Below are 339,657 nucleotides of genomic sequence, written 5' to 3'. Positions count from 1 at the left end.
CCCTATCCGTCGCGGGCGTTGGAAATTTGAGAGGAGCTGTCCTTAGTACGAGAGGACCGGGATGGACACACCGCTGGTGTACCAGTTGTTCTGCCAAGGGCATAGCTGGGTAGCTACGTGTGGAAGGGATAAACGCTGAAAGCATCTAAGCGTGAAGCCCCCCTCAAGATGAGATTTCCCATTTCTTTAAGAAAGTAAGACCCCTGAGAGACGATCAGGTAGATAGGTTGGAAGTGTAAGTGCAGCGATGCATTCAGCGGACCAATACTAATCGGTCGAGGACTTAACCAAAAAATTGTATTTCGGAGCGTCAAGTTTTGTTTCAATCCAGTTTTGAGTGAAGGAATTCATTCGAATATAAAAAGTGTGGTGGCGATAGCGAGAAGGATACACCTGTTCCCATGTCGAACACAGAAGTTAAGCTTCTTAGCGCCGATGGTAGTTGGGGGTTTCCCCCTGTGAGAGTAGGACGTTGCCACGCAAGTTAAGGCTAATTCCAATAGGAATTAGCCTTTTTTGTATTTAAATAATTAGAACAATGAATATTTTTGACTGCTTCTAATCTTTTTTTGAATGAAAATGGTTGATTTTGGTTGTTTTTGGTGGTATATTATCTGTGAGGAGTGATGGAAGTGCTTACAGAAGAGAGACATCAATTGATTATGAATAGTTTAGAAAGCCATAATGTCGTTAAAGTTTTAGAATTAGTGGAAGCGACACATGCATCTGAAACAACCATCCGTCGAGACTTACAGTTGTTAGAAGAATTGGGAAAATTAAAGAGAGTGCATGGTGGGGCTAAAATCATAAGAGAAGTCACACCAGAATTACCGCTAACAATTAAAGAGAACCTTCATATGGAAGAGAAAAAAAAAATTGGTCAATGGGTAGGGAAGTTAATAAAAGATAATGAAGTTATTTTTATTGATTCAGGAACTGCGACGTATCAAGTATTACCTTTTTTAAAGGAAAAGAAAATTAGAGCTGTGACGAATTCGATTATTCATGCGCAGTATCTTAGCTCAATAAATATTCCAACAACGGTTTTAGGTGGTCAATTAAAAATGACGACAGGTGCTATTGTTGGGAACGAAACATTAAAGCAATTAGAAAAGTATCATTTTAGTAAAGCGTTGGTTGGGGTCAATGCGATTCATCATCAATTTGGTTTAACAACACCAGAAGAAGAAGAAGCCCTTGTAAAAGAGTCTGTTATGCATCATGCAGAAGAAGTGTTAATCTTAGCAGATCATAGTAAATTTGAAATGATTAATTTTGTGAAATTTGGAGAACTGACAGAAGGTAAAATTATTACTGATTATTTACCATCTAAGTTCCGTTCATTATATAAAGAAGAAATTCAGATTGTCGAGGTGAAAAGTCAATGATATATACGATTACATTAAATCCATCTATTGACTATATTTTTAAGGTGGAGCATTTTGAAGAAGGGGCATTGAATCATATTTTTGATGAAGAAGCCTTACCTGGAGGGAAAGGTTTAAATGTTTCACGTATCATGAAAGCTTTAGGCACAACAGCTACTAATCTTGGTTTTTTGGGAGGGTTTACTGGAGATTTCATTGAGCAAAAATTAGCAGAGCATCAGATTCCTCATGATTTTGTTAAGATTGAGCATCCAACTAGGATTAATTTAAAAATGAAAGCTAATACGGAAACAGAATTAAATGGTTTAGGACCAACTATCAATTCACAAGAAGTCGCACAATTTATGCAAAAAATTGCTCAAATAAAGATGGGTGATGTGGTGATTTTGTCAGGAAGTATTCCTAAGTCATTGTCGGATGATTTTTATAATGAATTAGTAACGATGATTAAAAATCAAGGTGCTTCATTTGTGGTGGATACAAGTGGCGAAAAATTATGGCCATTACTTTCTAAAGAACCGCTACTTGTTAAACCTAACCAGCATGAATTGGGGTTACTATTTAACACGAAAATTGAATCAATAGAAGAAATAGTTGATCACGGAAAAGCCTTACTTGATAAGGGAGCGCAACATGTGATTGTGTCTTTAGGTGGAGAAGGATCGATTTATATTGGGAAAACAGGTGTGTACCGTGCGCAAGCAATTAACGGCTCTTTAGTTAATTCAGTTGGTGCAGGAGATTCCATGGTAGCCGGTTTTGTAGAGACATTATTAAAAACAAATGATCCACTTGAGGCTTATAAAATTGCTGTAGCTTGTGGAACTGCGACAGCTTTTACGCAAGATTTGGCAACAATGGAGCAAATTAACGAACAATTACCGAATGTGAGCATCAGCCAATTATAATAAAGGAGCAAAGAAAAATGACGATAAAAAATTTAATGAAAAAAGACTTGATGATCTTCTCTTTGAAAGAAAAAGAGAAGGCAGCTGTTTTAAATGAAATGGTACAAAAAATGGTTGCTCAAGGTTATGGTAGTAATCAAGCGCAACTTTTACAAGGTCTGTTAGATAGAGAAAGTCAAGTGTCAACAGGGATAGGTGAAGGCATTGCGATGCCCCATGTTAAGTCAGCGGATATAAAAGAGCCTTTGGTTTTATTTGCCAAAAGTGAAAGCGGTGTCGATTTTGATGCATTAGATGGCGAATTAGTTCATCTCTTCTTTTTAATTGCTGTACCAGAAACATCAGATAATACGCATTTAGAAACTATTTCGGCATTATCAAAAGTGTTGAATAATTCAGCGGTATTAGATAAATTAAAACAAACGACCACACCTGAACAAGTGTTTGCTATTTTTGATCAACAATTAGCTGCTGAGGATCATCAAGAAAATATTGTTACTGAACAAGATGCGCCATTTATTGTAGCTGTGACAGCTTGTCCTACAGGAATTGCTCATACGTATATGGCCGAAGATTCATTAATTAAAAAAGCCACAGAAATGGGTGTTCGTATTAAAGTTGAAACAAATGGTTCTAAAGGGGTAGGCAATGAATTGAGTGCTGAAGATATTAAGCAAGCTAAAGGTGTGATTATCGCTGCAGATACTAATGTTTCAATGAACAGATTTGCTGGAAAACCGCTACTAAATCGTAAAGTGACAGATGCTATTCGTCAGCCAGATGTTTTAATTAATCAAGTTCTAAATGATGAAGCGCCAGTTTATCAAGCGGCACAAACGTCAGGAAATGAAGAATCTACTGGACAGTCAACGGGCTCAAACTTATATAAACATTTAATGAGCGGTGTTACACATATGTTACCATTTGTTATAGGTGGCGGGATTGCGATAGCAATCGCTTTTCTAATCGATCAAATGTTAGGGGTTCCTAATTCAGAATTAAGTCAATTAGGTAGCTATAATCAGATGGCCGCTTATTTTAAACAAATTGGGGATGCAGCATTTGGCTTTATGTTACCGGTACTAGCAGGATTTATTGCACGTAGTATTGCAGATCGTCCTGGATTAGTGGCAGGTTTTGTAGCTGGGGCTATTGCATCAACAGGTGGAGCAGGTTTCTTAGGAGCGTTAATCGGTGGTTTTCTTGCCGGTTATATCGTTAATTTCTTGAAAAAAGTTTTTGCTAAGGTTCCACAATCATTCAATGGTATTGTAACTATTTTATTTTACCCAGTTTTCGGTGTTATTATTACTGGCGCTTTAATGCTTGTTGTCAATGTTCCAATGTCAATTATTAATAATGGTCTGAATAATTTCTTAAATGGCTTATCAGGCACTAATGCAGCGTTACTAGGAGCATTAGTAGGTGGTATGATGGCGATTGATTTAGGTGGTCCAATTAATAAAGCCGCTTATGTTTTTGGAACGGGTACATTAGCCGCTACTGTTACAAGTGGTGGTAGTATCGTAATGGCCGCTGTAATGGCAGGTGGTATGGTACCGCCGTTAGCTATTTTCTTTGCAAGTCTATTATTTAAAAATAAATTTTCTAAAGATGAGCGTAGTGCTGGTTTAACGAATTTAGTTATGGGCTTATCATTCATTACGGAAGGTGCCATTCCTTTTGCTGCTGCTAATCCTTTAAAAGTATTACCAGGATTTTTTGTAGGATCAGCTTTAGCAGGTGCTCTTGTGAGTTTGATGTCAATTAAATTGATGGCACCACATGGCGGAATATTTGTTATTTTCTTAATCAACAAACCATTATTGTATCTCTTATTTATTTTAATCGGTGCATTGGTAAGTGCAGTGATTATTGGTTTGTTACGTAATAAAGTTGTTGAGTAAATAAAAGTAAAAAATGCAAGTGAGGCATAAGTAATTAATCCTCACTTGCATTTTTTTTATTTTAAGGCGGCTTGTCCAGCCGCTAGTCGAGCAGTGGGGACGCGGTAAGCAGAACAAGAGACATAACTAATCCCTAGTTGGTGAAAAAATTTAATAGAGGCAGGATCACCACCTACTTCGCCACAGACGCCAATCACTAAATTTGGCTTTGTTTGTCTAGCTTTTGTCACTGCAATCTTAATTAATTGGCCAACGCCTTCTTGATCTAATGTTTGGAAGGGATCGATGGTCATAATTTTTTTCTCTTGATAACTATTGATGAATTTACCGATATCATCACGAGAAAAACCGTAAGTCATCTGGGTTAAGTCATTGGTTCCAAAGCTGAAAAAGTCAGCGTCTTCAGCTAATGTATCTGCAATAAGACAAGCACGTGGCAATTCAATCATGGTCCCTAATTGATAAGGAATAGGTGGGATGTTGTGAGAGTCAAATACTTGCTGAATCGTTTCGCTTAAAAATCGTTTGATTTCCAATAACTCTTCTTTATCAGAAATCAGAGGAATCATAATTTCTGGCTGGATGATTACGCCTTCTTTTGCCAGTTCAATCACACTATTAAAAATAGCCGTTACTTGCATCTGATATATTAAAGGTTCAGTAATCCCTAATCGACACCCACGATGTCCTAGCATAGGATTTGTTTCTTGTAACTGATTAATTTTTTTAGTAAGTTGTTCGGGTCGATGGTTGAGCTGTTTGGCTAAGTTGATAATATCATTTGGATTGTGTGGTAAAAATTCATGAAGCGGTGGATCCAGCAAACGAATGACCATGGGTTTGTCTTGAATCGTTTTAAGCATTTGATAAAAATCGTTTTGTTGAAAACGTAATAGGGTATCTAACGTTTGGGTTAAATCATCGTCGCTGTCTGATAAAATAAGGCGACGCATTTCCAATAAACGTTCTTCTCCAAAAAACATATGCTCAGTCCTTGCTAAGCCAATGCCCGTTGCTCCAAAATTAATGGCCACGTTTAATTCTTCAGGGGTTTCGGCATTTGCTCTAACCTTTAAGTGAGCAAAGCTATCGGCCCAACTTAATAATTGTTGCAGTGCTTGATTGTTTTCTTCAAATACAGTGGGGAGTTCACCTATGTATAAGCGCCCACTACTGCCATCAACGGATAATCTGTCACCTTCTGTTAGCTTAATAGTGTCACAGGTGATTTGTTTTAGTTCTTCGTTGACGTTTAATTCTTCACAACCTGCTACACAACAAGTGCCCATGCCTCTAGCCACAACTGCCGCATGAGACGTCATTCCTCCACGGCTTGTAACGATTGCCTGACTCACAATCATCCCTTCAATATCTTCAGGAGAAGTTTCCTGACGGACGAGAATAACATTTATTCCTTGTTTATGTAATTCTTTGGCTTTTTCTGCGGTGAAAACAATCGTTCCTGTTGCCGCACCTGGACTAGCGGGCAATCCTTCTGCTAATACGGTCGCTTCTTTTAATGTCTCAGGTTCAAAAACAGGATGAAGTAATTGCTCAATGGTTGCTGGCGAAATTCGCAAGACTGCTTCCTCCTTTGAAATCATCCCTTCATTAACGAAATCTAGTACTATTTGAACCGCGGCTTTAGCTGTACGTTTGCCATGACGTGTTTGTAAAATGTATAAGCTACCTTGTTCAATGGTAAATTCAATGTCTTGCATATCTTGATAATGTTGTTCTAATTTTTCGGCATAGTAGTTGATTGCTTCATAAGCATCGGGTAATATCGCGTTTAATTCATGGATAGGTAAAGGTGTACGAATACCGGCTACTACATCTTCTCCTTGGGCATTAATTAAAAATTCGCCGAACAATTCTTTTTTACCAGTGGCAGGATTGCGTGTAAAAATAACACCAGTGCCACTTTGCATCCCTTTGTTACCAAATACCATGGCTTGAATGTTGACAGCAGTGCCAAGTGAATCGGGTATTTGGTGCAACTCACGATAGACATGTGCGCGAGGGTTTAACCAAGACTTAAACACTGCCTGGATTGCAGCAAAAAGTTGTTCAACGGGGTCTTGTGGGAAGTCAACATGGTGATCTTCATAAATGGTTTGATAGGTTTTAATCAATGTTTGATGCTCAGTTTCGCTCCAATCGCGAGTGGGTTTGTTTAAGCGTTGCTCGTTTTTTTCTAGTGCTTGATTGAAGACTTCTTTTGGAATACTGTAGACGACATCGCCAAACATTTGAATTAATCGGCGATAGCAGTCATAGGCGAAAGCGATAGTTGTCGATTGCGCGAATAGTTTGACGCGTTCATCATTTAATCCTAAATTCAAAATAGTATCCATCATTCCAGGCATTGAGAAAGCTGCACCACTTCTTACAGAGACGAGCAATAGATCATGAGGTTGCGTAAATGATTGCCCCGTCATGTTTTCTAACTCGTTAACCGCTTTCAAAATATCGTTCTTTAACTGGGTAGTAAAGAACGTTTCATCTTCTAAATAGGCCATACAACAGGCTGTCGTGATAGTGAATCCTTGAGGGACGGGTAATTGTAAACTTGTCATTTTAGCTAGATTGGCACCTTTACCGCCTAATAGTTCTTTTCCTTGTCTGGCACCTTCTGCAAATGAATAAATGTTTTTCTTCATGGTGAACCTCCCGTTTATTTGATTAATATGTGACACATTTATTTAATAATCATCATATATGAGGTTTATATGTTTGTCAATAGCTTAAATATGTGTATTTTTTCTTTTAAAAAAGCTTAAATATGTGTATAATGAAAACGTAGCCATTAGTTTGGCAGTATGTACAGATAAGATTTCTGGAGGAAAGCAATGAAATTAAGCGAACGACAAGAACAAGTGATTCAAGTAGTAAAGCAGCATCAACCATTAAGTGGGGAAAAAATTTCTGAATTATTAGAGGTTTCAAGAGCGACCTTACGTTCAGATTTGTCTTTTTTAACATTAGCGGGTATTTTAGAAGCAACACCAAAAGTTGGTTATACGTATACGGGATCAGATTTAGAAGCCTTTTTCTTTTTTAAAACATTTAAGACAACAGTCGGTGAAATAATGATTCCACCGCTAATGATTACAATGGACACCTCGATTAGAGATGCGATTACGACATTATTCATGTATGATGTCGGTTCACTGTATGTGATGGATGATAACAAAGAATTGGTGGGTGTTTTATCACGTAAAGATTTACTACGAGCATCACTGAATAAAAACATTGATGATACACCAGTTGCACTTTGTATGACACGAGTGCCGCATATCAAAACGTGTACAAAAGAGTTGGATATTCTCGCAGCAGCAAGTCTCATTCAAGATTTTGAAGTAGATTCGTTACCAGTCGTTGATGAGGAAAACCCTAAAAAGGTGATTGGGAAGATCACGAAGTCACGACTATTAAATTATATTACTCAGCAAGCACGATCAGCAGAAACCAACAGATAGGAGAGTTTTTTATGAAAAAAGAAGTTCTTGTTTATACAATTTCAGATTCTTTAGGTGAAACGTCTCAAAAGCTATTAGCAGCGGTTAGTGCACAGTATCCGACGTTAACCTTTGACAATAGTTATCGTTTTCCTTTTGTCAGTCAAGAAGAAGAGCTATTAGAAATTTTGAGAGATGCGTTGAAAGATGATGCGATAGTGATAAGCACGTTGGTCAATGCTGAATTAGCGAGTAAAGCAAAAGCATTCAGTACAAAGAACGGCCTACAATATTTAGATTTAATGGCTCCATTTTTTGAGTTAGTGCAAGATAAAACGGGGGAACGTCCGATTGAGCAACCGGGGTTAGTTCATAAATTGGATCAAACGTATTTTAATAAAATAGAAGCGATTGAATTTGCTGTGAAATATGATGATGGTAAACACCCACAAGGTTTTGTTGAAGCCGATATTGTGATATTAGGTGTTTCTCGCACTTCAAAAACGCCACTAAGTATGTATTTAGCAAATAAAGATTACAAAGTGGCCAATTTACCGTTAATACCAGAAGTTCCCATACCTCAAAGTTTGTCTGAAGTATCATCGAAGCGAATAATTGGTTTGATTTGTTCAGCCGATAATTTGATGAAGATTAGAAATAGTCGCTTAGATTCTTTAGGGTTGAATAGCACGAGTAGTTACACTAATTTAGAAAAAATTCAGGCAGAATTAGCCTATTCACAACAAATATTTAAAGATTATGGGGCGTATGTGATTGATGTGAGCGATAAGTCTGTTGAAGAGACAGCGCATTTGATTGAAGAATATTTACGAAGTGTTGATAAATAAGAAATAATGATACGTCAGATAACACGCCTTTCGTTTTGAATAGACGTGTTATTTGGTTTATTTGATGGGATAAATAAAGTCAGCATCGCCATTCTTTGATTCTTTTGAGTTTTCCTTGTATAATAAGGATGATTTTTATAGAGAATAAGCGTATTTAAACGTAGCAATAGATAAGAATGGAGAGCAAATCATGAGTCAAAATTTTTGGGCGGATTTACCGAAGCCTTTTTTTGTTTTAGCACCAATGGAAGATGTAACTGACGTCGTGTTTCGTCATGTCGTTAAAGAAGCTGGCGCACCGGATGTCTTTTTTACAGAATTTACTAATTCAGATAGTTACTGTCACCCAGATGGTAGAGAAAGTGTTCGTGGTCGTTTAGTTTTTGAAGAAGATGAACAGCCGATGGTAGCACATATTTGGGGAGATAAGCCAGAATTTTTCCGTGAGATGAGTATTGGAATGGCTGAAATGGGCTTTAAAGGGATTGATATTAATATGGGATGTCCAGTGCCTAATGTTGCCGAACGTGGTAAAGGTAGTGGGTTAATTTTACGTCCTGAAGTCGCAGCAGAATTAATTGAAGCTGCTAAAGCAGGTGGATTACCGGTAAGTGTGAAGACGCGCGTCGGTTTTACTGAACTTGCCGAGATGAAGGATTGGTTAACACATATTTTAAAACAAGATATTGCGAATTTATCAATTCATTTGCGCACTCGTGAAGAGATGAGTAAAGTCCCGGCGCATTGGGATTTAATTCCTGAAGTATTAGCTATTCGTGATCAAGTTGCTCCGCAAACAAAGATTACGATTAATGGGGACATTCTGGACCGTCAAATGGGCTTAGAATTGGTTGAAAAATATGGAGTTGATGGGATTATGATTGGCCGTGGTATTTTTAAGAATCCTTATGCGTTTGAAAAAGAGCCAAAAGATCATAGCTCAGAAGAATTACTTGGTTTGTTGCGCTTGCAACTTGATTTACAAGATAAATATGCCGAGCAAGTGCCTCGTTCAATTGTCGGGTTACACCGTTTCTTCAAGATTTATGTCAAAGGCTTCCCAGGAGCAAGCGACTTACGTGTGAAGTTGATGAATACGAAATCAACTGATGAAGTTAGAGCGTTGTTGGATGAGTTTAAGTTGGATAAAGAGGATACATTAGCTGAATAGCGAGTGTTATAGTAAAAATAATGAGATAGATTAAAAAATAATTATAGTATCAACTGGTTTGTTAGTGTCTATCGACCATTTAGTTATAGATGGGCTACTAAAAAAACAGTAATAGGCTCTATATTATAACAAAGAGAGTAGGGAACTGATGGTGGTTTCCTACTCTTTTTGTATATTTTATTATGATGTTTTGTTCACTATTTAATCATGTGTTGTTTAAATAGTACATAAAATATATTGATAGATATGTTATTATATATTCTTTGAACAGTAGTTTATTTATTGTTTTGCACTAGTGTAAGTGCAACTGTTTGGTGTTGAATAATGTGTGTAAGCGTTTAATAATAGAGGTATAAGGAAGGGAAATAAATGAACAAACTATTAACAGAAAGAGAAAAATTGATTCTTAATTATTTATTAGGTATAAGAAATAAAATAACTACTCAGGAATTAGCAAAAGAATTTGATATTAGCGTCCGTACGGTGAAATATAATTTGGCTAATATTAAAGAATGGTTAGGCGAAAGAAATATTGAACTGTTTTCAAAAAGAGGGCAAGGAATATGGTTGGAACTCTTAGATTCTCAAAAACTAATATTAAAGAATGAGTTAGTAGATAATTTAGAAACGATTGCAATATCTCAAGAAAAAAGAATCAATCATATCATGTTTGAATTAATAAGTGCTACGCAAGCTGTTTCTAGCGAGTCAATTGCGAATAAACTACAATTAGCACAGAATACAATTCTAAATGATATAAAAAAAATTGAATTGCTATTAGAACAATTTAATTTAACTTTAGTAAGAGTATCTGGCAAAGGTTTTTCAGTTGAGGGAACAGAGCATACGAAACGTTTTGTTTCGGAGATGATTGTTCAAAAAGAGCTCTCGGAATTTGATATTTATCGTATTATGACAGAATTGATTAAGAAAAATGATATTAATCTTCTAAATGGCTTCTTTAATATCAATACATCGTATCAACGGATTTTTCTAGTAGCGATAGATTGCTTAAGTAAAGCAATGAAACAATCGGATAATCAGACATTAGATTATTCTGAGCTATTATCGTTGACTATTAGAGGATCTGTTTCAATGTTTCGACTATTAACATTGAATCCAATAGGAACTTATAAAATTATCTCAAATAGTAAGAAAAAAAATATTTCTAAAGAAGTAGCCTATAATTTTGTACATGAAATGGTGGATTATCTTGAACTGCCATTACTTCAAGATGAGTATGATTATATCAAAAGTGATTATCATAAAGAAAGCTTGTCCTATAATTTTCATCAACTAACAGAAGGGTTGATTGACGGTGTAGAAAAAGAACTACAATTCCCGTTTAGCCATGATCAATTATTATTTAATAATTTAATGGCACATTTAGCTTTGAGATTCTCAAAGAATAATTTATATGTGAATGAATACAACCCTTTTGTAGAAGATATAAAAGAAGAATATACAGAAGTATATAAAGCTGTACTACATGTTACTAATAAATTAATAAAAGATTATGCCATCATAATAAATGATTCTTTTGTTTCATTTTTATCCTTACATTTTATTGCTTCCTTAGAACGCTATAAACAACGTAAAAAAATAAAAATAGTATATGTATGTTCTACAGGGGTTGGGGTAACGAGCTTATTACAACAAAAAGTAGAAGAAGAAATTGCAAATGTAGAAGTAGTATCGTTTGCATCGGTATTGAACATTCAAGAAGAGATAGAAAATAAAACCCCTGATCTAATTATTTCAATATTCACTTTAAAAGACGTTCAAATTCCATGGATTAAAGTGAATCCTATTCCTTCAAAAAAAGATATTAGAAACATTCAAGAAATGGTAAATGAGATTCTAGACAATCAGATTGAAACAAAACAATATGATGAAATAAATATCGTATCAGATTTTTCAGGTTTTGAACAATCGGATGAGATAAGTCGAGACTTGATTGTTAAGGGATATTTAGTTTACCAAGAATTGAAGGAGGCAATAGGAGATGAATTAATAGAAGGCTATGAGGATGCGTTTTTACTTCACGTTTTATTGTTAGTTCATCGTATTACGTTTGATACACAATATATGACTCAATCAAATACAGATCAGGAATTATTTACTAGCAAAAAAGCGACTATCATAAAAATAGAAAAAGTTTTTTCAGAGCAAGAATTACCGATTAATTTATCAGAAATTATCGCCATTTTACAATACGTGGCATAAAGGAGTGCAATTATGGAGTTATCTTATGAGGATAAAAAAATAATAGAAAAAAATAATAATCATGCGGAACTCTACCCATTGTTAGAGATGGTAGAAGAATGGTTATCTGTTCATGGTATTAATCAAACAGATATTCAACGAACAGTGATGATTAATCATTTAAATGAAATGGTCAACCGATCAAAAAAATCAGAGAAAATTCAAGCGGTTGACAAAGAGTTATTTAATGAAGTTTCAGAAGAGGCAATGGCTATTTCAAAATGCTTAGTTGATACTGTAGGAAATTTAGAAGAAGATGAACAATATGTACTATCAATTCATTTTGAAACAGCTAAAAATAATTAAACACATAAAATAGGAGGAATTTAGTATGGTTAAAGTAGTAATTGCAGACAGAATGGGTAAAGGTCAAAATGTAGCAAAAGGTGTTGAACAAGCAGGCGGTGTGGCGATTGTTGTTCCTGGCATGGGGGCAGATATGAAGCTAGGAGATGTTATGAATCAAGAAAATGCTGATTTAGGTATTTCTTTCTGTGGAAGTGGCGGTGCAGGAGCATTAACCGCAGCAACAAAGTATGGATATTCTGAAAGACATGGTATGCGTTCGATTGAAGAAGGTGTAACCGCTATTAAAGATGGGAAAAAAGTCTTAGGATTTGGTTTTATGGATCAAGAAGAATTAGGTAAGCGATTGACAGAAGAATTTATGAAGTTAAATAAATAAAAAGGAGCTTGTGTATAATGGGACTTGCGAAAGTTGAGGTACGTAAAGTGATGGTTGAAGGTAAAGGTGAAAATAAGACGGCAGCTTTTGCAAGTGCCTTATCATCCATTCAAACTAAGCTAATAAAAGGATCAGATGATGTGATATTAAAGTTATCACCGATTGATATTGAAGTTATTAGTGCAAAACATGAAGTGAGCAAAGAAAAATTTATGTTTTTCTTCTTTCCTAGAGAAAAACATCACTATGAAGTGTCGTTGAGAGTAACCGTGGAGCAGACATATGTGCCAATAGCGGATGTTGCATTTGATGACTATCAGGAAAGTAATTATATAAAAAATATGGTTGGATAAAGGTTGTTAAATAAAGGAGGCAGATGGAATGCTTATAATTTTATTGAAATCAGTTATTATTGGTGGTTTGTTAGGTTTTTCAGCAGGTGTAGGAGCTGCTAGAATGTATCATGCGCCGAAGTCACAAGGACTTGGGGCGTTTAGAACACTTGGCGAAATGAATGCATGTGAAGGAGATGCTGCGGCACATTTTTCTTTTGGTTTAGGTTTCTTCTTTAATGCATGGGCATCAGTAGTAGGAGCGGGAGCTTTTACACAAGATATTGAACATCGAATCATCCCTAACTGGGCGGCGGCAGCATTATTAATCAAAAATAAAAATGTAGAAGAAACTATTCATAATCCTAAAAAAATGGGGATAGTATCAGCAATTATTGGAGCAGTTGTTGTAGCTTTTTTAAATACAACAGCAGCCGCGATTCCAGAATCATTACAAGTCGTAGCAGTATCTGTATTGGTACCTGCAGCTACAATTTTAATTAACACCGTAATGCCAGTATTATTTTGGTTAGCGGCAATTGATGCAGGTAAACGATCAGGGTTCTGGGCAACTTTATTTGGTGGATTAGCTCAATTAGTTATGGGAAATGCAGTTCCTGGTGTGGTATTAGGTATTTTAATTGGTAAAGGTGTAGACGAAAGTGGCTGGAATAGAATTACTAAGAGTATTTTAGTTGCTATTATTTTATTATTTATCTTTAGTGGCTTTTTCCGTGGATTTGATATTAGCTTAATTGAAAGCTTTAAACTTGAAGTGCCAAATTGGTTAGATAGCCTACACAACGTATTTACTATTGAATAGGAGGGATTAAGATGGAAAACAATAACATTGAAATTAAAGAGAATAGTTTTTGGTTAGCTGATTGGGGATTTCCTATTATCGTTGGATTAATGGGGGCAGCTGTTTTTGCGGGAACACATATGTATATTGTTCATGGGGTAGGTGCTTTTAATGAAGTATCTATTGTAGCTATGTTAAAAGCGGGATTAGATGGTGGTTCTTATGGGGCTGCAGCAGCATTTGGTGCTAGTTTCTTATTTGCTCGTATTTTAGAAGGTTCGTTAGTAGGTATTCTAGATATTGGAGGATCTATTTTAACGGGTGTGGGGATTGGGATTCCTGCGATACTACTTTCATTAAATATCACACAACCAACAGATAACTTCGCATTAGCTTTACTTGTAGGTGCTCTTTGTGGTCTAGCAATCGGCGGAATTATTATATTCATCAGAAAATTAACTATTAACCAATCAAGCTCAACTTTTGGGGCAGATATTATGATGGGGGCAGGAAATGCTTCAGGTAGATTCTTAGGTCCTTTAATTGTATTAAGCGCATGTGCAGCTTCTATACCAGTAGGGATCGGTTCTTTGATTGGTGCGTTAATCTTTTATGCTTGGAAAAAACCAATTGCTGGAGGGGCTATTATTGGTGCAATGATTTTCGGTGCATTTTTCCCAATCGTTGCAAGCGTTTAGTCGTTCCTCAGTGGGTGAAAAGGGACAGGAGGAAGCGTCATGTTAGATTTATTGATAAAAAATGGTCAAGATATTAAAGGCAATCCCATTGAAATAGGGATTAAAGACGGCTTAATTGAATGTATAGATAAGACTATTGATGAAGAAGCTATACAAATAATAGAGCTTTCGTCAGGCCAATATATTTCACCAGGGTGGATTGATAGTCATGTTCATTGTTATGAAAAGATGACGTTATATTATGATTTTCCAGATGAAATAGGCTATAAAAAAGGTGTTACTACAGTTATTGACGCAGGTTCTACAGGTGAAAATAATATCAAAGAATTTTATGAATTATCAAAAAAATCAAAGACTAATATCTATGCTTTAATGAATATTTCTAAAGATGGTATTGTAACACAAGATGAATTAGCTGATTTAAGTAAAATAGATGAATCAGTGAATTTGGAAAGAATTAAAGAACTTCCTGATTTTATTATAGGGATAAAAGCACGTATGAGTAAGACAGTAGTAGGTTCTAATGATATTATTCCACTAAAAATGGCCAAGTCATTACAAAAAGCAGCGAATGATATTACATTGATGGTACATATTGGCTCTGCACCACCAGAATTAGAAGATATATTAAACCTATTGGAAAAAGGAGATATCGTAACGCACTGCTATAACGGTAAATTAAACGGTATCTTGAATGCATCAAATGAAATAAAACCATATGTTTGGGAAGCATATAATCGAGGTGTTTTATTTGATATTGGTCATGGGACAGACAGTTTTAATTTTAATGTTGGTAAACAAGCCATTGAGAATGGTTTGATTTGTAAGACAATTAGCACAGATATTTATCATCGTAACAGGGAAAATGGTCCGGTGTATGATTTAGCCACTACACTAGAAAAAGCATTGTCTATTGGCATACCATTTGAAGAAGTTATTAAAATGGTGACAAGTCATCCTGCTGAAATTTTCAATTTATCTAATAAAGGACGCTTAGAAAAAGGAATGGACGCAGATCTGACTGTATTTGACATGATAGAAGAGGAAAAAATTATCGTAGATTCAAATGGTAATGAAGCAATAGTTAGACATCAAATAATTCCTAATAAAACGGTTGTAGCAGGAGAATTATTTGATTTATAGGAGGAGTTTCGATGGACGTTTTTGAAAAATATAATTTAAATCGTGTCATTAATGCAAGTGGCAAAATGACAATATTAGGTGTTTCTAAAGTAAGTGACGGCGTAGTGTTGGATCAAAAAATAGGTGGGCAGTCATTTTTTGAAATGTCAGATTTAATAGAAAAAACAGGCGCTTATATTGCAGAGAAGTTAGGTACGGAAAATGCTACGATTGTTTCATCCGCCAGTGCAGGGATAGCGCAAAGTATTGCCGCCTTGATTGGAGAAGGGGATCATTACCATCTGATGCATCCATATTCTGATAAGTTTACTAAAAGAGAAATCATTTTACCAAAAGGTCATAACGTTAACTACGGTACGAGCGTTGAATTAATGATTCAACAAGGTGGTGGCGTCGTTGTAGAAGCCGGATATGCTAATGAATGTCATCCAGAACAAGTGGAGATGTTAATTAATGAAAAAACGGCTGCGTTATTTTACGTAAAAAGTCATCATACAGTCCAAAAAAGTATGCTGAGTATTGAAGAAATGGTGTCAATTGCCAAAAAGCATCAGCTACCTTTAGTTCTAGATGCTGCAGCAGAAGAAGATTTAGTCAAGTACTATCAACAAGGTGTTGATTTGGCTATTTATAGTGGAGGAAAAGCTATTGAAGGACCAAGTTCAGGGTTGGTGATAGGAAAAGACCCCTATATTGGCTGGATTCAACTTCAAAGTAAAGGGTTAGGCCGCTCAATGAAAATCGGAAAAGAAAATATTTTAGGCTTAACAAGAGCCATTGAAGAATATTTGACGTATGGTTCAGAAAGTGGTCAATCGATGATTGAACGTTTAGAACCGTTCATTGAACAATTAAATGCTATAGATGATGTAGTCGCTACAATTGTTCAAGATGGTGCAGGTCGAGATATTTATCGTGCTAAAGTGGACTTGAATAATCTTGAATTCTCAGCCTTTGACATGATTGCAGCGTTAAAAAAAGGCTCTCCATCAGTTTATACACGAGAGTATCAAGCCAATAACGGTATTATTGAATTTGATATTCGCTCAGTAAATAAAGATGAAATGGATGAGATTGTTAAGAAATTTAATCATATAATTGAGGAGAATAAATAATGAACAAACAACCAAAATTTTACCAAGATAGAGTGTGTTTAAATGTTTTAGCTAATTCTGTAGAGAATGCAAAAGAATGTTATGAAGCAGCAGATGGACATGTTGTATTAGGCGTGTTATCAAAAAATTATGCAACAGATCAGGCAGCTATTGAGGATATGAAACGTTATCAAGAAGCAACAGACAATGCGTTATCAGTTGGGTTAGGCGCTGGTGATCCTAATCAAAGTCAAATGGTTACTCGTTTATCAGAAGTATTACAGCCACAACATGTTAACCAAGTATTTACTGGTGTGGGTGGTTCAAGAGCTGTTTTGAAGCAAGAAGAGACGTTTATTAATGGTTTAGTATCGCCAACTGGGAAAGTGGGCTATGTTAATATTGCAACAGGCCCATTATCTTCAGGTATGCCAGCTTTGGAAGTGCCTGTTGAAACGGCTATTGCTTTATTAAAAGATATGGGTGGCTCATCGATTAAATATTTCCCAATGAAAGGTTTAGCACATATTGAGGAGTATAAAGTAGTTGCAAAAGCTTGCGCAGATAATGATTTTGCTTTAGAACCAACTGGTGGAATTGATTTAGAAAACTATGAAGAAATTCTACAAATCGCGTTAGATGCGGGTGTTGAAAAATTTATTCCGCATATTTACAGTTCAATCATTGATTCTGAGACAGGTGATACACGTCCTGAAGATGTGAAGAAGTTGTATGAAATGACTCAATCATTAATAAATAATAAATAGAAAATAAAGCTGACATCGCTCAATATGTCAGCTTTATTTTTGATTGAAGCAATAGGAGGGATACAAGTGATTTCTAAAATAATTAATGCAGAGATTGTAGAAGAGGGAATTCAGGGTTCTGAAATTCTTATTAGAGATGGTTATATTGTCAGTGAATTAGAGAGTGACGAAATAGTTGATAACATAATAGATGCTCAGGGTCATTATGTGTCTTCAGGGTTTATAGATAGTCATGTTCATGTCTTCGAACATATGGCGTTGAATGGGATTAATGCAGATGATATAGGAATTAGGATGGGAGTAACCGATGTTATTGATGCGGGTAGTACAGGAAGCAGTGATTTTTATGAGTTTAATAAAGTAATTGAAACTAGTCAGACGAATGTTCATGCGTTAATCAATATTGCCAAAAAGGGCTTAGTGGCTAATTTACATGAATTGAGGGATATGAATGATTTATCGGATAGAGAGGAAATAGAAGAGACGATAGCACAATATCCTAATAAAATTATTGGAATTAAAGTCCGGTTAAGTGCTTCTGTTGTGGGAGATAATGGTGTGGCACCATTAGTTGAAGCGATAAAAATTGCAAGTTCCCTAGAATTGCCTATTATGGTACATATTGGTAATCCACCACCCTATTTACCTGATGTATTCCCATTGCTACGTTCAGGAGATATTGTGACACATGCCTTTCATGGAAAAAAAGATAATACTATTTTGACTAAAGAGGGCGACTTGATAGCTGAGGCAAAGTCTGCAATCGATAGAGGCGTATTATTTGATGTAGGGCACGGTAGTGCAAGTTTTGGCTTTGAGGTATTTGGTCGTTTTATTCAGAAGTATGGACAGTATGATTTCAGTACAAGTACTGATTTACATGTGAGAAATGTCGATGGCCCCGTTTATTCGTTAATGATTACTTTATCTAAGTTATATTCTTATAATATTCCATTGAACTCTCTGCTTAAAACGGTCACTAGCATACCTAGTAAAGTTTTTAATATGAAAAATAAAGGCAGTTTATTACCAGGTAACAAAGCAGATATAACTATTTTTTCAATAGACAAACATAGTATTACCTTACAGGATAGTTTAGGTGTTGAACGTGAGTTATTTTATTTGTTTAATGCACAAAAAACCATAATCAATGGAGAAGTTGTTTGGGAAAATAATGGATGATTATAGGTAACTAAAATTTATAGACTAATATAGAGAAAACCCGCTAAGAGAATATTTTCTTAGCGGGTTTTTCTTAAATTATTTCGTCAAAAAATCAAATAACGATAGTTCAACAGGTTCTTCTAAGTGTAACAACATTTTCACTAATGATTTTGTTTCGCCTTCTGATGTGGCCCGGGTGACTTGTTCGATTGAGTTAACATCTGGCTTAACTTTTCCTAGATAGTAGAAGTCAGAACCATGGTCATCGGCTTTTTTGATAAAGAAGTGGATATTAGATGTTTGTCCATGTTCTTTTAAATAACGGACTTCAGGACTATTTATCGTACGAGGGGCTTTCGTAAACCACTGGACTGTTTGGTTATCAACGAAGCCATCTTCATAAGCAACGAGCGAGCCTCGGAAGTCATCACCTTTTTCAAGTGTGACAAAAATAATAAAATCAGTCTCATTATAGACATATCCACCGATGTTTTGGTTTACCATTTGTTTATCCCAATTTAATAATCGTAAAGTATCACGTCGACGATATTTTTGGTACAACGTAAAAGGAATAGTGGTAATCCGTGTCTGATAATTGACAATGGCTACTTTAAGAAGATCGTTCAAGTGTGCGAGAAAATAAGGATTGTTCATCACTTGCTTAAAAGTGGGTGTTACTTGAGCGTTCAAATCAATAATAGCAGCCGGCTCAAATCGTTTTTTGTCACCACCTGTATAAAAATTGAGTGATAAAGTATTTAAAGTAGCGTTTATTGTGTTTATATCATGATTAAGCTCATTAGTTTTAAAAAGTTCTATCAGTTCTTCGGTTGTGTAACTCATTGTTTGATGTTTCAGGATATCTTGGATGACAATTAGTTCATTTAATCGCAAGCCTAATAGTAATTCATCAGAGACAAAATTTAAGTAAGTTTCTTCTAGAGCAGAAAGTCTAGGAATGTCTTCTTTCATTTTCTTTAAGAATTGGTAATAATTTTTTTCTTTTGTTGCGATAACGATGGGATCGACGAGGTTATGTTGATGAAAATCCCATAAAGTTGGAATCCGATTTAGTCGTTTTTTTAGTGTTTGATAGGGTTGGCGTAACATAGCTAGGCTATCGATTTTTACTTTATCAATCGATTCAAAAATTCGTTCTTTCGCAATGTGTTCGAAGTTTATCACAGATAAACCTGAAATATAGTGGGTATCATAAGTGTCTTTTCTTAAATTGTTTTTATTTAATGACGTATCACCCGACAAGGCCATCGGAATTAAATAATTATTTTGGTAATTACCGATAAAATCGATGATTGTTACATAATCTTTATCGGGATATTTTCGAAGACCACGTCCTAATTGTTGGATAAAGATAATGTTTGATAGGGTGTTTCTAAGCATGATGACCTGGTTAATCATAGGGATATCAATGCCCTCATTAAAAATATCAACGGTAAAAATATAGTGTAAGTCGCCCTGTTCTAATTCAGCTATCACACGTTCTCGTTCGCTTATAGAGTGTTGTCCTGATAGATAGGCTGAAGGAATATTTCGTTTATTAAATAATACGGCTAATTCTTCGGATTCTTTAACAGAAGAACAGAAGATAAGTCCTTTTGGTTGGTTATTGCTACAGCCATAATACTTGATTTTTTCTAATAAAAAATCGACCCGTTCATCGGCAATTAAATAGTTGAAGTCAACACTCTCATGTATTGTTAGGCCATCTTTTTCATAATCGGTTACACCAAAGTAATGGAAAGGGCAGAGCATGTTTTCTTCTAAAGCATCTTGCAGGCGAATTTCATAAGCAATATTGTAATCAAATAATTCAAAAATATTTACATGGTCAGTTCGTTCTGGTGTAGCTGTCATACCTAATAAGAAGTTAGGTTTAAAGTAGTCTAAGGTAGTTAAATATGACTGAGCGCCTGCTCTATGAACTTCATCAATTAAAATATAATCAAAGTAATCTTCAGAAAAAAGTTGTTGGTTCTCAGGTTTTGAAATGGCTTGAATCGTTGCAAAGAGATAGGTGGCGTTTGTTTCTCGTAAGTTACCTGAAAAGATACCATAGTCGTCATCTGGTCCACCAATAATTCGCTGGAAAGATTCTTTTGCTTTATGAAGAATTTGTTCTCTATGGACGATAAAAAGCATTTTTTTCGGTTTGTAATGAAGGACATCAAAAGCAGCTAAGAATGTTTTACCAGTTCCTGTTGCCGAAATAATTAAGCCTTTATGATGACCTTCTTGGCGTAGTTGTTGTAAATTTTCAAGGGCCTGTCGTTGCATGTTATTAGGTGCGATGTAAGTCGTTTGATGTTCAGTGATAGTTTCTACGAACTCGTTTGGTTCAAAGATAGGCCGTACATAGTTAGCAGCGTAAGCATCAATCCATTGTGGTGATAATAGTGTGGCTGCTTGCCATTCTGCTTCCATATGATGCTTTATTTGGTGGATAATTTCTCCATGTTCATAGGACGTTAACTTAACATTCCATTCATAGTTTAACTTTAGGGCACTTAACGTTAAGTTAGAACTGCCGATAATTAATGAATGAGAAGTTCCCTTATCAAACAAATAACCTTTGGCATGAAACCCTTTTTTATCTGAAAGTCTAACCTCTAAGTTAGGAATATTTAGTAAATCTTCAAAAACTTTCGGTTGGTTAAACGATAGGTAAGTGGACGTCAATAGTCGCCCGTGTCGTCCCTGATTATTTAAATCCGCTAACTGTGCTTTAATAGCATCTAATCCATCTTTTGTTATAAAAGCAATGGAGAAAAAGAAATCTTCGCAATGGTTTAATTCATTTTGTAGTGTATTTAATAGAAAAGTATGATTAACCGGTTGATTAATAATGACTTCAGGATCATAGGAAGATCCGGGAATTGTCTTGTCGATAAAAGCCTTTTTTAGCGAGCGTTCTAAAATTTCCATATAACACATCCTTTAAAAGTGATTAATCAAGAGCTAATTTTTTTACCGCGGGAATATCAGCTGGGGCCCAGTTTAACGTTTCTAATTCATTGCGTTTCAACCACTTAATCGCCGCGTGCTCTGTCAATTGAGGCGTTCCGTTAATTAACTGACAAATAAATGTTGTTAATGTAACAATACCAAAATCATATTCGTAAGTCGTTGTTTCGAAGATATCTGGAGATACCTCTACATTGATTAATAATTCTTCGTTTAGTTCTCTTTTTAACGCCATTTGCGGCGTTTCACCTTCTTCAATCTTACCTCCTGGGAATTCCCACATTAGGCTAAGCGACATATTTTCGCTACGCTGAGCACAGAGTATTTTACCATCGTTCATTAAAATAGCGCCGACCACATTGATTTGTTTTTTCATAATAATTACGTCCTTCATAGAGTGATATAGTTATTGTATCAAATCTTTGTATGTAATAACTATTTTTCTCGTGTTGTTTTATATTTTGTGAAGCTATAAACCCCTTTTCCTTTATTCCTGCTTTCAAAATCTGTATAATATATTTAAGGTCAAATATAGTCAAAAGTTGGTGAGAGAAATGAATAATCAGAATATGTCAGATTTGATCGAAGCGTATTTAAAAACAATTTTGCAAGAAGAAGAAGTTGTAGAAATTCGTCGAGTTGAGATGGCTTCACAGTTTAGTTGTGTTCCTTCACAGATTAATTATGTCATTAAAACGCGTTTTACATTGGCACAAGGTTATATGGTTGAAAGTAAGCGTGGTGGCGGTGGCTATATTCGAATACAAAGGGTACAATTAGGGCATAATGAAGACTATTTGTGCTATATAAGTGATTTAATTGAAGAAAGATTAACTTATAGTGAAGCAAACGCTGTGATTGAACAACTTTTTCAGCAAAACTTATTAACGAAAAGTGAAACACAATTATTGTTATCAATCATCAGTTATGAAGTTATCGGCAAGCACAATGAACAGGAAGACTATATTAGAAGTAATATAATCAAAGCCGTCATTGATCGCTTACGTTATGAAGAAAAGGGGTAATAGTATGCTAGAATTGACAGAAAAAGCGCGCCGAGTATTAGTGATTGCGCAAGAAGAAGCCAAACGTTTCCGCCATCAATCCGTAGGTTCAGAACATTTATTACTAGGTTTAGTAATCGAACAAGAAGGCGTTGCAGGCTCGATATTAAGAAGTTATGACATTCAAGTAGAAGATGTAAAAAGAGAAATTGACTCATTAACAGGCTTTAATACAAGTCGATATGGAAAAGTTGTGGATTATTTACCATACTCTCCAAGAACAAGCCAAATTATAACCTTTGCGCAAGATGAAGCGGTAAGATTGCGTTCGCCTAAAGTGGGGACAGAGCACATCTTATTAGGGATTTTACGTGATGAAGAGATATTAGCCTCACGTATATTGCGTAATTTTGGCATGGATTTAGCCAAAACACGCCAAACAGTTTTAAAAAAGATTGGTGCAATGGAAAGTAAAGGATTAAAAGGAAAACGATCAGGTGGTATGAGCGAGCAAACTCTAGATTCTAAAACGCCAACATTGGACGCATTAGCGCGTGATTTAACCGCACTAGCAAGAGAAGGGATGCTTGACCCTGTCTTAGGTCGTGAAAAAGAAGTGAAGCGACTAATCCAAATTTTAAGTCGACGTACGAAAAATAACCCTGTTTTGGTAGGGGAACCCGGTGTAGGTAAAACAGCTATTGCTGAAGGACTTGCCCAAAAGATTATTAATGGTGAAGTACCTGAAGATATGCAAATGAAACGTTTGATGATGCTTGATATGGGCGCGGTAGTGGCAGGAACAAAATACCGTGGTGAATTTGAAGAACGTATGAAGCAATTGGTGACAGAAATTTATGCTGATGGCAATGTGATTTTATTTATCGATGAATTACATACGTTAATTGGTGCGGGTGGAGCAGAAGGTGCTATTGATGCCTCTAATATTTTAAAACCAGCCTTAGCACGTGGTGAAATTCAAACAATTGGGGCAACTACTCTAGAAGAATATCAAAAATATATCGAAAAAGATTCAGCTTTTGAACGACGTTTTGCAAAAATCCAAGTAGATGAGCCAACGCCTGAAGAAGCCTTAGAAATATTAAAAGGAATTCGTTCTAAGTATGAAGAACATCATCAAGTCGCTATTACAGACGAAGCGTTAGAAGAAGCGGTTAATTTATCGGTCCGCTATATTAGTGGTCGTCAGTTACCTGATAAAGCGATTGATTTAATCGACGAAAGTGCTGCAAAAGTCCGCTTAAATACTACGGCCAAAGTTACACCACTTGTTAAAGCTATCAATAAATTAGCGAGTATTCGTGAAGCTAAAGACGGCGCTATTTTAGAGCAAAATTTTGAAGAAGCTTCTAAACTTCGCAAACAAGAAAAGCGTCAAGAAGAAAAAATCGCTAAACTACAAGAAGAACAAGCTAATAAGGTAAATCAGTATCAAAAATCAGTTTCAGCGCTAGATATTGAGGAAGTTATTTCTCAATGGACAGGTATTCCGTTACAACAGCTAGAGAAAAAAGAAAGCGAACGTTTATTAGGTCTTGAACAAGAATTACACAAACGTGTTGTAGGACAAGATGAAGCAGTAGTTGCTGTATCAAAGGCTATTCGACGTGCGCGTAGTGGTTTGAAAGATCCAAAACGTCCAATTGGTTCGTTCATGTTCTTAGGACCAACAGGTGTAGGTAAGACGGAATTAGCAAAAGCCTTGGCAGATGCTATGTTTGGAACAGAAGATGCTTTAATTCGTGTCGATATGTCAGAATTTATGGAGAAACATTCAACAAGTCGTTTGATTGGTTCACCTCCTGGCTATGTGGGATATGATGAAGGTGGTCAATTAACAGAAAAAATCCGTCAAAAACCTTATTCAGTAATTTTATTTGACGAAGTAGAAAAAGCACATCCGGATATATTTAATGTCTTACTACAAGTGTTAGATGACGGTCACTTAACAGATACGAAAGGTCGTAAAGTCGATTTCCGTAATACGATTATTATTATGACGTCCAATATTGGTGCAACAGCCTTGAAAGAAGAAAAATCAGTTGGATTCAATGCGGCAGATTTAAGTAAAGACCATCAAGCCATGTCAGGACGTATGATGGAAGAGTTGAAAAAAGCTTTCCGACCAGAATTTATTAACCGTATAGATGAAACGATTGTCTTCCGTTCGTTAAACAAAAAAGAATTAAGACAGATTGTGAAAATTATGTCACAATCACTTGTGACACGATTATCAGAACAAACTATTCAATTGAAATTTACTGCAACAGCTTTAGATTTGGTTGGTGAAGCAGGGTTTGACCCAGAGTACGGTGCGCGACCATTAAAACGTGCCTTACAAACAAAGGTTGAAGACCGCTTGAGTGAAGAACTCTTAGCAGGTAAGATTGCGATGGGAGATAAGGTAACCGTTGGTGCAAGTAAAGGTGAAATCACTATTTCGGTTAAAGATAAAGAAGCATTAAAAGAGAAAGTTAAAACAAAATAATCTTACTTCACAAAGATTAACTGTATTATAACAGGAAACGCCATAAGTAAAACTTGTGGCGTTTTTTTGTATGTGAAAAAAGCAACTATATTTATTGTTTCTTATGTGATAATATTATCATGATTGTAAACAAAGGAGTGTTATTATGAAAATCCATTTAACAGCAACAGTTGAATCATTGGAACAGGCTAAGCGATTGTTGGAAGCTGACGTTGATACGTTATATTTTGGTGGTGGAACGTACGGATTACGTTTACCACATGATTTTTCTTTGGAAGAGCAACGGTATTTAGTTGAGTTGGCACATGAATATGGTAAACGTGCGGTCATTGCAGTAAATGCTATTATGCATCCTGAAAAAATGTTGGGTATTAAGGATTATTTGAATTTTTTATCAGATATTAAGGTTGATGCGATCACAGTCGGGGATACGGGTGTGATTCATGTTTTACGTCGTGACGGCTACGAAATCCCTTATATTTATGATGGTCATACGATGGTTACGAGTGCGCGTCAAATGAACTTTTGGGCGAAGCGTGGTGCGATTGGCTCGATTGTCGCACGTGAAGTTCCTTATTTAGAATTATGTGAAATGAAAGATAAACTTATGGGCTTTGGTGAAATTTTAGTTTACGGAGCGTCATGCATTCATCAATCTAAGCGACCATTAGTCGAGAATTATTTGAATTTTGTAGAAACACCTGAACAAGATAAGTCAAAGGAAAGTCATTTGTATTTGTCAGAACCTCGTAAAGGTGGTACGCACTATTCTATTTATGAAGACGAACATGGCACGCATATTTTTGCAAACAACGATGTGAACTTAATGGCACAATTAGATGCATTAGCAGCGATAGATTTTTGTGAGTGGAAATTAGAAGGCATTTATACACCAGGAGAAACATTTGTAGCTATCGTGAAGTTATTTGTAGAAGCTAGAGACTTGTTGGTTAAAGGCGAGTGGACAGTTGAAAAAGGGTTTGAACTAAATGAAAAGGTGAAGGCACTACATCCTGAAGAGCGTGATTTAGACAATGGCTTCTTCTTGATGAGTCCTGAAGAGGTGAAATAAAAAATGACAACAAAAAAAGAATTGAAGCGTCCTGAAGTGTTGGCACCTGCAGGAACATTAGAAAAATTAAAAGTAGCAATTCATTATGGCGCAGATGCGGTCTATATTGGCGGGAATGCGTATGGGTTACGTAGTCGAGCAGGAAATTTTAGCTATGAAGAAATGCAAGAAGGTGTGGCGTTTGCTAAAGAACATGGTGCAAAAGTATATGTGGCGGCGAATATGGTGACGCACGAACACGATGAAGAAGGAGCAGGCGAGTTTTTCCGTGAATTACGTGATGTGGGAATTAGTGCGGTTATCGTATCAGATCCCGCGTTAATTGAAATTTGTGCGACTGAAGCACCAGGCCTGCCGATCCATTTATCTACGCAAGCTTCAGCAACTAACTTTGAAACACTAGAGTTTTGGAAAGAAGAAGGCTTGGAACGAGTGGTATTGGCGCGTGAAGTATCAATGGAAGAAGTGAAAACGATTCGTGAAAATACCGATGTAGAAATTGAAGCGTTTATTCATGGCGCAATGTGTATTTCTTATTCAGGTCGTTGTACATTATCTAATCATATGTCTAAGCGTGATGCGAACCGTGGTGGTTGTTGTCAGTCTTGTCGTTGGAAATATGACTTGTATGAGATGCCATTTGCTAATCAAAAACGATCACTAGTTGCGCGTACCAAATCAGAAGAGCCATTTTCAATGAGTGCGGTAGATATGTCAATGATTGAACATATTCCTGAATTAATTCAAAATGGTGTTGATAGTTTTAAAATCGAAGGACGTATGAAATCTATTCATTATGTGTCAACGGTCGCAAATGTTTATAAGGCAGCGGTTAATAGTTACATGGAAGATCCGGATAATTATGTTTGCAAACAAGAATGGGTCGATGAATTATGGAAAGTAGCCCAACGCGAGTTAGCAACAGGTTTCTACTACAAGACGCCTGGAGAAGATGAGCAATTATTTGGGGAACGTCGTAAGATACCGGCTTATAGTTTTATCGGAGAAGTGATGGCTTACGATGAAAAAACAAAAATGGCAACCGTTCGCCAACGTAATGTCTTTAGCGTGGGTGATGAAGTAGAATTTTATGGACCAGGATTCCATCATTTTGAACAAACAATTGATGAGATGTGGAATGAAGAAGGTGTTGCGATTGATCGTGCGCCAAATCCAATGGAACTACTAACGATTCCTGTGGCTCAACCGGTAAAAGTTGGCGATATGATGCGTAAAAAGAAATAAATAATCATTAATTCTAATTTATAATTATTCTAAATTAGAAATCCCTCATTAATAGACCGTTTTCAATACGATTTGTTTCCCAAATGCGGAAATTCTTTGTATAATGTAGAGATGATAGGATGGGGGGATTGTGTTTGAATAACTATGATTATATCGTCATTGGTGGCGGAAGTGGTGGTATTGCTTCAGCAAATCGTGCAGCAATGCATGGTGCCAACGTATTATTAATTGAAGGCAATCGCTTGGGAGGTACATGTGTCAACGTAGGTTGTGTGCCGAAAAAAGTCATGTGGCAAGCAAGTGTTATGCGTGAAAACATGAGACTTGATAGCCAAGGATATGGCTTTGATGTACAAACAACTTTTGATTTTCCAACATTAGTCGCTAATCGTGATGCGTATATTAAACGTTTGAATGGTTTATATGCACAAGGTTTAGCTAGTAATGGGGTTGAAGTTGTTACAGGTTATGCGCAATTTGTTTCAGAACATGTGGTAGAAGTGAATGGTCAAATGTATGAAGGGACACATATTTTAGTAGCAACAGGTGGGAAATCTATTTTTCCAGAGCTTCCTGGTGCGGAATATGGAGACGATTCAGATAGTTTCTTTGCTTGGGACACATTGCCTGAAAAAGTCGCAATTGTTGGTGCGGGCTATATCGCATTAGAATTAGCAGGTGTGTTAAATGGCTTAGGCGTTGAGACACATTTGTTCTATCGTTATGCTCAACCACTTAGAAGTTTTGATTCAGATATTGTGACCGAGCTTTTATCAATTTATGAAGAAGAGGGCATTCATTTACATCCTGAAAGCCATATCCAACAAATAGAAAAAACAGCAACAGGTTCTCTTGTACTATCGACTCAAAAAGAAACACTTGAGATTGATCGCTTAATTTGGGCAATTGGTCGTCAGCCTAATATTGAGATGCTGGGCTTAGAAAAAGCGGGTGTTAAGTTAGATGAACGTGGTTATATTCACGTTGATCAATACCAAAATACGTCACAATCAGGTATTTATGCCATTGGAGATGTGATTGGTAAGATTGAGCTAACACCAGTCGCTATTGCAGCGGGTCGTCGTTTGTCGGAACGTTTATTCAACGGTCAAACAGATTTGTATTTGGACTATGATAATGTTCCAACAGTTATTTTTACCCATCCACCGATTGCGACAATCGGACTATCAGAAGAAGACGCCCTTGAACAATTCGGTCAAGAGCAAGTCAAGGTATATCGTAGCCAATTTAATCCGATGCTGTATGCATTACAAGACCGTAAGATTAAATCGACGATGAAATTGATTTGTGTCGGACCAGAAGAAAAAATTGTCGGCTTACACGGAATTGGTGTTGGGGTCGACGAAATGTTACAAGGCTTTGCGGTTGCTATTAAGATGGGGGCAACAAAAGCGGATTTTGACAATACTGTAGCGATTCATCCTACAGGAGCAGAAGAATTCGTGACCATGCGTTAACAAATTGAAGGACATTGTGGTGAAGTTTTCATCGCAATGTACTTTCAAGTTAAATAATTAAATATTTTTAAGGAGGTATTTGTTTTGATGGATATTTTAACATTAGCAAGAATCCAGTTCGGAATGACCACTGTTTTCCACTTTTTATTTGTGCCATTATCAATCGGTCTAGGACTGGCTGTTGCTATCATGGAAACATTATATGTTATCAAAAAAGATGAGATTTACAAAGACATGACCAAATTCTGGGGAAAAATTTTCCTACTAAGTTTTGCGGTTGGTGTTGTTACGGGTATTATCCAAGAGTTCCAATTCGGAATGAACTGGTCTGAATACTCAAGATTTATGGGAGATATATTTGGTGCACCACTTGCTGTGGAAGCATTATTAGCGTTCTTCTTGGAATCTACTTTTATCGGATTATGGGCGTTTACTTGGGATAAAGTAAAACCAAGAACACATGCGATTTTCATGTGGTTAGTAGCAATTGGTTCAGCACTTTCAGCGTTATGGATTTTGGCGGCTAATTCATTTATGCAACATCCAGTGGCATTCAAAATTAATCCCGAAACAAACCGTGCTGAAATGGATAGTTTCTTAGGGTTATTACAAAACCCACAATTATGGTTAGAATTCCCACACGTTATCTTAGGTGCATTTACAACAGGTGCATTTGTGATTGTCGGAATTGCAGCGATGAACTTACGTAAGAAGAGAAACATTGAATTTAACCGTAAGTCATTAAAATTAGGGGCTATTTTAGGCACAATTTTTGCAGCAGCTACTATGATGGTTGGACATCAACAAATGATCGCTCTTGCGACAGACCAACCAATGAAATTTGCTGCAATGGAAGCGATGTATGATGATTTAGAAGATGGTTCTTGGACAGCTGTTGCTTTCCCAGATACAGAAAATAAAAATGCAGGCTTTGAATTAAAAGTACCAAAACTAATGAGTTTATTAATGGGTGATGATGGTAACACAACCTATAAAGGAATGAACACTCTTGATAAAGAGTTAGTAGAAAAATACAAAGGTAAGCACGATATTGCAAGTTTTTATGTACCAGTTAAAACATTATTCTGGAGCTTCCGCTTCATGGCTGGATTTGGTTCAGTGATGGCCATCGTTGGTTTACTAGTATTATTCTTCTTACGAAACGACAAAATCATGAACATGGGATGGGCGTTATTTGGAACTAGCTTAATGGCATTTGCACCATTTATTGCGAATACATCAGGTTGGTTAATTACTGAATTAGGTCGTTTCCCATGGACAGTATATGGTATCTTTACGATTGCTGACAGTGTGTCACCAAACGTAACAGCTAATCAATTACTGTTTACAAACATTGTTTATTTCTTATTATTTGCTTTAATGGGAACTGTTTTAGTCAAAATGATCTTACGTGAAAACAAAAAAGGTCCTTACTATGTAGATCCAGATGCAGCAAATAATCATATTGATCCTTTGAAAAAGGAGGAATTCTAAGATGATAGCAGGTTTAGAACCGTTACACTTTATCTGGTTTGTATTGATTGGTGTTTTATTTGTAGGATTCTTCTTCTTAGAAGGATTTGACTTTGGTGTAGGTCTAGCAACGCGTTTGTTAGCTAAAGATGAAGAGGAACGTGATACAGTTGTTCAAACAATTGGACCTGTTTGGGATTCCAATGAAGTTTGGTTAATTACGGCTGGTGGTGCGATGTTTGCTTCGTTCCCACATTGGTATGCGACATTATTTAGTGGTTATTATATTCCGCTATTCTTAATTTTAGTTGGTTTAATCGTGCGTGGGGTATCATTTGAATTCGCTGCACATTCTGAAACTAAAAGAGAGAAAAACTTCTGGCAATGGATGTTATTTGTTGGAAGCTTAATCGTACCCTTCTTATTCGGTATGATTTTTACAAGTATGATTCAAGGTATGCCAATTGATGAAAACTTTAATATTTTTGCTAAATTTGGTGATTATGTTAATTTAATGTCAATCGTTGGTGGTATCGCGGTTACTTTAATTTGTTTCATTCATGGTTTGAACTATATCCGTCTTAAAGTTGAAGGCGACTTACGTGTTCGTGCAGAACGATTATCTCAAAAATTATACCCATTATTATTTGCTGGGTTAGTTGTCTTTGCGATTTTGGTTTATACAAACACAGATTTCATCGAACGTCGTCCAGTTTCAACGATTGCTATTTTAGCCGTTATGGTAGCCGCAGCAGTAGCTGCATACTATGGTAGCTTAAAAGGCAAAGAAAAATTATCATTTATTTCAACAGGTGCTGTTTTAGCTGGTATCGTGGTCTTAATCTTCAATGGGATTTTCCCATTTGTAATGATTGGTGATGTGGCAGCTAATAGCATGAAAATTAGTGAAGCAGCTAGCACGTTATATACATTAAAAACAATGACTATTGTCACAGTATGTATCTTACCGTTTGTGTTAGCATATCTTTCATGGTCATATTATATCTTCCGCAAACGTTTAAAAGTTGGCGAAGGTAATGAACATTATTAAAAAAGTTAGAGGGTAAAAAACGAATGATAGATAAGAATATTTTCAAATTTGAAAAGATTCGACCTGTGTTCGTAGGGCTTGCAGCGTATAGTATACTGCAAGCTCTTTTAATTATCGGCCAGGCGTATTTTTTATCGAAAAGTATCACCAATGTGTGGTCAGGACAACCTGTCCGCGAACAATTCGTTAATATTGGTATTTTCTTTGGTTGTTTTATGGCACGTCAATTGATCAATTTTATTAAAGATAAGGTCTTAGACCGCTATGCGTATGAGCAATCAAGAAAAGTTCGTCAACAATTAATGAAAAAAGTTTTTTCACTTGGGCCTAATTTTGTCCAACGTGAGGGGTCTGGAAATATGGTCACAATGGCGATTGAAGGGATTAGTCAAATCGAAAATTATTTGACAATTATTTTACCTAAAATTACTAACATGATGATCATTCCATGGATTATTGCGTTATTTGTCTTTTTCCAAAATAAACGTTCGGCGATTATTTTAATGCTAGTTTTTCCTGTAATTATTATCTTTATGATTGTATTAGGCTATGCAGCGAGAAATAAGGCGGACAAACAGTACGAAGGTTTCCAACGTTTGAGTAATCATTATTTAGATACATTACGTGGATTAGAGACATTGAATCTATTAGGATTAGGAAAACGTTATGCGAAGAATGTATTTAAAGTGAGTGAAGATTATCGTAAGGCTACAATGAGTACGTTGAAAATTGCGATTCTTTCAACCTTTGCGCTTGATTTCTTTTCAACCTTATCGATTGCCTTGATTGCTTTATTATTAGGGATTGATTTAATTGAACAGCACATTGTTCTTTTACCAGCGTTAGCGACGTTAATTTTAGCCCCTGATTTCTTCCTGCCAGTCCGTGATTTTGCGAATGACTACCATGCAACATTAGATGGTGGGAATACATTGAAGCAAATTTTTGGGATTTTAAACGAAGAAGAAGAAGGGATTACGGATGAGTTAGCTTTAACAGATTGGCAAGAATCTTCAACGCTAATGTTAAAGAATGTCAATGTGAAGTATTCAAGTACGATGGAAAAAAATACGTTAGCGAACATCAATTTTGAATGGAAGGGACATGGTAAAATCGGAGTAGTTGGTTTATCTGGTTCTGGAAAATCAACGTTGATTAAACTTTTAGGTGGCTTCCTTCAACCAGCTAGCTATGAGCAGCTGATGGTCAATGGTCATAAGATGAAAGGTTTCCGTGAAGTATCATGGCAACGTCAACTATTCTATATTCCACAAGACCCGTATATCTTCCATGCAAGTTTAGCTGACAATATTAAGTTTTACGTACCGGAAGCTAGTCAAATAGAGGTGGAACTGGCGATACAACAAGCAGGACTTAAGGAAGTTGTGGAAGAATTACCGGATGGTTTAAATACAATTATTGGTGAAGGTGCGCAAGTATTGAGTGGCGGCCAGATGCAACGTGTTGCCTTAGCGCGTGCTTTTCTAGACAAAAATCGTCACATTCTATTGTTTGATGAGCCAACTGCTCACTTAGATATAGAAACTGAGGCGGAATTAAAAGAAACCATTTTACCGATGTTTGATAATAAACTAGTTTTCTTTGCGACTCATCGATTACATTGGATGCGCGAGATGGATTATATTTTAGTCATGGATAAAGGACAAATTGTTGAAAGTGGAACGTATGAGGAATTAATCGCCAAAAATGGTGCCTACAAACAATTCGTCAATGAAGTGACAGGAGGTGGCGAACATGTCTAAGAATACACCAAAACGTTTACTTCTATCAAAAGAAGATACATGGATTCGTCCATACTTTAAGAAGTATAAAAAATTATTAGCACTCGTTTTATTCCTAGGTCTTTTAACCTTCTTCTCTGCGAGTGCCTTGATGTTTACATCAGGTTTCTTGATTAGTCGTTCAGCAGCTATTGGAGTATTCAATGCCACGTTGCCAGCGAAGCCTGAGAATATCATGAAAGTATATGTAGCCTCTGTGTTAACACGTTTATTTGGTATTAGCCGTCCAACGTTCCGTTACGCTGAACGTTTAGGCAGTCATAACTGGGTCTTAAAGATGACTTCTGATATTCGTTTACGTTTATATAATGCCCTTGAAACACGTGCTGCTAAATCAAAGCAAAGTTATCAGACAGGTGACATTATGGGGATTTTAGCCGAAGATATTGAGCATATTCAAAATCTTTATTTAAGAACTATTTTTCCAACGCTAATTGGCTTAGCAATGTATGTGTTAGTGATTATCGCATTAGGATGGTTTTCTATTCCATTTGCCTTGTTTGCCGCATTGATGTTTGGGGTAATTACGATTTTAATTCCGTTAGTTTCTGTAGCGGTGAACCAAGCGAGAATCTATCGCCGAAAAGCAAAACGTCATGAGTTGTATACGGAATTAACGGATTCTGTTTTAGGTGTTGGAGATTGGCAATATAGTGGTCGACAAGCAGAATTTTTAGAACATTATAATCAAAGTGAAGCCAGTGTTCGTGAAGAAGAAGCCGCCTTGAATAAACATACACGTCTGCGTAATTTATTGATTCAATTAGTGTATGGTGTGTTAATTATTGGGTTGTTCATTTGGGCAGGTACTTATTTTGCACCAGATAAACTAAACTGGGTAGGCGCGTTTGTTTTAGCGGCGTTTCCGTTAATGGATGCATTTAATCCAATTGCAAATGGTGTAACGGAGATGCCACTATACGAAGATTCTGCGCAACGTCTACATCAGTTACCAAATCCTGATGAAGAAGCTCTAAAGGAAACACATTTATTAGATAAATTACCAGAACAAGGTGATTTATCATTTCAAGATGTCACGTTCCATTATCCAGACAGCAAAAAATTAGTCGCTAATGCCTTTGATTTAGAAGTGCCTTCTGGTGAGGTTTTAGCGGTTTTGGGTAAAAGTGGAACAGGGAAGACGACCTTGTCAAAACTATTGAGAGGGGATCTTTTAACGACTAGTGGCGAGATTTTAATTGATGGCATACCTGTCACGCAAATGGGTGATGATATGTCTAAAGTAGTGGGTGTCTTAAATCAGTCGCCACATATTTTTGATACAACGATTTTTAATAATGTTCGTATGGGGAATACTTCAGCTAGTGATGAAGCAGTTATTCAGGCTATTTATCAAGCAGGCTTAGGTCCAGTAGTAGATGAGTTATCTAACGGTGTCCATACCTTTGTAGAAGAAGGGGGCAAACGTTTTTCTGGTGGTGAACGTCAACGGATTGCTTTAGCGCGCATCTTACTTCAAAATGTGCCGGTGGTTATTATTGATGAACCAACCATTGGACTTGATCCGATTACCGAACGCGCTTTATTAGAAACCGTTTTTGATGTTTTAAAAGGAAAAACAGTCTTTTGGATTACCCATCATTTGGCTTCTATTCAACATGCAGATCGTGTGATTTTCATGGAAGATGGCGCTATTAAGATGGATGGTAGCCCACAAGTTTTAAAAGAAACAAATGAGCATTTTAACTACTTGTTAACGCTTGATGAGGCGTAATTATCAAACAAAAAAACTCTCGAATTTAATTCGAGAGTTTTTTTGTCGCTTTTACTTTAGTTTTTTCGATCCCAAGAAACAACCAAAAGCAAAACTAAGTTCTATTTTATTTTACCATAAATAGGGCGTAACGTTTGGTCATTATTTGATTTTTTTAAAGTAGATGTGATGCAAAGACGATGACTAGATAGGCCAAAAAATTATTTATAAAATGCAGACCCATCGAAACTTCAATACGTTTAGACTTCACATAAACAAGACCAAGAAAGAATCCCATAATTGTATAGGCAAAAAAGGCTGGTATTGAGTCAGGTGAATGAGGAATACAAAAAACGATTGAACTAATAATTAAACCTATCCATACTTTGATTTTATCATTAGGTTGCGTAATATCTCCAAATAATCGGATGATACCAAAACGGAAAAGGAGTTCCTCTCCAATTGGTGCTAGTACGCATAATAAAAAGAATAAGGTTACTGGATTGATTTGAGTCGCTAAATCATAAATAGCTTCATTGTTACTGGTAGTATCAGTTTTCATAAAAGGTGAAATAATGATATTTGATAAATAAATGGCCAGATAACCACCTAGGATATAATACAAGTGTTTTTTTTGGAGTAACTTTGGAAAAGTGGTGGTGTTAGTCTTAGATAAATAAAACCCAATAAATGCGATTAATACTAAGAAAATAGCTATTACGCCAATTTTTTCGTAGCCTAGCATAATAAAGGCACTAGGTAGAGAATAGACAATAAACAGACCAACTAACAAGAGAATTTGTAAGAGTAGTGAGATATATTTTTTCATAAAAGAAGCCTCCGTTGTGTAAAAAATTTATAAAACAAAAGGACTGTTCCCGTTTCGGTCGCAGTCCATGAACTAGTTGAACTTAAAATAGCACCTATTAATAATCTCGTTGAAGTAACTGTTGCGTCATTTCTATTAAGATAGATTTAGCAGGGATATTTGGTAGTTTGTTGATTTCTTTTAACGCACTATCCGTATAACGTTTGGCCATTTGTTGTGCTTGACTAATCCCGTTATAGGTTTTGATGTTGGCTAAAACACTTTTGACATCTTCTTCAGATAATACGTCTTTTGTGCGAAGGCAGTCAAACGCTTCGCGATTATTTCTCATCGCTAAGATAAGTGGGAGCGTATAATTCCCGTTTTGAATATCTTCAAGGACGGGCTTTTGTAGGACTGATTCATCAGCCGTGAAGTCTAAAATATCATCTAAAATTTGAAACGCCATTCCAATATCATGGCCAATACGATATGCACGTAATTGCGTCATTTTTGAGCATCCAGCAAAACGAGCGCCTTCTGCACAACTCAATTGGAATAATTGAGCGGTTTTACCTTTGACATGGCGGAGATATTCTTTCACTGTAATATCGGGGTTATGTCGTAAATGCATTTGATCTAATTCCCCAATTAGAATATGACGCATATTTTTTGCGTTGAAATCAAGTGTTTTGTAATCGCGTGTTGCTTGTGTCACCAATTGGAAATAGACAGTAAATAAAAAGTCCCCCGTATAAACAGCGACATCCTTGCCGTATAAAGATTGGATAGTTTCCATATTACGACGGACAGGTGCGTCGTCAATTATATCATCGTGAACTAACGTTGCGGCGTGCAAAATTTCAATCGCAGCTGCATATTGAAATTTACGCTTTTCAGAAGGTACTTCGCCGAATTTACTGAAGAGTAAGAAAAAGGCTGGTCTTAAAAGCTTTCCACCATTGGCAAAGAAAGATTGCAAGGCACGAGAGATTTCCTTATTTCGAATCGTCACTTCTTGATTCATAATTTTTTGAGTTTGTAATAATTCTTGTTGTAGTTCTGGAAATTTTTCCCATATGGAGTGAATTGCCATGCGAACCTCCTAGTGAAATAGTATTGATAATGTTCTCATTTTAACATAAATTTTCTTTTTTTAAGAATAAATAGATTTAATCTTTGAAGAGATTCAACTTGTAAGCCCATCCTAGTTTGTTTTTAGCTAGAACGGGTTGTAGTTCTTTTGAACGATTAAGTTGCCAGTAGTCTAAAAGGCAAGCAATACCAAGACAAATTGGCACAAATTCATCTTTTGAAATCTCTAATTCATAAAAGTTTCCCTGAGCAAGATACGTCTTATTCATTTTCATTATCGTTTGATTAAATTGATAAATTTTGTATTGGTGCTTGGGAATGTTTCCTGTCACTAACCAAGATAATTGCGTCACAAAATAATAATCTCGTTTAAAGGACAAAAGATGTTTCAAGGTGGCTATTTTTTTTTGTTCAAAGTAGATTGAAAAATGATTATTAGCTCTCATACCGAAAGATTCCTGTTTAATATGGACAATTAATTCATTTTTCATAGTAAAAATAGACAGGACATCACCCTTAGATCCCCATTTTCCAACTATTAAGTAACACTGTTTGCCGGATTCATCTTTCACAACAGTTGGTGTATTAGTAGCTAGCATGTTTTCTTGAATGTAGTAATGTCCCATTTTTTTCACCTCAAGCTTATAAATTTTCGTCGATTGCTCGTCTAATGGCTTTTCCTACGCCGCTTTCAGTATTTAAATCGGTGATATATTTAGCTGTTTCTTTGACATCTTGTTCAGCATTTCCCATAGCAAAACTCACACCAGCAATAGCTAGCATACTTAAGTCATTGAAATTATCCCCAATTGTCATAACTTGTTCTAAGGGGATATTCAATTGGTCAGCTAATTGTTTTACCGCAATGCCTTTTTGCGCGTTTTGGTGATTAATTTCGATATTATTGGGATATGATGACGTAACGACGACATCATCTAATGCTTCAATTGCTTCACGAATAGGACTTAACACTTTTGCTTCATCATGTGAAAAGGCAATGAATTTCAAGATTTTATGTTCAGGATTATCAATCAATTCATCAAAACTATCAATCGGTGTTACTGGTAACTCATGAAGCTGTGCTGAAGCCATCGCAAGTGCCATTTTGAATGTTAAGTGAGGAATTTGATGAGCGACGTGAATCGCCATGTTTTCAACACGTTTTGCCATGTTATTGGTGTACACACTATTTTGTGTACAAATCTCATAGTATACACGGTCATGATTTAGTGCCTTCATAATATCTTTAGCTGTTTCTTTAGCAATTTCAATCGTAAATAATTCATTCCCTGTTTCGTCAAACGCTTGAGCGCCATTGGCTGAAATGATAGGGCATTCAATTCCTGCTTCGGTTAAAGGCGTGATAGCTTCTGCGTAATTACGACCAGTTGCAATGACAAATTTGACGCCTTGCTCTGTAGCATAGCGAATTGCCGCAACATTTTCGGCAGAAACCTCCATTTTTTGGCCTAAAAGAGTGCCATCCATATCTGATGCTATTAATTGAATCATATTATGTCCTCCTAAACGTCTTCTTATCCTCTATTTTACCATAAAAGAGATAGGCATACGAAAAAACGCACAATAAATCATCAAGGTTAGTGTTTTACTACATTTGCAAGATGACGCATGATTTTGTATGCTTGAGTAAACGAAAGGACGTGATTTAATGGAACTTACGTTAGATAAAAAGTGGCAAGAACGTTTAGAGGATGAATTATCCCAGGATTATTTTAAAGAGTTATGGCAATTTGTGACACACGCTTATGATACATCTACCATATATCCGCCAATTGATGAAGTATTTACAGCGTTTAACTTAACGCCTTTTAATGATGTTCGTGTGGTAATTTTGGGACAAGACCCATATCATGGTGAAAATCAAGCCCATGGACTGAGTTTTTCTGTGAAAGAAGGTGTCACTCGTCCACCTTCATTAAGAAATATGGTTAAAGAATTAGAAGATGATTTAGACCTTTTATTGTTAGGGGAGAATGGTAACTTAACCTCCTGGGCACAACAAGGCGTCTTTTTATTAAATACAGTGTTAACGGTTGAAGCAGGAAAAGCTAATTCACATAGTGGTAAAGGTTGGGAACGATTCACTGATGCAGTTATTAGACAATTAGGTGAGCGAGAAGAGCCTATCATTTTCGTACTATGGGGTAAGCAAGCGCAAGTTAAAAAACGTTTCATTAATAAAAATAAACATGTCATTTTGACCGCACCACACCCAAGTCCATTATCTTCTTATCGTGGTTTCTTTGGATCAAAACCTTATTCGTCTATTAATAACCAATTAAAATCATGGGGACAAGCGCCAATTAATTGGGAAATCTAGCTGTTATATTTTAGCAATGAAACTGTTTTATTAAAAAATGAGCAAAAATAGAGGATTCTTATTAAAACGACTAAATTTCCATATCAAAATCTGTATTTTTTATTGAATACGTTGTATTATAAAAAGAGATAATACTGAATGGAGGAAATTCAATTGGATATTTTAATTAATCTAACAGCAAAAGTTAAAGGTAAAGATGTAAAAATCGTTTTCCCAGAAGCAACAGATGTACGTGTATTAGGGGCAGCTATTCGTTTGAAAAATGATGAAGTGGTAGAACCTGTATTAGTTGGTTCACCAGAAGCTATCAATACAGTAGCAAGTGAAAATGGTTGGGATGCTTCTAAATTAACAGTGATTGACCCAACGTCTTACTACAAATTTGAAGAGATGGTGGCATCATTTGTTGAGCGTCGTAACGGTAAAGCAACAGAAGACCAAGCACGCACAACATTATTAGATCCTAACTACTTTGGTACTATGTTAGTACACATGGGTATCGCAGACGGCATGGTAAGTGGCGCAATTCATTCTACAGGTGATACAGTACGACCAGCATTACAAATCATCAAAACAAAACCAGGCGTTAGCCGTACAAGTGGTGCATTTTTAATGATTCGTGGAGAAGAAAAATATGTCTTCTCTGACTGTGCAATTAACATCAACCCAGATGCACAAGCATTAGGTGAAATTGCAGTTGAAAGTGCTCGTACAGCTGAAATGTTTGATATCGAACCACGTGTTGCCATGTTAAGCTTCTCAACTAAAGGTTCAGCAGCTTCAGAAGAAGTAACCAAAGTTGCTGAAGCAACAAAAATCGCGCAAGAATTAGCACCTCAATACCAAATTGATGGCGAATTACAATTCGACGCTGCGTTTGTACCATCTGTAGGTGCTCAAAAAGCACCTGAATCAGAAGTTGCTGGTAAAGCAACTGTTTATGTATTCCCTGAAATTCAATCAGGAAACATTGGCTACAAAATTGCGCAACGTTTCGGTGGGTTCGAAGCAGTAGGACCAATCTTACAAGGCTTAAACAAACCTATTTCTGATTTATCTCGTGGATGTAACGAAGAAGATGTTTACAAATTAGCGATTATTACAGCTGCACAATATTTAATGGATAAATAATTAAGTAAGCAATCGTTCAATCACTCAAAGAATAAATAAAATGCCAACGATGTGAAATCGTTGGCATTTTTGGTTAATAGAAGTTCCTTTTAACGAGTGATTAGAGTTAATGCTAGTTAAAATTTAACTAAAAAGAAGAAGTGCCTTTTGGTTTGTATTGAGGTACAATGAGGGTGAATCTTAAATAAGGATAGGGAATGGTTATGGAAAAGTATTTAAAAAATGAAGACGAGATGTTGAGGGGTGGTCAGGTAATCGGTGAACAACTTCAAGCGGGTGACGTACTAGTTTTAACAGGTGAATTAGGTGCTGGTAAAACGACGATAACTAAAGGGATTGCATTAGGACTTGGCATTACTCAAATGATTAAAAGTCCAACGTATACTATCGTGAGGGAATATACCAACGGACGTTTACCACTTTATCATATGGATGTTTATCGTTTAGGCCAAGGCGAGGGTGAAAGTTTTGGCTTAGAAGAATACTTTGAACAAGATGGTGTGGTTATTATGGAGTGGGGCAATAATTTACGAGATGAATTGCCGATTGACTATATAGAAGTTTTCTTGAATTATGAAGGAGACGGGCGTTCATTACGCATTGAAGGCCAAGGTGCCAACGGCAAACGACGTGCCAATGAACTAGTAGCAACACTTAACTAGAAAGTATGAAAAAGAGATTATGACAAAAGCGTTTGGCTTCAAGAACGAAGGATCTGTGACTAATGTTTGTCACAGATCCTTTTCTTGATGTTCTCTTAGGACGTCAAGAAAGTCGTCGAATGTTTGGCAATAGCTAAGTTGTTCTTGCATGGAATGATTCGCTAATAGGTTGTTTATCCATTCCATAAATGTTTGAATTAGTGAGGAATCTTTATTGGAAATTAACATCATAAACACCACATTGACAGTATTTTGGCTATCCCATTTAATAGGTTGGTCTGTTATTAAGGTCAAAATCTTTGATTTTTCAAATGTGTCATCCATAATGTGCGGGATAGCAAGGAACGAGCTGATATTTGTCGGATTAGTATTTTCTCTAGCCATCATAATGTGTGCCATACGTTTGGCTTCGGACTTATTAGACAAGTAGTTTTCCAATAAATAATAGATGCTTTTTGCCTTTGAAAAATATTTTGTGACATAAAAAAAATCAGCCGGATGAAATAAATGATTCAATACGTCTTGTTGTTTGGTTTGTTTATTTAATTGCTCTTCTAACAATGCTAGACTTTTATTTAAATGTAACAAATCAAAATAAAAAACAGGAATATTTGAACATTTTATAGGGACAGTAGAGACGATTAAGTCGGTAGTATCGGGAGGTCTAGATTTGAATTCGGCATAAGATAACGTATTGGTGATTTCTATTCGATCTGAAAAGTATTGTTTTATTTTCGTCTCAATTAAGCGACTAGTAGAAAAGCCTTGGCTACAAAGAATTATAATGTTGATTTTAGGTGGCGATACTTTTCTTCGACGTTCAAGTGCAGTAGTGATATGAAGAGCTAAGTAACCAATATCATGTTCATTCAACTTAAATCTATCAAATGAAGAAAGACCTTTAACTGCGTCTGTACAAATTTTATAGGCGTAAGCGTATCTTTTTTTAATAAAAGGTAATAGTGGATTCGGTTTGTTCAGGTTGTTAGATTTAATAGGTAAATACCTAGAGAAGTGATTGTTTAAATCATTAATTAATAACTTATCAGATGTGAAATTTAATTGCGACTGTTTTTTAATCGTTTTAAGAAATTCAGTTACTAAGACGGAAAATGGTGTACTATCAGAATGATGGTCCTTTACGGTCATCAATTCTGGTAATAATTTAGAAAGTAGCCAGTGACGATCATCTTTTCCAATGGTAATTTGGTACTGTTCTTCTAGTTCATTAAGAAAGTGAGTTAGGGAATGATTGCTAAAATTTGTGAGAATTTTTTCTTCAGGTGAAGTGCTAAGAAAATGACCCTGAATTAATCGATTCATCATAATAGCCAGTTGAATAATAAAATTTTTTCTTGAATAGTCACTAAATGGATAAGTTTCAGGTGGGAAAAACGTTAAGCTAGTTGTATAAAGCATTTCTAAATCAACGTGTTCAAGAAGTTTGACTTCAAAGGCGGAAAACGTGGTCATATAGTTGGGGTCATTTTTATTAATTAAGCGTTCAATTATGTAACGTCTAATATTTTTCTCAGATCCAGATATTTTATACCCAGCATTATTTTTAGAAATAAGTTTTAATTTAAACGGTTGGATGCTTTCTTTAATCGAACGTAAATAACTTGTCATAGTAGATGGACTTACGTACACGACACGACATAGTTCATTAGCTGACGCATATGTTTTTTTGCTCAACAAATAAGTGATAACTAAAAAAACACGATTCTCTAATGAGTCAATAGATAAATTGAGTTGTTCATATTGACTAATATCGTGATAAAGAGTATCTAAAGATTGTTTTGATTCAATGGTATAGCCTTTTTTTCTTAATAGGATAATTTTTGCTCCATAAGGACTTAAATACTCATTTAACTCTTTAATATCATTTCTTACGGTTCTGTCGGAGATATTAAATTTCATCATAATATCTTTGAGGGGGATAACATCATTTTCATAAATCATCATAAGCATCTTATTTATACGTTCTTGCAATAAGTGTTTCATAATTTCCGAGCCTCCTTATTATATTAATCATACCATATATATAATGTATATTAAAAAACAACCAATTGCCATCTAATATGGCAATTGGTTGTTTTTATTAATTAATAATTTGTCATTTTAAGGTGTTAAGTCTCTTTTTTTATACTAGACCTAGTAACGTTAATAATATCTAAAAAGAATACGAAAATAGGAATTCCGACAATCAGTCCCCAAATACCAAAGACTTGTTCACTAATAACTAAAATAACAAAAGTATAAAATGTAGGTAAATGTGTTCTGTTTGACATGAATTTAGGGTTTAGAAAATAAGATTCAAATAAATGAATAATAATAATCATTAAAATCATATAGAAGACATAGTCGACGCCCCCTTGATAATACGCAATAAAACTTAAGGGGATCGTTGAAATGATGGCACCTGCAACAGGGACTAAACTCATCAAGAAAATCATTAAAATCAAACTAGGAATTTGTCCGTATCCTAATAGCATCATTGGGATAATCATTAGAACGGTGTTGCATATGGCGATAAATAGCTGTGCTTCAATCACCACACCAAAAGTCCCAATAAATTTCTTGGCAAAATATAAGATATCTTCAAATAACCAACCCAAATCGCTAGTTAGAAAGTTTTTTGAGAAATTTTTCATACGTTCTTCTTCGATACAATAGAAAAAACTTAATACAAATGACATGACAAACTTAAACGTAAAATGTCCAACACTTGTTAAATAATCAAAAATAACGAAGGTGCTTTTTTGAAGCTGCTCAAAAATATTATGTTCGTTCAAGTAGTTCATTATCCAAGCGGTCACATTATTATGTTTAATGGTCTGATCGTTTGCATAGAAATCACTGATCGTTTCAATTAAATGAACAGACTGATTAATAATAATAGGCACATATTTAGTCAATGCAATATAAAGAAAAAAGACGACTAAACTATACAAAACAGAGATCACGATTTTCGGTGGAATAGGTACTCGTTTTGTAATGATTTTTTTCATAGATAAAAATAAATACGTGAAAATAAATGTGAATAAGATGTAACTAATAAACGAGCGGGTAATATAGAGCAACAAAATTATGCTAAATAAAATGACGAAACGTCTTAATTTAATGTTTTCAATAAACTTTTGATAAATTGACATATAGCCCTCCTTTTTGTTTCTAAATAATAACATTATTTGAACGACAGAACAATGTGAGTGATAATTTCTTGAGTAAAAATTAAAAAGACGCTTATGTAAGCGTCTTTTGGTATTAAATTAATCCTTTAGTTTAACTAAATAACGACCTACTATTGTGCCAACTAATAATTGTTGGAATGTTTGAGGAAGTTCTGATAGTGAAACAGTCGCTTTAATTAGTTCGTTTAAGTGAGGAGGCTTCATCTGGTTTGATAAGCGATGCCACAATTGTTCACGATGCTCAGCGGGTATATTCACTGAATCAATACCTATCATCGAGATGCCACGCAGAATGAAAGGCAGCACGGTTGTGTTTAGTTTAATACCACCCGCGTTACCACATACTGTGATACAGCCACCATATGCAAGTTGGGGAAGTAGAATACCTAGTTGTTCACCACCTACTGCATCCAAAATAAAGTCGAATTGTTGTTTCATTAGAGGACGGACTTTTTCAGGTGTTAGGTCTTCGATAGTGATTATTTTAGAGGCACCGATGCGCGTTAAATAATCGTCTTGGGCTCCTTTTTTGCGAGAGAGTGCAGTGATATTGTGATAGCCCAATTTGTGGAGAATGGCAATACTCGTGCTGCCAACGCCACCTGTTGCTCCGGTGACAAGAATGCGTGCATCGGATTTATTAGTTAGCCCGTTGTTTAGTAATGCATCAACTGAAAGAGCCGCTGTGAGTCCGGCTGTCCCATATATCATGGCTTCTTTTGTTGTAAGCGCATCTGGTAATTTGGTCACCCAATCCCCAGGCACTTGAGCGATTTCGCTGTAGCCACCTGGATGAGAGACACCTAAGCCATAACCTGTTACAACTACTTTATCGCCAACATTAAATCGTTCGTCCTTTGAGAGGGTTACTTCCCCACTTAAATCAATACCACCCACTAATGGATAATGAGCAACCACACCATTCTTCGCATGATCAGAGGCTAAAGCATCTTTAAAATTAACGCTAGAATAATGCACGTTGATTTGTACCTCGCCGTCTTTTAAAACGGTTACATCTTTTTCTGATAAGACAGGTGTTATTTTTCCGGAAAGCTCGTCCTTTTGATACTCCAAACAAGTATATATCATGATCTGTCCTCGTTTCTATTCTTAGTATGTTTAGTATATGAAAAAAAAATAAAAAAAGCGAGTCCAGAATGTTTTTTCGATTGAAAAATAGTCAATACCCTTGTATAATCATCTTATTGTAAACACGAAGTTTAGTTTTAGCAAACTTTTGTCAGTTGAAGTTTAGTATCACTTAACTTTTGGAGGAAATGGAGGAGTTATCATGGAGATTGGCCAAAAAATAAAAAATCTTCGTGTTCAAAAAGGTTTAACCCAAGAGGAGCTAGGGGAACGAACCGATTTGACGAAAGGCTATATTAGTCAACTAGAACGCGATCTAAGTTCGCCTTCTATGGAAACTTTTTTTACGCTATTAGAAGTATTAGGATCAACCCCACAAACGTTCTTTAATGAAGAACAAGGGGAACAAACGGTTGTTTATAAAGAAGAAGATCGCACATCATTTGTTGATGAAGACAAAAAATATCAGATTGAATGGTTAGTACCAGAATCGAATGAAAATGATATGGAGCCGATTTTTTTAACATTGTCAGAGCATGGGGAGTATAAAGCATTTGATCCATCGCTTTCAGATACCTTTGCTTATGTAATGGAAGGCGAGGTATGTATTGAAATTGGGCTACGTCGTTATTATGCACGTGAAGGTGAAACCATTTATTATCAAGCAACAGAAACGCACCAAATTAAAAATAATTATCAAGGAACGAGCCGCTTACTATTAGTTGCGACAGATTCCTATTTATAAGAAAAGAGGTTGGAAAACGTGTCAAATAACATTATTACTTTTCATAATGTCCGTAAAGAATATGATGGGCAAGTCGTTTTAAAAGATGTGAGTTTTGATATTGAGCAAGGGAAATTTTATACGCTATTAGGCCCATCTGGTTGTGGTAAAACGACCATTTTACGCTTGATTGCAGGGTTTATTGAAGCAGATACAGGAGATATCCGTTTAGAAGGCAAGCGTGTCAACGATATTCCAGCTAATAAACGTAAAGTAAATACTGTTTTTCAGGATTATGCATTATTTCCACATTTGAATGTATTTGACAATATCGCGTTTGGCTTGAGCTTGAAGAAAATGCCGAAAAAAGAGATTGAAGCAAAAGTCACAGAAGTATTAAAAATGGTTCAATTGACTGGTTTTGAGAATCGTGAAATCAGTGAAATGTCTGGCGGACAACGCCAACGTGTGGCTATTGCTCGAGCGTTAGCCAATGAACCAGAAGTGCTATTATTAGATGAGCCGTTATCAGCACTAGATTTAAAATTACGTACAGACATGCAATATGAATTACGTGAATTACAAAAACGTTTAGGCATCACCTTTATTTTTGTTACTCATGATCAAGAAGAAGCGTTAGCGATGAGTGATGAGATTTTTGTTATGAATAAAGGGGAAATCGTTCAAAGTGGCTCACCTGTTGATATTTATGATGAACCGATTAACCGTTATGTGGCGGACTTTATCGGTGAAAGTAATATTGTTGAAGCAATTATGAAAGAGGACAACTTAGTAGAATTTGTCGGCAAAGAATTCGAATGTGCCGATAGCGGGATGCGCAAAAATGAGCCAGTAGAAGTAGTGTTACGTCCTGAAGATATTTTTATCACGACGACTGAAAAAGGTAAATTAAAAGTTAAAGTTGATACGCAACTATTCCGTGGCGTTCATTATGAAATTGTTTGTTATGACGAGGATGGGAATGAGTGGGTAGTACATTCAACGCGTAAAGCAACAGAAGGTGAAGAAGTCGGGTTATACTTTGAGCCAGAAGACATTCACGTGATGCGTTTTGGTGAAACAGAAGAAGAATTCGATGCCCGTCTAGAAAGTTATGACGAGCAAGAGGAGGACTAACAGTGACCAATACAAAACGTGTTTATTCTATTCCTTATGTATTATGGCTATTATTATTTGTTGTCGCACCGGTACTGTTGATTGTTTATTATTCATTTATAGATAGTAGTGGCGGTTTTACACTAGCTAACTATAAGAACTATTTCACCTCGAGTACGAGTCTTCGTATGACGTTGAATTCGTTAATCTACGCAGGTCTAATCACGCTAGTTGTACTACTTATTAGCTATCCAACGGCTTATTTATTAAGCAAGACAAAACATAAACAGCTATGGCTTATGTTAATTATTTTACCAACATGGATTAATTTATTGTTGAAAGCTTATGCGTTTATTGGGATTTTTAGTATTAATGGCAGTGTGAACAACTTTTTATCTTTTATGGGCATTGGACGTCAACAAATTTTATTTACTGATTTAAGTTTTATCATGGTAGCGGCTTATATTGAAATACCGTTTATGGTAATCCCTATTTTTAATGCCTTGGAAGAATTGAATCCATCATTAATTAGCGCAAGTCGTGACTTAGGAGCTAATAGTTGGCAAACGTTTCGTCGTGTAATTTTCCCACTATCAATGAACGGAGTCCGTAGTGGTGTTCAAGCGGTATTCATCCCATCGTTAAGTTTATTCATGTTGACGCGTTTGATTGGTGGTAATCGTGTGATTACGCTAGGGACAGCTATTGAAGAACACTTCATGGTGACACAAAACTGGGGAATGGGATCGACGATTGGCGTGGTATTAATCGTTGCGATGCTACTTATTATGACGGCAACCGGTGAGAAAAAACGTAAAGGAGTGAAAGTGAAGTAATGAAAAAATCATTCAAGTGGTCTAACTTATATTTACTTTTAGTTTTTGTGATTTTGTATTTACCTATTTTTTACTTAACGTTTTACTCGTTTAATGCCGGTGGTGATATGAACGGTTTTACAGGTTTTACGTGGGAACATTATCAAGCGTTATTCGAAGATAAACGCTTATTATTAATTGTAGCGGACACGTTCTTATTAGCGTTCCTATCTGCGTTAATTGCAACCGTAATCGGTACGTTTGGTGCGATGATGATCTACTACACTAAAAAAGTAGAGCGTCGTAACTTGTTACTAAGTTTAAACAATATTTTGATGGTGTCGCCTGACGTTATTATTGGGGCAAGTTTTTTAATCTTCTTTACTATGCTAGGCATTAGTTTGAATTTTCTTTCGGTTATGTTATCCCATGTTGCGTTTAGTATTCCTATTGTGGTGTTAATGGTTTTACCGAAATTAAAAGAAATGAATCCGTCATTAGTCGATGCCGCCAAAGACTTGGGTGCAACTAATTGGCAAATTATTCGTAAAGTGATTGTGCCATTCATCACACCGGGTATTATTGCCGGTTATTTCATGGCTTTTACGTATTCATTAGATGATTTTGCGGTAACTTTTTTCGTTACAGGTAACGGTTTTTCAACGTTAGCAGTTGAAATCTATTCACGTGCGCGTCAAGGGATTAGTTTAGAAATCAATGCGCTAAGTACGTTATTATTCTTATTCTCTATGTTGTTAGTAGCCGGCTACTATTTCATCAGCCAAGAGAATACAACGAAAAAACAACGTCTGAATGGTAAGAAACAAAAAGAGGTGGCTGACTTACTATGAAAAAATTAAAAGTTCTTTTAATCGGCATTATTGCCATTATTGCAGTACTCTTCTTTACAGGTCGTCATATGCGTACCTCACAAGGTCATACGGGTAGCAATACCTTAACGATTTATAACTGGGGAGACTACATTGACCCTGATTTAATTAAGAAATTCGAGCAAGAAACAGGTTATAAAGTAAGTTATGAAACATTTGACTCAAATGAAGCGATGTTTACCAAAATTAAACAAGGTGGAACGTCTTATGACTTAACGATTCCAAGTGAATACATGATTCAGAAAATGATGAAAGAAGAGATGTTACATCCTCTAGATTATTCTAAAATCAAAGGGATTGATGAAATCGATCCACGTTTCTTAAATTTAGATTTTGATCCAGGGAATCAATACTCGATTCCTTATTTCTGGGGTACGCTAGGAATTATTTATAATGATAAACAATTCAATGAAGAAGATATTCAGCATTGGGATGACTTGTGGAAGCCAGAAGTTCATAATAGTTTGATGTTAATTGATGGGGCTCGTGAAGTGATGGGCTTAGCCTTGAATAGTGACGGTCACTCATTGAACAGTACAGACGATAAGGAATTAAAACAAGCATCAGAAAAATTAAGTCGATTAACTGGAAGTGTCAAGGCGATTGTTGCTGATGAAATCAAAATGTATATGATTAATGAAGAAGCAACAGTTGCGGTAACATTTTCAGGAGAAGCCTCTGAAATGGTTGATAGCAATGAACATTTACACTATGTGATCCCAAATGAAGGGTCTAATCTATGGTTTGATAACATTGTAATCCCTAAAACCGCTAAAAATATTGATGGTGCGTATGACTTTATTAATTTCATGTTGGAGCCAGAAAATGCGGCACAAAATGCTGAATATATTGGTTATGCTACACCAAATAAAAAAGCTTTAGCCTTAATGCCTGAAGAAATCACTAGCGATGAACAATTTTATCCAAGTGATGAAGTCATTAATAATTTAGAAGTTTACGAAGATTTAGGCTTAGATTATCTAAGTATTTATAATGAATTATTCTTAGAATTTAAGATGCATCGGAACTAGAAAGTGCTTGAGGAGCGGTTTACTTTTGAGCAATATGCGTGGGACGACGAAAATGGTACAACAATTTTTGAGAGTCACAACATATTGTCGAAAAAAGTAGCCTCCGAAAGCCGGATTGAGAAAAGTGCTTGAGGGGGCGGTTTACTTTTGAGCAATATGCGTGGGACGACGAAAATGGTACAACAATTTTTGAGAGTCACAACATATTGTCGAAAAAAGTAGCCTCCGAAAGCCGGATTGAGAAAAGTGCTTGAGGATGCTTTTAACTTTTGTTTGAAAGCTACAGAATATCTACAAGTCTCTTCTAGCTAATACCAAATCCACAAACAAAGTGATGATTTTGTCATCACTTTGTTTATTTTTTTATAAGCGTGCTGGTTTGAAGCTCTTTTTTAGTTTCTCAACTATTAAAATATGTTATCATGAACTTAATAAAATTTAGTAAGGATTGATAGCTATGGAAATCATTGAAAAAGCGCCAGCTAAAATCAATCTAGGCTTAGATGTTCTTCGTAAGCGTGAAGATGGCTATCATGACCTAGAAATGATTATGGCAAGTGTCGATTTAGCAGATAAGTTAATAATCAATGAATTGCCAAAGGACCAGATTATCGTACGAACAAATGCGACTTTTTTACCCGTGGATGAGAAGAATAATGTGTATCAAGCAGTGTCGCTAGTAAAAGAGCAATTCGGTATTAAACAAGGTCTGTCTGTTGAAATTAAAAAGACGATTCCTGTAGCTGCTGGACTTGGCGGGGGTAGTAGTGATGCGGCTGCTGTTCTAAGAGGGGTTAACAAGTTATGGAATCTCGGTTTGACTACAGAAGAAATGAGCGCGATTGGTTTTCAGGTTGGAACGGACGTCCCGTATTGTGTTCATGGGACAACTGCCTTTGTAGCTGGTCGTGGTGAAATTGTACAGCCAATTCCAGCGATGCCACAATGTTGGGTTGTGATTGTAAAGCCCCAGTTTAGTGTCTCTACTCGCAAGATTTTTGCGGATTTTGATATGCGAGGAATTGAACATCCAGATATTCAAGGTTTAAAAGCAAGTATCATTGAACAAGATTACGATAAAATGATTAGTTTGATGGGCAATTCAATGGAACGTGCGACAATGATGCGTCGTCCAGTGGTAAGAGAAATTAAAGACAAGATGCTTAAATACGGAGCAGATGCGGCATTAATGAGTGGTAGTGGTCCCACTGTTTTTGGTTTGTGTCAAAATTATTCACGTGCTAAACGTGTGTATAATGCGTTTCGTGGTTTTTGTAAGGAAGTTCATTTAGTGAGAACGATTAATCAGTAATGAAAAATCTCTTGATTTTTGAACAGAAACCTTTATAATTTAGTTAAATACTAGACATGTGACTGGATAATACTAGGCATGGAACTAAGAACTTGAAAAGAAACACAAGCTCTTATTTCTGTGTCTATTTTTTTATAGTTAAGGAGACGTTTATGAAAGTATTAAAAGTATTCAATCAAAATGCTGTACTTGTATGTGATGAGGGACAAGATAAGATTGTGACAGGTAAAGGGATTGGGTTTTCCCGAAAGCGTCATGATGTGATTCGTCCAGAAGAAGTGGAACGTGTATATGTGACGGATGAAAGTAAAAATAAGATGATGCAACTATTAGAACATATTCATCCGGAATTTTTTATTATTTCAGAAGAAATTATCGCAGAAGCAGAAAAAGCGTTGAACCTTAACATGAACGAACATATTCACTTAGTCTTAGCCGATCATATTGCTTTTGCGGTAGAAAGAATGAAATCAGGCATCATTATGCAAAATAAATTATTGAATGAAATTCAGATCATGTATCCGGATGAATTCAGAATAGCACAGTGGGCAGTGGCTCGTTTGAAGAAACATTTTTCTTTAGATTTCCCTTTAGATGAAGCCGCGTATATTGCGATTCATTTTCATAGTGCCATTAACGGTAAAACCAATCCATCTAAAAGCTTACGGGAAGTGACCATCGTTTCCGAAATGGTGGAACTAATTGGTGAGCGTTTGGCGATTGATTTTTCAAAAATGTCTAACAGTCTAGATTATTCTCGTTTGGTCTTGCATTTACGTTACGCGATTGAACGTGTCTATCAAGGAAAGTTACATAGTATGGATCAAGATGTTCTAGATATCGTTAAAACGAAGTATGAAGCAAGTTATCAAATCGCTTTAGATGTGACATCGTCTATCAATCATTATTATCATCTCAACATTCCTAGCGAGGAAATTGGTTATCTAACGTTACATATTGAACGTTTAAAAAATCAGGTACAATCATCTGATCATAAAGAATAAAAAATATTAGGAGGCAACATCATGTTTGGATTATTCAAAAAAAATAAAAAAGAAACAACAGTATCATTTCACGCAGTCGCTAAAGGAACAGCTATTCCACTGGAAGCAGTAGGCGATGGTGTCTTTTCATCTAAAATGTTAGGTGATGGTTATGCCGTAAAACCTGAAACGGAAGAAGTATTCGCACCAGTAGTAGGGAAAGTCGTGAGTGTTTTTCCAACAAAGCATGCAATTACGATTGAAACTGAAGAAGGTTTAGAAATTTTAGTTCATATGGGAATCGACACGGTAGAATTAAAAGGCGAACCGTTTGAGGTATTTGTAACAGAAGGACAAGCCGTTACACCGGCAACTAAATTAGCTAACATGGATCTAGCTAAATTGGCCGAAACTAACACGACGTCAACGATTGTAGTAGTCGTAACTAACATGGACAAAGTAAGTGCTGTTTCAACCGTTAACGAGCATGCAGTAGCTGCTCAAGAAGAAGTAGCAACCGTAACAGTTGCCTAATAGTTAGAATTCAAACAGATTCCTTATTCAAGGAGTCTGTTTTTTTGTAAAATAAGTAGCATTAAAAAATACGTTACTTTTAATTAAGGCGATTTATTGATAAAATAAGACATGATGATAAAAAGAGAAGAGGAAGCGTAAATGCGCATATTATTTGTCGGAGATGTAGTGGGTTCTTTAGGAAGAGACTTAATTACAGAATATCTCCCAAAACTAAAACAAAAAGAAAAACCTCAGGTAACGATTGTGAACGGCGAAAATGCTGCCGGTGGTCGTGGTATTACTGAGAAAATTTATAAAAAACTGTTACAAGATGGCGCTGACGTTGTAACGTTAGGCAATCATACATGGGATAATCGAGAAATCTTTGAATTTATCGACCGTGCGCCTAAAATGGTTCGTCCAGCGAATTTTCCTGAAGCTAGTACACCAGGAACAGGGATTGTCTATGTGAAGGTTAATGCAATTGAACTAGCCGTGATTAACTTACAAGGACGTACATTCATGACACCAATTGATGACCCATTTGCAAAAATCGAAGAATTAGTAGCTGAAGCACGTAAACGTACACCGTTTATTTTTGTTGATTTTCATGCGGAAACAACAAGTGAAAAGCAAGCGATTGGTTGGTTTTTAGATGGCCAAGTATCAGCAGTTGTGGGAACTCATACGCATGTTCAGACCTCAGATGCCCGAATTTTACCACAAGGGACAGCGTATTTAACAGATGTGGGTATGACGGGACCATATGATGGAATTTTAGGGATGCAACGTGATAATGTTATTAATAAATTTATGACAGCCTTACCTCATCGTTTTGAAGTAGTTGAGCATGGTCGAGGCATTCTGTCATATTGTGTGATAGATATTAATGATAAAACAGGAAAAGCAACGAAAATTACGAATGGATTAATCAATGAAGATCATCCGTTTAGAGGATAATAATGGAGAATAAATCATGAGTGAAGCAGATAAATTTCAAATGGAACAAACGGTTGAAGCCGCGTTGCAAGATTTATTAGCAGAGCTAGCTGAGAATCCAATCATTATAGCGTATAAAGCAATTGAGGATCAGGCTAAGAATCATCCAAAGTTATTAGAGATTGCCGAAGCCATTAAACATGAACAGAAACAAGCAGTAAAGTTTGCACATTATGGCAAACCTATTGCAGAACGTGAAGCCATAAAAAAAGCGGATGTATTGATGAAAGAATTTGAAGAGCATCCGTTAGTGGTGACGTATCGTCAACGTTTGATTGAAGCCAATGATTTATTACAATATGTCACGAATTTAGTGGAAAAAGAAGTAAATATTCAATTAGCATTAAAGTTTGAAAATGCGCTAAACTTACAAGATAAAGAGAATTAGAAGGAGTGAATCCGTTTGTCCAAGCAAGCAAAGTTAACTCCAATGATGGAACAATATTTAGGTATCAAGGCACAGTATCCTGATGCCTTTCTTTTTTACCGTCTGGGAGATTTTTACGAAATGTTTTATGAGGATGCAACCAATGCCTCACAAATTTTAGAAATTACATTAACAAGCCGTAACAGAAACGCTGAAAACCCTATTCCAATGGCAGGGATTCCGTATCATTCTGCGCAAGGTTATATTGATACCTTAATAGAAAAAGGCTATAAAGTCGCTATTTGTGAGCAAGTAGAGGATCCTAAGGAAACAAAAGGAATGGTAAAGCGAGAAGTGGTTCGCTTGATTACGCCAGGCACGGTAATGGAGTCAAAAGGCTTAGATGCGAAAGTGAACAACTACTTAACGGCTCTTTATTACGATGCAAGCGTTGATCGATATGGTTTTGCATACGTCGACTTGAGCACAGGTGAGTTAAAAACTAGCACGCTTGAGAATGAAGAGAGCGTCTTAAACGAGTGCAGTAGTCTACAGACAAAAGAAGTCGTCTTGACGAGTGAGATAAGTGAGACATTAACACAACGATTAGCGCAACGATTAAACGTCTTGTTTTCTAGTCAATTAGAAAGCAGTGTAACCACAGAAGTCACTTACTTATCAGAACATATCCATGATGCTACACAACGCAAAGTGCTTGAACGATTATTGGCTTATTTAAGTAATACACAAAAACGTAGCTTAGGCCATATACAACAAGCACAAAGTTATGAACCAGCACATTTCTTGAAGTTAGATCATTATTCAAAATTTAATTTAGAATTAAGTCAGTCTATTCGATCAGGGAAAAAGCAAGGCACGTTACTGTGGTTATTAGATGAAACAAAAACAGCAATGGGTGGCCGTTTATTAAAACAATGGCTAGACCGTCCGTTAATTCAAGCAAGCCAAATTGAAGCGCGTCAAAATATGGTAGCCTCACTTTTAAATGCTTATTTTGAACGATTAGACTTACAAGAAGCTTTAAAAAACGTTTATGACTTGGAACGCTTAGCTGGGCGTGTGGCTTATGGATCAGTTAATGGTCGTGATTTGTTACAACTGAAAGTCTCATTACAACAAATACCTGCTATTAGAGAGTTATTAGAAGGAATTAACCAAGGTGAATGGGTAGAACTGTTAGATAAGTTGGATCCTGTGCAAGATGTCGTAACATTAATAGAGCAAGCAATTGATGAAGATGCGCCACTTGCCATTACAGAAGGGAATATCATCAAGCCAGGTTTTGATGAACAACTAGATGTCTACCGTGATGCGATGACCAATGGGAAGCGTTGGATTGCCGAATTAGAAGCACGTGAACGTGAAGAAACAGGCATCAAAAAATTAAAAATCGGCTTTAACCGTGTGTTTGGTTATTATATTGAAGTCACAAAGAGTCAATTAGAGTTAGTACCAGAAAATCGCTATGATCGCAAACAAACATTAGCAAATGCCGAGCGCTTTATTACGCCAGAATTAAAAGAAAAAGAACGATTGATTTTAGAAGCTGAAGAGAAATCACAGAGCCTCGAATATCAACTATTCTTGCAAGTACGTGAAGCCATCAAAGCGTCAATTGAACGACTACAAACACTCGCTAAAGCTGTGTCAGCGATTGATGTCTTACAAAGCTTTGCTAGTGTCAGTGAAAAATATCAATATGTGCGCCCAACAATGATAGAAGATGGCAAAGAACTAAGCTTAATTGAAGGCCGTCATCCGGTTGTTGAAAAAGTATTAGGTCATCAAACGTACGTGCCTAATACAGTAGAAATGTCATCAGAAACCATGATTTTATTAATTACCGGACCTAATATGTCAGGTAAAAGCACGTATATGCGTCAATTAGCTTTGACGGTGATTATGGCACAAATGGGTTGTTTTGTCCCGGCAGAATCAGCAATTATGCCAATTTTTGATCAAATTTTCACCCGAATTGGCGCCTCAGATGATTTGATTTCTGGCCAAAGTACGTTCATGGTTGAAATGATGGAAGCTAATGAAGCTCTTCGTCGTGCCACACCACAAAGTCTCATCTTATTTGATGAAATTGGTCGAGGAACGGCTACTTATGACGGGATGGCATTGGCTGAAGCCATTGTTGAATATATCCATCAAGAAGTCGGTGCGAAAACCTTGTTCTCTACACATTACCACGAATTAACAGACTTAGATCAAACGTTACCAGGTCTTGAGAATATTCACGTTGGTGCAGTGGAAAAAGATGGAGATGTCGTCTTTTTACATAAAATGATGGCAGGACCAGCCGATAAAAGCTATGGTATCCATGTGGCAAAATTAGCAGGTTTACCGGATCAATTATTAGCACGAGCTAGTGTCATTTTAGACCAGCTTGAAGGTAGTGAGACCTCAGCACCTTTTATAGCTGAAGAAGAGCCGGCTATTGCTGAATCAAGCGTAGAAGTCGGTCAATTATCGTTATTTGATGACGTAAGTTCGGAAGAAACAGCCGTTTTAGAATCCGTCAAACAGGCTAACTTATTAACGATGACACCCATTGAAGCGATGACGTTGATTAATGAATGGCAACGCCAATTAAAAGGATAGGAGGTTAAGACATGAGCAAAATTCAAGAGCTTTCAGAACAACTGGCGAATCAAATTGCTGCTGGAGAAGTCGTCGAACGTCCCGCTTCGGTGGTTAAAGAGTTAGTTGAAAATGCTATTGATGCTGGCAGCACACAGATTGATATTCATCTAGAAGAAGCCGGATTAAAAACGATCCAAGTCATTGATAATGGAGAAGGCATTGAATCAGATGATGTCTTAAATGCCTTTAAACGTCATGCAACGAGTAAAATTTTAACGCAAGATGATTTATTTCGTATTAAAACATTAGGTTTTCGTGGAGAGGCCCTGCCGAGTATTGCATCGGTTTCTCGCTTTACCCTAGAAACCTCTACAGGTGAATCAGAAGGTAGTTATGTCTATCTAGAAGGTGGAAAAGTAATCGAACATAAACCGCACTCTCTTCGTAAAGGGACAAGTATAACAGTAGCAGATTTGTTCTATAATACGCCTGCTCGTTTGAAATATGTCAAAACTTTACAGACGGAACTATCTAATATTGTAGACTTATTAAATCGTTTAGCAATGAGTCATCCTACGATTGCGTTTCGATTAGTCCATGATGGGAATCAAATGCTTCGTACAACCGGTAACGGTGACTTGAAACAAGCAATTGCAGGGATTTATGGCGTCACAACGGCTAAAAAAATGTTAGCTATCAATGGAGAAGACTTAGACTTTAAACTTTCGGGATATGTTTCATTGCCAGAACTAACAAGAGCTGGTCGTCAATATATTTCTGTTATTATTAATGGTCGCTATATTCGTAACTACTCCCTTAACAAAGCCATTATTGCTGGTTATGGTTCGAAATTGATGGTGGGTCGCTATCCAATTGCTGTTTTACAAATTGAGATGGATCCCTTATTAGTCGATGTCAATGTTCATCCAACTAAGCAAGAAGTTCGTTTGAGTAAAGAGGCGGAACTGATGCACCTAGTTGAAACAAGTATTAAAGCCGTTTTTGAAGCGCAACGTCTAGTTCCTCAAGTAGATACCAAAGATATTTTCAAAAAGAAAGTACCTAAAGAACAAGCAGTTGAGCAATTACGTTTAACTAATGACGAGGTACAATCAAAATTAAAAGAATTAAATACCACATCTTCCGAAGAAACAACACCAAAAACAGTAGGCAAAACAGGTCTAGCTTATGATGCGACAAGTGGTCGTTTTTATGTAGATAAATCAAAAGCTCCTCAACCACTAGAGCCGTTTATCGAATCTAAAGTAGCCCCTGAAAATAGCTCAATTAGTGATCAGCTGTCGATTGATCCAAGTCATGAAGGGCGTCTCATTGATATCACTAATATTTCATTAGAGAAGTTAGCTAATCCATTTAATGAGTCCTCACCTGTAGTGATAGAAGAGTCGTTAGTCGTCGCTGAAGAAGCGGCTACTTTAGAAGAACCTGTACAACAAGCATTCCCTCAATTAGAATATTTTGGCCAAATGCATGGGACGTATTTATTTGCACAAAGTGAAGAAGGTCTATTCATTGTAGATCAACATGCAGCGCAAGAACGAATTAAATATGAATATTACCGTAAAAAAATCGGTGACGTGGGGTCAGATTTACAAGAGTTATTAATTCCTATCGTATTAGAATATCCTCGTTCGGATTTGTTAAAAATACAGGAAAAAGAATCTCTTCTACAAGAGGTCGGGATTCACTTAGAACCGTTTGGCAGTAACAGTTTCATCGTGCGTTCTCATCCAACTTGGTATCCAAAAGGGGAAGAGGAAGCAATTATTCGTGAAATGATTGATACGTTACTTCATACGGGCAAAGTCAGTGTCGCAAAGTTCCGTGAAGATACTGCTATTATGATGAGTTGTAAAAAATCAATTAAAGCTAACCATCATCTAGAAGCCAATCAAGCCCGTCAATTATTAGAAGATTTAGCCAAATGTGAAAATCCTTATAATTGTCCACACGGTCGTCCTGTTTTAGTCCATTTTACTAATCAAGAAATGGAAAAAATGTTTAAACGTATTCAAGACCCACACTAGCTTTTAGCTAATCATTCAAGAGAAAGAAGAAGCGTATGAAAAAAATTATTTTAGCCTCACAATCACCAAGAAGAAAAGAATTATTAGCGTTGATTACCGAAGCATTTGACGTAATGCCTGCGGATATAGATGAAACAGTGACGCCTGGCATTAGCCCAGAAGACTATGTTTTACGCATGTCCCAACAAAAAGCAGCCCATATTTTTAAGGAATATCCTGAGAGTCTAGTCATAGGCTGTGATACGGTTGTGGTATTAGATGGTGAAATATTAGGTAAGCCTGTCGATCATCAAGAGGCTAAAGAGATGTTACAGCGTTATTCTGATCGTACACACGAAGTCTTAACAGGTTTAACGTTATTATCAAAAGACAAGCAAATCACCAAACTTGCACAAGCGCGTGTGACGTTTTATCCTTTAGATGAGGCACAAATAGATGCCTATGTTGCAACGAACGAACCGATGGATAAAGCTGGGGCTTATGGTATCCAAGGTGGGGCAGCTGTTTTTGTTAAAGAGATTATTGGAGATTATTATGCAATTGTTGGTTTCCCAGTAGGGTTGGTCAATGAATGTTTGAAAAGTTTCTAAAGAAATGAGGTTGGTATAATGAAGCCATCTAAAGAAGAACTAAAGTCGAAATTAACACCGTTACAATATGAAGTAACACAAGAAAGTGGAACGGAGATGCCCTTTTCAAGTGAGTACGATACTCTTGAAGAAGATGGGATTTACGTCGATATTGTTGGGGGCGAGCCACTATTTTGTTCCTTGGATAAATATGATGCGGGGTGCGGTTGGCCATCGTTTACTAAACCGATTGCGACATTACAGGAATTAGATGACTTTAAATTAAGTCGTGCACGAGTGGAAGTGCGTAGTAGTCAATCGGATTCACATTTAGGACATGTATTTACAGACGGTCCAGCTGAAGCAGGTGGTTTACGTTATTGTATCAATGGTGCGGCGTTACGCTTTGTACCAGTTAGTGAAATGGCTAAACAAGGATATGGTGAATATTTGGTCTTGTTTGAGCAAAAATAAGCAAAAAAGAAACGTCAAGAACGGGTATTAGCCCTTCTTGACGTTTCTTTTTTATCTGTTATAAAGGATATAAATCACTTAGACCTATATTGAGAGATAGATGGATGTCCTCTTCATGAATTAATGATGATTCTTGAATAAATAATTTTAGAGCATCAAGAGACTTATAAGATAAATAGCCATCCAGATAAGCAGGTGAAGCTCCTCGATTAATGATAATAAGATCCTCTTTCATAAACGGTTGTTCTAATAATTGTTCCATCAATACTTCAGTACGGGTTCTAAGGATAATCCGTTTTTTACCAATACGATCTGTAACGAAATCTAAGCGTTCTTTTTTAGTCATAATAGATCACCCCGTATTACTAGTCTAGAGACTATAAAATAGGACCTTTCAACGTTAGAATGAACATCTTACCTTGAAAGGTCAATAAAAATTATTTTACTAGATAGACATATTTTTTTTCAAAAGATAAATAGTTGAGATAGGTGATTAGACGTTCATAGAGCTGATTATTGGCTTCTTCAAATTGTTCACCTAATAGTTCTCCAATTTCTTCTACGCTAAGTTTTCCATTAATTTGTTGAAATATAAAACTTCCGTAGGGATCTAATGTCAGAGAAGAGGTTTCTGGTAATTTGAATTTTAATTTTCGTACTAGACGTTGAATCCAATGATTTTGCTCTTGAACAATCGTAACAAGCCCATCCTCGACAGTATAATTTAAATCAGGTGCAATTTGATAGACTTGTGCTAAATCAGTTAACATCGTTATTCAATTCCTTGTTTAGACGCTTTAGTACGTAAGATAGGAATTAATGAAGTAACGAGTAAAACAACAAGTAATAGATATGCACCAGAGTTACCGCTAAAGAAGCCAGAAGGTGTGGCAACATCTACGATACCAGTGATTTGTAAGATAATACCTAACAAGCCGATAATTGAACCACCAGCAATTAAACCAGAAGATAAACTAATCCCGCTTGAGATACGGCTTTCACGAGTAAGTTCATCTTTTGTTGTTTTTTCAACAAATACTTTAAGTAAGGCACCAACTAAGATGATAGAAGTTGTTGAAATAGGTAAGTAAAGACCTACAGCTAAACTCATAACAGATAAATCTAATAGGAAGAAGATAATTCCTAATACTATTCCGGAAATGATCATTAACCAAGGTAATTCACCTTGCATGATCCCTTGAGTTAATGTAGCCATTAAGTTTGCTTGAGGAACAGCAAATTGTATTTCATCACCTGTTAATTGTAATTGAGGTGCTAAGATATCAATAACACCAACTACTACGACAACACCAACTAAAGCAGCAATCATATAGTATTTTCTCATTTCATTATTGCTTCCGCCCATAATGAATGTTGCTTTTTGAGACTGAGTATAGCCACCAGCTGTAGAAATAACTACTACAACGAAAGTAGCGAATAATAATAACATAATGTTATCAGCTTGAGATGTCCATCCCATAATAACAAAGATTAAGGTCATAATAACTAAAGAAGCAATTGTCATACCTGATACAGGTAAGTTTGATGTTCCAATTGTCCCAGTTAAACGTCCTGCAACGATTGCAAATAATGCACTTAAAATTAATGAAACTAGACCAATAAATAAAGCGATAAAGATATTTTTAGAAATAACAAATCCCATTACAAAGGTTAAAATAACTCCTGCTAATAGGATACCAACACCAGCAGCTTCGTTGTTGCCGTTTGTTGTATCTTTTTTAGCAGCTAAAGTTGCTTTGATTGAACTTACGATAGTTGGGATTAATTTGATAGCACCGATTAACCCACCACTGATCATCATACCAGCACCAATATATTTTGTATAAGAACCTGCAATATCTGTAACTGTTGCATCTTTAACTAATATAGAGCTAGCGTTCCAAACAGTTTCACTGCTTGCAGCCATTTCAGTGAAGTAAGCAATTAATGGGATTAACATGAAGTTTGTTAGAAGTGCCCCAGCAAACATCGTTAATGCCACGTCTAATCCGACAATAAATCCAATACCGACTAACATAGGATTGGCTTCTAGGTCGAATTTAGTTTTATAAAGTCCATTAGTTGAATATGTCACAATATTGTTAATCCAACCAAAAACAGAAGAGGTCGCAGCAGTAATGACACCACTAATACCAAATCCAATTCCCATATTTTTAAGTGAATCACCACCGGAATTAGAAGCTACTAGGGACTCTGAAATCGCCATGGCTTCAGGGTAAACTAAGTTACCGTGTTCTTCAACTAATAAGTAATCTTGAACTAATCCAATTACCCCGATACTTACTAAGACAGCAGTACCACCAATTAATACACCTTCGAAGAAATTAACTTTTCCTCCAATTAAAATAATAGCCGGTAATACGAAAATTAAACCACTCGCAATACCTTCTCCGGCAGTAGACATCCCAGACAAAATATTTTTTGATAGAATATTTTTTTCTTTAGAAAATAATGCGACAATCCCTGAACCAATAATTGATCCTGGAATACCAGCAGCAACTGTTAACCCAACTTTCATTCCTGAATAGGTAGTTGAAGCAGCAAAGATAGCCGATAAAATAATACCTGCAATAATAATTAAATTGCCCCCATTTTTCCTGTTCTTACCATCAGGAACATAGGGTTTGTAATCTTTTCCTTTGACGCCCGAGTAGGCACCTTTGGACAACTTATTCATGTACAAATTCCTCCATTAATTTATTTTTTAAGATAAATAGTGTTGGACAATAAGAGAACTCGTTCAAAAATTACGAGTGATTTTTGTCGAGTTCTGCTTATTGTCACACCATTTACTTTAATGAGTAGGTATACAGTGTCTATTTGATTAAACGATAAATGGCATCTGCATAAATAATAGCAGATTTGTAAATATCTTCGACATGCATGTATTCATTTGCTTGGTGCATAACATCTTCGCGTCCTGGGAATAATGCGCCATAAGCAACACCGCGTTCGAATAGACGTCCGTATGTTCCGCCACCAATTGTTTTTTCTGCACCTTTTTGGCCAGTATGTTCTTCGTATACTTCTAATAATGTTTTAACTAATTCATCATCAGCTGATACATAGTGAGGTCCTTGTAAACCAGCTTGAGGAGCAACTGTTGCGTTAGGGAATGTTGCTGATAAGTTTTTAATGATTGTTTCAGCATCAATACCTTGAGGGAAACGAATATTAATCGAAATTAATTGTTCTTCTCCAGGTGTGTAAGCAAAAATATTAGGGCTTGATGTTAATTCACCCATCACGCTATCAGTATGGTTAATACCTGTTAATTCACCAGAAGGGTCATTGTGTAAGAATTTAGCTGTCGTAGAGACATATTCTTTACCAGATGCATCTAATGCTTCGTTAGCTAAGAAAGTAGCTAAGAAAGTCGCAGCATTTACACCTGCTTTTGGATTTTGAGCATGAGCCGCTTTACCAATAACTTCTAATGTTACGTTGTTGTCATTAGAAGTAAGGCTACCTTGTAAATTATTGTCAGCTAAGAAAGCGTTAAAGCGTTCTTCTAATGTATCATCTTTTTGATTTACTAATAACGTTGCGTGTGCATCACCAGGTACCATATTAGTACGTAAACCTGCTGTGAAAGAGGTTAATTGGTAATTACCATCAGTTGTAACAGGTAAATTAAAGTTCACATCAAAAGTAGATAACCCTTTTTCGCCATTGATAATTGGGAATTGAGCATCTGGAGAGAAACCAAAGTCTGGCATTTTTTCGTTCGCTTGATAGCGATCCATACAATACCAACCACTTTCTTCATCTGTTCCGATAATAAATCTTACTTTTTTAGAAGTAGGTAATCCTAAATCTTTAATAATTTTAAGTGCGTAATATGCTGCCATTGAAGGTCCTTTATCATCGCTAGAACCACGAGCATATAGTTTGCCGTCACGAATTTCAGGTTTGAAAGGATCGCTATCCCAATTATCATCAACAGGAACCACGTCAACGTGACCTAAAATTCCTAATGTTTCATCACCTTCACCAAATTCAATATGTCCTGCAACATTTTCAATGTTTTTTGTTACAAATCCATCACGTTCAGCAATTTCTAAAAATTTAAATAATGCTTTTGCTGGTCCTGGTCCTAAAGGCATATCATCTGTTTTGTGTTCAACGTCTTTAATACTATTAATGCTTAATAAATCAAATAGGTCAGACATTAACTGTTCTTGACGATTCTCAACTTCCTTTGTCCAATTGATTGTTTCCATAATATAACTTCCTTTCGTTAATTAAGTTTATGAGGTGATTTGAACAAGCTTGACAATCATACAAACGTAATAAATACAATCTGCAAGGGTAAGCGTTTGCAAATCGTTCTCTTTATTATTCTCTCATAATTCCCCCGTTTGTGAAAGTTTTATTTTGTTTTTTAACCAGATATTTTTAAGGTGGAGAATTTGAAAAAAGATAATAGATAAAAACCCTTATAATAGTTGGTTTACAAGGGTTTTTTATAATTAAAAATAAATGATAAAAAAAACAATTATTCATTTATTTTTAATTTTATAAGTTTTAAGATGGGGTATTAGGTTAGATGAATACTTACGTGTATTGCACTTTAAAACATGTTTTTGAATGAAATGCTTTATTGGGACGTAATATGATATCACCAAAATCATCGAATTCTATTGCACCAGGTGCTGCTTGTGTTTCTAATGTAATACCAGTAAAGTTCGTCAGTTTTTTGCTCTCATCTGTTTTATCTGGACCAAAGTTGGCTGAAAAAATGACAACGGCCTCTTCATCAGTCGTCATTTCAACCTTTATATCGCCAGTTGGACTAGTTAACGTTGCTTGTGGTCCATCTGTTTTTTCTAGGAAGAAAGGATGATCTAATCCACCAACTAATACATTTTGTTCATAATCCGTGTCATAGATTTGTGCGATTTTTCTAGGTTGACGGAAGTCAAAAGGTGTTCCACCCACGTTACGTTTTTCACCGGTCACTGTTACATCTTTATTAATCACCGCAAATGTCTCACTGGCTAATTGCAGGGTATGCTCGTGAATTGTTTCTTCAGGATTGCCTGTTAAATTGAAGTAGACATGATTGGTTGGATTAAACAAAGTTGCTTGATCGGTTGTCGCATGATAGTCAATTAACCATTCGTTATCATCTGTTAACGTGTAGCTCACCTGAACCTCTAAATTACCCGGAAAGCCATTTTCACTGTCCGAGCTATTATAGGTGAAAATTAATTGGTTGTGTTCGTCGTTAATAGTTGTATGCCAAATTTTTGTTTCAAAACTATCGGGTCCACCATGCAGCGTATTGTTATTTTGATCTGATTGAGTTGTTACGTGATACTCCGTGTCATCGATAGTGAAGGTGCCATTTGTAATGCGACCCGCAACGCGTCCAATAGTTGCTCCTAGATAGCTATCAATTGTTTGGTAGTCATCTGAAGAATCAAAGCCTAAGACGATATTTTTTGTTCCTTGAGTCGTTGGAATGTACCAATTTACAATACGGGCGCCAAGGTCTGTTGCGCTTAGTGAAACGTTATGTTTGTTAGTTAAGGTGTAAAGTGTCGCACCGTTACCAAAAGTTTGTGTTGTGATAGTCATAAGTCACCTCTTAAAATTTTATATATCATAGTATAACACAATAATGTAAACGTTTGCTTTTTATTTATAAGAAAGACCACTAGAAAATAATCTAGTGGCCGTAGTTATTTTATAAGAAGATAATCCAGTAACCGATTAAGATAATACCCAAGATAATACGATACCATCCGAATGGTTTGAAGTCATTTGTTTTGATAAAGCTTAATAAGAACTTGATCGCGACAATTGATACTAAGAATGAAACAAGTGAGCCGATTAATAAAACAGTTAGCTCATCGCCTTGGAAACCTGTTCCTTCGCTAAAGAATTTTAATAACTTCACTAAGCTACCACCGAACATGACGGGAATACTTAGGAAGAATGAAAATTCCGTTGCAACAAAGCGTGATGTTCCGATTAATAAAGCGCCTAAAATAGTTGCACCAGAACGTGATGTTCCTGGCATTAAGGCTAATACTTGGAACAAGCCAATTAAGAAAGCAGTTTGATAAGTGAACTCTTTAAAATTGTTGATTTTTGGAGAGCGACCTTTATTATAGTTTTCAATAATAATAAAGAGAACCCCGTATAAGATTAACATAATCGCAATTGGTAAAAACTTGTGGAAATTCGATTCAAACCAATCGTCTAATAAAATCCCCAATATACCTGCAGGGATACATCCAACTACCACTTTGAACCAAAGAGACCAAGTATCTTTTTGTTCCTCTTTACTCTTTGAAGGAGCAAAAGGATTTAATTTGTTGAAGAAAATAATGACAACCGCTAAGATAGCGCCTAATTGAATGACAACGTTAAACATCTCTATAAATTCAGGACGAGCATCGAAATTAATAAACTCTTGAACTAAGATAAGATGTCCAGTACTACTAACTGGCAACCATTCTGTAATCCCTTCAACGATTCCTAGAATAATTGCTTTTAAAATATTAAACCAATCCATAAAAAATTCCTTTCCTATCTAATATTTATTAAGTATAACGTGTTTAAAAGAGAAAACCAATGACTAGGTAGTTAAAAAAATGTTAAATTTGTTATTCGGATAGAAGTGTAAACAAAGTTTGGGGATAAAGAAACCTCTTACATAGTTATCCACTATTCACAGAAAGTTTTACACAGTTTTTGTGGATAAGTTGTTAAAAATGTGTAAAAGTGCTAGAAAAAGGGTGGAATAAGCAAAAAAAATGTGAGTAACTTAAGTGTAAGTTATCCACATTTTTTGATTAGCTGTTAATTGTTGTCTAAAACACGTTTTAAGAATTCTTTCGTTCGTTCCTCTTTAGGATGGTTAAATATTTCTTCAGGTGTACCTTCTTCAGCGACAACGCCTTGGTTCATAAAGATGACACGATCGGATACATCACGAGCGAAAATCATTTCGTGTGTCACAATCACCATTGTTAAGCCTTCATCGGCTAACTCACGCATGATTTTTAATACTTCTCCCACCATTTCAGGATCAAGAGCCGAGGTTGGTTCATCAAATAGTAAACAATCAGGATTCATAGATAGAGCACGAGCAATCGCGACACGTTGTTTTTGCCCACCTGAGAGCTGTTTTGGTTGGGCATGAGCAAAGTCTGCAAGGCCAACTTTTTCTAGATTAGCTAAGGCGATTTGATGCGCCTCTTTAGGATTTCTTTTTAAGACTTGCACTTGTCCAACGACACAGTTTTGTAAAACATCCAAGTTTTCAAACAGATTGAAATGCTGGAATACCATACCTAAGTGTGTACGTAATGTAGAAAGTGAATAATTTTCAGCTAAAATACTGTCACCTTTGAATTTGATATCACCACTTGTTGGTTCTTCTAAAAGGTTAATACAGCGTAGTAGGGTTGATTTACCTGAACCAGATGAGCCAATAATCGTTACGACTTCACCAGGTTTAATACTTAAATCAACACCTTTAAGGACTAAATTATCACCATATTGTTTGTGTAAATCGATAATTTCAATCATATTTTCCATCGTTTTTCCCTCTATTCTTGTTCGATTTTTTGCACTTGCATTTGATTAGCATATGGTGCGTAGTATTTCTTCGGTTGATCCATACGGCGCTCTATGTAGCGTAAAATTTGTGTGACTAAGAATGTCATCACGAAATAAATCACACAGATGATGAAGAATGTTTCAAAGAATCGGAAATTCGCACCGGCTACTGTTTTGGCAGAGAAGAATAATTCAGATACGGCGATAACGTTTAATACAGAAGTATCTTTAATGTTAATAACAAATTCATTACCTGTAGCTGGTAAAATATTTCGGATTACTTGCGGTATGACAACGTGTCTCATTGTTTGGAAATGAGTCATTCCGATAGCTTGAGCGGCTTCGAATTGTCCTTTATCCACAGAGAAAATACCACCACGCACGATTTCGGTCATATAAGCTCCCGTGTTGATTGAAACGATTAAAACCGCTGCTAACGTACGGTTCATGTTGATGCCAAACGCTTGAGCTAAACCGTAGTAGATAACCATTGATTGTACAATCATCGGTGTGCCACGGAAAATTTCAATATAAATAGAGAACAAACCATTCAATAACTTGTAGAAGAAGTTTTTACCCGCTTTTTTTGGTGTAGGAATGGCACGGAAAATACCAATTCCCATTCCGATAGCTGTTCCGATAATCGTTCCTAGAATTGAAATGAACAATGTCATAGCGGCCCCACGTAAGAACATCGGCCAGTTTTCTTTCGCAATTTTCATGACCCAGCCAAACCAACTTAAATCGTTAGCTGTATCAGGTTGTTGTTCGATTGCAGTGTTCATGATTGATTCACGCTCAGTAACAGGAATACTTGCTAAAATGGCATTAATATCCTCGCGTAAGTCGCTTCCTTTTTTCAATCCAATGGCAGCTGTTGAATCTGAGTCTGATTGTTGGAAGCCGTTTTCTTTGCTGAATTCCACTGCGATGAAGTTTGGATTGACTTTTTTGGCTGTTTTTCCTTCTACGCTTTCTGATACATAGCCATCAATAATTCCCGAATCTAATGCTACACGCATCTCTGGAAAATCACCCATCGCTAATTCTTTTTGGACACCGTCTATTTGATCAATGGCATCATAGTGTAGTGTCCCCATTTGTGCAGTTAGTTTAGCACCAGCAAAATCTTTTAATGACGTTGCGTTTTCAAAGGGTGAGCCTTTTTTTACCATGATAACTAAAGAGGCATCGTGATAAGCCTCAGTAAAATCAATCGCTTTTCTTCGTTCTTCAGTAGGTGACATACCAGCGATAATGGCATCGATCTTACCTGATGTTAGGGCAGGTGGGAGACCATCCCAAGAAGTTTTGACGATTACAAGTTCTTTTCCTAGCCCTTCGGCGATTTTTTTGGCCATTTCGACATCGTAACCGCCAGCATATTCTTTAGAGCCTTCAATCGGCACAGCACCGTTAGCATCATCTTGTTGTGTCCAGTTGAATGGGGGATAACCTGCTTCCATTCCTACACGAAAGACGTTGTCATCATCAGTGGCTAAGGTTGTACCACCAAATAAGGTGATTGTTGTGATCAATAAAATAAGTGCAGTGAACCATCGATAAAAGTGTTTCATTTATATTTCCTCCTAATTTTTAATAAAAAAAAGACCTCATGATAAATACATGAGGTCTGAACGTTTACATTCTAATTGCCTAGCTGACAAAAATAGCGCAACTCAATCTTCGCAGACTGAGACAGTCCAACAGCTATTAACTGTTGTCCCAACATATACTAGTGAGGCTAGTATACATTTCGGCGGTTTTCCCTCCTGATAGTGTCTTTGTTTCCTCAAACTCGACCATCATTCTTAATTACCGCGACCTCTACCTCATCATGAGGCATATTTAATTGTTTTGTTAGGTACTATCATAAAGGAAGAGTAGAGGGAGGTCAAGAGATAAATAAGAAAAAATAAAAACAGGTCATCATGATGACCTGTTTTTTTAGCCAATAGAATTAAGCTGCAGCAGGTTTTTTAACGCGTCCTACGATAGCTTGAATAACTGTTAATGCTAAGTTAGCCCAAATTAAGCTTGTGATTAATGAGCTGTAAGTTGAAATCTCGAAATCCCATTTTTTGTATACGAACAAGATAATTGCTAATAGAATAACAACTAACACATTGAAAAATGCGAATGCCCATAAATTTCCGTTTTCTTTTCTAGCTAAGTAGAATAGAGATAATCCGATTGATAAGACAGTCCACGCGATGCCGACTAAAATACATGCCCAATAAATAATTGCTGGTACCATTATACATTACTCCTTTATTGTTTATTCTCAACCTATCATATCATTTTTTGTGAAAGTTGTCATGAAATAATCGTATAAGTTGTTTCTTTTTATTCGTTTAAGACAATTACTAACGGTTTTGTTATAATAACAGTAAGAAAGACACGAGGTGATGAAGGTGAAATTAGCAGAGGCATTAATCGAGAAAAAAGCGCTAGAAGATAAGCAATATGAACTAATTGAACGTTTTCGTCAAAGCGTTAAAATTCAAGAAGGTGAAACGTCATATGAAGATTGTGAGGCTATTTTGAACGAATTAGAGATGTGTTATCAACAGTCTAATCATTTATTGAAAAAAATCACAAGAACGAATCAAATGGTGACAATTGAGGGCAAAACATTAGTTGAATGTCTGATTGATAGAAAAACGATTGCCACACAACGAGATAGTATGCAAAAGCTTTATCATTATATGACAGAAAAAGATTACCGTATTTCTCGTGCTGAGATTAAAACGGTACTCATGATGAATCCAGTTGAAGTTAATAAGAAAATAAACCAATTGTCAAAAGAATTACGCCTGTTAGATACTAAAATTCAAGAAAAAAATTGGACAGTGGATTTAATAGAATAAAAACTGGGTGGTTAAACTTCTATTCGTTCGGGTATAAAAGTTTGAGACAAACTAATTGTCTCACCTGTAGGCTATGTCGTAGGGGACAGCCAGTGGCAATCCCACAATTATTGAGTATCCCTGCTTCGCGTACATGAGTAGAATTTATTGTGTATCAATTATAACGGTATGCCAAACAGATAGAAGGATGGGTGGGATAGTTTTTAGTAACTAGCAGAGGCTGGTTACTTTTTTTTATCTAAACAAGCTTCATTCGAATTTTTTTGTTAGAAGGATTGACCTTTACTGATAATTAGGATAATTTTAATAAATAAAAACAATTTTGAAAGGTTAGGAATTATTTATGTGGTTTTTACCAGCGATTATTACCGTTCTTGCATGGGGAACGGCGGATTTATTTTATAAAAAAGGCAACAATCCTAAAGAGAGTTACAGTGCATTAAGAACAGTTATCATGGTAGGGTTAGTGATGGGACTTCACGCGATACTCTATATGATGCTTTATGAAGGTATACGTTTTGACTTGTTGAATCTAGTGAAATATTTGCCTGTTTCATTTATGTATATTTTGTCGATGGCAATAGGCTACAAAGGCTTACGCTATATTGAGTTGTCGGTTTCTTCACCAATTAGTAATTCATCAGGTGCAGTTTCTGCAATGTTAACGTTCTTATTTTTAGGTGGCAAGATGACGAAAGTGCAGTTTTTGGCGGTTGCGTTGATTTCTGTAGGTATTTTCTTATTATCACTATTTGAAAAACAAGAAGCTGACGCGGAACTTGCTGCAGAAGGAACAGTTGTGGATAAGAAATATCGTAAGAGTGCGATGGCGATTATTTTCCCAATTTTATATTGTATCATTGATGGTATGGGAACATTTTTGGACGGCTATTATTTAGAAACGAAACAATTTATGTCAGAAGATCAAGCATTGATTAGTTATGAAATCACCTTTTTATTGGTTGCTTTAGCATGTTGGGCATATTTGAAAGTTGTAAAAGGAGAATCGATTATTTTCCCTAATGAGAAGAATCGTTTAGCAGCCGCTAGTTTTGAAACGCTAGGACAATTTTTCTATGTAGGTGCTATTGCTAGTAACGCTATTATTGTCGCACCGTTGATTTCTTCTTATAGTATTATTTCTGTGTTATGGTCTAGAATTTTCTTGAAAGAAAAATTAAGTGTGAAACAGTATTTAGTGATTGCGATGATTATGGTGGCAATTGCGATATTAGGCTTTTATGATGGATAGTAAGTCACTTAGCTCTTGGGATGTTCCTGAGGGCTTTTTTAATAGTGGCTAGTCTTTTTTTAGAATATTTGAAATAATAGAGGGGTAAGGATAACTGAAAAAGGAGTGATGGATAGTGACAGAACAAGAAGCGTTAGCGATTCAATTCATTCAACAAGCAAAACATCTCGTCTTTATGACAGGTGCTGGTGTATCGGTTCCCTCGGGCATTCCCGATTATCGCTCGTTAGATGGTGTGTATGCCGGTTTCGAAGCGCCAGAATATTTGTTAAGCCATACGTGTTTGAAACGTGAACCAGAAAAGTTTTATCAGTTTGTCAAAAATCTCTATCATCCTGAGGCACAGCCAAATGTGATTCATCAAGTGATGGCTGAGTTGGAACGGACAAAAGAGGTCGCGGTGATTACCCAAAATATTGATAGCTTACATCAACAGGCCGGTCAAAAAAACTTAATTGAATTTCACGGTAGCTTGTATCATGTTTACTGTCAGCAGTGTGGCAAGTCGGTGCCGGTGACCAGCTATTTAGATGATGATTTTCATGAAGGGTGTGGCGGACCATTACGTCCTGACGTGGTGCTTTACGAAGAAGGGTTGGACGAAAACAACGTGCAACACGCAATCCGTCAAGTCATGCAAGCTGATACGATTGTTGTAGTAGGGACTAGTTTGCGTGTTTATCCATTCGCGGGGCTCTTAGATTACCGTTCGCCTGATGCTAAGGTTATATTAGTGAATAAAGAGGCAACTCAAGTTAGTCGTGACACGTTGACTGTCTTAGGAGATGCGACTAAGTTTTTTGAAAAAATAAAAAAGAGTGAAAAGAAATAAGAGGAGTGAAACAAATTGGAAAATGCTCGTCGCAAAATAGATGACATTGATCACCAGTTGGTTGCGTTGTTGGAAGAGAGAATGCAAGTGGTGGAAGAAGTTATTTCAATCAAAAAAGCACAGACAAGAGAAGTATTAGATGAAGATCGTGAAAAAGATGTATTAAAAAAAGTCTCTGCGTGTATAAAACATAAAGAATATGAGCCATGTATATTGGCTATTTATGAAGAAATACTAACAGTTTCTAAAGTATATCAAGTGAAGAAATTAACCGAATAATTAAAATGCGTCTAGAAAAAATAGTGAAAGAACCGATAATTAAACATGATAAAGGGCTAGAACCGCTTATTCAATAATGACATAATCATGAAAAACAGGCGAAAACACTTGCATATTTCTTGAAAATACGGTACTTTTAAAAGGTTGATTAAAACAAGTTTAGTTATATATTTATAGAGTGTTGAAGGAGAATTACGGATATGACAACAGGAAAAACGCCTAAATTAAAGTATCAAAGAAACTATATCAAAAAAATGATTGCGACATACATGACAGATGCAGAAGATTTTGCTTTATTAAGCCAAAAAACTGATGCAGAAGCCATTCATAAATTAGTGAAGAAAAAAACATCTTCAGCTCGTATTGTAGAAGCAATGGATTTATACTTCAAAAAAGGTGAATTGAACCTTTTACAATATTTTGATAATGCCTTTGCATCAATTAATGGTTATGAAGAAACAACTGAAGATATCTTTGGATTAAATCAATGGCATAGCCCAGAAGTTAAAGCGATGTTTGAAGCGAAAGTAACAGACCACGCGCAAACAATGGAAGTAAAAAAAGTTTTTGCTTCATTAGATGTATCTGATATTGCTAAAATCACTAAGTCTGAAAAATATACTAACTATATTACAATGGCTTGGTTAGTTGGTCTAAAGACCACTATGGAGACATTAGAAGAAACATTTGGTAAATAATTAATAGTGAAGTTGAAAAGCGAGATGGTTAACCGTCTCGCTTTTTTTGTTATTTATGATTTTTTTCTTATAAATGTCTAGTCTTTTGTAGCAAATTGGTTGAAATCGTTCTATAATGAAATCATGTTTAATTATGAGAGGATGACGTATGTTGAAACAACCGATTTTTATGGCACCAGTTTTACAAGAAAAAATTTGGGGCGGAACAAAATTAAGAGATATTTATCACTATGAAATTCCAAGTGAAAAAACTGGGGAGTGTTGGGCAATTAGCGCACATCCAAATGGTATGGGACATGTTTTACCAGAAAATGAATTTGCGGGGATGTCACTGGCAGAGTTATTTACGACACATCCAGAATTATTTGGGAATCCTCAAGTGGATGTTTTCCCACTGTTAACAAAAATTATTGATGCGGCAGACGATTTATCGGTTCAAGTTCACCCGGATGATGCGTATGGATTGGCTCATGAAGGCGAATTAGGCAAAACAGAATGTTGGTATGTTATTGACGCAGATCCAGGTTCAAAAATTGTCTATGGCCACACAGCGCAAACTCGTGAAGAATTAGCGCAACGTATTCATGATGGTGAGTGGTCAGAATTATTAGAAGAAGTAGAAGTAAAAGCAGGGGATTTCTTCTTTGTACCAAGTGGGACGATTCATGCAATCGGAGCAGGTGTGACTATTTTAGAGACGCAACAAAGCAGTGATACAACATATCGCGTGTATGATTATGATCGTAAAGATGATCAAGGCAACGAACGTGAATTACATATTCAACAATCAATTGATGTGACAACTGTCCCACATGAGGTTGCACCATTTGAACAAACAGTTGAAAAGATTGGTGAAAGTGAGTTGAAAACATTAATCACAAGTGATTATTTCAATGTTTTCCACTGGACCATTGATTCACCAGTTAGCTTAGAACAAGTTAACAAATATACGTTAGTTAGTGTATTAGAAGGTGAAGGAATGATTAAAATTGAGGATAAAGAATGGCCACTTGCAAAGGGGCAACATTTCATTATTCCAGCAACTGTCACTTCTTGGGAATTATCAGGTAAATTAGATATTATTGCATCAACACCAGGTGTAAAAAATAACTAAAAAAATCTAGCTCATTAGAGCTAGATTTTTTTTACGAATTGTTTTAATGGTTCCGTACCAAAAAGCTTTTCTTGTGTTAACAAAATATTCGCACATGCGACGCTATCTTCCAAAGCGTCATGGTGATTATCTAAAGTGATACCTAGATGTTGGCAAACTGTATTCAACCGATGATTCTCAAAATCAGGAAATAATTTGCGACTGCTTCGGACTGTGCAAAGTGATTGGAAATGTGCTTCAGGTAAGCCGTAATAGTCCAAACAGCCTCGCAAGACCCCGTTGTCAAAAGGGGCATTATGGGCTACGACTAAATGCTGCGATTGAAAATATTGCGCTAATTCTGGCCAAATCTCCGAGAAAGTCGGCGCATTTTTGACCATCTCCGGCTTAATTCCGTGAACTTGGATATTACGCCAATGAAAATCAGTATCTGGTTGTAATAATGAATAATATTTTCCAACAATTTGACTATCTTGTACAAAAGAAAGTGCGATGGAACAAGCACTATGTCTTTGTGCATTAGCTGTTTCAAAATCCATTGCGATAAAATTCATTGTATCATCTCCTTATTATATGATTGTTAGCTCAACTGGACAATGATCGCTTCCTAAAATATCGCTATGAATTTTCGCATCTACTAATCGAGGAATGAGGCGTTCAGATGTTAGAAAATAATCAATTCGCCATCCGGCATTATTTTGACGTGCATTAAAACGATAGCTCCACCAAGAATAAGCGCCTTCTAATTCAGGATAAAAATGACGGAAAGTATCAACATAGCCGTTTGCTAATAAATCAGTAAAAGCTTGTCGTTCTTCAGGAGAAAATCCAGGATTTTTCTGATTGGTTTTCCAGTTTTTTAAGTCAATGTTTTGGTGTGCGACGTTTAAATCGCCACAGACAATGACAGGTTTTTGTTCGTTTAGTTTGTTCAAGTGTTGCTTAAAGGCCTCTTCCCATGAAAGACGATAGTCTAATCGTTTCAATTGTGCTTGTGCATTTGGGGTATAGCAAGTGACTAGAAAAAATTCAGGGTATTCAAGTGTAATGACACGGCCTTCTTGATCGTGCTCTTCGATACCTAAGCCATAGGTAGCCGTTAGTGCTTTTTCTTTAGCAAAAATCGCTACGCCAGAATAGCCTTTTTTGACGGCATAATTCCAATATTGATGATAACCAGGTAAGGTTAAATCAATTTGTCCTTCTTGTAACTTAATCTCTTGTAAACAGAAAAAATCTGCGTCTAATTGGTTAAAAATAGTTAAAAAATCTTTTTGCATGACCGCGCGCAATCCATTGACGTTCCACGAAATAAATTTCATTTGTCAGCCTCCATTTTACTTAATCATCTTTTTTATTGTATCACAAAATGGCAAGGCTCTCGGTTGTTTCTTTTTAGAAAGTCCTTTATGATTAAATAAAACGAGAAAGTAGGGACCATCATGAAATTAATCATAAAAAAACTAGACGAACTATCTACCACTGAATTATTACATATCATGCAACAACGTGTGGCGGTATTTGTAGTAGAACAAAACTGTCCCTATCAAGAAATTGATGAATTGGATGAACGAGCTATTCATATGTGGTTAGCTGAAGGAGAAGAAATTGTTGCATACACACGCGTTATTCCTTACGAACAACATACCGCATTTGGCCGTGTGTTAGTTAATGAAGATTATCGTGGTAATGGTTATGGGCAAAAAATTGTCGCAGCTACCATTGCCTATATTCAAGAACATGAATTTGCCCAACGCATAGAAATTTCTGCTCAAGCTTATTTGGAAAGTTTTTATCAACATTTTGGTTTTGAGTCCATTTCTGATATCTATTTAGAGGATGATATTCCTCATATTGTAATGGAACTAAATTAAAAATAATAAAAGTTTTTTAATAAACAAGCTAATTTTTGCTTATTGGTGTAAACGTGGTAAAATAAAAGCGATCTTATTTTAGAAAGAGGAACGACATAGTGAATAAAGAATTAATTACTCATGACTTAAAGGGGATTCGTTTATTTTTTGATGAGCCTTTATCTACCTATACTTATACACGAACTGGTGGACCAGCTGATGTGTTAGTGTTTCCAGAAAGCCAAGAACAGGTAAGACAAGTGGTTGATTATTGTTTAAGTAATCATTATCCATGGTTAGTTCTAGGAAATGCAAGTAACTTAATTGTTAAAGACGGCGGGATTGAAGGGTTTGTCATTATTTTAACAGATATGAAGCAAGTTGAATTAACAGGTAATCAACTAACAGTTGATGCGGGAGCTTCTTTAATTGAAACAACGAAGTTAGCGCTAGAAGCATCATTAACAGGTTTTGAATTTGCCTGTGGAATTCCAGGAAGTATTGGTGGCGCGGTATATATGAATGCGGGCGCTTATGGGGGAGAAATCAAAGATATTTTTACCTCATGTACAGTGATTTGGGAAGATGGGACGTTAGAAGAATTGACATTAGATGAAATGCAATTTAGCTACCGTCACAGTATCTTGCAAGAGAAAAAAGGTGTTATTTTAAGTGCTACTTTCACCTTGAAAAAAGGTAAATATGATCAAATTTTTGCTAAAATGGATGAATTAACCTTCTTGAGAGAAAGTAAGCAGCCGTTAGAATTACCTTCTTGTGGTAGTGTATTTAAACGCCCAGAAGGACATTTTACAGGTGCGCTAATCCAAGAAGCTAATTTACAAGGGTATACAATTGGTGGCGCGCAAATTTCTATGAAACATGCTGGTTTTATCGTTAATATCGGTGGTGCAACTGCAACGGATTATATGAAGTTAATCGCCTATATTCAAGAAGTGATTTTTGAAAAAAATCAAGTAAGACTAGAGCCAGAAGTTAGAATTATTGGTAGAGATTAATAATAAAAGCCTAAAAGATGATTAATCATCTTTTAGGCTTTTATTATGGTTGTGGTGAAGCGATTGTACGTACATGAGACATAGTTTTGATTAATTCAATCGCCTCATTTATTTTATGAGTGTCTTGCTTCATAATGCCCTTAATTAGAAATAATTGATCTAAATAATAATAAATATGTTTCTCTTTTGCCCAAGTGATACCACAATCGATTAAAGAGTTAGCTAATTCTAATTGTGAATGATTGATTAGGGCTAAACAGACATTATAAAGAGATCGTAAAAGCTCATGGCGATGATGTTCAATATCAGGTCGTTCAAATTTTTTTAAGATTTGATTAATATAAGGCAAACTTTGTGAAAAACTATTGTTATTTAAGTGATGTGTTGCAATCTCGCACATAATCATAATTTCCATATCAGATAGTGGGAGGTTGTTATTTTTTTCATAGGTATAATGTAAACTTTTTTCAAATAGCTTTAAAGCTTGAGAAGATTGTGGGTCATAAAAAGAGAGTAAACATGCTTTATAATAGTCATAGGCTTGTAACTGAGAATCATCCGTTAGGTAATCTAATAACTGATTATCCTTTATTAATTTGTTAAGTAGTGTATATTGTTCAGTTGAGTGATAATAACTAATTAGTTCTAATAATTCTTTTGCTTGAGCCTGTTGTTGATTAGGGTGAGATGTCTTGTGATTAAGAACCTCATCAACAGATTTATTCAGACGGGAACATAACTGTTGCATGATCATAACGTTTGGTATAACATCGTTATTTTCAATACGACTTAGCATAGCTTGGGAACAAATATTTTCAGAAACATCTTTTTGAGACAGTTTTAACTCTTTTCTTATCTTTTTAAGTGTAGTACCGTATACAAAGTTTTCCATGATATCTGCACGCTCCTTTGTCTGGCTATTTGTTGATTTTAGCGTATCACCTCGAAAAAATAACCGCAATTATTATGCTTATATTAATGTTATTTTATTCTACTTTTAAATAACGAGTTAACATTAGTTTTTTTGAGAGAATTCCCTGTTTAGGGGCATCTGAAAAACTGGTACTATCATTAGTAAATAGATTTACGCAAAAAATGTTGCGTGAATTTCGTTATATATGTTAGAATATATGTAGTGATATGTTTGTAACGGAGAAACAAAGGAGTCTATTAAACGAATCCTTGTATTCCCTTCAAGAACTACACGAAATATTTGGGAAAAGGAGGAGTTTAATAATGACAGAAGGAACAGTTAAATGGTTTAACGCAGAAAAAGGTTTCGGATTCATTACTGTTGAAGGTGGAGATGATGTATTTGTACATTTCTCAGCTATCCAAGGTGAAGGATTCAAAACTTTAGAAGAAGGTCAAGCAGTTACTTTCGAAGTAGAATCTGGCGATCGCGGACCTCAAGCAGTAAACGTTAACAAAGCGTAATTATTGCATCTAAATAATTGAATTTATTTAAGGCTTACTAGTTTTCTAGTAAGCTTTTTTTTTTATGTCTTTAGACCCAGTTGAGCTCGCGTAGCGTGCGAAACAAAAAACCACCTGCTATGCGGGTGGAATGGCAAACGGTTATACAAAGAATCTCTTCTTTTACATTACAATATAGGTGTTCAGGCCATATTGTAAATGAAAGGAAGAGATTAGATTGGCAAATAAAACAAATAGTTTATCTCACACAAAATGGATGTGTAAATATCATATTGTCTTTACTCCAAAGTATAGAAGAAAAATCATTTATAATCAATATCGAGAAAGCTTAATTGAAAACTTTCGGAGATTATGCAGCTATAAAGGAGTAGAAATAATTGAAGGACATTTGATGCCAGATCATGTTCATATCTTGGTAAGTATTCCACCAAAACTTAGCGTGTCACAATTTATGGGATATTTAAAAGGGAAAAGTGCCTTAATGATGTTTGATAAGCACGCAAATTTAAAATATAAATTTGGAAATCGACACTTTTGGTCAGAAGGGTATTATGTAAGTACAGTAGGTTTAAATGAAGCCACCATAAAAAAATATATTCAAGAGCAAGAAAAACACGATATGGTGATAGATAAATTGACAACCCGAGAATATAATGACCCTTTTAAGGGTTAGAAAGTGATACACACACCTCTGAAGAGGTGGCGAAAGCGGCAAAACCAATGTGGCTTGAACAAAGTGAAAAGCCAGCGCCTTGAGACGCTGGTTAGTAGTAGAGGCTTATAGCCTCAGTGCAAACCAGCCGTTTGACGGGTGGTTATGATTTGCATAAAAATAAACTGAGGAGCGTGTCACTCCTCAGTTCTAACAAGTTAGTAAAGTAAGATTGTTAATTTAATAAGGTTCGTTCTATGCATAAGCCTGTCGCAGCGATAGCTCCGTTAATTTGTTTGTATTCTTTATTGATGATAGGTTGTTGGCTTGCAGTGTTGAAGAGGCTAATTTCTTCGTTAATGTGTTTTTCTAATAAATTGAAAAGCTGTCCTTCATTGAATAATTCCCCATGGATAATAATTAAGTCTGAGTCAATCATCATTCGTAAGTTGTTCAACGTGATAGCTAAATATCTTACAGCGTTATGTAAAATATTAATGACACCTTCATCCCCTAATTTATAAGCCGTTAATATTGTCTCAATCGTCAATGATTTAGGGCTTAGACATAGCTGACGTAAGTAGGTTGTTTCAGAGTTATCATAAAGTAATTGTGATTTTTTGATAATCCAAGCTTCACTCGCGTACGTTTGCAAGCAGCCACGCTTACCACATTCACATAATTCCCCGTTTGGGTGTACCACCATATGCCCAATTTCGCCGACTAACACATTGGTTAAACCATAGAGTTTTCCCTCATAGATAGTCGAACAAAACATTCCTCTACCAACATGTAAGATGGAATAATTTTGGTTACTTAACGTTGGATTGAAAAGACGTTCTGATAGGGCCATACACTCGACGTTGTTATGGAAGTAGATAGGGCCATCAAAAAAATTCGGTAATTGGTCAAAAATAAAATTTTTCCAATAAGGGTTATTGGTTTTGATACTTTGCTTAACTTCAGAAAAATGTCCAGGTATTGCGATGCCAATGGCTTTGGAATTGTAATGTTGATTTTTCTTTATGAAGTGTTCGCAACTATCATAGAAAACTCCGACCGACAAACCCTCGGAAGAGTCGCTCGCTAAAATAACATCCTTTTCAAATACCTCGCCTTTGTTATCGCAAACAACAAAAGAAAAGAACTTCTCGGATAACTCGATGCCGATGTAGAAGCTATGTTGACGAGAAATTTTTAGTAATATTTTTTTTCTACCAGCTTTAATATTATTTTCTTCTTCTCCAGTTTCCTCGACTAGATGTTCATTAATTAATTCTCTGGTAATGTCTGTTACGATAGCCGGTGTAATCCCAGTGATTTTTGAAATATCAATTCTAGATATTTCACCATGGGTATAGATGGTTGTAATAATTTTTTTTCTTCTTTCTCGTTGAATTTTTGTAAGTTTCATTATAATCCCAACTTTCTTTGATTAGATTATAACATATTGATTATTTTTTGTAATCAATATAAATAATTTTTTACTGTTAAGATTGACATGTTAAGATATTTCGCTTAATATTGATTTGTAAAAGAAATCAAAAAAGAATGAAAAAGCGTTTAACATGTATTTTTAATTATTTTTTATAATCAATATAAGGCGGTGTAAAATGGTAAAAAGATTAATTAGTTCTAATGCCTCAGATATTTTAAAAATGAGCGCACAAGAATTGAAACAAAGTATTAGTGCCAGTGAAGGACGTGTTATTATGTCCGAAAATGTTGTATTTAGAGAAGCTTTTGTAGACGATATTACTAACGCAGAGTTAGCACGTGCCTTTGGTGCTGATATGATTTTATTAAACGGGATTGATGTTTTAAATCCAGTTATCAATGGATTATCAGCGGCAGATCAAACATTCGTTGAAAGTTTACATCATTTAGTAGGGCGACCAATTGGAGTTAACTTAGAACCAGTAGATGAAACTACTGAAATGGCAGAAACACGTTTAGAGATTGTTGAAGGAAGAAAAGCGAGCCTTCGAACTATTCAAGAGATTGAAAAAATAAAATTAGATTTTGTTTGTTTCACGGGGAATCCCGGGACAGGAGTGAGTAACAAAGAAATTTTGAAAACGATTAAATTAGCGAGAGAGAACTTTTCTGGTCTAATTATTGCCGGCAAGATGCACGGCGCAGGAGCTACTGAAAAAATTATTGATGAAGAAACAGTAAAAGCGTTTATTGAAGCAGGAGCAGATATTATCTTAGTTCCAGCTGTTGGAACAGTTCCAGGTTTTGATATGGAAGATTTAAAGCCGATTGTTAAATGTGCCCATGCAAAAAACACCTTAGTTTTAAGTGCGATTGGTACTAGTCAAGAAAGTTCGGACCCTGATACTATTAAACAAATTGCTATTCAAAATAAAATTTGTGGCGTGGACATTCAACATATTGGTGATGCCGGTTATGCTGGTGTAGCACCTGTTGAAAATATTTTTGCAATCAGTAAAGCAATTAGAGGGATGAGACACACTGCTTCAATGATAGCACGTTCAATCAATAGATAATTAATTATTTGGGAGGAAAAAAGATGAACAAAATCAATTCCTTTTTAGAGGAAAAAATGTTGCCCGTTGCTGGGAAATTAAGCGCCAATAAATTTTTAATCGCGATTCGTGATGGTATCACTCTGGCGATGCCGCTCATTATTGTGGGTTCTCTGTTTATGGTAATTGCTAGTTTCCCGATACCAGGATGGGAAGATTGGTTAGGGAAAATTGGTGTTTCAGGTTATTTATGGAAAGGTGTCGATAGTAGTTTTGGTTTGATCGGTTTAGTTGCCAGTTTTGGGATAGCGTATAGCTTAACAAAACAGTATGGTGTCGATGGGGTTTCTTCAGGTATCATTTCATTATCAACGTTTATTACGGTAACCCCATTTATTTCATCTGATGCTGGTGCGGGTATGCCAACAGGTTATATGGCAGCTAAAGGCTTGTTCGTAGCAATTATTTTAGGGTTAGTTAACGGCTATGTTTATCAATTATTTATTAGCAAAAATATTCAAATTAAACTACCTGATACAGTGCCATCAGCGGTAGCTAAAAGTTTTAGCGCAATTATTCCAGGTGCGGTTTTAATCACGTTTTGGTTATTTGTATTCGGTATATTAGACTCATTGAACTTGCCAAATATCCATGATATTGCACAAGTAATATTAGGGAAACCTTTAGGATTAGTAGGAAGTAACGTGTTTGGTTCAATTATTATCGTTGCATTAAATAGTTTATTCTGGTTTGTGGGGATTCATGGTGGGAACGTTGTGAATTCTGTAATGCAACCGATTTGGATTGCAAATTTAGATGCGAACCGCGAAGCTTATCAAGCAGGTCAAACGTTACCTAATATTTTTACCGTGGCGTTCATGGACAACTTTGTTTACATCGGTGGTGGTGGAGCGACTATTGGTTTAGTTTTAGTTTTAGGTTACTTAGCGCGTAAGAAGAAAACAAGTCAACGTACGAAAGTTTTAGCACCAATTACGGTTGTGCCCGGTTTGTTTAATATTAATGAGCCTACTATGTTTGGGATGCCTGTTGTTTTGAATGTGATGTTATTAGTACCATTTGTTTTAGCACCGATTGTCAATGTAGTAGTTGCGTACTTAGCAATGGCTTCAGGTTTAGTACCTTTAACGAGAACGATTGCAACTTGGACAATGCCTCCAATTATTAGTGGTTTCTTAACAACGGGAAGTTTTAGAGGTTCAGCTTTACAAATTGTCTTGATTATTTTAGATATCTTGTTATATCTGCCGTTTTTCTTGGCACTTGAGAAGAAATTCAAAGAGGAAGAAACAATTTAGTTATATAGAATTTACCTTATTGAAAAGGTAATAATTAGGGGCAGAAATTCTGCTCCTTTTTTATTTGAAAATGCGAGAGGTAAGAGAATGGAGCCAAGTAGCTAATTTAAATTAAAACACTTGCAAAACGAATGATTAATGAGTATTATTATAAGTGTGGTTAGCACTCTTGAGTTTTAAGTGCTAATCTTAATAAAGCAAATGGAGGGATTTAAGTTGTTAAAACCATTAAGAGATCGTGTCATTATTGAAGTGGCTGAGCAAGAAGAAGTCACATCAGGAGGGCTGGTATTAACTTCAGCCTCTAAAGAAAAACCACAAGTAGGAACCATCCTAGCAGTGGGTCCGGGTCGTACATTTGAAAATGGTGAAACATTACCGTTAACCGTTAAAGTTGGTGACCAAGTAGTATTTGAAAAATATGCAGGTTCAGAAGTGAATCATGCTGGTAAAGATTATTTGATTGTTCATGAAAAAGATATTATCGCAATTGTAGAATAGAAAGTAGAGGATGATTAAATATGGCTAAAGATATTAAATTTGCAGGCGACGCTCGCGAAGCAATGGTTCGAGGTGTAGACATCTTAGCAGATGTTGTAAAAGTAACCTTAGGACCTAAAGGACGTAATGTCGTATTAGAAAGAGGTTTTGGTTCTCCGTTAATTACTAATGATGGGGTAACGATTGCCAAAGAAATCGAATTAGAAGATCATTTTGAAAATATGGGAGCACAACTAGTTTCTGAAGTTGCATCTAAAACAAACGATATTGCTGGAGATGGCACAACAACGGCTACTGTTTTAACACGTGCTATTGTTCGTGAAGGAATCAAAAATGTGACTGCTGGTGCTAACCCAGTGGGTATTCGTAAAGGAATTGAATTAGCAACAAAAGCAGCAGTAGAAGGATTACATGCTATTTCTCAACCCGTTGAAACAAAAGAATCTATCGCACAAGTTGCGGCAGTTTCATCAGGTTCAACAGTCGTTGGTGATTACATTTCTGATGCGATGGATAAAGTCGGTAATGATGGTGTTATTACTATCGAAGAATCTAAAGGAATCGAAACTGAATTAGATGTCGTAGAAGGTATGCAATTTGACCGTGGTTATTTATCACAATACATGGTAACTGATACCGACAAAATGGAAGCTGTTTTAGAAGATCCATATATCTTAATTACTGACAAAAAAATCTCTAATATTCAAGATATCTTGCCATTATTAGAGCAAATTTTACAACAAGGTAAACCTTTATTAATTATCGCAGATGATGTGGATGGCGAAGCGTTACCAACATTAGTATTAAACAAAATCCGTGGAACATTCAATGTAGCCGCTGTTAAAGCACCAGGATTTGGTGATCGTCGTAAAGCAATGTTAGAAGATATTGCGATTTTAACTGGCGGTACAGTGATTACAGAAGATTTAGGTTTAGAATTAAAAGATGCAACAATTGAAGCTTTAGGAACTGCTAAAAAAGTCGTAGTAGACAAAGATAACACCACAATTGTTGAAGGTGCTGGTTCAGCTGAAGCAATTGCTAACCGTGTTGCCTTAATTCGTGGTCAAATTGGTGAAACAACATCTGATTTTGATCGTGAAAAATTACAAGAGCGTTTGGCTAAATTATCAGGTGGCGTTGCGGTCATCAAAGTCGGCGCACCAACTGAAACAGAATTAAAAGAAATGAAATTACGTATTGAAGATGCGTTGAATGCAACACGTGCAGCGGTTGAAGAAGGTATCGTATCAGGTGGTGGTACTGCTTTAGTCAATGTGATTGAAAAAGTAGCTGCTATCGAAGCTGAAGGCGATGAAGCAACAGGTGTGAAGATTGTTTTACGCGCATTAGAAGAGCCAGTTCGTCAAATTACTGAAAATGCAGGGGTTGAAGGTTCTATTATTGTTGATCGCATGAAGCGTGAAGAAATCGGTATTGGATTTAATGCAGCAACAGGTGAATGGGTAAACATGATTGAAACAGGAATCGTTGATCCAACAAAAGTAACACGCTCAGCTTTACAAAATGCTGCAAGTGTGGCGTCATTAGTATTGACAACTGAAGCGGTAATTGCGGATAAACCAGCCCCAGAAATGCCAGCAGGACCAGGAATGGATCCAAGTATGATGGGTGGCATGATGTAATAAAAAACTGTTAGTAGTGTTGTCTTGGATGACTGAAGGACTATCTTCGGTCATCCAATTTTTTTTGATATTACAAAAAAACCGAGTATAATGTACAATAATAGGAGTTGTTAATAGCTTAGGAGGAAAAATTATGAAAACATCAGGAGAATTAAAACGAATTGCTAAGAGCAGTTTAGAAGGGAAATGGGTATCAGCAATTGCACTTAATTTAGTGCCGGTATTACTGAATGTCATACTAATGATTATTCCATTTATGTTAGCGGTTATTGGTTGGTTATTTCTTTCTAAAAATTTTAATATTTCGACAGATTCATTTGACTTCAATACCAAAATAGCAAATGGTTCTGATTTTTGGGATCGAAGCTCAAGTCTTATTTCTTCGTTATTTTTTATGGGGATAAGTTGGACACATTTATCATTGGTTCGTGATCGTTCAACCAAAATTATGCCATTAGAAGATAACTTGAAAGGATTTAAATCAGGAGTGATTGGTAATAACTTTTTTATTAATATTATGGTCATTCTTTTGACAGCATTATGGAGTTTATTATTTGTTATCCCTGGTATTGTGAAGAGTTATTCGTATTCACAAGTGAATTATTTGTTTCATGATCGCCTAGAAAATGAGGAATCTGTTCAAGTAATGGAGTTAATTACGGATAGTCGCCAACTAATGGATGGTCATAAAGGACGCTTGTTTGCGCTTGATTTATCTTTTGTTGGTTGGCATCTTCTTGCGATGTTGACATTAGGAATTGGATATTTGTGGTTGACGCCTTATATCAATGCAACCAAAGCAGCATTTTATCAAGATTTAATTGAAAATAGTTAATGAATAACTCCTACATTTAGATGTGGGAGTTATTTTATTATATGTTTTGAAAACCACCTGCTATGCGGGTGGTTCAGGGAGCTTCCAGCGTGGTAACAAAAAAAACTCCTAAAATGATAAGATAAAGTTGGTTTCCCGACCACAACATCAAATCATTTAGGAGGTGTCTTTTATGAGAAAAGACAATCAAAGTTTATCACATACAACCTGGAAATGTAAGTATCATATAGTATTTGCACCGAAATATCGACGCCAAATCATATATGGAAAGTATAAAAAAAGTATCGGAGAAATATTAAGAGCATTATGTGACAGAAAAGGTGTAGAAATTATTGAAGCTAACGCATGTAAAGATCATATCCATATGTTGGTAAGTATTCCACCAAAAACGAGTGTCTCGGAATTTATAGGATATTTAAAAGGAAAAAGTAGTTTAATGATATTCGATAGACATGCCGAGTTGAAATATCGTTATGGGAATAGAAAATTTTGGTGTAGAGGATATTATGTAGATACGGTAGGTCGAAATAAAAAACAGATAGAAGAATATATTAGAAATCAAATAACGGAAGATTATGTAGCGGATCAATTAACCTTATTCGAAGAATACGATCCGTTTACAGGACAAAAAAATAAGAGAAAATAAAGTGATTCTTTAAGAATCAGTGAGTAAGTGTGGTGCAAAAGGGAGACCAATCGGTAGGCCTTTTAGGCCCAGGCCGGTAAAAGAGGCTTTCAGCCGCAGAGCAAACCTCCAGTTCACACTGGAGGTTTTGATTTGTGTATATTTATCGTTATGAGGTAGTTTACTTTGTCGTATTTACTTAAAAGAGTGTATAATGATAAAGAGAAAATGATAAGGAGGCACATGTAAGATGATAATGATCTTATTGTTGCTAGCTTGTTCTGTTATTTTAGGGATTGTGATTACGATAATGTTAAATTACAAAAAGAAAGAGCAGACTGGTGAAACGTATGAATTATTAACGAATATTCTTTATTCTTTAGGCATAGGTACTTTGGTTTATGGTATTATAGTGTTAGCGTATACAGTATTATTTTTGTTGAACAGCGATCTGTTCACTTAGAAAATTATTAAATAAGGAGTGACAACATGACAATTGCAGTATTAGGGGGAGCTGGCTATATCGGTTCTCATGCAGTAAAGCAACTAGTAAGCCAAGGTTTTGATGTAGTGGTGATTGATAATTTATTAACAGGGCATCAAGAGGCGATTGATAGCAAGGCACGTTTTTATCAAGGGGATATTCGCGATAAAGAATTTATGCGTTCGGTTTTTTCAAAAGAAAAAATTGAAGGTGTCATTCATTTTGCAGCGAGTTCATTAGTTGGAGAATCTGTAGGAAAACCTTTAAAATACTTTAATAACAATGTTTATGGAACTCAAATTACTTTAGAAGTGATGCAGGAATTTGGTGTTAAAAACATTGTATTTTCTTCAACAGCTGCAACATATGGTGAGCCAGAAGAAGTACCTATCAAAGAAACAACCGCAACTAATCCTAAAAATCCTTATGGTGAAAGTAAGTTGATGATGGAAAAAATGATGCATTGGTGCGATGAAGCATACGGTATCAAATATGTCGCATTGCGTTACTTTAATGTAGCAGGAGCTGATTTAGAAACAAAAATTGGTGAAGATCACGATCCAGAAACACATCTAGTCCCAATTATCTTACAAACGGCCTTAGGCCAACGTGAGGCTATTACAATTTTTGGTGACGATTATCCAACAGAAGATGGCACATGTATTCGTGATTATGTCCATGTGGTAGATTTATGTGAGGCCCATATTTTAGCACTTAACTACTTAAAAGCAGGTAATGAAAGTAGTGTCTTTAATTTAGGAAGTAGTGAAGGCTTCTCGGTAAAAGAAATGGTCGAAGCAGCTCGTCGTGTGACAGGAAAAGAAATTCCAGCTAAAATCGGTGAACGTCGTGCTGGAGATCCAGCGGTATTAATCGCCTCACCACAAAAAGCCTACGACGTATTAGGTTGGCAACCACAATATACAACGGTTGATAAAATTATCGAAACAGCTTGGGAATGGCATGTCAGCCATCCTAATGGTTATCAAGGATAGTAAATGAAAGAAGTTGTGACTTTTTTGGTCACAACTCTTTTTTTAAAAGAGATAAATATATCATTTAGGTTAAATTTTGTAAAACTCCCTTGTTTATTGGGAGAATCTTTTATAAGATAGATACTATATTTTTTAGAAAATCACATTAAGGGGTAATGCAATTGAATAAAGTAGGTTTTGATCCACAAAAGTATATTGAAGAACAATCTAAGTATATTTTAGAACGTGTAAACAACTACGATAAATTATATTTAGAGTTTGGTGGTAAATTAATTGGTGACATGCATGCAAAACGTGTTTTACCGGGATTTGACCAAGATGCAAAAATCAAATTACTACATAAGTTAAAAGATCAAACAGAAATTATTATTTGTGTTTTCGCAGGTGATATCGAACGTAATAAGATTCGAGGCGATTATGGCATTACGTATGATATGGATATTATGCGCCAAATCGATGAATTAGCAGAGTATGAATTAAAAGTAAATAGTGTGGTGATCACACGATTTAGTGGTCAACCCGCAACGAAAATTTTTATTAATAAATTGGAACAACGTGGTATTAAAGTATACACGCACGGTATTATCGAAGGCTATCCGGTTAATGTTGATAAAATTGTAAGTGACGAAGGATTTGGGATGAACACGTTTATTCCAACGACTAAACCAATCGTTGTTGTTACAGGACCTGGTGCTGGAAGTGGAAAATTAGCGACTTGTTTAACACAACTTTATCATGAAAGTCGACAAGGAAGAGAAGCAGGGTATTCAAAATTTGAAACGTTCCCTGTTTGGAATGTCCCATTGAAACACCCATTAAATATTGCTTATGAAGCGGCGACGGTCGATTTAAAAGACGTTAATATGATCGATTCGTTCCATTTTGATCATTATGGTGAAATTGCGATTAATTATAATCGTGATATTGAAACATTCCCGATTATCAAACGTACGATTGAACGTATTACAGGTCGTGCCTGTGAATTTAATTCACCAACGGATATGGGCGTTAATCGTGTTGGTTTTGGTATTATAGACGATGAAGTGGTTAAGCAAGCTTCAAAACAAGAAATTATTCGTCGTTATTTTGCTTCGGAATGTGATTACAAAAAAGGCCTAATTGACTTAGACACATTGAACCGCGCAAAAATAATCATGGAAGAAGTATCATTGAAACCAGAAGACCGTCCGGCTGTAACACCAGCAAGAGAATATGCCGAACGATTAAAAATTGAACATGCGTCGAATCCAGATTATACGCCAGCAGTTATGTCATTAGAATTAGTTGATGGTACGATTATTTCAGGTAAAACATCAGACTTGATGGAAGCAAGTGCGTCAGCTATACTAAATGCGATTAAATCATTAGCAAATATTGGCGATGATATTTTATTATTATCACCAAATATTTTAGAGCCTATCCAAAATTTAAAAGCTAATGAATTATCAGGCCGTTTAATTGGATTGAATGCTAACGAAATTTTAATTGCTTTGTCAATTAGTGCTGTGACTAACCCGGTGGCGCAACTTGCGTATAGTAAGTTAACGGCATTAAAAGGGGCACAAGCCCATTCAACCGTAATGTTAAATAAAGATGATGAACAAGTATTACGTAGTTTAGGAATTGAATTTACGTGCGAACCTGAGTTTTCATCTAAAAATTTGTTTTATATGTAAGAAAAAAACTAAAAGCAGAACTTTCTGTTTTTAGTTTTTTTTAATGGAATTAATAGGATATATTTTGTTATTTTTTAAAAAAAGCTTCATTTTTTTTGTTATAGGCTATTATTGTGACGATTAGAAAAAAATAATAAATTGATGTGATACACTTAATGTGTAGCGTTGTTAGAGGTGAATTTGGATGATAGTTAAATATGTTGGTTCAAAAGAATTATCGGTGACCATTGATGTAGAACGAATTGAAAGCATGCATTATTTAGATTTACTAAAAGATGATAGTTTTAGTGGAGAACGCAAAAACTACTGGCAAATGATTTATGTTGATCATGGAGAAATGAAAATAAATAATGGGGAAGATGTTGTTATTTTATCTAAGGGAGATGTTGTTTTCTTAGAACCAAATAGAAGCATCAACTTGTCTAGAAATGAACAACCATTGTCAAGTTTACTATTTGTTTCTTTTATCTGTCAGTCGAGTGCTATGGTTAATTTCAAAAATTACTCGATTAATATTTGTGATGATATGGAATTAAGAGAGTTATTTAGAAAGTTAGCGATTGAAGCGAGAATGGTCTTTAGTAGTAAATTAAAGGCTCATTTTGCTTCAGAGCAAATGCTTCATTTATGTTTTACACAATTGTTAATAGAATTGTATCGAAAAAAATTGGATAGTTTTCAGGTGGATAATTTATTTTTGAAACGAGATTTTTTAGATGACAGGGTGAACGCCATTATCTTATTTATGGAAGATAATCTTTCGTCGCACATAAATTTAGAGGTGATTTGTAAAGAATTTTATTTAAGTAAATCTTATTTAAAAAGTATGTTTAAGCAACAAACATCTTATACAGTAATGAATTATTTAATGTTACTCAGAATGGAAAGAGCAAAGTTTTTGATTCGTGAAAATCGCTATAGTGTCGCCCAAGTATCAAAAATGGTGGGTTATAAAAGTGTGTCGCATTTCTCCACTGTTTTTAAAAAAAACGAAGGACTTTCACCAAAGAAATATTTAGAATCGATTAAAATGCTACATCGCAATTTTTAGTGGGAATACTCAAGTGTTTTTAGAAATTAATGCTTGATTATAATATATTAAAGGGAGATGGAAAAATGAAGTTATCAAAATTATTGGTTAGTACAGCAGTTCTTGGGGGGATGATTTGGGCATCAACAGATGTTGTGTCAGCACATGGTTATATTGCGAATCCACCATCAAGAGCGTATCAAGGATCGTTAGAAAAAAATGCTATTGGTTGGACAGCCGCGCAACAAAAATATGGGGCAGCAGCGGATAATCCACAAGGTTTAGAAACAGGTAAGGGATTTGGTCGTAACTTTGGCTTGTCATTGTTACCGTCAGATATCGTTCAACCAGCAGGGACAGGTTTTGGTCCAGAAGATGGCAAGATTACATCTGCTAATGATATCTTAGGTTCTCAAATGGCTGTTCAAAAAGAAAATTATTGGAAATCAACGACTATTAACACGGGTGACTTGGACGTTACGTGGCATTATACTGCAACACATCCTACAAGTCGTTGGAGTTACTATATAACTAAACAAAACTGGAATCCGAATAAAACTATTACACGAGATGATTTAGAATTAATCAACGATGTTCAATATGACGGTTCACAAGCTAACACTTACTTAACACACACGATTAAGGTGCCAGAAGATCGCAAAGGGTATCATGTTATTGTTAGTGCGTGGGATGTAGCGGATACAGGGATGGCCTTTTATCAAACGTTAGATGTGAATGTAGATAATGATAGCGTTCAAACAGAAGTAGCTAAGCCAAAAAATCTTACAGTCAAGTTTAGCGAAAGTAATCGTTTAGGTATTCAATGGGAAAATACTAATCAAGATATTAAGGAATTTGAAGTATATAGAAATAATCAATTAGTTGGGACTAGCAAAACAACCGAATTTATTGATGAAAAATTAACAGCGGATACTTCTTATAGCTATACAGTAGTAGCGATAAATAAAGACGGGAAAAAATCTGAACATAGCCAAGCTCTTGTAGCTAAGACTTTATCAGAAGAAGAAAGTGAACAAGCAGCGCCAACTGTCCCTGGGTATTTACATAGTATGGGAGTTAGCGAAACGTCTGTAGATTTAATGTGGGGAGCAGCGATTCATGAAACAGGCATTTCTCATTACGAAATCTATCGTGACGGCATCATGATTGCTAAATCAGAAAAAACACAATTCACTGATAATGGTTTATCAAGCGCGACAAGTTATCGTTATACAGTACGAGCTGTTGCTGTGAATGGTCAAGTATCAGAAATGAGTAATATTTTGAATGTGACAACAAAAGAACAAGAAACATCAGAAGTTGATGGTACATGGGATAAAACAAGTATTTATACGGGTGGAGAAGTTGTAACGTACAAAACAGGTACATACAAAGCAGCTTGGTACACGGTAAATGATATCCCTGACGAGTCAGATGTATGGACATTAATCGATGGAACAGAGGAATGGTCAAGTAAAAAAGCTTACCAAGCAAAATCGGTAGTTCAATACAATGGTCAATCATATGAAGCAAAATTCTGGACCAAAGGTAATATTCCAGGAGAATCAACTAACTGGATGCTTAAATAATAAATAAAGCAGGAAAAGGAAATTCCTTTTTCCTGCTTTATTTGTCGTTTACTTCGGCGGCTTCTTTTTCAATTAGACGGTATTTATCCATTTTTTTACTGAATAATTCACCATTTGAAGGTGGGGTGTAGGTGATAGCATTGGCTCCAGCTTCAATAGTTTTAAGAATGCCTTCTTCTGTCGGTCCACCAGTGGCAATAATAGGCACATTAGGGTAACGCTCACGTATGGTGCGTACAACATCTGCGGTATCTTTACCACCACTAACGTTAAGAATCATTGCACCAGCGTTTAATTTTTCTTCAATATCGGTGTAAATAGATGTCACTGTTGCGACAATAGGAATATCAATCGTTTCGTTAATGGCTTCAATGGTTTCACGAGGCGTCGGAGCATTAACAACTACACCGATTGCACCTTGGGATTCTGCAAACAAACTCATTTGAGCTGAACGGGGACCCTGTGTTGTGCCGCCTCCTACACCACAAAAAACAGGAATATCTGCTGCTTCGGTAATGCTTCGCGTAATAGTAGGATGAGGCGTAAACGGATAGACCGCTATTACTGCATCGGCATCTGTGTTACGAATAATCGCAATGTCTGTCGTATAAATAATCGATTTTATTTTTTTTCCAAAAATTTTTATCCCACTACATTGACGAATGACTTCTGGTAGCTTGATGATATCTTGGCGTAAAGGTGTCATGATTTCGGGTATTTCGTTTGGCTTCATAAGAGTCCCTCCTCGTAATATTAATCTAGGATAATTGTATCATAAATTCGATGGATGCCGGCGTGGAAACGTATTATCTTGCGTATTTTATTGTAGTAAAGGAGGGAGAAGGATTGGATAAGTGGCAGATGATAGATAAGCGTTGGTTAGTCGGTGGCGGGATATTAATAGTAACTACTATTTTGTTCGTTTGGTTTAGAAATCAAACAGCAGCATCAAATGACGTATTTTTAGAAAGTTCAGCAATTGAACGTATTGATTCCACAAGTGAAACAACAAGTGGAGCAGTTAATCAGCAAGAAATGAGGTCAGAAAGCCTAGTGGCATATGTAGATATCAAAGGGGCGGTCACTTCGCCAGGAATTTACCAAATCACGCCAAACATGCGAGTATCTGAGGTAATCTCATTAGCTGGCGGCTTTACAGAGAATGCGGACAGTCATCAAGTCAACTTAGCTCAACGGGTGACTGATCAAATGGTGGTGTATGTACCAGAACAAGGTGAAGAAACCCCTGCATTAGTTCAAGCTGAATCGCTAAACGAGCTAACGACTAATCAAGTAGGTGATGAGCCTTCTAATCAAGCAAAAGTCAATATCAACACCGCTACGTTAGAGGATCTTCAACGTTTAAATGGTGTCGGATTAGTGAAAGCACAAGCCATGCTTGATTATCGAGAAACGAATGGTGCGTTTCAGTCAATTGAGGAATTAAAAAATGTGAAAGGAGTCGGCGAAAAAACCTTTGATAGTTTGAAAGAATCGATTACAATTGATTAAAAGGTAATTGAGGAGGTAGTAGTAATGACGTTTGAAAGAATTCCTTGGAATCAATATTTCATGGCTCAAAGTGTATTGCTGGCAATGAGAAGTACGTGTACACGTTTAGCCGTTGGTGCAACAATTGTAAGAGATTCACGCGTGATTGCGGGAGGTTATAATGGATCAGTGAGTGGTGATGTTCATTGTATTGATGAAGGTTGCTATATCGTAGATAATCATTGCGTACGCACGATTCATGCAGAGATGAATGCCATCTTACAATGTGCAAAATTTGGGGTACCAACTGATGGTGCTGAAATTTATGTGACCCATTTTCCTTGTCTACAATGTACAAAGATGATTATTCAAGCAGGCATTAAAAAAATTCATTATTTAGAAAACTATCGCAATGACGAATATGCGTTGCAGTTATTAAAGCAAACACAAACAGAAGTTCATCAAGTAGAACTAGATAAAAAGTTTTTCGCTGAATTACAGTTTGGAGATGGAGAAGAATAGACAACAAAAGCTAGCGATACGTTACCATAATTATTTTAGACAAATTCATTCGTTACGGCAGTACGTATTTTTTCCGACAATGAGTGTCATAATGGCATACGCAGCTTGTTATTTTCAAGTAGTCATTGTTTGGGTATTATTAGGAATAATGATAACACGTGTTATAACGACGCGCCAACATAAGCTGATTATCAGTAGCTTGGTAGGCGTCGCATTTAGCGCGTGTTTTTTTGTATTGACTGACCATGAAGTTGAACAGTTGGTCGCTACGCCTCAAACATGGCAAACAGTGATTCAACCTGAAACATTAACGATTAAAGGGGACTATTTACAGTTTAATGGGAAAACACCTAGGCTACCTGGGGAAAGTCGTTATCGTTATCAACTGAAATCTAAAGAAGAAAAAGAAAAGTACCAACAGGTAACGCAACAGACAATCGTTCGTATAACAGGTGTGTTCAGTTTGCCTAAAGGACCACAAAATCTGAACGGTTTTGATACACGTCGTTATTTGTCTGAACAAGGAATTTATCGATTAGTAGATATCGATGAACTTCAGGTGATAGGTCTAAAGAAAAGTTGGTCACCGCTAGCTTTTTTTCGTCATATAAGAAGTCAGCTTCTTCATTATGTTGATCATACATTCGGCTATTATACTCGTTTGTATGTTAAAAGCTTATTGTTAGGATATAAAGGGGAAGAATTCAGTAATGAACGAGAAGCATTTGAAAAATTAGGCATTATGTACCTATTTAGTTTATCAGGCATGCATGTGTCTTTTTTTGCAGGTATGTGGAAGAAAATATTGAGACGTACGCCACTGGCTTTAGAGTGGATAGACCTACTAGAATTGGGTTATTTATTTGCATTATATGTCTTATTTGGCGAAAGTATTGCGGTACTTAGAGCCTTATTAGCCTATGTCATAGTCACGCGTAATCGCCATTATCGACTAGGTTTTTCCTCGTTAGATTGTTGGTCGTTAAGTTTATTGGTTAGTTTTTTGTTGAAACCTACAGCCGTCTTTTCAATAGGTGGTATTTATTCATTTTATCTAACGTTTGGTTTGATTTATTTACATTCAGCGATTAAACAATATTGGAAGAGTGGCTGGCGACAATCGTTAGCTATGAGTTTGGGACTAGCTTGTTTATCATTTCCTTTAAACAGTTATTTTTTTTATGAGAATCGCTTATTATCATTTTGTTTTAGTTTTTTCTTGTTGCCTATTATGTGTCAGGTAGTGTTACCGCTTATTGTCGCTACCTTGTTACTGCCGTTTGCTACGACATCTGTGGAGGGGATATTTCAAGGAATTCATTTACTCTTTAGAGGGTTAGGCAATTTGCCAATCTTACATATAGTGACAGGGAAAATCCCTCTAATGGTATTACTACTAAGTGTTGGTTGTCTAGTCCTATCCTTGATTTTATTAGCTACTAATTGGCGGAAGAGTTTGGCTTTAGTAGGGATAATGTTAGTGAGTTGTTGTAGCTATAAGTGGTTGAATTATCAAGGGATAGTGGCATTTGTCAATGTGGGTCAGGGCGATTGCCTAGTTATTCAAGAGCCCTTTCATGGGAAAGTAATGGTTATTGATGTAGGTGGGAGGATGGCTTTTGAAAAAGAAGAGTGGCAACAATCTACTACTGTTGCTGGTGTGCATTATACGTTACTACCGTTCTTAAAAAGTCGGGGAATCACACAAATTGATGCGTTATGTTGTACACATGCAGATGATGATCATGTGGGGGATTTAGTTGCTGTTGTAGAGGCGGTTAATGTTAGGCAACTTGTTTTTCCAAAAGGACTAGAAACAAATGCTTCATTTTATAAGAAGCTTCGGTCATGTCGACAGCCAATCGTGTGTAAAAAAGTATTAGACGGGGATGTATTTAAGGTAGGGAAGATGACGTATAAGGTACTGTCTCCTAAACAAGTGACAGATGGGGGTAATGATGATTCCTTGGTATTATATAGTAGTATCGGTGGTCAATCCTTTTTATTTACAGGAGATTTAGAAGCACCAGGGGAACAAGCATTGTTAAATCAATATCCTGACTTGACGGTTGATGTGTTAAAGGTGGGCCATCATGGAAGTAAAACATCAACAACTCTGCCATTTGTCAAACAACTTCAACCAGATTTAGCGATTATTTCATGTGGAGAAAACAATCGTTTTGGACATCCTCATCCAGATGTATTACAAACACTTTTAACGAATACCGTAGAGACACACCGTTTAGATCAAGAAGGAATGATTTATAGTAAATGGTCAGGACTGAGTGGTAAATTATCTAAGTTTAAGGGATTAGCGGTTAACTAGTCGTATTTATATTTAATTGAGGTATAATGGAGGAATGATAAAAAAGTAGAGGTGTACGGCATGAAGCAAGCAGAACAACTATTGGCAAATATTTATGGATATGAAACATTTAGACCGGGGCAATTAGAAGTGATTGAAGCTATTACAAAGCAGCAAGATGTTTTAGCCATCATGCCAACAGGTTCAGGAAAATCAATTTGCTATCAACTACCAGCATTAATGACAGAAGGTGTTTGTATAGTTGTTTCGCCATTGGTTTCTTTAATGAAGGATCAAGTCAGGGAACTACTTGCTGCAGGTATTCGTGGGGCCTATATTAATTCATCGCTAACGGACAATCAAATAAACAAAGCATTATTCAATATGAGTCAAGGTATGTACAAAATTGTCTATGTCGCACCGGAGCGTTTGATGACACCTAAATTTTTAGAAGCCGTCAAAGAAGTGACTATTAGTATGATCGCGGTCGATGAAGCACATTGTCTTTCTCAATGGGGGCATGATTTTCGTAGTAGTTACTTAGCTATCCCTGAATTCATTGAACTATTTGATAAACGACCGACCATTGCAGCGTTCACCGCAACGGCTAATATCAAAACGCAACACGATATTTTGGCGTATTTAGGTTTAAACCAACCTCTTGTGATTAAGAATAGTTACGATCGTCCGAATCTTTATTTTTCTGTAGAAGTTGTGGCTAATCGTCGTAAGTTTGTTGAGTATTATGTGCAACGTCATGAAGGAGAAAGCATCATTATTTATGCATCCACGAGAAAAGAAGTCGAAAGAGTCGCTGGTTTTTTATCAGATTTAGGGGTTAAAACGACCTACTATCATGCGGGATTAACAAGGGAAGAACGTACCCGTCATCAGGATGCTTTTATTTTTAGCGAAGTAGACGTAATTGTGGCCACTAATGCATTTGGTATGGGAATTAATAAGCCAGATGTTCGTCATGTGATCCATTATAATATGCCTAAAGATCTAGAAAGCTATTATCAAGAGGCTGGTCGTGGCGGACGAGATGGCGAACCGGCAACGTGTATTTTACTTTTTTCACGAGCAGATATCGTGATGAATCGTAAGATGTTGGTGTCAAGTTCTGATTTATATGAAACAAGTGATGAACAACGATTGTATAAAAATAAATCTTTGGATGCGATGATTCAATATGCGACGACGACCAGTTGTTTACGTCGTGTGATGTTAAATTATTTTAATGAAACATTAACTGAAGATTGCCAGCATTGCTTGAATTGCCAAACGGATTTCGATGAGAAAGATATTACTAAAGAAGCGGACGCAGTGTGCAGTTATATAGCAGAGTTGCAACAAGCTCACCGACTGGTTGGGAAAGAGCGTGTGATTCAGTCATTAATAACCGTTGATAATGAGACGTCACCGATTGCTTCTGATTGGTTAGGGAGTCTAGCGGATAATACAAAAACAGAGGTAACAGAGGTAATTGATTACTTATTAGATCATTCGTTTATCGAGATGGATATCTTGAATTACTATGTCTTAAGCGTGACAGATAAAGGGATGGATTGGCTGGGAAATGGTGCGACATTAAGGATGCCGTTGCGCAAAAAAACAGCGTATCAGTCTGCTAAAGTAAAGGCAGGGACAAAAGAGAGTCCGCCAACAGAGTTAGTCGTAACGAAGGATAATGAATCCTTATATAACGAGTTAATTTTGTTACGTAAAACGTTAGCCAAAGAACAACAACTACCAGCCTATGTGATTTTTAATAATAAAAGTTTAGTAGAAATGGCGACTTACCGTCCAAAATCAAAAGAAGCGTTTCTAGCGATTAAAGGCGTTGGAGAAGCAAAGTATGATTCTTATGGAGAAGTCTTTATGACACTTATTCGTGACTATCTACAGGAGTGAGCTTAGGGAGTTAAATCGTAAGATAACTACACGCCTCTAGTCAGTCTCTTAGTATGTTTATGTTATAATAATTGAAAAATAATAGTAAGGAAGATAATCATGACGTTACAACAAGAATTAACTAAAATAAGCAAAGGTCAGTTCGCACCTGTTTACTTGTTGGTCGGTTCAGAGCAATATTTAGCAGATTTATTTATGACGACATTAAAGCAGGCAGTGCTGACCGAAGTAGATGATGACATGAATTTTATCCGTTTTGATATGGAGCAGTTACCTCTATCACTTGCGATAGAAGAAGCCAATACCATTCCTTTTTTTGGTGATCAACGAGTGGTTCAATTAGACAATCCATATTTCTTAACAGGCGAACGTCACAAAGTAAGTATCGAGCATAATACGGATCTGTTGCTTGATTATATTCTTACCCCAATGGACTCGACTATTTTAGTGGTATGTGCGACGTATGATAAATTAGACAGTCGAAAAAAAATTGTTAAAGAACTAAAAAAACAAGCGACAGTTATATCGGTAGAGCCTTTGAAAGAACAGGAACTTCGACAATATGTTCGTCAAAGCGTCGAAGGACGTGATTATGAGATAACACCTGAAGCGTTAGATAGTTTAATATATCTGTGCCAAATGCAATTATCTCGCGTAATGTCAGAGTTGGATAAAATCATGTTGTTCTCTCTTGAGAGCAAAAAAATCACCAAGCCTATTGTTGAAAGCTTAGTCGCGAAATCGTTAGAGCAGAATATTTTTGAGATGGTTGATTATGTCATGAAAAAACAACCTGAAAAAAGTTTACGTTTGCATCAAGAATTATTGCTTCAAGGAGAAGATACTATCAAAATATCGGCGATTCTATTACAACATATTCGCTTATTAATTCAAGTGAAAATTATGTTAGGAATGGGCTATCAAAAGAGTAACATGGCGGATGTGTTAAAAGTTCATCCATATCGTGTGCAATTAGCCATGCAGCAAGTCCGTGCGTATGACTTGAAAGTATTAGGACAACTTTATGATACGCTAGCTGAAAATGACTGGCTAACAAAGACCGGACAAATGGATAAAGAATTGCTATTTGAGTTATTTATTTTGAGATACAGTGCCTCTTAAGTTGTTGACTTTTTCAGATGCTTGTATCATAATTAAGGTACATTTTAATAGAACGACCATCACAAAGGGGTGCCAACTGGCTGAGATCATACCCTTGAACCTGTAGTGTTAAGACACGCGTAGGAATTGTGATGGAGTATCAACGTGAACGTTATACTCCTCCTTTGTTGTATGGTATCGTCTATACAATTAAGGAGGATTTTTTTATGAAACAATCAGCAACATCATCAAGTAAGATCTTAATAGGTGTAGAAGGAGCAATTATTGCCGCTTTGGCAATGATATTATCCTTTATTCCAACCACCATTGGATCAAGTTTTACTATTTCGTTAGGAATGATTCCACTAACTATTTACTCTTTAAAACGTGGTCTCTTACCAGGGTTATTATCCGGATTAGTTTGGGGATTTCTTCATTTTGCAACTGGACAAATTACCTATTTATCAGTGAGTCAGGTGTTAATTGAATATATTATCGCCTTTCCAATGGCAGGCATGGCAGGTTTAGTGTCTAAACGATTTTTAGCTAGTAAGGAGACAAAAGATTCATTGAAATGGTTAGTAGCAGGTGTGTTTATTGGCACATTCGCAAGATTTTTCTGGCATTTTGTAGCAGGGGTTGTGTTCTGGGGGCAATATGCGCTTTGGGGGATGTCACCGATTCTATTTTCACTTGTGATGAATGGAGGAAGTGGACTAGCAACAGCGGTAGTCACTGCTATTATGCTTACTTGGTTATATAAGATGTCACCTCGTTTATTCTTTAACAACTAATGTTTAGTTAAAAACTATCCCTAAATTAAACGCTTATGATATGATTAAGTGGAGATGATGAGAAGGGGTGTGTCAGGATGACAGAATGGTTTGTTAATTTAGCACCATGGCAACAGGCGTTGGCTGGTACGGCATTTACTTATGGTATGACAGCGTTAGGTGCTGCGTTAGTGTTTTTCTTTAAAGAAATAAAAAAAGATGTGCTTAATTTGATGTTAGGTTTTGCTTCAGGTGTGATGATTGCGGCTAGTTTTTGGTCGTTACTTGATCCAGCGATTGAACGTGCGCGTGAAAATGGAGATATTCCTTGGTTAGTCGTGGGGATTGGCTTTATTTTAGGAGGCTTATTTTTATATTTAGCCGATAGAGTGATTCCTCATATGCACTTTGGTGATAATCAAGAACAAGAAGGAATGCCAAGTCATTTGAAGAGAACGGTATTGTTAGTTTTTTCGATTACGTTACATAACATACCGGAAGGGCTAGCTGTTGGGGTAGCGTTTGGTGCTGCGGCTTCAGCTGATAATCCTGCACAAGCTGTGTTAGGTGCGATGGCAGTTGCAATTGGAATTGGGATTCAAAACTTTCCTGAAGGAGCAGCAGTTTCAATCCCTCTTAGACAAGAAGGCTTGAGTCGTTGGAAATCATTTTTATACGGTCAAGCGTCAGGATTAGTAGAACCTATGGCTGGGATTGCCGGTGCGTTATTAGTTGCACATATGACATCGATATTACCGTATGCGTTGGCGTTTGCAGCAGGCGCGATGATTTATGTTGTGGTAGAAGAATTAATTCCTGAAGCACAACAAACGACAACTAAAGGCGCACATTATGGCGTATTTGGTGTTATGACAGGTTTTGTGATTATGATGATTTTAGATGTCGCATTAGGTTAGATGAACTGAAGATAAAAGTAAACCCCACACTAGTTGGCTAGTGTGGGTTTTTATAACGGCGCTGCATTCTCCAATTTTCTAATAGTTTGACGATGATGTAGATGATAACAAAGGGTAGTAAAATTTTTAAGGTAAACCCAATTAATTTACCGACCAATATTAAGCCAATTGATAGAGCGAATAGTAAGACAATTAGTCTTATAATACTATTAATTCCGTAACGATTCATTGAACGTCACTCCTTATATTGTTGTTTTATTACATTAATTATAACAAGCTATGATGGAATGATAATGGTGCTTAGGACTGATTTTTATCTCATCATTAAGTTGCTGGGGGAAACAGAAAAAAGAAACAGACATTAGCCCCTCCTGTTTTTGGGTTAATGTCTGTTTAGTTAGTGTTTTAAAGCCCAAAAAAGAGTAGACAGAGACGATGAAACTCTGCTACTCACTTATAGGGGAAACTCTTGAAGAAAGAAGATTAGAAGAAACAATCTAATTGTTTTCTAATCTTACTAATTATATTCTCATAATACTAAGATAAAATCAAGAAGAAAGTGTCTCTTTTTTCTTAAAAAAACCCATTTTTAGATAAAAGTCTAAAAAATGGGTAATTAATATTAAAAATCGATAGGATATAAATCAAATACCTCGACTAATACATGGTTAACATGTGCTAATAAGTCATTTTTTTCTTGGTAAAATTTTTTGATAGAATAGTTTGAACCGTTCAAATTGTGATAATGTAGATGAATAAAATCTTCAGTTTGTTTAATATTTGACTGATTAGAAGTGAATAAAATATAGTCATCTAGTACGTCATATTTCATTTCTTGCCGGAAGCCTTCTTTGATAGCAATGGTCATAATCAGAGCTTCGGGTGTTAATTCCCCTACCATAATAGTTTGATCACCAATTATTAATTTAGCTATTTCAGCTTTGAAAGGCACACATGCGTTACAACCGCCATCGGTCATTTCATAGTCAATGATTAGTTTTGCTTTTTTTGTTATCATAATCTCATCCCTTAATAAGTTTCTTCAATTAATTTTGCGAATTTATCAGTTGAAATATTCTCATTTATTTGGATACGATCTAATGTTAGGAGACCATCGCTTTTTGATGCAAGTCCCGCGTTAGTAGTTAATCCTATTGTGTATCCAACATCTTTTGCAAGAGCTAAGATCTCATCGTTGTAGTCATTATTGGGATAGGCAACGACAGTGGTGTCTTGATGAAGTAACTGATCCAATGTCTGTTTAGAATCCTTCAATTCTCTTGTTCTTGTTGTAACATCTAAATCAAGTAAACTATTGCCATTTAAGGTGCCACTTCCGATGGATATTTCACCATTAGTCATCATTTCTTGGATGTCGTATATATTTAAAAAAGCGATACTGCCAGATATATTGGGTAAATAATTAATCGTTGCCTGCATGTTAAGTTGTTGTAGTAACGGATAAACAAGTTTATATTGTGAATAATAGCCGTCATCAAATGTTAACCAGACAATTTTTTCAGCAGGTTTCTTATTTGAAGTGAAAACTTCCATCGCTTCTTGAGGAGTAAGAGTATAATAATTATTTTTTTCTAACCATTCAAGCTGTTGTTTGAAATAGTCGATGTGGAGACTGTTTTCCATTTCATGATTTTCTACATGAGAATAAGCAATGATGGGAAATTCAATTGGGTCTTCGCTTTTTATCCAAGAGGAGGTATCAGGTGTTTGTTTATTACGTTTGATAATTTCTGATTCATCAATTTTGTTAACATTTAATTGACTAGAGTCAACTAATACTTCATTTTTATGAAGTTGTGGGTGACTTTTTTGATTATGGTTATTTTTAGTTAGCATCGTAACTGATAAAATAATTAGTTCAATAAAAATAATTGCTAATAAAACAGTAATTATTTTTTTTCGCATGTAGCCATACCTCCAGAAAATCCTTTTTATTCATCCTAACATATAAAAAAATATTACTCAATTCGTTTATGTGAAAGAACGTTCAAGAAAAACAAATAAAATATTCTTAATACCTTTAACATTTTGTCACAAAAATGTACAACTAAGGATTAGTATATGAACACGCCAAACAACAACCCTAACAAAATATTTAATTATTTACTTATGTAGTAAATAATAACGATTCAATCCTCATCGAACGGCTAGGCATTTTTGTGAAAAAAAGCATAAAAAAAAGAGAAGACAATCTTCTCTTATCTTTAGTCATTAGTTAGCTTTAGTCATTTTCGCATGTAGACGAGCTTTATCACGACTAGCTTTGTTTTTGTGGATTAATCCTTTAGATGCAGCCATGTCGATAGCTTTGTTAGCTGCATTTTGTAATTCAGCTACGTTATCAGCACCAGCTTCTACAGCTTGATCAAAGTTTTTGATAGCAGTACGCATTGCGCTTTTTTGAGAAGCGTTTAAACCGTTAGATTTATTAGCAGTACGTACGCGTTTGATTGCAGATTCGATATTTGGCATGTATTTCACCTCCAATTATTCTAAGTTCTAATTGTACTGAAAACAGACACAATTCAACATTCTTCATTATACCTAATTAGTTTTCGATTTGCAATAATATTTTGCTGTATAAAGTGAATTTGTAACGCTTGTAACAAAAAAAGATATTGAAAAATATTTATGGAAATATAACTAAAAAACAACTATAATGGAAATGTTTGTATGGAACACTATTATAGTAGAAAAATATGAATAATGACGTTAATAAAATTAAATAGGTAGGTGGGAGTTTTGGGTAGTATTGATTTTTCAGCCGGGACAGTCAATCTTGCGTTAATCATAACAGTTATTCTTGTTATGGGCTCGATTTTTGTTAACGGTTGGACAGATGCTCCAAATGCAATTGCAACAGCTATTTCAACGCGCGTGTTGAAACCAAATGTGGCAATTGGTATGGCAGTTGTCATGAACTTTTTAGGTGTAGTGGTCATGACGTTCTTAAACGCGACGGTAGCTGAGACAATTAGCAACATTGCCGACTTTGGAACGAATCAGCATAACGCACAGGTAGCATTGGCCGCAGCGCTATTTGCCATCGTGGTGTGGGCGGTTCTTTCGTGGTATTATGCGATGCCAACGAGTGAAAGTCATGCGTTAATTGCGGGATTAACTGGGGCTGCTATGGCTCTTTCAGGTATTCACGCTGTTAATATGGATGAATGGAAAAAAGTTATTTTTGGTTTACTTTTCTCTACGAGTTCAGGATTTATCGGCGGTTATCTTGTTGTGTCGATTATCACTTTCTTATGCAGAAACGCAGATCGACGCAAAACGAATAAATTCTTTAACGTAGGGCAAGCATTAGCTGCTGCAGGAAATGCCTTTTTACATGGTGCCCAAGATGGTCAAAAATTTATGGGTGTGTTTATGTTAGGTCTTTCTTACAATGGCTTTGTTGAAAATGGTTCAGGTGGTTACACGATTCCAATTGAAGTAATGGTTATTTGTTCACTGATTATGGGATTTGGAACATCAGTAGGGGGCATGAAAATTATCAAGTCTGTCGGAATGGACATGGTAAAATTAGAAACTTATCAAGGTTTTTCAGCTGATTTAAGTGCCGTTATCACCTTATTTATTTGTTCTTGGACAGGTATTCCTGTTTCAACTACTCATACTAAAACAACAGCTATTATGGGTGTTGGTGCCGCAAGACGTATGTCGAGTGTGAATTGGTCAGTAGTACGAGGTATGGTTTTGGCATGGGTCTTAACTTTCCCAGGAGCAGGATTAATTGCTTATGTGATGGCTAAGGTTTTCTTGAAGATATTTTAGACTAGGAGAATAGAGAAATGGCAAGAAGGAAAGAATTCAATTACTTTGAAAATTTAACAAAATTAGCTGAAAAGAGTGAGCAAGCAGCTAAAAAAATGCAAGAGTTAATCAATAACTTCTCAGAAGATAAAGTAGCAACCTATACACACGAAGTACATGAAATTGAACGTGAAGCAGATCAAATCTCTCATAACATCTTGAATGAATTAAATCATTCATTTGTGACACCGATTGATCGTGAAGATATTGTTTCAATTACAGAAGAGTTAGATAATATTTGTGATGCAATTAATTCATTAACTTATTTATTCGATACTTATGCGGTAACTGAGTTACGCGCAGATACAGATAAAATTGCAAGTTATGTTGTGGAAGCCACACATGCTGTAGTCGTAGCGACAAAAGAATTTGCAAAATTTAAACAATCAAAAATTTTGAAATCAAAAATTGATTTGGTCAATGAAATTGAAGAAAAAACAGATACATTATATCGCTCTTTAATTAAAGAGTTGATTACAAAAGAAGATAACGTGATGAACGTTATCAAGTGGAAAAACATTTATGAAGGCTTTGAAGTAGCTGTAAATAATACAGAGAAATCTGCTGATATTCTTTATGGCTTAGTTATTAAAAATACTTAATGATAATCAGAGTAATTACCCATTGTTTTTGGTAATTATTCTGGTTATTTTTTTTAAAACTGGTATGATTAAAAAATAGTTAATGATAAATTAAAAAGGAGTGATGACATTGGAAAAAAAAGAAGCCGTTCAATTAGATTGGGAGAATTTAGGGTTTTCTTATATTAAGACAGACATTAGATATGTTGCTACATGGAAAGATGGTAAGTGGGATGAGGGAATTCTGACAGAAGATAACCAAATAAGTATCAGTGAAGGGTCACCAGTTATTCACTACGGTCAATCATGCTTTGAAGGGTTAAAAGCTTATCGTACGAAGTCAGGTGAGGTGCAACTATTTAGGCCAGAAGAAAATGCTAAGCGTATGCAAAGAAGCTGTCGTCGTTTATTGATGCCAGAAGTGTCGGAAGAGCAGTTTTTATCAGCGGTTAAAGAAGTAGTAAAAGCAAATGAACGTTTTATTCCGCCATATGGAACTGGAGGTACACTTTATTTGCGTCCTTATGTGATGGGTGTGGGTGATAGTATTGGTGTTGCTCCTGCTAATGAATATATTTTTGGTGTGTTTGCCATCCCGGTAGGTGCTTATTTTAAAGGTGGGCTGACGCCAACTAGTTTTATTATTTCAGAATATGACCGTGCAGCCTCTCAAGGAACAGGCGGGGTTAAGGTCGGTGGCAATTATGCAAGTAGTTTATTGCCCGGTAAAGAAGCAAAACAACGATCATTTAGCGATTGTATTTATCTTGACCCAGCAACTCATACTAAAATAGAAGAGGTTGGCGCAGCGAACTTTTTTGCAATTACCAAAGATGGTCGTTTTGTGACACCAGATTCACCGTCTATTTTGCCAAGTATTACGAAATATTCATTATTATATCTAGCTGAACATGCATTAGGAATGCCTGTTGCACAAGAAGATATTTATGTCTCACAATTAGATTTGTATGAAGAAGCAGGTGCGTGTGGTACGGCAGCAGTTATTTCACCGATTGCAGGTATTCAGCATGGAGATAACTATCATGTGTTTTATTCAGAAACAGAAGTAGGACCTGTGACAAGAAAATTATATGATTTATTGACAGCTATTCAGTTTGGCGACAAAGAAGCGCCTGAAGGGTGGATAACGAAAGTTTTATAATAAACTATCTTGAAGCATTAAGTTAAACAGGGTTCTGAGCAAAAAGTTTAGATTCAAGAAATGAAGGAGTTGTGACAAATTTTTGTCACAACTCCGCTTTTTAGTTTGTTATTTAATAAACATGGTATAATGAACATATGAAGGTGATTGTCAGTTGTGATCTTTTTGAGAGGAGAGATTATTATGTCAGTTTTTGATAAAATAGCTGATTACAAGGAAGACAAGCGTCGTAAAAAAGCAATAGCCAAAAGTGAGAAGTTACGTGAGAAAAATCGTTTATTACGTCAACAAGGAAAAGAGCCAACTAAGGGATGGAATAAGATGGTAGATACAGGAATTGGTGGAATGAATAACATTAGTCGTGGACAGGTTGACATGTTTGGTGATCCAGAAGGAACATATAATGTTATTGCTGAAGAACAGAAGAATTTGGCTAAAAACAATGATAAACCGTGAAAAAGTTAGGCTTGGATTGTTTGAATAAAAGTATAATAGACCTTCAAAAGTTAACGGATATTGGGAACTTTTGGAGGTCTGTAAGTTTGGTGTTATAGATGCCAGTTTTAATAAGGACAAAGAAATTTTGGGCAATTTAGTCCTTATATTGAGTGAAATAGGATAAAATAAAGTAAATAAATAGATTGAGGATTAATTACCGTAATTATTAGTGAAGAGGTGCTAACATGCGAGCAGAAATTATTGCAGTGGGAACAGAGCTATTGATGGGACAAGTTGTTAACACAAACGCGACATTCTTGTCAGAGCAATTAACCGGATTAGGGTATCAGATATACTTTCAAACAGTTGTGGGAGATAATAGGGAACGTCTAAATGACTGTCTATCATTAGCAACTGAACGTAGTGATTTGATTGTCCTTACAGGTGGACTAGGTCCTACAGAAGATGACTTAACCCGAGAAACATTAGCTCATTTTTTGGATGCTGAATTAGCGATTGATCAGGCTGGATTGGAAAAGATCATCCAACATTTTACCATTCAGGGACGTGAATTAACGGATAATAACCGTAAACAGGCCTTATCTCTTGTTGGCGGCCAAACATTAACTAATCCAACAGGTTTAGCTGTGGGGGATTTTTATCAGACACCGTCGAACGCTTATTTATTATTACCAGGACCGCCAAGTGAAATGAAACCTATGTTTCTTCAAGAAGCGGTGCCATTATTACAAGATAGATTGCCACAAAATAATCAGTTGTTTTCACGTGTTATGCGCTTCTTTGGTATCGGAGAATCACAATTAGTCACTGTATTAGCTGATGAAATCAGCGGACAAACAAATCCAACTATTGCGCCTTATGCAGCCCCAAATGAAGTGCGTTTACGATTGACGGCACAAGCAAGAAATAATTTGGCAGCCAATCAATTATTAGATTCATTAGAAAAGCGTATTATGGCGTTAGTCGGTGATTATTTTTATGGTTATGGTGAAGAAAATAGTTTAGTGAAAGAAACCGTACAAGCATTAAAAGATTCCCATGCAACACTCGCTGTGGCGGAAAGTTTAACAGCTGGCCTTGTCCAAAGTACGTTGGGGCAGTTGCCTGGTGTTTCCGAAGTGTTTGTCGGAGGCTTTGTGACATACTCAAATGAGATGAAACAACAGTTATTAGGGGTGGAAGAGGCGACATTAGCTAAACATGGTGCAGTGAGTCGTGAGTGCGCAAAAGAGATGGCAGTCAACACGCGTCGTTTGACTGGGGCAGATTATGCTTTATCGCTAACGGGTGTAGCCGGTCCTAGTGAGGTGGAAGGCAAAGCTGTAGGGACAACCTGGATTGCTTTAGCAAAACCTGATGGAACCGTTCAAACACAAGCGTATCGTTTTACTCGTGACCGTACGTATATTCAGCATAGTGCGATGATGAATGGGTTGAATAGTTTACGAATAGAATTGCTAAATAAAAAATAATCGAATGTTTGTTCGCTTTTTTACTTGCTTTTTTGAATAGAAAAACGTATCATTATATTATAATCGTGAATTAGAAGGAGGATCATATATTGGCAGATGATCGTAAAGTCGCTCTAGATGCGGCGTTAAAGAAGATAGAGAAAAACTTTGGTAAAGGTTCAATTATGAAGCTAGGTGAAAAAGTTGATACACAAATTTCAACCGTTTCAAGTGGCTCTATTGCGTTAGACGTTGCGTTAGGTGTAGGTGGCTATCCTCGTGGACGTATCATTGAAGTATACGGTCCAGAAAGTTCTGGTAAGACGACTGTGGCACTACATGCTATTGCTGAAGTGCAAAAACAAGGTGGAACTGCAGCGTTTATCGATGCCGAGCATGCGTTAGATCCAGCATACGCAGCTAAATTAGGTGTTAATATTGACGAATTATTACTTTCTCAACCAGATACAGGGGAGCAAGGATTAGAGATTGCTGAAGCTTTAGTAACAAGTGGTGCGATTGATATTATTATTATTGACTCTGTGGCAGCGTTAGTTCCTCGTGCTGAAATCGATGGTGAGATGGGTGATTCTCATATGGGTCTACAAGCCCGTTTAATGTCTCAAGCACTACGTAAGTTATCAGGAACGATTAATAAAACAAAAACTATTGCTATTTTCATTAACCAAATTCGTGAGAAAATTGGTGTAATGTTTGGTAACCCAGAAACAACACCAGGTGGTCGTGCATTGAAGTTCTATTCAACGATTCGTTTAGAAGTTCGTCGTGCAGAACAAATTAAAAACGGTACAGATATTATTGGTAACCGTACACGTATTAAAGTAGTGAAGAATAAAGTAGCCCCACCATTTAAACAAGTTGAAGTAGACATTATGTACGGTCAAGGGATTTCAATGGTTGGTGAGTTATTAGATATGGCAGCGGATATCGATATTGTCGATAAAAGTGGTGCGTGGTACTCATATAAAGAAGAACGTATGGGACAAGGACGTGAAAATGCTAAACAATTCTTATTAGATAATACAGAAATTATGGATGAAATTTATAATGCTGTTCGTAGTGCGTATGGAATTGGTAATGGCGCAGTAACGGTAACCGAAGAAGTTGAAGAAGGTTTAGATTTAGAAATATAAGCTTAATAGCGTTATTAAGGAGCTGTGACAATTTTTGTCATAGCTCCTTTTTTACGAATAATAGTGTTTGTTATCATCTTTTTTCTCATTAACTTGTAAAAACAGATGATAGACTGATTTTAATGCATAAATTGAAGTTTTGAGATAGTCAATGATGTATTTTCTGACGTTTCATCATATAATAGAGTGTGAAGAATTATGTGGTGAGGGCATCATTGTAACTAATAATTATAATAAGGAGAACAATCATGGCAATTGATAAAGCAATTTGGCATTATGAAGTACCAGACTATCCTAAAGAATTACCTAATGAACAGGGTGGCGTTCATATTGCTTTCTTTTTTCGCTGGATGGCTGAAAACGGCTTTTCGGGCTCAGAATTAAATGAGGAATATCCAGCAATACAAATGAAATTGAAACTAACGATGTTAGATGCCTTTGATATATTAATGACGTTTTTTGACGGCACTATTATGGCAGAAGATTTTAATGAAACAGGTGCAAGGTTTGCAAATGCTTATTATTTAGAAAAAGAATTATATTCACGAGATTATGGCAATTACCTAGAAGACTATGAAGCCTTAATGCCTTCATTGAAACACTTAGAAGGTTTTGAAACATTTTATCAAGGGGTCATCTATTCTGAAGAGAATTATCAAATCGTAAAAAAATTAATCGATCAACGATATGAAGAGTACGAAACGTGGTTGAACCAACAAGAAGAATCGCTGGATAATAATGAGTAAATGAGGTGGGAAGATGTTGACGAAAGTTTTTGCACATCGTGGAAGTAAAGGTACACATCCAGAAAACACCTTGCCTGCTTTTGAAGAAGCTGTGTTGGCTGATGCGGACGGGATTGAACTAGATGTTCATGTTTCTAAAGACGGCCACTTAATGGTGATTCATGATGAAACGATTGATCGGACGACAACGGGAACAGGTCGCGTGATGGACTTGACGAAGAAAGAGATACAATCGTTTAATGCAGGTAGCTGGTTTTCAGAAGAATATGACGAAACGATTGTTCCGACGTTAGAAGAAGTGACTTACTTTTTGAAGCAATTGAATTTTAAAGGCATCTTAAATATAGAGATTAAAACAGATAAAATCCACTATCCTGAGATTGAAACACGTATTCATGAGTGGATGATATCTGATATATGGCCGTTTAGTTTTATGTATTCGAGTTTTAATGTAGGCACATTGGTTATTCTTGAAAAAATAGCACCAGAAGTGCCTAACGCGTTAATTACATTTGCAGATCAAGAAATGATTGATTATGGTTTGTTGACTAGAAATATTACCGGCATACATCCTAAAATCACTTGGCTGGAAGAGCATCCTGAACAGGTTTCAACATTTTCAAAAGCATTACGACCATGGACAGTAAATAAAAAAGATCAAATGTTATTCTGTTTCAAGTATGGTGTATCAGGTATTATGACGGACTATCCTAGAACAGCAGTAGCGTTAAGAAATGAGTGGCAAAAATAGTATGACAAAACCTAAATTAATGGTAATTGTAGGGCCAACTGCTGTAGGTAAGACCGCCCTTAGTGTTTCTTTAGCACAAACATTTAATGGTGAAATTATTAGTGGAGATTCCTTACAAGTCTATCAACAACTTGATATTGGGACAGCCAAAGCAACCAAAGAAGAACAAGCAGGGATTCCACATTATTTATTAGATGAAATTCCTCTTGAAGGTAGTTATTCTGCCAGTGATTTTCAACAAGGAGCACGTCGATATATTGAAGAGATTATTTCACGTGGTAAAACGCCAATAATCGTGGGCGGTACAGGTTTATATATTCAATCGTTACTGTTTGATTTTGAATTAGGCGCCAATGAAGGAACTGTTACCGAAGATGAAAAACAAGCTTTTCGCGATAAATGGGAGACAATCATGTTGACAGAAGGACGTAATAAACCGTGGCAGTATCTTCAACAAATTGATCCTGAGGCAGCTGCAATTATTCATGAAAATAACACACGTCGTGTTATTCGTGCAATAGAATTAAAAGAGTTGTTTGGATGTAGTATAACCGATCAACAAGTAGATTTTTCTAACTTAGAAAATGCCTTGTATGATGTTAAGCTTATTGGGTTAACCACAGATCGTGAACTGCTATATGAGCGCATCAATCAACGTGTGGATATGATGATGACACAAGGGTTAATGGAAGAAGTCCAGCTATTAGCGGATAAGCGACACGTTCAAGGTGCCCAAGGAATTGGGTACAAAGAATTTTTTCCTTATTTAGATGGTCGTATGTCATTAGAAGAAGCTATTGAGCAAGTTAAACAAAATTCACGTCGCTATGCGAAACGTCAATTAACATGGTTTAGAAATCGCATGCCTGTTGAATGGTGGGATTTAGTACAGTATCCAGAGAAACAAACTGAATTAGAAGCAGCCATTAGTAAATGGCTAGCTTCGGAAGGAGGGACGCATGACTGAACGCGTTCTACTAGTAGGGGTTGAAAACCCAGAAAATTTTAGACATTTTGAAGAATCGATGATCGAATTAAAAAATTTAGTAAAGACGGCTCATGGTGAAGTAGTATTAGAAGTCACACAAAAATTACAGGCGATTAATCGTCAGACGATTGTTGGTAAAGGAAAGTTAGAAGAAATTCAACAGTTAGTTGAGGCACATGAAATTGATTTAGTAATTTTTAATCATGAATTGACACCACGTCAAGGCCGAAATATTGAAGCTGAAGTGGGCGTTCGTGTATTAGACCGTGTGCAATTGATTTTAGATATTTTTGCCTTACGTGCCCGTTCAAAAGAGGGACAATTGCAAGTAGAGCTAGCTCAAATGAGTTATATGCTTCCACGTTTAGTTGGGAGTAATGCAGAATTGTCTCGTCTTGGAGGAGGCATTGGGACACGTGGACCTGGTGAAACAAAATTAGAAACAGACCGTCGTCATATTCGTGATACGATTGCCAATATTCGACGTGAATTAAAGGAAGTTGCGGCTCATCGTGAACGTAATCGTCAAAAACGTAAAAACTCTAATGTCTTTCAAATTGGTTTAATTGGTTATACCAATGCTGGAAAATCAACATTGCTAAATCTCTTAACGAATGCGGGGACATATTCTAAAGATGAATTGTTTGCCACACTAGATCCGTTAACAAAAAAATGGAAATTAAATGATTCCATGGGCGTTACTGTGACAGACACGGTAGGATTCATTCAAGACTTACCGACACAATTAATTGAAGCTTTCCAGTCGACACTTGAAGAAAGTCGTGGGATGGACTTGTTGTTACACGTAGTAGATGCAAGTTCTGAAGATCGTCATTTACAAGAACAAACAGTAATGGAGCTAATGAAAGATTTGGAGATGGATGGGATTCCTGTGTTAACTGTTTATAACAAAATGGACTTAGTTGAAGATCATTTGTTTGCACCTACGCTGTTTCCAAGCTGTCAAATTTCAGCCAATGATCCAGACAGTATCGCCATCATTGAACAAGCCATCATTGAACAGCTGAAACAAATTTTTGAACCTTACCGATTAGAATTAACGCCGGCTCAAGGGAAAGAATTGATGGAGTTAGCACAACAAACCTTAATGCTTTCACAAGAATACGATGAAACGACAGGCAATTATCTTGTAACGGGCTATGCATCAAAAGAATCAAAATGGGGAAAGAAAGAGGAGGCATAAGATGAGTTGGAATGAAGGGTTATCAACAGAATTATTAGAAAAAATCAAGACGGTCGATAAAAAAATTGGTACACGTCGTTTAGAAATGCAAGAAGTGGCGTTAAATAACCAGGCAAAAGTGTTAGCAGCGTTTAGAAAACATAAAGTATCAGAAAGTCATTTTAATAAGTCAACAGGCTATGGTTATGACGATATGGGGCGTGAAGCATTAGAAGCAGTATACGCTGAAGTTTTCGGGGCTGAAGATTGTATCGTTCGTCCACAATTAATCTCAGGGACGCACGCGATTTCGACTGCGTTGTTTGGTGTGTTACGTCCAGGAGATGATTTATTGTATATTACTGGCACACCATATGATACTTTATTAGAAGTCGTGGGTGTGACAGGTAACGGTATTGGTTCGTTCAAGGAATATAATATCGGTTATGACCATGTTGAGTTATTAGCTGATGGTAGTGTTGATTTTGAAGGTGTGAAAGAAAAAGCAACGGCTAAAACAAAAGTCTTCGCGATTCAACGTTCACGCGGGTATGACCAACGTCCATCCTTTACGATTGAAAAAATCGAAGAGATGATTCGTTTTGTTAAAGAACATTATCCTGAAGCGATTGTTTTTGTGGATAATTGTTATGGTGAATTTGCTGAAACGTTGGAACCGACACAAGTTGGCGCAGATTTAATGGCTGGCTCTTTAATTAAAAACCCAGGTGGTGGCTTAGCGAAAATTGGTGGCTATATTGTGGGGAATAAAGACTTAATTGAAAAATGTGCCTATCGATTGACGACGCCAGGAATCGGAAAAGAAGCTGGGGCAATGCTAGATACGGTTCATGAAATGTTTCAAGGATTCTTCTTGGCACCACATGCTGTGAGCCAAGCGATTCAAGGCGCAATTTTTACATCGGCTTTGTTAGAAGAATTTGATGTCGTTTCGACTCCTAAATGGGATGAACCAAGAACGGATCTTATTCAAATGGTTGAATTGGAAGAAAAAGAAAAAATGATTAAATTTGCGCAAGCCATTCAAACATTTTCTCCTGTAGATGCTCATGTCTCGCCAGTTCCAGCTTATATGCCTGGATATGAAGACGATGTAATCATGGCAGCTGGAACCTTTATTCAAGGTGCTAGCTTAGAATTAACATCAGATGGCCCTATTCGCCCACCATATCGCTTATATGTTCAAGGCGGATTAACGTATGAACATGTTAAAATCGCCGTAAGCCATGCCGTACAAGAAATTTTTTATAATTAAAAGTGCTTGCGAGTGCGTTTAGGCCTTAGAAATATCGAAGAACGGCTAAAAATTGTTTTTAAATTTTTAAACGGTTAAGAGAAACTTCCGAAGGACTGCACTCAAAAGCCGGATTGGGTAAAGTGCTTGAAGGTGTGGGTTGCTTTTGAGCAATATGCGTGTGACAATGAAAATTGTGCAACAATTTTTGAGAGTTACAACATATTGCCGAAAAAGCAGTACCTGAAAGCCGGATTGGGTAAAGTGCTTGAAGGTGTGGGTTGCTTTTGGAGTACTGTTTATTTTGTAAAGAGGCTCTGTGACAGAATTTTGTCATAGAGCCTCTTTTTTAGAACATATGTGATAAATTAAGTTTTTCCTTAATCTTTTCCAATTAGCTAAAAACGGGTTGTGAAACATCTAATGTTTACTATAATGAGAAGAAAAAAAGAGAACAATAGTTAATCATCAGATGTTGTTTTTATTAATGAGGTGGTAGACGTGCATAAGCGAGTTGATGGGATGATATTAGGAAGTTATGTGTTAGTGAGTTTATTTGGTATGTTAATGGTTTATAGCGCCAGTTCGTACCGATTATGGAGTCAAGGAGATGCAACGATTGATTTGTTTATGAAACAAGGATTGTTTGTAGCGGTAGGTTTTCTCATAGTGGGATCAATTTTTTGTATTAGATTATCGGTTATTTTACATTCTAGAGTGACGATATTTTTAGTTGTCAGTTCGTTAATTTTTTTGTTTATGGTTAAAATACCAGGGCTAGGAGTTAATATTAACGGTGCTAAAAGATGGTTATCTATTGTGGGTATTCAATTTCAACCAGCAGATTTTGCGATGTTAGCCTTAGTATTTTATTTAGCACACTATTATCGTCAGGTAGATAAAAAAATGAAGACGTGGAATTATCCGCTTATTATTAGTGGGTTGTTAGCCTCGTTAATTTTAACGCAACCTAAAGTGACGGGAGCTTTGATGGTGTTATTTATCGTGCTAGCAATGATTATGATAAATTCTGTTCCAATCAAGTACATAGGTATGTTAATAGCCGCAGGTTTAGGTAGTTTATTAGTAGTAGCAGGAATCATCGTATTTTTGGGGAATCATCATTTATTACCAGGACTATTTCATCATGTATACGAACGTATCATAAGTGTTTCTAATCCATTTGATGAGTATTTTGGCTCAGGTTATCAAATGAGTCAATCATTTATTGCCATTTATAATGGCGGGCTATTTGGATTAGGGTTAGGAAATAGTATGACAAAACAGGGATATTTACCCGTAGCTGAGACAGATTTTATTTTTTCTATCATTGTAGAAGAATGGGGACTGTTATTTAGCATGGTAGTATTGGCGCTGTTATTAGGACTATGTGCAAGAATTTTTTATTTATCTTATAAATGGGATAATCATCAAGAAGGCTTACTTTTAACAGGTATTGGGCTATTGTTCTTTATTCAAATCACCGTTAATATTTCAAGTATTTCAGGATTGATTCCGATGACAGGAATCCCACTGCCTTTTATTAGTTATGGTGGGACTAACTTTTTGATAAACTCTGTGGCTGTGGGGGTAGTGTTGAATATAGCAAGTAGACGACATGATCAGATTGATTATATAAAAAGCAGGGGAAAAAGAGCGTTTAGCTAGAGGTGATTTTATTATTTCTTAATAGTTAATGCTTTTTGGTACACTTTTCTCAAATAGGTAAACAATACCTCGGCAAATACGAAACCAACTGCTAAAGCAAGAGCGATTTGGATGACTTTGAATAAGTCAGTTGATGCAATAAGGGTGTTTCCACTTGTAAAGTTTTTCATCCCAAGGTAAATGATACTACCGGGCACGAGTGAAATTAAACTAGGTAAATAGATCATATTAACCGGAACTTTTATTTTAATAGCAAAGAAATTTCCTAGTAAACCAATCGTTAAAGCGGCAAAAAAGTTTGATAAAATAACATCGTGTCCGTCACCTTCTAGCAGAGTGTAGACAATCCAAGCGGTTGCACCAGTTAGGCAAGCATAAGGAATAGTTCGCCTAGGCACATTGCTAATTAAACCAAATCCTAAGGTGGATAGAAAGGCGACGATGAATTCAACGATTAAATGAAAAAAATTCACGATTAGACACCTCCTAATAATTGGTTAGTCAATGAGGTTGCAAGAATAACGCCCGAGCCAATAGCTCCCGCCGTTAGTACGGCATCGACGGCCCGCATCATTCCTGAAATGGTATGACGGCTGATAATTTCTCTTAAAGAGTTTGTAATGGATAATCCAGGAACCAAGGGCATTAAGGCACACAAAATAATGCTGCTAGAACTTTGACCAAGACCAACTAGTGTCACAATTGAAGCGAGCGTCGCGATAATAAAACTACTAAGTGCTTCTTTGATATAAGGGACAGTTGTTCGGCGTTCAATTGTATGTAAGGTACTGTAGCCAATCATGCCAATAAAAAAGGCCAAGGCTAAATCTACCCAAGTCGCCGTAAAAACCATCATTGGGGTAACCGATACTAGACCGGCTCCTAAGACTTTATAGCGCTTTGGAAAATCAATCACTTGTTCTGAAATTATTTCTACTTGTTTAGCCAATTGAGTAAAAGTAATCGATCCTTCTTGGAAACTTCTAGATAAGTGGTTAATTTCATCCACTTTTTGTAAATTAAAGCCTTTTAATTGTACTTTTACAAAGTGAGAAGCCATACCGTCACCAGAATCAATAAAAACAGCACTTAACGTCACATAGCAAGAAATATCGACGTTGGCAGATTTTCCAATATATTCAACGGTTTGCTCGACTCGAGGTATTTCAGCACCACTTGCGACCAGTATTTTACCAACTTGGGCACAAACTTTAATCACTTGTTGTTGGTATAGTTCTTTGTTTTTATTCATTCACTTTCACCTCGTTGTCTTTTTAACGCTCTTTAAATCAATTGTAACATACTAGTGAGAAATCGATAAAAGACATGAGATAATTTATGCCAAAGTTTAAATAGCAAAAAAAACGTTAGCCCTTTTTAGGATAAACCTTTGAGGGACTAACGTTTTTTATAGTTGACCTTATGCTAGTCATTTGCTTCCAAAATCATCGATAGAATCATTGGATTACGTTGTGTTTTTTCTGCTAAGTAAGGTTGTAGTGTTTCTAAAATTCTTTGACGAATCATGTTTTCGCTACAATTTTCTTCTTTTAGGGCTTGTTCAATCGCACGATTCAATAATTTTTGACAGTGAACGATCAAGTCTCCTGATTCACGCATATAAATGAAGCCACGTGATAAGATATCAGGTCCAGCCATAATGGTTTTCTTCTCGTAATTAACTGTTACAACGGCCAAAACAAGTCCTTCTTCAGAAAGAATACGACGATCACGTAAGACAATGTTTCCAATGTCGCCGATACCATTTCCATCCACATAAACGTCGCCTGCTTGGAAACTTCCTGCACGACGCGCGCTATCAGCTGTTAAAGCTAAGACATCACCGTTTTCCATAATATAACAATTGTCAGCTTCAACACCGACAGATTGTGCTAATTCAGTATGGATTTTTAACATACGGTATTCACCATGAACGGGCATGAAATATTTAGGCTTCATCAAGCTCAACATTAATTTTTGCTCTTCTTGTCCACCATGACCAGATGTATGAATGTTGTTCACTTTTCCGTGGATAACTTCTGCACCAGCTTCGGATAATAGGTTAATCACACGATTCACGCTTGTTGTGTTTCCAGGAATAGGTGAACTTGAGAAAATTACCGTATCACCCGGTTGGATTGAAATGTGACGGTGAGTACCGTTAGCAATACGACTAAGTGCTGCCATGGGTTCTCCCTGTGAACCGGTACATAAAATCAACATTTCATTTGCCGGATATTCATTAATTGAATTTGCATCGACAAAAGTATCTTTTGGTACATTGATATAGCCTAATTCTTGACCATTAACAATCGCATTTTCCATACTACGACCAAAGACGGCGATTTTTCGCCCAGTCGCTAAAGCAGCTTGTGCGGTTTGTTGTAGACGGAAGATATTAGAGGCAAAGGTTGCAAAAATAATACGCCCTTCGATTTTTTCAAAAATACGCTCAATCGATTCACCAATAACTTTTTCCGATTTTGTAAAACCTGGTACTTCAGCATTTGTACTGTCAGAAAGCATACATAGTACGCCTTCACTGCCGATTTTCGCCATTTTTTGTAAGTTTGGTGGTTCGCCAACTGGGGTGAAGTCAAACTTGAAATCTCCCGTACAGACGATATTTCCAGACGGTGTTTTAACGACAACACCTAAAGCATCTGGGATACTGTGAGTTGTTCTAAAGAAAGAAATAGTCGTTTTTCTAAATTTAATGACGGTATCTTCGTTAATTTCATTTAACGTTGCATCGCGTAGTAAACCATGTTCGTCAAGTTTATTACGGATTAAAGCTAACGCTAATGGACCAGCGTAAATAGGAATATTTGCTTGCTTTAATAGAAATGGAATTCCACCAATATGGTCTTCGTGTCCATGGGTAATGACCAGTGCTTTTACTTTGTTTAAATTTTGAACAATGTAACTATAATCTGGAATAACATAGTCGATGCCTAGTAAGTCATCTTCTGGGAATTTGATCCCAGCGTCGACAATGATAATCTCATCTTGAAACTGAATCCCATAAGTGTTTTTACCAATTTCACCAAGGCCACCAATACCAAAGACCCCAGTTTCATTGTTTTTTAAGTTAACTTTCATATTAGTTAAACTCCATTAATGTAAACTCAGCGTTTTCCTTTTCGTATGCCAAATGATTGTCGTCTAATAATTGAACGAATTCAATATTAAATGCTGTGTTGTCTTCAACCAATTGACGGGCTGCACGCTCGTTTTCAGCTTCTAAATAAAGAGATTTTGTTTGCTCTCTTTTAGGGTTTTGTGTTTTTAATTCTTGATAATAAACTTTGTAGATCATGTAATGTCCACACTCCTTCTATAATATTAAAAAATAGGTCTGATTACCTATTAAGTTGTAAAAAATAAAACAGTCGTTAGTTCACTTAAATACCGTCTAATAACGACTTCTTGTTCACGAAAGTCATAGTCATTTTATCATATTTGACCAAATAAGTATAGAAAGGACGCTAAGTCGCTAATAAATCATTATTATAAAAAGATGAGAAGACCCCGTTTGATGTGATAAGATGGAAGAGAAGCAGTGAATAAGGAAAGGGAGTGACGAAATGAAATTAATGTTGCGTTATACATTAAAACATAAGAAATTATTATTCTTAAATTTCTTGTGTGTGTTTGGTTTTATCATGATTGAGCTGGGGTTGCCCACACTATTAGCATCTATGATAGACAAAGGGATACTTGAAAATGATACCAACTATGTCAAAAAAATTGGTCTACTAATGTTGTTGGTAACAGCAGTTGGGATGGTCTTGCATTTGGGGTTAACATACGTGGGTTCACGTTTAACGACCTTAATTGTCATGGATATTCGTGATGATATGTACCGTAATGTTCAAACCTTTAGTCATCATGAATACGAACAATTAGGTGTCTCTTCACTGATTACACGAATCACAAATGATGCTTATCAAGTGATGCTCTTTTTAGGTATGGTTCTTAGAACCGGATTTATGACCCCAATGATGTTTATTGGTAGTATGGTGATGATTGTTAGTCAGAATGCGTCCTTAGCAAAGTATGTTTTAATGTGTTTACCTATACTGATTTTAGGTGTGTATGTCATAGCCAAGTTTTCAGAACCATTATCTAAACGACAACAAAGTAGTTTGGACAAAATTAATCGTATTGTACGCGAAAATTTAACAGGCTTACGAGTAGTGCGAGCATTTGTTAATGAAAAGTTTCAAGAGTCACGTTTTAAGAAAGTTAACGAAAAATATACAAAGAATTCTATTAATTTGTATACCTTAATGTCTACGTCTCAACCAGCGTTTTTCTTAGTATTTAATATCGTAATGGTCGTTTTAATTTGGGTAGGCGCTAAACAAATTGAGGCAGGTAGTTTACAAGTGGGGTCATTAGTGGCCTTTATTGAGTATATATTTCATGCACTATTTTCATTCATGATGTTTGCGTCAGTCTTTATGATGTTTCCACGTGCGGAAGTTTCTGCTAATCGTATTCAAGAAGTATTAGATGCAAAATCTGATATTTTAATTAATGAAGAAGGTATCAAGGAAACTAAAACACAAGGTGTCATTGCCTTTCATAACGTTAGCTTTGCATACGAAGAGACGGAAAGTCCCGTCATCCGAAATGTCAGCTTTGAAGCAAAACCAGGAGAAACGGTCGCTTTTATTGGAAGTACAGGAAGTGGGAAATCAACGTTAATCCAGCTGTTACCACGTTTCTATGATGTAACCAAAGGTGAAATATTAATCGATGGTGTCAACGTCAAAGATTACTATTTACCGAGCTTGCGTGAGAAAATTGGCTACATTCCGCAAAAAGCCTTGTTGTTTAGTGGAACGATTCGAGATAATTTATTGTTTGGGAAACCTGATGCTACGGAAGAAGAATTAGCAGAAGCATTGGCTATCGCTCAAGCAACAGACTTTGTGTCTAAAAAAGAGAAGGGTTTAGATGAAGTCGTTTCTGAAGGGGGAAGTAATTTCTCAGGTGGTCAAAAGCAACGGTTAGCCATCGCCAGAGCGCTTATTAGAAAGCCAGCTATCTATGTGTTTGATGACAGTTTTTCAGCACTTGACTATGCAACAGATGCACAGTTACGTCAGCAATTAAAAGCAGAAGTCACAAATAGTACTGTCTTGATTGTCGCGCAACGCGTAAGTACCATAATGGATGCCGATAAGATCATCGTATTAAACGAAGGGGAAGTAGTCGGTCAAGGCACACACCGTGAGCTACTAGAAAGTAATGATATATATTATGATATTGCTTCTTCACAATTAAGTCAGGAGGAGTTGCTAAATGGCTAATACATTGAATTCATTAAAACGATTATGGTCCTATCTTCGGTTGTATAAAGTCGGCTTCTTCTTGGCTATCCTATGCGAGGTGACAGCAACCATCATCAATGCACTGTTTCCTGTTGTGGTAGGATTACCAACTACAAGAATTGCGCAAAATATTGCACAAAAACAAGCCATTGATTTTGATTATATCGTTAAAATATTATTGGTTATTACCTTTATGTCGTTTATTTGTAATGTTTGTTATTTCGGGTCAAATGCGTTAATGTCAAGGGTCGTTCAACGGTCAATGCGTGACTTACGACGAGATATTTCACATAAAATTAATCGTTTGCCAGTTGCTTATTTTGATACACATCAGCGTGGGGATATTTTATCTAGAATGACAAATGATGTCGATTCTTTAACCAACGCACTACAACAAAGTCTATTACGTATTATCTCAGCAGCAATTGGGATGGTATCAGCAATCTTTATGATGTTTAAGATTAATCCCAAGTTAGCCTGGTTAGCGATGTTAATGATCCCAGCTTCGATTATTATTTCAAAAGTGATTGTTAATAAATCGCAACAATACTTTAAAGCGCAACAAGCGGCTTTAGGTGACTTGAATAGTTATGTGCAAGAGAATATGACCGGATTTGCCGTCTTGAAATTATTTGGTCGTGAAAAAGATAATTATGAGAAGTTTAAAGTAACGAGTCATAAATTATCAGAATATGGCTTTAAGTCATCGTTTATTTCAGGCTTAATGATGCCGTTAGTCCAATTAACAGCGTATTTGGTTTATATTGTTGTAGCGGTTCTAGGCGGTTTCTTAGTAATCAGCAAAACGATTACATTAGGTAATTTACAGGCCTTTATTCAATATGTATGGCAATTAAATCAGCCAATGGGACAAGTGACACAGTTGTCAGCGGTTATTCAAGGAGCAACAGCTTCAACTAAACGTATTTTTGAAGTATTAGATGAATCAGAAGAACAGGAACTAAGTGATGTTTCTGCTCTAGCGGATAATATTCAAGGGGCAGTTTCTTTTGAAAATGTCAGCTTTAGTTATGAGCCGAACAAGCCGTTAATTGAGAACTTGAATTTTGATGTGACACCTGGTCAGATGGTAGCGATTGTTGGCCCAACAGGTGCGGGGAAAACGACGTTGATTAATCTCTTGATGCGTTTTTATGATGTGACAGGAGGTGCTATCAAAATTGATGGGGTAGATACCAAAGACATGAAGCGAGAAGATGTCCGTTCATTATTTGGTATGGTTTTACAAGATGCTTGGCTGTATCACGATACTATTATGGAAAATATTCGTTTTGGTAAGCTAGATGCAACGGATTATGAAGTGGTTGATGCAGCAAAAGCAGCAAATGTCGATCATTTTATTCGTACAATGCCAGAAGGATACAAAATGAAAATTGATGAAGAAGCTGATAATGTATCGCTAGGACAAAAGCAATTATTAACGATTGCACGTGCCTTGCTATCAGATCCTAAAATTCTTATTCTTGATGAAGCGACAAGTTCGGTTGACACGCGATTAGAATTATTAATTCAAAAAGCCATGCAAAAAGTCATGCAAGGGCGAACAAGCTTTGTGATTGCCCATCGTCTATCAACTATTAAAGAAGCTGATTTGATTCTTGTGATGGATCAAGGAACCATTATCGAAAAAGGCACACATGATCAATTGCTAGCGCAAAATGGTTTTTATAAAAAATTATATAATAGTCAATTTGCTGATGGAAAAGAATAGTATCAAAAAGTTGTATTGGAAATTGTGATAAAAGTATTTATTTTCTAGATTTAAGAAGAAGCGATTTTTGTAATAATGTTATTAGAGAAGAGGAGCTGTGACAGATTATTTGTCACAGCTTCTTTTTGTTTAGATTAGAAGATTCGTGCTTAGACTAGTTAAATATTAAAAAAAATTAGAAATGGTATAGTTATATTTTTTCTTTTTCAATAACACGTGATTTTAAAAAAGAAAATTAAATTGTATGTTCTTGGAAAAGCGTTTACTATGTTGTTTTATAAGTGGAATATGAAAAAATATAAGGTTATATTATTAGAAAATAAATAGGAAAAAACATTGTTCATTTTCTTTCTTTTTTTGTAAAAAAAAGTAAGTGTTGGTATATAATGATTGGTTAGACTTGCTAACCTGAATTTATTTATTATATAATTAGACATTGATTAGAAAAAAAGAAAAACACAGGGGGAATATGTACATGGAATTTAATAAAAAAATTCTCACATTTTACAGTATACTTATCACGTTTGCAGCAATTATAGTGGGGTATCCCTCTCAGACTCAGGCAAAGACGTATGATATTGGAACTGACATTACATTCGCACCATTTGAATTTCAAAATGATAAAGGCGAGTATGAGGGCATCGATATTGATTTATTAAATACGATTGCCAAAAGTAAAGGCTTTGATGTGGAGTTAAAACCTTTAGGATTTGATAGTTCTATTCAAGCAGTCCAATCAAAACAAATTGATGCTATGATCGCTGGGATGAGTATTACCGACGAACGTAAGAAATCATTTGACTTTTCAGATCCGTATTTTGATAGTGGTATTCAAATGGCGGTAAAAAAAGGGAATGACAAGATTAAAGGATTGGAAGATTTAAAAGGAAAGACAGTAGCCACTAAAGTTGGAACAGAAAGTGCTACATATGTTGAGGAAAACCAAAAAAAATATGGATACAAAGTGAAGAACTTTGACGATGCAACTGGTCTTTATCAAGCGTTAAAGAATGGCGAAGCAGATGCTATTTATGATGACTATCCTGTTTTAGGTTATGCCATTAGTCAAGGACAAGCCTTACAATTTGTAGGAGATAAAGTGACAGGTAGTTCATATGGATTCGCTGTTAAAAAAGGTGAAAATAAAGAGCTATTGAAGTTATTCAATGAAGGTTTAAAAGAAGTAAAAGAAAATGGAACGTATGACAAAATTTTAGCTAAATATATCGCAAGCGGTGCAGATGATGCATCAGCAACAACTAAAATGAAAAAAATCACACCGAAAAAAGACAAATATGTTATTGCGAGTGATTCAACGTTTGCACCATTTGAATTCCAAAATGCTGACGGTGAGTATGTAGGGATTGATGTTGATTTAATCAATCGTATTGCAGATATGCAAGGGTTTAACATTGAAATGAACTATATTGGTTTTAGTTCGGCGATTCAAGCGGTTGAATCCGATCAAGTAGATGGTGTGATTGCTGGAATGACGATGACGGATGAGCGTGAGAAGAAGTTTGATTTTTCAGAACCTTATTTCCAAAGTGGTATCCAATTAGCGATTGCACAAGATAATAAGGATATTACATCTTATGAAGACTTAAAAGGCAAAACAATCGCAGCCAAAATAGGAACTGAAAGTGCGGATTTCTTAGAAAAGAATGAAGCTAAATATGGTTACAAAATTAAGTATCTAGACACAACAGATGCGATGCATTCAGCACTAGAAGTAGGTGCTGTAGAAGCATTCATGGACGATTATCCAATTACTGATTATGGTATCAACCAAGGGAAATTACTTAAAACACCGGTTGCTCGCGAAGAAGGCGGTTCTTATGGCTTTGCTGTTAAAAAAGGTAAGAATCCTGAATTAATCGCGATGTTTAACGAAGGATTAGCTGAATTAAAACGTACGGGTGAGTATGACCAAATTGTAGGTGCCTACCTTGGAAAAGAAGACGACGAACAAAAAGCAGATAAGGTAGATGAGAGTACTTTTATGGGCGTAGTTAAAAATAACTGGCAACGTTTATTAAAAGGTTTAGGGATGACCTTATTATTAACCTTAATTTCATTTGTTTTAGCGTTAGTATTAGGTGTAATCTTAGGACTGTTTAGCGTATCACCAAGTGCTGTTTTAAGAGGGATTTCAATGATTTTCGTTGATATTGTACGTGGTATTCCACTAATGGTATTAGCATTCTTTATTTACTTCGGTTTACCAGGATTAATAGGTGCTAAAATTCCAGTATTTGTTGCAGGGATTATTACGTTGACCTTAAACGCTAGTGCTTATATATCTGAAATTGTTCGTGGCGGGATTAATGCCGTGGATAAAGGTCAAATGGAGGCTGCACGAAGTCTAGGATTATCTTATGGTAAGACAATGAAACGAGTAATCTTACCTCAAGCCTTTAGAGTGATGATTCCATCATTTGTTAACCAATTTGTTATTTCCTTAAAAGATACGACGATCCTTTCAGCGATTGGTTTAATCGAATTATTACAAGCAGGAAAAATCATCGTTGCCCGTAACTTACAAGCAACAACGGTGTATTTCCTAATTGCGTTACTGTACTTTATCGTTATTACAGCGTTAACCAAATTTGCTAAACGTTTAGAAAAGAAGGTGAATTAATTGGCTGAGAAAATTTTAGTAGAAAACTTACGAAAACAATTCCATGACAATGAAGTCTTAAAAGGTATTAACTTGTCAATTAATGAAGGAGAAGTGGTTTGCGTTATTGGACCATCAGGCTCAGGTAAATCAACATTTTTACGTTGTTTAAATCGACTAGAAAAAATTGATAAGGGAGAAGTCATTATTGATGGTGTTAATATTGCCGATGATAGCACCGATATTAATTTAGTTCGTCAGCATATCGGGATGGTTTTCCAACATTTTAATTTATTCCCACATCTATCAGTTATCGAAAATATTACACTAGCTCCTGTAGACCTTGGTAAACTGACCAAAGAAGAGGCGCAAAAAAAAGCCATCGACTTGTTAGACACAGTTGGTTTGTCTGACAAAAGTGAGGCATATCCAAAATCACTTTCAGGTGGACAAAAACAACGTGTGGCTATCGCGAGAGCTTTAGCAATGAATCCAGATATTATGTTGTTTGACGAACCTACGTCTGCTTTAGATCCGGAGATGGTAGGAGATGTGTTGAACGTTATGAAGAAATTAGCACATAAGGGAATGACGATGGTTATTGTTACCCATGAAATGGGGTTCGCAAGAGAAGTAGCTGACCGTGTGATTTTTATTGACGAAGGTCAAATTTTAGAAGATACTACACCAGAACAAATCTTCACAAATCCACAAAATGAAAGAACGAAAAATTTCTTAGATAAAGTCTTATAAAAAACACCGACTGACCAAATGATCATTCTACTTGGTTAGTCGGTATTTTTGTATCAAGAATTACGTGCTAATACATCATTTTGCTAAGTTAGTTTTATTATAAATGATGGTGTTTTTGTTTACTGTTAACGATTGGATTATCTTTTTTATTCGTCTCTAAATTAGTGTATAATAAAGAGAATAAGAATTTGAGGAGTGTGCATTATGTTAAAATTAGGTATTATCGGAACAAACTGGATTACCCATCAATTTGTTGACGCGGCTATTACAACAAAAGAATTTGAATTACACAGTATTTATTCTCGTTCGATTGATTCAGGAGTGACATTTGGTGAACCGTTTGAACAAACTAATGTGTACACGAATTTAGGGGAATTTTTTAATGATAGCGAACTTGAGGTTGTTTATATTGCGTCCCCAAATAGTTTGCATTATGAACAAGCTAAGCAAGCGATATTAGCAGGTAAGCATGTTATTACTGAGAAACCAGCTGTTTCTCGTTTAAGTGAATTAGAAGAACTACATCAATTAGCAGATACGCAGGGTGTGTTTTATTTTGAAGCTGCACGTAATATCCATGAAGCGAACTTCAAACAAGTTGCTGAAATGATTCCGGCGCTTGAACCGATTGTAGCGGCTAATTTTAGTTTTATGAAGTATTCTTCACGTTATGATCAGGTGGTTGCAGGTGAAGAGCCTAATATTTTTTCACCAAAATTTTCTGGTGGTGCGTTGATGGATTTAGGTGTGTACCTCGTCTATTCAGCAGTTGCTTGGTTTGGTAAACCACGAGAAGTTCATTATTTTGCAAGAAAATTGCCAACAGGTGTGGATGGAGTCGGACACATGATTTTCCGTTACGAAGATTTTGATGTTAACATGATGACCGGAAAAGCAAGTACCAGCTTCTTGCCATCTGAGATTATTGGGCACACACAAACTATTAGTATGAATGCGACTAACAGTATTGAAAAGGTAAGTTTGTATGACCACACAACAGGTGAAACAACGGCTATTCCTATTAGTAAAGAGGAAAATCCGATGGTTGAAGAAGCGAAAGCTTTTGCCACATATATTAAAAAGAATGATTTACAAGATGCACAGTATCGTCAGTTATTAAGTATTATGCATACCGTGCATGACGTGATGGAACAATTAAGAATGCAAGAAGGTATTACATTTGCAGCAGACATTAAACAATAAAGGATAAACTAACTATATGGAAATCAATCAATTATCACAGGCTTGGCAAGAAAAATGGCAAGCAAAAAACTTTCAAGATCCTACCGCTATTCAACAAAAACTTTATGAACCGTTGAAAGAAGGCGAACATATTCTAGGTGTTTCACCAACAGGAACAGGTAAAACGATTGCCTATGTCTTGCCTTTATTAGAAAGGTTAGATCCTAACGCAGGTAACCAGTTATTAGTGTTATTACCAACACAAGAGTTAGCAATTCAGGTGACAGATGTTATTCGTGAATGGATAGGGGATGTTGGGTGTTCAGTACAACCGATTATTGGACAAGCCAATATCAAACGTCAAATCGAAAAATTAAAAGACAAACCAGAAGTACTTGTTGGAACACCAGGACGTGTGTATGAATTAGTCCAACAGAAAAAAATCAAAGCGCATTTATTAACAACGATTGTACTGGATGAAGTGGATCAATTAATCGCTCATTCAGAGTTGAATGCAGCGCAAAATATTTTGAAACGATTGCAACAACAAACACAATTAGTAGGAATTTCAGCGACTGGTCAAACCGTGGAAGCGGGCTTTAGAGACTTAGTGCGACGTGACTTTAAACTAATTGATGTGACCAATGATCAAGGGGAACAAGCAGCAGACGTTTTGCATGGTTATATTCGTACCCCACTACGCAAACGAGGTAGTGTATTGAAGAGCTTAGCACACGTAGAGGGAATGCGTGCGATTGTCTTCTTTAATGAAGTACAAGATATGGGATCAGTCTCAGATAAATTAACGTACGAAGGTGTTGCAAATGCCTCATTAGCGTCGGATCAAAATAAATTTGCACGTCAACGTGCCATTCAAGCTTTCCATGAGAAGAAAGTTCCATTCTTATTAACAACCGATTTAGGTGCGCGTGGACTTGACTTCCAGGAAGTCGATTATGTGATTCATTATGATGTGCCTTATGGTGCCGAAAGTTATATTCACAGAAGTGGACGTACGGGACGTATGAACCGTGAAGGAAATGTCTTGACCTTGTTAAGCGATCATCAAATGAAAGACTTGAAAAATGTTAGTCAAAAAGCAAGTGCTGACTTACATGAAGTTTTCTTATATGGTGGCAGATTATCATTAACTGCACCAACCAAAACGGCAGAACCAAAAACAAAGCCGAAAAAAGATAAAAAAGAGAGCAAATCGAAAAAATCATCTGCTAATAAGAAAAAGGCGAAACCTTCTAGAGCCAAGAAAAAATAAGTAGCAGTATACGTTTTGTTGTAATTGGAGGAATCGCATGAGAAGTCGAAAAGAACAAATTTATCAATTTTTAAGTATGCATGTTAGTGGATTAACAGCTAATGAAATTGCCAGCCAAATGGAGTTGGAAAGAAGCAATGTTAGTCGCTATTTAACAGAATTATATAAAGAGAAACGAGTGTTTAAAAGTGCAGGACGCCCAGTTGTATATAGTGTTAATGTAGCCAAACAAGAACCAGATAAATACACAGTATCGTTCGATGACTTAGTTGGGGCTAATAGCTCTCTTAAAGTGAGTATCCAACAGGCAAAAGCGGCTATTTTATATCCACCAAGAGGCTTACATACGATTATTTTTGGTGAAACAGGGACCGGGAAATCGTTATTTGCTGAGTGTATGTATCAATTTGCCGTTAGTTCCAAAAGTTTGAGTGGTGATGCACCGTTTATTTCATTTAATTGTGCAGATTATGCGCAAAATCCTCAGTTGCTATTCTCACACATTTTTGGGGTGAAAAAAGGTGCCTATACTGGTGCGGATGTGGATCGTCCAGGTTTGTTAGCACAAGCTGATGGTGGGATTTTGTTCCTAGATGAAATTCATCGTTTGCCTCCTGAAGGTCAAGAGATGTTATTTACCTTTATTGATAAAGGGGAATTTCGTCCGTTAGGTGAGAGCACAGAACTTCACCATGCGTCAGTTCAAATTATTGGAGCGACAACTGAAAGTTCGGAAGTCTTCTTATCAACCTTCAATCGACGTATTCCAATGTCAATTACCTTACCCGCACTTCGTGAACGCTCTCTAGATGAACGTTATGAAGTGGTCACACTTTTTATTAATCAAGAAGCAGATCGTTTAAATCAAAAAATTGTGATAGAGCGCGACGTACTGTTAGGTTTCATGTTATACGATGCAGAAGGAAATATTGGACAAGTCAAACGTGACTTGAAATTAGTTTGTGCTAAAGCATTTCTACATTATCGTACGCATGATGAAGACTATTTAACGATTAAACAAAAAGACTTGCCGTTAAATGTCCAAAAAGGCTTATTACGTGTGAAAGATATACCAGAGCGTTTTGACCGAGCAATCGATAAGAGTAAACAGCACTTAACCTTTAAACCAGGCGCTAAAGAAGTAGTTTGGCAACAGGATCCAGCACGAGATATGGGCGTCTATCAAACGATTGAAGATCGTGTGAGTGATCTTAAGCAACAAGATATTGAAGAAATTGATTTAGAAAAATTAATTGAAGCCGATGTCGATCAATTTTTTGCCGCATATATGGATGAATTGGCTAGTTCAACGATTCATCGCGACTTAATTCCTGATAATGTGTGGAAATTAACGAATCATCTATATGATGTTGCTGAGGAAAAATTAGGGCGTGTGTATAATGAGAAATCTCGTTTTGCGTTCGCGCTTCATTTACAAGGAACATTGGAACGTATTCGTGACAAACGATTAATCGTACATCCTAATTTAAATGACGTACGCATTAATTACCGTGAAGAGTTTCAAGTCGCGTTAGATTTATCCGCAATGATTGAACAAGAAATGAATTTACAAATACCATTTGATGAAATTGGTTTTATTACAATGTTCTTATCAATCGATTTGACCGAGGAAGCGAAAGTTCAATTGAATGAAGTTCAAGTTGTTTTACTCATGCATGGTAAATCCACGGCGTCAAGTATGCTAGAAGCAGTACAAGAGTTATTAGGGACAACAGCAGGTGTTGCCTTTAACATGCCGTTAACAATGGAAGTTCAGACTATGTATGAACAAGTGAAAGATTACGTTTTGACTCATAAAGATGAAATGAAGAGTGGCATGTTACTGTTAACCGATATGGGTTCTTTAAACACATTTGGTAACATGATTTATGAAGAAACAGGTGTCAAAACACGTGCTATCTCAATGGTAAGTACAATCATTGTGTTAGAAGCAGTCAGAATGGTAGGGACTGGAAGAAGCCTAGAAGATATTTATCAAAATATTCAAGTATCCTTCCAATCTATTGTTCGTAACCAATTTAAGCCAATCAAAGAATTACCTAAAGCAGTTATTGTGACCTGCTTTACGGGTGAAGGAGTGGCAGCTCGTTTGTCTGAACGGATTAAACCAATTTTAACTGAGGAAATAAAAGTATTTCAATTGCAATATTTAGAAAAAGAATCCTTCCGCTCACGTATTGATGAATTACTTGAACACTATGATATTAAAGGTATTGTAGGGACTGTTGATGTGGAATATCAAAATATTCCGTTTTTCTCGGCGTTTGATATCTTTAATAATCAAGGATTGAGCGATCTAAAACGAATTGCCTCTGATGAAGTTGAAATTGATCAAATGATTTATTCATTAAAAAGTAGTTTAACCCATGTAGACTCAGTATCAGATTTACTTCATTTATTACAAAGTATTGTGGAACATATTCAACGTGATTTGAAGTTAATTCTAGAGCCGGGCATTGAATCAGCGATAATGATTCATATTGCCTTTTTGATCGATGGTTTAAAATCAGAAGAACGTTTAAGAGTATTTGAAGACCTAGATACTTATAAAACACAACATAGAATGGAATTTAATGGCGTGAAGACCAAAATGATGCAATTAGAAAAGCGTTATGAGATTGCTATTTCAGAAGATGAAATTGCGTATATTACACAAATGTTTATCGAAAATGCTTTATAAAATATTTTTTTAAGGTTCGTAAAATACACACTGATCGTTACTGTGTATTTTACGAACCTTTTTTAGTGTAAACTAAAATAATGGTATAAGCCTTGGTGTGATAGCGTTTCCTTAAAAATGAAAGTTGGCACGCAACTTGCTTGTATTAAAGCAAGAGAGTGATGTTAGGATAAATCTAAGGGGGAATTTATAATGGCAACAAAAACAATCATGTTAGTATGTTCAGCAGGGATGAGCACCTCAATGTTAGTAACAAAAATGCAAAAAGCAGCAGATGATCAAGGAATTGATACGGATATCTTTGCAGTATCAGCATCAGATGCAGATAATAGTTTAGCCTCTAAAGACGTCAATGTTTTATTATTAGGCCCACAAGTTCGTTTCATGAAAGGCCAATTCGAAGCTAAATTAGCAGATAAAGGCATTCCGTTAGAAGTCATCGATATGAAAGATTACGGCATGATGAATGGTGAAAATGTCCTAGCACAAGCATTGAAATTAATTGGAGAATAATAAAAGTAAAAAGGTGGAGAATCATATGGATCAAGAATATTTAGAAGCAGTGATGGGGCTAATCATTAATTCAGGAAATGCAAAAAGCGACGCAATGGAAGCGATTTATGCAGCGAAAGCCGGAAACTTTGAAGAAGCAGATGCTAAAATAAAATCTGCAGAAGAAGCACTGGTACAAGCCCATCATTCACAAACAGGTTTGTTAACAAAAGAAGCCCAAGGTGAAAAATTAGAAATCACATTATTAACGGTTCATAGTCAAGATCACTTAATGACGTCTATTACATTTACAGACTTAGCTAAAGAAATTATTGACTTACATCGTAAAATTGCTTAATTTAACTTTTCATTTTATATAGAGGAAAGCAAAAATATTCGTTTTCTTCTATATAAAGATAGATGAAAGCGTGTACTATTTAAGAATAACACTATTATTAGGAGGAAAATATAATGGCAACAAAAACAATCATGTTAGTATGTTCAGCAGGGATGAGCACCTCAATGCTAGTAACAAAAATGCAAAAGGCAGCAGATGCTCAAGGAATTGATACAGATATCTTTGCAGTATCAGCATCAGATGCAGACAACAGTTTAGCTTCTAAAGACGTCAACGTTTTATTATTAGGCCCACAAGTTCGCTTCATGAAAGGCCAATTCGAAGCTAAATTAGCAGACAAAGGCATTCCGTTAGAAGTCATCGATATGAAAGATTACGGTATGATGAACGGTGAAAATGTCCTAGCACAAGCAATGAAATTAATTGGTGAATAAATACTGGGAAGTACTTAACTATTATGTCTGTAGTACTTGATGCGTTTTAAAAAAGAAAAATGTTTGTTGTTGTAGATTATTGCGTTAATAATCAATCGAAAGATTATTGAAAAAATAAGTATATTAATGGAGGGATGATGCATGCACGCATTGACAGCTTGGTTGGAGAAGTTTCTTCTGCCAATCGCAGGGAAAATTGGAAACCAGAAACACTTAGTCGCACTTAGGGATGCTTTTATCGGTACGATGCCAGTAACAATGGCAGGATCAATGGCGGTATTATTAAACGCGATTATTCGTGATTTACCAACACAGTTTATTGATGGTTACGACGCTAATACCATTCCAGTATTTAAAGAAATTATTGGAATTAATGGTTATGTATGGAATGGGACATTAGCAATTGCCGGTTTGATGTTTGCTTTCTCACTAGGGTATAACATTGCCCGTGCATACGGTGTCAATGACTTAGCCGGTGGATTAGTTTCTGTAGGGGCATTGATTCAAGGGATTGCGTTCTCAGCACCAGCAACTGTCAACTTAGAGCCTGGTCAATTAGGAGAAAAAGCAACTGAATTATTAACAAATGCCGGTTCTGTTATTTCACAAACAGAAGTTTTAGATACTGCTACAGGGAACATGAAATTAGTTGAACAAGTAACCAATAACGCATGGGGTTGGTTGAAACTTGATCATTTAAATGGTAATGCCTTCTTCACAGCAATGATTTTAGGATTTGTAGCAGTTATTATTTTTGCTAAATTAATGAACAGAAACATTACAATTAAAATGCCAGAACAAGTACCTCCTGCTGTAAGTAAAGCATTCGCAGCGATTATTCCAGCATTAGTTGCATTATATGCTGTGGGAATGTTTAATTACTTCTTCACACGTTTTACAGATGTATTATTTATCGACTGGGTACAAAAAACAATCGCTGATCCATTACTAGAGTTATCTCAAGGTTTTGGTGCAGTAATGATTATCACTGTTTTCATTCAATTATTCTGGTTCTTCGGAATTCATGGAATGAACGTTTTAGCACCAGCTTTAGAAGGGATTTGGGGAGTTGCCCAAATTAAAAACGTTAACTTGTTTAACGAAGGTGGCGTTGAGATGGTTAAAGAACACGGTTATCTATGGGTACGTGGTTCATTTGATGCGTTCTCAATGTTTGGTGGTTCAGGTGGTACAATTGTTTTAATTATTGCCATCTTAATCTTCTCTAAACGTGCAGATTACAAGACAATCGGTAAATTATCATTAGGACCTGGTATCTTTAATATCAACGAACCTGTTATGTTTGGTTTACCAATCGTATTAAACCCAATCATGTTCGTTCCATTCTTGTTAGCACCAATCGTAACAACAGCTATTGGTTACTTCGCAACAATTAATGGATGGGTTGACCCAGTATCTCAACAAGTAGTATGGGTAACACCACCACTATTACTATCATTCTTAGCAACAGGAGCAGACTGGAGAGCACCGGTCGTATCATTAATCTGTATGATCGTAGCCTTCATCATTTATGCGCCATTCGTTATCGCAGCAAACAAAATGGAAGAACAATAAAGTGCTTGAGTGAGCGTTTATCCCCGAAAAATAATGAAAACTATTCAAAAACAGCTTCTCATGTTTTTGAAAGGGTAGACATTATGTTCGAAGGGATGCTCGCGAAAGCCGGATAAAAAAGTGCTTGAGAACGCGGTTAACTTCTGAGTAATATGAGCAGAATGACGAAAATTGTGTAACAATTTTTGAGAGTTCTGACATATTACCGAAGAAGTTGCGTCCGAAAGCCGGATAAAAAAAGTGCTTGAGAACGCGGTTAACTTCTGAGTAATATGAGCAGAATGACGAAGATATGAGTAACACTAAGCAATAAAAGAGCATAAGCAACAAAAACCCCCAATTAGGGAAAAATATGATGATAACGGGGTGAGTGGTAGTAATTATCACAGACCCTGTTATTTTCATTATAAGGAGGAAGAACCATGATTGCAGTAAATGTGGCGATGCAACAAGATAAAGTAATTGCATTATTGGAAAATTTAACGGAAAATGTGACGTTTACTTATAAAGAGAAAAAAGGTATCAAATTATTATTTGAAGTAAAAGGAGCAAGCGCTGAAGAGGCAGTTAAAGTAGCTAAAGAAAGTATCAAAGCACAACCTTGGGGAAGTGTTTTGTTCTTCCAATGTACACCAGCGTAGTCAACAGATGAATTAAAGGAGAGAAAGATAATGATGAAGAATGGCTTGTTTTTAATTAGTATAGGATTGATAATGTTTATGTTTTGCGTGAATCGAGTGACGTTAGAGTATGATTTCTTGCTAATGACGACAGCTGTTACCTTAATCATTGTAGGTGGTATTCTCTCATTTAGAGCCAACAAAAAAGCAAAACAAACCGAGGTGAAATCAAATGAAAATCGTTAAGACCTTAAATGTGCCAGCAGAATTTTTTTACCAGCAAGTGATTAATTCCGTCCTATTTGATATTCGTAAAAGTACCGGTGAAACGGTTAAAGAACATCAGTTAACGAACTACTCTTACGTTAAAGAATTTTCAAAAAATAGTCGGGCAAAAATTAGCATTGAGGCAGCACAAAAAAATGAACTTTATTGTTTTAATACCTCAACGGTTCGCAATGATTTTACGGTTAGTTATGCGATCAAAGCACTTTCAGATAAACAATGTGAAGTCACGTATACAGAAGAAATGATCTCACACGGTGTACTTCAAAAAGCGAATGACATGATGTTTGGCATGTTTTTAGCACCATTCAAGAAAAAACAACTAATAAAAATGTTGGTATCTATGGAAGCTTCGTATTAATTAAGAAGGCTCTTATATGTTTAGGACAGTAAGGCTGATTAAAGGGAAAGGAGCTGTGACAGTCTTTGTCACAGCTCTTATTTTCCAAAAAAAGTGTTCCCAAAATAGCCGATATTAACGATAATATAACTAAAGGTGGATAATAAAATGGTAAAAAGATTAATTAGTGCTAATGCAAGTGAAATTGCTGGGTTTTCAAAGGAAGACTTAATTCAAAGTATTAAAGCCAGTGAAGGGCGTGTCGTATTAAGTGAAAATGTCGTTATGCATGAACCGATAGTAGGAGATATTACGTCAAGTGAGTTAGCACGAGCTTATGGTGCTGATATGATTTTATTAAATGGTTTTGATGCGTTTGAACCAATTATTTTAAGTTTATACGAAGGGCAATATGCTGCATGGAACGCTAAACCCAACGATAATGCTATTCGTGACTTAAAAAAATTAGTGGGGCTACCTATTGGAGCTAACTTAGAGCCTGTTGATCCTAACGCTGATATGACATCTGATATTATTGAGATTTCAAAAGGTCGTACAGCATCTGTTGAAACATTTAAACGTGCTAATGAAATTGGCTTAGATTTTATCTTGTTAACAGGAAATCCAGGTACAGGAGTTACAAATCAAAGAATTGCTGAAAATATAAAAATTGCTAAAGAACATTTTGACGGTGTCATTATAGCAGGGAAAATGCATAGTGCGGGTGTAGATGAGCCAGTGGTGAGTATTGAATCGGCTAAGCAATTTATAGAGGCGGGAGCTGATATTGTCTTGGTACCTGCAGTAGGAAGTGTCTGGGGGATTACCGAGGAGATGGTAGGTGAGGTAGTAAGTTATTGTCATCAGCAAGATAAGTTAGTGATGAGTGCGATAGGAACGTCTCAAGAAAGTTCTCATCCAGAAACGATTCGCCAAATTGCATTAAAAAATAAAATTTTAGGCGTTGATATACAGCATATTGGAGATGCCAATATGGGATTAGTAGGAATTAAAAATATTAAAGAACTATCAGATGCTATTCGCGGAGAACGCCATACTGTTTCACGTTTTGCGAGATCAGTGAATCGTTAATCAAAAGATACCTATCAAACTATCAATTTTCGATCTTTATCGAAGCTTGATAGTTTTTTTTACGTATTATTTCTATTTTCATGTTATTTTAATATTTCTTATTTTAATAATGAAAACAATAAACAAGAAATTAAACGAACGTTTAATAACAATGTTATTGGTTTTTTACTTTATTTATCGTTGTTTTGGTGAAGGTTATTTGTAATAAATGTATATTAAATAACAAAAAGTACACACAAATAACTGTGTGTACTTTTTGTTTACGTTGATAGTGTAAGCGCATTTATATTGAAAACACCGTTATAATAACGTTTTCAATATAAATGTAAGTTGGCACGCAACTTGCTTATATAAGAGTGAAAAGAAAAATATTAATTATCTATTAGGAGGAAAATATAATGGCAACAAAAACAATCATGTTAGTATGTTCAGCAGGGATGAGCACCTCAATGTTAGTAACAAAAATGCAAAAAGCAGCAGAAGCTCAAGGGATTGATACGGATATCTTCGCAGTATCAGCATCAGATGCGGACAACAGCTTAGCGGCTAAAGATGTTAATGTTTTATTATTAGGCCCACAAGTTCGCTTCATGAAAGGTCAATTCGAATCAAAATTAGCAGGCAAAGGCATTCCACTAGAAGTGATTGATATGAAAGATTACGGCATGATGAATGGTGAAAATGTCCTAGCACAAGCTTTAAAACTAATCGAAGGATAAAGCAAAGAGATTGAGAGTACGTTTAGCTTCAAGTCATACGATGTGAAGGCACGAAAGTACTATTATTCATTTCTCTATCTTGATGAGGTGAAACGTCAAGAAATTTGTAGCAATTGAAAAAGTAAAAGGTGGAAATTAAATGGATCAAGAATATTTAGAAGCAGTGATGGGCTTAATCATTAACTCAGGAAATGCCAAGAGTGATGCAATGGAAGCAATTTATGCAGCCAAAACAGGAAACTTTGACGAAGCTGATGCTAAAATCAAAGCGGCTGAAGAAGCTTTAGTACAAGCACATCATTCACAAACGGGATTATTAACAAAAGAAGCACAAGGTGAGAAATTAGACATTACGTTATTGACAGTTCACAGTCAAGATCACTTAATGACATCGATTGCTTTTACGGATTTAGCAAAAGAAATTATTGATGTTCATCGCAAAATTTCAGCATAAATAAAAGGATAAAAAAGTTTGTTGGTAGGTTTTTAATTAATTGTGTTAATAATCAATCGAAAGATTATTAAAATATAAAAAAGTTTTGGAGGGAAAAGCATGAATGCTTTAACAACTTGGTTGGAAAGATATATTCTTCCAGTCGCAGGAAAAATTGGTAATCAAAAACATTTGGTTGCTTTAAGAGATGCTTTCATCGGTACGATGCCAGTAACAATGGCAGGATCAATGGCGGTATTAATTAATGCAATCATTCGTGATTTACCAACACAGTTTATTGACGGTTATGATGCTAATACTATTCCAGTGTTTAAAGAAATTATTGGAATTAATGGTTATGTATGGAATGGGACATTAGCAATTGCCGGTTTGATGTTTGCTTTCTCACTAGGGTATAACATTGCTCGAGCATACGGTGTCAATGACTTAGCCGGTGGATTAGTTTCTGTAGGGGCGTTGATTCAAGGAATTGCGTTCTCAGCACCAGCTGCCGTTCAAGTGCCACAAGGAGAATTAGGCACTAAAGCAATTGATGCCTTAAAAGCAGTAGGATCAGCAGTAGAAACAGTCGAAGTAAAAGATGCAGCAACAGGAGCTGTCACAGTATTTGACCAAGTAACTAATAATGCTTGGGGTTGGTTGAAACTTGATCACTTAAATGGTAATGCGTTCTTTACTGCAATGATTTTAGGATTTGTAGCAGTAGTTATTTTTTCTAAATTAATGAATAAAAATATTACAATCAAAATGCCAGAACAAGTACCTCCTGCTGTAAGTAAAGCGTTCGCAGCGATTATTCCAGCATTAGTAGCATTATATGTAGTTGGTATTTTCAATTACTTCTTTACTAAAGGTACTGGTATGTTATTCATCGATTGGGTACAAAAAACAATCGCTGAACCATTATTAGGATTATCTCAAGGTTTTGGAGCAGTTGTGTTAGTAACAATTTTTATTCAATTATTCTGGTTCTTCGGAATTCATGGAATGAACGTTTTAGCGCCAGTTTTAGAAGGAATTTGGGGAGTTGCCCAAATTAAAAACGTTAACTTGTTTAACGAAGGTGGCGTTGAGTTAGTTAAAGCTGAAGGATACAAATGGGTACGTGGTTCATTTGACGCTTACACAATGTTTGGTGGTTCAGGTGGTACAATCGTTTTAATTATTGCCATTTTAATCTTCTCTAAACGTGCAGATTACAAAACAATCGGTAAATTATCATTAGGACCTGGTATCTTCAACATCAACGAGCCTGTTATGTTTGGATTACCAATCGTATTAAACCCAATCATGTTTGTTCCATTCTTATTAGCACCATTAGTAACAACAGCAATTGGTTACTTTGCAACAACAATGGACTTAGTTAACCCTGTTTCTCAACAAGTAGTATGGGTAACACCACCACTATTATTATCATTCTTAGCAACAGGAGCAGACTGGAGAGCACCAATCGTAACATTAATCTGTATGGTTGTCTCATTCATTATCTACGCACCATTCGTTATCGCAGCAAACAAAATGGAAGAACAATAAAGTGCTTGCGAGTGCGGGTAGGCCTGAGAAATATCGAAGGACAGTTAAAAATTGTTTCTCAAATTTTTAAACTGTTAAGAGATATTTCCGAAGGACTGCACTCAAAAGCCGGATTACATAAAGTGCTTGAGTGAGCGTTTATCCCCGAAAAATAATGAAAACCATTCAAAAACAGCTTCTCATGTTTTTGAAAGGGTAGACATTATGTTCGAAGGGATGCTCGCGAATGCCAGATTAAAAAGTGCTTGAGTGAGCGTTTAAGTAAAGTACTTTAAGATCCATTCTTCATCAAAAAGGTCATTAGAAAATAAAAGAATTGGTTAATAAAAATCAAGGGGAAGCAGTGCTTTTTACTGCGACCCCTGTTATTATTATAGGAGGAAGAACCATGATTGCAGTAAATGTGGCGATGCAACAAGATAAAGTGATTGAATTATTAGAAAGTTTAACGGAAAATGTGACGTTTACTTATAAAGAGAAAAAAGGTATCAAATTATTATTTGAAGTAAAAGGAGCAAGCGCTGAAGAGGCAGTTAAAGTAGCTAAAGAAAGTATCAAAGCACAACCTTGGGGAAGTGTTTTGTTCTTCCAATGTACACCAGCGTAGTCAACAGATGAATTAAAGGAGAGAAAGATAATGATGAAGAATGGCTTGTTTTTAATTAGTATAGGATTGATAATGTTTATGTTTTGCGTGAATCGAGTGACGTTAGAGTATGATTTCTTGCTAATGACGACAGCTGTTACCTTAATCATTGTAGGTGGTATTCTCTCATTTAGAGCCAACAAAAAAGCAAAACAAACCGAGGTGAAATCAAATGAAAATCGTTAAGACCTTAAATGTGCCAGCAGAATTTTTTTACCAGCAAGTGATTAATTCCGTCCTATTTGATATTCGTAAAAGTACCGGTGAAACGGTTAAAGAACATCAGTTAACGAACTACTCTTACGTTAAAGAATTTTCAAAAAATAGTCGGGCAAAAATTAGCATTGAGGCAGCACAAAAAAATGAACTTTATCGTTTTAATACCTCAACGGTTCGCAATGATTTTACGGTTAGTTATGCGATCAAAGCACTTTCAGATAAACAATGTGAAGTCACGTATACAGAAGAAATGATCTCACACGGTGTACTTCAAAAAGCGAATGACATGATGTTTGGCATGTTTTTAGCACCATTCAAGAAAAAACAACTAATAAAAATGTTAGCATCTATGGAAGCCGCGTATTAAAAAAATCTATCTTAACACGACTTACCGGGTGTTAGGATAGATTTTTTGCTTATCTGTCTAGACAGAGCAATGTAAAAGTGGGAAAATAAAGACGTTGAGTCCTCTTAGTTAAATGGATATAACAAAACCCTCCTAAGGTTTAGTTGTAGGTTCGATTCCTACAGGGGACGTATAAGTTTTAAGAGAATAATATATTAAAATAATTATTAGAACTATTAATAATTCATTAGTTAATAATTAATGTGAAATTTTTTAGAGAAATATGAAAAGATAATAAGAAGGCAGAACATGTATATTCACATATAGGTGGAGTATGAAGGATAAATTGAACACACTTTTTCATTATATGATTAAGTGCTAAATTATGGATCTAAATTTATACAAGAAGATTTAGTATTTTAAAAGAAAGAACAGTATTTGCTTTTCAGAATTTGTAAGCATTAAAATAAACTTGGTCCAATTAATTATATAAGGGATCATCTTTTTAAAATTACAAGATGTTTTGATAGGTATAAAGATAATATTAATTATGATATAGAATTGAAACAGCGAGAAAATCAAGTTAAGGAATTTGTTAGATTCCTAAATAAAAACTATTTAACGTATAAAGTTATTGGTCAATCTTTCAACATCAATGTAATTGAACAAATTTCAAAATAAATTCCTAAATCAAAAAAATTGTATCGTGTTTGTACTGAAGAAAATTTGGATAAATCTATTAACGTATAAATACTTTAAGGTTGTATCTTTTGAAAAAATGATGCCACACAGTAATTTGAGGAAAGTTATTAATATAGATGATTTTTTAACAAAAGGACCTTAAAATCTGAAGAAGAAATTAAACAAGCTATTGATTTGGGCGAGGATAGTTATTTTCCTGATTATACCACCAAAGCTTTATTTAAAGGAAAAATATAAGGTGTTACTGTAAATGGAACTATCTTAAACTGTTTTCTGGAATTTGACAAAATAGTGTTGCTTATGGTAAATTTCAAAAAAGTAATGTTCTATAAAAATGAATTTTATTATGTGAAATTACAAGGTTAACAAAGTTAGTTGGAGAGAATTTTATATAATTCGTTTTAGACTAGTTATAAAGCAGTTTAAATTATTTATAATAATACCTAATTAAGTAGTGGCCAATATAATCGTATAAATAATAAAGGAAAATATAAAAAATAAAAGGAGTTTATTTATTATGGAGAAAAATATCATTAAATCATTTTTTTTGTTGACTATAGCAATGTTTTTAATAAGAACTAGTGCCGATGCAAGTGTTGAAAACATAAATAATTTGCCATTACCCGACTATCATGCTAATTCTGATAATAACGGTAAAACTTATAATAGGCACATAATTAGTACTTTAGGAATTGGAAATAATACACATTTAACGTCTGTTGCATCAGGAAATCAAAGCATTGATGAAACGAGTGTTCCTCAGTGGGAAGCTTTTGATGGTGACAAATTAACTATTGTACCAATGATAAAAGTAAATACTTTGTATTCAACACCGGAAGATAACCGCTTTACTAGTATTATCACTACAATAAATTATTCTCCTGAAATTAAAATAGATTTTTCTCAAAGTTTAAAATTTCAAAAGAATATTTCAGAGGGGATTAAAGAAATTGAATGGGATAATATTGTAGTAAATGAAAAAGATCATACTATAACAATAGAAATTAATTCTGGATTTCTAGGTATATCATCAGATTATATAGGAGAGATGAGCTTTTATATTCCAGCTACTTTAGAATTTCATAAAGTAATAGTTGAACCCAGTGTTTTGCCAATTAATATGACCACGGATTATATTACTGAAGGAGATGTTTTATATCAATCTGGAGTAACTTCTAGATATATTACAAATTTACAAGCGATTGGTACTAAGGAAGTGAGTAATTTATCTAGTAATCAGGGTGACTTTAAAATAAATGATGAGATAGAGTATACGATTACATATTCTAATTTAATGACTACAGGAAGCAATTCAAACATAAAAAATGTGAGAATTACAGATTTTATGCCCCTTGGAATTGATTATAAACCAGAAAAATTAACAGTAATCGAAAAAAATAATAAAAATGGGCTGTCCGTTGAGATTACAGATTCTGATAGTATTACTATAGTTAAAAATGACAATGAGGGAATAGTTATTGATATTCCTCTAGTTAAATCTTCTACTTCAATTATAGTAAAACTTCCAGGATTAATAACTGATAAGGTAGAATCTAATGTTATTACAAATGTTGCAAATATTAAAGGATTCGATGCACCTAGTGATGATGAGCATAATATAGAAGCAACTATTGATATTTTATTGCCCGAAATTCAGGCGGGACCTGTAACTGTTTATTATAAAAGTAAAGATGAAGATACAATTCTTGAAATAGTAACTTTAAATGGGGAAATAGGTTTACCATATGTATCAGAGAAAAAAGACTTTGAAGGTTGGAACTTATTGGAAATCCCTTTAAATTCAGAAGGTATCTTTACTAAAGAACCTCAAGAAGTTATATATTTTTATGAACCGACGGAACCGACAGAGCCGACAGAGCCAACGGAACCGACGGAACCGACAGAGCCGACAGAGCCAACGGAACCGACGGAACCGACAGAGCCGACAGAGCCAACGGAACCGACGGAACCGACAGAGCCGACAGAGCCAACGGAACCGACAGAGCCGACAGAGCCAACGGAACCGACGGAACCGACAGAGCCGACAGAGCCAACGGAACCGACGGAACCGACAGAGCCGACAGAGCCAACGGAACCGACGGAACCGACGGAACCGACAGAGCCGACAGAGCCAACGGAACCGACGGAACCGACAGAGCCGACAGAGCCAACGGAACCGACGGAACCGACAGAGCCGACAGAGCCAACGGAACCGACAGAATTTAAACAAGATGATACAAGTGAAGATAGCACTTATATATATTTACCAAAAATGGGAGAAAAAAAGGGGATGTTACTTACAGTAGGTGGAATGTTAGTAATTTGTAGTATGTTACTCTTTAAGCGTAGAAGGTAATAATTGAATATGGGAAGTAGTAGTCTTTTTAACTATAAACAATTGTGAGAATTTAACTGTTCTTTCTCAAATAGTGTTGATGGGCTCAAATTTGCTAAAATAAGTGACTAGGTGAAGTGTAAAAGCTTCACCTTTTTTATGTGATATTTTGAAAAATTAATCCTTGCGAAATATAAATTCTATCACGTATGTTTCTAAAGCTTTTAATACCTGAATCACTTTACTAATTGAAACACTACATAATTTCGCAATTAATTTAAGAGAAATTCTTTCAGCTATTAATTCAATGATTTTAGCTTCAATTATCCTTGAAATATTATGGGAAGGTTGAACTAAATCAATTTGCGAAGTCCAGTGCGTATTGCAATTGTAACAACGATAGCGCTGTTTAGATAACTTCTTAGAGACAATCCCAGTGTTCTCATGTGTCAATAGGACATCTACCTTCTTAGAACCATTCTTAACAATAATGTACTTTCCGGTGTTGTTTCGAGGCGAAGAACCACATTTGGGGCAAACTATGGCTTTAGGTTTATAGCTAGCTTGTATAATTTTCGCAGGCTTATTACGATAGGTTCCTTCGGAAACACTAGAAATTATTAAATTAGGGTCTTCAATTCCATAAATTTTTTTGATATCATTAGTCATAGCATATCGCTCCTTTTGTTTATTTTGTGTCGTAACTTAATATTAACAAAAGGCGATATGTTTTTTAATAATTAAATACAAAAATAGGACTGTAGAAGGAAAAATCCTTCATCAGTCCTATTTATTATATAGCCATTTTATAAGAGACCCTATGATATGTTTTTGGCTTTAGTTGACTTTGATTTTATCAGATTGAGCTCTCTTTTTTGTCTTAAAGTCAACACCAAATATTATAGAATCGAAAAACAACTCTTTTCGTCCGTTTCGAATTCTTCATCTTAGACTAATAACACTAACTTTTGTCACAGACTCTAATTACTGGATTTTAATGTTTTTGAACGATTCACTATTGTTCGTTATAGATTCATAAATATAGTTTATACTAAAGAATTAAGCCCACTCACCATTACGGAAAATAGGTTGACGAGTTCCGTCAGCGCGGATACCATCGATGTTCATATCAGCAGAGCCAATCATGAAATCAACGTGTGTATTACTACGGTTTAAACCAGCAGCTGCTAATTCTTCTTGCGTCATTTCAGTTCCACCTTCAACGTTGAACGCGTAAGCAGAGCCTAATGCTAAGTGATTAGAAGCATTTTCGTCAAATAATGTATTGTAGAAAACGATACCTGATTGAGAAATTGGTGATTGGTTAGGGACTAAGGCAACTTCACCAATACTACGTGCACCTTCGTCTGTTTCTAAAAGTTTTAATAAAACATCTTCGCCTTTTTCGGCAGTTGTTTCAACGACGCGTCCGTTTTCAAACTTAAAGACCATTCCTTCAATAGTTGTGCCAGCATAACTTAAGGGCTTAGTACTTGAAACGACACCATCAATACGACGGTTATCAGCAGCTGTGAAGACTTCTTCTGTTGGCATGTTTGCCATGAAGTGCTCACCACGTACGTTATCACTTCCAGCGCCTTCCCAACGATGATTTTTTGGTAAACCAATAATCAAGTCAGTTCCTGGTGCTGTGTAATGTAGTGAATCGAATTGCTCAGCATTCAGTTCATCCGCTTTAGCGCATAATGTTTTATCATGATCGTCCCAAGCAGCGATTGGATTTTCTGAATAAATACGAGTTGTTTTGAAAATTTGATCCCATAAAGCATCAACTTGTGCTTCATTTGATTCTAAATCAGGGAATACTTTTGCAGCCCAGTCTTTACCAGCCGCAGCTACGACAGTCCAACTTAATTTGTTAGCTTGGGTTGCTTCACGTAATGGAAACATTGCTTTACCAGAAGCTAGTTGGTATTTAGCGATTCGATCAGAGTCGATACCAGCAAAAGCGTCAGGATTTTTAGAAACAACACTAATACGACTTGCGCCTTCATCCACCCAAGATTGCATTTCGTCTATTTTGTATTGTGGGATAGTTGTTAGATTTTCTTCTGTTGCATTAGCGAAGAATTCGCGAGATACAACATCATCAGACCATTGAACAGAAACGTTACTAGCCCCTAGTTTGTAAGCTTCTTTTACAATCAAACGTGCTAATTCTGCTTGTTCTACATCAATGTTAACAACCACAGTGTGACCTTTTTGAACATTAACTCCTGTTTTTACGATTAATTCTGCATATTTCTGTAAATATGTGTTGAAATTTTCCATAGATATGTCCCCCTAAGTCTCAGTATTCTTTAATTTTATCATTAATGGGTGGAATTAACAATTCCAATAATAGTTTGTGAAAAAAATGTTAACAAATGATGAAATAATATAAAAATGTTTTTTTACCTATCCTTTTATGTTATAATAATAACGTGTAAAAAAGGAGTTTTAAAATAAGTTGTATTAAAAAACGTTGAAATATTGGGGTGACTATTTATGGCTAGAAGAAAGACAATAACAAAAGATCAAGTATTAAATGCAGCGTATTCATTAGTGTCAACAGAAGGGTTTGATAAGTTTACCGCACGAAATATTGCACAAAGAATGAAGTGTTCTACACAGCCTATTTACTTAGAATTTGAAAATATGGAAGATCTAAGAACGCAAGTGTTAGAAATGATAAAAAAACATCTTGTTAATGATGTTTTTTCAAAAGAAATAACAGGAGAATTTTTGTACGATATCATATTAAATTACATAGAATTTGCACGTAATGAACGAGTAATGTATCGAGCAATTTATGTGGAAGAGAATTTAGATCCGGATGCATTAAATCAATTCAATCTACAAGTATTTATGAAACACATGAATCAAGACGAAGAATTTGCTCAGTTATCAGATGAAAAGAAACATAATTTATTTATCAGCACATGGATTTTAGCAACAGGGATTGCGACGTTGAATTCATCAGGATTATATCGTCCATCAAGAGAACAAATTATTTCTTTAATCGATGAAGTAAGAGATATGTCTTTTGAGTATGAAAAGAGCATAGAGTTTAGCTAATTTTAATAGTAAAAAAGGTTGCGATTTTAATCGCAACCTTTTTTTGCTCGTCGTTTATGTATACGATTAATTTACTTTGCTAGCTAATTCTTTGGCGAATTTTTCTAAGTTAACAATATCGTCTTCTTCAGCAGCTAAATCCACTTTAACTGATTCGGCCCCTTTTGTTGCTCCAGCTTGAGCAAACGCTTGGTCGAAATCATCGACAGCTGAACAGAACATTTCGTAGAACGTATCTCCCGATCCCACAACGCCATAAATTTTACCAGATAAGTCTAATTCTTTTAATTCTTCATATAAATCGACAATATCATCAGGTAAAGAGCCTTCGTCATAAGTATAAGTACCAATCACACAAATATCTGCTTCTAAAAAATCATCAGCATCGACTTGTGTACATTCATCAATTTCTACTTCTAAACCTTCATTTTCTAATGCTTCTGCTACGATATCAGCTATTTCTTCGGTGTTTCCCGTTAAACTTGCATATACAATTTTAGCTAGTGCCATAAATTTCATCCTTTCGGTCTGTTTAATAGATATGATTTATTATAACAGAAAATCAACGTTTGAAAATAATTTATGTGATGAATTGAATTTGGTAAAAAAAAAACAATATGCTAGAATAGGTGTGCTAAGTAAATGAAGGAGAGAAAAAATATGATTACATTAAAATCAGCAAGAGAAATTGAAAATATGAAAAAATCTGGTGAATTACTGGCGAAAGTACATGAAAACTTACGTACATTTATTAAACCAGGTATTACAAGTTGGGATGTAGAAGAGTTTGTTCATAAGTTTATTGTTGATCATGGTGGCATTCCAGCACAGATTGGTTATGAAGGCTATGAATATGCCACATGTTGTAGTATCAATGATGAAATTTGTCATGGTTTCCCCCGACGTAAAGTGTTAAAAGATGGGGACCTAATTAAAGTCGATATGTGTATTGATTTAAACGGCGCGATGTCAGATTCATGTTGGTCTTATGTAGTTGGTCAATCAACACCTGAAATTGATCATTTAATGGAAGTGACAAAAAAAGCATTATATCTTGGAATTGAACAAGCACAAGTTGGTAATCGTGTGGGTGACATTGGTCATGCTATTCAAACGTATGCTGAAGCGCAAGGATACGGAGTCGTTCGTGATTTTGTAGGACATGGTATTGGACCAACCATTCATGAGGCGCCAGCAATTCCGCATTACGGCGAAGCTGGTAAAGGATTGCGTCTTAAAGAAGGAATGGTAATTACCATTGAACCAATGATTAATACAGGTACTTGGAAAATGAAAATGGATGATAATGGTTGGACAGCCTATACACAAGATGGTGGTTTGAGCTGTCAATACGAACATACATTAGCTATTACAAAAGAAGGCCCCATTTTATTAACAGAACAATCACCAGAATAAAAGGTTGAGGAGGAGGAAGTTAATGGACAAGCATATGAAACCAAAATCTTTTCGGCATTTTTGCCAATTGATATGGAAAAATGTGGGACGGGGCGAAATTGGTACGTCGTCCTCTGCGATTGCCTATTATCTTCTTTTTTCTGTCTTTCCTTTAATTATCATGATTGGGAACTTATTACCTTATATTTCAATTGATAGTGCGGAAGTCTTAAATTACATAAAAATACTTATTCCTCTAGAAATTTATAATTTAATAGAAGGCACAATCGTTTCATTATTGGGAACAAGTTACGGTGGCTTATTATCTATCTCTGCGTTAACGACGATGTGGGCAGCTAGTCGGAGTATTAATGCCTTACAAGTATCGTTAAATAAAGTGTACGGTGTAGGAAAAAGTCAAAATTTTATTGTGAGGCGTATTTTATCAGTTGGGATAATTTTTTCTTTTATGTTAGTCATGATGTTATTAACAACAATTTTCACTTTTGGTCAAGGTGTAATTGAACATGTTGCCCCAGATTTTCCAATTGTTGAAGAGGTGTATAAAAACTTGTCTTCATGGAAACTTCCTACAACTATGGGTGGCATCTTTTTGACCATGTGTTTGATTTATTATACTTTACCAAATGTTAAATCAAAAATTCGTTATATTTTTCCAGGGGCTATTTTTGCAACGCTTGGTTGGATGGGATTGACACAGATTTTTGGGTATTATATTACGTATTTTGCCAGTACCTATAACAGTTATGGTATATTAGGGAGCTTGATTGTCGTCTTATTATGGCTTAATTTTGCCGCGATTGTAATTATTTTGGGTGGTGTGTTAAATGCAGCGACACAAGAATTTATCGAAGGACCTGCAAAAGAACAACGCATCAGCTTAACAAGGGTTAAAAAGAAATTATTAGCAAAAAAGATGAGTCACTAATTGTTAGTGACTCATCTTTTTTGATTACGATGTTTCTTTTGTTCGCGTTCCTTACGTACTTGTTGTCGGTAAGCACGATTTCCAATATATCTCATAGCATTTAATAAAGGACGTTGATCTTCACCAACTAGGCCAATTTGCTCAACAAACAGTTCTAGACCGACTAATACAGCAACAATCATTACTACATTGGCAATCGGACTTGCCGCTGAATAAAGTAAGGCAATGATTGAAAAAGTTAGAGCTAACACATAAATCATTAAAACAGCGCCACGATGTGTAAAGCCAAGAGACAATAAACGATGGTGTAAGTGCATGCTATCTGGTTTTGCGATTGATTGTTTTTTTAGTTTTCGTCGAATAATAGCATAAAATGTATCAGTAATCGGCACACCTAAAATGATTAATGGTGTAATTAACGTGACTAATGTAGCATTTTTAAGTCCTTGTAGTGATAAAATAGCGATCATATAACCTAAGAAGAGTGCGCCAGTATCACCCAAATAAATTTTAGCTGGAAAGAAATTATAAGGTAAGAAGCCACTAATGCTAGCTACTAAAATAAACATCATAATGGGAACTTGAACAACAATTGCCCCACTAGAAGATGCTATATACCCGATAAAACCAATTGTTGTTAAAGCAATTATCGAAACACCGGATGCAAGGCCATCTAATCCGTCAATTAAGTTGATGGCATTAACAAATCCTAAAATCCATAAAATAGTCAACGGTAAGCTTAACCAACCAACATTAATATTTTCAAAAGAAAAGACATTGACGATATCCATTCGGATATTTAAAATAAAATAGGTATAAAATGCGGCTAATAACATGCCTAAAGTTTTAGCCCGTGGTGATATTTCTTTTATATCGTCAACGAGTCCGGTAAGAACAATAATACCGCCACCTAGAATTAATTTTAGTGAATAAACAGTACTAAAAATATCTTTAAAGAGGAATAATATAGCAATCGAAAAAGCTAAATATATGGCAAGGCCACCTGCAGAAGGCATGGTAGTCTTATTGATTCTTCGTTTGTTAGGAGTATCGACAGCGCCAATCCAAAATGATAAGCGTCTAATTAGAGGGGTTAATCCGGCTGCAATGATGAAAGTTAATATTAGCCGTAAGATTAAACTTAAAATAAAACTCATAAAGTTACCTACTTTCATATAGTTACACGCTCCATTATACCTTAAAAATTCAGGTGTTCCAACTAGTAAATAATCATGAAATCTTAAGTTTACTTAAACATTGTACAATTGTCTCGTGAATTATGATATAATTAACCGATTATTTTTGATATGAATATAAAAATTAATAAGAAAAATAAAAAGGAAGTATTAGATATGAAGGATTACCAAGTAGGTTCTAGGTCAGAATATCGTCGTAGTCAAGTGAAAAAGAAAACATATAAGGCTAAACGAAAAAAGAATAACAGTAGTAAGTTCTTAAAGACGCTTTTAATTGTATTATTATCTTTAGTTGTTGTTGGCTTGGTGTGGGCGGCTAAGTTAGTATCAAAAACGGCTTCAGTTATTGATAACTCTTATTCCCCAATTTCGACACGTACTAATTTGAATCAACATATTGATCCAATCAATGACCCTATTTCTATTCTATTAATGGGGGTAGACAATGATGATGATCGTGGATTAGAAAGTACACGTACTGATTCAATGATTTTACTAACAATGAGTCCAGAAAAAGAAATTATTAATATGGTAAGCATTCCACGTGACACTTACACATATATAGAAGTACCAAATTATTATCAAGGCTATGAAAAAATTAATTCTGCTTACGCACAAGGCGAATCTTATGCTAAGTCAGAAGGGAAAAATGTTGAATCAGAGTCAGCTGAAGCAGCGTTGGATGCTGTTGAATACTTATTCAATACAACAATCAACTATTATATAACTGTCGATTTTAACGCATTTGAAAGTGTCGTTGATGCCTTTGGTGGGGTTGAGGTTGAAGTGCCGTACGATATTAAGGAACAAAATGCTAAGGGAGAAGTTGTAGTAGAACTTAAAAAAGGTAAGCAACGTCTAAATGGTGAAGAAGCTCTAGCATTTGCTCGTACGCGTAAAAAAGATAATGATATCGAGCGTGGTAACCGTCAACAGGAAGTATTGATGTCTTTAATCAATCAAGCCATGAACGTAGGGTCTATTTCAAAATTAGAGTCAGTTCTAAAAGCGATGGATGGTCATTTTTGGACTAACTTAGATCGTTCAACCATTCTAAAAGTTGGTGAGTCTGGCTTAACAACTAAGTATAAGATTAATCAAAATAAATTATCATGGATGAGCTTTAATTATTATGGTGCTAGTTATGTAGGTCTTCATGAAGACAGTATCGCTTATGTGAGTCATAAAATCAATTCATTATTGGGCAAAGAACCCGAAGATGAACGAGATGCGCCAGATTATGAATTTGAAACAAATGGCTTTGTTTCACCAAGAACTTATCCACAAGATGGTATGGCAATGCCGGATTAAAATAGAGAGAAGTAAATTAACACAGGACATAAAGAGCGTGACAAGTTATGTCACGCTCTTGTTTTTTAATGAATAAAGGAAGAAAAATGTTGGGATTTTTGCTATAATGAAAAGCGAAATTCAAAAATAGAACTAGGAAGAATAATTAACTAGGGTGGTATATATGAATAAAGAAATCAAAATTAGATTAGAACTTGTCACAAAAGAGTATGATCTATATAAACAAAAATCAGATAAGATTAAGGCACTTTTTAAGTTTTCTCAAAAAAATGTGCCACATTTTTGGGCATTAAAAGGTGTGACATTAGAAGTACCAGCGGGTGAAACGGTCGGTTTAGTCGGGATTAATGGTTCGGGTAAATCAACGTTATCTAATATTATCGCAGGTATTATTCCGCACACATCAGGAGTTATGGAAATCAACGGTGAAACATCCATCATTGCAATTGGCGCAGGGCTTAAAGGTCAATTAACAGGAATGGAGAATATTCGTTTGAAATGTTTAATGACGGGGATGACCAATAAGCAGATTGATGACTTAATGCCAGAAATTGTTTCATTTGCAGATTTAGGTGAATTTATTGATCAACCAGTTAAAAATTACTCAAGCGGGATGAAGTCTCGTTTAGGCTTTGCTGTTGCGGTTCATCAAAACCCCGATATCCTAATTATTGACGAAGCATTATCAGTTGGGGATGATACGTTTTACCAAAAATGTATCGATCGTATCCAACTATTTAAAGAGCAAGGTAAAACAATCGTTTTTGTTAGTCATTCATTAGGCCAAATCGAAAAAATTTGTGACAAAGTTGTATGGATGCATTACGGAGAGCTACGTGAATATGGTGAAACCAAAGAAGTAGTGAAAAAATATAAAGAATTTACGCAATGGTTTAAAGGATTATCAGCTAAAGAAAAGAAAGAGTATCAAAATGAATACAAAGACCAACAACGTGATTTTTCAAAAGACAAATTACCAGCACTTGCTAAAGAGCAAGGATTAGGACAAGAAGCATTGGCTGAACCAGCAATTGGTAAAATGAGCAGTTGGACGAAAGGAATGTTAGCATTAGGAATAGTTGCCTTACTATTTTTTGGTGCGACACATTTGAGCGGTAAATCGTTAATGTCAGTAGTGAAAAATCCTGCGACACTTTTCCAATCAGTAGTGTCACCAACTAAAGAGCTGTTAACGTTAGAAAAATTTATTGAACAAGAGTAGTTCGGAGTGGAGAATATGAACGATAAGTTCAATCAGTGTTTGAAAGATATTTACATGAAAGTGGTGAGCTTTTTTACGATGTTTAGTAAAAAAAATTCGTCACATCATGTGATGTACTTATTAAGTTTCCCAGAAAACAATGATCAGTTAATCCAAATGTTAGACCAAGACCCTTTAATTGATAAACTAACGATTTTGTATCAAAAACAGTTAGTTGACGAAGTAAAAAAGTACCAATCATTGGGTATTGAATGTATTCAAATTAACTCGTTAGGGTTTTTTATTAAAGGTTTACCTATGTTAAAACAGGCAAAAGTTATTATTATGGATAACTATTTTGCGTTTATAGGTGCGATAAATTTTTCGAAAGAAACAACTATCTATCAAATTTGGCATGCTGCAGGTGCTATTAAGTGCTTTGGTTGGGAAGACCCTAAGACGACTTTGAGAAGTCATCAAGATCAAGAACGCTTTCAGAAAGTGTATAATTCGACCCATTACTATGTAGTAGGATCAGAGGAAATGGCAAATGTGTTTGAGAAAAGTTACCTACAGCCAACTAAAAAAATGTTGTTGACAGGTGTTCCTAGAACAGACTTTTTCTTTAATCAAGAAGCAAAAATAATAGCTGAGAATAAGTTTAAGCAGATGTTTCCTGAAGTAAAAGATAAAAAGATAGTGTTATATGCGCCAACGTATCGAGAAGTCACTATGTCTACTGAAAACTGGCAAAAAGTTGTTCCATCATTATCAGATGACTATGTTGTATTGGGAAAATTCCATCCTCATACATTAGAGCAATTGTCTGTTGATGTATTAAAGCATATTCAAATTGATTTACGAGGATTAACTTTAAAAGAACTGTTATTTTCAGTGGATGTGCTCATAACAGATTATTCTTCGATACCTTTTGAGTATGAATTGGCTAAGCCTGATGGTCATACGATTTATTATACGTTTGATTTAGAAAGCTACTGTCAAACAGTAGGGATTCAACCTGATTTTTATCAGCGTCACCATGTGCATCCGGTTGAAACAAAAGAAATACTAGAACAAGCCTTTGATCAATTAGAATTGTATAAAAATGGTTCTTTGTCTGAATGGCATACTGCCAATGATGGTCGGGCAACAATACGTTTAATAGCACACATTAAACAAGAATTAAAGAAATAGGAGAAACGTTATGACAATTGAATACATTAATGGGTTAGAAGTAGACGCCATTACGCTTTCTGAGATTGTCCAAAGTTTACCTGAGTTAGATAGACAAACAGGTCCCTTTACATTTATTAGTGTGAATCCGCAAATCGGTTTACACGCGGAAGATTATCCTGAAATCGTTACATTTATTAATCAAGCAACACACCGAATACCAGATGGCATTGGGATTGTAAAAGTTTCTCAACAACAAGAAAAAAAGATTAAAGAACGTGTAGCGGGTATCGAGTTGATGTATGAATTATTAAAATTTGCAGATACACATCATAAACGTATTTTCTTGTATGGAGCAAAACCCGATGTACTATCTCAAGCAGTTGAAAATATCGAAAGAAACTATCCTGGATTAACGGTAGCTGGAAGTATTGATGGTTATACTAACATGAGTGAACAAGACATCGTTGAAACAATTAATCGTTCACAGACAGATATGGTGTTCGTTGCGTTAGGATTTCCAAGACAAGAATTATGGTTAGCTAATCACTACCAAGAAGTCGAAGCTAAATATTTTCAAGATGTTGGTGGCGCTTTTGATGTGATAAGCGGGTTAGTAAAACGTTCACCTGATATTTTTATCAAGTTGAATTTAGAGTGGTTGTATCGCTCATTGAGTAACCCTAAACGTTTGTATCGGATTGTAGAACTACCTCTTTTTGTTATGAAAGCAAAGAAATGGTATAAATCAAACAAAGGGAAATAACAAAGGAGTAATTAAAGTGAATGATATTAAATTAGTTTTAAAAGAACAATTTCAGAATTTTGGCATAATTAAACGAATTTCTACGTATGAAGAAAAAGCAACCTATCAAAGTCATTACTTAGGACTTATGTGGCAATTTTTAAATCCAGCGATTCAAGTAGGAATTTATTACTTAGTGTTTGGTTTAGGTGTTAACGGTGGGCGACAAGTAGATGGCGTACCGTTTATTGTTTGGATGTTGATGGGGATTATTACATGGTTCTTCTTAAATAGTTCAATTTTAGGGATGTCTAATAGTATTTATAGACAAGTAGGGATGGTTTCTAAAATGAAATTCCCAGTGAGCGTCTTGCCATCGGTTAATATGGCTAGTAACTTTGTGAGTTATCGTTGGATGATGTTGTTATTAATCATCGCAATGTTTATTGCTAAAGTGCCTATTACGATTTATTGGTTACAATATTTTTATTATTTCATTTGTATGATTGCCTTCTTGTTCTCATTTGGCATACTAAATGCAACGATTACTGTCTTAGTGAGAGATTACCATATTATGTTGCAATCGGTATTAAGACTATTATTTTATTTGTCAGGTCCAATTTGGAACTTACATACAATGGGACAATTTAAAGGTCGTGACAGTTTAGTAAGATTATTAGAGTTGAATCCGTTATACTATATTATTAATGGTTTCCGTGATTCATTCTTATCTCGCCAATGGTTCTGGGAAATCGGCTCACAAACCATCTTTTTCTGGTTACTAGTATTAATTTTATTAGCATTAGGTTCACACTTACATATGAAATTTAGAGCACGTTTTGTTGATTTTATTTAAAAATAAAAATTATTGTATCATTGAATAAATTGAATAGGTTAGTTTGAATGGTCATTATGTAGGTGGATTTATTTTAATTCAATCATCTGCTTTTTGGAAATCAAATTATTACAAGGAGTTAGCTATGAAAAAAATAATTAGCATATGTGTTCCAGCTTATAATGAATCAGATAATATTGGGGAATTTTATAAAAAAATTAAAGAGGTATTCGAAAAAAAAAATACCAATGTACTCTTTTGAAATAGTTTACATAAATGATGGAAGTACAGATAATACCTTAGAAAAAATGGAGAATGTCGCAAATCTTGATAAAAATGTTCAAGTTATTGATTTATCACGTAATTACGGAAAAGAAATAGCCATGTTGGCTGGATTGGAACATACAACAGGTGAAGCTACTATTATTATGGATTCGGATTTACAACATCCACCAGAAAAAATTCCTGAGTTAATTCATATGTGGGAAATGGGATATCAAGATGTATATGGTAAAAGAGTTACAAGGCATAAAGAGTCGATGTTAAAAATCTACTCGTCCAAGCTGTATTATAAAATCTTAAGTTTTTTGAGTCAAACAAAGATTGAAGATGGCATTGGTGATTTCCGCTTATTGGACAAGGAATGTGTCCAAGCTTTGATATCTTTTAGAGACAAACAAAGATATACCAAGGGATTATACAATGAGATAGGATTTAAAAAAATTGGTATTGAATTCGAAGCAAACGAAAGATTTGCAGGTGAATCAAAATGGAGTACGCAAGATTTAATTAAATTAGCTAAAGATGGGATTTTATCCAATTCATTAATTCCGCTAAAGTTATCAACATATTTTGGAACTGCTCTTTCATTAAGTGCGTTTGTTTACTTCTTATATACATTAGTTCGTGCTTTATTAGGGAAAACTACATTGCCAGGTTATTCTAGTCTAATGATTGTATTATTAATTATTGGTGGTGTACAGTTAATTTCATTAGGAGTTTTAGGTGAATATGTAGGGAACATTTTTAAAGAAAGCAAAGATCGACCAATTTATTTAATTAATAAAAAGAATTCGATAGTAAAAGAAGAACAAAACAGTGGAAAATAAATGTTTTAAAAACTAATAAACTGAAAAAATGATATTTTTGTCAGTTTATTAGTTTTTTTTTATTAAATGATTAATTATTAGAAAAAAAATATTAATTATTGCCCTTTTATGAAATAAATAGTTTATTATAGTAATAGTTATTTTTATAGGTTGAAAGGAGTTAGAAAATGAAAAGTATTAAATTCTTAACTATTTCGAGTTTATTATTATCTCAAACTTTACCGGTAGTTGCTGTTTCAAATACAAGTGAATCAGATTTTCGAGATGAAGTATCTCAAGTTCAAGGTGTTAAAGATCTAGAAAATGTTCAAGATACAGATGCAGTAGTTGATACACAAGATACTGAAGGTTTAGAAGAAGTTCAAGGTTTAGAAAACTTAAAAGAATCAGAAAGCTCGTCAATGGATGCTCAAATGAATAATGAAGAGGAATCAGAAGATACTCAATTTTCTAGTGATAAAATTGATGAACAAGTGAGTCCAGTAAAGACGTCAGGTCAAATGTCATCTAAAGATGACGTTCAAGTAATGATAGAAGAAGTTAATTCAGAAACATCCAAAACGGAATTGAATGAAAACGAAGCAGAATCAGTGTATGTGGGAGAAACACCAATAATTACAGAAGATAATCAAAATGTACTGGGTAGCACGATAAAACAAGCTAGAAATGTTTCATCCAATTATTCTTATTTAAGCTCAACCAATGCTTCACTACCAAGAAAAGATTTTATTGATGTGGCATCTCATCAATCGTCAATTTCAATTAAAGATTATCAAAATATGAAGAGCCAAGGAGTAACAGGTGTTGTTGTTAAATTAACAGAAGGAACAACTTATATGAACCCTTATGCTTCAAGTCAAATTGCTAATGCTAAATCAGCAGGGTTGAAAGTAAGTGCGTATCATTTCAGTCACTTTAATACAGCAGCAAGTGCCAAAGCAGAAGCCAATTATTTTGCAGCAGCTGCTAAAAAGCTTGGATTAGCAACTAATACTGTGCTAGTAAATGATGCAGAACATGAAAACATGACTAAGGGAAATGTTACAAGTAATTCAGTAACTTTTGCGAATCAATTGAAAGCAAATGGATACGGGAATGTAATTCATTATGCAAGTCTATTTTGGTTTCAATCTAATTCTGGCCCATTATTAAATATGAATAGTCTAGGCGGAGCTAAAAAAGCATGGGTGGCTCAATATCCATATACACCATCCAAAAACAATCTGTTAAATACAGGGAATGCTGCATGGCAATGGGGTAGTACCATGAAATTTGTGGGTGATAGTAATAGTTCAAGATTATTTGACGTAAATATTGATTATACGTATACATTCTCTCAGGCACCTCAAGGGAAAGCAATTAATCGTAAAGTTTTTATCAATAAGAATAATGGTGCTATTTATGCTCAACCATATACATTAGGGACTGCTAGATTGGACACTACTTCGGGTATGCTTAACCAAGTGATTACCTTGAATCGTGAGCAAAGCACTTATTATGGAACATGGTATTGTTTTACTTATAAGAAAAACAATATAACTAAAACGGGTTGGATTAAATCCACAGATGTAAAAAATTATAATAATGAAAAAGCTTATAATAAAACAATGTATATTAATAAAACAAATGGAATTATGTATAAAGATGCTTATGTTCCTGGAGTTGGTCAAGCTGGTAAGCTTTCAGATGTCGATAATAAAGTAGTAAAACTAAATAAGGTAAAAAGTTCTGCTTATAGTACGTGGTATCAAGGGACTTATACACAAAAAGGCGTTAGCAAAACAGCTTGGTTTAATTCAAATGATTTAGTATCTGAAATTTATATAATTAAATCTATTAATATGCCTACATTTATCAATAATGGCTATGCTGCGATTTATGAAACACCTTATATTTCTGGTACAAAAAGATTGGATGTTACTTCGGGAATGCTGCATAATAAAATTCAATTAACAGGTGAGTCAAAGACTTCAGCAGGAACGTGGTATCGTTTTAATTATAAAAAGTCTGGAGTTAATAAAACAGGTTGGATTAAATCAACAGATATTAGTCAGTACATTAATAGTCAAAATATAAATAAAACGCTAAAAATCGGTAATGAACGTGGTGCAGTTTATCAATCAGCATATGTAGCAGGGACTAAAAAAATTGGTGAAACGAATGGTTTTGCTAGCAAGGCATTTAAAGTTACTAAAAAAATGACTACGCCGTATGGCATTTGGTTCCACGGAAGTTATAAACAAGGTGGAAAATCTAAAACAGGTTGGATCAAGTCCTGTGATTTAGAAGAAACGCTTAGTAATAAGTCTTTTGCTGTAGTAGCTAATGCGGGAGCAGTTTATAAAAATGCTTATAAAGCAGGAACAGCACGCATCGACTTGACAACTGGCTTAACTGGAAGTGTTGTGAAGCCTTCGAAAGTAACAGAAACTGAATATGGTACATGGTATTATGTTTCCTACACAAAAAATGGTGCGAAAAAAGCTGGTTGGATTAAATCCAACGATATGGTGGCATCATCGTCTTATTCTAAGAATATGCAAGTCACTACTAATAAGGGCGCTATTTATTTAAGTCCTTATGTAAAAGGTACAAAACGTATTGATTTAACAACAGATATGTCTGGTAAAAGATATTCAGTGATGAATAAATCGTCTATAAGTAGTGGAACATGGTATCAAATTAAGTATACTAAATCAGGAAAAGGTAAAATAGGATGGGTGAAATCGACAGATATCCATTAATTTTATGAGATAAATTAAAGCGTTAATTAGTGTGAGAAATGCTTACCTAATTAACGCTTTTTCTATTTATGTAACTATTAGTTGATGAGAAGTTATGGAGTAAAAAAAAACTTATTATTCGAAGTGATGAGCACAGATAAGAAAAATGACAATTATAATATTCCATACTGTAGAGCATAAAAGATAGATATCCAAAATATACCTAATATATGGTATAATTTAGGGTGATTTTCATCGTAATAAGAATGGTCTAATAGACTATAAAGGAGTAATAGATGATGATAAATAAGATGGCTAGAATGTTCAAACAGAATATTTTACATAGAGAGACAATTAGTTACTTGAATTATTGTGAAAAATTACCCATAAACTCAAAATTGATTTTTTTAGAGGGAACACAAGGAGATGCCTTTAATGGTCATATTTTTGCTTTAGCTTTGGAACTATGCCAAAACTCAAAGTATCAAGAGTTTGAAATAGTTGTTTCTGTAAAAGATATAAAAAAATATACAGATTTAGTCACTAAATATGGACTACAAAAAATTAAATTTGTGAAATTCATGGGGAAAGAGGCGATGAAGTATTTAGCTACAGCTAGGTATTTGATTAATGATACTACGTTTTGGGATTTTTTTAATAAACGACCTGAACAACGGTATTATATTGTTTGGCACGGTACGCCTTTAAAAAAAATGGGGAATGAAACTGACAACCCTTTAGCGGTTTCTAACGTGCAACGAAATTTTTATCAAGCAGATCGTCTATATTTTTCTAATGACTATACTAGAGAAGTTATGACTAAGGCTTATGGTTTAACTGGAATATACAATGGTGAAATAATAGTTGGCCCGTCACCAAGAAACAGTTTACTGTTTAGTGAGACAGTATTTAACAATGGAAAAGAAATAGTTTTTTATATGCCAACGTGGCGAGGGACAACTATTGATCAACAGTTGGTTGATGAAACAAAATTAATGCAAACTCTAAGTGATTTAAGTGCCAAAATGAAATCTAATCAAGAATTGATAGTTAAACTGCATCCATTTCAAATGAAGGCTATTAATCCGGAAGATTATCCGGAAATTAAGTTTTTTGATGACTCAATGGAACTTTATGACTTTTTAAAATCTGTTAGTATTTTAATTACAGATTATTCATCTATAATGTTTGATTTCGCAAATACTAATCAAAAAATTATTTTATATACATATGATAAAGAAGAATATTTCTCAACGCGAGGAGTATATAGAGACCTAAGTACTTTTCCCTTTGAAGAAGCTACCACTTTGGAGGAACTTACCAGTTTAGTAACGAATTCATGCTACGAGATTGATTACACTGGTTTTTTATCTGAGTTCTGTAATTATGATCATGAGTTAGGGACTCAAGAAGTTTTAAATCATATGTTATTCGACGAATCGTCTATGGATACATTGGTGACACGTCATGTTCATAATAATAAAGAAACAGTGTTTTTAATGGTGGGAGGTTTGTGGGATAATGGTATTACAACTGCGTTAATGAATATGTTTGATGCTATTGATACAAATGAGCGAAACTATGTACTGTTCTTTTATCAAAAGTTAATGCGACCAGAACATTTCAGTAAGCTAGCAAGCTTTCCTGATAATGTTCAGTATTATCCAATTTCAGGAATCCCTCAAGGAACGACAAAAGAGAAAATTCTTCGATTACGTTACTTGAAAGATGAAAAAATGGATAGCGAAATAAATCAGGCAATCATGAAAAAGATTTATCACCGAGAATATAGACGATTATTTGGTGATTTAAAGATTGATTGGTTTATATCTTATACGGGCTTTGAACGTGAAATTGCTCAAATGTTAATATCAGATATTCCATGTAAGACAGGAACTTTTATGCATACAGATATGTATCAGGAGTATGAATTAAAGCATAGTTTTAGTATGAAAATTATGAGTAAGGTATATGAAAAAGTCGATGCAATTATTCCAGTAAATAAGGAAATAAAAGCAGAAATGGATAAACGATTACCTGATAGAGAAGCTAACATTAAAGTTGTGAATAATTTTCTTAACGTAGACAAAGTAAAGCAAAAAGCAGAAGAATCACTGATAGGTAGTTTAGAGGGAGTTTCAGTTGATTTTTATCCTAATAAAGTAGCCGATGATGTAAAAACTAAAGAACTTTTAATAGAAGAGTTAGCTAACAATCAGTTGGTACATTTTATTCATATTGGACGTTATGCTAAAGAAAAAAGTCAGGATCGTTTGATTACGGCTTTTGAAACTAACTATTTAAATAATCAAAATGTACGCCTGATTTTGGTTGCTCCTCACGGACCATTACGTGCTAGGATTCTTCAGCAAATTGAAAATTCTCCAGCTAAAGAGGCAATCATTGTTTTAGGACGTATGGATAATCCGTATCCATTATTAAAAGCTGCAGATTGTTTTGTCTTATCGTCACTTTATGAAGGATTAGGTTTAGTTTTATATGAAGCATTAGCTGTGGGGACTGATATTATAACAGTAAACATTCCAGCCACTATTGAAAAATTAACACCTGAAAATGGCTTGATTGTAGATAACTCATTGTCAGGGATAACTTTAGGAATTAAGCAATATATTGAAAATAAACCTAAATTTGAACCATTTGATTTTGCTGGAGTAGATGAGCAGTCAGTGAGAGAATGGGAGGCTGTCTTTGAATAAAAAAAAAATTGGCATAGTAACATCGAATATTTATTCTGCAGGTGGAACTACGAGAAGTAGTTTGAATTTAGCAAATGAATTTCTAGCCTTGGGTCATGAAGTAGCCATCTATAATGTAATTAATCGAAAAAAAATTGCGAATCATCAATTTATGGAAATACAGGGATGGAGCAATCAAAGTATAACGATTACTTCTATTAAGAATATTATTCATGATACTAACTTTGATGTAGTGATTATTACAAGAGAAAGTTATTTCAAACTTGCTCTTGTAATTAAACAAGCCAATCCCCAAACTATTATTGTAGGTGAAGTTCATGGTCCACTATCATTTATTACTGAGACTAGGGAATCATTATCTTCTAATGGGATTGATTTGTATCGTTTAGCTTCTCAACGGATAGGGGATAGCTTTGAGAAAAAGTTTAATTTAAAAAATTATTTCACTTTGAATGTTAGCTTATTACATATTATTGAATCGTTCGCTGATAAGCCAGCTGAAGTTACAAATAACTTACTTTGCTATTCAAGATTTGAAGAACGTTCAAAGAAAATAAGTAAAATTATCAACTTAGCTAGACAATTAGGTTCTGATTATTCAGTGTATCTAAATGGTTATGGGCCAGAGGAAGCGACTTATAAAAAAATTAAAGAAGAACAGAAAATTACCAATGTATTAATAAACCAAGAGATGCCTAATAATTATGTATATATATCGACATCAGATTATGAAACATTAGGCTATTCGATTGCTGAAGCAATCGGAAAAGGAAAAAAAACTGTTTTGACAAAAGGATTGGATTATGAGGTTTATCATCTTTACCAAGAATTTAATGGTATTTATTGGTTAACGGACACTGTAGATTTGGCAGAGTTGAAAGCATTTATGGCACAGCCGTTAACATTGACTGAGTATTTAGAGAATCAAGAATTATATTACACTAAATTTGTTATTAATAACTATGGGCAAGTATTTCTAAGTAAGATGGATCAAAAGCTTATTTTACGATCAAAAGCTTATTTGCCTGTTTTAAGTAAAAAAGAACAACGACAGATTATTAACAAGTTAGAACCTAATTTGTTAATAAAAATACTAACAAAAATAAATGGGAAAATAAGGAGATAAACAATGAAAAAAATCATTACATACGGAACGTTTGATTTATTACACAAAGGGCACATTAATATCTTACGTCGTGCAAAAGAGATGGGAGATCATTTAACTGTTGTGATTTCCTCAGATGAGTTTAATGCTATTAAAGGTAAAACATCTTTCATGCCGTTTGAAGACCGTAAGTATATTTTAGAGGCAGTTAAGTATGTAGATGCTGTATTACCAGAAAATGATTGGGAACAAAAAATTTCAGATGTAGTAGACAATGAGATTGATATTTTTGTCATGGGACACGACTGGGAAGGTAAGTTTGATTTCTTAAAAGATTACTGTGAAGTCATTTATTTACCACGTACAGAAGGGATATCTACAACAAAAATTAAGACTGATTTTAAACAATCAGAGGTTAATTAGTAACTTGTTAAATTGACGAAACAATGACTTGGATAGGGTGTTTTAAATTCTAAGTCATATATTATTAGGAGGAATATATTATGACAAAACGTGTTATTACATATGGAACGTATGATATTTTACATCGAGGACACATTAACTTATTAAAACGAGCAAAAACATTAGGCGATGAGTTAATTGTAATGTTATCGACTGATGAATTCAATCAAGATATTAAAGGAAAAGATAACTACTATACGTATGAAGATCGTAAATTAGTGTTAGAAGCATTAAAATATGTTGATGAAGTTCATTCTGAAGAAAATTGGGAACAAAAAGCAACCGATATCGAAAAATATGATATCGATGTATTTGTTATGGGCGATACTTGGGAAGGTAAATTTGATTTCTTGAAAGATAAATGTGAAGTGGTCTATTTACCACGAACAGAAGGGGTCTCTACAACTGCAATTAAAGAAAGGTTAATGGGGAATAAGGGGGCTAAATAGTGTCTTTAAAATCTAATAAAATTTTTCAGTATCTCCCTATTTTTCTGTTCTTCGTAATTACTTCTATCCTCATTCCTTTAACATTCGGGGATGATATGGATTGGGGCGGAGCTGGTGGTATGGAGCGACTAAAAAATCATTTTGATAACTACAACGGCAGGTATCTAGGAAACTTAGCAATCATAATGATAACTAGAAATATAGTGATTAGAACTTTATTTTATGCTTTTATCAACACAGGCATTATCTATCTTATTAATCAACTTTTGGAAACAAAAAAGAAAAGCTCAATTGCGCTAACCTTATTTTTGTTACTATGTATGCCAGCGTTAGTGTATGGGCAATCTTTTGGTTGGTATTCAGGCTTTGTTAATTATAATTTAGGTATGTTTTTTGTTCTGTGGGGGTTATTCTTACTATTAAAAAAAGATTCCCCTTTCATATTGTTTTTTGTGATGATAGCAGGGCAATTATTTATGGAAAATATTACGATTTTTAATGTGATATCAGCAGTTATTTTTTTAGTAACTTTGCATCGAACCGTTAAATTAACTAGTCTTACTAGCTATTTCCTAGGAACTTTAGTTGGTACTGCTATTATGTTTTCAAATAGTGTTTATCATCAAATTTCTGCGGGGAATGATGGCTATCGTGCAATAGACTTTTCAGCAATAAATTTGGTTTTAATTAAGCAGTACATCCCTTATATGGTGATAGATAACTGGTTGCTGATTACAATTTTATCAGCTTTGATAGTTTACGTTATTCATGGTGTTCGTCGCTTTCAATGGATGAGCTTGTATGTGATTAGTTATACTTTGGGATTGGTGTTATTTAATATGTACCATTGGAAACTAGAAGGTGTACCATTTATCTTTACAGTGGCAATTATTATCCTTACTATTGGGTATTTATTGATTATCGCAACTGTTATTTTTCAACATTATATATTTAAGGAAAACAGATGGTTATTGTTATATTTAGGAATTGGATCGGGTGTCATTATTAGTCCGTTCCTCGTAATAGAGCCTTTTGGACCACGAGGGGAATTCACATCATATCTCTTGCTTACAATAATTGTTGTAGCTATTTGGGACAAAGCGTGTGATTTATCAATTAGTAAGGAATTACAAAAATACGTTGTGTATCTTTCTTGCTTGATTTGTATGATATTCATTGGTATCCATGCTACTAATCGTTATGTAATGATTACGAGAATGGATAAAATGGAGTATTCAGATGACCGAAAAAGTGTCGTCATTTCTGATGTACCGTTTCCTAGGCATGGTCAGAACTTATCACCATTTATGAGTTGGGTTATTTCTCCCAAAATGTTTAGAGAATATTATAATTTACCAGATGATCTAGATATTAAGTTTGTGACATATCGTTCCCAATACTTGAAAGATAAAGAAAAAGAATTAGAAGAACGCGAACAAAACAATAATTAATAGATTAGGTAGTTACTTTAAATAAGAATTTAGAACTTTCACTTACTCTCAGTAATATTGAAATAATGAAAGTTCAATTTTTTGTACGATAATCAATACGTTTGTTATCAGCTAGATAATTCATCAGGTTTGTGATACTATGTTAATTGGTGAATATCAATTGATAAAGTATCAAATCTTAATATTGGAAAAATGTTATATAACAGAAGTTCTATATTTTTAAGAAAGTAATATTAAAAGAGATGGGAATGGAATATATTAAATGAGTAAGTTATCAATAATTGTACCTATTTATAATGTTAGTAATTATTTGAGAGAATGTTTGGAATCCTTATTAGTACAAGGAATTACTGATTATGAAGTAATCATGGTAGATGATGGTTCAATCGATAATTCTTTTGAGATTGCACAAGAATTTGCAAAAGAATACCCAAACTTCTTTGCATATACTAAGAAAAATCAAGGATTGGGACATAGTCGTAATTTTGGCTTTGAAAAATCAACAGGCAATTATATTACATTTGTTGACTCGGATGATATCATTATTAAGAATTCTTATGCCGAGATGCTAGAAGTGATTGAAGAAACTAAGTCAGATTTTATCATCGGTCATGTAAGAAGATTTAATTCAACTAAGCAATATGCGTCAGGGTTGCACAACAAAGTTTTCCATGAGAACTTAAGAGGTGTTCATATAAGTGAACATCCAGAATTAATTTATGATACAACTGCTTGGAATAAGATTTATCGTCGAGATTTTTGGATTGAAAATAATTTTCAATTCCCAGAAGGTATGTTATATGAAGATATCCCTGTAACTATTCCTAGTCATATAGCAGCAAAAAAAGTGGATGTTATTACGAAAGTTATTTACTTGTGGCGAGCAAGAGATAAAGGAGATAACTCTATTACACAGCAACGTTCTAATATTGATAATTTGAGGGATAGATTAAAAGCTATCCAAATGGTAAGAGAATATATTAAAGAGAACAATGTGGATAATAAAATCAAAGAAATTTTTGATTTTAAAAATTTAAATATGGACTTTCCAATTTATTGGCATCATATCATTAATGGGAAAAAAGATTACAATGAATTACTAATTAATTATATTCAAGATTATATTCAAGATGTAGATTCAAATGTGGTAATGGAATTGCCGGTTATGAATCGTTTGAAGTATCGTTTACTTGAAAATAATCAAGTTGACGAATTTATTGATATTACTAGGAAACATAATAAAAAAGAAATTGATTGGAAACCATATTTAGAGCATGGCCGTTATGTATACAAATTTCCATATATCGATGTTTTAAATACAGAAGAACAATATATTGGTGATGAGCTAAACTTAATTACTAGGATAGAGAAAGTTGAATGGCAATCTAGTTCTAAATTATTTGTTTCAGGTTTCACTTATATATATAAAATAGATTCTGATAAGTTGAGTAAGATGTCTCTAGTTGCTAAATTAGTCAAAGAAGATGGAGAAGTAGTCAAGATAATTGATAAAAATGTTAGATTGACAGTTCGTAAAGATATTACGACATTACGTGGTGTACGTGTTAAGTCTAAGAATCCATTAAAGAGAAGAAATAACTACAAATATTCAGGCTATGAGTTAGTAATTGATTTTGATGAACTTATGAAAGATTTACTGCCGGAAGATGATTATTATATTGAATTTACTTTAAGTGATGGTGTTGTATCACGAAGTAAACTATTACATTCCCCAGTAGCAGGATATATTACTAGACCTAAGAATAGAATTATTAGTGGTTACAATATCACACCAAAATATAGTAAAAAGTATGAATTAATGGTTAATGTAACTAAATCTGATATTGTTGTAAAAGATATTCGAACTGAGGGTAGTAAAGTTACAGTAATGGGTACAGCTAATTCATCACTAACGCAGTTTAATCCTGTGCTGTATACTGACTTCTACACAAGAAAAAATTTGAATAAAAAAATTACCATCAATCCAAATAATATAGTACAACAAGGAAATAATTTTGAATTAGAATTTAACCTAGAAGAAATAACAGAATTTGTAAATCAAAGTAGAATTGAAAAATATGATGTTTTGATTGATTTTGATACACCTCAAGTATCATTAGAAGTAAAAAAACAAAATGCTGTATATAGCTATTTGGAAAATAAACAAATTCGGTTAGACTATACCTTGGATAATCATTTGAAGTTTGCTATTTCCAATTATATTGCATATATTTGCTCAGCAGATTATAAAAATAAAAAATTATTATTAGAGTTGAAAATTCACGAACAATTCATTAATAATTCAGCAATTGAATCTGTGAAGTTTTCTTTAGAAAATTCACCTACTAGAAGATTTCAATATGCGCCTAAAAAATATAAGTTAGTAGATGATTACTACTTTTTTATTTTTGAAGTACCATTAATTGATCATAAGAAGTTAGTGATGTCTAATAAACAGTATCTATTATCGTTGAGAACGGAAGTTGATACTCCACAAGGTAAAAAAAGAATCAATATTAATGAAATTTATTTTGTAACTGGACAAAAAGATAATTATAAAACGACTTTTAATAAGTATCGCTTTGAATTATACCATCAGGCTAATTCACCAAAAGCTTACTTTATGCAAGCTTCTTTTTGGTCAAAATTAGATAATGGCCCAAGAAGACAAGCTGTATGGAGAGAAATTTTGTATAAAGGGTTAAGAAAATTGCCAACTAAAAATATTGCTGTCTACGAAACTTATTGGGGAAGAGAATTTAGTTGTAATCCGAAAGCAATATATGAATATATGCAAGAAAATCAGCCAAAAGTGAAGAATGTTGTAATTCTTAATGATAATTTCTATCCAGTTGCGGGTAATGCTGAAACAGTTAAGAAAAACTCTTGGAAATACTTCTACTATTTAGCGCGAGCTAAGTACTTATTTAATAATGTAAACTTTCCTGATTTCTATAAGAAGCGTGAAGATGCAATCGAAGTTCAAACAATGCATGGTACACCTCTAAAAAAATTAGGATTAGATGCGCCTGGAGAAATTAAAGGTAGCTATAAAAAAACTTATATTAATAAAAATAATCGTTGGAATTATTTAATGGTTCCTAGTGATTATGTAGCTGAAGTTTCTAAATCAGCTTTTGGATATAAAAATGAAATACTACCAGTCGGTTATCCAAGAAATGATGTGTTGTTAAAAGATAATAATCCTGAAAATATCGAGAGTCTACGCAAAAAATACAGATTACCTGCGGATAAAAAAATCATTTTATATGCTCCAACATGGAGAGTTGTTGGTAATTTCTCATTAGCATTAGACATGGAGAGAATGAAAAAAGAATTAGGAGATGAATATTTCATAATCGTTAAATTACATCATTTTTCAACACCTAATTTTAATTTTGATAGCATGAAGGACTTTGCTAGACTAATGCCTAACTCTAGTGATATTAGAGAACTATATTTAGTATCTGATGTATTAATAACAGATTATTCTTCAGTTATGTTTGATTTCTCACTGTTGAATAAACCTATGATGTTTTATGTCTATGACTATGAAAAATATAAAAATGAATTAAGAGGGTTTTATCTTGATTTTGAAGAAGAAGTACCTGGTAAATTATCATACACAACAGAACATTTGATTGAGTCGTTATCTGATTTAGAGACGTATTGTAAAGAATCGGAGGAGCGTTATAAATCTTTCCAAGAAAAATTCAATCAGTATGATAATGGAACAGCTTCAGAGCAATTAATTAATAAAATTATGAAGTAAGAGTATCAATTTCTGTGTTATAAAATATTTTTTTGTTTATTATGTAATGAAAAAAACGCCAGATACGTATGATTTTAAATAAATCATACGTATCTGGCGTTTATCTGGCTCTTTGTCAAATTGGACTGATGAGTAATATTAGCCAACCATGAAATTGGGGAAAACATTCTCTGATTTCATGGTTTTTTGTTATTTTATGATTAACTTCTATCAAACCTTCGGTTAAAAAGATTCTAATCCTCATATTGCTGAAAGATTTGAATCCATAAGAAACTCGTTTTAATGTTTTGATGTGTGTATTCTTTGCTTCAATCTTCCCATTTGAATAGGGATGTATTAAAGCATTGGTAATTCCTTCTTGATGACGTATTAGGTTTTGTACTTGTCCTTTAAACTCTTCATCTAATTCTTCTGGTAAAGTATTCAATAATTCAAAGAATCGTTCATATTCTTTTCTTCTAAATGAATCTAATAAATCATGGAAGTAGCCATAGGCTAATTTTAGAGGTTCGGAAAAATCTAATAACCGATCAATCATCATCTGTTCGGTCAAATAAGGATACTTATTTGACCGAAAGCTCGGCCATCTTTTGTATTCAGAGATATTAATGTCTAATCTATTTTTAAGTAGGAAGCGCCAATTTTTCTTAAGTTTACTTGCTTCTACTTTATGTCCCGATGCCTTGAGTTTTTTCATTTCCCGTACTCTGAAACTATTAAAGGCTTCATTCAAATGTTTAACAATATGAAAACGATCAATGATTAATTCAGCATTTGGAAAGATATCCTTCACTAATTGGAAATAAGCTGCATTCATATCTGTCACAAGGTATTTTACTTTAAAACGTTCTTCATCTGGATAACCATTAAAGTGAGGCATGAGATAATTTAATCGTCTACTTTCCAATATTTCTACTAATCGCCCTGAATTGCCATCAGCACAAATAAAACTCATAGAGTCTTCTGAAGCAGTATGCGAACGAAATTCATCCACCATTAAAACCTCTGGCAACCAACGGTTTTCTTCCTTAGGAAGGTATGTTTCTAAAGATCTTAATACCTGAATCACTTTACTAATTGAAACACTACATAATTTAGCAATTAATTTAAGAGAAATTCTTTCAGCTATTAATTCAATGATTTTAGCTTCAATTATCCTTGAAATATTATGGGAAGGTTGAACTAAATCAATTTGCGAAGTCCAGTGCGTATTGCAATTGTAACAACGATAGCGCTGTTTAGATAACTTCATAGAGACAATCCCAGTGTTCTCATGTGTCAATAGGACATCTACCTTCTTAGAACCATTCTTAACAATAATGTACTTTCCGGTGTTGTTTCGAGGCGAAGAACCACATTTGGGGCAAACTATGGCTTTAGGTTTATAGCTAGCTTGTATAATTTTCGCAGGCTTATTACGGTAAGTTCCTTCGGAAACACTAGAAATTATTAAATTAGGGTCTTCAATTCCATAAATTTTTTTGATATCATTAGTCATAGCATATCGCTCCTTTTGTTTATTTTGTGTCGTAACTTAATATTAACAAAAGGCGATATGTTTTTTTTAGATTAAATACAAAAATAGGGCTGAAGAAGGAATAAACCTTCATCAGTCCTATTTATTATAGAGCCGTTTATCTTATATATATTGAGAATATATGGGACTTACTCAGTTATTTTTTTTAATTGCTTTATGAATGTTTTGTAGTATTCTGATTGGTAATGATTTGTACTTAATTTATCTGGATGATTTATATCTCCAATAAACCCTAGACTATTGAGATCAATCCGTTTGATTTTAGGGTAATTTATATAGAGATATTCTTCCATTATCTCTATATGAAAATCAGCTAGTTTAGCGACTTCGATCGAATTCCCATATAATAAATGATTAATAGGTTTTATAGTTCCTTCGTCTGAATAAGTGTAAGTTCGTCTAATTGAGTTTAAGATAATTTTGTCTTCAGAAAAATTCGCTAATATTTTTTTCATGAAACGATCTATTGACTCATACCAAAGAGATAGGTATGAGTCAATATCTTCATGAGTTAAAAAATTCATATTAGGATAGTTTCCAAAAAATGAAGATAACTGTTCTTTAAAAAAATAAGAAGCAGTGTAATAAGAACCATCAATTTCCATTAATGACAAGGCACTATCTGCATATAAATCAAATAAAAAATAGTCAGCATTGCTATTTTTTAACTCGCTAAAGAAAGATTTCTCGAAATCAGTTGCAACATAATTTTTGTGGATAGGATGTATATTTTCAGATAGCAATAATTGCTTTATACTATCTACGTGTTCTAGTTGATTAGATGACATTAGACTAATGATTGAGCTGTGAAATTGAGTATATACTACCTCAAAATATTTTTTGTAGTCTGGATTAAAATATTTTGAGGTAGAAAAAGCTAATCTTGAGTAACATGATCCTAAAATAGCTACTCTTTTTGGTACTATCTGTTCATTATTAGGACTTGAATTATTTTCTATCATCTGTGTTGTACCAGTCAAGTTCTTTTTTTTATTTAAATGAGCAGCTAAATAAGATAATTTTGTGTTAAAAAATTTACCAGATAAATATTCTGAATTTATTTTAGGTAAACTTTCGGTAAAAGAATCAGATAGTATTATCCTAACATTATGTTTAATATTGCTATTGTTATCAACTATAGTACAATAAAAATCGATTAGCTGTGGTTCATGAACTAATTGCTTGCTGATATCATTCAAATTTATTTTGAATGATGAAGCGGATAGTTTTTTTAAATAATTTTTTTGTAAATGATTTTCATTATAGAACATAGAACGATTACAAAAATAAACTTTATCGATTGGTGTAGTTTCATCAAAGAAGAAAGTCAAGTCAACATTCGTAACATTAATGTTTTCCAGTAAAATGTAACTATCCGCCATTTTTTCTTTAGCAACCAATAAGGAATGCTTGTTTACAGATACTTCCATTTTTTCTTTGGTATTCTCAATCCGCTTATAATAGCTTTTTATAGGTAACCGAATGTAAATGTTGTCATACTTAGTATAAAAGTCATATTGAAATGTTTCTTTTTCAGATTCATTTTGTTTGTGAACCACTGGAGCTATCCATTGTTGGTGTACGACTTCTATAGGAATTAGCTCTGAAATAGGCGGTTCACCTAACCTATAATACAGTGATTGATAAATAGGAATCTGTCTTCGATACACATAGATTGGTAATGAGGCTAACTCATTAGGAATATTAATTATTAACGGATCGGTTGTTTCTTCTAAGTCTTCTATATCTAAATATATTTTTCCAGGATATATTTCCATACGGGTAGTTTGATAGCAAACAAATTGTAATTTTATCAAACCATCATACAGATAACTAATATGTCTTTCCTCAATTTTTACAGGAAATCTTTGTCCATTTGGTAATTCCGCTTCAATATCGTATATTTTTCCGGGTATCCACAGGTCTTTGATTCTATCGAACCTGATTTTTATAGAATTAGATGGGAATGCAAAGTTTAAATATTTTTTTTTGATAAGACCTGTTAAAAATTCATCTAGAATGTTTCTTTCGTTAATAATTAGCTTGCTCATTTTTTGTTCAAAAATAAATTCAATATTGTCTTCTGAAATAGTGATAGACATGGGAATTGCGCACATTATGTTCATCTCTTTTCTTAATTGGATTTCATATATATTTATGGTTACTCATGTGATTAATTTAATTAACTTTAAAAATAGTAGGATATTAGTTAATAAATTTTATATAAGTATATCATGTAGAATTATACCACAGGTATTTTGATAACGGATAATGATAAACAAGTGATTTCTTTTTAAATGACAAAAAGGTGAAGAAATAGATCTTCACCTAATGAATAAAATAAACTAATTTATATTAACGATTATTATAATGAGTAAGCGGTGTTGGCAGATATATTATGATTAATTATTTACTAGGCTTTCAAATTTATCCATAATAGCTTGATTATACTGTTTATAATCAAATGCAGCTTTAGGTACTTGACCATTTATATAAGCATTGAATCCTGTAACCATTCCGTCCATATCACAAGAGACTAGTAAACCATTTTTTCCAGAATCGATAACAGATTGAATACCAGGTACGTTAGTACCTATAACAGGTAGTCCAGTAATCATGGCTTCTAGTATGAATAACCCTTGTCCTTCATATTGTGAGAATAATACAGCAGCATCACATTGACTAATTAAATAATGTGGGGCATCCAAATGCCCATATAGATAAACATTATTTTCTAAACCTTCGGATAAAATAGTATGACGTATGTCTTCCATTATAGGTCCGCTTCCCAATAAGTGTAATTTAATATTAGGCGTGTGTTTAGCTACTTGTTTGAACGCTTTAATCATCATGATATGATTTTTTTCTGGTGACATACGGGCTGCTGAGACAAAATGAATAGATTCTTTATCTAAAGTGTTCACCATTGTCATCTGACTTACCGTATTAGAAGTAGTTTTTTTAGAAACAATCAGTCCATCTCCATGGTAAACAAGGTTTAATTGCTCTCCTTCCTCGATATTATCGACAATATCATCACCATTAACAAGATTTTCTAAAGTTTTCATATTCGATGTATTTGCTTTTGGAGAATAACGTTTAATTGCTTGTTGATTTTCTTTAGCTGCAGAATCTGAGACTGAGACGACTTCATCAAAATAATTATACATACTGAAAATTATTTTTAAATTCCAACGGTGAGTGTAGCGATTATTGACCATTTTATTATACTCTTCTTCCACTAGAGTATGATAAAATAAGATTTTTTTCTTAGCAGGTGAAAATCCAATTAATGCGTTCATTACCTTATTGTATCCACCAAAATCGATGATAACATCAGGAATAAAATTACCCATAGCACGTCGAAAATCAGTTTGATAATATTCTGAAACCTCATCAATTTTAACATTTTTACCATAAGCTCCTTGGCGTAAGAAAAGATCTTTTGCAACATTGGCTTTGAATGAAAATGGTACACGTCCGAATTTATAAATTACTTTTACACGTTTATCTAATCTGGCTAAATTTGTTTGTTTTTCAGCATAACGTGCAATATTATCAAAGTCAAAAATAATTACTTCATATTTATCGTAGTCAATTTGCTTTGTTAAATTAATCAAAGATGTAGTAATACCGTTATTGAAGAGTCCTCCTGTATAGAAGGCCAAAGTTTTTTTGTTATTTTTGAATGAAACAGACTCATAATTTTCGTTTTTGTTAAAGACGATATCAATGATACGTTTAGCAGATTGACCATCATCAAAAGAACAAAATTCTTTCATATAGTATTCACGATTTAGATGAGACTGAGCCATATACTCAGCTTCAGGCTGAGTAACACCTTGTAATAAGTCATCAAATTCATAATAGACATTTCCAGGTAAGTTCTCAACATCAAGATACAGTCCTCGAACATTCTTATATTCTTCTAAATCAGGCATATAAAAATAGACAGGTTTATTGTTAGGTAAATAGTCGAAAAAGATTGAAGAGTAGTCTGTAATCAAGCCGTCAACTAAGCCTAAGTATTCATTGGTATCTACCCAGTCAGGTACAATAGCGTCTGAGAATCCAAGTTTAACAAAAGCTTCAAAAATAAAGTAATGAGACTTCAGTAACACCTTAGTATCATCACCTAATGTCGTTTGTAACTGATCAATTTGAGAAATTAATTCTTTAATGTCATCTTCAGTAGTATCTTTAGCTTCCTTTTTCCAAGTAGGTGCGTAAAGCAAAATCTTCTTATCTTTAGGTAGATCATAACGTTTTAGTAATGTTTCACGATTTAAGAAGTTTCGATCAACACGAGGATTACCTGTAATAAAAACTTTTGCTGGTAATATACCATTACAATCATGAGCTGTAATTAATTTTTCTGCAGTGAAATGATTTGGCATCATTAAATAATCAGTAGATAAAATATTGCGCTGAATATTTTTATGATTGGTTATACCAGCATTTATAATGTCTTTTCCTAAAGTTTTTAAAGGTGTTCCGTGCCATGTGTTGATATAAATTTGATCGGACCTTTTAACAAAATAAGGCATGAAAGAAGTGTCATTAAAAAGATACTTGGCTGTAGCTAACAATTGGAAATATTCTTTACTTTCGTATTTAACTAAGTGAGTATTTTTATCAGTAGCAATTTCTAATGTTAATGGGTTTTTAGTAATATAGACCCAATATTTTTGTATGTCAGGTTTTTCTTTACAAAGCTGTTGGTAAATAGCATAGATATTACCAGTAGTCGTAACGGCATGATAGCTTTCAAATAGCGCACAATTATCTACTATTTTATTATGATTCAAGGCTTTATAGTAATTGCCTAATTCACGTGTGCGCTTATTACGCCAACCGTTTACATGTGATTTTCCAAAAGCTATTATCTCTTTGGCACTCTCTTTGTTCATTATATTATCTCTCCTATGAAATGTAATCTAATCATTACCATGATACTATAAATAGATTGATTCATAAAGAATTATATAAGAATGCTCGTGATATACAACATTAGGAAGAACAGATGAATTAACTAGTTTGGTCCTAATATCTAAAAATAGAAATAAAACTACTCTAAAACAATACATTTTAATTCATTTCAATGTATAGTAAAATTTAAGGTAGTTGGTTAAGTAGTATGGTTTTAATGAAGACTGAGTATATGGGAAGGATGTAAGGTAGTTGATTAAAAAGTTGTGGGCTATAGAAGCTATTCGGTATATTGTGATTGGAGCAATGACCACTGGTGTGAATTTTGTGAGTTATTTTGCTAGTAGAGAGATACTAGGAATTAATATGACTTTATCAATCTTAATTTCATGGGTTTTGTCAGTTCTTTTTGCTTTTTTTACGAATAAATATTTTGTTTTTAATAGTACAAAAGTTAGTAAAGAAAGCTTTATAAGAGAAATTATATTGTTTTTTAGTGCCCGTGTTAGTTCGCTAGGGTTAGAATATTTATTGATGTTTTTATTTGTGAGTCAACTTGGAATGGTGGAACTGTTGGCGAAGATATTGACTCAATTTGGCATTTTGTTAGCCAATTATTTCTTTAGTAAATGGATCTTCAAATAGGACGGAATCTTCCCTTAATTTTGGGTAGTTGTTAAGGAGTGTAGAGAAATGAAATTATCAGTGATTGTTCCATGTTATAACGAAGAAAAAACGGTACCATTGTTTATTAAAGCAATGTCGGAAGTTGAGTTAAAACTACCATTAGAATTCGAATACATCTTTATTAACGATGGGTCAAAAGATCAGACATTGAATATATTAAGAGAAGCTCATGAAAAAAACGCACGCATTCACTATCTATCTTTTTCCCGTAATTTTGGTAAAGAAAGTGCGTTGTATGCAGGGCTGCAAAGGGCAACAGGAGATTATGTGACAGTGATGGATGCCGATTTACAAGATCCCCCCCAGTTATTAATTGAGATGTATCGAAAAATTCAAGATTCAGAAATCGATTGCGTTGGTACAAGAAGAGTCAATCGTAAAGGTGAGCCACCGATTAGAAGTGCCTTTGCGAAATTGTTCTATAAAATCATCAATAAAATCGGTCAAGTTGAGATGGTCGATGGCGCACGTGATTTTCGTTTAATGACTCGACAAATGGTTGATGCTATATTGGAGTTGACGGAATATAATCGCTTCACCAAAGGATTATTTGTTTGGGTAGGTTTTAATACTGTATATATAGAATACGAAAACGTTGAAAGAATAGCCGGAGAAACAAGTTGGAATTTCTGGGGATTATTAAGTTATTCAATAGATGGTATTATCAATTTTTCTGATGTCCCACTTAAAATTGCTACCTTGCTAGGTGGCGTTTCATGTCTAGTAGCTATTATCTCGCTATTTTTTATTGTTATCCGCACCTTGATTTGTGGCGATCCTGTAGCCGGATGGCCATCAATGATTAGTATCATGCTACTATTAGGCGGGATTCAATTGTCATGTCTTGGTATAATAGGTAAATATATCGGTAAAATATTCTTAGAGACAAAAAAACGCCCTGTATATGTCATAAAAGAAGAGGCTTAAATGAAACTATAAAGCTATTAACTTCTATTGTTATTATTTAGATACTAGGTTATTATTTATCGTAGGTTAAAAAAGGAGTGGATAGAATGTTAAGATTAAGGTTTATGATGCTGTTGGTTTTAGGGGTTTTTCTGATTACTGCAAGTGCTATTTATTTGTTAAATGGTCGCAAATTGAAAGATAACAAAAAATATGTCTTATTTTGGTCATTTATAGGAATCATCGGTCTATTGTCAGTTTATTTCCCGGCAAAAGAATATATCGGTTTTAAGTATTTAGCCAAATCCTTGGATGAGGCGGGTACAACAGTTATCATCGACGGGGAAAAAGTTGAAACAATAGCCAACGCACAGCAACCACTTATTTTACCAACGGCTTATCAGACGATTGAAGTGACTCATCCATCAGTGGTGAATTTTCCTAAAGATTGGTCGGGGTATAAATATTGGATGGCCGTGACCCCGTATCCAGAAGGCGATGCTGGCAAAGAAAACCCACATATTTTTGCTAGTCACGATATGATTGCCTGGGATGTGCCGTTTGGTGATGAAGGGATGAATCCATTAGATGATATTAAAAATTCACCACTGAATGAAAGCAATAGCCCGTTAAAATATAATTCAGACACGCATTTATTATTTAATAAAGAAAAAAATCGTCTTGAAATGTTTTGGCGTTATGTTGATGATGTGGAGAAAATGGTTTATATCTATCAGATGAACAGTGAAGATGGTCGTGAATGGTCGGATAAAGAATTAGTGTACACCTGTAACCGTGGCAAAGGTGAGGATTGGTTATCACCGGCTTTTACTAAGGACGAAAATGGCTATCAAGTATGGTATGTTGGTTATGACTATTTGATTCATCATCGTACAAGTAAAGACGGTAAAAATTGGTCAAAAGCAGATACAGTCGATGTTCCATATGAGAAAGAAAATATGCACAGTTGGCATTTAGACGTTCAAGAGATTGATGGGCATCAAGAGATGTTAGTAGTTGGTTTTGAAAAAGAACCTGGTGAAAAAGTCTCATGGAGCGATCGCCATCAAATGAATCTTTATTATGCTAGTAATCAAGAGGGAAAATGGTCGCAACTAAAACCAATCATTTATCCATCACAAGTTCATGCAAAATGGGATGGAAAAGGTCTCTATCGTAGTTGTATGATTAAAGAAGATGGCAATTATTATGTGTTCTATAGTGGAATAGGCGATACAGATACGCGAGCAATTGGCCTAAGCTATGGAAGTGACATCTTTAACTTAAAAGGAATTAGTTATTACGATTATGCGGATTTTGCTTCTAAAAAACAGTAAATTAGTTATAAGTCAAATAGCCATGAAATAGTTGCTTAGTCAATTGTTTCATGGTTATTTAATTATTATCATTCATACAACACATATTCTTATAAATAATATAACAAATTTGTTATGATTAAGTGAGAAGTGTTCGTGTGAAGGAGGAGTAATGTGTCAAGAGTATTAAGGAATAAATCTATAGGCTTAAATAACGACAAATGTCCCATCGTTATGATAGTAATCTGGTCGGTGTTTGTGCTCTTTTTTCAGAGTAAAAATTCACCTTTGTATGTGTTAAATGACTGGGTAGATTTGAATGTCTTTTTGACAATTGGAAAGTCATGGGCCAATGGACTGATTCCGTACAGGGATTTATTTGAGCAGAAGGGGCCTACGTTATTTTTTGTTTTCTATTTGATTTCCAAAATAAAGGCCAGTTATGTGATGATATATTTAGTGGAAGTAGTATTTTTTTCTTTTAGCTTATTTTTTCTATATAAGATAGCCAGATTTTATTACGAAAAATTAGCAAGTTTATTTTTTGTCTTTTTATGTAGTGTAATACTAACACTTACCCCATACTTTGATCGAGGGGGTAGTGCAGAAGAGCTTGCTTACCCATTTATCATCTATAGTATATATCTATTGTTTGTCTTTTATCATGAAGAGTTTGTCAGTGATAGTCAGTGGTTAAAGCTAGGGTTATCTTTTGCATGGGTCTTTTGGAGCAAATATACATTAATTGGCGTCTTTATAGCGGTTATTATTGGAATTGTGATTGATTTAATGCTACAAAAAAATTACCGAAGAATGATAGAAGTAATCCTCTATACATCGCTAGGTTTTATACTTCTAACTAGTATTGTAGTAGTTTATTTTTACTTTCAAGGTGCGATAAAGTCGCTGTACTTTGCGTATTTTTATTCCAATATAAAATTGTACCCCAATGACAATGGTGGAACAATTATTGGGAAGATAGTGAATGCGTTTATTATTTTCTTTAATCAATTGAAAAAAAATGAGATTGTATTCATGACGATGATAATCGGTAGTTATCAACTTGTGATGAATCATCATATTTTTAAAAATAAGGGCTTAATGTTAAATTACTTTTTTGCGTTAAGTAGTATGATTGTGACCACTTTTTTTGGAGGTAAAAGTTACGATTATTATTTGCTAAGTATATTACCGATAATGTGTGTGGCCTTATTGCCATTAATAAAAAATTTCAATCAAACACAGTTTACTAATTTTCATTTGATGATATCAGCATTGTTGACGCTTTTGATGATTATTGGCATTAATGGACGACTAACCGAGTCCAAATTATTTCCTAATAACCAGACGATTTCCCTCGATGGTCGTTCAACAAAACCTGCTCAACAAATTTTTTCAGAAATCATTAATAAAGAAAAAAATCCTACCTTACTGAATTATGGCAGTATAGATATGGGGCTGTATCAAGCAGCCGATATATTACCTAGTAATTATTACTTTCAACGTGTTAACATTTCAAATGAAAAGATGCCACAAATAATGAATGAGCAAAAGCAAGTAGTCGAGGAACAAAAAGTAATGTTTGTTGTGATAAGACTACCCAAAAAACACAAAAAAGAGGATATACCTGAGATTATCCGCAATAATTATCAACTGGTAAAAAAAACACGATCAATTTTTTGTCAAACCGTGGAGTTATTATTTGTATCAATCAAATGACAGCTACCATAAATAAGTGCAAACAAATAGCCGATACAAAAGTAATCATTAACTTTTGTATCGGCTATTTGTTAGTTACCATTTAGTCGCCTCAGCGTTTAAATAGCCAATCCATTTATTGTTTTTGTCATAAAGTGTTAAATATTTTTTCCCGTTTCCTAGGATGTAATATCCTTTGGCTTTGTATGTTTTGTTTAGGATACTTGAGGTGTTTTTAATTTTTTTACTGCTAAAAAAGAAATCAGTGTAAGTAGCATAATTTTTCTTGGTGATTTTTACGTTTTTATTCCAACTGACATATTTGACCTGGGACATGTTTTTGCTGTTCATGTAACCTGCCCACGTGCCATTCTTTTTGTATAAGGAGTAAATGATTTGGCCGTTATCTATGTTATATCGGCCTTTGACGTTGAAGACTGTTCCTATTGAGCTGGTGGCTTTTTTGTTTGTTTGCGTGATCTTGTGCCACAGAGTGACATTTTTTGTTGAAATACTGTATTTTTCGTTCATCGCGGTGTACGTGAATTTTCGTACGCGGGCTTTTTCAGCGGATAGATAGTAACCATTCTTCAACTTTAGGACGGGAAGCCCGTTGCTTGCGTAGGTGACACTAGTTACATCAAGTGTCGTACCAACTTGATACGTCCCAACGCGAGTATTCTTAGTGAAAGTTGACGAGCGATAGTAGTCGGTACTTTTTAATGCGACGACTTTTTTAGGTGATGATAGGTAATAGTTAGTTAAATTACTCAACGTTGCGGCACTATTTAAATAGCCTTGCCATTTATTTTTTTTATCATAAAGTGTTAAGTATTTTTTTCCGTCCCCTAATATGTAGTAACCTTTGGCTGTATACTGAGTGCCAATCAGGGTTTTCGTATTCTTGATTTTCTTCCCGCTAAAGAAGAAGTCGGTATAGGACGAATAATTGGCTTTATTGATAATCACTGGTTTGTTCCAACTGACATATTTCACTGGTATCATGTCTTTACTATTCATATAGCCAGCCCAACTGCCGTTTTTATTATAAAGCGTATAAATCACTGCGCCGTTTTCTAATGTATATTTACCTCGAACTTCGTAGACTTTACCAAGCGTACTAGCAGCTTTCTTAGTCATTAAGGTAATATTTTTATAGAGTGCAGGGTTGCTTTTTGACACACTATACTGCGTGGGTTTCATTGAAGCATAAGTGAATTTTTGCATTAACGCTCTTTCTGCCGATACATAGTAACCATTTTTTAGTTTGAACACGGGTACTTTCTTCTTATCATAAACAATTTTATCAATAGTTAGCTGGGTTGCTAGAGCGTAGGTACCAACTTGTGTGCTTTTAGAAAAATCAGCTGAACGATAATAAGGGGTAGCTTTTAAGTTAACGACCTTACCAGGTGACTTCGTCCAATATTTTGTTAAATCAATGGTGTTACTTTCTTTTAAATCCATTCTTAAAGCAAAACTAGGCGGCCACTCTTTCCACCAAATAGGGGAGATATTGACTTTCTCATTAGGATTTGGAGCATGGATATATTGACTGTTACCGATATAAATCGCAACGTGATACGTGCTCTTACCACCATCTGAAGACCAAAAAATTAAATCCCCCGGTTTGGCATTAGCCACCGCTATACGTGTGCCCGAGGTTTGTTGTGTGCCAGTATAGGTTCCAATATTACGTTTCAAGACGTCCATAAAGACGCGATACGTTAAGCCAGAACAATCAAAGGAATTCGGACCTAAGCGATTGACTTGTGAATAGCTTGCCCCTAGATACTTTTTCGCACGATCCACAATTTGTTTACGTTCACCAGTTAAATACGGCACGTTGCTAGTGTTGCTGTACGTCGTCAATCTAGGCTTACGTGACAGAGTCTCTAATGTCTTTTGGAAAGTCTTATACTCGTCAAAACTCATCGAATGACGACGATTATCTGTTAAGTACTGTTGGTACAACGCATCGTCTGGGTTGATACTCTCGCTAGACTTAGTTGCCTGGATTGTGCTGTCACTACTAGTAGCAGTTGTCAACGACTCACGAGTATTTGAGGTTGAGCTCACAGTGGTCGAACTATTTACTTCTTGAATATCACTCGTAAACTCAACGCTAGACTCGTTCGTTGCCGTCTCTTCAGTTGATGAAAAATTCTCAGTACTTGTACTACTAGTTACCAAAATAGCATCAAGAGACTCGCTAATGCTACTCGAATCAATGCTTATATTTGAAGATGAATCAGTCGTCTGTTCAGTCGCAATTGCTAGACCACTATTCACAAAGAAACTTCCTACTATTATCCCTAAAACAATTTTTTTCATACCAAACTCCTTATAAACGTTTAATGTCAAAATACCTAGTTATGTTCATCATAACAAAAACACCCAAAAAAATTGCATATAAAAAACTGGAAAACAAAAATTTTCCAGTATACATCCGTTTATTAAAGAGAGGGACTCTTTTTTAAGTTATTTAGTAGATTAAATCTTTAAACTATTCTTCTATTAATTGACGGCCAATCTCAACATAGCTGGTATCATTATAGGCTGCTAGATGAAACTGTTGCCCATCAAATTGTAAATGAGTAATTGAATTATTCATTGCCATATGATTGAAGTCGGCTGGTGTTTCGGTAAGTGCTTCAAGTGCGGCTTGAATACTTAATCCATGTGACACGACCAAGATATTGCGTTGATCATTTTCCAAAGCCTTCGCCCCAATCTTATAGAAGCTTTGGCTCAAACGTTTGGTAAACATATCATAATTTTCTGATGGCCAGGTGTTCGCGTGAGAAGGACGTTGTTGTGCTTCATGATAAGCCATGGCATCCACAAAAGTTGGCATATCCATATTATTAATATCATCTTCTTTAGCTTCAGCTAATAGAACTTCCCATAGGTCGTCATTCGAACGACCTTCAAAAGAACCAAAACACAATTCTCGCAAACCTTTTTCTGTGGTTAAGGACCAATTAACGGTCGCTATGTTTTCACTCATGACATGCTGAGCCGTTTGCATTGCGCGCCCACTGTCACTACTATAGACCGCATCGAACGCCACTTCTTTTAATCCCATGCCAGCATATTCGCTCGCGCGCTCCCCGTCAGGTGTTAAAGGAGAATCCGCCCACCCTTGGACGCTATTGGATGTATTTAACATCGTAACACCATGACGCATTAAGTATATATTGATTAACTGATTATTTGCCAACTAATTTCCTCTTTTCTGAAAGTTTCTACTATTATATATATTATAACTAAATGAATAAGCTTATTAAATAATTAAGTATATTAAATTAAAAAAATAAAGAAATTATTTATTAAAACGTTATCATAATTGTTTATTAGAATAAAATGATAGAAAAGTGAATAAATATAAGATATAATCTTAAAATAACAGGTGTTTCTTAACTCTTGTTAAGTTAAGTTGAAAGGAGTTGTTATGTATGGAACAAACCATTAGTATAGAAGAACTTATTAAAATAATTAAAAATAGATGGCTATTGATTCTTAGTTTAGGAATTATTGGATGTGGAATAGCAGCATTGGTTACGCAGTTTCTGATGGATGAGAAGTATAGTTCATCTGCACAAATGATTGCTGATTTACCTGAGTTGAGTAAAGATCAGGATGATACGGATTTAGAAGATGTGAACTTTAACTTACAAATGATTAATACGTATAAAGATATTATTAGTTCAGAAAAATTATTAGAAGAAGTACGTCTAGAATTAAAACAATCTTATGGTATAAATAAATCAATCGAAAGCATCCGTTCACAATCAGAAGTTGTCCAGAATACGAATTCTCAGATGTTTGCAATTAAAGTAACGGCGAATAGTCCAGAAGAAGCGCAAACAATAGCAAATGTTCAATCAAAAGAATTTATTGAAACATCACAAGCAGTGCCTGCAATTAATAATGTGAGTATCTTTTCTGAAGCAACGCTAAAAAAAGCACCCGTAGGCCCTAATCTGAAACTAAATATACTAATTGGCACAATGCTTGGGCTATTAATGGGCCTAGGAATAACATTCTTGCTAGAATTCATGGATAAAACAGCCTCTAGTGTTGATTTTATTGAAGATCAGTTGAACTTACCTAATTTAGGTAGTGTGTATCAAATGACAGAGGAACAAGCGACTTATAACCCTTATCTATTAGAAAAGAAAATCGTAGTGTGACTTAGCTACGGACAGACCTTTTATAATTGGTATATACCGAATCATTTTTATATGGATTTTTTGTGAAAATAACAAGTATTTTTTGAGAATAATTGTGAAATGTTTTGGAATCGATAGAATAAAACCTATAAATTTAGTATATTAAAAGAGTTCGCGATTCTAAGTCTGATTAAAAATATTTGTCAAAGGATTAAGTGACAGATAATATAACAATGAAATATTTATTTCGTTAATTGACTTAGTATAGCTTGTTACTTTTTAATAAAAAAATAAATTTCGGCTAGTTGTAGAATCAAGTTAGCCACCCTAAGATAAATAAAAAACACCATGGTAAAAAATCATGTATCATTGAAGTACTCACTCAACAATGAAAGGAATTTTTACCATGGCTCAAATTAAGAGTAACACAAAAAAATCAACCTATAAACACCTTTCCTTCAAGGAAAGACAACTTATTGAATCCTGGCATAAGGATGGTAAATCAAATAGAGAAATTGGTAAACGGTTAGGTCGTCATCACCAAACGATTGCTAACGAGCTTAAACGTGGTACCACAACTCAAATTAAAGAAAATAGAAAAGTTAGACAACTCTATTTTGCTGATACAGGACAAGCCGTTTATATAAAAAACAGGAAGCGTTGTGGAGCTAAATCCAAATTAATAAGTGCCTTTGACTTTATTAATTATTCTTGTAAACAAATCATTGAATTTAATTGGTCACCAGATGCGATTGTTGGGTTTGTTAAATCCTTAGAGGATTTTGACAAACCTACAGTCTCCACTAAAACACTTTATAACTACATAGATAGTGGCATTCTACCAATAAGAAACCACCATCTTAAAATGAAGCTTAGGTTATCACCGAAGAAAAAGAAAAGCCATCAACATAAAAAAGAGCTAGGAAAATCAATTGATCTACGGCCAGCTTCGATTGATAGTAGACAATCTTTTGGTCATTGGGAAATAGATAGTGTTCTTGGAGCCAAAACAAAAGATGACAATGCTTTACTCACTCTCGTTGAAAGAAAAACACGCTACATGGTGACCGCTATTTTAGATGACCATACTGAAGAGTCTGTTTGCTATGCGTTAAAACAACTAGAAAAGCAGTTTGGTCATTTGTTTTCTCATGTGTTTAAATCAATCACCGCTGATAACGGAAGTGAATTTAGCTCATTACAAGACACCTTAAACCATGCGAGAGATATTTACTTTGCTCATCCGTATTCCTCATGGGAACGTGGAACAAATGAACGGCATAATGGATTACTTAGGAGATTTGTTCCGAAAGGAACACCGATATATAAGTATTCAAAACAATTTATTCAGCAAGCTACTGATAGTATCAATTTTTTACCACGTAAGTTGTTAAACTATCGACAACCAGTCATACTATTTTTAGAAGAATTGGAAAAAATTAAAACCAAAACCTGATAGTAAAAGAGGTTTTGGTTAAAATAACATTGATATTTAGATTTTTTTACCTAAGTGGCTAACTTAATATTGCAATTTAGAAAAAATAAATTTCAATGCCTATATTGAAATTTTAAGGAATAAGTAGTATCGTTTATCTATATAACGAATTATCAATAATAGAGACAGAAAAGTAAAAAATTAAATGAGGTGAGAAGATGATTGATTTGCATTGTCATATTCTTCCTGGTTTAGATGATGGCGCGCAGAATGTGGAGGATTCACTTGAAATGGCTAGAAAAGCTGTAGATAGTGGTATCACCCACATTTTGTGTACACCCCATCATAATGGGAAGTATCGCAACCATAAAGCAGCTATAATGGATGCGGTTGCAGATTTACAAGCGATTCTTGATGAAGAACAGATACCGTTGACGCTATTTGAAGGTCAAGAGGTACGGATTTCAGGAGAATTAATAGAGGAGTATGAAGCTGACTTATTATTAGGGACGGATGTTGCGGATCATTATTTATTAATTGAATTCCCAACACAAGATGTCCCCAAGTACACCGAGCAATTATTCTTTGAACTGTTGGCTAAAGGTATAACGCCTGTTATTGTTCATCCTGAACGAAATAGCGTCTTTATCGAGGATCCTAATAAGTTAATCCCATTTATTGAGATGGGTATCTTAACACAAATGACCGCGCCAAGTTATGTCGGCGTGTTCGGTAAAAAGATACAAAAGGTTTCTGAACAAATGTTAGCCCATAACTTGATCCATATGATGGCAAGTGACGCGCATAACTTAAAAACACGTAACTTCTACTTAGCAGAAGCTTACGCTAAGCTAAGAAAAGAATACGGCAAAGCCAAAGTCTATGAATTCGAGCAAGTAGCAAAAGCTTTGATTAACGGTGATAAGGTAGAAGTACCTGAGTATCAAGAGATAAAGAAAAAAAGGTTTGGTTTTTTTTAGAAAAAAATTAAATAAATCAGTGATTAATTTCCAAAATAATGCTTGTAAATATATTGAAGTTTCTTTTTTATTATATGATTTGTCAAATTAAGTTAGAATAAAATGCTTCTTGTACATAGCTCAAAAATATTTCGATAGGTGTTTTGTAATTCAATGATTTTCTTGGAATATGGTTGCGTTGATTGCTGATGCTTGAAATAAATATTTGATCGATTTCTCTAAAATCCATTGATTTTGGTAGTCCATTACGGCGTAGAATCCCGTTGGAATTCTCGTTTAATGGGCGTTGAGAAGGCGTTCCAGGGTCTGCAAAATAAATATCAATATCATGTTGATTACTGACAGCTTTCCAGTTAGAAAATTCTTTTCCACAGTCAAACGTAATGGATTTAAAGAAGTTTTTAGGAAAGCGAGAAAACCATTGGTTAAGGGCCGTTTCAATATATGATGCCTTACGGCCGTTGGGTTTAATCGTGATAATTACTTTAGATAATCTTTCAACTAACGTAATAACGGCACTTTTATGATGAACGCCAACAATCGTATCACCTTCAAGGTGACCAAACTCAGAATTGAAATCAGGATAATTATCAAGTCGAGCATGGATTGAACGCTTGAACTGTTGTTTTCCCCGTTTATCCTGATGGCCATTGGGTTTTCTTTTGCCTTTCATAGGTAAAGCCCCAACATCAAATATTGCTTTAGAAAATAAACGATAAAGTGTTCTCATACTGCATGAAATAGGGCTTTCTTGTCGCCCAATAATGACGTCAGGCGTCCAACCAAGAGCGACTTTCTCTTTAATATCATCTACTTCATGAGTAGGTAATTGAATGACTTTTCTACCACATTTTTTCTTGTTTTCTTTATATTGATGCCAATAATCAAGAACTGTCATGCCTTGCTTTAACTTATTAACCACATTATAAATAGTTTGTACAGCACGTCCCATTCGATTAGCAATTTCAACCGGTTTATTATCTTGAAGATAATAGGATTCTATCATTGTTAGTTCGTCTATGGTAAGATGTTTATAGGTCATTTATGGTTTACTCTCCTTTGTTTTCTTTCGTCGGAAATACAATTTGAGTGTACCATAAATGCCTTTTTATTTTTCTAGCTTAATTTTACAATTCGCGTTATAAAAAATATTAGTAATAAAATCTAAAAATGATGGGTTATAACTAATTAACTTTATGATACCACGTGAGTCAGAAGATTAATAGAATTCATATTATACGATGCATAATAAATTCCTTTTTTATAAATTAATTAAATTCCCCTATATTTATTGAATCTACATAAAAACTACGTTAAAGTAATTGTATTACAAATTATAGGAGTTGATACCATGTCTCGTTCTAGTAGACACAATCAACCGAGTGAGAAGATGAAGAAGGAGTCTTCATTCGGTAAGAAGTTATTAAAGACGATTATAGGAATATTAGTATTATTAATTTTAGCAGTAGCAGGTATGGCGGCTAAGGTGTATTTTGATGCGAAGGGGACGGCTTCTGATATTCATAAGCCGATTGATCGTGAAGTGTCAGAGTTGCGTGATAAGGCTGCGCAGACGAAGAAGGGTGATCCTATCTCGATTCTGTTGTTAGGGATTGATACGGGAGATTTAGGTCGTGTGGAGCAAGGGCGTTCGGATACGATGATGATTGCGACACTTAATCCTAATACGAAGAAGTCAACCTTAGTAAGTATTCCTCGTGATACGTACACAGCGATTATTGGCCATGATACAATTGATAAGTTGAACCATGCGTACGCGTTTGGTGGGGCAGAGATGTCAATGTTGTCAGTTGAGAATTTATTAGATATTCCGGTTGACCATTATGTGGCCGTGGATATGGGTGGATTGAAACAAGTCGTAGATATCGTGGGTGGTATTGATGTTGATAATGATATTGAATTCACACAGGATAACTATAGCTTCCCAATTGGTGTGAATCACATGAATGGGGAACAAACACTGGCGTACATTCGTATGCGTTATGATGATCCTAATGGGGACTATGGTCGTCAAAATCGTCAACGTAAGGTTGTTACAGCTATCTTGAAGCAAGCATTAAGCTTCAATACTTTAACGAACTACAATGATATCTTGAAGTTACTACAAAATAGTGTCGCAACGGATCTTACATGGGATCAATTATTAGATTTACAATCTAAGTATTCATCATCATTTGGCTCAATGACTTCTGATCAGTTACAAGGAACAGGGGATATGATTGGTGGCGTTTCTTACCAAATTATTGGTGATGATGAATTAGCGCGTGTAACAACGTTATTGAAAGAACAGTTAGAAGTGGAATAGTGATACTTAGAAGAGCGAGACGTTATGTCTAGCTCTTTTTATTTGGAGATAAAAAGAGAGCTGTGACAAAAATCTGTCACAGCTCCTTTTTTTGAATTAATGCTTTGGTGGCGGTTAGCTGAAGCTCCCCCAATAGCTGATTCGTTTATTGTTTTTACTTTGTCCGCTAGCAAGGTAGCCATAGCCGTTATCTCGTGGTTGGCGAAGCCAGACGTGGCCGTTGGCTTCGATTAGGTAGGCATCGTATTTGATGGCTTGTTTGGGTTGTAAGGTGGCGATAATACTGGCGTTGGTGTTTGCTTGTGTGCGTAAGTTGATGGCTGTATTGAGTGTGAAGGTGCCGGTTTCCTTGCGCCAGTTGCTAGTGGTTAGGTTCTTCATGAAGAGTTGGATTTCGGCTTGTCGGCGGTTAACGAGTCCTTGTAAGACGACATTGCCGGCGTGGACGTAGCGGGACATTTGGTTAGTTGTTTCTAGCCAATCTTGACGGTTGATGGCTTGAAGGAGTGCGGCATCTTTAATGATATTAGGGCCCAAGTTGAAGCAGAAGCTTGCGAGTGCGTCGAATTGGTGCTGGGTTAAGGGTGCGGTAACGACTTGTTTGAGTACTTGGGTGTGTGTGTGAATATCGGTTTGTAGTAGTTGTTCAGATTGTTTGGCGGTAATGGTTAAGCCGGCTTTGATTGGTTGGCCGTTGACGGGTCCAGTATGTCCGACACCAATCGTCCAGACACCAGCGGGATCCCGGTAAGCTTGTAGGCGTTCGCCTTCCCATTGTTTGATGAATTGATAGCCTTCTGTTGAGAGTTGGTAATTAGTCATTGGATTCGTCCTCCTGTAGTTTAAGTAAGTGTTTAATCGCTTCTTTTAATTTAATCGGGATTAAGACGTGTAGATGTGTGGCGTTTTCTAATGTTTGGATGGCTTCGTGTGCGATATAGAAACAAATCGTCGTATTTCTTAGTAAGTCGTTTTTTCCTAATAAGTAATCAATGCCATGTGCTAGTGAAATAATCACGAAGATGGTGATTTTTTGTAGGAGAATGTTTTTTGCCTGCTTGATTGAGAAAGTCTGGGCTTCTAGCTGACTAACAAAGCAGGTGAACAAGTGTTGAAGCATGAAGCCTGATAAGAGAAGCAGGTAATCAAGCGAGTGTCCAAAGATTAGGTGTAAAAAATTTAGTGAGCATTCTAGCATGAGCTCATCTCCTTTAAGATGAAAGAAAAGCGCTGCGATGATCTCACAGCGCTTCTTAGCGGGGATTAAAAAATTTCAGTGACAGTTGTTTCGATGTAATTAGCGCTTTGAGGGATTTCGTATTGTAAGATGCCGCCTTTACTAATTAATTTTAGTTCAGCAATGGTCGCCATGGCTTCTTGGATTTCTTCGGCTGTTAAGTTTTGATGACAATTAGCGTATGTTAGGGTAGAGATTGTTTCCTCAGCGTTTGTAAAGTTCATTCTTAATTTTTTCATGGTTTATCTTCCTTTCTTTTTAACCGATAACACGGCTTTTTGAGATAATGACACTTGAATTTAAGGTCTGTTGTTCAGGTGATAATTTTGCCATTGTTTGGCCAAAGGTAATGATGTCTTCTTCGGTTGGTGATTCGATTAAGTTTTTGAAGCTGACTTTTTGTGATTTTTCCTCTCCTTCAACATCAAAGTAAACATCTAACGTAGAACTTTCCCATTTTTTCATGATTCATCTTCCTTTCGTGGTTGTTTTTGTTAAGCGACGTCTGCTTACATTTATAAGAACGTTTGAGTAGAGAAATGTGTCAAGTGGTTTGCCAATTATTTAAATGTTGTTGTAATTGTTTGCGCCACGTATAGAGTGTTTGTCTTGAGACGTTAAGGTTTTTAGCGATTTCGGTAATGGTTAGTTGGTAATCAACGGTGGCAATCAAGTAAGTTCGTAAATGTGGTGGTAATTGTTGCCATTCATGAGTTAAGAGATATTCAACAGAGGGAATCTCTGGACGGCTAGGTAAATCCGTCACTTCCGTCATCTCTTCGATAGGATTGTAGATATCTACATGGCCAGCGTATTGATTATCTCGTCTTAATAAGTCAATTATGCGCCAACGAATGCGTTGGTAGAGATAGCCACCTAATTGGTAACGTTCTTGCTCTGTTTGCGGTAAGTCATCGGTCTGTACGAGTAATTCCCACAATAAGAGGCGAGAGGTTTGGACGAGATCTTCATAGTGTGGGTGATAGCGGTGAATCGTTAGTGATTTCAAGACACCGTAAATCATCGGTTCGTAGTGGTCAAAATACTCTGTTAGGTGTGTATTCATTTGTCAACATTCCTTTATGCGTGATTCAACCGGTTGTATGGCTAGTATAAAATCTCGTCATAGTTTGTGCGAAAACATAAATCGAAGAAAGTGTGACAAAACAACGAAAAAACCATGAAAACGCTCACTTTTAGATAGAAATATGTTAAACTGTTTGTAAAAAATGAACATTAAATGTTAAATGCTTTGAGGTTAATTTGTTGCAGATCAGATTATTTTAGGAGGCGCTAACATGAAAGGAAATGAACACGTACAAGACTTAGGTTGGTTATTAGTATCTAAAGAGAAATTGACAGCGTTACTCAAAGAAGTGACGAGTCATGATATTTCTTACAAGATTAAACCTGAAACAATGTTGCTGTTAGAATGTTTATTTGAAGGGGAAAATTGTTATTTAGTCATTGAAAACGATGGTAACTGTCACTTGATTCATGAGCCAATTAGTGAATTGAAGGAGCGCGCTCAGGTTCAGAGTTTATTGACGAATAAGCGCGTAGTTGCTTATTGTGCGCATGCAATCGGTGGAAGTAATCGAAGTTTACCTATTATTACGAATAATGTGGTAATGGGACAATTCAAGACGATGCACGATGGCATGTCCGCGTGGATTAATTTGAAGCCTTCATCTAAAGTCGTCTCGTGTCGTTTGGTAGCTAATCAATCGACGAGCCTCATTATTATTAACCAAGACTTGAAGTTCATTATTCCTGTACAGGTGCGCTATGTTGAAGAACGTATTGTGTATAACTTATCTATTTATTCTTATTATCTTCAGCTTATGATGTCATTATTTTATGATGATGATGTGCTTTATAATAAGTTTCAAGAGCAATTATTTATTTTGAATCGTCAGTTCCTTCACCGCTTTCGCATGTCAAATATTGCGTTTATTAAAATGGATTGTCGAGCGTTTAAAGAGCAAATGCTCTGTGAATTCGTGGCAGATATGATTTGTAAACGTAATAAGGACGTGCAAAGAAAAGAGATTTTTGAACTGTTAGGAATGTATCTTGTGTTATAATAGAATGAATAAAAGCAAGAGGGCATCGTGATGTCCTCTAGTTTTTTTGTAAAGAAGGTGTGAAGATGATTACGGTAAAAAATGTCCTAAAAGAAAAAGGACCGGGTTATACGATTAGCTTATCCACAGGTGAATCACTTTTAGTCTCGGAAGATATTCTCGTACGTTATCGCCTGTTGAAAAACCAAGAGATTTCTCCAGAGCTTGTGGAGGAGATTAAGCAAGCAGGGCAACAAGACTTAGGGTATCAAATGAGTTTGAACTATTTAAGTTATCAGTTGCGAACTGAAAAAGAAGTTCGTGATTACTTGAAGGAAAAAGAAATTAATTCGCAGGATATCTCAGCCATCATTGAACGCTTGCAAGAGGTCAAGTTGGTCGATGATCAGATGTATGCGGAGAGTTTTGTCCGGACACAAATGCGTTTGAGTGATAAAGGCCCAACTGTCTTGAAACAAAAACTACGCCAAAAAGGGATTAAGCCAGAAGTAGCCGATGCGGCGCTGATGTTATACACAGTGAGCAAGCAAGAAGAAGTCGCAAGCAAATTAGCCGAAAAAACCATTCGCAAAAACCAAAATAAAACTTTTCAAACGCAACAACAAAAATTACAACAAACCTTAATGACCAAAGGCTTCAGCCAAGAAATTAGCCGATCTGTACTTGCCCAGATTACACTTGAGAAAGATGTCGATCAAGAAGAAGTCTTACTAAATAAAGAAGGCGATAAATTATGGCGTAAGAATGCTCGTTTTGAACCATTTGATCGTAAACAAAAAACGATGCAGGGCCTAATGCGTAAAGGATTTGATTACGACCTGATTAAACAATTTATCGTTACGAAAGAGCTAGAAGATGAATAAACAACAGATTAAATTTAATGAAGAGATAGAACAATATACGAAGACTTGGACACCGGCAAAAGTTGCGGCATTTCGCTCGGCGTTTTTGACATGGTATGATGAAGAGAAGCGTCTGTTACCATGGCGAGTGAATCAAGAGCCATACAGTGTGTGGGTTTCAGAGATTATGCTACAGCAAACGCAAGTGGCAACGGTAATTCCCTATTATCAACGCTTCATGGAGTGGTTCCCAACAGTTCAAGATTTAGCCGAGGCACCGGAAGATAAGTTGTTGAAGGCTTGGGAAGGCTTAGGCTATTATTCGCGTGTGCGTAATATGCAAGTTGCTGCCAAACAAGTCGTCTCAGAATTCGGCGGTCAGTTTCCCACAACGTCTGAAGGATTGAAACAGTTAAAAGGGATTGGCCCTTATACAGCTGGGGCGATTGCAAGTATTTCGTTCAAAGAGCCAGCACCTGCTGTGGATGGGAACGTGATGCGTGTCTTTAGTCGATTATTTGGCATCGGTGAAGACATTGCCAAGCCATCGACGTTGAAATACTTTGATGCTGTGGTTCGTCATGTGATAGATCCTATTCGCCCGGGTGATATGAATCAAGCGACAATGGATTTAGGTTCAAGTATTTGTACACCAACTAAGCCTAAGTGTGAGGCATGTCCATTACAGTCATTCTGTTTGACTTATCAACAAGGTACACAAGAGAATTATCCTGTGAAACTCAAGAAAATAAAAGTTACCCACAAGTATTATCTAGCATTAGCAAAGGAAAATAATCAAGGGCAGTTCGAGATGATACAACGTCCAAGTGAAGGGTTATTAGCCAATCTGTGGACATTCCCGCTGATAGAAGTATCAAAAGAAGACTACGAGCGCTATCATCAGGAATGGCAAGGAACAGCTGAAGGCGTACTTGCAAGTGAAACGGATAGCTTGTTGAAGACGCTACAAAGAGAGTATCCAGAAGCTGTCTGGCAAAAGCAACCTGTTGGCGAGATAACGCATGTATTTAGTCATCTAAAATGGCATGTGTTAATTGCGTACGGTCGTAAAAATCAGTCATTAATCGCTGAAGAGACAGACAAACACGTGTGGATAACTCCTGAGACGTTTAAAGAACTTGCGGTACCGAAACCACAAGAAAAGATGAATCAATTACTAAAGAAAGCCAACTATATTAATTGAGAATAACCCTATATTAATTGAGAAAATAGGTTTTAAAAAACACATTGAATAGCTGTTTTTGTGAAATAAACAGCCGTTCAATGTGTTTTTTTGTGAAGGGGGTTGTTAGCTATAAGTTGAGTTTTGTGTACATTAATAGGGGATTAAAGTGGTAAAAATAACAAATTATCTTAAAAAGTTTGAATTATATTTCACAATTTGGTATGATGACAATGTAATCAAAAAGAATGGAGTGACTATTATAATGAAATCAATCAAATTAGTAACACTTACAGCATCATTAATGTTAGCAGGTGGCTTTTTAGCTGGATGCACATCAGATCAAGAAAAAAATTCAGAATCTACGACTGTTTCAACAGCGGTATCAAGTGAAGCAGAAGTTGTCACATCAGCATCAATCAGTGACTCACCAGAAGTTATTGCGAAAGCTTTATCAGCTGATGGTAACTGGATTGTAGCAGCAACTAAAGACTTAACGTTTGAATCAGATTTAGTAGTTGATGGCGAGTTCCATAATAAAGGTGACGAAGCTTCAGATATCTACCGTAAATTAGCTTTATATACACAAGATGATAACCATACTGTCACAGGTGAGTTCACCTTAACAGCACCAAAAATGGTAATCAACTCAGAAAACTTCAATATTGTGAACGGAACAGTTAAAGGCGACATCGAAGTGAACGCTAACGGTTTTGTGTTAAACGGTGCAAACGTTGAAGGAAATATTACATTCTCTAAAGCAGAATATAAAGAATCAGCTGATTTAGCAATGGAAGGCGCATCAGTTTCTGGTGACGTGACAGTAGCTGAATAATTGATTTTTAGGTAAACATTCATTTTTCGTCGTATTTGATGAAGAATGAATGTTTTTTTGAAGATAAAATGATATTCTATTAGAATTATTTTACGGTATGACTAAAAGGTATGATATAATATTTACGATACCGGTGTAAATGCACACCCTAACCATTTAATGGAGAAAGTAGGGGCGAAATGATGAGTGTTCCTAAAGAAGGAGAATACATAACCATTCAAAGCTACAAACACGACGGTAATTTACATAGAACATGGCGTGATACCATGGTACTAAAGACAAGCGAGCATTCATTAATCGGTGTGAACGATCATACACTTGTCACCGAATCTGATGGCAGACGTTGGGTCACTCGTGAACCAGCAATTGTTTATTTCCATGAGAAGTTTTGGTTTAATGTTATCGCCATGATTAGAGAGAATGGCGTGTCGTATTATTGTAATTTAGCGTCTCCTTATGTTTTAGATAAAGAGGCCTTGAAGTACATTGATTACGACTTAGACATTAAGGTGTTTCCAGATGGAGAGAAGCGCTTATTAGACGTTGACGAGTATGAAGAGCATCGTAAACAAATGAATTACCCACCAGAAATTGACTTTATTCTTAAAGAAAATGTCAAAATTCTGGTGGATTGGATCAACAATGAAAAAGGTCCTTTCTCACAAAGTTATGTCGAACTATGGTATGATCGCTATCGTCAATTGTCGTGTAAATAGTTAAATACCCACAGCTATGTGGATAAATAAAAAACCATTCTCATATGAGAATGGTTTTTTATTATTATTTGGAAGAGTGTGTAATGATACTTACTGCGTCTTGTTTCATTTTTTTTGAGAGTCTTTCAACGGTTTTGTTTGAAGCATCGTCCAAAATGATTAGCTCGCTTAAATCAATCGTTGTGTTGTTAGTTAAAGGTAACTGGTCGATGTAATTGGTTAAATCACTTCGAGAGGCGAAGAATAGTGGGCCTTTAATGGTATGTGTTTGCTCGTTTGTTTCAAATGTTAAGGTTTTAAGTTTTAGTTTATAGGCTAGCACACATAGAATAACACCAATAATCATACCGAGTGCTAAATTGTGTGTGTACACGATGATAGCGACGGTTAAAATCAAAATGGCTAGTTCAGCCCAACGTTTGTCTGTGATAAGTTTTAGGCTCTCAAAATCAAAGGTATCATAGGCTACGACCATCATAATGCCGATGAGTGCGGCCGTTGGTATTTCAACCATCAGATTTTTTAGGACAAATAAGAATATTAATAAGGTAGAACCTGCGACAAAGGTTGATAAGCGGCTACGTCCACCAGATTTGACATTAATGACAGCTTGTCCAATCATTGCACATCCTGCAGGTCCACCGAATAATCCGACTAAGATATTGGCTAAGCCTTGTGCTTTAACTTCTTGTTTAGGCTGGCTAGGTGAATCAGTCATTTTATCCACAATAGGGATTGTTAAAAGTGATTCTGTTAAGCCAACTAACGTCAAGGCAATTGCAGGTGGAGTGATTATTAAAAATGTTTCCAATGTCAGTGGCACGCCGGGTAAAGCAAGTGATGGTGCAGTGGCACTCATGTCGCCTAAGTCTCCAACTAGTTGCAAGTCTCCTTTAAAGATAAACGAAGCAACTGTCATTAAGATAATAATAATTAGAGCAGGTGGCACGGCAGTTGTGATTCTTGGAATAAGAAACATTAAGCCAACGGTAAGAGCAACCATGATGTACGTGGCCATATTTCGACCAGGTAATTGTTGGACTTGTGACATAAAAATAAGAATCGCTAAGGCATTGACGAAACCGTACATGACGGTTTTGGGAATAAATTGAATTAATTTGTGGATATTGAGATACCCAAGAATTAATTGCAAAAGACCGGTAAGAAGTGTTGCGGCAATCATGTATTGAATGCCATGCTCTTTAATAAGCGGTGCCATGACTAGTGCCATTGAACCTGCAGCGGCAGATACCATAGCCGGACGTCCACCTGTTAGTGTAATGACAAGTAAAGTGACAGCAGAAGCAAACAAAGATGTAAACGGATGAACGCCTGCTAGAATAGAAAAACCAATGACTTCAGGTAAGATAGCAACGGCAGATACTAATCCAGCGAATAGATTATTCTTCCAATTACCAATCCAATCTTCTTTATTTAAATAATGATACATGTAAACCTCCTAAATTTACTGAAAAATATAATGAAAACTCATTTTCTTATCATAACATATTCATTCTGACTTGATAATAACTAAGATCGTTTGACAAGTAGTTGTACTAAAAAAAGCATATTTTTTGTAAAAAACACTCATTAGGTGTACACTTACATTAAGTAAGTTGTTAGAACAACAGAATGAATTAGCAGGAGGAAATAATCATGACTAATATAGAAGGTAACGCAATTGGTTTTGACCATTATGGAAGTGTCGAGGTATTGGAAGAACGATTGGTCAAGGTAGCGATGAGTGATTTACATGATGTGATAATTAAGATTGAACGTGCGGGAATTAATCCTGTTGATACGATGTTTCGTAGTGGTGCCATGAGTGGTGGTCGTCCATTGGATCATTTTTGGATTCCAGGTAGCGAAGTACAAGGTGAGGTTGTGGCAATGAAACAACCAGTTGAAGGTTTAGCTATTGGGGATAAAGTGATTGGGAAACCCGGTCGTGGTGGTTATGCAGAATATGTTGCATTAAGTCACCAAAATGTCTTTAAAATTCCAGAAGGCATGTCTTTAGATGAAGCCGCTGGTTTTTCTGGGACTGCTTCGACGGCTTATTGGGGCTTACATGGTGGTTTTTATGATATTCAACCGAATCAAACAATAGCGGTCATTGGTGCTTCTGGTAGTGTGGGAAGTTACTTAGTCCAATTATTGAAAGCTTTTGATGTGACAATCATCGCAGCAGCAAGTGAAAGAAATCGTGCCTACGTGTTAGGTTTAGGTGCGGATATCTTTATTGATTATTCAGATAGCGAACAAGTGGCTAAATATGCGGGACAAGCAGATTTTGTCATTGATGCGTCATTGTTTAATCGCGGAGAAAAAACTGCGTTAACTTTGGCTAAACAACATGCTACTTATATGGGGATGACGACATTACCAGACCCAAGTTTACGACCAGATGTGAAAAGAGTCTTTTTATCAAGAACGGCTGAAATGACTAATAGTATTGCGATGCCAGCACTATTTAGTTTTTATCAACAATATGGTTTGACGATTAAAAATGGCTATGTTTTACCATTTACTCTTGAGGGTGCTAAAGAAGCACACCAGATGATTGAAGAAAATCGTCAACCAGGAAAAATTATTTTATCTAGAGAGGCTTAATAGAGGGGGAAATTGACATGTATGAAGGAAAAGTAGTTGTAGTAGCAGGTGGTACCGGTGGCGTTGGTGAAGGAATTGCGAAATGGTTTGCTCAAAATGGAGCAACCGTAGTTATTCCTACTAGAAATATTAAAAAAGTAGAACGAGCTCGTGAGTATATTGCGCCTAATAATGAGAAAGTCGTATTTATTGAAGGGAATATCTCAGACGAAGCGGATGCGGTTCGTGTGAGAGATGAAATTATTGCAACCTTTGGCAAAATTGATGGCATGGTGTCTTCATTATTTGGCTGGTGGCAAGGTGACAAATTAGTCGATTTATCTTTAGATCATTGGGACTATTTAATTAATAGTAGTTTAACGACTCACTTCATCGTGGGTAAAACATTCATTCCTGCCATTGAACCAGGTGGTAGTTATTCTATGATTGTGGGGCTTTCATCTGTAAGACCTGTGCCACATTCTGGCCCAATTTCAGTTGCAAATGCTGCGGAATTAATGCTACGCCAAGTGTTCTCAGTTGAAGATGAACGTGGTGTCAGAGTCAATGACATTAACTTAGGCCCAATAAATACCCGCACACGTCATCCTATCTATCAAAGCCCAGAATATATTGATGCAGTTGAAGTAGGTCAAATAGCTGGTGAAATTGCCTTTGGTAAAGCAAGTGATTTAACCAATACCTCTTTACCTTTACGTTTAAGAGAAAATTTTGAAGCATGGAAAGCAAGTTTATAAAATATTTGAAAAAAGATGGTTCGAAACATAATATTTCGAATCATCTTTTTAATTTTACAGGATGAATTAGATAGACGTGATAGGGAACAAGCTGGTCATGCTGTGATCTTTCATAATTAAAGGCAAATCGGGCACCACATTTTTGGGCAACTCGTTGAGAAGCGGTATGATGAAGAGCACATTGAATCGCTAATTCGGACAAGTTATATGTAGTAAAAGCTTCAGTAATTAATTGTTTAACTACGATTGTCGCTATTCCTTTTCCTTGAAAAGGTTCATCAATAATATAGGCGACTTCAACATAATCTTGTCCTTGGATTGTGGTACTAATCAATCCTGCTATTCCGATAGGTTCTGATATAGCAGAGCTGACTAAAAAGTAACTAAAACCGTCTTGTTGATAACCTGTTAATATCTTATTTATCCACAGATGAACATCATCTTCGGTAAATATTTTGCCCCAACCAGTCATCATTAAGTTGGGATTTGTTAATAACTTTTTGATAAAAGAATGATCATTGTGGGTTATTTTTCTTAGATTTATGGTTGTTGACGTCATTAAGCTTCCTCCACAAATTGAGCATTGTATAGCTGTTGGTAGTAGCCGTTATCAATGGCTAATAGTTCATCATGTGTACCGATTTCTACTACGCTACCTTGATGCATGACGAGAATACGATCAGCTTCTTTAATAGTTGCTAAGCGATGAGCGATGACAAAACATGTTTTCCCCTTCATTAATTTTAAGAAGGCTTCTTGGATGGCTTGTTCGGTCAATGAATCAACCGAGCTTGTAGCTTCGTCTAGGATGAGCATAGGTTTGTTGGCTAACATAGTTCGCGCAATGGTTAGTAGTTGTCGTTGCCCTTCTGACATACTAATACCGTGATGGCCTATCACCGTGTCTAATTGTTGCGGTAGTAATGAGATGAATCGATCTATTTTTGCTTCTTTAAGTACGTGTTGAATTTCTTCTTCACTAGCTTGAGGTTGTCCTAAAAGCAAGTTATCACGAATTGTGCCGTCAAACAGCCAAGTATCTTGAAGGACCATTCCAAATGATTGACGTAAGCTATCACGTTGGTACGTGTTAATAGGTACGCCGTCTAATTGAATACTACCTTGTTGTGGTTCATAAAAGCGCATTAACAAATTAACTAATGTCGATTTGCCAGCCCCTGTTTGCCCAACAATGGCAATTGTTTCCCCAGGAGCGACCTCTAAATCAAAGGCTTCAATCAATGGTCGCTCGGGTTGATAAGAAAAATAGACTTGTTCAAATGAAATGGCGCCATTTATTTTCGTTGGTACATTAGGTAGTTGTGAATCATCAGGCTCTTCGGTTTGGTTCACTACTTGAAAGACGCGACTTAGTCCCGCAAGTGCTGATTGAACTTGAGGGGTAATACCTGAAAGTTCAATGAAAGGCTTAGTGAACTGAGACGAGTAAATGATAAAACTACTTAATAAACCAACCGTCAATTGTTCTGATCCGTTCAAAATAAAGTAACCACCCACTAATCCTAAAGCAATATATGATAAGTGATCAATGAAGCGTGATAAAGGATTAGTTAGAGAAGAAGCAAATTGAGCTTTTTGTCCAATCACATTAAGTCGTTGATTCTTTTCATTAAAGCTAGCTTGTACCTGTTCTTCATATTGATAAGCTTTAATCACTTTTTGATTGGTCACATGTTCTGTTACGTAGTTAGAGATAGTACCGACTAGTTGTTGTTGTTCGGTAAAGCGTTGTTGGCTTTTTTGTGCAATTATCCAAGTGGTAGCAAACATAAAAGGTGTTGCAAGTAAGATAACAAGAGTTAGAGGAATATTAAGATTGAACATGGTAATTAGTGAAATAATGACAATCGTCATTCCTGAGAAAATATTTGTAAAAATGGCACTTAATGCATCTGCCACTAAGTCTAAGTCATTAGTAAACCGACTTGTAATATCCCCAATTGACTGAGTATCAAAATAATTAATCGGCAAATGATTTAATTTATCAAATGTTTCTTTTCTCAAAGAAGCAACGACTTGATAACTGATATAGTTAGCTAATCGCTGAACTAACCACTGAGTAATAGTAGCGAGTAAGACAGCAAGTGCAAAATAGAGCATGATAGGATAAAGCTGAGAAAAATAGACCTGATCAACGCCAATCATTTGATCAATCGCATGTCCTGTTAAATAAGTCATCCAGACAGACGCACCACCGCCAATTATTCCAAGTAGTAATGTGGCCATGAGATGTTTCCTGTAAGGTTTCAAATAAGTAAGAAACTGTTGAGAGGTTGCATTATTCATAAGACGCTTCCTCCTTTGTCTGTTCTTGTGAGGCCACAATCGCTTGGTAAGTTGCACAGTCGTTCAGTAGTGTCTGATGATTACCTTGTCCAACTATCTGACCGTTATCCATTACAAGAATATGATCGGCTTGTTTAATCGAATGAACACGTTGTGAAATAATGATAAGTGTCGTGTTTGGTAATTGTTGTTTCAAGGCTTGGCGTAATTGCAAGTCTGTTTTATAGTCCAAAGCACTTAACGAATCATCGAGTATTAAAAGAGCAGGTTTGGCAATCAAACCTCGTGCGATAGCAAGTCGTTGTTTTTGTCCACCTGAGAAATTATCGCCTTTTTCACTGACAGGGGCGTCTAGTTGTTCAGGTAATTGTTCAACGAATTCTTTAGCCTGGGCTATATTTAACGCTTCCCACATGTCTTGTTCCGTGGCGTCATTTTTTCCAAACAAAAGATTGCTACGAATCGTTCCGGATAAGAGACTACTTTTTTGAGGGACTAGTCGGATAGGGTGTCTTAGGGTGTCTAAATTAAGTGAAGTGATGTCTTGATTAAACAAGTGAATGTGTCCTTTTTGCCACTCATAAAAGCGAGGTAATAATTGCACCAAACTAGATTTCCCACTACCGGTTGCACCGATAATCCCAAGTGTTTGATTTACGTTAGCTTTGAATGTGATATCCGTTAACGTCCAACCATTCTGATTAGGATATTGAAAGGATAGCTGATCTACTGATAATACAACTGGTTGATGTGTGTCGATGATCGTCTCATGTGTCCTTTTACCAAGTTCTTCTTCAATTGGTAAATCTAGGATATCCGTCACGCGATTAGCTGATGTAGCGGCCTTGGTAAAAATTACGACCAGATTAGACACAACGATTAAGGCTAATAACATTTGCATTAAATAATTGACTAATGCGACAACTTCTCCTTGTTGTAAATTCCCAATATTGACTTCTTTGCCACTAAAATAAAGTAACAATAGAATGGCAATGTTCATAATGAAGGTTGTTAGTGGGTTAAGAAGGGTTGAAATTTTAATGGCAGATAAACTTGTAGCCGCAAGTTCATCACTATTAGTAGCGACACGTTTGGTTTGATTGCTTTGTTGAGCAAAAGCTCTGATGACACGAATACCCATTAAATTTTCTTGTAGCGTACGGTTAAGCTCATCGGTTTTTGCTTGGGCTTTTTTATATAAAGGAATAGTTTTCTTCATTAATACAAGTAGTAGGAGGAAGAAAATAGGTAACGTGACTAAGAAAATCAGAGCTGTTTTTGGATGAATGTAAAAAGCCATAATAACAGAACCAATACTTAAAAAGGGTGCTCTAATAACAAGTCGAATGAGCATGGCTAACGCATTTTGAAGTTGGTTAATGTCATTAGTCATTCGAGTGACTAAGGTGTCAGCACCGTAGTCGTCGAGTTGTTTATAGGAGAATTGATTGATTTTTTTGTAGAGTGCTTCGCGTAGCTCTGTTCCGAATCCTTGTGAAGCAACAGATGCGTAGTATTGACAAATCATCACACAGGCTAGGCCGGCTAGTGTCATTATGAGCATGATAAAGGCATAGTGGTACACCTCAGTTAAGTTGTTTGATCGAATCCCTTGGTCAATTAATTTAGCCATGAAAAGAGGTAATAGTAATTCAGAAACGGCTTCTAATAATTTGAAAAAAGGTCCGAGAATAAGTTCTTTTTTATATTGTTTGACGAATGGCAATAAGGTCCTCATATTGTCCCCCTTGAGTTGTTTTATACTGTCTATTCTACTTTAATCACCGGATGATTGAAAGTTTAACCCGTCAAGATTGTACGTAAATTGTATGCAAAAGGGGTATTATTTGACTATTGAAGGCGCTTGTCGTACCATTAATGATGTAGGAATGTTTATAAAAAGGTGTTTAAGCACCGAATGGAGGAATAGTTATGGAAGCATTATTAAAAGTTGAAGAAAGAGCTTTACGTCCACGTTCGATTAAAAGAAGTATTCGTTTGGAAGGCGCTATTCCAGCTGTTGTTTATGGTAAGATGATGGAGAGTGAAGCGATAAGTGTTGATGGTAAAGACTTCATTAAATTAGTACGAGACAATGGTATTAATGCCGTTTACTATTTAGAAATTGATGGTAAAAAAATACCAACGCTAATCCGTGGTGTTCAAAAAGATACCTTTACGCAAACGATTTATCATATTGAATTTTTAGCTGTTGATATGAAAGAAGCGCAAGAAGTTGAAGCTGAAATTGTATTAGTAGGGACACCTGAAGGCGTTAAAAAAGGTGGCGTGTTAACACAAGACTTATTTACTGTTCGTGTTTCTGCAATGCCAGATAAATTACCAGATACGATTGAAGTTGATGTTTCTAATTTAGAAATTGGTCAAAGTATCGTGTTGAGTGATTTAGCCATTAAAGGTGAATTTGACTTATTAGGTGATTTGGAAGACCAAATTGCTTCAGTAAGCGAAGCACGTGTTGAAGAAGAAATTGACGCTGAAGAAGCTGTAACTGAATAAAGATTATCTATCACAACTAGCTATAGAATCGCTATTAGTTGAGCGTATTTCTATAGCTTTTTTCATTGTATAGAAGAATCCAATAGGAAAATCGCTATTGTTTTTCGGTAATTGAAATTGACAATTATTAGAAATCAAAGTAAGATTACGGTAATTTAAAGTCCGTTTTTTAAAGGAGTGTTAGTAATGAGCGTTAAGCAGATAGGATATGGGATTCTTCATTATATTAAAAGTGTTTTCTTTATAGGCTTGTTCTTTATTGTCATGACGATAGCTGAAATTCCAATTATTTTGGCTGAGGGAGATGTAGATTTCCCAGCAGTTATGACGGATTATCAAGCGTTTCAAGCGATGGTTGTTATGACGATTTTAGTGGCATTATTTTTTGTTATTCGTTATCGCAAACAGCTAGAGCAGCATAACCCCAATCAGTTTGGCCAATCTGTTGTAAGCAAAAAGAAAAAAATAATAGTGACACTGGTTATGTTGGTTGCTTATTTTGTTTTAGATTATGTTATTCAGGGATTGTTTCCAATGAATGATTCACCTGAGAATCAACAATTAATTGAAGAAAGTTTTAGAGCCATTCCTCTTACGATTTCCTTAATGACCTGTGTGTTTGCACCCATTACAGAAGAATATATTTTTAGAGGTTTTTTCTTTAATTATTTTTTTAATGTGAAAAATAACTACATGAATGTTTTAGCCGTCTTTTTTTCGGGGCTTGTTTTTGGGTTATTGCATGAAGCGTCGTTCACCCCGGCGTTGCTAGTCTATGCTAGTTCAGGATGGGTATTAGGTGCAACGTATATGTGTACAAAAGACTTGCGTTGTTCTATGTTTATTCATTTTATAGGGAATACCTTAGCAACGGTGATGATGTTAGCAACACATTAATCACGTAACCAAAAAGAAAGAGGAACAACTGGATGAAAGAAGTTAGTTTAAAAATTGTGGATAAACTATTAATCGGAATAAAATGGTTACTTATCATATTGCTCGTGTTAGTTGTATGTGAGTTGTTTTATGGTTTTATTCGACCGGCTAACAGTATGGTGTTAGACGCCTCATTTATCAAGACGCTTTACAGCTATAAGTATGGTTGGTCCATTACGCCCGAACAAATTGCAGAGTTTCCTGTTGCGGCGTATAATCGACTGACTACAATTGAGCTAGTGATTTTACTTCCTTTAATTATTATGACCATCCATAATATTCGACTGGCTATCCATTCAACACTACAAGGGAGATTATTTACTCAAATCAATGTGAAGAGGTTTAAAAGTATTTTGATTTTGTCTATTCTCTCTTCATTGACTATTATGGTGTTTAATTTTTGTGCAGATCAGTTATTATATCAATATTTTGAAGCCTATAGTGATATGAATAGTAAAATGTCTGAGTGGATAGAGTTTATTATGGAGCCGTGTCTACTATTTATTTTTTATTTGCTTTTTAAAAAAGGCGTTGCACTTCAAGAGGAACATGATTTAACGATATAGTTAGGAGAAATTAAAAATGATTAAAATAAACCTGAACGATCTCATGACAAAATATCATGTATCATCTAGTGAACTAGCAGAAAAAATTGGTATTACCCCGGATAACTTATCTATTTTACAAAACGGAAAAGCAAAAGCGATTCGCTTTTCAACGTTAGAAAAAATTTGTGAAGCATTGGATTGTCAGCCAGGGGATTTGTTGTCATACGAACAGGAAGATAAGCAAGTTTAGAGTCAAATGCTAATCACTTAGGTATAATAATTGCTAAGAATGAATGCAAGGGGTGTTTGTCATGAAAAAAGTATTGGTTTATATTATTTCGGATTCAGTTGGCGAATCTGCCCAAAAAATTGTTTCGGCAGTTGAGGCGCAGTTTTATCAAGAACTCGAGTTAGAAGTGAGACGTTTTGCTTTTGTTACCCACGAAGATGATTTGAAGTTTGTGTTAAGAGGGGCGCTCAAGAGTAAAGCAATTGTTGTTGCCACATTGGTTAACCAAGAACTATTATCATGTGCACATGCTTTTGCTAAACGAACAGGTCTTGGTTTTGTGGATTTAATGTCGCCACTTACACAATTAATTACTAGTCAAACAGGGATAGTCTCAAAAGAAGAGCCTGGTGCTATTTATACACTCCCTGAACGTCAATTATCGAGTGTGACAGCTATTGAATTTGCTGAGAAATATGACGATGGAAAAGATCCCAATGGGTTTGAAAAAGCAGATATTTTAATTTTAGGAGTGTCACGTTCAGCTAAAACACCACTGAGTATGTATTTAGCCGTTAAATCATATAAAGTCGCGAACTTACCGTTGATCCCGGAAGTCGCGTTGCCAGAGCAATTATTCAATGTGCCTAAAGAAAAAATATTTGGTTTGGTAGGTAATCCAGAATCCATTTTGGAAGTGCGTAAAGCTCGGTTAGATTATTTAGGTTTGAATGAAGATAGTAGCTACGCTAATTTGGAGCGAATTGAACAAGAGTTGCGCTATGCACATGAAGTCTTTGAAAAAGTTGGAGCACAACTGATTTCAACCGACAAACGTTCGATTGAAGAAGTAGCAGCGGAGATAGAAGAGAAACTAGGTAGAAGAAGTTGAGGGGACTCAGCTTCTTTTTTTGCAATCTGTCTTATTTTTCAGAGTTGCAATCTCTCAAGCACTTTGTGTAATCCGGCTTTCGGTTGCAACTTCCTCAGCAATATGTCAGGCCTCTCAAAAATATTTGTAATATTTTCGTCGTCCTGCGCTTATTGCTCGGAAGTTAACCGCAACCTCAAGCACTTTGTGTAATTCGGCTTTCATGAGCATCCCCTCGAAAATAATTCTCCCCATTTCAAAAATATGAGAAGCTATTTTTGAATGGTTATCATTATTTTTCGGGGATAAACGCACATTCAAGCACTTTGTGTAATCCGGCTTTTGAACGCAACTCCTCAGAAAAATCTAAATACTCTCAAAAATATTTTTAATATTTTCTTCGTATTTAATGATTTTTATCGGAGCTTAACGCGTTCTCAAGCACTTTGTTCTTTACCTTGACGTTATGTCATAGTTTATTGTTTAATTTGTCAGATAGGAGGTGTGGTTGTATGGAGTATTTGATTAAGGAATTTGCGGAGTTGACGGGGGTGACGGCTAGGGCGTTGCGTCACTATGATGAGATTGGGTTATTGAAGCCTGGTTATGTGAATGAGTCTGGTTACCGAATATACGGACATGCGGAAGTTGAGAGGATGCAACATTTGTTATTTTTGAAAGAGTTAGGGTTACCGCTTAAGGAAATACAGAAGGTTTTGGAGGATCCAAGTTTAGACTATCTAGCATTATTAAAAGAACATCGTGTATCATTGCTAGCAAAAAAAGCGGAGTTAGATGATTTGTTGCGATTGGTGGATGATTTTATTCAAGAAAAAGAAGGAGCGATTGAGATGAGTGATAGGCAAAAATTTGAAGCATTCAAAAAAGAGGTCATAGACCAAGACCAAATTTATGGTCAAGAGGCGCGAGAAAAGTATGGTGAATTGGCAGTTGATTTATCAAAAGAGCAATTATTAAATTTAAGTGAAGCGGACTATCAAACGTGGCAATCCAATGAAGCTGAGTTATTAGTGTTACTAAAAAATAATCAAACACTGTTGATTCCATCAGATGTTGCAAAGACTATTTTTGAGAGACACAAAGCGTGGATTAGTCTTGCGTGGGGCAACTATTCAAAAGAGTCACATGCTGGTTTGGCACAATTGTATACTTTTACGCCTGATTTCATCGAATACTATGATTCAAGAACGTTTGTAGGCGGTACGGAATTACTAAAAGAGATTATTCTACATTATACATCTTACTAGTTTAATCGGTTGGTTCTCTAAGATTTTTGCGTTATAATCAGAGTAATTAGTTGAAAAATTGAATTAAAGGAGTTAATTAAATGATTGAAATTCAAGGTATGACAACTGGACCAGTTGAAGCAAACTGTTACTTTATTTATAATGAACACTCAATGATTATCGTTGATCCAGGTGAAGATGCGGATCGTATCAAAGCAAAAGTAGAGGAGATTGGTCGTCAACCCGTTGCTATTTTATTAACGCATACACACTATGATCATATTGGTGCATTGGAAGAAATACGTCAAACATATGATATTCCAGTATCTGTTCATCCATTGGAACAAGCTTGGCTACAGGATGATAAATTGAACCTATCAGGATTACGTCCAATGGCAAGTATTGTGTGTGAACCAGCAGAAGTTGAATTAGAAGAGCGTTCTTATGAAATCGGTGATATGAAATTTGATGTCTTATACACACCAGGTCATTCTCATGGTGGCGTGAGTTTTGTCTTTCCAGAGGCAGATTTTGTTGTCACAGGAGATGCATTGTTTGCTGGAAGTGTGGGTCGAACTGATTTACCTACAGGTGACAGTGATACGTTATTATCAGGTATTCGAACAAAATTGTTCACTTTGCCAGAGCATTATACTATCTACCCAGGACACCGTGGACCAAGTACGATTGGTTTTGAGCAAGCACATAATCCGTTTTTTAATTAAGACTTGAAACCTTTAGCTAATAACGCTAGAGGTTTTTTTGTTTCTTTTGTTCATTAATCATCCTATAATTTTATTATCAGTACAAAGGGAAAAGAGGTGGCAATTGATGGATGTTCAGATGTGGTTAGATGGTGAGGTTTTTGTTAAACAACAATTGGCTTGGCTGGTTTTGTTGATGTTGTGTTTTTTATTTGTGATTATTTTTTGCTTGCTATACTTTATTAAAAGTCATCCTAAACAAGCTAAACAAACCATTAGTAGTTGTTTAGTAGTAATGTTATCTTTGAGTGTTTATATAATGGTCAAAGTAAAAAGGTATCATTTTTACCTCGATAATATAGAAAAAATTCCTTATGTCACACAAAAATTTGAAAAGAGTTTACTAGTAGGTGATAAAAATCATGAGATGACCAAAATAACGCCAAAAATAAAACACATTGAGGCGCTTAATTCGTTTGTTCTGTATGAGAGAGAAGAAGTGGTTGTGAGGGATCATTTAGACTATTTAGGAAAAAATGATCCCGTTTGCTATATTAAATTTTATCATACGGTTTATAATGTCTCATTAGATTCAGCGTTGCTTCACTTTGATGAAGGGGTAGAAGAACCAGAAATTTTTGCGTATACTTATGTATTAAAAGATAAGGCATTTACCAAAGCGGGTTTTTACCCTAATATTGGTCCAATTTATTATCAGTTGAACATCCCTGCCTCACAAAAAGAGTTAATATATGAGAATTCAGGTAAGACATCTCAATTGAAATGGTAAGTATCACTTGTGTTATATTTACCGAAGTTTGTTTATGATTAAAGTTGAGGATTAAAGGTATGTTTTTTTCATGAAAGATACTGTTTCGCCATCTAATATGTGTTATAATTTCACCTATCTATAAAATTAGGAGACAGGTCATGGAGAAAGAAAATCAACATCAGTATGGTCTAATGACTGCAATTACGATGATTGTGGGAATTTGTATTGGATCAGGAATATTTTTTAAAGCCGATGATATCTTACGTTATACAGGTGGAAGCGTGACATTAGGTGTCGTCGTATTGTGTTTGGGAGCTTTTAGTATTATTTTTGGAAGCTTGAGTTTGTCTGAATTAGCCATTAGAACAAATCGTAGTGGTGGAATGGTGGCTTACTATGAAGAATTTGTTTCGAGTCATGTTGCAAGTGCGTTTGGTTGGTTTCAAACCTTTTTATATGTGCCAACTATTACAGTCGTTGTGTCTTGGGTAGCAGGTGTTTATACACTTATTATGCTTGGTATCGATGCTAGTTTAGAAAAGGAAGTTTTAGTAGGGACGTTGTACTTAGTTGTTATTTTTGGAATGAATTATTGGTCATCTAAAATCGGTGGGAAATTTCAGGAGTTAACGACGTTTGTTAAACTAATTCCATTAATTGGGATTGCAATTCTTGGGTTATTTTGGCGTCCAGATGTAGTTGCACAAACAGCTGTGGAAGTGAAATCAGTGGGAGGTTTTGCGTGGCTAGCCGCACTGGCTCCGGTAGCCTTTTCTTATGATGGATGGAATATCACGACGACTATTAGTCATGAAGTAAAAGATTCAAAACGTAATATGCCTCTTGCACTATTAATTGGGCCACTCATTGTGTTAACGGCGTATGTCTTATATTTTGTTGGATTAAATAACATTCTAGGATCGGATTATATTTTATCTGTGGGAGATCAAGCTATTTATCAAGTAGGACAAGCGTTACTTGGTAAGACAGGAGCGGTATTAATTACACTATTTGTTGTGATATCGGTTGTAGGAGTGATTAATGGTTTGACTATGGGAAATATTCGAATGCCTCAAGCGCTAGCTAGTAAAAACATGATGCCAGGGTCAAAAAAAATTGCTCAAATCGATCCAAAGAAAAAGTTATCTAAAGCATCCTTTGTATTATCGCTTATATTGGCGTTGGTATGGATGTTGATTCATTACGTGACGCAAAAGCTAAATTTACTCCCTGGTAGTGATATTAGTGAAATTGCAATCGTATTTGGCTATGTATGTTACCCAGTACTTTATCTTCAGGTTATCCGTATGTATCTAGCTAAAGAAATCAAAAGTGTCTTCAAAGGATTAATTTGTCCACTATTTGGTATTATAGGAAGTATCATGATTATTGTAGGTGGTGTGATTACCAACCCCGTTTATGTGCCTATTTTTATTGTTTTTTGTTTCCTATTTTGTTTAGCGGGTTATGTTTACTATAAAAAAACAAGTATATAATTTATATAAAAGGATTGTGCGATTTTGACACAGTCCTTTTCTTTTTGTGATAAAATTAAGGGACGGATTTAGAAAGGGAGGAAAGAATAATGAAACAAGAACGTTTATCAAATGTCTTAGAATTGATGAAGGAACGACAGGTTAGTCAAATCATTGTAAGTGATCCTGCAGCTATTTTTTATTTAACATCTGAATGGATTCACGCTGGGGAGCGTTTATTGGCATTGATCATTCGTGAAGATGGTAAGCATGCTTTAATTGTGAACAAAATGTTCCAAATCAAACGTGCGTTAGGGATTGAGATTGTCTATATTGATGATGTAGATAATGGCATTGAAATAGTGGCTAGTCATTTAGAAAATGGAAAAATTGGGGTCGATAAAATATGGCCTGCCAAGTTCTTATTAGCATTAATGCAACAAACAGGAAAAGAAGTGAGTGAGTTTGTGTTAGGCTCTGAAATTATGGATGATGTTCGTGCTCATAAGACAGAAGAGGAAAAAGAATTGATGCGTGCAGCTTCTCGTGACAACGACGAAGCAGTAGGACGATTAATTAACTTATTACCAGAAGAGTTGACAGAGTTAGAAATGACTGAAAAATTAGCCGAAATATACAAAGAATTAGGCAATTCTGGCATGGCCTTTGAACCGATTGTTGCGTATGGTGCAAATGGAGCGGATCCTCATCATGAAACGAATGAAGATCGCGTTAAGCCAGGGGATGCTGTGATTATTGATATCGGTGGTGTAAAAGATAACTACTGTTCAGATATGACACGTACTGTCTTTTATAAAGAAGTCTCTGATCGTCATCGTGACATTTATGAGATTGTATTAGAAGCAAATAAACGTGCAATTGAAATGGTCAAACCAGGCGTGAAATTTAGTGAAATTGATGCTGCAGCGCGTGATTATATTACCGAAAAAGGTTATGGTGAGTACTTTACTCATCGTACAGGTCATTTTATTGGTATCGAGTGTCATGAAGCAGGAGATGTTTCAGCCGCTAACGATCGTGTAGTAGAACCAGGCAACATCTTTTCAATCGAACCAGGTATCTACATTCAAGGCGATATCGGTGTCCGCATTGAAGATTTAATTATTGCCACAGAAGATGGCTATGAGAATCTAAATCATTATAATAAGGAATTGATAATAGTAGGATAAAGCAATTGAAGCCACGTCAAGCTTTTGAGTAATTTTCGTCATCGTGCCATATTACCAAAAAAGCTTCAAGTGTGTTCTATGTTATAGGCTAAAAATAATGAAAAAAGCATCTTGCCAAATATCATATTTGGCAAGATGCTTTTTATTTTGTATAAAGGCTAATCGATTGTCACCACATCACAAGTGGCATGTTTAGTTAAATAATTGCTTAAGGAACCAAGGAACATTTTTTCAAACATTTTTGAATTAGTGCTGCCTAGTAAGACTAAATCAATGTGGTGTTCTTCAATTAAGTTGTAGGCTAAAACTTTTTTTGGAATTCCGTATCGTAAGATAGTCGTTACTTGTGACACACCTGCTTTGCTTGCTTGAATCGCATACTCAGAAAGTGTTTGATTGGCCATTGCACTAGCAATTTGCTCGGTTTCTTCATCATAAGAAGAAATACTTTGAAAGGCCCTTGTATCAATGATATGGGCAATAAATAATTCAGCATTGAATTTTTTTGCCATATCGATTCCTTGTTTCAAAGCTTTTTCAGCTGAATCTGTGCCATCTACTGCGACTAAAATACGTTTATACTGATTACCATCCACTTGTCATCACCAACTTACCCTTGTTATTTTGCCTCTATTTGCTTTGCTAACATGATGCTGAAATAAGCAGATGTTAACATGATGATTGCAATATAAAGCAACGCACTCACTTTTGTGTTTAAATAGACAAATAAAAGTCCTACCACGGCTAGTATCATCAAGGCGTTTACTAGCTGTTTGAATAACTGTGTTAATTTAATTTTGGCTTGTTCATTACTAGCAATTTTTGTGATTGCTGGTATTTTTGTTTTTAAGACTAGCCCTATAATGACTAGCATAATCATTAAGAAAATTAATAAAATTCTTACCATGTATAAGCTCCTAGGGAAAAAGATATTTAAATAAAAAGCAATTTGCTAGTGGGCAAATTGCTTGAAATTGTTTTAATAAATAAGAAATCCGTCCATGCCGTTAGTCGATTCGTAGTATTGAACCCGCCAGTAATGCAGGTGGGTTTCATAGAATAAACGTCAAACTTCCAAGTGAAAAGGCTTGTTTTCTTTTTAATCAGTTTGAATCCCGATATAATACTAAAAATGTTCGGTCAACACAGAAGTGAAACGACGCGTACATTACAGATTTCCTTAAGACAATGTTAGCATAAAAAAAAAAATCAGGCAATGAAGAATACTCAATAAAAATAAAATTGAAAGGGATTTCTATTAATCTATTAATAATCCCTTTAATAAACGTTGTAAATACGGTATTTTCTTTTTTAACAAGATTAATGACGATTTTTTTTCTTTTGTTCTAAGTATTGATAGCGTTGGGCGAGTGCTTGTTCATATTTTCCGGTCACTTTTGGTTCATAGTAATGCTTATTGGTCATGCCTGTAGGTAAGTATTGCTGATCAACCCATGATTCAGGTGTATCGTGGGGGTATTGATAGCCTATGCCACGGCCTAAATCAGCAGCGCCTTGGTAGTGGCTGTCTTTGAGATGAGGTGGGATTTCGCCAACAAACCCATTACGAATATCCGCTAAGGCACTGTCAATTGCCAAGTAGGCACTATTAGATTTGGGTGATAGACATAAGTCTACGACTGCTTGAGCAAGTGGAATGCGCGCTTCAGGAAAACCTAATTTTTCGGCAGCTTGAACCGCCGTGACTGTTCTGGCTGCAGCGGCTGGATTACCCAATCCAATATCTTCATAGCCAATCACCATCAGTCGACGACAAATACTGACTAAGTCGCCAGCTTCTACTAGTCGAGCCAAATAGTGCATGGCGGCATCAACGTCGCTTCCACGAATGGATTTTTGTAAAGCAGAAATGACATCATAATGAGCGTCCCCTTTTTTGTCATGGGTCAAGGCTTTACGTTGCACACATTCTTCGATTACAGGTAACGTGAGTTGAATCGTTCCATCTTCGTCAGCATGTGTTGATTTGACCGCTAATTCCAAACCATTTAGAGCACTTCTTAAATCACCGTTGGTCGCTCGTGATAAGTGCTGTCGTGCTTCTGGTGTTAAGTGTGTTGGATAGTTACCTAACCCCCGCTCTGTATCTGTTAAGGCTAGCTGGATGGCTGCTTGAATGTCACTTTCTGATAATGGTTTTACTTCAAAAATTTGGCAACGACTACGAATCGCGGGATTTATACTAATATAGGGATTTTCAGTTGTTGCGCCAATCATAATGATTTTGCCGTTTTCTAAATAAGGTAAGAGAAAGTCTTGTTTTGTTTTGTCTAAACGATGGACTTCATCTAATAATAAAATGACGGTACCACTCATTTTGGCTTCCTCAGCAACTATTTGTAGGTCTTTTTTGGTATCTGTAGCGGCGTTTAACATACGAAAGGCAAAACGAGTGGAACCAGCAATGGCACTTGCGATACTAGTTTTCCCTGTGCCGGGTGGCCCATATAAAATCATGGAAGACAGCATCTTGGCTTCTACCATACGATGGATGATTTTCCCCTCACCTACGAGATGCTGTTGTCCAAAGACTTCATCAATGGTTCTTGGTCGCATACGAAAAGCTAATGGTTGTTGCATGAAACGACCTCCTTTTCATCTATTCTTAGTAACATTATAGCATAGCTATATGACAAGATTTGACTAGCAAACATAAGGGGAATTGTGATAGGGAATTTGTGCATCTTAAAAGTAAAAAATGATAAGAGTGCCATGCTTTTAACTAATATGTAAATATTTCGGATAATGTTTTAATCTTTTATATGATTATGTAGGTTTAAAATTCTATTTTTATTAATTATTTTTGTGGTAATAAGATAAGAAATATTGAATAATTTTTTTTGAAATAGTATATTATTATTTTATTTTTTTTATTATAATGTATTATAAACGGATGTTTAATATAAAAGAGAGGATTTGATTATTTGGCACTTAAGGGCGGAAGGATTTTTCAGGAAATAATAGAAGTACCTGATGAGGAAGAAGGTTGTGGGTGTATTACTTGGGTTATTATTATTGGGATAATAATTGCTGCTGTAATGTATGCTTTAGAGTTTCTTTTTCAACATCCACTTCTTTTTGGAAGTCTTATTGTAGGAAGTGTGGTACTGATTATATTAGCTTTAGTAGGTAAGTAATCATTGAAGCTGACCGTTATATTGGTTATCTGATAAGTTGTAATGAGAAAAATACTTATAGAATTAATTATATAAGCATGTCTTTTCTCTATTGTAGAATCCAGAAAAAATCTTTCTGGATTTTTTTATAGCTATCTAATAGTAATTTATGTTATCGCTAATTCTTCACTACATTTATCAGCAACTTTTGACGAGTTAATTAGATTTTCTGAATTACGCGCTATTTTGAATCAGATTCATAAATTCAATTATCTTACTTAATGTAATAAAGTAACCTATTCTTTTGAACCTCACTTGAAAACACTGAGACCCTAATAGTTTCAAATCCAACTAACTATACGATTTACTTCATGAGTTTCCTTCCTAAAGTTTTGATGAGATTAATGCGAAAAATCTTTGATGAATTAGATAAAACCATACTTATTTTGATAGGTCTATGTAATCATATTGTAGAGAATTTATTTCTCAATTAAATAAAAAGACAAGAAATAATTTAACAATAAATTATTTGAATATAGAAGATAAGTTAGAAGCAGCACCAAGTCAACGGTGTTCGGCATCTAAATTGATTTTTTAAATATCTTATAATATAATAATTTGTTTAATAAAGTTTAAATTAGGAGGAAGTAGTATGAAAGCATACTTACAAAGAATGGGGAAATCGTTAATGTTGCCGGTGGCAGTATTACCAGCAGCAGCCTTATTAGTAGGAATAGGATATATGATTGATCCAGCATTGATGCAGGGAGGTAATCCAAATACAGTTGCAGTTTTTCTAGGAAATGCAGGATTAGCAATTATTGATAAGTTACCGATTATCTTTGCTGTAGGACTAGCATTAGGGATGTCAAAAGATAAAGATGGCTCTGCTGCACTTAGTGGGTTGGTTGCATTTTTGGTCATCACAAAGTTATTATCACCTGACACGATAGCAGCGTTAAAACATATTGATGTTGAAAGTGTTGATGTAGCATTTGGAAAAATTGATAATGCTTTTATCGGTATTTTATCTGGTTTAGTGGCGTCTTCAATGTACAATAGATTTAGTAAAACGAAATTACCAATGGCCTTATCATTTTTTAGTGGTAAACGTTTAGCGCCAATTATGTCAGCAGTAGCTATGACAATTATTTCAGCTATTTTAATTTTTGTTTGGCCAATCGTTTTTGGTGGCCTTGTGGCATTTGGTGAAATGATTGTTGGTATGGGAGCTCTTGGAGCTGGTATTTATGGCTTCTTTAATCGTTTGCTTATTCCAACAGGATTGCATCATGCGTTAAATTCTGTTTTTTGGTTCGATGTTGCTGGCATTAATGACATAGGGAACTTCTTGGGAGGAACAGGAGAAAAAGGCATTACTGGTATGTATCAAGCTGGATTTTTCCCAGTGATGATGTTTGGTCTACCAGCAGGGGCATATGCTATTTATCGAAATGCTTTACCAGAGAATAAAAAAGCCACAGCCTCTTTAATGTTAGCTGCAGGATTTGCATCATTCTTTACTGGAATTACTGAACCGTTAGAATTTTCATTCATGTTTGTAGCGTGGCCGTTGTATGTATTACATGCGGTATTGACAGGGATTTCTTTATTAATTTCTGCATTGTTTCATTGGACAGCGGGCTTTGCGTTTAGTGCTGGATTAATTGATTTTGTTTTAAGTTTAAGAAATCCAATAGCTAATCAACCATGGATGTTAATAGTGCAAGGATTAGTCATGGCAGTTTTATATTACTTCTTATTTGATTTTACAATTAAAAAGTTTAATATTATGACGCCTGGTAGAGATAAAGAAGTCGAGCAAGAAACAGGCTCACAAGGAGATAATAATGGTGTTTCAGCTATGGCTGCAACAATCTATGAAGGCTTAGGTGGGAAAGATAATATTGTTTCAATTGATAATTGTACCACTCGTTTAAGATTAGTTTTAAAAGATACAAACTTAGTTAATGAATCAAAAATAAAATCTTCAGGTGTTCCAGGTATGAAGAAAATTGATGAAAAAAATTATCAAGTAATTGTTGGAACAGAAGTGCAGTTTATAGCAGATGAATTAGATAAATTATTCAAAAAATAATCCACAGATGTTTAAGTAGTATAATAGATCAAAGCATGAAATGACAGACGCGCTATAAAGTAGTTATGGGAAAAGATTTCCTTCTACTTTATAGCGCTTTTTTGTATGTAGTGAAATTTTAAATGTTTTCGTTTTTATTTGGTTACGTTCAAAGAGTCATATAAATTTTTTCAATAGAACCATATAATAGATATATAGCGTTGTGAGCAGTTTTCTAGTATGATAGGTAAGACGAAACAAGAGAGGAATTTAACGATGAAAAAAATGAACATGTTAGAATATTTAGATAAACAATTAGAAAAAGAAATGCAAGATTATGATTTTGCTATTGACTGGAATACCAAGGCCCATACTGTAGAAGTGATGGTAGTGTTGTATGCACATAACAATAAAAGCGTGACGATTGCTGACTTGGATGGCATTGAATCAGAAGAAGAAGTGATTGAATTTGAAGATGCGATTCTTTTAGCACCAGAAGGTAAATTCACAGGTGATCCAGATGATTATCTAGCAGTCTTACCTTATGCCGGCAAAAAAGGAATGAAGCAAGGCACCATCACAGCGATTGCTAAATACTTATATCAAGTTGTTGCACAAGGTGAAAGTGATTTGATGGACTTCTTACAAGATGAAACACAAGAAGTATTTGAACTATATTGGGATCAAGACGCGTTTGCGGCGATTGAAGCAGAGCAATTAGCTAAATCTCAAGGTCAAACGGAATGGCCATACCCTAGATATTAAGAAATGAGGAAACAAACATGAACTGGACAGAAGTGAAAGTAATAACAGAAACCGAAGCTGTGGAAGCTATTTCTAATATATTAATGGAAGCTGGCGCAAGTGGTGTGGCAATAGAAGATGCACAAGATTTAGTTAATTATGTGGAAGATAGATTTGGTGAGTACATCAATAAAGAAGAAATTGAACACATTCGTCAAGGCGCACAAGTAATTGCTTATTTCCCTGAAACAATTTTCTTGCCAGAAGTATTACCAATCATCAAAGAACAGGTAGCCAAATTGCCAGAATACGGTCTAAATATTGGATTAGGGGAAGTGTCGACTCATGAAGTAGCTGAAAAAAATTGGGAAAAAGCCTGGAAAAAATATTATCATCCGATTCAAGTTAGTCGTTTCTTAACGATTGTTCCTGAATGGGAGACATATGAACCAAAACATGCAGATGAGCGTATTATTTATATGGATCCAGGTATGGCCTTTGGGACAGGAACGCATCCAACGACGTTTTTAACGTTACACGCATTAGAAAGTTATTTACGTGGCGGCGAAACATTGCTTGATGTCGGTACAGGTTCAGGTATTTTAAGTATTGCAGCGAAACATTTTGGAGCAAGCGATGTCTACGCATATGACTTAGATGAAGTGGCGGTTGCTTCTGCCCAACAAAATATTGATCTAAACCCAGTGGCTAAAGATGTAAAAATTGCGCCTAACGATTTATTGAAGGGGATTGATATTATGGCAGATGTGATTGTGGCCAATATTTTACCGCATATTATTTTATTAATGATTGAAGACGCTTGGGCGTTATTACCAGAAGGCGGTAAATTTATCGTGTCAGGCATTATTACAGAAAAAGAACCAACCATTATGGAAAAAATGAATGAAGTTGGTTTCCAACTAGTCCAAAAATTCCAACAACAAGATTGGTTAGCGTTAGTCTTTGAAAAACCTGTGAAAGACGAGGAATAATCATGCAACGTTACTTTATGCTGAAAGCTATTAGCGAAGTAGATGAGCAAGCCATTGCCATTGACGGTGAAATTTTTCATCATATGTCGCGAGTGATGCGTATGAAAGTTGAACAACAAGCTTACTTAGTTTTTGATGAAGAAGTGGTTGTGAAAGCGGAAGTGACCGAGATATTAGATGATCACTTATTAATGAAAGTTGTGGAACATATCCATCAATCGACAGAATTACCTGTCGATGTGACGTTGTTTTGTGGATTGCCTAAAGGAGACAAATTAGAATTAATTACGCAAAAATCAACTGAATTAGGTGCACATCATATTGTAGGTTTCCCAAGTAAAACATCTATTGTGAAATGGAATGATAAGAAACGTTTACAAAAACAAGAACGTCTTGAAAAGATTGCCCGTGAAGCGGCTGAGCAGTCACATCGCAGTATTTCACCGGATGTCTTGTTGTTAGCCGATATCAATGAAATGTATAACATGCTCGCTCACTATGATCATGTCTTAGTAGCGTTTGAAGAAGCGGCCAAAGAAGGCGAGCACGCGCAATTAGTTCAAACCTTTAAGGAGATTCAACCAGGTGAAAAAATCGCCTTTATTTTCGGTCCTGAAGGTGGGATTACGCCAAAAGAAATCACCCAATTTGAATCACGAGGCGCTAAAGTTTGTGCGTTAGGACCACGTATCTTGCGTACGGAAACAGCACCATTTTATGCGTTGAGCGCGTTAAGTTATCATTTAGAATTACAAGGACAATAAATAATAGAAGTAGCTGATAATGAAAGTATCTTTACTAGCATTATCAGCTTTTTGCTTTTTTCACAATAAAAGGCAAAATCACCTGGAATTAGTGGGCTTTCATTGAAAAAATACGTATTAATCGTTATAATATTAACAAACTATCACGATGAGGCACACGTTAGGTGTGTTTTTTTTAAACGATTGTAAGGGGAGTGAAGCCAATGCCAAAAGAAAAAAATTTAACAGCCGACGACATTATGAAGCTTATTTCAAAATATATGAACCCAGAGCATGTTGCGTTTGTGAAAAAAGCCAGTGATTTTGCCAAGGAAGCACATGAAGGACAAGTAAGAAAATCTGGGGAAGAATATATTATCCATCCGATTCAAGTAGCGGGGATTTTAGCCGAACTTAGAATGGATCCTTATACAGTGGCGACTGGTTTTTTACATGACGTAGTAGAAGATACGGATGTAACATTAGAGCAGTTGACCGAAGAATTTGGGGCGACAGTTTCGATGTTAGTCGATGGTGTTACCAAATTAGGGAAAATTAAATATAAATCACATGAAGAACAATTAGCAGAGAATCACCGCAAAATGTTGATGGCTATGTCAAAAGATTTACGTGTTATTATGGTGAAATTGGCAGACCGCTTACACAATATGCGTACGTTGAAACACTTACGAGAAGATAAACAACGTCGTATTGCTAAAGAAACGATTGAAATTTATGCTCCTCTTGCTCATCGTTTGGGGATTAGTAGAATCAAATGGGAATTAGAAGATACGGCATTACGCTATTTGAACCCACAACAGTATTATCGTATTGTTTCATTGATGAATTCTAAGCGTGATGAACGTGAAGCTTATATTGATGGCACCGTCGAGGAAATTCGTGAAGCCACAGAAGAGTTAGGCATTTATGGTCAAATCTATGGTCGTCCAAAGCATATTTATTCTATCTATTGTAAAATGAAGGATCAAAAGAAAGAATTCGAAGAAATCTATGATTTGTTGGCGATCCGTGTTTTGGTTGATACCATTAAGGATTGTTATGCTGTTTTAGGGGCAATTCATACAAAATGGAAACCAATGCCAGGTAGATTTAAAGATTATATTGCGATGCCAAAAGCTAATATGTATCAATCCCTTCATACGACTGTTATTGGGCCAAAAGGAAACCCTATTGAAATTCAAATTCGTACGCATGAAATGCATGAAATTGCTGAGTTTGGGGTAGCCGCTCACTGGGCTTATAAAGAAGGTAAGACAGACAAAGTTGAAGAAAATAATGAAACAAAACAATTAAGTTGGTTTAGAGAATTAATTGAATTACAAGATGAAAGTAGTAATGCGTCTGACTTTATGGAAGGGGTAAAAGGCGATATTTTTAAAGATAAAGTCTATGTATTTACGCCTAAAGGTGACGTCACCGAGTTACCACAAGGATCAGGCCCACTAGATTTTGCTTATAACGTTCATACCGAAGTCGGCAACAAAACGACTGGGGCAAAAATTAATGGTAAGATGGTGCCGCTAGATTATAAGTTGAAGAATGGTGACATCATTGAGGTGCTAACCTCTAGTAATTCATTTGGTCCTAGTCGTGACTGGATTAATATGGTGACCACATCTCGTGCAAAAAACAAAATACGTCGTTTCTTTAAAGAACAAGACCGCGATTTTAATATTGCTAAAGGAAAAGAATTACTTGAAAAACAATTAGTTTCGCTCGATTATAATTTGAAGGAAGTATTGTCTAAAGCAAACGTTCAAGAAATGCTAGAGAAGTATCATTTTAATTCTGAAGATGAAATGTATGCCGTGATTGGAAATGGTGAAGTAACACCGTTAACGATGGCAAATCGCTTGACTGAAGATGAGCGTCGTAAACGCGAAGAAACAAAGAAACAAGAAAAAATGGAAGAGATGTTGAAGCAACCACCTAAGAAAGAAAAAGATGTGATGAAAGTCCGTCATGAAGGTGGTATCGTCATTCAAGGCATTGAAAATCTACTTGTTCGTATCAGTGGTTGTTGTAATCCGGTGCCCGGAGATGAGATTGTAGGCTATATTACAAAAGGTCGAGGCGTTTCGATTCATCGTAAAGATTGCCCAAATGTGAATCAAAGTGAAGATACACAACAACGTTTGATAGAAGTAGAATGGGAAGATACTTTAGCAGTTAATTCAACGAAAGAATATGTCGCAAACATTGAAATTTATTGCTATAACCGTAATGGCTTATTGAATGATGTCTTGAATATTGTAAATGGCGCAACCAAAAACTTAATGGGTGTTGAAGCACGCCAAGGAAAAAATAATACCGCAACGATTCAATTACGTGTAAGTATTAAGAATTTAAGTCATTTAGAACGCTTAGTGGATAAAATTAAAAGTGTACCAGATGTTTATAGCGTTCGCCGAACAAAAGGATAGGGGTTAATCTAATGAAGGCAGTTGTTCAAAGAGTTACTGAAGCAAGTGTATCCGTTGATGGTGAAATCATTTCAGCTATCAACCAAGGCTATATGATTTTATTAGGTGTCAAACAAGGTGATACCACAGAAGATGCTGATTATTTAGTCCGAAAAATTGCTAACTTACGTGTTTTTGAAGATGAGGAAGGCAAGATGAACTTAGGGATTAAAGATGTTCATGGAAAGATTTTATCGATATCACAGTTTACACTATTAGCGAATACTAAAAAAGGTAATCGCCCAAGTTTTGTAGAAGCAGAAAAACCTAGCGAAGCGAAGGCAATGTATGAATACTTCAATGAAACATTAAGAAGCGAAGGTTTAGACGTATCGACAGGTCAATTTGGTGCAGATATGAAGGTTTCGCTTATCAATGACGGGCCGGTGACTATCTTATTTGATACCGAGCAAAAAGGAATATAAATACAAGATGTAAAGAAATAAAACATTATAAATAAAGAACCTGTTCTATCATAAGATAGGACAGGTTCTTTATTGTTATTCAAAATATTCTGTTAAGGCTTGAGCGACTGCTTGAGCGACTTTCTTCTGATAAGATTTTGTACTAAATTCTGCTAAATCATTTGAATTATTCATGAAGCCTAACTCAAGTAAGACAGCCGGTCGATCATTTTCACGTAAGACTTGGTAGTCACCAAAATCAACACCACGGTTAGGCAAAGGGAGTGTTTCGGCTAGTGAATTGTTAATGATACTTGCAAATAGCTTATCTGTGTCATCATAGTAATAAGTTTTGGTACCAGATGCGGTATTAGCGCCTTCTGTTGAGTCGTAATGGAAGCTAATAAAAGCATCAACACTTGCTCGATTGCTCTTATTTGCTATTTCAGATAAAGGAACTAAAACATCGTCACTGCGTGTCATCATGACGTTTGCTCCAAGTGTTTGTAAAGCTTCTTTTACATAGTTAGCTGTTGCAAAGGTAATCGTTTTTTCATAGATGGTTTCATCTGGACTAATTGAACCAACGTCCGTTCCGCCATGACCAGGGTCTAACATGATAGTTGCTTCGGCAATTGAACTGACACTACTATTACCCAGTTGTTTAGCAGTTGAAACGACCCAATTTGCAACATAACCAATTTGGCCATCTTCTGTTTTAACTTGATACCAGTCACCTTCTTCAGCAACAACGTCCATCGGTTGTCCTATGTTAGATGTTGCAATAACTAAGCCATCAATGGATGCTTCTTGACGGATTTTAATGTCATCTTGTCTAGCATAAACTTTTTTGATAGTTGGTTTTGTTGTGATTGGTTTATCTTTAGGATTTTCTTTATTTTTTTCTTCTGTTAGAGTCAATAAGTCTGAGAAAATCCAACCACTTTTACCATCTACTTCTACTTGCGACCAACCATTAGCCTCATTAGTAATCAAGACTGGCGTATCTTTTTTGACTTTTACTACGACATCGCTATCGGTATTAGCTTTTTCACGCAAATTGGTGTCATCGGTATTGACGGTTGCTTTAATACTAGTGACAGCGGTACTTGCACTATTTTCGGCAATCAACCAACTAGCAATCCAACCTTTTGTACTGTTGGGTAATACGACATGGAACCACTTATCTTTTTCTTCTAATACTTCAACTTTATCCCCTTTTTTAACTTGGGAGGTAATATCATAATCTAACCCTGGGCCTAGACGCACATTAAGTGCTAGGGTTTCAATAGTGACTAAATCTTTTGGTTTATAGGTAACAAAGGCTAATAAAATAGCGGCAATCATCGCTAAATGAATCATTAGTAGCTTTATCGTTGGTTTTTTTAATATTTTTTTTAACATACTTTCCTCCGTGGAGTTTGAACTGCTTATTATTATAACAAAAAAAAGAGGAAAGCAATATATCAAATAGTGTGAAATTTTATTCACAGGTTAAGTTGTTATTAAATGAGAATCTTTTATCTTAAAAGGCTTGCCTTCCTTGACAAATGAGTGATTTTCTTGTACCTTTGAGTAGACAAAGAAATTAAAATCGATGATAGAGAGAGTACCTATTTTAAGATGTTAAAGAGAGAACAATCGTAGCTGAAAGTTGTTCCATTGAGAATGAGGGAAGGACACTCTGGAGATAGATGTTGATCAAACCATCTCGCGTACGAGGCGTTATATCGTTAGAGAGGAAAGTAGGCGTAAGTCTCTTTCAAATTAGGTGGTACCACGTGTGAATTCATTCGTCCTTGTTTTATTAAACAAGGGCTTTTTTTGTAGATTAAGGAGGACAAATATGAGTAGTTATCAAAAACCTAGAGGTACTTCAGATATCTTGCCAGGTGACGTTGAAAAGTGGCAATTTGTCGAAGGTAAAGCACGCGACATTTTTAAAAACTATCAATTTCATGAAATTAGAACCCCAATGTTCGAACATTATGAAGTCATCTCTCGTAGTGTAGGGGATACGACGGATATCGTATCAAAAGAGATGTATGACTTTTATGACAAAGGAGATCGTCACGTCACGTTACGTCCTGAAGGGACAGCCCCTGTTGTACGTGCATTTGTTGAGAATAAATTATACGGACCAGAGTTCCAAAAACCGTATAAAACTTATTATATTGGTCCTATGTTCCGTTACGAGCGTCCAAAAACAGGTCGCTTACGTCAGTTCCATCAAATTGGCGTAGAAGTATTTGGAAGCAAAAATCCAGCAACTGATGTAGAAGTGATGATGATGGCACTTGATTTTTACCGAGAAATCGGCTTGAAAGAGCTAAAATTAGTGATTAACTCTTTAGGTGATAAAGAAAGTCGCGCAAATTACCGTCAAGGATTAATCGACTATTTAACACCTTTTTATGAAGAATTAAGTGCGGATTCAAAAAATCGTTTTGAAAAAAATCCTTTGCGTATCTTAGATAGTAAAGATAAAAAGGATATTGAAATTGTAAAAAATGCACCGTCTATTTTAGACTTTTTAACAGAAGACTCACAAAAACATTTTGATACGGTTAAAGAGATGTTAGATGTGATGAATGTGACGTATGCAATTGATCATCGTATGGTTCGTGGATTAGATTACTATAATGATACGATTTTTGAAGTGATGAGTGAAGCCAAAGTCTTTGATGATCCAATCGCTGTAGGTGGTGGTGGTCGCTATAGTGGATTAGTTGAAGAGCTAGGTGGTCCTGAGACACCAGGCTTTGGTTTTGGTTTAGGTATTGAACGAACACTGTTAGCCATTGATGCAGAAGGTGGCTCTTTACCGGTGGAACAACCGTTAGATGTATATATTGTTGGATTGGGTGAAGAAACCAACGTTGAAACATTAAAATTAGTTCAAACGATTCGTCAAGGCAACTTCTCAGCTGAACGCGATTTCCTTTCAAGAGGAGCAAAAGCTCAGTTCAAGACAGCCAATCGTTTGAAAGCTAAATTGGTCATGACATTAGGTGGCAACGAGCTTGAACAACAAGTTGTTCAAGTAAAAAATATGTCAGCAGGTATTGAAAAAACAGTACCACTTGCAGAAGTCTATAGCGACTTTGCAAACGTATATCAAGAAATGATGGCAAATGAATCATTTGTTAAATAGAAAAGGTGGAAATTATGAGTAAACGTACAATGTATGCAGGATTAGTCTCAAAAGAAGTCATCGGTCAAACAGTAACGCTAAAAGGATGGGTTCAAAAACGTCGTGATTTAGGTGGTTTAATTTTTATTGATTTACGTGACCGAGAAGGAATTGTCCAAGTCGTTGTTAACCCTGAAAATGCCAAAAGTGCATGGGAAGTTGCTGATAACTGTCGTTCTGAATATGTTATTGAAGTAACAGGGGAAGTGGTAGCACGTGAAGGTGCCATCAATCCTAACATGAAAACTGGTGAAATTGAAGTATTAGCCAGTGAAGTAGTTATTTTAAATGAAGCGAAAACACCGCCATTTACAATTGATGATGAAGGAAATGTTAACACAGAGACACGTTTACAATATCGTTATATTGATTTACGTCGTCCAAAAATGTTAAACAATTTAAAAATCAGACATCAAGCAAGTAAAGCAATCCGTAATTTCTTAAATGAAGAAGCTTTCTTAGAAGTAGAAACACCTTACTTAGATAAATCAACACCAGAAGGCGCACGTGATTATTTAGTGCCATCTCGTGTGAACAGTGGCCATTTTTATGCTTTACCACAATCACCACAATTACGTAAGCAATTATTAATGGGGGCTGGCGTAGATCGTTATTATCAAATTGCACGTTGTTTCCGTGACGAAGATTTACGTGGAGACCGTCAACCAGAATTTACGCAGGTCGATATTGAAACAAGTTTCCTAGAACCAGAAGATATTCAAACATTAACAGAAAATATGTTAGTGAATGTGATGAAAGAAGTGCTAAATGTTGAAATTTCAGCTCCATTCCCACGTATGAGTTATCAAGAAGCAATGGCGCGCTTTGGTTCAGATAAACCTGATACACGTTTTGGCTTAGAATTAATCGATATGGCACCTGTTGTCAGTGATGTGGAATTCAAAGTCTTCAAATCAGCTTTAGAAAATGGCGGCCAGGTCAAAGCGATTGTGGCACCTCAAGCTGCGGATAAATATTCTCGTAAAGATTTAGATGCATTAGGAAAAGATCTATCACAATTTGGCGCTAAAGGATTAGCATGGGTTAAAGTAACAGAAGAAGGCTTAAATGGACCAATTGCTAAGTTCTTAACTGACAAACAAGCTGAAATTATCGCACATGTTGATGCGAACGTTGGAGATTTAATTTTATTTGTCGCTGATGAATCACCTGTCGTAGCAGCTTCTTTAGGCGCATTACGTTCTCGTTTAGCCAAAGAATTAGATCTAATTGATCCAACTTCTTATAACTTCTTATGGATCGTTGATTGGCCATTACTTGAGTATGATGAAGAAGCAGGACGCTATGTCGCAGCGCATCATCCATTTACTCGCCCTAAAGCAGAAGATATTCCGTTATTAGAAACAGCTCCTGAAAAAGTCTACGCTGAAGCGTATGATGTAGTATTAAACGGTTATGAATTAGGTGGCGGTTCAAGCCGTATTTATACGCGTGAATTGCAAGAAAAAGTACTTGAAGTCGTTGGATTTACGAAAGAAGAAGCCAACAACCAATTTGGTTTCTTGTTAGAAGCGCTAGAATTAGGATTCCCACCACATGGAGGGATTGCGTTAGGATTAGACCGTTTAGCGATGCTATTAGCTGGCGAAGATAATATTCGTGAAGTCATTGCGTTCCCTAAAAATAATCGCGCAATTGACCCATTAAATAGTGCACCAAGCATGGTATCTGATGCACAATTAGCTGAATTAACATTAAGTGTTGTTAAAACAGAAGAATAACAGATTATTGATACAATAAAACAGACGCCTCGTTTACATGTTAGCCAACATAAACGAGGACTGTTTTGTAGGGAATATCGTGAAAAAGTTCAAAAAAGAATAAGATAATGTGGTGTGGGTGAGGCGTCACTAATATACCGCATTCTTAAAGAGGTGTGGTGAAATGAACAAACCATCGTTTCTAACGCAAACTAATCATGAATATTTGAAAAAAGTAAGTGTCTCGGTCGTAGTTGCCTTGATGTCTTCGATTGCCTTGAATGTTTTTTGGCATCCCGGAGGTATTTATGCAAGTGGCGTGACCGGTATTGGACAAATTATTGATACAGGATTAGAGAGTATTCTGGGAATTAATCTGCCTTTTTCAGTTATTTATTATGGGTTAAATATTCCGTTATTTATTATTGCATGGTGTACGTTAAGTAAGAAATTCACTATTTTTACTATGATAGAAGTTACGCTTACGGCGATTGCCTTAAATATTGTCCCAACGACATCCTTAACAACAGATCCATTGTTATGTGCTATTTTTGGTGGTGCAATTAATGGGTTTGGGGTAGGATTAGGTTTGAAAAATGGTGTATCTACTGGTGGACTAGATATTATTGCGTTGTCTATTCGCAAAAAAACAGGTAAATCAGTGGGTTCAATTGCAATCATCTTTAATGTCATGATTGCTTTGATAGCAGGCTATCTGTTTGGTTGGCGTTATGGTTTTTATAGTGTTTTGAGTTTCTTTATTAGTGGTAAGGTAATGGATGCCACATATACCAAGCAACAAAAGATGCAAGTGATGATTATTACGAAACATCCACAAGAAATAATTGACGCATTGCGTAAAGAGATGCGTCGTGGGGTGACGATTATTAATGACGCTAAAGGTGCGTATGATGGTGAACCACAAACCGTGTTATTTACTGTTATCACAGCGTTTGAAATGCATACATTAGAAGAGGTAATGAAAGAAACAGATCCGTGTGCATTCGTAAGTATTTCAGAAAAAGTAAGAATTTTGGGTAATTTTTATGATCCAGGGTTATAATAGAAAAAAGAGCTAACTATCGAAGGAGACGATTAGATGACAACAATTGATTGGACAAAAGAAGTTGAGTGTCGTAAAGAGGCATTATTAGAGGATTTATTTGGTTTATTACGTGTACCAAGTGTACGTGAAGACGATAAAGCAACAGCAGATGCACCAGTTGGACCTGGACCTAAAGAAGCATTGTTACACTTTTTAGCATTAGGGGAACGTGACGGTTTTGTGACTAAAAACGTTGAAAATATTGCAGGACATATTGAATTTGGTGCTGGAGATGAAACATTAGGTATTTTCAGTCACGTGGATGTGGTGCCTGTTGGAACTGGTTGGGATACCGATCCTTTTGAACCAGTAATTAAAGATGGTCGTATCTATGCACGTGGTTCAAGTGATGATAAAGGCCCTTCAATGGCTGCTTACTATGCCATCAAAATGATTAAAGACCTAGGCTTACCAACTTCTAAACGTATTCGTTTAATTATCGGAACTGATGAAGAAAGTAGCTGGAAATGTGTAGACCGTTATTTAGAAGTTGAAGAAACACCAGATTTCGGTTTTGCTCCAGATGCTGAGTTCCCAATTATTAATGGGGAAAAAGGTAACGTGACAGTTTCGTTAAATCTTGCTGGAGACAATGAAGGGGCAATTAAATTAGTTATCTTCAAAGCTGGCTTACGTCCTAACATGGTACCTGAATCAGGAACAGCTGTCTTAGAAGTAAAAGATACCGATGTATTAGCTTCAATAGCAACTGATTTAGAAAAATACGTAGCAGCACAAGGTATTTCAGGTGAAGTGACCATTGATGGCTCAACTGTGACAGTTTTTGTTAAAGGTAAATCAGCACATGGAGCAAGCCCACATCTAGGAATTAATGGTGGTACACACTTAGCAAACTTCTTAAATCAATATGCTTTTGAAGGGAATGCTAAAACATATATCAATACAATCGCAACTTTCTTACACGATGACACAAAAGGTGAGAAAATTGGTGTGGCAATCACAGATGATATTATGGGTGAGTTATCACTTAACGTTGGGGTATTCAACTTTGATGCAACAAGTGAAGTGAACTCAGTTCTATTGAATATGCGTTATCCAAAAGGAACAGATGAAGCAACAATTGGCCAACAAATTGCTGAAAGCTTAGCTTCAACTGATTTTTCAGTAGAAGTACTAGAAGGCGGTAAAGGACCGCACTATGTACCAGAAGATGACGAATTAGTAAAAACATTATTATCAGTATACGAAGAACACACTGGTCTAAAAGGTCATGGTCAAGTAATTGGTGGTGGTACATTCGGTCGTTTATTAGAACGAGGCGTAGCGTATGGGGCTATGTTCCCAGATAGCATTGATACAATGCACCAAGCAAATGAATTCATGGCATTGGACGATTTATTCCGTGCAACAGCGATTTATGCCGATGCAATTTATCGTTTAGTGAAATAATGACATTCGTAGTTCGAAGCACCAACTAACGCTCAAAAGTTAGTGGTGCTTCTTTTTTTTGGCTCTTCGTCAAATAGTGTTGATGGGCTCAAATTTGCTAAAATAAGTGACTAGGTGAAGTGTAAAAGCTTCACCTTTTTTATATGATATTTTGGAAAATTAATCCTTGCGAAATATAAATTCTATCACGTAAGTTTCTAAAGTTACGATAGCCGTAGGAAACGCGTTTAATTAATTTGATTTTATTGTTGATACCTTCGGTAATACCATTAGAATCAAGGCATTATAAATGCCTTGATTGTGTCGATTGAAGAAGGTTAATTTCTTTCTAAACCAGTTAGGAAGCTCTTTAGATAAGTCATTTATTATATGAAAGAAGTTCTCTACATCGGATTTCTTGCGATAGTGATGTAAGAGCTGGATGGTATCGTATGCTAGTCGTAGACGCTCATCATAAGTTAATAGTTCATCAATAATTTCCTGTTGGAAAAGTTCACGTTTAAACAAATAATGATAATGTGAATGCTTATTATCTAAAGTATCAGTATCTTTTAAAAGGAGTTTCCAGTAACGCTTCAATCTGCGATATTTCTTCATATCTTCTGAATGATGATTTCGGAAGGTATTCATGATATTGATACGTAACTGATTAAAGCTACGGTTAATGTGTTGTACAATATGAAAACGATCCGTGACAATTTCAGCACAAGGAAAAACTTTCTTGATTAGTTGCGCATAGCTACCATTCATATCCATGACTAAGTATTTAACGGATTTGCGTACTTTAAGAGAAAACTTCATGAAATAACTAGCCAACTTCTCCAATCGTCTGTCCTCTAAGAGGACAAACAGCTTATTCCTAACGCCGTCAACGCAAATAAAGCTCATAGAGCCTTCACATGATTTCATTGATTTAAATTCATCAATACATAGAATACTTGGTAGGTGATTGTAGTTAATTGTCCGTTGTTTAGCTAACTCTCTTTGTGTACGTAACACAGTTACATCAGAAACAAAGTACCGTTCCGCAATATCTTTACGAGATACAATACGCTTTAATTCCATCATGATTTGATAGTTTAATTCACGGGAAATATGATGATTGCGTTCAACGATAGGTGTTGAGGCGATAAAAGTAGCACCACAGGTGTAACAACGAAATCTTGAACGATGCAGCTTTAGATACGTCAGTCTATTTCTAAAGGGCGGTAATTGTGTTTTGGTCGTTCTATATCCGTTTTTAACGATTTTTGAGCTATCTAGTTCACCACATTTTTCGCAGCAAGTCGGGCGATAGGTTAATACACCTTCAATAATATAAGCCAGAACATCTTTTTTCTTTTCTTCTTTTAACCAATCTTCTGCAAAATATATATTTTTATCTTCCAATCCAAGTAATTTTCTAGTATGCTTATCCATAAGAGACCCCTCCGATATATTTGGTTTTAGTCGACTTTAATTTTATCAGGTTGAGGTCTCTTTTTTTGTCTAAAAATCAAAAAAAAGTGTTAACAGAAAATCCTAATTGGATTTTCCATCAACACCAAATATTATACAGCCTTTTTTTTTATTATGGCTTTTCATTTTAACGTTTTCATTTATAATGGGAACTAATATAGTCAATGTGGAGGTGACACAATGGATTATCCGTTATTACAACATCAGATGCCTGAGCGTATTAAAAAAGTTTGGTTGAAAAGCACCCTATTTACAACATTAGTATGTTTGGTCTTAGGTGGTATTGGGGTGGGAGTTGTTTGGTGGTTTTTACAATTAAAAGGTATTTGGCTTGTGCTACTAATCAGTTATTTTGTTGTGACGTGTTTGATTAGTTTGATTAATTTAATACTAATTCCTTATCGTTACAACTTTCATCGCTACGAAGTATCTCCAGAAGATTTATCTTTTCAAAAAGGGTATATTTTTAGAGAGATAACGTATGTTCCTATTAACCGAATTCAGCATATTGAAACAGAGCAAGGTCCATTTCTAAGAAAAGAGCAGTTAATGGAAATTATCATTCATACTGCGGCAACTAGCCATAAAATTGAAGGACTAGAAATAGAGGAGGCAAAGAAGCTTCGTGAGCAAATAATTAACATGATAAAGGTGGCCGAACAAGATGTCTAATAAACAGCACTTTCATCCGATGGCGCTACTTGTTCGCTTTGTGCAGTTGGCTAAAAGATGGTTATTCCTGTTGATTATCGTTTATATTAATTTGAGGAACTCAAGTTATTTTCTTTTAATTATTGGAATATTTATATCAGTGTTAGTCTTCGTGACGATAATGGATTATGTTTTTAGCTATTATCAAGTAACGGATGAACATCTGGTGGTTTACCATGGGATTTTTAACAAAAAAGAGACGATTATTCCCTATAACCGTATTCAAACGCTTAAACAACGCCAGTGGTTTTTTTTTCAAACCGTTTGAATTGATTCAGGTATCCATTGAAACAGCGGGTGGAGATACTGAGAAAGCGGAAGCGAACTTTCCTGTGATAAAGGAAGAGATACTTCATTTGATTGAACATTATCGACAGTGTGATCAGAACAGTTATTTGAATAGTGATGTACGAGAGGCTGATCAAGAAAGTAAGCAGTTTTCGTCATTTTCTAAAGATAATTCAGAAGCATATTCAATTTCTAATCAAGAAATTTTCGTTTTTTCATTAACTGATTTAGGCATGATTCCAGCAATTTTTACTGTTTTTTTCTTTCTTCAAGAATATTTACCGAAAAAATGGTTTGATCAGCTTAGCCAGAGGTCCATTGAATTATTTCAAGCAGGATGGTTATTAGCAATCGTTTTTATTTTGTTTGCATTAGTGTTAATTGGTATTGTTAGCATTGTTAGAAATATGACTAAATATTATCGATTTAGTGCCTCACGTACCGCTCAAACGTTAATGATTGAACGAGGGTTGTTTGAAAGAAAACATCAAACCATTCCTTTAGCTAAGATTCAAGGAATCAAAATCAAACAGCAACTTATGAGAAAGGTATTTGGCTTAGCTAGTGTAGAATTGACACTTGCGGGTGGACAGTCTTCAGATGATACGGATACAGATAGTCATACACTGTATTTATTGCCGATTATACAAGAAAGAGATGTTTTTACTATTTTGAATCAATTATTACCAGAATGGCAATTTGAAAAGCCGATGATTCAATTTGTAGGTCGTCAGCAGATGTGGTATTTTCTACGTTGGAAATTATTAATCGTACTGTGCATAAGTGCAATTATTAGCTATTTTTCTTTATGGGTGGGTAGTTTAGTAGGTAGTTTCTTATTACTTATGACGCTTACAAATGCTTCACTTGGGGCTTATTATCAAGGATATGCGTTGCAATCTTCAAAGCGATTGTGCGTCCAAACCTTTCGTTTTTTTACTAAGACACAAATATTTATTGAGCAAGATAAAGTACAAGCCTTTTCTCAAAAGACAAGTAAATGGTTAGTAAAAAAACAAATAGGTCATGTAAGTATGTGGCTTAAATCGACATTGATAAACGAAGAAATTCGGTTGAAGTATCTTAATGATGATGACAGCAGTAGATTGAAACTTTTTTATAGAGAGAAAGAATAGCAACACAAAAGGAGTTGTGACAAATTTGTCACAACTCCTTTTGTATAAGTATAAAATAAAACTTTTTAGTTTAATAAGCCACGTTCTTTGTACCATTGATCAGGTTGATAAACCCATTCATGATGGTCTTTGGCAATTAACTCAAATGCTTCAGTCGGTCCCATTGTTCCAGCTGGGTAAGTTGGGATAGGTGTAGTATCATTGTCCCAAGCTTTTCTCACAACATCAACAATACGCCACGATTGAGACACTTCATCCCAGTGTGTAAAGTTAGTCGCATCGCCTTGTAAAGCATCTAATATTAACTTTTCATACGCTTCAGGGCTATTTTCTACTACATCGGTTGGTGTACGGAAATCTAATTTTACAGGATCAATTTCAAAGCCAGGTCCAGGTTCTTTTCCATTTAATGTAAGAGAGAACCCTTCAGTTGGTTGGATATAAATAGTTAATATATTTTGTGGTAATGTTTGGCAAATATCTTCTTCAGAGAAGATGTTTGCAGGTGTTGGTTTGAATACTACGTTAATACGAGCGGCTTTGGTAGATAATTGTTTACCTGTTCTAATATAAAACGGCACACCTTTCCAGCGGAAGTTGTTGATTTCTAGTTTACCTGCGACAAATGTTTCGGTACGTGAAGTAGGATTGACATTAGGCTCATCTGTATAAGCGATGATATCTTTGTTGTTAAAGTGGTTAGCGGCATACTGGCCACGAACAAAGTTGTCTAAGGCTTCTTGCTCGTTATAAATTTTTACAGCATTTAAGGCTTTTATTTTTTCATCACGAATTTCTTTTTCGGTAAAATTATTTGGAGCTTCCATCGCCAAAAGAGCGACTACTTGTAAAATATGGTTTTGAATCATATCTTTTAAAGCACCACTTTTATCGTAATAGCCTCCACGTTCTTCAACCCCTAAATCTTCAGCTAAAGTCACTTGGATATTATCAATGTAGCGATTATTCCATAGAGATTCAAAAATGTTGTTACCAAAACGCACGGCAGAAATATTTTGAATCATTTCTTTACCTAAATAATGATCAATACGGAAAATTTGATCTTCTGAAAAGACTGCACGAATTTGTTCATTTAATTCAGCAGCTGTTTCATAGCTGGTTCCAAAAGGTTTTTCGATAACTAAACGATTAAAGCCATTATCTGTCATAATCTTTTCAGAACTTAAATGATTAACAATTGTTCCAAAAAAGTTAGGTGCCATTGCTAAATAGAATAGACGATTTCCTTTTAAATTGTATTTTTCGTCTAATTTGTCCGCTAAAGTTTTTAGACTTGTATAGTGAGACGTATCCGTCACATCATGTGCTTGGTAATAAAAATGTGAAGCGAATTTTTCGGTTTCTTCTTGGGTTGGATTTAAACTAGCGATAGACGAAGCAACGATTTCACGATAATATGCATCTGACCATTCACGTCTAGCTGTTCCGATAACTGCAAAATGTTCGTTAATAAATCCTTTGCGGAATAGTCTGAAGAGAGAAGGATATAATTTTCGGTGAGCTAAGTCGCCTGTGGCACCAAAAATGGTAAATAAAGCAATTTGTTCTTGATTCATGGAGTATACCTGCCTTTATTTTTTAGTACGGTTATTGGGTGAAGTATGGATAAATTATTCGTTTAAAGCACATCGATAAAGACATTAGATGCTGCTTTGTAGCTAATCATTACGTCTTTCCCGTGCTCATTTGTTAAGATGATTGGTCCTTCGTATGCCCCAATTTTTTTGATAGTAACGATATCGTTAATTTGTAGGCCAATCTCGGCCAAATATTCTAGTAATTCCGTCTCATCTAGTACGCGTTTAATGACGACACGGTCTTGTTCACTTCTAGTATTTAGAGATAATTGATTAGGTTCTTCAATAAAGGTATCTAACGACGGAATAATGCCACCATGTGGACAAAATTCTGGATTATTTAAGAAACTTTCTAAACGATTGCTTAAAATATCAGATGTTGCATGTTCTAATATTTCAGCTTCAACATGGACTTCCTCCCATGAATAGTTTAAATGTTCAACGAGGAACACTTCCCATAGGCGATGTTTTCTAATTAATGAGCTAGCATAAATCATGCCTTGTTCGGTTAATTGTACGCCTTGATAAGGAGTATGTGTTACAAGATTGTCTTTTTCTAATTTAGAAACCATTTCACTTACTGAAGCAGGAGAAACATTCAAGCCAGCAACGATTGATTTATTACTTATTTTATTACGATATGCCCCTAATTCATACATGAGTTTTAGGTAATCTTCTTTATTGGGAGTCATGAGTTGCCACCTTTCTTTCCTATTTATTCTATCATAAAAATATATGAATGTTAAAAACTATAGTTTTACTAACACTTAAAGTTAGTTTAGTTGTATAATTCTAAAAAAGGAGTTGAATCAACGATGAAGTATAGTCAAGAACATGTAGTGAAATATTATGAATGTGACGCGAATAGCCGGTTAACGTTACCAATGCTATTAAACATAGTGATTGATACATCTGAAGCGCAAAGTGCCTTAATCGAACGTGATAGTGATTACGTGAAACACTTAGGGATTACATGGGTTATTACCGAACATGATCTTCATATTACACGATTACCAAGTACAAATGAAAAAATCATTGTGACAACAGAAGCCAAGGAGCACAATAAGTATTTTTGTTACCGTTATTTTTGGTTGCATGATGAAGAAGGTAATGAATTAGTCAATATGATGACGACGTTTGTATTGATGGATATGACCACTAGAAAAATGGTGAGTGTTCCAAAAGAGTTGATTGAGCCTTATCAAAGTGAAAAAATTAAAACGATTAAACGTGGGGAAGCTTTTCCAACATTAACGCAAAAGCCTGAACGTTCATTGTTTGATGTTCATTTCTCAGATATTGATACGAATCAACATGTTAATAATTCTCGTTATTTAGGCTGGATGGTGGATAGTCTATCATATGATACGTTGACAATGTATCAGCCCAGACACGCCACTATTCGTTTTATTAAAGAGACACATTGTGGAGAAAAAATTGAAAGTCTACATGACATTATAGAGCAAACAACTCAAGATAGTTCACTGACTAGTGTTCATGGATTAAATGTTGATGGGAATAAATGCGCTGAAGGTATAATTAAATGGCGCAAACAGGGATAAAATCAGTTGATAACTGAAAAGTTTGGCTAATCAAAATGGGAAGAGGAATAAATCATGAAAAAGTTTGATAAATCATTAAAATTAGAAGGTGTAAGTTATGATGTACGCGGTCCGGTTTTAGATGAAGCCGAGCGTATGATGGAGAATGGCATAAAAATTCTAAGACTTAATACAGGAAATCCTGCTTCTTTTGATTTCCATGCACCAGATGAAATTATTCGTGATTTAATTCTAAATGCACGTAATTCAGAAGGGTATTCTGATTCTAAAGGGATTTTTTCAGCGCGTAAGGCAATTGAACAAGATTGCCAACTGAAAGGGTTTCATAATGTGACGATCAATGATATTTACACGGGAAATGGTGTAAGTGAGTTGATTACGATGAGTATGCAAGGATTATTAGACAAAGGGGATGAAATATTGGTTCCTATGCCCGATTATCCTTTGTGGACGGCGTCGGTTTCACTAGCTAGTGGAACGCCTGTTCATTATATTTGTGATGAAGAAGCTGAGTGGTACCCAGATATTGAAGATATTAAGAGCAAAATCACACCTAGAACAAAAGGAATTGTGATTATTAATCCTAATAACCCAACAGGTGCTTTATATCCACGTGAACTGTTGGAAGAGCTTGTAGCAATTGCTCGTGAACATCAATTGATTTTATTTGCAGATGAAATTTATGATCGATTGGTCATGGATGGTTTAGAACACGTACCGGTTGCTAGTATTGCGCCTGATGTTTTTGTTGTAAGTTTTAATGGTTTATCTAAATCACATCGTGTAGCAGGATTCCGTGTGGGTTGGATGGTATTGAGTGGTGATAAAACGCATGTGAAAGGTTATATTGAAGGATTAAATATGTTAGCGTCGATGCGATTATGTTCAAATGTATTATCGCAACAAATTGTTCAAACTGCATTAGGTGGCTATCAAAGTGTGGATAAGTTACTATTGCCGGGAGGACGTATTTATGAACAAAGAGAGTTTATTTACAAAGCCATTAATGATATTCCAGGCTTAAGTGCTGTTAAACCTAAAGCCGCGTTTTATATGTTTCCTAAGATTGATACAAAGAAATTTAATATTAAAAACGACGAGCAATTTGTTTTAGATTTCTTGCATCAAAAACGTACGTTATTGGTTCATGGTGGCGGCTTTAATTGGAAAGAACCAGATCATTTCCGAATTGTTTACTTACCAAGAGTCGAAGAATTAAAGTATATGGCAGAGGATATGGCAGATTTCTTGCAAACATATAAGCAAAAATAGTACTAAAAGATTCATAACCCGTATAGGTTATGAATCTTTTTTTGAAAAAAGTAAATTTGAAAATGGTGTGATTTTTGGAAGAAAATTATCATTTTTTGTATAACGTATAGAATGAAAACCTTTTCTTGGGTATAATATGATGTATTAATGTTAGGATATGGTTAAAGTAGGGTGTTGAGGTGATGAGATGAAAAATTTAGGAAGTACGTTAAGAATAATTCGTGAAGAAAAATCTTTTTCTAAAGAGATGCTTTCACAGGGGATTTGTAGCTTAGAAGTGTTAGAACGACTTGAAGTTGAAAATACTGTACCTTCACTGTCTTTATTAAGAAAGATTTGTGACCGTTTATCGGTAACGATTGATGATGTCATGGCGCTTTGTGAAGTTAACGCGTCTAATAATGAGGATATTTTATCCAAGCCGGAATGGTTTACTATTTTGGAGCATTATTTAATTACTAAACAATATGTACGATTAAACGAAGCCGCCAATCGTGTGTTATCAGAAACGGATGATTTAAGTATTTTAGAGAATCAATTGTTAATGTACTATCGAGGTGCTTATGAGATGGTTTATGAACGTAATATGGAAACAGCTTTTAAATATTTCTCAAGATCCCTGAATTATACCTATCAAGAAGACTCATCACATCCAAGTGACCTAGAAGTTATTTTAATGACGCTACTCGGATATATTCATCATCGATGGGGAGAAGCAGATAGAGCACAAGAGTTGATTGAGAAAAGCTTTGAATTATATATTAAACATCATTCTTTTAGCATGAAAATTAGATTATCTCAGTTATTTTATTTTCAATCAATGTATCAATTAGAACTTTCATTGCCTCAAGAAGCAATGGAAATTACGGATGTAGGGATTTCATGGTGCCGAAAAATGATGAATATGTACTTGCTAGAAGATCTGCTCTATATAAAAGGCATGGCTTTAGAAGATTTGAATCGTTTGGATGAGGCAACTTTTTTTGTTGAATTAGCCAATAATTTACATGTATTAGAAACAAGTGGAGAAGTGATTAATTTTTAGTCAAGAATGGTGTAGACCATTCTTGACTTTTTTTGTAAAAAAGAGTAGTTTGTAGATAATAGGTTAAATAAATAAACGGAAGAGGTTTGTATATGAAATATTATGTTTATGCAGATAAATTTTTCTTAAAAAGTGGAACAGTAGGACCAGCGTATTTAGAGGTAGAAGATGGCGTATTTGGTAATGTTGTTAACGAAATTCCTGAAGGGGCAGAAGTTGTTGATTATTCAGGTAAATGGATTGCGCCAGGCCTAGTTGATACGCACATTCACGGATATATGAACCATGATGTCATGGATAACGATCCAGAGGGTATTAAAATTATGTCAGAAGCTTTACTTTCTTGTGGGGTGACGTCTTATTTACCGACAACATTAACGTCTGATCATGAGTTATTAACAAACGTTGCACGTACCATTGGTGAAGTAGCCGATGAAGTAGATGGAGCTAAAATTCAAGGGATTTATTTTGAAGGACCATTCTTTACTGAAAAATATAAAGGAGCCCAAAATCCTGCTTACATGAGTGACCCTAGTTTAGAAATCTTTAACAAATGGCAAGAAGAATCAGGTGGACGCATTAAGAAAATCGCTTTAGCACCAGAGCGCGAAGGTGTTGCGGAATTCGTCCGTGAAGTAACTAATCAAGGAGTAGTTGTTGCGTTAGGTCATAGTGATGCGACGGTTGCTCAAGCACAAGTAGCCGCTGAGAATGGTGCCAGTGTGTTTGTTCATGCTTTTAACGGAATGAGTGGTTTACACCACCGTGAACCAGGAATGGTCGGTGCGGTGATGACGTTACATGATGTCTATGCAGAGTTGATTTGTGATGGTCACCACGTCCATCCTAAAGCGGTAGATGTATTGATTAAGACAAAAGGTCATGATCATATTGCGTTGATTACTGACTGTATGATGGCTGGAGGAATGCCTGATGGTGAATATATGTTAGGTGAATTCCCAGTAGTTGTGGCTGAAGGAACAGCACGTATGGCAGAAGGTAACTTGGCCGGAAGTATTTTAAAATTAAAAGAAGCATTGAAAAATGTTGTTGAGTGGGGTGTTGCTACACCAGAACAAGCAGTAATGATGGCTTCTTTAATTCCAGCAGTTAGCTGTAATATTGAAGATAAATGTGGTTCAATTACGCCAGGTCGTGAGGCAGATTTCATCGTATTATCACCAACTATGGACTTAGAAGCGACATATTTGGACGGAGTAGTAAGATACGAAGCATAAGAAAAGGACTAAGTGTTATAATTAATATGTAAAAGGGCATGACGTTTTTGTCATAGCCCTTTTTGTGTTATGTTAAGCTTAGTTATTTGGCTCTATAATAAATAGGACTGATGAAGGTTTATTCCTTCTTCAGCCCTATTTTTGTATTTAATCTAAAAAAAACATATCGCCTTTTGTTAAAATTAAGTTACCACACAAAACAAACAAAAGGAGCGATATGCTATGATTAATGATATCAAAAAAATTTATGGAATTGAAGACTCTAATCTAACAATTTCTAGTGTTTCCGAAGGAACCTATCGTAATAAGCCTGCGAAAATTATAAAAGCGAGCTATAAACCTAAAACGATAGCTTGCCCTAATTGTGACTCTTCTCCAAGAGAATGCGACGGCAAGTACGTTATTGTTAAGAATGGTTCTAAAGAAGTAGAGATTCTATTAACACATGAGAACACAGGAATTGTCTCTATGAAGCTATCTAAGCAACGCTATCGTTGTCGCAACTGTAATAAGCACTGGACTGCTCAAATTGATTTAGTTAAACCTTGTCACAATGTTTCAAGGATAATTGAAGGCAAAATTATTGAGTTATTAGGTGAAAGAATATCTCTAAAACTAATTGCTAAATTATGTAGTGTTTCAATAAGTAAAGTGATTCAGGTATTAAAATCGTTAGAAATTTACCTTCCTAGTCCAAAAAACCGTTGGTTGCCTGAGGTTTTAATGGTTGATGAATTCCGTTCGCATACAGCCATAGAAGACTCTATGAGTTTTATTTGTGCTGATGGCAATTCAGGGCGATTAGTAGAAATATTGGAAAGTAGACGATTAAATTATCTCATGCCTCACTTTAATGGTTATCCAGATGAAGAACGTTTTAAAGTAAAATACCTTGTGACAGATATGAATGCAGCTTATTTCCAATTAGTGAAGGATATCTTTCCAAATGCTGAATTAATCATTGATCGTTTTCATATTGTTAAACATTTGAATGAAGCCTTTAATAGTTTCAGAGTACGGGAAATGAAAAAACTCAAGGCATCGGGACATAAAGTAGAAGCAAGTAAACTTAAGAAAAATTGGCGCTTCCTACTTAAAAATAGATTAGACATTAATATCTCTGAATACAAAAGATGGCCGAGCTTTCGGTCAAATAAGTATCCTTATTTGACCGAACAGATGATGATTGATCGGTTATTAGATTTTTCCGAACCTCTAAAATTAGCCTATGGCTACTTCCATGATTTATTAGATTCATTTAGAAGAAAAGAATATGAACGATTCTTTGAATTATTGAATACTTTACCAGAAGAATTAGATGAAGAGTTTAAAGGACAAGTACAAAACCTAATACGTCATCAAGAAGGAATTACCAATGCTTTAATACATCCCTATTCAAATGGGAAGATTGAAGCAAAGAATACACACATCAAAACATTAAAACGAGTTTCTTATGGATTCAAATCTTTCAGCAATATGAGGATTAGAATCTTTTTAACCGAAGGTTTGATAGAAGTTAATCATTAAATAACAAAAAACCATGAAATCAGAGAATGTTTTCCCCAATTTCATGGTTGGCTAAAATTACTCATCAGTCCAATTTGACAAAGAGCCAGTTATTTAATTGCGTGGAAAGGAGGTTGTTATGTTTAATTATTTGGTGTTAGGGGTTCTTTTATGGATAATATTGGCGTTTGTTGTCTCGTGTTGGAGTGGGGTTAAATTACTGAATTATACCAAACAAGTATCAAAAAAACTTGCCATTTATCAAGCTATTACAAAAGAAGATCAGTATCAAGCTAGAAAAATAGGTACAATGAAAGTTACCTGCTATATGATAGCTGTGGGGATGTTTGGCTATAGCTATAAGCTATTGACGCACAATCACTATCTATCTGCGTGGATGATACTTCTTCTAGCGAGTGTGTTGTCTATCGTTGGGGTAGTGATTAAAAGTAAAAAAGAGTGTTTAATTAACAAGGGCATGTTAGTAGGAAATGACGGATTAAAAGAGGGATTGCGTTTAGAAGTAGCGCATAGACAACAATTTAAAAAATTATATCGTTATCAAAAAGGAGCCATTATTTTCTTGATGTTGTCATTTGTGATACCGTGTTTATTGTATAGTTGGTTGGCTTATCAATTATCGATTCACTAAAAAATGGCAACAAGGGGAAGCACGGGATTTTGGAAATTTAAAAGACCTCTAATAATTAAATTAGAGGTCTTTTGGTGTATGAGTTTGAAATAACGCTTGTCTAAAAAATCTCTTGCCAAAAATTGAAGACAAGAGATAAAAAATCTTAAAGTTTTTTGTTGTAGAATTCTACGATGTATGATTCGTCAACTTCTTGAGTTAACTCTTCACGTTCAGGTAAGCGAGTTAAGCTACCTTCTAATTTTTCAGCGTCAAAGCTTACGTAAGCAGGACGGCCAACTGAAGCTTCAACAGCTTCTTTAACGATTGTTAAGTTCATTGATTTTTCACGAACTGAGATAACTTGTCCAACTTCAACGTGGTATGATGGAATATCAACACGTTTACCGTCAACTAAGATATGACCGTGGTTTACTAATTGACGAGCTTGACGACGAGTAGTCGCTAAACCTAATTGGTAAACTACGTTGTCTAAACGTTGTTCTAATAAGATCATGAAGTTAACACCATGTTTACCTTCTTTAATCTTGCTAGCTTGAATAAATAAGTTAACGAATTGACGTTCGTTCATACCGTACATATGACGTAATTTTTGTTTTTCAGTCAATTGCATACCGTATTCAGATTTTTTTCCACGGCTGTTTGGTCCGTGTTGTCCTGGTGCGTAAGGACGACGTGCTAATTCTTTACCAGTTCCAGAAAGTGAGATCCCTAAACGACGAGATACTTTCCATGATGGTCCAGTGTAACGTGACATTTAAAATTCCTCCAATATAATTGTGTTTTGGAGTAAAATAATCAATTGAAAAATTTGTATTCGTTCAGTTTATCCTTCAATCTTCACCTTTGCAGCCGCGGTTACGCAATTGAACCCGGATGGGCGACAAACTGTTTACGAGCTTACTCATTTTCTGCTGCATTATTTTACACTCTTAACAGTATAACGAAGTAAACAATATTAGTCAAATTAAAAATAAAAAGGTCGTTTAATCTTACAAAATATATGCTATAATGGGACGCGAAAGTAGGGATTTTCATGAAAATTTTACAGCAACTTTTAATTATTCTAGGTTTTACATTTGTTGGAAAAGTGTTACAAGTTGTATTGCACTTGCCGATTCCTGGTAGTGTTATCGGGATGGTATTATTATTTATTTCATTGACACGTGGTTGGGTAAAAGAGTGTCACATTGCGCTTGTGAGTGACTATTTGTTAGAAATTTTAAGTGTTCTGTTTATTCCGGCTGGTGTAGGTTTGATGATGTATTTTGATTTAGTAAAAAATAATTTGGTTAGTTTAGCGATTATTTTATTTGTAAGTTTTGTTTTTTCTTTGATTGTGGTGGGTAAGACTGCACAATTTGTTAAGAAGAGAAAAGATAATCTTGTCAAAACCTCAAAGGAGGAAGTCATTAGTGATTGATTATTTATCCAAGGAACCAATTTTTGGTGTTATGTTAACCGTCATGGTATTTATGTTTTTTAGGATGATGGGTAACAAGTATCAGCTTAAGTGGTTGAATCCGTTAGCCTTTTCAATTATAGCGATTATATTATTCTTGAAAGGGACGAATATTTCTTATGACAATTACTTTGTGGGCGCTAAATATGTCGATATGTTTATTGGACCGGCGACTGTTGCATTAGCCTTGCCTTTGTATCGTTCTTTACCGCTCATTAAGAAGCATGCTACAGCAATTATGATGGCGGTAGGGATTGGGACATTATTTAATATTAGTCTAGTGTTGTTGTTATCGGTCTTATTCAAGTTAAAAGAACCATTAACGCTTTCGCTTGTGCCTAAATCGGTGACGACGGCAATTGCAATGGATTTATCAACACAAATTGGTGGTGTTGCAGCGATTACGGTCTTATCTGTTATTACAACCGGCGTACTGGCACCATTATGTGCGGAGCCAATTTTAAAACTATTTGGCATTCATGATCCAATGGCGCAAGGTTTGGCGTTAGGAACAACTTCTCATGCGATTGGTACATCAAAGGCGATGGAAATGGGTGAAGTCCAAGGCGCCATGTCAGGATTAGCCATTGGAATTGCAGGTATTGCGACCGTTATTTTAGCCCCATTATTAACAAGTGTTGTAGAGATATTTATTTACTAAGGAGAGAGAAGATGACGCGACTGTTGTTTCCGACTAATCAACCAAAACAAGCTCAGATGGAAGCGTATATGCGCAATCAATTTACTTTTTGTGGGTTACCAGCAACTGAACGTCGTCAATTAGCCACGCCTCTTCTTAAAGACAGTAAGAGCTGGTCGAAGGATGTATTAATGGAAGAAATTCATTATTATTTTGGGTTACCAGAACGCGAGTATCAGTATGTAGCTATAGACCTTGCAAATAAAAATTTAGGCCGTTTGTCTATTGAAAATATACATCAGCTAAGCCAATTAGTGATGGAAAAATCATGGTGGGATAGTGTGGATAGTTTAGCGGGATTATTTAGCTCGTGGTTAAAACAAAATATGAATAACGTTGAAGAAGTATATAATTGGTTTTATCAGCATGATAATATGTGGATGCGACGTGTGTCGATTATCTTACAACTTAAATTTAATGATCAAACCAACACTGATTATCTTCAACAAGCCATTCTAAATGATCGAACAACAGATGAATTTTTTATTCAAAAGGCGATTGGTTGGTCGTTGCGTCAATATAGTAAAACCAATCCTGAATGGGTACGCCTGTTTATTAGCGATTATTCCCTTAGTAAGTTAGCGGTTAGAGAAGGAAGTAAGTACTTATAAAGAAAAAATAACCGAATGTCAACTTTATGTTGAGGTTCGGTTATTTTTGTGGTTGTTTTTCTTTTATAGTAAAACAATGTCTTTCTTTTGTGCAAATGGGTCTTTAGGATCAATACGATCATAGAACATCACACCGTTTAAATGGTCGATTTCGTGTTGAATGACCATAGCGTCATAGCCTTTGAATTTTTTCTTTTTTGCTTCTCCGTCAACTGTAAAGTACGTAACAGTTATTTTAAAATGACGAATGACGATACCTTCGACGGCACGGTCAACTGATAAACAACCTTCGCCACCTTCTAAACCAGCTAATTGGACAGAATGACTTATCACTTTAGGATTGACCATTACTTCTGAAAATGTAATCTCAGGTCCTGATTTCGCATCCTCTTCATCAAAATCAGGATTTGGAATGTGGACAGCAATCATACGTTTTTCAATGTCTAATTGAGGAGCGGCTAAACCAACGCCTCCACGTAAATTATACTCTTCGGCAATTTGTGGGTCTTGGCTGTTTTTTAAAAATTCTAGCATATCGTGGGCTAATTGACGATCTTCCTCACTTAAAGGAAAGCTCAATTCTTGCGCCACTTCTCTAAGTGTTGGGTTACCTTCTCTAATAATATCTTTCATTAATATCATGGTTCATTAACTCCTTATATTTGTTCAATATCGTTTCTATTTTAACACAGCTTATAGTAAAATGGGGTGGTTTTGTTTATTAAATCGCGTATCTTAATAAAAAGGTTTAGGCACTTATTTAGGTAATTCTTAAAAAATAGGAAGTAATATCTCAGTTCCTAAAGTCTTTATGGTTTTTAGCTAGTATTATAATCTAACTTATTATAAAGTTAGATTATAATGAGGGATATTTAAGGAGGAAATAAAGAAATGTATCATACGTATTTAGTATCTAATAGTGAATTAACGGAAATAGAATTAGAAACAGAGGTTCTTTCAATTAAAGAAGCGCTTGAAAAAGATGTCGTGTCGCAAGATTTTTTTGATAGTAGCGAATTATCTGATGAAGAATTAAATGCTCCAAATGGGATTATGGTCTTAAAAAATGGCTACGGAATTGCGATTCAACGTTATGAGGATGAAGAATTATCGGCTATCTTCAAAAAAGATTATTTATACGAGATACAACTAGTCGCAGATGAGCCAATGCAGGTTGCTAAAGTATACGGCTTGTTGTTTGATTATTTAAAGACATGCTCTTTACCTATTGAAATTTGGGAAGCAAAAGCAGGATTAGAAGAGTACGTAGAAGGTAAGACACAAGAGCTTAGTCAAATGAAAGCGAGTGATTTAGAGGCCTTATTGGAGTCAGAACATCATAGTTCTACACGTCGTGTGAATTTAATCTAATCGGTATAATTACTTGCTTTTTACTATTAAATAATGTAAAGTTGTACTGTACGTAAGTACGACCTATTACTTGGTTTATCGAGTCACCAACGATTTACTCAGTTATGGGGTAAATTTTAGAAAGAGGTGGAAATTATGGCAATTTCAAAAGAACAAAAAAATCAAATCATGAGCGAATACGCGCGTCACGAAGGAGATACTGGTTCTCCAGAAGTACAAATCGCAGTTTTAACAGCTGAGATCAACCACTTAAACACGCATGCTCAAGTTCACAAAAAAGATCACCATTCTTACCGTGGACTAATGAAAAAAGTTGGTCATCGTCGTAACTTATTAGCATATTTACGTAACAAAGATGTTCAACGTTACCGTGAGTTAATTCAAAAATTAGGCTTACGTCGTTAATTTTTGGTCAACAACTTAGGAAAGTGAGACTCTTTGGGTCTCGCTTTCTTTTGCTATAAAAATATATTTTTGGAAAGCGAAAAGGTGTTGTGTTCTTCTACTATACAAATAAGAGAGAAGCTGTGAATTTAAGTGGATAATCAAACAACCTCTTTGTTATTTGTTTAGTAGGCCATCATACTTTTCGCAAAAGTAAAGGAGACTATGTCAATGTCAGGAAAACAAGTATTTACAACAACATGGGGCGGACGCCCACTTTCAGTTGAAGTTGGACAATTAGCTAAACAAGCTAACGGTTCAGTTTTTGTACGCTATGGAGATACTGTCGTACTTAGTGCTGCAGTAGCTTCAAAACAAGCAAAAGATGTGGATTTCTTCCCGTTAACGGTTAACTATGAAGAAAAAATGTACGCAGTAGGTAAAGTTCCAGGTGGATTTATCAAACGTGAAGGCCGTCCAAGCGAACACGCAACATTAACAGCGCGTTTAATCGACCGTCCAATTCGTCCAATGTTTGCCGAAGGATTCCGTAACGAAGTGCAAATCACTAACGTTGTCATGAGTGTGGAGCAAGATTGCCCACCAGATATGGCTGCAATGTTTGGTTCATCATTAGCATTAGCTATTTCAGATATTCCATTTAATGGTCCAATTGCTGGGGTTAACGTAGGTCGCGTTAACGGTGAATTAATTTTAAACCCAACACCTGAGCAAGAAGAATTATCAGATATTCATTTAAGTGTTGCTGGAACAAAAGATGCCATTAACATGGTTGAAAGTGGTGCTAAAGAAGTATCAGAAGAAGCTATGTTAGAAGCATTATTATTCGGCCATGCTGCGATTAAAGAAATGGTTGCCTTCCAAGAAGAAATCGTTGCCGCTGTCGGTAAAGAAAAAATGGAAGTTGAATTATTACAAGTTGATCCTGAATTGAAAGCTGAAATTCAAGAAGCATACAATGCTCGTATGGTTGCAGCTATTCAAACAGAAGAAAAATTAGCACGCGAAGATAATATCGAAGCGGTAAAAGAAGAAATCATTACTGTTTATACTGAAAAATTAGCAGAAGATGAAAATGCTGCTAAGAAGTTAAAACAAGTAAAACAAATTGCTGAAGATTTAGAAAAAGACGAAGTCCGTCGTTTAATTACGAAAGAAAAAATCCGTCCAGACGGTCGTAAAATTGATGAAATCCGTCCATTAGCAGCAGAGGTTGGTTTATTACCTCGCGTTCATGGTTCAGGTTTATTCACTCGTGGACAAACACAAGCGTTATCAACGGTTACATTAGCACCACTAGGAGAACATCAAATTATTGATGGGCTAGGAACAGAAGAGAGCAAACGTTTCATCCATCACTATAATTTCCCACAATTCTCAGTAGGTTCAACTGGTCCAGCACGTTCTCCAGGACGTCGTGAAATTGGTCATGGTGCGTTAGGTGAACGTGCAATGGCACAAGTAATTCCAAGTGAAGAAGAATTCCCATACATGATTCGTGTGGTTTCAGAAGTATTAGAATCAAATGGTTCATCTTCTCAAGCAAGTATCTGTGGTGGTATCTTAGCCCTTATGGATGCAGGTGTTCCGATTAAAGCACCAGTTGCTGGTATCGCAATGGGATTAGTAATGGAAGGTGACGACTATACTGTCTTAACAGATATCCAAGGTCTAGAAGATCACTTAGGAGATATGGACTTTAAAGTAGCAGGAACTGAACAAGGGATTACAGCACTTCAAATGGATATTAAAATTGAAGGTATTACAGAACAAATCTTAACAGAAGCTTTATCACAAGCTAAAACAGCGCGTATGGAAATCTTAAAAGTGATCACGTCAGCTATTGAAGCACCTCGTGAAGAGTTAAGTGCTTATGCGCCTAAGATTGAAATGATCCAAATCAAACCTGAGAAAATCAAAGAAGTTATCGGTAAAGGTGGCGACACTATTAACGGTATTATTGATGAAACAGGCGTTAAAATCGATATTGATCAAGAAGGTAATGTAAGTATTGCCTCATCAGATGCTGCTATGATCAAACGTGCGATTGAAATTATCGAAGATATCGTTCGTGAAGCTAAAGTTGGCGAAACATACTTAGCTAAAGTGGTACGTATTGAAAAATTTGGTGCCTTTGTTAATTTATTCAAAGGTAAAGATGCTTTAGTTCATATCTCTCAGTTAGCTAATGAACGTGTAGCAAACGTTGAAGATGTGGTTAAAGAAGGCGATGAAATTTTAGTTAAAGTAACAGAAATCGACAAACAAGGTCGAGTGAATGCTTCTCGTAAAGCAATGTTACCTAAAGAAGAAACTAAATAATCATAACAAAGAGAGGACGCTCATTGAGTGTCCTCTCTTTTTATTAAGTCATTAAGTAAGGTCCTAGTACTGAGTGGAATTTAAGTCTTTGGTCCAATGCGTATAAATTGTGATTAGAGTATAATGGATATATAATGAACAGTATAAAGATAGGGAGATGATTAATAGTATGAAAAAAATAGTATTAGGTGCCATTACTTTAGCAACGGTTATGACATTAGGGGCGTGTAAAAATGAAACAACTAGTACCACTAATGAGCAAAACAATAATTCTTCTACACAAGTAGCGAAAGAATCAAGTGAGGTAAACCAAAATAGCTCATCTTCTACATCAAATTTATCAGATTTTTCCATTAGCTTAGATGATGCGATAGCAATTTATCAAAAAGAAATGCCAAACACTGATATCACATCAATCAGCATTGATAGCTCATTTAAGAATTATTATTATGAAATTAGTGGAATGGACGATAATAATGAATATGAGTTGAAAATTAGCGTTGATACAGGGGATGTTTCAGACAAACGTGATGAAAAATTAGACCGTGATGAACAAAACGGTGTCAAACGTAATGAAGAAAAATTAACGTTTGATCATTTGAAACCTTTAGATGAATTAACTGAACTTGCAGTCAAACAAGTAGGCGGCGGTCAAGCTACTGATTGGAGTCTAGAAAAAGACTTGTCAGTTACTTACTGGGAAATCAAAGTAGAAAATGGTAAACAAAAACATGAAGTGAAAATTAACGCAGAAACAGGCGATATTTTAGAAACAGAACAAGATTAATCATGTAATTAAAAACGTGAGCGGATAGTTTATCCGTTCACGTTTTTTGTTATTTAATGACTTAATTAAGTACATCCCGATAGTCTGTTTTTTGATCAAATTCTTTTTTTGCAAATGGACAAAGAGGAATAATCTTTTTGTGATCGTGTCGTGCTTTTTCTACGACATTTAGGACTAATTTTTCAGCTAACTGTTGTCCACGGTAGTCGGGCGATACATAGGTGTGGTCGATTATCATCATATGCTCTCCGGCATTTGACCACGTGATTTCTCCGATTTCGTTCATTTGATCGTTTACTAGAACAAATCGTTGCTTATCTTCAATAATCTTCATCTTGTTAGCTCCTTTACATTTGTTTGTTTATTACCCTTATAATGCAAGTGTAACATACTGTTGAAAGAACGCGTATTAAGAAGTTTTTATGTAGCAATAGGCGTAAATTCTAATAATATAACGGCATTTGTATCGAGTGAAAAGGAATAATCAAATCGCTCGCTAATGTCAACATCGAATACTTGAAGATTAGGTCGGTTTTTTGCATGGATATAGTCAATCGTTTCTTTATCTAAGTGGGCCGTTTGTTTGAAATCCATATAAGAATAAAAGAGTGCCCCACTTTCACGATTAAAATCAATTTGTTTTACTTGGTATTTTCCTTCTAATAGGTGATGAATAGATAACGACAGTGATAAAATTTGACTATTCATAAAGGCAAGCTCAGTAGAAAGATGTGGGTCAAAGTAGTTTTCGTTCCACATCATTAGTTGTAATTTTTCACCATGTTGTGTCAATAAATAAAAATCATCTTCTCTAATTACCGTTCCTTGCATGCGGTTGGCTAGCTGTAAGCTGAAAAAGGCAGGTCGGCGATTTTGATGATAATGAAATAAATCGAGTCCAATACTTGGTGATTGGGCTCTTAAATTATAGTGTTCATGGCTCTCTAAATTTAGCCAAAAACCATAACCATCAATCAACTGTTCTAGATTAAGTAATTGCTTAGTAATCAAAGCTCCTCGGAAAAATAAGCCGTTATAATTGATAGTAGTACCGGTTAAAGTGTTCCATTCGGTTAGGTAAAGAGGGCAATCAATTGATAGTTCATTTAAACAATGTTTGATCCAATTACTTTTATTTGTCAAATAATGATGCGCTTCAACTATTTTATTTGATAGATTATTGGTTTGATTAAAAATATAATTTGAATCAGCTGTATAACTTAAGAAATTATAGGTACGATTAACATGTGTTAATAATTGTTTGATGTTGGTGTGTGTTTGCTGGTTATCAAACGGGTCGCTTATAGGGAGTTTAATGCCAAAGCTGATTTCAGGATAATAATGATGAATACTTTGATAAAATTCTTGATACAGTGCCACGTTATCAAGAGTAAACGACTGAACATTGAAGGAGAGCGTAGAGAGAAACTGACGTCCCCATCGATTAATCATGTAATTAAAAAGTTCTAAATAAAGCGAGATGGTTTGGTCATCAAAATCCATTAAATCAAATTGAATCATGAGTTTCAATTGATGGTTCATAAGAAAGGCTAATCCAGTATCTAATTCTTCAAAAGCAGGAAAAGAATTCAAGTTAGCGTTTTTGGATAATCGATAACTAACAGGTAATTCAGGGAAAAAATTAAAACAACTAATGATGGTTAATGTCTGTTGATTAAGCAGTTCTAATAATTCTTTTTGAATATGTGCTTTGTTGAGGTCGCTTAAATATTCAATATGAACAATCACGTCATTAGCATGCTTGGTACGAAGAGATTGACTATCGTTAATTTCTAAGTGCTTGGTAAGCTTATGCAATTGTTCTGGCTGACGAGTATGAGGTTCTCTTTTAATTAGTTGGTAGAGTTGCTCAATGATTTCTTTAGGTTGTTGGTGGCTCGTTGTAAGAGCTATAGGTTGGTTATTATCGGTCATCTGGTGTTGTTCACGGTACTCAGTCGGACTCATATTGAAAAAATGTTTGAACTGTTCTCGGTAAATTTTGGCACTGTTAAACCCAGCATTAAGGGCAATTTTTTCAATAGTGGCATCTGAATAGAGAAGCTCGTTGGCACTTCTTGTGACTTGTAGTTTTTTTAAATATTTTGACAAGTATAAACCTGTTTCTTTTTTGAACATTTTGGATAATGAGGCTTCGGATAGAAAGAATTCCTCTGCAATTTCTTTAACCGTTAATCCTTCATGATAATGTTGGTTAATAAAGTGAATGATTTCTTTGGTTTGGAAATTACTTGAATGTACAGAAATAGCTGTCGATTGGTACTTGAAATGCTCTGTTAATGAAAGAATGATAGATTCTAATAAGATCAGTTGTTTAACTGTACGTGTTTCTTGATAGCTAAATTCATTAATCAATAGATCGACTAAGAGGTTCGTCAAATGGTTAACGGCTTGTTGTTTATCAAAGCTAGTCTCGTGGATGGGTAATGCAAACTTCACGTTTAAAAAATCAGGGAATTGTGAAGTGAAAAATATTGGATTAATTTGTAAAAAAACAACCGACGCGTAGTCGCTTTGATAAGGAGTCATCGTTGCTAAATGATTGAGATTAAGACAGTAAAGTTCCCCTGTGCATAAATGTACAATTTGTCCCTCATCTTCAATTGTGATAGTTCCTTCTAACACTAACAATAAAGTCAGTTCTTTTGAAAAAATATCTTTTTTATGAGGTATATCTTGAAAGTTCACCGTACAAAAGTTTTGTTTAATCATACATAATACTCCCTTCTTTGTAAGGGTATTATATCAGAATAACAGAAAACGTTCTATTTAAAGAACGATTATTTCTATAATTTGGTTAACGTCATCTTTTTGTGAGGGGAAAGGAAAGGTTAAGTATTGTTGGTGTGTTTAAATTGTATAGAATGTGAAGTGTAGAGCAATAATAAACGATTTATACATTTAGGAGGGATTATTTTGACAGGATTAAAAGACAGAATTTTTGACGCATTAGATCAAAGAAAAGATGAAATGATTGCTATTCGTCGTCATTTGCACGAATACCCAGAATTATCATTCCATGAAACCAAAACCTCTCAATACATTCGTGATTTTTATGAAGGAAAAGATTGTAAGGTTGTAGCAAACGTAGGGACTGGTTACGGCATCACTATAGATATTCAAGGGGGGAGACCAGGTAAGTCACTAGCTATACGTGCTGACTTTGACGCATTACCGATTGAAGAAGCTTCAGGGGTCCCCTTTACCTCAAAAAATCCAGGTGTGATGCATGCGTGTGGTCATGATGGGCATACAGCCTACATGTTAATATTAGCCGACACATTAATTCAATTTAAAGAAGAGTTGCCTGGCATGGTAAGAATCATTCATCAACCAGCTGAAGAAGTGCCACCAGGTGGTTCTAAAGACATGATTGAAGGTGGTTGTTTAGAAGGGATTGATAATGTCCTAGGCATTCATGTAATGAGTACGATGGATGTTGGAAAAGTTTATTATCACAAGGGTGGTATTCATACGGGACGAGCAACCTTTAAACTAACCATTACGGGTAAAGGCGGGCACGGATCAGCTCCTCAAGACGCAAATGATGCCATAGTAGCAGGTGCTCAATTTGTTACAGCCGCTCAAACGATTGTTAGTCGTCGCATTAGTCCGTTTGATGCTGTAACAGTTACGATTGGTTCTTTCGATGGCAAAGGATCGGCTAATGTCATCAAAGAGAGCGTGACGTTAGAAGGTGATGTGCGTATGATGGATGAAGCTAATCGTCCAGTTGTGGAAGCACAGTTTAAACAAATATTAGAAGGCATTTCTCAAGCGTTTGGTGTTACTTATGATTTGGAGTATGGCAATGATTACCCAGTGTGTATGAATGATGAGAAACTAACGGAAAAAGTAATTCATGCCATTGAATCAGCAGGAATTCCTGAAGTTTCAGGTGTCGAAGATGTAGGTCCTCAAACGGCGTCAGAAGATTTTGCCTACTACGCGTTAGAGCGTCCAAGTTGTTTTATTTGGGTAGGGGCGCATGAACCAGGAACGCCAGTTTACCCACATCATAATCCTAAATTTACAATTGATGAAGGATGTTTAATTATTTCAGCAAAAGCAATGGCTAGCGCAGTGTTAGCTTATTTAGAAGAGGAGTAGCATATGGGATCAACAGTATTGAAAGAACAGGTACACTATAAAGGAAATAATCGATTATTAATTGGAATTGTTTTTAGTGTGTTAACATTTTGGTTGTTTGCACAATCATTATTAAATATGGCGCCAGATGTACAAGCAGATTTAGGTTTGTCTTCAGGGACGTTAAGTATCGGGGTTTCAGCAACTAGTTTAGCTTCTGGTATTTTTATTGTAGTAGCAGGAGGTATGGCAGATAAATTTGGTCGTGTAAAATTAACGTATGTTGGTTTATTATTAAACATCATAGGTTCGTTAGCCTTAGTCATTACGACAGGTAGCACGTTATTTATTGTTGGTCGTGCGTTGCAAGGGCTATCAGCAGCCTGTATTATGCCGTCAACTATGGCATTGGTGAAGACTTATTATGAAGGAGAAAATCGTCAAAAAGCACTAAGTTATTGGTCAATTGGTTCATGGGGTGGTTCTGGTTTTTGTTCGTTCTTTGGTGGAGCAGTAGCTAGTTCACTAGGATGGCGTTATGTGTTTGTTTTCTCAATTATTATTTCAATTTTAAGTGGCTTATTGTTACTAGGAACACCGGAGTCTGTTTCTAATGAAAAGTCAAAGGGTCGTTTCGATTTCGTAGGACTTATCTTATTTGTCATTTCAATGCTTTCATTAAATATTGTAGTAAGTAAAGGTTCTGCGATGGGATGGACAAGTCCTAAAACATTGTTATTAGCATTAGTAGTGATTGTAGGGTTGTTTGTCTTTGTTCAAGTAGAGAAGAAAAATGTTAATAGTTTTGTTGATTTTTCATTGTTTGAAAATAAGGGTTACTTAGGTGCCACTATTTCTAACTTCTTATTAAACGCTGTTGCGGGGACGATGATTGTCATTAATTCCTATGTACAACAAGGTCGTGGCTTATCTTCTGGTAAAACAGGGATGCTATCTATTGGGTATTTAGTGACCATCTTGATTACCATTCGAATTGGTGAAAAACTATTACAAAAAATTGGGGCTAAAAAGCCAATGATTATGGGAGCAATTATTGCAGGTGTGGGTATTGCTTTAATGTCGTTAACCTTTATTGAAGGAACTGTCTATTTAGGGCTTGTGTTCCTAGGATATGCTTTATACGGAGTAGGGCTAGGAATTTATGCCACACCATCTACTGACACAGCAATTTCAAGTGTGCCAATGGAAAAAGCTGGTGTTGCTTCAGGTATTTATAAAATGGCTAGTTCACTAGGCGGTGCGTTAGGTGTGGCTATTTCTTCTTCATTCTATAACAGCCTAAGCCTATCAGGTGATTTTTCAATGGGTGCAACAGTTGGGTTGATGATTAATGTCGCCTTTTGTTTATTAGCGATTGGCTCAGTTATCTTTGTTATTCCAAATAAAAAGTAACGGAGGAGGTTTAATTAATGACGTGAAAGGGATTATTTTATAATGAGAGATTAGGGATTCATTCTTTCGAACGCAACAAATCGTGTTCCTTGGAACGTTAAGTAACCTTGATCACCTTCAGCTAATTGGCCATAAATTGTCCCTTTTACGCTTAATTCTAGTCTTGTACCATTTTTGAATTCAAATGTAGCGTAATAAGTCGTCGAACTACCAGCATTATTTAGTGAATTGTTGTTATTGGTGTAATGGGTCATCATTTTGGTACGTTTGGTTACTACTTTAACGTGCTGGGTTTCTCTAGACGATTGATTATTACGATGCCATTGTTTTATGCCTTTGAATAATTGGAATAAGACAACTAATAAAGCTAATAAGAATATAATATAGAACATAGAAAATATAGGACTTCCCCCTAAATTAAAAAATACTTCTCTCATAGTCTGCCTCCTGATGTTTGTTTTTTATATATTCAATTTATAAACATAATATTAGCATAGTGACACGTAGTTTTCCAATGCTTATTGACAATTGTCATAGAGGTGTCGCGTGTTATTTTGATGAATTGTTGAAATAAGTTTAAATATTAGGATTAATTCGCCTGTTTACTTGAAAAATATCAAAAAAAAACGTAAAGTAGAGGGGAAAGAAAAAAGTATCACAATCAGGAGGAAACATCATGACACATATTCAATTTGACTACTCTAAAGTAGTTGGCACGTTCATTGGCGAAAACGAATTAGGTTACATGCAAAGCCAAGTAACGGCAGCTCATAATGATTTACGTAATGGAACAGGTGCTGGTAGCGACTTTATTGGTTGGGTAGATTTACCAGAAAACTATGACAAAGAAGAATTTGCTCGTATTCAACAAGCAGCTGAGAAAATCAAATCAGACTCAGAAGTATTAGTAGTAATTGGTATTGGTGGTTCTTATTTAGGTGCAAAAGCTGCACTAGATTTCTTAAACAATACATTCTACAACTTACAAAGCAACGAAGATCGTAAAGCACCACAAATTTTCTTTGCAGGTAACAGCATCAGCTCAACTTACTTAACAGACTTAATCGACATCATTGGTGATCGTGATTTCTCTGTTAACGTAATTTCAAAATCAGGAACAACAACAGAACCAGCAATTGCTTTCCGTGTGTTCAAAGAATTATTAATCAATAAGTACGGTAAAGAAGAAGCAAATAAACGTATCTATGCAACAACTGACAAAGCTAAAGGTGCGGTTAAAGTGGAAGCTGACGAAGAAGGTTGGGAAACATTTGTGATTCCTGATGATGTTGGCGGACGTTTCTCAGTTTTAACAGCGGTAGGTTTATTACCAATTGCTGCTAGTGGTGCGGATATTACTGGTTTAATGGAAGGTGCTAACCAAGCACGAAAAGATTTTTCTAGTGATAAATTAGAAGAAAATGCTGCTTACCAATATGCAGCTTTACGTAACATTTTATATCGTAAAGGTAAAGTGACTGAATTATTAATCAACTATGAGCCAAGCTTACAATACTTCTCAGAATGGTGGAAACAATTATTTGGAGAATCAGAAGGTAAAGATCAAAAAGGTATTTACCCTTCAAGCGCAAACTTCTCAACTGACTTACACTCTCTAGGACAATATATCCAAGAAGGACAACGTAATATCTTTGAGACAGTAATCAAATTAGACAAACCTCGTCGTAACATCAACATCCCAACAATGGATAAAGATTTAGATGGTTTAGGTTATTTAGAAGGTAAAGACGTTGATTTTGTTAACACTAAAGCCTTCCAAGGAACATTATTAGCACATACTGATGGTGACGTTCCTAACTTTGTGGTAACAATTCCTGAACAAAATGCGTATACATTAGGTTACTTAATGTACTTCTTCGAGATTGCTTGTGGTGTGTCAGGTTACTTAAACGGCGTTAACCCGTTTGACCAACCAGGTGTTGAAGCATACAAGAAAAACATGTTTGCTTTATTAGGTAAACCTGGATTTGAAGATTTAGCCAAAGAATTAAACGCACGTCTATAATAAACATGAAAAGAATGAAGTCTTTTTAGGCTTCATTCTTTTTTAACTAAAGGAGTTCATATGAGAAATATTAAATTAACGATTGAATATGATGGACGTCGCTACTTAGGATGGCAACGTCTAGGAGATTCAGAGAAAACGATTCAAGGGAAAATCGAGAGTACCTTGAAACAAATGACAGGTGAAGTCATTGAGATTACGGGATCTGGTCGAACAGATGCGGGGACGCATGCAAGAGGACAAGTTGCAAATTTTAAAACAACTACAGATATGACCCGTGAGCAAATGCTATCATTTTTAAATCGTTATTTACCTAACGATATCGTGATTACGAAAATTGAAGAGATGCCAGAGCGATTTCATGCTCGCTATAATGTCAAAGGAAAAAAATATTCCTATAATATTTGGAACAGTGAAGTTCCCACAGCCTTACATCGACACACGAGTTTCCATGTGAAGCAACCATTGGATTTGGATAAAATGCAAGCTGCTTGTGAAAGATTAATTGGTGAACATGACTTTATTGGCTTTTCTTCATTGAAAAAATCAAAAAAATCAACTATTCGCACGCTTCAAGAAATTTCTATTGTACAACACGGGAATTTATTAGAATGTCAATTTATTGGTGAAGGGTTCTTGTATAATATGGTACGAATTATGATGGGAACAATTATCGAGATTGGTTTAGGTAAGTTACCAGTGGAAGTGATTGATGAAATTTTCGAAAAGAAAATCCGTCAACAAGCGGGGGAAACAGTTCCTGCTCATGCATTGTTTTTAGATGAAGTTTACTATTAGAAAGATGCCCTAGGGTGTCTTTTTTTTGAATTTGCATTGTGAATCAACCAAAAAAACTGCCCCATTTTATGAGACAGTTATGATTGTTTAATTGTTATTTTTCTTTGCCAAAGAAAAATTTAGTCAACTTCCATATATGACGAGTATAGTGATATGTTTGCCACACCATACAAGCTAATAAAGCTAATAAGATTATAACTAGCCAAAGTGTATTCAAGCTAAAATTATCAATTTGCGAAAGTCTAAGTGAGAGAATAAATAAAAATCCGATTAGGCTTAATAATGCTAAATTGATGAAATAAACAAAACAAGCAAGTGCGTATTTTCCTTTTTTCTTTTTGTTGTACTCGGTACGGAAAAATAGTTCATCGCCTAATAACAATAAAAAGTTCCCAATTAATTCGATTAAGGTTTCCATTTTATTTCGTTCCTTGGGTAAAATTATCGCGCTTAGCAGCTGCTATTCTTCCACGGAAATCTAGTATCATTAGAATAAAGGTTGTAACTGTGAAAATTGGTAAAATAACCCAATTAAGTAATACCAGCCAATCGCTAGTTGTATTTGAAAACATCGCAAAGGCCACAACAACTAACAGAGTTTCAATGATTTCAGCTATTTGGCTAGCTTTTGTATAGCGACTACGATAGTGTTGATAAACACTTTTGTTAGAAATTCTGTTTTTGCCCATTTTTTAACTCCTTTTTATTCGTTCCCTTTTTCATGAATATAGCATATTTTCATTGTCTGTACAACGTTTGTCGAATACTAAATTTTAGTTAATATTTTTTTGTCTGCTCTTATTTTATTTGCCTTTTATCACCACTATAGCTTATGCTATATAAGAAGAAAATAGGGGGTATTTTTTTATGACAACTATTGCGGTATATTGTGCTTCAGCAATGGGCACTCATCCGATTTATGCCGAAAAAGCGCATGAACTTGGTCAATGGATGACTGAAGAATCATATGATTTAGTCTACGGTGGTTCGAAATTAGGCCTAATGGGCGTTTTAGCTAGAGAATTAATCCAAGCAGAGCGACAAACAATTGGCGTTATGCCAAATTTTTTAGCCGATAATGAAATTACCCAAGAGGGCTTATCTGAATTAATTTATGTTGAGTCTATGCATGAACGTAAACAAAAGATGATAGATTTAGCGGATGTTTTTATTGCAATGCCCGGTGGTCCAGGAACACTGGAAGAAATTAGCGAAGTGGTTTCATGGAGTCGTATCGGTCAACATGATAAGCCATGTATTTTTTACAATGTGAATGGCTACTATGATTTATTAGCACAATTTTTTGATCGAATGGTAACGGACGGTTTTCTTTTTGAAAGTGATCGTGAGGCATTATTATTTTCAGATTCACTAACAGAGATTCAATCGTTTATTAAGAATTATACCCCGCCAGCTAAACGGGTGTATGATAAATAAGGAGTTAGTATGAAGACATTAATTATTTTGTCGCATCCAGATGTTGCGGGTTCAACGACCCAACAATTTTTGATGGCGGCAACCCAGACATTAGAAAACGTCACACTGCATCATTTAGAAAAACACTATCCAACCGGAAAAATTGATCGTGTCTATGAGCAAGCGTTACTAGCGGAACATGACCGTATTATTTTTCAATTTCCGCTTTATTGGTACAGCTCGCCATCTTTGCTAAAGGAATGGCAAGATGTGGTGCTTGATGAGAAAAAAATTACTGATTGGCAGGGCAAAGAATTCGGTATCGTCGTAATTGCCGGCGTAGCCAAAAAAGAATATCAAGCGGGTGGTCGTGAGATTTTTACAATGGATGAGTTAATGCGTCCTTATCAAGCGATCGCTAATAAATTCAAGTGGCAATATTTACCGATTTTTGGTATTTATCAATTTGCCTATATGACGGAAACATGTAAGCAAAAGTTATTGATTCGTTACCAACAATATTTAATGTTAGGCAACTCGCAAACGCTAGCTGAGCGTACCGCTTGGTTTCAAAATCAGCTAATTTCGATTTCGCTGTCTAAAGAAGCAAGTTTACATGATAAAATTGATTTAATTAAAGAACAATTACAAACAAATCAAGAAGAACTAGAGATGCTGCGTTTTACCTTAGATGAATTGGAGTAGTTGGAATGAAAGAAGAACAAAATTGGTTATTAACCGAGATTGATGCCTTGTTAACACAAGTGACATCGTATGAAGAAAAAGCATTATATTTATCGCTGAAAAAATTAGTCAATGAGCAGTACAATCGTTTGGAACAGCTCGAAGGCCAGTTAGACGGTACACTTTGGAGCCCTAAAGAATGGGGAGAAAATTAGTAATCATGAGTAAGTAGTGAAGAGGAACGTTATGCCTGTTCGCTACTTTTTATTTTTAATATAAAAAAGTTTAGGGTTGCCTAAAACTTTTTTATGGGTTACAATTCATTGTAATAAGAGGAGGTGGTTTGATTGTTAGAAATCAAACATTTAACCGTTGCGTATCAAGGGAATGTAATTTTAAATAATCTTTCAACAAACATCCCTTTGAAACAAACGGTAGGGATTATTGGGCCTAATGGTTCAGGGAAATCCACGTTGTTAAAAGGGATTTTATCACTGATTAAAACAGAATCAGGAGAAGTAACGGTCAATGGTAAAAGTATTTTATCTAAAAACACTCAAGTGGCTTATGTTCCGCAAAAGTCTGAAGTGGACATAACGTTTCCAATCACTGTATTCGAAACAGTATTGATGGGAACATATCCCACGCTTCGTAAGTGGAAGAGAGCAGGAAAGCGTGAAAAGGAAATTGCGCAAAATTGTATTGAACGATTAGGTTTACATGAATTCACTAAGCGAGGACTTAATGAATTATCAGGTGGACAACTTCAACGTGTTTTTATTGCACGTGCACTGGCTCAGCAAGCTGATATTTTATTGTTAGATGAACCATTCGTAGGGATTGATGTCGTGAGTGAACAAGTTATTATCAATGTATTAAATGAACTGAAAAAGCAAGGGAAGACCATCTTAATGGTGCATCATGACTTGACTAAAGTAGAACAATATTTTGATTATGTGTTACTCATCAATAAAGGGATTGTGGCACAAGGTCCTGTGGCGACGACATTTACAGATGAGACGTTACAACAAGTGTATGGTCAATGGATGGGGGCTATTGTTAAAGGAAAGGAGGGACTGTCATGACGATTATTTTTAGTTTGGCTGATTTTTTTCAAGTGCCAGTAAGTATGATGACGGCATTAATTGCTTCGACATTAATTGGTTTAACAAGTGGTATGTTAGGAAGTTTTATTGTATTACGCCGTCTGTCATTGATGGGAGATGCATTATCCCATGCGGTATTACCAGGTGTGGCTATTTCTTATTTATTAGGTATTCCGATGATGATTGGTGCGACATTTTTTGGTGTTTTAGCAGCAGCTTTAATTGAATTTATTACAAAGAAAAGCACAATAAAAACAGATAGTTCAATTGGGATTATCTTGAGTAGTTTCTTTGCCTTAGGGGTTATTTTAATTAGTAGAGCACAAAGTGGGACAGATTTGAATCATATTTTATTTGGAAATGTTCTAGCGGTGACGCCTAGTGAATTGTTGCAATCATTGATTATTTTGGCAGTCGTATTCTTGTTGGTAACCGTGTTTTATCAAGGTTTTTTTATTAGTTCTTTTGATCCAGTTGTTGCAAAAAGTTATGGTATCAACACCAATGTGTATCATTATTTGTTAATGATATTATTAACTATTTTCACGGTGTCTGCTTTATCTCAAGTAGGAATTGTGATGGTGATTGCCTTATTAGTAACGCCGGCTGCTACGATGTATTTATGGGTAAAACATTTAAAACACATGATGATAGGTGCTTCTATTCTAGGTGTTTTGATGGGGATTCTAGGAGTCTTGATTAGCTTTCACTATGACTTTCCAACAAGTTCAACGATTGTCTTAGTAGGTGCGTTCTTTTTCTTAGTATCATTTATTTGTTCACCAAAAAATAATTTTATTAAACGTAAGGAGAAAATCTATGAAAAAAATTCTTTGGGCAGTTAGTATATTAGGGTTATTAATTTTTATAACAGGTTGCGGTAAAAAAAGTGACACAACAGATGATGCAAACAAACTAAAGGTTGTGGCAAGTTATTCGATTATTGCTGATATGGCAAAACAAGTTGGAGGAGATAAGGTAGACGTAACAAGTATCGTAACACGAGGAACGGATCCTCATAGTTACGAACCAACACCACAAGATACCTTGTCAGTAGAAAAAGCAGATATTGTTCTTTCAAACGGCCTTAACTTAGAAACAGGCAAAGGATGGTATCAAAAGCTAATTGAAAATAGTCGTAAGGAAGATGTAAGTTATGTGGTATCAAAAGGTGTAGAACCAAAGTTTTTAACAACTAAAGGTGAAGAAGGGCAAGAAGATCCACATGCCTGGTTATCTTTAGTTAATGGACAATTATATGTTGAAAACATTGCTAAGTATTTAGGCGAAATTGATCCAGACAATCAAACGTTTTATCAAGAAAACGCCAAAACATATAATCAAAAATTACAAAAATTGTATGAAACTGGTAAGGAGAAATTTGCTCAAGTACCTGAGAAGCAACGTGTATTAGTCACCAGTGAAGGGGCATTCAAATATTTTGCGGAAGCCTTTGACTGCCAAGCAGCATTTATTTGGGAAATTAATACCGACACACAAGGAACACCAGAACAAATACAACGCGTGGCATCGATTATAAAAGAACAACAAGTTCCTGCATTATTTGTTGAAACAAGTGTATCACCCAAAACAATGGAAGCTGTTAGTCGTGAAACTAAAACACCTATTGTGTCTCAAGTGTTCACCGATTCATTAGCAAAAGAGGGTGAAGAAGGTGATACGTACTATGATATGATGGCCTGGAATATTGATCATATTTCAAAAGGATTGTTGGGTAAGTAAAAAAGATAAGAATTATCGTTGACAACCTCTAAATCATTTGGTATTATTAGGAGGTCGAGAAATCAAGCAGAAGCTCCCGCTTCTCGCCTTAGTGATTGTTATTGCTGGGCTAGATAATTCTTTTGATAGGTAACTATCTACATGGAATAAATGGGGGTTCTTTGCGAAAAGAACTCTTTTTTTCTGCCATTTTCTCTAAAAAATATTATTAAGAGGTGAATGACCATAGCTAAAGATATGATGGTGAACGACGGCATTCGTGCACGTGAGTTACGTTTAATTTCTCAAGATGGTGATCAATTAGGAGTAAAAACAAAAGCAGAGGCCTTAGCAATCGCTGAAGCTGCTAACTTAGATGTTGTGCTTGTGTCCCCTAATGCTAAACCGCCAGTTGCTCGTATCATGGATCACGGTAAATACCGTTTTGAGCAACAAAAGAAAGCCCGCGAAGCTCGCAAAAAACAAAAAGTAGTGAATGTTAAGGAAGTTAGATTGAGTCCTACGATTGAAGATAATGACTTTAATACGAAGCTACGTCAAGCACGTAAGTTTCTTGAAAGTGGAGATAAAGTTAAAGCATCTATCCGTTTTAGAGGTCGTGCCATTACGCATAAGCAAATTGGTCAGGACGTCTTAACACGCTTTGCAGAAGAAGCTAAAGATATTGCCGATATCGAAGTTAAACCTAAGATGGAAGGCCGTAGCATGTTTCTAATGCTGGCACCAAAAAACGAGAAGTAAGAATAGATTTTGAGGAGGAAATACCAATGCCAAAAATGAAAACTCACCGCGGATTAGCGAAACGTGTTAAACGTACAGGTGGTGGCGGATTGAAACGCTTCCGTGCATTTACAAGTCACCGTTTCCACGGAAAAACTAAAAAACAACGTCGTCAATTACGTCGTCCAAGTATGGTATCAAAAGGCGATTTCAAACGTATTCGTCAACAATTAACTTACTTGAAAAAATAGTAATCAGTAGAAAAGTACAGAAAACAGAATTGAAAACCCGAGGAGGAATTTTACATGGCACGTGTTAAAGGTGGTTACACAACCCGTCAACGTCGTAAAAAAGTGCTTAAGTTAGCTAAAGGCTACTATGGCTCAAAACATACATTATACAAAACAGCAAAAGAACAAGTGATGAAATCTTACAGCTACGCTTACAGAGATCGTCGTCAGAAAAAACGTGATTTCCGTAAATTATGGATCGCACGTATCAACGCTGCAGCTCGCATGAATGGCTTAAGCTACAGCAAAATGATGCACGGTTTGAAATTAGCTGAGGTTGACATCAACCGTAAAATGTTAGCTGAATTAGCTGTTAACGATGCTGCTGCATTTACTGCATTAGCTGATACTGCTAAAGACGCTTTAGCTAAATAATTAAAATATCGTTGATTTATCAACGTTTTAGGCTCTTCTCTTAATGAGAGGAGCCTTTTTGAATACCCTTTTGAATACCCCTTGACTCATTTTTCATAAAATTAGCAAAAGTATTGGCCGTTTCCGCCTTCACTTCTTGCGTTAAATGAGTGTAGATATTCAATGTTGTTTTAATATTTGAGTGACCTAATCTAACTTGTACTTCTTTGATAGAGACACCAGCTTCAAACAGTAAAGAACAATGTGTGTGCCTAAATCCATGAACGGTGATTCTCTTAAAATCATCATGGCCATTCTTCTTTAAGTGTCGGTAAATGGTTTGTATCCATTCGGTAGGGATGTTAGGTTGTAGCAAGTCATTTGTTACACCAGGGAATACTAATTGAGATAGAGAGAGCGTATTAGATATTCTATTCAGTACGCTTTGCTGCTCTTGTCTCCATTTCTTCAAAAAGAATAGGGTATCATCATCCAAAGTGATTTTACGGATACTATTCTTAGTTTTAGGTGTATTAATCATTAGACGGCCTTTTTCGCCTACTGCTAACGTTTTGACTATAGATAGTTGTTTCTCCTTGAAATCAATATCAGACCAGTTGAGAGCCAACGCCTCGCCCTTACGAATACCCGTAAAGGCTAAAAGATGAAAGAATAGGTAACGATCAGTAGAAAAGTTTTCTTTTACAAAGTCTAGAAAGAAAAGAAGTTCTTCCCTGGAAAAGAAGTTCTCTGTTTCTTCTTCATCTGAAAATGTTTCTTGTGGTTTAGGCATGGTAATTTGGTCCATTGGGTTATCTTTTAATACCCTTGTCTGTAAGCCATATTTAAACACTAGGCTTGCGTAATGGATAAAACGTCTATACCTATTAGGCTTGTTAAGGGCCCAGTTATTGGCTATTTTTTGACAAATAGACATATTAATAGAGTTAACTCTCATATCTTTGAATGATGGTAGTATATGATGCTTAAATTCTGATGCGGTGGTTGCCCAGGTACTTTCTTTTACTGTCTGTTTGTATTGGTCAAACCACAAGGCATAAAGCTCTTGATACGTTAAATTAGTAACTTGCTTTAAACCTTCTTCTTCAATTTCTAACTCCAGTCTAGCTAATGCTAGCTTTGCTTCTTTTTGGGTTTTAAACCCTCTTCTTGTAGTTCTCTTCTTTTTTCCAGTTAATGGGTCCACACCAACATACATATTAAACATATATGCTGCTTCACCATTACTTTTTGTGTATTTCTTAATTGTAGCCATTTGTTTTCCTCCTTAATCTTTGCATAGGGCAAGCTAAGGGTTAAGGGGGGATATTTGCTAATCTAATGATAAATCATCAGATATTTTTAGTATTTCTTTTCTAGCGTTTGATAATATTTCTAGTGCTTTTATATAAGCATCAATATTTAAATCATCATATACTAATTCTGTTTTATTTATCCTACCATGAATGATTTTTAAATCATTATTTCCGGATGTTTTATTAGATAGTTCTTTTTTGGGGTCTACATATTTTTCATTCAGCTCATCCTTCAATTTAGATAGTTGTAAAGCAGTATTATCAAGAATAGCTCTATCAGTATTTCCGTTTCCTAGTAAATTATTAACAGCCTGATCAATTACGTTTAGAGAATCGTTAACATCACCTATAACATGATTAAACTTTTTCATACGTTCAATTTCTTCTTTAATTTCTTCTCTATTTAGATTAGTACGTTCTTCCAAAAGTTCCCATCCATAAGGATCATCAGTGTTTCCTTGTAAGTATTCTGTTCTAACGCTTAAAACTTCGGAAATTTTTTCCCACATAGCATCATCTGGTGTTCTGCTTCCATTTTCATAGTAACTAACTGACTGTTGTGTAATACCAAGTAAATTAGCTAGTTCTTTTTGGCTTATCTTTCTTAATTGTCTAGCCTCTTTTATCTTATTCACTGATAGTTTTTCCCCTTTCGTTTTCTTATATTCTAACAGTATATAAAAATAAAAACAACATTGTTGTTGACAAGCACAACAGCGTTGTATTATTATGTGTTTAACAACAGCGTTGTAGGAGGTGAAAATATGAAAGCAAACCAAGAAATCAGAGATTTAATTTTTACTAATCGTTTACGTAATTGGGAGGTAGCTCAAGAAGTGGGTATTACTGATAGCCGTTTTAGTGTGTGGTTACGCACACCGCTAAATGATGAACGTAAAGAACGTGTTTTAAAAGCTATTAAAACGTTGAGTGAAAAACGTTGAGTGAAAGGGTGAATCAAATGCAATTACTATCTAGTGAGGTAGAACAAGCGCTAATTAATGAATTATCTACTAAGGTTTTTCAAACGATTGAACAAATGGTGAAGGATAGTGATCCTATTCCTGAGGTTATGAATAAAGTGGAATTAGGAAAATTTCTTAACATGGCTAACAACACTTTAGACAAATATTTAATCCAGGAAATTCCTTTTATTAGAGTAGGAACTTCAAAAAGATATATTAAGTCGGAAGTTATCGAATTTCTTAAATCAAAACAAGAAACTATTTTATAAGCATAGGGCAAGCTAAGGGATAGAACTTTTAGGAGGTATGAAGATTGGAGAAAATAAGAAAAATTAGATTTTTAATGTTGTTACTTAGTTGTTTTTTGTTAGGTGGTTTAGTTCAACATCTCAATGGCAAAATATTCATTATATTGGCTATTATATTGCCGCTAATGTGTGTTTTAGAGTATGACGAACAAAAGTATCAGATGAGAAAAGGAGGGTTCTAAAATGGCTTATAAGACCGTCAAGGGGCAAGGAATAGAAAAGATAGTAATAGAGGTTAGCAAGTTGAGCGGCTTCATGAATGAGCTATCAAGCAATATTTATAAGCTAGTTGATAAACACAAAGCGGATGTATTGGCTGCAATTATTGACGAAATGGAGTATGACCTGGTGAATGAATCAGAAGTACATACTTTGAAGATACAAAAAAACGCTTAGAGAATTGCAGTTCTCACAAGCGTTGGGATAGAGTTTTCTTCTAAACTATCTGTCCCTATTTTAACACAAACATATATTAATTAGAAATGGGGAATATTATGAAATTTAATGAAACAGTGTTAGATATTGATAAGTTAACTACGGATGCTGCTTATCTTGAATCAGCTTTAAATGGATTGGATGCCTTCATATATGATCGTTTTAGTGATAAGAAGGTTACACAAGGAGATATAAGCGCCTTATCAGGTATGTTGGTCGCTATTAGATTGTTGGCAAAAAAACATGCTGAAGAGATAGCAGAATATAGTATGAAGCATTAATTAAGGTTGGTGAAACAAAATGATATACAAAAATATTGTTAGAACTAACAATCCTATGGAGATGCTGCCCTTTGAACGTGATTTTGATTTCTTTAAATCATACTATCCTCAAGAATTTACATATCCCAGAAATAGTGAAGAGAAAGACAAAATAAAACAATTTCAAATGTATATCTTAATTGCAGGGGAAATGGTGCCTAATAGTACACGTTCAAATGATAATGTACTATCACGATCATTGTTATTTATTGATTTGGATGATGTTAATGAAACGGAAACAGAATTTCTTCAGAAAATAAGTAATAAATTGTCAAAAGTTAACTACTGTTTATATCCGACATTGTCACATATAACCAACGAAAAAATACGCTATAGATTGGTATTAGAATTAGATAGGAGTGTTAATCGTTTAGAATATGAAACCTTATTATTAGGAATTTCTTCAGATTTAGGAATTGATTTTGATGTTGATGAATCTAATAAGGTTTGGAGTCAGGGACAAGGAGCCCCAGTTTTTACAGAAAAATCAAAGAATAGTCCTATTTTCTATCAAGAAAAAGAAAAACCGGTGCCTGTAGATAATTTCTTGAAAAAAATTAAAGAATCATCAATTTACAAGAAAAACAAAAGAAACCAGGCAAGTTATAAGGGATTTGATAATTACCAATATACAGGGGAAAAGTATACGGGAAAGTTGCTTAATAAGATAGCTGAAGGTGTAACAGAAGGAGACAGAAATATTTGGTTCACAAGTCTATTAGGGTCCTTCTTTAATCAGGGCGTAACGGCAGAAAATGCTTATAAATTGGCAACGGTTATCAATGAAAATTTTTTAGATTTTCCTTTAGAAGACAAAGAATTAATCACTATTTTTAAAAGCATTATGGCAAGAGAATTAAGAAAGAGGGGTGGTGAGATTGACAAGCCAATTACCTAGCGAAATTTTAAACGATCCAATGTTTAATGCTTTAAATGAAAGTCAACCACAAAAGAAAAATATTGTTCCAGTTACAATGGCCGAGTTAGAACGGTTATTAAAACAAGAAGGTGATATCTGGAGAGAAGAACACGCAAAATATAATGAAAAAACAGGAGAAACAAAAATTATTCCAGTATCGCCAAGGGCTGTAGCTAACTTATTAAGACGCTACGTAGATTTTGCAGTTATAACGGATGATAACCCAGAAAATGCTCCATTGTGTGCTTATGACTTAGATGAGGGTATCTATAAGCGTGGCGAACGGTTCATAGGTAAGCTAATTTTAGCGATAGAACCAACAACTAATAAAGCTGGACGAGCAAATATTTTAGGGTGGTTAGAGATAGAATCGCAAGAAAAAGAACCCACAAGGGACCCGAATTTAATCGTAATGAATAATGGAATTTTTAATAGGAAAACCATGAGCTTAATGCCTTTTAGTCCTAGGTATGTATTTCTTAGTAAGGTGGCGGTTAATTATAACCCATTAGCCCAGGAACCGTTGTTTGAAGATTGGAGTTTCTCAACGTGGTTAGAAGAATTAGCCGACGGTGACCAACAAAAATTAGAATTGTTTTGGCGCATCATCTATGCAAGTTTAAATGGGAATCATATTTCTAATAAGGTTATTTTTCTCATCTCAACCATAGGGAAAAGCGGAAAGGGAACCCTTCAAATGTTGCTTAGAAACCTAGTAGGTGCAAAAAATACGGTGGCTTTAAGGTTGGAAGAAATAGAAAAACGTTGGGCGGTTTATACGGCTTACGGTAAAAGTCTAATCATTGGGGATGATAACAACCCAAAAAGTTTTATCGAAAAGAACGAAAATTTGAAATCAATCGCAACGGGGGACATCTTACAGGCAGAAGGAAAGGGGAAAGATCCCTTCACTACTGTTATAACCGCTCAAATTATTCAATCGTTTAACGGTTTCCCGAAAATTAATAGTTTTGATGACGGGTTAAAACATAGGTTAATAGTAGTACCATTTAATCATAGCTACCAGGGAAAAGAAAATAAGCGAGTTAAAGAAGAATATATAAACGATAGCCGCTTACTTGAATGGATAGCATTAAAAACGGTACATATGGTTGAGACGGAACTATACAACACGAAAGATGGGCTTGAATCATTGCAGGAGTTCGAAGAGGACAATAACAATATATTAAGGTTTTATAATACCTTTTTCCCTGATTTTACTAGCGAAAGAATTCCAATTAAATTCTTGTTTGAGTTGTTCCAGGCTTGGAACAGAGAAGAAAATAATCCGCAGAATATGAAACAAAATTCATTCACAAAAGAGTTAAGACCAATAGCAGAAAAAGATTCTTGGAACTATTCGTTAAAAAATCTTGCAACGTTGGATTTATTTTATGATGAAGATATGAGAAAGATTGATGCGTTTCATGTTGATGAATATTTTGTAAATGATCCTAAAAAATATCAAGCTATATTGTGGAGGGAAGGAAAAACCGACAATTAATTACAAAACCGACATAAAACCGACAACATAAAAGTGTTTGTCGGTTCCTGTAAAGCTTGTTCTGACAACCTTTATGGATGTTCAACCGACAAACCGATATTTTATATTGAATTTATTAATGAATTAAATATATATATATTAATAAATATATAAAGGATACGCTTGTTTTTTATCGGTTATATCGGTTTGTCGGTTTTTTGTTTAAGATTGCCTTTATATCAATGCTTTTATTAACCGACATAAAACCGACCAATAGATATAAACCGACAGTTTGAAACAAAATAATAAAAGTACCTACATACCTACAAAGTAGCTACAAACTACAATTTAATGAAATTCTATTAAATCAAGGTTTGCGCTGTAGTGGTTATGTAGCTTTGTAGGTGTGAAAGGCAGAGTGTCAGAACAATCATAAAAAAGAGAGAGTGAAATATATGAGTGATTATACTTTTAGAATTGATCAAACGGTAAAAGATTATAGAAAAAATAATCAAATAGAACGAGAAAAATTCTTTGATTTAAGGAAAGCGGCAGCGTTACAAGATTTAGTAGATTTAAGCCGTTCAAAAATGATTTATGCAATGACAAAAGATGAATATGACAGTATTTTGAAAGGACTATCTGAAGAAGAAAAAAATTTGAATGGTGTGCTAGAAAAGTTTGAGGATAACTTTCAAATAAAAATCTACGATATACAAGAGGCGAAGATATTTGAAGCAACGTATTTAAAAATTTATGGATACGATAAATCTGAAGCAGATGTATAACCAGGTATGCAATACAAAACAATTAAAAGAAAGTAGGCAGCATGATGAAAACTCAAATTAAAATTATTCGTTCAATTGAAGTTAGAGAATTAGAAAATGAAGTAAATAAATGGATACAGAACTTTAGTGTAAACGTTAGATCAATTGATATTAAAGTACCAGATGAAAACAATGCTATGTACATGGCAGTTATTTTATATAGTTAGGAGAAATGAAAAATGGATAAAGACAAATTATATGTAGATTCTAAGGGGAAAATCATCAATATTGAGCCGCCAAAGTATGGAGAGGTAAAACTAATCATCCAAAACGGTAGAGTTGTTAGAAGTGAAATAACAACGTCTGAACAGTATAAGTAATATCTGACCAGAAAACTGGAGGATATAAGAGCATTATTCTAAAGCGGATAAGTGTTTCTTGTATCCTTTTTTATTGGAGAGGGGGGAGTGGGATGGAATCAGAGTATGATCTGATGAATTATTTAGAGATAGATTCTATCATAGAGCAGCTTCATAAGAAGAAAGATAGAGTGGCCACAGAAATGAATTTGAAATCTTTTCACACAAGAGTTGTATTTGATGGTCTCTCAGTTCATGTTTACGCTCCTAAAATAGATAAGCTTGTAAATGAAAAAATTGAAGTGGGTTTAGTCATTGACTCACTAATAGAGCGGTGTAACTTTAGAAAAAAGCATTTTAATCGCTACTGTGAAGAGTTATTACCTGAAGAACTCAAACAATTGATGAGTGAGTCAAACGCTAAGATGGCCCAATATCCATTGGTATCTGAAGAGTATTGGGTGTGGTTCATTAATGAGGTTGGATTAATTGCTAAGAAGTATAATGATCATCCGCTGGTGTGGAACTTTTTAAATAGTGTGGTGGATTTTCAAAATGATAATTATAAGCAGGTGGTGAATGATGGATGAAAGACTCAACAAGTAAAAAGAAACAGTATCTCAAACGATATAGAATATACATGCAACGAATTGATAAGTTGAAAGAAAAAATGCAAGAGCTGGACGTTCAAATGCAAGGTTTAAGTAGCCAACAAATCACCGACATGCCTAGAGGTGGTCAAGGGGCAACGTTAGATGATTTACTTACTAAAAAAGAAGTGCTTCAGCACCGTCTATTAAATTTAAATGAAATAGCTATTCAAACTAAGTATGAAATAATAGACTGTATTGATTTGGTGGATGATAACAGATATGTAGAAGTGCTTGAAGCATATTTTGTTGAGGGGTTATCTTTTGAAGACATTGCAGAAGACAAAAGTTATTCCGTTAGACACATAGGGTATCTATATTCTAAAGGTTTAGAAGTTTTGAAAATAGATGTGGATTAAAACATTTAACATAAAGAAGTTTGAAATCCACTTAAGGGAGGTGGTTAGATATATGAATTTTTCGCACCACCATTAATAAATATTAAGAAAGAAGGAAAATAGAAATGAAAACATTAAACGAAATCGAAACACTATTATCAGAAAAATTGGCGGAAAATCAAGCAGAAATTAAAGAGTTTACCGACAATATTCTGAAGGCAGAACAAACCATTGAACAAGCAAACAAGGCGTTACTTGAAGCAGAAGAAGCTGCAGACGTTGATCAATACAACAAGGCTAAAAATGATATTTGGAGCGCCCAACACGCTAAAGAGTTATATCAAAAGAAACTAGACGAAGCTAAAAGCAAACGATTAGTTTCTAAAGAAGAGTATGAAGCAATCACACAAGCTATTTTAAAGATTGCTAATGATGATAACCAAAGCCAATTAGAAGAAGCTAGCGAGCTGATAGCAGACATTAAGACGATTGCCATTCAATCCTCTAATATGTTTAAACAAGCATCAAACTTATTAAGCACGTTACAAAGCCAAGTATTTAAAACTGATGGTATAGAAAAGAAAGCAAACGGAGGAATCCTTGTAACGTTATTACCGACTGTAAATTTAAAATATACGGTAAATGACTTCTATCAATCAAGAGTTAAAGGCTCTCCACTTTCTCAAATGGTTGGGGAAGAAAATGAAAAAAAACGTAATATTAGTTGGTATTAATAAAATTAAAGGAGAATGAATCATGGAAAAAGAAAATATATTACCTTCAAAAGACGGGTACATTGATACAAAAGGAATGGAAGAAAGAATTAAGGAGAAAGATAAACAGAAAGCGGAAGAGTTTGAAAACTATCTTCAAGCTATGAGCGAAAAGGAAGAAAAGCAACGCCAGGAACTACAAGAACTATTTTATAAAGCAATCCTATCCGACAAAGAGGACGCAGAAAAAAAGAAAGAAAAGGAATTAGAACAGGCTAAAGAACAAGCCAATAAAGAACTAGATGAGAAGTACGAAGGCAAGGGCGTTAAGTCTGAAACCACAAAGAAAAAAGATGCTGCCTATCGGAATTTATTAGGTAACTTATAAAGAAAGCGAGTGTAAATAAATGAGTTTAAGTGAAATGGAAAAAAGAATTCAAGAAAAAAATAAAAAACGTTCGGAACGTTTTGAATCATTTTTAAAACAATCTATTGAACAAAAAGAACAAGAACAATCAGAGCTTAATAGATTGTTGGATAAAGTTATGAAGGCGGAAATGGAAGAAGCAGAAAAGCAACGCCTTGATGATATTGAAAAAGAAAAGACTAAAGCAATTACAAAAGTAACCGAGGACATCAACCAAAAGTACAAAGAAAAAGGGTATAAAACTGCCGAACAAATAGCCGAAGAAAATGACTATAGAGAAATGCTAAAAAGGTTAAACGGTAGATAGATGAAAGAGTTTAAGCCAGGTGATAGGGTTGTAAGCCTGTTAAGTGGTTACTATTTAGGTGTACCAGGCGTTATTGTTGGTAGGAGTCAAGTACAATATGGTAATAGAATTAGATACATAGTTGACCTTGATTGTGGCCAAAGAATTTATTTAGACTCAAAAAATATTGAACCACTTGAAAAGTATAGACGATAACCAACGGCTATGACATCAAGGGAGAAGGGAACGCCTAACGAAATCTAGTTAGGTGTTTTCTTTTTGAAAAAAATAAATAAAAAAAATAAATAAAAAAAATAAATTAATAATAAAATTTTTTAAAAGAAAAATGTTACTGGAGAATATTTTGTCTATGTTGATTCTCAAAAAAACTTTTGTTGGAAGTTGGGCGCAAAAAAAAGAAGGGGGGAGGGGACCCCCTCCGCTCTTCTCTCGGGCTTCATGCCGTTTACTGTACATTTTTTCTCGCGCGACGTTGTGATCGCTTAAAACCATTATAAATTAATGCAGCTTAATATGCAAAATATAGTAAAAGGGTGGCCGAAAAATCGGCAAGCTATAGGGCGGTATAAAATTATGCTAGCCTATAGGACAACACAAAAGTGTGGCGTCATAGCATAGACAATAACTAATTTAGGGGTGTGAATACTGTTCATAACCTAGACTAAGAATTGCTTAGTGAAGAGTTCAAGATGTATAAAAAAATTAGTTTTTTTATTGCTTTATTTTATAAATTATGATAAAAGCTATATAAAATTAAAGAGATATTTGATACTATTAAGCTATCAAATAAAAATAGGGAGAGAAAACCATGAATGGCTACGGTAAAATATTAAAAAAAAATGAAAACAGTGTATTTCATACAAAGTTATTGTTAGTCGATGATTTGAGCAAGACAGGAACATACCCTATTATTATGAATTCTGAGTATAAAGAAGGTTATACTCAGGTGATTATTAATTCGTATTTAATGTTAAAGATAGCAGAAAGAATGTTGATAGATGGGTGGACACTTGGAAAAGTAGAAGTTGATGATCCTTCTGTAGATCAAAATACTAGGATAGAGATTAATAATTTAGTGGAAAAGATAAAAGAATCACCTCTTTATTTTAGCGAATTAGAAAGTTACTTGGAATGGGCTTTAGATGAAGGTTCTATTTTTATAGATAAAATAATTATGGGGAAAAAATCTGAAGAAGGTTTTTTGTCATTTGAATTGACTTCGAGTGGATTGCAAAGAGGGAAGCAGAAAGAATTAGTTTTTAATAAGTATATTAAAAATGTTGTTGAGGTTTTCTTAAATGGAAGATAAATTACAGCATCCGATTTTTAAAGCAATTATGACAGGAGTCTTTGTAACTATTTCATATTTAATAAGTAATAACTTCTTAATAACTAAACATTTCCTTGTTCTTTCAGACCCTAAGTGGCACGTAACTGTTAGTGTTTCAATTTACAGTGGTTTGCTGAATGCTTTGTTCTTGTACTTGTTATCATTAAGAACAACAATTCGAGTAGATATCACTGATAAAAAAGATGAATCATATAATATCCTTGTAGATGAAACACCTCGAAGTGTAGTGGTCAAAGTAAAAGTATTAGGTAACAAAGAAGGGATAAAAGAAAAAGTGACAATAAAATTTCCTGAGTGGATAGACTCTATGGTAAAGGCGGATCCATCAATAAAACAAGTTGGTAATTCTCAGAGTGAATATTGTATAACAATAAATGAAGAAGAGATTAGTTTTACATTTGATATTGGAATTAAGCCTATGTATGATACTGCTGGGAGAAAGAATGATATAAGTTCTGAAATAACAGGAAATATATTTAGATATTGCAAAAAAAAGAAGAATTTAGTTGTACAATATAAAAAATGAGGTGACAGTGTATTGTTTAGTAAATATATTGATAATTCTAAGAATACTGTAGATGAATATTTGAGTATGAATGAAATATTAGAAAATATTTTAAGTTATAATGAGTGGCTTGAAATTGATACAGACCCACAGACTAACCAACCTTTGAGATATGAAGTTGAAAAAGTATTTGATGAAAATAGAGTTGTCAGCATAAAAGGTACAGATTTTCAGTTTAATTATATTAAGTATTCATACGATAGTCTTTTATCAGGTCAAGAAACCAATCCCATTGCTACTGAAAGATTAAAAACGACGCATGGTGGCTTTGTAATATATACAGATGGATTAAGAACTCAATATTTAATGGATAAAGCTAGAGGTCCTCAATCATTAAGAGTCTTACGAAAAGTGAACAATTCTGATAAAAATAAAATTATTGAAGCTGAGAGCTTTAATATTAATGAAGAGTTTTTTATTTGGTTGCTTTCAAGGTTTATGAATGACAACAAGGTTTTAGATGATAATAACGATCTAACTATTAGTAGAATAATTGGGTTTAAAGGTGAAGGAAATCCAAATGAAAAAGAGGCGGTATTATCTGGTTCAGGAAATGAAGTAATGAATTTGATAAGTTCGATTTCATTCTTAATCGAGATGCAATCAATGACAGAGATTGAAGTAAGAGTTGTAATCGAAGATGAAACTTATGAAATAAGATATTTTTCTAGAAATTCTCAAATAGATATTATGGTAGAAAACTATTCAGGCCAGTTTATGCTAGATGTTAGAGAAGAAAAAGTATCTAAAATTTTATTGAAAGCTTTTATAGAAATAATTCCTAGTATGATGAATTCATTTAATGAAGATGTTGAGAATGGTGAATGGACTAACAATAGTAAACGTGATTTTACTCTAGCATTAGTAGATTCAGTAAGAAATAAACTTGATTCGATGTATGGATTAGAAAATGAGTAATAGATGTAAAAGTCAATGAATAAAAAGCTTTGCCCTATGCAATTTAAAAATGAATACCCCTTTGAATACCCTTTAAAGATATTCGTTAAAACGATATAAAAATAAGTTGGGTGAGAATACTGGTTTAAAGCCGTTTTAAAACAGTATAGATACTTATAAAATCAACCAATTAGGCTGATACTGCTAAAGACGCTTTAGCTAAATAATTAAAATATCGTTGATTTATCAACATTTTAGGCTCTTCTCTTAATGAGAGGAGCCTTTTTTTATTCCATTATTCCATTAGTGAGATGAATAAATTAAGAGAAATCGTTTTCTCTATAGGTTTTTTGGTTTATAATAGTAGTTAGAGAATCTATAATTGGAGTGTGTAAAATGACAAATTATCAAGATGTATATCAACAATGGTTAGCTTTTGATGGATTAGAAAGCTCATTAAAAATAGAATTAAGCGAAATGATGAACGATGAAGTAACGATTAAAGAAGCGTTCTATGCGCCTTTAGAATTTGGAACAGCAGGAATGCGTGGGATTTTAGGCGCAGGAATTAATCGCATGAACATCTACACAGTGCGTCAAGCAACGGCAGGTTTGGCCCAGTTAATTAAAGATAAGGGTGAACAAGCGATGTCACGCGGTGTGGTGATTGCCTATGATTCACGTCATCAATCACCAGAATTCGCTCTTGAAGCCGCACGTGTACTGGCTAAACAAGGGATTAAAGCGTATGTTTTTGAAGCGCTACGTCCAACGCCAGAATTATCATTTGGTGTCCGTGAATTAAATGCTATTGCCGGTATCATGATTACTGCCAGCCACAATCCAAAAGAATACAATGGTTACAAAGTATACGGGGAAGATGGTGGTCAAATGCCACCACATGATGCCAATACGGTGATTCACTATATTCGCAAAATTGACAACCCTTTAACCGTTGGAGTAGCTGATAAAAATGATTCATTAATTGAAATGATTGGATCAGAAATTGATGAACGTTATTTAGCTGAAATGAAGGCTGTTACAATTGATCATGAATTAATTAGCCGCATGTCTGAAGAATTACAAATTGTTTACACACCGCTACATGGAACAGGGAAAATGTTGGTTGAACGAGGACTAGCACAAGCTGGCTTTGACCGTGTGGAGATAGTTCCAGAACAAGCAGAGCCAGATGCAGATTTTTCAACAGTAGTCTCTCCAAATCCTGAAGAATATTCAGCGTTTGAAAAAGCGATTGAATTAGCTGAGCGTGTGGGGGCGGATGTCTTAATGGCTACAGATCCTGATGCAGACCGAGTCGGTGCAGCGGTACGTTTAGCAAATGGTGAGTATCAAATTTTAACAGGTAATCAACTAGGCGTATTAATGTTAGATTACATCTTAAATGCTTTGCAAGAAGAAGGAACGTTACCCACAAATGGTGTGGCACTAAAATCAATCGTTTCAACAGAAATGGCACGTGCTGTTGCACAGGATTATGGTATTGAAATGGTAGATGTATTAACTGGGTTTAAATTTATTGCTGAAAAAATTCAACAATATGAAGATGACAAGACCAAGACATTCTTATTCGGTTTTGAAGAAAGCTATGGCTATTTAGTTAAAGATTTTGCACGTGATAAAGATGCAGTTCAAGCAGTTGTATTATTAGCAGAAGTTGCTGCTTATTACAAAGAAAAAGGTATGACCTTACATGACGGTTTGATGAATTTATATACTAAGTATGGGACTTATTTAGAAGAAACGATTTCTGTTACCATGCCTGGTGTAGAAGGTGTGGAAAAAATCAAAAACTTGATGAAATCTGTTCGTGAATTAGGAATGGAAGGATTCGGTGGCATTGGTGTAACCGTGACAGAAGATTTCTTAACTGGAACACGTACACACTTAGATGGTAAAGTAGAAGAAATGCTTTATCCAAGTTCTGATGTCTTGAAATATTTCTTAGTAGATGGTAGCTGGGTAGCAATTCGTCCATCAGGAACAGAACCAAAGATTAAATTCTATATTGCTGCTAAGGCAGGTAATCATGAAGAAGCATCAGAAAAAATCGCAAAAATTAAAGAAACCATTGCGGAACTACAAAAATAATTAATGTTAGCAACTGTCTAAATAAAAAGGAAGTGAGCGCTATGTTTAATGAATCGACAGCGCATTCTTTAGAAGAGTGGATTCCTAAAGTGAGTCAACTCTATAAATTATTAGGTGATACAACAAGACTAACAATTTTGACCTTACTATTAGAATCAGAATTAAATGTCTCAGAAATTTGTAGCCAACTAAAAATGGAGCAATCAGCGGTCTCTCATCAACTACGTGTGTTAAGACGACATCATATTGTGAGCAATAGACGTGAAGGTAAAACAATCTACTATTCATTAGATGATCAGCATGTACGGGATATTTTAGTTAAAACATTTACACATGTGGCGCACCTACCAGAAGATTAAATTAAAAACTCGCAAAAATGATCGTCATAATTTTTGCGAGTTTTTTATAGGATAAAAAGAGAAAATCTTTATTGAATCAATACTTCATGCTATACTAGAAAAGATTAAAATTTTATCGACCTGATGAAAAAAATAAAGGAAAAGGTGCTTGTCCAATGTAACTATACAATAGTTTATAATGGAAGTTAGATAAAATAAGTACGTGTATAGAAGGAGCAATAATAATGGAAGAACAATTAAAACAAGCGGTTGACGCACGTCGCACGTTTGCAATTATTTCCCATCCGGATGCGGGTAAAACAACGATTACAGAGCAATTACTATTATTTGGTGGTGCGATTCGTAATGCCGGAACTGTTAAGGGTAAAAAAACAGGAAACTTTGCAAAATCTGACTGGATGGAAATTGAAAAACAACGTGGTATCTCAGTTACAAGTTCGGTAATGCAGTTTGATTTTGACGGTAAACGTGTGAATATCTTAGATACACCCGGACATGAGGACTTCTCTGAAGATACATATCGTACGTTAATGGCAGTAGATGCTGCAGTGATGGTTGTCGATACAGCTAAAGGGATCGAAGCCCAAACAAAGAAATTATTCCAAGTTTGTCGTATGCGCGGTATTCCAATTTTCACCTTTATGAATAAATTAGACCGTGATGGACGTGAACCATTAGACTTATTAGAAGAATTAGAAGAAGTCTTAGAAATTGATTCTTACCCAATGAACTGGCCAATTGGGATGGGAAAAGGGTTAGAAGGAATTTATGATTTATTCCATAACCGTATTGAGTTATATCATCCAGAAAAATATGACGGAGAACGTTTTATTCCATTGAATGAAGCGGGAGAAATTGAAGGCGAGCATGCATTAGCTAAAGACAGCATTTATTCACAGGTGCTAGAAGAAGTTGAGTTAGTGAGAGAAGCCGGCAATGAATTTGATGAAGCAGCCATCGCAGCAGGGGAATTAACACCGGTATTCTTTGGTTCAGCTCTAACAAACTTTGGGGTAGAAACTTTCTTAGAAACATTCTTACAATTTGCTCCAGAACCTTCTGAGCATAAAACACAAGAAGGTGAAGAAATAAGTCCTTATGAAGAAGATTTCTCAGGATTTGTCTTTAAAATCCAAGCAAATATGAACCCAGCCCATCGTGACCGTATTGCCTTTGTACGTATTTGTTCAGGTGAATTCGAACGTGGAATGGACGTATTCTTAGAACGAACAGGTAAGAAAATTAAATTAGCCAATGTCACTCAGTTTATGGCGGATACTCGTGAAAACGTCGAAAATGCGGTAGCTGGTGATATTATTGGTCTGTATGATACGGGAAATTACCAAATTGGGGATACGATTTATACAGGTAAATTAAAAGTGGCTTATGAAGAGTTACCTCAATTTACGCCAGAAATGTTTATGAAAGTAACAGCTAAAAATGTCTTGAAACAAAAATCATTCCATAAAGGGATGGAACAATTGGTTCAAGAAGGAGCCATCCAAATGTATAAGACTTATCATACAAACGATTATATTATCGGTGCAGTAGGTCAACTACAGTTTGAAGTGTTCCAACATCGTATGCTAAATGAATACAATACAGAAGTGATCATGACACCAATGGGTAAAAAGACAGCACGCTGGATTGACCCAGAAGTCCTTGATGAAAAAATGAGCTCAAGTCGTAATATCTTAGTACGCGACCGCTTTGATCAACCACTCTTCTTATTCGAAAATGAATTTGCAATGCGTTGGTTTAATGATAAGTATCCTGATGTAGAATTAAAAGCTTTATTATAAACATAATCAATAAAAGATGTCTTTTTTAAGAGGCATCTTTTATTTTTTGTTATAAATTCACAAAAGGTAGATTTTTAAATCTGTTTTGTTTTATAATAGGTATATTAATTAAAGGGCATAAAATGAACTGTTGGGAAGTTACCATGGGAATGGTATCATCATGACTGATAGAAAGGATGGGAATACGATTAAACAAAAGCAGAAAAAAATTATTAAAATATTGGGAACCATTACTGTACTATTAACGGTGGTAGCTGCAAGCTTGTATACATACAATTTGAAAAAAGAAGCTGCAGAATATCAGACGACGTCACCTAGTCGTTTATTAGATGATTCAAGTGTTGTCTCACAAAGTACGTCAACAAAAGAAGAGATTGATCAACGTGATATGCAAGATGTTAAGCAAGAGAAAAAAGCTCAGACGAAGAAGGACGTTCATCCTTGGAATGAGCCTTCCGAGGCTAGCTATCCAATTATTAAAGATCCATCAAAATTATCCGTAGAAGTTTCGATTCCTAATCAAAGAGTCTACATCAAAGAAAATGGTGAGACGGTTTACACGATGATTTGTTCAACTGGAGATAGTAAAGCAGGTACACCAACTCCTACAGGTGATTTTGTCATTGAACCTGAAAGAGGAGATAAATTTTATTGGCAAGAAGACGATGACTGGGCGTATAATTGGGTTTCTTTTTCTGGTCATGGCGTCTATTTGTTCCATAGCGTGCTGATGTGGAATGAACACGAGGTGGAGGAAAAAGAAGCGGTTAAATTAGGTCAGGAAGCCTCTCATGGATGTATTAGGTTACCTTTACCAGATTCTAAGTGGTTTTATGACACCATAACAACAGGTACATCGGTTACGATTAGTTAATTTATTAAGAGATCTAAAACATTTTTTATTAAATGGATTGATTTTTGCAGAAAACCTTACAAAAAGTAAGCATATGTTTAGACTTATTTTTTGTAAGGTGTTAAGATGAATTTAAGTTGTTGTTGGACAACAATTCTAGACGTTTTAAAAATAGTAAAAACAAAATTTAAGGAGTGTATAGATCATGACAAAAAAAATTGGTATTTTAGTAGGTAGTTTAAGAGAAGGTTCATTTAATCGTATCGTAGCAAATAAATTTGTAGAGTTATTACCAGAAGGCTATGAAGCGAAATTCATTGAAATCGGTGATGTAGAATTCTTTAATGAAGATATCGATACACCAGAAAAAACACCTGCTTCATGGACACGTTTACGTGAAGACATTCAATCTGTAGATGGTGTATTCTTCTTTACCCCAGAATACAATCGTTCAGTTCCAGCAGCATTAAAAAATGCTTTAGACGTGGGTTCTCGTCCATATGGTCAAAATAGTTGGGCTAAAAAACCTGCTTTAGTTGTGAGTGTGTCAATGGGAGCAATTGCTGGATTTGGTGCTAACCATCATTTACGTCAAACGTTAGCATTCTTAGATATGCCAACGTTACAACAACCAGAAGCTTATATTGGTTCAGTACATGAATTAATTGACGAAGAAGGTAATATTAACGAAGGAACAACAGGATTCTTTAAAACAATTGTGGATGCTTATCTTGAGTTCTTCAATAAATTAGTTTAATATTATTTGTTACGAATTAAGAAAGAGGAAGTGAGGATTACTCACTTCTTCTTTTTTTCTATTAGTCAATAGGAGAAGTGCATTAAATATTTTAATACTAGGTGTAATTTTAATTAATTTGTAAACGTTTGCAATAGGTGTTAATTTTAAGTTGTTATTAGCGCGAATAACAACGATGTTTATTAATAACTATTGTTAAGGGAGAAGGGTTATGGATCAGTATATAATGGATAAGAGGATAAAGCATCCTGTGTTAAGTGGTATAGTGTCAGTTGCTATAGTGTTATTAGTTGCTTCAGCAGGTTGGGTAATTTGGTCAAATATTTGGCAAGCGCTTATTTTAGCGTTTGGTGGAGAACAAATTTCTGTTTTATCTGATGAAACACAGGCACATTTTTTAAAGGAATCAGTTGAAGGTACCTTCTTTTGGTTCATCATTTCACCTTGGGTTTGGTTCACGTTAAATTTAGGTAACTATGGAAAAAATAAACCGACGACTAAGCAACCTATTGCAGGATTACGTTATTTTTTTATTGCAATGATGGTAGGTATGATAGGGCTAGTAGTATTTGTTGGATTAATGGGAATCTGGTGGGAGCCATTTAATTGGCAAGTTTTATTACGACCAGAAAGTGAAAGCCAAGCGTTATTAGCAATTAAAGGCTGGGGAGCACTTAATTTCTTTACCTTGTCTGTTATTTTAGCTCAAATTCCATTGGTGAGCTTATTTGAAAAGTATCCTTTTAGTAAGTATACAAATGATCCTTGGGCTATTTCATTTGGGACGCTATTTTTAGGTTTGTTTTTGGCATTATTTAATTGGATTATTTTTATTTTACCAAGTTTTATTACACTTCAAACAGAAGGTCAATCTATAACAGGGGTACCCTTTGATGGATGGTCGACAGCCATTGCTTGGTGTCAGTTGTTTATTTTCTTCTTTTTATTACCTGCTGAAGGAATGGCCGGTTACCCACAAAAATTCATTACTAGTAAGCAACCGTGGTCAGGGATAATTGGTTTAATCATAGCCATTGTTCTGTCATTACTATCATTACGAGTACTAAGAACACTCTTAACACCATTAGCTGAATCTGAAGGCTTGGCACCGGATATTGTGGTTGCTTCTTTTGCTTTGACAATTATCAATGTATTACTAACATGGCATCATCATTTTGATGATTTCCCTAGTCAAACGTTGATTACGTCTAAATTAGGGAGAAATCTTACACAGCTTGCGATTGTATTGATTATTGGTTCGCTATTAGGCATATTGTGGATTAAGACATTACATATTTGGCCATTTGGTGGCAATGATTTAGGTTTAGGTCATCCAATGTTAGGGATATTAGGTGGTCAATTTGTGTACATGATGCCAATGTTATACATGAATACATTTTTTGATAAGTGGCCAGTTACTAAAAGAATGATAAAATAATACTTAAAATGAATAAATCATTAAAAGAGGTTATCACACATGCTTTTTGTGGTAACCTCTTTTAAGTTGACCTAAGATAAAATTATCGTTAAACTTTAACTAAGTACATAAAAGGAGGATATTATATGTTATTAGAAGAAACGATTTTGAAAGAAGCACAAGCTTTATATGATGAAATGGTAGCTAATCGTCATCATTTACACGAACATCCAGAAACTGGTATGGACTTAGAACAGACGGTAGCATACGTTGCGAAGAAACTTTCTGAAATAGGATATGATAATATCCAACATGTCGGACAAGCAGGATTAACTGTGACGGTGGGAACGGGTGAAGGAAAAGTCATGCTATTACGTGGTGATATGGATGCCTTACCGATTAATGAAGAATCGGGTGTAGCTTATACGTCAAAAGTTCCAGGTAAAATGCATGCCTGTGGTCACGATATGCATACAACTATGATGTTAGCTGCTGCAAAAATCCTTAAAAAATATGAACAAGATATTCCAGGTACAGTTAAATTGATGTTCCAACCTGGTGAAGAAATTATGAAAGGTTCAAAAGATATGATTGAGCATGGGGTATTAGAAAATCCTAAACCTGATGCGGCAGTAATGCTACATGTTTTTCCAGGAAATCCCGTTGATGTTGGAACAGTAGGTGTAATGAATTCTGGTAAAGCAATGGCATCAGTTGATTGGTTCACCATCAATATTAAAGGTCGTGGTGGACATGGGTCAATGCCATATTTAGCGATTGATCCATTAGTACCAATGGCAGCAATTCAGAATGCCTTACATACATTGCAGTCACGTGAATTGCCGCCTCATGCAGTAGTTTCTGTAACAGTAGGTGATATTAAAGGGTGTGAGACCGCTAACGTTATTCCAGATGAAATCTCTATGAAAGGGACTATTCGAACATATGATGAAGACCATCGTGCCTTAATTAAAAAAAGAATGATTGAATTATCAGAAAATATCGCCAAAGCCTTTCGTTGTGAGGCAGAAGTTTCGTTCCCAGCCGGCGCTCCTTATTTTGAATCTAATGCTGAATTGGTGGAACATATTGCACAGTCTTTACCAAATTATCTTGGCAAAGATAAATTTATGCCTCCAATGAATCCAGAGATTCCTGTGATGGGATCAGAAGACTTTGCGTTAATTTCACACCAAGTACCAAGTACATCACTAATGTTAATGACACGAGATTCAAGAGAGCATCCTGCTTATAACTTGCATCATCCCAAATTGATTATGGATGATGAAGCAATGCCTTACGGAGCGGCTGCTTATGTAGGGACAGCATTGAGTTGGTTAGAAGTAAATAAATAATGATTGTCATTTGACACTACATTTTTTTGATGATATAGTGAAATGGATTCATGAGACAATTGAATAATTTTTGTGGAATAGTAGAGGCATCCTCTTGATTCAGAGAGAAAATCATTAGCTGAGAGATTTTTATCAAAGACCCCTTGAACCTACCCGTATGAATAGGTTTCGCTACCTTTATCAGCGACTAAAGACGTAAAGTGAAGCATACTTTAAAGCAAGGTGGTACCGCCATATTTGGTCCTTGCATTAAAGTATGCTTTTTTGTATAAAAAATAAAAAAGTGAGGCACAATAATGGGAAAACAAGAATTTGTAAAAGAAATTACTAGTCGCGATGTCGACTTTGCACAGTGGTATACCGATGTTGTCGTAAAAGGCGAATTAGCTGCTTATTCAGGCGTAAAAGGAAGTATGATTTTACGTCCAACAGCAGCCGCTATTTGGGAGAATATCCGTACTGAATTTAATAAGCATTTGAAACGCTTAGATCACGAAAATGTGATGATGCCGTTATTAATTCCAGAAAGTTTACTATTAAAAGAAGCAGAACACGTTGAAGGATTCGCACCTGAAGTTGCTTGGGTAACGGAAGGTGGTAATAACAAATTAGCTGAAAGGTTAGCAATTCGTCCAACTTCGGAAGTGTTATTTGCGGAACACTTCCGTGACATTATTAAATCATACCGTGATTTACCTGTTCTTTATAACCAATGGGCCAATGTGGTACGTTGGGAAAAAACAACTCGTCCATTCTTAAGAACAACAGAATTCCACTGGCAAGAAGGTCATACTTGTCATGAAACTTTCGAAGAAGCAGATGTAGAAGCACGTCAAATGTTAACTGTTTATCGTGACATGGTTCGTGATTTGCTAGCAATTCCAGTTGTATCAGGAATTAAAACACAAAGTGAAAAATTCGCTGGTGCTTATGAAACCTATACAAATGAAACCTTAATGTATGATGGTAAAGCCTTACAATTAGCAACGTCTCACCACTTAGGGGATAATTTTGCTAAAGCGGCTGAAATTAAATATTTAGATAGAGAAGGAAAAGAACAATATGTTCAACAAACTTCATGGGGCATTACAACTCGTTCAATCGGTGCGATGATCATGGTTCATAGTGATGATCGTGGCTTGGTATTACCTCCACGTGTTGCACCAACTCAAATTATGATTGTACCAGTTATGCAACATAAAGAAGGTGTATTAGAAGCAGCTAATGAACTGAAAGCACAATTAAAAGCTGATTTCAAAGTTAAGTTAGACGATTCAGATAAAAAACCAGGTTGGAAATTTAATGAATGTGAAATGAAAGGTATTCCAGTTCGTATTGAATTAGGACCTCGTGATATCGAAAATAAAGTCGTAACAGTTTGTCGTCGTGATACATTAGAAAAATCAACGTTACCATTAGACGACAACTTAAACGAAAACTTAAAGGCGTTATTAGATGAAATTCATGAAAACTTATATGAAACAGCTAAAGCACGTCAAGAAGAAAAAACACGACGTGCGTCAACTAAAGAAGAGTTTATCGAAATGATTAAAGAAGGTGGCTTTGTTATTGCACCATACTCAGGTTCTGAACAAGTTGAAGATGAAATCAAAGAATTAACTGGTGCAACCCCTCGTTGTATTGCGTTTGAACATATTGATATGGATTTAACAGATGTTAAAGACATTTGGAATGGTGAAGAGGCTAAACTAATGGTTCATTGGGCACGTGCTTATTAATCTTCACATAAAATTCACACTCTTATCTTTTTTGTGAAGATAAGAGTATTTTTTTCATAAAAAAATCTATTATCGGTCACCTTGTTATCGCTATTATCGTTTATGATATAAGTCAGACTGTATTAGAGGAGGCGCTACATGATATCAGTTGAGGGCTTACATGCATTAAAAAAAATAGAATTGATTCAGTCGATTTTGCTATGTTTACTAGGGCTTTTTTTCTTCTTCCCTGTGATTAATAATCCTGAACAAGCATGTTTGATTGTGGGGATCTATTTTCTTGTTTTGGGATTGATTGCAATAGGTCGTGGAAAGAAATATAATCGTGATGAAAATGTTTTTCAGGTAACGGTGACTGGAGGCAGTATTTTTTTAGTTTTTTCCATCATAATATTTTTTCTTTCACAAGTTGCACCAACATTGGTTTCTATTGTTTTAGGCTCATTTATTATCGTCTGTGTTATTTATAGAGGGTTCTTTTATATAGAACTGCTAAAATTAGAAAATCAGATTTTCTATAATCTTGTATTTGCTAGTTTAGGAATTATCTTTTTATTTCTTCCTGTTGATTTCTTTAGTATAATAAAAATTTTCTTTAGTGTAACGATGATAACAATGGGGATTAGTAATTATTTTTTTGTAATTGGTCAGATAAGAGAAAAAATCCAAGAAAATTAATTCTTGGATTTTTTTATTTTATTTTAAAACTAATTTTGCTACTACTTCAGCACGAGCTGTTTGTGGGAACATATCAACAGATTGTAAGTAGTCGACATTATATTTTTTGGTTAGGTAGACAAGATCACGTGCTAGCGTAGATGGATTACAAGAAACATACACAAGTTTTTTACTTGGGTATTTAAGTAGTGTATCGATTAGTTTTTTATCTAAGCCTGTTCTTGGAGGGTCAACAATAATACCATCTGGTCGGAATCCTTTTTCTAACCATTTGGGGATTAATTCTTCTGCCGTACCCGCTTCGTAGTAGGTAATTGTTACCCCTAATCGTTTAGCGTTTTCTTTAGCATCTTCGATAGCACTTGGGATGGTATCCATACCACGCACTTCACCTACCAACTTGGCTATACTTAGACCAATCGTTCCAACGCCACAATAAGCATCAATGATTTTATCCCCAGATTGCGCATCTAATGCTTTCCTTGCTTCATCATATAAGACGGCTGTTTGCTCAGGGTTTAATTGGAAGAAGGCACGAGGTGATAGGTTGAAGTGCACATCTTCAAGTTGTTCTGCAATACTTTCTTTCCCCCATAAATGAAGGGTTTCATCTCCCATGATGACCGAACTTTTAGTAGGTTGTACGTTTTGCATAATAGAGACTAATTGTGGGAATTCGTGTCTTAATTCGTTAATCATTTGATTTTTTTGTGGTAACTTAGGGCTATGTGTAATGAATACAAGTTGTGTTTCGCCAGTTTTTAGCCCCGTTCTAATCATCAATGTTTTAACGATACCGCTATTACGACGTTCGTCATAGATAGGCACATTATATTTTTCTAATACACGCACAGCCCCATTTAAGATATCCATGGTAATAGGTTGCTGAACAACGCAATCATCAATGCCTACTAGACGATGAGAGTTAGGTTGATAAAGACCAGCTATTACCCCATTTTCATCTTTTCTAATCTGAAATTGGAGTTTATTACGGTATTGCCAAGGGTTAGACATTCCAATGGCTGGACGCATTTTATAATGTTGATAGCCTATTGGTTTGTGTTTAGCCAGTGATTGTTTGACAACATCGTTTTTGAAGACAAGTTGCGCTTCGTAAGCTAAATGTTGTAACTGGCAACCGCCACATTCTTCGTAGACGGCACATCTAGGTTGAACACGTTGTGCGGAGGCTTTGTTTACTTTATTTAGCTCTGCTTCTGCAAATTTTGGCGCGACAGTTGAGATAGTGGCTGTCACTGTTTCATCAGGTAAAGCACCTGGAATGAAAACAATTGTTTTTTTGAAGTAGCCAATCCCTTCACCATTAATGCCAAGTCGCTTAATCGGTAACGTTATTTTTTGACCGACTTTTAAATTATGTTGTATTTTCATGTTCATCGTTCCTTTTTTAGGTAGTCACTTGATTTTAGCATAAAATGAAGATTAACGATAGGAACAAGAAGGTCATCTGTGTTAGAAAATTATAATGGTTGAAAGCTGCATTACAACATTATAAAATTGGTATGATCAGACAAGTATTATAAAATGTTGGATAATAATTAGAGAAACTAATATGAGCGATATTAAGCGATTGAACTAATATAAGGAGGGGCTGTTATGACATTTGTTAAACGGGTTTTGTTACAGCTATCTAAGGACGAGCAAATGGATTATTATCATGAGCTTCCTGTGATTAAATGGTTAGCTGATCACGATGGGTTAATTTTATCGAATAAAATAACCTTTATTTCAGGTGAGAATGGCCAAGGTAAGTCAACGTTTATTGAGGCGTTAGCGGTAGCGATGGGGATGAATGCTGAAGGTGGAAGCCAACAGTTTAACTTTGCAACGAAAGCAACCCATAGTCAGTTGTCGGAACAACTAGTTGTTCACAAAACAGGGCGTTTGCCACGTTTGAAGTATTTTTTACGTGCGGAGAGTTATTATAATTTAGCGAGTGAAATTGAAAATTTAGGCGTCAGTGGTTATGGAGATAAGAAGTTACATCAACAATCGCACGGTGAAGGAGTGATGTCGTTAATCGAGCAACGTTTTGAGCCACAGGGATTGTATTTGTTTGACGAGCCAGAAGCAGGTCTATCGCCTAGTCGTCAAATGACGTTATTACGTATTTTTGATCAATTGATTAAAGAAGGTAGTCAACTTATTGTAGCAACTCATTCCCCCATCCTATTAGCACATCCAGAGGCGTTGATTTATCAATTTAGTTCATCTGGAATTGAAGAAGTCTCTTATCAAGAGACTTCTTGTTTTCAGGATATGCAGTTTTTTATTAGAAATACCGAACAAATGGTCTATTATATGTTAGAAAATTAGGATAAATAAATGAAATATCTGAAAAATATAAGATATTTTACTTGTTTTTTTCGTTTTTTCATTCATAATAAAGATACAATCCAATTTGATACAACTTATATATGGTCATAATACGGTTGACCGTCTCTACCTAACCCCGTAAAGGTTAGACTATAAGTGGAAATTTGTCGACGTTTAGGAGACCTTTTTTTGCTTATACGCAAAAAGAGGTCTTTTTCTTTTTATAGTTGTCATCAGTTGGGCAAAAGGAAAGGAAGTTATAAATGGAAGCATTAGTTAACAAAATTAAACAAGATGGACGTGTATTAAATCAAGGAGTACTGAAAGTAGATAGTTTCTTAACGCATCAGGTAGATCCATTGCTGATGGCTCAAATTGGTGAAAGTTTTGGTGAATACTTCAAAGAAGCGGGAATTACGAAGATTGTTACAGTAGAAACTTCAGGTATTGCGCCATCAATTTTTGCAGCCAAGGAATTAGATGTACCGTTAATTGTGGCACGTAAATCTAAAAGTGTGACAATGGATGAAGAACTATTAACTGCACCTGTGTATTCATTTACTAAACAAGAAACGAATCAAGTTTCTATTTCTAAAAAATTCATCACAAACGAAGATCATATTTTAATTATTGATGATTTCTTAGCAAACGGTCAAGCGGCTAAAGGTTTAATTGAATTATGTGAACAAGCAGGGGCAACTGTTGCTGCTGTAGGGATTGTGATTGAAAAATCATTCCAAGAAGGTCGTCAATTATTAGAAGATATGGGGATTAAAGTAGTGTCACTTGCACGTGTGGCTTCATTAGATAATAACTATGTGACGTTTTTAGAAGGAGATGCCTAAATTGGAAAATTCAGTAAACATCAAAACAAAAACTGTTCAATCATCCACAATAGATAAACAAACACATGTGCCAAATGCTCAAGCTGCCGTTTTAGGTTTACAACATCTCTTAGCGATGTATGCCGGTGCGGTTGCCGTGCCATTGCTAATCGGGCAAGCACTTAATTTTACGCCGGAACAAATGACGTATTTAATTTCAATTGATATTTTTATGTGTGGGATAGCAACTATTTTACAATTGGTAGTTACAAAGTTTTTTGGTATCGGCTTACCTGTGGTGTTGGGATGTGCTATTCAGGCAGTGTCTCCACTGATCATGATTGGGAGTAATAAAGGTATTGGTGCGATTTATGGCTCAATTATTGCAGCTGGTGTGTTTATTGTATTAATTGCAGGCGTGTTTTCTAAGGTAAAAAAACTATTTCCATCTATTGTAACAGGAACAGTTATTACAACAATTGGTCTAACACTGATTCCCGTTGCGATTGAAAAAATGGGTGGTGGATCAGCTGCTTCTCCAACGTTTGGTAATGCAAAGTCGTTAATATTAGCCTTTTTTACCATCGTATTAATTTTAGTCACGCAATTATTTGGTAAAGGTTTCTTACGTTCGATTTCGGTCCTAATTGGTTTAGTTGGGGGAACACTACTTGCTGCTGCTATGGGCTTAGTTTCAACTGATATTGTTGCTTCAGCTCAATGGATGCATGTGCCGACACCTTTTTATTTTGGTAAACCTATTTTTGATGTCTCTTCTATATTACTGATGATTATTATTTCAATCGTTAGTATGGTTGAATCAACAGGTGTGTACTTTGCTTTAGGAGATATTACTGGTAAAAAAATTGGACAAGATGAGTTAAAGCGTGGCTATCGTGCTGAAGGTTTAGCTGTTGTTTTAGGTGGGATTTTTAATACATTTCCTTATACTGGTTTCTCACAGAATGTAGGACTTGTTCAGCTTTCAGGTATTAAAACACGTAAACCAGTCGTCTTTTCAGCTATTTTCTTAATTATTTTAGGGTTATTACCTAAGATGGGCGCGGTTGCTCAAATGATTCCAGAGCCAGTACTAGGTGGTGGGATGTTGGTCATGTTTGGCATGGTAGCTGTTCAAGGAATGAAGATGTTAATGCGAGTTGATTTTAATAATGATAAAAATTTATTGATTGTCGCTGTTTCTATTGGCTTAGGTTTAGGATTTGCTATTAAGCCCGAGTTATTCCAATTCATGCCTGAAACGATTAAAATGTTTGCCAGCAACGGTATTGTGGTGAGTAGTATTGTTGCGATAGTTTTAAATTTAGTGCTAAATGGTATGAAAGACGAGAACTAATGAATTACTGGAGGGCAGAGGAATCTGCTCTTTTTTTATTGGCGTGTTTATTTTACGAATAACTTATTGAACGATTGTTTAGTTAAATGATATAATATCAATAAAATTAAAAGGGTTATATCTTGATATCACGAATAGAAAGAGACAGATAATTATTATCTGTTAGTAGGAGAAAATGGTTAAGAAAAGAAATACATTAAACGATGTAGGTTGGTTATTAGTTTTAATGGTGTTATTATTTTTAATTGTTTTGAAATGGTCAAATGAAATCAATGATTCAGAAAGACAACAAAATCAATTTATCGAAAATCGGATAACTAGTTTATCCATTTCAAATCTTTCAGAAAAATAAAAGAAGATAGTTAAAGACAAGGAGCTGTGACTAACTTTTGTCACAGCTCCTTGTTTGGTTATTCATGGCGATGTTGTTGAATAAATGATAAGACATCATCAAAGGCTTCAAGTGCTTCATCTGTTGTAAAATCAAATTGATATTCATGTCCAAGCTTAGGCTTGTCCTCAAAGAATAATGAACGTGTTTCAACGCCTAACTCATTTAGTCGATTGACTAGTGATTTACCTTGATCTGTAAAAGTCATTAGATTACCATCTGTGATGAAGCTAGGAGGGAAGTCTGCGGTAACATGTTGAGAGATTGCCGCTTCCTCCACTTGTGGTTCATTCTGCCAGTCTTTTTTACCAATTAAAGCTTGTGCAACTGTTTGGTATAAAAATTTAGCGAAGAATGATTTGTCAGTTGTATCTCTTAACTGACTAATTTCATAAGGTCCACAAAAAAGTAAGGCACCTTTTAATTGTTCGGGTGTCAACAAAGGTTTAATCCCTAGTTGTTTACCATACTCAAGATTTGTCTGAGTCACTAAGTATTGAGCAGCAATTTGAGCGCCAGCAGAATCTCCTGCAAAGAATAATTGACTAAAATCTAACATAGGAAATTCTTCAGCGTGTTCGATAAAATACTCAGCCATTTCACTCGTTTGAATTAATTGTCCAGGATAAGGTGAATCTGGAGCCAATTGATAATTCATACTGATAACGGCAACTTGTGCACTATCTGCTAAGTTACTTGCATATTCTTCAACACTTTCTTTACTACTTGCGACATATGCACCACCGTGAACCCAAAAAACAACAGGATAGTTCCCTTCTTTTTTTGGGTAATAGATATCTGCAGTGTTATTAGCTAAAGAAGAGGTATAGGTAAGATCTTTTTTTGTGATAAGACGTGATTTTACCTCTTCAAAACGTTTAGTATCAGTTACTTCGGGTGTTAAAGAAAAAATAAATTGAATGGCCGCTACAGAAATATTCAAAGAATATCTCGAAAAAATAATGACTAAAATAACGACAGGGATAAGTAGCCATTTGAAAAGATTACGGATCATAAAAAACTCCTTAATGTGATTAGTTTAATTAAGCGTATAGCATAACACTTGTTTATGAAATGTTCAAATTAAATTTGTGTTAAATGATTAGCGTAACGTCCAATCATTTCAATAATATAAGTAACGGGTAACTGTGAGGTGATATTTGTGTTCTTATACATCTCAGTGTTGGTATAGTAAGGAATATTAACTGTTGATAACTTAGAAATAGTCGAGTTGCCACTATTAGTAATGGAAACAACCGTTGCATTGGTTAGTTTCATTTGATTGATATAATCAATGATGTCACGATTTTCTCCAGAAACTGAAATAACAAATAAACAGATTTTTTTATTCAATTGTGAGGAAATATTATCTAAAGGAATATTCATTGGATCTGTTATTGGCAGTGCAAGGTTGAAGAGTGAACTAAATAAAATAGACGCATAGCTAGCCATCACACCAGACGTTCCAACGCCAACACATAAAATTAAATCAGCATCTGTTAAAATGTTAGCAGATTCTTCGATAGGCTGTTGAAAATCAATTGTATTCGTTCTTTTTAGAAATTCTATATAAGGAAGTTCGTCAACCAACTCAATTTCCTCATTACGGTTTTTTTGTTCAGTCACATACATTTGTAATTTTAATTTGAAGTCACTAAAACCTTGACAACCAAATTTTTTGCAAAAACGTAAAATGGTTGTGGTGCTAACATGAGTAGCATCAGCTAAATCACGAATACGCATATAGATGACTTTGTCTAAATTTTGTGTAATATAGTGATAAATATCTATTTCTAGTTGATTAAGTTCTACTTGATGAGATAAAAATAACATCTTGTTACCTCCCTTTAAAATAGTACGATTCTATTTATTATAAAATAGGCATGAATGAAGGTCAAATAAAGGACAACACAGGTGTGACATATTGTTTTTTTATTGTAACAAATTACTTCAGAAGTAATTTGTCAATAAATGGTTGTAACCGGTTTATTTTTTGCTTTTCGGGTGTATAGTAGAAGTAGGTAGAAGAGAACATCTAGGAGGTAATCAAATGGGTAAAAAATTAAAAATCGTAACAATTGGTGGTGGCTCTAGTTATACACCGGAATTAGTCGAAGGGTTTATTAATCGCTATGAGCAATTACCTGTTAGCGAATTATGGTTGGTTGATGTTGAAGCGGGTAAAGAAAAGTTAGAAATAGTTGGTGAAATGGCAAGACGTATGGTGAAAGCAGCTGGATTGCCAATTGAGGTTTACTTGACGTTAAATCGTCGTGAAGCCTTAAAAGACGCTGACTTTGTTACGACACAAATGCGTGTAGGCTTGTTAGACGCACGTATCTTGGATGAGCGTATTCCATTAAGCCATGGCATGATTGGACAAGAAACAAATGGTGCCGGTGGTATTTTTAAAGCACTAAGAACCGTTCCTGTGATTTTAGAAATTGTGGAAGATATGAAAGAATTATGTCCAGATGCTTGGTTGGTGAATTTTACTAATCCAGCAGGTATGGTGACAGAAGCTGTTTTACGTTATGGTAAATGGGATAAAGTCATTGGTTTATGTAATATTCCAGTCAATGCAGTATATCAAGAAACTGAATTATTAGGAGAATCATTAGGTGATGTCTTTTTCCACTTTGCGGGTATCAATCATTTACATTGGCATACAGCAGTGGATAAAAATGGCGTCGATCGTACCAAAGAATTAATTAAGAAAATGTACGGCAATGATGAAAATCAATCAATTGTCGCTAATATTAAAGACAACAGCTTGATTTATGAACAAGTGGAAAATCTAGAGATGATTCCTTGTCCATATCACAACTATTACTACTACACCGATAAAATGTTAGCCGAAGAATTAGAGGATTTCAAAGAGAACGGTACTCGTGCTGAAAAAGTGAAACAAATTGAGCATGAATTGTTTGAATTATACAAAGACCCTAACTTAGATTATAAGCCACAGCAATTAGCAGAACGTGGTGGAGCTCGTTATTCAGAAGCGGCCTGTGAAGTAATTAACTCTATTTATAATGATACACGTAAAGTCATGACCGTTAGTACTCGTAATAATGGAACTATCAAAGATTTACCTGACGAAGCAGCGGTTGAAGTGACATGTATGATGACTGGAAATGGACCAGTACCATTTAACTTTGGTCATTTTAGTCCAAAACAACGTGGTTTATTACAAGTGATGAAATCTATGGAAGAATTGACCTTAGAGGCTGCCGTAACAGGGGATAGAGGTACCTTATTACAAGCCTTTACGATGAATCCATTAATAACAAGTGGAGATGTAGCAAAACAAGTGATGGATGAGATGCTTGAAGCTCACAAAGCTTATCTACCAGCGTTTCATTAGTTAGGATAGCTTAATAAAAAAGCAGCACGACAAATTTTGTCATGCTGCTTTTTGTTATTAAATGTCACTCGGGTGATAGGTTAATCCTAAATCACTAACTTCTGAGACATTATAAGCCATCACAAAGGCTTGTGGATCAATTTGATTAATCGCTTGTTTTAAGGCTGGATATTCTTTATCCGAAGCGACAATTAATTTCATAGTATCTTGTTTGTTTTCTTCACCTGATTGAACAGTAAACATGACAAGTGTTTGAACAGTAATGGCATCCATTTTTTGTCTGAATTCACTTGGCTCCATACTCGTCACAATAATAATGGCTTTTTTACGGTTCATACCAGTTTCTAAATACGTCATAACTACTGACGTGATAGCAATTGAAATAAGAGCAAAGAAAAATGATTCAACCCCAAAGATATAAAGACTTAAACAGACGACAATCGCGTCTGAGACTAATAAGCCGATAGATGGACTGATATGGAAGTATTTTTCTAAAATAAGTGGTGGGATAGTCGTTCCCCCAATTGATGCTTGAATATTATACAAAATAGATACACCAATTGCCCAACCAATACTTCCAATAATAATTGATAAGAACCGATCACTAACTACCATGTATTCAGGTAGTAGACCTAAAAACAAAGGAAAGGCAATCGCCCCAATTAATGTATTAAAAAAGTATTCTTTTCCTAAAAAGAGTGCTGCAAGTACTAATACAATAACATTAAAGATTAATACTGTAATTGAACGGTCAATATTGAGAGCATATTCTATGATAACCCCCAAACCACTAGCTCCCCCTGCTGCTACATGATGTGGGCTCATAAATAAGTTAACACTGGCTGCTAAAATTAGTGCACTGATTAAAATCAAACCTACTCTTTTAATTTGTTTTACCATCTACTCATCCTTTTCAAATTTATTTTTTGAGACTCTAATTTTTATTATACATTATATTACTTGTGATTACTGTTTGTTTAATTGTTATTTAATGAAAAAATTAAAAATTAGTTGTTGTTAAGCAAAGTTATTTTTTATTTGTTGAATGATAGACAGGACATCTTCGTCTTGATTACTTTTACGCCAAGCAATAGATAAATGACGTGTAGTGATGATTTGTTGAATAGGAATATTGTCGTGGTTGTTTATCAAAAGATTAGAGATAATAGTTTGACCGATTCCTTCAGATAGAAGTTCTACAATCATCTCGTTGCTATTTACTTTGATAAAATTTGGTTGAAGGTTATGTTTTTTTAAGTAGCTATCTTGATAGTGATAGGTTCCAGAAGCTTGTTCTCTTATTAACCAATAAGGTGCGTTTTTATCGCCACATAATACCAAATCATCTTGATAAAACACCTCACGATTAAGTTGTGGGTGAATCAAGTCATCTTCGATTAATCCAATATCAGCTTGATGCTGTTCAAGCATAGTTAAGACATTGTTTGAATTTGTTTCAATTAATTGAAAATTAATCATAGGAAAGTTCAATAATAGAGCAGGTAAAATTTTAGGAATGATTTTTAAGGCATTAGTATTAGAAAGTGCAAGGGTGACGTCCTTTTTTATCATAGGTAACTCTTTAGCGTCGCGTACTAGGTCTTGCCAATCATCTTTAATTAATTGAAGTTTTGGATAAAGAAAGTCTGCATGTTCAGTAGGGACTAATTGATGATTACCACCACGTATAAAGAGTGGTACGTTCATGTGCTGTTCTAATTTCTTGATATGAACAGAAACAGAAGGTTGTGAAATAAATAGTAAGTCAGCTGATTTCGTAAAGCTTCTTGTTTCGTAAACTGATAGAAATGTTTCGATCCATGTAAACATAACGAACCTCCTTATTATTAATAAAGTTAATAATTATTATCAATAATATTTTCTTTTATAATAATACAAAGGCGACTATACTTCAATGGTAAGGAAGTGACGTTATGAAAAATTTATTAAGAAGTCTTCCAATTCCAATGGGTGGATTACTATTAGGGATGTCATCACTTAGTCTATTATTAATAGATGGACCATTAAATGTGATGGGTATCTTCTTTTTTATTATTGCAACAATTGGCTGTTTGTTAATGTATCTGAAAATTTTATGGCTATTTTCTGAAGTAAGAGAAAGCTTGGCTAATCCAGTGGTAGCCTCTGTTTTTCCAACGATAGCTATGGCTAGTATGATTTTAATTAATCAGTGGGGGAAATATATGCCAGAAATTCCTCACGCCTTGTTGAAAGGATTATGGTTAGTTTGTTGCTTGTTCCATTATGGCTGGTTACTTTATTTCTGTTATCGTTTTATTTTGAAAGAACCCTTTCTTTTTAAGAAAGTATTGCCCAGTTGGTTCATCGTTTTTGTTGGGATAGGAGTTGCTGCAACGACAGGGATGACATTTTATCCACAGATCGCGCAAATAAGTTTTATATTGGCGATTAGTTGTTATGTGGTGCTATTACCAGTAATGTTAATAAGAATTTTTTATATCAAGGAATTTACACAAGAGCAACTACCGCTACTAACGATTTTGGCAGCACCAGGTTCGTTATGTCTAGTTGGGTATCTCTCTCTATCAGGTAATGAATCTAATGTTTGGGTATATTTATTAGTGATTGTTTCTCAATTATTATATGTTATGGTGCTAGTTTTGTCAGTCCGTCATTATCGCTCAACTTTTTATCCAAGCTACGCGGCCTATACATTTCCATTAGTCATTTCAGCAACCGCTGCAGTAAAATTCACAGAAAAATATTTAATAAACACGCCTATTTATCAATTAGCCAAAACGATTGGTTATCTAGAGCAAGTGATTTGTTTAGTAGTAGTTTCATGTGTTTTCATTTTGTATCTAGTATTTATTATTAAGCAAATAAAAAGAGCAACTATTACCCCGTAGTGAGTAATAATTGCTCTTTTTATTGAGTTTGAATAGTTCCTTGATGAAAAGATAAACAACTATCGCATGTTTGAGCTATCATTTCTTGGTCATGGCTAATGACTAAAACAAAGACCCCTGCCTCTCTAAGCCAATGTAGTGTTTCACTAAATTCTTTCATGTGTTGGTAATCTAAGCCACTAGTTGGTTCATCAAAAATGATTAATTCTTTTCCGGATAATAATGCGCTGGCAATGGCAACACGTTGTTTTTCACCGCCAGACAGTGTCTGTGGATGTCTTGTTAATAAGTGTCCTAAATTTAGTTTATCCACAACTTTATCAAATAAATGCCCGTCTACTGGTGTCAATGTTAGTTCTTTTTCCACCGTTTCAAAGAAAAGTTGTAAGTTGACATCTTGCATAACGAGAAAACTTTTATTGATTAAGTCTTTTTTAGAAAGTTTTTTTCCATTTAAAGTAATCGTTCCTGTTTTAGGCTTTATTAAGCCGGTTAAAATTTTTGAAAAGGTTGATTTACCGGCACCATTATGCCCCACAATACCAATAATCTCACGATTGGATAATGACAAAGAAGGGATAGTCAATGTTGTAGTAGCTTGTTGATGATAGCGATAGCTAATATTAGTTAAGTTAAGAATGTTATCTTGCCCGGATGTTTCTTGTTGCTTAACTAGTTTGGTCTGGTTCGTGACAGGGTGAATGGCACGCAGCCCTAATTTGTGTAGCTCTGCATTCGACAGTTTATCAAGCTCAGGGGTTGATAGCGTTTGTTTGATTGTTCCGTTATCCATTAAGATGAAGCGATCAGCAAGAGGCAATAGATAATCTAACCGATGCTCGGCAATTATAATTGTCACGCCCTCTTGTTTCATTTGTTGTAAGGCACGCAATAATTTCTCTTGTGTTTGTTTGTCTAAATTGCTAGAAGGTTCATCTAATAAAAATAAACGATGAGGCATCATACTACTAGAAGCAAACGCAATCAATTGTTTTTCTCCACCAGACAAGTTAAGCATGCTTCTGTTAATAAAAGGGGTTAATAGTAAGTCATTTGTTTTACGCGCTAATCTTTCTAGCATTTCTTCCCTATTTATCCCGTAATTTTCCATTGGAAAGGCAAGCTCAGAGTAGACATCACCTGTAAAAAACTGTGTTTTAGGATTTTGAAAAACAATCCCCAAATCTTTCACATAATCATAAAAGTGATGAGGTGGAACGGTTTGGTTATTAACCGTTAAATTTCCACTAATTTGCCCATTATATAATTCAGGAATTAATCCGGCTAATAAATTAATTAGCGTTGATTTTCCACTACCACTAGGGCCGGTAATAACGACACATTCACCATCAGGAATATCGATTGTTAGGTCTTTTATAATAGGTGTATCATTCATAGAAACAGCTAACTGTTGACTTTTTATCATAGAATGAACCCTCCAATTCCTAATAGAATAATAATAAAACAAAGGAAATAGTCATACCATGCAAAGCGAATAGCATAGATGCTTGTTTGTTTTTCAGGATTTCCTAAACCTCGGGTAAGAGAAGCCGCAGATAAATCAAGTGAGATGTTTTCAGTTGACATCAACAAAGGAACTACTAGATATTCGATAGTTCTAAAAGGGTGCCTGATTAAATCCCAAAATGAATGAATGATCCCTCTAAAGCGCATAGCATTTACAAGATGTTTTATATCTTGTGAAAAGGTTGGGAAAAACCTAAATAATACAGCAAGCGGTACAATAATTGAGAAGGGAAAGTGCCATTTTTTTAATGTTGCAATCCACTGGCTCGTTTTGGTTTTGTTAGCAGCAAATCCTGCAGCCATGATAGTTGGGAAAAAACGTCTCAACACAATAACACCAAATGAAATAAAGGTGATAAAAGGATGATTAATATAGTTTAGTAACCAATCACTGAGCCACAGAATAGATAAACAGCTTAAATAGTAAAAAAGACCTCTTTGCCAGCTACCTTCAAGAATAAATAAGAGAAAAAGTAGGGTCATAAAGGCCAGTTCAATAATTAAACTAAAGCGAAACATCAAAAGCAAGCTAGCGAACAAAACAGTCACTAGCTTACTTCTGGGGTCAAATTTAACGGATAATGTTCTCATTTGTTTGTCCTTTTGTTTTGGCAAAATGTTTTTGATAAATGTTATTAGCAATCCATAGTCCGATAATACTACATACAATAATTGATAAAATAATTAGTGCGAAGGTCATGTTATTTACAGGTTTTAAAATTTCTGTGATGTAACTAGCATCTTTCCCCTTACTTGCTAAAGCTTCTTTGTAAGCATCTTGCATGAACCACATAGGTAAGATAGGGCCCGTTAAACTGAAATTAAAAATAGTGTAGCCTAGAAGAGTACGAATTTTTTCAGGTAAGTTGGTCTTATGTTGAATAACATCAGCTAGGATACCACAGACGATACTAGGGATGAATGATAAGGCAAAGTAGCCAGAAAACATAAAGAAGGCGGCATTGACCAGACCTAAAATAGTGATGGCACCAAATTTTGGAATGCGATGTGTCATTAACAAATAGACAATCCCAGCAACTAAGGCTGTACCACTAGGAATAAACATATAACTGAAAATCCCAAATCCCATATGTAAAGCAAACACAGCAATCGCCATTAATAAATAGTAAATGGCGGCATAAATACCGACAGAAATTAAATCTTGAATTTTAAATGATTTCATTATAGATAGTTCTCCTTTAACAAAATAAATACTGCACAATCTGTAGTTTAACATAAATATATTTTTTTTATAGATTAAAAGTGTTTAAATTAAGAAAAAAGTGTGAAGAAAAATGTAATTTTTTTTGAAAAATAGGACTATATTAACGTGTTATTAGTCTAAATCTCTTAAATATGTTCCATAAACCTTGATTTATCAACGTATATTTAAAAATGGATCGGTAACTGGCTGTGTTTTTAACATGTTTGCTATGCTTCCTTAATTTTGTTAAAATAACGTAATATTTAAGGGGGAATACAATGGAGAAAAAATTAGAAAATAAAATGTCTACCAAACATATTACGATGTTAGCACTTGGTGGGGCGATAGGTGCAGGGCTATTTAAAGGTAGTGGAGAAGCCATCGGAATTGCAGGTCCGGCTGTATTAATTAGTTACTTACTAGGGGGCTTGCTTTTATTTGTTGTCATGTATGGTTTGGGACAGATGGTGGTTCATAATCAAACAGGCGAAGGTGGCTTATCGGGTATTTTAAAACCATATCTAGGTGATCGTACGGGTGATTTTATTGATTGGACCTACTGGATTGTTTGGATGGTCAATATTATTGCGGAAGCAGTAGCTGCTTCAAGCTTTTTACAATTGTGGTTTCCAAGCATCTCAACATGGGTATTTGTTTTAATTATCGCGTTATTAACAACCATGATTAATTTATATTCAGTAAGAGTCTTTGCTGAAACAGAGTATTGGTTAGCTGTTGCAAAAATTTCGGTAATTATTGTATTAATTGTACTAGCCGTTATTTTAGTGGTCGGTCAAGTATTTGATGTCGGTTTCCAATCAGCATTTAGTAATCTAACGAATAATGGTGGCTTTGTTCCAACTGGGTTTAAAGGAATTCTAAGTTCAATGTTAGTCGTAATTTATTCATATGCAGGTTCTGAGATGCTTGCTATTACGGTAAGTGAAACAGAAAATCCTAAACAAGCAATTCCGCAGGCAATTAAAGGGGTTATGGGAAGAATTGTATCATTTTATATCTTGCCGTTATTATTCTTACTGATTATCTATCCATGGGAAACATTGGCAAGTAGTCCTGAAAGTCCTTTTGTCTTAGTTTTTGAAAAAATGAAGGTTCCATTTGCAGGAGACGTTGTTAATTTTGTGATCATCTTGGCCTTATTCTCGTCGATTAATTCAGGGGTTTATGCCACATCACGAACGCTTTATTTCCGTTTGAAAGATCAAACAGGTATTAGTCGTAAATTAGCACAACTAAACAAACAAAATGTTCCACAACGTGCGGTTCTTTTCTGCTCAAGTATTTTGTATGCAGGTGTTGTATTATCAATGATCGTTGGGGATAATTTGTTTAATTATTTAGTCAGCTCAATTTCCTATTCAATGGTAGTTGTTTGGTTATTAATTACCTTAGCAAGTTTTAAATTGTTTACTGGTTTAAAACAACGCAATAAACAATGGATGACCGGTATTGTGATTATCGTATTATTGGGATTATTAGTATCAGTTATTATCACAAATCCTTGGGCGATTACGTTATTTACAACGGCGCTATATGTCATCATTTTAGTTCGTTATCAGTTGAATCGTAAGTAGTTTAGAAAGATCGCCTTTGTGCGATCTTTTTCTATATTTAAATGAGCGTTAAATTTGATTAAATAACATTTAATAGTTTAGACTTACTTTAAGTTAGTTAAAACAGGAGGGTTATAAAATGATCAAAGGCAACGTATATCCAGTAGAAGGGGCAAGAATTCCCGTACAAAATCCCTTTATTTTGGCAGCACATCATGTAGATGCTTATCCAAAAGGTAATGGGGAGATGGCACCTATTGAATTTCCAATTGATTGGGAAAAAGGAAATGATTTTAGTTCTACAAGAGGATGGAAAATGTACCATGGTGATTATGTACCAGGTTTCCCTGCTCATCCACATCGAGGATTTCAAACAATTACCTATGCCAAAACAGGCTATATTGATCATTTTGATTCTCACGGTAATTATGGTCGTTATGGAGACGGTGATGTGCAGTGGATGGTAGCTGGTAAGGGAATGCAACATGCTGAAATGTTCCCGTTAGTAAATACAGATCAACCGAATCCTTTTGAAATTGTCCAAATTTGGCTTAATTTACCGGCTAAAATGAAAATGGTTGAAGGTGCTTACGAGATGCACTGGAGAGAAGAGTTACCAATTGTGGTATTGGATAAAGAAAAACCAAGTGAGAATTATTTAAAAGTTTTAGCTGGTTCATATTTGGATGCGAGTGCACCAAAACCAAGTGAGGTGTCATACGGACATGATGAAAACCACTACGTTAATATTTGGGAAGGACAATTGGCACAAGGCAAAACCTTAACTATTCCACAATTCCCAGAAGAAGTGCCGGTTCAATTATTCATCCGTTCTGGTGAAGTAAGCGTGGATGGTAATAAAATTACTGCCCCATCCTTATTGGTTTATACATCAGATAGTGATGTCGATTTTACAGTAACAGAGAATCTTGACTTCATGGTGTTTACGGGCAAAACTATTGACGAAGAAGTATTTGCTTATGGGCCATTTGTTATGACAACACGTGAAGAAGTCGTTCAAGCATATAATGATTTTGAGCGTACAGAATTTGGTGGTTGGCCGTGGGAAAGTGATGCACCGATTATTCCTACCGATGAAGGAAGATTTTCAGTTAATAACCATGGACAAGAAAAAATGATGCCTCCTACACAATAAAGGGTGGTAATTTAATAAAAATAAAAAAAGTTTGTGATTTTTATTACACAAACTTTTTTTATTTGCATTTATATAGGAAGAGTTAAATTAAATTTATCCGCTTGTGAAGAAAATCATCAACTAAAGTCTATTTTTTCTGCTAAATGAGCAAGCATCATCGATGAATCGTTTTTTTTATTTTGTTATAGTCAAGCTCGTTGGGGGATTTCAATTACATTTGGGGGAATTCAATTAATAAATTTAAGGTGGTAAACAAATGAAAGTAGTAGTAGTGGGCTGTACTCATGCAGGAACAGCAGCAGTCAAAAATATTTTAGCAAATAATTCAGAGGCAGATGTTACCGTTTTTGAACGTAATGACAATGTTTCGTTTCTATCGTGCGGTATCGCATTATATGTTGGGGGTGTTGTGAAGAACGCTCAAGATTTATTTTATTCAAGTCCGGAAGAATTAGCTTCTTTAGGTGCCAAACTTCACATGGAGCATGAAGTAACAGCGATTGATGTAGAACAAAAAGTTGTCACATCAAAAGATTTAACTACTGGAGAGGTATCGGAAACGGCTTATGATAAATTAGTAATGACAACTGGTTCATGGCCAATCACACCGCCAATTCCAGGACGTGAATTGGACAATGTCTTACTATGTAAAAACTACAATCAAGCTAAAGAAATCATCGCCAAAGCTGATAACGCACAAAAAGTCGTCGTTGTTGGTGGGGGGTATATTGGGATTGAACTTGTGGAAGCTTTTGTAGATTCAGGAAAAGAAGTAACATTGGTTGATGGATTAGATCGTATTTTAAATAAATATTTAGATGCGGGGCATACAGATATTTTAGAAGATTTCTTACGTGAAAAAGGCGTAAAGGTTGCGTTGAATGAAACAGTTTCAGAATTTGTGGCAGGCGAGCAAGGGCAATTAACAGCAGTAAAAACCAATGAAGGGGCCTATGAGGCGGATTTGGCAATTTTATGTGTTGGTTTCCGACCACAAACAGAATTGTTAAAAGATAAGGTTGAGATGTTACCAAATGGTGCAATCGTTGTGGATCAATTCATGAAGACTAGTAATCCGGATATTTTTGCAGCAGGGGATAGTGCAGTGGTTAAATATAACCCAACGGATACAGAGAATTATATTCCTTTAGCAACGAATGCGGTTAGACAGGGGATGTTGGTTGGCGCTAATCTTGCAGGTGACACGTTAGCATATCGTGGGACACAAGGGACATCAGGCTTATATTTATTTGGTTGGACAATCGGCTCAACGGGTATGACATTAGGCAATGCTTTACAAGCAGATATTAATGCTGGGTCTGTTTGGTTTGAAGATAATTATCGCCCAGAGTTTATGCCTTCCACGGAGAAAGTGTATATGCAATTAGTATATGATAAAGACACGCATGTTATCTTAGGTGGTCAATTGATGTCTAAATATGATATTACACAATCAGCTAATACATTATCTGTAGTGGTTCAAAATAAAATGACGGTTGAAGATTTAGCCTTACAAGATTTCTTCTTCCAACCTCATTTTGATCGTCCATGGAATTACTTGAACTTATTGGCTCAAGAAGCTATGAAACAATTGCATACTAAAAAATAGTTGAAAAAGCTTATTTGGTTTGTTTGCCAAATAGGCTTTTTTTGCGTTAAAATGGGAGAAAAGAAAAGGGAGAGCTATAAATGAAAATAACAGATGAAGATATCTATAGAGCTTCACGTGAGCTGTTGTTAATTGGTGGGTATGATTATTTAACGTTTGCTAAATTATCGCAAAATTTAGACGTTACACGTCCTGCTCTTTATAAACACTTCCAAACAAAAGACGAATTGATTTTAAGTATGATGGAAGCAGAGATGACTGTTTTTTTAGAAGATTTACCTGAGATTGCCGGAAATCAACCAACGGATAGTTTAGATATTTTGTTAAGAAAATTTTTAGCTTTTGCAGATGTTCATCGTTTGTTAGAAAGTGTATACCGAATTGACTATGACACACGTCGACAATTTCCAGAAAAAATGCTTAAATTAAAAAAAGCCCACGAACAGTTTAAACATTATTTAGACCAATTAATTGATGAAGGAAAAGAACAACAAGTATTTGAGAGAAATATTCCAAATGAGTGGATCGTTAATTTTTTTATGAACGCTATCCATATGGTGGAAGATAGAGACAGCTGTGAAGAAATAGAGATAGTAAAACAGCTATTAATGAATGGGGTAGGAAAACGTTAGAGTAATAGATAGTGAGTCATAAATTGACTTACGTCTATTACTTTTTTATTTTGACCTAATTTAATTAGCGTGAGAGATAGAGCGGATAAAAAACAAATAAATAGACATTAATTAATCTCTTCATTATAATAAAAGTTACGTTATAGTAACTTTTATTATTTTAAGGAGGAAATCAATGTATTTAGCGTGGAATGAGATTAAACGCAATAAAGGAAAGTACACAATGATCACGTTGATCGTTTTATTAATCACTTGGTTAGTCTTTCTATTAACAGGTTTAGGGAATGGATTGAACGCTTTAAACGCGGCAGCTATTCAAAATTTAAATGGGGATCACTTGGTATTTGCCAAAGATTCTGAGAATAAATTTACTAAATCAACTTTTTCAGGAGACGATTTAGTGAAAATTAAAGCCATACCAGGTGTTGAAGAAGCAACATTGATGGGTTCTCACATGTCTTCAGCAACGAATGAAACAAAAGGTAGTGATAAGAAAGTAGATATTACTGTTGTAGGTGTTACCGATGCCTCTTTTATTGAACCTAAAGTGATTGAAGGAGTAGCCTTAGATAAGGCTAAGCCTAATGATGTGATTGTAGATGATTTAATTAAAAACGAAGGCTACAAATTAGGCGATGAAATAAAAATTTCTGGTTCTGATACGCACTTCAATATTGTCGGTTTTGTGGAAAAAAATACCTTTAACCACTTACCTACTGTTTGGTTACCACTAGCTACATGGCAAGAAATGCGTTACGCTGCACCGGGTTCAGACGATGGCAAGAAAAACCCAGTGAATACTGTAGTGTTAAAAACAAATGAGACATTTAACGCTGACAAGCTATCTAAAGAACTATCTGATTTACAAGTAGCTACAAGAAAAGAAGCGGTGGCATCCATGCCAGGTTATAAGGAAGAAAATGGTACTATTATGTTGATGCTTGCCTTTTTAGTGGCTATTTCGGCAGTCATTATCGGCGTTTTCTTCTATGTTTTAACGATGCAAAAAATCCCACAATTTGGTGTAATGAAAGCAATTGGCGCAAGTAATGGCTTTATTTCAAAAATGGTTATTGGACAAGTAACAATTATTACGTTAATTGGTATTATTTTAGGTGCACTAGCAACATATGGTATTGCAGCTATTTTACCAGAAGGCATGCCGTTTGCTTTAGATAATAAAACAGTTCTTTTATACGGCTTATTATTATTTGCGATTAGCTTAATTAGTACGCTATTTTCTGTTAGACAAATTGTCAAAGTGGATCCTTTAATCGCATTGGGGAGAGTGGAATAATGTCAAAATCATTAGAACTAATCAACGTAAGTAAAATATATCAAGAAGATAATCAAGAAAAAGTAGTCGCTTTAGATAATGTGTCTATTTCAGTTCAACCGGGTGAATTAGTAGCACTAGTAGGCCCTTCTGGTTCAGGTAAAAGTACCTTTTTATCTATCGCAGGGGCATTATTACAACCAACTAGTGGAGATGTTAAAATTGCTGGACAAAGCCTAACAAGCTTAAGTGCTAAGCAACTATCCACATTACGATTAGATAAAATAGGATTTATTTTACAATCGTCTAATTTAGTCCCTTATTTAACGGTCTTAGATCAATTATTAGTTGTTAATCGTATGAAGGGTAAGAAAGCCAAAGAAGCACAAGGATTAGCAACTGAATTATTAACGGAATTAGGTTTAGACAATCAATTTCATAAATTACCGCATGAATTATCAGGTGGTCAAAAGCAACGTGTCGCTATTGGACGCGCATTAATGAATGACCCAGAATTAATTTTGGCTGACGAACCAACGGCGAGCTTAGATTCTAAAAAAGCTTATGAAGTAGTTGAATTACTAAGAAAAGAAACTAAAAATCGTAATAAAGCCGCAATTATGGTGACACATGATGAACGCATGTTGGCTTTTTGTGATCGTGTTTATTATATGAATGACGGTCAATTATTAACAAAACTTGCACACTAAGCTGTTTAATACGTCTTATTTTGTTATAATACTATCAAAAGGAGGCGTATCTAAATGAAACAATCTCAAATTAATTGGTTAAAAGAAAATTTTTCTGAAACGAGTGAATTTTTTGTTGATGGGTACTATCGTTTCCGTCAAAGTGATGAAGCAAGTTATGAGGTGGCTTTTTTAGTCCCATGTGCATGCGGATCAAATAATGTTCATCCACAAATCACATTAGAAAATCACGGATCGGAGTACATCGCCACTAAATTAATCGATATGGATGTCACACCGCCAATCGTTCTGACACGTAATGCTCAGACGAGCGAACAAATTGATCAAACCTTATCAGAATTAATGACTAAATTTGAAACAGCAAAAAAATAAACCATTGTGGCATTAGCCACAATGGTTTTTTATTAGTTAAATGCGTCTTCGTATAAATGAGGCAATGCTTCAAAATAAGTGTCATAAACTAAATTAGCACGGTCGAATAACGTTTCATCAGTAATGGTCGTTTCTTCTTGATCAAAACGCATCCAACGATAATCCCCTGTTGTTTGATCTTTTAAATAAATCATGTGCATCATGCTAGGAACAGCTATTTTATCTAACGTATAGCCACTGTTAACAATGAAAGCCGATAACCAATCAGGCAATTGACCATCATTTTGTACTTCAAACCACATTGTTTGATGGAAATTGTCACCAAAGCTACGATTAATACGTCCATCGGTTGCTTCCAGTAATTCTCCGGCTAATGTGGGTTCAAGACGATGACAGTTAGAACATCCGTGTTTACTAATGACAAGTGTCACGACACGTGGTAACTCATCAGGTAATTCAGGGCTGTTTTTAAAGTTAACATCTAAGGCATCATTTAATGTCTCAGGATCATATGAAATATTGCCGTAATCCTTATGTGAAGTAGCGTAGTTTTCTACACTGGCAATTACTTTTTTGATATCATTTGTTTTATTTAAATCTTGATAAGTTGCAACGGGCTTAGTATCAGAAGACGCCGTGCTCGTTTCTTTAATAGAAGATTCCGTTTTTGTTTCAACAGCTGTTGCACAACCGATAAGTAATAGAACCATTGACGCTAAGCTTATATATCCTAACCATTTCTTTTTCATTCATCTATCTCGCTTTCTATCTAGTGATACTTATGTTATTTAATTATTACTAGTTTAGCATACCAAATCTAACTACAGTGTCAATAAAAGAGATTTTTGAATGGTTATTATGCGTCCTGTTTGGGTAATAAGATGGTAAAAGTTGTTCCAACGGTTTCTGTTGACGTTAAGATGATATCTCCACCAGACAAATCAACAATCCGTTTGACTAACGCTAACCCTAAACCATTTCCAAATGTATGACGTGTACTATCACCTTGATAGAATTTATCAAATGCTTTTTGAATAACGATATCTGACATGCCGATACCAGTGTCTTTTATGACTATTTTGATATGTTTGTCTTCTTCAGTCAATTGGATGTAAATTTGATCATGTTCTTCAGAAAACTTAATGGCATTACTAATGAGGTTGGTCCAAACTTGCATTAACAATGTTTTGTGTCCGAGGTAGTCCAATTTTGCTAAATCTAAATGTAAATCTATTTGTTTAGCCGACCATTCAGGCTCTAAAAAAACAATGACTTGTCTGATTTGTTCATCTATACGAAAACATTCCTTTTCAGTAGGGAGTGAGTTATTTTCGATTTTAGATAATTGTAGAATATTACCTGTGAGTGTCGATAACTGATGAACACTTTGAATAATCATTTGTGTATAATCTTGTCGTTCGTAGTCGTCTAAGTGTTCATCTTGTAAAAGTGTTGCGTACCCCTCGATAGCAGTGAGAGGGGTTTTGAATTCATGTGAAACGTTAACGATAAAATCATCACGTAAGGTTTCAATACTATTTAACTCTTGGGTCATTTTGTTAAAGTTATTGTATAAATCTCTAATTTCTTTGGTGTGGTGCTGTTTTGTTAATGAAACGGAAAAATCTCCTCGTGCGACTTTATCTAAAGCTTGATTAAAATCTGTTAGGGGTTTTAATATTTTTCGTGCACTTCCAGCAGAAAGAATGGTACCAATCAAGACACTAATTGCTAAAATAATGACAATTGGAAGAGAAGGATGTTGCTTGGCTGGATCAATTAATTTTTGATGGTACATAAACAGTGCGATAACGCCTACGATTAAAGCAGTAATCATTAGAATAATAAATGTAATGATCGTATAATGAATCCACAAAAAAGAATGTTTATGTTTTTTCATGATTGTTTCACCACCTTATAACCGAGTCCTCTAACGGTCACTAATTGAAAATCCATTACCTCTTTTAATCGTTCACGAATCCGGTTGACATGAACATCGATGGTACGTTCGTCTGTATGACTTTCTAATCCCCAAAACTCATCCATCAATTGCTGACGGGTAAATATTTTGTTTGGATATGAGGCTAATTTGTAAAGAATTTGAAATTCTTTTTGAGGTAATACGACCGCTTGATCGTCAAAAAAAACGGTAAGAGAATCATAATCAAGCGTGGTGTTTTCTAATTCTATTTTTTTTTTCAACGGCTATTTTAGCTCGTTTTAGTAAAGCACGCACACGTAACACTAGTTCGTTAACGTTAATAGGCTTGACCATATAGTCATCGGTTCCAATATCAAAGCCTTTTTCAAGCATTTGATAAGAGTCTTTTGCGGTAATCATTAATACAGGTGTTTCATATTTTGCATCTCGTAAACTTTCAATCAATTCATAGCCATCAATTTTGGGCATCATAATATCTGAAATGATTAAATCAATGTGTTGGTTGTCAATAATTTCTAAGGCCTCTTCCCCGTTATAAGCCGAATATACATGGTAGTTATGTCTTGTTAGAACGGTGCTGAAAAGTTTGTTCAGTTGTGTATCATCTTCAACAATTAGGATACTATTCATTAAATTTTCCTCCCTTTATTCATATATTAATAAAAATAATTTAAAAGAACTAGATAGTGTTAATAAAGTTTACATTCAGTTAATATTATAGGCGTATAGTAATGGATATGCAAAAGCTATGAAAAGAGAAAAGGAGGCCTCGCATGTTTAAAGTATTAAAAAAATTTAAACCCGCTGAATATTTAATTGCCTTGATCTCGACATTATTTATTGTCGTACAAGTTTGGTTAGATTTGAAGCTCCCTGACTATATGTCAGAAATTACTATGGTGATGCAAACACCAGGAAGTAAAATGTCAGACCTTAAAGAACCAGGAATGTACATGGTTTTTTGTGCGTTAGGTAGTTTATTATCAGCAGTCATTGTTGGTTATTTTGCTTCTAAATTAGCCACAAACTTGGCACATCGTCTTCGTCAAGAAGTATTTGAAAAGGTTAATGCCTTCTCAATGGAAGAAATGCAACATTTTTCAATTGCTAGTTTAATTACTCGTACAACCAATGATACAAGTCAAGTGCAAATGATTATTGCAATGGGGATGCAAGTGATGATCAAAGCACCAATTATGGCCATCTGGGCAATTACTAAAATTGCTGGGAAAAACAGTGAATGGTCGATTGCAACGGCAGTAGCTGTTGTTGTTTTATTAATGTTGGTAGGAAGCATTGTCGTATTTGCTTTACCAAAATTCAAAATTATCCAAACATTAACGGATAATCTTAACCGTGTTATGCGTGAAGGGTTAACCGGAGTACGCGTAGTACGTGCTTACAATGCTGAAAAGTACCAAGAAGATAAGTTTGAAGTTGCTAATGAAGATGTTACAAAGACTAACTTATTTGTTGGTCGTATGATGGCCTTAATGATGCCAGGAATGACCTTGATCATGAGTGGTTTGTCTTTATCCATTTATTGGATTGGTGCCTACATTATTGATGCTGCAAAAGAAATTCCAGAAAGAATGCAATTATTCTCAGATATGATTGTGTATTCTTCTTATGCCATGCAAGTGGTGATGTCGTTTATGATGTTGGTAATGATTTTTATTATGTTACCAAGAGCGATGGTATCTGCTAGTCGTATCAATGAAGTATTAGATACAAAAACTAAAATTATTGACGGTACGTTGACACAACAACCTTGGGAAATGGGCGAAGTAGAATTTAAACATGTAGACTTCCAATACCCAGATGCTGAAGAAAAAGTATTAGAAGATATTTCCTTTACTGCTTCACCAGGTGAAACAGTGGCCTTTATTGGTTCAACCGGTTCAGGTAAGAGTACATTGATTAACTTATTGGCACGTTTTTATGATGTGACATCAGGTGAAATTTTAATCAATGGAAAAAATATCAAAGAATATAAATTAGAAGATTTATACAATAAAATCGGTTATGTTTCTCAAAAAGCAACTATTTTCTCAGGAACTATTGAATCAAACGTTGCGTTTGGTGATAGTCAGTCAACTGAACCAAATAGTGTTGAAGAAGCTTTACGTACAGCAAAAGGGTTAGAATTTGCTGAAAATATGGAGGGCGGAATTAACGCGAAGATTGAACAAGGTGGTTCTAACCTGTCAGGTGGACAAAAACAACGTTTAGCGATTGCTAGAGCGATTCATAAAAACCCTGAAATCTTTATTTTTGATGATTCTTTCTCAGCGCTAGATTATAAAACTGATAAAGAATTAAGAGCAGAGTTAGATTCACAACGACGTGGTGCAACAACATTTATCGTGGCACAACGTATTGGAACTATTCGTAACGCTAACAAAATCATTGTATTAGATGAAGGTAAAATCGTTGGTATGGGAACACATGATGACTTGATGGAAAATTGTTCTGTATATCAAGAAATAGCCTACTCACAATTATCGAAGGAGGAATTAACTAATGGCTAGACCAATGCATGGTGGCGGCAGACCCGCTGAAAAAATAGACGCTAGTTTCTCCGATACGTGGGGAAAACTAATTGATTACTGTAAACAATACATGCCAGCTATTGCAGTGGCATTAATTGCAGCAGTAGGTGGTGCGATTTTAACCTTAATCGGGCCCAATAAATTAAGTGAATTAACGGACATTATTACTAAAGGTATGATGTCAGATATAGACTTAGGTAGTGTAAAAAATATTGCGATGACCTTGTTAATGATTTATGTGGCAAGTGTCGTATTATCATATTTACAAGGGTTTATCATGACAACGATCACGCAACGTGTTTCTAAGAAGATGCGTGGTGATATCGCAGGTAAAATTAATCGTTTACCCTTGAAGTATTTAGATCAAACAAGTTACGGTGACACACTATCTCGTGTAACCAATGACGTTGATACTATTTCTCAAACATTAAACCAAGGGATCGGCTCGTTAGTTGCGGCAATTGCACAGTTTTTAGGTGCTATTGTGATGATGTATTATACTGATTGGAGAATGGCAACGGTTGGTATCTTAGCGTCATTAGTTGGATTTGTTTTCATGATCACGATTATTTCTAAATCACAAGGGTATTTTGCTAAACAACAAAATTTATTAGGTGAATTAAATGGTCAAATTGAAGAGAATTACAACGGACATACTAATATCAAAGCTTATAACGCTCAACCAGAATTTATTAAAGCTTTTACTGGAGTGAATGACAAATTACGTAACTCAGCTCAAATGGCTCAATTTTTATCAGGGTTAATGATGCCTTTAATGGGATTCATTGGTAATATTGGCTACGTTGCTGTCTGTGTAATGGGAGCTAAATTAGTGATTGATGGTAAAATTACTATTGGGGTAATCGTAGCGTTCATGTTATATATTCGCTTGTTTACACAACCATTATCAAATATTGCCCAATCAATGACGAGTTTACAGTCAACAGGAGCGGCAAGTTATCGTGTGTTTAATTTACTAGAAGAAACAGAGATGAGAGATGAAGATCACTTAATTCAACAATTGGATAATGTTAAAGGTGATGTAACCTTTGATCATGTTTCATTTGGATATGATGAAGACAAGATGATTATTAAAGACTTCTCAGCCAACGTTCATGCAGGTCAAAAAATCGCGATTGTAGGACCAACAGGTGCTGGTAAATCAACGTTAGTTAACTTGTTAATGAAGTTCTATGAAGTGAATGAAGGTGAAATTACTATCGATGGTCACCCAGTGTCAACGTTATCTCGTAAAGCCATTCATGATGCATTTTGTATGGTGTTACAAGATACATGGATGTTTGAAGGGACTATTCGTGAGAATTTGATTTACTCAGAAGAAGGCGTAACAGAAGAACATATGCAAGAAGTGTGTAAAGCTGTTGGGGTGGAACACTTTATTAAAACATTATCAAAAGGCTATGATACGGTACTGGATGACAATACGTCATTATCAGCTGGTCAAAAACAATTAGTCACAATTGCACGTGCGATGTTGAAAGATTCACCAATGCTAATCTTGGATGAAGCAACTAGTTCAGTTGATACACGTACTGAAATTTTAATTCAACAAGCAATGGATAAATTGATGGAGGGCCGTACGTCCTTTGTAATCGCTCATAGATTATCAACAATTAAAGATGCTGACTTGATTTTAGTGATGAAAGATGGTCAAATTATCGAACAAGGTAATCATGATGAATTGATTGAACAAAAAGGATTCTATGAAGAATTATACAACAGTCAATTTACTGAAACAGAAATGGACTAGATTTTATAGTTGTAAAATTATTTATTATAAGTTACACTAGTGTTAACTTAATTGAACACGTCCTTTAGGGGAGTAACCAGTATATCAATGCGATGTTATCAACAGTAAGTAAATTTCGAGAGAAATTTTCTGGTAACATATTAAATGGTGAGACCTAAAACGAGCATTTGCTTGTTTTAGGTCTCACTTTTTTTGTTTGCTATTAGCTAAACCCTAAAGGATGTGAAGGAAAGGAAAAATATATGAAGAAAGTATTTTATCAACAAGCTATAGAGGATGTTTTGGAGGAGACGGGAAGTCAGCTTAATGGCTTACCTCAAGAAGTAGTCGAGCAAAAACAAGCATCATTTGGTTTTAATGAATTAGCGGGGAAAGAGAAGAAAAGTAGTCTAGCTCTATTTATCGATACATTTAAAGATGCCATGGTTATTGTATTATTAGTCGTAACCATGATACAGGTTGTCATGGGGGCGCATATTGAAGCGTTAGTTATTTTTTCAGTTTTAATGTTGAACTCTATTGTGAGTGTGGTTCAAGCTAAAAAAGCAGAAGGTTCGTTAGATGCGTTGAAAAATTTATCGGCACCTGAAGCAAAAGTTCTTCGTGATGGACAAGAAGTGACTATTCCGGCTAAAGAAATTGTAGTAGGTGATATTGTTCTGTTAGAAGCCGGCGATTATGTACCCGCTGATGGCCGTTTAATTGAAGCAGCCTCATTAAAAGTAGACGAAGGCATGTTAACAGGTGAATCAGTTCCTGCCGAAAAATCAGTCGTAGACATCACGAGACAAGTGCCAATTGGTGACAGAATAAACAGTGTATTCAGTGGGACGATCGTCACTTACGGTCGTGCAAAATTCGTCGTGACAGGCATTGCTAATGAAACAGAAATTGGTGAAGTGGCTAATATGTTGGAATCAACTGATGAGCATAAAACACCTCTTCAACGTGGATTAGATAAATTTAGTCACAAGTTAAGTTTGGCTATTTTAGGTTTATCTTTAGTTATTTTAGCAGTACAGATTGCTAGAATTTTCTTAGGAAATGGTTCTGGAGACTTAGTTCAAGATATTGTGAATGCGTTTATGTTCGCAGTAGCAGTAGCCGTAGCAGCAATTCCTGAAGCATTACAATCTATTGTGACCATTGTTTTATCTATTGGTACAAAGAAAATGGCAAAGAAAAATGCCATTATTCGCCAATTACCAGCTGTCGAAACATTAGGTTCAGCTAGCGTTATTTGTACTGATAAAACGGGAACTTTAACACAAAATAAAATGACCGTTGTTGATTATTACTTAGCAAACGGTCAAAAAGACGAATTAGAAAATCGTCCTGAAAAATGGTCAACAGATGAAGCCAAATTAATGCAAATAAGCTTACTGGTTAATGATGCTAAAGTAACGGTAGAAGGTCAAAAATTAGGAGATCCAACAGAGATTGCGTTAATTGATAATGGGTTAGTAAAAAATGCTAACGTTCAAGAAATACAAGTGGCTCATCCAAGAATCGGGGAGTTACCGTTTGATTCTGACCGTAAGTTAATGTCAACGTTACATGAAATCAATGGTCAACACCAGTTGATGGTAAAAGGTGCTCCTGATGTCATGTTTAATCGTTCATCTCATGTATTAGTAAACGGTGAGGTTGTACCGATGACGAAAGAACGTTTAGCGATGATTAAGAAACAAAATGAATCATTTGCTAAACGTGCTCTACGTGTCTTAGCGTTCGCTTACAAGGATCTAGATAGTCAAGAGGGAATTACATTAGATGATGAATCTGATTTAATCTTCGTAGGGTTATTGGCTATGATTGATCCACCAAGAGAAGAAGTATACGATGCTATTAGAGAAGCAAAACAAGCAGGTATCAAAACAGTCATGATTACAGGTGATCATAAGACAACAGCTGTGGCTATCGCAAAAGATATTGGCATTTTTAATGAAGGGGATATGGCGTTAACCGGGACGGAATTAGATTTATTAACTAATGAAGAATTAGCTAATTATTTAGAAAAAATTAGCGTCTATGCGCGTGTATCACCTGAAAATAAAATTAGAATTGTCCGTGCTTGGCAAGAGAAAGGTCACGTTTCAGCGATGACTGGAGATGGCGTGAATGATGCGCCTGCTTTAAAACAAGCAGATATTGGCATTGCTATGGGAACCGGAACAGATGTGGCAAAAGATGCTGCCGCAATGGTTTTAACAGATGACAACTTCGCTTCTATTATTAGTGCAGTTTCAGTAGGACGTAATGTGTTTGATAACATTAAGAAAGCTATTGCTTACTTATTTGCTGGTAACTTAGGGGCAATCTTAGCTATTATTTTTGCTTTAATTGTTGGTTGGGATAGTCCGTTTACGGCATTACAACTATTGTTTATTAACTTAGTGAATGACTCATTACCAGCGATTGCGCTAGGAATGGAAAAAGCTGAACCAACTATTATGAAGCGTGCCCCTCGTAATCCTAATGAAGGGATTTTCTCAGGTGACACATTTGTATCGGTTGCTTACCGTGGGGGATTAATTGCTTTAGTGGTTATCGTTGCGCAATTTATCGGCATGCAAACATCGACTCAACTAGGGGTTGCAATGGCCTTTTCAACATTGATTTGGGCACGTACCTTACAAACGTTTGCCGCACGTAGTAATACAGAAACAAGTATTCAAGCCGGATTCTTTAAAAATAAAGTTGTTGTATGGGCTGTCGTGATTTGTAGTTTACTTTATTTCGTAACGTTATTACCTATTATGCGACCAATTTTTGCTATTCCAGCAAGCTTTGGGGTCGTAGAAGTTGGTATGAGTTTAGGATTAGCGCTATTAGCAGTGTTATTGATGGAGACAACAAAATTTGTCTTGAACAGAAAAGAAAGTAAACAAGCTGATACATATGCAGTTGTAGAGAAATAATGATAAAAAAAGAACTTTCCATTTTGGAAAGTTCTTTTTTATCGCATAAGCAAGACTATCTTCACCAGTGGCAAGCGTCGTTATGAAGGAAAAACAGGTTCAAATGCTATAAAAGCACTTAAACCTGTTAGATTAATATTCATTAATGTCTAGCGTTGATGTATCGGTATAAGGCATTTCTTTGTTAACGAAATAAACATTATACCAAACTAAGAATGTGTAGATTGTCCAAATTTTACGTTGGACATCCGCTTTATTTGTGTAGTGATCATCTAATAATTTTACGATAGATGCTGTGTTGAAAAACTCAGCCGCGACATCTGAAGTAAATAATTCTTTTAATTCGTGGTAAATATTTTCTTCGCGTAACCATTGTTTAATAGGAACTGGGAAGCCTAATTTTTCACGATTACCCCAATCAGTTGGGATATGCTTGTTCGCTGCTTCGCGGAAGACTTCTTTACTATTGTGTTGATTAATTAGATATTTATCTGGAATAACTTCGGCTACTTCTAATAATTTTCTATCTAATAATGGTACACGTAATTCTAATGAATGTGCCATGGACATTTTGTCAGCTTTTAGCAGAATATCTTTTGCCATGAATTGATGTAAGTCAACATATTGCATTTTGTTAATTTCACTTTTAATTGGTTTAGCTGAATTGAAATGAACGGCCATGATATCACTAACTGAAGGACCGTCTAAGTATTCCTCTTGCAGATACTCGCTGACTTCACTTTCATCAAAAATCTTTGCTTGGCCAATAAAATGTTTGCTTGAATCTCCAAGAGAGGTTACCACATGAGCTTTACCAGGGAAGTTACCCGCTTTTTCTAAAGCGTTAGATAATGAGTAGCGAGCGTTTCTTGGTAATTTTTTTAGCACTTGTGTTGCAACACGGATGGCTTTTGATTTTGTTAAGAAACCATACGCTTGGTAGCCTGCAAATAATTCATCCGCACCTTCACCAGATAAAACCACACGATGTTTCTTAGAAGCTAAGTGTGATAAGAAATAAAGCGGCACACATGAAGGATTTGAATCAGGTTCATCTAAATGATATTGAATGGCTGGGAAATATTTAAACGCCATATCACCATCAATCACCGCCGCAGTATTGTTTAAACCTAACGCATCTGTTAAGCGACGTGCTTCGGTTGCTTCGTTATAAGTTTTATCATCAAAACCGATTGAATAGGTCATACTTGGTCGTAAAACTGAAGCAACATAACTTGAGTCAACCCCACTAGACAAGAATGATGCTACTTCAACATCACTAACGGTATGTGTTTGAATCGATTCGTTCACTGCTTCATCGATAGTTTCAATCCATTCTTGACGAGATTTTTTCTCTTTCTTTGTAAAATCAGCATCCCAGTATTTTTTAATCGTCAATTCATTATTGTATAATAAGAAAAAGTGACCTTCTGGTAGACGATAAACATTTTTGAAGAAAGTTTCGTCATTTAATGCAGGATATTGGAATGTTAAATAAGAACGTAAGGCACGTTTGTTTAATTCTTTTTTAAATGAAGGATGTGGTAAGAAACTTTTAATTTCTGATCCATAGATAAATGTGTTATCTTCGTGGTAATAGTAGAAAGGTTTAATTCCAAAATGATCTCTTGCACCAAATAATTCGCCGGTTTCTTTGTCCCAAATAACAAAGGCAAACATACCACGTAATTTTTTAACTATTTTTGTTCCCCATTCTTCATAACCATGTAGAATAACTTCCGTATCTGCTGATGTTGTAAAGACGTGTCCAGCTTCAATTAACTGTTCACGTAATACTTGGTAGTTATAAATTTCTCCGTTGAATGTGATGACTTTTGTTTGTGTTTCGTTGTAGATAGGTTGTGTACCACCTTCTAAGTCAATAATACTTAATCGTCTGAAACCTAAGGCAGCTTGTTCATCAATATATTCTCCTTCGCTATTAGGTCCACGATGGATAATTTTATTTTTCATTTCAGTTAAAACTGCTTGTTGATCATAAGTTGCTTGTTGGCTAATAAACCCCACAATACCGCACATAATAAAACTTCCTCCTTTAATAAACTCTTACTTATTAATTAAAGCAAATCACTATAAAAAAAACAAATATCACAGTTTGAATGAAGTCATAATTTAGAATTATTTAATAATAAACCGCTTCATTTGATTGTGTAGAATGGAGGCTTCTGTAAAGGGCTCTCCAACCGTTTGATAACCCAATGCTTTATAAAAACCAATTGACTCTACTTGAGCATTTAATGTTAAGGTCTGAATTCTTTTTTCCTCAGCTAAACGAGCAATTTCTTCCAGTAATTGACGCCCCATTTGTTGTCGACGAAATTCTTTTTTGACAGCAACGCGTTGAATTTTCCATGTAGTGTCATCAACAGGATATAATCTGGCGGTAGCTACTGGAATATCTCCGTTATACTGCACAATATGGAGGCATTCTTTTTCCAACGAGTCTATCTCAATGGATTCTGGTATTTGCTGTTCAATCACGAAAACTTCACGTCTAATGCGAAGTGCCTCTTGGTAAATAATCGACTCAAGATTAGTTGTTATCCCAAAATTCATGAAAATTCACTTCCTTAAAAATAACATTTATGATAATTTTTGACAAATCGTGTAAAAAAAAGGATACTAATCTATAATTAGTAGTATACCGTTAAAAATAATTTATATAAAGGAGTACCTGAATGTTTGAAAAAATGAAAAATTCTAAATTGATGTTTTGGTCGTTAGAATTACTGATTTTAGCAGCGTTAATTTTTGTCTCGACGAAGATTGACTTTTTATTCTCACCTATTTTTACGTTTGTTAGTACGTTATTTGCCCCTATATTAATTGCTGGATTTTTATTTTACATCCTTAATCCAATTGTCGGTGTGTTAGAAAAAAAAGTGAAAATTAAACGTATTTGGGCAATTATCATCGTGTTAATTTTATTAGTGGGTATTTTAGCTTTAAGCATAGGTATTTTATTACCAGCCTTATTAAACCAAATCAAAGCTCTGGTTGAAAATTTACCACAATTTATTAATTCAATTGAAGATTGGACCAATAAACTGTTAGCTCATCCTAAGTTACAAGGGTTAGATGTATCACAAACACTTGAAAAACTTAACATTGATTTTGGAACGATGGCTAAAAAGTTTGTCGATAATTTATATGCGGGTGTTGGCTCGATTATTGGTAAGTTTGTGGGGGCAGCGTTATTAATCATTACGGTTCCATTTATCTTATTTTATATGTTAAAAGATGGTCATCGCTTAATGCCTAATATTAAACGTCTGATGCCAGAAAATTATCGTGATGAAATGAGTGATTTATTAGGTAAAATGAATCAAACAATTTCAAAATATATTTCAGGTCAAACGATTGAATGCTTATTTGTGGGAGCAGCAACTGCCATAGGCTATGCGCTTCTAGGTGTCGATTATGCCATTTTATTTGGAACGATTGCAGGGATTACGAATATGATTCCTTACTTAGGCCCATATTTAGGGTTAGCTCCAGCTGTGATTGCCACGTTATTTAGTGGGCAGGAAGATGCCGTACTTAAAGCAATCTTATGTTGTGTCTTAGTCTTAGTAGTGCAACAAATTGATGGGAATATTATTTATCCTAATATTATTGGTAAGAGCTTAGACATCCATCCTTTAACCATTATTATTATCTTGTTAGTGGCGGGGAATATCGCTGGTTTAATTGGTATGATTCTAGGTGTGCCGTTCTATGCTATCGTTAAAACAATCGTCGTGCATATTTATCATATGATAAAACTTAATCAAAAAGAAAAAAGTTTGCTGGAGATAAAAGAAGGCGAATCGCCTCAGCGCTAGTCATTCGTTTTTAGAAATAAACGCCAACATGTCATGAAAAGGAAGTGTTTCTTTTTTGTGGCATGTTTTTTTATAAATAAAAGTAGCTAAACCCTAATCTAACACGTATAGTTTGATTCTAAATATTGCGTAATAGCCCCTTTTGTGATACGATTTAATTTGATTAAATATATATACAACAAGGAGAGAATAGCTTATGAACGCTGACCCTGAAAGTCAGTCTTTAGTGATTTTAATTTTAACACTAGTTGTGCTGACACTGTTAAACGCGTTTTTTGCTGCAGCGGAAATTGCCGTTGTATCATTAAACAAAAATCGAGTACAACAAAAGGCTGAGAATGGTGATAAATCTGCCATCAAATTAGCCAAATTATTAACCAACACAGGTAACTTTTTATCGACTATCCAAGTAGGGATTACTTTGGTAAATATTTTATCAGGGGCATCTTTAGCCGATAGTTTCGCTCAGAAATTAGCGCCGGTTTTTGGAGGCCAACCTTGGGCTTTAAAAGTTGCTAATATTCTGGTGTTGATTATGTTAACGTATGTTTCCATCGTGTTTGGAGAATTATATCCCAAACGAATCGCTTTAGCGAAATCAGAAGAGGTTGCTAAAATTGCGGTAGGACCTATTCAAGCAATTGGTGTCATTGCACGACCATTTGTCTGGTTGTTATCTGTTTCAACCGACATACTTGGAAAATTAACACCAATGAAATTTGATGATGAGGATAACCGTATGACGCGTGATGAGATGCGTTATATTTTGGAGTCTGAAGGTGTGTTAGAAGAAGATGAACTTGGCATGGTTCAAGGTGTTTTCTCATTAGATACGACAGTTGCTCGTGAAGTTATGGTACCACGTACCGACGCATTCATGATTGACATGACCACACCTATTGAGGAAAACTATGAAAAAATAATGGCACAAAACTATTCACGTATCCCAGTCTATGAAGTAGACAAAGATAAAGTGATAGGGGTGTTGCATCTTAAAAACTTATTAAAAGCTGCTTTTGATAGAGGTTTTGATCAAATTAACTTAATGGATATTATCCAAGAACCTTTATTTGTTCCAGAGACTATCTTTACAGATGATTTATTACTGGAGCTGCGACGTACGCAAAATCAAATGGCTATCCTATTAGATGAGTACGGTGGTGTTGTTGGTTTAGTAACGTTAGAAGATTTATTAGAAGAAATCGTTGGCGAGATTGATGACGAGTCTGATGAAGTTGAGAATTTAGTTATTAAAGTGTCAGACACAGAATACTTCGTTCAAGGACGTATGTTGATTGATGAATTTAATGAAATGTTTGAGACTAATTTAGAAATGAACGATGTCGATTCCATTGCTGGTTACTTAATTACCGCGTTAGGTACGATTCCTGATGAGGGAGAAAAATTAAGTTACCATGTTGAAAATCTGACGTTAATTTCTGAAGAGATGGAAGGTTCACGTGTATTAACAGTACGTGTTATCTTTGATAGTCCAACTATTGAAACAGCAGAAGAATTAATAGAAGATTAAGTATCCAAAAGAGCATGACGACGTCATGCTCTTTTTTTTGTACACTAAAACTTAAAAACAATATCGCATGAATAAAAAAATAAAAACAGTGTATCAGGTGGCCTAAGTAATAATGTTTTAAAGTTTCATTTTTCATTGTGAAAATAATAGTAAATTATAACAAAAAATCAATATGTTGTGTTATATTGTTATAAGAAGAGTTTGTATTCGCTATATGTTGTTTTTTTCTCTTTTGTGAAAAACAGAATAAAATGGAGGTTAGGGTTATCATGTTAAGTGATATTGGTGTTGTGAAAGAAGCAGATTTAAACGTTGAAGCATTAAAAAAGGTGAAAGTAGTAAAGCGTGATGGCCGACTAGTCGAATTTAATGATCAAAAAATTTATGAAGCTTTGTTAAAAGCCGATCAAAAAATCCATGGAGAATTGCGTCCGTTCATTGAACAAAAAATATGTGAAATAGTCGTGAAAGTAGACAAAGAAATATTAACACGGTACGCAGTTGATATTAAGATTTCAGAAATACAAACGATTGTTGAGCAAACATTGTTAGATGAACGTGAATATGAGTTAGCCCAAGAGTATATACATTATCGTACAAAGCGGGATTTTGAACGTCGTAAAGCAACCGATATTAATTTTACGATTGGCAAATTAATTAATAAAGACCAAACGGTGGTAAATGAAAATGCTAATAAGGATAGTGATGTCTTTAATACTCAACGTGATTTGACAGCAGGAATTGTTGGTAAATCAATTGGCTTAGATATGTTACCGCCTCATGTGGCAAATGCTCATCAAAAAGGTGACATTCATTACCATGATTTAGATTACCATCCGTATACTCCTATGACCAATTGTTGCTTAATTGATTTCGAGGGAATGTTGACAAAAGGATTTAAGATTGGCAATGCTGACGTTGAACCTGCTAAATCAATTCAAACCGCTACCGCACAAATTTCTCAAATTATTGCGAATGTAGCTTCTAGTCAATACGGAGGATGTTCAGCAGATAGAATTGATGAATTATTAGCACCCTTTGCCGAAAAAAACTATCAAAAGCACTTAGTTGATGCCCGTGAGTGGATTGACGATCAGTCGAAACATGAAGCATATGCAAAAAAGAAAACAGCTAAAGATATTTATGATGCTATGCAAAGTCTAGAATATGAAATCAATACGCTATTTACCTCCAATGGTCAAACACCATTTACATCTCTAGGCTTTGGTTTGGGGGTAAATTGGTTTGAACGAGAAATCCAACAAGCTATTTTTAAGATTAGAATTGCTGGATTAGGCAAAGAAAAACGTACAGCAATTTTCCCTAAATTGATTTTTACCATTAAAAAAGGGGTCAACCAATCACCAGAAGATCCAAATTATGATATTAAACAGTTAGCACTAGAATGTGCAACAAAGCGTATGTATCCGGATATTTTAAACTACGATAAAATTGTTGAGTTGACGGGTAGTTTCAAAGTACCAATGGGCTGTCGTTCTTTCCTACAAGGATGGAAAAATGAGGCAGGTGAAGAGGTAACATCTGGTCGCATGAATTTGGGTGTAGTGACGTTGAACTTACCAAGAATTGCACTAGAGGCTGAAGGTGACCAAGAAAAATTTTGGCATATATTAGATGAACGTTTGGCTATTATGAAAGATGCACTTGTTTACCGTGTTGAACGTTGCCGTCAGGCGAAACCTGAAAATGCGCCAATTTTATATCAGTATGGGGCTTTTGGTGAGCGCTTGAAAAAAGGTGACGATGTTGATCAATTGTTTAGAAACAAACGGGCAACTGTTTCTATGGGTTATATTGGATTATATGAAGTTGCAACGAGCTTTTTTGGTCCAAATTGGGAACATGATACAAAAGCAAAAGCATTTACGTTAGACATCATGAAGTACTTAAAACAACATGCGGATGACTGGGGGAATCAGTACGGTTACCATTTTAGTGTTTATTCAACACCAAGTGAAAGTTTAACTGACCGATTTTGCCGTATGGACAAAGATAAGTTTGGTGAAATAGAGGATATCACGTCTAAAGATTATTATACAAATAGTTTCCATTATGATGTTCGAAAAGATCCAACACCATTTGAAAAATTAGATTTTGAAAAAGATTACCCAGCGTATTGCTCAGGAGGCTTTATCCATTACTGTGAATACCCTGTGATTCAACAAAATCCGAAAGCTTTAGAAGCTGTCTGGGATTATGCCTATAATCGAGTAGGGTATTTAGGGACTAATACGCCAATTGATCACTGTTATGAGTGTGATTTTGAAGGTGACTTTGAACCGACTGAGCGAGGCTTTAAGTGTCCAAATTGCGGTAATACTAATCCTAAGACAAGTGATGTTGTCAAACGCACGTGTGGCTATTTAGGGAATCCTCAAGCACGTCCTATGGTACATGGCCGACATAAAGAAATTTCTGCACGTGTCAAACATATGAAATAGGTGAGTAAATGAGAAATCCTAAACCTAAAGAGTGGCTAGCTGAAGACTATAGCCAACATTACTATGCTGATTATAAACCGTTTAATTTTGTAGATGGTGAAGGTGTTCGATGTAGTTTGTACGTTAGTGGCTGTTTATTTGCTTGCGAGGGATGTTACAATAAAGCCGTTCAAAGTTTTCGCTATGGCCAACCGTACAGTGAGGCAGTTGAGACACGAATTTTAGCAGACTTATCACAACCTTATTGTCAGGGACTAACGTTATTAGGAGGAGAACCTTTTCTTAATACAGGTATTTGTTTACCATTAGCTAAAAAAGTTCGTGAGCAATTTGGTCATTCAAAAGATATCTGGGCATGGTCAGGGTATACATTTGAAGAACTCTTACAAGAATCAGCAGATAAGTTAGCCTTACTCTCTGAGATAGATATTTTAGTTGATGGTCGCTTTGAAATATCAAAAAAAGACTTGAAACTACAATTTAGAGGCAGTAGTAATCAACGGATTATTGATGTGGTTAAATCACTGGAACAACAGCAAGTAGTGATTTGGGATAAGTGCTTAGATGCTAATGAAACTTTTGAACAAATTAAACGAGAAAAATAAACAAAAGCAGGGATAGTATGTAGAGATTTTATCCCACCTCTAGTTGAATTACTATGTAAACAACTAATGTTTAATGCTATACTATTAAGTATAAAAACAATTAGGGGGTTAGACATTTGTTAGAGAATAAAGAAGAAAAAATGTTACAAGAATTAACAAGCGCTCGTGGTGTACCAGGTAATGAAGATGAAGTAAGAGAACTTTTTGTTAAATATGCTACACCTCATGCTGATCGTATGATGTATGACGGATTAGGTGGTGTTATGGCACGACGTAATGGTAATTTAGAAGGACCTCGTGTGATGATTATGGGCCATATGGATGAAGTTGGTTTCATGGTGACTCAAATTACTGAAAAAGGTTTCTTAAAATTCCAAACACTAGGTGGCTGGTGGAACCAAGTGATGCTAGCCCAACAAGTAGAAGTGAAAACAGCTAAAGGCGATATTATTCATGGTGTGATTGGTTGTAAACCACCACATGTATTATCAGCAGAAGCACGTAAGAAACCTTATGAAATATCAGATATGTTTATTGATATTGGTGCGACAAGTGAAGAAGAAGTAAAAGCGTGGGGTGTACGCCCTGGTGATATGGTGACACCTTATACTGAATATCGTCGTTTAAACGGTTCAAAATACTTATTAGCGAAAGCTTGGGACAATCGTATCGGGACAGCTGTGTCGTTAAAAGTATTAGAAAATTTAGCGTCTGAAGGACATCCAAATATCTTATTTGCAGGTAGTAATGTGCAAGAAGAAGTTGGCTTACGTGGTTCACGTACAAGTACTCACTTAGCTAATCCTGATATCGCGTTTGCATTAGACACTGGTACAGCCGGTGATACACCAGGTATGACTGCTAAAGAATCAATGTCTGAACTAGGAAAAGGACCTCAAATTTTGATTTTTGATGCATCGATGATTCCGCATCGTAAACTACGTGATTTCGTGATTGATGTAGCCGATGAATTAAATATTCCTTATCAACTAGAAGTGGTGGCTGGTGGAGGAACAGATGCCGGAACAGCTCATATTACACGAGATGGCGTGCCAGCATTAGCAATTACTGTTTCAACACGTTATTTACATTCTCATACTTCAGTTATCCACGAAGATGATTATTTAAATACGGTTAAATTAGTCACAGAAGTAGTGAAACGACTAGATAAAGAAACGGTTGACTCAATTACTTCGTACGAATAAACGTATGGTAAACCTAAGTTTTCTAGCCAATTTAGCCTCCTAATTGTAGGAGGCTTTTTGTTGTCAAAAACAGAAAAATAAGTTTACTTTTGATTAATCGTTTTATACAAAATTGTATGTTAATGGGTTATTAATTAGGCTTTTTTACCTGAAATAAGTTATTATTAGAAGTATAATGAACGATTTGTTGGTTATTAAAATAAAATCAGTGTAAATTATTAGAGTAGCATTGAAAGGGGAATAACATGAAATTAACCGTTTTAGGGTATTGGGGTGCTTATCCGTGGAATGATGAAGGAACCTCAAGCTATTTACTAACATCAGATGAATTTTCTCTGTTAATCGATGCAGGGAGTGGCACATTTAACCAGTTAAGAAAGCATATTGATCCATTAGCATTAGATGCCGTGATTTTATCTCATTATCATCACGATCACATAGCAGATTTAGGTGTCCTACAATTTTATCGACAATTAAATCAAGAAGAAGCCCAGCCAATATTACCAATTTATGGGCATACGGAGCATGACTTTTATTATTCAGCATTAACGATGACTAACGTTAGTCAAGGACATGCTTATTATGAGCAAGATACGATTGAAGTGGGGCCATTTAGTATTAAGTTCTTAAGAACGAAACATCCAGTCCCTTGTTTTGCCATGCGTATTACTGAACAGTCGACGGGCAAGTCATTGGTCTACACAGCAGACTCAGGTTGGCTAGACGCCTTTGATGACTTTGTTTTAGATACAGACTTATTAATAGCAGATAGTTACTTCTTGAGTGGTACAGAAAATCATCCCGTTCATTTTAGTGTGAAAGAAGTAGCTGAAATGACCGTACGAGGCAATATTCCAACCGTTGTTCTGAGCCATTTAAAGCAACGAATTGACTTGAATCAGCTATTAGAAGAAGCACAGGCTATTACGCAAGATAAAGCAACACCTATTTTAGCAACAACAGGTTTAACAATAACTATATAATTATTTGAAACTAAAGGAGAAATGTCACATGATTTATGTCCCAAATGAAAACAATGACCCACGTGTTAACTTAGCAATTGAAACGTTTTTATTACAAGAGATGAAAGTCGATGAACCCATTTTATTATTTTATATCAATGAGCCATCAATCATTATTGGTCGTAACCAAAATACGATTGAGGAAATTAACTTAGACTATGTGGAAGAAAATAATATTCACGTCGTGCGCCGCTTAAGTGGTGGTGGTGCGGTGTATCATGATTTTGGTAATTTGAATTTCAGTTTTATTATGCCAGATGATGGCGAATCATTCCGTGACTTCAAAAAATTAACGAGCCCAATTATTGAAGCTCTACATTCAATGGGCGTCTCAGGTGCTGAATTAAAAGGTCGTAATGACTTAGTAATTGGCGATAAAAAATTCTCTGGTAACGCAATGTATGCGACAAATGGTCGTATGTTCGCTCACGGTACAATTATGTTAGATAGTGACGTGAATGAAGTAGTAAATGCATTAAAAGTTCGTAAAGATAAAATCGAATCTAAAGGGATTAAGTCCATTCGTTCACGTGTGACTAACATTAAGCCGTACTTGGATGATGCGTATCAAAATCTTTCCACAAAAGATTTCCGAGATGATATTTTATTACGTATTTTTAACGTCGATTCAATCGATCAAGTTCAAACTTATGAATTAACAGATGAGGACTGGGCTAGAATTAATGAAATTTCTGATAAATATTATCGCAATTGGGATTGGAATTTTGGTAAATCACCTGAATTTGATAAAGTTCGTCGTGAGCGTTTCCCAATTGGTTCAGTAGAAGTACGCTTGAATGTTGCAGAAGGTAAAATTCAAGAGGCTAAAATCTTTGGTGATTTCTTTGGACTAGGAGAAATTGCAGATGTTGAACAAATGCTTGTAGGAACACGTTATACAAAAGAAGATTTACAAGAAGTAGTAAGTAGAATAGACATCCAAAAATATTTTGGAAATATTTCAGCACAAGATTTACTAGGGTTACTTTATTAAAATAAAATAACTTTATATTTCCATTTGAAGAAGGAGCAGAATTTTTTCTGCTCTTTTTTTCTGCGTAAAAATATAAAAAAAGTAATATGTATGCGATTTAATATACAAATATTAATAATAAGTTTAAATGTTTATTATTTTTTAAAGAAGGTGATAAGATTTAAATAACAAGTAGTTTAATAATTTTTTTGGAGGAGACAGTATGGGAGAAAAAGAAATTTATTTAACCGAAGATGTGGCACTTGCGTTAAAGAACTTCTTAGATAACGATGATTTATCTGGAGCTATTAGTTATGCGGAAGCAAATCAAGAGCTATTAGGTGATCAGTATGAAGAAGTTATCAACTGGTTAAGCAATATAGGATCAAATACGACCGTTTCTCTTGATGACGAAATCATAGAATAAGAAAGAACTACTCATAGATAACAGTATATAGGAGTTTTAAACGTTTTGTTTTTTGGAGAAAACTATTAGTTAGGGGAGAAAAACATGGTAGATGATAAAAAATTAATTCAAGAAAAGGTTATTACACGTTTTCAACAATTATTTAATGACAAAGATTATGCAAAAGCAATGACGTATTTAGAAAGTCGTAAAGAGTACTTAGGAGACAAATTTGAAGAGATGATTCAATGGTTCATCACTAACCGTATGATGAGAATTAGTCAAGATAGTAAGTTAGAAGGTAATTCATTATTTAAAGATGTTTTAGGATTAATTTCGACAAATGATTTCAAAAAAGCTAACTCGTTAGTAGACACTAGCAAAAACTTATTAGGTGATTATTATTATGAAATGAAGGACTTATTATCTTTTGCTCGTAATCAAGCGTTAAAATTAGTGTTACCTGAAAATGATCATGGCATACTAGAAGATATTCAAAAGTTAGTTTCAACGAATCGTTTTGCTGAAGCTAATATTTTAGTAGATGGTTATAAGGAAAAACTAGGTGATTTTTATGATGATATCAAAGGTTGGTTAGCATTTGGCAAAGAAAATAAGGATGTTCCTGCATTTGGTTTGAAAACAACATTGAATAAAGTTACAGATACAGTTTCCGATGCGTTTTCAGTGACAGATAAGGCTGTGGATAAAGTAGTTGACAAATTAACCGATAACACGTCACGGCTTGATTTTGACATGGATAAAGTGAAAAATTTATTTATAAATATTGGAAAACCAGACTTAGTCAATAAACTAGCTAGTTTGCTAAAAGATAAAAAATATAATGAAGCAACATTGTTAGTTGACAGACATTCAAAAGATTTTGGCGATTATTCAAACGATGTAAAAGCCTTCATTAATAAAGTGAAATTAACACCAAATGTTGATTTAGAATGGAATAAATTAATTCCAACACTAGGAATTAAATCTACAATGGATAAAGTGGGAGATGCAGTTAGCGCAGCAACTGATATTAACCTTGATTTTGATACAGTCAAAAATTTATTTACAAACATTGGAAAACCAGATTTAGCCAATAAACTAGCTGGCTTATTGAAAGATAAAAAATATAATGAAGCTTCATTGTTAGTTGACCGTCATGAAAAAGATTTTGGCAGCTATGCTAAAGATATTAGAGGATTAATCAACAAATTTAAATTAACACCAAACTTAAACTTTGACTGGGCAAAATTACTGCCAGCTTTATCTCTTGGGTTACCCAAAGTAGGTTTAGTCGACCGTGATGTGAAGAAAGACATTAAGGTAGAACCTAAAGTTGAAAAAGTAGGATTGAAAACAGATATTAAGGATGAGAAACCTGATATTGTCCGTTTAACAGCTGAAGAAAAACCTAAAAAATCTTTATGGGGTAGTTGGTTACCTTGGTTATTAGGTTTAGGAGCATTAGGATTATTAGGAGGATTATTAGGGTTATTTAGTCCTAAAGATGATGAAGTAGCCATCAATACGGATGCTTCAACAAGTGAAACAATAGTAGCGGAAGAAAGTACAAGTAAAAAAGTTGTGGTTGAAGAGAGTTCAGAAGATAGCGAAGTAGCAGTAAATTCATTATTAGATCCAGCTAAGATCACCTCAGTATTCCCATCAATTGAATTAGGTGGAAAAGTAAAAATTCAAGACTTTGCAACAAAATTTGCAGATGGTACAGATTTAGGTGATATTGATTTAACAAAAGAATACACAGTTGAAAAAGTAGAAGAAAAAGAAGATGGCGATGCTAAACGTTCATACTATTTAACAGAATTAAAACAATGGATCAGTGAAAAAGATTTGTTCCCAGAACTACCAACAGTAGATGTGGACCCAATTAGTATTGCATCTAAATTCCCAGCAGTTGCTAAAGGAGCAAAAGTTAAGTTACAAGATTTTGCAACTAAATTTACAGATGGTTTAACTATTCCTAAAGTTGAGTTAGGTAAAGACTTTACCATAGCGGGTGTTAAAGAAGTAGTGGATGGCGATTCAACAAGAGCATATTATCTTGAAGAAGCACGTCAATGGATTAGCGAGCATAACTTATTTGCTAAAGATGCAATAAATGATAAATTAAAAGAAGCAACATTTGCAATTGGTCAAACAGTTAAAGTAGCAGAACATGCAACACATTACGAAGAACGTAACGAAATTCCAGCAGATGTTAAAGGAAAAGAATATGAAGTAGAAGATATTCATATTATTAATATCGATGATTCAAACATTGCCTATAAACTTAAAGGTTTAGATTACTGGGTAATTCAACAAGATATCATCAAATAAAAAAGATAAAGGGAGCAGAAGATTAATCTTCTGCTCCCTTTACTATTATTTACGTGGTTTACGTCCTAAACCAACAGCATTTTTCATTTTTTGTAAGGTCTTGTTTGCTACACGAGCTGCTTGTTCAGCACCTTCATCTAGGATTAAATCTAATTCACCAGATTCTAATAGCTCAGCTTGACGCTGTTGGATTGGTTCGATTACGTTAACGATAGCTTCAGCTAAATCGGTCTTGAATTGTCCGTAGCCAGCTGTAGCATATTGTGAAACTAATGTATCAATTGGTTGACCTGAGAAAGCAGAATAAATAGTTAATAGGTTTGAAATACCAGGTTTTTCAGCGACATTGTATTCAATAATACCGCTAGAATCAGTAACGGCTGATTTTATTTTTTTGCGAATCATATCAGGTGTATCCATCATTGAAATAAAGTTCTTTTGATTATTATCTGATTTACTCATTTTTTTAGTTGGATCTTGTAAACTCATTATACGAGCGCCTTGTTCAGGGATGTGAACTTCAGGTTTGACTAAGATAGTTTGATTTTTAGCAGCATAGCGATTATTGAAACGATCAACAAAGTCACGTGTCAGTTCTAAATGTTGTTTTTGATCTTCCCCAACAGGTACTAAGTCTGTATTATATAAAATGATATCAGCAACCATTAATGGTGGATAAGTTAAAAGTGCAGCTGAAACCCCAGCTGTATTATTTTTTTGTGATTTATCTTTAAATTGTGTCATACGCTCTAATTCCCCAACGTAAGTATTACATTGAACAATCCAACCAGCTTCAGCATGAGCAGGTACTTCAGATTGAATAAAGATAGCGGCTTTTTTAGGATCAATACCCACTGCCACATAAAGTGCAGCTAATTGTAAAATCTGCTCTCTTAGTTTTAAGCGATCTTGTGGCACAGTAATCGCATGTTCATCAACGACACAGAAAAAACATTGATAATCATCTTGTAGCTTAGTAAATTGTTGCATCGCACCAATATAGTTTCCAATAGTTGGAATCCCACTTGGTTGGATACCAGAAAAGATTGTTTTCATATCATCAAATTCCTTTCAACTCATTCTTTTATGATTATACTCTAAAAACAGAAAAAAAAATACCATAGTGTTTGAATAAAGAACCACAAAAAGATATTAAATATAAAGGACGTTTAATTTTTTGTCATATTATTATAATTGTATCTTAATAAAACGCTAGTAATCATCAACTTTTTACGTTATAATAAAGTGTATATAAAAGTTTTGTTGTTGGTAAAGTTTTGAAAAAGGGGTTGATTTTTAATGCTGATATTATACACATCTCCTAGTTGTACCTCATGTCGTAAGGCTCGTGCTTGGTTAGTTGAGCATGAAATTCCTTTCAAAGAACGAAATATATTTTCAGATCCGTTAAATATTACGGAATTGAAATCAATATTGAAGTTGACAGAAGATGGAACAGAGGAAATTATCTCTACCAGATCGAAAGTATTTCAGAAATTAGAAATGGATTTAGATGATTTACCTTTAGATGAACTTCTAAAATTAGTTCAAGAAAATCCAGGTTTATTAAGAAGACCTATTATGATTGATGAAAAGCGTCTTCAAGTTGGATTTAATGAAGATGAAATCAGACGATTCCTTCCAAGAGAAGTCAGAGCGTTAGAATTAAGACATGCTCAATTAATGGCTGGCTTATAAAATATTTAAAAGAAAAACTATTATCATAAATTTTTTAGGGGGAGTGACTATTACTGTCATTGCCCCATTCTGTGTTTTTCTTGATTTTATGGTTAGAATTGTGGATAATAGTATAAATAGTATAGTATAATGTAATTAGGATACAGAAAAGAGGTGTCGACCTATGGAAATGGAACGTATAAATGAAAACACCATTCGTGTATTAATTGAAAATGCAGACCTTGAAGCTAGAGGGGTAAGCTTTCTTGATTTATTAGGTAATCATAAAGAAATTGAAAACTTTTTTTACAGCATTTTAGAAGAAGTAGATATAGATGAGCAGTTTCAAGAAACTGATGCGGTGACTTTTCAAGTGCTACCAAATCGAAATGGTTTAGAACTGTTTATAAGTAAGAACTTAATGATGTCTGCGCCTGAAGATGATTCTGATGACCTTGACGAGTTTGAGGAAGAAACATCCTTTGCAGATTTTATTAAAAAGCAGTTTAATACAGCTCAAGAAACAAAAAATGATGATAATACAAATATAGGCAATATAGCGGTGTTAGATTATGTTTTTGAATTTTTATCATTTGAAGATTTAATTAGAATGGTAGACACATATCATTTTGAAGATAATTTGACAGATTTGTATGTGTTGAATCATCGTTATTATTTATCAATGAAATTTTTAACAAAATTAAAATCAGATAGAGCGATTAAAAATGACATTGCTTGTATATTAGAATTTGGTCATATTAGCCCAAAATCACCTGAATTACTTAAAGAATATGGTCAATTAATTATGAAAGATGACGCATTAGAACAAGTGAAACATTATTTTAAATAAACACAACAGTCGTCCATTACTGGGCGGCTTTTTTAGAAATGAGGAGCAAATGAGTTATTCAACCTTACTATTGGATTTAGATAATACCATTTTGAGTTTTGATCAAGCCGAACAATATGCTTTACGTAAAGTATTAGAACAACATGCTATTGAATGGCAGCAAGAATTATTTACTATGTATCATAACAAAAATAAAGCATTGTGGTTAGCTTTGGAGCAAGGAAAAGTGGAACGTGACTACGTATTATCTCAGCGTTTTGTTGAATTGTTCCAACAATTAGATTTAGAAGTTGATGGTAAAGCGATGGACCAAATGTTTCGTTCTTTTTTAACAGAAGAGATTTTTTTTATGCCTAATGCCAAAAAAGTATTAGATCAACTAAAAAAAGAAAAACAATTGTATGTAGTAACGAATGGGGTGGCTGTTACACAAAAAAAACGAATCCAAAAAGCTGGTTTAGAAGCGTATTTTAATGAGATCTTTATCTCAGAAGAAATTGGCTATCAAAAACCATCACCGTTGTTCTTTAAACACGTTTTAGGCTCAATTGAGGAGAAAGACTTACAAGATATCTTAATGATAGGAGATAGCTTGTCAGCTGATATATTGGGTGGTAATCAAGTGGGGATTGATACATGTTGGTATTCTAATGAAAAAGTAGGAAAAAAAATTCAACCAACCTATCATATCCAACAGTTAGATGAATTAATCATGTTAGTTAACTGAAAAAAGTAGCAATCAAAAATTGATAAACAATTTTTGATTGCTACTTTTTTTACATGCCGATTAAGTAATCATCGTCTTTCATTGCTTCAACGCTACCTAATAGGTAACCATTTCCGACTTGTGAAAAGAAATCATGATTAGAAGTACCCGTTGAAATACCATTCATGACAATCGGGTTAACATCGTTTGCAGTATCTGGGAATAAAGCATTAAAGCCTAAATTCATTAAAGCTTTATTGGCATTGTAACGTAAGAAAGTTTTTACTTCTTCTGTCCAACCAACGCCGTCGTATAATAACTCTGTATAACGTTCTTCATTTTCATAAAGATCATATAATAGGTTGTATACCCAGTCTTCCATTTGCTGTTGCTCTTCTTCAGATAATTCATTGAATCCCAATTGGAATTTGTAGCCAATGTACGTGCCATGCACAGATTCATCACGAATAATTAATTTGATGATTTCTGCAACGTTAGGTAATTTATTATTACCTAAGTAATAAAGAGGGGTATAGAATCCTGAATAGAATAAGAAAGTTTCTAAGAAAACACTTGCTACTTTTTTCTCCAAAGCAGAACCCGTACGGTAAATATCATTGACCATTTTGGCTTTCTTTTGCAGAAACTCGTTTGTATTTGTCCATTCGAAAATTTCATCAATTTCTGATTTTGTATTCAAGGTACTAAAAATAGATGAATAACTTTTAGCATGAACAGATTCCATAAATTGAATGTTGTTTAATACCGCTTCTTCATGAGGAGTGCGACAATCGTTACGAATCGCCTCGACACCACTTTCAGATTGTACGGTATCTAATAAGGTTAGTCCACCAAATACATAGCCGACTAAATCTTTTTCTTGTTGAGATAATTTACGCCAATCATCTAAATCATTTGAAAGAGGGATACGCGTATCTAACCAAAATTGTTCAGTTAATTTTTCCCAAGTTGATTTATCAATAATATCTTCAATGGCATTCCAGTTTATCGCAGCATAATATGTTTCTTCACGACTCATCGTCCAATTCCTCCTCTAAATGACACAGCTTTCACATTGGTTACTTCCGATTTCTTCTTCGTCTTCAGTGAAAGTACGGACATAATAAATTGATTTAATTCCTTGATGGAAGGCATAGTGACGTAAAATATTTAGGTCACGTGTTGTTTGTTTAGTTGTATCAGCTTTCCATTCATATAAGCCTTCTGGCAGTTCAGAACGCATGAATAATGTTAAACTCATTCCTTGGTCTACGTGTTTTTGAGCGGCAGCGTAAACATCAATGACGCGACGCATATCCATATCATAAGCAGAGGTATAGTAAGGAAGTGTTTCATTACTTAAATATGGTGCTGGGTAATAAATTTTTCCGATTTTCTTTTCTTGGCGTTCTTCAATTAAACGAGTAATAGGATGAATGCTTGCGCTTGTATCGTTAATATAAGAAATTGAGCCGTTAGGAGCTACTGCCAATCGGTTTTGATGGTATAAGCCATTTGTTTGTACAGCTTCGCTTAATGCTTGCCAATCAGCGGCATTTGGCACAAAAATACCTTCAAATAGTTCTTTAATCTTATCAGATTGAGGTAATACTGGTTCGTTGATGTAACGTTCGAAATATTTTCCAGACGCATAATCTGAATGTTCGAAATTATGGAAAGATTGACCGCGCTCTTTTGCAATTTGATTGCTTTCAACTAATGTCCAGTAATTTAATAAGCTAAAATAAACATCAGTGAATTCAATTGATTCTGGTGAACCATAAGCCATTTGGTTTTTAGCAAAGTATGAATGTAAGCCCATTGCACCTAAACCAATTGTATGATTTAAGCTGTTTCCATTCTTAATAGAAGGGACAGCATCGATACTTGAAGCATCCGTAATAAAGGTTAATGCACGTGTCATTGTTCGAACAGATTGTCCAAAATCTTGACTGTTCATTAAGTTAGGAATATTAGTTGACCCTAAGTTACAGCTAATATCTGTACCCATTACTTCATATTCTTGTCGATCATTTAAGACAGAGGGGGTTTGAACTTGTAAAATTTCAGAACATAAGTTACTCATAATGATTTTGCCATCAATTGGATTTTGACGGTTGGCTTCATCAATATTGATAATATAAGGGTAACCAGATTCTTGTTGTAATTTACTGATTTCGTTTTCTAAATCACGTGCTTTAATTTTTGTTTTACGAATATTAGGGTTAGCGACTAATTCATCGTATTTTTCCGAAATGTTCATGTATGAGTACGGAACACCATATTCACGTTCAATACTATAAGGGCTAAATAAGTACATGTCTTCATTTTTACGAGTTAACTCATAAAATTTATCAGGGACAGTTAAACCTAATGAAAG

Annotated in this window: 318 protein-coding genes, 1 tRNA gene, 2 rRNA genes, 1 other RNA gene, 4 pseudogenes, 3 riboswitches and 2 other annotated features (2 of these 331 running past the window's edge); of the genes and pseudogenes, 242 read left to right on the top strand and 84 right to left on the bottom strand. The window is 35.2% G+C overall.

Features of this window, described 5'->3' with window-relative positions; all coding sequences use genetic code 11:
* The 5 genes from E4Z98_RS08790 to E4Z98_RS08770 form a co-directional block, all read left to right on the top strand.
* Positions 1 to 291: ribosomal RNA gene (locus E4Z98_RS08790) — 23S ribosomal RNA — on the top strand; it begins 2,626 nt to the left of the window's first position.
* 74 nt (positions 292 to 365) lie between these two features.
* A 5S ribosomal RNA gene (gene rrf / locus E4Z98_RS08785) occupies positions 366 to 481 on the top strand.
* A gap of 151 nt (positions 482 to 632) precedes the next feature.
* A complete protein-coding gene (locus E4Z98_RS08780) occupies positions 633 to 1,388 on the top strand; it encodes a DeoR/GlpR family DNA-binding transcription regulator (RefSeq protein ID WP_168182783.1) in 756 nt (251 codons plus the stop codon).
* Positions 1,385 to 2,296 carry a 1-phosphofructokinase gene (gene pfkB, locus E4Z98_RS08775; RefSeq protein WP_135255150.1) on the top strand — a complete coding sequence of 304 codons (912 nt, stop codon included), beginning with the start codon at positions 1,385 to 1,387 and terminating at the stop codon, positions 2,294 to 2,296. Before E4Z98_RS08780 ends, pfkB begins: the two co-directional genes overlap by 4 nt.
* A 17-nt stretch (positions 2,297 to 2,313) precedes the next feature.
* On the top strand, positions 2,314 to 4,203 hold the full coding sequence (locus E4Z98_RS08770; protein ID WP_135255151.1) for a PTS fructose transporter subunit IIABC: 1,890 nt from the start codon (positions 2,314 to 2,316) through the stop codon (positions 4,201 to 4,203).
* 56 nt (positions 4,204 to 4,259) lie between these two features.
* On the opposite strand, the gene ppdK is transcribed toward E4Z98_RS08770, so the two are convergent.
* A complete protein-coding gene (gene ppdK / locus E4Z98_RS08765) occupies positions 4,260 to 6,866 on the bottom strand; it encodes a pyruvate, phosphate dikinase (RefSeq protein WP_135255152.1) in 2,607 nt (868 codons plus the stop codon).
* Between the two features lie 189 nt (positions 6,867 to 7,055).
* On the opposite strand from ppdK, the gene E4Z98_RS08760 reads away from it, so the two are divergent.
* From E4Z98_RS08760 to E4Z98_RS08700, 13 genes are all read left to right on the top strand, one after another.
* The gene (locus E4Z98_RS08760; protein WP_135255153.1) at positions 7,056 to 7,685 is read left to right on the top strand and encodes a helix-turn-helix transcriptional regulator; all 630 of its coding nucleotides are present in this window, start codon (positions 7,056 to 7,058) and stop codon (positions 7,683 to 7,685) included.
* Between the two features lie 11 nt (positions 7,686 to 7,696).
* Positions 7,697 to 8,512 carry a pyruvate, water dikinase regulatory protein gene (locus tag E4Z98_RS08755; RefSeq protein ID WP_135255154.1) on the top strand — a complete coding sequence of 272 codons (816 nt, stop codon included), beginning with the start codon at positions 7,697 to 7,699 and terminating at the stop codon, positions 8,510 to 8,512.
* 190 nt (positions 8,513 to 8,702) lie between these two features.
* The gene (locus E4Z98_RS08750; RefSeq protein ID WP_135255155.1) at positions 8,703 to 9,683 is read left to right on the top strand and encodes a tRNA dihydrouridine synthase; all 981 of its coding nucleotides are present in this window, start codon (positions 8,703 to 8,705) and stop codon (positions 9,681 to 9,683) included.
* Between the two features lie 369 nt (positions 9,684 to 10,052).
* A complete protein-coding gene (locus E4Z98_RS08745) occupies positions 10,053 to 11,909 on the top strand; it encodes a BglG family transcription antiterminator (protein ID WP_135255156.1) in 1,857 nt (618 codons plus the stop codon).
* 12 nt (positions 11,910 to 11,921) lie between these two features.
* Complete coding sequence (locus E4Z98_RS08740) at positions 11,922 to 12,254, top strand: PRD domain-containing protein (protein WP_135255157.1); 333 nt, start codon at positions 11,922 to 11,924, stop codon at positions 12,252 to 12,254.
* Between the two features lie 25 nt (positions 12,255 to 12,279).
* Entirely contained in the window at positions 12,280 to 12,633 is a 354-nt protein-coding gene (locus tag E4Z98_RS08735; RefSeq protein WP_135255158.1) for a glycine-rich SFCGS family protein, read from the top strand.
* 17 nt (positions 12,634 to 12,650) lie between these two features.
* A complete protein-coding gene (locus tag E4Z98_RS08730) occupies positions 12,651 to 12,986 on the top strand; it encodes a DUF4312 family protein (protein ID WP_135255159.1) in 336 nt (111 codons plus the stop codon).
* A gap of 28 nt (positions 12,987 to 13,014) precedes the next feature.
* Positions 13,015 to 13,788 carry a DUF4311 domain-containing protein gene (locus E4Z98_RS08725; protein WP_135255160.1) on the top strand — a complete coding sequence of 258 codons (774 nt, stop codon included), beginning with the start codon at positions 13,015 to 13,017 and terminating at the stop codon, positions 13,786 to 13,788.
* Positions 13,789 to 13,799: 11 nt separating this feature from the next.
* Positions 13,800 to 14,465: a DUF4310 family protein gene (locus tag E4Z98_RS08720; RefSeq protein WP_135255161.1), complete on the top strand. Its 666-nt coding sequence runs from the start codon at positions 13,800 to 13,802 to the stop codon at positions 14,463 to 14,465.
* A 39-nt stretch (positions 14,466 to 14,504) separates the two neighbouring features.
* Positions 14,505 to 15,608 carry an amidohydrolase/deacetylase family metallohydrolase gene (locus E4Z98_RS08715; protein WP_135255162.1) on the top strand — a complete coding sequence of 368 codons (1,104 nt, stop codon included), beginning with the start codon at positions 14,505 to 14,507 and terminating at the stop codon, positions 15,606 to 15,608.
* 11 nt (positions 15,609 to 15,619) lie between these two features.
* Positions 15,620 to 16,723, top strand: coding sequence for a DgaE family pyridoxal phosphate-dependent ammonia lyase (locus E4Z98_RS08710; protein ID WP_135255163.1), 1,104 nt, complete (start codon positions 15,620 to 15,622; stop codon positions 16,721 to 16,723).
* Positions 16,723 to 17,469, top strand: coding sequence for a 2-dehydro-3-deoxy-phosphogluconate aldolase (gene dagF, locus E4Z98_RS08705; protein WP_135255164.1), 747 nt, complete (start codon positions 16,723 to 16,725; stop codon positions 17,467 to 17,469). Before E4Z98_RS08710 ends, dagF begins: the two co-directional genes overlap by 1 nt.
* Before the next feature lie 66 nt (positions 17,470 to 17,535).
* Positions 17,536 to 18,651, top strand: coding sequence for an amidohydrolase/deacetylase family metallohydrolase (locus tag E4Z98_RS08700; protein WP_167790971.1), 1,116 nt, complete (start codon positions 17,536 to 17,538; stop codon positions 18,649 to 18,651).
* 78 nt (positions 18,652 to 18,729) lie between these two features.
* On the opposite strand, the gene E4Z98_RS08695 is transcribed toward E4Z98_RS08700, so the two are convergent.
* A complete protein-coding gene (locus E4Z98_RS08695; RefSeq protein WP_135255166.1) occupies positions 18,730 to 21,576 on the bottom strand; it encodes a DEAD/DEAH box helicase in 2,847 nt (948 codons plus the stop codon).
* A gap of 22 nt (positions 21,577 to 21,598) precedes the next feature.
* Positions 21,599 to 21,991, bottom strand: a complete 393-nt coding sequence (locus tag E4Z98_RS08690; RefSeq protein WP_209316323.1) for a (deoxy)nucleoside triphosphate pyrophosphohydrolase — start codon at positions 21,989 to 21,991, stop codon at positions 21,599 to 21,601.
* A 178-nt stretch (positions 21,992 to 22,169) separates the two neighbouring features.
* Here E4Z98_RS08690 and E4Z98_RS08685 point away from each other — a divergent pair, with 178 nt between their 5' ends.
* The 9 genes from E4Z98_RS08685 (at position 22,170) to cydC (ending at position 34,984) form a co-directional block, all read left to right on the top strand.
* Positions 22,170 to 22,640, top strand: coding sequence for a CtsR family transcriptional regulator (locus E4Z98_RS08685; RefSeq protein ID WP_135255167.1), 471 nt, complete (start codon positions 22,170 to 22,172; stop codon positions 22,638 to 22,640).
* A gap of 4 nt (positions 22,641 to 22,644) precedes the next feature.
* Complete coding sequence (locus E4Z98_RS08680) at positions 22,645 to 25,128, top strand: ATP-dependent Clp protease ATP-binding subunit (RefSeq protein ID WP_135255168.1); 2,484 nt, start codon at positions 22,645 to 22,647, stop codon at positions 25,126 to 25,128.
* A 145-nt stretch (positions 25,129 to 25,273) separates the two neighbouring features.
* Complete coding sequence (locus E4Z98_RS10135) at positions 25,274 to 26,200, top strand: peptidase U32 family protein (protein WP_135255169.1); 927 nt, start codon at positions 25,274 to 25,276, stop codon at positions 26,198 to 26,200.
* A 3-nt stretch (positions 26,201 to 26,203) separates the two neighbouring features.
* Positions 26,204 to 27,445, top strand: coding sequence for a peptidase U32 family protein (locus E4Z98_RS10130; protein WP_135255170.1), 1,242 nt, complete (start codon positions 26,204 to 26,206; stop codon positions 27,443 to 27,445).
* Positions 27,446 to 27,579: 134 nt separating this feature from the next.
* On the top strand, positions 27,580 to 28,923 hold the full coding sequence (gene gor, locus E4Z98_RS08670; protein WP_135255171.1) for a glutathione-disulfide reductase: 1,344 nt from the start codon (positions 27,580 to 27,582) through the stop codon (positions 28,921 to 28,923).
* Positions 28,924 to 29,010: 87 nt separating this feature from the next.
* The gene (locus E4Z98_RS08665) at positions 29,011 to 30,417 is read left to right on the top strand and encodes a cytochrome ubiquinol oxidase subunit I (RefSeq protein WP_135255219.1); all 1,407 of its coding nucleotides are present in this window, start codon (positions 29,011 to 29,013) and stop codon (positions 30,415 to 30,417) included.
* A gap of 1 nt (position 30,418) precedes the next feature.
* Positions 30,419 to 31,447 (top strand): cytochrome d ubiquinol oxidase subunit II, encoded by a 1,029-nt coding sequence (cydB, locus tag E4Z98_RS08660; protein ID WP_135255172.1) that lies wholly within the window; start codon positions 30,419 to 30,421, stop codon positions 31,445 to 31,447.
* Between the two features lie 23 nt (positions 31,448 to 31,470).
* Positions 31,471 to 33,210, top strand: coding sequence for a thiol reductant ABC exporter subunit CydD (cydD, locus tag E4Z98_RS08655; protein WP_135255173.1), 1,740 nt, complete (start codon positions 31,471 to 31,473; stop codon positions 33,208 to 33,210).
* The gene (gene cydC / locus E4Z98_RS08650; protein WP_135255174.1) at positions 33,203 to 34,984 is read left to right on the top strand and encodes a thiol reductant ABC exporter subunit CydC; all 1,782 of its coding nucleotides are present in this window, start codon (positions 33,203 to 33,205) and stop codon (positions 34,982 to 34,984) included. The genes cydD and cydC overlap by 8 nt, the downstream gene beginning before the upstream one ends.
* 154 nt (positions 34,985 to 35,138) lie before the next feature.
* On the opposite strand, the gene E4Z98_RS08645 is transcribed toward cydC, so the two are convergent.
* The 4 genes from E4Z98_RS08645 to E4Z98_RS08630 all read right to left on the bottom strand — a co-directional run bounded on the left by E4Z98_RS08645 (position 35,139) and on the right by E4Z98_RS08630 (position 38,378).
* Positions 35,139 to 35,792: a CPBP family intramembrane glutamic endopeptidase gene (locus tag E4Z98_RS08645; protein ID WP_135255175.1), complete on the bottom strand. Its 654-nt coding sequence runs from the start codon at positions 35,790 to 35,792 to the stop codon at positions 35,139 to 35,141.
* A 97-nt stretch (positions 35,793 to 35,889) separates the two neighbouring features.
* Positions 35,890 to 36,867, bottom strand: a complete 978-nt coding sequence (locus tag E4Z98_RS08640; RefSeq protein WP_135255176.1) for a polyprenyl synthetase family protein — start codon at positions 36,865 to 36,867, stop codon at positions 35,890 to 35,892.
* A gap of 76 nt (positions 36,868 to 36,943) precedes the next feature.
* Positions 36,944 to 37,492, bottom strand: coding sequence for an LURP-one-related/scramblase family protein (locus E4Z98_RS08635; protein ID WP_135255177.1), 549 nt, complete (start codon positions 37,490 to 37,492; stop codon positions 36,944 to 36,946).
* Positions 37,493 to 37,508: 16 nt separating this feature from the next.
* Positions 37,509 to 38,378, bottom strand: coding sequence for a Cof-type HAD-IIB family hydrolase (locus tag E4Z98_RS08630; protein WP_135255178.1), 870 nt, complete (start codon positions 38,376 to 38,378; stop codon positions 37,509 to 37,511).
* 157 nt (positions 38,379 to 38,535) lie between these two features.
* On the opposite strand from E4Z98_RS08630, the gene E4Z98_RS08625 reads away from it, so the two are divergent.
* The 3 genes from E4Z98_RS08625 to tsaE all read left to right on the top strand — a co-directional run bounded on the left by E4Z98_RS08625 (position 38,536) and on the right by tsaE (position 41,000).
* Positions 38,536 to 39,207: a uracil-DNA glycosylase gene (locus tag E4Z98_RS08625; protein ID WP_135255179.1), complete on the top strand. Its 672-nt coding sequence runs from the start codon at positions 38,536 to 38,538 to the stop codon at positions 39,205 to 39,207.
* Positions 39,208 to 39,360: 153 nt separating this feature from the next.
* Entirely contained in the window at positions 39,361 to 40,338 is a 978-nt protein-coding gene (pta, locus tag E4Z98_RS08620; protein WP_135255220.1) for a phosphate acetyltransferase, read from the top strand.
* Between the two features lie 203 nt (positions 40,339 to 40,541).
* On the top strand, positions 40,542 to 41,000 hold the full coding sequence (gene tsaE / locus E4Z98_RS08615) for a tRNA (adenosine(37)-N6)-threonylcarbamoyltransferase complex ATPase subunit type 1 TsaE (protein ID WP_135255180.1): 459 nt from the start codon (positions 40,542 to 40,544) through the stop codon (positions 40,998 to 41,000).
* 69 nt (positions 41,001 to 41,069) lie between these two features.
* Here the strand turns inward: tsaE and E4Z98_RS08610 are convergent, their stop codons facing one another.
* The 3 genes from E4Z98_RS08610 to E4Z98_RS08600 all read right to left on the bottom strand — a co-directional run bounded on the left by E4Z98_RS08610 (position 41,070) and on the right by E4Z98_RS08600 (position 45,283).
* The gene (locus E4Z98_RS08610) at positions 41,070 to 43,004 is read right to left on the bottom strand and encodes a BglG family transcription antiterminator (protein ID WP_135255181.1); all 1,935 of its coding nucleotides are present in this window, start codon (positions 43,002 to 43,004) and stop codon (positions 41,070 to 41,072) included.
* 125 nt (positions 43,005 to 43,129) lie between these two features.
* Entirely contained in the window at positions 43,130 to 44,155 is a 1,026-nt protein-coding gene (locus tag E4Z98_RS08605) for an AI-2E family transporter (RefSeq protein ID WP_135255182.1), read from the bottom strand.
* A 117-nt stretch (positions 44,156 to 44,272) separates the two neighbouring features.
* The gene (locus E4Z98_RS08600) at positions 44,273 to 45,283 is read right to left on the bottom strand and encodes an acrylyl-CoA reductase family protein (protein WP_135255183.1); all 1,011 of its coding nucleotides are present in this window, start codon (positions 45,281 to 45,283) and stop codon (positions 44,273 to 44,275) included.
* 202 nt (positions 45,284 to 45,485) lie between these two features.
* On the opposite strand from E4Z98_RS08600, the gene E4Z98_RS08595 reads away from it, so the two are divergent.
* From E4Z98_RS08595 to msrB, 14 genes are all read left to right on the top strand, one after another.
* On the top strand, positions 45,486 to 46,028 hold the full coding sequence (locus E4Z98_RS08595; RefSeq protein WP_135255184.1) for a helix-turn-helix domain-containing protein: 543 nt from the start codon (positions 45,486 to 45,488) through the stop codon (positions 46,026 to 46,028).
* 18 nt (positions 46,029 to 46,046) lie between these two features.
* Positions 46,047 to 47,144 (top strand): ABC transporter ATP-binding protein, encoded by a 1,098-nt coding sequence (locus E4Z98_RS08590; protein ID WP_135255185.1) that lies wholly within the window; start codon positions 46,047 to 46,049, stop codon positions 47,142 to 47,144.
* Positions 47,145 to 47,146: 2 nt separating this feature from the next.
* Complete coding sequence (locus E4Z98_RS08585) at positions 47,147 to 47,959, top strand: ABC transporter permease (protein ID WP_135255186.1); 813 nt, start codon at positions 47,147 to 47,149, stop codon at positions 47,957 to 47,959.
* The gene (locus tag E4Z98_RS08580; protein ID WP_135255187.1) at positions 47,959 to 48,789 is read left to right on the top strand and encodes an ABC transporter permease; all 831 of its coding nucleotides are present in this window, start codon (positions 47,959 to 47,961) and stop codon (positions 48,787 to 48,789) included. The genes E4Z98_RS08585 and E4Z98_RS08580 overlap by 1 nt, the downstream gene beginning before the upstream one ends.
* Positions 48,786 to 49,859 carry an ABC transporter substrate-binding protein gene (locus tag E4Z98_RS08575; RefSeq protein WP_135255188.1) on the top strand — a complete coding sequence of 358 codons (1,074 nt, stop codon included), beginning with the start codon at positions 48,786 to 48,788 and terminating at the stop codon, positions 49,857 to 49,859. Before E4Z98_RS08580 ends, E4Z98_RS08575 begins: the two co-directional genes overlap by 4 nt.
* Positions 49,860 to 50,316: 457 nt before the next feature.
* Positions 50,317 to 51,171 carry a 4-(cytidine 5'-diphospho)-2-C-methyl-D-erythritol kinase gene (gene ispE, locus E4Z98_RS08570; RefSeq protein WP_135255189.1) on the top strand — a complete coding sequence of 285 codons (855 nt, stop codon included), beginning with the start codon at positions 50,317 to 50,319 and terminating at the stop codon, positions 51,169 to 51,171.
* A gap of 152 nt (positions 51,172 to 51,323) precedes the next feature.
* Positions 51,324 to 52,175 (top strand): PRD domain-containing protein, encoded by an 852-nt coding sequence (locus E4Z98_RS08565; protein WP_135255190.1) that lies wholly within the window; start codon positions 51,324 to 51,326, stop codon positions 52,173 to 52,175.
* Positions 52,176 to 52,196: 21 nt separating this feature from the next.
* On the top strand, positions 52,197 to 52,688 hold the full coding sequence (locus E4Z98_RS08560) for a PTS sugar transporter subunit IIA (protein WP_135255191.1): 492 nt from the start codon (positions 52,197 to 52,199) through the stop codon (positions 52,686 to 52,688).
* 141 nt (positions 52,689 to 52,829) lie between these two features.
* Positions 52,830 to 53,630, top strand: a complete 801-nt coding sequence (locus tag E4Z98_RS08555) for a TIGR00282 family metallophosphoesterase (RefSeq protein ID WP_135255192.1) — start codon at positions 52,830 to 52,832, stop codon at positions 53,628 to 53,630.
* A 16-nt stretch (positions 53,631 to 53,646) separates the two neighbouring features.
* Entirely contained in the window at positions 53,647 to 54,057 is a 411-nt protein-coding gene (locus E4Z98_RS08550) for a YlbF family regulator (protein ID WP_425330222.1), read from the top strand.
* 42 nt (positions 54,058 to 54,099) lie between these two features.
* A complete protein-coding gene (gene mutS / locus E4Z98_RS08545) occupies positions 54,100 to 56,664 on the top strand; it encodes a DNA mismatch repair protein MutS (protein WP_425330223.1) in 2,565 nt (854 codons plus the stop codon).
* A gap of 11 nt (positions 56,665 to 56,675) precedes the next feature.
* Positions 56,676 to 58,694, top strand: coding sequence for a DNA mismatch repair endonuclease MutL (gene mutL / locus E4Z98_RS08540; RefSeq protein WP_135255194.1), 2,019 nt, complete (start codon positions 56,676 to 56,678; stop codon positions 58,692 to 58,694).
* A 35-nt stretch (positions 58,695 to 58,729) separates the two neighbouring features.
* Complete coding sequence (locus tag E4Z98_RS08535; protein ID WP_135255195.1) at positions 58,730 to 59,284, top strand: Maf family protein; 555 nt, start codon at positions 58,730 to 58,732, stop codon at positions 59,282 to 59,284.
* A gap of 18 nt (positions 59,285 to 59,302) precedes the next feature.
* Positions 59,303 to 59,737 carry a peptide-methionine (R)-S-oxide reductase MsrB gene (msrB, locus tag E4Z98_RS08530; protein WP_135255196.1) on the top strand — a complete coding sequence of 145 codons (435 nt, stop codon included), beginning with the start codon at positions 59,303 to 59,305 and terminating at the stop codon, positions 59,735 to 59,737.
* Between the two features lie 58 nt (positions 59,738 to 59,795).
* Here the strand turns inward: msrB and E4Z98_RS08525 are convergent, their stop codons facing one another.
* The 9 genes from E4Z98_RS08525 to E4Z98_RS08485 all read right to left on the bottom strand — a co-directional run bounded on the left by E4Z98_RS08525 (position 59,796) and on the right by E4Z98_RS08485 (position 69,590).
* The gene (locus tag E4Z98_RS08525) at positions 59,796 to 60,083 is read right to left on the bottom strand and encodes a hypothetical protein (protein ID WP_135255197.1); all 288 of its coding nucleotides are present in this window, start codon (positions 60,081 to 60,083) and stop codon (positions 59,796 to 59,798) included.
* Positions 60,084 to 60,174: 91 nt separating this feature from the next.
* The gene (locus tag E4Z98_RS08520; protein WP_135255198.1) at positions 60,175 to 60,507 is read right to left on the bottom strand and encodes a PqqD family protein; all 333 of its coding nucleotides are present in this window, start codon (positions 60,505 to 60,507) and stop codon (positions 60,175 to 60,177) included.
* Positions 60,508 to 60,509: 2 nt separating this feature from the next.
* Entirely contained in the window at positions 60,510 to 62,435 is a 1,926-nt protein-coding gene (locus tag E4Z98_RS08515) for an OPT/YSL family transporter (RefSeq protein ID WP_135255199.1), read from the bottom strand.
* A gap of 139 nt (positions 62,436 to 62,574) precedes the next feature.
* A complete protein-coding gene (gene pepV, locus E4Z98_RS08510) occupies positions 62,575 to 63,981 on the bottom strand; it encodes a dipeptidase PepV (protein ID WP_135255200.1) in 1,407 nt (468 codons plus the stop codon).
* A 334-nt stretch (positions 63,982 to 64,315) separates the two neighbouring features.
* Positions 64,316 to 65,341, bottom strand: a complete 1,026-nt coding sequence (locus E4Z98_RS08505) for an aldose epimerase family protein (RefSeq protein ID WP_135255201.1) — start codon at positions 65,339 to 65,341, stop codon at positions 64,316 to 64,318.
* A gap of 109 nt (positions 65,342 to 65,450) precedes the next feature.
* Positions 65,451 to 66,284 carry an undecaprenyl-diphosphate phosphatase gene (locus E4Z98_RS08500; RefSeq protein WP_135255202.1) on the bottom strand — a complete coding sequence of 278 codons (834 nt, stop codon included), beginning with the start codon at positions 66,282 to 66,284 and terminating at the stop codon, positions 65,451 to 65,453.
* Positions 66,285 to 66,571: 287 nt separating this feature from the next.
* Positions 66,572 to 67,312 (bottom strand): amino acid ABC transporter ATP-binding protein, encoded by a 741-nt coding sequence (locus tag E4Z98_RS08495; RefSeq protein ID WP_135255203.1) that lies wholly within the window; start codon positions 67,310 to 67,312, stop codon positions 66,572 to 66,574.
* A gap of 11 nt (positions 67,313 to 67,323) precedes the next feature.
* Positions 67,324 to 68,910, bottom strand: a complete 1,587-nt coding sequence (locus E4Z98_RS08490; RefSeq protein WP_135255204.1) for an ABC transporter permease subunit — start codon at positions 68,908 to 68,910, stop codon at positions 67,324 to 67,326.
* Positions 68,911 to 68,995: 85 nt separating this feature from the next.
* A riboswitch (Lysine riboswitch) is annotated at positions 68,996 to 69,171 on the bottom strand.
* A 122-nt stretch (positions 69,172 to 69,293) separates the two neighbouring features.
* Positions 69,294 to 69,590, bottom strand: coding sequence for a hypothetical protein (locus E4Z98_RS08485; RefSeq protein ID WP_135255205.1), 297 nt, complete (start codon positions 69,588 to 69,590; stop codon positions 69,294 to 69,296).
* Between the two features lie 157 nt (positions 69,591 to 69,747).
* On the opposite strand from E4Z98_RS08485, the gene E4Z98_RS08480 reads away from it, so the two are divergent.
* From E4Z98_RS08480 to manA, 6 genes are all read left to right on the top strand, one after another.
* The gene (locus tag E4Z98_RS08480) at positions 69,748 to 70,203 is read left to right on the top strand and encodes a DIP1984 family protein (RefSeq protein ID WP_135255206.1); all 456 of its coding nucleotides are present in this window, start codon (positions 69,748 to 69,750) and stop codon (positions 70,201 to 70,203) included.
* Between the two features lie 343 nt (positions 70,204 to 70,546).
* Complete coding sequence (locus tag E4Z98_RS08475; RefSeq protein ID WP_135255207.1) at positions 70,547 to 71,455, top strand: EamA family transporter; 909 nt, start codon at positions 70,547 to 70,549, stop codon at positions 71,453 to 71,455.
* Between the two features lie 115 nt (positions 71,456 to 71,570).
* Positions 71,571 to 72,287 (top strand): NAD-dependent protein deacylase, encoded by a 717-nt coding sequence (locus tag E4Z98_RS08470; RefSeq protein ID WP_135255208.1) that lies wholly within the window; start codon positions 71,571 to 71,573, stop codon positions 72,285 to 72,287.
* 15 nt (positions 72,288 to 72,302) lie between these two features.
* Positions 72,303 to 72,566: a chorismate mutase gene (locus tag E4Z98_RS08465; RefSeq protein WP_135255209.1), complete on the top strand. Its 264-nt coding sequence runs from the start codon at positions 72,303 to 72,305 to the stop codon at positions 72,564 to 72,566.
* A 200-nt stretch (positions 72,567 to 72,766) separates the two neighbouring features.
* On the top strand, positions 72,767 to 73,264 hold the full coding sequence (locus tag E4Z98_RS08460) for a hypothetical protein (protein WP_135255210.1): 498 nt from the start codon (positions 72,767 to 72,769) through the stop codon (positions 73,262 to 73,264).
* 151 nt (positions 73,265 to 73,415) lie between these two features.
* Positions 73,416 to 74,378, top strand: a complete 963-nt coding sequence (manA, locus tag E4Z98_RS08455; RefSeq protein WP_135255222.1) for a mannose-6-phosphate isomerase, class I — start codon at positions 73,416 to 73,418, stop codon at positions 74,376 to 74,378.
* A gap of 20 nt (positions 74,379 to 74,398) precedes the next feature.
* Here manA and E4Z98_RS08450 read toward each other — a convergent pair whose 3' ends face one another.
* Complete coding sequence (locus E4Z98_RS08450) at positions 74,399 to 74,932, bottom strand: 3'-5' exonuclease (protein WP_135255211.1); 534 nt, start codon at positions 74,930 to 74,932, stop codon at positions 74,399 to 74,401.
* Positions 74,933 to 74,947: 15 nt separating this feature from the next.
* Entirely contained in the window at positions 74,948 to 75,700 is a 753-nt protein-coding gene (locus E4Z98_RS08445) for an exodeoxyribonuclease III (RefSeq protein WP_135255212.1), read from the bottom strand.
* 120 nt (positions 75,701 to 75,820) lie between these two features.
* Between E4Z98_RS08445 and E4Z98_RS08440 the strand changes: the two genes are divergently transcribed.
* Positions 75,821 to 76,252, top strand: coding sequence for a GNAT family N-acetyltransferase (locus E4Z98_RS08440; protein WP_135255213.1), 432 nt, complete (start codon positions 75,821 to 75,823; stop codon positions 76,250 to 76,252).
* A gap of 98 nt (positions 76,253 to 76,350) precedes the next feature.
* On the top strand, positions 76,351 to 77,250 hold the full coding sequence (gene murB / locus E4Z98_RS08435; protein ID WP_135255214.1) for a UDP-N-acetylmuramate dehydrogenase: 900 nt from the start codon (positions 76,351 to 76,353) through the stop codon (positions 77,248 to 77,250).
* Positions 77,251 to 77,293: 43 nt separating this feature from the next.
* Here the strand turns inward: murB and E4Z98_RS08430 are convergent, their stop codons facing one another.
* Positions 77,294 to 78,142 carry a helix-turn-helix domain-containing protein gene (locus E4Z98_RS08430; protein WP_135255215.1) on the bottom strand — a complete coding sequence of 283 codons (849 nt, stop codon included), beginning with the start codon at positions 78,140 to 78,142 and terminating at the stop codon, positions 77,294 to 77,296.
* 344 nt (positions 78,143 to 78,486) lie between these two features.
* Between E4Z98_RS08430 and E4Z98_RS08425 the strand changes: the two genes are divergently transcribed.
* Together E4Z98_RS08425 and tnpA (E4Z98_RS08420) are read left to right on the top strand one after the other, a co-directional pair.
* Entirely contained in the window at positions 78,487 to 78,687 is a 201-nt protein-coding gene (locus E4Z98_RS08425) for a cold-shock protein (RefSeq protein WP_135255216.1), read from the top strand.
* A gap of 256 nt (positions 78,688 to 78,943) precedes the next feature.
* On the top strand, positions 78,944 to 79,360 hold the full coding sequence (gene tnpA, locus E4Z98_RS08420) for an IS200/IS605 family transposase (protein ID WP_241856760.1): 417 nt from the start codon (positions 78,944 to 78,946) through the stop codon (positions 79,358 to 79,360).
* A 214-nt stretch (positions 79,361 to 79,574) separates the two neighbouring features.
* Here tnpA (E4Z98_RS08420) and E4Z98_RS08415 read toward each other — a convergent pair whose 3' ends face one another.
* A complete protein-coding gene (locus E4Z98_RS08415) occupies positions 79,575 to 80,753 on the bottom strand; it encodes an ROK family protein (protein WP_135253968.1) in 1,179 nt (392 codons plus the stop codon).
* Positions 80,754 to 80,952: 199 nt separating this feature from the next.
* Here E4Z98_RS08415 and E4Z98_RS08410 point away from each other — a divergent pair, with 199 nt between their 5' ends.
* The 11 genes from E4Z98_RS08410 to E4Z98_RS08360 all read left to right on the top strand — a co-directional run bounded on the left by E4Z98_RS08410 (position 80,953) and on the right by E4Z98_RS08360 (position 92,531).
* Positions 80,953 to 81,852 carry a DUF7916 family protein gene (locus tag E4Z98_RS08410; RefSeq protein WP_135253970.1) on the top strand — a complete coding sequence of 300 codons (900 nt, stop codon included), beginning with the start codon at positions 80,953 to 80,955 and terminating at the stop codon, positions 81,850 to 81,852.
* Between the two features lie 23 nt (positions 81,853 to 81,875).
* Positions 81,876 to 83,150, top strand: a complete 1,275-nt coding sequence (locus tag E4Z98_RS08405) for a PTS sugar transporter subunit IIC (protein WP_135253972.1) — start codon at positions 81,876 to 81,878, stop codon at positions 83,148 to 83,150.
* Between the two features lie 216 nt (positions 83,151 to 83,366).
* A complete protein-coding gene (groES, locus tag E4Z98_RS08400) occupies positions 83,367 to 83,651 on the top strand; it encodes a co-chaperone GroES (protein WP_135253974.1) in 285 nt (94 codons plus the stop codon).
* Between the two features lie 20 nt (positions 83,652 to 83,671).
* The gene (gene groL / locus E4Z98_RS08395; protein WP_135253975.1) at positions 83,672 to 85,297 is read left to right on the top strand and encodes a chaperonin GroEL; all 1,626 of its coding nucleotides are present in this window, start codon (positions 83,672 to 83,674) and stop codon (positions 85,295 to 85,297) included.
* A 133-nt stretch (positions 85,298 to 85,430) separates the two neighbouring features.
* On the top strand, positions 85,431 to 86,132 hold the full coding sequence (locus E4Z98_RS08390) for a DUF975 family protein (protein WP_135253977.1): 702 nt from the start codon (positions 85,431 to 85,433) through the stop codon (positions 86,130 to 86,132).
* Positions 86,133 to 86,304: 172 nt separating this feature from the next.
* On the top strand, positions 86,305 to 86,778 hold the full coding sequence (gene tnpA, locus E4Z98_RS08385; protein ID WP_135961145.1) for an IS200/IS605 family transposase: 474 nt from the start codon (positions 86,305 to 86,307) through the stop codon (positions 86,776 to 86,778).
* A gap of 229 nt (positions 86,779 to 87,007) precedes the next feature.
* Positions 87,008 to 87,220, top strand: coding sequence for a hypothetical protein (locus E4Z98_RS08380; protein WP_135254203.1), 213 nt, complete (start codon positions 87,008 to 87,010; stop codon positions 87,218 to 87,220).
* A 26-nt stretch (positions 87,221 to 87,246) separates the two neighbouring features.
* A complete protein-coding gene (galE, locus tag E4Z98_RS08375; protein ID WP_135254204.1) occupies positions 87,247 to 88,236 on the top strand; it encodes a UDP-glucose 4-epimerase GalE in 990 nt (329 codons plus the stop codon).
* A gap of 161 nt (positions 88,237 to 88,397) precedes the next feature.
* On the top strand, positions 88,398 to 89,912 hold the full coding sequence (locus E4Z98_RS08370; protein ID WP_135254205.1) for a DUF1846 domain-containing protein: 1,515 nt from the start codon (positions 88,398 to 88,400) through the stop codon (positions 89,910 to 89,912).
* Positions 89,913 to 90,096: 184 nt separating this feature from the next.
* Positions 90,097 to 90,963, top strand: a complete 867-nt coding sequence (locus E4Z98_RS08365; protein WP_135254206.1) for a response regulator transcription factor — start codon at positions 90,097 to 90,099, stop codon at positions 90,961 to 90,963.
* 65 nt (positions 90,964 to 91,028) lie between these two features.
* Positions 91,029 to 92,531, top strand: a complete 1,503-nt coding sequence (locus E4Z98_RS08360; RefSeq protein ID WP_167790896.1) for a lytic polysaccharide monooxygenase — start codon at positions 91,029 to 91,031, stop codon at positions 92,529 to 92,531.
* A gap of 37 nt (positions 92,532 to 92,568) precedes the next feature.
* Here E4Z98_RS08360 and E4Z98_RS08355 read toward each other — a convergent pair whose 3' ends face one another.
* Positions 92,569 to 93,264, bottom strand: a complete 696-nt coding sequence (locus tag E4Z98_RS08355) for a beta/alpha barrel domain-containing protein (RefSeq protein WP_135254208.1) — start codon at positions 93,262 to 93,264, stop codon at positions 92,569 to 92,571.
* Positions 93,265 to 93,377: 113 nt separating this feature from the next.
* Here E4Z98_RS08355 and E4Z98_RS08350 point away from each other — a divergent pair, with 113 nt between their 5' ends.
* From E4Z98_RS08350 to E4Z98_RS08320, 7 genes are all read left to right on the top strand, one after another.
* The gene (locus E4Z98_RS08350; protein ID WP_167790897.1) at positions 93,378 to 94,043 is read left to right on the top strand and encodes a helix-hairpin-helix domain-containing protein; all 666 of its coding nucleotides are present in this window, start codon (positions 93,378 to 93,380) and stop codon (positions 94,041 to 94,043) included.
* A 24-nt stretch (positions 94,044 to 94,067) separates the two neighbouring features.
* Entirely contained in the window at positions 94,068 to 94,544 is a 477-nt protein-coding gene (locus E4Z98_RS08345; protein WP_135254210.1) for a ComE operon protein 2, read from the top strand.
* Between the two features lie 91 nt (positions 94,545 to 94,635).
* Positions 94,636 to 96,870, top strand: a complete 2,235-nt coding sequence (locus tag E4Z98_RS08340) for a DNA internalization-related competence protein ComEC/Rec2 (RefSeq protein WP_168182781.1) — start codon at positions 94,636 to 94,638, stop codon at positions 96,868 to 96,870.
* A gap of 60 nt (positions 96,871 to 96,930) precedes the next feature.
* The gene (recQ, locus tag E4Z98_RS08335; RefSeq protein WP_135254212.1) at positions 96,931 to 98,763 is read left to right on the top strand and encodes a DNA helicase RecQ; all 1,833 of its coding nucleotides are present in this window, start codon (positions 96,931 to 96,933) and stop codon (positions 98,761 to 98,763) included.
* Positions 98,764 to 98,862: 99 nt separating this feature from the next.
* Positions 98,863 to 99,885 (top strand): DNA polymerase III subunit delta, encoded by a 1,023-nt coding sequence (holA, locus tag E4Z98_RS08330; protein ID WP_135254213.1) that lies wholly within the window; start codon positions 98,863 to 98,865, stop codon positions 99,883 to 99,885.
* A 55-nt stretch (positions 99,886 to 99,940) separates the two neighbouring features.
* Positions 99,941 to 100,028: riboswitch (TPP riboswitch) on the top strand.
* Positions 100,029 to 100,091: 63 nt separating this feature from the next.
* Positions 100,092 to 100,658 carry an energy-coupled thiamine transporter ThiT gene (gene thiT / locus E4Z98_RS08325; RefSeq protein ID WP_135254214.1) on the top strand — a complete coding sequence of 189 codons (567 nt, stop codon included), beginning with the start codon at positions 100,092 to 100,094 and terminating at the stop codon, positions 100,656 to 100,658.
* A gap of 77 nt (positions 100,659 to 100,735) precedes the next feature.
* Positions 100,736 to 101,554, top strand: a complete 819-nt coding sequence (locus E4Z98_RS08320) for a ZIP family metal transporter (protein ID WP_135254215.1) — start codon at positions 100,736 to 100,738, stop codon at positions 101,552 to 101,554.
* Positions 101,555 to 101,591: 37 nt separating this feature from the next.
* On the opposite strand, the gene E4Z98_RS08315 is transcribed toward E4Z98_RS08320, so the two are convergent.
* The 4 genes from E4Z98_RS08315 to rpsT form a co-directional block, all read right to left on the bottom strand.
* Positions 101,592 to 101,783, bottom strand: coding sequence for a hypothetical protein (locus E4Z98_RS08315; protein WP_135254216.1), 192 nt, complete (start codon positions 101,781 to 101,783; stop codon positions 101,592 to 101,594).
* 393 nt (positions 101,784 to 102,176) lie between these two features.
* On the bottom strand, positions 102,177 to 102,572 hold the full coding sequence (locus E4Z98_RS08310; RefSeq protein WP_135254217.1) for a DUF4809 family protein: 396 nt from the start codon (positions 102,570 to 102,572) through the stop codon (positions 102,177 to 102,179).
* A gap of 11 nt (positions 102,573 to 102,583) precedes the next feature.
* Positions 102,584 to 103,480: a polysaccharide deacetylase family protein gene (locus E4Z98_RS08305; protein ID WP_135254218.1), complete on the bottom strand. Its 897-nt coding sequence runs from the start codon at positions 103,478 to 103,480 to the stop codon at positions 102,584 to 102,586.
* 306 nt (positions 103,481 to 103,786) lie between these two features.
* Positions 103,787 to 104,047, bottom strand: coding sequence for a 30S ribosomal protein S20 (gene rpsT / locus E4Z98_RS08300; protein ID WP_135254219.1), 261 nt, complete (start codon positions 104,045 to 104,047; stop codon positions 103,787 to 103,789).
* A 336-nt stretch (positions 104,048 to 104,383) separates the two neighbouring features.
* Between rpsT and E4Z98_RS08295 the strand changes: the two genes are divergently transcribed.
* The 12 genes from E4Z98_RS08295 (at position 104,384) to E4Z98_RS08240 (ending at position 116,798) form a co-directional block, all read left to right on the top strand.
* Positions 104,384 to 105,361, top strand: a complete 978-nt coding sequence (locus E4Z98_RS08295) for an inorganic phosphate transporter (RefSeq protein WP_135254248.1) — start codon at positions 104,384 to 104,386, stop codon at positions 105,359 to 105,361.
* A 17-nt stretch (positions 105,362 to 105,378) separates the two neighbouring features.
* Entirely contained in the window at positions 105,379 to 106,002 is a 624-nt protein-coding gene (locus tag E4Z98_RS08290; RefSeq protein ID WP_135254220.1) for a DUF47 domain-containing protein, read from the top strand.
* Between the two features lie 109 nt (positions 106,003 to 106,111).
* Positions 106,112 to 107,143 (top strand): branched-chain amino acid aminotransferase, encoded by a 1,032-nt coding sequence (locus E4Z98_RS08285; protein ID WP_241856688.1) that lies wholly within the window; start codon positions 106,112 to 106,114, stop codon positions 107,141 to 107,143.
* Positions 107,144 to 107,326: 183 nt separating this feature from the next.
* Entirely contained in the window at positions 107,327 to 107,599 is a 273-nt protein-coding gene (locus E4Z98_RS08280; protein WP_135254222.1) for a hypothetical protein, read from the top strand.
* A gap of 227 nt (positions 107,600 to 107,826) precedes the next feature.
* Complete coding sequence (locus E4Z98_RS08275) at positions 107,827 to 109,074, top strand: competence/damage-inducible protein A (RefSeq protein ID WP_135254223.1); 1,248 nt, start codon at positions 107,827 to 107,829, stop codon at positions 109,072 to 109,074.
* A gap of 89 nt (positions 109,075 to 109,163) precedes the next feature.
* Positions 109,164 to 110,207 carry a recombinase RecA gene (recA, locus tag E4Z98_RS08270; protein ID WP_135254224.1) on the top strand — a complete coding sequence of 348 codons (1,044 nt, stop codon included), beginning with the start codon at positions 109,164 to 109,166 and terminating at the stop codon, positions 110,205 to 110,207.
* 248 nt (positions 110,208 to 110,455) lie between these two features.
* Positions 110,456 to 110,953, top strand: coding sequence for a DUF7832 domain-containing protein (locus tag E4Z98_RS08265; protein ID WP_135254225.1), 498 nt, complete (start codon positions 110,456 to 110,458; stop codon positions 110,951 to 110,953).
* Between the two features lie 13 nt (positions 110,954 to 110,966).
* A complete protein-coding gene (locus tag E4Z98_RS08260; protein ID WP_241856686.1) occupies positions 110,967 to 111,704 on the top strand; it encodes a glycerophosphodiester phosphodiesterase in 738 nt (245 codons plus the stop codon).
* A gap of 1 nt (position 111,705) precedes the next feature.
* Complete coding sequence (gene miaA / locus E4Z98_RS08255; protein ID WP_135254226.1) at positions 111,706 to 112,671, top strand: tRNA (adenosine(37)-N6)-dimethylallyltransferase MiaA; 966 nt, start codon at positions 111,706 to 111,708, stop codon at positions 112,669 to 112,671.
* Complete coding sequence (gene hflX, locus E4Z98_RS08250) at positions 112,664 to 113,896, top strand: GTPase HflX (RefSeq protein WP_135254227.1); 1,233 nt, start codon at positions 112,664 to 112,666, stop codon at positions 113,894 to 113,896. Before miaA ends, hflX begins: the two co-directional genes overlap by 8 nt.
* 1 nt (position 113,897) lies before the next feature.
* The gene (locus E4Z98_RS08245) at positions 113,898 to 115,151 is read left to right on the top strand and encodes a methionine gamma-lyase family protein (protein ID WP_135254228.1); all 1,254 of its coding nucleotides are present in this window, start codon (positions 113,898 to 113,900) and stop codon (positions 115,149 to 115,151) included.
* Positions 115,152 to 115,631: 480 nt separating this feature from the next.
* The gene (locus E4Z98_RS08240) at positions 115,632 to 116,798 is read left to right on the top strand and encodes an FtsW/RodA/SpoVE family cell cycle protein (protein ID WP_135254229.1); all 1,167 of its coding nucleotides are present in this window, start codon (positions 115,632 to 115,634) and stop codon (positions 116,796 to 116,798) included.
* A gap of 11 nt (positions 116,799 to 116,809) precedes the next feature.
* Here E4Z98_RS08240 and E4Z98_RS08235 read toward each other — a convergent pair whose 3' ends face one another.
* The 4 genes from E4Z98_RS08235 to E4Z98_RS08220 form a co-directional block, all read right to left on the bottom strand.
* The gene (locus tag E4Z98_RS08235; protein WP_135254230.1) at positions 116,810 to 117,271 is read right to left on the bottom strand and encodes a threonine/serine exporter family protein; all 462 of its coding nucleotides are present in this window, start codon (positions 117,269 to 117,271) and stop codon (positions 116,810 to 116,812) included.
* A gap of 2 nt (positions 117,272 to 117,273) precedes the next feature.
* Positions 117,274 to 118,050, bottom strand: coding sequence for a threonine/serine exporter family protein (locus E4Z98_RS08230; RefSeq protein ID WP_135254231.1), 777 nt, complete (start codon positions 118,048 to 118,050; stop codon positions 117,274 to 117,276).
* A 173-nt stretch (positions 118,051 to 118,223) separates the two neighbouring features.
* The gene (gene rnjA, locus E4Z98_RS08225) at positions 118,224 to 119,900 is read right to left on the bottom strand and encodes a ribonuclease J1 (protein WP_135254232.1); all 1,677 of its coding nucleotides are present in this window, start codon (positions 119,898 to 119,900) and stop codon (positions 118,224 to 118,226) included.
* Between the two features lies 1 nt (position 119,901).
* Positions 119,902 to 120,117, bottom strand: a complete 216-nt coding sequence (locus E4Z98_RS08220) for a DNA-directed RNA polymerase subunit epsilon (RefSeq protein ID WP_135254233.1) — start codon at positions 120,115 to 120,117, stop codon at positions 119,902 to 119,904.
* Positions 120,118 to 120,385: 268 nt separating this feature from the next.
* Between E4Z98_RS08220 and E4Z98_RS08215 the strand changes: the two genes are divergently transcribed.
* From E4Z98_RS08215 to E4Z98_RS10125, 23 genes are all read left to right on the top strand, one after another.
* Positions 120,386 to 122,119, top strand: a complete 1,734-nt coding sequence (locus E4Z98_RS08215) for an ABC transporter ATP-binding protein (RefSeq protein WP_135254234.1) — start codon at positions 120,386 to 120,388, stop codon at positions 122,117 to 122,119.
* On the top strand, positions 122,112 to 123,872 hold the full coding sequence (locus tag E4Z98_RS08210; RefSeq protein WP_135254235.1) for an ABC transporter ATP-binding protein: 1,761 nt from the start codon (positions 122,112 to 122,114) through the stop codon (positions 123,870 to 123,872). Before E4Z98_RS08215 ends, E4Z98_RS08210 begins: the two co-directional genes overlap by 8 nt.
* Before the next feature lie 475 nt (positions 123,873 to 124,347).
* Positions 124,348 to 126,513: an amino acid ABC transporter substrate-binding protein/permease gene (locus tag E4Z98_RS08205; protein WP_135254236.1), complete on the top strand. Its 2,166-nt coding sequence runs from the start codon at positions 124,348 to 124,350 to the stop codon at positions 126,511 to 126,513.
* A complete protein-coding gene (locus tag E4Z98_RS08200) occupies positions 126,514 to 127,245 on the top strand; it encodes an amino acid ABC transporter ATP-binding protein (protein WP_135254237.1) in 732 nt (243 codons plus the stop codon).
* A 204-nt stretch (positions 127,246 to 127,449) separates the two neighbouring features.
* Positions 127,450 to 128,448 (top strand): Gfo/Idh/MocA family protein, encoded by a 999-nt coding sequence (locus E4Z98_RS08195; protein ID WP_135254238.1) that lies wholly within the window; start codon positions 127,450 to 127,452, stop codon positions 128,446 to 128,448.
* 16 nt (positions 128,449 to 128,464) lie between these two features.
* Positions 128,465 to 129,700: a DEAD/DEAH box helicase gene (locus E4Z98_RS08190; protein WP_135254239.1), complete on the top strand. Its 1,236-nt coding sequence runs from the start codon at positions 128,465 to 128,467 to the stop codon at positions 129,698 to 129,700.
* 37 nt (positions 129,701 to 129,737) lie between these two features.
* Positions 129,738 to 132,401 carry a sigma-54-dependent transcriptional regulator gene (locus E4Z98_RS08185; protein WP_135254240.1) on the top strand — a complete coding sequence of 888 codons (2,664 nt, stop codon included), beginning with the start codon at positions 129,738 to 129,740 and terminating at the stop codon, positions 132,399 to 132,401.
* 192 nt (positions 132,402 to 132,593) lie between these two features.
* A complete protein-coding gene (locus E4Z98_RS08180) occupies positions 132,594 to 132,914 on the top strand; it encodes a PTS sugar transporter subunit IIB (RefSeq protein WP_135254241.1) in 321 nt (106 codons plus the stop codon).
* Between the two features lie 25 nt (positions 132,915 to 132,939).
* Positions 132,940 to 133,251 carry a PTS lactose/cellobiose transporter subunit IIA gene (locus E4Z98_RS08175; RefSeq protein ID WP_135254242.1) on the top strand — a complete coding sequence of 104 codons (312 nt, stop codon included), beginning with the start codon at positions 132,940 to 132,942 and terminating at the stop codon, positions 133,249 to 133,251.
* A gap of 113 nt (positions 133,252 to 133,364) precedes the next feature.
* On the top strand, positions 133,365 to 133,685 hold the full coding sequence (locus tag E4Z98_RS08170; RefSeq protein WP_135254243.1) for a PTS sugar transporter subunit IIB: 321 nt from the start codon (positions 133,365 to 133,367) through the stop codon (positions 133,683 to 133,685).
* Positions 133,686 to 133,826: 141 nt separating this feature from the next.
* On the top strand, positions 133,827 to 135,260 hold the full coding sequence (locus E4Z98_RS08165; protein WP_135254244.1) for a PTS sugar transporter subunit IIC: 1,434 nt from the start codon (positions 133,827 to 133,829) through the stop codon (positions 135,258 to 135,260).
* Between the two features lie 422 nt (positions 135,261 to 135,682).
* Positions 135,683 to 135,901, top strand: coding sequence for a hypothetical protein (locus E4Z98_RS08160; RefSeq protein ID WP_135254245.1), 219 nt, complete (start codon positions 135,683 to 135,685; stop codon positions 135,899 to 135,901).
* A 30-nt stretch (positions 135,902 to 135,931) separates the two neighbouring features.
* Positions 135,932 to 136,126 carry a DUF3188 domain-containing protein gene (locus tag E4Z98_RS08155; protein WP_135254246.1) on the top strand — a complete coding sequence of 65 codons (195 nt, stop codon included), beginning with the start codon at positions 135,932 to 135,934 and terminating at the stop codon, positions 136,124 to 136,126.
* Entirely contained in the window at positions 136,113 to 136,526 is a 414-nt protein-coding gene (locus E4Z98_RS08150) for a DUF3284 domain-containing protein (protein WP_135961191.1), read from the top strand. The genes E4Z98_RS08155 and E4Z98_RS08150 overlap by 14 nt, the downstream gene beginning before the upstream one ends.
* A 147-nt stretch (positions 136,527 to 136,673) precedes the next feature.
* Positions 136,674 to 137,597: a DUF7916 family protein gene (locus E4Z98_RS08145; RefSeq protein ID WP_135255002.1), complete on the top strand. Its 924-nt coding sequence runs from the start codon at positions 136,674 to 136,676 to the stop codon at positions 137,595 to 137,597.
* A 398-nt stretch (positions 137,598 to 137,995) separates the two neighbouring features.
* Positions 137,996 to 138,316, top strand: coding sequence for a PTS sugar transporter subunit IIB (locus E4Z98_RS08140; RefSeq protein WP_135255003.1), 321 nt, complete (start codon positions 137,996 to 137,998; stop codon positions 138,314 to 138,316).
* 139 nt (positions 138,317 to 138,455) lie between these two features.
* The gene (locus E4Z98_RS08135; RefSeq protein WP_135255004.1) at positions 138,456 to 138,770 is read left to right on the top strand and encodes a PTS lactose/cellobiose transporter subunit IIA; all 315 of its coding nucleotides are present in this window, start codon (positions 138,456 to 138,458) and stop codon (positions 138,768 to 138,770) included.
* Positions 138,771 to 138,869: 99 nt separating this feature from the next.
* On the top strand, positions 138,870 to 140,303 hold the full coding sequence (locus E4Z98_RS08130) for a PTS sugar transporter subunit IIC (RefSeq protein WP_135961190.1): 1,434 nt from the start codon (positions 138,870 to 138,872) through the stop codon (positions 140,301 to 140,303).
* 388 nt (positions 140,304 to 140,691) lie between these two features.
* A complete protein-coding gene (locus tag E4Z98_RS08125) occupies positions 140,692 to 140,910 on the top strand; it encodes a hypothetical protein (protein WP_135255000.1) in 219 nt (72 codons plus the stop codon).
* A 30-nt stretch (positions 140,911 to 140,940) separates the two neighbouring features.
* Entirely contained in the window at positions 140,941 to 141,135 is a 195-nt protein-coding gene (locus E4Z98_RS08120; RefSeq protein ID WP_135254246.1) for a DUF3188 domain-containing protein, read from the top strand.
* A complete protein-coding gene (locus E4Z98_RS08115) occupies positions 141,122 to 141,535 on the top strand; it encodes a DUF3284 domain-containing protein (RefSeq protein ID WP_135254247.1) in 414 nt (137 codons plus the stop codon). The genes E4Z98_RS08120 and E4Z98_RS08115 overlap by 14 nt, the downstream gene beginning before the upstream one ends.
* Before the next feature lie 98 nt (positions 141,536 to 141,633).
* Positions 141,634 to 141,705: transfer RNA gene (locus tag E4Z98_RS08110), tRNA-Arg, on the top strand.
* Between the two features lie 1,028 nt (positions 141,706 to 142,733).
* A complete protein-coding gene (locus tag E4Z98_RS10125) occupies positions 142,734 to 144,572 on the top strand; it encodes a MucBP domain-containing protein (protein ID WP_210410152.1) in 1,839 nt (612 codons plus the stop codon).
* Positions 144,573 to 144,728: 156 nt separating this feature from the next.
* Here the strand turns inward: E4Z98_RS10125 and E4Z98_RS08100 are convergent, their stop codons facing one another.
* Positions 144,729 to 145,220, bottom strand: coding sequence for a transposase (locus tag E4Z98_RS08100; RefSeq protein WP_135961189.1), 492 nt, complete (start codon positions 145,218 to 145,220; stop codon positions 144,729 to 144,731).
* Between the two features lie 390 nt (positions 145,221 to 145,610).
* The gene (locus E4Z98_RS08095) at positions 145,611 to 146,843 is read right to left on the bottom strand and encodes an aminopeptidase (protein WP_209316318.1); all 1,233 of its coding nucleotides are present in this window, start codon (positions 146,841 to 146,843) and stop codon (positions 145,611 to 145,613) included.
* Between the two features lie 216 nt (positions 146,844 to 147,059).
* Between E4Z98_RS08095 and E4Z98_RS08090 the strand changes: the two genes are divergently transcribed.
* Complete coding sequence (locus E4Z98_RS08090; protein WP_135255023.1) at positions 147,060 to 147,629, top strand: TetR/AcrR family transcriptional regulator; 570 nt, start codon at positions 147,060 to 147,062, stop codon at positions 147,627 to 147,629.
* Between the two features lie 66 nt (positions 147,630 to 147,695).
* Here the strand turns inward: E4Z98_RS08090 and E4Z98_RS08085 are convergent, their stop codons facing one another.
* Entirely contained in the window at positions 147,696 to 148,139 is a 444-nt protein-coding gene (locus E4Z98_RS08085) for a flavodoxin (RefSeq protein ID WP_135255022.1), read from the bottom strand.
* 150 nt (positions 148,140 to 148,289) lie between these two features.
* Between E4Z98_RS08085 and map the strand changes: the two genes are divergently transcribed.
* The gene (map, locus tag E4Z98_RS08080) at positions 148,290 to 149,045 is read left to right on the top strand and encodes a type I methionyl aminopeptidase (protein WP_135255021.1); all 756 of its coding nucleotides are present in this window, start codon (positions 148,290 to 148,292) and stop codon (positions 149,043 to 149,045) included.
* Positions 149,046 to 149,067: 22 nt separating this feature from the next.
* Positions 149,068 to 149,973: a YihY/virulence factor BrkB family protein gene (locus E4Z98_RS08075; RefSeq protein WP_135255020.1), complete on the top strand. Its 906-nt coding sequence runs from the start codon at positions 149,068 to 149,070 to the stop codon at positions 149,971 to 149,973.
* Between the two features lie 11 nt (positions 149,974 to 149,984).
* Here the strand turns inward: E4Z98_RS08075 and E4Z98_RS08070 are convergent, their stop codons facing one another.
* Entirely contained in the window at positions 149,985 to 151,148 is a 1,164-nt protein-coding gene (locus E4Z98_RS08070; protein ID WP_425353660.1) for a glycosyltransferase family 4 protein, read from the bottom strand.
* 177 nt (positions 151,149 to 151,325) lie between these two features.
* On the opposite strand from E4Z98_RS08070, the gene E4Z98_RS08065 reads away from it, so the two are divergent.
* The 13 genes from E4Z98_RS08065 to E4Z98_RS08005 all read left to right on the top strand — a co-directional run bounded on the left by E4Z98_RS08065 (position 151,326) and on the right by E4Z98_RS08005 (position 170,222).
* Positions 151,326 to 152,480: an LCP family protein gene (locus E4Z98_RS08065; protein WP_167790953.1), complete on the top strand. Its 1,155-nt coding sequence runs from the start codon at positions 151,326 to 151,328 to the stop codon at positions 152,478 to 152,480.
* A 163-nt stretch (positions 152,481 to 152,643) separates the two neighbouring features.
* The gene (tagH, locus tag E4Z98_RS08060; RefSeq protein WP_135255017.1) at positions 152,644 to 153,702 is read left to right on the top strand and encodes a teichoic acids export ABC transporter ATP-binding subunit TagH; all 1,059 of its coding nucleotides are present in this window, start codon (positions 152,644 to 152,646) and stop codon (positions 153,700 to 153,702) included.
* 15 nt (positions 153,703 to 153,717) lie between these two features.
* The gene (locus E4Z98_RS08055; protein ID WP_135255016.1) at positions 153,718 to 154,875 is read left to right on the top strand and encodes a CDP-glycerol glycerophosphotransferase family protein; all 1,158 of its coding nucleotides are present in this window, start codon (positions 153,718 to 153,720) and stop codon (positions 154,873 to 154,875) included.
* A 10-nt stretch (positions 154,876 to 154,885) separates the two neighbouring features.
* The gene (locus tag E4Z98_RS08050; RefSeq protein WP_135255015.1) at positions 154,886 to 155,620 is read left to right on the top strand and encodes a WecB/TagA/CpsF family glycosyltransferase; all 735 of its coding nucleotides are present in this window, start codon (positions 154,886 to 154,888) and stop codon (positions 155,618 to 155,620) included.
* 16 nt (positions 155,621 to 155,636) lie between these two features.
* Positions 155,637 to 156,455 (top strand): ABC transporter permease, encoded by an 819-nt coding sequence (locus E4Z98_RS08045; RefSeq protein ID WP_135255014.1) that lies wholly within the window; start codon positions 155,637 to 155,639, stop codon positions 156,453 to 156,455.
* Positions 156,456 to 156,682: 227 nt separating this feature from the next.
* Positions 156,683 to 157,543 (top strand): glycosyltransferase family 2 protein, encoded by an 861-nt coding sequence (locus E4Z98_RS08040; RefSeq protein ID WP_241856685.1) that lies wholly within the window; start codon positions 156,683 to 156,685, stop codon positions 157,541 to 157,543.
* A 167-nt stretch (positions 157,544 to 157,710) separates the two neighbouring features.
* Entirely contained in the window at positions 157,711 to 160,287 is a 2,577-nt protein-coding gene (locus E4Z98_RS08035) for a GH25 family lysozyme (RefSeq protein ID WP_135255012.1), read from the top strand.
* Between the two features lie 275 nt (positions 160,288 to 160,562).
* Positions 160,563 to 162,983 carry a glycosyltransferase gene (locus E4Z98_RS08030; protein ID WP_135255011.1) on the top strand — a complete coding sequence of 807 codons (2,421 nt, stop codon included), beginning with the start codon at positions 160,563 to 160,565 and terminating at the stop codon, positions 162,981 to 162,983.
* Positions 162,976 to 164,109: a glycosyltransferase family protein gene (locus E4Z98_RS08025; protein WP_135255010.1), complete on the top strand. Its 1,134-nt coding sequence runs from the start codon at positions 162,976 to 162,978 to the stop codon at positions 164,107 to 164,109. The genes E4Z98_RS08030 and E4Z98_RS08025 overlap by 8 nt, the downstream gene beginning before the upstream one ends.
* Positions 164,110 to 164,112: 3 nt before the next feature.
* The gene (tagD, locus tag E4Z98_RS08020) at positions 164,113 to 164,511 is read left to right on the top strand and encodes a glycerol-3-phosphate cytidylyltransferase (protein WP_135255009.1); all 399 of its coding nucleotides are present in this window, start codon (positions 164,113 to 164,115) and stop codon (positions 164,509 to 164,511) included.
* Between the two features lie 80 nt (positions 164,512 to 164,591).
* Positions 164,592 to 164,999: a glycerol-3-phosphate cytidylyltransferase gene (gene tagD / locus E4Z98_RS08015; protein ID WP_135255008.1), complete on the top strand. Its 408-nt coding sequence runs from the start codon at positions 164,592 to 164,594 to the stop codon at positions 164,997 to 164,999.
* Positions 165,000 to 165,094: 95 nt separating this feature from the next.
* Positions 165,095 to 166,450, top strand: a complete 1,356-nt coding sequence (locus E4Z98_RS08010) for a hypothetical protein (RefSeq protein WP_135255007.1) — start codon at positions 165,095 to 165,097, stop codon at positions 166,448 to 166,450.
* 262 nt (positions 166,451 to 166,712) lie between these two features.
* Positions 166,713 to 170,222: a CDP-glycerol glycerophosphotransferase family protein gene (locus E4Z98_RS08005; protein WP_135255006.1), complete on the top strand. Its 3,510-nt coding sequence runs from the start codon at positions 166,713 to 166,715 to the stop codon at positions 170,220 to 170,222.
* A gap of 202 nt (positions 170,223 to 170,424) precedes the next feature.
* Here the strand turns inward: E4Z98_RS08005 and E4Z98_RS08000 are convergent.
* The 3 genes and pseudogenes from E4Z98_RS08000 to E4Z98_RS07990 form a co-directional block, all read right to left on the bottom strand.
* Positions 170,425 to 171,720, bottom strand: a pseudogene (locus E4Z98_RS08000) (ISL3 family transposase); the annotation flags it as partial.
* 167 nt (positions 171,721 to 171,887) lie between these two features.
* Positions 171,888 to 173,861: a DUF6270 domain-containing protein gene (locus E4Z98_RS07995; RefSeq protein ID WP_135961188.1), complete on the bottom strand. Its 1,974-nt coding sequence runs from the start codon at positions 173,859 to 173,861 to the stop codon at positions 171,888 to 171,890.
* A 300-nt stretch (positions 173,862 to 174,161) separates the two neighbouring features.
* Positions 174,162 to 176,669: a glycosyltransferase gene (locus E4Z98_RS07990; RefSeq protein ID WP_135253414.1), complete on the bottom strand. Its 2,508-nt coding sequence runs from the start codon at positions 176,667 to 176,669 to the stop codon at positions 174,162 to 174,164.
* 271 nt (positions 176,670 to 176,940) lie between these two features.
* On the opposite strand from E4Z98_RS07990, the gene E4Z98_RS07985 reads away from it, so the two are divergent.
* The 4 genes from E4Z98_RS07985 to E4Z98_RS07970 all read left to right on the top strand — a co-directional run bounded on the left by E4Z98_RS07985 (position 176,941) and on the right by E4Z98_RS07970 (position 181,316).
* Positions 176,941 to 177,333 (top strand): GtrA family protein, encoded by a 393-nt coding sequence (locus E4Z98_RS07985; RefSeq protein WP_135253415.1) that lies wholly within the window; start codon positions 176,941 to 176,943, stop codon positions 177,331 to 177,333.
* 48 nt (positions 177,334 to 177,381) lie between these two features.
* Positions 177,382 to 178,302, top strand: a complete 921-nt coding sequence (locus E4Z98_RS07980) for a glycosyltransferase family 2 protein (protein ID WP_135253416.1) — start codon at positions 177,382 to 177,384, stop codon at positions 178,300 to 178,302.
* A gap of 86 nt (positions 178,303 to 178,388) precedes the next feature.
* Positions 178,389 to 179,618: a DUF2304 domain-containing protein gene (locus E4Z98_RS07975; protein WP_135253417.1), complete on the top strand. Its 1,230-nt coding sequence runs from the start codon at positions 178,389 to 178,391 to the stop codon at positions 179,616 to 179,618.
* A 153-nt stretch (positions 179,619 to 179,771) separates the two neighbouring features.
* Positions 179,772 to 181,316, top strand: coding sequence for a glycosyltransferase family 39 protein (locus E4Z98_RS07970; RefSeq protein ID WP_135961187.1), 1,545 nt, complete (start codon positions 179,772 to 179,774; stop codon positions 181,314 to 181,316).
* A gap of 75 nt (positions 181,317 to 181,391) precedes the next feature.
* On the opposite strand, the gene E4Z98_RS07965 is transcribed toward E4Z98_RS07970, so the two are convergent.
* Together E4Z98_RS07965 and E4Z98_RS07960 are read right to left on the bottom strand one after the other, a co-directional pair.
* Positions 181,392 to 183,629 carry a DUF5776 domain-containing protein gene (locus E4Z98_RS07965; protein WP_135253419.1) on the bottom strand — a complete coding sequence of 746 codons (2,238 nt, stop codon included), beginning with the start codon at positions 183,627 to 183,629 and terminating at the stop codon, positions 181,392 to 181,394.
* 172 nt (positions 183,630 to 183,801) lie between these two features.
* Positions 183,802 to 184,518 carry a histidine phosphatase family protein gene (locus tag E4Z98_RS07960; protein WP_135253420.1) on the bottom strand — a complete coding sequence of 239 codons (717 nt, stop codon included), beginning with the start codon at positions 184,516 to 184,518 and terminating at the stop codon, positions 183,802 to 183,804.
* Positions 184,519 to 184,753: 235 nt separating this feature from the next.
* Here E4Z98_RS07960 and E4Z98_RS07955 point away from each other — a divergent pair, with 235 nt between their 5' ends.
* The 3 genes from E4Z98_RS07955 (at position 184,754) to E4Z98_RS07945 (ending at position 187,885) form a co-directional block, all read left to right on the top strand.
* Positions 184,754 to 185,491: a YveK family protein gene (locus E4Z98_RS07955; RefSeq protein ID WP_135253421.1), complete on the top strand. Its 738-nt coding sequence runs from the start codon at positions 184,754 to 184,756 to the stop codon at positions 185,489 to 185,491.
* A gap of 385 nt (positions 185,492 to 185,876) precedes the next feature.
* Positions 185,877 to 186,926 carry an IS30 family transposase gene (locus E4Z98_RS07950; RefSeq protein WP_135253422.1) on the top strand — a complete coding sequence of 350 codons (1,050 nt, stop codon included), beginning with the start codon at positions 185,877 to 185,879 and terminating at the stop codon, positions 186,924 to 186,926.
* 197 nt (positions 186,927 to 187,123) lie between these two features.
* Positions 187,124 to 187,885, top strand: a complete 762-nt coding sequence (locus E4Z98_RS07945; protein WP_135253423.1) for a tyrosine-protein phosphatase — start codon at positions 187,124 to 187,126, stop codon at positions 187,883 to 187,885.
* A gap of 82 nt (positions 187,886 to 187,967) precedes the next feature.
* Here the strand turns inward: E4Z98_RS07945 and E4Z98_RS07940 are convergent, their stop codons facing one another.
* Complete coding sequence (locus E4Z98_RS07940; RefSeq protein ID WP_135961186.1) at positions 187,968 to 188,927, bottom strand: IS30 family transposase; 960 nt, start codon at positions 188,925 to 188,927, stop codon at positions 187,968 to 187,970.
* A gap of 309 nt (positions 188,928 to 189,236) precedes the next feature.
* Here E4Z98_RS07940 and E4Z98_RS07935 point away from each other — a divergent pair, with 309 nt between their 5' ends.
* The gene (locus E4Z98_RS07935; protein ID WP_241856682.1) at positions 189,237 to 190,211 is read left to right on the top strand and encodes an LCP family glycopolymer transferase; all 975 of its coding nucleotides are present in this window, start codon (positions 189,237 to 189,239) and stop codon (positions 190,209 to 190,211) included.
* 114 nt (positions 190,212 to 190,325) lie between these two features.
* On the opposite strand, the gene E4Z98_RS10170 is transcribed toward E4Z98_RS07935, so the two are convergent.
* The 5 genes from E4Z98_RS10170 to E4Z98_RS07910 all read right to left on the bottom strand — a co-directional run bounded on the left by E4Z98_RS10170 (position 190,326) and on the right by E4Z98_RS07910 (position 192,514).
* Complete coding sequence (locus E4Z98_RS10170; RefSeq protein ID WP_135253371.1) at positions 190,326 to 191,033, bottom strand: glycoside hydrolase family protein; 708 nt, start codon at positions 191,031 to 191,033, stop codon at positions 190,326 to 190,328.
* Complete coding sequence (locus E4Z98_RS07925; RefSeq protein WP_135253372.1) at positions 191,026 to 191,409, bottom strand: phage holin family protein; 384 nt, start codon at positions 191,407 to 191,409, stop codon at positions 191,026 to 191,028. The genes E4Z98_RS10170 and E4Z98_RS07925 overlap by 8 nt, the downstream gene beginning before the upstream one ends.
* Before the next feature lie 65 nt (positions 191,410 to 191,474).
* Complete coding sequence (locus E4Z98_RS07920) at positions 191,475 to 191,687, bottom strand: DUF2922 domain-containing protein (RefSeq protein WP_135253373.1); 213 nt, start codon at positions 191,685 to 191,687, stop codon at positions 191,475 to 191,477.
* Between the two features lie 19 nt (positions 191,688 to 191,706).
* Positions 191,707 to 191,913 (bottom strand): DUF1659 domain-containing protein, encoded by a 207-nt coding sequence (locus tag E4Z98_RS07915; RefSeq protein WP_135253374.1) that lies wholly within the window; start codon positions 191,911 to 191,913, stop codon positions 191,707 to 191,709.
* Between the two features lie 79 nt (positions 191,914 to 191,992).
* On the bottom strand, positions 191,993 to 192,514 hold the full coding sequence (locus E4Z98_RS07910; RefSeq protein ID WP_135253375.1) for a sigma-70 family RNA polymerase sigma factor: 522 nt from the start codon (positions 192,512 to 192,514) through the stop codon (positions 191,993 to 191,995).
* Between the two features lie 232 nt (positions 192,515 to 192,746).
* On the opposite strand from E4Z98_RS07910, the gene E4Z98_RS07905 reads away from it, so the two are divergent.
* The 5 genes from E4Z98_RS07905 to ntdP all read left to right on the top strand — a co-directional run bounded on the left by E4Z98_RS07905 (position 192,747) and on the right by ntdP (position 197,111).
* The gene (locus tag E4Z98_RS07905) at positions 192,747 to 193,535 is read left to right on the top strand and encodes a hypothetical protein (protein WP_135253376.1); all 789 of its coding nucleotides are present in this window, start codon (positions 192,747 to 192,749) and stop codon (positions 193,533 to 193,535) included.
* A 65-nt stretch (positions 193,536 to 193,600) separates the two neighbouring features.
* Entirely contained in the window at positions 193,601 to 194,398 is a 798-nt protein-coding gene (recX, locus tag E4Z98_RS07900; RefSeq protein ID WP_135253377.1) for a recombination regulator RecX, read from the top strand.
* Positions 194,391 to 195,581 carry an A/G-specific adenine glycosylase gene (mutY, locus tag E4Z98_RS07895; RefSeq protein ID WP_135253378.1) on the top strand — a complete coding sequence of 397 codons (1,191 nt, stop codon included), beginning with the start codon at positions 194,391 to 194,393 and terminating at the stop codon, positions 195,579 to 195,581. The genes recX and mutY overlap by 8 nt, the downstream gene beginning before the upstream one ends.
* A 244-nt stretch (positions 195,582 to 195,825) precedes the next feature.
* Positions 195,826 to 196,395 carry a bactofilin family protein gene (locus E4Z98_RS07890; RefSeq protein WP_135253379.1) on the top strand — a complete coding sequence of 190 codons (570 nt, stop codon included), beginning with the start codon at positions 195,826 to 195,828 and terminating at the stop codon, positions 196,393 to 196,395.
* A gap of 182 nt (positions 196,396 to 196,577) precedes the next feature.
* On the top strand, positions 196,578 to 197,111 hold the full coding sequence (gene ntdP / locus E4Z98_RS07885; RefSeq protein WP_135253380.1) for a nucleoside tri-diphosphate phosphatase: 534 nt from the start codon (positions 196,578 to 196,580) through the stop codon (positions 197,109 to 197,111).
* A 64-nt stretch (positions 197,112 to 197,175) separates the two neighbouring features.
* On the opposite strand, the gene E4Z98_RS07880 is transcribed toward ntdP, so the two are convergent.
* Positions 197,176 to 198,561 (bottom strand): SulP family inorganic anion transporter, encoded by a 1,386-nt coding sequence (locus tag E4Z98_RS07880; protein WP_135253381.1) that lies wholly within the window; start codon positions 198,559 to 198,561, stop codon positions 197,176 to 197,178.
* 206 nt (positions 198,562 to 198,767) lie between these two features.
* On the opposite strand from E4Z98_RS07880, the gene E4Z98_RS07875 reads away from it, so the two are divergent.
* The gene (locus tag E4Z98_RS07875) at positions 198,768 to 199,724 is read left to right on the top strand and encodes an NADP-dependent oxidoreductase (protein ID WP_135253382.1); all 957 of its coding nucleotides are present in this window, start codon (positions 198,768 to 198,770) and stop codon (positions 199,722 to 199,724) included.
* A gap of 17 nt (positions 199,725 to 199,741) precedes the next feature.
* Entirely contained in the window at positions 199,742 to 200,461 is a 720-nt protein-coding gene (locus E4Z98_RS07870) for an SDR family NAD(P)-dependent oxidoreductase (RefSeq protein WP_135253383.1), read from the top strand.
* A gap of 40 nt (positions 200,462 to 200,501) precedes the next feature.
* On the opposite strand, the gene E4Z98_RS07865 is transcribed toward E4Z98_RS07870, so the two are convergent.
* The 3 genes from E4Z98_RS07865 to E4Z98_RS07855 are packed head-to-tail and all read right to left on the bottom strand — an operon-like array spanning position 200,502 to position 204,506.
* Positions 200,502 to 201,020: a GNAT family N-acetyltransferase gene (locus tag E4Z98_RS07865; protein WP_135253384.1), complete on the bottom strand. Its 519-nt coding sequence runs from the start codon at positions 201,018 to 201,020 to the stop codon at positions 200,502 to 200,504.
* Positions 201,020 to 202,768, bottom strand: coding sequence for an ABC transporter ATP-binding protein (locus tag E4Z98_RS07860; protein ID WP_135253385.1), 1,749 nt, complete (start codon positions 202,766 to 202,768; stop codon positions 201,020 to 201,022). Before E4Z98_RS07860 ends, E4Z98_RS07865 begins: the two co-directional genes overlap by 1 nt.
* A complete protein-coding gene (locus E4Z98_RS07855; protein WP_135253386.1) occupies positions 202,761 to 204,506 on the bottom strand; it encodes an ABC transporter ATP-binding protein in 1,746 nt (581 codons plus the stop codon). Before E4Z98_RS07855 ends, E4Z98_RS07860 begins: the two co-directional genes overlap by 8 nt.
* A 194-nt stretch (positions 204,507 to 204,700) precedes the next feature.
* On the opposite strand from E4Z98_RS07855, the gene E4Z98_RS07850 reads away from it, so the two are divergent.
* From E4Z98_RS07850 to E4Z98_RS07805, 10 genes are all read left to right on the top strand, one after another.
* Positions 204,701 to 205,288, top strand: coding sequence for a 50S ribosomal protein L25/general stress protein Ctc (locus tag E4Z98_RS07850; protein WP_135253387.1), 588 nt, complete (start codon positions 204,701 to 204,703; stop codon positions 205,286 to 205,288).
* A gap of 186 nt (positions 205,289 to 205,474) precedes the next feature.
* Positions 205,475 to 206,185 carry a CPBP family intramembrane glutamic endopeptidase gene (locus tag E4Z98_RS07845; protein WP_135253388.1) on the top strand — a complete coding sequence of 237 codons (711 nt, stop codon included), beginning with the start codon at positions 205,475 to 205,477 and terminating at the stop codon, positions 206,183 to 206,185.
* A 32-nt stretch (positions 206,186 to 206,217) separates the two neighbouring features.
* Positions 206,218 to 206,790 (top strand): hypothetical protein, encoded by a 573-nt coding sequence (locus E4Z98_RS07840; protein ID WP_135253389.1) that lies wholly within the window; start codon positions 206,218 to 206,220, stop codon positions 206,788 to 206,790.
* A gap of 16 nt (positions 206,791 to 206,806) precedes the next feature.
* Complete coding sequence (locus E4Z98_RS07835; protein WP_135253390.1) at positions 206,807 to 207,022, top strand: helix-turn-helix domain-containing protein; 216 nt, start codon at positions 206,807 to 206,809, stop codon at positions 207,020 to 207,022.
* Positions 207,023 to 207,083: 61 nt separating this feature from the next.
* Complete coding sequence (locus E4Z98_RS07830; protein WP_135253391.1) at positions 207,084 to 207,893, top strand: pyruvate, water dikinase regulatory protein; 810 nt, start codon at positions 207,084 to 207,086, stop codon at positions 207,891 to 207,893.
* 491 nt (positions 207,894 to 208,384) lie between these two features.
* A complete protein-coding gene (locus tag E4Z98_RS07825) occupies positions 208,385 to 209,140 on the top strand; it encodes a MerR family transcriptional regulator (protein ID WP_135253392.1) in 756 nt (251 codons plus the stop codon).
* 80 nt (positions 209,141 to 209,220) lie between these two features.
* Complete coding sequence (locus E4Z98_RS07820; RefSeq protein ID WP_135253393.1) at positions 209,221 to 209,844, top strand: MBL fold metallo-hydrolase; 624 nt, start codon at positions 209,221 to 209,223, stop codon at positions 209,842 to 209,844.
* A gap of 106 nt (positions 209,845 to 209,950) precedes the next feature.
* On the top strand, positions 209,951 to 210,613 hold the full coding sequence (locus E4Z98_RS07815) for a hypothetical protein (protein ID WP_135253394.1): 663 nt from the start codon (positions 209,951 to 209,953) through the stop codon (positions 210,611 to 210,613).
* 140 nt (positions 210,614 to 210,753) lie between these two features.
* Complete coding sequence (locus E4Z98_RS07810) at positions 210,754 to 212,091, top strand: APC family permease (protein ID WP_135253395.1); 1,338 nt, start codon at positions 210,754 to 210,756, stop codon at positions 212,089 to 212,091.
* An 89-nt stretch (positions 212,092 to 212,180) separates the two neighbouring features.
* A complete protein-coding gene (locus E4Z98_RS07805) occupies positions 212,181 to 213,260 on the top strand; it encodes a M24 family metallopeptidase (protein WP_135253396.1) in 1,080 nt (359 codons plus the stop codon).
* A gap of 158 nt (positions 213,261 to 213,418) precedes the next feature.
* Here E4Z98_RS07805 and E4Z98_RS07800 read toward each other — a convergent pair whose 3' ends face one another.
* The 4 genes from E4Z98_RS07800 to E4Z98_RS07785 form a co-directional block, all read right to left on the bottom strand.
* The gene (locus E4Z98_RS07800) at positions 213,419 to 213,856 is read right to left on the bottom strand and encodes a universal stress protein (protein WP_135253397.1); all 438 of its coding nucleotides are present in this window, start codon (positions 213,854 to 213,856) and stop codon (positions 213,419 to 213,421) included.
* Between the two features lie 23 nt (positions 213,857 to 213,879).
* A complete protein-coding gene (locus E4Z98_RS07795) occupies positions 213,880 to 214,167 on the bottom strand; it encodes a hypothetical protein (RefSeq protein WP_135253398.1) in 288 nt (95 codons plus the stop codon).
* Positions 214,168 to 214,248: 81 nt separating this feature from the next.
* Positions 214,249 to 214,440, bottom strand: a non-coding RNA gene (gene ssrS, locus E4Z98_RS07790) — 6S RNA.
* Positions 214,441 to 214,580: 140 nt separating this feature from the next.
* A complete protein-coding gene (locus E4Z98_RS07785; RefSeq protein ID WP_135253399.1) occupies positions 214,581 to 215,861 on the bottom strand; it encodes a replication-associated recombination protein A in 1,281 nt (426 codons plus the stop codon).
* Positions 215,862 to 216,205: 344 nt separating this feature from the next.
* Here E4Z98_RS07785 and E4Z98_RS07780 point away from each other — a divergent pair, with 344 nt between their 5' ends.
* The 7 genes and pseudogenes from E4Z98_RS07780 to dtd all read left to right on the top strand — a co-directional run bounded on the left by E4Z98_RS07780 (position 216,206) and on the right by dtd (position 223,861).
* Positions 216,206 to 216,418, top strand: a complete 213-nt coding sequence (locus E4Z98_RS07780) for a preprotein translocase, SecE subunit domain protein (protein ID WP_135253400.1) — start codon at positions 216,206 to 216,208, stop codon at positions 216,416 to 216,418.
* A 631-nt stretch (positions 216,419 to 217,049) separates the two neighbouring features.
* Positions 217,050 to 218,483, top strand: a pseudogene (gene nagE, locus E4Z98_RS07775) (N-acetylglucosamine-specific PTS transporter subunit IIBC); the annotation flags it as partial.
* Positions 218,484 to 218,750: 267 nt separating this feature from the next.
* Positions 218,751 to 219,239 (top strand): DUF3013 family protein, encoded by a 489-nt coding sequence (locus tag E4Z98_RS07770; RefSeq protein WP_135253402.1) that lies wholly within the window; start codon positions 218,751 to 218,753, stop codon positions 219,237 to 219,239.
* Between the two features lie 17 nt (positions 219,240 to 219,256).
* Positions 219,257 to 220,210, top strand: a complete 954-nt coding sequence (gene prmA / locus E4Z98_RS07765; RefSeq protein WP_135253403.1) for a 50S ribosomal protein L11 methyltransferase — start codon at positions 219,257 to 219,259, stop codon at positions 220,208 to 220,210.
* 2 nt (positions 220,211 to 220,212) lie between these two features.
* The gene (locus E4Z98_RS07760; RefSeq protein WP_135253404.1) at positions 220,213 to 220,974 is read left to right on the top strand and encodes a 16S rRNA (uracil(1498)-N(3))-methyltransferase; all 762 of its coding nucleotides are present in this window, start codon (positions 220,213 to 220,215) and stop codon (positions 220,972 to 220,974) included.
* A 203-nt stretch (positions 220,975 to 221,177) separates the two neighbouring features.
* Entirely contained in the window at positions 221,178 to 223,397 is a 2,220-nt protein-coding gene (locus E4Z98_RS07755) for a RelA/SpoT family protein (protein WP_135253405.1), read from the top strand.
* A gap of 11 nt (positions 223,398 to 223,408) precedes the next feature.
* Positions 223,409 to 223,861, top strand: a complete 453-nt coding sequence (gene dtd, locus E4Z98_RS07750; protein WP_135253406.1) for a D-aminoacyl-tRNA deacylase — start codon at positions 223,409 to 223,411, stop codon at positions 223,859 to 223,861.
* Positions 223,862 to 223,936: 75 nt separating this feature from the next.
* Here the strand turns inward: dtd and E4Z98_RS07745 are convergent, their stop codons facing one another.
* Positions 223,937 to 225,244, bottom strand: a complete 1,308-nt coding sequence (locus E4Z98_RS07745; RefSeq protein ID WP_135253407.1) for an N-acetylmuramoyl-L-alanine amidase family protein — start codon at positions 225,242 to 225,244, stop codon at positions 223,937 to 223,939.
* 184 nt (positions 225,245 to 225,428) lie between these two features.
* Positions 225,429 to 225,644: a binding site (T-box leader), on the top strand.
* Positions 225,645 to 225,686: 42 nt separating this feature from the next.
* Here E4Z98_RS07745 and hisS point away from each other — a divergent pair.
* The 4 genes from hisS to pepV (E4Z98_RS07725) all read left to right on the top strand — a co-directional run bounded on the left by hisS (position 225,687) and on the right by pepV (E4Z98_RS07725) (position 231,269).
* Positions 225,687 to 226,994: a histidine--tRNA ligase gene (hisS, locus tag E4Z98_RS07740; protein ID WP_135253408.1), complete on the top strand. Its 1,308-nt coding sequence runs from the start codon at positions 225,687 to 225,689 to the stop codon at positions 226,992 to 226,994.
* 14 nt (positions 226,995 to 227,008) lie between these two features.
* Positions 227,009 to 228,775, top strand: coding sequence for an aspartate--tRNA ligase (gene aspS / locus E4Z98_RS07735; RefSeq protein ID WP_135253409.1), 1,767 nt, complete (start codon positions 227,009 to 227,011; stop codon positions 228,773 to 228,775).
* Between the two features lie 163 nt (positions 228,776 to 228,938).
* The gene (locus tag E4Z98_RS07730; RefSeq protein ID WP_135253410.1) at positions 228,939 to 229,817 is read left to right on the top strand and encodes a YitT family protein; all 879 of its coding nucleotides are present in this window, start codon (positions 228,939 to 228,941) and stop codon (positions 229,815 to 229,817) included.
* A 36-nt stretch (positions 229,818 to 229,853) separates the two neighbouring features.
* Entirely contained in the window at positions 229,854 to 231,269 is a 1,416-nt protein-coding gene (gene pepV / locus E4Z98_RS07725) for a dipeptidase PepV (RefSeq protein WP_135253411.1), read from the top strand.
* 139 nt (positions 231,270 to 231,408) lie between these two features.
* On the opposite strand, the pseudogene E4Z98_RS07720 reads toward pepV (E4Z98_RS07725), so the two are convergent.
* A pseudogene (locus E4Z98_RS07720) lies at positions 231,409 to 232,688 on the bottom strand (ISL3 family transposase).
* A 219-nt stretch (positions 232,689 to 232,907) separates the two neighbouring features.
* Here E4Z98_RS07720 and E4Z98_RS07715 point away from each other — a divergent pair.
* The 3 genes from E4Z98_RS07715 to E4Z98_RS07705 are packed head-to-tail and all read left to right on the top strand — an operon-like array spanning position 232,908 to position 234,862.
* Complete coding sequence (locus E4Z98_RS07715; RefSeq protein ID WP_135254258.1) at positions 232,908 to 233,399, top strand: PH domain-containing protein; 492 nt, start codon at positions 232,908 to 232,910, stop codon at positions 233,397 to 233,399.
* Positions 233,392 to 233,706 (top strand): PH domain-containing protein, encoded by a 315-nt coding sequence (locus E4Z98_RS10320; protein WP_135961185.1) that lies wholly within the window; start codon positions 233,392 to 233,394, stop codon positions 233,704 to 233,706. The genes E4Z98_RS07715 and E4Z98_RS10320 overlap by 8 nt, the downstream gene beginning before the upstream one ends.
* Complete coding sequence (locus E4Z98_RS07705; RefSeq protein WP_168182779.1) at positions 233,615 to 234,862, top strand: PH domain-containing protein; 1,248 nt, start codon at positions 233,615 to 233,617, stop codon at positions 234,860 to 234,862. Before E4Z98_RS10320 ends, E4Z98_RS07705 begins: the two co-directional genes overlap by 92 nt.
* A gap of 65 nt (positions 234,863 to 234,927) precedes the next feature.
* On the opposite strand, the gene zwf is transcribed toward E4Z98_RS07705, so the two are convergent.
* Positions 234,928 to 236,439, bottom strand: coding sequence for a glucose-6-phosphate dehydrogenase (zwf, locus tag E4Z98_RS07700; protein ID WP_135254256.1), 1,512 nt, complete (start codon positions 236,437 to 236,439; stop codon positions 234,928 to 234,930).
* A 62-nt stretch (positions 236,440 to 236,501) separates the two neighbouring features.
* Positions 236,502 to 237,152, bottom strand: a complete 651-nt coding sequence (locus tag E4Z98_RS07695) for a metal-dependent transcriptional regulator (RefSeq protein WP_135254255.1) — start codon at positions 237,150 to 237,152, stop codon at positions 236,502 to 236,504.
* A 123-nt stretch (positions 237,153 to 237,275) separates the two neighbouring features.
* On the opposite strand from E4Z98_RS07695, the gene E4Z98_RS07690 reads away from it, so the two are divergent.
* The 6 genes from E4Z98_RS07690 to E4Z98_RS07665 all read left to right on the top strand — a co-directional run bounded on the left by E4Z98_RS07690 (position 237,276) and on the right by E4Z98_RS07665 (position 243,735).
* Positions 237,276 to 238,022, top strand: a complete 747-nt coding sequence (locus tag E4Z98_RS07690; RefSeq protein WP_135254254.1) for an acyl-[acyl-carrier-protein] thioesterase — start codon at positions 237,276 to 237,278, stop codon at positions 238,020 to 238,022.
* Positions 238,023 to 238,076: 54 nt separating this feature from the next.
* Positions 238,077 to 239,294: a pyridoxal phosphate-dependent aminotransferase gene (locus E4Z98_RS07685; protein WP_135254253.1), complete on the top strand. Its 1,218-nt coding sequence runs from the start codon at positions 238,077 to 238,079 to the stop codon at positions 239,292 to 239,294.
* 187 nt (positions 239,295 to 239,481) lie between these two features.
* Positions 239,482 to 240,339 carry a helix-turn-helix domain-containing protein gene (locus E4Z98_RS07680; protein WP_135254252.1) on the top strand — a complete coding sequence of 286 codons (858 nt, stop codon included), beginning with the start codon at positions 239,482 to 239,484 and terminating at the stop codon, positions 240,337 to 240,339.
* Positions 240,340 to 240,431: 92 nt separating this feature from the next.
* Complete coding sequence (gene nagA, locus E4Z98_RS07675; protein WP_135254251.1) at positions 240,432 to 241,577, top strand: N-acetylglucosamine-6-phosphate deacetylase; 1,146 nt, start codon at positions 240,432 to 240,434, stop codon at positions 241,575 to 241,577.
* A 222-nt stretch (positions 241,578 to 241,799) separates the two neighbouring features.
* Positions 241,800 to 243,104 carry an ISL3 family transposase gene (locus E4Z98_RS07670; RefSeq protein WP_135961156.1) on the top strand — a complete coding sequence of 435 codons (1,305 nt, stop codon included), beginning with the start codon at positions 241,800 to 241,802 and terminating at the stop codon, positions 243,102 to 243,104.
* Between the two features lie 118 nt (positions 243,105 to 243,222).
* Positions 243,223 to 243,735: a hypothetical protein gene (locus E4Z98_RS07665; RefSeq protein ID WP_135254429.1), complete on the top strand. Its 513-nt coding sequence runs from the start codon at positions 243,223 to 243,225 to the stop codon at positions 243,733 to 243,735.
* Positions 243,736 to 243,880: 145 nt separating this feature from the next.
* Here E4Z98_RS07665 and rpsD read toward each other — a convergent pair whose 3' ends face one another.
* Positions 243,881 to 244,492: a 30S ribosomal protein S4 gene (rpsD, locus tag E4Z98_RS07660; RefSeq protein WP_135254430.1), complete on the bottom strand. Its 612-nt coding sequence runs from the start codon at positions 244,490 to 244,492 to the stop codon at positions 243,881 to 243,883.
* 279 nt (positions 244,493 to 244,771) lie between these two features.
* On the opposite strand from rpsD, the gene E4Z98_RS07655 reads away from it, so the two are divergent.
* Genes E4Z98_RS07655 through E4Z98_RS07645 form a run of 3 tightly spaced genes read left to right on the top strand, consistent with a single transcriptional unit; the run spans position 244,772 to position 246,508 of the window.
* Positions 244,772 to 245,158: a CidA/LrgA family protein gene (locus E4Z98_RS07655; RefSeq protein WP_135254431.1), complete on the top strand. Its 387-nt coding sequence runs from the start codon at positions 244,772 to 244,774 to the stop codon at positions 245,156 to 245,158.
* Positions 245,151 to 245,858 carry an LrgB family protein gene (locus E4Z98_RS07650; protein ID WP_135254432.1) on the top strand — a complete coding sequence of 236 codons (708 nt, stop codon included), beginning with the start codon at positions 245,151 to 245,153 and terminating at the stop codon, positions 245,856 to 245,858. The genes E4Z98_RS07655 and E4Z98_RS07650 overlap by 8 nt, the downstream gene beginning before the upstream one ends.
* An 11-nt stretch (positions 245,859 to 245,869) precedes the next feature.
* Positions 245,870 to 246,508, top strand: a complete 639-nt coding sequence (locus E4Z98_RS07645; protein ID WP_135254433.1) for a DNA alkylation repair protein — start codon at positions 245,870 to 245,872, stop codon at positions 246,506 to 246,508.
* 63 nt (positions 246,509 to 246,571) lie between these two features.
* Here the strand turns inward: E4Z98_RS07645 and def are convergent, their stop codons facing one another.
* Positions 246,572 to 247,150, bottom strand: a complete 579-nt coding sequence (gene def, locus E4Z98_RS07640) for a peptide deformylase (protein ID WP_135254434.1) — start codon at positions 247,148 to 247,150, stop codon at positions 246,572 to 246,574.
* 249 nt (positions 247,151 to 247,399) lie between these two features.
* On the opposite strand from def, the gene E4Z98_RS07635 reads away from it, so the two are divergent.
* The 4 genes from E4Z98_RS07635 to E4Z98_RS07620 all read left to right on the top strand — a co-directional run bounded on the left by E4Z98_RS07635 (position 247,400) and on the right by E4Z98_RS07620 (position 251,393).
* Positions 247,400 to 247,879, top strand: coding sequence for a hypothetical protein (locus E4Z98_RS07635; protein WP_135254435.1), 480 nt, complete (start codon positions 247,400 to 247,402; stop codon positions 247,877 to 247,879).
* 135 nt (positions 247,880 to 248,014) lie between these two features.
* Entirely contained in the window at positions 248,015 to 248,284 is a 270-nt protein-coding gene (gene rpsO / locus E4Z98_RS07630) for a 30S ribosomal protein S15 (protein ID WP_135254436.1), read from the top strand.
* Positions 248,285 to 248,494: 210 nt separating this feature from the next.
* Positions 248,495 to 250,606, top strand: coding sequence for a polyribonucleotide nucleotidyltransferase (gene pnp, locus E4Z98_RS07625; RefSeq protein ID WP_135254437.1), 2,112 nt, complete (start codon positions 248,495 to 248,497; stop codon positions 250,604 to 250,606).
* Between the two features lie 169 nt (positions 250,607 to 250,775).
* A complete protein-coding gene (locus E4Z98_RS07620) occupies positions 250,776 to 251,393 on the top strand; it encodes a PepSY domain-containing protein (protein ID WP_167790911.1) in 618 nt (205 codons plus the stop codon).
* Between the two features lie 61 nt (positions 251,394 to 251,454).
* Here the strand turns inward: E4Z98_RS07620 and E4Z98_RS07615 are convergent, their stop codons facing one another.
* Together E4Z98_RS07615 and E4Z98_RS07610 are read right to left on the bottom strand one after the other, a co-directional pair.
* Positions 251,455 to 251,727, bottom strand: a complete 273-nt coding sequence (locus E4Z98_RS07615) for a GNAT family N-acetyltransferase (RefSeq protein ID WP_135254439.1) — start codon at positions 251,725 to 251,727, stop codon at positions 251,455 to 251,457.
* Between the two features lie 86 nt (positions 251,728 to 251,813).
* The gene (locus tag E4Z98_RS07610) at positions 251,814 to 254,126 is read right to left on the bottom strand and encodes a helix-turn-helix domain-containing protein (RefSeq protein WP_135254440.1); all 2,313 of its coding nucleotides are present in this window, start codon (positions 254,124 to 254,126) and stop codon (positions 251,814 to 251,816) included.
* A 198-nt stretch (positions 254,127 to 254,324) separates the two neighbouring features.
* Between E4Z98_RS07610 and E4Z98_RS07605 the strand changes: the two genes are divergently transcribed.
* Positions 254,325 to 255,524: an amidohydrolase gene (locus tag E4Z98_RS07605; RefSeq protein WP_425330214.1), complete on the top strand. Its 1,200-nt coding sequence runs from the start codon at positions 254,325 to 254,327 to the stop codon at positions 255,522 to 255,524.
* A gap of 3 nt (positions 255,525 to 255,527) precedes the next feature.
* Complete coding sequence (locus E4Z98_RS07600) at positions 255,528 to 256,916, top strand: MFS transporter (RefSeq protein WP_135254442.1); 1,389 nt, start codon at positions 255,528 to 255,530, stop codon at positions 256,914 to 256,916.
* Between the two features lie 50 nt (positions 256,917 to 256,966).
* Here E4Z98_RS07600 and E4Z98_RS07595 read toward each other — a convergent pair whose 3' ends face one another.
* Complete coding sequence (locus tag E4Z98_RS07595; protein ID WP_135254443.1) at positions 256,967 to 257,353, bottom strand: DUF2500 domain-containing protein; 387 nt, start codon at positions 257,351 to 257,353, stop codon at positions 256,967 to 256,969.
* Positions 257,354 to 257,592: 239 nt separating this feature from the next.
* Here E4Z98_RS07595 and E4Z98_RS07590 point away from each other — a divergent pair, with 239 nt between their 5' ends.
* Positions 257,593 to 258,942 carry a glucose-6-phosphate isomerase gene (locus E4Z98_RS07590; RefSeq protein WP_135254444.1) on the top strand — a complete coding sequence of 450 codons (1,350 nt, stop codon included), beginning with the start codon at positions 257,593 to 257,595 and terminating at the stop codon, positions 258,940 to 258,942.
* 60 nt (positions 258,943 to 259,002) lie between these two features.
* Positions 259,003 to 259,740, top strand: a complete 738-nt coding sequence (gene truA, locus E4Z98_RS07585; RefSeq protein WP_135254445.1) for a tRNA pseudouridine(38-40) synthase TruA — start codon at positions 259,003 to 259,005, stop codon at positions 259,738 to 259,740.
* A 94-nt stretch (positions 259,741 to 259,834) separates the two neighbouring features.
* Here the strand turns inward: truA and E4Z98_RS07580 are convergent, their stop codons facing one another.
* Complete coding sequence (locus tag E4Z98_RS07580) at positions 259,835 to 260,158, bottom strand: hypothetical protein (protein ID WP_135254446.1); 324 nt, start codon at positions 260,156 to 260,158, stop codon at positions 259,835 to 259,837.
* Between the two features lies 1 nt (position 260,159).
* A complete protein-coding gene (locus tag E4Z98_RS07575) occupies positions 260,160 to 260,429 on the bottom strand; it encodes a hypothetical protein (RefSeq protein WP_135254447.1) in 270 nt (89 codons plus the stop codon).
* 178 nt (positions 260,430 to 260,607) lie between these two features.
* Between E4Z98_RS07575 and E4Z98_RS07570 the strand changes: the two genes are divergently transcribed.
* The 9 genes from E4Z98_RS07570 to rplT all read left to right on the top strand — a co-directional run bounded on the left by E4Z98_RS07570 (position 260,608) and on the right by rplT (position 266,074).
* Positions 260,608 to 261,177, top strand: a complete 570-nt coding sequence (locus tag E4Z98_RS07570) for an LOG family protein (RefSeq protein WP_135254448.1) — start codon at positions 260,608 to 260,610, stop codon at positions 261,175 to 261,177.
* A gap of 9 nt (positions 261,178 to 261,186) precedes the next feature.
* On the top strand, positions 261,187 to 261,861 hold the full coding sequence (locus E4Z98_RS07565) for an NAD(P)H-dependent oxidoreductase (RefSeq protein WP_135254449.1): 675 nt from the start codon (positions 261,187 to 261,189) through the stop codon (positions 261,859 to 261,861).
* 5 nt (positions 261,862 to 261,866) lie between these two features.
* A complete protein-coding gene (locus E4Z98_RS07560) occupies positions 261,867 to 262,055 on the top strand; it encodes a hypothetical protein (protein ID WP_135254450.1) in 189 nt (62 codons plus the stop codon).
* Positions 262,056 to 262,187: 132 nt separating this feature from the next.
* A complete protein-coding gene (locus E4Z98_RS07555) occupies positions 262,188 to 262,925 on the top strand; it encodes a metal ABC transporter ATP-binding protein (protein ID WP_135254451.1) in 738 nt (245 codons plus the stop codon).
* Positions 262,922 to 263,791 (top strand): metal ABC transporter permease, encoded by an 870-nt coding sequence (locus E4Z98_RS07550; RefSeq protein WP_135254452.1) that lies wholly within the window; start codon positions 262,922 to 262,924, stop codon positions 263,789 to 263,791. Before E4Z98_RS07555 ends, E4Z98_RS07550 begins: the two co-directional genes overlap by 4 nt.
* Positions 263,766 to 264,689, top strand: coding sequence for a metal ABC transporter substrate-binding protein (locus tag E4Z98_RS07545; RefSeq protein WP_135254453.1), 924 nt, complete (start codon positions 263,766 to 263,768; stop codon positions 264,687 to 264,689). Before E4Z98_RS07550 ends, E4Z98_RS07545 begins: the two co-directional genes overlap by 26 nt.
* Positions 264,690 to 264,747: 58 nt before the next feature.
* Positions 264,748 to 264,879 (top strand) — a sequence feature (ribosomal protein L20 leader region).
* 29 nt (positions 264,880 to 264,908) lie between these two features.
* On the top strand, positions 264,909 to 265,430 hold the full coding sequence (gene infC / locus E4Z98_RS07540) for a translation initiation factor IF-3 (RefSeq protein ID WP_135254454.1): 522 nt from the start codon (positions 264,909 to 264,911) through the stop codon (positions 265,428 to 265,430).
* A 26-nt stretch (positions 265,431 to 265,456) separates the two neighbouring features.
* On the top strand, positions 265,457 to 265,660 hold the full coding sequence (rpmI, locus tag E4Z98_RS07535; RefSeq protein WP_135254455.1) for a 50S ribosomal protein L35: 204 nt from the start codon (positions 265,457 to 265,459) through the stop codon (positions 265,658 to 265,660).
* Positions 265,661 to 265,714: 54 nt separating this feature from the next.
* Complete coding sequence (gene rplT, locus E4Z98_RS07530; protein ID WP_135254456.1) at positions 265,715 to 266,074, top strand: 50S ribosomal protein L20; 360 nt, start codon at positions 265,715 to 265,717, stop codon at positions 266,072 to 266,074.
* Between the two features lie 40 nt (positions 266,075 to 266,114).
* On the opposite strand, the gene E4Z98_RS07525 is transcribed toward rplT, so the two are convergent.
* Together E4Z98_RS07525 and E4Z98_RS07520 are read right to left on the bottom strand one after the other, a co-directional pair.
* Positions 266,115 to 267,329, bottom strand: a complete 1,215-nt coding sequence (locus E4Z98_RS07525) for a site-specific integrase (RefSeq protein ID WP_135254457.1) — start codon at positions 267,327 to 267,329, stop codon at positions 266,115 to 266,117.
* A gap of 57 nt (positions 267,330 to 267,386) precedes the next feature.
* Positions 267,387 to 268,004: a helix-turn-helix domain-containing protein gene (locus E4Z98_RS07520; protein ID WP_135254458.1), complete on the bottom strand. Its 618-nt coding sequence runs from the start codon at positions 268,002 to 268,004 to the stop codon at positions 267,387 to 267,389.
* 129 nt (positions 268,005 to 268,133) lie between these two features.
* Between E4Z98_RS07520 and E4Z98_RS07515 the strand changes: the two genes are divergently transcribed.
* The 26 genes from E4Z98_RS07515 to E4Z98_RS07395 all read left to right on the top strand — a co-directional run bounded on the left by E4Z98_RS07515 (position 268,134) and on the right by E4Z98_RS07395 (position 289,245).
* The gene (locus tag E4Z98_RS07515; RefSeq protein ID WP_135254459.1) at positions 268,134 to 268,313 is read left to right on the top strand and encodes a hypothetical protein; all 180 of its coding nucleotides are present in this window, start codon (positions 268,134 to 268,136) and stop codon (positions 268,311 to 268,313) included.
* 8 nt (positions 268,314 to 268,321) lie between these two features.
* Positions 268,322 to 268,603: a helix-turn-helix domain-containing protein gene (locus E4Z98_RS07510; protein ID WP_167790912.1), complete on the top strand. Its 282-nt coding sequence runs from the start codon at positions 268,322 to 268,324 to the stop codon at positions 268,601 to 268,603.
* Positions 268,604 to 268,825: 222 nt separating this feature from the next.
* Complete coding sequence (locus tag E4Z98_RS07505; RefSeq protein WP_135254461.1) at positions 268,826 to 269,038, top strand: hypothetical protein; 213 nt, start codon at positions 268,826 to 268,828, stop codon at positions 269,036 to 269,038.
* Between the two features lie 98 nt (positions 269,039 to 269,136).
* Entirely contained in the window at positions 269,137 to 269,358 is a 222-nt protein-coding gene (locus tag E4Z98_RS07500; RefSeq protein ID WP_135254462.1) for a hypothetical protein, read from the top strand.
* Between the two features lie 19 nt (positions 269,359 to 269,377).
* A complete protein-coding gene (locus E4Z98_RS07495) occupies positions 269,378 to 270,295 on the top strand; it encodes a primase alpha helix C-terminal domain-containing protein (protein WP_135254463.1) in 918 nt (305 codons plus the stop codon).
* Positions 270,276 to 271,820 (top strand): DNA primase family protein, encoded by a 1,545-nt coding sequence (locus tag E4Z98_RS07490; RefSeq protein WP_135254464.1) that lies wholly within the window; start codon positions 270,276 to 270,278, stop codon positions 271,818 to 271,820. The genes E4Z98_RS07495 and E4Z98_RS07490 overlap by 20 nt, the downstream gene beginning before the upstream one ends.
* A 434-nt stretch (positions 271,821 to 272,254) precedes the next feature.
* Positions 272,255 to 272,587, top strand: coding sequence for a hypothetical protein (locus E4Z98_RS07485; protein WP_135254465.1), 333 nt, complete (start codon positions 272,255 to 272,257; stop codon positions 272,585 to 272,587).
* Between the two features lie 41 nt (positions 272,588 to 272,628).
* Positions 272,629 to 272,793, top strand: coding sequence for a hypothetical protein (locus E4Z98_RS10060; RefSeq protein ID WP_167790913.1), 165 nt, complete (start codon positions 272,629 to 272,631; stop codon positions 272,791 to 272,793).
* A 12-nt stretch (positions 272,794 to 272,805) separates the two neighbouring features.
* Positions 272,806 to 272,946, top strand: a complete 141-nt coding sequence (locus E4Z98_RS07480; protein WP_135254466.1) for a DUF2292 domain-containing protein — start codon at positions 272,806 to 272,808, stop codon at positions 272,944 to 272,946.
* 92 nt (positions 272,947 to 273,038) lie between these two features.
* Entirely contained in the window at positions 273,039 to 273,515 is a 477-nt protein-coding gene (locus E4Z98_RS07475; protein WP_135254467.1) for a hypothetical protein, read from the top strand.
* Positions 273,512 to 273,934 (top strand): hypothetical protein, encoded by a 423-nt coding sequence (locus E4Z98_RS07470; RefSeq protein ID WP_135254468.1) that lies wholly within the window; start codon positions 273,512 to 273,514, stop codon positions 273,932 to 273,934. Before E4Z98_RS07475 ends, E4Z98_RS07470 begins: the two co-directional genes overlap by 4 nt.
* Positions 273,935 to 274,038: 104 nt before the next feature.
* The gene (locus tag E4Z98_RS07465; protein WP_135254469.1) at positions 274,039 to 274,647 is read left to right on the top strand and encodes a hypothetical protein; all 609 of its coding nucleotides are present in this window, start codon (positions 274,039 to 274,041) and stop codon (positions 274,645 to 274,647) included.
* Between the two features lie 22 nt (positions 274,648 to 274,669).
* Entirely contained in the window at positions 274,670 to 275,014 is a 345-nt protein-coding gene (locus E4Z98_RS07460) for a hypothetical protein (RefSeq protein ID WP_135254470.1), read from the top strand.
* A gap of 34 nt (positions 275,015 to 275,048) precedes the next feature.
* Positions 275,049 to 275,360, top strand: a complete 312-nt coding sequence (locus E4Z98_RS07455; RefSeq protein ID WP_135254471.1) for a hypothetical protein — start codon at positions 275,049 to 275,051, stop codon at positions 275,358 to 275,360.
* An 808-nt stretch (positions 275,361 to 276,168) separates the two neighbouring features.
* On the top strand, positions 276,169 to 276,669 hold the full coding sequence (locus E4Z98_RS07450) for a hypothetical protein (RefSeq protein WP_135254472.1): 501 nt from the start codon (positions 276,169 to 276,171) through the stop codon (positions 276,667 to 276,669).
* Positions 276,659 to 277,237: a hypothetical protein gene (locus E4Z98_RS07445; protein ID WP_135254473.1), complete on the top strand. Its 579-nt coding sequence runs from the start codon at positions 276,659 to 276,661 to the stop codon at positions 277,235 to 277,237. The genes E4Z98_RS07450 and E4Z98_RS07445 overlap by 11 nt, the downstream gene beginning before the upstream one ends.
* 12 nt (positions 277,238 to 277,249) lie before the next feature.
* The gene (locus tag E4Z98_RS07440) at positions 277,250 to 278,194 is read left to right on the top strand and encodes a hypothetical protein (protein ID WP_167790915.1); all 945 of its coding nucleotides are present in this window, start codon (positions 277,250 to 277,252) and stop codon (positions 278,192 to 278,194) included.
* Between the two features lie 375 nt (positions 278,195 to 278,569).
* The gene (locus E4Z98_RS07435) at positions 278,570 to 280,285 is read left to right on the top strand and encodes a phospho-sugar mutase (RefSeq protein ID WP_135254474.1); all 1,716 of its coding nucleotides are present in this window, start codon (positions 278,570 to 278,572) and stop codon (positions 280,283 to 280,285) included.
* Positions 280,286 to 280,326: 41 nt separating this feature from the next.
* On the top strand, positions 280,327 to 280,644 hold the full coding sequence (locus tag E4Z98_RS07430; RefSeq protein ID WP_135254475.1) for an ArsR/SmtB family transcription factor: 318 nt from the start codon (positions 280,327 to 280,329) through the stop codon (positions 280,642 to 280,644).
* Between the two features lie 224 nt (positions 280,645 to 280,868).
* Positions 280,869 to 282,446 (top strand): peptide chain release factor 3, encoded by a 1,578-nt coding sequence (locus tag E4Z98_RS07425; protein ID WP_425330212.1) that lies wholly within the window; start codon positions 280,869 to 280,871, stop codon positions 282,444 to 282,446.
* Positions 282,447 to 282,606: 160 nt separating this feature from the next.
* Positions 282,607 to 283,320 carry a L,D-transpeptidase gene (locus E4Z98_RS07420; RefSeq protein WP_135254477.1) on the top strand — a complete coding sequence of 238 codons (714 nt, stop codon included), beginning with the start codon at positions 282,607 to 282,609 and terminating at the stop codon, positions 283,318 to 283,320.
* 184 nt (positions 283,321 to 283,504) lie between these two features.
* Positions 283,505 to 284,056 carry an NADPH-dependent FMN reductase gene (locus E4Z98_RS07415; protein WP_135254478.1) on the top strand — a complete coding sequence of 184 codons (552 nt, stop codon included), beginning with the start codon at positions 283,505 to 283,507 and terminating at the stop codon, positions 284,054 to 284,056.
* Positions 284,057 to 284,267: 211 nt separating this feature from the next.
* Positions 284,268 to 285,494: a hypothetical protein gene (locus E4Z98_RS07410; RefSeq protein WP_135254479.1), complete on the top strand. Its 1,227-nt coding sequence runs from the start codon at positions 284,268 to 284,270 to the stop codon at positions 285,492 to 285,494.
* 125 nt (positions 285,495 to 285,619) lie between these two features.
* Complete coding sequence (locus E4Z98_RS07405; RefSeq protein ID WP_135254480.1) at positions 285,620 to 286,828, top strand: M20 metallopeptidase family protein; 1,209 nt, start codon at positions 285,620 to 285,622, stop codon at positions 286,826 to 286,828.
* Positions 286,829 to 287,124: 296 nt separating this feature from the next.
* Complete coding sequence (gene proS, locus E4Z98_RS07400) at positions 287,125 to 288,567, top strand: proline--tRNA ligase (RefSeq protein WP_135254481.1); 1,443 nt, start codon at positions 287,125 to 287,127, stop codon at positions 288,565 to 288,567.
* A 138-nt stretch (positions 288,568 to 288,705) separates the two neighbouring features.
* Positions 288,706 to 289,245, top strand: coding sequence for a hypothetical protein (locus E4Z98_RS07395; protein ID WP_135254482.1), 540 nt, complete (start codon positions 288,706 to 288,708; stop codon positions 289,243 to 289,245).
* Positions 289,246 to 289,263: 18 nt separating this feature from the next.
* Here the strand turns inward: E4Z98_RS07395 and rlmD are convergent, their stop codons facing one another.
* Positions 289,264 to 290,637 (bottom strand): 23S rRNA (uracil(1939)-C(5))-methyltransferase RlmD, encoded by a 1,374-nt coding sequence (gene rlmD, locus E4Z98_RS07390; protein ID WP_135961182.1) that lies wholly within the window; start codon positions 290,635 to 290,637, stop codon positions 289,264 to 289,266.
* 225 nt (positions 290,638 to 290,862) lie between these two features.
* Here rlmD and E4Z98_RS07385 point away from each other — a divergent pair, with 225 nt between their 5' ends.
* The 4 genes from E4Z98_RS07385 to E4Z98_RS10055 all read left to right on the top strand — a co-directional run bounded on the left by E4Z98_RS07385 (position 290,863) and on the right by E4Z98_RS10055 (position 294,115).
* On the top strand, positions 290,863 to 291,582 hold the full coding sequence (locus tag E4Z98_RS07385) for an AAA family ATPase (RefSeq protein WP_135254484.1): 720 nt from the start codon (positions 290,863 to 290,865) through the stop codon (positions 291,580 to 291,582).
* 75 nt (positions 291,583 to 291,657) lie between these two features.
* Positions 291,658 to 291,755: riboswitch (purine riboswitch) on the top strand.
* 90 nt (positions 291,756 to 291,845) lie between these two features.
* A complete protein-coding gene (locus tag E4Z98_RS07380; protein WP_135254485.1) occupies positions 291,846 to 292,427 on the top strand; it encodes a xanthine phosphoribosyltransferase in 582 nt (193 codons plus the stop codon).
* 115 nt (positions 292,428 to 292,542) lie between these two features.
* Complete coding sequence (locus tag E4Z98_RS07375; RefSeq protein ID WP_425353665.1) at positions 292,543 to 293,763, top strand: nucleobase:cation symporter-2 family protein; 1,221 nt, start codon at positions 292,543 to 292,545, stop codon at positions 293,761 to 293,763.
* Between the two features lie 175 nt (positions 293,764 to 293,938).
* Positions 293,939 to 294,115 (top strand): hypothetical protein, encoded by a 177-nt coding sequence (locus E4Z98_RS10055; protein ID WP_167790916.1) that lies wholly within the window; start codon positions 293,939 to 293,941, stop codon positions 294,113 to 294,115.
* A gap of 58 nt (positions 294,116 to 294,173) precedes the next feature.
* Here E4Z98_RS10055 and E4Z98_RS07370 read toward each other — a convergent pair whose 3' ends face one another.
* Together E4Z98_RS07370 and E4Z98_RS07365 are read right to left on the bottom strand one after the other, a co-directional pair.
* The gene (locus E4Z98_RS07370) at positions 294,174 to 295,169 is read right to left on the bottom strand and encodes an alpha/beta hydrolase (protein WP_135254487.1); all 996 of its coding nucleotides are present in this window, start codon (positions 295,167 to 295,169) and stop codon (positions 294,174 to 294,176) included.
* Between the two features lie 68 nt (positions 295,170 to 295,237).
* On the bottom strand, positions 295,238 to 295,987 hold the full coding sequence (locus tag E4Z98_RS07365; RefSeq protein ID WP_135254488.1) for a MurR/RpiR family transcriptional regulator: 750 nt from the start codon (positions 295,985 to 295,987) through the stop codon (positions 295,238 to 295,240).
* Between the two features lie 217 nt (positions 295,988 to 296,204).
* Between E4Z98_RS07365 and E4Z98_RS07360 the strand changes: the two genes are divergently transcribed.
* Positions 296,205 to 297,521, top strand: a complete 1,317-nt coding sequence (locus E4Z98_RS07360) for a 6-phospho-beta-glucosidase (protein ID WP_135254489.1) — start codon at positions 296,205 to 296,207, stop codon at positions 297,519 to 297,521.
* Between the two features lie 57 nt (positions 297,522 to 297,578).
* On the opposite strand, the gene E4Z98_RS07355 is transcribed toward E4Z98_RS07360, so the two are convergent.
* Together E4Z98_RS07355 and E4Z98_RS07350 are read right to left on the bottom strand one after the other, a co-directional pair.
* Positions 297,579 to 298,421, bottom strand: a complete 843-nt coding sequence (locus E4Z98_RS07355; RefSeq protein ID WP_135254490.1) for a YitT family protein — start codon at positions 298,419 to 298,421, stop codon at positions 297,579 to 297,581.
* Positions 298,422 to 298,538: 117 nt separating this feature from the next.
* Entirely contained in the window at positions 298,539 to 299,351 is an 813-nt protein-coding gene (locus E4Z98_RS07350; protein WP_135254491.1) for a LysR family transcriptional regulator, read from the bottom strand.
* Positions 299,352 to 299,455: 104 nt separating this feature from the next.
* Here E4Z98_RS07350 and E4Z98_RS07345 point away from each other — a divergent pair, with 104 nt between their 5' ends.
* Positions 299,456 to 300,412, top strand: coding sequence for a TDT family transporter (locus E4Z98_RS07345; RefSeq protein WP_135254492.1), 957 nt, complete (start codon positions 299,456 to 299,458; stop codon positions 300,410 to 300,412).
* A 19-nt stretch (positions 300,413 to 300,431) separates the two neighbouring features.
* On the opposite strand, the gene E4Z98_RS07340 is transcribed toward E4Z98_RS07345, so the two are convergent.
* The 3 genes from E4Z98_RS07340 to E4Z98_RS07330 are packed head-to-tail and all read right to left on the bottom strand — an operon-like array spanning position 300,432 to position 303,122.
* Positions 300,432 to 301,838, bottom strand: coding sequence for an ABC transporter ATP-binding protein (locus tag E4Z98_RS07340; RefSeq protein WP_135254493.1), 1,407 nt, complete (start codon positions 301,836 to 301,838; stop codon positions 300,432 to 300,434).
* Positions 301,835 to 302,530, bottom strand: coding sequence for an energy-coupling factor transporter transmembrane component T family protein (locus tag E4Z98_RS07335; protein WP_135254494.1), 696 nt, complete (start codon positions 302,528 to 302,530; stop codon positions 301,835 to 301,837). The genes E4Z98_RS07340 and E4Z98_RS07335 overlap by 4 nt, the downstream gene beginning before the upstream one ends.
* The gene (locus E4Z98_RS07330) at positions 302,511 to 303,122 is read right to left on the bottom strand and encodes an MptD family putative ECF transporter S component (RefSeq protein ID WP_135254495.1); all 612 of its coding nucleotides are present in this window, start codon (positions 303,120 to 303,122) and stop codon (positions 302,511 to 302,513) included. Before E4Z98_RS07330 ends, E4Z98_RS07335 begins: the two co-directional genes overlap by 20 nt.
* Positions 303,123 to 303,421: 299 nt before the next feature.
* Between E4Z98_RS07330 and E4Z98_RS07325 the strand changes: the two genes are divergently transcribed.
* The 7 genes from E4Z98_RS07325 (at position 303,422) to E4Z98_RS07295 (ending at position 310,472) form a co-directional block, all read left to right on the top strand.
* The gene (locus tag E4Z98_RS07325; protein ID WP_135254496.1) at positions 303,422 to 304,738 is read left to right on the top strand and encodes an amino acid permease; all 1,317 of its coding nucleotides are present in this window, start codon (positions 303,422 to 303,424) and stop codon (positions 304,736 to 304,738) included.
* A gap of 118 nt (positions 304,739 to 304,856) precedes the next feature.
* Positions 304,857 to 305,873 (top strand): pirin family protein, encoded by a 1,017-nt coding sequence (locus E4Z98_RS07320; RefSeq protein ID WP_135254497.1) that lies wholly within the window; start codon positions 304,857 to 304,859, stop codon positions 305,871 to 305,873.
* A gap of 256 nt (positions 305,874 to 306,129) precedes the next feature.
* Positions 306,130 to 307,482 (top strand): FAD-dependent oxidoreductase, encoded by a 1,353-nt coding sequence (locus tag E4Z98_RS07315; RefSeq protein ID WP_135254498.1) that lies wholly within the window; start codon positions 306,130 to 306,132, stop codon positions 307,480 to 307,482.
* 80 nt (positions 307,483 to 307,562) lie between these two features.
* Positions 307,563 to 308,114, top strand: a complete 552-nt coding sequence (locus tag E4Z98_RS07310; protein WP_135254499.1) for a TetR/AcrR family transcriptional regulator — start codon at positions 307,563 to 307,565, stop codon at positions 308,112 to 308,114.
* 175 nt (positions 308,115 to 308,289) lie between these two features.
* A complete protein-coding gene (locus tag E4Z98_RS07305) occupies positions 308,290 to 309,411 on the top strand; it encodes an ABC transporter permease (protein ID WP_135254500.1) in 1,122 nt (373 codons plus the stop codon).
* Positions 309,411 to 310,100 (top strand): ABC transporter ATP-binding protein, encoded by a 690-nt coding sequence (locus tag E4Z98_RS07300; RefSeq protein ID WP_135254501.1) that lies wholly within the window; start codon positions 309,411 to 309,413, stop codon positions 310,098 to 310,100. The genes E4Z98_RS07305 and E4Z98_RS07300 overlap by 1 nt, the downstream gene beginning before the upstream one ends.
* Positions 310,101 to 310,154: 54 nt before the next feature.
* Positions 310,155 to 310,472, top strand: a complete 318-nt coding sequence (locus E4Z98_RS07295; RefSeq protein ID WP_135254502.1) for a hypothetical protein — start codon at positions 310,155 to 310,157, stop codon at positions 310,470 to 310,472.
* A gap of 32 nt (positions 310,473 to 310,504) precedes the next feature.
* Here E4Z98_RS07295 and E4Z98_RS07290 read toward each other — a convergent pair whose 3' ends face one another.
* From E4Z98_RS07290 to E4Z98_RS07280, 3 genes and pseudogenes are all read right to left on the bottom strand, one after another.
* Positions 310,505 to 311,221 carry a hypothetical protein gene (locus tag E4Z98_RS07290; RefSeq protein ID WP_135961181.1) on the bottom strand — a complete coding sequence of 239 codons (717 nt, stop codon included), beginning with the start codon at positions 311,219 to 311,221 and terminating at the stop codon, positions 310,505 to 310,507.
* Between the two features lie 107 nt (positions 311,222 to 311,328).
* Positions 311,329 to 312,372: a HAMP domain-containing sensor histidine kinase gene (locus E4Z98_RS07285; RefSeq protein WP_135254504.1), complete on the bottom strand. Its 1,044-nt coding sequence runs from the start codon at positions 312,370 to 312,372 to the stop codon at positions 311,329 to 311,331.
* A pseudogene (locus E4Z98_RS07280) lies at positions 312,369 to 313,044 on the bottom strand (response regulator transcription factor). The gene E4Z98_RS07285 and the pseudogene E4Z98_RS07280 overlap by 4 nt, the downstream one beginning before the upstream one ends.
* 143 nt (positions 313,045 to 313,187) lie before the next feature.
* Between E4Z98_RS07280 and E4Z98_RS07275 the strand changes: the two are divergent.
* The 3 genes from E4Z98_RS07275 to E4Z98_RS07265 all read left to right on the top strand — a co-directional run bounded on the left by E4Z98_RS07275 (position 313,188) and on the right by E4Z98_RS07265 (position 319,658).
* Positions 313,188 to 314,945, top strand: coding sequence for an ABC transporter ATP-binding protein (locus E4Z98_RS07275; RefSeq protein WP_135254506.1), 1,758 nt, complete (start codon positions 313,188 to 313,190; stop codon positions 314,943 to 314,945).
* Between the two features lie 4 nt (positions 314,946 to 314,949).
* Positions 314,950 to 316,737, top strand: a complete 1,788-nt coding sequence (locus E4Z98_RS07270; protein WP_209316307.1) for an ABC transporter ATP-binding protein — start codon at positions 314,950 to 314,952, stop codon at positions 316,735 to 316,737.
* A gap of 242 nt (positions 316,738 to 316,979) precedes the next feature.
* On the top strand, positions 316,980 to 319,658 hold the full coding sequence (locus E4Z98_RS07265) for a cation-translocating P-type ATPase (RefSeq protein ID WP_135254508.1): 2,679 nt from the start codon (positions 316,980 to 316,982) through the stop codon (positions 319,656 to 319,658).
* 132 nt (positions 319,659 to 319,790) lie between these two features.
* Here E4Z98_RS07265 and asnB read toward each other — a convergent pair whose 3' ends face one another.
* Together asnB and E4Z98_RS07255 are read right to left on the bottom strand one after the other, a co-directional pair.
* Positions 319,791 to 321,698 (bottom strand): asparagine synthase (glutamine-hydrolyzing), encoded by a 1,908-nt coding sequence (asnB, locus tag E4Z98_RS07260; RefSeq protein WP_135254509.1) that lies wholly within the window; start codon positions 321,696 to 321,698, stop codon positions 319,791 to 319,793.
* 99 nt (positions 321,699 to 321,797) lie between these two features.
* A complete protein-coding gene (locus E4Z98_RS07255; RefSeq protein ID WP_135254510.1) occupies positions 321,798 to 322,235 on the bottom strand; it encodes a GNAT family N-acetyltransferase in 438 nt (145 codons plus the stop codon).
* Positions 322,236 to 322,357: 122 nt separating this feature from the next.
* On the opposite strand from E4Z98_RS07255, the gene E4Z98_RS07250 reads away from it, so the two are divergent.
* The 9 genes from E4Z98_RS07250 to E4Z98_RS07210 all read left to right on the top strand — a co-directional run bounded on the left by E4Z98_RS07250 (position 322,358) and on the right by E4Z98_RS07210 (position 334,044).
* Positions 322,358 to 323,503, top strand: coding sequence for an AI-2E family transporter (locus tag E4Z98_RS07250; RefSeq protein ID WP_135254511.1), 1,146 nt, complete (start codon positions 322,358 to 322,360; stop codon positions 323,501 to 323,503).
* A gap of 196 nt (positions 323,504 to 323,699) precedes the next feature.
* Positions 323,700 to 325,034: a hemolysin family protein gene (locus E4Z98_RS07245; RefSeq protein ID WP_135254512.1), complete on the top strand. Its 1,335-nt coding sequence runs from the start codon at positions 323,700 to 323,702 to the stop codon at positions 325,032 to 325,034.
* A gap of 269 nt (positions 325,035 to 325,303) precedes the next feature.
* Positions 325,304 to 327,496 carry an anaerobic ribonucleoside-triphosphate reductase gene (gene nrdD, locus E4Z98_RS07240; RefSeq protein WP_135254513.1) on the top strand — a complete coding sequence of 731 codons (2,193 nt, stop codon included), beginning with the start codon at positions 325,304 to 325,306 and terminating at the stop codon, positions 327,494 to 327,496.
* Positions 327,497 to 327,504: 8 nt separating this feature from the next.
* Positions 327,505 to 328,101 (top strand): anaerobic ribonucleoside-triphosphate reductase activating protein, encoded by a 597-nt coding sequence (nrdG, locus tag E4Z98_RS07235; RefSeq protein WP_135254514.1) that lies wholly within the window; start codon positions 327,505 to 327,507, stop codon positions 328,099 to 328,101.
* A 140-nt stretch (positions 328,102 to 328,241) separates the two neighbouring features.
* Entirely contained in the window at positions 328,242 to 329,306 is a 1,065-nt protein-coding gene (locus tag E4Z98_RS07230) for a M42 family metallopeptidase (RefSeq protein WP_135254633.1), read from the top strand.
* Between the two features lie 245 nt (positions 329,307 to 329,551).
* Entirely contained in the window at positions 329,552 to 330,289 is a 738-nt protein-coding gene (locus tag E4Z98_RS07225) for an MBL fold metallo-hydrolase (RefSeq protein WP_135254515.1), read from the top strand.
* A gap of 28 nt (positions 330,290 to 330,317) precedes the next feature.
* Positions 330,318 to 331,322, top strand: coding sequence for a lipoate--protein ligase (lplA, locus tag E4Z98_RS07220; RefSeq protein WP_135254516.1), 1,005 nt, complete (start codon positions 330,318 to 330,320; stop codon positions 331,320 to 331,322).
* A gap of 202 nt (positions 331,323 to 331,524) precedes the next feature.
* Positions 331,525 to 331,728, top strand: a complete 204-nt coding sequence (locus E4Z98_RS07215; protein WP_135254517.1) for a hypothetical protein — start codon at positions 331,525 to 331,527, stop codon at positions 331,726 to 331,728.
* A gap of 84 nt (positions 331,729 to 331,812) precedes the next feature.
* The gene (locus E4Z98_RS07210) at positions 331,813 to 334,044 is read left to right on the top strand and encodes a hypothetical protein (protein ID WP_135254518.1); all 2,232 of its coding nucleotides are present in this window, start codon (positions 331,813 to 331,815) and stop codon (positions 334,042 to 334,044) included.
* Positions 334,045 to 334,089: 45 nt separating this feature from the next.
* Here the strand turns inward: E4Z98_RS07210 and trpS are convergent, their stop codons facing one another.
* Positions 334,090 to 335,100, bottom strand: a complete 1,011-nt coding sequence (gene trpS, locus E4Z98_RS07205) for a tryptophan--tRNA ligase (RefSeq protein WP_135254519.1) — start codon at positions 335,098 to 335,100, stop codon at positions 334,090 to 334,092.
* Positions 335,101 to 335,343: 243 nt separating this feature from the next.
* Between trpS and spxA the strand changes: the two genes are divergently transcribed.
* From spxA to E4Z98_RS07190, 3 genes are all read left to right on the top strand, one after another.
* Entirely contained in the window at positions 335,344 to 335,742 is a 399-nt protein-coding gene (spxA, locus tag E4Z98_RS07200) for a transcriptional regulator SpxA (protein WP_135254520.1), read from the top strand.
* A gap of 163 nt (positions 335,743 to 335,905) precedes the next feature.
* Positions 335,906 to 336,571 carry an adaptor protein MecA gene (locus tag E4Z98_RS07195; RefSeq protein WP_135254521.1) on the top strand — a complete coding sequence of 222 codons (666 nt, stop codon included), beginning with the start codon at positions 335,906 to 335,908 and terminating at the stop codon, positions 336,569 to 336,571.
* Positions 336,572 to 336,620: 49 nt separating this feature from the next.
* The gene (locus E4Z98_RS07190; protein ID WP_135254522.1) at positions 336,621 to 337,298 is read left to right on the top strand and encodes a YjjG family noncanonical pyrimidine nucleotidase; all 678 of its coding nucleotides are present in this window, start codon (positions 336,621 to 336,623) and stop codon (positions 337,296 to 337,298) included.
* Positions 337,299 to 337,347: 49 nt separating this feature from the next.
* Here the strand turns inward: E4Z98_RS07190 and nrdF are convergent, their stop codons facing one another.
* On the bottom strand, positions 337,348 to 338,316 hold the full coding sequence (nrdF, locus tag E4Z98_RS07185; RefSeq protein ID WP_135254523.1) for a class 1b ribonucleoside-diphosphate reductase subunit beta: 969 nt from the start codon (positions 338,314 to 338,316) through the stop codon (positions 337,348 to 337,350).
* A gap of 15 nt (positions 338,317 to 338,331) precedes the next feature.
* A protein-coding gene (gene nrdE / locus E4Z98_RS07180) for a class 1b ribonucleoside-diphosphate reductase subunit alpha (RefSeq protein ID WP_135254524.1) crosses the window boundary here: on the bottom strand, positions 338,332 to 339,657 show its 3' portion. 837 nt of this gene lie beyond the right edge of the window; only the last 1,326 of its 2,163 coding nucleotides appear in the window; its start codon lies off the right edge, out of view; its stop codon occupies positions 338,332 to 338,334.

Source organism: Vagococcus xieshaowenii (genome assembly GCF_004792515.1).
In the GTDB taxonomy this organism is placed as follows: domain Bacteria; phylum Bacillota; class Bacilli; order Lactobacillales; family Vagococcaceae; genus Vagococcus_A; species Vagococcus_A xieshaowenii.
This window is presented reverse-complemented; position numbering and strand designations above follow the sequence as displayed.

Coding starts and splice junctions, on each gene's coding strand:
- E4Z98_RS07600 (WP_135254442.1), top strand. CDS start 255,528: ATGGGATCAACAGTATTGAAAGAACAGGTACACTATAAAGGAAATAAT.
- E4Z98_RS08265 (WP_135254225.1), top strand. CDS start 110,456: ATGGCAATTGATAAAGCAATTTGGCATTATGAAGTACCAGACTATCCT.
- E4Z98_RS07370 (WP_135254487.1), bottom strand. CDS start 295,169: ATGATCCGTAATCTTTTCAAATGGCTACTTATCCCTGTCGTTATTTTA.
- E4Z98_RS08695 (WP_135255166.1), bottom strand. CDS start 21,576: ATGGAAATTTTAGAACGCTCGCTAAAAAAGGCTTTTATCGACAAGACA.
- tnpA (WP_135961145.1), top strand. CDS start 86,305: ATGAGAAAAGACAATCAAAGTTTATCACATACAACCTGGAAATGTAAG.
- tsaE (WP_135255180.1), top strand. CDS start 40,542: ATGGAAAAGTATTTAAAAAATGAAGACGAGATGTTGAGGGGTGGTCAG.
- E4Z98_RS08450 (WP_135255211.1), bottom strand. CDS start 74,932: ATGAATTTTATCGCAATGGATTTTGAAACAGCTAATGCACAAAGACAT.
- E4Z98_RS07620 (WP_167790911.1), top strand. CDS start 250,776: ATGAAAAAAATAGTATTAGGTGCCATTACTTTAGCAACGGTTATGACA.
- E4Z98_RS07910 (WP_135253375.1), bottom strand. CDS start 192,514: ATGAATACACACCTAACAGAGTATTTTGACCACTACGAACCGATGATT.
- E4Z98_RS07920 (WP_135253373.1), bottom strand. CDS start 191,687: ATGAAAAAATTAAGAATGAACTTTACAAACGCTGAGGAAACAATCTCT.
- E4Z98_RS08120 (WP_135254246.1), top strand. CDS start 140,941: ATGATGAAGAATGGCTTGTTTTTAATTAGTATAGGATTGATAATGTTT.
- E4Z98_RS07670 (WP_135961156.1), top strand. CDS start 241,800: ATGATTAATGATATCAAAAAAATTTATGGAATTGAAGACTCTAATCTA.
- E4Z98_RS07875 (WP_135253382.1), top strand. CDS start 198,768: ATGACTAATATAGAAGGTAACGCAATTGGTTTTGACCATTATGGAAGT.
- E4Z98_RS07295 (WP_135254502.1), top strand. CDS start 310,155: ATGAAACAATCTCAAATTAATTGGTTAAAAGAAAATTTTTCTGAAACG.
- cydB (WP_135255172.1), top strand. CDS start 30,419: ATGATAGCAGGTTTAGAACCGTTACACTTTATCTGGTTTGTATTGATT.
- E4Z98_RS08365 (WP_135254206.1), top strand. CDS start 90,097: ATGATAGTTAAATATGTTGGTTCAAAAGAATTATCGGTGACCATTGAT.
- E4Z98_RS08445 (WP_135255212.1), bottom strand. CDS start 75,700: ATGAAATTTATTTCGTGGAACGTCAATGGATTGCGCGCGGTCATGCAA.
- dtd (WP_135253406.1), top strand. CDS start 223,409: ATGAAGGCAGTTGTTCAAAGAGTTACTGAAGCAAGTGTATCCGTTGAT.
- E4Z98_RS08710 (WP_135255163.1), top strand. CDS start 15,620: ATGGACGTTTTTGAAAAATATAATTTAAATCGTGTCATTAATGCAAGT.
- E4Z98_RS08490 (WP_135255204.1), bottom strand. CDS start 68,910: ATGAAACACTTTTATCGATGGTTCACTGCACTTATTTTATTGATCACA.
- E4Z98_RS08170 (WP_135254243.1), top strand. CDS start 133,365: ATGGCAACAAAAACAATCATGTTAGTATGTTCAGCAGGGATGAGCACC.
- E4Z98_RS08085 (WP_135255022.1), bottom strand. CDS start 148,139: ATGGCACTAGCTAAAATTGTATATGCAAGTTTAACGGGAAACACCGAA.
- E4Z98_RS08535 (WP_135255195.1), top strand. CDS start 58,730: ATGAAAAAAATTATTTTAGCCTCACAATCACCAAGAAGAAAAGAATTA.
- rplT (WP_135254456.1), top strand. CDS start 265,715: ATGGCACGTGTTAAAGGTGGTTACACAACCCGTCAACGTCGTAAAAAA.
- E4Z98_RS07500 (WP_135254462.1), top strand. CDS start 269,137: ATGAAATTTAATGAAACAGTGTTAGATATTGATAAGTTAACTACGGAT.
- E4Z98_RS08505 (WP_135255201.1), bottom strand. CDS start 65,341: ATGACTATCACAACACAAACTTTTGGTAACGGTGCGACACTTTACACC.
- E4Z98_RS08145 (WP_135255002.1), top strand. CDS start 136,674: ATGGTAAAAAGATTAATTAGTGCTAATGCAAGTGAAATTGCTGGGTTT.
- E4Z98_RS07870 (WP_135253383.1), top strand. CDS start 199,742: ATGTATGAAGGAAAAGTAGTTGTAGTAGCAGGTGGTACCGGTGGCGTT.
- E4Z98_RS08500 (WP_135255202.1), bottom strand. CDS start 66,284: ATGGATTGGTTTAATATTTTAAAAGCAATTATTCTAGGAATCGTTGAA.
- E4Z98_RS08360 (WP_167790896.1), top strand. CDS start 91,029: ATGAAGTTATCAAAATTATTGGTTAGTACAGCAGTTCTTGGGGGGATG.
- E4Z98_RS07325 (WP_135254496.1), top strand. CDS start 303,422: ATGGAGAAAAAATTAGAAAATAAAATGTCTACCAAACATATTACGATG.
- E4Z98_RS08055 (WP_135255016.1), top strand. CDS start 153,718: ATGAACGATAAGTTCAATCAGTGTTTGAAAGATATTTACATGAAAGTG.
- E4Z98_RS07835 (WP_135253390.1), top strand. CDS start 206,807: ATGATTAAAATAAACCTGAACGATCTCATGACAAAATATCATGTATCA.
- E4Z98_RS07460 (WP_135254470.1), top strand. CDS start 274,670: ATGGAAAAAGAAAATATATTACCTTCAAAAGACGGGTACATTGATACA.
- E4Z98_RS07745 (WP_135253407.1), bottom strand. CDS start 225,244: ATGTTAAAAAAAATATTAAAAAAACCAACGATAAAGCTACTAATGATT.
- E4Z98_RS08405 (WP_135253972.1), top strand. CDS start 81,876: ATGAACAAAATCAATTCCTTTTTAGAGGAAAAAATGTTGCCCGTTGCT.
- E4Z98_RS07505 (WP_135254461.1), top strand. CDS start 268,826: ATGGCTTATAAGACCGTCAAGGGGCAAGGAATAGAAAAGATAGTAATA.
- E4Z98_RS07330 (WP_135254495.1), bottom strand. CDS start 303,122: ATGAAATCATTTAAAATTCAAGATTTAATTTCTGTCGGTATTTATGCC.
- mutS (WP_425330223.1), top strand. CDS start 54,100: ATGATGGAACAATATTTAGGTATCAAGGCACAGTATCCTGATGCCTTT.
- hisS (WP_135253408.1), top strand. CDS start 225,687: ATGAGTAGTTATCAAAAACCTAGAGGTACTTCAGATATCTTGCCAGGT.
- E4Z98_RS07275 (WP_135254506.1), top strand. CDS start 313,188: ATGTTTAAAGTATTAAAAAAATTTAAACCCGCTGAATATTTAATTGCC.
- rpsD (WP_135254430.1), bottom strand. CDS start 244,492: ATGTCACGTTACACTGGACCATCATGGAAAGTATCTCGTCGTTTAGGG.
- E4Z98_RS07705 (WP_168182779.1), top strand. CDS start 233,615: ATGGGATTTTTAACAAAAAAGAGACGATTATTCCCTATAACCGTATTC.
- E4Z98_RS08410 (WP_135253970.1), top strand. CDS start 80,953: ATGGTAAAAAGATTAATTAGTTCTAATGCCTCAGATATTTTAAAAATG.
- E4Z98_RS07855 (WP_135253386.1), bottom strand. CDS start 204,506: ATGAGGACCTTATTGCCATTCGTCAAACAATATAAAAAAGAACTTATT.
- E4Z98_RS07565 (WP_135254449.1), top strand. CDS start 261,187: ATGAAGACATTAATTATTTTGTCGCATCCAGATGTTGCGGGTTCAACG.
- E4Z98_RS08030 (WP_135255011.1), top strand. CDS start 160,563: ATGATGATAAATAAGATGGCTAGAATGTTCAAACAGAATATTTTACAT.
- E4Z98_RS08625 (WP_135255179.1), top strand. CDS start 38,536: ATGGAACTTACGTTAGATAAAAAGTGGCAAGAACGTTTAGAGGATGAA.
- E4Z98_RS08565 (WP_135255190.1), top strand. CDS start 51,324: ATGAAAGTATTAAAAGTATTCAATCAAAATGCTGTACTTGTATGTGAT.
- E4Z98_RS07255 (WP_135254510.1), bottom strand. CDS start 322,235: ATGAATTTTGGGATAACAACTAATCTTGAGTCGATTATTTACCAAGAG.
- E4Z98_RS08525 (WP_135255197.1), bottom strand. CDS start 60,083: ATGACTAAAAAAGAACGCTTAGATTTCGTTACAGATCGTATTGGTAAA.
- E4Z98_RS07480 (WP_135254466.1), top strand. CDS start 272,806: ATGGATAAAGACAAATTATATGTAGATTCTAAGGGGAAAATCATCAAT.
- E4Z98_RS07890 (WP_135253379.1), top strand. CDS start 195,826: ATGAAATCAATCAAATTAGTAACACTTACAGCATCATTAATGTTAGCA.
- E4Z98_RS07795 (WP_135253398.1), bottom strand. CDS start 214,167: ATGGTAAGAATTTTATTAATTTTCTTAATGATTATGCTAGTCATTATA.
- cydC (WP_135255174.1), top strand. CDS start 33,203: ATGTCTAAGAATACACCAAAACGTTTACTTCTATCAAAAGAAGATACA.
- E4Z98_RS08150 (WP_135961191.1), top strand. CDS start 136,113: ATGAAAATCGTTAAGACCTTAAATGTGCCAGCAGAATTTTTTTACCAG.
- aspS (WP_135253409.1), top strand. CDS start 227,009: ATGAGTAAACGTACAATGTATGCAGGATTAGTCTCAAAAGAAGTCATC.
- E4Z98_RS07760 (WP_135253404.1), top strand. CDS start 220,213: ATGCAACGTTACTTTATGCTGAAAGCTATTAGCGAAGTAGATGAGCAA.
- E4Z98_RS08600 (WP_135255183.1), bottom strand. CDS start 45,283: ATGATATATACTTGTTTGGAGTATCAAAAGGACGAGCTTTCCGGAAAA.
- map (WP_135255021.1), top strand. CDS start 148,290: ATGATTACATTAAAATCAGCAAGAGAAATTGAAAATATGAAAAAATCT.
- E4Z98_RS08520 (WP_135255198.1), bottom strand. CDS start 60,507: ATGTTAACTGATTTAGCACAAGTCTATCAAATTGCACCTGATTTAAAT.
- E4Z98_RS08345 (WP_135254210.1), top strand. CDS start 94,068: ATGACGTTTGAAAGAATTCCTTGGAATCAATATTTCATGGCTCAAAGT.
- E4Z98_RS07935 (WP_241856682.1), top strand. CDS start 189,237: ATGTCTCGTTCTAGTAGACACAATCAACCGAGTGAGAAGATGAAGAAG.
- E4Z98_RS07975 (WP_135253417.1), top strand. CDS start 178,389: ATGTTAAGATTAAGGTTTATGATGCTGTTGGTTTTAGGGGTTTTTCTG.
- nagA (WP_135254251.1), top strand. CDS start 240,432: ATGAAATATTATGTTTATGCAGATAAATTTTTCTTAAAAAGTGGAACA.
- E4Z98_RS07850 (WP_135253387.1), top strand. CDS start 204,701: ATGGAAGCATTATTAAAAGTTGAAGAAAGAGCTTTACGTCCACGTTCG.
- E4Z98_RS07995 (WP_135961188.1), bottom strand. CDS start 173,861: ATGTCTATCACTATTTCAGAAGACAATATTGAATTTATTTTTGAACAA.
- nrdG (WP_135254514.1), top strand. CDS start 327,505: ATGAGAAATCCTAAACCTAAAGAGTGGCTAGCTGAAGACTATAGCCAA.
- E4Z98_RS07475 (WP_135254467.1), top strand. CDS start 273,039: ATGGAATCAGAGTATGATCTGATGAATTATTTAGAGATAGATTCTATC.
- E4Z98_RS08310 (WP_135254217.1), bottom strand. CDS start 102,572: ATGATAACAAAAAAAGCAAAACTAATCATTGACTATGAAATGACCGAT.
- E4Z98_RS08305 (WP_135254218.1), bottom strand. CDS start 103,480: ATGCGAAAAAAAATAATTACTGTTTTATTAGCAATTATTTTTATTGAA.
- E4Z98_RS07270 (WP_209316307.1), top strand. CDS start 314,950: ATGCATGGTGGCGGCAGACCCGCTGAAAAAATAGACGCTAGTTTCTCC.
- E4Z98_RS08160 (WP_135254245.1), top strand. CDS start 135,683: ATGATTGCAGTAAATGTGGCGATGCAACAAGATAAAGTAATTGCATTA.
- mutY (WP_135253378.1), top strand. CDS start 194,391: ATGAATAAACAACAGATTAAATTTAATGAAGAGATAGAACAATATACG.
- E4Z98_RS07685 (WP_135254253.1), top strand. CDS start 238,077: ATGAAAAAGTTTGATAAATCATTAAAATTAGAAGGTGTAAGTTATGAT.
- E4Z98_RS08740 (WP_135255157.1), top strand. CDS start 11,922: ATGGAGTTATCTTATGAGGATAAAAAAATAATAGAAAAAAATAATAAT.
- E4Z98_RS08280 (WP_135254222.1), top strand. CDS start 107,327: ATGTCAGTTTTTGATAAAATAGCTGATTACAAGGAAGACAAGCGTCGT.
- E4Z98_RS07980 (WP_135253416.1), top strand. CDS start 177,382: ATGAAATTATCAGTGATTGTTCCATGTTATAACGAAGAAAAAACGGTA.
- spxA (WP_135254520.1), top strand. CDS start 335,344: ATGCTGATATTATACACATCTCCTAGTTGTACCTCATGTCGTAAGGCT.
- E4Z98_RS07365 (WP_135254488.1), bottom strand. CDS start 295,987: ATGTTATTTTTATCTCATCAAGTAGAACTTAATCAACTAGAAATAGAT.
- E4Z98_RS07310 (WP_135254499.1), top strand. CDS start 307,563: ATGAAAATAACAGATGAAGATATCTATAGAGCTTCACGTGAGCTGTTG.
- E4Z98_RS08735 (WP_135255158.1), top strand. CDS start 12,280: ATGGTTAAAGTAGTAATTGCAGACAGAATGGGTAAAGGTCAAAATGTA.
- E4Z98_RS07610 (WP_135254440.1), bottom strand. CDS start 254,126: ATGATTAAACAAAACTTTTGTACGGTGAACTTTCAAGATATACCTCAT.
- E4Z98_RS07355 (WP_135254490.1), bottom strand. CDS start 298,421: ATGGTAAAACAAATTAAAAGAGTAGGTTTGATTTTAATCAGTGCACTA.
- E4Z98_RS08185 (WP_135254240.1), top strand. CDS start 129,738: ATGAGAAGTCGAAAAGAACAAATTTATCAATTTTTAAGTATGCATGTT.
- galE (WP_135254204.1), top strand. CDS start 87,247: ATGACAATTGCAGTATTAGGGGGAGCTGGCTATATCGGTTCTCATGCA.
- E4Z98_RS07845 (WP_135253388.1), top strand. CDS start 205,475: ATGAGCGTTAAGCAGATAGGATATGGGATTCTTCATTATATTAAAAGT.
- E4Z98_RS07350 (WP_135254491.1), bottom strand. CDS start 299,351: ATGTTTACATGGATCGAAACATTTCTATCAGTTTACGAAACAAGAAGC.
- E4Z98_RS08680 (WP_135255168.1), top strand. CDS start 22,645: ATGCTAGAATTGACAGAAAAAGCGCGCCGAGTATTAGTGATTGCGCAA.
- E4Z98_RS08430 (WP_135255215.1), bottom strand. CDS start 78,142: ATGGAAAACTTTGTATACGGTACTACACTTAAAAAGATAAGAAAAGAG.
- E4Z98_RS07290 (WP_135961181.1), bottom strand. CDS start 311,221: ATGAAAAAGAAATGGTTAGGATATATAAGCTTAGCGTCAATGGTTCTA.
- E4Z98_RS10055 (WP_167790916.1), top strand. CDS start 293,939: ATGGTTAAGAAAAGAAATACATTAAACGATGTAGGTTGGTTATTAGTT.
- E4Z98_RS10320 (WP_135961185.1), top strand. CDS start 233,392: ATGTCTAATAAACAGCACTTTCATCCGATGGCGCTACTTGTTCGCTTT.
- E4Z98_RS07495 (WP_135254463.1), top strand. CDS start 269,378: ATGATATACAAAAATATTGTTAGAACTAACAATCCTATGGAGATGCTG.
- E4Z98_RS08425 (WP_135255216.1), top strand. CDS start 78,487: ATGACAGAAGGAACAGTTAAATGGTTTAACGCAGAAAAAGGTTTCGGA.
- E4Z98_RS07965 (WP_135253419.1), bottom strand. CDS start 183,629: ATGAAAAAAATTGTTTTAGGGATAATAGTAGGAAGTTTCTTTGTGAAT.
- E4Z98_RS08260 (WP_241856686.1), top strand. CDS start 110,967: ATGTTGACGAAAGTTTTTGCACATCGTGGAAGTAAAGGTACACATCCA.
- E4Z98_RS10135 (WP_135255169.1), top strand. CDS start 25,274: ATGAAAATCCATTTAACAGCAACAGTTGAATCATTGGAACAGGCTAAG.
- nrdF (WP_135254523.1), bottom strand. CDS start 338,316: ATGAGTCGTGAAGAAACATATTATGCTGCGATAAACTGGAATGCCATT.
- E4Z98_RS08040 (WP_241856685.1), top strand. CDS start 156,683: ATGTACTCTTTTGAAATAGTTTACATAAATGATGGAAGTACAGATAAT.
- E4Z98_RS08115 (WP_135254247.1), top strand. CDS start 141,122: ATGAAAATCGTTAAGACCTTAAATGTGCCAGCAGAATTTTTTTACCAG.
- E4Z98_RS07730 (WP_135253410.1), top strand. CDS start 228,939: ATGAACAAACCATCGTTTCTAACGCAAACTAATCATGAATATTTGAAA.
- E4Z98_RS07805 (WP_135253396.1), top strand. CDS start 212,181: ATGAAACAAGAACGTTTATCAAATGTCTTAGAATTGATGAAGGAACGA.
- E4Z98_RS08155 (WP_135254246.1), top strand. CDS start 135,932: ATGATGAAGAATGGCTTGTTTTTAATTAGTATAGGATTGATAATGTTT.
- E4Z98_RS08140 (WP_135255003.1), top strand. CDS start 137,996: ATGGCAACAAAAACAATCATGTTAGTATGTTCAGCAGGGATGAGCACC.
- msrB (WP_135255196.1), top strand. CDS start 59,303: ATGAAGCCATCTAAAGAAGAACTAAAGTCGAAATTAACACCGTTACAA.
- E4Z98_RS07230 (WP_135254633.1), top strand. CDS start 328,242: ATGTTACAAGAATTAACAAGCGCTCGTGGTGTACCAGGTAATGAAGAT.
- rpsT (WP_135254219.1), bottom strand. CDS start 104,047: ATGCCAAATATCGAATCTGCAATCAAACGCGTACGTACTGCTAATAAA.
- E4Z98_RS07715 (WP_135254258.1), top strand. CDS start 232,908: ATGGATTATCCGTTATTACAACATCAGATGCCTGAGCGTATTAAAAAA.
- E4Z98_RS08210 (WP_135254235.1), top strand. CDS start 122,112: ATGGCTAATACATTGAATTCATTAAAACGATTATGGTCCTATCTTCGG.
- E4Z98_RS07815 (WP_135253394.1), top strand. CDS start 209,951: ATGGATGTTCAGATGTGGTTAGATGGTGAGGTTTTTGTTAAACAACAA.
- E4Z98_RS08690 (WP_209316323.1), bottom strand. CDS start 21,991: ATGAAAAAACAAATCAATGTGGTCGGCGCTATTTTAATGAACGATGGT.
- E4Z98_RS08485 (WP_135255205.1), bottom strand. CDS start 69,590: ATGGTACCAGCAATTATTTATTGGGCATGTATTTTAGTCGGCATCGCG.
- E4Z98_RS07950 (WP_135253422.1), top strand. CDS start 185,877: ATGGCTCAAATTAAGAGTAACACAAAAAAATCAACCTATAAACACCTT.
- E4Z98_RS07305 (WP_135254500.1), top strand. CDS start 308,290: ATGTATTTAGCGTGGAATGAGATTAAACGCAATAAAGGAAAGTACACA.
- pfkB (WP_135255150.1), top strand. CDS start 1,385: ATGATATATACGATTACATTAAATCCATCTATTGACTATATTTTTAAG.
- E4Z98_RS08095 (WP_209316318.1), bottom strand. CDS start 146,843: ATGGAAAATTTCAACACATATTTACAGAAATATGCAGAATTAATCGTA.
- E4Z98_RS07410 (WP_135254479.1), top strand. CDS start 284,268: ATGGATCAGTATATAATGGATAAGAGGATAAAGCATCCTGTGTTAAGT.
- E4Z98_RS07320 (WP_135254497.1), top strand. CDS start 304,857: ATGATCAAAGGCAACGTATATCCAGTAGAAGGGGCAAGAATTCCCGTA.
- E4Z98_RS08745 (WP_135255156.1), top strand. CDS start 10,053: ATGAACAAACTATTAACAGAAAGAGAAAAATTGATTCTTAATTATTTA.
- E4Z98_RS07575 (WP_135254447.1), bottom strand. CDS start 260,429: ATGGGCAAAAACAGAATTTCTAACAAAAGTGTTTATCAACACTATCGT.
- E4Z98_RS08130 (WP_135961190.1), top strand. CDS start 138,870: ATGAATGCTTTAACAACTTGGTTGGAAAGATATATTCTTCCAGTCGCA.
- E4Z98_RS08730 (WP_135255159.1), top strand. CDS start 12,651: ATGGGACTTGCGAAAGTTGAGGTACGTAAAGTGATGGTTGAAGGTAAA.
- E4Z98_RS08220 (WP_135254233.1), bottom strand. CDS start 120,117: ATGATCTACAAAGTTTATTATCAAGAATTAAAAACACAAAACCCTAAA.
- E4Z98_RS07990 (WP_135253414.1), bottom strand. CDS start 176,669: ATGAACAAAGAGAGTGCCAAAGAGATAATAGCTTTTGGAAAATCACAT.
- E4Z98_RS10130 (WP_135255170.1), top strand. CDS start 26,204: ATGACAACAAAAAAAGAATTGAAGCGTCCTGAAGTGTTGGCACCTGCA.
- ppdK (WP_135255152.1), bottom strand. CDS start 6,866: ATGAAGAAAAACATTTATTCATTTGCAGAAGGTGCCAGACAAGGAAAA.
- E4Z98_RS07385 (WP_135254484.1), top strand. CDS start 290,863: ATGACATTTGTTAAACGGGTTTTGTTACAGCTATCTAAGGACGAGCAA.
- lplA (WP_135254516.1), top strand. CDS start 330,318: ATGATTTATGTCCCAAATGAAAACAATGACCCACGTGTTAACTTAGCA.
- E4Z98_RS10060 (WP_167790913.1), top strand. CDS start 272,629: ATGATGAAAACTCAAATTAAAATTATTCGTTCAATTGAAGTTAGAGAA.
- E4Z98_RS07190 (WP_135254522.1), top strand. CDS start 336,621: ATGAGTTATTCAACCTTACTATTGGATTTAGATAATACCATTTTGAGT.
- tagD (WP_135255009.1), top strand. CDS start 164,113: ATGAAAAAAATCATTACATACGGAACGTTTGATTTATTACACAAAGGG.
- E4Z98_RS07335 (WP_135254494.1), bottom strand. CDS start 302,530: ATGAGAACATTATCCGTTAAATTTGACCCCAGAAGTAAGCTAGTGACT.
- E4Z98_RS07285 (WP_135254504.1), bottom strand. CDS start 312,372: ATGAAAAAACATAAACATTCTTTTTTGTGGATTCATTATACGATCATT.
- infC (WP_135254454.1), top strand. CDS start 264,909: ATGACCATAGCTAAAGATATGATGGTGAACGACGGCATTCGTGCACGT.
- E4Z98_RS08290 (WP_135254220.1), top strand. CDS start 105,379: ATGGCAAGAAGGAAAGAATTCAATTACTTTGAAAATTTAACAAAATTA.
- E4Z98_RS08215 (WP_135254234.1), top strand. CDS start 120,386: ATGAAATTAATGTTGCGTTATACATTAAAACATAAGAAATTATTATTC.
- E4Z98_RS07860 (WP_135253385.1), bottom strand. CDS start 202,768: ATGAATAATGCAACCTCTCAACAGTTTCTTACTTATTTGAAACCTTAC.
- E4Z98_RS08180 (WP_135254241.1), top strand. CDS start 132,594: ATGGCAACAAAAACAATCATGTTAGTATGTTCAGCAGGGATGAGCACC.
- E4Z98_RS07570 (WP_135254448.1), top strand. CDS start 260,608: ATGACAACTATTGCGGTATATTGTGCTTCAGCAATGGGCACTCATCCG.
- E4Z98_RS08100 (WP_135961189.1), bottom strand. CDS start 145,220: ATGACTAATGATATCAAAAAAATTTATGGAATTGAAGACCCTAATTTA.
- E4Z98_RS07445 (WP_135254473.1), top strand. CDS start 276,659: ATGGAAGATAAATTACAGCATCCGATTTTTAAAGCAATTATGACAGGA.
- E4Z98_RS08725 (WP_135255160.1), top strand. CDS start 13,015: ATGCTTATAATTTTATTGAAATCAGTTATTATTGGTGGTTTGTTAGGT.
- E4Z98_RS08070 (WP_425353660.1), bottom strand. CDS start 151,148: ATGAAAGTAGGTAACTTTATGAGTTTTATTTTAAGTTTAATCTTACGG.
- E4Z98_RS07755 (WP_135253405.1), top strand. CDS start 221,178: ATGCCAAAAGAAAAAAATTTAACAGCCGACGACATTATGAAGCTTATT.
- E4Z98_RS08415 (WP_135253968.1), bottom strand. CDS start 80,753: ATGAAACTTACAAAAATTCAACGAGAAAGAAGAAAAAAAATTATTACA.
- E4Z98_RS08205 (WP_135254236.1), top strand. CDS start 124,348: ATGGAATTTAATAAAAAAATTCTCACATTTTACAGTATACTTATCACG.
- E4Z98_RS07215 (WP_135254517.1), top strand. CDS start 331,525: ATGGGAGAAAAAGAAATTTATTTAACCGAAGATGTGGCACTTGCGTTA.
- E4Z98_RS07470 (WP_135254468.1), top strand. CDS start 273,512: ATGAAAGACTCAACAAGTAAAAAGAAACAGTATCTCAAACGATATAGA.
- E4Z98_RS08555 (WP_135255192.1), top strand. CDS start 52,830: ATGCGCATATTATTTGTCGGAGATGTAGTGGGTTCTTTAGGAAGAGAC.
- E4Z98_RS10170 (WP_135253371.1), bottom strand. CDS start 191,033: ATGACTAATTACCAACTCTCAACAGAAGGCTATCAATTCATCAAACAA.
- truA (WP_135254445.1), top strand. CDS start 259,003: ATGAGAAATATTAAATTAACGATTGAATATGATGGACGTCGCTACTTA.
- E4Z98_RS07825 (WP_135253392.1), top strand. CDS start 208,385: ATGGAGTATTTGATTAAGGAATTTGCGGAGTTGACGGGGGTGACGGCT.
- E4Z98_RS08065 (WP_167790953.1), top strand. CDS start 151,326: ATGAAGGATTACCAAGTAGGTTCTAGGTCAGAATATCGTCGTAGTCAA.
- E4Z98_RS07865 (WP_135253384.1), bottom strand. CDS start 201,020: ATGACGTCAACAACCATAAATCTAAGAAAAATAACCCACAATGATCAT.
- E4Z98_RS07810 (WP_135253395.1), top strand. CDS start 210,754: ATGGAGAAAGAAAATCAACATCAGTATGGTCTAATGACTGCAATTACG.
- E4Z98_RS08665 (WP_135255219.1), top strand. CDS start 29,011: ATGGATATTTTAACATTAGCAAGAATCCAGTTCGGAATGACCACTGTT.
- recQ (WP_135254212.1), top strand. CDS start 96,931: ATGAAGCAAGCAGAACAACTATTGGCAAATATTTATGGATATGAAACA.
- asnB (WP_135254509.1), bottom strand. CDS start 321,698: ATGTGCGGTATTGTGGGGTTTATTAGCCAACAAGCAACTTATGATCAA.
- E4Z98_RS08755 (WP_135255154.1), top strand. CDS start 7,697: ATGAAAAAAGAAGTTCTTGTTTATACAATTTCAGATTCTTTAGGTGAA.
- E4Z98_RS08125 (WP_135255000.1), top strand. CDS start 140,692: ATGATTGCAGTAAATGTGGCGATGCAACAAGATAAAGTGATTGAATTA.
- E4Z98_RS07770 (WP_135253402.1), top strand. CDS start 218,751: ATGAAAAAAATGAACATGTTAGAATATTTAGATAAACAATTAGAAAAA.
- E4Z98_RS08770 (WP_135255151.1), top strand. CDS start 2,314: ATGACGATAAAAAATTTAATGAAAAAAGACTTGATGATCTTCTCTTTG.
- E4Z98_RS07545 (WP_135254453.1), top strand. CDS start 263,766: ATGAAAAAAATTCTTTGGGCAGTTAGTATATTAGGGTTATTAATTTTT.
- E4Z98_RS07435 (WP_135254474.1), top strand. CDS start 278,570: ATGACAAATTATCAAGATGTATATCAACAATGGTTAGCTTTTGATGGA.
- E4Z98_RS08050 (WP_135255015.1), top strand. CDS start 154,886: ATGACAATTGAATACATTAATGGGTTAGAAGTAGACGCCATTACGCTT.
- E4Z98_RS07665 (WP_135254429.1), top strand. CDS start 243,223: ATGTTTAATTATTTGGTGTTAGGGGTTCTTTTATGGATAATATTGGCG.
- E4Z98_RS07955 (WP_135253421.1), top strand. CDS start 184,754: ATGGAACAAACCATTAGTATAGAAGAACTTATTAAAATAATTAAAAAT.
- E4Z98_RS07395 (WP_135254482.1), top strand. CDS start 288,706: ATGATATCAGTTGAGGGCTTACATGCATTAAAAAAAATAGAATTGATT.
- E4Z98_RS08195 (WP_135254238.1), top strand. CDS start 127,450: ATGTTAAAATTAGGTATTATCGGAACAAACTGGATTACCCATCAATTT.
- mutL (WP_135255194.1), top strand. CDS start 56,676: ATGAGCAAAATTCAAGAGCTTTCAGAACAACTGGCGAATCAAATTGCT.
- E4Z98_RS07945 (WP_135253423.1), top strand. CDS start 187,124: ATGATTGATTTGCATTGTCATATTCTTCCTGGTTTAGATGATGGCGCG.
- ispE (WP_135255189.1), top strand. CDS start 50,317: ATGGAAATCATTGAAAAAGCGCCAGCTAAAATCAATCTAGGCTTAGAT.
- E4Z98_RS07525 (WP_135254457.1), bottom strand. CDS start 267,329: ATGGCTACAATTAAGAAATACACAAAAAGTAATGGTGAAGCAGCATAT.
- E4Z98_RS07940 (WP_135961186.1), bottom strand. CDS start 188,927: ATGACCTATAAACATCTTACCATAGACGAACTAACAATGATAGAATCC.
- E4Z98_RS07420 (WP_135254477.1), top strand. CDS start 282,607: ATGACTGATAGAAAGGATGGGAATACGATTAAACAAAAGCAGAAAAAA.
- E4Z98_RS08135 (WP_135255004.1), top strand. CDS start 138,456: ATGGATCAAGAATATTTAGAAGCAGTGATGGGCTTAATCATTAACTCA.
- E4Z98_RS08760 (WP_135255153.1), top strand. CDS start 7,056: ATGAAATTAAGCGAACGACAAGAACAAGTGATTCAAGTAGTAAAGCAG.
- E4Z98_RS08010 (WP_135255007.1), top strand. CDS start 165,095: ATGGATTGGGGCGGAGCTGGTGGTATGGAGCGACTAAAAAATCATTTT.
- E4Z98_RS07465 (WP_135254469.1), top strand. CDS start 274,039: ATGAAAACATTAAACGAAATCGAAACACTATTATCAGAAAAATTGGCG.
- E4Z98_RS07450 (WP_135254472.1), top strand. CDS start 276,169: ATGAATGGCTACGGTAAAATATTAAAAAAAAATGAAAACAGTGTATTT.
- E4Z98_RS07225 (WP_135254515.1), top strand. CDS start 329,552: ATGAAATTAACCGTTTTAGGGTATTGGGGTGCTTATCCGTGGAATGAT.
- E4Z98_RS08230 (WP_135254231.1), bottom strand. CDS start 118,050: ATGAATAAAAACAAAGAACTATACCAACAACAAGTGATTAAAGTTTGT.
- E4Z98_RS07560 (WP_135254450.1), top strand. CDS start 261,867: ATGAAAGAAGAACAAAATTGGTTATTAACCGAGATTGATGCCTTGTTA.
- E4Z98_RS07375 (WP_425353665.1), top strand. CDS start 292,543: ATGTATGCCGGTGCGGTTGCCGTGCCATTGCTAATCGGGCAAGCACTT.
- thiT (WP_135254214.1), top strand. CDS start 100,092: ATGAAACAATCAGCAACATCATCAAGTAAGATCTTAATAGGTGTAGAA.
- E4Z98_RS07645 (WP_135254433.1), top strand. CDS start 245,870: ATGACGCGACTGTTGTTTCCGACTAATCAACCAAAACAAGCTCAGATG.
- E4Z98_RS08295 (WP_135254248.1), top strand. CDS start 104,384: ATGGGCTCGATTTTTGTTAACGGTTGGACAGATGCTCCAAATGCAATT.
- E4Z98_RS08190 (WP_135254239.1), top strand. CDS start 128,465: ATGGAAATCAATCAATTATCACAGGCTTGGCAAGAAAAATGGCAAGCA.
- E4Z98_RS07595 (WP_135254443.1), bottom strand. CDS start 257,353: ATGAGAGAAGTATTTTTTAATTTAGGGGGAAGTCCTATATTTTCTATG.
- prmA (WP_135253403.1), top strand. CDS start 219,257: ATGAACTGGACAGAAGTGAAAGTAATAACAGAAACCGAAGCTGTGGAA.
- rnjA (WP_135254232.1), bottom strand. CDS start 119,900: ATGAAAGTTAACTTAAAAAACAATGAAACTGGGGTCTTTGGTATTGGT.
- E4Z98_RS08575 (WP_135255188.1), top strand. CDS start 48,786: ATGAAAAAATTAAAAGTTCTTTTAATCGGCATTATTGCCATTATTGCA.
- proS (WP_135254481.1), top strand. CDS start 287,125: ATGGGAAAACAAGAATTTGTAAAAGAAATTACTAGTCGCGATGTCGAC.
- E4Z98_RS07265 (WP_135254508.1), top strand. CDS start 316,980: ATGAAGAAAGTATTTTATCAACAAGCTATAGAGGATGTTTTGGAGGAG.
- nrdD (WP_135254513.1), top strand. CDS start 325,304: ATGTTAAGTGATATTGGTGTTGTGAAAGAAGCAGATTTAAACGTTGAA.
- E4Z98_RS08635 (WP_135255177.1), bottom strand. CDS start 37,492: ATGGGACATTACTACATTCAAGAAAACATGCTAGCTACTAATACACCA.
- E4Z98_RS08580 (WP_135255187.1), top strand. CDS start 47,959: ATGAAAAAATCATTCAAGTGGTCTAACTTATATTTACTTTTAGTTTTT.
- recX (WP_135253377.1), top strand. CDS start 193,601: ATGATTACGGTAAAAAATGTCCTAAAAGAAAAAGGACCGGGTTATACG.
- E4Z98_RS07380 (WP_135254485.1), top strand. CDS start 291,846: ATGGAAGCATTAGTTAACAAAATTAAACAAGATGGACGTGTATTAAAT.
- E4Z98_RS07580 (WP_135254446.1), bottom strand. CDS start 260,158: ATGGAAACCTTAATCGAATTAATTGGGAACTTTTTATTGTTATTAGGC.
- groL (WP_135253975.1), top strand. CDS start 83,672: ATGGCTAAAGATATTAAATTTGCAGGCGACGCTCGCGAAGCAATGGTT.
- E4Z98_RS07880 (WP_135253381.1), bottom strand. CDS start 198,561: ATGTATCATTATTTAAATAAAGAAGATTGGATTGGTAATTGGAAGAAT.
- E4Z98_RS07925 (WP_135253372.1), bottom strand. CDS start 191,409: ATGCTAGAATGCTCACTAAATTTTTTACACCTAATCTTTGGACACTCG.
- E4Z98_RS08605 (WP_135255182.1), bottom strand. CDS start 44,155: ATGTCAATTTATCAAAAGTTTATTGAAAACATTAAATTAAGACGTTTC.
- E4Z98_RS07300 (WP_135254501.1), top strand. CDS start 309,411: ATGTCAAAATCATTAGAACTAATCAACGTAAGTAAAATATATCAAGAA.
- E4Z98_RS08075 (WP_135255020.1), top strand. CDS start 149,068: ATGGACAAGCATATGAAACCAAAATCTTTTCGGCATTTTTGCCAATTG.
- E4Z98_RS08090 (WP_135255023.1), top strand. CDS start 147,060: ATGGCTAGAAGAAAGACAATAACAAAAGATCAAGTATTAAATGCAGCG.
- E4Z98_RS08630 (WP_135255178.1), bottom strand. CDS start 38,378: ATGATTCAATTAATAGCATCAGATATGGATGGCACTCTTTTAGGCCAA.
- E4Z98_RS07820 (WP_135253393.1), top strand. CDS start 209,221: ATGATTGAAATTCAAGGTATGACAACTGGACCAGTTGAAGCAAACTGT.
- E4Z98_RS08380 (WP_135254203.1), top strand. CDS start 87,008: ATGATAATGATCTTATTGTTGCTAGCTTGTTCTGTTATTTTAGGGATT.
- E4Z98_RS07210 (WP_135254518.1), top strand. CDS start 331,813: ATGGTAGATGATAAAAAATTAATTCAAGAAAAGGTTATTACACGTTTT.
- E4Z98_RS08495 (WP_135255203.1), bottom strand. CDS start 67,312: ATGGAAAATATGATTGAAATTATCGATTTACACAAACAATATGGTGAT.
- E4Z98_RS07360 (WP_135254489.1), top strand. CDS start 296,205: ATGGGTAAAAAATTAAAAATCGTAACAATTGGTGGTGGCTCTAGTTAT.
- zwf (WP_135254256.1), bottom strand. CDS start 236,439: ATGAATCAAGAACAAATTGCTTTATTTACCATTTTTGGTGCCACAGGC.
- E4Z98_RS07550 (WP_135254452.1), top strand. CDS start 262,922: ATGACGATTATTTTTAGTTTGGCTGATTTTTTTCAAGTGCCAGTAAGT.
- holA (WP_135254213.1), top strand. CDS start 98,863: ATGACGTTACAACAAGAATTAACTAAAATAAGCAAAGGTCAGTTCGCA.
- E4Z98_RS08460 (WP_135255210.1), top strand. CDS start 72,767: ATGACAACAGGAAAAACGCCTAAATTAAAGTATCAAAGAAACTATATC.
- E4Z98_RS07455 (WP_135254471.1), top strand. CDS start 275,049: ATGGAAAAAAGAATTCAAGAAAAAAATAAAAAACGTTCGGAACGTTTT.
- E4Z98_RS08550 (WP_425330222.1), top strand. CDS start 53,647: ATGAGTGAAGCAGATAAATTTCAAATGGAACAAACGGTTGAAGCCGCG.
- E4Z98_RS07245 (WP_135254512.1), top strand. CDS start 323,700: ATGAACGCTGACCCTGAAAGTCAGTCTTTAGTGATTTTAATTTTAACA.
- E4Z98_RS07680 (WP_135254252.1), top strand. CDS start 239,482: ATGAAAAATTTAGGAAGTACGTTAAGAATAATTCGTGAAGAAAAATCT.
- E4Z98_RS07515 (WP_135254459.1), top strand. CDS start 268,134: ATGAAAGCAAACCAAGAAATCAGAGATTTAATTTTTACTAATCGTTTA.
- E4Z98_RS07590 (WP_135254444.1), top strand. CDS start 257,593: ATGACACATATTCAATTTGACTACTCTAAAGTAGTTGGCACGTTCATT.
- E4Z98_RS07195 (WP_135254521.1), top strand. CDS start 335,906: ATGGAAATGGAACGTATAAATGAAAACACCATTCGTGTATTAATTGAA.
- E4Z98_RS08720 (WP_135255161.1), top strand. CDS start 13,800: ATGGAAAACAATAACATTGAAATTAAAGAGAATAGTTTTTGGTTAGCT.
- E4Z98_RS07430 (WP_135254475.1), top strand. CDS start 280,327: ATGTTTAATGAATCGACAGCGCATTCTTTAGAAGAGTGGATTCCTAAA.
- E4Z98_RS07345 (WP_135254492.1), top strand. CDS start 299,456: ATGAAAAATTTATTAAGAAGTCTTCCAATTCCAATGGGTGGATTACTA.
- E4Z98_RS08340 (WP_168182781.1), top strand. CDS start 94,636: ATGGCATACGCAGCTTGTTATTTTCAAGTAGTCATTGTTTGGGTATTA.
- E4Z98_RS10125 (WP_210410152.1), top strand. CDS start 142,734: ATGGAGAAAAATATCATTAAATCATTTTTTTTGTTGACTATAGCAATG.
- E4Z98_RS08560 (WP_135255191.1), top strand. CDS start 52,197: ATGTTTGGATTATTCAAAAAAAATAAAAAAGAAACAACAGTATCATTT.
- E4Z98_RS07250 (WP_135254511.1), top strand. CDS start 322,358: ATGTTTGAAAAAATGAAAAATTCTAAATTGATGTTTTGGTCGTTAGAA.
- rlmD (WP_135961182.1), bottom strand. CDS start 290,637: ATGAAAATACAACATAATTTAAAAGTCGGTCAAAAAATAACGTTACCG.
- E4Z98_RS08275 (WP_135254223.1), top strand. CDS start 107,827: ATGCGAGCAGAAATTATTGCAGTGGGAACAGAGCTATTGATGGGACAA.
- E4Z98_RS07690 (WP_135254254.1), top strand. CDS start 237,276: ATGAAGTATAGTCAAGAACATGTAGTGAAATATTATGAATGTGACGCG.
- E4Z98_RS08640 (WP_135255176.1), bottom strand. CDS start 36,867: ATGGCAATTCACTCCATATGGGAAAAATTTCCAGAACTACAACAAGAA.
- E4Z98_RS08685 (WP_135255167.1), top strand. CDS start 22,170: ATGAATAATCAGAATATGTCAGATTTGATCGAAGCGTATTTAAAAACA.
- E4Z98_RS08475 (WP_135255207.1), top strand. CDS start 70,547: ATGTGGTTTTTACCAGCGATTATTACCGTTCTTGCATGGGGAACGGCG.
- ntdP (WP_135253380.1), top strand. CDS start 196,578: ATGAGTGTTCCTAAAGAAGGAGAATACATAACCATTCAAAGCTACAAA.
- E4Z98_RS07340 (WP_135254493.1), bottom strand. CDS start 301,838: ATGATAAAAAGTCAACAGTTAGCTGTTTCTATGAATGATACACCTATT.
- pepV (WP_135253411.1), top strand. CDS start 229,854: ATGACAACAATTGATTGGACAAAAGAAGTTGAGTGTCGTAAAGAGGCA.
- E4Z98_RS07485 (WP_135254465.1), top strand. CDS start 272,255: ATGAGTGATTATACTTTTAGAATTGATCAAACGGTAAAAGATTATAGA.
- E4Z98_RS08315 (WP_135254216.1), bottom strand. CDS start 101,783: ATGAATCGTTACGGAATTAATAGTATTATAAGACTAATTGTCTTACTA.
- trpS (WP_135254519.1), bottom strand. CDS start 335,100: ATGAAAACAATCTTTTCTGGTATCCAACCAAGTGGGATTCCAACTATT.
- E4Z98_RS07615 (WP_135254439.1), bottom strand. CDS start 251,727: ATGAAGATTATTGAAGATAAGCAACGATTTGTTCTAGTAAACGATCAA.
- pnp (WP_135254437.1), top strand. CDS start 248,495: ATGTCAGGAAAACAAGTATTTACAACAACATGGGGCGGACGCCCACTT.
- E4Z98_RS08440 (WP_135255213.1), top strand. CDS start 75,821: ATGAAATTAATCATAAAAAAACTAGACGAACTATCTACCACTGAATTA.
- def (WP_135254434.1), bottom strand. CDS start 247,150: ATGATATTAATGAAAGATATTATTAGAGAAGGTAACCCAACACTTAGA.
- tagH (WP_135255017.1), top strand. CDS start 152,644: ATGAATAAAGAAATCAAAATTAGATTAGAACTTGTCACAAAAGAGTAT.
- E4Z98_RS08595 (WP_135255184.1), top strand. CDS start 45,486: ATGGAGATTGGCCAAAAAATAAAAAATCTTCGTGTTCAAAAAGGTTTA.
- E4Z98_RS07785 (WP_135253399.1), bottom strand. CDS start 215,861: ATGCAACAACCATTAGCTTTTCGTATGCGACCAAGAACCATTGATGAA.
- E4Z98_RS07635 (WP_135254435.1), top strand. CDS start 247,400: ATGTATCATACGTATTTAGTATCTAATAGTGAATTAACGGAAATAGAA.
- E4Z98_RS08610 (WP_135255181.1), bottom strand. CDS start 43,004: ATGAAACACTTATTGCAAGAACGTATAAATAAGATGCTTATGATGATT.
- hflX (WP_135254227.1), top strand. CDS start 112,664: ATGACTGAACGCGTTCTACTAGTAGGGGTTGAAAACCCAGAAAATTTT.
- E4Z98_RS07655 (WP_135254431.1), top strand. CDS start 244,772: ATGAAAATTTTACAGCAACTTTTAATTATTCTAGGTTTTACATTTGTT.
- E4Z98_RS07830 (WP_135253391.1), top strand. CDS start 207,084: ATGAAAAAAGTATTGGTTTATATTATTTCGGATTCAGTTGGCGAATCT.
- E4Z98_RS08320 (WP_135254215.1), top strand. CDS start 100,736: ATGACAGAATGGTTTGTTAATTTAGCACCATGGCAACAGGCGTTGGCT.
- E4Z98_RS08390 (WP_135253977.1), top strand. CDS start 85,431: ATGAAAACATCAGGAGAATTAAAACGAATTGCTAAGAGCAGTTTAGAA.
- cydD (WP_135255173.1), top strand. CDS start 31,471: ATGATAGATAAGAATATTTTCAAATTTGAAAAGATTCGACCTGTGTTC.
- E4Z98_RS08515 (WP_135255199.1), bottom strand. CDS start 62,435: ATGAATAAGTTGTCCAAAGGTGCCTACTCGGGCGTCAAAGGAAAAGAT.
- tagD (WP_135255008.1), top strand. CDS start 164,592: ATGACAAAACGTGTTATTACATATGGAACGTATGATATTTTACATCGA.
- E4Z98_RS08005 (WP_135255006.1), top strand. CDS start 166,713: ATGAGTAAGTTATCAATAATTGTACCTATTTATAATGTTAGTAATTAT.
- E4Z98_RS08245 (WP_135254228.1), top strand. CDS start 113,898: ATGAGTTGGAATGAAGGGTTATCAACAGAATTATTAGAAAAAATCAAG.
- E4Z98_RS08715 (WP_135255162.1), top strand. CDS start 14,505: ATGTTAGATTTATTGATAAAAAATGGTCAAGATATTAAAGGCAATCCC.
- pepV (WP_135255200.1), bottom strand. CDS start 63,981: ATGGAAACAATCAATTGGACAAAGGAAGTTGAGAATCGTCAAGAACAG.
- E4Z98_RS08035 (WP_135255012.1), top strand. CDS start 157,711: ATGAAAAGTATTAAATTCTTAACTATTTCGAGTTTATTATTATCTCAA.
- E4Z98_RS08165 (WP_135254244.1), top strand. CDS start 133,827: ATGCACGCATTGACAGCTTGGTTGGAGAAGTTTCTTCTGCCAATCGCA.
- E4Z98_RS08750 (WP_135255155.1), top strand. CDS start 8,703: ATGAGTCAAAATTTTTGGGCGGATTTACCGAAGCCTTTTTTTGTTTTA.
- rpmI (WP_135254455.1), top strand. CDS start 265,457: ATGCCAAAAATGAAAACTCACCGCGGATTAGCGAAACGTGTTAAACGT.
- E4Z98_RS07405 (WP_135254480.1), top strand. CDS start 285,620: ATGTTATTAGAAGAAACGATTTTGAAAGAAGCACAAGCTTTATATGAT.
- miaA (WP_135254226.1), top strand. CDS start 111,706: ATGACAAAACCTAAATTAATGGTAATTGTAGGGCCAACTGCTGTAGGT.
- E4Z98_RS07425 (WP_425330212.1), top strand. CDS start 280,869: ATGGAAGAACAATTAAAACAAGCGGTTGACGCACGTCGCACGTTTGCA.
- E4Z98_RS07905 (WP_135253376.1), top strand. CDS start 192,747: ATGAAAGGAAATGAACACGTACAAGACTTAGGTTGGTTATTAGTATCT.
- E4Z98_RS07415 (WP_135254478.1), top strand. CDS start 283,505: ATGACAAAAAAAATTGGTATTTTAGTAGGTAGTTTAAGAGAAGGTTCA.
- E4Z98_RS07840 (WP_135253389.1), top strand. CDS start 206,218: ATGAAAGAAGTTAGTTTAAAAATTGTGGATAAACTATTAATCGGAATA.
- tnpA (WP_241856760.1), top strand. CDS start 78,944: ATGTGTAAATATCATATTGTCTTTACTCCAAAGTATAGAAGAAAAATC.
- rpsO (WP_135254436.1), top strand. CDS start 248,015: ATGGCAATTTCAAAAGAACAAAAAAATCAAATCATGAGCGAATACGCG.
- dagF (WP_135255164.1), top strand. CDS start 16,723: ATGAACAAACAACCAAAATTTTACCAAGATAGAGTGTGTTTAAATGTT.
- E4Z98_RS08645 (WP_135255175.1), bottom strand. CDS start 35,792: ATGAAAAAATATATCTCACTACTCTTACAAATTCTCTTGTTAGTTGGT.
- E4Z98_RS07695 (WP_135254255.1), bottom strand. CDS start 237,152: ATGACTCCCAATAAAGAAGATTACCTAAAACTCATGTATGAATTAGGG.
- E4Z98_RS08355 (WP_135254208.1), bottom strand. CDS start 93,264: ATGAAGCCAAACGAAATACCCGAAATCATGACACCTTTACGCCAAGAT.
- E4Z98_RS08175 (WP_135254242.1), top strand. CDS start 132,940: ATGGATCAAGAATATTTAGAAGCAGTGATGGGGCTAATCATTAATTCA.
- E4Z98_RS07315 (WP_135254498.1), top strand. CDS start 306,130: ATGAAAGTAGTAGTAGTGGGCTGTACTCATGCAGGAACAGCAGCAGTC.
- E4Z98_RS07915 (WP_135253374.1), bottom strand. CDS start 191,913: ATGAAAAAATGGGAAAGTTCTACGTTAGATGTTTACTTTGATGTTGAA.